Source organism: Streptomyces sp. NPDC046925 (assembly GCF_040644915.1).
GTDB lineage: Bacteria > Actinomycetota > Actinomycetes > Streptomycetales > Streptomycetaceae > Streptomyces.
Map to the genome: position 1 here is coordinate 56,081 of NZ_JBEYWZ010000002.1, position 453,510 is coordinate 509,590.

408 protein-coding genes, 10 pseudogenes and 1 riboswitch (1 of these 419 running past the window's edge) are annotated in these 453,510 nt (G+C 70.2%); of the genes and pseudogenes, 200 read left to right on the forward strand and 218 right to left on the reverse strand.

Translation table 11 applies throughout. The features are described from left to right. A protein-coding gene (locus tag ABZ906_RS06605) for an epoxide hydrolase (RefSeq protein ID WP_361378266.1) crosses the window boundary here: on the forward strand, positions 1-1,291 show its 3' portion. 71 nt of this gene lie to the left of the window's left edge; only the last 1,291 of its 1,362 coding nucleotides appear in the window; the start codon falls outside the window, past its left edge; it ends in the stop codon at positions 1,289-1,291. A 482-nt stretch (positions 1,292-1,773) separates the two neighbouring features. On the opposite strand, the gene ABZ906_RS06610 is transcribed toward ABZ906_RS06605, so the two are convergent. Continuing rightward, on the reverse strand, positions 1,774-2,373 hold the full coding sequence (locus tag ABZ906_RS06610) for a TetR family transcriptional regulator C-terminal domain-containing protein (RefSeq protein ID WP_361378269.1): 600 nt from the start codon (positions 2,371-2,373) through the stop codon (positions 1,774-1,776). 98 nt (positions 2,374-2,471) lie between these two features. Between ABZ906_RS06610 and ABZ906_RS06615 the strand changes: the two genes are divergently transcribed. Further along, entirely contained in the window at positions 2,472-3,971 is a 1,500-nt protein-coding gene (locus ABZ906_RS06615; protein ID WP_361378272.1) for a carboxylesterase family protein, read from the forward strand. 256 nt (positions 3,972-4,227) lie between these two features. On the opposite strand, the gene ABZ906_RS06620 is transcribed toward ABZ906_RS06615, so the two are convergent. Both ABZ906_RS06620 and ABZ906_RS06625 read right to left on the reverse strand, forming a co-directional pair. After that, positions 4,228-4,773 (reverse strand): pyridoxamine 5'-phosphate oxidase family protein, encoded by a 546-nt coding sequence (locus tag ABZ906_RS06620; RefSeq protein WP_361378275.1) that lies wholly within the window; start codon positions 4,771-4,773, stop codon positions 4,228-4,230. 632 nt (positions 4,774-5,405) lie between these two features. Further along, the gene (locus ABZ906_RS06625) at positions 5,406-5,828 is read right to left on the reverse strand and encodes a hypothetical protein (protein WP_361197125.1); all 423 of its coding nucleotides are present in this window, start codon (positions 5,826-5,828) and stop codon (positions 5,406-5,408) included. A 284-nt stretch (positions 5,829-6,112) separates the two neighbouring features. Between ABZ906_RS06625 and ABZ906_RS06630 the strand changes: the two genes are divergently transcribed. The 3 genes from ABZ906_RS06630 to ABZ906_RS06640 all read left to right on the forward strand — a co-directional run bounded on the left by ABZ906_RS06630 (position 6,113) and on the right by ABZ906_RS06640 (position 8,783). Then, the gene (locus ABZ906_RS06630) at positions 6,113-6,610 is read left to right on the forward strand and encodes a DinB family protein (protein ID WP_361378278.1); all 498 of its coding nucleotides are present in this window, start codon (positions 6,113-6,115) and stop codon (positions 6,608-6,610) included. A 626-nt stretch (positions 6,611-7,236) separates the two neighbouring features. Continuing rightward, positions 7,237-8,085, forward strand: a complete 849-nt coding sequence (locus tag ABZ906_RS06635) for an FAD-linked oxidase C-terminal domain-containing protein (RefSeq protein ID WP_361378281.1) — start codon at positions 7,237-7,239, stop codon at positions 8,083-8,085. Next, the gene (locus ABZ906_RS06640; RefSeq protein WP_361381291.1) at positions 7,968-8,783 is read left to right on the forward strand and encodes an alpha/beta hydrolase; all 816 of its coding nucleotides are present in this window, start codon (positions 7,968-7,970) and stop codon (positions 8,781-8,783) included. The genes ABZ906_RS06635 and ABZ906_RS06640 overlap by 118 nt, the downstream gene beginning before the upstream one ends. A gap of 209 nt (positions 8,784-8,992) precedes the next feature. On the opposite strand, the gene ABZ906_RS06645 is transcribed toward ABZ906_RS06640, so the two are convergent. After that, on the reverse strand, positions 8,993-9,214 hold the full coding sequence (locus ABZ906_RS06645; RefSeq protein ID WP_361378284.1) for a hypothetical protein: 222 nt from the start codon (positions 9,212-9,214) through the stop codon (positions 8,993-8,995). 938 nt (positions 9,215-10,152) lie between these two features. Further along, the gene (locus ABZ906_RS06650; protein ID WP_361378287.1) at positions 10,153-10,605 is read right to left on the reverse strand and encodes an SMI1/KNR4 family protein; all 453 of its coding nucleotides are present in this window, start codon (positions 10,603-10,605) and stop codon (positions 10,153-10,155) included. Between the two features lie 393 nt (positions 10,606-10,998). Here ABZ906_RS06650 and ABZ906_RS06655 point away from each other — a divergent pair, with 393 nt between their 5' ends. Next, on the forward strand, positions 10,999-11,436 hold the full coding sequence (locus ABZ906_RS06655) for an NfeD family protein (RefSeq protein ID WP_361378290.1): 438 nt from the start codon (positions 10,999-11,001) through the stop codon (positions 11,434-11,436). 69 nt (positions 11,437-11,505) lie between these two features. Next, positions 11,506-12,657 (forward strand): SPFH domain-containing protein, encoded by a 1,152-nt coding sequence (locus ABZ906_RS06660; RefSeq protein WP_361378293.1) that lies wholly within the window; start codon positions 11,506-11,508, stop codon positions 12,655-12,657. A gap of 118 nt (positions 12,658-12,775) precedes the next feature. Here ABZ906_RS06660 and ABZ906_RS06665 read toward each other — a convergent pair whose 3' ends face one another. The 5 genes from ABZ906_RS06665 to ABZ906_RS06685 form a co-directional block, all read right to left on the reverse strand. Continuing rightward, complete coding sequence (locus tag ABZ906_RS06665; RefSeq protein ID WP_361381294.1) at positions 12,776-14,029, reverse strand: cation:proton antiporter; 1,254 nt, start codon at positions 14,027-14,029, stop codon at positions 12,776-12,778. 1 nt (position 14,030) lies between these two features. Then, positions 14,031-14,516 carry a TrkA C-terminal domain-containing protein gene (locus tag ABZ906_RS06670; RefSeq protein WP_361197109.1) on the reverse strand — a complete coding sequence of 162 codons (486 nt, stop codon included), beginning with the start codon at positions 14,514-14,516 and terminating at the stop codon, positions 14,031-14,033. Positions 14,517-14,881: 365 nt separating this feature from the next. Further along, entirely contained in the window at positions 14,882-19,834 is a 4,953-nt protein-coding gene (locus ABZ906_RS06675) for a DNA repair ATPase (RefSeq protein ID WP_361378296.1), read from the reverse strand. 229 nt (positions 19,835-20,063) lie between these two features. Continuing rightward, entirely contained in the window at positions 20,064-22,082 is a 2,019-nt protein-coding gene (locus ABZ906_RS06680) for an SPFH domain-containing protein (protein ID WP_361378299.1), read from the reverse strand. A 128-nt stretch (positions 22,083-22,210) separates the two neighbouring features. Continuing rightward, a complete protein-coding gene (locus tag ABZ906_RS06685; protein WP_361378302.1) occupies positions 22,211-22,834 on the reverse strand; it encodes a hypothetical protein in 624 nt (207 codons plus the stop codon). A gap of 219 nt (positions 22,835-23,053) precedes the next feature. Between ABZ906_RS06685 and ABZ906_RS06690 the strand changes: the two are divergent. Both ABZ906_RS06690 and ABZ906_RS06695 read left to right on the forward strand, forming a co-directional pair. Beyond that, positions 23,054-23,484 (forward strand): annotated as a pseudogene (locus tag ABZ906_RS06690) (dihydrofolate reductase); the annotation flags it as partial. Positions 23,485-23,493: 9 nt separating this feature from the next. Continuing rightward, entirely contained in the window at positions 23,494-23,847 is a 354-nt protein-coding gene (locus tag ABZ906_RS06695) for a hypothetical protein (RefSeq protein WP_361378305.1), read from the forward strand. A gap of 43 nt (positions 23,848-23,890) precedes the next feature. On the opposite strand, the gene ABZ906_RS06700 is transcribed toward ABZ906_RS06695, so the two are convergent. Together ABZ906_RS06700 and ABZ906_RS06705 are read right to left on the reverse strand one after the other, a co-directional pair. Beyond that, positions 23,891-24,784 carry an alpha/beta hydrolase gene (locus tag ABZ906_RS06700; RefSeq protein ID WP_361378308.1) on the reverse strand — a complete coding sequence of 298 codons (894 nt, stop codon included), beginning with the start codon at positions 24,782-24,784 and terminating at the stop codon, positions 23,891-23,893. Continuing rightward, positions 24,781-25,398 carry a WHG domain-containing protein gene (locus ABZ906_RS06705; RefSeq protein ID WP_361378311.1) on the reverse strand — a complete coding sequence of 206 codons (618 nt, stop codon included), beginning with the start codon at positions 25,396-25,398 and terminating at the stop codon, positions 24,781-24,783. The genes ABZ906_RS06700 and ABZ906_RS06705 overlap by 4 nt, the downstream gene beginning before the upstream one ends. Positions 25,399-25,725: 327 nt before the next feature. On the opposite strand from ABZ906_RS06705, the gene ABZ906_RS06710 reads away from it, so the two are divergent. Then, a complete protein-coding gene (locus tag ABZ906_RS06710; RefSeq protein WP_361378314.1) occupies positions 25,726-27,006 on the forward strand; it encodes an MFS transporter in 1,281 nt (426 codons plus the stop codon). Positions 27,007-27,152: 146 nt separating this feature from the next. Here the strand turns inward: ABZ906_RS06710 and ABZ906_RS06715 are convergent, their stop codons facing one another. Beyond that, positions 27,153-27,386: an isochorismatase family protein gene (locus ABZ906_RS06715; protein WP_361378317.1), complete on the reverse strand. Its 234-nt coding sequence runs from the start codon at positions 27,384-27,386 to the stop codon at positions 27,153-27,155. A 519-nt stretch (positions 27,387-27,905) separates the two neighbouring features. Here ABZ906_RS06715 and ABZ906_RS06720 point away from each other — a divergent pair. From ABZ906_RS06720 to ABZ906_RS06730, 3 genes are all read left to right on the forward strand, one after another. Next, a complete protein-coding gene (locus tag ABZ906_RS06720) occupies positions 27,906-29,381 on the forward strand; it encodes an alpha/beta hydrolase (RefSeq protein WP_361378320.1) in 1,476 nt (491 codons plus the stop codon). Between the two features lie 42 nt (positions 29,382-29,423). Then, a complete protein-coding gene (locus ABZ906_RS06725; protein ID WP_361378323.1) occupies positions 29,424-30,077 on the forward strand; it encodes a hypothetical protein in 654 nt (217 codons plus the stop codon). Between the two features lie 437 nt (positions 30,078-30,514). After that, entirely contained in the window at positions 30,515-31,180 is a 666-nt protein-coding gene (locus ABZ906_RS06730) for a DUF4232 domain-containing protein (RefSeq protein WP_361381296.1), read from the forward strand. A gap of 274 nt (positions 31,181-31,454) precedes the next feature. Here the strand turns inward: ABZ906_RS06730 and ABZ906_RS06735 are convergent, their stop codons facing one another. Next, positions 31,455-31,697 (reverse strand): hypothetical protein, encoded by a 243-nt coding sequence (locus ABZ906_RS06735; RefSeq protein WP_361378326.1) that lies wholly within the window; start codon positions 31,695-31,697, stop codon positions 31,455-31,457. Positions 31,698-31,738: 41 nt separating this feature from the next. On the opposite strand from ABZ906_RS06735, the gene ABZ906_RS06740 reads away from it, so the two are divergent. Together ABZ906_RS06740 and ABZ906_RS06745 are read left to right on the forward strand one after the other, a co-directional pair. Then, the gene (locus ABZ906_RS06740) at positions 31,739-32,095 is read left to right on the forward strand and encodes a hypothetical protein (RefSeq protein ID WP_361378329.1); all 357 of its coding nucleotides are present in this window, start codon (positions 31,739-31,741) and stop codon (positions 32,093-32,095) included. Between the two features lie 724 nt (positions 32,096-32,819). Beyond that, the gene (locus ABZ906_RS06745) at positions 32,820-32,960 is read left to right on the forward strand and encodes a hypothetical protein (protein WP_361378332.1); all 141 of its coding nucleotides are present in this window, start codon (positions 32,820-32,822) and stop codon (positions 32,958-32,960) included. 317 nt (positions 32,961-33,277) lie between these two features. Here the strand turns inward: ABZ906_RS06745 and ABZ906_RS06750 are convergent, their stop codons facing one another. Then, positions 33,278-33,688, reverse strand: a complete 411-nt coding sequence (locus tag ABZ906_RS06750) for a hypothetical protein (protein WP_361378335.1) — start codon at positions 33,686-33,688, stop codon at positions 33,278-33,280. Between the two features lie 398 nt (positions 33,689-34,086). On the opposite strand from ABZ906_RS06750, the gene ABZ906_RS06755 reads away from it, so the two are divergent. Then, the gene (locus ABZ906_RS06755) at positions 34,087-34,479 is read left to right on the forward strand and encodes a DUF6221 family protein (protein ID WP_361378338.1); all 393 of its coding nucleotides are present in this window, start codon (positions 34,087-34,089) and stop codon (positions 34,477-34,479) included. On the opposite strand, the gene ABZ906_RS06760 is transcribed toward ABZ906_RS06755, so the two are convergent. Further along, on the reverse strand, positions 34,476-34,805 hold the full coding sequence (locus tag ABZ906_RS06760) for a hypothetical protein (RefSeq protein WP_361378341.1): 330 nt from the start codon (positions 34,803-34,805) through the stop codon (positions 34,476-34,478). The two genes, ABZ906_RS06755 and ABZ906_RS06760, sit on opposite strands and share 4 nt — an antisense overlap. Positions 34,806-35,127: 322 nt before the next feature. Then, positions 35,128-35,375, reverse strand: a pseudogene (locus tag ABZ906_RS06765) (IS5/IS1182 family transposase); the annotation flags it as partial. 95 nt (positions 35,376-35,470) lie between these two features. On the opposite strand from ABZ906_RS06765, the gene ABZ906_RS06770 reads away from it, so the two are divergent. Both ABZ906_RS06770 and ABZ906_RS06775 read left to right on the forward strand, forming a co-directional pair. Beyond that, a complete protein-coding gene (locus ABZ906_RS06770) occupies positions 35,471-36,019 on the forward strand; it encodes a hypothetical protein (RefSeq protein ID WP_361378344.1) in 549 nt (182 codons plus the stop codon). A gap of 946 nt (positions 36,020-36,965) precedes the next feature. Then, on the forward strand, positions 36,966-37,211 hold the full coding sequence (locus tag ABZ906_RS06775; protein ID WP_361381477.1) for a hypothetical protein: 246 nt from the start codon (positions 36,966-36,968) through the stop codon (positions 37,209-37,211). A gap of 32 nt (positions 37,212-37,243) precedes the next feature. Here the strand turns inward: ABZ906_RS06775 and ABZ906_RS06780 are convergent. Next, positions 37,244-37,632, reverse strand: a pseudogene (locus ABZ906_RS06780) (DUF6193 family natural product biosynthesis protein); the annotation flags it as partial. A gap of 203 nt (positions 37,633-37,835) precedes the next feature. On the opposite strand from ABZ906_RS06780, the gene ABZ906_RS06785 reads away from it, so the two are divergent. From ABZ906_RS06785 to ABZ906_RS06800, 4 genes and pseudogenes are all read left to right on the forward strand, one after another. Continuing rightward, complete coding sequence (locus ABZ906_RS06785; RefSeq protein WP_361378347.1) at positions 37,836-38,546, forward strand: SDR family oxidoreductase; 711 nt, start codon at positions 37,836-37,838, stop codon at positions 38,544-38,546. 33 nt (positions 38,547-38,579) lie between these two features. Next, positions 38,580-38,801, forward strand: a pseudogene (locus ABZ906_RS06790) (class I SAM-dependent methyltransferase); the annotation flags it as partial. 87 nt (positions 38,802-38,888) lie between these two features. Then, positions 38,889-39,365, forward strand: coding sequence for a hypothetical protein (locus ABZ906_RS06795; RefSeq protein ID WP_361378350.1), 477 nt, complete (start codon positions 38,889-38,891; stop codon positions 39,363-39,365). Positions 39,366-39,619: 254 nt separating this feature from the next. After that, positions 39,620-39,835, forward strand: coding sequence for a hypothetical protein (locus ABZ906_RS06800; RefSeq protein WP_361197321.1), 216 nt, complete (start codon positions 39,620-39,622; stop codon positions 39,833-39,835). A 54-nt stretch (positions 39,836-39,889) separates the two neighbouring features. Here ABZ906_RS06800 and ABZ906_RS06805 read toward each other — a convergent pair whose 3' ends face one another. From ABZ906_RS06805 to ABZ906_RS06815, 3 genes are all read right to left on the reverse strand, one after another. Continuing rightward, positions 39,890-40,690, reverse strand: coding sequence for an SAM-dependent methyltransferase (locus ABZ906_RS06805; protein WP_361378353.1), 801 nt, complete (start codon positions 40,688-40,690; stop codon positions 39,890-39,892). A 74-nt stretch (positions 40,691-40,764) separates the two neighbouring features. Continuing rightward, a complete protein-coding gene (locus tag ABZ906_RS06810; protein ID WP_361378356.1) occupies positions 40,765-41,130 on the reverse strand; it encodes a metalloregulator ArsR/SmtB family transcription factor in 366 nt (121 codons plus the stop codon). A 187-nt stretch (positions 41,131-41,317) separates the two neighbouring features. Beyond that, positions 41,318-41,692, reverse strand: a complete 375-nt coding sequence (locus ABZ906_RS06815; RefSeq protein WP_361197057.1) for a hypothetical protein — start codon at positions 41,690-41,692, stop codon at positions 41,318-41,320. A gap of 701 nt (positions 41,693-42,393) precedes the next feature. On the opposite strand from ABZ906_RS06815, the gene ABZ906_RS06820 reads away from it, so the two are divergent. After that, positions 42,394-43,020: a hypothetical protein gene (locus ABZ906_RS06820; protein WP_361378359.1), complete on the forward strand. Its 627-nt coding sequence runs from the start codon at positions 42,394-42,396 to the stop codon at positions 43,018-43,020. A gap of 403 nt (positions 43,021-43,423) precedes the next feature. On the opposite strand, the gene ABZ906_RS06825 is transcribed toward ABZ906_RS06820, so the two are convergent. From ABZ906_RS06825 to ABZ906_RS06845, 5 genes are all read right to left on the reverse strand, one after another. Next, entirely contained in the window at positions 43,424-45,400 is a 1,977-nt protein-coding gene (locus tag ABZ906_RS06825) for a hypothetical protein (RefSeq protein WP_361378362.1), read from the reverse strand. 148 nt (positions 45,401-45,548) lie between these two features. Continuing rightward, a complete protein-coding gene (locus tag ABZ906_RS06830; protein ID WP_361381299.1) occupies positions 45,549-46,187 on the reverse strand; it encodes an EF-hand domain-containing protein in 639 nt (212 codons plus the stop codon). A gap of 630 nt (positions 46,188-46,817) precedes the next feature. Beyond that, positions 46,818-47,072 carry a hypothetical protein gene (locus ABZ906_RS06835; protein ID WP_361197045.1) on the reverse strand — a complete coding sequence of 85 codons (255 nt, stop codon included), beginning with the start codon at positions 47,070-47,072 and terminating at the stop codon, positions 46,818-46,820. A 242-nt stretch (positions 47,073-47,314) separates the two neighbouring features. After that, positions 47,315-47,446, reverse strand: coding sequence for a hypothetical protein (locus ABZ906_RS06840; protein WP_361378365.1), 132 nt, complete (start codon positions 47,444-47,446; stop codon positions 47,315-47,317). 47 nt (positions 47,447-47,493) lie between these two features. Then, positions 47,494-48,885 carry a CoA transferase gene (locus ABZ906_RS06845; RefSeq protein ID WP_361378368.1) on the reverse strand — a complete coding sequence of 464 codons (1,392 nt, stop codon included), beginning with the start codon at positions 48,883-48,885 and terminating at the stop codon, positions 47,494-47,496. Between the two features lie 438 nt (positions 48,886-49,323). On the opposite strand from ABZ906_RS06845, the gene ABZ906_RS06850 reads away from it, so the two are divergent. Next, complete coding sequence (locus tag ABZ906_RS06850) at positions 49,324-50,253, forward strand: bacteriocin fulvocin C-related protein (RefSeq protein WP_361378371.1); 930 nt, start codon at positions 49,324-49,326, stop codon at positions 50,251-50,253. Positions 50,254-50,590: 337 nt separating this feature from the next. Continuing rightward, the gene (locus ABZ906_RS06855) at positions 50,591-54,106 is read left to right on the forward strand and encodes an NB-ARC domain-containing protein (RefSeq protein WP_361378374.1); all 3,516 of its coding nucleotides are present in this window, start codon (positions 50,591-50,593) and stop codon (positions 54,104-54,106) included. Between the two features lie 46 nt (positions 54,107-54,152). On the opposite strand, the gene ABZ906_RS06860 is transcribed toward ABZ906_RS06855, so the two are convergent. The 3 genes from ABZ906_RS06860 to ABZ906_RS06870 form a co-directional block, all read right to left on the reverse strand. Then, positions 54,153-54,314: a hypothetical protein gene (locus ABZ906_RS06860; protein WP_361378377.1), complete on the reverse strand. Its 162-nt coding sequence runs from the start codon at positions 54,312-54,314 to the stop codon at positions 54,153-54,155. Positions 54,315-54,421: 107 nt separating this feature from the next. Next, on the reverse strand, positions 54,422-54,592 hold the full coding sequence (locus tag ABZ906_RS06865) for a hypothetical protein (RefSeq protein WP_361378380.1): 171 nt from the start codon (positions 54,590-54,592) through the stop codon (positions 54,422-54,424). 398 nt (positions 54,593-54,990) lie between these two features. Beyond that, positions 54,991-55,938 carry a LysR family transcriptional regulator gene (locus ABZ906_RS06870; protein WP_361378383.1) on the reverse strand — a complete coding sequence of 316 codons (948 nt, stop codon included), beginning with the start codon at positions 55,936-55,938 and terminating at the stop codon, positions 54,991-54,993. A 105-nt stretch (positions 55,939-56,043) separates the two neighbouring features. Here ABZ906_RS06870 and pcaD point away from each other — a divergent pair, with 105 nt between their 5' ends. Both pcaD and ABZ906_RS06880 read left to right on the forward strand, forming a co-directional pair. Then, on the forward strand, positions 56,044-56,850 hold the full coding sequence (gene pcaD, locus ABZ906_RS06875; protein ID WP_361378386.1) for a 3-oxoadipate enol-lactonase: 807 nt from the start codon (positions 56,044-56,046) through the stop codon (positions 56,848-56,850). 117 nt (positions 56,851-56,967) lie between these two features. Then, positions 56,968-57,413: pseudogene (locus ABZ906_RS06880) on the forward strand (hypothetical protein). 298 nt (positions 57,414-57,711) lie between these two features. On the opposite strand, the gene ABZ906_RS06885 reads toward ABZ906_RS06880, so the two are convergent. Then, positions 57,712-58,662 (reverse strand): endonuclease/exonuclease/phosphatase family protein, encoded by a 951-nt coding sequence (locus tag ABZ906_RS06885; protein ID WP_361378389.1) that lies wholly within the window; start codon positions 58,660-58,662, stop codon positions 57,712-57,714. Between the two features lie 393 nt (positions 58,663-59,055). Between ABZ906_RS06885 and ABZ906_RS06890 the strand changes: the two genes are divergently transcribed. Further along, positions 59,056-59,655: a GPP34 family phosphoprotein gene (locus ABZ906_RS06890; protein ID WP_361378392.1), complete on the forward strand. Its 600-nt coding sequence runs from the start codon at positions 59,056-59,058 to the stop codon at positions 59,653-59,655. Positions 59,656-59,806: 151 nt separating this feature from the next. Here ABZ906_RS06890 and ABZ906_RS06895 read toward each other — a convergent pair whose 3' ends face one another. The 4 genes from ABZ906_RS06895 to ABZ906_RS06910 all read right to left on the reverse strand — a co-directional run bounded on the left by ABZ906_RS06895 (position 59,807) and on the right by ABZ906_RS06910 (position 62,594). Continuing rightward, complete coding sequence (locus ABZ906_RS06895) at positions 59,807-60,811, reverse strand: hypothetical protein (RefSeq protein ID WP_361378395.1); 1,005 nt, start codon at positions 60,809-60,811, stop codon at positions 59,807-59,809. Between the two features lie 220 nt (positions 60,812-61,031). Further along, a complete protein-coding gene (locus ABZ906_RS06900; RefSeq protein WP_361378398.1) occupies positions 61,032-61,346 on the reverse strand; it encodes a hypothetical protein in 315 nt (104 codons plus the stop codon). Next, positions 61,347-61,835 (reverse strand): hypothetical protein, encoded by a 489-nt coding sequence (locus ABZ906_RS06905; RefSeq protein WP_361378401.1) that lies wholly within the window; start codon positions 61,833-61,835, stop codon positions 61,347-61,349. It abuts the gene before it with no gap. Between the two features lie 147 nt (positions 61,836-61,982). Beyond that, positions 61,983-62,594, reverse strand: coding sequence for a TetR/AcrR family transcriptional regulator (locus ABZ906_RS06910; RefSeq protein ID WP_361378404.1), 612 nt, complete (start codon positions 62,592-62,594; stop codon positions 61,983-61,985). Between the two features lie 93 nt (positions 62,595-62,687). Here ABZ906_RS06910 and ABZ906_RS06915 point away from each other — a divergent pair, with 93 nt between their 5' ends. Continuing rightward, positions 62,688-63,131, forward strand: a complete 444-nt coding sequence (locus ABZ906_RS06915; protein WP_361378407.1) for a DUF4345 domain-containing protein — start codon at positions 62,688-62,690, stop codon at positions 63,129-63,131. A 60-nt stretch (positions 63,132-63,191) separates the two neighbouring features. Here ABZ906_RS06915 and ABZ906_RS06920 read toward each other — a convergent pair whose 3' ends face one another. Together ABZ906_RS06920 and ABZ906_RS06925 are read right to left on the reverse strand one after the other, a co-directional pair. Continuing rightward, positions 63,192-64,103, reverse strand: coding sequence for an SDR family oxidoreductase (locus ABZ906_RS06920; protein WP_361378409.1), 912 nt, complete (start codon positions 64,101-64,103; stop codon positions 63,192-63,194). Further along, on the reverse strand, positions 64,100-64,717 hold the full coding sequence (locus ABZ906_RS06925) for a helix-turn-helix domain-containing protein (protein WP_361378412.1): 618 nt from the start codon (positions 64,715-64,717) through the stop codon (positions 64,100-64,102). Before ABZ906_RS06925 ends, ABZ906_RS06920 begins: the two co-directional genes overlap by 4 nt. A 714-nt stretch (positions 64,718-65,431) precedes the next feature. Here ABZ906_RS06925 and ABZ906_RS06930 point away from each other — a divergent pair. After that, a complete protein-coding gene (locus tag ABZ906_RS06930) occupies positions 65,432-66,169 on the forward strand; it encodes a D-Ala-D-Ala carboxypeptidase family metallohydrolase (RefSeq protein ID WP_361196993.1) in 738 nt (245 codons plus the stop codon). 100 nt (positions 66,170-66,269) lie between these two features. Here the strand turns inward: ABZ906_RS06930 and ABZ906_RS06935 are convergent, their stop codons facing one another. After that, complete coding sequence (locus tag ABZ906_RS06935; RefSeq protein WP_361381302.1) at positions 66,270-67,100, reverse strand: hypothetical protein; 831 nt, start codon at positions 67,098-67,100, stop codon at positions 66,270-66,272. A gap of 122 nt (positions 67,101-67,222) precedes the next feature. Here ABZ906_RS06935 and ABZ906_RS06940 point away from each other — a divergent pair, with 122 nt between their 5' ends. From ABZ906_RS06940 to ABZ906_RS06950, 3 genes are all read left to right on the forward strand, one after another. Next, the gene (locus tag ABZ906_RS06940) at positions 67,223-68,860 is read left to right on the forward strand and encodes an NAD-dependent malic enzyme (RefSeq protein ID WP_361378415.1); all 1,638 of its coding nucleotides are present in this window, start codon (positions 67,223-67,225) and stop codon (positions 68,858-68,860) included. A 175-nt stretch (positions 68,861-69,035) separates the two neighbouring features. Further along, positions 69,036-70,121 (forward strand): polyprenyl synthetase family protein, encoded by a 1,086-nt coding sequence (locus ABZ906_RS06945; RefSeq protein ID WP_361378418.1) that lies wholly within the window; start codon positions 69,036-69,038, stop codon positions 70,119-70,121. Between the two features lie 209 nt (positions 70,122-70,330). Then, positions 70,331-71,128: an SAM-dependent methyltransferase gene (locus tag ABZ906_RS06950; protein WP_361196984.1), complete on the forward strand. Its 798-nt coding sequence runs from the start codon at positions 70,331-70,333 to the stop codon at positions 71,126-71,128. A gap of 332 nt (positions 71,129-71,460) precedes the next feature. Here the strand turns inward: ABZ906_RS06950 and ABZ906_RS06955 are convergent, their stop codons facing one another. After that, a complete protein-coding gene (locus ABZ906_RS06955) occupies positions 71,461-72,189 on the reverse strand; it encodes an FAD-dependent oxidoreductase (RefSeq protein WP_361378421.1) in 729 nt (242 codons plus the stop codon). A 240-nt stretch (positions 72,190-72,429) separates the two neighbouring features. Beyond that, a complete protein-coding gene (locus ABZ906_RS06960; RefSeq protein ID WP_361378424.1) occupies positions 72,430-72,747 on the reverse strand; it encodes a hypothetical protein in 318 nt (105 codons plus the stop codon). Between the two features lie 95 nt (positions 72,748-72,842). On the opposite strand from ABZ906_RS06960, the gene ABZ906_RS06965 reads away from it, so the two are divergent. Beyond that, positions 72,843-73,700: a LysR family transcriptional regulator gene (locus tag ABZ906_RS06965; RefSeq protein ID WP_361378427.1), complete on the forward strand. Its 858-nt coding sequence runs from the start codon at positions 72,843-72,845 to the stop codon at positions 73,698-73,700. A gap of 31 nt (positions 73,701-73,731) precedes the next feature. On the opposite strand, the gene ABZ906_RS06970 is transcribed toward ABZ906_RS06965, so the two are convergent. Next, positions 73,732-74,637 carry an NADP-dependent oxidoreductase gene (locus tag ABZ906_RS06970; RefSeq protein WP_361381305.1) on the reverse strand — a complete coding sequence of 302 codons (906 nt, stop codon included), beginning with the start codon at positions 74,635-74,637 and terminating at the stop codon, positions 73,732-73,734. A 234-nt stretch (positions 74,638-74,871) separates the two neighbouring features. Here ABZ906_RS06970 and ABZ906_RS06975 point away from each other — a divergent pair, with 234 nt between their 5' ends. From ABZ906_RS06975 to ABZ906_RS06985, 3 genes are all read left to right on the forward strand, one after another. After that, positions 74,872-75,285 carry a helix-turn-helix domain-containing protein gene (locus ABZ906_RS06975; protein ID WP_361378430.1) on the forward strand — a complete coding sequence of 138 codons (414 nt, stop codon included), beginning with the start codon at positions 74,872-74,874 and terminating at the stop codon, positions 75,283-75,285. Positions 75,286-75,593: 308 nt separating this feature from the next. Next, positions 75,594-76,400 carry a GntR family transcriptional regulator gene (locus tag ABZ906_RS06980; protein WP_361378433.1) on the forward strand — a complete coding sequence of 269 codons (807 nt, stop codon included), beginning with the start codon at positions 75,594-75,596 and terminating at the stop codon, positions 76,398-76,400. Between the two features lie 101 nt (positions 76,401-76,501). Further along, positions 76,502-78,043 carry an MFS transporter gene (locus tag ABZ906_RS06985; protein ID WP_361378436.1) on the forward strand — a complete coding sequence of 514 codons (1,542 nt, stop codon included), beginning with the start codon at positions 76,502-76,504 and terminating at the stop codon, positions 78,041-78,043. Between the two features lie 53 nt (positions 78,044-78,096). On the opposite strand, the gene ABZ906_RS06990 is transcribed toward ABZ906_RS06985, so the two are convergent. After that, positions 78,097-79,383 carry an amidohydrolase family protein gene (locus ABZ906_RS06990; RefSeq protein WP_361378439.1) on the reverse strand — a complete coding sequence of 429 codons (1,287 nt, stop codon included), beginning with the start codon at positions 79,381-79,383 and terminating at the stop codon, positions 78,097-78,099. Positions 79,384-80,178: 795 nt separating this feature from the next. On the opposite strand from ABZ906_RS06990, the gene ABZ906_RS06995 reads away from it, so the two are divergent. After that, complete coding sequence (locus tag ABZ906_RS06995) at positions 80,179-81,348, forward strand: serine hydrolase domain-containing protein (protein ID WP_361378442.1); 1,170 nt, start codon at positions 80,179-80,181, stop codon at positions 81,346-81,348. Positions 81,349-81,352: 4 nt separating this feature from the next. On the opposite strand, the gene ABZ906_RS07000 is transcribed toward ABZ906_RS06995, so the two are convergent. The 3 genes from ABZ906_RS07000 to ABZ906_RS07010 all read right to left on the reverse strand — a co-directional run bounded on the left by ABZ906_RS07000 (position 81,353) and on the right by ABZ906_RS07010 (position 83,910). After that, positions 81,353-82,081 (reverse strand): VWA domain-containing protein, encoded by a 729-nt coding sequence (locus ABZ906_RS07000; RefSeq protein WP_361378445.1) that lies wholly within the window; start codon positions 82,079-82,081, stop codon positions 81,353-81,355. An 88-nt stretch (positions 82,082-82,169) separates the two neighbouring features. Then, positions 82,170-82,958: a calcium-binding protein gene (locus ABZ906_RS07005; RefSeq protein ID WP_361378448.1), complete on the reverse strand. Its 789-nt coding sequence runs from the start codon at positions 82,956-82,958 to the stop codon at positions 82,170-82,172. Between the two features lie 304 nt (positions 82,959-83,262). After that, positions 83,263-83,910, reverse strand: coding sequence for a pentapeptide repeat-containing protein (locus ABZ906_RS07010; protein ID WP_361378451.1), 648 nt, complete (start codon positions 83,908-83,910; stop codon positions 83,263-83,265). A gap of 281 nt (positions 83,911-84,191) precedes the next feature. On the opposite strand from ABZ906_RS07010, the gene ABZ906_RS07015 reads away from it, so the two are divergent. Next, positions 84,192-85,715 (forward strand): sulfatase, encoded by a 1,524-nt coding sequence (locus ABZ906_RS07015; RefSeq protein ID WP_361378454.1) that lies wholly within the window; start codon positions 84,192-84,194, stop codon positions 85,713-85,715. Between the two features lie 82 nt (positions 85,716-85,797). Here ABZ906_RS07015 and ABZ906_RS07020 read toward each other — a convergent pair whose 3' ends face one another. From ABZ906_RS07020 to ABZ906_RS07045, 6 genes are all read right to left on the reverse strand, one after another. Beyond that, complete coding sequence (locus ABZ906_RS07020; RefSeq protein ID WP_361378457.1) at positions 85,798-87,222, reverse strand: HAMP domain-containing sensor histidine kinase; 1,425 nt, start codon at positions 87,220-87,222, stop codon at positions 85,798-85,800. Further along, positions 87,219-87,923: a response regulator transcription factor gene (locus ABZ906_RS07025; RefSeq protein WP_361378460.1), complete on the reverse strand. Its 705-nt coding sequence runs from the start codon at positions 87,921-87,923 to the stop codon at positions 87,219-87,221. The genes ABZ906_RS07020 and ABZ906_RS07025 overlap by 4 nt, the downstream gene beginning before the upstream one ends. A 93-nt stretch (positions 87,924-88,016) precedes the next feature. After that, entirely contained in the window at positions 88,017-88,673 is a 657-nt protein-coding gene (locus tag ABZ906_RS07030; protein ID WP_361196539.1) for a fasciclin domain-containing protein, read from the reverse strand. A 101-nt stretch (positions 88,674-88,774) separates the two neighbouring features. Beyond that, complete coding sequence (locus tag ABZ906_RS07035) at positions 88,775-90,508, reverse strand: molybdopterin-dependent oxidoreductase (RefSeq protein ID WP_361378463.1); 1,734 nt, start codon at positions 90,506-90,508, stop codon at positions 88,775-88,777. A gap of 203 nt (positions 90,509-90,711) precedes the next feature. Continuing rightward, a complete protein-coding gene (locus ABZ906_RS07040; RefSeq protein ID WP_361378466.1) occupies positions 90,712-90,849 on the reverse strand; it encodes a hypothetical protein in 138 nt (45 codons plus the stop codon). Continuing rightward, positions 90,842-91,282 (reverse strand): SMI1/KNR4 family protein, encoded by a 441-nt coding sequence (locus ABZ906_RS07045; protein WP_361378469.1) that lies wholly within the window; start codon positions 91,280-91,282, stop codon positions 90,842-90,844. Before ABZ906_RS07045 ends, ABZ906_RS07040 begins: the two co-directional genes overlap by 8 nt. 318 nt (positions 91,283-91,600) lie before the next feature. Between ABZ906_RS07045 and ABZ906_RS07050 the strand changes: the two genes are divergently transcribed. The 6 genes and pseudogenes from ABZ906_RS07050 (at position 91,601) to ABZ906_RS07075 (ending at position 96,165) form a co-directional block, all read left to right on the forward strand. Continuing rightward, the gene (locus tag ABZ906_RS07050) at positions 91,601-92,362 is read left to right on the forward strand and encodes an anti-sigma factor (RefSeq protein WP_361378472.1); all 762 of its coding nucleotides are present in this window, start codon (positions 91,601-91,603) and stop codon (positions 92,360-92,362) included. Between the two features lie 240 nt (positions 92,363-92,602). Next, a complete protein-coding gene (locus ABZ906_RS07055; protein ID WP_361378475.1) occupies positions 92,603-93,181 on the forward strand; it encodes a fasciclin domain-containing protein in 579 nt (192 codons plus the stop codon). A 161-nt stretch (positions 93,182-93,342) separates the two neighbouring features. Further along, positions 93,343-93,549 (forward strand): annotated as a pseudogene (locus ABZ906_RS07060) (helix-turn-helix transcriptional regulator); the annotation flags it as partial. A 105-nt stretch (positions 93,550-93,654) separates the two neighbouring features. After that, positions 93,655-93,792 carry a hypothetical protein gene (locus ABZ906_RS07065; RefSeq protein WP_361381480.1) on the forward strand — a complete coding sequence of 46 codons (138 nt, stop codon included), beginning with the start codon at positions 93,655-93,657 and terminating at the stop codon, positions 93,790-93,792. 232 nt (positions 93,793-94,024) lie between these two features. Further along, positions 94,025-94,603 carry a phosphoesterase gene (locus ABZ906_RS07070; RefSeq protein ID WP_361196526.1) on the forward strand — a complete coding sequence of 193 codons (579 nt, stop codon included), beginning with the start codon at positions 94,025-94,027 and terminating at the stop codon, positions 94,601-94,603. Next, positions 94,600-96,165 carry an alkaline phosphatase D family protein gene (locus ABZ906_RS07075; RefSeq protein WP_361378478.1) on the forward strand — a complete coding sequence of 522 codons (1,566 nt, stop codon included), beginning with the start codon at positions 94,600-94,602 and terminating at the stop codon, positions 96,163-96,165. The genes ABZ906_RS07070 and ABZ906_RS07075 overlap by 4 nt, the downstream gene beginning before the upstream one ends. A 61-nt stretch (positions 96,166-96,226) precedes the next feature. Here ABZ906_RS07075 and pip read toward each other — a convergent pair whose 3' ends face one another. After that, positions 96,227-97,186, reverse strand: coding sequence for a prolyl aminopeptidase (pip, locus tag ABZ906_RS07080; RefSeq protein WP_361378481.1), 960 nt, complete (start codon positions 97,184-97,186; stop codon positions 96,227-96,229). A 196-nt stretch (positions 97,187-97,382) separates the two neighbouring features. On the opposite strand from pip, the gene ABZ906_RS07085 reads away from it, so the two are divergent. After that, positions 97,383-97,730, forward strand: a complete 348-nt coding sequence (locus ABZ906_RS07085; protein WP_361196518.1) for an STAS domain-containing protein — start codon at positions 97,383-97,385, stop codon at positions 97,728-97,730. A 43-nt stretch (positions 97,731-97,773) separates the two neighbouring features. Here the strand turns inward: ABZ906_RS07085 and ABZ906_RS07090 are convergent, their stop codons facing one another. Together ABZ906_RS07090 and ABZ906_RS07095 are read right to left on the reverse strand one after the other, a co-directional pair. After that, a complete protein-coding gene (locus ABZ906_RS07090) occupies positions 97,774-98,397 on the reverse strand; it encodes a hypothetical protein (protein WP_361378484.1) in 624 nt (207 codons plus the stop codon). Between the two features lie 136 nt (positions 98,398-98,533). Further along, positions 98,534-100,252, reverse strand: coding sequence for a glycoside hydrolase family 18 protein (locus tag ABZ906_RS07095; protein WP_361378487.1), 1,719 nt, complete (start codon positions 100,250-100,252; stop codon positions 98,534-98,536). A gap of 353 nt (positions 100,253-100,605) precedes the next feature. On the opposite strand from ABZ906_RS07095, the gene ABZ906_RS07100 reads away from it, so the two are divergent. From ABZ906_RS07100 to ABZ906_RS07115, 4 genes are all read left to right on the forward strand, one after another. Next, entirely contained in the window at positions 100,606-101,418 is an 813-nt protein-coding gene (locus ABZ906_RS07100) for an SAM-dependent methyltransferase (RefSeq protein ID WP_361378490.1), read from the forward strand. Positions 101,419-101,507: 89 nt separating this feature from the next. Beyond that, positions 101,508-102,530, forward strand: a complete 1,023-nt coding sequence (locus ABZ906_RS07105; RefSeq protein WP_361378493.1) for a LacI family DNA-binding transcriptional regulator — start codon at positions 101,508-101,510, stop codon at positions 102,528-102,530. Between the two features lie 322 nt (positions 102,531-102,852). Further along, positions 102,853-104,190 (forward strand): MFS transporter, encoded by a 1,338-nt coding sequence (locus ABZ906_RS07110; RefSeq protein ID WP_361378496.1) that lies wholly within the window; start codon positions 102,853-102,855, stop codon positions 104,188-104,190. Positions 104,191-104,270: 80 nt separating this feature from the next. Next, the gene (locus tag ABZ906_RS07115; RefSeq protein WP_361378499.1) at positions 104,271-105,317 is read left to right on the forward strand and encodes a 5'/3'-nucleotidase SurE; all 1,047 of its coding nucleotides are present in this window, start codon (positions 104,271-104,273) and stop codon (positions 105,315-105,317) included. A 96-nt stretch (positions 105,318-105,413) separates the two neighbouring features. Here the strand turns inward: ABZ906_RS07115 and ABZ906_RS07120 are convergent, their stop codons facing one another. After that, positions 105,414-106,124, reverse strand: coding sequence for an alpha/beta hydrolase (locus tag ABZ906_RS07120; RefSeq protein ID WP_361378502.1), 711 nt, complete (start codon positions 106,122-106,124; stop codon positions 105,414-105,416). Positions 106,125-106,286: 162 nt separating this feature from the next. Between ABZ906_RS07120 and ABZ906_RS07125 the strand changes: the two genes are divergently transcribed. The 3 genes from ABZ906_RS07125 to ABZ906_RS07135 all read left to right on the forward strand — a co-directional run bounded on the left by ABZ906_RS07125 (position 106,287) and on the right by ABZ906_RS07135 (position 111,257). Continuing rightward, positions 106,287-108,635: a glycoside hydrolase family 3 C-terminal domain-containing protein gene (locus tag ABZ906_RS07125; RefSeq protein ID WP_361378505.1), complete on the forward strand. Its 2,349-nt coding sequence runs from the start codon at positions 106,287-106,289 to the stop codon at positions 108,633-108,635. A 157-nt stretch (positions 108,636-108,792) separates the two neighbouring features. Further along, positions 108,793-109,617, forward strand: a complete 825-nt coding sequence (locus ABZ906_RS07130) for a PTS sugar transporter subunit IIA (protein WP_361196491.1) — start codon at positions 108,793-108,795, stop codon at positions 109,615-109,617. A 68-nt stretch (positions 109,618-109,685) separates the two neighbouring features. Continuing rightward, entirely contained in the window at positions 109,686-111,257 is a 1,572-nt protein-coding gene (locus ABZ906_RS07135; protein ID WP_361378508.1) for a PTS ascorbate transporter subunit IIC, read from the forward strand. Between the two features lie 65 nt (positions 111,258-111,322). Here ABZ906_RS07135 and ABZ906_RS07140 read toward each other — a convergent pair whose 3' ends face one another. Both ABZ906_RS07140 and ABZ906_RS07145 read right to left on the reverse strand, forming a co-directional pair. Further along, on the reverse strand, positions 111,323-111,820 hold the full coding sequence (locus ABZ906_RS07140; protein WP_361196485.1) for an FBP domain-containing protein: 498 nt from the start codon (positions 111,818-111,820) through the stop codon (positions 111,323-111,325). A 64-nt stretch (positions 111,821-111,884) separates the two neighbouring features. Beyond that, positions 111,885-113,423, reverse strand: a complete 1,539-nt coding sequence (locus ABZ906_RS07145; RefSeq protein ID WP_361378511.1) for an MFS transporter — start codon at positions 113,421-113,423, stop codon at positions 111,885-111,887. Positions 113,424-114,049: 626 nt separating this feature from the next. Between ABZ906_RS07145 and ABZ906_RS07150 the strand changes: the two genes are divergently transcribed. Continuing rightward, positions 114,050-114,517 (forward strand): nitroreductase family deazaflavin-dependent oxidoreductase, encoded by a 468-nt coding sequence (locus ABZ906_RS07150; protein WP_361196550.1) that lies wholly within the window; start codon positions 114,050-114,052, stop codon positions 114,515-114,517. Positions 114,518-114,567: 50 nt separating this feature from the next. On the opposite strand, the gene ABZ906_RS07155 is transcribed toward ABZ906_RS07150, so the two are convergent. The 3 genes from ABZ906_RS07155 to ABZ906_RS07165 form a co-directional block, all read right to left on the reverse strand. Then, positions 114,568-117,504 carry a hypothetical protein gene (locus tag ABZ906_RS07155; protein ID WP_361378514.1) on the reverse strand — a complete coding sequence of 979 codons (2,937 nt, stop codon included), beginning with the start codon at positions 117,502-117,504 and terminating at the stop codon, positions 114,568-114,570. A gap of 2 nt (positions 117,505-117,506) precedes the next feature. Beyond that, the gene (locus tag ABZ906_RS07160) at positions 117,507-119,390 is read right to left on the reverse strand and encodes an HSP90 family protein (RefSeq protein WP_361378517.1); all 1,884 of its coding nucleotides are present in this window, start codon (positions 119,388-119,390) and stop codon (positions 117,507-117,509) included. Between the two features lie 293 nt (positions 119,391-119,683). Further along, complete coding sequence (locus tag ABZ906_RS07165) at positions 119,684-120,670, reverse strand: hypothetical protein (RefSeq protein WP_361378520.1); 987 nt, start codon at positions 120,668-120,670, stop codon at positions 119,684-119,686. Positions 120,671-120,861: 191 nt separating this feature from the next. On the opposite strand from ABZ906_RS07165, the gene ABZ906_RS07170 reads away from it, so the two are divergent. The 3 genes from ABZ906_RS07170 (at position 120,862) to ABZ906_RS07180 (ending at position 124,345) form a co-directional block, all read left to right on the forward strand. Further along, positions 120,862-122,946 (forward strand): tetratricopeptide repeat protein, encoded by a 2,085-nt coding sequence (locus ABZ906_RS07170; RefSeq protein ID WP_361378523.1) that lies wholly within the window; start codon positions 120,862-120,864, stop codon positions 122,944-122,946. Further along, a complete protein-coding gene (locus ABZ906_RS07175; RefSeq protein WP_361378526.1) occupies positions 122,849-123,598 on the forward strand; it encodes a tetratricopeptide repeat protein in 750 nt (249 codons plus the stop codon). Before ABZ906_RS07170 ends, ABZ906_RS07175 begins: the two co-directional genes overlap by 98 nt. A 75-nt stretch (positions 123,599-123,673) precedes the next feature. Next, positions 123,674-124,345 carry a DNA alkylation repair protein gene (locus ABZ906_RS07180; RefSeq protein ID WP_361378529.1) on the forward strand — a complete coding sequence of 224 codons (672 nt, stop codon included), beginning with the start codon at positions 123,674-123,676 and terminating at the stop codon, positions 124,343-124,345. A 417-nt stretch (positions 124,346-124,762) separates the two neighbouring features. On the opposite strand, the gene ABZ906_RS07185 is transcribed toward ABZ906_RS07180, so the two are convergent. Further along, positions 124,763-125,983, reverse strand: coding sequence for an acetylhydrolase (locus ABZ906_RS07185; RefSeq protein WP_361378532.1), 1,221 nt, complete (start codon positions 125,981-125,983; stop codon positions 124,763-124,765). Positions 125,984-126,276: 293 nt separating this feature from the next. Here ABZ906_RS07185 and ABZ906_RS07190 point away from each other — a divergent pair, with 293 nt between their 5' ends. After that, a complete protein-coding gene (locus tag ABZ906_RS07190) occupies positions 126,277-127,113 on the forward strand; it encodes a hypothetical protein (RefSeq protein ID WP_361378535.1) in 837 nt (278 codons plus the stop codon). A 56-nt stretch (positions 127,114-127,169) separates the two neighbouring features. Here ABZ906_RS07190 and ABZ906_RS07195 read toward each other — a convergent pair whose 3' ends face one another. Then, complete coding sequence (locus ABZ906_RS07195; protein ID WP_361378538.1) at positions 127,170-127,697, reverse strand: GNAT family N-acetyltransferase; 528 nt, start codon at positions 127,695-127,697, stop codon at positions 127,170-127,172. A 149-nt stretch (positions 127,698-127,846) separates the two neighbouring features. Continuing rightward, on the reverse strand, positions 127,847-128,728 hold the full coding sequence (locus tag ABZ906_RS07200) for a hypothetical protein (RefSeq protein ID WP_361378541.1): 882 nt from the start codon (positions 128,726-128,728) through the stop codon (positions 127,847-127,849). Positions 128,729-128,986: 258 nt separating this feature from the next. Between ABZ906_RS07200 and ABZ906_RS07205 the strand changes: the two genes are divergently transcribed. Next, positions 128,987-131,023 (forward strand): GxGYxYP domain-containing protein, encoded by a 2,037-nt coding sequence (locus ABZ906_RS07205; RefSeq protein WP_361378544.1) that lies wholly within the window; start codon positions 128,987-128,989, stop codon positions 131,021-131,023. A gap of 81 nt (positions 131,024-131,104) precedes the next feature. Here the strand turns inward: ABZ906_RS07205 and ABZ906_RS07210 are convergent, their stop codons facing one another. Next, complete coding sequence (locus ABZ906_RS07210; RefSeq protein ID WP_361196448.1) at positions 131,105-131,773, reverse strand: GntR family transcriptional regulator; 669 nt, start codon at positions 131,771-131,773, stop codon at positions 131,105-131,107. Positions 131,774-131,880: 107 nt separating this feature from the next. Between ABZ906_RS07210 and ABZ906_RS07215 the strand changes: the two genes are divergently transcribed. From ABZ906_RS07215 to ABZ906_RS07225, 3 genes are all read left to right on the forward strand, one after another. Then, positions 131,881-135,306, forward strand: a complete 3,426-nt coding sequence (locus tag ABZ906_RS07215; protein WP_361378547.1) for a molybdopterin-dependent oxidoreductase — start codon at positions 131,881-131,883, stop codon at positions 135,304-135,306. An 83-nt stretch (positions 135,307-135,389) separates the two neighbouring features. After that, positions 135,390-136,337 (forward strand): ornithine cyclodeaminase family protein, encoded by a 948-nt coding sequence (locus tag ABZ906_RS07220; protein ID WP_361378550.1) that lies wholly within the window; start codon positions 135,390-135,392, stop codon positions 136,335-136,337. Continuing rightward, the gene (locus ABZ906_RS07225; RefSeq protein ID WP_361378553.1) at positions 136,334-137,803 is read left to right on the forward strand and encodes a TIGR00366 family protein; all 1,470 of its coding nucleotides are present in this window, start codon (positions 136,334-136,336) and stop codon (positions 137,801-137,803) included. Before ABZ906_RS07220 ends, ABZ906_RS07225 begins: the two co-directional genes overlap by 4 nt. A 26-nt stretch (positions 137,804-137,829) precedes the next feature. Here the strand turns inward: ABZ906_RS07225 and ABZ906_RS07230 are convergent, their stop codons facing one another. Beyond that, positions 137,830-138,126 carry a hypothetical protein gene (locus tag ABZ906_RS07230; protein WP_361378556.1) on the reverse strand — a complete coding sequence of 99 codons (297 nt, stop codon included), beginning with the start codon at positions 138,124-138,126 and terminating at the stop codon, positions 137,830-137,832. A 248-nt stretch (positions 138,127-138,374) separates the two neighbouring features. Between ABZ906_RS07230 and ABZ906_RS07235 the strand changes: the two genes are divergently transcribed. Further along, a complete protein-coding gene (locus ABZ906_RS07235) occupies positions 138,375-139,316 on the forward strand; it encodes a hypothetical protein (RefSeq protein WP_361378559.1) in 942 nt (313 codons plus the stop codon). Between the two features lie 73 nt (positions 139,317-139,389). Here the strand turns inward: ABZ906_RS07235 and ABZ906_RS07240 are convergent, their stop codons facing one another. After that, a complete protein-coding gene (locus ABZ906_RS07240; RefSeq protein ID WP_361378562.1) occupies positions 139,390-139,599 on the reverse strand; it encodes a DUF6243 family protein in 210 nt (69 codons plus the stop codon). Between the two features lie 351 nt (positions 139,600-139,950). Between ABZ906_RS07240 and ABZ906_RS07245 the strand changes: the two genes are divergently transcribed. Both ABZ906_RS07245 and ABZ906_RS07250 read left to right on the forward strand, forming a co-directional pair. Next, entirely contained in the window at positions 139,951-142,113 is a 2,163-nt protein-coding gene (locus ABZ906_RS07245) for a PQQ-binding-like beta-propeller repeat protein (protein WP_361378565.1), read from the forward strand. A 58-nt stretch (positions 142,114-142,171) separates the two neighbouring features. Next, the gene (locus ABZ906_RS07250) at positions 142,172-144,397 is read left to right on the forward strand and encodes a PQQ-binding-like beta-propeller repeat protein (RefSeq protein ID WP_361378568.1); all 2,226 of its coding nucleotides are present in this window, start codon (positions 142,172-142,174) and stop codon (positions 144,395-144,397) included. Positions 144,398-144,549: 152 nt separating this feature from the next. On the opposite strand, the gene snpA is transcribed toward ABZ906_RS07250, so the two are convergent. Both snpA and ABZ906_RS07260 read right to left on the reverse strand, forming a co-directional pair. Then, a complete protein-coding gene (snpA, locus tag ABZ906_RS07255) occupies positions 144,550-145,221 on the reverse strand; it encodes a snapalysin (RefSeq protein ID WP_361196421.1) in 672 nt (223 codons plus the stop codon). Between the two features lie 262 nt (positions 145,222-145,483). After that, entirely contained in the window at positions 145,484-146,521 is a 1,038-nt protein-coding gene (locus tag ABZ906_RS07260) for a hypothetical protein (protein ID WP_361378571.1), read from the reverse strand. Positions 146,522-146,580: 59 nt separating this feature from the next. On the opposite strand from ABZ906_RS07260, the gene ABZ906_RS07265 reads away from it, so the two are divergent. Next, positions 146,581-147,477 carry an arginase family protein gene (locus ABZ906_RS07265; protein WP_361378574.1) on the forward strand — a complete coding sequence of 299 codons (897 nt, stop codon included), beginning with the start codon at positions 146,581-146,583 and terminating at the stop codon, positions 147,475-147,477. 92 nt (positions 147,478-147,569) lie between these two features. Here the strand turns inward: ABZ906_RS07265 and ABZ906_RS07270 are convergent, their stop codons facing one another. Together ABZ906_RS07270 and ABZ906_RS07275 are read right to left on the reverse strand one after the other, a co-directional pair. Further along, the gene (locus ABZ906_RS07270; protein WP_361196413.1) at positions 147,570-147,815 is read right to left on the reverse strand and encodes a hypothetical protein; all 246 of its coding nucleotides are present in this window, start codon (positions 147,813-147,815) and stop codon (positions 147,570-147,572) included. 66 nt (positions 147,816-147,881) lie between these two features. Continuing rightward, on the reverse strand, positions 147,882-148,538 hold the full coding sequence (locus ABZ906_RS07275; protein ID WP_361378577.1) for a hypothetical protein: 657 nt from the start codon (positions 148,536-148,538) through the stop codon (positions 147,882-147,884). 35 nt (positions 148,539-148,573) lie between these two features. Here ABZ906_RS07275 and ABZ906_RS07280 point away from each other — a divergent pair, with 35 nt between their 5' ends. Further along, a complete protein-coding gene (locus tag ABZ906_RS07280; RefSeq protein WP_361196409.1) occupies positions 148,574-148,735 on the forward strand; it encodes a hypothetical protein in 162 nt (53 codons plus the stop codon). On the opposite strand, the gene ABZ906_RS07285 is transcribed toward ABZ906_RS07280, so the two are convergent. The 7 genes from ABZ906_RS07285 to ABZ906_RS07315 form a co-directional block, all read right to left on the reverse strand. Then, positions 148,732-149,631 carry a GNAT family N-acetyltransferase gene (locus ABZ906_RS07285; RefSeq protein WP_361378580.1) on the reverse strand — a complete coding sequence of 300 codons (900 nt, stop codon included), beginning with the start codon at positions 149,629-149,631 and terminating at the stop codon, positions 148,732-148,734. The two genes, ABZ906_RS07280 and ABZ906_RS07285, sit on opposite strands and share 4 nt — an antisense overlap. A 200-nt stretch (positions 149,632-149,831) precedes the next feature. Further along, positions 149,832-151,862 (reverse strand): hypothetical protein, encoded by a 2,031-nt coding sequence (locus tag ABZ906_RS07290; protein ID WP_361196403.1) that lies wholly within the window; start codon positions 151,860-151,862, stop codon positions 149,832-149,834. 40 nt (positions 151,863-151,902) lie between these two features. Continuing rightward, on the reverse strand, positions 151,903-153,144 hold the full coding sequence (locus ABZ906_RS07295; RefSeq protein WP_361196400.1) for a carboxylate--amine ligase: 1,242 nt from the start codon (positions 153,142-153,144) through the stop codon (positions 151,903-151,905). A 176-nt stretch (positions 153,145-153,320) separates the two neighbouring features. Further along, positions 153,321-154,700 (reverse strand): GH1 family beta-glucosidase, encoded by a 1,380-nt coding sequence (locus ABZ906_RS07300; protein ID WP_361196397.1) that lies wholly within the window; start codon positions 154,698-154,700, stop codon positions 153,321-153,323. Positions 154,701-154,708: 8 nt separating this feature from the next. Then, positions 154,709-155,566, reverse strand: a complete 858-nt coding sequence (locus ABZ906_RS07305) for a carbohydrate ABC transporter permease (protein ID WP_361196394.1) — start codon at positions 155,564-155,566, stop codon at positions 154,709-154,711. 5 nt (positions 155,567-155,571) lie between these two features. Next, positions 155,572-156,531, reverse strand: coding sequence for a sugar ABC transporter permease (locus ABZ906_RS07310; protein ID WP_361378583.1), 960 nt, complete (start codon positions 156,529-156,531; stop codon positions 155,572-155,574). Positions 156,532-156,541: 10 nt separating this feature from the next. After that, a complete protein-coding gene (locus ABZ906_RS07315) occupies positions 156,542-157,720 on the reverse strand; it encodes a sugar ABC transporter substrate-binding protein (RefSeq protein ID WP_361381308.1) in 1,179 nt (392 codons plus the stop codon). Positions 157,721-158,341: 621 nt separating this feature from the next. Here ABZ906_RS07315 and yicI point away from each other — a divergent pair. Continuing rightward, positions 158,342-160,579, forward strand: a complete 2,238-nt coding sequence (gene yicI, locus ABZ906_RS07320) for an alpha-xylosidase (RefSeq protein WP_361378586.1) — start codon at positions 158,342-158,344, stop codon at positions 160,577-160,579. Positions 160,580-160,649: 70 nt separating this feature from the next. On the opposite strand, the gene ABZ906_RS07325 is transcribed toward yicI, so the two are convergent. Further along, positions 160,650-161,228: a TetR/AcrR family transcriptional regulator gene (locus tag ABZ906_RS07325; RefSeq protein ID WP_361196385.1), complete on the reverse strand. Its 579-nt coding sequence runs from the start codon at positions 161,226-161,228 to the stop codon at positions 160,650-160,652. A 186-nt stretch (positions 161,229-161,414) separates the two neighbouring features. Here ABZ906_RS07325 and ABZ906_RS07330 point away from each other — a divergent pair, with 186 nt between their 5' ends. Next, on the forward strand, positions 161,415-162,155 hold the full coding sequence (locus ABZ906_RS07330; RefSeq protein WP_361378589.1) for an SDR family oxidoreductase: 741 nt from the start codon (positions 161,415-161,417) through the stop codon (positions 162,153-162,155). Positions 162,156-162,292: 137 nt separating this feature from the next. Here ABZ906_RS07330 and ABZ906_RS07335 read toward each other — a convergent pair whose 3' ends face one another. From ABZ906_RS07335 to ABZ906_RS07350, 4 genes are all read right to left on the reverse strand, one after another. Next, complete coding sequence (locus tag ABZ906_RS07335; RefSeq protein ID WP_361378592.1) at positions 162,293-163,585, reverse strand: lipase family protein; 1,293 nt, start codon at positions 163,583-163,585, stop codon at positions 162,293-162,295. Between the two features lie 142 nt (positions 163,586-163,727). Beyond that, positions 163,728-164,213: a pyridoxamine 5'-phosphate oxidase family protein gene (locus ABZ906_RS07340; RefSeq protein WP_361378595.1), complete on the reverse strand. Its 486-nt coding sequence runs from the start codon at positions 164,211-164,213 to the stop codon at positions 163,728-163,730. A 138-nt stretch (positions 164,214-164,351) separates the two neighbouring features. Continuing rightward, positions 164,352-164,795 (reverse strand): YdeI/OmpD-associated family protein, encoded by a 444-nt coding sequence (locus ABZ906_RS07345; RefSeq protein WP_361378598.1) that lies wholly within the window; start codon positions 164,793-164,795, stop codon positions 164,352-164,354. Positions 164,796-164,987: 192 nt separating this feature from the next. Beyond that, positions 164,988-165,401, reverse strand: a complete 414-nt coding sequence (locus tag ABZ906_RS07350) for a VOC family protein (RefSeq protein WP_361378601.1) — start codon at positions 165,399-165,401, stop codon at positions 164,988-164,990. 126 nt (positions 165,402-165,527) lie between these two features. On the opposite strand from ABZ906_RS07350, the gene ABZ906_RS07355 reads away from it, so the two are divergent. From ABZ906_RS07355 to ABZ906_RS07365, 3 genes are all read left to right on the forward strand, one after another. Then, positions 165,528-166,403, forward strand: a complete 876-nt coding sequence (locus ABZ906_RS07355) for a sigma-70 family RNA polymerase sigma factor (RefSeq protein ID WP_361378604.1) — start codon at positions 165,528-165,530, stop codon at positions 166,401-166,403. Beyond that, positions 166,400-166,840 carry a VOC family protein gene (locus ABZ906_RS07360; protein WP_361378607.1) on the forward strand — a complete coding sequence of 147 codons (441 nt, stop codon included), beginning with the start codon at positions 166,400-166,402 and terminating at the stop codon, positions 166,838-166,840. Before ABZ906_RS07355 ends, ABZ906_RS07360 begins: the two co-directional genes overlap by 4 nt. Positions 166,841-166,989: 149 nt before the next feature. Next, entirely contained in the window at positions 166,990-167,349 is a 360-nt protein-coding gene (locus tag ABZ906_RS07365) for a DUF6479 family protein (RefSeq protein WP_361378610.1), read from the forward strand. Between the two features lie 79 nt (positions 167,350-167,428). Here ABZ906_RS07365 and ABZ906_RS07370 read toward each other — a convergent pair whose 3' ends face one another. Then, positions 167,429-167,803, reverse strand: a complete 375-nt coding sequence (locus ABZ906_RS07370) for a VOC family protein (protein WP_361378613.1) — start codon at positions 167,801-167,803, stop codon at positions 167,429-167,431. Between the two features lie 138 nt (positions 167,804-167,941). On the opposite strand from ABZ906_RS07370, the gene ABZ906_RS07375 reads away from it, so the two are divergent. The 3 genes from ABZ906_RS07375 to ABZ906_RS07385 all read left to right on the forward strand — a co-directional run bounded on the left by ABZ906_RS07375 (position 167,942) and on the right by ABZ906_RS07385 (position 170,118). Continuing rightward, positions 167,942-168,967, forward strand: coding sequence for a DNA topoisomerase IB (locus ABZ906_RS07375; protein WP_361378616.1), 1,026 nt, complete (start codon positions 167,942-167,944; stop codon positions 168,965-168,967). 92 nt (positions 168,968-169,059) lie between these two features. Beyond that, positions 169,060-169,254, forward strand: coding sequence for a hypothetical protein (locus tag ABZ906_RS07380; RefSeq protein WP_361196351.1), 195 nt, complete (start codon positions 169,060-169,062; stop codon positions 169,252-169,254). A gap of 78 nt (positions 169,255-169,332) precedes the next feature. Beyond that, positions 169,333-170,118 carry a DUF4239 domain-containing protein gene (locus ABZ906_RS07385; RefSeq protein ID WP_361378619.1) on the forward strand — a complete coding sequence of 262 codons (786 nt, stop codon included), beginning with the start codon at positions 169,333-169,335 and terminating at the stop codon, positions 170,116-170,118. 8 nt (positions 170,119-170,126) lie between these two features. On the opposite strand, the gene ABZ906_RS07390 is transcribed toward ABZ906_RS07385, so the two are convergent. The 4 genes from ABZ906_RS07390 to ABZ906_RS07405 are packed head-to-tail and all read right to left on the reverse strand — an operon-like array spanning position 170,127 to position 174,497. Beyond that, positions 170,127-171,290: an acyl-CoA dehydrogenase family protein gene (locus tag ABZ906_RS07390; protein ID WP_361378622.1), complete on the reverse strand. Its 1,164-nt coding sequence runs from the start codon at positions 171,288-171,290 to the stop codon at positions 170,127-170,129. Positions 171,291-171,340: 50 nt separating this feature from the next. After that, entirely contained in the window at positions 171,341-172,393 is a 1,053-nt protein-coding gene (locus ABZ906_RS07395) for an alcohol dehydrogenase catalytic domain-containing protein (RefSeq protein ID WP_361378625.1), read from the reverse strand. Further along, on the reverse strand, positions 172,390-172,869 hold the full coding sequence (locus ABZ906_RS07400; RefSeq protein ID WP_361378628.1) for a DUF4334 domain-containing protein: 480 nt from the start codon (positions 172,867-172,869) through the stop codon (positions 172,390-172,392). The genes ABZ906_RS07395 and ABZ906_RS07400 overlap by 4 nt, the downstream gene beginning before the upstream one ends. Continuing rightward, positions 172,866-174,497 (reverse strand): succinic semialdehyde dehydrogenase, encoded by a 1,632-nt coding sequence (locus ABZ906_RS07405; protein ID WP_361378631.1) that lies wholly within the window; start codon positions 174,495-174,497, stop codon positions 172,866-172,868. Before ABZ906_RS07405 ends, ABZ906_RS07400 begins: the two co-directional genes overlap by 4 nt. 250 nt (positions 174,498-174,747) lie before the next feature. Here ABZ906_RS07405 and ABZ906_RS07410 point away from each other — a divergent pair, with 250 nt between their 5' ends. Further along, positions 174,748-175,956 carry an oxygenase MpaB family protein gene (locus ABZ906_RS07410; protein WP_361378634.1) on the forward strand — a complete coding sequence of 403 codons (1,209 nt, stop codon included), beginning with the start codon at positions 174,748-174,750 and terminating at the stop codon, positions 175,954-175,956. Positions 175,957-175,985: 29 nt separating this feature from the next. Here ABZ906_RS07410 and ABZ906_RS07415 read toward each other — a convergent pair whose 3' ends face one another. Beyond that, positions 175,986-177,152 (reverse strand): TetR/AcrR family transcriptional regulator, encoded by a 1,167-nt coding sequence (locus tag ABZ906_RS07415; protein ID WP_361378637.1) that lies wholly within the window; start codon positions 177,150-177,152, stop codon positions 175,986-175,988. Between the two features lie 213 nt (positions 177,153-177,365). Here ABZ906_RS07415 and ABZ906_RS07420 point away from each other — a divergent pair, with 213 nt between their 5' ends. After that, positions 177,366-178,958: a long-chain-fatty-acid--CoA ligase gene (locus ABZ906_RS07420; RefSeq protein WP_361378640.1), complete on the forward strand. Its 1,593-nt coding sequence runs from the start codon at positions 177,366-177,368 to the stop codon at positions 178,956-178,958. Positions 178,959-178,996: 38 nt separating this feature from the next. On the opposite strand, the gene ABZ906_RS07425 is transcribed toward ABZ906_RS07420, so the two are convergent. Together ABZ906_RS07425 and ABZ906_RS07430 are read right to left on the reverse strand one after the other, a co-directional pair. Next, entirely contained in the window at positions 178,997-180,715 is a 1,719-nt protein-coding gene (locus ABZ906_RS07425) for an adenine deaminase C-terminal domain-containing protein (RefSeq protein ID WP_361378643.1), read from the reverse strand. A gap of 107 nt (positions 180,716-180,822) precedes the next feature. Beyond that, entirely contained in the window at positions 180,823-182,187 is a 1,365-nt protein-coding gene (locus ABZ906_RS07430; RefSeq protein WP_361378646.1) for an NCS2 family permease, read from the reverse strand. Positions 182,188-182,401: 214 nt separating this feature from the next. On the opposite strand from ABZ906_RS07430, the gene ABZ906_RS07435 reads away from it, so the two are divergent. Both ABZ906_RS07435 and ABZ906_RS07440 read left to right on the forward strand, forming a co-directional pair. Beyond that, a complete protein-coding gene (locus ABZ906_RS07435) occupies positions 182,402-183,379 on the forward strand; it encodes a LacI family DNA-binding transcriptional regulator (RefSeq protein WP_361378649.1) in 978 nt (325 codons plus the stop codon). Between the two features lie 94 nt (positions 183,380-183,473). Then, complete coding sequence (locus tag ABZ906_RS07440; protein WP_361196315.1) at positions 183,474-183,875, forward strand: VOC family protein; 402 nt, start codon at positions 183,474-183,476, stop codon at positions 183,873-183,875. Positions 183,876-183,903: 28 nt separating this feature from the next. Here ABZ906_RS07440 and ABZ906_RS07445 read toward each other — a convergent pair whose 3' ends face one another. The 8 genes from ABZ906_RS07445 to ABZ906_RS07480 form a co-directional block, all read right to left on the reverse strand. Continuing rightward, on the reverse strand, positions 183,904-184,308 hold the full coding sequence (locus ABZ906_RS07445) for a nuclear transport factor 2 family protein (protein WP_361378652.1): 405 nt from the start codon (positions 184,306-184,308) through the stop codon (positions 183,904-183,906). Between the two features lie 69 nt (positions 184,309-184,377). Continuing rightward, positions 184,378-184,905, reverse strand: a complete 528-nt coding sequence (locus ABZ906_RS07450) for a hypothetical protein (RefSeq protein ID WP_361378655.1) — start codon at positions 184,903-184,905, stop codon at positions 184,378-184,380. A gap of 153 nt (positions 184,906-185,058) precedes the next feature. Beyond that, positions 185,059-186,264, reverse strand: a complete 1,206-nt coding sequence (locus tag ABZ906_RS07455) for an NADH:flavin oxidoreductase (protein ID WP_361378658.1) — start codon at positions 186,262-186,264, stop codon at positions 185,059-185,061. Positions 186,265-186,445: 181 nt separating this feature from the next. Further along, complete coding sequence (locus ABZ906_RS07460; RefSeq protein ID WP_361378661.1) at positions 186,446-187,300, reverse strand: heparin lyase I family protein; 855 nt, start codon at positions 187,298-187,300, stop codon at positions 186,446-186,448. 76 nt (positions 187,301-187,376) lie between these two features. Further along, positions 187,377-189,419: a PQQ-binding-like beta-propeller repeat protein gene (locus ABZ906_RS07465; protein WP_361378664.1), complete on the reverse strand. Its 2,043-nt coding sequence runs from the start codon at positions 189,417-189,419 to the stop codon at positions 187,377-187,379. A 103-nt stretch (positions 189,420-189,522) separates the two neighbouring features. Beyond that, positions 189,523-190,461, reverse strand: a complete 939-nt coding sequence (locus tag ABZ906_RS07470; protein ID WP_361378667.1) for a carbohydrate ABC transporter permease — start codon at positions 190,459-190,461, stop codon at positions 189,523-189,525. Beyond that, complete coding sequence (locus ABZ906_RS07475; RefSeq protein ID WP_361378670.1) at positions 190,458-191,402, reverse strand: sugar ABC transporter permease; 945 nt, start codon at positions 191,400-191,402, stop codon at positions 190,458-190,460. Before ABZ906_RS07475 ends, ABZ906_RS07470 begins: the two co-directional genes overlap by 4 nt. Next, positions 191,399-192,679 carry an extracellular solute-binding protein gene (locus ABZ906_RS07480; protein WP_361378673.1) on the reverse strand — a complete coding sequence of 427 codons (1,281 nt, stop codon included), beginning with the start codon at positions 192,677-192,679 and terminating at the stop codon, positions 191,399-191,401. Before ABZ906_RS07480 ends, ABZ906_RS07475 begins: the two co-directional genes overlap by 4 nt. Before the next feature lie 358 nt (positions 192,680-193,037). On the opposite strand from ABZ906_RS07480, the gene ABZ906_RS07485 reads away from it, so the two are divergent. Continuing rightward, complete coding sequence (locus ABZ906_RS07485) at positions 193,038-194,177, forward strand: substrate-binding domain-containing protein (RefSeq protein ID WP_361378676.1); 1,140 nt, start codon at positions 193,038-193,040, stop codon at positions 194,175-194,177. Between the two features lie 18 nt (positions 194,178-194,195). Here ABZ906_RS07485 and ABZ906_RS07490 read toward each other — a convergent pair whose 3' ends face one another. Further along, positions 194,196-195,254: a M4 family metallopeptidase gene (locus ABZ906_RS07490; protein ID WP_361378679.1), complete on the reverse strand. Its 1,059-nt coding sequence runs from the start codon at positions 195,252-195,254 to the stop codon at positions 194,196-194,198. Positions 195,255-195,406: 152 nt separating this feature from the next. Here ABZ906_RS07490 and ABZ906_RS07495 point away from each other — a divergent pair, with 152 nt between their 5' ends. Further along, entirely contained in the window at positions 195,407-195,829 is a 423-nt protein-coding gene (locus tag ABZ906_RS07495) for a hypothetical protein (RefSeq protein WP_361378682.1), read from the forward strand. Between the two features lie 87 nt (positions 195,830-195,916). Here the strand turns inward: ABZ906_RS07495 and ABZ906_RS07500 are convergent, their stop codons facing one another. After that, complete coding sequence (locus ABZ906_RS07500; RefSeq protein WP_361378684.1) at positions 195,917-196,690, reverse strand: hypothetical protein; 774 nt, start codon at positions 196,688-196,690, stop codon at positions 195,917-195,919. A gap of 194 nt (positions 196,691-196,884) precedes the next feature. Here ABZ906_RS07500 and ABZ906_RS07505 point away from each other — a divergent pair, with 194 nt between their 5' ends. The 3 genes from ABZ906_RS07505 (at position 196,885) to ABZ906_RS07515 (ending at position 199,539) form a co-directional block, all read left to right on the forward strand. Beyond that, complete coding sequence (locus tag ABZ906_RS07505; protein WP_361378687.1) at positions 196,885-197,898, forward strand: RNA polymerase subunit sigma-70; 1,014 nt, start codon at positions 196,885-196,887, stop codon at positions 197,896-197,898. Between the two features lie 97 nt (positions 197,899-197,995). Beyond that, positions 197,996-198,994: a helix-turn-helix domain-containing protein gene (locus ABZ906_RS07510; protein ID WP_361378690.1), complete on the forward strand. Its 999-nt coding sequence runs from the start codon at positions 197,996-197,998 to the stop codon at positions 198,992-198,994. A gap of 257 nt (positions 198,995-199,251) precedes the next feature. After that, on the forward strand, positions 199,252-199,539 hold the full coding sequence (locus ABZ906_RS07515) for a hypothetical protein (RefSeq protein WP_361196279.1): 288 nt from the start codon (positions 199,252-199,254) through the stop codon (positions 199,537-199,539). Between the two features lie 191 nt (positions 199,540-199,730). On the opposite strand, the gene ABZ906_RS07520 is transcribed toward ABZ906_RS07515, so the two are convergent. After that, on the reverse strand, positions 199,731-200,321 hold the full coding sequence (locus tag ABZ906_RS07520) for a hypothetical protein (RefSeq protein ID WP_361378693.1): 591 nt from the start codon (positions 200,319-200,321) through the stop codon (positions 199,731-199,733). Between the two features lie 55 nt (positions 200,322-200,376). Next, on the reverse strand, positions 200,377-201,306 hold the full coding sequence (sigJ, locus tag ABZ906_RS07525) for an RNA polymerase sigma factor SigJ (RefSeq protein ID WP_361378696.1): 930 nt from the start codon (positions 201,304-201,306) through the stop codon (positions 200,377-200,379). A gap of 157 nt (positions 201,307-201,463) precedes the next feature. Between sigJ and ABZ906_RS07530 the strand changes: the two genes are divergently transcribed. Together ABZ906_RS07530 and ABZ906_RS07535 are read left to right on the forward strand one after the other, a co-directional pair. Continuing rightward, complete coding sequence (locus tag ABZ906_RS07530; RefSeq protein WP_361378699.1) at positions 201,464-202,105, forward strand: LUD domain-containing protein; 642 nt, start codon at positions 201,464-201,466, stop codon at positions 202,103-202,105. Between the two features lie 219 nt (positions 202,106-202,324). Beyond that, entirely contained in the window at positions 202,325-204,295 is a 1,971-nt protein-coding gene (locus ABZ906_RS07535) for a hypothetical protein (RefSeq protein ID WP_361378702.1), read from the forward strand. Positions 204,296-204,320: 25 nt separating this feature from the next. Here ABZ906_RS07535 and ABZ906_RS07540 read toward each other — a convergent pair whose 3' ends face one another. Further along, positions 204,321-204,938, reverse strand: a complete 618-nt coding sequence (locus tag ABZ906_RS07540; RefSeq protein WP_361378704.1) for a LysE family translocator — start codon at positions 204,936-204,938, stop codon at positions 204,321-204,323. A gap of 123 nt (positions 204,939-205,061) precedes the next feature. Between ABZ906_RS07540 and ABZ906_RS07545 the strand changes: the two genes are divergently transcribed. Continuing rightward, the gene (locus tag ABZ906_RS07545; RefSeq protein ID WP_361378707.1) at positions 205,062-206,546 is read left to right on the forward strand and encodes an MFS transporter; all 1,485 of its coding nucleotides are present in this window, start codon (positions 205,062-205,064) and stop codon (positions 206,544-206,546) included. 44 nt (positions 206,547-206,590) lie between these two features. Here the strand turns inward: ABZ906_RS07545 and ABZ906_RS07550 are convergent, their stop codons facing one another. Then, entirely contained in the window at positions 206,591-207,499 is a 909-nt protein-coding gene (locus tag ABZ906_RS07550) for an NmrA/HSCARG family protein (protein ID WP_361378710.1), read from the reverse strand. 146 nt (positions 207,500-207,645) lie between these two features. On the opposite strand from ABZ906_RS07550, the gene ABZ906_RS07555 reads away from it, so the two are divergent. Next, positions 207,646-208,212: a helix-turn-helix domain-containing protein gene (locus tag ABZ906_RS07555; RefSeq protein ID WP_361378713.1), complete on the forward strand. Its 567-nt coding sequence runs from the start codon at positions 207,646-207,648 to the stop codon at positions 208,210-208,212. A gap of 99 nt (positions 208,213-208,311) precedes the next feature. After that, positions 208,312-208,743, forward strand: a complete 432-nt coding sequence (locus ABZ906_RS07560) for a hypothetical protein (protein WP_361378715.1) — start codon at positions 208,312-208,314, stop codon at positions 208,741-208,743. An 18-nt stretch (positions 208,744-208,761) separates the two neighbouring features. On the opposite strand, the gene ABZ906_RS07565 is transcribed toward ABZ906_RS07560, so the two are convergent. After that, positions 208,762-209,631: a hypothetical protein gene (locus ABZ906_RS07565; RefSeq protein ID WP_361378718.1), complete on the reverse strand. Its 870-nt coding sequence runs from the start codon at positions 209,629-209,631 to the stop codon at positions 208,762-208,764. Positions 209,632-209,692: 61 nt separating this feature from the next. Here ABZ906_RS07565 and ABZ906_RS07570 point away from each other — a divergent pair, with 61 nt between their 5' ends. Beyond that, positions 209,693-211,084 (forward strand): PLP-dependent aminotransferase family protein, encoded by a 1,392-nt coding sequence (locus tag ABZ906_RS07570; RefSeq protein ID WP_361378721.1) that lies wholly within the window; start codon positions 209,693-209,695, stop codon positions 211,082-211,084. An 86-nt stretch (positions 211,085-211,170) separates the two neighbouring features. On the opposite strand, the gene ABZ906_RS07575 is transcribed toward ABZ906_RS07570, so the two are convergent. Further along, the gene (locus ABZ906_RS07575; RefSeq protein ID WP_361378724.1) at positions 211,171-211,998 is read right to left on the reverse strand and encodes a MarR family transcriptional regulator; all 828 of its coding nucleotides are present in this window, start codon (positions 211,996-211,998) and stop codon (positions 211,171-211,173) included. Between the two features lie 260 nt (positions 211,999-212,258). Between ABZ906_RS07575 and ABZ906_RS07580 the strand changes: the two genes are divergently transcribed. Further along, positions 212,259-213,143, forward strand: coding sequence for a hypothetical protein (locus tag ABZ906_RS07580; protein WP_361378727.1), 885 nt, complete (start codon positions 212,259-212,261; stop codon positions 213,141-213,143). 157 nt (positions 213,144-213,300) lie between these two features. Here ABZ906_RS07580 and ABZ906_RS07585 read toward each other — a convergent pair whose 3' ends face one another. After that, positions 213,301-213,678, reverse strand: a complete 378-nt coding sequence (locus tag ABZ906_RS07585; protein WP_361378730.1) for a hypothetical protein — start codon at positions 213,676-213,678, stop codon at positions 213,301-213,303. Positions 213,679-213,932: 254 nt separating this feature from the next. On the opposite strand from ABZ906_RS07585, the gene ABZ906_RS07590 reads away from it, so the two are divergent. Then, complete coding sequence (locus tag ABZ906_RS07590) at positions 213,933-214,802, forward strand: alpha/beta hydrolase (RefSeq protein WP_361378732.1); 870 nt, start codon at positions 213,933-213,935, stop codon at positions 214,800-214,802. A 53-nt stretch (positions 214,803-214,855) separates the two neighbouring features. Here the strand turns inward: ABZ906_RS07590 and ABZ906_RS07595 are convergent, their stop codons facing one another. After that, on the reverse strand, positions 214,856-215,404 hold the full coding sequence (locus ABZ906_RS07595; protein ID WP_361378735.1) for an ANTAR domain-containing protein: 549 nt from the start codon (positions 215,402-215,404) through the stop codon (positions 214,856-214,858). Positions 215,405-215,838: 434 nt separating this feature from the next. On the opposite strand from ABZ906_RS07595, the gene ABZ906_RS07600 reads away from it, so the two are divergent. The 3 genes from ABZ906_RS07600 to ABZ906_RS07610 all read left to right on the forward strand — a co-directional run bounded on the left by ABZ906_RS07600 (position 215,839) and on the right by ABZ906_RS07610 (position 219,873). Further along, complete coding sequence (locus ABZ906_RS07600; RefSeq protein ID WP_361378738.1) at positions 215,839-218,016, forward strand: PIG-L family deacetylase; 2,178 nt, start codon at positions 215,839-215,841, stop codon at positions 218,014-218,016. Next, positions 218,016-219,116, forward strand: a complete 1,101-nt coding sequence (locus ABZ906_RS07605) for an acyltransferase family protein (RefSeq protein ID WP_361378741.1) — start codon at positions 218,016-218,018, stop codon at positions 219,114-219,116. Before ABZ906_RS07600 ends, ABZ906_RS07605 begins: the two co-directional genes overlap by 1 nt. A 331-nt stretch (positions 219,117-219,447) precedes the next feature. Then, positions 219,448-219,873, forward strand: coding sequence for a pyridoxamine 5'-phosphate oxidase family protein (locus ABZ906_RS07610; protein WP_361378744.1), 426 nt, complete (start codon positions 219,448-219,450; stop codon positions 219,871-219,873). A 27-nt stretch (positions 219,874-219,900) separates the two neighbouring features. On the opposite strand, the gene ABZ906_RS07615 is transcribed toward ABZ906_RS07610, so the two are convergent. The 3 genes from ABZ906_RS07615 to ABZ906_RS07625 all read right to left on the reverse strand — a co-directional run bounded on the left by ABZ906_RS07615 (position 219,901) and on the right by ABZ906_RS07625 (position 222,986). Beyond that, the gene (locus tag ABZ906_RS07615; protein WP_361381311.1) at positions 219,901-221,067 is read right to left on the reverse strand and encodes an MFS transporter; all 1,167 of its coding nucleotides are present in this window, start codon (positions 221,065-221,067) and stop codon (positions 219,901-219,903) included. 192 nt (positions 221,068-221,259) lie between these two features. Continuing rightward, positions 221,260-221,889: a helix-turn-helix domain-containing protein gene (locus tag ABZ906_RS07620; protein ID WP_361196241.1), complete on the reverse strand. Its 630-nt coding sequence runs from the start codon at positions 221,887-221,889 to the stop codon at positions 221,260-221,262. A 59-nt stretch (positions 221,890-221,948) separates the two neighbouring features. Then, the gene (locus tag ABZ906_RS07625) at positions 221,949-222,986 is read right to left on the reverse strand and encodes a PHB depolymerase family esterase (protein WP_361378747.1); all 1,038 of its coding nucleotides are present in this window, start codon (positions 222,984-222,986) and stop codon (positions 221,949-221,951) included. Between the two features lie 365 nt (positions 222,987-223,351). Between ABZ906_RS07625 and ABZ906_RS07630 the strand changes: the two genes are divergently transcribed. Next, on the forward strand, positions 223,352-223,636 hold the full coding sequence (locus ABZ906_RS07630; RefSeq protein WP_361378750.1) for a cupin domain-containing protein: 285 nt from the start codon (positions 223,352-223,354) through the stop codon (positions 223,634-223,636). A 25-nt stretch (positions 223,637-223,661) separates the two neighbouring features. Here the strand turns inward: ABZ906_RS07630 and ABZ906_RS07635 are convergent, their stop codons facing one another. Beyond that, entirely contained in the window at positions 223,662-224,252 is a 591-nt protein-coding gene (locus tag ABZ906_RS07635; RefSeq protein WP_361378753.1) for a helix-turn-helix domain-containing protein, read from the reverse strand. A 115-nt stretch (positions 224,253-224,367) separates the two neighbouring features. Here ABZ906_RS07635 and ABZ906_RS07640 point away from each other — a divergent pair, with 115 nt between their 5' ends. Then, the gene (locus tag ABZ906_RS07640) at positions 224,368-225,666 is read left to right on the forward strand and encodes an MFS transporter (RefSeq protein WP_361378756.1); all 1,299 of its coding nucleotides are present in this window, start codon (positions 224,368-224,370) and stop codon (positions 225,664-225,666) included. Positions 225,667-225,737: 71 nt separating this feature from the next. After that, the gene (locus ABZ906_RS07645) at positions 225,738-228,350 is read left to right on the forward strand and encodes a glycoside hydrolase family 2 protein (protein WP_361378759.1); all 2,613 of its coding nucleotides are present in this window, start codon (positions 225,738-225,740) and stop codon (positions 228,348-228,350) included. Here ABZ906_RS07645 and ABZ906_RS07650 read toward each other — a convergent pair. Together ABZ906_RS07650 and ABZ906_RS07655 are read right to left on the reverse strand one after the other, a co-directional pair. Further along, positions 228,318-228,782 carry a GNAT family N-acetyltransferase gene (locus ABZ906_RS07650; protein WP_361378762.1) on the reverse strand — a complete coding sequence of 155 codons (465 nt, stop codon included), beginning with the start codon at positions 228,780-228,782 and terminating at the stop codon, positions 228,318-228,320. The genes ABZ906_RS07645 and ABZ906_RS07650 overlap by 33 nt on opposite strands. Positions 228,783-228,844: 62 nt before the next feature. Then, positions 228,845-229,726 (reverse strand): SDR family oxidoreductase, encoded by an 882-nt coding sequence (locus ABZ906_RS07655; RefSeq protein WP_361378765.1) that lies wholly within the window; start codon positions 229,724-229,726, stop codon positions 228,845-228,847. A 106-nt stretch (positions 229,727-229,832) separates the two neighbouring features. On the opposite strand from ABZ906_RS07655, the gene ABZ906_RS07660 reads away from it, so the two are divergent. The 6 genes from ABZ906_RS07660 to nadE all read left to right on the forward strand — a co-directional run bounded on the left by ABZ906_RS07660 (position 229,833) and on the right by nadE (position 233,701). Continuing rightward, entirely contained in the window at positions 229,833-230,411 is a 579-nt protein-coding gene (locus ABZ906_RS07660) for a helix-turn-helix domain-containing protein (protein WP_361196227.1), read from the forward strand. An 87-nt stretch (positions 230,412-230,498) separates the two neighbouring features. Beyond that, positions 230,499-231,368, forward strand: coding sequence for an alpha/beta hydrolase (locus tag ABZ906_RS07665; protein ID WP_361378768.1), 870 nt, complete (start codon positions 230,499-230,501; stop codon positions 231,366-231,368). Positions 231,369-231,565: 197 nt separating this feature from the next. Then, complete coding sequence (locus ABZ906_RS07670) at positions 231,566-232,264, forward strand: hypothetical protein (protein ID WP_361378770.1); 699 nt, start codon at positions 231,566-231,568, stop codon at positions 232,262-232,264. A gap of 80 nt (positions 232,265-232,344) precedes the next feature. Beyond that, on the forward strand, positions 232,345-232,545 hold the full coding sequence (locus ABZ906_RS07675; protein WP_361196222.1) for a hypothetical protein: 201 nt from the start codon (positions 232,345-232,347) through the stop codon (positions 232,543-232,545). Then, the gene (locus tag ABZ906_RS07680) at positions 232,542-232,766 is read left to right on the forward strand and encodes a hypothetical protein (protein ID WP_361378773.1); all 225 of its coding nucleotides are present in this window, start codon (positions 232,542-232,544) and stop codon (positions 232,764-232,766) included. Before ABZ906_RS07675 ends, ABZ906_RS07680 begins: the two co-directional genes overlap by 4 nt. A 104-nt stretch (positions 232,767-232,870) precedes the next feature. Further along, positions 232,871-233,701, forward strand: coding sequence for an ammonia-dependent NAD(+) synthetase (gene nadE, locus ABZ906_RS07685; protein WP_361378776.1), 831 nt, complete (start codon positions 232,871-232,873; stop codon positions 233,699-233,701). A gap of 22 nt (positions 233,702-233,723) precedes the next feature. Here the strand turns inward: nadE and ABZ906_RS07690 are convergent, their stop codons facing one another. Then, entirely contained in the window at positions 233,724-235,244 is a 1,521-nt protein-coding gene (locus ABZ906_RS07690) for an alkaline phosphatase family protein (RefSeq protein ID WP_361378779.1), read from the reverse strand. A 919-nt stretch (positions 235,245-236,163) separates the two neighbouring features. On the opposite strand from ABZ906_RS07690, the gene ABZ906_RS07695 reads away from it, so the two are divergent. Together ABZ906_RS07695 and ABZ906_RS07700 are read left to right on the forward strand one after the other, a co-directional pair. Continuing rightward, on the forward strand, positions 236,164-236,832 hold the full coding sequence (locus ABZ906_RS07695) for an ANTAR domain-containing protein (protein WP_361196214.1): 669 nt from the start codon (positions 236,164-236,166) through the stop codon (positions 236,830-236,832). Between the two features lie 55 nt (positions 236,833-236,887). Continuing rightward, a complete protein-coding gene (locus tag ABZ906_RS07700) occupies positions 236,888-237,646 on the forward strand; it encodes an ANTAR domain-containing protein (RefSeq protein ID WP_361378782.1) in 759 nt (252 codons plus the stop codon). Between the two features lie 15 nt (positions 237,647-237,661). Here ABZ906_RS07700 and ABZ906_RS07705 read toward each other — a convergent pair whose 3' ends face one another. Then, on the reverse strand, positions 237,662-238,186 hold the full coding sequence (locus ABZ906_RS07705) for a hypothetical protein (RefSeq protein ID WP_361378785.1): 525 nt from the start codon (positions 238,184-238,186) through the stop codon (positions 237,662-237,664). 581 nt (positions 238,187-238,767) lie between these two features. Here ABZ906_RS07705 and ABZ906_RS07710 point away from each other — a divergent pair. Next, the gene (locus ABZ906_RS07710; protein WP_361196208.1) at positions 238,768-238,962 is read left to right on the forward strand and encodes a chaplin; all 195 of its coding nucleotides are present in this window, start codon (positions 238,768-238,770) and stop codon (positions 238,960-238,962) included. Between the two features lie 82 nt (positions 238,963-239,044). Here ABZ906_RS07710 and ABZ906_RS07715 read toward each other — a convergent pair. Then, positions 239,045-239,238, reverse strand: a pseudogene (locus tag ABZ906_RS07715) (pyridoxamine 5'-phosphate oxidase family protein); the annotation flags it as partial. On the opposite strand from ABZ906_RS07715, the pseudogene ABZ906_RS07720 reads away from it, so the two are divergent. Then, positions 239,229-239,390 (forward strand): annotated as a pseudogene (locus tag ABZ906_RS07720) (oxidase); the annotation flags it as partial. The pseudogenes ABZ906_RS07715 and ABZ906_RS07720 sit on opposite strands and share 10 nt — an antisense overlap. A 198-nt stretch (positions 239,391-239,588) precedes the next feature. Further along, complete coding sequence (locus ABZ906_RS07725) at positions 239,589-240,023, forward strand: VOC family protein (protein WP_361378788.1); 435 nt, start codon at positions 239,589-239,591, stop codon at positions 240,021-240,023. Here the strand turns inward: ABZ906_RS07725 and ABZ906_RS07730 are convergent. Further along, positions 239,995-240,684 carry an alpha/beta hydrolase gene (locus tag ABZ906_RS07730; protein WP_361378791.1) on the reverse strand — a complete coding sequence of 230 codons (690 nt, stop codon included), beginning with the start codon at positions 240,682-240,684 and terminating at the stop codon, positions 239,995-239,997. The genes ABZ906_RS07725 and ABZ906_RS07730 overlap by 29 nt on opposite strands. A 28-nt stretch (positions 240,685-240,712) precedes the next feature. Next, on the reverse strand, positions 240,713-241,288 hold the full coding sequence (locus ABZ906_RS07735) for a CGNR zinc finger domain-containing protein (protein ID WP_361378794.1): 576 nt from the start codon (positions 241,286-241,288) through the stop codon (positions 240,713-240,715). Positions 241,289-241,391: 103 nt separating this feature from the next. Here ABZ906_RS07735 and ABZ906_RS07740 point away from each other — a divergent pair, with 103 nt between their 5' ends. Continuing rightward, positions 241,392-242,588: an epoxide hydrolase family protein gene (locus ABZ906_RS07740; RefSeq protein WP_361378797.1), complete on the forward strand. Its 1,197-nt coding sequence runs from the start codon at positions 241,392-241,394 to the stop codon at positions 242,586-242,588. A 19-nt stretch (positions 242,589-242,607) separates the two neighbouring features. Here the strand turns inward: ABZ906_RS07740 and ABZ906_RS07745 are convergent, their stop codons facing one another. The 3 genes from ABZ906_RS07745 to ABZ906_RS07755 form a co-directional block, all read right to left on the reverse strand. Then, the gene (locus ABZ906_RS07745) at positions 242,608-243,441 is read right to left on the reverse strand and encodes a tetratricopeptide repeat protein (protein WP_361378800.1); all 834 of its coding nucleotides are present in this window, start codon (positions 243,439-243,441) and stop codon (positions 242,608-242,610) included. Between the two features lie 136 nt (positions 243,442-243,577). Then, the gene (locus ABZ906_RS07750) at positions 243,578-244,141 is read right to left on the reverse strand and encodes an EF-hand domain-containing protein (protein WP_361378803.1); all 564 of its coding nucleotides are present in this window, start codon (positions 244,139-244,141) and stop codon (positions 243,578-243,580) included. A gap of 289 nt (positions 244,142-244,430) precedes the next feature. Further along, positions 244,431-245,201: a hypothetical protein gene (locus ABZ906_RS07755; RefSeq protein WP_361378806.1), complete on the reverse strand. Its 771-nt coding sequence runs from the start codon at positions 245,199-245,201 to the stop codon at positions 244,431-244,433. A gap of 150 nt (positions 245,202-245,351) precedes the next feature. Between ABZ906_RS07755 and ABZ906_RS07760 the strand changes: the two genes are divergently transcribed. Then, on the forward strand, positions 245,352-246,701 hold the full coding sequence (locus ABZ906_RS07760; protein ID WP_361378809.1) for an MFS transporter: 1,350 nt from the start codon (positions 245,352-245,354) through the stop codon (positions 246,699-246,701). On the opposite strand, the gene ABZ906_RS07765 is transcribed toward ABZ906_RS07760, so the two are convergent. Together ABZ906_RS07765 and ABZ906_RS07770 are read right to left on the reverse strand one after the other, a co-directional pair. Further along, positions 246,673-248,406 (reverse strand): glycoside hydrolase family 6 protein, encoded by a 1,734-nt coding sequence (locus ABZ906_RS07765; protein ID WP_361378812.1) that lies wholly within the window; start codon positions 248,404-248,406, stop codon positions 246,673-246,675. The genes ABZ906_RS07760 and ABZ906_RS07765 overlap by 29 nt on opposite strands. A 70-nt stretch (positions 248,407-248,476) precedes the next feature. Beyond that, positions 248,477-249,955 (reverse strand): cellulose binding domain-containing protein, encoded by a 1,479-nt coding sequence (locus tag ABZ906_RS07770; RefSeq protein WP_361378815.1) that lies wholly within the window; start codon positions 249,953-249,955, stop codon positions 248,477-248,479. A gap of 279 nt (positions 249,956-250,234) precedes the next feature. Here ABZ906_RS07770 and ABZ906_RS07775 point away from each other — a divergent pair, with 279 nt between their 5' ends. Continuing rightward, entirely contained in the window at positions 250,235-253,138 is a 2,904-nt protein-coding gene (locus ABZ906_RS07775) for a glycoside hydrolase family 48 protein (protein WP_361378818.1), read from the forward strand. Positions 253,139-253,221: 83 nt separating this feature from the next. Here ABZ906_RS07775 and ABZ906_RS07780 read toward each other — a convergent pair whose 3' ends face one another. Continuing rightward, positions 253,222-253,779 (reverse strand): TetR family transcriptional regulator, encoded by a 558-nt coding sequence (locus ABZ906_RS07780; protein WP_361378821.1) that lies wholly within the window; start codon positions 253,777-253,779, stop codon positions 253,222-253,224. 107 nt (positions 253,780-253,886) lie between these two features. Here ABZ906_RS07780 and ABZ906_RS07785 point away from each other — a divergent pair, with 107 nt between their 5' ends. Further along, the gene (locus ABZ906_RS07785) at positions 253,887-254,936 is read left to right on the forward strand and encodes a zinc-binding dehydrogenase (RefSeq protein ID WP_361378824.1); all 1,050 of its coding nucleotides are present in this window, start codon (positions 253,887-253,889) and stop codon (positions 254,934-254,936) included. Positions 254,937-255,227: 291 nt separating this feature from the next. Beyond that, positions 255,228-255,710, forward strand: coding sequence for a peptidoglycan-binding domain-containing protein (locus ABZ906_RS07790; protein ID WP_361378827.1), 483 nt, complete (start codon positions 255,228-255,230; stop codon positions 255,708-255,710). A gap of 69 nt (positions 255,711-255,779) precedes the next feature. Here the strand turns inward: ABZ906_RS07790 and aztD are convergent, their stop codons facing one another. The 4 genes from aztD to aztB form a co-directional block, all read right to left on the reverse strand. Then, entirely contained in the window at positions 255,780-256,976 is a 1,197-nt protein-coding gene (aztD, locus tag ABZ906_RS07795; RefSeq protein WP_361378830.1) for a zinc metallochaperone AztD, read from the reverse strand. 87 nt (positions 256,977-257,063) lie between these two features. Further along, positions 257,064-258,050 (reverse strand): zinc ABC transporter substrate-binding protein AztC, encoded by a 987-nt coding sequence (gene aztC, locus ABZ906_RS07800; RefSeq protein ID WP_361378833.1) that lies wholly within the window; start codon positions 258,048-258,050, stop codon positions 257,064-257,066. Further along, positions 258,047-259,282: a hypothetical protein gene (locus tag ABZ906_RS07805; protein ID WP_361378836.1), complete on the reverse strand. Its 1,236-nt coding sequence runs from the start codon at positions 259,280-259,282 to the stop codon at positions 258,047-258,049. Before ABZ906_RS07805 ends, aztC begins: the two co-directional genes overlap by 4 nt. A gap of 21 nt (positions 259,283-259,303) precedes the next feature. Next, a complete protein-coding gene (gene aztB / locus ABZ906_RS07810) occupies positions 259,304-260,164 on the reverse strand; it encodes a zinc ABC transporter permease AztB (RefSeq protein WP_361378839.1) in 861 nt (286 codons plus the stop codon). A 15-nt stretch (positions 260,165-260,179) separates the two neighbouring features. Between aztB and aztA the strand changes: the two genes are divergently transcribed. From aztA to ABZ906_RS07835, 5 genes are all read left to right on the forward strand, one after another. Beyond that, positions 260,180-260,923 (forward strand): zinc ABC transporter ATP-binding protein AztA, encoded by a 744-nt coding sequence (gene aztA, locus ABZ906_RS07815; protein WP_361378842.1) that lies wholly within the window; start codon positions 260,180-260,182, stop codon positions 260,921-260,923. A gap of 140 nt (positions 260,924-261,063) precedes the next feature. Next, positions 261,064-261,234 carry a 50S ribosomal protein L32 gene (rpmF, locus tag ABZ906_RS07820; protein ID WP_361378845.1) on the forward strand — a complete coding sequence of 57 codons (171 nt, stop codon included), beginning with the start codon at positions 261,064-261,066 and terminating at the stop codon, positions 261,232-261,234. A gap of 5 nt (positions 261,235-261,239) precedes the next feature. Further along, positions 261,240-262,415 (forward strand): GTP-binding protein, encoded by a 1,176-nt coding sequence (locus tag ABZ906_RS07825; RefSeq protein WP_361378848.1) that lies wholly within the window; start codon positions 261,240-261,242, stop codon positions 262,413-262,415. A gap of 72 nt (positions 262,416-262,487) precedes the next feature. Further along, positions 262,488-262,916 (forward strand): Fur family transcriptional regulator, encoded by a 429-nt coding sequence (locus tag ABZ906_RS07830; RefSeq protein ID WP_361378851.1) that lies wholly within the window; start codon positions 262,488-262,490, stop codon positions 262,914-262,916. A 141-nt stretch (positions 262,917-263,057) separates the two neighbouring features. Then, entirely contained in the window at positions 263,058-264,509 is a 1,452-nt protein-coding gene (locus tag ABZ906_RS07835) for an endonuclease/exonuclease/phosphatase family protein (protein WP_361378854.1), read from the forward strand. Between the two features lie 145 nt (positions 264,510-264,654). Here the strand turns inward: ABZ906_RS07835 and ABZ906_RS07840 are convergent, their stop codons facing one another. Next, complete coding sequence (locus tag ABZ906_RS07840; RefSeq protein ID WP_361378857.1) at positions 264,655-265,578, reverse strand: hypothetical protein; 924 nt, start codon at positions 265,576-265,578, stop codon at positions 264,655-264,657. A gap of 10 nt (positions 265,579-265,588) precedes the next feature. Next, positions 265,589-265,984 (reverse strand): hypothetical protein, encoded by a 396-nt coding sequence (locus ABZ906_RS07845; protein ID WP_361378860.1) that lies wholly within the window; start codon positions 265,982-265,984, stop codon positions 265,589-265,591. An 81-nt stretch (positions 265,985-266,065) separates the two neighbouring features. Between ABZ906_RS07845 and ABZ906_RS07850 the strand changes: the two genes are divergently transcribed. Next, entirely contained in the window at positions 266,066-269,836 is a 3,771-nt protein-coding gene (locus tag ABZ906_RS07850) for a CHAT domain-containing protein (RefSeq protein ID WP_361378863.1), read from the forward strand. 31 nt (positions 269,837-269,867) lie between these two features. On the opposite strand, the gene ABZ906_RS07855 is transcribed toward ABZ906_RS07850, so the two are convergent. Both ABZ906_RS07855 and ABZ906_RS07860 read right to left on the reverse strand, forming a co-directional pair. Next, positions 269,868-270,986 carry a Gfo/Idh/MocA family oxidoreductase gene (locus ABZ906_RS07855; RefSeq protein ID WP_361378866.1) on the reverse strand — a complete coding sequence of 373 codons (1,119 nt, stop codon included), beginning with the start codon at positions 270,984-270,986 and terminating at the stop codon, positions 269,868-269,870. After that, complete coding sequence (locus tag ABZ906_RS07860; protein WP_361378869.1) at positions 270,986-271,807, reverse strand: sugar phosphate isomerase/epimerase; 822 nt, start codon at positions 271,805-271,807, stop codon at positions 270,986-270,988. The genes ABZ906_RS07855 and ABZ906_RS07860 overlap by 1 nt, the downstream gene beginning before the upstream one ends. A 149-nt stretch (positions 271,808-271,956) precedes the next feature. Between ABZ906_RS07860 and ABZ906_RS07865 the strand changes: the two genes are divergently transcribed. Beyond that, the gene (locus tag ABZ906_RS07865; RefSeq protein ID WP_361378872.1) at positions 271,957-272,619 is read left to right on the forward strand and encodes a TetR/AcrR family transcriptional regulator; all 663 of its coding nucleotides are present in this window, start codon (positions 271,957-271,959) and stop codon (positions 272,617-272,619) included. A 15-nt stretch (positions 272,620-272,634) separates the two neighbouring features. Here ABZ906_RS07865 and ABZ906_RS07870 read toward each other — a convergent pair whose 3' ends face one another. Together ABZ906_RS07870 and ABZ906_RS07875 are read right to left on the reverse strand one after the other, a co-directional pair. Next, the gene (locus ABZ906_RS07870; RefSeq protein WP_361378875.1) at positions 272,635-273,282 is read right to left on the reverse strand and encodes a DUF6461 domain-containing protein; all 648 of its coding nucleotides are present in this window, start codon (positions 273,280-273,282) and stop codon (positions 272,635-272,637) included. A 33-nt stretch (positions 273,283-273,315) separates the two neighbouring features. Continuing rightward, positions 273,316-274,443: a serine hydrolase domain-containing protein gene (locus ABZ906_RS07875; RefSeq protein ID WP_361378878.1), complete on the reverse strand. Its 1,128-nt coding sequence runs from the start codon at positions 274,441-274,443 to the stop codon at positions 273,316-273,318. Between the two features lie 164 nt (positions 274,444-274,607). Between ABZ906_RS07875 and ABZ906_RS07880 the strand changes: the two genes are divergently transcribed. Beyond that, positions 274,608-275,108, forward strand: a complete 501-nt coding sequence (locus tag ABZ906_RS07880) for a hypothetical protein (protein WP_361378881.1) — start codon at positions 274,608-274,610, stop codon at positions 275,106-275,108. A 64-nt stretch (positions 275,109-275,172) separates the two neighbouring features. Here ABZ906_RS07880 and ABZ906_RS07885 read toward each other — a convergent pair whose 3' ends face one another. Next, positions 275,173-278,130 carry a BTAD domain-containing putative transcriptional regulator gene (locus ABZ906_RS07885; protein ID WP_361378883.1) on the reverse strand — a complete coding sequence of 986 codons (2,958 nt, stop codon included), beginning with the start codon at positions 278,128-278,130 and terminating at the stop codon, positions 275,173-275,175. Between the two features lie 376 nt (positions 278,131-278,506). On the opposite strand from ABZ906_RS07885, the gene ABZ906_RS07890 reads away from it, so the two are divergent. Next, entirely contained in the window at positions 278,507-279,358 is an 852-nt protein-coding gene (locus tag ABZ906_RS07890; RefSeq protein ID WP_361378885.1) for an LLM class flavin-dependent oxidoreductase, read from the forward strand. A gap of 105 nt (positions 279,359-279,463) precedes the next feature. Here the strand turns inward: ABZ906_RS07890 and ABZ906_RS07895 are convergent, their stop codons facing one another. From ABZ906_RS07895 to ABZ906_RS07915, 5 genes are all read right to left on the reverse strand, one after another. Beyond that, positions 279,464-280,210: a glutamine amidotransferase gene (locus tag ABZ906_RS07895; protein WP_361378888.1), complete on the reverse strand. Its 747-nt coding sequence runs from the start codon at positions 280,208-280,210 to the stop codon at positions 279,464-279,466. Positions 280,211-280,246: 36 nt separating this feature from the next. Further along, the gene (locus tag ABZ906_RS07900) at positions 280,247-281,251 is read right to left on the reverse strand and encodes a PDR/VanB family oxidoreductase (RefSeq protein WP_361378891.1); all 1,005 of its coding nucleotides are present in this window, start codon (positions 281,249-281,251) and stop codon (positions 280,247-280,249) included. A gap of 29 nt (positions 281,252-281,280) precedes the next feature. Then, positions 281,281-282,189 (reverse strand): diiron oxygenase, encoded by a 909-nt coding sequence (locus ABZ906_RS07905; RefSeq protein ID WP_361378894.1) that lies wholly within the window; start codon positions 282,187-282,189, stop codon positions 281,281-281,283. Positions 282,190-282,260: 71 nt separating this feature from the next. Next, positions 282,261-283,487: a hypothetical protein gene (locus ABZ906_RS07910; protein ID WP_361378897.1), complete on the reverse strand. Its 1,227-nt coding sequence runs from the start codon at positions 283,485-283,487 to the stop codon at positions 282,261-282,263. Between the two features lie 284 nt (positions 283,488-283,771). Further along, on the reverse strand, positions 283,772-284,659 hold the full coding sequence (locus ABZ906_RS07915; protein ID WP_361378900.1) for a helix-turn-helix transcriptional regulator: 888 nt from the start codon (positions 284,657-284,659) through the stop codon (positions 283,772-283,774). 181 nt (positions 284,660-284,840) lie between these two features. Between ABZ906_RS07915 and ABZ906_RS07920 the strand changes: the two genes are divergently transcribed. The 10 genes from ABZ906_RS07920 (at position 284,841) to ABZ906_RS07965 (ending at position 293,969) form a co-directional block, all read left to right on the forward strand. Next, positions 284,841-285,506 carry an SDR family NAD(P)-dependent oxidoreductase gene (locus tag ABZ906_RS07920; RefSeq protein ID WP_361378903.1) on the forward strand — a complete coding sequence of 222 codons (666 nt, stop codon included), beginning with the start codon at positions 284,841-284,843 and terminating at the stop codon, positions 285,504-285,506. Positions 285,507-285,676: 170 nt separating this feature from the next. Beyond that, positions 285,677-286,939, forward strand: coding sequence for an MFS transporter (locus tag ABZ906_RS07925; protein WP_361378906.1), 1,263 nt, complete (start codon positions 285,677-285,679; stop codon positions 286,937-286,939). Positions 286,940-286,984: 45 nt separating this feature from the next. After that, positions 286,985-287,389, forward strand: a complete 405-nt coding sequence (locus ABZ906_RS07930) for a cupin domain-containing protein (protein WP_361378909.1) — start codon at positions 286,985-286,987, stop codon at positions 287,387-287,389. A 197-nt stretch (positions 287,390-287,586) separates the two neighbouring features. Further along, the gene (thrS, locus tag ABZ906_RS07935) at positions 287,587-288,813 is read left to right on the forward strand and encodes a threonine--tRNA ligase (RefSeq protein WP_361378912.1); all 1,227 of its coding nucleotides are present in this window, start codon (positions 287,587-287,589) and stop codon (positions 288,811-288,813) included. A 173-nt stretch (positions 288,814-288,986) separates the two neighbouring features. After that, positions 288,987-289,226, forward strand: a complete 240-nt coding sequence (locus ABZ906_RS07940) for a chaplin (RefSeq protein WP_361189865.1) — start codon at positions 288,987-288,989, stop codon at positions 289,224-289,226. 176 nt (positions 289,227-289,402) lie between these two features. Further along, positions 289,403-290,245: a methyltransferase domain-containing protein gene (locus ABZ906_RS07945; RefSeq protein ID WP_361378915.1), complete on the forward strand. Its 843-nt coding sequence runs from the start codon at positions 289,403-289,405 to the stop codon at positions 290,243-290,245. Between the two features lie 146 nt (positions 290,246-290,391). Beyond that, a complete protein-coding gene (locus ABZ906_RS07950; protein WP_361381314.1) occupies positions 290,392-291,066 on the forward strand; it encodes a tRNA-dependent cyclodipeptide synthase in 675 nt (224 codons plus the stop codon). A 53-nt stretch (positions 291,067-291,119) separates the two neighbouring features. Further along, entirely contained in the window at positions 291,120-292,361 is a 1,242-nt protein-coding gene (locus ABZ906_RS07955) for a cytochrome P450 (RefSeq protein WP_361378918.1), read from the forward strand. A gap of 111 nt (positions 292,362-292,472) precedes the next feature. Then, positions 292,473-293,456 (forward strand): BtrH N-terminal domain-containing protein, encoded by a 984-nt coding sequence (locus ABZ906_RS07960; protein WP_361378921.1) that lies wholly within the window; start codon positions 292,473-292,475, stop codon positions 293,454-293,456. 117 nt (positions 293,457-293,573) lie between these two features. Continuing rightward, on the forward strand, positions 293,574-293,969 hold the full coding sequence (locus ABZ906_RS07965) for a Rid family hydrolase (protein WP_361378924.1): 396 nt from the start codon (positions 293,574-293,576) through the stop codon (positions 293,967-293,969). A gap of 344 nt (positions 293,970-294,313) precedes the next feature. On the opposite strand, the gene ABZ906_RS07970 is transcribed toward ABZ906_RS07965, so the two are convergent. Together ABZ906_RS07970 and ABZ906_RS07975 are read right to left on the reverse strand one after the other, a co-directional pair. Beyond that, entirely contained in the window at positions 294,314-295,753 is a 1,440-nt protein-coding gene (locus ABZ906_RS07970) for an FG-GAP repeat protein (RefSeq protein ID WP_361378927.1), read from the reverse strand. Positions 295,754-295,936: 183 nt separating this feature from the next. After that, complete coding sequence (locus tag ABZ906_RS07975) at positions 295,937-296,353, reverse strand: MarR family transcriptional regulator (protein WP_361378930.1); 417 nt, start codon at positions 296,351-296,353, stop codon at positions 295,937-295,939. Between ABZ906_RS07975 and ABZ906_RS07980 the strand changes: the two genes are divergently transcribed. Beyond that, on the forward strand, positions 296,352-297,365 hold the full coding sequence (locus ABZ906_RS07980; RefSeq protein ID WP_361378933.1) for an alpha/beta hydrolase: 1,014 nt from the start codon (positions 296,352-296,354) through the stop codon (positions 297,363-297,365). The genes ABZ906_RS07975 and ABZ906_RS07980 overlap by 2 nt on opposite strands. An 84-nt stretch (positions 297,366-297,449) precedes the next feature. Here ABZ906_RS07980 and ABZ906_RS07985 read toward each other — a convergent pair whose 3' ends face one another. Continuing rightward, a complete protein-coding gene (locus ABZ906_RS07985) occupies positions 297,450-300,047 on the reverse strand; it encodes a DUF6185 family protein (RefSeq protein WP_361378936.1) in 2,598 nt (865 codons plus the stop codon). Between the two features lie 288 nt (positions 300,048-300,335). Here ABZ906_RS07985 and ABZ906_RS07990 point away from each other — a divergent pair, with 288 nt between their 5' ends. Further along, positions 300,336-301,814 (forward strand): FG-GAP repeat protein, encoded by a 1,479-nt coding sequence (locus tag ABZ906_RS07990; RefSeq protein WP_361378938.1) that lies wholly within the window; start codon positions 300,336-300,338, stop codon positions 301,812-301,814. 16 nt (positions 301,815-301,830) lie between these two features. On the opposite strand, the gene ABZ906_RS07995 is transcribed toward ABZ906_RS07990, so the two are convergent. Further along, positions 301,831-302,703 carry an alpha/beta hydrolase gene (locus ABZ906_RS07995; RefSeq protein ID WP_361378941.1) on the reverse strand — a complete coding sequence of 291 codons (873 nt, stop codon included), beginning with the start codon at positions 302,701-302,703 and terminating at the stop codon, positions 301,831-301,833. Between the two features lie 70 nt (positions 302,704-302,773). Between ABZ906_RS07995 and ABZ906_RS08000 the strand changes: the two genes are divergently transcribed. Both ABZ906_RS08000 and ABZ906_RS08005 read left to right on the forward strand, forming a co-directional pair. Beyond that, positions 302,774-303,724 (forward strand): helix-turn-helix domain-containing protein, encoded by a 951-nt coding sequence (locus ABZ906_RS08000; protein WP_361378944.1) that lies wholly within the window; start codon positions 302,774-302,776, stop codon positions 303,722-303,724. Positions 303,725-303,851: 127 nt separating this feature from the next. Continuing rightward, a complete protein-coding gene (locus ABZ906_RS08005; RefSeq protein WP_361378947.1) occupies positions 303,852-304,685 on the forward strand; it encodes a PIG-L family deacetylase in 834 nt (277 codons plus the stop codon). A 63-nt stretch (positions 304,686-304,748) separates the two neighbouring features. Here the strand turns inward: ABZ906_RS08005 and ABZ906_RS08010 are convergent, their stop codons facing one another. Continuing rightward, a complete protein-coding gene (locus ABZ906_RS08010; RefSeq protein ID WP_361189898.1) occupies positions 304,749-305,156 on the reverse strand; it encodes an ATP-binding protein in 408 nt (135 codons plus the stop codon). 241 nt (positions 305,157-305,397) lie between these two features. On the opposite strand from ABZ906_RS08010, the gene ABZ906_RS08015 reads away from it, so the two are divergent. Beyond that, the gene (locus tag ABZ906_RS08015) at positions 305,398-305,802 is read left to right on the forward strand and encodes an STAS domain-containing protein (RefSeq protein ID WP_361189901.1); all 405 of its coding nucleotides are present in this window, start codon (positions 305,398-305,400) and stop codon (positions 305,800-305,802) included. 304 nt (positions 305,803-306,106) lie between these two features. On the opposite strand, the gene ABZ906_RS08020 is transcribed toward ABZ906_RS08015, so the two are convergent. Then, a complete protein-coding gene (locus ABZ906_RS08020) occupies positions 306,107-306,277 on the reverse strand; it encodes a hydrophobic protein (protein ID WP_361189904.1) in 171 nt (56 codons plus the stop codon). Between the two features lie 294 nt (positions 306,278-306,571). Between ABZ906_RS08020 and ABZ906_RS08025 the strand changes: the two genes are divergently transcribed. Then, positions 306,572-306,937, forward strand: a complete 366-nt coding sequence (locus ABZ906_RS08025; RefSeq protein ID WP_361189907.1) for a hypothetical protein — start codon at positions 306,572-306,574, stop codon at positions 306,935-306,937. 150 nt (positions 306,938-307,087) lie between these two features. Here ABZ906_RS08025 and ABZ906_RS08030 read toward each other — a convergent pair whose 3' ends face one another. Continuing rightward, positions 307,088-308,221, reverse strand: a complete 1,134-nt coding sequence (locus tag ABZ906_RS08030) for an NAD(P)/FAD-dependent oxidoreductase (protein WP_361378950.1) — start codon at positions 308,219-308,221, stop codon at positions 307,088-307,090. A 53-nt stretch (positions 308,222-308,274) separates the two neighbouring features. Between ABZ906_RS08030 and ABZ906_RS08035 the strand changes: the two genes are divergently transcribed. Next, positions 308,275-308,967 (forward strand): TetR/AcrR family transcriptional regulator, encoded by a 693-nt coding sequence (locus ABZ906_RS08035; protein WP_361378953.1) that lies wholly within the window; start codon positions 308,275-308,277, stop codon positions 308,965-308,967. A gap of 19 nt (positions 308,968-308,986) precedes the next feature. On the opposite strand, the gene ABZ906_RS08040 is transcribed toward ABZ906_RS08035, so the two are convergent. The 8 genes from ABZ906_RS08040 to ABZ906_RS08075 form a co-directional block, all read right to left on the reverse strand. Continuing rightward, positions 308,987-310,216, reverse strand: a complete 1,230-nt coding sequence (locus ABZ906_RS08040) for a helix-turn-helix domain-containing protein (protein WP_361378955.1) — start codon at positions 310,214-310,216, stop codon at positions 308,987-308,989. 58 nt (positions 310,217-310,274) lie between these two features. After that, positions 310,275-312,263: a S9 family peptidase gene (locus ABZ906_RS08045; RefSeq protein WP_361378958.1), complete on the reverse strand. Its 1,989-nt coding sequence runs from the start codon at positions 312,261-312,263 to the stop codon at positions 310,275-310,277. Between the two features lie 115 nt (positions 312,264-312,378). Continuing rightward, positions 312,379-313,686 (reverse strand): FAD-binding oxidoreductase, encoded by a 1,308-nt coding sequence (locus tag ABZ906_RS08050; protein ID WP_361378960.1) that lies wholly within the window; start codon positions 313,684-313,686, stop codon positions 312,379-312,381. 134 nt (positions 313,687-313,820) lie between these two features. Next, positions 313,821-314,717 carry a LysR family transcriptional regulator gene (locus tag ABZ906_RS08055; RefSeq protein ID WP_361378963.1) on the reverse strand — a complete coding sequence of 299 codons (897 nt, stop codon included), beginning with the start codon at positions 314,715-314,717 and terminating at the stop codon, positions 313,821-313,823. Positions 314,718-315,123: 406 nt separating this feature from the next. Further along, positions 315,124-315,393, reverse strand: coding sequence for a DUF1905 domain-containing protein (locus ABZ906_RS08060; RefSeq protein WP_361378966.1), 270 nt, complete (start codon positions 315,391-315,393; stop codon positions 315,124-315,126). A 16-nt stretch (positions 315,394-315,409) separates the two neighbouring features. Continuing rightward, positions 315,410-315,775 carry a VOC family protein gene (locus ABZ906_RS08065; protein WP_361381317.1) on the reverse strand — a complete coding sequence of 122 codons (366 nt, stop codon included), beginning with the start codon at positions 315,773-315,775 and terminating at the stop codon, positions 315,410-315,412. An 87-nt stretch (positions 315,776-315,862) separates the two neighbouring features. Continuing rightward, entirely contained in the window at positions 315,863-317,035 is a 1,173-nt protein-coding gene (locus ABZ906_RS08070) for a serine hydrolase domain-containing protein (protein WP_361378969.1), read from the reverse strand. A gap of 374 nt (positions 317,036-317,409) precedes the next feature. Further along, positions 317,410-318,867, reverse strand: coding sequence for an MFS transporter (locus ABZ906_RS08075; protein WP_361378972.1), 1,458 nt, complete (start codon positions 318,865-318,867; stop codon positions 317,410-317,412). Positions 318,868-319,038: 171 nt separating this feature from the next. Here ABZ906_RS08075 and ABZ906_RS08080 point away from each other — a divergent pair, with 171 nt between their 5' ends. Further along, positions 319,039-319,491, forward strand: coding sequence for a MarR family transcriptional regulator (locus tag ABZ906_RS08080; protein WP_361378975.1), 453 nt, complete (start codon positions 319,039-319,041; stop codon positions 319,489-319,491). Positions 319,492-319,565: 74 nt separating this feature from the next. Continuing rightward, positions 319,566-319,955 carry a VOC family protein gene (locus ABZ906_RS08085; RefSeq protein ID WP_361189938.1) on the forward strand — a complete coding sequence of 130 codons (390 nt, stop codon included), beginning with the start codon at positions 319,566-319,568 and terminating at the stop codon, positions 319,953-319,955. 37 nt (positions 319,956-319,992) lie between these two features. On the opposite strand, the gene ABZ906_RS08090 is transcribed toward ABZ906_RS08085, so the two are convergent. Next, complete coding sequence (locus tag ABZ906_RS08090) at positions 319,993-320,610, reverse strand: LysE family translocator (protein ID WP_361378978.1); 618 nt, start codon at positions 320,608-320,610, stop codon at positions 319,993-319,995. Between the two features lie 5 nt (positions 320,611-320,615). Further along, on the reverse strand, positions 320,616-321,734 hold the full coding sequence (locus tag ABZ906_RS08095; RefSeq protein WP_361378981.1) for a diaminopropionate ammonia-lyase: 1,119 nt from the start codon (positions 321,732-321,734) through the stop codon (positions 320,616-320,618). A gap of 118 nt (positions 321,735-321,852) precedes the next feature. Between ABZ906_RS08095 and ABZ906_RS08100 the strand changes: the two genes are divergently transcribed. Next, positions 321,853-322,755, forward strand: coding sequence for a LysR family transcriptional regulator (locus ABZ906_RS08100; RefSeq protein ID WP_361378984.1), 903 nt, complete (start codon positions 321,853-321,855; stop codon positions 322,753-322,755). Positions 322,756-322,766: 11 nt separating this feature from the next. Here ABZ906_RS08100 and ABZ906_RS08105 read toward each other — a convergent pair whose 3' ends face one another. The 6 genes from ABZ906_RS08105 to ABZ906_RS08130 form a co-directional block, all read right to left on the reverse strand. Beyond that, the gene (locus ABZ906_RS08105) at positions 322,767-323,108 is read right to left on the reverse strand and encodes a hypothetical protein (RefSeq protein ID WP_361378987.1); all 342 of its coding nucleotides are present in this window, start codon (positions 323,106-323,108) and stop codon (positions 322,767-322,769) included. A 138-nt stretch (positions 323,109-323,246) separates the two neighbouring features. Beyond that, positions 323,247-323,894: a TetR/AcrR family transcriptional regulator gene (locus ABZ906_RS08110; protein ID WP_361378990.1), complete on the reverse strand. Its 648-nt coding sequence runs from the start codon at positions 323,892-323,894 to the stop codon at positions 323,247-323,249. A 79-nt stretch (positions 323,895-323,973) separates the two neighbouring features. Next, entirely contained in the window at positions 323,974-325,494 is a 1,521-nt protein-coding gene (locus ABZ906_RS08115) for a bifunctional 3-(3-hydroxy-phenyl)propionate/3-hydroxycinnamic acid hydroxylase (protein ID WP_361378993.1), read from the reverse strand. Continuing rightward, positions 325,491-325,811 carry a hypothetical protein gene (locus ABZ906_RS08120; RefSeq protein ID WP_361378996.1) on the reverse strand — a complete coding sequence of 107 codons (321 nt, stop codon included), beginning with the start codon at positions 325,809-325,811 and terminating at the stop codon, positions 325,491-325,493. Before ABZ906_RS08120 ends, ABZ906_RS08115 begins: the two co-directional genes overlap by 4 nt. Further along, positions 325,808-326,767 (reverse strand): fumarylacetoacetate hydrolase family protein, encoded by a 960-nt coding sequence (locus ABZ906_RS08125; protein ID WP_361378999.1) that lies wholly within the window; start codon positions 326,765-326,767, stop codon positions 325,808-325,810. The genes ABZ906_RS08120 and ABZ906_RS08125 overlap by 4 nt, the downstream gene beginning before the upstream one ends. Next, positions 326,764-327,903, reverse strand: coding sequence for a VOC family protein (locus ABZ906_RS08130; protein ID WP_361381320.1), 1,140 nt, complete (start codon positions 327,901-327,903; stop codon positions 326,764-326,766). The genes ABZ906_RS08125 and ABZ906_RS08130 overlap by 4 nt, the downstream gene beginning before the upstream one ends. Before the next feature lie 187 nt (positions 327,904-328,090). Here ABZ906_RS08130 and ABZ906_RS08135 point away from each other — a divergent pair, with 187 nt between their 5' ends. Further along, the gene (locus ABZ906_RS08135; protein WP_361379002.1) at positions 328,091-328,795 is read left to right on the forward strand and encodes a GNAT family N-acetyltransferase; all 705 of its coding nucleotides are present in this window, start codon (positions 328,091-328,093) and stop codon (positions 328,793-328,795) included. Positions 328,796-328,916: 121 nt separating this feature from the next. After that, positions 328,917-329,498 (forward strand): TetR family transcriptional regulator, encoded by a 582-nt coding sequence (locus ABZ906_RS08140; RefSeq protein WP_361379005.1) that lies wholly within the window; start codon positions 328,917-328,919, stop codon positions 329,496-329,498. Positions 329,499-329,535: 37 nt separating this feature from the next. Here ABZ906_RS08140 and ABZ906_RS08145 read toward each other — a convergent pair whose 3' ends face one another. Further along, a complete protein-coding gene (locus ABZ906_RS08145; RefSeq protein WP_361379008.1) occupies positions 329,536-330,171 on the reverse strand; it encodes an L-threonylcarbamoyladenylate synthase in 636 nt (211 codons plus the stop codon). Positions 330,172-330,256: 85 nt separating this feature from the next. Continuing rightward, a complete protein-coding gene (locus ABZ906_RS08150) occupies positions 330,257-330,988 on the reverse strand; it encodes a YwiC-like family protein (protein ID WP_361379011.1) in 732 nt (243 codons plus the stop codon). Between the two features lie 261 nt (positions 330,989-331,249). Between ABZ906_RS08150 and ABZ906_RS08155 the strand changes: the two genes are divergently transcribed. The 6 genes from ABZ906_RS08155 to hemG are packed head-to-tail and all read left to right on the forward strand — an operon-like array spanning position 331,250 to position 340,514. Then, complete coding sequence (locus ABZ906_RS08155) at positions 331,250-334,900, forward strand: nitrate reductase subunit alpha (RefSeq protein WP_361379014.1); 3,651 nt, start codon at positions 331,250-331,252, stop codon at positions 334,898-334,900. 32 nt (positions 334,901-334,932) lie between these two features. After that, positions 334,933-336,480: a nitrate reductase subunit beta gene (narH, locus tag ABZ906_RS08160; protein ID WP_361379017.1), complete on the forward strand. Its 1,548-nt coding sequence runs from the start codon at positions 334,933-334,935 to the stop codon at positions 336,478-336,480. Next, positions 336,477-337,178: a nitrate reductase molybdenum cofactor assembly chaperone gene (gene narJ / locus ABZ906_RS08165; RefSeq protein WP_361379020.1), complete on the forward strand. Its 702-nt coding sequence runs from the start codon at positions 336,477-336,479 to the stop codon at positions 337,176-337,178. Before narH ends, narJ begins: the two co-directional genes overlap by 4 nt. Continuing rightward, positions 337,175-337,903, forward strand: coding sequence for a respiratory nitrate reductase subunit gamma (gene narI / locus ABZ906_RS08170; protein ID WP_361189979.1), 729 nt, complete (start codon positions 337,175-337,177; stop codon positions 337,901-337,903). Before narJ ends, narI begins: the two co-directional genes overlap by 4 nt. After that, a complete protein-coding gene (locus ABZ906_RS08175) occupies positions 337,900-339,114 on the forward strand; it encodes a TIGR04053 family radical SAM/SPASM domain-containing protein (protein WP_361379023.1) in 1,215 nt (404 codons plus the stop codon). Before narI ends, ABZ906_RS08175 begins: the two co-directional genes overlap by 4 nt. Next, complete coding sequence (gene hemG / locus ABZ906_RS08180; RefSeq protein WP_361379026.1) at positions 339,102-340,514, forward strand: protoporphyrinogen oxidase; 1,413 nt, start codon at positions 339,102-339,104, stop codon at positions 340,512-340,514. The genes ABZ906_RS08175 and hemG overlap by 13 nt, the downstream gene beginning before the upstream one ends. Before the next feature lie 77 nt (positions 340,515-340,591). Here hemG and ABZ906_RS08185 read toward each other — a convergent pair whose 3' ends face one another. Together ABZ906_RS08185 and ABZ906_RS08190 are read right to left on the reverse strand one after the other, a co-directional pair. Next, positions 340,592-343,576, reverse strand: coding sequence for a CARDB domain-containing protein (locus tag ABZ906_RS08185; protein ID WP_361379029.1), 2,985 nt, complete (start codon positions 343,574-343,576; stop codon positions 340,592-340,594). Between the two features lie 365 nt (positions 343,577-343,941). Next, positions 343,942-345,243, reverse strand: coding sequence for a PAS domain S-box protein (locus ABZ906_RS08190; RefSeq protein WP_361189988.1), 1,302 nt, complete (start codon positions 345,241-345,243; stop codon positions 343,942-343,944). 324 nt (positions 345,244-345,567) lie between these two features. On the opposite strand from ABZ906_RS08190, the gene ABZ906_RS08195 reads away from it, so the two are divergent. The 3 genes from ABZ906_RS08195 to ABZ906_RS08205 are packed head-to-tail and all read left to right on the forward strand — an operon-like array spanning position 345,568 to position 350,326. Then, on the forward strand, positions 345,568-346,941 hold the full coding sequence (locus ABZ906_RS08195) for an ATP-grasp domain-containing protein (RefSeq protein WP_361379032.1): 1,374 nt from the start codon (positions 345,568-345,570) through the stop codon (positions 346,939-346,941). Continuing rightward, positions 346,938-348,977 carry a PEP/pyruvate-binding domain-containing protein gene (locus tag ABZ906_RS08200; RefSeq protein WP_361379035.1) on the forward strand — a complete coding sequence of 680 codons (2,040 nt, stop codon included), beginning with the start codon at positions 346,938-346,940 and terminating at the stop codon, positions 348,975-348,977. Before ABZ906_RS08195 ends, ABZ906_RS08200 begins: the two co-directional genes overlap by 4 nt. After that, positions 348,977-350,326: an MFS transporter gene (locus tag ABZ906_RS08205; protein WP_361379038.1), complete on the forward strand. Its 1,350-nt coding sequence runs from the start codon at positions 348,977-348,979 to the stop codon at positions 350,324-350,326. Before ABZ906_RS08200 ends, ABZ906_RS08205 begins: the two co-directional genes overlap by 1 nt. A gap of 18 nt (positions 350,327-350,344) precedes the next feature. Here the strand turns inward: ABZ906_RS08205 and ABZ906_RS08210 are convergent, their stop codons facing one another. Further along, on the reverse strand, positions 350,345-350,983 hold the full coding sequence (locus ABZ906_RS08210) for a hypothetical protein (RefSeq protein ID WP_361379041.1): 639 nt from the start codon (positions 350,981-350,983) through the stop codon (positions 350,345-350,347). 240 nt (positions 350,984-351,223) lie between these two features. Between ABZ906_RS08210 and ABZ906_RS08215 the strand changes: the two genes are divergently transcribed. Further along, a complete protein-coding gene (locus ABZ906_RS08215) occupies positions 351,224-352,321 on the forward strand; it encodes a hypothetical protein (protein ID WP_361379044.1) in 1,098 nt (365 codons plus the stop codon). A 6-nt stretch (positions 352,322-352,327) separates the two neighbouring features. Here ABZ906_RS08215 and ABZ906_RS08220 read toward each other — a convergent pair whose 3' ends face one another. Then, a complete protein-coding gene (locus tag ABZ906_RS08220) occupies positions 352,328-352,789 on the reverse strand; it encodes a MarR family transcriptional regulator (RefSeq protein ID WP_361379047.1) in 462 nt (153 codons plus the stop codon). Between the two features lie 196 nt (positions 352,790-352,985). Here ABZ906_RS08220 and ABZ906_RS08225 point away from each other — a divergent pair, with 196 nt between their 5' ends. Next, positions 352,986-354,515, forward strand: coding sequence for a CoA transferase (locus tag ABZ906_RS08225; protein WP_361379050.1), 1,530 nt, complete (start codon positions 352,986-352,988; stop codon positions 354,513-354,515). A gap of 49 nt (positions 354,516-354,564) precedes the next feature. Here ABZ906_RS08225 and ABZ906_RS08230 read toward each other — a convergent pair whose 3' ends face one another. Continuing rightward, complete coding sequence (locus tag ABZ906_RS08230) at positions 354,565-355,629, reverse strand: LLM class flavin-dependent oxidoreductase (protein ID WP_361379053.1); 1,065 nt, start codon at positions 355,627-355,629, stop codon at positions 354,565-354,567. 569 nt (positions 355,630-356,198) lie between these two features. Then, positions 356,199-357,023: a TauD/TfdA family dioxygenase gene (locus tag ABZ906_RS08235; protein ID WP_361379056.1), complete on the reverse strand. Its 825-nt coding sequence runs from the start codon at positions 357,021-357,023 to the stop codon at positions 356,199-356,201. A 494-nt stretch (positions 357,024-357,517) separates the two neighbouring features. Between ABZ906_RS08235 and ABZ906_RS08240 the strand changes: the two genes are divergently transcribed. After that, the gene (locus tag ABZ906_RS08240; protein WP_361379059.1) at positions 357,518-358,558 is read left to right on the forward strand and encodes a sulfotransferase; all 1,041 of its coding nucleotides are present in this window, start codon (positions 357,518-357,520) and stop codon (positions 358,556-358,558) included. Between the two features lie 61 nt (positions 358,559-358,619). Here the strand turns inward: ABZ906_RS08240 and ABZ906_RS08245 are convergent, their stop codons facing one another. From ABZ906_RS08245 to ABZ906_RS08285, 9 genes are all read right to left on the reverse strand, one after another. Further along, positions 358,620-359,765 carry an acyl-CoA dehydrogenase family protein gene (locus ABZ906_RS08245; protein ID WP_361379062.1) on the reverse strand — a complete coding sequence of 382 codons (1,146 nt, stop codon included), beginning with the start codon at positions 359,763-359,765 and terminating at the stop codon, positions 358,620-358,622. Positions 359,766-359,775: 10 nt separating this feature from the next. Then, positions 359,776-360,603, reverse strand: coding sequence for an SDR family oxidoreductase (locus ABZ906_RS08250; protein ID WP_361379065.1), 828 nt, complete (start codon positions 360,601-360,603; stop codon positions 359,776-359,778). A gap of 101 nt (positions 360,604-360,704) precedes the next feature. Then, positions 360,705-361,115 (reverse strand): MaoC/PaaZ C-terminal domain-containing protein, encoded by a 411-nt coding sequence (locus ABZ906_RS08255; RefSeq protein WP_361379068.1) that lies wholly within the window; start codon positions 361,113-361,115, stop codon positions 360,705-360,707. Next, positions 361,112-361,570 carry a MaoC family dehydratase N-terminal domain-containing protein gene (locus tag ABZ906_RS08260; RefSeq protein ID WP_361379071.1) on the reverse strand — a complete coding sequence of 153 codons (459 nt, stop codon included), beginning with the start codon at positions 361,568-361,570 and terminating at the stop codon, positions 361,112-361,114. Before ABZ906_RS08260 ends, ABZ906_RS08255 begins: the two co-directional genes overlap by 4 nt. Continuing rightward, the gene (locus ABZ906_RS08265; protein ID WP_361379074.1) at positions 361,567-362,757 is read right to left on the reverse strand and encodes a lipid-transfer protein; all 1,191 of its coding nucleotides are present in this window, start codon (positions 362,755-362,757) and stop codon (positions 361,567-361,569) included. The genes ABZ906_RS08260 and ABZ906_RS08265 overlap by 4 nt, the downstream gene beginning before the upstream one ends. A gap of 91 nt (positions 362,758-362,848) precedes the next feature. Beyond that, positions 362,849-364,387 carry a long-chain fatty acid--CoA ligase gene (locus tag ABZ906_RS08270; RefSeq protein WP_361379077.1) on the reverse strand — a complete coding sequence of 513 codons (1,539 nt, stop codon included), beginning with the start codon at positions 364,385-364,387 and terminating at the stop codon, positions 362,849-362,851. 20 nt (positions 364,388-364,407) lie between these two features. After that, positions 364,408-364,614, reverse strand: a complete 207-nt coding sequence (locus tag ABZ906_RS08275) for a hypothetical protein (RefSeq protein WP_361379080.1) — start codon at positions 364,612-364,614, stop codon at positions 364,408-364,410. Next, positions 364,611-366,092, reverse strand: a complete 1,482-nt coding sequence (locus ABZ906_RS08280) for a carboxylesterase family protein (protein WP_361379083.1) — start codon at positions 366,090-366,092, stop codon at positions 364,611-364,613. Before ABZ906_RS08280 ends, ABZ906_RS08275 begins: the two co-directional genes overlap by 4 nt. Before the next feature lie 97 nt (positions 366,093-366,189). Continuing rightward, complete coding sequence (locus tag ABZ906_RS08285; RefSeq protein ID WP_361190038.1) at positions 366,190-367,359, reverse strand: TetR family transcriptional regulator; 1,170 nt, start codon at positions 367,357-367,359, stop codon at positions 366,190-366,192. A 319-nt stretch (positions 367,360-367,678) separates the two neighbouring features. On the opposite strand from ABZ906_RS08285, the gene ABZ906_RS08290 reads away from it, so the two are divergent. Then, a complete protein-coding gene (locus tag ABZ906_RS08290; protein ID WP_361379086.1) occupies positions 367,679-369,769 on the forward strand; it encodes a DUF6351 family protein in 2,091 nt (696 codons plus the stop codon). Between the two features lie 10 nt (positions 369,770-369,779). Here the strand turns inward: ABZ906_RS08290 and ABZ906_RS08295 are convergent, their stop codons facing one another. Beyond that, on the reverse strand, positions 369,780-370,769 hold the full coding sequence (locus tag ABZ906_RS08295; protein ID WP_361379089.1) for a LacI family DNA-binding transcriptional regulator: 990 nt from the start codon (positions 370,767-370,769) through the stop codon (positions 369,780-369,782). A gap of 119 nt (positions 370,770-370,888) precedes the next feature. Between ABZ906_RS08295 and ABZ906_RS08300 the strand changes: the two genes are divergently transcribed. Genes ABZ906_RS08300 through ABZ906_RS08315 form a run of 4 tightly spaced genes read left to right on the forward strand, consistent with a single transcriptional unit; the run spans position 370,889 to position 376,036 of the window. Then, positions 370,889-371,890: an alpha/beta hydrolase fold domain-containing protein gene (locus tag ABZ906_RS08300; protein ID WP_361379092.1), complete on the forward strand. Its 1,002-nt coding sequence runs from the start codon at positions 370,889-370,891 to the stop codon at positions 371,888-371,890. A 14-nt stretch (positions 371,891-371,904) separates the two neighbouring features. Further along, positions 371,905-372,855, forward strand: a complete 951-nt coding sequence (locus ABZ906_RS08305) for an alpha/beta hydrolase (RefSeq protein WP_361379095.1) — start codon at positions 371,905-371,907, stop codon at positions 372,853-372,855. A gap of 31 nt (positions 372,856-372,886) precedes the next feature. After that, positions 372,887-374,155 (forward strand): MFS transporter, encoded by a 1,269-nt coding sequence (locus ABZ906_RS08310; RefSeq protein ID WP_361379098.1) that lies wholly within the window; start codon positions 372,887-372,889, stop codon positions 374,153-374,155. A 57-nt stretch (positions 374,156-374,212) separates the two neighbouring features. Continuing rightward, positions 374,213-376,036: a glycoside hydrolase family 15 protein gene (locus ABZ906_RS08315; protein WP_361379101.1), complete on the forward strand. Its 1,824-nt coding sequence runs from the start codon at positions 374,213-374,215 to the stop codon at positions 376,034-376,036. Here ABZ906_RS08315 and ABZ906_RS08320 read toward each other — a convergent pair whose 3' ends face one another. From ABZ906_RS08320 to ABZ906_RS08380, 13 genes are all read right to left on the reverse strand, one after another. Further along, positions 376,037-376,834, reverse strand: coding sequence for an SDR family oxidoreductase (locus ABZ906_RS08320; RefSeq protein ID WP_361379105.1), 798 nt, complete (start codon positions 376,832-376,834; stop codon positions 376,037-376,039). Positions 376,835-376,895: 61 nt separating this feature from the next. Then, positions 376,896-378,209 (reverse strand): cytochrome P450, encoded by a 1,314-nt coding sequence (locus tag ABZ906_RS08325; RefSeq protein ID WP_361379108.1) that lies wholly within the window; start codon positions 378,207-378,209, stop codon positions 376,896-376,898. 83 nt (positions 378,210-378,292) lie between these two features. Next, on the reverse strand, positions 378,293-379,228 hold the full coding sequence (locus ABZ906_RS08330; protein WP_361379111.1) for an endo-beta-N-acetylglucosaminidase H: 936 nt from the start codon (positions 379,226-379,228) through the stop codon (positions 378,293-378,295). A gap of 163 nt (positions 379,229-379,391) precedes the next feature. Further along, positions 379,392-379,727 carry a YnfA family protein gene (locus ABZ906_RS08335; RefSeq protein ID WP_361379114.1) on the reverse strand — a complete coding sequence of 112 codons (336 nt, stop codon included), beginning with the start codon at positions 379,725-379,727 and terminating at the stop codon, positions 379,392-379,394. Between the two features lie 71 nt (positions 379,728-379,798). Further along, positions 379,799-380,521 carry a MerR family transcriptional regulator gene (locus ABZ906_RS08340; RefSeq protein ID WP_361379116.1) on the reverse strand — a complete coding sequence of 241 codons (723 nt, stop codon included), beginning with the start codon at positions 380,519-380,521 and terminating at the stop codon, positions 379,799-379,801. 79 nt (positions 380,522-380,600) lie between these two features. Next, positions 380,601-380,975, reverse strand: coding sequence for a CrcB family protein (locus ABZ906_RS08345; protein ID WP_361379119.1), 375 nt, complete (start codon positions 380,973-380,975; stop codon positions 380,601-380,603). Beyond that, positions 380,972-381,388: a fluoride efflux transporter CrcB gene (gene crcB, locus ABZ906_RS08350; RefSeq protein WP_361381323.1), complete on the reverse strand. Its 417-nt coding sequence runs from the start codon at positions 381,386-381,388 to the stop codon at positions 380,972-380,974. Before crcB ends, ABZ906_RS08345 begins: the two co-directional genes overlap by 4 nt. Positions 381,389-381,660: 272 nt before the next feature. After that, on the reverse strand, positions 381,661-382,743 hold the full coding sequence (locus ABZ906_RS08355) for a peptidase C39 family protein (protein ID WP_361379122.1): 1,083 nt from the start codon (positions 382,741-382,743) through the stop codon (positions 381,661-381,663). 58 nt (positions 382,744-382,801) lie between these two features. Then, the gene (locus tag ABZ906_RS08360; RefSeq protein WP_361190521.1) at positions 382,802-384,886 is read right to left on the reverse strand and encodes an iron ABC transporter permease; all 2,085 of its coding nucleotides are present in this window, start codon (positions 384,884-384,886) and stop codon (positions 382,802-382,804) included. A gap of 56 nt (positions 384,887-384,942) precedes the next feature. Further along, positions 384,943-386,007 carry an iron-siderophore ABC transporter substrate-binding protein gene (locus ABZ906_RS08365; RefSeq protein WP_361190076.1) on the reverse strand — a complete coding sequence of 355 codons (1,065 nt, stop codon included), beginning with the start codon at positions 386,005-386,007 and terminating at the stop codon, positions 384,943-384,945. A 153-nt stretch (positions 386,008-386,160) separates the two neighbouring features. Then, positions 386,161-387,021: an ABC transporter ATP-binding protein gene (locus ABZ906_RS08370; RefSeq protein ID WP_361190079.1), complete on the reverse strand. Its 861-nt coding sequence runs from the start codon at positions 387,019-387,021 to the stop codon at positions 386,161-386,163. A 164-nt stretch (positions 387,022-387,185) separates the two neighbouring features. Next, complete coding sequence (locus ABZ906_RS08375) at positions 387,186-388,058, reverse strand: helix-turn-helix domain-containing protein (protein ID WP_361379125.1); 873 nt, start codon at positions 388,056-388,058, stop codon at positions 387,186-387,188. Positions 388,059-388,481: 423 nt separating this feature from the next. Next, positions 388,482-390,350, reverse strand: a complete 1,869-nt coding sequence (locus tag ABZ906_RS08380; protein WP_361379128.1) for a glycoside hydrolase family 15 protein — start codon at positions 390,348-390,350, stop codon at positions 388,482-388,484. Between the two features lie 640 nt (positions 390,351-390,990). Beyond that, a riboswitch (cyclic di-AMP (ydaO/yuaA leader) is annotated at positions 390,991-391,186 on the forward strand. Positions 391,187-391,190: 4 nt separating this feature from the next. On the opposite strand from ABZ906_RS08380, the gene ABZ906_RS08385 reads away from it, so the two are divergent. After that, positions 391,191-391,901 (forward strand): LysM peptidoglycan-binding domain-containing protein, encoded by a 711-nt coding sequence (locus ABZ906_RS08385; RefSeq protein WP_361379131.1) that lies wholly within the window; start codon positions 391,191-391,193, stop codon positions 391,899-391,901. Positions 391,902-391,995: 94 nt separating this feature from the next. Here ABZ906_RS08385 and ABZ906_RS08390 read toward each other — a convergent pair whose 3' ends face one another. Then, entirely contained in the window at positions 391,996-392,346 is a 351-nt protein-coding gene (locus ABZ906_RS08390; RefSeq protein ID WP_361379134.1) for a hypothetical protein, read from the reverse strand. 214 nt (positions 392,347-392,560) lie between these two features. Between ABZ906_RS08390 and ABZ906_RS08395 the strand changes: the two are divergent. The 4 genes and pseudogenes from ABZ906_RS08395 to ABZ906_RS08410 form a co-directional block, all read left to right on the forward strand. Beyond that, positions 392,561-392,971 (forward strand): annotated as a pseudogene (locus ABZ906_RS08395) (DUF664 domain-containing protein); the annotation flags it as partial. A gap of 280 nt (positions 392,972-393,251) precedes the next feature. Beyond that, positions 393,252-393,803: a carboxymuconolactone decarboxylase family protein gene (locus tag ABZ906_RS08400; RefSeq protein WP_361379137.1), complete on the forward strand. Its 552-nt coding sequence runs from the start codon at positions 393,252-393,254 to the stop codon at positions 393,801-393,803. Positions 393,804-393,844: 41 nt separating this feature from the next. Continuing rightward, positions 393,845-394,846, forward strand: a complete 1,002-nt coding sequence (locus tag ABZ906_RS08405; protein ID WP_361379140.1) for an NADP-dependent oxidoreductase — start codon at positions 393,845-393,847, stop codon at positions 394,844-394,846. Between the two features lie 16 nt (positions 394,847-394,862). Beyond that, positions 394,863-395,291, forward strand: coding sequence for a MerR family transcriptional regulator (locus tag ABZ906_RS08410; protein WP_361190099.1), 429 nt, complete (start codon positions 394,863-394,865; stop codon positions 395,289-395,291). Positions 395,292-395,352: 61 nt separating this feature from the next. On the opposite strand, the gene proP is transcribed toward ABZ906_RS08410, so the two are convergent. Further along, complete coding sequence (gene proP / locus ABZ906_RS08415) at positions 395,353-396,912, reverse strand: glycine betaine/L-proline transporter ProP (RefSeq protein WP_361190524.1); 1,560 nt, start codon at positions 396,910-396,912, stop codon at positions 395,353-395,355. A gap of 424 nt (positions 396,913-397,336) precedes the next feature. On the opposite strand from proP, the gene ABZ906_RS08420 reads away from it, so the two are divergent. The 7 genes from ABZ906_RS08420 to ABZ906_RS08450 all read left to right on the forward strand — a co-directional run bounded on the left by ABZ906_RS08420 (position 397,337) and on the right by ABZ906_RS08450 (position 403,303). Continuing rightward, the gene (locus tag ABZ906_RS08420) at positions 397,337-397,780 is read left to right on the forward strand and encodes a hypothetical protein (RefSeq protein ID WP_361379143.1); all 444 of its coding nucleotides are present in this window, start codon (positions 397,337-397,339) and stop codon (positions 397,778-397,780) included. 256 nt (positions 397,781-398,036) lie between these two features. Next, positions 398,037-398,444 carry a rodlin gene (locus ABZ906_RS08425; protein ID WP_361190105.1) on the forward strand — a complete coding sequence of 136 codons (408 nt, stop codon included), beginning with the start codon at positions 398,037-398,039 and terminating at the stop codon, positions 398,442-398,444. 249 nt (positions 398,445-398,693) lie between these two features. Beyond that, positions 398,694-399,131, forward strand: a complete 438-nt coding sequence (locus ABZ906_RS08430; protein WP_361190108.1) for a DUF6299 family protein — start codon at positions 398,694-398,696, stop codon at positions 399,129-399,131. A gap of 185 nt (positions 399,132-399,316) precedes the next feature. Then, positions 399,317-399,580 carry a BatC protein gene (locus ABZ906_RS08435; protein WP_361190110.1) on the forward strand — a complete coding sequence of 88 codons (264 nt, stop codon included), beginning with the start codon at positions 399,317-399,319 and terminating at the stop codon, positions 399,578-399,580. Further along, on the forward strand, positions 399,577-400,785 hold the full coding sequence (locus ABZ906_RS08440; RefSeq protein ID WP_361379146.1) for a cupin domain-containing protein: 1,209 nt from the start codon (positions 399,577-399,579) through the stop codon (positions 400,783-400,785). Before ABZ906_RS08435 ends, ABZ906_RS08440 begins: the two co-directional genes overlap by 4 nt. Further along, complete coding sequence (locus tag ABZ906_RS08445) at positions 400,782-401,708, forward strand: sucrase ferredoxin (protein ID WP_361379149.1); 927 nt, start codon at positions 400,782-400,784, stop codon at positions 401,706-401,708. Before ABZ906_RS08440 ends, ABZ906_RS08445 begins: the two co-directional genes overlap by 4 nt. A 38-nt stretch (positions 401,709-401,746) precedes the next feature. Beyond that, entirely contained in the window at positions 401,747-403,303 is a 1,557-nt protein-coding gene (locus tag ABZ906_RS08450) for an oxidoreductase (protein WP_361379152.1), read from the forward strand. 77 nt (positions 403,304-403,380) lie between these two features. Here the strand turns inward: ABZ906_RS08450 and ABZ906_RS08455 are convergent, their stop codons facing one another. Further along, positions 403,381-404,502, reverse strand: coding sequence for an ABC transporter substrate-binding protein (locus ABZ906_RS08455; RefSeq protein WP_361379155.1), 1,122 nt, complete (start codon positions 404,500-404,502; stop codon positions 403,381-403,383). Positions 404,503-404,587: 85 nt separating this feature from the next. After that, the gene (locus ABZ906_RS08460; protein ID WP_361379158.1) at positions 404,588-407,557 is read right to left on the reverse strand and encodes an AAA family ATPase; all 2,970 of its coding nucleotides are present in this window, start codon (positions 407,555-407,557) and stop codon (positions 404,588-404,590) included. Positions 407,558-407,683: 126 nt separating this feature from the next. Between ABZ906_RS08460 and ABZ906_RS08465 the strand changes: the two genes are divergently transcribed. From ABZ906_RS08465 to gdhA, 4 genes are all read left to right on the forward strand, one after another. After that, positions 407,684-408,244, forward strand: a complete 561-nt coding sequence (locus ABZ906_RS08465; protein ID WP_361190124.1) for an isochorismatase family cysteine hydrolase — start codon at positions 407,684-407,686, stop codon at positions 408,242-408,244. Between the two features lie 227 nt (positions 408,245-408,471). Next, positions 408,472-409,146, forward strand: coding sequence for a hypothetical protein (locus ABZ906_RS08470; protein ID WP_361379161.1), 675 nt, complete (start codon positions 408,472-408,474; stop codon positions 409,144-409,146). A gap of 84 nt (positions 409,147-409,230) precedes the next feature. Further along, positions 409,231-409,833 (forward strand): HutD family protein, encoded by a 603-nt coding sequence (locus tag ABZ906_RS08475; RefSeq protein WP_361379164.1) that lies wholly within the window; start codon positions 409,231-409,233, stop codon positions 409,831-409,833. 242 nt (positions 409,834-410,075) lie between these two features. After that, a complete protein-coding gene (gene gdhA, locus ABZ906_RS08480; RefSeq protein WP_361190133.1) occupies positions 410,076-411,434 on the forward strand; it encodes an NADP-specific glutamate dehydrogenase in 1,359 nt (452 codons plus the stop codon). A 73-nt stretch (positions 411,435-411,507) separates the two neighbouring features. Here the strand turns inward: gdhA and ABZ906_RS08485 are convergent, their stop codons facing one another. From ABZ906_RS08485 to ABZ906_RS08495, 3 genes are all read right to left on the reverse strand, one after another. Continuing rightward, positions 411,508-412,299: an alpha/beta hydrolase gene (locus tag ABZ906_RS08485; protein WP_361190135.1), complete on the reverse strand. Its 792-nt coding sequence runs from the start codon at positions 412,297-412,299 to the stop codon at positions 411,508-411,510. Positions 412,300-412,313: 14 nt separating this feature from the next. Beyond that, a complete protein-coding gene (locus tag ABZ906_RS08490; protein ID WP_361379167.1) occupies positions 412,314-413,156 on the reverse strand; it encodes an alpha/beta hydrolase in 843 nt (280 codons plus the stop codon). A gap of 64 nt (positions 413,157-413,220) precedes the next feature. Next, a complete protein-coding gene (locus tag ABZ906_RS08495) occupies positions 413,221-414,045 on the reverse strand; it encodes an alpha/beta hydrolase (protein ID WP_361379170.1) in 825 nt (274 codons plus the stop codon). 282 nt (positions 414,046-414,327) lie between these two features. On the opposite strand from ABZ906_RS08495, the gene ABZ906_RS08500 reads away from it, so the two are divergent. Together ABZ906_RS08500 and map are read left to right on the forward strand one after the other, a co-directional pair. After that, positions 414,328-415,317, forward strand: a complete 990-nt coding sequence (locus ABZ906_RS08500; protein ID WP_361379173.1) for a helix-turn-helix domain-containing protein — start codon at positions 414,328-414,330, stop codon at positions 415,315-415,317. Positions 415,318-415,358: 41 nt separating this feature from the next. Further along, entirely contained in the window at positions 415,359-416,135 is a 777-nt protein-coding gene (map, locus tag ABZ906_RS08505; RefSeq protein WP_361190146.1) for a type I methionyl aminopeptidase, read from the forward strand. Positions 416,136-416,147: 12 nt separating this feature from the next. Here map and ABZ906_RS08510 read toward each other — a convergent pair whose 3' ends face one another. Together ABZ906_RS08510 and ABZ906_RS08515 are read right to left on the reverse strand one after the other, a co-directional pair. After that, positions 416,148-416,348 (reverse strand): hypothetical protein, encoded by a 201-nt coding sequence (locus ABZ906_RS08510; protein ID WP_361379176.1) that lies wholly within the window; start codon positions 416,346-416,348, stop codon positions 416,148-416,150. A 73-nt stretch (positions 416,349-416,421) separates the two neighbouring features. Then, positions 416,422-417,171, reverse strand: a complete 750-nt coding sequence (locus ABZ906_RS08515; protein ID WP_361190152.1) for a hypothetical protein — start codon at positions 417,169-417,171, stop codon at positions 416,422-416,424. A gap of 216 nt (positions 417,172-417,387) precedes the next feature. Between ABZ906_RS08515 and ABZ906_RS08520 the strand changes: the two genes are divergently transcribed. Both ABZ906_RS08520 and ABZ906_RS08525 read left to right on the forward strand, forming a co-directional pair. Continuing rightward, the gene (locus tag ABZ906_RS08520) at positions 417,388-417,804 is read left to right on the forward strand and encodes a hypothetical protein (protein ID WP_361379179.1); all 417 of its coding nucleotides are present in this window, start codon (positions 417,388-417,390) and stop codon (positions 417,802-417,804) included. Positions 417,805-417,868: 64 nt separating this feature from the next. Further along, positions 417,869-418,087, forward strand: coding sequence for a hypothetical protein (locus ABZ906_RS08525; RefSeq protein WP_361379182.1), 219 nt, complete (start codon positions 417,869-417,871; stop codon positions 418,085-418,087). Between the two features lie 51 nt (positions 418,088-418,138). On the opposite strand, the gene ABZ906_RS08530 is transcribed toward ABZ906_RS08525, so the two are convergent. Beyond that, entirely contained in the window at positions 418,139-418,645 is a 507-nt protein-coding gene (locus ABZ906_RS08530) for an NUDIX domain-containing protein (protein ID WP_361379185.1), read from the reverse strand. Between the two features lie 133 nt (positions 418,646-418,778). Here ABZ906_RS08530 and ABZ906_RS08535 point away from each other — a divergent pair, with 133 nt between their 5' ends. After that, positions 418,779-419,165, forward strand: a complete 387-nt coding sequence (locus tag ABZ906_RS08535; protein WP_361379188.1) for an SRPBCC family protein — start codon at positions 418,779-418,781, stop codon at positions 419,163-419,165. A 58-nt stretch (positions 419,166-419,223) separates the two neighbouring features. Here the strand turns inward: ABZ906_RS08535 and ABZ906_RS08540 are convergent, their stop codons facing one another. Beyond that, positions 419,224-419,448 carry a hypothetical protein gene (locus ABZ906_RS08540; RefSeq protein WP_361379191.1) on the reverse strand — a complete coding sequence of 75 codons (225 nt, stop codon included), beginning with the start codon at positions 419,446-419,448 and terminating at the stop codon, positions 419,224-419,226. 413 nt (positions 419,449-419,861) lie between these two features. On the opposite strand from ABZ906_RS08540, the gene ABZ906_RS08545 reads away from it, so the two are divergent. Both ABZ906_RS08545 and ABZ906_RS08550 read left to right on the forward strand, forming a co-directional pair. Then, on the forward strand, positions 419,862-420,617 hold the full coding sequence (locus tag ABZ906_RS08545) for a class I SAM-dependent methyltransferase (protein WP_361381326.1): 756 nt from the start codon (positions 419,862-419,864) through the stop codon (positions 420,615-420,617). A 313-nt stretch (positions 420,618-420,930) separates the two neighbouring features. Beyond that, the gene (locus ABZ906_RS08550; RefSeq protein ID WP_361379194.1) at positions 420,931-422,889 is read left to right on the forward strand and encodes an acyl-CoA dehydrogenase family protein; all 1,959 of its coding nucleotides are present in this window, start codon (positions 420,931-420,933) and stop codon (positions 422,887-422,889) included. Positions 422,890-422,952: 63 nt separating this feature from the next. On the opposite strand, the gene ABZ906_RS08555 is transcribed toward ABZ906_RS08550, so the two are convergent. Next, a complete protein-coding gene (locus tag ABZ906_RS08555; protein ID WP_361379197.1) occupies positions 422,953-423,471 on the reverse strand; it encodes a MarR family transcriptional regulator in 519 nt (172 codons plus the stop codon). 40 nt (positions 423,472-423,511) lie between these two features. Between ABZ906_RS08555 and ABZ906_RS08560 the strand changes: the two genes are divergently transcribed. The 9 genes and pseudogenes from ABZ906_RS08560 to ABZ906_RS08600 all read left to right on the forward strand — a co-directional run bounded on the left by ABZ906_RS08560 (position 423,512) and on the right by ABZ906_RS08600 (position 437,072). Next, positions 423,512-424,435, forward strand: a complete 924-nt coding sequence (locus ABZ906_RS08560) for an EamA family transporter (protein ID WP_361379200.1) — start codon at positions 423,512-423,514, stop codon at positions 424,433-424,435. Between the two features lie 1,163 nt (positions 424,436-425,598). After that, entirely contained in the window at positions 425,599-429,705 is a 4,107-nt protein-coding gene (locus tag ABZ906_RS08565) for an amino acid adenylation domain-containing protein (protein WP_361379203.1), read from the forward strand. Between the two features lie 13 nt (positions 429,706-429,718). Further along, positions 429,719-430,327 (forward strand): serine O-acetyltransferase EpsC, encoded by a 609-nt coding sequence (gene epsC / locus ABZ906_RS08570; RefSeq protein ID WP_361190180.1) that lies wholly within the window; start codon positions 429,719-429,721, stop codon positions 430,325-430,327. Positions 430,328-430,397: 70 nt separating this feature from the next. Then, positions 430,398-431,633, forward strand: a pseudogene (locus ABZ906_RS08575) (ATP-grasp domain-containing protein); the annotation flags it as partial. Then, positions 431,628-432,614, forward strand: coding sequence for a cysteine synthase family protein (locus ABZ906_RS08580; RefSeq protein ID WP_361381329.1), 987 nt, complete (start codon positions 431,628-431,630; stop codon positions 432,612-432,614). The pseudogene ABZ906_RS08575 and the gene ABZ906_RS08580, both read left to right, overlap by 6 nt. Further along, positions 432,611-433,987, forward strand: coding sequence for an ATP-grasp domain-containing protein (locus ABZ906_RS08585; RefSeq protein WP_361379206.1), 1,377 nt, complete (start codon positions 432,611-432,613; stop codon positions 433,985-433,987). The genes ABZ906_RS08580 and ABZ906_RS08585 overlap by 4 nt, the downstream gene beginning before the upstream one ends. Beyond that, positions 433,984-435,279, forward strand: a complete 1,296-nt coding sequence (locus ABZ906_RS08590; RefSeq protein WP_361379209.1) for an ATP-grasp domain-containing protein — start codon at positions 433,984-433,986, stop codon at positions 435,277-435,279. The genes ABZ906_RS08585 and ABZ906_RS08590 overlap by 4 nt, the downstream gene beginning before the upstream one ends. Positions 435,280-435,290: 11 nt before the next feature. Next, entirely contained in the window at positions 435,291-436,556 is a 1,266-nt protein-coding gene (locus ABZ906_RS08595) for an MFS transporter (RefSeq protein ID WP_361379212.1), read from the forward strand. A gap of 63 nt (positions 436,557-436,619) precedes the next feature. Next, a complete protein-coding gene (locus ABZ906_RS08600) occupies positions 436,620-437,072 on the forward strand; it encodes a cupin domain-containing protein (protein ID WP_361379215.1) in 453 nt (150 codons plus the stop codon). Between the two features lie 95 nt (positions 437,073-437,167). On the opposite strand, the gene ABZ906_RS08605 is transcribed toward ABZ906_RS08600, so the two are convergent. Beyond that, positions 437,168-437,650, reverse strand: a complete 483-nt coding sequence (locus ABZ906_RS08605) for a nucleoside deaminase (RefSeq protein ID WP_361381332.1) — start codon at positions 437,648-437,650, stop codon at positions 437,168-437,170. 135 nt (positions 437,651-437,785) lie between these two features. Beyond that, positions 437,786-438,622 (reverse strand): LLM class flavin-dependent oxidoreductase, encoded by an 837-nt coding sequence (locus ABZ906_RS08610; RefSeq protein ID WP_361379218.1) that lies wholly within the window; start codon positions 438,620-438,622, stop codon positions 437,786-437,788. A gap of 224 nt (positions 438,623-438,846) precedes the next feature. Between ABZ906_RS08610 and ABZ906_RS08615 the strand changes: the two genes are divergently transcribed. Then, positions 438,847-440,079 (forward strand): cytochrome P450, encoded by a 1,233-nt coding sequence (locus ABZ906_RS08615; RefSeq protein ID WP_361379221.1) that lies wholly within the window; start codon positions 438,847-438,849, stop codon positions 440,077-440,079. Between the two features lie 15 nt (positions 440,080-440,094). On the opposite strand, the gene ABZ906_RS08620 is transcribed toward ABZ906_RS08615, so the two are convergent. Continuing rightward, positions 440,095-441,063 carry a DUF3500 domain-containing protein gene (locus ABZ906_RS08620; RefSeq protein WP_361379224.1) on the reverse strand — a complete coding sequence of 323 codons (969 nt, stop codon included), beginning with the start codon at positions 441,061-441,063 and terminating at the stop codon, positions 440,095-440,097. Positions 441,064-441,099: 36 nt separating this feature from the next. Further along, positions 441,100-441,549 carry a MerR family transcriptional regulator gene (locus tag ABZ906_RS08625; protein WP_361379227.1) on the reverse strand — a complete coding sequence of 150 codons (450 nt, stop codon included), beginning with the start codon at positions 441,547-441,549 and terminating at the stop codon, positions 441,100-441,102. A 148-nt stretch (positions 441,550-441,697) separates the two neighbouring features. Here ABZ906_RS08625 and ABZ906_RS08630 point away from each other — a divergent pair, with 148 nt between their 5' ends. Further along, positions 441,698-442,681, forward strand: coding sequence for a chlorophyllase (locus ABZ906_RS08630; RefSeq protein WP_361379230.1), 984 nt, complete (start codon positions 441,698-441,700; stop codon positions 442,679-442,681). Positions 442,682-442,765: 84 nt separating this feature from the next. On the opposite strand, the gene ABZ906_RS08635 is transcribed toward ABZ906_RS08630, so the two are convergent. The 3 genes from ABZ906_RS08635 to ABZ906_RS08645 all read right to left on the reverse strand — a co-directional run bounded on the left by ABZ906_RS08635 (position 442,766) and on the right by ABZ906_RS08645 (position 444,286). After that, complete coding sequence (locus ABZ906_RS08635; RefSeq protein ID WP_361381335.1) at positions 442,766-443,299, reverse strand: GNAT family N-acetyltransferase; 534 nt, start codon at positions 443,297-443,299, stop codon at positions 442,766-442,768. Positions 443,300-443,593: 294 nt separating this feature from the next. Next, the gene (locus ABZ906_RS08640; RefSeq protein ID WP_361190539.1) at positions 443,594-443,689 is read right to left on the reverse strand and encodes a DUF1963 domain-containing protein; all 96 of its coding nucleotides are present in this window, start codon (positions 443,687-443,689) and stop codon (positions 443,594-443,596) included. Next, on the reverse strand, positions 443,690-444,286 hold the full coding sequence (locus tag ABZ906_RS08645; RefSeq protein ID WP_361379233.1) for a helix-turn-helix domain-containing protein: 597 nt from the start codon (positions 444,284-444,286) through the stop codon (positions 443,690-443,692). A 137-nt stretch (positions 444,287-444,423) separates the two neighbouring features. On the opposite strand from ABZ906_RS08645, the gene ABZ906_RS08650 reads away from it, so the two are divergent. Beyond that, entirely contained in the window at positions 444,424-445,875 is a 1,452-nt protein-coding gene (locus tag ABZ906_RS08650) for an amidase (protein WP_361381338.1), read from the forward strand. 85 nt (positions 445,876-445,960) lie between these two features. On the opposite strand, the gene ABZ906_RS08655 is transcribed toward ABZ906_RS08650, so the two are convergent. The 5 genes from ABZ906_RS08655 to ABZ906_RS08675 form a co-directional block, all read right to left on the reverse strand. After that, complete coding sequence (locus tag ABZ906_RS08655; RefSeq protein ID WP_361379236.1) at positions 445,961-446,116, reverse strand: hypothetical protein; 156 nt, start codon at positions 446,114-446,116, stop codon at positions 445,961-445,963. A gap of 387 nt (positions 446,117-446,503) precedes the next feature. Further along, a complete protein-coding gene (locus ABZ906_RS08660; protein ID WP_361190209.1) occupies positions 446,504-447,175 on the reverse strand; it encodes a hypothetical protein in 672 nt (223 codons plus the stop codon). Positions 447,176-447,393: 218 nt separating this feature from the next. After that, positions 447,394-448,443: a hypothetical protein gene (locus ABZ906_RS08665; RefSeq protein ID WP_361381341.1), complete on the reverse strand. Its 1,050-nt coding sequence runs from the start codon at positions 448,441-448,443 to the stop codon at positions 447,394-447,396. A gap of 167 nt (positions 448,444-448,610) precedes the next feature. Continuing rightward, the gene (locus ABZ906_RS08670) at positions 448,611-449,681 is read right to left on the reverse strand and encodes a hypothetical protein (RefSeq protein ID WP_361379239.1); all 1,071 of its coding nucleotides are present in this window, start codon (positions 449,679-449,681) and stop codon (positions 448,611-448,613) included. Between the two features lie 253 nt (positions 449,682-449,934). After that, a complete protein-coding gene (locus ABZ906_RS08675) occupies positions 449,935-450,339 on the reverse strand; it encodes a rodlin (protein WP_361190214.1) in 405 nt (134 codons plus the stop codon). A 238-nt stretch (positions 450,340-450,577) separates the two neighbouring features. On the opposite strand from ABZ906_RS08675, the gene ABZ906_RS08680 reads away from it, so the two are divergent. From ABZ906_RS08680 to ABZ906_RS08690, 3 genes are all read left to right on the forward strand, one after another. Beyond that, positions 450,578-452,494 (forward strand): SMI1/KNR4 family protein, encoded by a 1,917-nt coding sequence (locus tag ABZ906_RS08680; RefSeq protein ID WP_361379242.1) that lies wholly within the window; start codon positions 450,578-450,580, stop codon positions 452,492-452,494. A 150-nt stretch (positions 452,495-452,644) separates the two neighbouring features. Beyond that, complete coding sequence (locus ABZ906_RS08685) at positions 452,645-453,142, forward strand: SigE family RNA polymerase sigma factor (RefSeq protein WP_361381344.1); 498 nt, start codon at positions 452,645-452,647, stop codon at positions 453,140-453,142. Further along, on the forward strand, positions 453,135-453,482 hold the full coding sequence (locus ABZ906_RS08690) for a hypothetical protein (protein WP_361379245.1): 348 nt from the start codon (positions 453,135-453,137) through the stop codon (positions 453,480-453,482). Before ABZ906_RS08685 ends, ABZ906_RS08690 begins: the two co-directional genes overlap by 8 nt. The last annotated feature ends 28 nt before the right edge of the window (positions 453,483-453,510 follow it).

Here is a 453,510-nt window from a genome sequence, read left to right on the forward strand (position 1 = left end):
CGCCGTCGCCACCCAACTCGGCTTCCCCCGCGGGACGCAGGAAGCCGCGGCGAGCGAACCGACCGCCCTCTCCGCAGCGGCGGCAGGCAGCGCAGCCGCCCCGGTGCAGCACATCGACGGCGTCCGCCCCTTCCGCATCGCCGTTCCGCAAAAGGAGCTCAACGCGCTGCGCAGCCGTCTGCGGGACACGCGCTGGCCGGAAGAAGAGACGGTCACAGACCGCACCCAGGGAGTCCAGCTGGCCAAGCTCCGCCCCCTGGTCGAGCACTGGGGCTCCGACTACGACTGGCGCAAGGCCGAAGCCAAGCTCAACGCACTGCCGCAGTTCATCACCGAACTGGACGGCCTGGACATCCAGTTCGCCCACATACGCTCACCTCATGCCGATGCCCTGCCGATGCTCATGACACATGGCTGGCCCGGCTCGATCTTCGAGATGCTGAAGGTCATCGGCCCTCTCACCGACCCCACGGCCCATGGCGGGCAGGCCAAGGACGCCTTCCACCTCGTCCTTCCGACCCTGCCGGGGTACGGCTTCTCGACCAAACCGACGGCGACCGGCTGGAATCCCGCACGCACCGCGCGGGCCTTCCACGCGCTCATGCGGCGGCTCGGCTACCGCCGCTACGTCTCCCAGGGCGGCGACTGGGGCGCGACCGTCTCGCACCAGCTGGCGCTGCAACACCCCCGCGGCCTTCTCGGCATTCACGTCAACATGCCCGGAACCGTGCCACCGGACATCATCAGGCACCTGCGCAACTTCGACCCCGCACCCGCACGGCTGTCGAAGCGCGAGAAGGCCGCCTACGACCGGCTGCTGCACTTCTACCGCGACGGCTACGGATACGCGGCGATGATGAACCAGAGCCCGCAGACGATCGGCTACTCACTGGCCGATTCCCCGGTCGGCATGGCGGCATTCAACTACGACAAATTCGCCGAATGGACTGACAGCGGCGGCGAACCCGAGAAGGTCCTCACCTACGACGAGATGCTCGACGCCATCTCCCTGTACTGGCTGACCAACACCGGGACATCGTCATCACGGCTCTACTGGGAGGCCGCGCGCGGCGGCGGCGGTCCCTTCGACGCCGTCGATATTCCGACCCTCCCCGTCGCGGTCACGGTGTTCCCGGCCGAGATCTACCCCGCGCCCCGCAGCTGGGGCGAGCGGGCCTACGGCAACCTCATCTACTGGAACGAGGTCGACCAGGGCGGCCACTTCGCCGCATGGGAGCAGCCGCGCCTGTTCGCCCGGGAGATCCGCGCGGCCTTCAGGCCACTGCGCTGACGAACAAGCGCTCCCACCGGCCCGGCCCGAACGGGAGGCCGCAGACGCTGAGTGGCACCCGTCAGCGGGGACCAGGGCTGTCGGGCCGGCCCAGGTGAGCGACACCGAACGCCACCTCGGCGACGTCCTGAGCGGCCTCAAGCCCGTCGACTGACACCCCCGCCTCCCGTGCCCCGTTCCGGGCCCGGGCCGTGGCCTGCAGGCCCACCCACGGCACCGACGGCTGCCCTCCGGTCACCACCTCGCCAGACGCCGCCCGCCGCTCCCCCGCGAGGCAACCGGCCACCCCCTGCCGAGAACGCCGGGAGACCGAGGCCGTCTCCCCCGAACTACAGCAGCCTTCGGCGGTCGTTCAGGACCGCAGCCCTCTTATGTCGAACGGGTTGCCGGTGCAGGGGCGGGGACGTTCCTGCCGGTGCAGGCGCCGCGCGGCCCGCGCCAGAGCTGTTCCTGTCCCCGCCCGCCCCCTGTCCGGGGGCAGGTCACGTACCGCTGAACAGCCGGTCCAGATGCACGTCGATGGCGGCGAGCGCGTCCCGGGGCTCGATCACGTCGAGTTCGATCAGGGAGGTGAAGCCGGTGAGGGCCAAGAGCAGGTTGGTCTCGGTCGCCGGGTCGCGGCCGGGGTCGATGTGTCCGTCGGCGATCGCCTGGCGGACCAACTGCTCGACGAGGGCCCGCCCTTGGGCGAGGCCGCGGCGCGCCTGCTCGTGCGCGGCCCGGTCGTGCAGCGCCTCAAGGACGTAGGCGGCGCTCATCCGGCTGGTCGCGCGGGCGTCGGCATGCAGGGGGAGCATTTCCGCGAGCGTCAGTCGCAGCACGTCACGGGGGTGCGGACGGTCACCGAGCTTTTCGAGCCCCCGGTGCACGCGCACCGAGGTCTGCTCGGAGGCGAAATCCATGGCGAAGGAGAGCATGGCGGTCCGGGAGGCGAAGTAGTGCTGCAGCTGCCCGAGTGACATGCCCGCCTCCTGCGCCACCACGCGCATCGTCAGCTGTGTGACGCCGCGCTGCTCCACCACCCGCCACAGGGCGCGGGCGATCGCCTCGCGCCGTCCGCGGTGATCCACCTGTTTCGGCATCGCCGTCCCTTCCCCCGTATCCCCGGGATTTTTCCAATACAGTCGACATAATACAGCTGACCCATAATCCTGGGGTCCGATCGAGGGAAGGAAGCGTCATGTCCGGACAGCCGAAGGTACGGACCACGGAAGGCGTGGTGCAGGGGCGCCGGCGACAGGGGCACACGGTGTTTCGCGGTATCCCCTACGCCAGGCCCCCGGTCGGAGCGCTCCGCTTCGCCGCGCCCGCGCCGCCGCACCGCTGGGAGGGGATCAGGCAGGCGGTCGAGTTCGGCCCCGTGGTGCCGCTGTCCCTGCCCATCGACGTGCCCCCGCAGGGCACCGACTGGCTGACGCTCGACGTCGGCACTCCCGATCCCGGCGCGGCGGGACTGCCGGTGCTGGTGTGGCTCCCCGTGGGCGGCTACCTCTCGGCCGTCTCCAGCGACCCGATGTACGACCCGGCGGCGCTGGCCGAGGCGGGCATCGTCGTAGTGACCGTCAACTGCCGCGTGGGCGCGGAGGGATTCGCGTTCCTCGATGACGCGCCGCCCAACCGCGGATTCCTCGACCAGATCGCGGCGCTGGAGTGGGTGCAGCGCAACATCGCCGCCTTCGGGGGCGACCCCGGCCGGGTCACCGTGGGCGGGACGTCCGCCGGGGCGGGCTCGGTCGCTGCCCTGCTGACGATGAAGTCCGCGCGCGGCCTGTTCCGGCGGGCCATCGCCCATTCGGTGCCCGGGCTGCACAGCACCCCCGCGCTGGCACGGCAGGTCACCGCCGCGTTCGCACACCGGCTCGGTGCGGCGGCCCCCACCGCCGAGGCCCTGCGCGACACCGACCCGTGGCACCTGGCCGCCGAGCTCACCTCCTTCAACGCCGGCCTCCAGGCGCACCGGGAGAGCTGGGGACGCCTCACGGAGGCCGGCACCGCGCTGTGCCCCGTCGTCGACGGCGAGGTCCTTGCGGAGACGCCCTGGCCCGCGCTGACCGGCGGGTGCGCGAGCGGGACCGAACTGCTCGTCGGCCACGCCCGGGACGAATTCCGGTACTTCAGCGTCGTGAGCGGCCGGTACGGCACCTTCACCGAGGAGGACGCCCGCGCAGCCCTGGAACTGCTCGCCCCGCAGCCGGACGGAGCGCGGGCCTACCGTGCCGCGTTTCCGCAGGCAGGCCCGGAGGAGTTGGTGGAGACGGTGTACTCCGACGCCCTGTTCCGCATGCCGTCACAGAGACTGGCCGAGGCGAACGCCGCAGCCGGCGGCACCTCGTACCTGTTCGAACTGTGCTGGACCGCCCCGACCCTCGGCGGCATCCTGGGCGCCTGCCACAGCCTCGACGTGCCCCTGGCGTTCGGCACCCTCGACAGCCCCGTCGGCACCCAGCTCATCGGCGAGGAGCCCACTGACGAGGCCATCGCGCTCTCCCGCCAACTCCAGGAGGCATGGGTCCGCTTCGTCACCACCGGCGACCCGGGCTGGCCCACCCACCAGCCCGGCGGGCCCGGCGGGCACCTCACCCACGTCCTGGACACCGAGTCCAAGACTCTGCCCTACCCCGAACAAGCATCCCGCCGGATCTGGGAAGGCCACTGGCTCGCTCCCTTCGACCTCCCCTAACCGGACAGCCGCCCCTTCCCCTGGGCCTGCCATGCTGCCGACACGGAACCGGGCAGCCTCCTCCCCCGCCCATCCCGGACCGAGCAGGCCTGGGCGGCCGCCACCGACGACAGCACGCAGGACGCGACGCACCCGGACACCGGCCTCGTCGAGGCACTCGCCGCGACGGACGCCTCGCTTGACGAGGAACACAGAGGCATCCCCCGGCGGCCCCCGGCGTGCCGTCCTCCCGCGCCGCCGGGGGCCCTCCGTGCGCTCAGAAGGTCCAGCGCGTGTGGCTGAAAACCCCCTCGTCCCTGCCGAAGCCATAGGCCGTGTGAGGGGCCACCGCGAAAACCACCACGCTCCCCGTGCGCATCCCCTCCCCCATTCCGAAGAAGGTGCCTTCCGGCGAGGTCATGCGGTCCCCGTACTTCGCCTCGTGCGCGGCGATGACCTCTTCCAGCACCGCCGGGTCCGTGACCCGCTCAGCCACGCCCTCCACAATGAGGTCAAGCCCCTCCGCGAGGCTGTTCTGCCCAGTAGTGAGCGCGCAGTGCGGGTCCTGGGCGAGGTTTTTCGCCTTCTGCTCCCCGGGGCCGGTGGAGAAGTAGAGCGCGCCGTTGTACCAGGCGCCGATCAACGGCGTGACATGCAGCCGACCGCCGGGGCGCACCGTGGAAAGCCAGAAAATCTCGGCGGCCTCCAACCGGCGACGGGCCTCGGCCCATTCGACAGCCGTAACTGCCTCGGCACCCGGGCGCGGGTTGGTCGCTGAGCTGTAGCGGGCGTCCAGCTCGCCGACAGGTTGCGATGCGGTCACATCGGTCTCCTCTCATCCCTTGTCCTCGTGTAACGACCGGCCCACAGAGCGGGTTTCATCGCTGAGACCCTTCACATCTGCCCTCAGCACTACTGCCGTCCTGCGCACGCGACGTGACGGTCGACGCAACTGATCGCTGGCCGGTCGCTCACGGTGAAGTGGGCCTGTGCGATTCCGAAGTCGGAGAGCGACGTTCAGATCGAAGTGTCGCCGGACTTCGAGAAGGAGACGGAGACGGCGATCTTCAAGGGTGATGTGAAGTAGGGGTTCCAGAGAAGCGGGGGCGCCGCCTCTCGCGGTGGCCCTCCCGCTCCGAGGAGGTGGGGGCTTCGTCGTTCCCGCCTCCGCCGGCCAATCCCGGCGCCCTCCCGCCTTCTCCGGCCGAGCGCTCAACGCGCCCGATCGCGGCCCTTCCGGTGGGTCATGCCGTACCCCGATGGTCAGCTTCCGGGAAATCCCACGACGAGTTCGCGTCCGGCAAACAGGAAGTACTCCCACCCCGTCGGCCGCCCACCACCCCCTGTCCGCGCCTGCCCAGCAGACGGACTCAGAGCGTGGTGGCCGCGCCCTCTGCAGGTGGCGAAAGGGCGGCGGGCTCCCGCCCGGCGCCCCCTCCACGCCTGCACCCGGAGTCAGGCAGTGAACTTCTGCCATCCCGAGCAGTAGTCAGACGCGCCATCCACCTGCACGCAGCCCCTGATGTTGTAGACCGTCCCCTCGGGAAGGTTCCTGTTGTGATGTGTGCGGTCGCCCGGGAACAGACCGCCCTCAATCGTCTTCTTCCTGTCGAGGACTCCGTCCTTGTCGTACTGGACGTAGATGCGATTGCCAGGGCTCTTCTGGCGGTAGGTGTGGAACCAGTCGCCCTTGTGCTTGAACTTCACGTAACCCGCGTAGTCCTTGTAGCCGTTGGAATAGTCATAGACGTTCACCTTCTCATTGCTGCCCATCACGACCGGCCCCTCGCCGGGCGCAGCAGCAGCCGGCATCGCCAGTGCGCACACCGCGCCGAACGCCGCCAGCGGCACCGCCGCAGCGCTGAAAATCCTGCGCATAATCGAACTCCCCCTCTGTCAAAGAACTGTTCCGGATCACGACATGAAAGGCGACGAGCCACCTCTGCAGCGGCCTCGTTTCCTTTTCTTCGATCACAGTAGGAACCCGGGGAACGAATGCCCGTGTGTTTCGGACCAGGCTGAAACACCGACGAGCCCCCACCAGCGAGGCTGGGTTGCGCATGACCCAGGCCAGAGCGACCTGAGCCGGGACCAAACACACTCCACGGCGCGAAACGCTCAGTCAGTGAGCCGGTGTCAGTGGGGCCGCGTAGGGTCCGGCCATGGCTGACACTGAACTGACAACGCTGCTCGGCGTCCTGGACAGCAAGCGCAAGCACGTCCTGGGCATTTTGGAGGGCCTGGACGAGGAGGCGCTGCGGCGCCCGGTACTGCCGTCCGGCTGGACGTGCCTTGGGCTGGTGCACCATCTCGCTCTGGACGACGAGAAGTTCTGGTTCCGCGCGGTTGCTGCCGGGGAGCAGGCAGCGATCGAAGAGATCCTCGGGTCCGGGCAGAGCGCGTGGCAGCCCGCTCCGGAGAAGACAGCCGAGGAGGTCTTCGCTCTCTACCGCAAGGAAGGGGAGCTCGCCGACACCTTCCTCGCCAGCGCCGACCTGGAGGCGGCCCCGCGCTGGTGGCCGGACTTCTTCGGCAACTGGCGCCTGGACACCCTGCGCGAGATCATCCTGCACGTGATCACCGAGACCGCCACGCACGCCGGCCACCTGGACGCCGCACGCGAACTCATCGACGGCAGGCAGAGGTTGGTTCTCCCCTGACGGGCAAGCCCCTCCGCCGTACCCACCAAGATCGAACCCATCCCCAGCCGCCCGGCTCTGCGGAAGGCACCCGCGGAAGGCACTGACGGGCAGTCACTGTCACGGCAAAAAATGCCGCTTCTCCCGCCCTGTCTCCTGCCCGCAGGCGGGCCGGCGAGCTGACCAGTGCAGCGTGCGGGTGATCGATGTTCCTGCGGGAGGCGCTGGTGAATATTCGTGATGTTGCCTGCGCCGGTCGGGCACGGGCGCCTGATGAGCAGTCAGCAGAGCTGGTGACCGCACGCGTATCTGCAGGCCAGTGAGCGTATTCTCCCGCGTCCAGAGCGCAGGTCCCCGGCTCGTCGAGGCCCCACGAGCCGTAACGTACGCGGGCCCTGCCCCGTTGCTAGCGGGTCGGCTCTATCTCCTCGGTGCCCTGCGAGCGCGGCGTGGTCTGCCCCACCTTCCCCGCCGCCGTGCGGGAGCCAACGGCCTGTCGCCTCCCGCGCACTGGGGAAAGTCTCCGGCGGCCGGCGCGCAAAGTGGATGTTCTCTCCGTACGGTTCCGGCGCGTGCCGTGTTTGCATCGTCGCAAACCGTGTCCTGGGCCCCGGGACGCGGCCGTCGAACCGTCGAGAGGACTGGCCATGTGCGCCCCTGTCGGACGCCCGACCCTCGTACCCATCCCGGTGGACCGCGTGGTCGCCGCGCCGGAGAGCGTTAAAGGCCCGTGCCGCGACCAGCCCGTCCGGGCACCGCACGGCAGTGTTCGCGCACGGAGCGGGCACGGGCTGCCCGCCCGTGCCGACGAGCCAGAGGACCACTCGCCGGAGGACGACGCGCTGCCGGCCGCCCGAAGCCCGGCCTACCCGGCCCGGGAGCGGCTCGGGCAGGTGGTGACGCAGGCCGTCCGCGTGCCCAAGGGCTACCTCCCAGAGATGCTCGGCAGGATCGAGAAGACGGCTGCCCGGCATGACATCGTGATCGCGGACGGTCACGCACGCAGGCGACGGCAACCTACCCGGTACTCACCACTCCCCCGCGGTGACTACGCCGCGAAGGACCGCGCGCAGACAGCATTCGACGAGACCGCCGCCGACGCGACCGCGCTCGGCGGGACGGCCACCGGGCAGCACGGGGCAGGGCTGCTCAAGCGTCCGGGTCTCGCCGCGGAAGCCGCGCCCGAGGTGATGGCGGTGCACCACGCGGTGAACAGGGCCCCCGATCCGTACGGCGGGCACGATCCCGGCACGGTCCCTTCCCGGCGGCGCACGAACCCGGCCGGGCCGACGCGGCCGATGCGCGAGGAAACTTCCCCCGCTCCCCGCACCACCTCGGCACGAACGTTCCAGAACGGAGAATCAGACACATGGCCTTCATCACCGCAGCCGACGGTATCCGTCTTCACTACACCCAGACGGGAGACCCCTGCGGGCGGCCCGTCGTCCTGCTCGCGGGGTTCAAGGCGTCCGCCCAGAGCTGGCTCTACCAGGTAGGCCCGCTCGCGGCGGCGGGCCACCGGGTGCTCTCCGTCGACCTGCGCGGCCACGGGCAGGCAGACCGGCCCGCGTCGGGCGTCGACATGGCGCGGCGCGGTCAGGACGTGCGGACCGTCCTCGACGCCCTCGACCTGCACGACGTCCTGGCCGTCGGCGGGTCGATGGGCGGCAACACGATCTGGTCGTACGTCTCCCAGTTCGGTGCCGATCGCCTCGCGGGGATCGCCGTCGTCGACCAGACACCGAAGATGCTGAACACCGACGACTGGTCCCACGGCTTCTACGGTTACGACGAGTCGAACATCGAGACCTACTTCGCAGAAGGCGTTCCCAAGACCGGGCACGGCACCCCGTTGTGGCGGCGCGGCATGCGACTGGTACGTCTCCTCAGGGCAATGAAGGGCGGCGAGCGCACCCTCACCCCGGGCGAGCTCGCCCTTCTCAGCGATCACGCGAAGGCCGACTGGCGACCCGTTATCGCACAGACCGATGTGCCCGTACTCTTCGCCGCGGGAGCCGAGAGCGAGTTCTGGCCGTCCTCGCACGCGGCGGCTGCGGCCGCTCTCGCGCCACAGAGCTCGTCGATCGTTATCGCCGCTGCCGGACACGCGACCAACATCGAACAGCCGAAACCGTTCAACGACGCGCTCCTCGGCTTCGAAAGCGCACTCGACACCGGCGGGCCCGCACGCTGAGGTGCCGCGTATTCCCCAGTGATGCGATCCACCCGCCCCGCGGTCCCGTCCGGCGGCAAGCAGGGCACGAGTGGTGGCCAGGCTCCGAGCCCCGGCCACTCCCCCGCTCCGCGTGAGCGGATGAGATTCGCTCCGCTCACCGCCAAGTTCCCCAACTCCGCACGGACGTCACCTGCAGCGCAGGCGAGTCGCGTTGAGAGGCGAGGCCGCTATTCGGGCTGAGTCACCGTCAGAGCCCAGCGGACATCTTCCTGCGAGGCATCGACCCCCACCGTGAAGGACCCGAAGCTCACCACGCCCGCATCCAGAGTCACCGACCCCACGCCCGCGGTGCCGACCGGGCAGTCCACCTCGAACTCGGCTACCCGCCCACGCTGCGACTCCATCGTCACCGCCACGCTGCCGCCGCCCTCACATGCCACCGTGAGCACCGTCGGCAGTCCCTCCGATGCCCCGCCGGACGCAACCCCACCGTCACCCGTTCTCTCCTCCACCCACACCAGGCCGTCAGGCCCAGGATGAGGAAGAAGCCCCCCAGCAGCCGCAGCCGGCGCCGCCCCGGCCCCGGCAACGGCACAGACAGCCAGCATCCCCGCTAACACTATTTTCCGCGCACTCATCACTCAGTACCCCTCCCGGTGATCTGTTATGGCACGGCCATTCTGGCGGGCAAACCCCCAACACACCTGAGTACCCATACTCATGACTTACAGCCAGAAAGACCGCCCACGCCAAAGCCCACCCGCAGACCAAGCAGCGGACGCAAGGGGCGGGGCAAGGGCGGGGCAAGGGCGGGGCAAGGGCCGGGGCTCAGCGAGTTTCTGCCCTGTCAGCGGTAGACCGGAACCGGGGCCGGAGGAAAAGGAGGAGGGATTTGAGGGGTGGGGGGCCCGAACAGGTCGCCGGGGGGATCGTACGGCTGAGTCGAACTCTTGGGATCAGGCTCAGGGAAATCGATCTTCCCTGCAACCCAGATGGCACCCAAAGCGGCCGCCGCGACAACCGCGATGGCAACCGCGCAGAAAAGGATCCTCACCACTTCGCGACCTAGGCTGCGGCGCACTTGACTCCCCCACCGTCCGAACGAAACCCCAGGGTTTTTGACAGACAGCCACAGCCAGCCCATTCCCTGCCCCCGCCCGGCAGAAACGACCGTCTCCACCCGCACTGCACCGCAGTGATGTCCAGGTCGGCGGTGACCGCAGTCGCGTCGTCTTCGGGACCAAGCCGAACCACGTCAAGGATTTCGGTCCATGAGGTGGCGCTGGGCTCCAGTACGGCGACGAACGAGTACGGCCAGCCCAGGATGAGCTGCGACGCGACTTCGCCCGCCGTAGTCAAGTCTTTCAGCCATCAAGCGGCGACAAGCTCAGGAGAATTCATTCACTGCGCCCGCCACCATCGCCGCGAAGTTGTCGCACGGCGCAGGACCGGAGCCCTCGCCCGGCCACCATTCGTACGCGGTCCACTCTCCGTCCTCCCCGACGCTGTCGGCATGCAGCACCCAATAGCCGCCGCTGCCGCCGTCGTCGTTCGAGATCAAAAGGCACCGCTCGAATTTGTCGAGATGCTCAGCCAGGTATCCCTCGCCTGGCGACGACCAGTAGTCGAGGAGATCGGTCAGGTCAGGGAACCACCCGATCTCACCCACCGCGAGAAGATCGAGTCCGCCGATCGAACTCCAGCCGTTGCTGGTCAGCAGGAAATTCCGGTACGTCGGCGGGAGCCGGACCCCGAGTCGCTCCTCAGCGGCCAGCACCGCCTGCTCGCTTGCCGGCTCGTGGCCAAGCCATCCGGCCTCCCGTTGGGCCTGACTCAGCATGTGCTGCGCTCTCCCGTCCAACTCAGCTTTACGGAGACAGCTTGAGTTCAGGAAAGCGGAGCTGTAGTCACCGAGGAACGCGCGCCACTCGGGGACAGTCAACGGTCGGGACTCAGACATCGGTGAACCTCTGTCGCTCTCTTGTGGTTCTCTCTCAGCCCACGACGGAAACCTGGCATCAGCTCAGCCTGGTACTGCCCTGGCACATACCGGACGCCACAGAGTAGCCGCCGTGACCTGCTGCCCGGCCCGCCGCAGCCACAGCCGCCGTATATGGGTGTCAGCACGGATGGACCGCGCCCCCGCGGCACCGATCAGATGGAAGTACGCACCGTCCTGACCGCATGCCACGCGGCGGGTCGGTGAGCAAGCCCGTATGAGAGGCGCGATGCGATGCCGTGGTTTGCCTGGTTGCTCGCCGCCGCGGCACTCGGCGCGGTGGAGTTCTTCACCCTGACGCTGGTCTTCGGGTTGCTGGCGGGTGCCGCTCTGGTCGCCACCGTGGTCGCCGGTCTGGGCATCGGCGTCTTCGGCCAGCTCCTGGCCCTCGCGGCAGCCGCAGCCGCGGGCCTCGTCCTCGCGCGCCCTGTCGCGCTGCGGCACATGGCACAGGCGCCCCTCACCCGCGAGGGCAGCGACGCGCTGGTCGGCAAGCGGGCCGTCGTCCTGCAGGAGGTGACCGCGGCGGACGGCCTGATCAAACTCTCCGGCGAACCGTGGTCCGCCCGTGCCCTGGACGAAAGCCAGGTGATCCCGGCGGGAGCGCTGGTGGACGTCATGGACATCGAAGGCGCGACAGCCGTCGTCTACCCCCGCGAACTCCTTCCCTGAACACCAGAACGCCTGAACTCCCGAACGGCTGAACGGCTGAACGGCTGAACACAGAGCATCGGAGGCACTATGGATCCGGTCGTCATCCTCATTCTTGTGGCGGCGGTTGTCGTCGTCTTCCTCGTGGCCTCCACGGTCCGCGTCGTCCCGCAGGCGCGCCGCTACAACATCGAGCGGTTCGGCCGCTTCCGCCGGACGCTGCAACCCGGCCTGAACTTCGTCCTGCCGGTGGCGGACCGCATCAACACCAAACTCGACGTACGCGAGCAGGTCTATTCGTCCGAACCCAAGCCGGTGATCACCGAGGACAACCTCGTGGTGAACATCGACACCGTTCTCTACTACCAGGTGACCGACCCGCGGGCGGCGGCCTACGAAGTCGCCGACTACCTCCAGGCGATCGACCAGCTCACCGTCACCACCCTGCGCAACGTCATCGGCAGCATGGACCTGGAGGGCACCCTCACCTCACGGGAAGAGATCAACGCCCGGCTGCGCACGGTCCTCGACGACGCCACCGGGAAGTGGGGCATCCGGGTCAACCGCGTCGAGATCAAGGCCATTGATCCGCCGCAGACCATCAAGGAGGCCATGGAGAAGCAGATGCGGGCCGAGCGCGACAAGCGGGCGGCCATCCTGCACGCCGAAGGGGAACGACAGGCCAAGATCCTCACCGCGGAGGGCACCAAGCAGAAGGACATCCTCGAGGCGCAGGGCACCCAGCAGGCCATGACCCTGCGGGCGGACGGCGAGGCGAAGGCCGTGGAGCGCGTCTTCCAGGCCGTCCACCGCAACAACGCCGACCCGAAGGTCCTTGCCTACAAGTACCTCGAAACGCTCCCGCACTTGGCGGCCAGCGACAACAACACCTTCTGGGTGATCCCGGGCGAGCTGACCGAGGCGGTACGCACCGTCACCACCGCGTTCGGCGATCAGTCGGAGATGGGGCTGCCGCAGGCCGCACAAGCCGGGAAGGCGGGCGCAGCCGCCGCTCACGGCACGTCGGACGCGGGCGAGGGCGGGGGCGGCGGCGCCGAGCGCACGACGGAATCGGCGCTCCCCCAGGATGCTGCCGCGGCCGTCGACGAGGCCGCGCGGCAGGCCGCCGCCGCGGTGAACGACGCCAAGGCCGAGGCGCAGGCTGCCGCGAGCACGACCCGGGTGCCCGCCCGGGGCCCCTCCGCCCAGCGAGTGAACGGAGGAGGCTCGTCCGGCGACTGAGCGGAGGGCAGGCAGACAGGCAGACATCCGTGGCGGAACGTATGCCTCATCGTCACGGAAGTCCGGGGCATTCGTCATGGACGTCCGTGACATTCCGCACGGCCGTCCGCCTCGGTCGTCACGCACGACCGGATCGGCCCCGATCGTCTGCCGGTACCTCCTGGGCCTCCCGCGGTGCCGGAACCTTCGCTGCTCCCTCCGGCGGCGCGGCGGCCATGCGGCGGGTCAGCGCGGTGGCGATCGGTTCGGTCCAGCGTGCGGTCAGCGGCCCGACGATCACCAGGACCAGTACGTACGCGGTGGCCAGCGGGCCCAGCGCGGGCTCGATGCCGGCGCTGACCGCGAGCCCGGCGATGACGATGGAGAACTCGCCGCGCGCCACCAGCGTCCCGCCCGCGCGCCAGCGGCCCTTGGCGGACACCCCGGCCCGTTTGGCCGCCCAGTACCCGGTGGCGATCTTCGTACCGGCGGTCACGACGGCCAGGATCGACGCCGGAAGCAGCATCGAGGGAATGGTCGACGGATCGGTGTGCAGGCCGAAGAAGACGAAGAACACCGCGGCGAACAGATCACGCAGCGGCAGCAGCAGGTTGTGGGCGCCCTCGGCGGCCTCTCCGGAGAGCGCGATGCCGACCAGGAACGCCCCCACCGCGGCGGACACCTGCAACTGCTGGGCGATGCCCGCGACCAGGATGGTCAGACCGAGCACCACCAGGAGCAGCTTCTCCGGGTCGTCGCTGGAGACGAAGCGGGAGATGAGCCGGCCGTAGCGCAACGCGACGAACAGCACCAGGCCCGCCACGCCGAGCGCGATGGCCAGGGTGACACTGCCCGCCGCCAGGCTGACCCCGGCGAGCAGCGCGGTGATGATCGGCAGGTAGACCGCCATGGCCAGGTCCTCGAGGACCAGGATGCTGAGGATCACCGGCGTCTCGCGGTTGCCGAGCCGCCCGAGATCGCCCATCACCTTGGCGATGACACCGGATGAGGAGATCCAGGTGACGCCCGCGAGCACCACGGCCGCCACCGGACCCCAGCCCATCAGCAGGGCCATGCCGGCCCCGGGCAGGGCGTTGAGGGTGGCGTCCACCAGACCGGCGGGGTACTGCGTCTTGAGGTTGGAGACCAGGTCGCTGGCCGTGTACTCCAGGCCGAGCATCAGCAGCAGGAGGATCACGCCGATTTCGGCGCCGATCGCGACGAACTCCTCGCTGGCGCCGAGCGGCAGCAGACCGCCCTCGCCGAAGGCGAGCCCCGCGAGCAGGTAGAGCGGTATGGGCGAGAACTGGAAGCGCCCCGCGAACCGGCCGAGCAGTCCGAGGCCCAGGATGATCGCCCCGAATTCGATCAGGAAAACAGCAGAGTGCACCAGGTCACTCCCGTCCCAGGATGACGGCGGCCGCGTCGGTGCCCTCGCGGGTGCCGATCACGATCAGCGTGTCCCCGCCCGCGAGCCGGAATTCGGGGCCGGGCGCGGGGATCGCGTTCGCGCGCCGCAGCACCGCCACGATGGACACACCGGTCTCGGTGCGCATGCACGTCTCGCCGAGCACACGGCCGTTCCAGTACGACACCGCCGACAGCTCGATGCGCTCGGCCACCAGACCGAGGTCAGTGGTGTGCAGCAGGTTCGGGCTGTGGTGCGAGGGCATCAACGCGTCGATCAGGGCCGCGCTCTCGGCGGTGGTCAGCTTCAACGACAGGGCGCACTCGTCCGGGTCGTCCTTGCGATAGGCGTTCAGGGTGCGTCCGCCGTCGCGGTGCGCGACCACCGACACCCGGCGGTGCTCGCGGGTGGTCAGGTCGTACCGCGCCCCGATGCCGGGCAGCGGTGTCTGACTCAGACGAGGTGCGGACATGACGAATCCCCTTGTGGTGTGCGGCAGTTGTCGTATCGGCCGGGTCGGCGACACGCACCCGGGGACAGGCTGACTTCCGCCTGCGGCCGGGCCATGGTGGCCGTCACTGTACCCAGCGATGATCCCTCTCGTGCGTCTGCGGTCCAGAGCCGCCACAGGGGGACACCACGCGGTACCGCCGCTCTTCCGTCTGTCACAAGCACCCTTCCTCGGCGTCGTCGACGCCCGTCGCAAACCAGACATGCTGCCATCCGGGGGTGGGCGGACGGTATGGGTGTCAGCACGGATGGACACCGGCCCCGAGCTGCGATGGGGTGGGAATGACCTCTGCCGGCAACCGGTGGAGCAACGCGGTCGCGGCGGCCTCACGGGCGCTCAACGGCGTGCCGTGCGCCGGGGTTGGCGAGGGCGTTGCCCGGGTCGGTGACGCGGGTGATCGCATGCTCGACCGAGGCCACGCGGTCGGCCAGCAGCGCGAGGGCGGCCACCGCGCGGACCAGCGGATCCTCGTCGGGGCCGCCGAGCGTGGTGGTCCGGACGTGGGCGGCCTTGATCTCGGCCCAGCGGTCGGCCTGTTGTGCGGTGAGCGTGCCGCGCAGTTCGGCCAGTTTGAGCAGGTTGGCCTCCGCGCCGCCGGTGAGGGTCTGGGCCTCGCCCGAGTAGTGGTCGTCGATGAGCGCGGAGAGTTCGTCGTCGTTCATGACGGGGTCGATCCGGGCGGCAATCTTGTTCATGTTGCGGTAGGACCCCTGGAGCCGGAACGACGGCTCGGTGCGGGTGGCGTCCGCCTGGCCCGCGGAGGCGATGTACGCGGCGTTCACGGCGAGGACCGTCGTGCGGGCGGCGATCAGATGCCGGAGCACGGCGACGATGCGCTCCAGGTCGGAGGGGGCGTAGGGGTGCGTGAGCTGATCGGCGCGGGCGGTGAGGTCGTTGCCGGCGAGCCGGAGCAGGAGGTCCAGGTCGGCGCGCTCCCGGCCGGCGAGCGGGGCGAGGACCGGGTTCGCGGTGAGGGCGTTCTCGATGAAGCTGGCGGCGAAGGCGTCTTCCCTGCCGGTCAGGACGTCGCCGAGGTTCCAGATGTCGGCGCGGTTGGCGAGCATGTCGGGGATGCGGAACCGGGCGCCGGACTCCGTGTAGGGGTTGCCCGCCATGCAGACGGCGAAGCGCTTGCCGCGCAGGTCGTAGGTGCGCGAGGCGCCGTCCCAGACGCCTTCCATGCGGCGCTGGGCGTCGCAGAGCGAGATGAATTTCTGCAGCAGTTCCGGTGAGGTGTGCTGGATGTCGTCCAGGTAGAGCAGGACGTTGTTGCCTGCCTCCAGGGCGAAGTTGACCTTGTCGATCTCCTGTCGTGCGGTGGCGTTCGGCGCCTCGGCGGGGTCGAGGGAGGTGACGCCGGTGCCGAGCGCGGGGCCGTTCACCTTCACCATGACGAGGCCGAGCCGCTCGGCGACGTACTCGACGAGGGTCGTCTTGCCGTAACCGGGCGGCGAGATGAGCAACAATAGGCCGCCCGCGGTGCCGAGTTGCTTGCTGAGGCTGTCGCCGATGAGTGGCAGGTACGCCTCGTCGATGAGGCGATTGCGCACGAAGGACGCCATCGCCTTCGGCCGGTACTCGTCCAGGCGCAGCCGGGAGCGCTCGGCGGCGACCAGTTCGGTGCGCCGGGAGCGGTAGGCGCGGAAGCCGGGGACGGCCTCGGTGCGGAACGCGGCGGTGCGGGCGAGGAGTTCGTCGACGCGGACGGCGAGGCGGCGTCCGTCGATGCGCGGATGGGCACCGAGGAGGCCGTCAACAGTCTCGGTGAGCGGGGCCGCGTGGTCGTAGCGCTCCAGGCCGGGGCAGAGTTCGACGGCGACCGCCTCCGTCAGGTCCTCGCCGCCGTCCCCGGTGGCGGCGGTGTAGGAGGAGAGCCAGGCCTCGACCAGCTGCCGCCGCGCGGGCAGGTCGGTGACGCCGGCCAGGTCCTCCTCGTAGGCGCGGCTGTCCACAGCGCGGCGGAACTTGTCCAGGAGCGTGCGGGTCGAGTCGGTGGTGATGAATCCCGCGGGTGCGGTGGTGAGCTCCTCGAAGAGGTACGCGGCTGCCGGTGCCCCGATCCGCCCGGCGAACTCCGCGCACAGGTCGTCGATGCCGGCGGCCCGTCCGAAGGTGTCGCGGGCGCGGGCCAGGGAAAGGGCGCGCCGCGTCCAGAGTTCGCGTTCCCCGGCGTCGGTGTCGTAGGTCCAGAACACCTGGGCCGCCGCGCGTGCTTCGGGCGTGTGCCGCAGCAGGCCCGCCCCGGTGTGCAGGCGCAGGAGCGCGCCGAGGATCAGGGTCGTGTCGTGGTCGTGGACGCCGCGCTCATACCCTTCGTCGTACGCCGCCTCGGCGGCCTCGCGGACCAGCGCGGGCAGGTCGTCGCCGTCGAGCAGGGCCTCGGGGCCGTGCTCGGCCAGGAGGCGGGCGGCGAGGTGTTCGGCGCGGTAGACCTCGGCGTTCTCGGACGGCAGGGACTGACCCCAGTAGGGGCGCAGCTCCGCGAAGGACGGGTCGGTGACCGGGGCGCGGTAGTCGGTTCCGGTGAGTGCGAAGGCCATGCCGTCGCCGTCGGAGGCCGGTACGAGCGTCAGGTCGAGGGGCTGGGTGTTGACCGCGAAGCGGTGGCGGCCCAGGCGGATGGTGTCGCCGCCGTCCGCGTACAGCTCGGTGCGGTCCCTCAGGAGACGTCCGGCCTCCTGGCGGGCCGCCGCGAGGCGCCCCTCCAGTTCGTCCGCCCGGACCTGGTCGCCGAGTTCGCGCAGGTCGTCGATGGTGCGGCGGACCTTGCCCGCCATCGGGTCGGAGGCGAAGTACGTGTTGATCTCGTCGGCGGAGCCGAGGGAGGACAGACGCCGGGTGACGGTGTCCAGGACGCGTCCGGCGGAGGCCGCGAGCCGTTCGGCGCGCCGGGCGCGGGTGTCGGCGAGGGTCTGCTTGCGGGTGGCGAACGCCTCGTAGATGTCGGTGTGCTTGGCTTCGAGTGCGGCGAGGAACTCGTCCGAATCCGCGAACCTCCCCTCCAGGTTCTCCAGTTGGAGCAGGAGCCGGGCGAGCTGGTCGTCGCAGGCATCGAGGGTCGTGGCGGCGGCGAGGGCGCCGGTGACGGCCTGGCCGAGCAGGGCGAGTTCGGCGGTGAACTCGGCCCGTCCCTCGTGCGCGGTCAGTTCGCGGCGGTGGGCGTCGAGGGTGGCGCGGGCACGGTTCACGCCCGCCAGGACATCCGCGACGCGCTGAAGGACGGCGGTGCGGACGGTCGCGTCGCCGACGTCAAGGCCGGCGACGACCTCGGTGACGGTCTGGAGCTGCTCGGTGAGCTCCTGGATCCGGTCCGCGAGAGGAGCGGCCTCGGCGACGGTGCCGATCGCGGCGGCGTCCGCCGTGAGCTGCTCGATGTCGGCGTGGTGGGCGGCGAAGGCGTCCGGGCGCTCCAGGAAGGCGACGGCGCGCTGCCCCGCCGATGCGAGGTCGCCCGCCAGGCTCTCGGCGAGTTCGTCGATCCGGGCGGTGTCGGCGTACCGCATGTCCTTGAGCGTGAGCAACTGCCCCTGCGCGCGGCGCAGTTCGGTGAGCCGCTCGACCCATGCGGGGGCGGTGCGCGGGGCCTCGCCGCGAGTGCGCCGGACGAGGGCTGCGCACCGCGCCTCCGCTTCGGCCAGCGCGTCGGCGGCCTGAGCGGTCAGCGCCTGCACGGTCCGGAACTCGGCGAGGACCTGCTCGGCGGTGACGCGGACGGCATCCAGCGAAGCCCGCAGATCACCGAGTTCGCCCTCGCCGAGCCAGTGGGAGGCGTCGGCGGCCCGGACGCAGGAGGCGGCCAGCGTCGCGTACACCTCGGCCGTGGGCGTCAGCTCGGTGACGGCGCGGGCGACGGAGAGGCAGTCGGAGATGCCGCGGACGAGGTCGGCGTTGCCGATGCGGGCGAGCGGGCCCTCACCGGCCGGCTGGGCGGCGGCGTGGGTGTCGGAGACGTACGGGGAGCTCCAGAGCTTCAGCGGGTGGACGCGCGCGGGTTCCTCGGAGTCGGCGCGCAGCAGGGTGAGCGCGCCGTCGCCGAAGAGGGCGTATCCGTGGCAGGACAGCGGCTTGGCGATCTCCTTGCGGATCATGTTGTACGGCAGGAGCAGGCTGCGGCCCGCACCGCGGCCGTGGAAGGCGAACAGGACGTCCTCGCCGTTGGGCGAGCGGAGCATCCGCTCGAATTCCAGCTCGCCGGTGTCCACGCCGTCGAAGGTCCTGGACGTGCCCGCGGCCAGGCAGTAGCCGCCGGGGAAGACGATCCCCTGGTCCTCGGGCAGGCGGCGGCAGGCCTGGCCGATGCCGTCCAGACGCACGACGGTCCTGGTGAGGGTGTTGAAGACGAGGTGGCGCCAGAGGGTTTCCTTGTACGGGCGGATCCGCAGCAGGATCAGCGCGCCCACGCGGGCGTGGAGCACGTCCGCGTCCGCGAGGGACTGGAGAGGCTCGTCCACCGGCTCCTGGTAGATCCCCTCCCCGGTCGCGGTGTCGTCCTCGGTCTTGAGGGTGAGGGTGCCACCGACGGTCGCGACGTAGACCTCTCCTGCGACGGCGATGTGCGGGTGCCGTCCCGGTACGTGATCCTCGCGGGTCGTCTCCGTCCACGCGAAGTCGTGCGAGGGCGGAAAGACGTGGTCGCGCTCGCCGCGCGCGTCCAGGAACTCCGCGCGGCCCTCGGCGGTGAGCTGCCAGCGCAGCACCCGGATGTCCGTGGCCTGCTCGCCGGTCCGGAAGACGGCGAGCAGTCTGCCGTCGACGTGCCGCAGCTGGAGCAGTCGGGTCTCGCGGTAATAGCGGAAGAGGGCGCCGAACTCGCGGACGAACGCCGGGTCGTCCAGGAGCCCCGGGACCGCGTCCTCGGGCAGCCGGTTCAAGTCACGGTCGTGCAGCGTGAAGACATCGCCGACGGCGGTCTCGGAGCCCGGGCCGATGCCGAGGTGGCCGCTGCAGCCGAGGAGCAGGGTGTCCCCCACGGCGATGAGGTCGCGCGGAACGCTGTGGTGTTCGGTGCGGATGCTCGCGGTGCCGGTGAGTGTCAGCTCGGTGGTTCCGAAGGCTTCCACGCGGCGGTCGTTGAGGGCGGTGGCGCGCTCGGCGAGTTGCCGGGCCTGGCCGGTGAGGCGGTCGCGCAGGACCTCGTAGGTGCCGGTGTCCAGGCCGGTGGCGGTGTCGGGGCTGATTCCGGTGCCGGGGCTGATTTCGGTGTCGGTGCGGGTGTCGGTGCCGGTACCGGTGGCGTCCGGACCCGTCCCGGTGTCGTTCAGACGCGTCCCGGTGTCCATGTCTCCGGCTCCTCCTTGTTGCCTGTGTGTCCTGAGAGGGGTGCCGTCCCGTGCGGCGGGTACGGCCCCGCGGTCGCCGGGGCCGCTCACCCCCGTGGAGCGGCCCCGGCTGGTCTGGTCTGGTGCGGATCAGTTCCCGGACCCCGTCTGGTCCGGTGCGGTCAATTCCGGTGCGCGGCCAGTTCCGGTGCGCGGTCAGTTCCGGTGCGCGGTCAGTTCCGGTGCGCGGTCAGTTCCGGTGCGAACCGACGCCGTTCACCTCGGCGATCGGCATGTCTGCCAGGCCCAACTGGCCCGCCTTCTCCAGGAGTTCGTTCAGCCGCCCGGACTGGTCGCCGCCGCTCTTCATGAGCTTCATCAGCAGGGCGGAGACGGTGAGGTTCTGTACGTCGGAGGTGGAGACGGAGCCGAGCAGCCGGGTCAGGTCGTCGGTGAAGCTCGCGCTGCCGTCCAGCCACGGCCCCGCCAGCGCCTTGGCCGTCGCGGAGTTCTGGACGAATCCGTCGACGCTCTTGCCCAGCGAGATGGACGACATCAGACGGTCGAAGAACACGGACTCGCCGCCGACGATGCTGATGTCGGCGCTCTCCAGGCCGGTGGCAAGCACCGTGGCCTGCGCCTCGGCGACCTGCCGCTGCACCTCGATGCCCGCGAGGCGGATGTCCTTCTCCGCCTCAAGGCGCAGCCGGTACTCCTCGTGGCTCCGCGACGCCTCGTCCAGGGCCGCCATCGCCGCCGCCTTCTCCGTGAGGCCCGCTGCCTCGGCCCTGAGCTTGGCTTCGGCGCCCTGGGCCTCCGCGCGCATCCGGGCCTCGGTGGCCTCGGCCTCGGCGCGGCCCGCCTTCTCGATCGCGCCGGCCTCCTTCTCGCGCACCTGCACGGCGGCGAGCCCGGCAGCGGCCGCCTCGGCCTGGACGGCTTCCGCCAGGCGCAGCTTCGCCTGAGCGTCCAGGTCGGAGGCCTTCAGCCGGGCCTCGGCCAGGGTGATCTCCTCGGCGGCGCGGTGAGTGGCGGCCTGCTCGGCGGCCTCGGCCGCCTTGATGCTCGTGACAAGACCCTCCTGGGCCTGCGCCTCGGCGGCGATGATCACGGCCTGCCGGTCGCGTTCGGCCTCTTCCACGGCCCTCAGCTTCTTGATGGACTCCTCCTGCTCGGCGACCGTACGGTCCACCGCCACCCGTTCGCGCACGACCTCGGCGATCTCGCGCTTCTCCGCCTCGATCTCCTTCTGTGCGGCGATACGCGTCAGCTCCGTCTCCCGCTCCCTGGCGATGACTTCCAGCAGGCGGTCCTTCTCGATGCGCTCGTTCTCGATGGCGATCACGCGCTCGCGGTTCTTCTGCGCGACGGCGACTTCACGGTTCTGATTCTCGCGCTGCACGCCGAGCTTCTCCTCGGTGGCGAGGAAAGCTGCCTGCGACCGCAGCCGCTCCTCCTCCACCACCCGTGCCGTCTCGGCCTCTTCGCGGGCCCTTACGGTGTCGATCTCGCGCCGCTGCTTGATCTCGGCGTCCGCCTGGCGCCGCTCCAGTTCGAGGATGGCCTCCCGGGCGTCGACGTTCTGCCGGGTGATCTCCTTCTCCTCGTGGCGCGTGAACTCATTGGTCCGTACGTGCTCGACGGCCGTCAGCTCGGTGATCTTCCGGATGCCCTGCGCGTCCAGGATGTTGGACGGGTCGAGCTGGGCGAGCGGCGTCTGCTCCAGGTAGTCGATCGCCGCGTCCTCCAGGCTGTAGCCGTTCAGGTCGGTGCCGATGACCTGGATGATGCGGTCCCGCAGTTCGTCGCGCTTGGTGTAGAGGTCGGCGAAGTCCATCTGCTTGCCGACCGTCTTCAGCGCCTCGGAGAACTTCGCGTTGAACAGCTCCTGCAGCGTGTTCTGGTCGCTCGCCCGCGCCGTTCCTATGGCCTGCGCGACCCGTACGACGTCCTCGACGGTCTTGTTGACCCGCACGAAGAAGGAGATGCGGATGTCGGCGCGGATGTTGTCCCGGCAGATCAGGCCGTCGCGTCCGGTCCGCATGATGTCGATGGTCTTCACCGAGATGTCCATCACCTCGGCCCGGTGCAGCACGGGCAGGACGACCTGTCCGGTGAAGGTCACGTCGACCTTGCGCATCTTGGAGACGATCAGCGCCTTGCCCTGCTCGACCTTGCGGAACAGGCGGGTCACGACAAGGAGCAGGGCGATGACGACGATCAGAACAGCGGCGATGGTCACGCCGATGCCCAGGGTGATGGCATCCATGGGAAGTCCTAGCGATTTCAGGGGCGTTGAGGCCCGTAAGACTGGTGGTGAGGGGGCGGTGTCAGCCGTGATCCGCCCGCGGCTCTCGGCTCGCGGCGCGTCGGGTGCACGCGGCGGGCAGGGGGCTGTCAGCCGTGGTCCGCTCGTGGCCCCGGATCGAGGGCGGCTTCGTAGGGCGCGACCCAGAAGAACTCGCCGGTGTCGTCGTAGGCGTACAGCAATCCGGTGCTGCCGCGGGCCAGGGCGACGTCGTCGCCGCTCTGCCGGACTTGGACGATGGCGGTGGAGCCGTCCCCGGCGGCGACCTCCGCCTGGCCGAAGCCCACGTCCACCCGCCCCGTGCGGATGACGCAGAGCGACCCGAGGAAGTCCTGCCGGGACGGCCCGGGTTCGTCGGGGAACAGTTTGGCCAGGGGGCGTACGAGGTGCCGTGTCACGCGCCAGGCGATCAGGAGGGAAAGGAGCAGCAGGAGGACGTCCGCCGCGGCGTGCACGAGGCCGGTCAGTGCGCCCCGGTCGACGAGGACGGACCCGGTGACGCTGGTGAACCAGCCGACAACGATCATCAGGGAGGCCGCGACCGTGACCGGCACACCGCCCAGGCCCACCGCGCCGGCGTCCGCGTCGGTGTCGAAGCTGTCGGGATAGGCGCCGCCGAAGGCGACTAGGAGCCAGAATCCCAGCACGACGGGGAGCGCCGCGCTGAAGACGATGGCCGGGAACCCGGCCACGGCGTGAAGAAACTCCCCCATCTCCCCGACCCCCTACCGTCTTTGTAGCCCGCTGCGGCTCGGGCCCCGATGCGAAGGCCGCTCCCGCGGCTCCGGCACCGGGACCACCCCCCGTTCCTGCCGTGAGCATCCTGTCCCGGAGGGCGGTTTCGGCGCATTGCCGTAATGCGGCAATCTTTACGCGTCGTTTATGCCGGGCGCAGCTGGCGAGGCGCCCGACGCGACACACTCGCCCGCCTCGCGGCCGTCGGCGTCACGGACGCGCCCAACCGGCGCTTCGACACCGTCGTCATGGGCCACGGCACCTACCGCCCGGCCCTCGATACCGGGATCACAAGCCCGTACGCACACCTGCGCCAGTACGTCGTCTCCAGCACTCTCAAGCCGGACACCCACCCCGCCGTCACCGTGGTGCCGGACGACCCGCTCGCCCTTGTCCGCGAACTCAAAGGCGAGGCGGGCGCCGGCCTGGACATCTGGCTCTGCGGGGGCGGCAAGCTCGCGGGCACCCTGTTGCCCGAGATCGACGAGCTGATGATCAAGACGTACCGGTCATCGCCGGTTCCGGAGTCGCGGCGGTCGACGGTTCCTTCGACCCCACCGTCTTCGACGTCACCGAGCGCATCGCCTTCGCCAACGGAGCCACCTTCACCCACCTCACCCGCCGCTAGGGTTCGGCCATGGCGGTCATGGAGGTGCGCAACGATTCCCCGGGGTGGCTCACGCTGTGGCTCGAGCCGCTCGGCGAGGATCGGTGGCTCAAGCCCGACGAGACGTTCCGCGTCCAATCCGACTACCAGGGCGACGATCTGGCCTTCTCCGTGACGTTCTGGGTGGATGACGACGACCGGTCGGCAGGGATCGAGAACATGGCCATCTGGATCGAGAACGGCGACTTCTACGCGGAGGTCGTCGACAGGGCGGGCAACCTCATCGAGTGCGGGCACCAGAGGCCCGCCGAGGTCAACCGGCGCTGGCAGGCCACGGCCGAAGAGGCTCGGAAGCGCGGGGCGGGACGGCAGGGCGGAGCATGACATGCCGAACGGGACGAAGCATGACAGGACGGAGCGTGGAGGATCAGGGCGAAGCGCGCAGGGTCTTGTGCAGGTGTTCGCCGAACTCGGTGGGGTGGGTGGTCAGGCCCGTGTGTCCGCCGGGGAAGTGGTGGAGTGGCGTGCCGAGGTGCTTTGCCAGGAACTCGGCCGGGCGATAAGGCAGTTCGCCGCGTGAGTCCTGGCCGGCGGCGAGCACGAGTTGGTCCGACAGTGACTGCAGGCGGGCGATGTCTGGGGCATAAGACATGAACGCGGGCACGATGCGGCCGACGAAGTACGGCAGGTTCGCCATCGTCTGCTCGGCCCGTGCCGCTGCTTGCGGCGGGAGCTTGAGCTCCGCCTTCGGTTCGGTGGTGTCGCGACCGTCCGTCGTCGACCCGGACTGCGGAACGGACTTCGGACTGGGCTTCGGACCGGATGTCAGTCCGGCGGCAAACTCGGCCATCGCCGGCATGAGCCCCTGCGCACGGAACGTCTCCTGTACGCGGGCGATGAGCGCGCGGTGTTCGGCGGCGTCCGGAAGCACCTCCACCACCGGCGGCTCGTGCACCACGACACGTTCGACGCGGTCGGGACGAGCGATCAGCAGATGCAGGGCGGCGATCGCCCCTGAGCTGGTGCCGAACACCAGGGCGGGCTCTGCGGGCGACAGTTGTTCCAGCAGGCGCAGAGCGTCGTCGGCGTGCTCCGACACCCGCTGCTCGGCCTCAGGGTCGTCCAAAGTGCTGCGGGACATGCCGCGCGGATCGTACGTCGCGACGGTGTAGTCGGCAGCCAAGGCGTCGGCGATGCCGTCGAAGGCGGCCGCACCGCCCGTTCCGCCGGGTATCAGCAGCAGGAGCGGGCCCTGGCCGCGCACTTCGTAGTGCAGAGTCGCGCCGTGCACGCGCAGGCTGCCGAGGGTGGGGTCGGTCATGCGGAGTCTCCTTCTCGGGCGGATTCTCGGGCGGATTCTCGGTCGGAGGGCCAGTGCTCCAGGAGGGTGTGCAGGGCGTCGAGGGCTCGGACCCAGGACTGCTGCGGCGTACGCGCGTGCGCGAAGCCGCCCGCCGCCTCCAGGGCGACAAAGCCGTGGAAGGTGCTGCGCAGCAGCCGGACCGCGTCGGTCAGGTCGGGCTCGGCCAGCCCGTAGCCGCGCAGCATTCCGTAGGTCAACTCGACCGCGCGGCGCGGTCCTGGCGCTCGCGCGACCAGTTCAGGGTCGATCTCGATCGGGGTCTGCGTCGCCGTGTAGCGGCCGGGGTGCTGGTGGGCGTACTCCCGCCAGGCGTTCGCGAAGGCGACCAGCGCGTCCCTGCCCGACCGTCCGGCGGTCGCTTCCGCGATGCGGATGGTCTTCTCGTCCGCCGCGAGGAGCGCGATCCGCCCGCGCAGGTCGTCCAGGTTGCGGACGTGCGTATAGAGGCTCGCGTCCTTCACGCCGAGCCGCCGCGCCACCTGCGACATGGTGACGTGGTCGAGCCCGACCTCGTCCGCCAGGTCAGCGCCCATGGCCGTCACTCGCTCCGCCGTCAGCCCGGCCCGTGCCATGCGTTCTCCACTCCCCGTTCCCGGATGATTGCCTAGGAGCTCTAGTTTCAACCTAGGGCTACTAGGTACGCAATCGAATATCGCCTCCCGCACGGGGGCGCCCTCGTCCCCCGGCCCGTCGTCCCCTAGATTCACGGGCATGGCCATGGCACCGGACGACCCGAGACAGACAGCGGTGTCCGACCGCTTGGTCAGCCGAACACCCCCGCGCCTCACGTGCCGTACGCGCTGCGCGTGCCTGACACGCCGTCCGCGCCTCGGCTGAACCGCCGCGCCCCACCCGCCCCCTACGCCGGCCCCCACGGCGGCGCAGAAAGCCTGCTGCCCATGACTCGCACGAAGCCGTCCGTCATCACCGTCTCCGGCATGCCGCACCTGCTGATGCTGGTGCTCCTGTGCTTCGCGGGATTCGCCCTGCTGCTGCCCGTCTCTCCGGAGTGGGCCGTGCACGGAGGCGCCGACGAGTTCGGTGCCGGACTCGTCACCGCCGTGCTGATGGCCACCACCGTGCTGGCCCAACTGCTCGTCAAGACGGCCCTGCGCAAACTGGGGTGGCCCCTCACGCTCGCGCTAGGAGCCCTGCTGCTCGGCCTGCCCGCGCCCGTGCAGGCCCTCAGCGACAACCTGGGGGCGATCCTGGCCACCACCGCCCTGCGGGGACTGGGGTTCGGCATCATCACCGTGTGCGGTTCCATCGCCGTCGCGGTCCTCGCTCCCCGTGGACGGCAGGGAGCAGCCATCGGTGTGTACGGCCTGGCGATCGCCCTTCCCCAGATGGTCCTGACCCCGGCTGCCCCCGCCCTGGCCTCGGCGCTCGCCCTCCCCGCGATCATCGCGTGCGGTGCGCTGCCCGTCCTGGCCCTGCCCTTCACCCGCGCCCTGGGGCGCGCGGTCAACGCCTGCACCGAGGCTTCGGCACCGCAACAGGCCCCGGCAGCGGCCGCCCCCGCGACCACGGTGCTGCGCCGCATCTGGCTGCCCCTGGGCACCCTGCTGCTGGTGACGGCGGCCGGAGGCGCCATCCTGACCTTCACGCCCCAGTTCACCGACGGGGCGGCCCTGGCCGCGAGCGCCCTGTTCCTCTTCACCGCAGCCGCCGCAGCAGGCCGCTGGGGCTGCGGAGTCCTGGCCGACCGCTTCGCGCCCCGCCTGCTGACCTGCGCCCTCCTGATCGCCGCAGGCGCCGGGCTCACGCTCGCCGCCGTGGCGATCCACTCCGGACAGCCGCTCGTCGCCGCCCTGCTGGGGGGCCTCGTCCTGGTGGGAGCGGCGTACGGAGGGCTCCAGAGCCTCACCCTCGTCCAGGCACTCGACCAGGCGGGCACCGAGAACCGGCACACCACCTCCGTCGCCTGGAACATCGGCTACGACTCCGGAACCGGCCTCGGATCCCTCCTCCTTGGCTTCGCCGCCCAGGTCGCCGCCTTCTCGACCGGCTTCGCCGTGCTGTCCGGCGCACTCGCACTCATGGCAGTCCTGGTCATCGCCGCAGACAACCGAACGTCCACCAAGCCCGCCGAAGCCGCCGAAGCCGCCGAAGCCCAGGCCGACACAACAACCCACGACCGCAAGACGCACCGCTCGCCGGACACGTGTTCACAGGGGTGACAGTGCCCCGGGCCCCTGGGCCATGTCCGCCCCGCCACGGCGCCGGCGTGCCGCCCTGCCGGTGCATCTTCGGGAGGAGGCGGGGGCTTTCGGGAGGAGGCCGGAGGCTGATGTCCTGATGAGTTGCCGTGCGGACCGCGGACAACTCAGGTCAACGGAACTGCTGCCAAAGTGAGTTCAGTGCTGGACGTCACCCGGCCGAAGCGGGGCAGCTTCAGCGTGATCGCGGCCTGATGCTCCTCCGGGGTGAGGGCGGTCATCGCGTCCTCCGCGAAGACCAGTTCGTAGCCGCGGTCGTCCGCTGTGCGGGCCGTTGATTCCACGCCCATGTTGGTGGCGATGCCGGCCAGGACGAGGGTGACGCCGGCCAGGGCCGCCACCCGCTCGCCGGCAGTGGATCCCCGACGAGCAACCAGCCGTCCGTGGCGTGTCCCTGCCGGTGCAGCAGCACACCGGTGTAGAGCCAGGGCGGGATGCTCACAGCTGCGGCTGCCACGAGGCGTAGGCCTGCTGCCACCACTCGAGCCGTGGCGCGACGTACATGTTCAGCCGGTCAGTGTCGCGAACCCGCGGGGACCGGGAGTCATTCTCAGTGCTGAGGCGCCTTAGACCGGAGTCGAATGGCCGCATCGCCCGCGGTCGGGGACGTTCTGGCCCGGGGTCGAAGGCAGGGCGAGCCGTTGGGGCGATGTGCCGTGCGCGCCGCGCGGACAGACTCGATCACGTTCCGGAACAACGGTCGCGAGAAGGAACAGCAGACCGTACGACAGCCGACCGAGCAGCAGACAGACAGACAGACAGCCAGGCAGCCAGGCAAGCGAACAGGCAGGCAGTCGCAACGAGCCGCGCCCCGTAATTCAGGCGCACCCCCACGCGCGCTTCCAGGAGGACACCACCAGATGCGCAGACACCTCTCCCTCTCCCTCGCCCTCGTCACCACTGCCCTCGTCACCGCAACGACGGCGGCAGCGACCGCTGTGCCGGGAGTTTCATCGGCGGCGACACCGGACACCGTGCGGTGGGGCCCCTGCCCGAAGGACATCGCCGCACCCCGTCTTGAGTGCTCAACGCTCCAAGTCCCCCTGGACTACCGGCATCCGGACGGCCGCACGATCGACATCGCGATCTCCCGGCTGCCCAGCGAGAAGCCCTCGCAGCGCCGCGGTGTGCTGCTGACCGATCCGGGCGGTCCCGGCGGGGCGGGGCTGAACTACCCGGCCGTCCTCGCCGCTTCCGGGCTGCCGAAGAAGGTCCTCGACTCGTACGACGTCATCGGCTTCGACCCGCGTGGTGTCGGCCGCAGCGCGCCGGTGACCTGCGATCTGACGTCCGAGCAGCAGGAGCGCGGTAACTTCCCGCCGTACGCGCACACCGACGCCGACGTCGCCCGCGAGGCGGGGAACGCACGCACCATCGCCGAGCAGTGCGCCACCTCGCGGACGGCGTGGATGCTGCCGCACACCACCACCGCGAACACCGCGCGGGACATGGACCGCATCCGGGCCGCCCTGGGCGCGCCGAAGATCTCGTACCTCGGACACTCCTACGGCACCTACCTCGGTGCGGTATACACGACGATGTTCCCGAAGCGCAGCGACCGGATGGTGCTCGACAGCAACCTGGGCCGCGGCGGCTACGACGTCACGGCCATGCGGCGCTTCGCCGGTGGCCTTGAGGACCGGTTCCCGGACTTCGCGGCGTTCGCGGCCGCGCACCCCAAGTACGGTCTGGGCACCACGCCGGAGCAAGTGACCGCGAAGTTCTTCGATCTCGCGAAGCGGCTGGACGAGAAGCCGGTGCAGGACATGGACGGGACGCTGTTCCGCGGGTTCACCTTCGACCGGCTGTACAGCGATGCGCTCATGCCGCAGATCGCCGAGGTATGGCAGGCACTCGACACAGACCGGCCGCTGCCGGACATCCCGCCGCTGCCGAACATGGAAAACCTCATGGCCGCGCGCTTCTACGTGATCTGCGGCGACTCGCGCTGGCCGGGAACGGTCCGGGAGTACCAGCGCAACGCCGCGATCGACCGCGTGACACACCCGATGCTGGGCGGGAGCACGGGCAGCATCGGACCGTGCGCGTTCTGGCCGGACAAGAAGGTCGAGCCGCCGGTGCGCATCGGTGACCGGGGTCCGTCGAACGTGCTTCTGATGCAGAACGAACGCGACCCGGGCACGCCGCTCTCCGGGGCCGAGGACCTGCGGCGCACCTTGGGCAGGCGGGCCGTGATGGTGACCGCCGACCAGGGCGGACACGGGGTCTATCCCTTCGGCCGCAACACGTGCGCGAACGACGCGGCGACGGAGTTCCTGACCAGCGGGAAGCGCCCGGCGCGGGACCTGGCCTGCGCGGCCGAACCCAGCACATAGCAGCGGGAAAGAGCAGCAGGAAGCGGACAGGAGGCGAGACATATGTTGAAGGAGTGGCGGCTGCGTCGGGCCGTACAACGGGTCAAGCCCGGGGACGGGCGACCGCTGAAGCGCTTCCGCTGGTGGCAGATGACCTTCCGGGCCCTGTTCTATCTGCGGCTCACCGAAGTCGACGGCAGGGGAACGGTCTACGCCGTCGACGTGAAGCATGCGGGGAACAGCTCGACCGGCCAGATCGAGGCCAATCTGTACCGCGACGGCAGGCACCACGCCCGGTCCAGGCTCCCTGCCTACTTCCCCGTCCCCGGCGGCAACATCGACGTGCGAGGGAGCAACTTCGGGCTCAAGCGCTGCCACTACGTCACCGACAAGGGGACCGAGCACCAACTCACCCCGGACCGCGAATCAGCCGAGGGACGCCGCGCGCACCTCGACCGGGCGCACCCGGGACTGAGCCGGGTGATCGGCGTCCTCTCGTCGATCGTGCTCATCATCGCCCTGGCCCTACTCCTCTCACAACTCCTCGCGACGGTCACGGAGGTGGAGCCCGTCGCGCAGCGCATCGGGACATTCACCGCTCCCGTCCGCCTGCCGGGATGGCTCAACTTCCTGGTCGGCCTCGCTGCGGCTGCGGCCAGCACGGAGCGGGCCCTGCGGTTGCGCTACCACTGGCTGCTTGACGGCGGGGTGGGCTGAGGAGGGGTGCCTGCCGCCGGCTGGGGGCACGGTGTGCGGGGGCACGGTGCGCGGGGGGCGCGGTGCACGGGGGCGCGGTGCACGGGGGCGCGGTGCACCGGATCAAGGGGCGCGGGGTCAAGGTGCGCCGGGTTACGGGTTGGTCCCAGCGGGCGGCGGCCGGGGGCAGGTGAGCAACGGCGGCCCGGAGCCTCCCTATTTCGGCCAATGGGCGGCGCGCACCGGCGCCGTGGGCGCGCTGGGGCAGGGTCACAGAGGTCAGGGCGGGGCCAAATATGACCGGTGGTGATGCATGGGGTGCCTGAATGTGCGTGTAACAGCAATGCATTAGGCGGCAATTGAACGGAACGGGAGTCCCGGCCGCGCCGGTCCTGATGGTCACCAACGTCCGCTCCAGCCGAGCGGCCGACATCCCGACCGACCCCGAGGAAGACACGATGCGCGTTCACAAGCTCACCTTCGCCGCCCTGGCCGTCGCCGCGAGCCTCTCGCTCACGGCCTGCAACGGCGACGACACCACGGCACAGGGCGACCCGTCGTCCGCGTCCAGTGAGTCTTCGTCGAGCGGCGGCTCGGGCTCGGGCGGCTCGGACCAGGGCGACGCGGAGCAGGGCGGCGGCAAGGACTCCGGCGGCCAGAACTCCGGGGGCACGGACGAGGGGAACGGCTCGAACGCGGACGGCCAGACCGCCAAGTGCCGTACCGACGCTCTGAACATCACGGCGTCGGACAGCACCATCAGCGGCGACCCCGACGGCACCGTGGCGGTCACGCTGGAGAACAGCGGCGAGGACTGCGCGTTGTCCGGGTTCGCGGGCGTCGACCTGAAGACCAGCGAGGGGTCCCTGTCCGCCGAGCGCAGGGGTGAGCCCGCCGAGCGGATGATCCTGAAGAACGGCAAGTCGGTGTCCTTCGGCATCAACTACCCGATGAACGACTCGGGCGGCTCCGGCGTGAAGATCACGGGGCTCGTCGTGACCCCGCCCGGCGAGTCGAAGTCGTTCTCCCTGGAATGGCCGGGCGCCGGCACCCTGCCCGTCACCGACGGCTCTGGCACCCCGGTACAGGTGGGCCCGATCGGCAGCGCCGGCCAGGGCAGCTGACCTGCACGTCACGTAGTGACCGGGCACGGGGTCTGCCGCCCGGTAGCCGGCTGTCCGAGCCGGAGGACGACGCGCTACCGGCCGCCCGCCTCTGGCTTACCCGGCCCGGGAGCGGCTCGGGCCGGTGGTGACGGAGGCCGTGCGCGTGCCCAAGGACTACGCCCCGGAGGCCGTCTGCGTGGCCGTAGGCGTACCCACTCGGCATCGCTCAGACCACCCCGCCCCATGTCCACATCTACGACCCCGAATCGCGCCCGTCACAAGATCACGCGAATCATGGCTCCCAGTCCGCGGCGAAGGGTGCGTATCCGACCGGAACCTCGCTCACTTCAAGGGCTGAGAAGAGCAGCGTCAGTTCGTGAGCGATGGTCTGAACGTGAACCTCGTGGAAGTCGATCCCGACATCCTTCGACCAGCGGAGGGCAGCCTCCGACATGAGACGAAGACCGGCTCCGTACAGCTCGTGCTGGTTCGTGCCCCAGACGTAACCGTCGAGGTCGACTTCCGCTTTGGACATCGCTTCTTTTGGCTGTCAGTGCGGCGTGAAACCCTCCGGACATGAGCTACGACCTGGCTGTCTGGGAAGGCGAACGGCCGGCGGACGACAAGACTGCCCGCCGGGTCTTCAGCGACCTGTACGACCATTATCTCGACGGTGAGACCGAGGAGCCCCCGTCCGCAGGCATCACGGCCTACGTCACTGCGCTTCTCGAGCAGTGGGGCGACATCACCGAGGACGAGGACGAGACCTCGCCCTGGTCAGTGGGTCCGTTGATCGACGCTGCAAGTGGCCCGCTGATCTACTTCGGGATGGCCTGGGACAGGGCCGAGGAGGTCTCGGCCTACGCGGCAGGACTGGCTGGCTCAATGGGGCTGATCTGCTTCGACGTGCAGCAAGACAGGCTCAGGCCCTAAACAGAGTGATCACTTGAACTACGCCGCCGTGACGTCCACTTGGGAGGCCTAGTTCCCCTCCGCGTCCCTGGACGACGTCCTCGCGCGCACTCACCACTACCATCACGAAGGCACGGCCGTAGTCTGGTTCACCCACCGTGACGCGCGGTGGCTCTGGCACGTGCCCGCCGTTCCTCTGCACCGTCCCGCGCAGCCTGACCGGCCGTGGGCACGGACGCACCTCCTCGTGAGAGAATTCAGCATCGTGAGCTGCGGTGACGTCTGCGATCCGCAGCCCCCTGGCACAGGCCCGTTCACTCCGGATGGCGCCACCAAGAGGAACAGTCACTGGCCCAGTTCGTGACGGACGTACTGCACGGCCGCCTGATCCGCCGCACGGACACCACCGGACAGGCAATCCGGTATGACGGCAGGGCTTCCCTCAAGGACGTCGCGGCAGCAGCCGACCATGCCGCACGGCCCCGGCCCGGACGCCAGACAGCGGAGCCGAAACCGCCGCTCAGCAGCCCGGCCCCAGAGTGGGCCGCAGCCAGGAGCGGCTAAGCCAAGAACCTGATCAGTCGGCCGGTCGCGCGGGGCGAGTTCCGCCGGCCGCGAGCAGTTGCGGGACGGTAGCAGTCGCAGGCCAGCATGACGGCGCACCGCTCCAAGGGACGGACCAGCTCGGCAGCAACGTCCGCTGGCTCAACGACCACAACGCCGATGTAGAGGCGCTCTGGTGGTCATGCTGCACCCCAGCCGGGCCGGTGATCCGGAGGCCACCGGAGTGCCCGGCATGCGCGTCGCCACACCGGCCCTGTTCGACAAGCTGCAGGAAGCCGTGACGCGTTACGCCGCCGCGCTCGCCGCCAACCCCGACCGATGAGCGGACGAACAATCCTCCGGGAACAGCTCGCGCACCACAAGCTCACCAGTGACTGGCTCTTCACCACCTACGCCGAACCCGTCCGCACCCCCTGACCACGGTCGCCATCGCGCTCCGGTGGCCAGTCTGCCCCTGGCTGGGCCGGCCGGCCGCCAGAGCACTCACCCTGCCGACCTCCGCGTCCGCCACCCCCTGTGACTGCGCCCGCCGGCACGCCAGCCCGGGCGGCACGCCGCAGTCGGCCAGCCGCCCGGATCGAGGATGCAACAGGCCCGCGCAGGAACTCCACGCGGGACCGCTGGCGACTCCATCCCCTGCTACTCGTCGCCAACGGTATTGATCTGCCGCAGGCCGACATTGCCATCCGACACGGGAGCCACACCCGAACCGCCGGGAGCGCCCCCGTTGACGGGCTTCAACGCCAGACCAGCACCACCAGGCGCGCCGTCGCCCAAAAGCGCGACGGTGCCGCCCGGTGAGCCGTGTTCGTCCCCCATGGCAGAGAGCGCGCCGGAAAAGTCCCCGACCGTCTCAGGCGCCACGAACTGCGGGCCGTCGAGGAGTTCGAGCGCTCCGACCGTATTGATGATGGCGTCGTCGTAGGCAGGCGCAGCGCCTCCGCCGGGCGCGCGGTCGCTTTCGCCTGCCGCCGCAGTACCCGCACCGACCGCTAGGCACCCCACCGCCACGAGCACCACGGCAGCTGCGCGCGTCGTCGTGTTCTTCATGCTTCCCCCATCAGATTGCGAACGGATGCCCGTCGAACCTGCCCCACCAGCCCGCAGGCCCGCCACACCTTTCAGCCCCACCCGAAACAGGTTTGATCCAGCACCTCAGCCCGGTGTCCGGCCGGCAGCACGGGCACGCCTCCACCCGCGTCCGGGTCCCTCTCTCAGACCTCCACACAGCTGCCCCGTCTTCCGGACCATCGAGGCCGAACGCGAAAACGGGTAACGCTTCATCGGATCTCGCAGCTTGCCAGGGAGGATGTCGGCTTTCCTCCTGTCGTGCCGCTGGGCCGGTCGAGCGTGGTCAACTATCTGAAAGCCCGACCGTACTTCGCGGACAGGAAGTCACGGCAGGGTCAGCGAACGGACTTGAAGAGCCAAGCCTCGGAGGAACAGCGGTGGATGATCTCGTTCAGTGGCTCGGCGAGCAGCTCGATGAAGACGAGGCCGACGCCCGGGACTGCGTCACGCGCAACGGCAGATGGCGGGCGGTGGGCGCATCGGTCCTCAGTGACGACAACGCCGAGGTCGTCACCGCGTGCGATCTCGCGTACGCCACCCACATCGCCCGCCACGATCCGGGCCGCGTCCTGGCCGAGACCCAAGCCAAGCGGCAGGTACTCACGACGGCTCAGGCACAGATCGAGGGGGCAGCGTCCGCCGACTACACCGTCAGCGGTCCCGCCAAGACCGCGCTCGCGGTGCTCGAGTCCATGCTGAAAGGACTCGCGACCGCATACGCGGACCGGACCGGCTACCGCGAAGAATGGCAACCCCAGGGCGTGTTCTAAATGTCAGGGGTCGGGCTGCCTGGTTGGCTGGCAAGGTTACGTGCTGCCAGCCAGACGATCAGGTCGAAGGCGATCCGGCTGATGTCGCTGTCCGTGTGAACCTTGTGCTCGCGATAGGCCGGGTCACGGCGGACGACCTCGAAGCCCTGTCCTTCCAGGACAGCCACGGACGCGAACCAGGCCGGATCGTCCGTGTCGGGCTCGATGACGATGAAGGTGTTGTGGGTGTCGTCGAGTGCGCTGATCATTTCGAACAGGGCGTCCTCGGAAGCACCGTCAATGCGGTCACCGTTCTCGCTGACCACCCCATAACCTCTGCTCCCCATCGAGCCGCCCCTCCCTGCGCCGCAACCAACCGGGCCAGCATCGCACGGGCCGGCGGCGGCCCGACTACAGCCATTCGCTGACCCTCGCGACATAGATGACCGTCTTAACGCGCTCGGCCGGCTCGTCGAACCGCGGCTGCGCGAGCATCCACTGCCACCACTGCCCATCATTGACCGGGGCTGCGCGGAGATCATGTGTACTCGGCGACTCCTACGCCGGAGCAGACGGCCGAGCAGGTAAGGGGATGAGTGAGCAGACCGGACAAGGAGCCGAATCTGCCGCGGAGAAGGCACCGGAGAAAGGACCAGCCGGCGCCAGCCTCCGCTCAGCCTCGGCCTGAACCCCGACGGCGAACAACGGAGCGACCTGCCGCAACGTCAGATTAGGGCGCCAGTAGGCCGTGACCAGCAACACCCGGCCCCCCAGCGGGGGCTCCACGGCCGGCCTCGGTGGAGCCCATCGACGCCACCGCGCCACCGCGTGGTCGGCAATTTGCCGAAACGGCGCGGGCTCAGCCCCGCTAACGTGAATATCCGAGACCGTTCCGATGCCGTGATCACACTCGCCACATCATGATCATGACTCGGGTCGGCCCAATGCCGAGACCATCCCACAGCTACGCTGATCGAGGCAGTCCACAGTGCGCAAGGCTCAGGGGGAAACCGTGAACCGACCACTGCTTTTCCTCGACGTGGACGGGCCACTCAACCCGTACGCGGCCCAACCGGAGAGGCGTCCTGACGGCTACACCACACTCAGAGTCCCCTGGAACGACACCCATGAAGAAGGCAGGGGCCTCGCGTCCCGGCGCCCTCTACGCGTCTGGCTCAACCCAGAGCACGGGCGAATCCTGCGACAGCTCGGCTTCGAGCTGTGCTGGGCCACCACATGGATGGACGAAGCCAACCGGTGGATCGCACCGGTCCTCGGTCTTCCGGAACTTCCCTTCGTCGACTTCGGCGATCTCCTCTTCCAGGAGCGCTCCGACGGAGTCCACTGGAAGACCGGACCGCTGGTCGACTACGCAGACGGCCGTCCCTTCGCCTGGGTGGACGACGAGCAGAGCGAGCTGGATCAGACCTACGTGACCGCCCACCACTGCGGGCGCGGGCTCCTCCACCACGTCAACCCGCGGATCGGCCTTCGTGACAACGACTTTCGCACACTCGCCGACTTCGCCCGGTCCCTGAACGCCTCACGAACCGCCGGCTGAGGGCCTCCAGGCTGCCCCGTGCCCAGAGCCGAGATCTTCGTGGGACAACCCTTAGCGGATGACGTCGGCACGCAGCGTCGTCCAGTCGCAGGGAGCAGGACGGGCTACCTCTTGATCCGCCGGTGCGTCCAGAAGAAGCAGGGCGGGCAACACGACCGCCCCGGCCTCGTCCGTCACCTGGCCGGCTGAAGAGCACGCCCAACACCGCGACACAGCCGAGCGGTTCAAACTCACCGGATGCCCGGCCCGGGCGAGCAGGCCGGGGCGGCCCTCGCCGTACTCTGCTCGCTGGCGGCTCGGCACAACGGTCATCACGTTCCGACACTTCGTGCGACCGAACCCGTCCTTCCCCCCTCCTCACCGGTCAGAAGTCGAGGGCGTCGAGCAACCGGGCGAGTGCCCTGGCCTTCACACGATGACTGCGGCAGCAGTACCGCCGCCTCCGCCAAGGCCCCGCCTGCTCGACCGCCTCCCCGCACCAGCCGCACAGCAGCACTCTGCCCACTCTCCCGCCCCACCTCATGCCCGGACACTAACGCGGTACGAGAACGGGCACCTCGGGCAACCCATAGTTGCCGGAACAAGAAGAAGATCTCTGCCTCAGGTCACCAGCCCGGCATGACACATCGACGCCAGCGGCCGCACCACCCTCCGCCGTCAGCGCCGACACCCCCACCCGATAGCGTTCCGTACATGACAACGGACGCAACGCCCGGGCCGCCGACGCCGATATGCCCGCGCTGCGGCGCAGCCGAGGTACGCACCGTCGAACAGGCGCAGTCCGGCAAGGGCGCCCTGACCAAGAACCTCGGTACCCGCCTGGCAAAGGGTCCGGGGAACAGCGGCGGCGGCGGTGACGGCTGCCTGCACTTCGCCGAAGGGCTCGTGCTGAGCCTCATGTTCGGCGGCGGCCTCGCTTACACCGGCATCGAGCAGGACAACCAGCGTGTTCTGCCCCGGCGGCTCCCCCTGGCAGGGTGTCCTCACCACCGAACAGTTCAAGAAACTCGTCTGGCGCCAGGGCCGCTACGACCGCCAACTCCAGCCCGGCGACAAAGCCAAAGACGCCGAAATCCCACCCGGAACGCTGACCGAAGGCCAGGATCCGTCTTCGAAGCCGCTCATGGAGCTGATCTCTGTTTCCGCGGAGACGATGGGCCGCCCCTGTCTGCCGTCCCGCACCTTCTCGTAAGCGGCTAGTTTCTCCGCATTGCCGAGGAAGGCCGGGCCGCAGCCTGGCGGCAGGCGCTTGACGACCATCGCCACTGCGGCCTGCGCGCTGTGCGTCTCAGCGATCCGCGGGCTGCTTCTGCGCGGTCCTTCGACGTAGTACCGGCCGTCTCCCAGCGGATCTCTGTGCACCTACTGAAGTGCAGCTCCCACATCCCGGTCCACGGGGAGAGCTGACGAAGCAACGGTTCGGCGGCGGCCACGAGCGTGGTGAGGCCGCCCTGCCGTGTCCGGCCGAGCACTGCTTCAGCGGTGACGACGTCCGGGTGTCCGGGCGTTGCCGACCGGCTGTGCGACGCCCGGCTCAACCTGGTCGATGCGCCACCCGCCGGCCTGGGCACCGCCCCGGCCCAGCCCCCAGCCACCGCTCGCCCCTCGTGCATGCCGAGTTCCGGTCCACGGACACAGGAACAGATCGCGCAGCCGCATCCGTGCAGCGTGCCGCCGCATGGGGCGCTCCAGTCGCCCGAGACGTACGGCGGCGGCACGCTGGTGTCCCGTGTTGCACCGTGGTGCGCTGCATCCGGGGGCGGGCGATGCGGCGAAGTGACCTTGCAGGGGGTGAGGGAGCGAACCGAGGTGCAAAATGGATATGCAGGGTGCGCGCGTACTGGTGGCCGGTGCGACCGGCGTCCTAGGCGGTGCGATCACAACTGAACTGGTCGGCCGAGGAGCCCGACCGGTCCTGGCGGGACGGGACCCGGACCGTCTCTCCGCTGCCGCGCGGGCCCACGGCGGGGCGCCGACGGTAGTGTTCGACGCCTACGATCCCGCGTCCTGCGCTCGCGCGGTCCACGCCGCAGCGGACCGGCTCGGCGGCCTGGACATCGTGGTGACCGCCTTCGGGTCGGTGGCCTTCGGCCGGGCGCAGGAGACGGGTGACGAGGTCGCCGAGTATCTGATGGCGGTCAACTTCCTGGCGCCTGCGGCGTTCTTCCGCTCCGCTCTGGGCATCATGCCGCCGGGCTCAGCATTCCTCGCCCTCACCGGTGTCGTGGCGGAGCGCCCGCAACCGCAGATGGCCGACTACAGCGCGTCCAAGGCTGCGCTGAGCGCATGGCTCGGCGCGGTGCGCCGTGAGGCGCGAGCCGCGGGCATCCGGGTGCTGGAGGCCCGCCCCGGCCACCTGGACACCGGTTTCGCCGACCGGTCCGTGGCGGGAAGCGCCCCGGCGATGCCCGCGGGCATGGATGTGGGCCAGACCGTCACAGCCATCGTGGATGCCTTGGCCTCGGATGCCCAGTTGCTCCGCGTCGCGGCTGACGGAACCTTGTCCGTGGAAGCGCCGGGGCGTTGACCCGACGGCCATCCGCGCTGCTCCGGCGGCGCCGGCCACCGAACCGATCTGCTGCGCTCGGCGCGCCTGCTGCGGCTGCCTGGGGACAGTGACGGTGACGGACTGCACGTACCGGATCTCGGCTGTGACACCGGGGCCTCCACGCGCGCGCTGTCCCTCGCCACGCCGCACACGCTGATCACCGCCGTCGATACCCCGGCCAAGATGCTGCAGCGCACGCAGGCCAAGCCCTGGCCCGAACGGGTGCGGTTCCTGAGGACAGCGCCCTTGCCCCCTCCGGGAGCAGCCCGGGCGGGCAGGCGGGACCTGATTCGGTTCGTGTTGCAGGGGCACCCACCATGCATGCTTGAGATACGTGCACGAGTGCCGGGACCTCTCGCCCGCGCCGCGCGGCGGGTCAAGAACCCCCGGCATGCCCGAGCGAACCGCCGCCGCGGCAGGCTGCACCGCCGGCTCCTGGCCTACCGCGACGTACGGATCGTCCACTCCCCCGCGCCGGCACCCCGGGCCCAGAGCCTGCTCCTGGTGTACACCCGCCGCATCGTCGGCCATCTCACCTACGAAGTGTGCGAACGGTGCGCGCGCGGCCTGATCACCGAGGTGTACGTAGCTTCCCCCCTGCAGGACAGCGGGCTGGGAACCCGTGCCGTATCGCATCTGCGGGCCTGTTACCCCGGCATCACCTGGCGCAGCTGCCTCACACAGCGCATGACCCGCGATCTGGCGCACCGCATGCGGCTGCCCCTTACCGCACCCCAGCCACTCTGCACCCACACACGGACCTCCGCTGACAACGCCACCCAACCGACCCTCGACTGACCGGCACTCGCGAGAACCCGCGGACTGCAAGCAGCCGCGGCCGCGGCCACCGAACGCAGCACCACAGCAGCACCGCGCCCGGCGCACGCTCCGCCGCCCGCGCCCCCGCCGGATTCTTGCCGTTTCCATAGTTTTTCGTCATGAAAGCGGCTTATCTGCATCCATGGGCGGCGGTCGCGGCGAAGAGATGGGTGACGGCACAGGTGGTGTGCCGCGCAAAGCGCCCGCAGTGGCGCCGCACCCCGGGAGGCATCGTGATCGTCAAGAAACTGCATGACAGCGGAGTCAAGAGCGAGCACGCCTATCTGGCCGCGGTGGGATCCATCGGCCTGTCCCTCTGTTCGTGGCTCACCTCCCAGAAAAGCGAGAGCGTGGAACGGGCCGACCGGTGGGGCATCTTCGTCGGAGAGTGGGCTCCCACCTTCTTCGCGCTCGGGCTGGCCCTGGCCAACTACGAAGACGACCGGTAGCGGCGTGCCCGTATCGGCGGCAGCGCCGGCGGGGCAGCAGGGCTTGCCGGGGCATCAGGGCTTGCGGGCCACCGCCCCGTACATCGCGATGGCACGGGCATCGATGCCTTCCTGCTCGGCGCCGGGACGCCACGTGTGGACCTGGGTGACGCCCGGCTCCACCAGGTCCATCCCGTCGAAGAACGAGGTGGCGGTGGCCAGGTCGCGCAGGGCCATGGGCATGCCCTGCTGGGTGTACTCCTCGGCCACCCGCCCGACCTCCTCGGGCGCGAAATCCGCCGTGCCGATGGTCATCGCCAGGAAGCTGCCCGCGGGCAGCGGTTCGAGCAGCCGCTGCACCAGGCGCCGGTCGTCCGGCGGCAGGATGAAGTGGAGGATCCCGATGACCATCAGGCCGACCGGCTCCTTCAAGTCGATCAGCGCGCGGAACTCCGGACTGTTCAAGATGGCGTCCGGGTCATACATGTCGGCATCGATGTACGCGGTCGCACCCTCACGCGTGCCCTGCAGCAGGGCGCGCGCGTGGGCCAGGACGATGGGGTCGTTGTCGACGTAGACCACACGCGAATCCGGCGCCACCTTCTGCGCCACCTCGTGCAGATTGGGGGCCGTGGGCAAGCCGGTGCCGATGTCGAGGAACTGCCGGATGCCCTGATCCTTGGCGAGATAGTGCGCGGCGCGGTGCATGAACCGGCGGTTCTCCAGCATGTGCACCGGAAGCGCCGGCCAGTGCTCGCACATCGTGTCGCCCGCCTCGGCGTCGACGGGGTAGTGGTCCTTGCCGCCCAGGATGTAGTCGTAGACCCGCGCCGAGTGGGCCGTCGAGGTGTCGATCCGATCGCCTGCGTCGTGCATGGGCCGCTCCGCTCTCCAACGTGACAAGGTCCCTGCACGTTACAACGGGCTGGGCCCCGAGCTGGCAGACGCAGTCAGGAGCGAGGCGAGGGCGCGGTGGGTTGTCCGGGCTGCCCGGAGTCCTGGAGTTCGGCCAGCAAGGCGGTCTGGCCGGCGAGGAGTTCGGTGAGGATGCGGCGTGCCGCACGCAGGAGTTCGGCGACATCGCCGCCGGCCAGGGCGTACGTGACGGTCGTGCCTTCGCGGGTGGAGACGACGATGCCGGACCGGCGCAGTACGGCGAGTTGCTGGGAGAGGTTCGAGGGCTCGACGTCGATCTCGATGAGCAGATCCCGTACCGATACCGGCCCGTTCTGGAGGAGTTCGAGGACGCGGATGCGGACCGGGTGCCCGAGCATGCGGAAGAACTCTGCTTTGACCTGGTAGAGGGGCGCCTGCACGGGATCTCTCACTTTCCTCACGCGGATGAGGCCTTGAGATGGGGGCGCGGCGGCCCTGACCGCCGCCGCGCCCGGCGTGATGTCCCATCCTCTCCGGCCGGGGCCACTCGATCCGAGAGTTCGGAAGATGCAGAGGTAGTGGCTTGAAGAATTCTTCAAGTAGCGGGCACAGAAAGGACGTCGAACCTCACACCTCGATCTGCTCCTCGGTGCGTTTGAGGAGACGGCGCGCCATGGCGAGGTTCGACTGGGCTTTGTCGATGACGAGATAGATGAAGAGTCCGTTGCCCGACCTTCCGGTCACCGGACGGATGAGGTGGTACTGGGTGCTCAGAGTGACGAGGATGTCCTCGATCTCGCTCTTGAGACCCAGCATCTCCATGGTGCGCACCTTGGCGCGGATCAGGTCGGTGTTGCCGGCCGCCGCGACGTTCAGATCCAGGTCTTTGCCGCCGCCCAGCGTGCCGAGCGCCATGCCGCTCGTGTAGTCGACGACGGCGGCTCCGAGCGCTCCTTCGGCCTCGGTCAGCAGGGTTTTGAGGGACACTTCCACACTGGTCACGGGTCCTCCTCCGAGGGATGTGAAGGCCGGTTGTCCGGCCCTGGCGGGGACTCTAGGAGTCACGCCGCCACCCGATGCGACTTGAGGCGAAAGCAGCCGCAGTTGCCCCGTTCGGATCGATTGGATGCGCTTGCCTTCCGTACCGGAGCTGCCTCCTTGACCTACTTGCCGGTCGCCCACTGTGCGCGCGGCGGGCCCGGGGTGCGCTGGCCGAGCAGCGCGGAGAGCGTGAACCCCGAACCGCTCGTGCGCCGCGCCCGAGGCTGGCTCGCGGACGCGGGCGACCGCGCTCGGGAATCCGCCCGCCGCCCCCCCCTGCCCGCAAGACGTGCAATCGCGGCACGCGCAGCACCCGAAAGCGCTTCGTAAAGCCCAGTACCGAGCGGCTGCGAACCCCGGGCCCATGGGGGACCGCGCCGTGAACACGTTCGCCCCTCACGCACCCCGTGCCGATTCCCGGTCCGTCAGGTGCACGGTGGCGAAGGTCTTGCTGGTCCGGGAGTTCAGAACCCAGGCCGACGATTCGCCGTCGCGTCCTTGGGCCCATCCCCGCGCGCAGGGTGCAGACGTTGATGACGTCACCGGTGCCTCCGGTGAAAGATCCATCATCCAGGGCACGGTCATTTGGGGCATGGCCCTCCACGACCCACCCGCAACCATCTGCCCGTATGACTGTCAGAGGCCGCCTCTAAGGTCGCAGCATGAGTTCTTCCCTGAGCGTGTACCTGCTCGACATCGCTGCCACGCGTGCCCTGATCGGCTCCCGCGACCAGCAGCTGCTTGCTGTCATCCGCGACAAGCACGGCGCCGAACTGGCCCGTGACGATGACGAATTCTCCTTCGCCATCGAGGAGGAGGGTGCGCCCACGGCCTTCGAGGCGCTGACCGCCGTCGTCAATGGCGGCCCCTTCAGCGACGACCCGGACCACGCCTTCCAGTACGGCTACGCCTACCTGCGCCTGTGCGATGTCACCGGCTCGTTCCTGAACAACAACTGCTTCACCCCGCACCGCGGCAACTGGCTGGCCGACGTCGATACCGAGCTGAGCGCCCGGGGCATCACCGCGGTCGCCACCGAAGACTTCTTCTTCGGCACACCGCCCGACTCCCTTCCCCAGGGCGCGGAGACCCCCGACAGCGGCGAGTGGACGCACGAGCAGTGCACCAAGGCCCTGGCGCAGTACGAAGCCGCCCAGCTGATCATGGACGAGGGCAGGCAGACCGCGGACCTGGAACCCGGCATCGACCGGGCCGTCGAGCAGTGCATCGGCTGGATACGACACGCGGCCGCCCGCCCCGGCTACGGCATCATCGGCTTCCACTTCTAGGGCGACTCTCGTGAGTATGCGGGGGGGCGGGCTTACCGACACGGCGGGCCGGTCGAGCTGACGGCTGCGGTCCGTCCCGGCAGCGGCGGAGCTGGCTCAGTCGTTCACCTTCGTGGTCGGCACGCACGGTGCGCTTCAGTCGGCGCCGCAGCGGAGCGAGCACCTAGTTCGTGCAGCTTCGCGCGCGAGGCGGACCAGTGCCGGCTCGGACTCGTGACTTCACGAGCGCCACGCACGCAACACATCCGCGCACCGTACTGTGGCGGCCTCGTCTGCGGCAGCCGAAGCCGAAGCACCGACCTACCGCCTGCACGGACACCGGCCTGGCCCCTCTCTCCTGCGGCCCGGCCCGCGCAGTAATCCTCCGGTGTTCTGGCGCACCGCGCGGAACACACCGCCGCGCTCAGCTGGGACGCACCCGCCAGGCCCGGGCGAAGAGTTCGGGCAGAGGCCCGGCGACGGGCTGGGAGCGCACCTTGGACGCGATCACCCGGACCCCGAGCAGCTCGGCCTTGAAGGTCTCCATCGGCGGGTAGAACTTGTCCCCGGCCGCCCAGTCGCCGGGCAGGAAGACCCCCCGACCGGCCCGGGGCCTGCGGTCGGCAACCACCAGGTCGGCATCAAGGAGTGCGGCCGCAACGGCCTTGTGGTGCGCGGGAGTCCACCGGTTGAAACGGCGGATACGGCGGTCGGTGGGCACGGGCAGGGCCAGCAGCTGCAGATACAACGTGGCGGCGTCCGGATCCACGCCGGTCGTGGCGACCGCCTCCTTGACCACCTCGGGCGCGGACAGCCGCGGATCGCTCTCGTAGCCGCCCGGCGGCAGCGACCCCTCGGTTAGCCGCTGCACGATCCGCTCGAACTCGGGACCACGCAGCCTGCGGACCAGCGCCAGATGCGAGTCCTCCACGTCGATGACGGCCTCCAGGCGCCGCGAGCGCTCGTCGGCCCCGTAGCGGCCGGGCCGGAAGTACACACCGGGCGCCCCGCGCTCACCGCGCCGGTCGAACCCTGCCTCGGACACGACGACCAGGCCGTCGTCGAACGCGGGATGGGCAAGCGGCTCGGCGGCGTCCAGATAGGGCAGGGCGCCGGGGAAGACAGGCAGCAGGTCCGCCACGGTGCGGCCGCGCAGGCTGCGGCCACGGGCGGAGAGCAGCAACCCCGGATGGGCCAGGCGTTCCCGCAGCAGCCGTAGGGTCTCGGGGACACCCCGGCGTACGGGATCTCCTTCGGGAAGCTCGGCGTACACCCAGTCGACGGCGTCGCAGACCACGACGAGCAGCTCCTTGAAACCAAAACCCTCCTCGCCCTCCCAGCCGGCGCCGCTGATGCTGTTCACCCGCAGCCGGGTGTCCGGGTCGCGGCTCAGCAGCGGCTCGCGCGCGGGATCGGCGAACACGGCGCACACGGTTGCCGGGGCCATCCGCACATCACTGTGCTCGGCGGCGATGGCGAGCGTCGACTCCGGCACGGCGGGGCGTACGCCCTGTTGCCTGCGCCAGGCCTCGGCGATCCGCTCGGCGAGCGCCAGCTGCCCGCCCTCCAGCCACAGCTGCTCCGGGTCCGCGGGCAGCACGTCGGCCAGCAGATCGAGTCTCTCGTCCACCCGCAGGGCGGCCAATTCCTTCTCACCGGCCTCGGCTTCGGCTTGCTTGAGCCCCATCACCTTGCGCGCCTCGGCATCAAGGCCCCGGTACCCGTACTTCACATCGGGGATTCCGGCGAGCAGCAGCGCCGCACCGGCCCGGCTCAGCCCAGTCCGTTCGGCGAGCAGCGCGGCCGCCGCGCGGTCCCAGGGCGCGGGGCCCTTCTGCCGTACGAGGTTCACCATGCGCCGAAGCCGGTCGGGGGTGTCCCAACCCGCCTCGGGCGCAGGCTCGGTGGCCGTGATGCGTCCCAGTGCCGGGGACTGCGCGGCGCCGCTGCGCAACTCGACGAAACGCTGCCCGTCTTGGCCGTGGCCGCACCCGTGCAGAGCGACCACTGCACCCTCGCTGGTCCGAGCGGCACGCATGTCCTCGTCGGCGAGTTCGAGGACGCCCGTACGCATCCGGGCGCGCACCGCCGGGTCGGCGAAGGGAGTTTCCGCCCATACCTCCAGCATCGCCAGTTGGACCGCGCGCAGATGGTCTGGCACGTGGAAGGAGCTCGCCCGCAGGGCCACGGCGCCGCACCGCCCGATGAACCGGTACCAGTTCCAGCCCCCGTACCGCGCGGCCGCCTCCTCGCCACTCCCGGTCAAGTAGTCGCCGACCTCGGTGAACACGGCGAGCGTGCCGGGCCCCCAGTGTCCGGAACCTTCGATGAAACCGTTGAGAGCCTGGGCGATCCACTTCTCGTCGAAGGGCTGCGCGGGGCGTATCGGGGTGTGGGGCATGCGGCCATCCTGCCGGATCACGTGCCCGCCCTTCGCCGACGGGGCCCTCTCCAGCACCACATCCCATACGGCCCGCGCCCGCCTCCGTCGTGACTGTGATCTGGAGCGAGTCGGAATCAGCCGCCTGCATCAACTCGGTGGGGACCGATCAGCCACGCGGCAGTGGCGATCCGAGCAACCAGTTGCCGGGTGCCTCGGTATCGGTGCTCAGGTAGAACTCTTCGATGGCGGTGCGGAACTCGTCGTGGGTGATGGTGCCGCTGCCATTACGGTCAAGGCGCTGGAAGGCCGCGCCGGAGGTGGACGGGTCGATGCCGAGGGCGTCGTACATGCGCACATACTCATCAGCGGTGAGCATGCCGCTCTTGTCGGTGTCCAGGGCGCGCATGAGGGCGTCGATGATGGGCGTCACCAGGCGTTCGACGGTCTTGGCATCGGCGGCGATGTGGGAGCGCATGGCGGTGATGAACTGTTGGCGCCCGATGCGGCCTTGAGCATCTCGGGCGCCAGCCTCTCCCATGACGTCCCACCAGAGCATGAATGCGTCGCGTAGCGCGCTCTTATTGCTCTCGTCCGGGGCTACCGCGGCGAATACCTCGCCGAGCTGCTGGAAGTCGTTGCGGGTGAGGTAGCCGTCTCCAGTGCGGTCGAACCAGGTGAACAGGAGGCTGAACTTCCGTTCGGTGCTGTCCTGCGCCATGGCTGTCTCCTTGAACGGAGTAGTTGATCGGGTTGAACGGAGCAGTTGATCGGGATGCTCATGTCTTGCCGACTCACTCTGGCCCAGATTTGGCTGCCGCGTTTCTGCTGTTCAGGCGCACGTACTGGATACCGCCGCCGGGAGCTGCGTACGGCGCGTACACACTGGGCGGGTGGCCCGGAAGCTGGTCGGCCGGGTTCCAACGGGGCCTGAGGTTTGGAGGTGCGTACGGGAGTCGGCCCTCATTACGTGAGGCCACCGGATAGGTGGTTGGCCGGCGAGCCGGGATCGTTCCCGCGGCAGCACTCGGAGGCGGCATTGCGGTATTCGCTCCCGCGGCTCATTCATAGGCGCACGGTAAAAGCCCGTCTACCGTTCGACTAGGCCTATTCCCGGCCGTCGAGGTGAAGACCAAAGGTCCACTCCTCGATATCGGTGGAAGGCGGCCTCCTGCAAGAGCGGACGGGCGACCGGGGACTGGTTGAGCAGATGGAACTCCACACCCCGGTCATCAGCGGAGCCGGGGCGACGCCGGGGCAAGCCGCCCGCCGTCGCGGGGAGTTCGGTAGATTCCTCGCCGATGAGCTCCAGCTGGAAAGCCGGCTCGCGGTCGACCGCCCGCATCAGCGGCAGGCACCCGGCCGCCGCGCTGCGGCGGCCGGGAAGCACGCTCCTATCGGGGCTTCAGAACCCCGGCAAGGTCTCGTACGAACAGGCTCAGAGCCAGCCGGGCCCGCAAGCGGCGCCGCCGCACGTGCCTCGGATGGCGCGGCCTTCGACCACGACGCTCCCGGCCACGACGCGCTCATCAGCGTTGTCGATCACTTTCAGGGTGTCGTCACCCTCCATGGCCATGGTCTGTACGTGGCCGACCTCCAGGGGAGCCGACTCTGCGTAGGCGGTGCCTGCGCTACCAGCGAGCGTGATGGCGGCCGTGACGGCCAGAAGTCCGAGCGAACGACGCATGCGCATACGAGGATTCCGTTCTGGGGTGGGGATCTTTCCTGGGACAGAATGGCTGCACCCGTTCACTCTGCGTTAACGCCTGGCAGTGTTCTGATCTAGATTCACTCGGTTGCCGAGCACTCGTCCTGCGATTTGCGGGTCACGGCGCTAACTGGCTCAGGCACGGGAGGACTTGGGCGAGGCGACTCACCCGAGGCCGAGGCCAAGGCACGTGGCCGTGGCCGTGGCGCGTTCGGCACGGGGTCAGCTCAGCTGCTGCGCCTGCGAGCGACCAATTCGGTGATCAGACCGCACGCGAGGGGCAGCACGGCGAGCAGACTGCCGATGAACGTCCAGTTCTGGCTTCCGGCGTCGGCACGGTGTCCGTCGTTGCCGGCCATCCCGTACGGCCGATCGGTGGGGCGGGCGCACGGCCCGGAGGTATTCGTCAGGCGCCGCCCCAGACCGGGGCATCCGTTCCCCATGGACCCGGCGGACGTGCCCAGTTCACCGGGCCCCCGTCGTACGACACCGGCGGCAGCGCGTGCCGCAGTCGGCCCATGGGGCTGTCGGTCTCGGTCAGCCAGTGCTCGGCGTCGAAGGCCTCGTCCTTGCCCGGAGCAGGTGTTGCCAGGTCGTGGACCAGCCAGTGCGCGGTCTGCGCCAGCGCCAGGCGGACCAGCCGCGTACCGCCCGTGCGGTGCTGCTCGGTGAGCGCGCGCAGGACACCGGCCGCGAGCAGATAGCCGGTGCCGTGGTCGAGTGCCTGAGCGGGCAGAGTACCGGGCGAGTCGGGCGAGCCCTCCAGCTCGGCGATGCCGGTGGCCACCTGGACCAGGCTGTCAAAGCCTCGCCGCTCGCGCCACGGTCCGTAACGGCCCCACGCGGAGAGCTGGGCGACGACCAGACCCGGTCGGCGCTCGGCGAGCGCCTCGGGCGACAGCCCGAACCGTTCCAGCGCGCCCGGCCGGTAGCCGGTGACCACCACGTCTGCCGCATCGAGCAGTTCCCCGAAGAGCCTGTGGTCGGCGGCATCTCGCAGGTCCAGGGTGGTCGAGCGTTTCCCCATCCCTGTGTCGTTGTGGGCCTCCTGACTTTCCGGCAGCTGCGGGGCGTCGATCCGCAGTACGTCAGCGCCGAGCAACGCGAGCGTGCGGGTGGCGACCGGCCCGGCCAGTACCCGGGTCAGATCCAGGACGCGCAACCCCGCGCACGGCAGTGCGGCACCATCCGGCAGTCGAACCGGGGCCTCATCGATGCGCGCCGTTTTCAGCAGCGGCTGCCCCGCAACCATGCCCCCCTGCTCGCTCTTGGCCCAGTCCCCCGGGCCGCGTGCCGCGACGGCCAAGCCGCCCGCCGCGTACACGATCTCCTCCACTTCCAGCGCAGTAAGCCCCGCGATCGCCCGGTCCACCGCGTCCACCGCCTCCTCGTCGCCGTTTCCCGGCACCCCGAGAGCGGCGAGCAATCGGGCCCGGTGGTGCGGGTAGTTGGCGTGCGTACGGACCCATCCATCGCTCGCCCGCCAGAACCGGGACAGCGGAGAGAAGGTGGACCATGCTCGCCCGTCGACCCGCACCAACCGGTCGCTGAGGAACGCCGTCGCCACTGCCCCGTCATCGACCCGCACCCGGGGCACGGGACGCCCCGTGCGTACGGAAGCGAGCTCGGCGGCCGCGAGCGAGCACACCGTGACGGTGGCCCGCGCCAGCTCCATCACGGGCAGCCGCGCCGGCAGCCCTCCGGACGGACCGCCGCAGGACACCCGCTCAAGCAACGAAGAATCGGCACCCAGTGCCGCCCAGACCTGCGAGGCCCCCGAAATGAAGCATGAGTTCATCCCCACACTGTGGCACCCAGTGCCACCCGCGGGAAGGGGTACGTCAAGGAACTCGGGGCCCCTCCGACGATGACGAAGAAGCAGGCACGTCACGCCCGCCACCGGCCGTCCTGCCCGCCCCGGCCCGATCCCGCATCGTCATCGAGGCCGACGCCGGTGCAGCACTACGGTCGCCCCAACCCCGATGGCTCAACCCCGTTGACTCAACCGCGTCGACTCAACCCCGCCCGCCCGGCCGCGCGTGCTCGCGAGGACACCGGGACGCGCCTCCTCATCGAAATGTTTGACACTCCCCGATGCCCCGGAGAAGGCTCTCTCCTCGGGTGTCCCCGGAGCGCGCTCGACTGCCGAAAGACCACGCAAGCCGCGAAAGGCCTGCGAACGCTCACCGGACGGGCGCCATGGAACGGGTCGTCACGCCAACGTGGGGAGAAGTTCATGACCGAGTGGATTCTGGCATTCGACGCCGACTGCCGATTCTGCGAAGAAGTCGTCGATCGGGTGGGGAACTCCGTCGACGGAACGTTGACCACCGCGGGACTCACGGAACCCCGGGTCCGTGCGCTGCGTACGCGGGCCTTGGGGGAAGGGGCCGAGTGGGCCCCGACCCTGCTGGCGGTCGACGGCGACCAGGTGCGAGCCTGGACCGGTACCGCGCTGTCCCTGCGCCTGGCACGGCTGCTGGGGCCGGCCGACTCGCTACGGGTGGTGCGCGCACTCCGCGGCCTCGACGCGCTGCGCTCACCGGGCCGTCGGGGAATCCTCAAGGCCGTGCCGGGGCTGGCCCTGGGGACGTTCCTGGTCACCGGCGGCCTGGCAACCTCACCCGCGCAGGCGGTGTCCCGCGCCAAGGGGAGCAAGGCGTCGAGCTGGGTGCAGGCCAACCCCGACCGACTGCCCACCCGCTACAGCGAGTTCGTCTCCTATCCCGCCGACTACCGGCGCGCCGTCTACGGAGCGCTGTCCGCCCCGGCCCGCAGCGATCTGTGGGTGGCGCACTTCGCGCACTACCGCAAGACACACCCGGATCTGTCGGCCGGGCAGTTGGCCGTCCTGGACGACGCGACGCGGCTGGCACCGCAGATCATCGCGGGACGCGCGAAGGGAGCGGCCGCCGACGATCTGGAGACGGCGGTCGTATCGGCGTTCGGCGAGAGCGGCGCCCGCGCAGTACTCAGGACGCTCGGCCCCGCCGACACGCACGGCGCGGCACCCCAACGCGACCAAGGCGTCCAGGCCCAGGACTGCAATTCCCGGTGCGGTGTGGGAACCGGCAGCTGCTCCTCGGTGTGCTACGGCGGGTGCACCTGGACGGACTTCGGCTGCGGCCCACTGTGGCTGGCACCGTGCAGCGGGCTCTGCAACTGAGCCTGCCCTCGGGCGGGTTGCGCCTTCCTCCAGGCGGCACGACGGCCAGGAGGCCATGGTGCGTGAGGTCGGCGGCTAACGCGGTCCGGGCGGCCCAGAGGCCCGGACCGCCTGGCGGTCAAGCCGGGCGGCGAACGCATCCTCCTGACCTCGCAGTCCGACTTGACGACCTACAGGAGTTTCCGAAGTCGCAGGGGCCCCGGATCTTGCCCGGCTGTCCCTGCACCACTGCGACCAGGCCCTGGCACAGGCGTCCCGGCCGGCACTTGCCGCCCCCGGCTGACACCCGCCTCGCCCCCTGGCTATCGTCATGGCAGTCGGGACAGGGAGGTGGCCCGTGCGCGGTGCCGTCAAGGGCGCAGCGCTCGCCGTAGTCGCGGCGGTCGTGGCCGTACTGGCCTCGCTCGCGGCCAACGCGGCCACGTCCGAGGACCGTTGGCCCGGAGCGCTCGACCGCATCCGGCAGCAGCCGTGGTGGTGGGTCGCCGGACTCGCCGTCGCCGGGATCCTCGTGGCCGTCGTCCTGGCCTGGCGCCAGGAGCGGCCCACCGCGGTCGCCGGCGATCCGCCCGCCCCGTCCGCACAGACCGTTCCGGACTGGGTGATCGACCGCACCGAACGGGCCCGTACCGTCAAGGCGGTGTGCCGCACCCGGCGCGGCAGCCGTACCGTCGCCATCACGACCGCCCTCGATGGCGCCGGCGGCTTCGGCAAGACGGTCCTCGCCCGGGCGGTGGCCGCAAGTCCGCGTGTACGGCGGTACTTTCGCGGCCGGATCTACGTCGTCACCATCGGGCGTGACGTCCGCGGCCGGGCGGCGATCGCCGCCAAGGTGGCCGAGGCCACCCGCTTCGTCACCGGCGACACGACGGCCTTCGACGACCCGGGCCTGGCGGGCGACCACCTCGGCCGGCTCCTCGACCGCCGCCCGCGCACCCTGCTCCTCCTCGACGACGTCTGGGACACCGAACAGCTCGATCCCTTCCTGCGCGGTGGCGCCCGCTGCGTCCGCCTCGTCACCACCCGTGTCCCCGACACTCTGCCGCGCGGCACCGAACGCGTCCGGGTCGACCAGATGTCACCCGCCCAGGCCCGCGCCGTCCTCACCTGGGATTTGCCCGCGCTGCCCGAACCTCTCGTCCGCGACCTCCTGGAGGCGACCGGACGCTGGGCACTGCTCCTGCGTCTCACCAACCGGCTGATCAGCCGCCGCATCGCCACCGGCAGCGATCCGGAGCACGCGGCGGCGGAGACCCTGCGGGGGCTCGTCGCGCACGGCCCCGTCGTGGTCGACTCCGACCCGGCCACGCTCGACCTGGACGATCCGGCCCGCCGCGCCCGGGCTGTCCGGGCCACGGTGGAGGCGGCCCGGACCCTGCTGCCGGCCGGTAGTGACCGGCGGCTCGCGGAGCTGTCCGTCTTCGCGGAGGACGAGTCGATCCCCGTCACGCTGATCGCCCGCCTGTGGACGGCAAGGGGCGGTCTGACGGAGGACGAGAGCCGTACGCTCTGCGCCGCGTTCGACCGGCTCTCCCTGATCTCGCTCACCCCTGACCACGGCGGCCGCGTCGCGATGCACGACGTGCTGCGCGACTATCTGCAGAAGGAGTTGGGCGAACCCGCCACGGCCGTACTGCACGGTACGCTCGCCGACGCTTTCGGTCCCACCCCCTGGGAGTCGTCCGAGGGATACGTCCTCGACCACGCGATCGAGCACCTGCTCGCCGCGGGGCGGACGGAAGACGCGGAGCGCGTCGCGAGCAACCTGCGCTGGATCGAGAGCCGACTTCACCAACACGGCCCCATGGCGGCTTGGGCTGACCTGTTCGACGTCCCCACGCGGCACGCGGCCAAGCTCGCCGACGACCTCACCCGAGCCGCCCACCTCCTCACCCCCACAGACCCGCCCGAGCTCCTGACGAACGTCCTGTACAGCCGCCTGGAGTCGCTGCCGCTGTGGCGCGACCGGATCGCGGGCCGGCAGGCCGACCCCGAGATCGCGGCCCGGCCGCTGCTGTGCAACCGCGGTGCTCCGCCGGACCTGCCCGAACCGGCGCTGCTGCGCACCTTCCTCGGCCATACCGGACCCGTGTGGTCCGTCGGAGTCCGGTCCGACGGCACGTCGCTCGTCGCTGTCGGAGCCGACGGGATGGCCCGCGGGCTCGACCCGCGCAGCGGCGGCGAGTTCACCCTGGATGTCCGGGGCCCCGGCCGCTTCGGAGTCCTCGCGGTCGCCCCGTACGGCACCGCGCTGGTGACGGGTGGGCCGGGCCGTACCTTCCACACCTGGACCCTCGACCGGGCCACCCCGCCGACGCGCACCCTCGGACCGGTCGGGGGCCGCGGAGCGTCGGTGCGGGCCGTGGCGGCCTCCGGACGCTGCATCGCGACCGTTGCCACGGACGGCACTCTGGAAGTCTGGGCGTGGAGTGGGGAGCACCTCGCCCAGAACATCCAGGAGGGTGACGAGCACACCTGCGTGGCGTTTTCCCCCGGCGGTGGGTGGCTGGCCGTCGGTGGCCGCAAGCGAGTCCGGCTGATGTCCGCGGACCTCACCCGGGTGCAGGACCGCGGTCCCACCGCCGGCGCTGCGGTGAATGCCATCGCCATCGCGCGGGACGGCAGCTGGATCGTCTCCGCCGAGGCGAACGGAGTGCTGCAGATCTGGGAGGAAACGCCGCCCCACCACACCTCGCAGATCTCCGCGCACCAAGGCCGCGCCACCGCGGTGGCGGTCTCGCCGGACGGCACATGGCTGGCCAGCGGCGGCGAGGACGGCACAGTGGCCCTCTGGGACCGGCGGACACGGGAGTGCCGCGCCCGCTACACCGCCCATACCGGCACGGTCCTCGCCGTCGCGGTCACACCGGACGGCGACCGGGTGATCAGCAGCGGAGAGGACGGAACGGTACGGGTCTGGGACAGCAGGGGGCCCGAGCAGATCCGCTCCGGCGACGGCGAGGGAATGCGGACGGTCACCGTCGTCGGCGACGCCGATCGGCTGGCCGTCGCCCACCGCGATGGAAGCATCCGGCTCTGCGATCCGTACGGTGCCACCTGGAGCAGCCCCCTGTCGTCACATCACGGGGAGTACCGAGGACCGATCGCCTTCGCGCCGCACGGCAGCTGGTACGCGGCGGGCCACCTGCACGGTGTCGAGATCAGGACCATCGGCCAGTCGGCGGCCGTGGACCCCGTCGTCCTCCCGCTGGGCCCCTCCACCACCGCGCAGGCCCTCGCCATCGCCTCCGACGGCAGGTGGCTCGCCGTCGCGGACTCCGCGGGAGCGCTCCAGCTGTGGAACCGCCTCCGGCAGACCCGGACCGCCACCGTGCCAGGTCCGTGGGGTGCCGACGGCCGGGCGCACACCGTCGCCCTCGCGCCCGACGGGACCTGGTTGGCCGTGCTGCGCCACCGACCGCGGTCCGGCCGGACCGGTGCCGAGTCCCTGGTGCAGGTGGTCCGCCTCGCGGAGGGCCGCGCCGTCGCCGGCCGCCAGGTCCAGATCCACCGCGGCGAGAAACTCACCGGCCTCGCCGTCGCACCCGACGGCAGCCGCCTGCTCACCACGTCCCCGAGCGGAGACGTGAGCCAGTGGGACCCCCTCACCGGCGTCCTTTTGACCACCGTCACCGACCCCGACGGCCCCGTCAACGGCCTCTCCCTCTCCCCCGACGGAAAGTGGATCGCCACCGCCGGCTCACTGCTCCGCGTCTGGGACGCCGTCACCGGCCGGACCGTCGCCGGCGTCCGCGTCGAAACGCCGCTGATTTCCTGCGCCTGGTTGCCCTACGGCCGCGGGCTCACCGCCGTCGGCGAACGCGGCCTGTATTCGTACGAGTTCCGGCCCTGAGGCGGCAGAAGCGTCGGTGCACGGAAGGCCTCACAGAGGCAGGGCCTCAAAGCCGCAGGCGTTCGACCTGCGGGTCATAGCAGAGGAGGCCGTGCTCGCGAGCTGGCGTCGCGGCGTACTCGGATACTTCCTCGGCTTTGCCGTACGTCACGAGCAGGCACACGACCGGCCCGGACGCCTCGTCGATGACGGGCGGCGATGCCCACACGTTCCTGCTTGGTCGTCGTCGAGTGGGTACTCGCTGTCCCACACGGCAAGTTCGTAGCTGACAGCTCGCTTGCTAGTCGGCCATACGGTCGGTGGAACGGCGTTGAGTTATCCGCTGAGGGCTTCCGCGAGATCAAGGAAGACGTCCGCCCCGAATATGGCTGCGGCCACGAGTCCGATGACCAGCAGGCAACAGAACAAAGACAACACGACCATGATCCACGTACATCCCACGGCCCGGTGATATTCGGTGTCGTCGTCCCAATCCTGTTCGAGCATGGTGCCCCCTCGGCGGCAACTGTACCGAGCGGTCGGCGGATTAGCTTTGGGCGGGGGCCGGGAGGGGAGGCACCAGCGGTTCAGTGCGCGGAGTCGCCGATGGCGCGCACAGACGGACCGACCGCATAACTGAAGCCCTCTACCATGCCCTCACCAGCCTGCATCTAAGGGCTGAGGAACCGCGATCGGTACGCGGCCGTGAAGCCCTTCGAGGAGTACGCGGCATCGGCCCACGATGATCCCGAGGGGGGCTGCCGCTCCTTCTCAACGCCCCCAAGACTGCGGGCAGAGCCGACCTCAACAAGCTCCCACACGGCCCGGCGGTACCCCTCGGGCCCCGGCTGGAGACATGCGCGCCGCGCCCGTGTCCGACAGGGCCTCGGTGCCCTCAAGTCCGGTCACTTGTCGTGGGCGGGCGCCTTCTTCGGCTTGGGGACGCGGCCCAGCGCCGGGCGCAGGAGTGGTGCGTGGTGGGTCAGGAAGTCCCACAGTTGGTCGGCGACCGGTCCGTGTGGCTGGTCGCGGCGGCGCGCTGCCGAGAGTTCCTCGACCACACCGGGAAAGTGCCGTCCGGCGATGGAAAGCAGCCGTCCGTCACGCAACTCGTTCTCGATCATGAAACGCGGCACGTGTCCCCACGCCATGCCGTGCAAGATCAGCTCCTTCTTCATGAGGTGGTCGGGAACGGAGCTCTGGGGCGCGCCTTCCACCAGGAAATGGCCTTGCTCGGACGGATGTCGCGCCGAGTCCCGGACCACGCACTGGGTGAAGGCCTGCATCCGCTGCGGTGTGATGTCGGTGTCCGGGGGGAACGGCAGGAATCCGGGCGCCACGACGGGCACCAGCGCGACGCGGCCGAGATCGATCCATTCCATCCGCACGTCGCTCTTGGGAACGCGGTGCACGATGAGGTCGGTCTCGTCCTCCAGCAGCCGTTCCCAAGGACCGGTGACCGTCTCGAACTGCAGGTGCAGTCGGGTCTGCGGGCGCTGCGCGAAGAAGGTACTGAGCAGCTCGAGGACCGGAGGGAGGGGGCACAAGTCCCCCAGCACCACACGCAGTTCGGCCTCTTCCCCCATCGCCAGCTGTGCGGCGTAGGTCTGCAGCTCATCGGCCTCGTGCAGCAGGAAGCGCACCTTGCGGTGGAAGGCGCGCCCCGCCTCGGTGAGCTGTACCCGGTAGCCCGAGCGGTCCAGCAGCTCCAGGCCGAGCTGGCGCTCCAGCTTGGCCACCGCTGCGAACACCGAAGGGTGCGAGCGGTGCAGCCGCTCGGCGGCGGCCTGGAAGCCGCCGCCGAGCACTACCGCGTTGAAGCACTGCAACTCGTGAAGCGTGAAGTCATTCATTGTCGGAAGAACCTACAGGTTACGTCCATTCTTTGTAATAGCACTCTGCAGGCAGTGTTCCTAGGCTGAGGTCATAGCTAATGACGCTGGACACCTGGAGCTGACATGACTTCTCACGTTCGTACGTTCATCACCACCGGCGACGGCGTCCGCATCGCCTACCGCTTCGACGGCGACGAGAACAAGCCGGTGCTGCTGCTCTCGAACTCCATCGGTACCGACCTGCACATGTGGGACGGCCAAGTCCCGGCTCTGACCGAGCACTTCCGGCTTCTGCGCTATGACGCGCGCGGCCACGGCGCCTCCGGTGTCCCCGGCGGTCCCTATTCCCTGGACCGGCTGGGGCGCGATGTGGTGGAGCTGCTTGATGCCCTGGGCCTGCAGCGGGTGCACGTGCTGGGCCTGTCCCTGGGTGGCATCGTCGCGCAGTGGCTGGGGATCCACGTGCCGCAGCGTGTCGACCGTCTGGTGCTTTCCAACACCGCCGCCTACCTCGGTCCGCCCAGTCAGTGGGACCGGCCGATCGCCGAACTGCTGGAAGCCCCCGACATGCAGGCCACCGCGGAGAGCTTCCTGCGCAACTGGTTCCCGGCCCGCATGCTGCACGGCGACAACGAAGTGGTCGAGGGCTTCCGCCGCACCCTGCTCGCCACTCAGCGCGAGGGCGTGGCCGGCAGCTGGGCCGCGGTGCGCGACTACGACCTGCGCCGTACGGCCACGCTCATCCCCAACCCGACACTCGTCATCGCGGGCGAGCACGACACCGTCACCTCCGCCGACCACGGCAAGGAACTCGCCGCGACCGTCCCCGGCGCCCGGTTCACCGTCCTGCCCACGGTGCACATGGCCAACGTCGAAGGACAGGCACAGTTCCTGGACGCCGTGGTGCCCTTCCTCACCGAACATTCCTGACGGCCGCTCCCGGCCCAGCCCCGCGGGCGCGGGGACCGGCGCGCCCCCGTCGTCACCAGGGGTCCTCGCACGCGTTACGGCCCACAGCCGTCGGCGTTGTCAGACCCACCTCGCAGCATGGACGGCGTGAGGGAGACAACTGGGCCCGAAGAGAATGTAGTTGCCGCTGTTCCGATCACGCCGCAGGAGTGGCGAGGGTTTCTGGAGCTGTACGGCTGGCGGTACTTGAAGAACTCTGCCGACGACGACGAACTGGTCGATCTGCTGGATGACGATCAGCTGGTTCTGTTTGATCAGGGCAGCCGGGTCGATACGTGGTTGGGTGAAGCTCCGGCTCGGGAAGAGCCTCTGGCGCGAGGACGACGTGCAGATGTTTCGCCCGTCCGTCGAGATCGCACGGGGAGAGGACTTCTGGTTGCTCGATCCGACCGATGTCGGACCGGACGGCGAGTGGGCCGCCTACGATTTCGCACCGAAGTACGGCAACCCGACGCTTCTCGGCGCTGTTCCACTCCAACTACCAGAGCATGGGAGACGAGGACGAGGACGACGGCATGGGCTGAGCCGGGCCGGGCCTTCCGACTCCTGCCGTGCGGAATCAACCTGTGAAATCATGGAATCAAGTCGCCCGCGTCCCGGCCGGGCCCGCTCCTCGTCTCGTCCAGGTCCTGACCGGACATCGAGTTGCAGGCTGTGCAGGAAGGTCTCACGGGCCCGGCGACCGGCACCAAGGGCGGGCAAGGGGGCTTCCGCTCTAGTGGGTAGGCGAATCCGTAGGCCGATCGGCAGTGCGACTGGTAGGGAGACTCGCCCTCCCCCTGGCCAGCGGGAAGTACGAGCTCCGGCCCAGGCGGCGTTGGTTCAGCAGTTGATGGGGATGCACGGCTTGGGGATGTCGGCGTGGACCAGGTGGTGATCGGAGTAGTTGTTGTGCACGCCGACGCCGGGCTGGGTGTATCCCTTGCGCTGCCAGATGTAGTCGAACTTCCGGCCGTTGGGCTTCCCCTGGTCTCCTATGGTCATTTGGCAGTTCGTGGTGGACTGCGGGGTGCAGTGCGGGTCGGCGTCGCGGAATGACTCCCACATCGGCGCCAGCTCCGCGCCGTTGGGCTGGGAGTTGAAGTCTCCGAGCACGATGACGTCGGGATACTTGGTCGCCTCGGCCACCAGCTCCCTCACCTGACCCGTGCGTACCGCCGACTGCCCGGCCTCGGCCAGGTGGGTGGCCAGGATCCGGTAGGTCTTTCCGTTGAGCGTGGTGTCGGCCGCCACGTAGCCGCGCGGCTCGCTGCCGCCCTGACCGTAGATGTGATTTACCTTGTTCGTGAGCGGGGCCGCCGAGAGGATGGCGTTCCCGTACGCCTTTCCGTAGGGGTAGCAGCGGCCGGTCCTGTTGGTGACGCTGCCGTGCGCGATGTTGTAGTCGAGCCCGTAGCGGAAGTCGAGCAGCTCAGCCAGCCGTTCGGTCTCGCCGACGCAGATTTCCTGCAGCGCCACTACCTGCGGACGGTACGTCTTGATCTGCTCGGCGATCTGCCTGATGTGCATGGCGGGATCGCTGCCCTTGTCCGGCCACCGGCACGGATTGCAGACGTTGAAGGTGACCACTCGGTTCTGGAATGGCTCCGCCTTGAATTCGCTGTCCCGCGCACCTGCCGCGTCGTTGGTCGCGTGGGTGCTGCCGGCGGAGGCCGCTGCGACAGCCTTGCCCCCGATGCCCTGCTCCCCCGCGGTACTGGCCGTCATCGGCGACAGCAGTGCTGCGACGACGAGGGCGATCAGCGCCCACAGAATTCCCCCTGGCTTGCGCATTTACTACCTTCTTCCGTGGATGGCGGTAAGGGCAGCGCCATGGCGGGACGCCGCCCGGGGCAGCGATGCACGAAGCGTGCGGTGCATCGCTGCGTGAGAGCCGCCAGAGACGCGCAAGGGGCATCTCGAGGCCCGCGACAGGCGACGCTAGTCACCGCCCGGAAGCCTGTCGTCAAACGAGTGACGTAGCGGCCGGTCAACTCCTGCGGTAGCGCTACGAGCGCCAACGGCGTCCGGCAAGCTTCCTGGGGGGCTCTCGCCCTGCGAACAGGCTCCCGCCGTGCGAGCGGGGCGATACTGATGGGGACAGCCGCCCCGCCGACCGGGCCGGCCTCGGGCGCGGGACGGTCGGCGGGGACTCACTCTTTGCCGATGTCTTCGAGGGAGCCGTTCATGACCACGGCGAAAGACCTGTTCATCATCGCCTCGGACCCCAAGCATTCCGTGGGACAGGGCGACCTGTCGCTCGCACTCGCGGGAGCCGAGCTGATCGATCTCATCGGTGCGGGGGCCATCGCCGTGGACGGCGACCGCATCGTGCCCGCCGGGCAGCCGGCGCTGGACGACCCGTTCATCGGCGAGGCCGCGGCAGGGCTCACCCGGCAGGCACCCTACGAACCGATCGACGACTGGCTGTGGCGTCGCGGCCGGGACCTCGCGGCTGCCTACCAGACCGCCATGGAGGAGGACGGCGAACTCAAGCAGCAGCGAAGCGGCCCGCTGTCCTTCGGTTCGCAACGCCTGCAACCGGTCGATACGCCCGCGCGCCGCCGTGCTACCGACCGCTGGACCGACAGGGAACCCGTCCTGGCCGCCCTGGCCGCCACCGTGGGCATCGACGGCGAACGATCCGACGACGAACCGGGCCCCGATGACGAGGCGGTGACCACCGTGCTGGCCGCCGTCCACGACGCGGTGATGGAACTGGAAGCCGTACGCCAGAGGCGCACCATCGAGAACGCCGCCTACGCCAACCTCTGGCGCGGACCGTGAGCCGAGCCCGCCCACACAGACTCGACTGCACCAAACCCACGGTCCTGGACCACTAGCGGCCCCGAGCACCGTGCGCCCTGACACGCCCCGCCACCCCGTGCACAATCCTCCCCTGTAGGCGGAACCCAGTGCGGGCCCGGAAGAGAAGGTCTCACTCCGGGCCCGCGCATCGCAGGTCCCGCCGCCGTAGCGGTTGTGTCGCCCTGTCCCTGACGAGGAACAGGTGCAGTCCCAGCGGGAGCAGGAAGAGGGGCAGGGACGCCCACACCAGTCCGGGCAGACGGAACCGGCCCAGGGGCGTCCAGGAGTCGGATGTGTAGCCCACGGTCACGTACGCGTCGCCTCCGACGGCTCGGGCGTCCAGGGAAACCCCGGTCGGGTCGTTGTCGTCTCCGGGCTTGTAGAGGCCACCGAGCGCGTAGTAGTGCCCGTAGCGGGATCGGCCCTCCTCGCTGAAGTGGACGGTGACCTGCTGGCCGTACGAGAACACGGACGATCCCCCGCGGTCCGTCTGGTCCCACGTGATCACGCACCCCATCCCCTGGCCCTGCACGCAGCTGCCGGGCAATGCCATGCGCACAGGCTGTCCGTAACGCATGGCGTATCCGGCCGAGTTGTACTGGGACGATGCGACCGCACCGAACACGATCAGCAGTACGGCGACAGCGATCGGCAGCACGGTGAGTGTCACCTTGGCGCGGATCAGGGCCAGGACGGATGTCGTCGCCGCACCCATTACGGCGACGGCAAGCAGGATCAGCCCCAGTGCGTGAGCCCGCGGCTCGGTGACGAAAGTACCGATGCTCAGACACCCCGCGGCCAATGCCAGCGCGCCCGACACGTGTACTGCCAGCGGCAGGCCGCGTACGCCCTTCTCGTACCGGACGACCGGCACCGTCGACACCATCACCACGGAGAGAGCCGCGATCGCCCAGGCACAGCCGTTGTCGGACACCACCTCCGCCACGGCCAGTTCCAACAGGACGATGGCCCCCATGACGATGAGGAGGTTGCAGCGGTACAAGGGCGACAGCTCATCCCAGTCGCTGTGCGTGTCCCCAGTGCCCCTCGTGTCCTTCTTCAGCGTGACGCCCCCGGCGTTCGTGCCGGACCTGGCTGCGTGGCCGGGCCGTGACGGTTTCTCCACCGTTGGCATGCCCCCGTCTCCCCAGGCGGAGAGTGCGGCCGCAAAGGGCACGCCCACTACGGCTGCCGCAATCGCCGTCAAGATGCCCTGGACCACTGCCATGTGCGCCCTTTGTTCGCCGTACTGATCACCGGAGGTCACAGCCTGTCAAGGGCCGGGGGCCGGGAAGCAACAAGAGGAGAAAACAACCGGTTCGAGGGAACAGACCGCACGCCGTGACGCGCGTTCCTCACCCGCCTACGCGTCGCCTTGTCCGGCGCCGACGCATCAGGAACCTCAGTACCACCACCCCGAGCAGCGCGGCCCCCGCCGGCACGAGCCACCGCTCCACCAGGGCCGTCAGGCCCCCGCCGCCCTCTTCGCCCGCGCGAGGCCCCAGGGCATCCGAGGTGCCTCCGCCCTGCTCCCGGCCCTTCGTTTCATTGCCGCCGTCCTTCGCCGGGACGCCTCCGCCGAACCAGATCTGTCCCTTCGCCCGGTCTCGGGTCGGCTCGTCGAGCGAGGCGCCGACGTTGCGTGCCAGGGTGGGCCAGGCGGACCTCATCTACGCGTCGAAGGTGTCCCTCGGCTTCCACTTCCCGCGCGTGGCGTACGCGTCGATGTCACCCTGGTCGATCATCTTCCCGTACGTCGTGCTCTTGCTCAGGCTCAACTCCCGGTACCACTCGGCGGCGACCCTGCTGAGGTACACACGCCGCAAGTCGGCGTAGTCCGGGGCGGAGTTCACAGCCTTGACCACGCGCGGCAGGATCATCTGCCGGAACACGGACTCGTTGTGTTCCTGGACGCGCGCGGACTGCTGCGGGCACGCGGCCGCATCGGAGTCGCCCCGCTGCTTGCGGTACTGCGTCTCCATCTGCACGTTCAACGGCGCCTTCAGGGTGTGCAGTTCGTCGCCCCTGGTGTGCACCGTCGCGGGCGACGGCACGATCCATGTGCGGAACGATGTGCACTTGCCCGACAGGGGCCGCCAGTACTTCGCACCCAGTTTCGTGTCCGGGTGGATCAGCTTGCCCGTCGTCTTCTTGAGCATCAGGTCCGCGTCCAGCAGCGCCCGGCCCGTGTCGGTGCGGCCGAGGCGCGAGTCGATGATGCGGTCGGGCTCGTCGGGGTTGAGGTTGACCCAGAAAGCGGCGGGCGCCAGGACCGGCCACCGTCGCGGCCCGGCTTCGCCGTTGAGCTATCGGCGCGGCCAGTCGGTCGCCGGGTCCGCGGGCAGCAGGGGGCGCAGGGCCCCCACCGCGGCCCCGATGCACGTGTCGCGCAACTCGGTGCGGGTGCAGGTCTCGTGGGAGAGCCAGTCCACGCAGAGCACCTGTACGAACACCAGCCATGCCTTCAGTGCGGCGGAGACGGCATCGTGCGTGCGCTCGTCGGCCAGCGGGAGCACGCCGAGCAGGCGTGAGCGCAGGGCGTCGAGTTCATCCGTCATGATCGTCTGGATGACCGGGTCCCCCGCAAGCACCCGGTTCGCGGCCAGTACGGCGTGGCGGTTCGCGATGAAGTAGTCGAGGTGGGCATCCAGGCCCTGGGTGAGCTGTTCGACGAGCGTGGCTTGCGGATCGAACCGGGTCGCCGCGAGCAGCCGGTCGGCCGCCTCCTGGTACACCGCCGCGAAGAGCGCGTGCTTGCTGGGGAAGTGCCGGTAGAGCAAGGCGCGGGACACCCCGGCCACCTTGGCCACGTCCTCCATCAGCACGTCGTCGTACGGGGCAGCGGAGAAGAGCCGTGCGCCGACGGCGAGCAGATGGGCGCGGCGGTCGGCGGGAGTCAGGCGTCGGCGGGGCGGCACATGCCCAGCTTACTTGACATGCGTCTACTAGTGACGTCTAGGCTGGCTCTTAGTAGACGCATGTCAACTAAGAGCCAGGAGCCAGGGGGCGTTATGGCCAGAGTGCTGCGGGTGTTCGCTTGGGTGATGGGCGTCGCGTGCGTGGCGATCGGCCTGTTCCATGTGATCGGCGGCAATGCCGCGATTCCCGGCGAGGCCGACGCGGGCGCGACCCTCGACAGCCTGGGGCGGTTCCTCGGTGCGATCTTCGCCGGGTACGGGCTGGTCTGGCTGTGGGCGGCCCGGCAGGATCCCGTCCCGGCGCGTGTGGTGCGCTGGCTCGCCGCGGTGTTCCTGCTGGGTGGCGTGGGGCGGCTGCTCTCCCTGGCCGTGCACGGGTGGCCGCACCCGTTCCAGGTGGCTCTGGCCGTAATGGAGCTGGCCTTCCCGCCGGTCTGGTTCTGGCTGGCCGATGCCGACGAGCGCGCCTCTGCGGAGCGAGACCGGGACATGCCGCCCGTCGGGGAACCCGTCACCTCGCGTTCGACGCAACGATGAGCATCGCCCCGCCTGCCGCTCCCGGCCAGGCCGGCCTGCTCGTCGCCAGCGCGATCAACGTCAGAGCGGGTCTCCGAGCGGCCCGTACTCCTCCTCCAAGGCCTGGTCCCAATGCGCGAGCCAGTCCGGTTGTGTGCCGTCGGCGTCGGTGAACCCGTACTCCTTGTACAGGCCCCAAGTGGCCAGGGCCCGCCCGGACTTGGCCATGATGTCGGGGTCGGCGGCCAGAGAGGCGACCGCGCGTCCCAGGTAGGCCGGGCTTTCGGAGTGGGCGAAGTGCGGATCTTTGGCCGCGCCGTCCCGCCAGTTGGCCTCGGTGACGCCGAAGCCCTCCAGCATGGCCTCCGAGCGCAGGAAGCCGGGCGTGATCGCCACGGCTGCGATGTCGTGCGCCTTCAGTTCGGCGGCCTGGGCGACGGCCAGTCGGATCACCGCCGACTTTGCGAGGTCGTAGAAGAGGGAGCCGCGGTAGCGGGCGGTGTTGCCGTCGGTGACCTCCACGACGAGACCGCTCTTGCGGGCGACCATCAGCGGGAGCGCGTACCGGCTGGTGATCACATGGGTCTCCACCGCCTGCCGCAAGAGCCGGAGGCCGGTATCCAGGTCCTGCTCCCACAGCGGGTGCTCCCAGTCGGTCAGCGGGTCTCCGCCCCATACGGAGTTGACCAGGATGTCGAGCCGTCCGCTCTGTTCGGCCGCGATCCGGTCGACCAGGACACGGACCTCGTCCGGGCGGCTGTGGTCGGTGCGGACGGGGATGGCGGTGCCGCCGGCGGCGGTGATCCTTTCGGCGGTCTCCTCGATGGTTTCCGGGCGGTCCAGGTCGGAGCGTCCGGAGGTGCTGCTGCGGCCGGTCACGTACACCGTCGCGCCGGCGGCTCCGAGTTCGGTGGCGATGCCCCGCCCGCCGCCGCGGGTGCCGCCGGCGACCAGGGCCACCTTCCCGAGCAGCGAGCGTGCGTCGTTCGTCATGAGTCCTCCAGGTCGTGGCCGTGGCGGGGAGCGAGGTGAGGGGACAGCACGTTGGTGAGCTCTTGCCGGAGACGCTGTACGAGGGTGCCTTGGCGGTCGAGGGCCCACAGCAGGCCGGTACCGGAGGTGATTGCCTGCACGGTGCCGGCCAGGACCGTGACGTCCGTCCCGGTGCGCAGTTCGCCCGCGAGCAGGGCCTCTGCGAGCAGGGCCTCGATGGCTCGGCCCTGAGCCTGGTGGATGACCAGTGCGTGCTGCCGGAACTCCGGGTCCGTGAGATCGATGCACAAGAACGCCAGATGGTTGGCGAAGGTCTCGGGCGTGGTCATCGACGCCATCGAGTCCACGATCAGCGCCGCCAGCGCCTCAAGTGCCGATTCGTGCTCCTCCCGTTGCCGCCCGGGCAGCGAGGCGGCGTCTTTCGCGGACTGCTCGGCGAGTGCCAGAAGCAGCCCGCGCTTGGACCCGAACCGCTGCACGAGCGTGCCGGGCACCAGTCCCACCTCACGAGCGACAACGGCCAGAGTGAGCCCTACGGGACCCACCCGGCCGATCACGTCGGCCGCCGCACGCAAGATCACCGCATCCTCGACCCCTCGGGGGCGTCCCGCCATCACGGCTCCGATCAATTAATAAATGCCTGTTCATTCATTAAAGCGTCCGATCGGGTCGACTTCAAGGCCAACCTGCGTCAGCTGCGGTTCGGGGCGCTGCCGGTGCTCGAGCGCACGCACTTGGACCCGACGGGCGGTCGTCAAGATCCGTTTCCCTGAACGCTGATGGATGTTTTGCTACCAGGAGGAGCGGGATATGCGGGTCAGTTACGTCCGGCTAATGACCTGGGCTGCCCGAGACGACCACGCGCCCGCACAAAGCGTCGCGCGCCGGTTGCCGACCTCCGTGGTCCGGCATCACCGAGCCGTAGCCCGGGCAGGCTCTGACGGACCACGGCCCGGGACACCGCCACAGACCATTCCGAGGGGGTAGGAAGCGCCAGCAGGTTGCAGGGGGCACCTCGCCGGCGCGACTGCAAGGCTGGGGCCGCAGCGACGCTGCGGCCCCAGCTTGTCCCCTCTGGGTACGATGCGCAGCTCTTCGCCGGACCGGGCGCACCAGCCACGCGGGGACACGTCCGGGGCCGGTCCACGCTGCCGTGCCTCACTCGAACCGTCGGCCGCCAGCCGTCAGCCGCCAGCCGCCAGCCGCCAGCCGCCAATGGCGCGACAAATGACGGCCGTTGACGTCCCGTTGACGTGCGCCGCCCATCCCGCCAGGCTCGGACTGCACGTGCGCATCTCCCGTCCCCCGCCCCCCCATGGAGTGCTCTGATGACCAGACGCACCGCACGACTCATCCTCACGATTGTCATGCTCATTGCCGCAACCCTGGGCGGTGTCGTGGCCACCACCGGAACCGCTCAGGCCGACGGCTGCTACACATGGTCGCGCAACCTGTCCCCAGGGGCCTCGGGCGCCGACGTGACGCAGTTGCAGATACGGGTGGCAGGTCACGCCGGCAGCGGCGGCGCGCTCGCCATCGACGGCTCCTACGGACCGGCGACCACTGCCGCGGTCAAACGGTTCCAGTCGGCTTACGGCCTGGCCGCCGACGGCGTGGCCGGCCCGGCGACCTTCAGCAAGATCTACGCTCTGCAGGACAACGACTGCACACCGATCCACTTCACCTACGCCGAACTCAACACCTGCAACTCCACCTGGGCGGGCGGCGCGGTGAGCGCGAGCACCGCGAAGGCCAACGCCCTGCGCACCATGTGGAAGCTCGAGGCACTGCGACACGCCCTCGGCGACCAGCCCATTCGCGTGACCAGCGGATTCCGCTCGCATGCGTGCAACGACGCGGTCGGCGGAGCGGCCGGCAGCCGTCACCTGTACGGCGACGCGGCCGACCTCGGCTCGGGCCCGCACTCGCTATGCCGCCTCGCCCAGCAGGCCCGCAACCACGGCTTCAACGGAATCCTCGGCCCCGGCTACCCGGGCCACGGCGACCACACCCACCTCGATCACCGCGCAAGCCGCTTCTGGTCGGCATCCTCCTGCGGCATCTGAACACACCGGTCCCTCCGACCTACTCAGAGGGCGCGCTTCTCCCTTGCCGTCGTCGCAGAGCACAGCTCGGACGCCGCTACGACGGCAGGGGGGCGCTGGTTCAGGTGCCGCTCCCCCGGGTCGAACGGGGGCGGGCGCGCAGGGCAGGCAGGCGGGCGCAGTCTTCCGCTCCGGCCAGGCTCTCGCCCGAGGCCAGGAGCGAGAGGATCCGCACCGGTCGGCCGGTCGTGGCAGCGGCCTCCAGTTTGTGGTGGCCGTCGAGGAGGAAGTGCGTCAGGCCCCAGTGCTGGTAGTGGTCGATCGGCATCCCGGCGGCGGGCTCGCACAGGTCGAGGGTGGAGATCGCCACCGCCGTGGGGACCGTCCCCTGCTCCATGAGCGTGGCGTACTCCTCGACGCGCTCCCTCTCGTTCCACGACGGGGGAACCATCGGCACGACAAACTCGTACAGGTGGGCCCCCGAGTCGACGGCCGTCTCGAAGGTCCGGTAGTACGGGGTGTGCGGGTACTCGGGCAGGCCCCAGAACTGATCGATCCCCCACGTCGTGACCTGCTCGCCGCTGAAGTAGTCGCCTTCCTGGCCGGGGACGACCAGCCGGGGTTCCACGCTCAGGAGCAGCGGAAGGTACTCGCCCTCCGGCAGCAGCGCGCCGAACGCATCGATCACTCCGCCCTCGTCCGGATCCTCCAGCGCGCCGGTGAGCCGTTCCTGCACGTCCGCAAGGGACAACTTCGTCCTCGCGGTCTCCAATCGGCGGAACAGGAGGGGGCAGGTTCCGCAGTAGAAACTGAGCTCGAAGGCAGGCTCGTCGTCGACCATGAGCAGGCGGCGCCGCGGACCGCCGCCGCTTTCCTGCCATTCCGTGTCGAAGCGCAACCGAGCCTCGGCCGCAGGAACGCCGAGGGTACGGGGAGCGCCCAGTCTGATCATCACGGACCGACAGTACGGGATCTTGCGGACCGACCGTACGGGCCGACTGCAGCGCTCGGTGTGCGACACGAGGGTGGCGTGTCGAGGGGCGATAGCCGGCATTGCGCCGTGACCATGACTCCATGAGCGATCTCACCGGTCCCGGCCTGCTGTCCGACCCGCTGCATACGAAGGGAACCGCGTTCAGCGAGAGCGAGCGCGCCGAACACGGGCTGCGTGGGCTGCTTCCCTACGCGGTGACCAGCCTGGACGAGCAGGTCCGCCGCTCCTGGGGGCAAATCGACCGGCAGGCCGACGACCTCCAGCGATACGTGTATCTGCGCTCCCTGCAGGACCGTAACGAGACCCTCTTCTATGCCGTACTCGCCCATGACGTACCGAGGGCGCTGCCCCTCGTCTACACCCCGACCGTCGCCGAAGGATGCAAACACTTCTCCGAGCTGTGGCAGCGTCCGCGCGGGCTCTACCTGTCCTGGCCGCACCGAGACCAGCTGGTGGAGATGCTGCGCAACCGCCCCCGCAAGGACATCGACGTCATCGTCGTCACCGACGGGCAGCGCATCCTGGGCATCGGTGACCAGGGGGTCGGCGGAATGGGCATCCCGGTCGGCAAGCTCTCGCTCTACACACTGATCGGAGGCATCGACCCGGCGCGTACCCTTCCGATCCTGCTCGACGTCGGCACCGACAACGCCGATCTGCTCGACGACCCGTTCTACCTGGGATGGCGGCACCGCCGCATCAGCGACGACGACTACTTCGCCTTCGTGGACGCGTTCGTGGAGGCGGTGCGGGCCGAACTCCCCGAAGTGCTGCTGCAATGGGAGGACTTCGCCACCCCGCACGCGGCGCCGATCCTGGAACGGTACCGAGACCGGCTGCTCACCTTCAACGACGACATCCAGGGCACGGCCGCCGTCGCACTCGGTGCCCTGCACGGGGCGAGCAAGGTCGCCGGCATCCCGCTGAAGGAGCAGCACGTGGTGATGGTGGGGGCGGGGTCCGCGGGCATCGGCGTCATGGACATGGTGCGTCAGGAGATGGTCGACGAGGGACTGTCGGACGCGCAGGCCCGCGCCCGCTGCTGGATCCTCGACGTCGATGGCCTGCTCACCACCGATCGCGACGATCTCGCCGAGGACCAGCGTGCCTTCGCGCACGATCCCGCCGACGTCGAGAGCTGGGACGCCGACGGAGCCCCGCAGTTGGCGGACGTCGTCGAGAACATGCGGGTAGGGGTCCTGCTCGGGCTCTCCACGGCGAAGGGCGCGTTCACCGAGCAGATCGTGCGGACCGTGGCCGCGAAGGCGGACCGGCCGATCATCTTCCCCTTGTCCAACCCCACTGCGAACGCGGAGGCCCGGCCGGCAGATCTGGATGCGTGGACCGACGGCAAAGCCCTGGTGGCGACGGGCTCGCCCTTCCCGCCGCTGCACCGTGACGGCGTCGACATCCCCGTCGCACAGTGCAACAACGTCTACGTCTTCCCGGCCGTGGGACTGGCGGTGACCGCGGCGCGGGCGAACCGAGTGACCGACGCGATGATGCGGGCCGCGGCGCGCGCGCTCGGTGACGCCTCCCCGGCTCTCTCGGACGCGAGCGCTCCGCTGCTCCCGGCGTGGGCGGACGTTCGGGACGTTGCTGACGACATCGCGCTGGCCGTGGCACGGCAGGCCGTCGCCGACGGCGTCGCCCCAGCCGCCTCCGACGACGAACTGCGCACCGCGATCCGGGACAGCCGATGGACGCCCGGCTACTGAGCGACAGAGCGGCTCGAACCGGTCCACCGCCCACGCACCCACACACCCAACGGGGAGGGTCCTGGCTGGACCACCAAACCCGGTGCTCTCGGTTCTGCCGCCGGTCGCGGGCTCGTTTCCGTCGAATGGCAAGCTGGCCCTTCACGTCCATGTGGGAAGGTCGACCCGAATCTCTATGAACAGCACTACCCGCAGCGCCCTGGAGCGAGTCGCCGGCCATCAGCAGCGGTTCAATGCGGCCTTCGAGCAGTACTTCGCAGATCTCCCCGGTGATCTCCCAGGTGCGCAGCTGGGCCGTTTCCCGCCCCGCTGTCTGGAGTTGCTGGCGCAGTTGTCACTGCGCGGCGGAAAGCGGGTGCGGGTCGCCCTGCTCTACGAGGCGGCAAGTCTCGTCACCGGGGAGGACGTGCCGGGTCTTGCGGAGGCGGCGCTGAGTCTTGAGCTGCTCCACAGCCACGCGCTCATCCTCGACGACGTCATGGACGACTCGCCGACGCGACGCGGTGGCCCCTCGACGTATTACGCATGCCGCGAGGAACTCCCCCACCACCCGCAGGCCGCGCTGGGACTCGCCATGATGGTGGGTGACCTGGCCGGTTTCCTGGCCCTGCGCGTCCTGTCCCGGGCCGATCTGCCCGCCGACAGGAAGCAGGCCCTGATCGACGTCCAGCTCGGGGTGACGACCGACACCGTCATCGGCCAGGTCCTCGATCTCGAACGTGACGTACTCCCCGCGCCCGACGGGGAGTTGGAGTTGCTGGAGACGGTCGTCGAGTACAAGACGTCCCGCTACACCGTCCTGACCCCCATGCGCCTGGGCTTGCTCGCCGCAGGCCAGGATCTGACCGACCATGAGGAGAGTCTGCGCCGCTATGCGCAGTTGGCCGGCCTCAGCGGTCAGCTACGCGACGATTACCTCGACCTCTTCGGCGACCCCGACACCACCGGCAAACCCCGGGGTGCCGACCTGCGCGCCGGTCGCCTCACCTACCTGACTCGCCAGCTCCTCGCCGTCACGAGTGGGGACGAGCACGAAACCGTCAAAGCCGCCCTCGGCTCCCCCGGCTGCACACCGCAGACCGTCGATCGCATCCGGGACATCGCCCACCGCCACGACGTGCACACCCGCGTACAGTCGGCCATCGACCATTACGCCCGCGCCGCAGCTGACGAAGCCGCCTCCTGGCACCGGCACTGGAATGGACAGGCCGTCACCCTGTTCGAGCAACTGCCGTTGTGGAGCGCCCGCAGAACCCGATGATTTCCTGCCACCCGCAGCAGCGATGACGCTCCGCGTACCCGGATCGCGAACTCACAGCGACCGTACGTCTGTTGATGCAGCACCCTGCGCAAGCACTGCTGGCCGCACCGGCGTTGCGCCCGGGCATATCGCGATGACAGCCTGCCTCGAGAAGATCGGACCGTTCCGCTGTCCTTGCCCCGCCCTGACGAATTGAAAGAGGCACCGTAATGAGCAGTGAGCCGGCAGACATCCACAAAATAGATACCTCCCTTCCGCACAGCGCGCGCGTATGGAACTACTGGCTGGGCGGCAAGGACCATTACGAATCCGACCAACGGGCCGGTGACGCCTACAAAGAGAAGTTCCCGCTGATCGTCCCGATGGCCCAGGAGTCGCGCGATGTACTGCGTCGCTCGGTGAGCTGGATGGCGCGGGAAGGGATCAGGCAGTTCCTCGACGTGGGCGCCGGGCTGCCCACGGCCAACAACACCCACGAGATCGCCCAGCGCATCGCGCCGGACAGCCGAGTGGTCTACGTCGACCACGACCCGATTGTGCTGATGCACGTCGACACGCTCTTGCGCAGCACGCCCGAAGGCGCCACCGATTACGTCCTGGCGGACATGCGCGACACCGACAAAATCCTTCAGGGCGCGGCGAAAACGCTCGACATGTCCCAGCCCATCGGCCTTGTGATCAATGATGTGCTGGGGCACATAGACCCCTGGGAAGACGTGCTGACTCTGGTGCGCGGTCTGGTGGCGGGCCTTCCTTCCGGCAGCTATGCCTCACTGACTCATTCCGATGCCGACGATGAGCTGCACCGCAGCGTGCAGGAGGAGTACAATAACTCCGGCGCGATTCCCTACATCCTGCGCAGCCCGCAGCAGACGGTCTCGCTCTTCGACGGTCTCGAACTGGTCGACCCCGGCTTCGTTCCCTGGCCGGAATGGAAACCGGACGCGGACATGCCCGGCACGCTGACCATCAGGGCCGGATGGGTCGGCGTGGCACGCGTGCCGTAACAGCCACGGCCCCCGAGCCGCCCGGTGTCAGTGGGTGTGTGGACGACATCGTTGTAGCTCGGGGGCCGGTCGGCCGGTGGTGAGTTCGTCCGCGATGAGGCGCCCGGCGGTGGGCGCGAGGCTGATCGCGGAGTGCATGACCGCGACGTAGAGGGATCGGTCGCGTGTCGGGTATCCGATGACGGGTCCGTGGGCCGGCATGGGGCGTTGGCCGGTGCGGTAGCCCAGCAGGCGGCACTGGTCGCTTCCCTGGAAGGTCGCTTTCAGGCGGCGGAGTGTGTCCCGGGCGGCCTGTTTTAGTGCTGCTGTGTCTTCGGTGTGCGGCACGACCATCAGGAGGTGGCCGTCCCCCGGACCTCGATATCGGGGCGTGCCACGATGGTTTTGATGAGGCCGGGTGGCGCGGTGACCCGGGCGAGGGTGGCCGGGGATGCGGCGATCTCCAGATCGGCCGCCAGCGGCTGACAGAGGCGGGGGATGGTGGTTCCGGCCGCGAGGACGACGGTGTCGGCGCGGTGGAGCCCGGCCGGGGTCAGCACGCCCCGGACGCGTCCGCCGGTCATGTGCAGGGCGGTGACCGCGGTGTCGTAGAGCACGGTCGCCCCGTGGGCTGCGGCGGCTGCTGTGAGTGCGCGGGTCAGGGCCGTGGGGTCGACGCCTGCGTCGCCGGGGGTGTGGATGGCCTGCTTGGGCGGGTTGCGGAGGTTGGGTTCCAGGGCTGCGATGTCGTCGCGGCCGATACGGAACCGGCCGGGCCCCAGTTGTGAGTCCGGTGATGGTGTGTTGCCGGACCAGGACAGCGAGCCGGTGCGGCGGAGGTTGATGCCCGGCAGTTCGTTCTCCAGGAGTCCGTAGTCCGCCAGGACGTGTTCGCGGAGGACCTGTGCCCCGCCGGGCCAATGGCCGCCCGCGTTGCCGATCCAGGCGAAGGAAGTTCCGGTGACCCCGGTGGCCGGGGCAGGCCCTTGCTCAAGGAGCGTGACCGGGACGCCCCTACGGGCCAGGTGGTAGGCCACGGACGAGCCCACGATCCCCGCACCGACGACAACTACGCCTGACATGAGCCCCTTCCCGTTACGTCAACGACCGTGCAGGCTGTAGCGGCAACCCTGGCACCACAGTTCAGGCCGAGGCCGGAATGACGCAACAGGATTTGCAGCGGCACGGAACGCCCTGCTGTGCATGCGGTGCCTGCGGGCCGGCCCGCCGATTCCGCTGTCGGCGCCGAAGCCGACGCCGACGCCGACGCCGATGCACCAACGCCGACGCCCGTGAGCAGGCCGGCCCTCGCCGGTAGCTGCTCAGGCCAACGGTTCGTGGTTGGCCCAGATCGCCTTGTAGGGGTGCCGGGCCCGCCAGCGCTCGATGAGGTCGAGGGCCCCGGGCATCGTGAAGGTCGCGTTCAGGGCATCGAGATCGGCCACCTGCAACTGCAGGATGGCGCTCGCGACGGCTACCGGGGCGTGGTCGTCGCCCGGGACCCTGATGTGGTGCCGGGCCGCGAAGGCCTCGACCAGGCCGGAGCCCGTCACCAGCTCCTCGAACTCCTTGAGGTACTGGTCCAGCTCGCCTGCGGGAATCGGACTGTCGAACGCTACGATCATCGTGTGGTGAATCATGCCCCCAGTGAACAGCCACTTTTTCCGAGCGTCCAAGATCCGTTCGCTCTTGTTCGATGCCTGTGAGGAATGGATCCGGCGGTAGCCTTGGCCCCATGGCTGAGCTGGAGACCCGGGAGCTGGAGCACTTCGTCGCCGTGGCCGAGGAACTGCACTTCGGGCATGCCGCGACCCGCCTGGCGATCGCCCAGCCGGCGCTGTCCAAATCGATCCGGCGCCTGGAATCACGGCTCGGGACGAAGCTGCTGGAGCGCTCCAGCAGGCACGTCGCCCTCACCTCCGCCGGCGAAGCGCTCCTGCACCATGGCCGGCACGCCCTCAACGCCGTCAGCGTGGCAGCGGACAAGGCGCGCCGGGCCGGAGACCGGCAGGCCCCCCTGCGCCTGGTGATCAAACCCGGCGGCGACGGCAACCTCCTGTCCGGCATCCTTGCCGCCTACGCCGACCAGCCCGACGCCCGCCAGGTCGACATCCTCTTCGGCGGAGCCACCGACCGCGCCGACTATCTCCGCGACGGCCGGGCCGATGTCGCCCTGCTCTACGCGCCGTTCGACGACATGGCCGGCCTGGACCACACCACCCTGGCGGTCGAAGGACGCGTCGCGATCCTGCCCCCGGACCACCGGCTCGCCGCCCGCCCGCAGGTCACCCTCGCCGAGCTCAGCCAGGAGACACTGCCGCGCTGGAAAGGCGTCAGCTGGACCGGAGTCCCCGAAGCGGCAACCGGACCCGAGGTCACCGACGCGGCCGAAGCTCTCCAGATGATCAGATTGGGCCGCACCATCGCCGTACTGCCCCGCTCGCTGGCCCAGCCCATGCACCCCGACCTCGTCTACCGGCCCGTCACCGACGCCCCCACCAGCGCACTCGTCCTCGCCTGGCCCCGTGACGACAACCGGCGCCAGGTCGCGTCCTTCGTCGCTGCCGCCCTTCAGGCCGCCGCGGCGACCTGAAGACCCAACGGGAAGTTGTTCCGAGCCCGCCTCAGATGCAGATCACGATCTTTCCGCGGGTGCGGCCGCGCTCGGCGTGCGCATGGGCCTCGGCGATCCGCTCCAAGGGATAGGTCTCTTCGATACGGGGTGTGTAGCGGCCCTGCCGCCCCAGTTCCGCGGCCGCGGACAGGAGGGCGGAGTCGTTCTCCGCGTTGACCACATGCGTGCCCAGGCGCTGTCCTCCCGCGTGGTCGGCGACCGTCGCGACGCGCGTCGGGTCGCCCGCGATCGCGACGAGGTCCGCCAGGGATCCGGAGGCCGCGGTGTCGAGCGCGATGTCGATGCCGTGCGGCGCCAGAGCAGTGAGGCGCTGCGCGAGGCCGGGACCGTAGGTGGTGGGAACGGCGCCGAGAGAGGCGAGGAACTCGTGGTTGTGTTCGCCGGCTGTCCCGATCACGGTGGCGCCTCCTGCGACGGCGATCTCGACTGCCGCGCTGCCCACGCCTCCGGCGGCGCCCTCGACGAGAAGGCGGCGTCCCGCGAGGGGGCCGAGCGCGTTCAGGCCGCGCATCGCGGTGACGGATGCCAGACCGGCGCCCGCGGCCTGCTCATCGTTCCACCTGTCAGGGGCATGGGCCCAAGCCGAGAGGACGGTCAGCTCGGCGGTCGCCCCGGTGACACCGCCCAGCCCGAAGACGCGGTCGCCGATGCTCACCCCCTGCACTCCGTCACCGATTTCGTCGACGACACCGACGGCGTCACGCCCGGGAATGGCGGGCAGCTCCAGGGGGATCAGCTGCTGCAGTGCGCCGGCGCGCAGCTTCCAGTCGATGGGATTGACGCTGGCCGCCGTGACGCGGATGCGGATCTCACCGGGTCCGGGGCTGGGGTCGGGGGCCTGCTCGATCACCAGGCTCTCCGCTGGACCGTATGCGTGGAAGCGGGCTGCGCGCATCATGTTCTGCCTTGCCTTTGCATGTCGAGATGAGGGTGTTCGTTCGACGCCGGTGGCTCTGCATCCGTCGGTGTGCGCGAGGTGCGGATCGGTGAGGTTGCCGAGCAGGCGGTCCTCCCCCACGGCCACGGTCCGGCCCGCCGTCGGAATACCTCCCGTTGCGTCGATGCTCGACAAGGTATCCAGAGGGTCGGTCACCGGCTGGATACCAAGACTGCAGACGGGAGACCCTCGATGACGCAACGGCCGCCGCTGCCGCCCGACTTGTTCGACGAGCTGTGCCCGTCCTCACTGGTGCCCTTCCGCTTCGGCGACAAATGGGCACCCATGATCCTGCGCTGCCTGGAAGACGGTCCGCGCCGGTACTCCGAACTCCGCGTCCCACTGCGCCGCGTCACCCCGAAGGTGCTCACCACATCACTCCGCGGCCTGGAGGCGAACGGGTTCGTGTCCCGTACGGTGCACGCCGACCCGAAACTGCGGGTCGAGTACGCGCTGACACCGCTGGGCCGCAGCGTGCTGGAGCCGCTGGATGCCGCGTGCCGATGGGCGACGGAGCACTGGGACGAGCTGCTCGACGCCCGCGAGAACAGCGTGAACAGCCAGAACAGCCAGAACAGCCAGGCTGGCATCTCCCCCACCGGCTGACGCGGACCCGCGCTGCGGGTCATGACCGCTGGTCCCGACATCCCGATCCGCCCCTGTCCATGCCTCCGCCCCCGGGTCCATACCGGGAATCAGGTCTGTCCCGAGCCAGGTGACCGCCCGATGAGTGGCCCGCGCCCGCCGGAGCCGGTGGCACACCTGTCCAGCCGCCCACCAAAGCCCCAGGTCACGACATCACTGCAGGTCACATGGGGTGGCGTAACTTCGCGGCAACATTGCTCGCCTAGCGTCGGTGTCTGGCGCGACGTGTTGCCCGCGCCGTACACCGACACATGTGACTTGAGGGAGCCATGCGCGATCCGAAGCCGGGGGGTGAGGGGTCCGGCGTGCCGCTGACGCGGGCCGACCGGGCCCGGACCGTGGCCAGCGTTTTGCGCAGGCAGGTCCTGCACGGCGCCTTTCCCGGTGGCGTGCTGCCCGATGAGCGAGCCCTGATCGCCGAATTCGGCGCTTCACGCAACACCGTCCGGGAGGCCCTGGGCGTCCTGCGGGACGAGGGCCTTGTCGAACGCCGCCGGGGCGTGGGCACGGTCGTGATCGGCCGCGCCTACGAGCATCCGCTGGGCGAACTGTCGGGGCTCGCCGAGGTGCTGCAACGGCACGGCGCTGTCGTCAACGAAGTACGCGAAGCCCGCATCCTGCGGCCGCCGCTCGCGGTCGCCCGCCGACTTGCTCTGCCCGAGGGCAGCCCGGCTGTCTACCTGGAGCGGCTGCGCCGGGTGGACGGCGTTCCTCTCTCCCTGGACTGCACCTATCTCATTCCCGAGGTGGGTGAGCCTCTCCTGGCGCACGCCGGGGCGACGCCTCGCGCGCTGGAGAACCACGACGTCTTCGATCTGATCGAGACCGCGACGGGCATGCCGCTCGGCTCGGCCGAGGTGTCCGTGCACGCGACGGTCCCCGATCCGGCGACCTGCGCGGTCCTGGAGATGCCCGAGGGCGGCGCGCTCCTGGCCGTCGAGCGTCTCACCCTCCTCGCCGACGGCCGCCCCGCCGACCTGGAATTCCTTCATCTGCGCGGGGACCGGCTGACCCTGCACGCCACTCTCGACCGGGCGAGCAGGCGCACCGGCCCCGCCGACAGCTCACTGCTGTAGCCGCATCGCGGACCATCCCCGCGCGAGCACGCCTCTGTGACGGGGCGTCAGCGTCGCGCGGTGTGCCGTGCTGCGCCCGGCTCCTTTTCCCGGAGGTCTCGTTGGATCACGCCGACCCCGCCCACGGCACCGCTCCGGGCACCGACACCCACGACGCGCCCGCCACCCCTCCCGCACCCGACGCCCACCAAGGCCCGCACCGTCCGCCCGCGCTGACCACGCTGGCCATGTGTTTGTGCGTCACCTTGGTGGTCGGCATGGTGTCCGCCGTCAATCTGGCCATCCCCGACCTGTCGGCCGACGCGCTGCGCCCCTCCGCCCAGGCCGTGGTGTGGGTGGTGGACGGCTATGTCGTCATCTTCGCCTGCCTGTTGCTGCCCGCAGGCGCGCTCGCCGATCGCCGGGGCCGCAAGGGAACGCTCCTGTGCGGCATGGGAGTCTTCGCGCTCGGCGCGGTGATCTGCGCCGCGGCACCGCACATCACCGTACTGATCGCCGGACGCATGATCAGTGGGGCGGGCGCCGCCGCCGTGCTGCCCACCACGCTCGCCTTGTTGGTCGAGGGCCTGCCCGATCAGGCTCGGCGCAAGGCCGTCGGCGTGTGGGCATCCATGACGGGACTCGCTGCCGTCCTGGGCAACGTGGGAGGCGGTGCCGCCATCGAGTACGGCAGTTGGCGCACCCTCTTCCTCTGCCTGATTCCGCTCTCCCTGTGCGCCCTGCTCCTGGTGGCCGCCGTGACCCCTGTCACCGCCCGTCGTCCGAGCCCTGCCGCACCGCTGGCCGGCGCGCTGCTCACCGCGGGCTTTCTGGCGCTGCTCTACGCGATCGTCTGTGGCCCGCAGTCCGGCTGGAGCGCCCCGCCGGTGCTGGCTGCCTGCACCGCGGCCGTCGTACTCCTTGCCGCCTGGGCCCGGCATGAACTGCGCGCCCGCGAGCCGCTCCTGGACCCGCGGCTCTTCGCGCGGCCGACCGTACGGGCGGGCGCGGTCGGCATGGCCACGCTCTTCGCCGGCATGTTCGGCCTCTTCTACCTCAACGGCCAATACCTGCAGTACGCCAAGGGGTACGGGCCGCTCGAAGCCGGGCTGCGGTTGCTGCCGATGGCCGCGGCGCTCCTTGCAGGACCGCGCCTCGGCCTGCTACTCGAGCGGCTGTGCGGCCGACGCGGCACCGTCCTCATCGGGATGTTGGTCCTGGCCGCCGGGCTGTGCGTGGTGTCCATGGCCGATGCCCACACCCCCTACGCGCTCTACGCCCTGGGTGCCGCACTCACCGCGCTCGGCTGCGGCACCGCGAGCCCGCTGCTTTCGCACGCCGTGATGAGTGAGCTGCCCCCGGAGAGGGCGGGGACCGGCTCGGCGGTGCAGAGCCTTGCACGGGAGCTGGGCAGTGCCGTCGGGATCGCCGTCACCGGCACCGTCACCACCTCCGTCTTCACTGCCCGTCTCCCCTCCCGGCTGCCCGGCCCCGGCCGGCCGACGACGGTCGCGGAAGCCGCGTCCCGCACCTCCGATGCCCATCTGCGCGAGGCGGCCGTCGACGCGTTCACCGCGGGCCTGCACACCGCGACGCTGGCCTTGGCCGCTGCGATCACGCTGGTCGCGTTCGCCGTCGCACGGTGGCTTCCGCCGGGGCGGTGAGCCGGCACGAAGAGACGCGGTGAAGGCGCCCGGTGCCGGCTCACGGCCCATACCTACCGCGGCTCCACGCGCTGCAACCCGGCGCGGCGCACCACCTCGGGACCGACCTTCGCCGCCTGTGCCACCAGCGCGCGCCCGTCCCAGTCCGGCGGCCATCCTTCCCACAGCCGCAGCTTGCCGTCGACCACGACAGCGGTGATCTGGTCGCGGTTGGCCAGCCGGACCAGTTCCCACTCCAGGTCCCACGAGGGAGTGAGCTCGGGGACGTCGATGTTCACGACGAGGAAGTCAGCGGCCTTGCCCGCCGCGATCTGCCCGGTCACCTTGCCCAGGCCGAGCGCGTCGGCACTGAGCGATGTCGCGTGCTCCAGCCACAACCCTCCCGCGCCGCACGAGGAATCCCCCGCCGCGATGCCGTACGCAAGCCGCTGCGCCGTCTCCGCGGCGTCCACGAGACGGAATCCATCACCGCGCGTGCCGTCCGTGCCGGTACCGAAGCGCACCCCCATCGCGGCCAGCATCGTGGCGTGTGCGACGGCGTTGCCCTTCCAGGCACTGGCCACGGGGTTGTAGCTGATGGCCGCGCCGGAGTCGGCGAGCATCCGCATCTCGCCGGGCGTGAGCAAAGTGCCGTGCGAACCGAGCGTGTGTGGACCAAGGGCTCCGAGGTGGTGCAGCTGCTCGACCGGGCGCCGACCCACGCTCTTCAACGACCGTTCCACGGAGGCCAGGTGCTCGTTGACGTGGATCTGGAACACCGCGCCGGCCTCGCGGCACAGGTCCGCCGTCCGCTTGATGATTCTTCCGGGCGCGTCCTCGGGCACGGGGATAGCCAGCGAGGGATGGACCAGCGGATGCGCCTCCCACCGGCGCAGGTGTTCCGGCCCGCCCTTCCCGTCGGAAACGACCTTGGACAGGACGCACCGGATACCGGCCTCTTCCGTCGCCTTCGCCACCACGGCCACATCGACCGGTGCCCTGGTCCCGGCATCGGCGACCGTCGTGAAGCCGCCGCGCAGTGCCTCCAGGGAGGCCAGCTTCGCCGACACGTAGGCGCTCTCCGTGTCGAGTGCGTGCTCCAGCGGCTCCCAGATCGTCTTGAAGATCTCCGAAGGCTGCCCGAACGACTGGGCCTTGCCGAAACTCTGCGTCAAGTGGTGATGCGCGTCGACGAACCCCGGCATGATCAAGTGCCCGTCCAGCCGCACCGGCCGCAGGCCGGGATGCGCTGCCATCAGCTCGCGCGCCGGCCCGACCGCCTTGAACTTCCGGCCGTCGACGAGGACGGCCTGGCCACGCTTCGGCCCGTCCGGCAGCATCAGCAGCTCCGGTACGAGCAACTTCCGGGCCCCGCTGAACTGTTCCGCCCTCACCGCACCGGGTGCGTCGGGCCCGCTCCTGGTGCCGGTGGCCGCGCTCGCGCTCCCGGCTGCCGGGGCGCTGATGAGCCCGGCGGCACCCGCCAGCCCCGCCCCGACGAGAAACCCGCGCCGGCCGGGCCGCTCCCCGGGGGCCGTCTGCCCCTGCTGGGGCCCTTCTCCTGGCCCCTGCTGTGGCCGTTCGCCTGGCCCGTGCTGTGCTGACCGTTCGCCTGGCCCGTGCTGTGCTGACCGCTCGTTCTGCTGCTCGCTCGCCAACTCACCCGCCTGCTTTCGTCCTTCACATGCCTGCGCAGCCGTCATTCCGCGCACGCCGGACCGCGCGTACGGGCGACAGCGGTGCGCCGTATCGACGGCGGGTCCCGTGGTCGGCCGTACGCGTGGCCTGTCGTGCGGGGTGGCCTGACCCTAGGACGATCACCGGTTGTGGAACAAGACTTCCGGCATACGGGATCCACGTACCGGAGAGGGCGGGTGGCGCAATTACGACTCCACACCACCAAACCCCTGGTCAGGCCGCACATCCGACCTGCCTGAAGTGGCGTAACCTCACCGAAACATGGCGTTGTACCGGCGGTCTCGGGCATGCTCGCGCAGCGGATTTCCCAATCTGCAGTTGGACCTGATCGCCGCCGATGTGGAGGCTATCGGGGGGTAACCCCACCACCGATCCGGTTGATCGCCCCATCGCTCCGGTGTACCCGGTGCCGACATCGTGTGAGGACACCGCAAGCCTCGACGATGAAGGAATCCCGCATGCTCAAGAACAGGCGCGCACTGGGTGGCGCACTCACACTGGCCGTGGCGATGGGAGTAGTGGGGGGCGTATTGCCGGCCACCGCGACCGCGGCCACCGCCTCCGAACACACCGCCGGGGAGCCCGCGCGTCACACCGACGACGCGCGGCTGCGTGCGCTGCTGCACCGAATAACCACGGTCGACGGCGCCCCCGGAGCACTGGCCGAGGTGCGGGACCGGCACCGCCGCACGGTACTGACCAGCGGCGTCGCGAACGTCGAGAACCGCGCGCCCGTGCACCGCGACAGCAGGTTCCGGATCGGCAGCATGACCAAGACGTTCACCGCGACGATGGTGCTGCAGCTGGTGGGAGAGCGTCGCGTCGACCTCGACGCGCCAGTGGAGCGCTACCTTCCCGGCGTCGTGCGGGGCCACGGCAACGACGGGCGCAAGGTAACTGTCAGGCAGCTGCTCCAGCACACCAGCGGGCTGCCCGACTTCCTCGCCTACCTCAAGCCGCAGGATGTCGTCCAGGACCCGATGGCCCACCACGACCCCCGTGATCTCGTGAAGCTGGCGCTCGCCCACCCACCGAACTTCAAGCCGGGTACCGACTGGAAGTACTCCAACACCGGTTACTTACTGGCCGGCATGATCATCGAGAGGGTGACCGGCCACTCGTACGGAGAAGAGCTTCAGCGGCGCATCGTCGAGCCGCTGCACCTGCGGGGGACATCGTTCCCGGGCGACGACCCGGCGATCCCCGGACCGCACCCGCGCGGATACGCACAGCCGGGCCCGGACGCGCCGCTCCTGGACGTCACCGCGCTCAACCCCACGGTCGGCGGCACGGCGGGCGGGATCATCTCCAGCGGCACCGACATCAACCGGTTCATGGGCGCGCTGCTGGGCGGCAAGCTGCTGCCCGCGGCCCAGCTCAAGGAGATGATGAAGACCCGCCCGACCGGCAACTCCGACGGCCGCGCCTACGGTCTCGGCCTGGAAAGCATGCCGCTGCCCGCCGGTGGCCTCTACTGGGGGCACACCGGCGACTTCCTCGGCTTCGAAACGGCGGCCGGTGCCACGCTCGACGGCAGGCAGGCCACAGTCATGGTGAACCTCGGTCCGGGCAGCTCGGACGCCCAGAGCGACGACATCCAGGCCGCCATCGAAACCATGCTCTCCTAGCGCCTCACTGGGTGGCCGCAACTCCCGCAGCGCGAGCAGCGGCCAGCCAGTCGGGAAACTCCTGCAACAGGTGGTCGTACAGGGAGACGTCACTCATGGCCCGCGGGTCCCGGCCGGCGTGGAAGAAGCCGGCGTTGTCCACGATCCGCTTGCCGGGAACAGGGAGATCATCGAGCTTGTGCAGGAAACGGAACTCGTTGTCGTCGGGATCACCGAAGCCGATGAACTGCCAGAACAGCGGGAGCCGGGCCGCCTTGCACAGGAAACGTTCCGCGGCGGCCCGGCTGGTGGGGCCGCCGTCGGTCTGGAACACCACGAGAGCGGGCGCGGTGCTGCCGGAGTCGACGTAATGATCTATGACCGCGTCCATGGCCCAGTGGTAGTTGGTCCGGCCCATGTGCCCCAGCGTCTGGTGCAGCTTGTCGATCCGGCCCTCGTAGTTCTCCAGGTCGAGATCGGCCGTCCCGTCGAGGTCGGTGGAGAAGAACACCACCGGAACGATGCCGTCGTCATCCAGATGCGCGGACAGCGACAGCACGTGCTCGGCCAGGTGCTGGACCGTGCCGTCCCGGTAGTACTCCCGCATCGACCCGGACCGGTCAAGGACGAGATAGACCGCGGCCCGCTCCCCCTCCAGCCGGTTCTTGCGCAGACTGACGGCGGCGCTCTTGTAAAGGCTGACCAGCCCCGGCGCCCTCGCCTCCACCTTGGCCAGACTGATCGCAGCGGACATCAGCGGCCACTCCTCTCTCAGATCACACGCGCGGGTCACAGATCACACGCACAGGCCGCACAACGAAAGACCGGCCCCCTCCCAGGGGTTACCTGACGTCGACGTAGTCCGCCGCGGAGGCGACCGCCGGGGTGGTGGACGTGCCGGCGAAGGAGTAGCGGAAGTAGCCGTCCGCCGTGGCCTTCGTCGCCGTCTTCAGGTTGCCCTTGCTGTCCGTTGTGACGCTCTTGAGGGTCTTGTAGGTGTTGGTGCCCTTCTTCTTGAACTGGAGCTTCACCGGCTGCTTGGTGTAGCCGGCGTACTTGTAGGTCTCCCAGTTGGCGCGGGTCAGGGCGCCCGTGACGGTGATCGTCTTGTTCTTCTTCACCGGTTCCGGCGAGGCGTTGACCGTCAGCCTGGAGTTGCGCAGGACCCTGGCCTTCGCGGCGGAGTCCTTGGTGAGGTAGTCACCGTCGTTGGCCAGAACGTGGGAGCGCACGGTCCAGGTACCGGCCGTGGTGTTGTCCTGGGGGTGGATGCGCGGGTTCATTTTCAGCGTGTGGGTGCAGGTGGTCGTGGTGGAACTCTGGCGCACGCACGTGCCCGCGATGTTGCCGGGCGTCACGAGACCGTAGGAGTCGCCGTTCGGCAGGGGGGTGTGCCACATGACCGGGTAGGTGTTTCCGGTCTCGATGCCCGAGTCGTCCACGGCGGTCACCGCGATGGTGAACGTCTTCACGTCCGTGGTCCCCAGAACGATGTCCTTCCCCCCGTTGACGATCACCTCCGTGATCTTGATGTCGCCGGAGAAGTCATCCGCCTGCGCGGCTCCAGGAATCGTGAGCGCGGACAGGGCCAGGGCCCCGGCGAAGCCTGCCACGGCGGTGCGGTGCTGCATGAAGGTGTTTCCCCTGCGTTCCAGCGCCTCAGGAACACCCCGAGGCGGAAATGACCATGCCCACCCGCTATGCGGGTGCCACGCACATGACCTCCGGGACACAGAAAAGGTTGCCCACCGATCCACCAGTGCGGGTGCTGCGGGCGAATCAGTGGGCCGTCGGCCAGAAGCTCACGGAATCCCTCATCAATCCGCCCGAGTTCGGCGGAGAACCACGCGTATGCCGAGAGGTATTGCAACGGACGCCACAGGTGACGTCGGCCGGGTCCTCCCCTCGCGCAACGCCCTTCATCCGCCCTCTCGGTCACGGCATGGACCGCAGCGGCGGGTGCTGCGTCGTTATCCCCGAAGGCTGAAGCAGCGGCGAGGGCTCTGGGCCGGGGTCCTCGGTGACGACGACACCGGCGCTCGCGTGGTCGAAACCGGTAGGCCAGTGCGTGTGCTCGCTGGCCAACGCGCCGGTCAGACGTGCCTGAAGAAGATCCGCTGTGCTCAGGTCGGAGCCACGCAAGTCGGCCAGACGCAGGTCGGCGCGGCGGAAGACAGCGCCGCCTGCGTCGGCCTTGCGCAGGTTCGCCTCGCGCAGGTCGGCCGCGGTGAAGTCCGCGTCACGCAAGTCGGTTTCGACCAGCCGGGCCCCGCGCAGGTCTGCCAGGACGCAGCGGGCCCGACGCAGGATCGCCGTCTTCAGGTCGGCGTGCCGCAGGTTGACGGAGACGAGGGAGGCCTGTGTCAGGTTGGCGTGGTACAGGCCCGCTGCCTCCATGCAGGAGCGGTCGAGGTTGACTTCGTGCAGCCACAGCCCGTCGCAGTCGGCCCGGCGCAGGTCCGTGACGCTGAGGTTGACCCAGGACTGCTCCCGGGGCTGTTGCAGCAGCACGCCGAGCCCGGTCAGCGCCACCTGGGCATCGGCGGTACGCACCTCCAGCGGCGCTACGTCATTGATGGGCACGTCCGCCGCCGGACCCTGCACTCCGGCTCGCCGAGGGGCGCACCCCAGGGACAGGGCCCGGCGTCACGCCCTCTGCCCCCCGTGGTACTGCCGGACGGGAAGACGACTGACTGCAACTCCATTACGTACAGGCCGCGTCCGCCACCCATCCCTCACCCTGAACCGGCCGTCATGCTTTCCCACGCCCCTCGCGCGGTGTTCCCACGGAGTTCCCACACTTCTTTGGCAGGGTCGGGGTCTCCGGGGCCGTTCCCATCCCGACCCGCGTAGAAGGAGCAGGTGTGTCCATCAGCAATGCCCGCAAGAAGATCCCGCTGTGGGTGACCACGGTTGCTCTCGCGCTCGGAACCATGTCCTGTGCCGGTGGCGGGGCTGGGGGAGGTGAGCAGGACGGCGGAGAGGCGGCGGACGCCGCTTCGGCCGGTCAGCGACCCAATATCGTGTGGGTGCTCACCGATGACCTTTCGTCGGACCTGGTGAACTACATGCCGCACGTGAAGGCCATGCAGAAGGAGGGCACTTCCTTCTCCAACTACACGGTGACGGACTCGCTGTGCTGCCCGTCGCGTTCGTCCATCTACACGGGCAAGTTCCCGCACAACACGGGGGTGTTCACCAACACGCCGCCGGACGGCGGGTTCGACACCTTTCACGGCAAGGGCAACGAGGACAAGACCTTCGCCACCGCTCTGAAGGGGCAGGGCTACCGTACGGCGATGATGGGCAAGTATCTCAACGGCTATGAGCCGGACATGACCGTCGGCGGCCAGGAGAATTACGTGCCCCCCGGCTGGGACGAGTGGGCCGTGGCCGGCAACGGCTACAAAGAGTACGACTACACCCTCAACGAGAACGGCAAGACCGTCGACTACGGCCACGACCCGAAGGACTACCTGACGGACGTCGTGAACAAGAAGGGGCAGGACTTCATCGAGGACTCGGTGAAGGACAAGAAGCCCTTCGTCCTCGACATCTCCACCTTCGCCCCGCACGGCCCGGCGACCGCGGCGCCGCAGGACGAGGGCAAGTTCCAGGACCTGAAGCTGCCGAAGCCGCCTGCCTTCGACAAGACGCCCGGCGACGCCCCTGAGTGGCTGAAGGACAAAAAGGCCTTCACGCCCCAGCAGGTCAAGCAGATCACCAAGACCCACCGCAAGCGCGTGCGTTCCGTTCAGGCCGTCGACCGGATGATCGGTGACCTCCAGGGGAAGCTGAAGAAGGAGGGTGTCCTGGACAACACCGTCTTCGCCTTCGCCTCGGACAACGGCTTCCACATGGGCCAGTACCGCCTGATGCCCGGCAAACAGACCGCCTTCGACACCGACGTGAACGTTCCCCTGATCGTCACCGGTCCCGGCGTCAAGCAGGGTGTCACGACGGACGCGATCGCCTCCAACATCGACATCTGCCCCACGTTCACCGAACTGGGCGGCGGCACACCCGACGCGCGGGTCGACGGCCGGAGCCTGGTGCCGTTGCTGAAGGGGCAGACTCCCGAGGACTGGCCGCAGGCCGCCCTGGTGGAGCACCACGGGCCCAACCACTCGGCGAAAGACCCCGACAAACCCCGCAAGGGAAGCGGGAATCCGCCCACCTACGGAGCCCTGCGCACCGACAAGTACACATACGTCGAGTACGCCGACGGTTCCCACGAGTACTACGACCGCGCCAAGGACCCGGACATGCTGCACAACACGTACGGGCAGCTGTCCTCGGCTACCCGCAAACAACTCGCCGCGTCCCTGAAGGAACTTCAGGAGTGCGAGGGCTCGAAGGAGTGCACCGCGGCAGCGCGGGGCGACTGATTCTGCGGCCCGCGGCGAAGGGGCTGATCGACCGCGGCGGCCCGTCAGGCACACGATGTGCCGGACGGGCCGCCTGGCCGCGTCAGGGCGGTATCGGCAGCCGGAGCGTCACCCGCGTGCCCTCGCCCTGCGCGCTGGAGAGGTCGACGGTGCCGCCGTGGGCCCCGGCGACGGCCGCGACGATGGCAAGACCCAGGCCGCTGCCCTCGCCGCTCCGCTGCGCGGCGGCGCGGTAGAAGCGGTCGAAGACACGCGGCAGCGCATCGGCGGCGATCCCCGGCCCCTGGTCCGCCACCTCGACGACGACCATCGCCGTACCCGTCGGCTCATCGCCCGGCAGGTCGGTGCGTACCGTCACCTGTGCCGGGGTGCCGGCCGGCGTGTGGCTGCGTACGTTGGCCAGCAGATTGTCGAGCACGCGGCGCAGTTGCTCGCCGTCCCCGTGCACGAGGGCGCCGTCTTGCGTGCGCACGCTCAGGGGCCGCTCGGGGGCCACGATCCGCGCGGCGGACACCGCGTCGCGGGCGATGGCGGCCATGTCCACGGGCTGTCGCGGGCGGGGCGGCGCGCTGTCGAGCCGGGCCAGGAGCAGCAGGTCGTCGACCAGGCGGCGCATGCGCAGCGCCTCGGTGGTGATGCCGTGCATGGCCCGCTCGCGCTGCTCGGGCACGGCGAGTACGCCCTGGTGATGCAGGTCGGCGTAGCCGAGCACGGCCGTGACGGGGGTCCGCAGTTCGTGCGAGGCGTCGGCGACGAACCGTCGCAGCCGCTCCTGGGTGGCCTGCTGGCCGGCCAGCATCGTGTTCAGGGCCAGGCCGAGACGGCCGACCTCGGTGTCCGCGTCGGCCGGTGCGACGCGCCCGGAACGTTCCCCGGCCGCGATGGCGTCCGCGGAGTGGGCCATCGATTCCAGCGGTCGCAGACCGCGCCGCAGCACCCATAGTCCGGCGCCCGCCAGCATCGCGAGGACTCCCCCGGTAGCTGCCGCCTCGACCACGAGGACGCGGCGCAGCGTGCCCTGCACCTGGTCGAGCGGCACGGCCGCGATCAGGGTGCCCTGGCCGAGTACTCGCTGGGTCAGCAGCCGGTAGTCGGGGTCGCCGGGGCCTTTCGCGGCCACGGTGACCGGTTCGTGGGCACCGGGCGCGGGCAGTGGGTCCGGCAGGCGTGGCGCGGTGTCGTCCGGGTCGCGCAGCCGGGGCGCGAGATTGCGGACCGTGCCGTCGGGGCGGCGCAGTTGCAGGTAGAACTCCGATGCGCCGAGCAGGCGGACATCGTTGCCCAACGTCGTGCCGGCCCCGGGTTGCGCCAGTTGGTTGGCCGCGCGCTGGCGGACCGCGCGCAGCGTGACATCGGTGCGCTCCGTGAGATCGCCTTGCAATGCCCCGTACACCACCACGTCCAGCACGATCAGGGCGACGGCCGCCAGTGTCAGGAGGGCTAGGAGCAGGCGGCCGCGCAGCGAACGGGGCCGCGTCCGGCGCCGCCACGAGGTCCGCGGCGTCACGGTGTCGCCTGGTCGCGGAGGATGTAGCCCACGGCACGGCGGGTTTCGATGAGGCAGGGACCGAGAGCGTCGAGTTTGCGGCGCAGGTAGGAGATGTAGGTCTTGAGCACGCCGGGGTCCGACTCGCCGAAGTCCCATACGCGTTCGAGGAGTTGCTCGTGGGTGAGGACACGGTTCTTGTTCAGGAGCAGGTGGTGCAGGAGCCGGAACTCGGTGGGCGAGAGGTCCACGCGTACGCCCGCCCGGCGTACCTCGTAGGTCTCGGTGTCCATCTCCAGGTCCGCGCAGGACAGAACCCGTGCCGCGGTGCGGCTCTCGCCGCGCCTCATGACGGCACGCACCCGCGCGGCGACCTCGGCGAGGCGGAAGGGCTTGGTGATGTAGTCGTCCGCGCCCAGGTCGAGGCCGCCCACGATGTCCTGCCCACTCTCCCGCGCGGTCAGGAAGATCACCGGTACTTCCGAACCGCCCTGGCGCAAACGGCGGACCACCTCGAAGCCGTCCACGTCGGGGAGCATCACGTCGAGCAGGATGAGATGCGGCGCCTGCCGGCGGACGGCGGCCAGCGCCTCTGTTCCGGTGGCCGCTTCCCCCACCTCGTAGCCGAGGAAGCGCAATGACGTGGCCAGCACGTCAAGGATGGCCGGCTCGTCGTCGACGACCAGCAACCGCGTGCCCGGCGAAACCTCGTGTGCATCCATGCCGGGCATCCTGACATTGCTCCCTGTGACACGCTCCAGACCCCGGCGAAGGGGCCCACCGCGTCCGGTGGGCCCCTTCGCCGTCGCCGCATGTCACATCTTGGGCATGAGGACGGTGTCGATGATGTGGACGTTGGCGTTGGCGGTCTTGACGTTGCCGCAGACCACCTTGGCGGAGTCGTTGACCTTGTAGGACTCGCCCGAACCGGCGGTGGTGAGCTTGGACTTCTCCAGCGTCTCGTAGGAGCCCTTCTCCAGGTCCTTGGGCGCGAGCTTCTGGCCCACCACGTGGTACGTGAGGACCTTGGTCAGCATGGCCTTGTCGCCCAGGACCTTGTCCAGATCGGCCTTCGGGATCTTCGCGAAGGCGTCGTTGGTGGGCGCGAACACCGTGATGTTCTTGGCGTTGTTCAGGGTGTCCACCAGGCCGGCCTTCTTGACCGCGGTGACCAGCGTGGACAGCTCGGGGTTGTTCGACGCGGCGGTGGCGACCGGGTCCTTCGCCATCCCGTCGAAGCTGCCCTTGCCGTCCTTGGGCACCGACGCACAGCCCGGGCCGAACGGCTCGTCCATGGTGCCGGTGTCCTTGGAGGGGCTGTCGCTGGCCTTGTCCGAGGAGGCGGACGACTTGGAGTCCGACGCCTTGTCCTTGCCCTCGTCACTGGAGCAGGCCGTCAGAGCCAACGGCAGCATCGCCGCCGCGGCGAGAACGAGGGCTCCACGGTGAGTACGGCGGGTGAGGGTGTTCATTTCTACTCCTTGGTTGGTTTCAGGCAGGAAGGATTCGCGCGGTGCGGCGAGGGAGGGGCAGAGTTCGCCGTTCCCCCATCGCCGGGCGGCTCTGGGCCGGGTCAGTCCACGGTGATCACCACCGAGTGCCAGCCGCTCGCACCGTCGGGGATCGTGCGGGTGCGCTTCTGGGTCTGGGTCTCGCCCGTGCGGTCGGTGGCCCGCACGGTGAGCGTGTGACCTCCTGAGGTGGCCTTCCACGGGAAGGACCACTGCCGCCAGGTGTCGCGGGTGTCCTCGGCGGCCAGGTCAGCCTGCTGCCAGGCGCCGTCGTCCACGCGTACCTCGACCTTGTCGATGCCCCGGTGCTGGGCCCAGGCCACCCCGGCGACCATCACCGTGCTGCCAGCCTTGGGCCGGGCGAAGGGCTTGGGCGTGTCGATCCGGGACTGGGTCTTGATCGGCGCCTTGCGGGCCCAGTCACGCTTCACCCAGTAGGGGTCGTAGTCGTCGAACGTGGTCAGCTCGATGTCCTCGATCCACTTGCAGGCGGAGACGAAGCCATACAGGCCGGGGACCACCATGCGTACCGGGAAGCCGTGCGCGAAGGGCAGCGGCTGCCCGTTCATGCCCAGCGCGAGCAGCGCGTCCCGGCCGTCCATCACGTCCTCGACCGGGCTGCCGATGGTCATGCCGTCCACCGACCGGGCGACCAACTGGTCCGCGGGCCCGCCCTTGGAAGGCGGCTTCACGCCGCACTGCTCCAGGAGGTCGGCCAGGCGCACGCCGATCCAGCGGGCGTTGCCCACGTACGGGCCGCCCACCTCGTTCGAGACGCAGGCCAGGGTGATGTTCCGTTCGATCAGCGGCATGCGCAGCAGTTCCGCGAAGCTCACGGTCTTCTCACGGGCGACGCCCTTGCCGTGGATCCGCAGCCGCCACGAGGTCGCATCGACCTTCGGCACCACCAGCGCGGTGTCGACCCGGTAGAAGTCCTGATTGGACGTCATGAACGGGCTGACGTCCTTGACGCGCAGCGCGGCGCCCTTGGGGGTGGGCGGGGCCGCAGACTCCGGGGCGGGGAGCTTGATCCGGTTGCGGGAAGCTATGGCGTCCTGGCCGCCCGCGCCGTTCAGGGAGCGGCCGAGCAGGCCGACCCCGGTCGACGCGGCTGCCGCGGCCGTGGCGGCGACGATGAAACCCCGCCGGTCCCAGCCCGCCTCCCCGTCGGGAGACGGAGTTGCGTTGGGAGACGGAGTTGCGTCGGGAGACGTCGTCGCGCCCTTCGCGGGCGCCGCCTCGTCCGCCTGGTCGCGCGCCTGGACGGGCCTCTGGTCGGCCGTCTGGTCGGGCTCTTGCGGCTCCTGCGCGCGAGCCGAACGCTTGCCGTGCTGCAGGCGCCCTACGAGGTAGTAGAGGAGTCCCGCTCCCACCACGGCGCCGGCCACCGAGGGCAGTGCGTCTGTGGCGCTCGTGGAGTCGGGACGGCTGGTCGCGGCGAAGGCCCCGACCACCCCGAACAGGAGGACTCCGGCCGAGCCGACGCGCCGGTAGCGGGTGGCGAGCGCACCGAGTGCGATCGCGAGAAGGGTGAGTACGGCAAGGATGCCGAGCTGCAGGACGAGTTTGTCGTTCGTCCCGAACTGGCGGATCGCCCAGTCCTTCACCGCGGCCGGTGTCCGGTCGATGGCCGCCCCGCCCACCGCGATCACGGGACTGGATTCGGCACGAACAGCGACAGACACGAGTTCCGCCGTCGCCAGCGCGGAATATCCCGCCAGCAGACCGCTCAATGCGCCGAGCGCGCCGAGCCGCCACACGGCCGTGCGTCTCGTTTTCTTCGCTTCTTTGCTCACACCGGCTATCCGGAGCGGAGCCGGTGTGCGGATTGGCCATCCACTCATTTGGCGGAGAAAAATTCCGCGACCAATCCGGAAGGTGTGCGGGTACGAATTCCTTGTCCCGCCGCAGCCAAGTAGGCGACAGATAACGGGAGAAGCCGCCCAATCAAGACATCAGGCTCGCACCTCATTGCTCACGGGCGGGGAGCACCTTTGCTTCACGACCAGACGAGCCGCCCTTCGGCGACCTCGCACACCGGATGGCTTCCATCGATGATCTTCGTCAGCGTCTGCGCCACGGAGTCGAAGTAGTGGGCCAGTGATGCGTACTCGCCCGTGACCGTGATCTCACCCACGAACCACCTGCCGATACGACCGTCCCGCACGTCGATGAACTTGCCCGCCCAGCCGTCCTGGTCCGACAGGAACGGAATCCACTCGTTGCGCCAGAACGGATTGTCCGGCCGGTCCGGGGGGTCGAATCCACCGGAACATGGAGCGGTTCGCGTAGAGCTGCTCCATCGCCCGGATGCCCAGGAAGAAGCTGCCCTCATCCGGGAATCCGGCGAATCCGCAGCAGGCCACCTCGTCGTCGGCATCTTCCTCGGGAAGGTCCAGGTTGTTCTGCAGGAGCCATGCCCGCAGATCTTGCGGGAGAGGGATACCCATCCGCTCCTCGGCGTCCGCGAGCATCTGTTCCGTGGCGGGCCCGGGCAGATCCGCGTGGTCGGCCGGGGCGTGCTGCCGAAGAAGACTCATCACGCGGGACCAGCTCTCCACCGCACTCATTCCCCACTGCCTTCCTTGCACGGATGCCCCGGACAACCGCGCCACTGCGGGGGGGGGGTTCCGTTCGAAGTTTCGAAGTAGGAATGCTACGTCGAGCGAGCCTCCTGCCCCACGGCCGCCTGGCACCTTCCGGCGCGAAGGGCAGGACCGGCCGCCGGTCGTCCGGGACACCTTGATGAGCGTGATCGGTCCGGCACCAATCCGCACGGCGCCATGCAACGAATTGCTACCGCCACCCCCATCGACCTGCTCAAGTGCGCCTCCCCGCGCGACCCCTGGGCCCGAAGTCTCCGGACGCACTCACGAAGGCAGGCCGGTATGAGCTTGACCAACCCTCACACTCTGGCCGCGGCATACGCACTCCACGCCCTGGGACCCGATGAGCGCGCGCGGTTCGAGGAGCATCTCGTCTTATGCACGGACTGCCGTCAGGAAGTGGCGGAGTTCGACGCCACGGCCTGCCGTCTGGCACGTGCCGCCGACGTCGTCGTGTCCCCGCGCCCCGCACTCAAGCTGTCCGTCCTCCGGGACATCACCGGCGTCCGGCAGCAGTCGCCGCGCTCCGTGCGCGCGGCATTCGGCACGGTGTTGCCGGGGAGCAGCCGACCGCGCCGGTTCATGCTGGCAGCCTGCGTGGCCGCCGCGACCCTGGGTGGTGTCGCGACCTGGCAGTACCAGGAAGCCCAACAGGTCCGCGAGCAGGCAAGCCACGCCCGGGCCGATGCCGACCAGGTGGCAGCGGTACTTGCCGCCGGCGACGCACGGACCCACGCCGGATCCTTGCCCGGGGGCGCCCGCGGGGTCGTCGTGACGTCGGCAGGCCTGAACCGCGCGGTCTTTACCGCCTCCGGCCTCGACGTACCGCCCGGGGGCAAGGTCTACGAGCTCTGGTTCGACGACGACGGCGTCATGCGCCCCGCGGGATTCCTCGGCAGGGGCAGGAACCATCAGCTCGCCCTCATGAACGGAACGATCGGCCGGGCCACCGGCATGGCCATCACCATCGAGCCCGCAGACGGCTCGCGGACGCCGACCCTGCCACCGATAGGTCTGATCAGCTTTCCCGTTCGATCTGCCTGACGAAAAGGCCGGACGGCGAACACTCGGCACTCGGCAAACGACCCACAGTAATTATGTGCATGTTCAAATATACTTTTCTGCCGATCGCGCCAATCCGAATCCCATTCCGCCGCGAATTACCTGTGTCTACGGGATGAGCCGGTTCTCCGACTCTCTTCGGGGAAGAGTCCTCACCGGCCTCCGACGACGTTCGTGCAGGAGCAATCCGAGCACTCGCCTCGTCCCGAGGAGGGACCGATCATGACCACCCGAAGCATGATCCACACAGCCGCCCTTTCCGCTGCGGCGATCGCCCTGCCCATTTCCCTTGGGTTCCTCGCCCCATCGGCTCACGCCACCGACAGCGAGCCCTTCGGATCCGCGTGTTCGTCGGTTCCCAAAGAGGGCGCAGGCAGCCTCGACGGCATGGCCAAGGACCCGGTCGCCACCGCCGCCTCGAACAACCCGGCGCTGTCGACACTGGTGACCGCGGTCAAGAAGGCGGGCCTGGTCGACACCCTGAACAACGCGAAGGACATCACCGTCTTCGCCCCGACCAACGACGCCTTCAAGAAGATTCCGAAGGCCGACCTGAACAAGGTCCTGGCCGACAAGGAACAGCTCACCAAGCTCCTCACCTACCACGTGGTGGGCGAGAAGGTCGCGCCGAGCCAGCTGTCCATGGGGTCCTTCAAGACCATGGAGGGCAGCAAGCTCACCACCGACGGTTCCGGCGAGTCGTACAAGGTGAACGACACGTCCAACATCGTCTGCGGCAACGTCAAGACCGCCAACGCCACGGTGTACATCATCGACAGCGTCCTCATGCCGCCCAAGTAGTCGGCAACCGGTGAGGGTCCGGGCTGTGGCTCAGGGATGCTGCCACAGCCCGGGCGCGTGGCTCCGAGGGGCCGCGCCAAGGGGCCACACGGGGGAACTTGCGCGCTCCCCCGTACGCATTCCTCTTGCCGGATTGTCGTACGGCCATGAACACCACTTACATGACCACGGGTCCACGCCCAGCCACTCCTCCCCACCAGGTCCTCCTGCCCCCGGCCTGCGATCGCCGTCGCCTGCGCGAGCAGTGGGGGCTGACTCCGCATCAGGTCGCCGCGGCATTCGGCGTGACGGTGATGACCGTGCAGTCCTGGGAAGCGGGTCGAACCTCACCCCGGGGTGAACGACGCCGGGCCTACGCTCAGTTCCTCCAGGGCCTGGGCCAGGGAATGAGCGTTACGCAGCGCACCCCACGCAGCCGCATCCGGAAGCCCGGCACAACGACGGTCGTAGCGATGCGACCAGGTGCCGCACCCATGGCAAGCGGCCGACCCGTACTGCGTGCGTACGATCCCGTGTCGCCGCGACGCGTGCGCAGGCTGCGCCTCGCCGCCGCGGGCATCGGCCTGTGGAGCGTCTTCGTGCACCTGATGGTGACTGTCCCGATCGCCTGAACCTCCGGACCCCTGCAGCCGGCTCGCACTGCCGCCGGCTCACTCTGCCGCAGCGGTGTGAGCGCGGCCGGAGTGTGCCACCCGCCGCCCGCCCACCGCCTGTCCGCGGGCCGCGGGCCGCGGGCCGCGGCGCGTGGGTACGGCGGTAACAGAATTCGCCGGAATGCTTCTCATGGTTCACGCGGGGCTGGTGGGCTGACCGCGCTCAACTCACCGATCACAGGAGGCGTGCGTGAATCTCGTCGTCAACGGCGACGCTGAGAGCGGGTCCGGCGGTAGCGCCGATCCCGTCTCGAAGGTCCGCGGCTGGAAGGTCACCCAGGGAGCCCCGGCGCTCATCGCCTACAGTCTCGGCGGCGGCTACCCGACCCCGTCGGACCCCGGCCCGGCCCGCCGCGGCAGCCGCTTCTTCTCGGGCGGCAACAGCCCGCGCACCGCGCTGGTGCAGGACATCGACCTGCCCCGGGGCGGTGCGACCGGACGCCGCGCCGTCGACGCGGGAAAGGTCCGCTACACGCTGGCCGGCTGGCTCGGCGGCTTCGCAGGACAGGAGGACGGCGCGCGCCTCTCCGTGGAGTTCCGCGACGCCAAGGGCACCCCGGTCGCCCTCAGCGTCCTCGGCCCCGTCGGCGCGGCCGACCGACAGGGCAAGACCGGCCTTCTGGAGCGCACGGCCGAGGCCGCCGTGCCGCCCACGGCCCGCTCGGCGCGGGTCCTGCTCGTCTTCACGCGCAGCGGCGGTGGCACCTCCAACGACGGCTACGCGGACGCCCTTTCCCTCACCCTCAGCATCACCGGAGACCGCCGATGACCGTCAACCGACGTGACCTGCTCAAGTCCGCCGCGGCCGCCGGTGCGCTCAGCCTCGCCTGGCCGCTGGCCACGGGCCTCACCCCGGCGCAGGCCCGCGAGGCCGCCGAGAAGCTGGGGGCCGAGTACGACCCCGCCCCCTTCACCCTCGGCGTTGCATCCGGCGATCCGCAGCCGCACTCCGTGGTGCTGTGGACCAGACTCGCCCCCGAACCGCTCGCCGCCGAGCAGAGACTTCCCGAGGTCGTCGAGGTCGAGTGGGTCGTCGCCAAGGACGCCCGGCTGCGCCGCGTCGTCGCCCGCGGTACGGCACCGGCGTCCGCGACGCTCGGCCACAGCGTGCACGTCCCGGTCAGCGGCCTCGCGCCGGGCCGGCACTACTGGTACGCGTTCAAGGCACTCGGAAAGACAAGCCGCATCGGGCGTACGAAGACCGCGCCGCGCGGCCGCGTCTCCAAGGTCACCTTCGCGGCCGCCAACTGCCAGGCGTTCCACGACGGTTTCTACGCCGCCCATCGCGGCATCGCCCGCGAGAACGTCGACTTCGTGATGCACCTCGGCGACTACATCTACGAGCACGGCCAGGTCGGCGGGGTGCCCGAGCAGCATGTGCGGGACCACGACGGCCCGGAGATCCTCACGCTCGCCGACTACCGCAAACGGCACGCCCTGTACAAGGGCGATAAATCGCTGCGCGAGGCGCACGCCGCCCACCCGTGGTTCCTGACCTGGGACGATCACGAGGTCGTCAATGACTACAGCGGCACCGGCGGCGGCGCCCCGTTCATGCGGCGCCGCGCGGCCGCCTACCAGGCGTGGTTCGAGCACATGCCGCACCGCGACTCCTTCGGCGGGTCCGCGCTGCCCGACCCGGAGATCCACCGGGTGCGGCGCTGGGGCGACCAGCTGGAGCTCGCCGTACTCGACCTGCGCTCCTACCGCTCGGCGCAGAACCTGCCCGACGGCACCATCCTGGGCACCGAGCAGAAGGCGTGGCTGAAGAAGACCGTCGACCGCGCCCCCGACGCCTGGCACGTATGGGCGAACTCGATCATGCTGAGCCAGCTCCGGGGCCGTCCCGGCGGCTCGTACATGTTCACCGACCAGTGGGACGGCTTCCTCGCCGAACGCAAGGAGGTCCTCGGGCACGTGCACGACAGCGGTCTCGAGGACCTGGTCGTGATCACCGGTGACTGGCACTCGGCGTTCGTCGACGACATCCGCACCGACTTCGACGAGCCGGAATCCCCTTTGCTGGGAACGGAGTTCACCGCGCACTCGGTGACCTCCGGCGCGTACTCCGCGGACTGGAACGCGGCCAACGGCCCCCTGATGGGCAAGGCCAATCCGCATCTGAAGTACTTCGAGGGCAACCGGTATGGCTACGACGTGTACGAGGTGACGCCAGAGCGGTTCAGCGCGCACATGCGGGTCGTCGGTGACCGCCGGGACCCGCGCTCGCCCGTCAGCACGCTGACGACGTTCCATGTGGACCGGGGCACGGCCGGGTCCTACGAGGACGACGCCACCAAGGGGTCGCCCGCCCAGTACCGCAGGGACTGACACCGGGCTGCGGTGTGCCCCGGCCCGGAGACGGGCCGGGGCACGTCGTCGGGTCAGTCGGTCAGCCCTCGCCGAACCGATCGAGCGCCTCAAGGATCGCGTCCCGCATCGCGGGGCTGCCCGTATGCCCCGACTCGTCGATCACCTTCAGCTCCGCGTCCGGCCATGCCCGGGCCAGCTCCCACGCGGTCTTCAGCGGGCTGCCCAGGTCGAGCCGGCCGTGGACGAGCACCGCCGGGATACCGGCCAGCCGGTCCGCGTCGCGCAGGAGTTGTCCGTCCTCGATCCACGCGTCGTGGGCGAAGTAGTGCGCGCAGATCCGGACGAACGCCATCAACGCGTCGTCGGGCCGGTCGCTGTACGCGCCGGGCTTACCCAGTGCCTCATGGGCGATGACGGCGTCTTCCCACGCGCACCAGTCCCGCGCGGCTTTGGTCCGGACCTCCTCGTCCGGGCTGTTCACGAGCCGGTTGTAGGCGGCCACGAGGTTGCCGCCGCGATCCGCCTCCGGCAGCGCGTCACGGAACGCTTCCCAGGCACCGGGCAACAGGCGCCCGACGCCGTGGTAGAGCCAGTCGGTCTCCTCGGGCCGGGTCATGGTGACGCCGGCGATGACGATCTCGGAGACCCGTTCGGGATAGCGCTCGGCATAGGCGAGGATCAGCGTCGAGCCCCAGGAACCGCCGTAGAGCAGCCAGCGCTCGATGCCCAGGTGCTCGCGCAGCCGCTCCATGTCGGCGATCAGGTGGTCGGTGGTGTTGTGATCGAGGCTGACCGCCGGGTCGGAAGCGTGCGGGCGGCTCTCACCGCAGCCGCGTTGATCGAACAGGACGATCCGGTAGACCTCGGGGTCGAACAGCTGACGGCTGCCACGGCGGCCCCCGCTGCCGGGGCCTCCGTGCACGCACAGGGCCGCCTTCCCCTCGGGGTTGCCGCTGGTCTCCCAGTAGATCCGGTTGCCGTCGCCGACGTCGAGAAGGCCGTGCGCATAGGGATCGACGGGCGGGAACGGCCGGGCCATGGGGTCTCCTCATGAGGGCGCGACGAACAACTCTGCGAGGTTAGCCGGTCGCCTGATCGGGAGATTTCGGGCTTCCGGCCGAGTCCTGCGCATGGGAGAGACCAGACAGGATCAAGTAGCCGCGGCGGTGGGCAGAGATGAAGAAACGAATACCCTATTTCCACGTGCTCGGACCCCGCACGTCAGGAGTTGCCGCATGCCCAGCAGCGTTGGCCGTCCCCAGCTCTCCCTGGAGCAGCACGCGAGAGACGGTGCCTGGGTCGTGATCGTCAGGGGCGAGGTGGACGCGGGCAGCATCTCCCCGCTGCAGCGGGCGACGCGGGCCGCGGCTGCCGCAGTACCCACGCTCGTACTGGACTTCGGCGCGGTGACCTTCGCGGATTCCTCCGCGCTGAACCTGCTCGTCGCCCTCCACCACAGCACCACCCTGCGCGTCGCCGCCCCGCAACCCCAGCTCCAGTACCTGCTGAGCATCACCGGCGCGGACCAGGTCCTGAACATCTACCCGACTACGGACCACGCCTGCGCAGCCACGCCCCGATGACGCCGGGGCCCTCGGCCGGCCAGAGCCCGGCTCTCCAGCGGGGCTACTTCACGCTCCACCGCAAAGGCTCTTTGTAATACCCCTGGGAGTAGGTGACCTTGTCCACTTTGGCCCCTTCGGGGACGAGGTACGGGTCGCAGACGTCGCGCTCCTCGCCCTTCTTCCACACGTCCTCGGTCCCGAGTTCTTTGACGCCGTTCAGGAGGTGGCAGTCCTTCGGCGTGCTGCTGAGGGCGCCGATGAGGATGAACTTCGTGCCCGGGCCCGAGGCGGTCTCCACGTTGACGTCGCTCATCACCGGTGGAGGCTCTTTGAGCGCGTCGCCTCCGGTATGGCGGGCGTTGACGTAGACCCACACGACCTTCTTGCCCGCGTACTTGTCGGGCTCGTCGAGTTCGTCAAGATCCTCCGGCTTGCCCTCAACGACCTTCGTCGGCGTGAACACGAACTTGGCGCTCTTCTTGTAACTGGAAATCTCCTGCTCCGGGCCCGGCTGACCGAGACGCAGCTTCTTCGGAGCCTGAGAGGCACTGGGGGCGGCGTCCTTCGCGGAGTCGCCCGTGGAGGGGTAGCACGCGGTGAGGGTGCAGGCCGTGGCCGCGCCGACGGCTATCAGCCCGAGGCGCCGGCCAAGGCGGGCGCTGTGGCGATTCTGTGAGTGAGACATACGACGGTACTTTAAGTTGATCACCCCGCTCCGCAGAAACAGCCCGCGGCGCCGGACAGATGCCGTGTAATCCGCCCGGCGGGACGGGACGGGCCGTGGTCGGCCTGGCCGTCCCGCCGGGTTGGTCGTTCGCTCGCTACGGAAGGCTGTGCACCTTGGGGCCGACCGAGTTCGACCATGTGCTGCCCGCCGTGGCGTCCCAGTTCGTGGACCATGTCATGGCGCCGCGCAGCGACGGGTAGGTCTTCGACGGCTTGAAGGAGCCGCAGCCGGTGCCGCGGGTCAGGCAGTCCAGGGCGTTGTTCACGACCGAGGGGGCGACGTAACCGCTGCCCGCGCCGCGCGTCGACGCCGGGACGCCGATGCCGACCTGCGACGGGTCGAGGCCGCCCTCCAGCTGGATGCAGGCCAGTGCGGTCAGGAAGTCCACGCTGCCCTGGCTGTAGACCTTGCCGTCACAGCCCAGCATCGAACCGCTGTTGTAGTACTGCATGTTGACGACCGTGAGGATGTCCTTCACGTTCAGCGCCGTCTGGAAGTAACCGCCCGATGTGGACTGCATGTCGATGGTCTGCGGGGCCATCGTCAGCACCATCTTCGGGCCCGCCTTGGCGGAGAGCTGGCGCAGCGCCTTGCTCATGTAGGTGGGGTTGAGGCCGTTCTCCAGGTCGATGTCGACGCCGCTGAACCCGTACTCCTGCATCAGCGCGTAGGCGCTGTTGGCGAACGCGGTCGCGGAGGCATCGCTGTTGACGGAGATGGTGCCCTTCTCGCCGCCGACCGAGAGGATCACGGACTTGCCCGCGGCCTTCTTCGCGGCGATGTCCGCCTTGAAGTCGGCGGTGGAGGCGTAGCCGACGGCCGGGTCGAGGTTGAAGGTGATCTGGCCGGGCGTGGTGGTGGCGTCGGCGAAGGAGACGGCGATGATGTCGTACTGCGAGGACACGTCCCGCAGCTTCTGGACGGTCGCGCCGTTGTCGAAGTTCTGCCAGTAGCCGGTCAGCGCGTGCTTGGGCACGGTGCCGCCGTCTCCGCCGCCGCCCTTGGCGGTGCGCGCGGACACGGTCGTCGACTTGGCGGATTCACCCGCCGCGTTCGATGCGCTCACCTGGAAGCTGTAGGCGGTGTCCGGCGTGAGACCGGTGACGGTCGTGGCGGCGCCGCCGACCGAGGCGACCTTGGTGCCGTCGCGGTAGACGGTGTATCCGGTGGCCGTGGACACCGGGGTCCAGGACAGGTCGATCGAGGTGGACGTCGCCGTGCCCGCGGCGAGGCCCGTCGGTACGGCGGGTATCTCCACCGGGTCGGTGCCGCCGCCTCCGTCGGGCCCGAGGACGCTCACGTCGTCCGCGTAGTACGCGCTCTGTCCGTACCAGCCGTGCGTGTAGACGGTGACCGACGTGGTGTTCGCGCCGGTGGTGAAGCTGGTGGAGAGCTGCTGCCAGGACGAGGTGCCCGGCGTCCAGGTCGACACGTCGGTGGTGCCGGTGCCGCGGGCGCCGAGGTAGGCGTAGGAGCCCTGCACCCAACTGCTGAGCTTGTACGTCGAGTTGGGCTTCACCTTGACGATCTGGGAACACTCGGCGTTGTTCTGGCCCGAGGGGGTGGCCTTGAGCGCCTTCGTGCCGCCGTGCACGGGGGATGTCACGGCGGCACCGCTGTTGGCGGCGCAGGTCCAGTTGCTCAGGTCCGACTCGAACCCGGCGTTCTTGGCGACATTGACGTCCGCCGCCGCGGCCGCCGACTGCGCGGGCGCGGCGAGCGCGGTGACGGCGAGCGCGGCGGCCGCACCGACGGCGAGCGCCGCGCCGAATCTCCGGCGAACGCCGGGTCTACCCTTACGTACACGGTCCACGGAATGCCTCCAGGGAGAAGCGAAGGACGAAGGTGAGAGCCGGTGGCCACCGCTACTGAGCGCAAAGCTGGTCCAGACCAATCGGGTTGTCAAGACCTCTGGCGAAACCTGCCCTCCGCGAAACGGACGGAGGCCGCCGCGGAGTTGGGCCGGGACGGCTTCGTGGAGCACCTCCGCCCGGTCATCTCCTCGCCCCCTCCCCCTCGGAAACTCCCAATCCCCGGACGCCGTGATCTACGTACATCACAATGGCCAGCAATCCGCCGCAGCCGCGGCGGCCGCTCGTCCAGCACATCGCGTGCACGCGACACCTGCCTGGAACACCTCGCGGGTGAACGAGGAAAGGGGAAGACGTGAGTGAGAGCCGGCTCCCGTCGGATGTGTCGGGCAGACTGAACACCTCGGTCGCGCACAACGCACGCGTGTGGAACTACTGGATCGGCGGGAAAGACAACTACGAGGTCGACCAGCGAGTGGGCGAGCAGGTCGCCACGATGTTCCCGGTGATCCGGGACGTGGCGCGCGCCGACCGTCAGTTCCTCCGTCGCACGGTCCGATTCCTGACGGCCGACTGTGCGATACGGCAGTTCCTGGACATCGGAACCGGCCTGCCGACCCTCGACAACACCCACGAGATCGCCCAGGGCATCGCTCCCGATTCCCGGATCGTCTATGTCGACAACGACCCCACCGTGCTGGTCCACGCCCGCGCCCTGCTGACCGGCACCGCCCGGGGGGCCACCGACTACATCGACACCGATGTCCGCGACCCGGACGGTGTCATGGAGGGCGCGTCGGCGACCCTCGACCTCGATCGACCCGTCGCGGTCATGATGCTGGGCATCCTCAACTTCGTCCTCGACACGGGCGAGGCACGGGACATCGTGCGCCGGATCATGACCTCGGTCCCTTCCGGCAGCTATCTCGTCCTGACACACCCCACCACCGACACCGACCTGGGCGGCGAGGGCAACGTCGAGGCCATGCAGTTCTGGAACGAGAACGCCACCCCGCCGATCACCGCCCGCAGCCGCGCGGAGATCAGCTCCTTCTTCGACGGCCTGGACGTCGTCGCCCCCGGCCTGGTGTCGTGCTCTCAATGGCGCACCGAGCCCGGCTCCGATTCCGTGCTCCCGCAGTTCGGCGCGCTTGCCCGCAAACCCTGACCCGCGGTCGGACCGATCGGCCCCATGTCCTGTCCGGGGGCGAGACCTCCTTCGCCGCTTGTGTCCCCGCCTCTGCGAAGATGACCGGCATGGCCCCGTCCTCGCCCCGCGCTGTCCGTACCCCGCCGACCAGTAGTGATGTGGCACGCGCCGCCGGAGTGTCGCGGGCCACGGTCTCCTATGTCCTCAACGACACCGAGGGCGGACGGGTCAGCGAGGCAACGCGCGCCCGGGTGCGGGAGGCGGCCCGTCAGCTCGGCTATGTGCCGCACGCCTCCGCGCGGGCCCTGAGGTCCGGGCGCAGCGGGATCGTCCTGCTGACCGCACCGGCGGTCACGGTGGGGCAGCTGTTCGCGCGGGAGTTCTCCGAGCTGCAGCAGGCACTGGCGGAACGGGGCCACACGGCCGTGCTGTACGGCCCGACCGGAACCCCGGGTGCTGCGGCAGGCCGCAGCTGGGCCGAACTGCGGCCCGACGCGGTGCTGTCACTAATGGACGCCAGCCTGGACGAGGACGCCGTGGCCGTACTGCACCAGGCCGGTGTCAAGGTCGTACTCAGCCTCGGCCCCGCGCCGGTCGCGGGCGCCCATGCGCTGGTCACCGACGAGGAGCAGGTCGGCTTCTACGCGGCGAGCCATCTGCTGGCGACCGGCCGCAGGACCCTCGGTGTGGTCATGCCCGCCGATTCCTCGCTGCGCGGATTCGCCGAGCCCCGGCTGGCCGGTGCAGAGCGGGCGGTACGGGGGCATGGCACGGGCACGGTCGTACGGCAGGACCTCGCACTCGACGAGGAAGCGGCATCGCGCTGGGCCCAGCAGTGCGCAGCGGCCGGGATCGACGGCCTGTTCGCGTACAACGACGAGTACGCCGCACTGGCCGTGCGCGCACTGCTGGACAGCGGGGTGCGGGTGCCGGAGGACATCGCGGTCGTGGGCGCGGACGATCTGCTGATCGGCCGGCTGCTCCGCCCCCGGCTCACGACCGTCCATCTGGCCTACATGCCCTCGCGTGAGATCGCCGAGCTGCTGGACCGGCTCATCGGCACCCCCGAAACGCCGCCGGAGACACACGACATGCTCCGCGCACGGCTCGTCGTACGCGAGTCCGCCTGACGCCGCCTGCCTGGCTCGGCCCGAATCCGCGCGACTCCGACTGGCTCTGCCCGAATCCGCGCGACTCCGCCTGACTGCGCCTGACTGCGCCTAGCTCTGCCCGACTTCACCTGACTGCGCCTGACTCCGCCCCCGGCGAGCATTCGAAGCCTTCAACCTCTCAACACGTTCACCGCTGTGAGCACACTCCCGCCTTAAGTAACGAAACCATCGCGGGCAGCGCGACACCTTCCCACGCTTACACGTGTCATCTACGCTCCTGCGGAACGCGTGCCCCCAGACGCGTCCCGTTCTCTTAGGCATCGCCTTTCAAGGGGCCCTCATGAGTCATTCACTTCCTGCAGACGCGCCCGCGACCCCCGTGGCGGATCACGCGGGCGCGACCGTCGACGAGCCCGTCGTCAGCTCACGGCTGCGTCTGCTGTACCTCACGCTGCCGGTCGCCAACGTCGCCCTGTATCTGCTCTGGTTCGGCGTGGGCAGCTTTCTGCTCCCTCTCCAGGTCGCTCGCATCACCGGCACGAACGACACCGCTGCCCTGTCCACGGCCAGCACCATCGGCGCCGTCCTCGCGACCGTGGGCAACCCGGTCTTCGGGCAGCTCTCCGACCGCACCCGCTCCCGGCTCGGCCGCCGCGCCCCCTGGATCCTGCTCTGCGCCTTCCTCGGGGCCCTGGCCCTGGTCGCGCAGGCCCATGCCGCGAGCATCGCCATGCTCGGACTGAGCTGGGGCGTGGTGCAGTTCATCATGAACGGCTACCAGGCCGCCCTCACCGCCACGTTGCCCGACCGGGTGCCTCCCGCCCGGTACGGAACCTTCTCCGCGCTGGTGGGCCTTGGCATACCCCTCGGTACCATTGCCGCGGCGCTGGTGATCGGCGGAGTGCCGGGCGTGAAGTTCGGCCTGGACGGAGTGATCGGCGGCTTCGGCGGCCGGTTCGCCGGGGAGAACGGGTACTACCTGATCGCGCTGGCCGTCTTCGCGGCCGCCGTCATCTTCGTGATCGTGTCGCCGGACCGGGACGCGCGCGCCCTGCCCCGCGAGCGGTTCTCCTTCAGGGCCTTCCTCGCCAACTTCTGGGTCAGCCCCAGGAATCACCCCGACTTCGGCTGGGCGTTCCTCTCGCGCCTGGGCGTCATGCTGGGTTACTTCATCGTCCTCACGTACAACATGTTCCTGCTCGCCGAACACATCAAGATCCCACCGCGGGACCTGTTGCCGACGGTCGGTTTCCTGATGATCGTCAACGCCCTGTGCACGGTGATCGCCTCCGTTCTGGCGGGCCCGATCGCCGACCGGGTCGGCAGGGTCAAGCCCTTCGTGCTCACGTCCGGGATCGCCGCCGCGCTCGCGCTGACCCTGCCGATGCTGTGGCCCACCGAGGGCGGCATGCTCGCGTACAACATCGCCGGCGGCCTTGCCTTCGGGGTGTACATGGCCGTCGACATGGCTCTGATCACCAAGGTCCTGCCGCGCAGCGAGGACGCGGGCAAGGACATGGGCGTCATCAACATCGCCAACGCGGGGCCCCAGATCCTGGCCCCCTCCATCGCCGGCTGGATCGTCGCCGCCGGCGGCTACGAAGCCCTCTTTCCGATCGCCGCCCTCTTCTCGCTCGTCGGCGCGCTGGGCGTGCTGCGCGTGCGCGGTGTCCGGTGAACAGTCGGCCGTCCCGCCCAACACCGCCCGCGCTTCGCCCACTTGCCCCGTCACCCCACCGCTCTCCGAGGAACCTCACCGTGAACCGACGCAGGACACTCGCCGCCCTGACCGCCACGAGCGCCATGCTGCTGGCCTGCACCCAGGCACAGGCCGCCCCCGGCCGACCGCAGTCCGGACATGACCGGCCCCCGCTCGCCGGCCTGCGCGTCCTGCTCAGCAACGACGACTCCATGCAGATGGCCCGCCCCAACGCCTCCGACGGCAAGGGCCTGTACGAGGTGCGCCGCGCTCTGTGCGCGGCCGGCGCGGACGTCGTCGTCATGGCCCCGTGGGCCAACCAGAGCGGCGCGGGCACCAGCGCGGCGAGCGGTGGCCAACTGACCGTCCAGCGCAGGACCGCGCTGCCCGCCGGGTACACGAACGACTGCTCGGGAGCGCCCGCCGGCGGCGCGGTGTACGGGGTCTGCAAGGGGGCGTCCCCCTGCGGGCAGTCCACACCGAGCGCGACACCCGCCGACACCGTGCGCCTTGGTATCAACGGCGGGCTTGCCGCCAAGGCCGGCTGGAAGGACGGCCCGGACCTGGTCGTCACCGGCAGCAACTTCGGCCCGAACGTCGCCTCGGTCGTCAACGAGTCGGGCACGCTCGGCGCCGCGCTCGCCGCGATCGACGAGGGCGTACCCGCCGTCGCCCTCAACAGCGCGTACGACCCCGCCGTCACCGACTCCTTCGAGGTCGCGGACCACACCTACCGCCGGACCGCCGCCTACGGGGCCGAGTTCATCGCCGGTCTGCGCGAACGCCATCTGCTCGCATCGAAGTACGTGGTCAACGTGAACTATCCGCACCGGGCTCAGCAGCAGCGGCCCCGCGGGGCGGCCTGGACGTCCGTCGGCACGCAAAAGATCCTCGGCCTGCACTACACGGCCAAGGGCGACACGTTCACCATCGGCGCGGAGCTGTGCGTTCCGCGCTCACCGGACTGCCGCCCCGAGACCAAGCCCCGGGCGGACTTCACGCTGCTCCAGCAGGGCTACGTCACCGTGACGCCGATCAGCCCGGACCGTACGTACACCGGCCGGGCGACGCGGGGTCTGGAGCGCTTCGTGCGCGCTGGGCACTGATAGGCCGGGGTGGGGGCGGCGCGGCCCGCTCCGCCGCTCCCACCCCCCATCACGGGCCAAGCCCCTTTGTCCCGGGGCCAGCTGTCAGAGGCGAGCTCAGATCCAGCCGTCCAGGGACTTCAGGAAGGCCTGCGGGTCGTCGCGGTGAATGCAGTGTCCCGCCCGCGGCACCCGGCACACCTCAAAGCCGCGTTCCTCCAGCTGTGCCACGCCCCGCGAGTCGATGCACAGGCTGGGATCGGCGAGCTGCACCAGTGACGGCACCACGGCCGACTCCGGCAGGTAGCTCTGCTCGAACCGCTCCACGCACGACAGGAATTCGGGGTCGAACAGCGCGAAGCCCGACAGCTCCGCCGCCACATCCTCCGGTGACCACCGCGGGTTCATGGCGCTGACGCTCTCGGCGGTCGCGGAGGCGACCATGTGCCGCATGCCCGCGTGCGCTCCAGCTGGCACGTTGCGCAGCAGGAAGCCGGGGTCGGAGTACACGGCGCGCTTCGGCCGCAGGCGGGAGGCGGCCAAGGCGAGGGACAGTCCGCCCAGCGAGTGCCCGATCGCCACGTCCGCGCCGACCGGCAGGTTCTCCACCAAGTCCGCGGCCAGCAGCTCCGGTCGGTACTCGCCGCGCGGGCTGCGGCCGTGGCCACGCAGATCGGGGGCCACGACCCGGTAGCCGAGGCCGACGAGGTGCTCCTCGACCGCATGCCAGGTGCGGTGGTCGGACATGCCGCCGTGGATCAGCAGCGCGACCTTGTCAGCAGCGGCGGCACCGTCACGGGTGCCGCTCTCATGAATGTTCAGCTTCATCGATGGAAGCCCTTCCACAGAGGTGATTACACGTGTAAGCATTCTTAAGGCACAGAGCACCCGCCAGGCAAGAGACCCACACCAGCCACACCCGCCCCTCCCACGCACACCCTCACAGTCACGCCCAAGTCACGCCCAAGTCCGCCCATAGGAGGCACCGCCATGCCCGAACCCAGCGTCACGGCACCACAGGCCACCACAACCGACCCCGACCGGACGCGCACACCGGCGCCCAAGGCGAACGCCACACGCCTCGACATCCCGGCGCTGATCGCCCGACTCACGCTCAAGGAGAAGGCAGAGCTGCTCGACGGGTCGGACTTCTGGCACACGCAGCCCGTCGAACGGCTCGGCATTCCGGCGATCATGCTGTCCGACGGCCCGCACGGCCTGCGCAAGCAACAGGAGGGCGGCGACCACCTCGGCCTCCTCGACAGCGTCCCCGCCACCTGCTTCCCGCCCGCCGCAGGCCTCGCCTCCAGCTGGGACACCGCCCTGCTCACCCGCGTGGGAGAGGCGATCGGCCGCGAGTGCCGTGCCGAGCGCGTCGCCGTCGTCCTGGGCCCCGGCATCAACATGAAGCGCTCGCCCTTGTGCGGCCGCAACTTCGAGTACTACTCCGAGGATCCGGCGCTCGCCGGTGCGCTCGGCACCGCATTCACCCGCGGCGTGCAGAGCCAAGGCGTCGGCGTGTCCGTCAAGCACTACGCCGCCAACAACCAGGAGACCGAGCGCATGACGGTCTCCGCCGAGGTCGACGAGCGGACCCTGCGCGAGATCTACCTGCCCGCGTTCGAAACCGTGGTCACCGAGGCACGGCCGTGGACGGTCATGTCCTCGTACAACAAGATCAACGGCACGTACGTCGCCGAGAGCCGCGCCCTTGTCACCGAGATCCTGCGCGAGGAGTGGGGCTTCGACGGGCTCGTGGTGTCCGACTGGGGCGGTATCAGCCGCCGCGCACGAGCCCTGACCGCGGGCGTCGACCTGGAGATGCCCTCCTCCGGCGGAACGGGCACCCGGGACATCCTCACAGCGGTCCGGTCCGGAGAGCTCACCGAAGACGACCTCGATCGCGCGGTCACCCGCGTGCTGACGCTCGTCGACCGTGCCGAGGCAGCGGGCGACGCCGGTCGGACCTTCGACGCCGATGCCCACCACCGTCTCGCGCGCGAGGCCGCCGTCGCAGGCGCCGTACTGCTCAAGAACGACCAGGGCATCCTGCCGCTGAACCCCGCAGACGGCGGACGGATCGCCGTGATCGGCGAGTTCGCCCGCACGCCCCGCTTCCAGGGCGCAGGCTCGTCCCAGGTCAACCCGACGCGCGTCGACTCGGCGCTCGACGCCCTGCGCACCGCCGTCGACGGCCGCCGCGAAGTGGCCTTCGCTCCCGGCTTCGTGGTGGAGTCCGAGGCAGCAGATCCCGCTCTCGTCGCCGAGGCCGTGCGCACAGCGGAAGGCGCCGACGCCGTCGTGCTCTTTCTCGGTCTGCCTCCCTCCTATGAGTCCGAGGGATACGACCGCACCCACATGGACCTGCCCGACCACCAGATCGACCTCCTGAACGCCGTCGCGGAGGCCAACCCGCGCCTCGTGGTGGTCCTCACCAACGGCTCTGTCGTCCGCCTGACGCCGTGGCAGGACCGGGCACAGGCGGTGCTGGAGGGCTGGCTGTCCGGTCAGGCGGGCGGCAGCGCCGTCGCCGATCTCCTCCTGGGTGCCGCCATACCCTCGGGCAAGCTCGCCGAGACCATCCCGCTGCGCCTCGAGGACAACCCGACGCTGGGCAACTTCCCCGGAGCCTTCGGCCGAGTCCACTACGGAGAAGGCCTGCTCATCGGCTACCGCTGGTACGACACACGTCAGATGCCCGTCGCCTATCCCTTCGGCCACGGCCTGTCCTACACGACGTTCGCCTACGACGACCTCAAGGTCCTCATCCGGTCCGACGGAGCGGAGCCGCAGGTCAACATCACCGTCACGGTCACCAACACGGGTGACCGGCCGGGCACCGAGACGGTGCAGGTCTACGTCACGGACCACGAATCGACCGTTTCCCGGCCGGCGCAGGAACTGCGTGCGTTCGCGCGGGTCGCCCTGGAGCCCGGCGAGAGCCGCCCGGTCACCCTCAGCCTCGGCAAGCGGGCCTTCGCCTTCTGGAACGAGGCCCTGAACCGGTGGGCCGTGGAGGGCGGCAGCTTCGGCCTGCGCGTCGGCGCCTCATCCCGCGACATCCGCCTGGAGACCACGATCGGGCTGACCGGCGACGACCTGGTCCTCCCGCTCCGGTCCGACTCTTCGGCCGAGGAGTGGCTGTCCCACTCCGAGGCCGGTCCCTGGCTCCGCGCGGCCATCGGGGACGAAGGCTTCGGCGCCATCATGGCCGACCCGCACAACGGGCAGATGATCCGGGCGATACCGCTGCAACGGCTCTCCCGCTTCCCGGGCTTCCCGCTCAGCGAGGAGCAGATCGACGAAGCGGTCACACGATTCGCGGCCGCCGCGAGCTGACGCACGTGTGCGGGCTCTTCGCCCACCCCGCCGCCACGGAGCGCGGGCGAGGAGCAAGCCGTGCGGAGAAACAGGTGACGAAAGGACGCGACACGTCACCTCAGGAGCCCGACCGAATCTTCATCAGTTTCGCGCTTCGATGAGGTATCCCTGCCTCATGCCCCAGCTCACCGAACTGCTCCCGGTCGAGGCCATCCGCCTCGACGTTCCCGCTCCCGACTGGCAGGGCGCCATCCGTGCCGCCGGGGACCTGCTGGTCACGAACGGCGTCAGTACGGACGCCTACACCCAGGAGATGCTCCGTTCGGTGGAGGAGAACGGGCCGTACATCGTCGTCGCTCCCGGCTTCGCCTTCGCCCATGCACGGCCATCGCCCGCCGTGCATCGCACCGGCATGTCCTGGGTGCGCCTGGTCGAGCCCGTTCCCTTCGGCCACGAGACGAACGACCCGGTGCGCCTGGTCGTCGCCCTGGCCGCGACGGACGCCTCCGCGCACACGCAGGCGATGGGCGCCCTCGCCCGGCTGCTCGCCGACCCGGAGACGGTGGAGGCCCTCGACCAGGCACCGACCCCCGAGTCGGTGCGGCAGATCCTCGTACGGGCCGAGGAACCCGCCGAGTCGGCCGAGCCGGTCGCGCCATCGGGGCCCGCGGCCACCGAGTCCGCGGCGACCGAGTCCGCGGGCGGCTCCGGCGGCACACACACGATCCTGACCGTCTGCGGCAACGGCGTCGGAACGAGCCTGTTCCTCAAGTCGACGCTCGACAAGGTGCTCGACCGCTGGAAGTGGTCCCGCTACATCAACACCGAGGCAACCGACACCATCTCCGCCAAGGGCAAGGCCTCGGAGGCCGTCGCCATCCTGACCTCGCGGGAGATCGCCAGGGCCCTGGGCGACGTGGGTGTGCCGGTACGGGTGATCGAGGACTTCACGAACACCAGGGAAGTGGACGCCGCGCTGCGCGAGCTGTACGACGTCTGAACCCACCAACCGCCGCCCCTCCCCCACGCTCCGTCCCCGCCGCACCTCCAGAACATCCCGGGAACCCCATGAACGTCCTCGTCGACATCGCGAAATTCATCGTCAATGAAATCCTCGCCGTCCCCGCCTATCTCATCGGCATCATCACCGCCGTCGGCCTCATCGCCCTGAAGAAGTCGACCGGCCAGGTCGTCGGCGGCGCCATCAAGGCGACGCTCGGCTTCCTCCTGATCGGCGCGGGTGCCACCCTGGTCACCGCCTCGCTCGAACCGCTCGGCAAGATGATCACCGGCTCGACCGGCTCACACGGCGTCATCCCCACCAACGAGGCCATCGTCGGCATCGCCCAGGCCGAGTACGGCTCAAGGGTGGCGTGGCTGATGATCCTCGGGTTCCTCGTCAGCCTGCTCCTGGCGCGCTTCACACCGCTCTCGTACGTGTTCCTGACCGGCCATCACATGCTGTTCATGGCAACGCTCCTGACGATGGTCCTCGCCACGGCGGGCGTCACCTCATGGGTCGTGGTGGTGGCGGGCGGCGTCCTGCTCGGCATCATGCTGGTCGCGATGCCGGCCTTCGCCCACCCCTGGACCAAACGCGTCACCGGCAACAACACCATCGCCGTCGGGCACTTCGGTACGGCGGGCTACATCGTCTCCGGCGCGACCGGACAGGCCATCGGCAAAAAGAGCCGTTCCACTGAGGAGATGAACCTCCCCGAGGGCCTGCGCTTCCTGCGCGACTCGATGGTGGCAACGGCCCTGTCCATGGTCCTCATCTACATGATCATGGCCATCGTCTTCCTGACCAAGGCCGGCAGGACAGAAGCGTTCCAGGCGTACTCCTCGGGGAAGGGCGATCCCGGCTCGACCGGCATCGGCAACTACCTGATGTCCTCGCTCGGCCAGGGCCTCCAGTTCGGCATCGCCGTGGCCGTCATCCTCTTCGGCGTGCGCACGATCCTCGGCGAACTCGTCCCCGCCTTCCAGGGAATCGCCCAGAAGGTCGTGCCCGGAGCCATCCCCGCCCTGGACGCGCCCATCGTCTTCCCCTACGCGCAGAACGCCGTCCTGGTCGGCTTCATCTGCTCCTTCACCGGCGGTCTGGTGACCCTGGGGCTGCTGGCCGGGGTCCTCAATCCCGCCTTCGGTACGGCTCTTGTCCTGCCCGGCCTTGTCCCGCACTTCTTCACCGGCGGCGCGGCGGGCGTCTTCGGCAACGCGACGGGCGGCCGCCGTGGCGCCGCCGTCGGCGCGTTCCTCAACGGCGTCCTGATCACCCTCCTGCCGGCGTTCCTGCTCGGAGTACTGGGCTCCTTCGGTTCGGCCAACACGACGTTCGGGGACGCCGACTTCGGCTGGTTCGGCCTGATCATCGGCAACACGGCGAAGGCCGGTTCGGTGGCAGGCATCGTCCTGATGCTCCTGATCGGCGTCGTCATCCTCGTCGCCGCCATCGCCTGGCAGAAGAAGGTCGTCGACACCGGCTGGGACCCGGGCGCCGGGCGCGACAAGTTCCTGCCTCCGCCGGCGCGGGAGACCTCCGGGTCCCGGGAGACCTCGGACCCGACCTCGCCCCGGTCCTACGCGAAGATCGCCCCGCCGGCGGGCGCGCCGAAGCCGCCTCCGCCGCCGGACTAGGAGCGGACAGGGGCTCGGCGACGATGGTCGTCGAGCCCCTGTCGGCCTCAGCGGCAGACCCGCTCTCAGTGGATGACCCGCTCCACGAACGCGTCGAGGTTGTCGCGCAGGCGCTCGATCTGCTGCTCGACGGTGAGGGACTCCTCCATGCGCCCGCCCGGTGCCGGCTTCTTCCTGCCCCGTACGTACAACGAGCAGTCCAGGTCGGAGCAGATGTAGAGGCCCACCGAGTTGCCCTGGCGGCCGGCCGGACCTGCCTTGGGGGCGGTCATGAGGGAGACGCCGCTGCCCGGATGTGTGGTCAGGCACAGCGAGCACATGCTGCGGCGCAGGAAGCCGCGATTGCCGGAGGCGGAGCGCAGGGACAGGCCGACGAGTTCACCGGCGCGTTCGACGACGAGATATTTGCGATCGGGCGCGGACAGATCGAACCAGCCCAGGAAGTCCAGGTCGTCCCAGCGGTCGAGGTCCGCCAGGTTCTTGGGCAGGGGGAGGCGTTTGGCCTCGCCTTTCGAGCAGTTGACGAACGAGGTACGGATGTCGTGCTCGGTCAGGGGTTTCATGGCGGATCCTTCGGGGGGGGGTTGGGCGAGGGGTGAGTGGACGGTGGCGGGGCGCGACCCCGGCTCACTGGGCCGGTGCGTCGTCTCCGGCGTGCTTCGGCGTCTTGGGCCGTACGGTCAGGCCCGCCACCAGGGCGGCGAGCAGCAGGACGCCCGCCGAGCACCAGTAGGCGACGGAGAAGCCGTGCACCATGCCTTCGTCGAGGGTCGTGCCGCCGTGGGCCGCGTCCTGCGCGTGGACGTAACGGCTGGTGGCGCCGGTGGCGATGGTGTTGAGCAGTACGGTTCCCAGCGAAGCGCCCATCTGTTGAACGGTGTTGAGGGCAGCCGAGGCCACACCCGCGTCCTGCGCGGGCACGCCGGCGGTGGCCGTCGCGTAGACCGGCATGAAGGTCAGGCCCATGCCCAGACCGAGCAGCAGCAGGGCGGGCAGCACGTGCGGCACGTACTGCGCGTGCACGGTCAGGCGGCTGAGCAGCACCATGCCTGCGGCGGCCAGCACCATGCCGGACGACATCAGGATGCGCGGCGCCGTGCGTGGCAGCAGGCGGGCCGCGATCTGGGTCGCGCCGACGACGATCCCGGCCGAGATCGGCACGAAGGCCAGGCCGGTCCGCACGGGCGGGTAGCCGAGGACGATCTGCAGGTAGTACGTCAGGAACAGGAAGACGCCGAACATGCCGACGGTGGCCAGGCCCATTGTCGCGAACGCTCCGGCCCGGACACGGTCCTTGACGATGCGCAGCGGCAGCAGCGGGCTCGCCGCGCGGGTCTGCCACCACACGAAGGCGGCGAGCAGGATCACGCCGGCCACGAGCAGGGTGAGCACCGGCGGGCTGGTCCAGCCGCGGGGTTCGGCCTCGCTGAAGCCGTACACGAGGGCGACGAGCCCGCCGCAGCCAAGGAGCGCGCCCGGCACGTCCAGGTGCCCGCCCCGGCGGCCGGAGCGGTCGCGCAGGAAGGCCGGTGCGCCGAGCAGCGCGGCCAGTGCGATGGGCACGTTGACGTACAGGGACCAGCGCCAGTTCAGGTACTCGGTCAGGAGACCGCCCACGATCAGCCCGACCGCGCTGCCGCCGCCGGCCAGCGCACCGTAGACCCCGAACGCCTTGGCCCGCTCCTTGGGGTCGGTGAACGTCGTCGTCAGCAGTGAGAGGGCGGAGGGCGCCAGGAGCGCCGCGAACGCGCCTTGCAGGGCCCGCGCCGCGAACAGCATCCAGGGACCGGCCGCCGCGCCGCCCAGCGCGGAGGCCGCGGCGAACCCGGCCAGGCCGATGACGAAGGTGCGCTTGCGGCCCACCAGGTCGGCGATCCGGCCGCCGAGCAGCAGCAGCCCGCCGAAGGCCAGCGTGTAGGCGGTGATGACCCACTGCCGGTCGCCGTCGGACATGCCGAGGGCGCTCTGGGCGGAGGGCAGTGCGATGTTCACGATGGTGCCGTCGAGGATCACCATCAGCTGGGCGAGAGCGATGACGGCCAGCGCCCACCAGCGCTTCGGATCCGGTGCCGGAGTCTGGGCGGGAGCCTCGCGGTCCGGGGAACGGTCGGTGGCCTTGGAGGGGACGGGCGGTAGGGATTCCCCTCGGGGACGTTTCTTGCTCATGGCGATCACGCATGTTTCGTGTCGAAGTGCTGTCGAGACAGCCGGCCAGGGACGGTCGCAGTGGTGACGACGGGCCGGTGTACGCAGCACGGGAACACGGCATGGCGGCGCTCTTGCGGGCCGTGCGGCGGAGAGTGCCGAGATCACGGTGACCAGCAAAAGAAAGGCCCGTCTTCGGGCGCGCGCCCCCGCGGCCCGCGCGGCGACAAACCGCGCAGGCCAGGACATCTCGTGACGCGGCATCTCAGGAAGACGCCGACGACAAGAAACAAAAAGGGGGAAGTGTTACCGCGCGCCGCAGAGGAGGGAGGGCACACGGCCTGAGGCAACTATGGCCGCAACGCATTCAGCACGGTCCATGTCTCTCGCCTCCTTCCGGGCAGGGCACGCGGTGCGTGTCGACGCCGAGCGCGCCGAGTGGGGCGGCAGAGGACCTGCCGCGTGAAATCTGGGACAGGCTATCTCATCCATGCCACCGCGCCACCGGATTTTCCGACGGCCCGCACACGCGGAAGGGGTGTGACACTGTCCGGCAAACGCACCCGGCGGTGCGGCGAGGATGAATCCGGGCGGTGTCCGTGTTGAACCGCGCAACACAGTCCGTACGCGACGACAGGCGGATCACGATGCCTCTTGAGGGCGAGTACGAGCCGAGTCCGGCACAGTGGGTGCGCGACCAAGTCGAGCTGTACGAGAGCACGGGCGGCACGCAGGGGGCGACGCTGTGGGACACGGGCCTGCCCGTCGTCATCCTCACGACGCGCGGCGCGAAGAGCGGCAAGATCCGCAAGATTCCGCTGATGCGCGTGGAACACGAGGGACGGTATGCGGCGGTGGCCTCCAAGGGCGGCTTCCCGCGCCACCCCGTCTGGTACTTCAACCTCCGGTCCGACCCGCGCGTGGAACTCCAGGACGGTTCCGTACGCCGGGACATGACGGCCCGTGAGATCACCGGGGACGAGAAGGCCCAGTGGTGGCAGCGCGCGGTCGCCGCGTATCCGCCGTACGCCGAGTACCAGGAGAAGACCGACCGCGTGATCCCCGTCTTCGTCCTGGAACCCGCGGCAGCAGCGGCAGACGTGCCGCCGTCGTGACCGAGGTCCGGCGCCGGAGAGACTTCCGCCCCGGCGCCGGACCCGTCCCGTTACTCCTCGTCGCGCAAGCGGGCGGCCAAGGCAGTGAGCGGCTCGGTGTCCTCTGCGTGCCCCAGGTCGATCAGGCGGGAGATCGCCGCGTCGAGGCGGGTGAGGGCGGGGTCGGGGCGTTCCAGGTAGATGCCCTCCACGGCACTCGCGAGACGGACGCACTCGGCCCACTCACCGGCACGGTCCTCATCGTCCGCTCCCGGTTCGCCGAGCAGGGCCAGTGCCTTCTCCAACGCCGCCAGGGCGTCTTCGTAGGCACCGGCGTGGGCGTTGACCCGCCCGTATTCGTAGGCAAGGGCGGTGTCCAGGGAGCGGCCGTGGGCCTCGTAGTCGGCGGCGCGGGCCTGGTCGGCGATCCCGCCTGCGTCGGCGAGATAGGTGAGGGCGTCGGCCAGGCCGTCGGGGCCCTGCCGGCGGGTCTGGAGGCGGGCGAGTTCGCGCAGGCAGTTGCTGAGCTGTTCGTAACGAGGGGCCCGGGCGTGGGCGGCGAGCGCCTGGTCGACGGCCTGGCGGGCCCGGTCGAACTCGCCGGACTCGCCGAGGAGTACGGCCGTCTCTCCGGCGATCATGGCGTGGCTCGCCGGGTCGTCGTCCCAGCCGGCTGATTCGGCCGCGAGGGCGACGAACTCCGCCGTAGCGGCCTTGAGGTCCTCCCCCGCGTGCAGCGCACGGGCGCGGATCAGGCGCAGTTGGGCCGCGAGCCGGTCGTCAAGCTCTCCGCCGGCGACGTCCGGTTCGGCCAGGAGGGAGTCGAGCAGGGCGATGCAGTCCTCGATGCGTCCCAGGTCGAGGCTGAGCTGGGCCGCGTTGCTGTAGGTGCAGAACGCGTCGGTCCGGTTGCCGTGGCGAAGGTCCAGTTCCGCCGACCGCGTCAGGTGCCGCAGTGCCTCGTCGGGGCGGTCCAGGTGCATACAGACTTCGGCCAGGTCGCCGTGGAAACGGGTGGTGTCGACCGTTTCGGCCGGCCAGTCGGCGGCCAGGCGCAGGCCCTCGGTCAGGTCCGCGTGTGCGGCCCGCACGTCTCTCAGGCCCAGCTGGAGTCGGCCGCGCAGGCCGAGCGTGCGGGGCAGGTACCAGGCGGGGCCGTGCGTCTTGAGTTCGTCGAGGAGGGCGTCGGCCTCGGTGACCGCGGCGAGCAGGGCGCCGGAGATGGCGTGGGTGGTGGCCCGCAGCAGCCGGGCGTTGGCGATCTGGCCGGTGAGGTCGTGCCGGGTGGCGAAGTCCTGCAGCAGGTTGATCTCGGCGAAGGCCGGTTCGGTGTACTCGGGGCTTCGGGTCGTCTGCAGGCGCAGGCCGAGCGCGGTCGCGCGCAGGCGCAGCAGGCGGGCCTCCTGATAGGGGGCGAGGTCGGGTGTCTGCTCGTGCAGGCCCACCATGGTCGCGTGGGCGGCGGTCAGCGCGGTTGCCCCGGCCTCGGTCCCGTCGTCGTCCGGGTCGGGGATCTGGGCCGCGGCGAGCAGGGCGCAGGCGCGGGCGAGTGCCGCGTGGCCCGGTGCGCCGGCGTCTTCGTACAGGCCGGCGGCCTCTTCGTGGAGTGCGGCGGCGTCGGCGTAGTCGTCCTTTTGGGCGGACCGGTTCGCCTCGTCGGTCAGCAGGTCCGCGCGCAGCTGGGCAAGCGGGCCCACGGCCGGGTCCCCGGGGTGGGTGTAGGAGCGTGCGGTGGCGAGCGTGCGCAGCCGCTTCCAGCAGGCCCCCGCGTCCGGGTGCCCCTGCTCGTCCAGGGCCCGCGCCCGGAGGATGAGTTCGGGCAGCGACTCGGGGAGGGCGGCGGTCGTCCGGGCTGCGGGCGGGGCGACCGGCGCGGCGGGGGCCGCTTCGTCGAGGCCCCGGGTGCGCAGGGTCAGTTCCAGCGCGTCCAGGAGCGGGGCGCGGTCGAGGCGGGCCCTGCGTTCGTCGGTGTGAGCGGTGGTTCCGTTGCGGGTGTCGAAGCGGGCGGCGAGGTCATCGGCTCGGCTGCGCACCTCGGCGCGCAGGCCGGCTGCCGTCCAGGTGCGTCCCGCGTATCCCGCGGCGGGCAGGTCGCCGTGTCCGAGGAGTTCGACGCGCTGCAGGAGGACTTCGACGCCGGTGAGGAAGTCGAGCAGGTCCAGCGGCGAGTCCACCTCCTCGAACAGGCTCCGGTTCTCGGCGAGCAGTTCCAGACCGCGTGCCTCGTTGCCGGTGAGCGCGCAGAACTCCAGGTGCCTGCCGACCTCCCCGGACATCGCGGGGTTGCGGCGGCAGCCGCGGTAGCCGGCCAGGTGCAGGGCACGGGCCCGCTCGGTCTGTCCGGTGCGTACCAGGGGCAACAGCGCGTGGGAGATGGAGCGGGCCGGCTCCTCCTGGCAGGATTCCTTCCCCGCGAGGACCGGTTCCCAGGCGCGCAGCGCCCGCGCGTCGTCGCCCGCCGCCAGGTGGTGGCGGGCGCGCCCGCAGATCTCGCAGGCCTCGCAGTCGCTGAACGGGGTGCGGGTGCGGCCCGCCCACAGCTCGTAGGCGAGGTCCGTGTCCTGACCGAGGTGGACGGCCAGGTGGTAGGCCTGTCCGTAGTAGGGCTGGAGGCCGAGGCCGGCCTTCGCGTAGCGGTCGCGCATCTCGGTGAGCCACTGGTGCAGGCTGGACAGCGGTATCTCGGGCAGGGCGCGCAGCGCGCTGGCCACCCATTTGAACCGCCAGAACAGCAGGTGGCGCAGCCGCTCGTCGAAGACGTCGGGCTGCTCGTCGAAGAGGGTGAGCAGGCGGGCGAAGACGACCGGCGACTTACGGGGTTCGGAGCCGTAGGTGTAGGCCTCCTGGAGTTCGAGCAGCGCGTGGATGAGCGGGACGGGCTGGGCGAACTGCTCGGCGGCGTCGACCAGTTCCTCGGCGGTGACGGTGCGGGTGCGGCCGTAGGGGCGCCGGTCGTTCTCCTGGAGCGCCTCGTACAGCGCGTCGGTGGTCTGGGGTGCGGTCGGCATCGTCAGCTGTCCTTGCGCAGGGCGTGGGCGAGAAGGTCGAGGAAGGAGCGGTTGATCAGGCTCGATTCGGCGGGCCTGAGCGGGCGCCGGGACAGCAGCGCGGCCTGCCCGTAGAGGGCTTCGGCGCTGGTGCGCGCCAGCTCGGGCTCCTCGATGGCGACGGCGGTGCGCACCAGCGGGTTGAGCTGGTTGAGGATCAGCTGGGCTCGCGGGGCTTCCTGGCGCAGGGCGCCCAGGATGTCGCCCCACAGGCCGCCCTCCTGCTCCCGGGCGAGCTGGGAGCGGGTGCGTTCGTGCCGTGCCTCGCGGCTGTCGATGAGCAGGGCGGGGGCGGAGGCGGGCTGGAAGGTGCGCAGTGCGACGTCGCAGTCGAAGACGGCCAGGGCATCGCGGGCCCGGGCGAGGTAGGCGGCTGCGGCCAGTTCGGTCTCGCGGTCGACGGGGTCCAGGTGGGCGGTGAGGACCGCCGGGTCGAGGTCGGCGACGCTGACCTCGGGCCTGATCTCGGGCAGCCGGTGGACCAGTTCACGGTCGTAGGTGTAGCCGCCGTTGACGACGCCGAGGCCGGCGGCCGAGGCGATCGCGGCGATCTGCCGGAACTCCTCCACGCTCGAGGTCACGAGGACGGTGCGGTGGGTGCGCGCGAATGCGTCGAGGGTGGTGTGTCCGTCGCTGGTCTCGAAGGGCAGCCAGGGCAGCAGCATCCGCAGGATCTCGTCGTCGTGCACGGCGAGGGACTTCACGGCCAGGTGGTGGGCCTGCAGGAAGCGGGTGAGCAGGTCCGGGTCGCTGGCGGCGGCCCGTGCGATCCAGGCGCGCAGCCGCTCGGCGAGGGCCTCGCGGACGGCGGCGAGGGTGTCGTCCTCGTACAGGGACTCGCGTGAGGCCGTCGGGCGCAGGCCTTCGGCGTCGATGACGCAGCGGACGAAGAACGCCCACTCGGGCAGGATCTCCTCGGCCTGCTCGGACAGCAGCATGCCCTTGACGTGCACGCGGTGGCCGTGGCGGCGCCCGGCCGGCACCGCCTCGGGCAGCACGCACGCGATGCCCTTCAACCCCACGGCCGGCAGGTCGAGTTCGATGGTGTCCAGCGGCGTGAACCCGAAGACGTCCTCGCCGTAGGCGGCAAGGGCGCGGGAGCGGGCTCCGGGTGTGGGGTACGTACGTGCCCAGGGTGCGGGCTCGGCGTTGATGCGGGCCGCCGGGCCGCGTGCACCGCCCGTGCCGCCCGTGCCGCCTGTGCCGCCCGTGCCGTCGTCGAAGGTCACCGGGTGGCGGAGCAGGGAGCCGAAGTGCCGGGCCAGCGCGTGCACCCGGGCCGGCCGGGTCCACTCGCCGGCGTCGGCGCGGGGCGTCAGCGTGACGGTGGTGCCGGGCCGGGGGCGGGCGGAGGCGGGCAGGGCGCGGATGGTGTAGCTGCCGTCGCCGCGGCCCCGCCACTCCACGACGGGAGCGTCGGGGGTACGGGCGGACCTGCTGACGACGTGGATCTCGTCGGCGACCAGGAAGCAGGAGAGCAGGCCGATGCCGAACTGGCCGATGAAGTCGCCGCGTTGTTCGGCGATCTGCTCGGCGCGCTTGCTGCTGCGGCCGATCGTGGCGAGGAAAGTGTGGACGTCGGCCTCGGTGAGTCCCACGCCGTCGTCCTCGACGCGCACCAGCGCGCCATCCGCGTACAGGCGGATGCCGAAGGCCTCGGCGGGGGCGCCCGGTTCGAGGCCGCGCCGGGCGGTCAGGGCGTCCACCGCGTTCTGCAGGAGTTCGCGCAGGTAGACACGAGGGCTGGAGTAGAGGTGGTGGGAGAGGAGGTCGACGAGGCCGCGCAGATCCACCTGGAAGGTGTGATCGGCGGCGGCCGGGGTCGCGGCGGTGCGGGGCAGATTCATCGGCAGTCCGGAGTGGGAGGGCGACAGGTGGCGGGCACGGCGGGAGCGGCCTGCCCCGGGCGTGGCGGTGGTGGCGGGCAGACCGGGGACGGCGGGTGCTCAGGCGTGGCGGTGGTGGTCGGTAGACGCGGTGCTGGTCGGTAGCCGGGAACGGCGTGCGCTCAGGTGTGGCGGCGCTGGTTGGTAGCGCAGGAACAGCGTGCGCTCAGGTGTGGCAGTGCTGGTTGGCAGAGCAGGAACGGCGTGCGCTCAGGCCTGACGTTGCTGGTTGGCAGACCGGGAACAGCGCGCGCTCAGGCGTGGCGGTGGTGGCGGGCGAACCGCTTCTCGGGCTCGGCGAGGAAGCTCCACGGCCAGCCGGTGTAGGCGCCGTCCAGCGACTTGAAGACCCGCCGGATCGTGTGGCGCTCTTCGGCCAGCGACAAGGCCATGGCGAACGTGTTGAAGTCGTGCTGCCAGCCCGGGCGCCATACGTAGGCGGGGTGGAGGATGCTGCGATCCGCCGCGTCACGCAACTCGTCGCGGATCTCGGCGGTTTCGAGGCAGTCCCCGTCATCCGACTCGACCCAGTCCTCGATGTGCGCCATGGCGATCACGCAGCCCAGACGGTGGCCCTGCGGGGCGCGGGCGAAGGCGTCGCGGGCGAACGCCAGGGCCTGGCCCGGCTCGCCGCCCCAGCGGGGCTGCATCTGCGACAGCCATTCCACGTGCGTCTCCAGGTCCAGCGGGGCGCGGCGCAGGGCGGCGTGGAGGCGGGTCTCGTTGATGGCGTGGCCCAGCGACATGCCGCGGCCCGAGGTGAGCAGGCGGCGCCAGGGCGTGACCCAGTCCGGCTGCGATTCAGCGGCCTCGAAGAGGTGCTCCTCGGCGATGTGGAGCCGCTCGTGGAACACCCGCCACTGCTCCTGGGAGACGTTCACGGCGCGGTCGGCGGTGCGGGCCTCCCAGCCCCAGCTGATGTGGCGTGCACCGGATATCAGCAGGGCGGTCGCCCGGTGTTCCTTGTCCTCCTCGACGGCCCGGCCGATCCAGTCCTGCACGCCGTCCAAGTCAGCCAGCTCATCGAGGACGTGGTGGTCACGGCCGAGATCGAAGGGGACCAGCGCGGCCTTGACCGCCTCCCAGTCACCGGCACCGGCCGCCTCGACGAGCGCGAGCACGCGCACGTCCCCCAGCGCCCGCAACGTGTACATCCCGTTCTTCTGCCTGCGCGAGACGGGCAAGGCGTACGGATCCGCCTCCGGTCTCTCCTCGCCCCTGCCGAACAGCTTGCCGAGCATGCCGCGCCCTCCCCTGGTCCCGCGTGATCGTCGGGGTGCAGCATAAGCGGCCCCACCGACACGACCTCCACAGGGTGTTCACAGCCGCTTCACGCGCGAGGAGCTACGAGCGGACGTGATCGGTGGCTGCGTTCAGGCACATGGAAGTGCCGGATCCGACATCCTGGATGCCGGGCGCGGAGGAGGCTGTGATGGCGCAGGGGGCGGTATCGAGGCAGGAACTGATCCGGCGTCGGCGCAGCGGCGGCTTTGTGGGGCGGCGACGTGAGCTCGCGATGTTCCGGGAGAACCTGGCGCAGGGGGTCGGTGCCGATGCCTATCAGTTCCTCTTCCATGTCCACGGTCTCGCCGGGGTCGGCAAATCGACGCTCGTACGGCAGTGGGAGGCGATAGCGCGGCAAGAGGGCGCGGTCACCGCCGTCGTGGGCGACGACGTCCACAGCGCGGTCGAGGCCATGGAGTCGGTCAGCGCTCAACTGGGGCGCCAGGGCTGTGCGCTGAAGTCGTTCGACAAGCTGCTTGCCGCCTACCGGCAGAGGCGTCACGAGGCGGAAGCCGCCTCCGCCGTACAAGCCATTCAAGGCATTCCAGATGCTCAGGGAGCTCACGGAGCTCGAGGCGGCACTCCAGGCACTCAAGGCGCGCCAGAAGCAGGACGCGCGACCCCCTCGTCCGCAAGCGTGTTCGCGGCGCAGGTCGGCGTGGCCGGACTGGGCCTGGTCCCAGGGGTCGGCGCGTTCAGCGGTGTGGTCCGCCCGGAGCAGGTGGCCTCCGGCCTCGACCACATGCGTGCGGCGCTCAGTTCGTGGCTGCGCAGCCACGAGGACGTGGAGCTGGTGCTGTCGCCGCTCAAGGTGCTCACGCCGCGCTTCCTGGCCGATCTGGGGGACGTGGCAGGGCGCCGGCCGTGGGTGGTGCTGTTCTTCGACACCTACGAGCGCACAGCTCCCCTGCTGGACCTCTGGCTGCGGGACATGCTGGTCAGCGAGGCATTCGGAGCGGTACCGGCGAACGTCCAGACGGTGCTGGCGGGCCAGGGCTCCCTGAACGCCGCGTGCTGGGGCGACAGCCTCGACCTGGTCACCGATGTCACGCTCGAGCCATTCACTCCGGAGGAGGCCCGGGCGCTGCTCGCCGCGGGCGCCGTGACCGACGCACGCGTGGTGGAGGCAGCCCTGCGCCTGTCCGGCGGACTGCCCGTGCTGCTGGACGCCTTCGCCAGGAGCCGCCCCCAGCAGGTGGACGCCGTCGGTGATCCCTCCGACACGGCCGTCGACCGTTTCCTCAAGTGGGAGAAGGACCCCGCCCGCCGCGACACCGTGCTCGCCTGCGCCCTGCCCCTGCGCATCGACGAGGACATCTACCGGGCTCTCGTGCCCACCCCCACCGCCGACTCCACCGACTCCAACTCCAACTCCGCCGCCGACGCCGACGCCGACGGCTTCCGATGGCTGCGCGCACTGCCCTTCCTCAGCCACCAGTCGGGGCGGCTGCGCTACCACGACGTCATTCGCGCCCCGATGCTGCGCGCACAGCGCTCCCGCTCCCCCGTCCAATGGCGTCGGCTCCACGACCGCCTCGCCTCGCTCTTCGCCACCTGGCGCCGCGATCAGGAACGCACGCTGTCGCCGGACGGGGACGGGGTCGCGGGCGGGCACGCGGACGCGGCCGGGTACTGGGACGATCCCCTCTGGCGGGATCACCGGCTGGACGAGACGTACCACCGGCTCTGTGCGCAAAGCCGCGTCGCCCTGCCCGACGCACTGCACGACGCGGTCCGAGCCTGCGGCCACAGCACCGAATCCCTGCGCCGCTGGGGCCAGTTGCTTCTCCAGGCAGGACAGGACAGCGACGCCCCCGATCTCGTCAGGACCGGACAGCTTCTGCTGGACTGCGCGGGGCGGCCCTCCAGTGACATGGAGGCGCTGACACTGCTGCTGGCCACACCCGGCCTCGGCCCGCGCGGGCGGGCGCTGGCCCACACGCTCCGTGGCCGTCTGCACCGTATCGACGGCCGTCACGAGCAGGCGCTCGCCGACTACACCGCCGCCCTGACCCTGAATCCGGACATGGCCCGCGCCTATACGGGCCGCGGGCACACCCACCAGTCCATGCGCCGATACGGAGCGGCCCTGGCGGATCACAGCCGTGCCGTCGAGCTCGATCCGCGCTCCCCCCGTGCACCTGATCAGCCGCGGCGCCGCCTACAACAATCTGCGGCGCTACGAAGATGCCCTGGCAGACTTCGACCGCGCCCTCAGCCTCGATCACCATGACACATGGGCGCTTGAGTTCCGCGGCTTGGTCCACCACCGCATGGGTCACCACGAAGCGGCACTGTCGGACTACACCGACGCCATCACCGTCGACCCGCAGGGCGCGTGGGCGTATGCCGCCAGGGGGAACGTCCACCTCACCCTGGGACACCACGAGCGCGCCCTCGCGGATCTCGATCACTCGCTCGCCCTGGAGTCGCTCTTCCCCTGGCCGCACTGCTGGCGAGGAGAGACCTACCGTGCCCTGGGCCGCTACGAGGAAGCTCTCTCGGACTTCGCTCGTGCCGCCGAACTGCGCCCCGACTGCGGCTGGTTCCCCTACCAAGCCGCACTGGCCATGAGGCTTTCGGGAACGTCCGGCGAGGCGGAGCAGTGGCAGCGCGCGATGGCCCTCTACGAGGCACAGACGCTGGGCGAGGCGGCCTTCGCGCACCTGCCGCGCAGCAATCTCCTGGTGGTCCTGTGCGCACTGCCCGACTGGGAACGCGCCGAGGAGCAGCTGCGGGCCTTCCTGTCGCACGCCCCCTCGCGGCATCAGATCGCGGAGGCGCTCACCGACCTGGCAGACCTCCAGCAGGCCGTGCACGTGGATCCGGACGGTCTGCTGCCGATCGTCGCCCGTCTGCGGGACGCCCTGGATGACAGCGCGTGACACACCGGGGCGCCGCAGGCCTTCTGCTTAGATCGCCCTTGGACGCGAACCCGTACTTTTCAGGGAGGCTGCGAGATGTCCGAGGCGACTCTGGCCGAGGTGATGGCCGAACTGGCCGAGCTCGAGGACCCCAAGGCACGCGAGGTGAACGAGAAGCACGGTGACGATCACGGGGTGAACCTCGGCAAGCTGCGCGCGCTCGCGAAGCGACTGAAGACGCAGCAGGAACTCGCCTGTGAGCTCTGGGCTACGGAGGACACCGCGGCGCGGCTCCTCGCTCTCCTCATCTGCCGCCCGAAGGCGTTCGGGCGTGACGAGCTGGACACCATGCTGCGCCAGGCGCGGACGCCCAAAGTGCACGACTGGCTCGTGAACTACGTGGTGAAGAAGAACCCCAACGCCGAGGAGCTCCGGCTGGCCTGGCTGGCCGATGCGGATCCCGTGGTCGCGAGCGCCGGCTGGGCGCTGACCGTCGAGCGCGTGGCGAAGAAGCCCGAGGGCCTCGACCTTGCGGGTCTGCTCGACGCCATCGAGGCGCAGATGAAGGACGCCCCCGAGCGCCTGCAGTGGGCGATGAACCACTGCCTGGCCCAGATCGGCATCGAGCACGCCGAGCACCGCGCCCGAGCCCTCGACATCGGTGAGCGCCTGGAGGTCCTGAAGGACTACCCGACATCCCCCGGCTGCACGTCTCCGTACGCACCCATCTGGATCACCGAGATGGTGCGCCGCAAGAACGAGAGCTGAGCTTGCGGGGTTGAGGCGGGGGCCCGGTGTACTCCCCGGGTGGTTCCCCCTTGGTGGCCCTTCCTCAGTTGAGGCCGAACAGGGCGAGGATGAGTTGGACGAGTACACCCGACACGACGCCCGGAACGACCTTCGTGGCCATGCGACGAACGCGGGGCCACAGATTGTGCTTGTTTTCCACGAGAGTTCCCCTCTCAATTTCTCGGTCCGTAGCCCGAGGGCCGAGACCGGAAGCTTGAGAAAGGGCCAGTTGGAACAATAGCGGTCCGACAGTGCGGACAAGTGAAAATCGGGAAACCTCAAACAGTCGCCGCCGATCGGCGGCGGTGGCGCCGATCCGGAGGCCGCGGTGCCGATCCGGGGGCCGCGGTGCTGCGGCCCCCCGACAGTCACTCACTCGATCACTCACTCACTCGCTCACGGAAGGAATGTCACCGCAGGGAACGCGGGGGACGGACCGTCGAGCAGGTGCTCCCGGCGGTGGCGCAGATGCTGGTCGAAGAAGGCGAGCGGATAGGCCTGTTGGATCCGCACCGCCTGACCGGGGTCGAGGGTGCCGATCACGTCCTCCAGCTGCTGGCGGCTCCACCCGTACAACTCCGCCACCTGCGGGAACAGCGCCTCGTTGTCGCCGTACGAGATGTGGGACGCGCCCTGGGCCTGAATGTCCAGCCGCCAGCCCTTCAGCTGCGACCAGAAGGCGGCAGCCGCGGGATTGGTGGAACGGGCGAACTCTGCCGACATCATCATGAACGGCCGCTCCAGGTCGCCGGACAATGGTGGCTTCATCTGCATCGGCCCGTCCAGGCTCAGGCCGGCCCGGATCCGCTCGTCCGCGAGCATGGCGCAGGCGGTGGCCGTACCGCCCTTGGACCAGCCAAACGCGCCCATGCGCCGCGCATCGAGGGAACCCAACAGCCCGACCGGCAGCTGTCTGCGGTCCACATCGGGATTGCGACCGGCGGCGATTTCCTCGACGCAGTCCAAGACGAAGCGCAGGTCAGCGGCGAAGTCCCCCGGCAGCGTCGGCGCCCGCTCGTCATCGAGCGGGACGGCGATCCGTCCATCGGGGAACTGGGTGTAGGTGTCGTATTGGTGCGCTACCGTCACCACCGCGTACCCGTGGCTGGCGAGTTCCTGGACCACCACGGTGTGGTCGCCCTGGTGACTGTGCGCGCCGTGCGAGAACACGATCACGGGCAGCCGCCGGCCCGTACGCCGCACGGGAGCGCCTACATGCCCGGCCGTCAGCGGCCCCCGAGAGGCCAGATCACTCAACCCGGCATCGGCGAGGAACGCCTCGAATGCGCCCGCCTGCATCCAGGGCGCCACCGGATACCGCCCCACATCGCGGGCCGGATACCAGATGGTGGCCATCAGCTCGCGGAAGCGTCCGGGGCCCGCGATGTCGTCCGGACGCGACCGGTCCACAAGATGCAGTTGTGCAGTGCCCACGGGGTGCGGCCCCCTCGGCGCGGGCAGCGTCAGCCGCCTAGCGGCAGGAGCGACCGCGCCCGGTCCGGCCCACGCGGTGCCCGCAACGCCGACCAGCGGCGTCGCGACCCCGGCAGCCAGCGCGGCTCCCATCACGCGGCGGCGCGTCATACCCTTCCGGCTGATGAACGGCGTACTGGTCAAGGGCCCTCCCCTGGTGACGGATCGTCAACTGTGCCTCGCGGACGCCCCGCAGGCACACGACGACGCTGTCACGCGCACCACCCGCGCAACATCGGCCCACCGATCAATCGCACGCCGCTGGCATCAGCCCACGGGATTACGCCCACGGGCCGGTGCAGTCGGCCGGACGATCTCTTGGTGAGTGTCTATTGGCACCTGTTCGTGGCGACCCGGCATTGCGTGTGACCGCCCGAAGCCGTGTCCCAAGGGATAGGTAAGTTTGCGATCACCGTCGAAGCCTTTGGAGATGCGCCATGCCTGTCCGCCGCAGAGTTCTGTACGTGACCGACCTCGCCTATCAGGCACAGGGGCGGCGCTACTGCGACGAGGACATCTCCCTGGCCTCCCGGCTGCGCGACGCCTTCGACATAGCCATGTGCCACCCCCTGGATGCCGCCGCGCTGATGGACGCCTTCGACGCGGTCGTGGTCCGCAACAGTGGGCCCGTGCTGCATTATCAGAAGGAGTACGACACCTTCCGGGCGCAGGCCATGGCCCGCGGCACCCGGATCTACAACCCGCTGTCGGGCCGGGGCGACATGGCCGACAAGCAGTACCTGCTGGACCTGACCGCCGCGGGATATCCGGTCATCCCCACGATCGACCACCCCGAAGACCTGCACCTGCTGCCCAAGGCCGGTCACTATGCGGTCAAGCCGAAGGCGGGTGCGGACTCGATCGGCCTGGCCTTCGTGCCCCGGGAGCAACTGGGCGCCCTCTCCTGCGGTGACACCCTGGTCCAGCCGCGCATCGACTTCCGCTACGAGGTGTCCTTCTACTACGTCGACGACGCCTTCCAGTACGCCCTCCATGCCCCTGATCCGGAGCGGCGCTGGGTCCTGGAGCCCTACGATCCCACCGACGCCGACCTGGTCTTCGCCCGGCGCTTCATCGACTGGAACACGCTCGACCACGGCATCCAGCGCGTGGACGCCTGCCGCACCCGCGACGGCGAACTGCTCCTGGTCGAGCTGGAGGACCTCAACCCCTACCTGTCGCTGGACCTGGTCCCCGACCGGACCCGTGACTCCTTCGTGGCGAGCATGACGGCGTCCCTCCACCATTTCCTGGACGCCCGACCCTGCACCTGACGTGGCTGCATGGCTTAGATGCATGGCCTGCGGGCCACGACACCGCAGAGGCTGGTTCAGCGGCGGAGTTCACCTTCCAGCAGGCCCATCGTGAACATGTCGTACCACTGGCCGTCGCGCCGGAAGACCTGGCGCAGCCTGCCCTCCTCGACGAAGCCGACCTTCTGGTAGATGTGGTGAGCGGCGTGGTTCTCGGTGACCACGGTCAGGGTGATCTTGTGCAGGCGCATCTTCTCGAAGCCATAGCGGCAGACCGTCCGCATGGCGTCGGTGGCGTAGCCCCGCCCCCAGTACTCCTTCTCGCCGATGTAGATGTCGAGTTCGGCGCATCCCGTCTCCGGCTCGGCGTCGCGCAGCCGGACCAGCCCGATGAGCTGCGCGTCGGTCCGCACCTCGACGCCGAGGAGAACGTCGCCGTACGCATTACGCGGGCGTTCCTCCAGCCGCTTCCTCACCTGGTCCAGCGGCTGGGCGTAGCCGTCGTCCATCCAGCGCATCACGTCGGGGTCGTGGTTCCACCGCCACAGCGCCTCAGCATCCGACGCCTCCATCGGCCGCAGCCGCACCAGGTCTCCACGCGCCATGTCGCCCAGCCCTTCGGGTACTTAATGATCGGTGTTGATCAGCCCGGTAGAAGTAGCACGGGCTGATCTGCGCGCTCAACCCAATATCTGCCAGAGCCATAAGCCCGCGAGCCAAAGCAACGGCATCGGCATCGGCATCGGCATCGGGCCTAGATACCCATGACGTACCACTGTCTGGAAGCTGATCCGCACAGATACAGGTGCCGGCCTCGTCCGATGGGACGTGCGTATCCCTTGAGGGGTGCGCCGTTGGGAAGAGTGAGACAGGCTTCCTCGGTCAGCAGGACCTCATGCTCTGTCATGCGGCAGCGATGCAGGCGGTCTGGCTGCCGGTTGCCGCCGAGCATGACGACCTGCTCTTCGTGCACGGCCATGCCCGCGGGAGCGACCACCGGAGTCTTGCGGACCCGGATCTGCCCGTTGGCCCGGGCCTCGAGCAGTGGGAACGTCGGGTAATAGCTGGCCCACGCGACGCCGTCGTCAACGTTGAAGGCGTAAACCGTATCGATGTACTCGACGCCCTGCGGAGGCGTGTATCTCCACTGCTGGTTGCCGCCGCTGTCCCAGCGCACCAGACCGGCGGCACTGATCGGGTCGACGTAGACGCCTTCGTCGAAGTACGCACTCCATACATGGTGCAGCCGGTCCGCCATCAGGTACTCGACCGCACGCCCCATGGCGAAGCTGTGGCGTCGTCGGCCATCAGAGCCATAGATCTGCGCGTTGTGATGTCCTGCGTCGCCGTAGCCTTCCAGGACGAACCGGCCGTTGGGCAACGCATCCAGCCCGGTCACCCGCAAGCTCACGCCGCGCAGGAGCTGTTCCCGCACAGTGCCGCCGCTGTTGACGACGAGGAGCGCGTCATAAGGGCGGGTGCGTGGCTCGGGGTAGGGCCGACCGTACGGCCTCGGCTGGAGGTCCGCGTCGGGGCAGATCAGCCAGAGGGCCCGGCCCCAAGCGTCCACTGTGGTCGCCAGGATCCTCCGGTGGTCGTACTGCCGGGGCAACAGTGCGTGGGAACGCAGTGCCACCTTCCTCAAGAAATCACCTCGCGGGCGAATGAACACGACGCGCTTATGATCGCATCCCTTTCGAACCTGCCAACGCCCCAGCCTGCGCGGGCCCCCTGCGGGCAGTCCTGGACGGGAGGAGCGATTCCCGGGCCCACGCACCCCCGGCCCCAGAATGGCCTGTCCGCCCCATGGACAACTCCCCTTCGCACGGCTTAACTTCAGCGATTGACAACGATGTCAGGTGTTCCGGCCAGTGTTGAGGAGCAGTGATCGTCGATGGTGTCACGAAGAATCCTTCTGCAAGCAGGCAGCGCGGTTCTGGCGGGCGGAGGGCTGGGGCTGATCTCGCCGCAGCAAGCCGGTGCCGCCCAGGCCCGTGCCGCCCAGGCCCGTGCCACCGGGACCGGTGCCGCAGCCCGCCTCCTGCCGTCCTTCGGCCGCCCCGTCCGCCTTGATGTCGCCGACGTCAGCACCCTGGACGGACATGACCAGTTGCTGCTCACGACGCTCCAGGGCGTCGTCAACCGGCGTGAGCCGCGCCTCTACTTCAACTTCGACAAGAGCGAGGTCGATCTGCGGTGGCTGCCCGCCACCGGCGCGGCCGTCACCCGGCACGACGACGCGCTCGACCTCATCGGCCGCTACCGCACGCAGGTGCGCGGCGCGATCCTGGTCGACCCGGACGTGCCCGACTCGGTGAACATCGCCACCACCCTCGCCGGCCTGAACAACGCCGTAGCCGCCACCGCCGAGCAGGCGCGTACGCACGGCCTGAAGACGGTCATGGATCTGCGCGGCCGCTTCGACGCCGACGACGTGCTCGCCACCTACCGCTGGCAGCTCACCCACCTCTTCCCGCAGTGCAGCCACGCCCTGCTGGCCGGTCTGCCGCCCACGCGGACCGTGGCCGTCGACGGCGTGACGTGGCGTCAGGTGGCGCGCGAGGCCGAACGGATCCGCGACGGTTCCAACCGCCGGGTGCGCACCTTCGACCTGAGCCCGGAACTGGGCGGCGGCAACGACGTCTACGTACGGTTCCAGGACGCTTTCGCCGATGACGGGTGGGGCGCGTCGCTCGCCTCCGTCGTGGTGAAGGCGGACGGCAAGGAGATCGCCTCGTTCACTCCCGGCACGGACGCCGAGAAGCCCTGCCTCTTCGACGGGCTCAACTCCTCCCTCGGCGACCAGTCCAACCGGTTCAGCGACGGCGGCGGCTACTTCGTCTACCGCTTCACCGCCCCCGCCGGAACACAACACCTGGTGATCGAGGTCGACCTGTGGAACCAGTACCTGGTCACCGCCACCGGCACCGCGCCCACCCGCGTCGAGCCCTTCCCGTATTTCCGGGACTACGTGGTGGCGAGCAAAGCCATGGTGCTGTGGCTACCGCCGTCCGGCGAGACCGGGAAGCTCCTGGACGAGACCTTCGCCCGGCTCAAGCCCACCACTCCGTACACCGGTTGGTTCTCCAACGACGTCGCAGGTGAGTGGGGCGGCGTGGACCGTGCCTCGCAGCACGGGATCGAGGTCGTCCCCGCCGACTTCTACATGAACGGCACTGTCCACGCGGGTGTGCGGGCGAAGATCTCCGGTACGGTCCGGCGCCGCCCGAAGGCCACACCGCGCAACCGCGTCTACCTCACGCTCACCGTCGGCGAGGGCGACAACGTGCAGTACTGCCAGCGCCGCATGCGGGACATCTGGGACCACCCCCGGCGCGGCAGCGTCCCCGTCAACTGGACGGTCAGCCCGCTGCTCGCCGACATCGGGCCCGCGCTCCTGGCCTACTACCAGAAGACCGCCACCGACAACGACCTGCTCATCTGCGGTCCTTCCGGGGCGGGTTACACCTACCCCGGCTCCTGGCCCGCCAAGGCCCTGGACGCCTACACCGAACTCTCCGGCCGCTACCTGCGCCGCACCGGGATGGACCTGGTCTACGCGTACAACCCCCGCAATGCGGCGAACGACGGCTGGGTCCCCTTCGACGAGCGCGTCGCGGGCTCCTACCGCAAGAACACGCCGCTGCGCGGGATCATCCAGTCCTGGGAGACGGGCGACCTGCAGAGCAGGCCCGCTGGGCTGCCGGTGATCGGCAACTTCTACCCGCAGGGAAAGGGAGAGGAGTTCCGCGACGCGCTGCTGCGCCACATCGAGGGCAGGGACGAGTCGCAGCCCCTGTTCATCGCCGCCGCGATCAATGCCTGGAGCTGGACACCCGGCGACATCGCACAGCTGGCCTCCCTGCTCGATGAGCCCTTCGAGGTGGTCCGCGGTGACGTGTTCTTCGCGTTGCTGAATGAGAGCGCCTGAACCTGGCTCTTCTGCGGTAGCGCGTGAACCCGCTTCTTCAGCGGAGGGGAGGGAGTGCGGCCGGAAGGCCGACTCCCCCGGTCATTCCGCGTCCGGCTTGGCCCAGTCGGAGCGGGTGTGCTCCAGGTGCTGTCGCATCAGCCGTTCCAGGCCCTCGGTGTCGTCGCGGGTGATCGCGTCGAGGATTTCGCGGTGCTCGTGCGCCGAGTTGTCGAGGGTGCCCTGTTCCGCGAGGGCTTCGAGCCCGTACAGGCGGGTCTGGTCGCGCATCGCGGCGACCGTGGACACGAGGCGGCGGTTGCCGCACAGTTCGAGCAGGCCCAGGTGGAAGCGGCGGTCGGCGTCGAGGAAGCCGACCACGTCGCCTTCGCGGGCGGTCCGTTCGATCTCTTCGGCGATGACGCCGAGCCGGGCGATGTCGTCGGGCTTGGCGTTCGCCGCTGCCTGGAGTGTGCCGGGGACCTCGAGGAGCAGGCGCATGGTGTAGACCTCGTCGAGGTCGTGCTCGCTCAGGGGTATCACGCGGTAGCCGCGGTTGCGGACGGGTTCCAGGAGTCCCTCGCTCACCAGCGTGAGCATCGCTTCGCGTACCGGGCTGCTGGACACGCCGAGGCGGGTGGCAAGGGCCGCCGCCGAGTAGATGTCTCCGGGCCGGATCTCTCCCGAGACCAGCGCCTGCCGCACCAGAGCGAGGACCTGGTCGCGCAGGCTCCTGCGCTCGAGGTGGCCGGCCTGCACATCCGGTGCCATCGGTACTCCGTTCAACTTTTCCTTGACTTCACTCCCCGACCGCATGCATCTTAACGTCAGTCTCGAAGGGTGACCGGTAACCGGTAGCCGGTTACCAAGGAGTAACTATGACTGAGAAGCGCGGGTACTGCACTCTGTGTCGTTCTCGATGCGGTGCCGTCTACACCGTGGAGGCCGGTTCCCTGCGCGGCGTTCGCCCCGACACCGACCACCCGACCGGCGCGGCCATGTGCCCCAAGGGCCGCGCGGCACCGGAGATCGTGCACAGTCCCGACCGGCTGACCCAGCCCTTGCGCCGCACCACCCCCAAGTCCGACCCGGACCCCAAATGGCAGCCCATCAGCTGGGAAGAGGCACTGAGCGAGATCGCCGAGAAGCTCGGCCGGATCAAGGCGCAGAGCGGCGCGGAGGCCGTGGCCTTCGCCGTGACCTCCCCCAGCGGTACGCCGATGTCCGACTCCATCGACTGGGTCGAGCGCTTCATCCGCCGCTTCGGCAGCCCCAACACCTGCTACTCCACGGAGATCTGCAACTGGCACAAGGACTGGGCGCACGCCTTCACCTTCGGCAGCGCCCTGCCGGTGGCGGACTTCGCCTCGACGGACCTCGCGATCCTGTGGGGGCACAACCCCGCCAAGACCTGGCTCGCCCAGTCCGCCGCCCTGGCCCGCGCCCGTACCGCCGGGGCCCGTCTCGCGGTCATCGATCCGCGCCGCTCGACGAGCGCCACCGACGCCGACCATTGGCTGCGGGTGCGCCCCGGCACGGACGCGGCGCTGGCCCTGGGCACCGCCCGGCTCGTCCTCGACCAGCGCGGCCACGACGACGCGTTCGTGCGCTCCTGGACCAACGCCCCGCTGCTCGTGCGCCGTGACACCGGGCGCTTCCTGCGCGCCGAGGAGATCGACCCGGATCTTGAGGGCTATGCGGTCTGGGACACCGCGGACAACACCTGGCGGCCCTACGACACACGCCGTCCCGCGCAGCACCCCGAGCGTTTCGCTCTGCACGGCACCCGTCACGTGCGTACGCGCACGGGCAGCGTCGCCTGCGTCCCGGCCTTCGAGCGCTACCGCGAGGCCTGTCTGCCCTGGGGCCTTGAGGAGACCGCTCGCGCCACCGACATCGAGCCGGACCAGGTGCGGGCCTTCGCCGACGCCATCGTCCGGGCACGCTCGGTGTCGTATCACGCATGGAGCGGTGTCGGACAGCACGCCAACGCCACCCAGACCGAGCGCGCCATCGCCACCCTGTACGCGCTGACCGGCAGTTACGACGCCCCGGGCGGCAACGTCATCTGGCCCCGGCAGCCCGTCAACCCCGTCACCGACCTCGCGCAGCTCCCCGCGCCCCAGCGCGCCAAGGCGCTCGGCCTGGCGGAGCATCCGCTCGGTCCCCCCGCGCAGGGCTGGGTCAACGGACGGGATCTGTGCCGCGCCATCCTGGCGCACGAGCCGTATGCGGTACGCGCTCTGGTCGGCTTCGGCAGCAATCTCGTACTCTCCCAGCCCGATCCGCGCCGGATGGCCGACGCCCTGCGGAGCCTGGACTTCTACGTTCATCTCGATCTGTTCTCCAACCCCACCTCCCAGTTCGCGGACATCGTGCTGCCCGTCACCAGCCCCTGGGAACGCGAGGCGCTCAAGACGGGGTTCGAGATCAGCGAGCGGGCGCAGGAGCACATCCAGCTGCGTCCGCGCATGGTCGACCCGGTGGGCCACTCCCGCTCCGACACCGAGGTCGTCTTCGACCTCGCAGGGCGACTCGGTATGGGCGCCGAGTTCTTCGACGGCGACGTCGAGGCCGGCATGAACCACCAGCTGGCACCCCTCAGGCTGACGGTCGAGGAACTCCGGCAGCATCCGGGAGGTCTGCGCCGACCTCTCACCACGGTCCACCGCAAGTACGCCCGGGCGACGGAGGACGGCCACGTCACCGGGTTCGCCACCCCCACCCGGCGCGTGGAGATGTACTCGGAGCAACTCGCCGAGCACGACTACTCCCCCGTCCCCGTACACACCGCCGCCACCGGGTCCGACGCCGCGTATCCGCTCTTGCTGACCTGCGCGAAGAACGGCTACTTCTGTCACAGCCAGCACCGCGGACTGTCCTCCCTGCGCAAACGCAGCCCCGAACCCACGCTCGACCTCAGTGTGTCCGCCGCCCGGCGGCGCGGCATCGACGACGGCCAGTGGGTGGCGCTGTCCACGCGGTCGGGCACCGTACGGATGCGGGCGCGGGTCGACGCCGATCTGCACGACGACGTGGTGGTCGCCGAGTACGGCTGGTGGCAGGAGGCCGCCGATCTCGCACTGCCGGGACACGATCCCTACGGCGGCGGAGGCAGCAACTACAACCTGCTGATCGGTGACGAGGTGTCCGACCCCATCAGCGGATCAGTACCCATGAGGTCGACCGCCTGCGATGTCCGGCCCATCGCACAGCCCGGCTGGGAGGGAACGAAGGACTTCGTCGTCACCTCCACCACCGCGGAAGGCGACAACGTCCTGGCCCTTGCGCTTGAGCCCGCCGACGGCTCGGCGCTGCCCGACTTCCGCCCAGGGCAGCACATCACCCTCAGCTTCTGTGACCCCGCAACCGAACCCGATCCGGAAGCCGACACCGCCTTGGCTGCCACGGCCGGGCCCGAAAGCCGTCCACCGGCCCGCTGTTACTCGCTCACCGCCGCCGCCCGCGAACCGAGCCGTCGCGCCTACAGCATCGCCGTCGGCCGTGTGCCGGACGGAGTCGTCTCCGGCCGGGTGCACACCAGCACCCCACCGGGGACCCGGGTCCAGGTGACGGCACCCTCGGGTCTCTTCGCCGTACCCACCGACATCAGCCGACCGGTCGTACTCATCGCGTCCGGCGTCGGCATCACCCCGTTCATCAGCTACTTGGAGACCCTGACGGCCGGCGGCGGCAGCGTTCCAGAAGTGGTGCTGCACTACGGAAACCGGAACGCCGACAGCCACGCGTTCGCGCGCCGCCTGCGCACACTGCGCGACCTCATCCCCCAGCTGCGCGTGCACACCCGCTACAGCCGGCCACGGCCGCAGGACCGTCCCGGCTTCGATTACGACCGCGCCGGACGCATCGACGCCGCCGACATCGACGGCCGTCTCATCGAGCGCCGGGCCCGGTTCTATCTGTGCGGATCCGAGAGCATGCTCGCCGACGTCACCGCGGGCCTCGTCAGCCGGGGCGCGCCCCGCTTCGACATCTTCACCGAGAAGTTCCACGCCGCGCCGCAGCCCCTGGAGATACCCGACAACGCCCGGGCCACGGTCCGCTTCGCCCGTTCCGGACGTCAGCTCACCTGGCACAGACAGGACGGCACGCTGCTTCAACTCGCCGAGCGGGAGGGCATTTCGCTGCCCAGCGGCTGCCGCCTGGGCCAGTGCGAGAGCTGCAGCGTCACCGTCCTTGAGGGCCAGGTCGCCCATCTCGTCACCACACCCGAGGACATGGCCGACGACCAGTGCCTGACCTGCCAGGCCATGCCCGTCTCCGACGTGACCCTCGACTCCTGAACCATCCCCCACAACCTGCCGAGACTCCCCCACTCGCCGACGTTTCCGTCCACGATCCGCCGAAGACCGACCGAGAGAGAACCGTGCTGTACCTCGACGCTGAACAGACCATCAACGCGCTGCCTTTCGGCGAGCTCCTGCCCGCACTGCGCGAGGGATTCGTGCGCGGCGCCCACAGCCCCGCCCGCCACCACCACACCGTCGACCCCGACGCCGACGCCACGCTCCTGCTCATGCCCGCCTGGTCGCATGGCGAGTTCGTCGGCGTGAAGCTCGTCAACGTCTTCCCGGCGAACGCGGCCCTGGGCAAGCCGGCCCTGTCGTCGGCGTACGTCCTTGCCAGCGCGGTCACCGGCGAGCACCTGGCCGTGATCGACGGCAACGAACTGACCCGCCGGCGCACCATCGGCACCTCGGTGCTCGCCGCCTCGTACCTCGCCCGCCCGGAGAGCGCCACCCTGCTCGTCGTCGGGGTCGGACACGTGGGCAGTCTCGCGGTCGAGGCCTACCGCAGCGCTTTCGACCTGCGCACCGTCCTCGTCCACGCCCGGACCACCGCCAACGCCCGGCACATGGTCGACACACTGCGGGACCAGGGCCTTGAGGCACACGTCGTCACCGATCTGGCATCCGCCTCGGCGCAAGCCGACATCATCACGTGCGCCACCCTCGCCACCGAGCCCGTCATCCGGGGCGAGTGGCTCAGCCCCGGCACCCACCTCGACCTCATCGGCAGCTTCCGGCCCACCATGCGCGAGGCCGACGACGCGTGCCTCCGGCGCGGCACCCTCTTCATCGACACACCGCAGGCCCTGAAGGAAGCCGGCGAACTGGCCCAGCCCATCGAGGCCGGTCTCCTCAGCCCGGACGACATCGCGGCCACCCTGCCCGAACTGTGCGCGGGCGCCCACCCCGGCCGGTCGGCGCAGGAAGAGATCACCGTGTTCAAGACGGTCGGCAGCGCCGCCGCCGACCTCACCGCCGCCTCGCTGGTCTACCGCTCCCACCGCGCCCCGGGCGGTACCTCATGACGCCACAGCAGAGCGGTAACGCCGGCTCCACGGAAGCCAAGACGCAGGCAGAGCCGTCCACGAGCGAGGGCCTGCTGGCGCGCACCGCCACCCGCAGCGCCGCCGTGGCCGAGCGCTGGTTTCCCAACGCTCTCGTCTTCGCCCTGCTGGCCGTCCTCGTGGTGGCCGTCGCCGCGATGGGCATAGGTTCCAGTCCCGCGAAGGTCGCATCGGTCTTCGGCAACGGCTTCTGGGACCTGATCCCCTTCACCATGCAGATGGCCATGGTCGCCATCAGCGGCTACGTGGTGGCCACCGCCCGTCCCGTACAGCGCGCCATCGTGCGCCTGGCCCGGGTGCCCCGCACCGAGCGCGGCGCCGTGGCGATGGTCGCCACGATCAGTCTCACCTCGGCTCTGCTGAACTGGGGATTCAGTCTCATCTTCAGCGCGCTCCTGGTGCGGCGGCTGGCCGAACGCGACGATCTGCGCGTCGACTACCGGGCCGCCTCGGCCGCCGCCTATCTCGGCCTGGGCGGCAGCTGGGCCCTGGGCCTGAGCTCCTCGGCCGCCCAGTTGCAGGCCAACGCCGAGAGCCTGTCACCGTCCCTGATGGAGATCACCGGCGTCATTCCGTTCCGGGAGACCATCTTCACCTGGCAGTCGCTCACCCTCTCCGCGGTGATCATCGCCGTATGCGTCACGGTGGCGTATCTGACCGCTCCGCGCGGCGACAGCATCCGTACCGCCGCCGACCTGGGCATCGACCCCAGCGATCCGGTCGAGGAGGACGAGCCGCGCACCCGGCCGGGCGAGTGGCTCGAGTACAGCCCCCTCCTGACCTGCGTCGTCGTCCTGCTCGTCGCGGGATGGGCCGTGCAGGAGTTCGCCAAACAGGACCCGATTGTGGCGATCTCCGCGCTGAACACCTACAACCTGCTCTTCCTGGGGCTGGGCATGCTGCTGCACTGGCGCCCGCGCCGGTTCCTCGCCGCGGTGACCAAGGCCGTGCCGGCGACGGGCGGCGTGCTCATCCAGTTCCCGTTCTACGCCGGCATCGCAGCGATCATGACCCATGCCACCAACGGCGGGGGCAACAGCCTGTCCCACTACCTGGCCTCCGCCTTCACGGGAGTGGGATCCTCGACCCTCTTCCCCCTGATGACCGGCGCCTACTCCGTCGTCCTGGGATTCCTCGTGCCCTCCGGCGGCGGAAAATGGATCATCGAGGCGCCGTACATCATGCAGGCCGCCAACGACATGCACGTCAACCTGGGCTGGACGGTCCAGGTCTACAACGCGGCCGAGGCGCTGCCCAACCTCATCAACCCGTTCTGGATGCTGCCGTTGCTCGGGGTACTCGGCCTCAAGGCCCGCGACATCGTCGGCTACACCTTCCTCTACCTCGTCGCCCTGCTCCCGATCGTGCTCGGCCTGCTCACGCTCCTGTCCTTGACCCTTCCCTACCACCCACCCGTGATCCCCTAGCCGTCCGAGGTCACCGCGCGAGCCCGTCACCTCATGTGGTCCACCCGCTGCAAGCCGAGGGTGAGGTGATCGAGCACGGCGTCGGGGTCCAGGTCGTAGGCCTTGGCAGCTACGCCGACGCTCAGTTCAGCGGCATGGGTCATCGCCCACAGCAACGCGCAGTGGGCCGCGGCGTCGTCATCGCCCAGCTGCCGCCTCAAGCGGTGGACCGCCTGCACGAGTTGGGCCTCGGAGGCGGGGGCGTATCCGTTCTGCAGGGAACCGCGCAAGAGCGCCATGGCCTCCAACGCGGCAGACGGTCGGTACTGGCTCTCGATGGGCATACGCGTTCCTTCCTGGCCTGCTCCGGCGGAATGTCCGGTGTTACCGCGAAGCTGCGGCGGCTTCCGCAGCTTCGCTGTTCACCTCCGCTGCCCTGGTCCGCCGCGTACACGCGTGGTGCCACCCGTGCGGTGGACGCCGGCGCGGGCCGAACCGAACGTGAGCGTGGCATTCGGTCACGGATGCGGGCGGACCCGGCGGTAGGCTTCGCCGATTCCCGAACCGATCATCAGAAGGGCACGGCCTCGGCATGACGGCGGAGCAGAACATCCGGTTGAACTCGATTCTCCGGGCTGAGATCAACCTGCCCTGCCCCGCCGAGGGGGACGCCTACCGGCAGTTGGGGCGCGGCTGGTTCACGCAGGCCGTGGGCTCGCTGGCCGGAGCGCTCGGTGACGGCTTCGACTACGGTCTGGACCTCACCGCCCCGGCCCTGGCCAACAAGGGAAGCGGCCCTTTCGGGGCACCCGGAACGCTTTGGGCCTCCTTCCTCTACTACAAGACCACCCGCAGACGGCAGCGACTGGTCGCGACCTACTTCTCCCCCGCCAACTGGCACGACTTCCTCCAAGAGCTCGACAACCGGCCCCTCGATGCACGACTGCAGCTGGCACTGCTCGACGACGAAGGTCAGCCCGGTGAGCCCTGGCTCGAGGTCTCGGCCACCCGTGACGACGATGCGCCGGGCGTGGTGTCTCTGATCGCCGTGCGTACGACGGAGGAGTTCCAGGACCCGGCGACGGCGGACGACGCACAGCGGCGCTGGGAGTCCTTCCTGCGACACCAGGTCGAGAGCCGCGGCAGCGTTCTCTACGCCTCCGTGGCCGACGACGCGGACTACATCACCGGCCGCACCGCCCTCGAAGACGGTCTCGGCCTGCTCCCGGGGGACACCCTGCCCGAGCTGGAGACGACGCTGCGCGGCTACGGATGGCTGACCGTCTGCTCGCCCGGCGTCCTCACGGCCCTGGGCGGCGTCCCCGCCCTGCGGGCCGGCGGAGCCTTCGCCGAGGTGGCCCCGCTTCCCGGCGGCGGTGCCTGGCTCAAGGCGACAGACCGCATCCACGCCTACACCGACGCCCGGGTACGGGCCGTCTTCGACGCGCTCGCGCCGGTCCTGCCCCCGGGCAAGCCGGTGCCGTCGATCGCGTCAGAGACATGCCGGCTGGTGTACGAGGCTCCCGTGCAATAAGGGCAGGGCCCGGACCGCGCGTCGCGGTCCGGGCCCTGCCCCCCGTGCGGTGCCGCCCTGCGGCGGCGGTGCATCAGCTCTGTGCGGTGTCCTCGCCGGCCTGCCCGGCGCCCTTGGCCGCGTCGGTCTTCTCGCGCATCTTGCGCAGCAGCTCCGCCTTCTGCTCGGCGGCACCCCGGCGGTCGAGGTTGCGGTGCGGGCCGTTGTTCTGCCGCTCGGCGCGGGACAGCTTCTTGCGCTGGCCGCCGCCCATGCCCACGGGGTTGTTGATGTTCTTGCTCACGGGTTCTCCCGGAAAGAGGTGAAGTGATCTACGGATACGTCGGCGAGGAGGGACGGGCGCGGCGACATCGCGAGGACGTCAGCAGGGGCCCGTCACGCTGTCACTCGTAAATCAGCGTCTGGAAGAACATGACCACGACATTACCCGGTTCCGCCGGGTACGCCCACCAGGTATCCGCCGCCCCGGCGTCGTAAGCGGCGGGTGCGTCGGGAGTGGCGTCGGTGCGCGAGGACGGGAACCGGGGTCGTGTTACTCAAGTCCTCTACTGTGTCCGGGAGATGGATCTCGGGCAGCAGTCAGGGTGAGGCCGGCGCCCGGTGGGGCGGGCAGGACGCGGACCGGAGGACAAGCGTGACGGTGTACGCACCACTGACCCCCGCGGACCCCGAGCGGATCGGGCGGCACCTGCTGGTGGCGCGGCTCGGCCAGGGCGGCATGGGCCGCGTCTATCTGGCCCGCTCGCCCGGTGGGCGCGTGGTCGCCGTGAAGGTCGTACGGTCCGCTCTGGTCGACGCCCCCGGATTCCGGCAGCGGTTCGTCCGCGAGGTAGCAGCCGCGCGCCGCATCAAGGGCATCCATACCGCCGCGGTGGTCGACGCCGATCCCGAGGGCACCCCGGCCTGGCTGGCCACCGAGTACGTGCCGGGGCTTTCCGTGGGTGACGCCGTTGCCGGGTACGGCCCCTGGCCGGAGCAGGCGGTCAGGCGTCTGGGGGCCGCACTCGCCGAAGCCCTGCAGACCATCCACCGCTCCGGGGTGGTGCACCGTGACCTGAAGCCTTCGAACGTCCTGCTTGCCGCGAACGGCCCCTGCGTCATCGACTTCGGCATCTCGATCACTCCCGAGGACACGGCCCTGACGGAGACCGGAATGGTGGTCGGCACCCCGGGTTTTGTGGCGCCGGAGCAGCTGCACGGCGAAAGAAGCGGCCCGGCCGGGGACGTCTTCGCCCTCGGTGCGGTCCTGGCGTACGCGGCAACGGGAGCCGGCCCCTTCGGGGGCGGCGCGGGGCACGCCGTGAATTTCCGTGTCCTGCATCAGCAGCCCGACCTGGGCGGGCTGCCCGGCGCGCTCCGTGAGGTGGTGTCCCGCTGCCTGGCGAAGGACCCGGACGGGCGCCCCGGCATGGCGGACCTGCTGGACGAGTGGGGTGACGCGACGCGGACAGACGGCCGTGCCGAGGAGGCCGGTTGGCTGCCCGCGCCCGTGGCCGCGGAGATCGACCGTATCCGCCACGCGCCGCTGCCGGACACCCGCGTCGAGGCCGCTGCCCCTCCCCAGACACCCTCAGACCCACCTGAAATAGCGGGAGTTGTCTCCATCGGCGGTCATCCGGACGCCTCGCCGGGTTCCGGCGCGGCCGGCCCTGCGGACGCTGCTCCGGCCTCTGAGCGCCCACGCTCCTTGCCCCGGCGTCGGGTGCTGGCGGCCCTCGCCGTGGCAGGAGCCGGCGCGGCCGGTGGGACGGCCATGGCTCTGGACGGCCTCTGGCCGCGGGACGACGACAAGCCAACTAACGCCACTTCACATGTGCGGCAGTTGTGGTCCGTCCGCTTGACCGGTGACCTGACCCTCGGGGTGGTCGCGGAGGGATTGGTCGGTCTTGGCAACCGCGAGCTGGACGCCCCGGGTGCCGCGCGTGTTCTGGACGCCGGTACCGGCAGCCTTCGATGGCAGAAGCGGGGAATCGGCAAAGCAACCGACGTCACCAGCGTCTCCGAAGGCGTCGTGTACTACGGCAGCGGCGATTACCTGTACGCCGTCGATGCAGCCGACGGCGAAATCCGCTGGAAGTACAAAACAGGTCTCCTGCGATTTGTGCCGATCACCTCAGGGGACAGGACGTGCCTGTTCATCCCGCAAGGCCTCGTCGTATTCAACGCCACCTCCGGCAAGCCTCTGTGGTCGTACCTGTTCGACAAGGGAGAAACCGAGGAGCTCGTGGCCGTCGACGGCACGGTCTATCTCTGCGGCCAGCGGACGCTGCACGCCGTGAGCACCGCGTCGCACAAGCGGGTCTGGACGTTCGACGCGGACAGCAAGCTGATCACTTTGCCGGTCGTCGCCGCCGGAACCGTCTACTGCGGCGGGCTCGACGGCACGCTGTACGCCGTGGACGCCAGGACCGGCAAGAAGCAGTGGCAGCACAGATTCGACGGCAAGCTCTGGGATCCGCGTATCGCGGGCGGGGCCGACGCCCCAGTCGTGTCCGGCGGCATCGTGTACTTCGAGAACACCGCCTACGTCACGGCCTTCGACACCCGGACCGGGAAACAGGTGTGGCAGCACACGTCGACCGCGAAGGACATTCGCCTCCTGGGCGTATCGGCCGGATCCGTCTTCCTCGCGGAACCCGACGGGACACTGCGTGTTCTCGACGCCGGCACCGGCCGCCGGCAGTGGGAGGAGAAGCTGCCGCGGTCCGCGGTCGACAGTTGGCGTCCGAAGTTCGCCGACGGAGTCATCTACTACGAGGACGGCAAGCGGCTGCGCGCCGTGACACCTGCACGCTGAACCGCAACGAGCAGCACTCGACGCAGCGCCGGCATCGGTGCATCGAAGGGAGAGCCAGGTGGCGGGGCACGCACCGCTGGAGACGGGAGACCCGGAGCAGGTCGGCCCCTACCGGATCCTGGGCAGACTCGGCGCGGGCGGGATGGGGCGGGTCTACTTGGCCCGCTCGCCCGGCGGCCGCAACGTCGCCGTGAAGGTGGTGCGCGAGGAACTCGCCGACGACGTGGCATTCCGGCGGCGCTTCGCCCGCGAGGTCGCCGCCGCACGGCAGGTCACCGGCTACTTCACCGCCGCGGTCATCGACGCCGCCACGGACGCCGACCCGCCCTGGCTCGCCACCGCCTACGTGCCCGGCCCATCCCTGGGCCAGGCCATCACCGAGCACGGTGCCTGGCCGGAGCAGCCTGTCCTGGCCCTGGGCGCCGCCCTGGCCGAGGCGCTGGAAAGCCTACGCGCACAGGGCATCGAGCATCGCGACCTCAAACCCCCCAACGTCCTGCTCGCCGACGACGGCCCGCGCATCATCGACTTCGGCATCTCACGGGCCGTCGACGACACCCAACTGACCCTGACCGATGCCGTGGTCGGCACCCCCGGCTATATACCGCCCGAAGTGCTCCTGGGCCGGCGCGCCGGGCCCGCCGGTGATGTGTTCGCCCTGGGCGCGGTCCTGGTGTACGCAGCGTCCGGCAAGGGGCCCTTCTCCGGCGGCGCGGCACACTTCGTCAACTATCGGGCCGTCCACGAAGCCCCTGACCTGACGGGCGTGCCGGACCGCGTCGCCCGCCTCGCGGCCCGCTGTCTCGACAAGGATCCCGACCGGCGCCCCACGGCGGCACAGCTGGTCGGGGAACTCGCGAAGCCGGCGGCACTGCGGCCCGGCGCAAGCATCGCCTCCGGCTGGCTGCCACAGGCGGTGGCCGCCGAGATCTCCCGCGTCCGGGACACCTCTTGGCCGGACCCGCCTTCCGGGACCGTGCCCCTCAGACCCGCCAGCGCGCCTTCGCCGGACGACACAGAGCCCGGGCCGCCCGCCGACGTCCCGCGAACCTCCCTCGCCACCGTCGCGCTCGGGCCTGAGCGGAAGGCCGGGAAGCGCCCGCGCCGCGCCGCGCGTACGGCCCTGATCGGTCTCGCCTCCGCCGCGGCCCTGGCACTGCTCATCACCATCGGAGTCGTCCTGCGCGGCGGGGACGGCGGCGGCACCGAGGCGGCGGGCAAGGACTCCGCGCCAGGAAGGATGACCCTCGACGAGGAGTGGTCGTACGACGAGCCTCCCATCGACGCACCGGTGATCGCCGACGGCAGGGTGTACTTCACCGACCGCGGCGGCGCCCTGCACGCTGTCGATGCCCGGAGCGGTCACCAGGACTGGTCGTACAAGGGCCTGGACGAGGCACGCTATCCGAGCACGTTCGGCGGGGCGGTGTACGTCACCAACCTCGACTCCTGGACACTGCACTCCGTCGATCCGGCCGACGGGACCAAACGCTGGGCGTTCCGGGCCGAGGACAAGAAGGGCGATCCCCTGGGCGGCTTCTCGCCGCTCGCGGCAGTGGGAGACACCGTCTACGTGGCGAGTTACTACCTCGAAAGCGACACGGTGCTCCATGCGCTCGATGCCAGGACCGGGCGCGAGCGCTGGCACCGCGACTTCGGCAGCGGGTTGTCAAAGGCCCTGACCGTCGCGGACGGCGTGATCTACGTGGGTGCCAGCGAACACCAACAGCCGTACCTCTACGCTCTCTCCGCCGGCAACGGCAAGCAACGCTGGCGGATCAAGGCCGGCGAGCGCCACGGAAACGCGTCCTTCGTCGTCGCTCACGGGGACACCGTCTACTTCAGCGTGCGCTACGGCGACCGCATGTACGCGGCGGACGCCGCGAGCGGGAAGGTGCGCTGGTCGGCCCGTTCGGACCTGGAGGCCGCGGAGTGGGTATATGCCGCCACTGCCGACGGCGTCGTGTACGCCACCGCCACGGACGACGGCTCCGACACGGGCCAAGGCCGCGCGTACGCTTTCGACTCCGACTCCGGCAAACGCCTGTGGGAACACAGCACCGAAGGCAACATCTCGCATCCGGTGCTCGAAGACGGCACGTTGTACATCAGCGACAGCGGCACCCTGCGTGCCTTGAGCCCGAGCACCGGAGACCCCCGGGGCCAGGCACCCCTTGCGACCCAGCCGACGGCCTTCGCGGTGTCCGGCGATCACGTGTACTTCAACAGCAGCGACGAGAAACTGCGCGCCGCGCGCATCACCCTGACACCCGCGAAGGACTGACACCCGTGGGGCGTCGGAGCCGGCCGCGGCGGCGCGACTTCTTCCTCCCGGGGATGAGTACCCGTGACGGGAGGAGCGCGCGCCGCACGCGGCCGGGGCGGTACGAGGGCTGTTCAGCTGTATGCGTCAAACCGCCCGGAGGTGGTGCGCGGTCAGCGGACCTTCGTCAGCTCGCCCTTGTCCTTGAGGGTGGCGATCCCGTTGGCCCAGAGGCTGTTGACCCGCTGGCGCTCCTGCGCGTTCGGGTAGGCGTTGGTGCAGGAGGTGCCGGGGCCGCCGCCGGACATGAGCTCGCTGCACGGGCCCGAGTAGTGGTCGGGCAGGCCGAGCACGTGGCCCGTCTCGTGGGCCGTCACGCGGGTGGAGTTGTACTGCTGGTTCTGCCGGTAGTCCAGGAAGATGTAGCCGCGGCCGTGCCCGTCGGTGGAGGCGTACGAGCCGCGCGAGTCATTGCCCTCGCGGTACTGGAAGTTGCCGGTCGAGCTGGTCTCCTGCAGCTTCACATTGCTGACCGAGGAGTTCCAGATCTGCGTGCTCTGGGCTATCTGGCTGCGGAAGCTGGGCGCCCGGCTGGTGTTGTAGGTGACGGTGACGACCTGGATGCCCGGCTTGGCCGCCTGCTTCTCCAGCGCCGACTTCATGACGGCGTCGAAGAAGGCCCGGTTGGCGGCCTCGTTCTCGGCCGAGCCCGCGTACGCCGACGTGGCGTTCGTGGAGGCGGTCTCGGGCGCGGGTGCCGCGAACGCCGAGGGGGCTGCGGCGAGCGAGCCGACGAGAGCGGCGGCGCCCAGGACGGCGAGGATGCTGGTGCGGGGTCTGTTCACGGGGGGTGTGTCCCTTCCGGGAGTCCGGTGGCCTGGATGGCCAGGGGGTGGCCGGGAGCTCCCGGGCACGGGGGTGCCCGGGATCCCGGGACCGGAGGCCTGCGGATGCGGGCTTTGGTCGGGACGAGTATCGGGAAAGCGGGGCTCGTTCGTACCGATACCATTCGGTGATAGCAGCAGAGCATCAACTGGTATGCGCCAACCGTGACTTGCCGCATCGCGCGCTGGGATCCGCGCCTGGCGGAGACCTGCGTTTGCTCTGCTAGTCGGTGACGTCGGGATTGCTGTTCACGATGTCCTCGGCGGTCTGCCACAGCCGGGGCAGGAAGCGGGTCACTTCCCGGGCCCGGTGGATGAGGTCACCGGTGGAGCTGATGCCGAGGTCGGCGACGGCCGCCCGGAAGGCAGGGGCGAGGGCTTCGCCCAGCTGGGGGGCGTCGGCGGCCAGGATGGTGTGGCAGCGGGCGAAGGTCGCGATGATCCAGAAGACCGCCTCGCGGTGGTCCCCCGAGTCGATGAGCCTCTGGCTGCCGTCGATCACGACGGGCCGTGCGGCGGAGGTGATGTCACTGCTGAAGAAGAACGGGGTCTTTGCCACTGGGACGGTGGCGTCGAACGTCGTGGTGAGTTCACGCAGATGATGCCGGACACGGTCCGCGGTCAGGTGTGCGCAGCCGAGAAGGTCCAGTAGTTCCGGGTAGAGGCCGAGGTGGCCGTAGTCGGTGAGGACCTCGCGCGCGGCCGGATAGCGCAGGCGGACGGTGGGGTTGCGCAGGGCGGCGACGAGAAGGACGTGGCAGGTCACGCCGGTGGGGAACAGCCAGGACAGCACCTGCTCGTGGTACGGCGCCGAGGTGTCGATCGCGGCGAGGCGGTTCTCGACGCGGTGGCGGGCGTCCAGGCACCTGCGGCGGACCCAGTACCGCTCGGCGAAATGGCGCGATACATGAGCTTGCAGTCCGCGCAGCTCGCCGGTGGGGTCATCGATGATCGTGTCCGTGCGGAAGTTGCCGGCCAGGTGATAGGCCGTCAGAACATGGTCGAGGGAGGCAATCTCGGACCGGGGCAGGTAGCTGACTTCCAGCAGGACACCCCGGAAGCGGAGTTTCCCCGGCTTGGCCGGTGGGTCCTGGTGGGCGGTGACGACGAAGATGTCGATGTCGGAGGAAGGCGGCAGCTCCGCGTCGTCCGGCAGCCCGACGGTCGAGCCGCTGAAGTACGCGCCCCGGAAGGCGGCATCGGCGCGGGCGTGTAGGGCGACCCACTGGATCGCGGCGGAACGTGCCAGTCCGACCTGCACAGCCGAATCCCCCCGAATACGTGTGGAAGCTCTGGCATTGTTCCAGGCAGACTGGCCCGATGCGCCGTCTCGTTGTCATTGACGCCCCGTCCAATCTCGGCCTCCGGCCGCCCACCGAAGGCAGTGTGCCCGGCTGCTACAAGCTGGCGGGGGCGCTGCGCGAACAGCGGCTGGTCCAGCGGATCGGGGCGCACGAGGGCGGAGTGGTCGTCCCGCCCCGCTACGACCGCGGCGGCTGGCGGGAGGGCGACGGCGTGTTCAACGCCGGGGCGATCGCCGCGTACACCCGCAAGCTCGCCGACCGCATCGAGCACCACGTCCGGGCCGGAGACTTCCCGGTCGTCCTGGGCGGGGACTGTTCCATCCAGCTCGGCGCCTCGCTCGCCCTGCGCCGTATCGGGCGGTACGGAATCGCCGTCATCGACGGCTCCGCGGACTTCCGCCACCCCGGGAACTCCGACCGTGTCGGTGCCGCGGGCGGCGAGGAGTTGGCCATCGCCACCGGCCGCGGTCAGAGGGACCTGACGGATCTCGAAGGGCTGCGGCCGTACATCAGGGACGAGGATGTACGGGTCTTCGGCATCCGGGACTACGACGAGGAGCGGGCCGAGCTCACGGAGCTGAAGATCACGAACGCGACGGTCGGGGAGATCCGGGAGTGGGGTGCCGGGGAACTGGCGGGCGCGGTGCTGCAGTCGCTCGAAGTACCGGTGACCGAGGGATTCTGGGTGCATCTGGACGCGGACGTGCTGGATCCCTCCGTCATGCCCGCCGTCGACAGCCCCGATCCCGGCGGGCTGCTGCCCGACGAACTCATTCCGCTGTTGCGGACCTTGGTGCAGTCGGAGCGGTGTGTCGGCTTCAACCTCACCATCTACGACCCCGACCTCGACCCCGACGGCTCCGCAGCCGCCCTCTTGGCCGACATCCTCCAGGCGGCCTTCGCCCGCCCTTGACCGGAAGCGGGCCCTGGGGGGGCGGGCCCGTCAGCACCGAGGCACCGCATCACGCGCCTGGCCAGCGACCTCGCGGTCAACGACAGAGGGGGTCAACTCGCCCAGTCGTTTTCCGCCCGAAGTCGCTGGCGTGCTGCGTCAAGCCGCTGGCCGTAATCCGCCGCGAACAACTCGGGAAGTGTCGTGTCCAACGTTCCGGCGATTCGGTGGATCGGTGACCACACGGCGGGATCGTCGATGACGCGACTGAGGTCCGTCATCTGGAGCTTCTCCAGCCAATCGGACAGCACCAGTGCCTCGTCATGCGTGAGTTTGACCGTGATCTGGTTGTCGCTCATGCGCCCCCAAGCCCTTCACCTCGAGTTCGACCACACAAACCTGCTGCGCGCGCCGTAATGGGATCTCTAGTCGACCGGCAGGCCCAGGAATTTCGCCGGAGCCAGGGCGAGGAACTTCCCCATTGCGGTGTGCAGTTGGGTTTCCGCAGCGCTGCCGGGCTCGGTCACCAGGCTGCGGAACGTCAGCTCCAGGACCCGGTCGCCCTGGCGTACCAGCAGCGTGGTGATCCGGGCCTGCTGCCCGGGCGAACCGGCGAGCATCGTCCGCATCAGTGCCTCGTCGCCGAACCGCTGCTCGACTTCGAGCGGCTTGCTCGGGTCGTCGGCCGGGTCGACCACCTGGAGGGGGATTTCCTGGTCGCCGGCGCTGACCGTCCAGGCCGGGCACTGGGCGTACACCTGCCGCATGTCGGCCATCCAGGTCACGGCGGCCCCCGCGGTCCGTTCCGAGACCCCTTCGTCGACGACGATCGACGCATCGGCGGTCACGAACGAGGTCCTGACCTCCCTCGGGGGCTTGTCGGTGAACGTCCGGTTCAGCAGAGCCGTGCTTTCCGGGGTCGGGCCCGTCATCGGCGGCGGGTCCTCGTCGGACGAGGGCGAGGACATCTCGGTGAAGTCTTCCAGGCCTGCCGGGGCCAGATCCACGGCCCGGACCAACAACTGCTCCAGGCCTCCCGACCGGGCATCCGAAGCTGATGACGAACCCTCAGAAATGCTCACAAGTCTCCCCCTGATCAAGACACGGATCGTGCGCGGTGAGCGCCGCCCCGCCGACGGGGGCAGCGACACCAGAGGAGGAGACCATATGCCACCCCGCTCCCGCCGCCACCTGCGCACTGCTGGTGAGCGATCCGGGCCTGTCCTCGGACCGGACCGCTCACCGCACGCTGTTCCTCGCCGGGCCGCTGGGCCTCTAGGCCTCTTGGCCCGCCGGGTGGAAGTTGATGCGTTCACGGACGACGGGGAAGCCCGCCCTGGTGAAGTTCGCGGCCATGGGGAAGTTGCCGCGGTCCGTCGCTCCGGTGACGAACTCCGCGCCCCGCTCGACCAGGAAGTGCGTGCACTCCGCGAGGAGGTCGTAGGCATGGCCGTGGCCGCGCTGTTCCGGGACGACTCCGATGAAACCGACGGTCGGGCCGGAGGGGTTGTGTGCCGGGATATGGATGCCGACCAGGTCGCCCTCCGGCGTGTGTGCGACCTGCCACCACTCCCGTGGGGAGGGGCACCAGTGGAAGAAGTCGAGTTCCTCCCGGGCCGCCCGGTCGAGGCCGCCCTCCTCGATGGCCTTCAGCGCGTGGGCGTCCAGGGTGACGGAGTGGATGCGCCGCAACGCGTCGAAGAACACGGAGTCGTCGGGCTCGGCGCTGAAGCGCAGGCGTCCGGGCCGCTCGGGCAGACCTCGTTCCGGGGTCCAGCGGTACAGGAAGCGTTCCACCAGGAGTTCGTACCCGGCGGCCCGTGCGGCGGCGAAGCGCGCCTCGGCCGCGGCGCGCAGGTGGGGCGTGTCCCGCCAGTCGCCGGGCAGGTTGATTTCGAGTTCGACCTGCCGGGGAGCGGAGCGCAGGAGTTCGGCACCGGCCTCCTCCTCGCCCTCGGCCACGTCGAACCAGTTGATGTTGACGGGCTCCGGATCGTCGGGGCCGCCCCACCACGCGCCGCGTGCGACGACCTGGCCGTCGCGCAGGACGACGCGCTTCCAGTCGGGGCGGAACTGGGTACGCCGATGGGCTTCACGAGCGCCCAGCGGGTCGGGGAGTGCGTCGAAGAGATGTGCGTCGCTCGCGGAGAGCGCGCGGATGACCAGATCGGTCATGGATTCCTCCGGGATACAGGCTGCTTGGAGCGCTCCCGGTCAGAACTGACGAGCCACGCCGGGACAGCGGCAGAGGGAGCGCGGGAAAGGTGTGAACTGCACGGCACTCGCCTCCTTCCGTCCGTCTCAGGGCGTGAACGCACACGCTACGCACTCTCCCGCCGCCCGTCCACGCATTTCCGCGCCCCTTGGCCGCGGGCTCACAAGGTCGTGGGACCTTCGAGGGCCTGCAGCGTCCCCGCGGGCAGCCGGTCGTCGCCCCAGCTGCGCTCGATGTAGCCGATGGTCCGCGTGATGTCTTCGGCGGGCACCCGCTCCGGTTCGCCGTGTTCGAGCGGGTCGGCGTGGAAGATGTACAGCCGCGAGGCGAACTGGTCGAAGGGCAGGGATGCCTCGCCGAACCGTTCGCCGTTGCCCGCGGTGGAGACGACGACGCCGTCGCCCCAGTCCTGGCCGCTGTCGTTGTTCGGGTTGAAGAAGTACACCCGCATGACGTCCTGGGGGTCCGGCGCGGCCCGCAGGATCGTGATGGCGTGCCAGCCGACGTAGCGGGCCGCGCTGTCGGTGACGGCGACACCGGCCGGCTGCGGATGGATCAGCGGCTGCTCGCCGTTGTACGTGGGGTGGTAGCTGGCGTGGAACTGCCGCAGGAAGTCGTCGAGGTCGACCAGGTTTCCGGTCTCCACGTCGACGTTGATGTGGAAGCCGCGGCACGCCCACCAGCCGTGGAACTCGGGGTTGATCCACCGGTGCGGGTCCCCCGGCCGCCCGGCGCAGTGCCGCCCCATCTCGGCGTAGATCCGGTCCAGATGCGGCACCAGGAGCAGGGATACGGGGTCCAGGTCCATCGGCAGCGTGGTCGCGACGCCGCCCACGCTGTCCTTCGACGAGATGGGCTGTCCCTCGAAGTGCATGAGGATCTCGTCGTCGCGGGCCGCCCAGACCACCATCTGCAACAGGTAGTCCGGGTCGTTGTAGGACCACATCGACAGCGCGCGGGCCGACTGGCAGGTGGGGTTGTCGCCCTGGCCGACGCCGAGCGGCTGGCCCAGCATCGAGAGCACCCCCGCGACCAGCCGCGCCCGGGGACCCGGCTCCTCGCCGAACACGCTCGTCAACCGCTCGCGCGCCGCCGGGGAGAGCTCGAGGGCCAGCTGGCGCCAGAGCGCGGGCACCACCGGCGGCTCGTAGAGGATGCCGCGGTCCAGCAGCAGCGCAAGACCGTAGACGCTCTGCGCGGTCTGGGGGTGTATGGCCACCTCGATCAGCCGGTGCACCAGTTCGCTGTAGCGCATCAGGCAGTTCCGGCCGGTGTCGGACAGACCGAGCGCCTCACCGAGGAGGTAGTCGCTCTCGCGCAGCAAGAACCGGAGCAGTTCCGCGTGGTAGGCCGAGACAAGACCGGTGTCGTGCATCGCCCGCGCGAAGCCCGTCGCCTCGTTCTGCAGGCCGCCGGAGTCCATCGCCTCGAGCCGGGAACGGAAGACGTCGAGGCCCGGATCGTCCCGGCACGCCTCGGTGGTCCCGAACAGGCTGGTGATGAGCCGGTCTATGCCAAGGCCGGACGCCACGCCCAGCGCGACGTCCGGGTCGCTGCGGTAGACCGCGATCCTTGTGATCAGGGCCTGTACGGCCTCGACCTGGATGGGACGCTGGCGCAGGATCCGCCAGATCTCGTCGACCAGGTTGTCCAGGACGCTGTCGTAGCCGATCTCGTCAGCGAGGTGGCGGAACAGGTCCCGGATGAGTTGTGCGGTGCGGCCCTGCTGGGTGCGCTCCGCCTCGGTGGGCGGGGTGAACAGCAGTTCCAGGTTGGTTGCCAGGATCTGGGAGAGGAACTGGCGGGCGTCCTCGGCGGGCAGCGTCGGGTGGGCGAAGTCGCCGCGGGCGACCGCGAGCATCCGCAGCTCGCTGGTCGCCTCCATGACGACGGTGTCGGCGTTCCCGCTGTGCAGGCTCGGGCCGACCAGCGCGGGGACAAGGATCTCCGGGGACGCCCAGTCCGTCCCCAGGAAGAGCCCGGCTTCCTCCAGGGCCTGCGCCCTGGCCTGGATCGCCGCGGCGCCGCCCGGCTGCATGAGCACGCGCCGCAAGGCTTCCAGGACCCGCCGCAGCTTGGTGTGCTTGCCGAAGTCGCGGGTTTCGGCCATGGCCTGGGTGGCGTCGTCCAGTGAGGCCAGGCGCTTGTTGAGCGGCGTGGCCCCACCGTTGACGTCGACGGTCGGATTCAAAGCGATTCCCTCGGGTTGGCCTCCTGCGTCCACGGTGTCGTCAGACGTAGAAGTCGAGCTCTTCCTGCTTCTTCAACAGGTCGCGCATACGGTAGGGGTCTTCACCGAAGAAGTAGACCAGGCCCCAGTGTGTGCCGAAGGCAGTCCTCTTGGTGACGGTCTCCTCGAGCGGCGTCGAGAGGTCGTGCGACTCGTAGTAGTCGTCGTCCTCGGTCTCCTCCGGGATCTCCAGTTCGCTGACGACGCGGCGGCGCGGGTAGACGCCGAAGCAGCCGGCGATCCCGGACGCGTCGACGACCTCGCGCGGGAAGAAGGCGTCGATCTCCTCCTCCGTCGTCTTCGGGTCGAACGCCAGGACGAGCCCCTGGTAGGCGTTGAAACCGTAGGCCCGCTCGAGCAGCTCGAACACCTTGAAGCCCGGTGGCCGGTAGGCGACCTCGCCGAAGTACATCTCGCCGTCGCTGGTGACGAAGTACTCCGGGTGCACGAAGCCGAATTCGATGTCGAACGTCTTGATGAGCTTCTCGATCTGGGCGGTGATCTGCGGACGGTACCGCTCCAGTTCCGGGGTGGCCGGCACGAACACCGAATAGCCCAGCGTGACGTACTCGGAGATGTTGAGGAACTTGATCTTTCCGTTGTGTACCCACGCCTCGACCGCGAACTCCCAGCCGTCGAGGTGGGATTCCATCAGGACGGGGAATTCCTCCTCCGGGATCATGTCGATCTCGTCCGGGGTGCGGATGACGCGGTGCCCGAGGCAACCTGCCTTGTCGAACGCCTTGAGGTGGATCGGGTCGTTCGGGTCGCCGTCCAGCTTGAGCAGGGTCTGGTTGACCCGCTTGAGGAAGCGGATCACGTCGTCGCGGTCGTGGGCCTCCTCGAAGATCCCGACCCGGATGCCGCCCAGTTGCGCGCGGCGCTTCATCAGCGCCTTGTCCCGCAGCAGCATGGCCTGACCGTACAGCCGCGGATTGTCGAGCAGGACGGAGTTGATGGCCCCCGCCCATTCGACCGTCTCCTCGTACAGCGGGATCGCGACGTCGACACCCTCGTTCTGCAGCGTCTCGGCGATCTCCATGGAACGGTCGTTGAGCCGTTCAAAATCCCATGGCACGAAGGGGATATCGTGCTCGACGCAGTACTCCTCGGCCCACTCCGGGGCCACGACGACGTATCGCCGGTCGAACCGGTCTAGCGCTTCCACCGCATTGAGACTCCAGCCGAGCAGCGCCACATAGCCTTTGTCGGGGTTCTTGGTGGCCGGTTCGCCTTGTGTCATAGGCCGTTTCTCCTTCAGTGCGCTCGTCGACGGCGTGCCGGGCACGACCGTGCCCGGCGTTCCGCCGCGCAGAGCCCACCTGCCCGAGCGCAGTCACATCATGCCCCCGCGCAAGCACCCCATTTCCGCGCGCAAACGAGGTGCAGAGCCCGGCGGCGTACCCGGAGCGCACGGTTTCAGCCCCGGTGGGCGGCGATCAGCCGCCGGTACCAGTGGTAGCTGTCCTTGGGGGTGCGCTGCTGGGTGTCGTAGTCCACGCGGACGATCCCGAAGCGCTTGGCGTAGCCGAGGGCCCACTCGAAGTTGTCCAGGAGCGACCAGACGTAGTAGCCGCGTACGTCGACACCCGCGTCCATGGCGGCGCGCAGGGCCGTCAGGTGGCCGTGCAGATAGGCGATGCGGTCCGGGTCGTGGACGGCGCCGTCCGGAGCGACGGCATCGTGCTCGGCCGAGCCGTTCTCGGTGATGTGGACCGGCGGCAGGGCCTGGCCGTAGGTGTCCTTCAGCGCGGTCAGGAGATCGGTGAAGGACTGGGGCACCACGGGCCAGTTCATGGCGGTGCGCCGCACGTCCGGGTAGGGCATCTCCTGGTAGCGGTTGTCCGTGGCGACGCGCCGGGCGGGGTCCGGCTCGCGGTGGGGGGCGTCGGCGACGACGATCGGCCGGTAGTAGTTGATGCCGAGGAAGTCCAGCGGCTGGCCGATCAGTTCGAGGTCGCCGTCGCGGCGGAAGTCCTGGCCGGTGATCAGTTCGCCCCAGGTGTCCTGCTCGGTGGCCGGATAGCGGCCCGCGAGGATCGGCTCGGTCCACACCAGGTTGTGCTGGGTATCGGCGCGCAGGGCGGCCGCGTGGTCCTCGGGCGCGTCACTGGCGGGCACGTTGCGGTCGAGGTTGAGGGTGATGCCGGCCTCCCGGACGCCGGCCGCGCGGAGCGCTTGCATCGCCTGGCCGTGGCCGACGAGCAGGTGGTGTGCGGCGGCCAGGGCGCCCCGGCCCTCCTGCGCGCCGGGCGCGTGGCGGCCCACGGAGTAGCCGAGGAAGGCGCTGCACCACGGCTCGTTGAGGGTGATCCAGCGCGGGACGCGGTCCGCGAGGTGCTCGGCGACGATTCCCGCGTACTCGCCGAACCGCTCGGCGCTCTCGCGCACCCGCCAGCCGCCCCGGTCCTCCAGGGTCTGCGGCAGGTCCCAGTGGTAGAGGGTGGCGGCCGGTTCGATGCCCGCGTCGAGGAGTTCGTCCACCAGGCGGGAGTAGAAGTCGAGCCCCTTCTGGTTCGCGGGTCCCTGTCCCGTCGGCTGGATCCGGGGCCAGGCGATCGAGAAGCGGTACGAGTCCACGCCGAGGTCGCGCAGCAGGGCCACGTCCTCGGGGTAGCGGTGGTAGTGGTCGCAGGCCACGTCGCCGGTGTCGCCGCCGTCGACGCGCCCTGGCGTGTGGCAGTAGGTGTCCCAGATGGAGGGGCCGCGGCCGTCCTCGTACGCGGCGCCCTCGATCTGGTACGAGGCGGTGGCCGCGCCGAAGACGAAGCCGGAGGGGAAGCGGGGCAAGGTGCTCATGGATGGCCTTACTTGACGGATCCGCCGGTGATCCCGGCGGCGATGTACTTCTGGGCGAGGACGAGCAGTACCGCTGCCGGGATCGCGGACAGGACGGATGCGGCCATGACCGAGCCCCAGTCGCCGACGTGCGCGCCGATGTACTGGTAGATGCCGAGGGTGACCGGCTTGACGTCGTCGGTGGTGTTGAGGGTGAGGGCGAACATGAAGTCGCTCCACGCGTACAGGAAGGAGAACAGGCCCGCGGTGATCAGGGAGTTGCGGCTCATGGGCAGCACGACCTGCACGAAGGTGCGAAGGCGGCCCGCGCCGTCGACCTCGGCGGCCTCGATGACTTCCCGAGGGATGGCCACCATGAAGGAGCGCATCAGGACGATGGCGAAGGGGATGCCGAGCGAGGCGTCGGCGAGCATGAGGCCGAAGTAGGAGTTGACCAGGCCGAGGTCGACGTAGGCGCTGTAAAGGGCGTTGGCGATGACGATGCCCGGCACCATCTGGGTGATGAGCGTGCCGAAGACGATGGTGCGGGTGCCGCGCAGTCGGAACTGGGCGAGGCCGTAGGCGGCGGGGGCGGCGACGGCCAGGCAGATGGTGACGGCGCCGAGGGCGACGGCGAGCGAGGTCAGCAGGTGGCCGCCCTGCTCGCGGATCGCGGAGGTGAACCCGGACAGGTCCACGTCCTGCGGGACGGGTGCGACCTCCAGGAGGCCGGATGCGGGCTGCAGGGCCGTGTTGAGCATCCAGTAGAGCGGGAAGAGCATCACGCACAGGACGAGGACGCCCACGGCGGTGGCACCCCAGCGGCGCCTGGCCCCGGTGGCAGGTGTCGGGGCGGCGGGCGGCTGGGTGGCGGTGGTGGTCGCCATGGCGGTCACTTCCCCTCGGAGCGGTTGGCGCGCAGGTAGAACACCGCGAAGACGGCGGAGATCAGGATCAGGACGTTGCCGACGACGGCGCCCGCACCGAAGTCCAGCTGCACGAAGGAGTTCTGGTAGGTGAGCGTGCCCAGGGTCTGGGTGGCGTCGGCGGGGCCGCCGTCGGTCAGGGCGAGGATCAGATCGAGGATCTTGACCGTCGACATGAAGCCGAGGACCAGCACGACGGTGATCACCGGCTTGAGCAGGGGCAGCGTGATCGAGCGGAACGTGCGCCATGCGGACGCGCCGTCCAGGGACGCGGCCTCGTACAGCTCCTTGGGCACTTCCTGGAGGCCTCCGTAGAGGATGACCAGGTTGAAGGGGATGCCGATCCAGATGTTGACCAGGATGACGGAGAACAGGGCCATGCCGGGGCTGGTGAGCCAGGGGGTGGCGCCGCCCGCGCCGAAGGTGTCCAGGAAGGAGTTCAGGACGCCGGTGTCCTGGTCAAGGATGCGGCGCCACACGATGCCGGAGACGACCATCGGGACGAGCCAGGGCAGCAGGATCAGGGAGCGCAGCACGCCGTTGAGCGGGAACTTCCTGGTGAAGAACACGGCAAGCGCGAGGCCGATGCCGAACTGGCCGATCAGGGAGCCGAGGGTGAAGACGACCGTGTGCCACAGCGCCTTGCCGAACAGGTCGTCCTGGAAGACCTTGCTCCAGTTGTCGGTGCCATTGAAGGGGGCCTTGCCGTCGAAGAAGGTCGAGGGCGAGTAGTCCTGGAAGCTCATCAGGATGTTGCGCACGAGCGGGTAGCCGAAGAAGAGCAGCATGAAGAGGACGGCGGGTGCGATGAAGCCCCACTGGGAGAGCCTGCGGCGGCGCCGGGCGCGTGCCGGGTCGGGCTTCGTGGCGGGGGTGATCGGGTCATCGGCGGCGGGCACGGTCGCGGAGGCTGTGGTGGTCGACATGTTCGTCACGTCACTTCCCGCTCGTGGCGCGCTGCTGGGCGCGCCGGAGCGCTGCCTCGCTGGACTGTCCGGTCAGGGCGGACTGGAAGGCGCTCTGCAGGGCGAGCGACACCGAGGACCAGCGCGCGCCGACCTTGGCCGTGCGTGAGCGTGCGGTGGCCACCTGGTCGGCGAGGGCGTCGAGTTCGGGTACTTCCCTGCGCCAGACGGCGGCGGCCTTCTCGTTGGCCGGGACCATCCAGCTGTTGCGCGCGTAGGTGATCTGTTCCTTCTCCCCCGCCATACAGTCGATGATCTTCGCGGCGGTCTTCTCACGCGCGGTGTCACCGGTCCTGGGCACGGTCAGGACGGCCCCGCCGAGCGGGCCCACGGAGTCATCTCCGGCCCGGGGAACGGGGATCCGGGCGATGCCCCAGTCCAGGTCCTTCTTGGTGTTGAGGGTCTCGACCTGCCACGGACCGTTGATCATCATGGCGGCGTTGCCGGCCATGAACTGGTCGTTGACATCGGCCTGGGTCCAGTTGACGGTCGACTTGGACAGCGAGCCGTCCTTGATGAGCCCCTTCCAGTAGTCGAGTGCCTCGGCGACCGGCTTGCCGGCCAGGTGCGCCTCGTCACCGCCGTTGGACCACATGAACGGCGTGAACTGGAAGACGCCGTCTTCCGCGCCGCCCGCGCTCAGGGCGATGCCGTACTGCTTGCCCCGGGTCAGCCGCTCGGCGGTCCGGCGCATCTCCTGCCAGGTGGTGGGCACGTCGAGGCCCGCTTTCCGGAGGATGTCCTTGTTGTAGAACAGGGCGAGGGTGTTCACCGTGCGCGCGGCTCCGTAGTAAGTGCCCTGATAGGAGCCGAAGTCGACGATGCCCCGGGGGATGTCCCGGGTGGACAGGCCCAGCGTGCGCAGGTCGATCAGGCCGCCGGCCTCGGCGAACGTCGGCATCTCGGAGGCGTCGAACTGGATGACGTCCGGCAGTGACTTCGAGGAGGCCATGCGCAGTGACTTCGTCATGACCTGGGCGGCCGGCACGCTCTGCTGCTCGATGGTGATGCCAAGACGTTTGCTGCAGCGGGACAGGGTGGCGGCGTCCCAGCCGTGGTACGAGTCGTCGGTCGACGAGTTGAGGACGGTGTAGACGTCGTCGTCGCGTTGCTGGCCGCAGCCGGTGAGCGCCGCGCCGGCCACGAGCACGGAGACGACGGTGAGCGGGACCGTCGCCCGCCGCCCGGCACGGCGGCGCCCGGCAGGCGCGCGCTGCGGTATGTGTGCTGCTGTCACGGTGGTTGCCCTTGCCTTCGAGGGGTGGCCGGCCCGGCGGGACGCCCGTGTCCCGGCGGGGGTTCTCGCGGCTCCTGGTACGACTCCGGCCCGGGCCGTACGGGCTCGGTCGCGGGGGTGGGTTGAGGGTGCGGCCCTTTGCCGGGAGTTTGTTTTCTGGCATGACTAATACGCCATCAAGCGCTTCGACGCTAGACCTCGGTTCCAACTTTGCGCCCCGCAAAAGCGCCACCAGCTGGCATAGTTGGCAATCGAAGCGCTTCCGCGATCGCGTCGAAGAAGGGACCTTGCCGTTTTGTTTTCCGTGCGATCAAATAGCGCGGGCACCTACCTCACCTTCGAGATCACACGCCGGTCGAGGGGCTCCGCGCCACCGTCCGACCTCACCGTCGGCAGGGGCGGTCCGCCACCGTCCGCCCCGCCTGCGCACCCGGCCCGCCCCGCCTCCGTGCGCGGGGTCCTGCCACCCGGCCGCCCCCTCCCGCGACGGCTCTCCGACCCGAACGGCCACCCCGCACCACCCCGAGGAAGATCATGAAGTTCACCGACGGCTTCTGGCTCATGCGCGACGGCGTCGAGGCCTCGTACGCGACCGAGGTCCGCAGTGTCCGCGCCGACGCCGAACGCTTCACCGCCCACGCCGCCACCAAGCGCGTCGAGCGCCGCGGCGACACCCTCAACTCCCCCCTGCTGACCGTCGACTGCTTCTCCCCCGCCGAGGGCGTCATCGGCGTGCGCACCACGCACCTGGCCGGCAAGCGCCACCCCGGCCCCGACTTCGGCCTGCCGGGCGCCGACAACGGCCACGGCCGCATACGCCGCGACGGCGACACGATCGAGCTGACCAGCGGCCCCCTCACCGCACGCCTGGACCAGGCCGCGCCTTGGGCGCTGTCGTTCCATGACGCGGACGGCCGGGAGATCACCTCGGCAGGCCGTAAGGGCGCCGCCTTCTTCACCACCGGTGACGGCGCGCACCACATGGCCGGGCGGCTGGCCCTCGGCGTCGGCGAACAGGTCTACGGCCTGGGCGAACGCTTCACGCCGTTCGTCAAGAACGGCCAGGTGGTGGACATGTGGCAGGCCGACGGCGGCACCAGCAGCGAACAGGCCTACAAGAACGTCCCCTTCAGCCTGCACCTCTCCCCCGCCGGCGCCTACGGCGTGTTCGTCGACCACCCCGGCAAGGTGAGCTACGAGATCGGCTCGGAGTCGGTCGGCCAGATGCAGTTCAGCGTCGAGGACCAGACGCTGCAGTACTTCATCGTCGCGGGCCCCACGCCGAAGGACGTCCTGCGCCGCTACACCGCGCTCACCGGCCGCCCCGCGCTGCCGCCCGCCTGGTCGTTCGGCCTGTGGCTCACCACCTCCTTCACCACGCAGTACGACGAGGAGACGGTGACGTCCTTCGTCGAGGGCATGGCCGAGCGCGACATCCCGCTGAGCGTCTTCCACTTCGACTGCTTCTGGATGCGCGAGTACCAGTGGTCGGACTTCCAGTGGGACCCGGACGTCTTCCCCGACCCGGAGGGCATGCTGGCCCGGCTCAAGGCGCGGGGACTGAAGATCTCCGTGTGGATCAACCCGTACATCGCACAGAAGTCCGCGCTGTTCGACGAGGCCGCCGCCGCGGGATACCTGGTCAAGCGGCCCAACGGCGACATCTGGCAGTGGGACCTGTGGCAGGCGGGCATGGCGCTCGTCGACTTCACCGACCCCGAGGCGTGCGCGTGGTTCCAGGCGAAGCTGAAGGTGCTGCTCGACCAGGGCGTCGACTGCTTCAAGACCGACTTCGGCGAGCGCATCCCCACCGACGTGCTCTGGCACGACGGCTCCGACCCGGAGCGCATGCACAACTACTACACGCACCTGTACAACCGCACCGTCTTCGAACTCCTGGAAAAGGAACGCGGCACGGGCGAGGCCGTCCTGTTCGCGCGCTCGGCCACGGCGGGCGGCCAGCAGTTTCCGGTGCACTGGGGCGGCGACTGCTTCTCGTCGTTCGGCGCGATGGCCGAGTCGCTGCGCGGCGGCCTGTCCCTGTCGCTGTCGGGCTTCGGCTTCTGGTCGCACGACATCGGCGGCTTCGAGGGCACCCCGGATCCGGCGGTCTTCAAGCGCTGGCTCGCCTTCGGCCTGCTCTCCTCCCACAGCCGCCTGCACGGCTCCAGCTCCTACCGTGTGCCGTGGGAGTTCGGCGAGGAAGCCGTCGCCGTGACCCGGCGGTTCACCCGGCTCAAGCACCGCCTCATGCCCTACCTGTACGGCGCCGCCGCCGAGGCACACCACACCGGCGTGCCGCTGATGCGGCCCATGCTCCTGGAGTTCCCCGAGGACCCCGCCGTCCGCGCCCTGGACCGGCAGTACATGCTCGGCCCCGACCTGCTCGTCGCCCCGGTCTTCTCCGCCGACGGCGTCGTCGAGTACTACCTGCCCCGGGGCACCTGGACGCACCTGCTGACCGGCGAACACGTCCAGGGCCCGGCCTGGCGCCGCGAACAGCACGGCTTCGACAGCCTGCCCCTGTACGTCCGCCCCGGAGCGGTCCTCCCGCTCGGCGCCGACACCACGCGGCCCGACGGCAACTGGCTCCAGGACCTCACCCTGCTCGTCACCCCCGACGCCGACCAGGTGACGGTCACCGTCCCCGACCACACCGGCCGCCCTGCCGCCGCCTACCGGGTGACGCGCGCGTCGGCGGGCGCACCGGTGACCGTCACGGCGCCGGAGGGACGCGGCGTTCCGCGCACGGTGGGGTCGGCCGGCCTGTGACGTCCGCTGCCGGGCAGTCGGTGCGGGCGATGCCCGCCTAAGCCGGCCGGCTCGCCTGCGCCCTGTGTCATCAGCCCTGCCGTACGAGGGAGTCGGCGAGGCCGATGGCCTCGGGCTCGCCCAGCGGGGCGTGCCCGAGGAGGAAGCGGTACCAGAAGACTCCGTAGACCTGGTCCACCATCAGGTCGAGGTCGCTGTCCGCCGCCAGCTCGCCGCGCTCCTGCCCGCGGGAGAGCACCTCGCGCAGCGCCGTCCGGCGGGCCTGTGTGAACTCCCGCATCAGGTCGGCGAGGCGGGGGTCGCGGGCGGCCTCCTGCACCACGGTCCGCAGGGCGGGGCCGACCGGCGGCGCCTGTGCCTCCTCGAACGTCGAGGTGACCACGGCCCGCAGATCCTCGCGCAGCGAGCCGGAGTCCGGCACGGATACGGCCCGCTGCGCGCGGTCGGCCAGAGCATCGAGCAGCACCGCGCCCTTCGACGGCCACCACCGGTAGAGGGTCTGTTTGCCGACCCCCGCCTCCCGCGCGATGGCGTCCACGCCGACGGGTGCGCCGTCCGCGTCCGCGATCAGACGCAGGGCCGCCTCGAGGACGGCCCGGCGCGCTTCCTCGTTGCGGCGGCGTCCCGTGTGGGCCCGTTCGGCGCTCATCGCCGTCACCTTCTCTCCGTACGTTCCTGGATGTGCTTTCGGGAGTCTCCCCCGAGTTTCCGGGAGTCCCCCCGAACCCCTTGACGAGACTACCGGTCTCGACAACACTCATCTTACCGAGACCTCCAGTCTCGACAAGGAGGGAGGGCCCGAAGGCTCTCCAAGAAGACGAGGACAAGGAACACCATGGCTTCCGCAACACCTTCCAGCACCGCCCACGCCGTCGTCATGGGCGGCAGTTCCGGCATCGGCGAGGCCACCGCCGCGCTCTTCGCCCGGGGCGGCACCGAGGTCACGATCACCGGTCGCGACCGGACGAAGCTCGACGAGGCCGCCGCCCGGATCGGCGGCAAGACCTCCACGTACCGCATGGACGCCACCGACCAGACGGACATCGACGCCTTCTTCGCCGCCACGGCCCCCATCGATCATCTGGTCATCGCGGTCAGCGGCGCGGCAGGCAGCGGCCCATTCGCCGGCCTGGACCTGGCCGAGCTCGCACGGGGCTTCGACGCCAAATTCTGGCCCCAACTGCACATCCTTCAGGCCGCTTTAGGGCATCTGACCGAGCGCGCTTCGGTCACCTTCATCACGGCCGCGTCGGCCCGCGCCGCCTTCCCCGGCACCTCCGGACTGGCCGCGATCAACGGCGCCCTGGAGTCGATGATCCCGCCGCTCGCCGTCGAACTGGCCCCGCGCCGGATCAACGCCGTCTCCCCCGGCGTCATCGACACCCCCTGGTGGAACCGGGTCCCGGCCGCGCAGCGCGAGGAGCTGTTCGCGGGGCTCGCGGCCACGACCCCGGTGGGCCGCGTCGGCAGCCCCGACGAGGTGGCGCAGGCGATCAACTCCCTTGCCACCAATGGCTTCATCACCGGCGTGGTCCTTGACTGCACCGGCGGAGCGAATCTGGCGACGGGTCGCTGAGCGGCATGCTGCGGGCCGGGCCATCAGGGCGGACCCGCCTGCCGTGACGCCGCCCGGACCCGCCGACAGGCAGCGGCGCCTCTCCGCCGCCGTCCATGAACGGTGGCGGAGAGGCGATCGATCAGGTGCCGTTCGGCTCAGGAACCGCAGTTGCCCGACGCGGGTTCGCCGGCGAAGCGGCGGCCGAGCCACTCCAGTGCCGGGCCGTTGCCCTGGATGGCCGTCCCCACGTGGGATTGCCCGGCGAAGGACGTCCACTGCACGGCATTGCCCTTCGCGCACCAGTCGGCCCGCAGCTTCTGTCCGACGGCGTAGGGGATCGTCTCGTCCGCGTCCCCGTGGTAGACGAACGTAGGCGCCGACGGGCGCTGAGTGCCGATCAACTGCTCGCCGATGGCCTTCTTCCACTCCGGCCGATCCAGCGGGTTGGACGTCGTGACGTCCTCGATCGTCTTGCCGCGCCCGGCCTCCAGGGCCGTTCCGACGCACTCGTTGCGCACGACCCGGGCGAGCTTGCGCCCTTCGGCGGTGAGGTACTTGCCGAGGCCCAGGGACGGGCGGGCGGCGTTCTGGCCGACGGCGGACATCAGCAGGTATCCGGCACTGTCACCGCCCTCCAGCGAGTCGGCGACCTTGGCGAGATCGGCGGGAACGCCGCCGCTCGCCGTCCCCGCCACCTTCAGCCCGGGAGCGTAGGTCGCCGCCATCTCGGCGGCCTTCGCGCTGGCGCCGCCACCCTGCGAGTAGCCCATGATGCCCACGGGCGCATCCGCGCTGACGCCGTACTTCGCCGCCTCCGGGTGCCGCTGGGCGGCACGCGCCGCGTCGAGCACGGCGCTGCCCTGTGCCTTCGCGACCATGTAGGTGTGGTCGCCGGGGGTGCCAAGGCCCTCGTAGTCGGTGACGACGACGGCGTAGCCCCGTACCAGCGCGGCGTTGACGAGCGGTGCCTCAGCCGTCGTGCCGCCCGGGAAACCGGCGGACGGCGCGCACTTGTCACCCAGGCCGACCGTGCCGACGGCGTACGTGATCAGCGGGCGCGGGGTGGTCTTGCCGTCGTCGGGGACGATCACGGTGCCCGAGACCGCGTTGGGCCGTCCGTTCGCGGAAGTCGACCGGTAGGTGATCTTCCAGGCCTTGGTGGGGGTGGGGACGCCCGGCGTGTACTGGAACGAGGACGGCTGTGAACTGAGGATGGCGCCGGGGGCCTTCTTCTTTCCGGGGTGCTTGCCTGCGTGCTTGCCCGGGTGCTTTCGCGGATGCCGGTCCGGGTGCTTGTCCTTGCCGTGCTTCGCGGTGCCGGGGGCGTGGGCCGAGCGGGCGGCCGGGGCGTCCTCGCCCTGCGCCGCGGCGGACCCGGGCAGCCCGAGTACCGCCACCGCGAGCACGGTGCCCGCGGCCATTGAGCGTCTGCGTGAGGCTGACGTCATCAAGCTCTCCCAACTCTCCTGTGGGGTAGGGGGGTTGGAATGCACCGTACTGACTCGTCAGTAATACAGCCATAGGCATGCAACAGCCGAGAGTGCCGTATGACGGCGGCTACCACGAGAACTCGACGGAGCGGCGACACGGTCAGCCCGCCTTCTTGGCGAGTTCGGCCAGGAAATGCGGCATCCGGCCGGCACCGAAGTCGTAGAACCGGGCCCACTGCGGCTTGAGCGCGATCCGCGCCATCCGGTCGTACATCGCCCGGCAGTTCCGCTCGAACTCGGCCGCGTACTCGGCGTCGAAGTTCTTCCGCGCGGCCGCGAGATACTCCGGGACCACCCCGTCCACAATGGTGAGATCTACGACGCCGCGCACCGACAGATTCTTCGCCGAGCCGGGGGTGTCGCCCGCGTCGATGGTCAGCGCCACCTCGGGGCGGGCGGACAGAGCTTGTACTTTGGGCGCCGTGGCCGCGGTCGACATGACGATTTCCTCGCCGGTCCAGAAAATCCCGATGGGGATGACGCGGGGCAGCCCGTCGGGCCCGTTGTAGGCCAGCCGCGCCATCGAAGCCTGGTTCAACAGCTCACCGGCGTCGGCCAGCTCCTGTGCGATCTGCTCGGGGTCCATGACTCGTCGTCCTCCACTGGTCGTGCGGCCTCTCGTGGCCGCTCTGCCCCTGGGACGGAGCCGCCACCCCGTTCTCGACACCTTCCTCGACACCTTTCTCGACACCTTCGGCCGGACCGCCTTCCGACTCACCCACGGTCATCGTGCCGCGCCCCGCAAGGCGGCGAGCACCTTCTCGATGCGCCGGCTGCGCGTCTCGGGCTTCTTCGCGCTCTCGATGGTGCGCACATGCTCGCGCTTGCGGCTGTCGGACAGGCCGTCGTAGGCGGCGCGGGCGTCCGGGTCGTCCTTCAGCGCTCGGGCGAAGTCCGCGGGTTCGACGACGACGCGCGGCTCCGTGTCGAGTTCCAGCTCGACGCTGACCTCATCACCGATCGTGACCCCCGCGGCCTGCCGGTTGGCGTTGCTCAGGCCGAGCAGGTGCCGGCCGCGCATGATGGCGACCCGGCTCCTCCAGGAATGCCCGTTGACCGTGATCGTCACCGGCGGTCGCGCGCCCCCGCCGAGCGCCTCCACCACCTCGGGTGGCACCTCCAGGCCGCGCATGGGCTCGGGCGGCTCGACCAACGCGCGAAACTTCATGATCTTCCTCCCGCTGTCCCGCTGTCCCGCTGTTCCGCTGTTCCGCTGTTCCGCGGGCTCACCGCGAAGCCGGCCGCTCCGGATACCGCTCCCACTTTTCCTCACCGAGGCCATTGCCGCGTCCGGGACGGCCGGAGCTGGGGCTGGGGGCCCGGGGCCGTCCGGACGGCGGTGGGTCAACGAGGCCTGCGGCTACTCCGCATAGGGCTGGTCAGTCCCCCGGGCGCTGTAGCCCAGACTCCAGATGTAGCCCTCCGGGTCGGCGAAGGTGCCGCCGTAGCCGCCCCACGGCAGATCACCGGCCGGTTTGAGGATGTCAGCGCCTGCCTTGCGGGCCTCCGCCATGATGTCGTCGACCCGTTCCTGACTGCGGACGACATAGGTCAGCACCAGCCCGCTGAAGCCACTGCCCTCGGCTCCCGTGCCCACCTGCTCGGCAAGACCCTCGCGGCCGTAGAACCCGACGGGCGATGCTCCGTCGGGTTCGAAGAACACCGAGACGCCGTAGTCATTCTTGATCTTCCAGCCGAGTCCCTCGGTGTAGAACTGCTTGGCCCGGTCCATGTCCCGGACGCCGAGAAGGATGGAGCTGACGTGCGCTTTCATGCCATGTCTCCCTGTGTTTCAGGTGTATCCGTGCCGGCAGCCCGTGCCGGGGACGGCACGGGTGTCACATCTGCGTGGTCTCGCCGGTCATAGGTACTGACAGGAGCGGACGGAGGAATGTGACAGATGGTGGAACAGGACTGGCTGAGCGAACGGTTCGCCGAACACAAGAGCCACCTGCACACGGTGGCCTACCGGATGCTCGGCTCCCCCGCCGACGCCGAGGACGCGGTGCAGGAGGCGTGGCTGCGGGTCAGCCGCGCCGACACCGGCCAGGTGGAGAATCCGGCCGGGTGGCTGACCACCATCGTCGCGCGGGTCTGCCTGAACATGCTCGAGGCACGCAAAGCCCGGCGTGAGGAACCGGCCGGGTCACTGCCGCCCGAGCCGACCGCGCCGCACGTACCCGCCCACTCCCACGGCGGCCAGGCCGGTCCAGAGGACCAGACGCTGCTGGCCGACTCGGTCGGCATCGCGCTGATGGTGGTCCTTGACACGCTGACTCCCGCCGAGCGGCTTGCCTTTGTCCTGCACGACATCTTCGCCGTGTCGTTCGCCGAGATCGGCGCCATCATCGACCGCTCCCCGGCGGCTGCCCGGCAACTCGCCAGCCGGGCCCGGCAGCGCATCCGGGGCGCGGCCGACGCGTCCGAAGCCGCGCGGTCCCGGAAACGGGAGATCGTCGAGGCCTTTCTCGCCGCGGCCCGCAGCGCGGACTTCACCGCCCTCCTGGAGGTGCTCGATCCGGACGCCGTGGCCATACAGATGCGCGGCTCCCACGAGGTGGCGGCCTTCTTCGCGGGGCGGGCCCAGGCGGCCCGGCTCGCCCTGGTCGACGGGGTTCCGGCCGCGGTCTGGTCGCACCGCGGGCAGCCGAAGGCCCTTTTCACGTTCACCGTCGACGGCGAGAAGATCACGCGCATCGCCGTCGACACCGACCCGGACCGCCTCGACGCTCTCGACGTCGTCTTCCTTTCCACCCGGGAGGGGGACCGGCGTTGACCGGCACGGATCTCAAGGTCGCCTGCTGCTCACTGGCCGTCCATGACGTCGACGAGGCGCTCGCCTTCTACCGTGACGTGCTCGGCTTCGAAGCTCGCGATGACGTGGGCCCGCAGGGGGTACGGCGAGTCGGCGTCCGCTCGCCGACTCAGCCGGTCGTACAGATCATCCTCGAAGCGCCCGCCGAGGACCCCCTCGTCCCGCCCGCCGACCGGCAGGCGATCGAGGGCCTGATGGTGCAGGGCCTCCTGGGCCGTCTCGTCTTCGTGACCACCGATTGCGACGCGGCCTTCGAGCGCATCGAGGCCGCGGGCGCCGAAGTGATGCAAGAGCCGATCGACCAGGCAGACGGGGTCCGCGACTGCGTCTTCCTCGACCCGTCCGGCAATATGCTGCGCTTCACCCAACCGCTTCGTCCGGGAACCCGGGGAAGGTAATACGGCCGCCTCTCCCCTTTCAAAAGGGTCGGCCCAGTAATTGCAACCGGACGGGAGCGAAAGGGCGGGCTTTCACGCGCGTATATACAATCCCACCCCTGACACGGATTCGGCTGGTACGAGTCGGGGAGGCCGGGTACAACACTGTTATGGAATCCATGCAGTGGGAAATGGCCGCATCGTCCGGCACGGCCTTGCTCATGTGGATCGTCGGCCTGGTCGTGGTCGGGGTTCTTCTGGCCGCGTTTTTTTGGGGGCGTCGAGTTCGGTCGCGTGAACCCGCGCCACCGCGCCCTGACGAGCAGCCGAAAATGCCTGAGGGCGGCCCTGTGGGGGAAGTCCAGGAGTTCCGGGAGCCGAATGAAGTACCCCGTGACGGCGGTCGGCTGTTGCCGACTGAACTCGACGGCAATTACGGCACCCCGAGCACCCACCGCAGCCCCTCGCAAGACCCCGAGGACCACAAGAAGCCCGGTGGCGGCAGCTTCGGCAGCGGCGGCCCCGGCTGACCGGCACGCCTTCTCATTGCAGGCTTGGCCCGGTCGGGTCAGTGCACGCGGCTCAGTGCACGCGGCTCAATACACGCGCTCAGTGCACGCAGAGGCAGAACGGGTGGCCGGCCGGGTCCGCGTAGATCCGCCAGTTGGCTTCCGGACGGATCTTGTCGGTCCGCTCCAGCACAGTGGCGCCGAGGCTGAGCGCCCGCTTCTCCTCCCCGTCGAGGTCGTCCACGTCGAAGTCCAGATGCATCTGCTGCGGGTACTGCTGGCCGGGCCACTCGGGCGGTCGGTAGCCGTCCACCCGCTGGCAGGCGATCGGAATCCCCTCGAACCCGTGCACCTCGATCCAGTCGGAATCCGCCGGATCCTCGACCACCCGGCCGCCGAGCAGCTCCGCGTAGAACGCGGCGAGCCGTACCGGATCGGCGCAATCCAGTGCGACCGCCTGCAGCTTTCGAATCACTTCCGACACTCTTCTCTCTTGAACCGCTTCCGTGACACCTCGTACGGGAGCTTCCGTACCCCTCTCCCCGGCGGGCATGCACCGGGCTCCCCTCCCCGGACCTTGCCATGCCCGGCCCCGGACCACGAAGCGGGTGACATGCCTGAGAAGCGACGGCTGCGGACGAGTGATGTCGACGGGCCCGGAATCAGTCGCGTCCGGTCGGGGCGGGGATTCCGCTTCAAGGATGCCGAGGGCCGCCCCGTCACGGACCCCGCGGAGAAGCAGCGCCTGCGGGGGCTCGCCATCCCGCCGGCCTGGCAGGACGTCTGGATCTGTCCCTGGCCCAACGGGCATCTGCAGGCCGTCGGCACCGACAAGGCGGGACGGCGCCAGTATCTGTATCACCCGCACTTCCGTGAGCGGCAGGAGACGGCCAAGCACGGGCATGTCCTGGAGGTCGCCGCCGCCCTGCCCGAGGTGCGCGCCCGGGTGACGGAAGACCTCGGCCGCCGCGGCCTCAGCCACGACCGCGTCCTCGCCTGCGCCGTCCGCCTGCTCGACCTGGGCTTCTTCCGCATCGGCAACGAGTCCTACCAGCGGGACAACGGCACCTACGGGCTGACCACCCTCCTGCGAGAACATGCTTCCTGCCGGCGCGGCGAGGTCTGCCTCACCTATCCGGCCAAGGGCTCCAAGACACAGACCCGTGCGCTCGTCGATCCCCCCGCCTACAAGGTTCTGCATGCCCTGCTGCGCCGTGGCGGCACGGACCCGCGCCTGTTCGCCTACTGGCAGAGCCGAAGCTGGCACGAACTGCACGCCGCCGAGCTCAACGACTACCTGCGTGACCGTGCGGGCATGGACATCACCGCGAAAGACTTCCGTGTCTGGCACGCCACTGTCCTGGCGGCGGTCGCCCTCGCGGTGTCGGCGCTGGTCACCGACGAATCCAAGTCCGCACGCACACGCGCCGTCACGCGGGCCACCCGCGAGGTCAGTCAGTACCTCGGCAATACGCCCGCGGTGTGCCGCGCCTCGTACATCAATCCTCGGGTCATCGAACTCTTCTGCGAGGGCCGCACGATCGCCGAGGATCTGGACCGGCTGGGCGACGGCGCCACGTTCGGCCGTCCGGCGACCCAGGGACCCGTCGAGGAGGCGGTGCTGCGGCTGCTGGGGTGAGGCGGCTCCGGGCCACGCGGGCAGGCAGTCCGGGCTCCACGCGGGCAGGCGGCCCGGTCGCCGAGTGCGCGGCGCTGTCGTAGAAAGGAGCAATGAGCGAGGAGAAGGTGTCATGGCACCCCGGAGAGATCGTGCCCGCCAGCGGGATCTACGAATGTGACTGCGGCGGAGAGCACCACTGGAGCACCGACGTGAAAACCCACCGCTTCCCGCCCCTGCCCTCGGGCTGCTCGGGCGAGTACTGGGGACTGCAGAAGCCGGCCCACCCCGAGGACGACCTCGGCTGACCCGGCACCGCACGACCGGGCGCCCTGCGACGCCGCAGGCGAGGAGTAACCCGAGCCGGTGCGCGACGTTATGAGGCCGTGGGTATCTGGCTGCTCAACAACTTCAGCACTCTCGCGCTCGCCGCGCTGCTCGGTGGCGGCGCCGTACTGGCTGCCGTGGCCGGTCTGCTGGTGCTGCGGCGCAGATCTCCTCGCCACGCGGACGGCACGCACAACGAGATGATCGGCGTCGTGCTCGGCATGTACGCCGCGATCTACGGGATCATCCTGGCCTTCGTCGTGGTCGCCGAGTGGGAGGGCCTCAACGAGGCGGAGACCAATGTCGCGCTCGAGGCCAGCCAGACCGCCGAGGTAGTGCGTGACGCCCCTGCCTTCCCGACCGGGCAGGAGCGCCGGGTGACGAACGCCGTCGGGGCGTACGTCCGTGTCGTCGTCAACGAGCAGTGGCCGCTGATGCGCGCCGGACGGCCCGACCCCAGCGTCACCAACCCCGAAGTGGTCGCGCTGTACAAGGTGTTCCAGGACTACGAGCCGCGGACCGAGGCCGAGAAGACCTACTACCAGCAGTCCGTCTCGACGCTGGGCGAGATCGCGGGCGCACGCCGCACTCGCCTCTCCGACGCGGAGCAGTCCCTTCCCTCGCTCCTGAACATCCTCGTCTACGGCGGCGCGCTCGTCATGCTCCCCCTGACCTTGCTGTACGGGATCAGGAGTCTGCGCGCGAATCTGATGTTCGTCATGTCGGTCGCCGCGCTGATCGGCGTGAGTCTGCTGCTGTGTTTGACGCTGGACCATCCCTTCGCGGGTGATCTCGCCGTTTCGCCTGCTCCCTTCAAGGAAGGCGTGCTCGCGCAGTACTGGTGACGCAGCCTCTACAAGCCCAGGTCCCGGCCCACGATCTCCTTCATGATCTCGGTGGTGCCGCCGTAGATGGTGGTGATGCGCGAGTCCAGGTAGTCGTGGGCGATGCGGTATTCGAGCATGTAGCCGTAGGCGCCGTGCAATTGGAAGCAGCGGCCGACGATCTCTACGTAGCGTTCGGTGGCCCAGAACTTCGCCGATGCGGCGTCCACCGCGCTCAGTTGGCCGCGGGAGTGCCGGGCGAGCAGATCGTCCAGGTAGGCGCGGCCGACCCTGGCGGTGGTCACCATGTCGGCGAGTTCGAAGCGGGTGTTCTGGAAGGTGCCGATCGGCCGGCCGAATGCCTTGCGTTCGCGGACGTACTCCAGGGTGCGTTCCAGTACGCCCTCGATGGATGCCACGGCGTTGGCGGCTATCGAGATCCGCTCCTGGGGCAGGTTGCGCATCAGGGAGGTGAAGCCTGTTCCCTCCTTGCCGAGCAGGTTGGCCGCCGGTACCCGCACGTCCTGGAAGAACAGCTCGCTGGTGTCCTGGGCGTGCAGGCCGACTTTCTCCAGGTTGCGTCCGCGGGCGAAGCCGGGGCGGTCCGCCTCGATGACCAGCAGGCTGATGCCGCCGTGGCGGTCGGGTCCGGTGCGTACGGCGGTGACGATCAGGTCGGCGTTCTGGCCGTTGGAGATGAAGACCTTGCTGCCGTTGACCACGTAGTCGTCGCCGTCGCGGACGGCGGTGGTGGCGATGCCTGCCAGATCGCTGCCGGTTCCGGGTTCCGTCATCGCGACGGCGACGACGAGCTCTCCGGCGGCGATTCCCGGCAGCCAGCGGGCCTTTTGCCGGTCGTCGGTCAGGTCGGTGAAGTAGGGCACGACGATGTCGTTGGACAGCGTCAGTGAGGCGAGTCCGTCCGAGGCGGGATGGCGGGAGAACTCTTCGCCGATGACCGCGTTGAAGCGGTAGTCGCTGACCCCGCCGCCGCCGTACTCCTCGGGGATGTTGAAGCCGAGGATGCCCGCGCGGGCGGCTTCGCGGAAGAGTTCGCGGTCGACCTTGCCCTCGGTCCGCCACTGCTCGGCGTGCGGCTCGGCGTGCTTGTCGGCGAAGGCGCGGGCGGTCTCCCGCAGGAGTTCGTGCTCGTCGTCGTACAGCGCCCGGTCGGCGGAGATCACATCGGCCATCAGGACTCCTGTTCCAGATCATGATCGGAGGGGGAAGGGGGTGCGGGTGGTCAGGTTCCGGGCAGGAGGACCGGTTTCAGCGTCCGGCCGGCGCGCTGGTCGGCCACCGCCCGGTCGAAGTCGGCCAGGGCGTAGGTGGTCACCAGGCGGTCGAGGGGCAACAGGCCGCGGCGGAAGCGGCGGATCAGCTCCGGGATGAGGAGCGAGGGGTCGGCATCGCCCTCGACGCAGCCGCGCACCTGCAGCCCGCGCAGCATCAACTTTCGTACGTCGAGAGCGGTTTGGGCAGGTCCGAGTCCGACAAGGGCGAGGATGCCGCGTGGCTGGAGCAGGGTGAGCGCGCGGGCGATCGACTCGGGCCGGCCGGTGGTGTCCAGGGCGTGGGTGACCGACGGCATCGGTTCGTCCAGTGAGGCCACGGTCGTGGCGCCGTACTGGGCGGGGAGTACGCGGCGTGCCGCGACGGGCTCCGCCACGACGACCTCGACACCCTCGGAGAGGGCCGTCAGGGCCGCGACGGCGCCCACGCCACCGGCGCCGACGACCAGCAGGCGATCGCCGTGACGGGGGCGGAGGACGTTGAGCACCGCGCCCGCGCCGGTCAGGAATCCGCAGCCCAAGGGTGCGGCGACTTCCGGTGGCATGTCGCCGACGGGGATGCAGGAGCGGGCGTCGGCCAGTGCGGCGGTGGCGAAGGACGACTGGCCGAAGAACGCCCCGAAGACCGGCTCGTCCCCCACACGCAGGGTCGGCGACCCGTCGAGCCGCCGTCCCGAGCCGTTGAGCGCGGCCGCCCAGGCACAGTACCCGGGGAGGCCGGCCCGGCACTGGGCGCATCCTCCGCACGAGGCGAAGGAGATCACGACCCGGTCCCCGGGGGTGAGCCCGTCGACGGCCGGCCCCAGGTGTTCGACGAGGCCGCAGCCCTCGTGGCCGAGGACGGCAGGCTGCGTGCCGAGTTTCCTGCGGGTCAGCAGGTCGGTGTGGCACACCCCGACTGCCTCGATCCGCACGATCACCTCGTCGGGGCGGGGGTCGTCCAGGTCGGCGTCGACGAGTGCGCCGGCCGTGGTGCCGCGCGCGAGCAGCGCGGAGATTCTCACTCCTTCTCCAGAGCGAAGTAGAAGAGGTGCCCGCCGGCGGAAACCGTGCTGGCCTTGCCGTTCATGACGCCCATGAGGGTGGTCTCGTCCACTCGCTTGAAGTGGTCGAACACCGGCATGCCGTCGTAGACCATCGTGGCGGTCACCTCGCCCCGGAACTCGATGTTCCAGAGGCTGGCCTCGCCGTGGCCCGAGGTGGTGTCGGAGTAGAGGCTGCCGTCCCGGGCCCGGCAGATGAGCGGTTTGGCATCGTCCAGGGCGATGAACCGCTTGCCGTGCCAGTGACTTCGGGCCAGCATCTGCTCGACGGGATGGCCGGTGGAGAAGGCAAAGCCCTTCCAGGAGCCCAGAATTGACGAGGCGTCGACGGCTTCGAGGTCGGCCCACAGGGCATCGAGCTCGGCCGGGTCGACCGGGCCCGCCGCTGTCCGCAGGGCCTGCCAGCGCTCGCGTACGGGAGGCATGGTGTCGGTCATCGGACACGCAGCCGGCGCAGCAGGGACAGTTGGCTGTTGGTGCGGGCGACGAAGCTTTCCACCGGTTGTTTGGGTGAGGGGCCCAGTGGCATGAGGCGTTGCACGGCGATGGTCCGGCTCTCGGTGTACTTGCGGATGCCTTCGGCTCCGTGGCGGCGGCCGAGACCGCTGTCGCCGGTGCCTCCCATGCCGGCTTCGATGCTGCCGGCCGCGGCGGCGGCTCCGTCGTTGATGTTGACCGATCCGGCGCGGATGAGCCCGGCCATGCGGGTGGCCTCGCGGGTGTCCGTGGACCAGATGGAGGCCGACAGGCCGTAGGTCCCTTGGTTGGCCAGGTCCAGGGCCTCGTCGTCGGTGGCGTAGGGGTACAGCGCGAGGACCGGGCCGAAGGTTTCGCTCGCGCAGGCGTCCATGTCGGCGGTGACGCCTTCGAGGATGGTGGGTTCGTAGAACAGCGGGCCGATGTCGGGCCTGGTCCGGCCGCCGGTCAGCGCCTTCGCGCCCTTGGCCAGGGCGTCGTCGACGTGGGCGCGGACCGCGGCGAGCTGCGCCGGTGAGACGAGCGGGCCGAGGTCGGCCGTGTAGTCGTAGGACCGTCCGAGGCGCAGCGCCCGCGTCGCGCGCACAAGGTGGTCGCGGAAGGTGTCGTAGATCTTCTCGTGTACGTAGACGCGTTCGATGTGGATGCACATCTGGCCGGTGTTGGCGAAGGCGGCCACGACGGTGCCGGCCGCCGCGGCGGTGATGTCGGCGTCCTCGCGGACGATCAGCGGGTTCTTGCCGCCGAGTTCGAGCGAGGCGCCCACCAGCCGTCGCGCGGCGCGCTCGGCGACGCCGCGTCCGGTGGCGGTCGAGCCGGTGAAGCAGACGAAGTCGACGGCGTCGGTCACGGCAGGGCCCACGACGGGCCCGTCACCGACGACGATCTGCCACAGGTCGGCGGGCAGGCCCGCCTCGTGCAGCAGCGCCCGCGTCCACAGCAGGGTCAGTGCGGCCTGGGAGTCCGCCTTGGAGACGATGGCGTTGCCCGCCAGGAGAGCCGGGAGTACGTCGCCGACGCCCAGGTAAAGGGGGTAGTTCCACGGGGAGATGATGCCGACGACGCCCTTGGGCACCCTCACCTCCTTGACCTTGGTCAGGCCGGGGACCATGCCGCGTACGCGGCGGGGGGTGAGGTAGCGGGCGGTGCGGCGCGCGTAGTGCCTGGCGATGGCCGCGACCTGCGCCACCTCCTGCCAGGCGTGGTAGCGGGCCTTGCCCGTCTCCCACTGGAGGAGGTCGAGCACCTGGTCCTGCCGCTCGATGAGCAGGTCGTGGAAGGCGAGGACGCTCCTGGCCCGGCGCGCGAGCGGTGTGCGCGCCCACTCCCGCTGGGCGGTCCGCGCGGCGGTGGCCGCGGATACGACGTCCTCGGGGGTGCAGGCGGGGACGGGCGGGATCGGCGTCAGGTCCCAGGGCGCGAGCGCGGTCACCGGCTCGGGTGCGTCCGGCTCTTGGCTGGTCCGGTCGCGATGGACCCACCCACGCCACTGGTCGAGCAGGTCGTCGGACACCCAGACGGGTCGTGAGTCGGCCGCCGGTGACGGGGCTGGTGGAGGCGCTTCGGTCTGGTCCTGCTCCGTGTTCATGGGGCTCCTCGGGGTGCCGGACGGATGCGGGTCGGCTGCGGCGGCGCTTTCGCCCGGTCACGGAGTTGCCGCGCGCCGCGGGGGCGACGGGGGCGGTTTCTGGGCCGTGCAGAGGTCTTGCCGTTGACCTAACGCATCATTATGTTAATCCGAAATCACAGCGAGGAACAAGCTCGCAACCGGTCCGGAGTCTCCATCGCAGGCTTGCAGGCACGGCGAATCGGCGCACCCATGGAAGGCGGATAAGTAAATGGAAAATCTCACCAGAAGGCGCGCACTGTCGATCGGTGCCGTGCTGGGACTCGCGAGCGTGACGAGTGCACCCGGTGCCTGGTCCTGGTCGTCCAGGGGCTCGATCGCCGGGACCGACTCGGTCACCGACCCGTTCACGGTCTGGGACCCGGACGCGGACGACGTGGCGGCCCGGCTCCTCGCCGACGGTTCGATCCCGGCCGTCAACAAGGCCTGGGAGGCGTGGGTCGACAACAGCGACCCCCAGCCGTCAGGGATGCCGGGCTACCTCACGGACTACCTCAAGCAGGTCAACCAGCTGCCGTCCTGGGCCGACCCGGCCCTGCTGACCGCGTCCGAGAAGCTCTACAAGCGCCTGAACAGCTACCTGTTCGTCTCCGAGAGCCTGGGCAGCGGGATTCTGAGCACCGTGATCCCGCGGGAAGCCCGGGCGGTCTACTGGTCGGCCGGCGGCGCCGACATGAAGGAACGCGCGGCCAAGACCTTCACCTTCGGCTACGACCTGCACAGCCCGACCGCCTGGCAGCCCTCGGGGCACTTCCTCGTGTCGGCCAACAAGACGCGCCTGGTGCACTCGACGGTCCGCAGCCTGCTGGTGACCTCCAAGCGCTTCATGGAAAGCGCGGACCAGCCCAAGCCGATCAGCAACGGCGACATCCTGGTCACCTTCCATTCCGTGGCCACCGTCGCCCAGAACAACCTGAAGAAGTGGGGCATCAAGCTCTCCGCCCGCGAGCAGGAAGCCGACCTGCACGCCTGGCAGGTCGCCCTCCATCTGCTCGGCGTGCAGCACCAGTTCATCCCCGCCACCTGGGCGGACGCGCAGGCACAGGCCGATCAGATGCTGTGGCCCAAGGTCGCCCCCACACTTGAGGGCATCAGCCTGGCCAAAACGCTGCTCGGGTACGTCGAGGACCCCACGCTGGGCCTGACCACCGGGTTCGTCAACGAGTTCGTCCGCTATCTGATCGGCGACACCTACGCCGACTGGCTCGACCTGCCCCACGACCGGATCTCACGGACCCTGATCAAGGCCGCCTGGCCGACGTATGTCCGCTTCCGCGAAGGGCTCTCACCCGTCGTGCCGGACGGCCTCTACCTGTTCGACCAGGTCGTACGGGGCATCGCCATGCTGTTCCTCAACAACGGCACCTCGCCCACCCAGACCCCCATCACGCTGCCCACCGCGAACCGGCCCGGCGCCTGAGCAAACGGGCCCGTCCGCGCCGAGCGTGGTCAGCCAAGCCCCAGGGCGGCCACGACCAGGGCGGTGACGGCGCTGCGGTGCTCGGGGGTGTCCTGCCAGCGCAGTCGGCGACCGGCCTCGACCACGACGCCGAACCCCGCGTGCACCAGGACGCGCGCCTGCCGCGGGTCCACCTCGGGGCGCGCCAGGCGCAGTTGCTGTTCCCATATGGCGATGTGGTCGCGCTGCGCGCGGATCAGGGGCTGCTGCAGATCGGCGGGAAGGCCGATGACTTCGGCCTCGGCGACGCTGGTGAGCGCGGTGTGCTCGAAGCTGTAGGCCACGTAGGTCGCCGCCAGTGCGACCACGGCGTCGTGCGGGTCGCTCACTTCGTGGAGGTTGCGGTCGACGGCCTGGGCGAGCAGTCCGGCGGCCTGCAGGCAGGCCGCCGCCAGGATGTCCACCTTGTTGGGGTAGTGGCGGTAGATGGCGGAGGGGACCAGGCCGACGGCCTCCGCGATCCGCCCGTTGGTCACCTTGGCGAAGCCGTCCCGCGCGAACAGCGGGATCGCGGCGGCGAGGATCTCCGCGCGCCGGGTGCGCGGCACCGGCTGGGCGGGCAGTTCGACCAGGCGCGCCCGGCCGGCCGCCGTCGCCGGGTCGGTCGCCGCCACGCGCAGGGCGGAGGCCAGCAGCACGTCTTCGGCCCTGCGCTGGGCGATGGAGACGTGATGGGTCGTGATCGACCCGATCGCGCCCAGGGACGCCGCGGCGCACAGGTCCGCCCGGGGCGAGGGGCAGTCGGCCCGCACGGCCTCGCCGACCCGTGCCACGACGCGGGCGAACTTCGCCCGCAGGAGGCGGCGGTCCTCGTGCTCGAGGTAGCGGGCCTCCCAGCGGTAGAGGCCGCCCGAGGCCCGGTGGCTGACCGCGACCCGGGTCACGGCGCCCAGCACGTCCGCGGGGCCGGCGTCGGATGCCACCTCGTCGAGCACGGCGACGAGCCGGTCGACCATGACGTTGGCGCACTCGGCGAACAGGGCGTACTTGTTGGGGAAATGCCGGTACAGGGCCGCCGCGCTGATGCTCACCGCGGCGGCGATGTCCTCCATGGACGCCGCGTGATAGCCGCGCTCGCTGAACACCCGGCCGGCCGCCTCGACGATGAGCTGCCTGCGGTTGCGCGGTCGCACGGCCGCGATCGGTTCGGCGTTCACCGGCGGGCGCAGAAGCGGGGAGACAGGGCCATGAGCGTCAGTGAATCACAAGACGCCGCACGGCCAGAAGCCACAGCGCTACCCCTGCTGCCTGCCGCGGCCCCCCTGCGACGCGATGTGATTTTCCATTAACAAAAACCTTCTTGAGCGGCCGCATCGCGGGCATAATGGCGGCCGTCCCCTCCCACGCCCGTCCGGAACCCGAGGAGTGGCATGTCCGTCGATACGGCTCCCGCATGGTCTTTCCGCCACCACTGGATGGCACATGCGGCCACCCACGCCCTGATGCGGCCCGACAAGCCCGCCCTGCGTCACCTCGGCAAGACCACGACCTGGGCCCAGTTGTCGCGCCGCTCGCTCCAACTGGCCGCCGCGCTGTCCGAGCGCGGGGTCGCCGCCGGTGACCGCGTGGCCCTGCTGACGCTGAACCATCCCTGGTTCGTGGAGAGCCTGTTCGCGGCGAACAGCCTGGGGGCCATGGCGGTGCCCCTCAGCTTCCGGCTGGCGCCCCGGGAACTCGACTACATCCTGACCGACTGCACTCCCGCGGCGATCGTCGTCGACGCAAAGCTGCTGCCGCTGCTGCGGTCCGTGCCCGGCGCCGCGTCGATCGGCACGGTCATCGTGATCGGCGAGCCGGGCGACGGCACAGCAGATGCGGCCGGAACCGAAAAGCCCGCCTCCTACGAGGAGTTCCTCTCGGCGTACGAGCCGATCGAACTGCCCGACGTCAGCGAGGAGTCGACCGCGCTGATCATGTACACCTCGGGGACCACCGGTCGGCCGAAGGGGGTCATGCTCTCCCACCGCAATATGCAGATACAGGCGATCACCTGCATCCGGGCGATGGACATCTTCGACGACTCCGACGTCGGCTTCCTGACCGCGCCGTTCTTCCACATAGCGGGCCTGGGTTCGATCGTCGCGAACTTCCTGGTCGGCAGCACCACAGTGATCCACCCGCTGGGAGCCTTCGACCCCGGCGCCGTACTGGATGCCTACGAACGCGAGGGCGCCACGATCGTCTTCAACGTGCCGCAGCAGTGGGAGCTCATCTGCGCCCAGCCCGGCATCGACAAGCGCGACCTCAAGCTGCGCGTCATCAGCTGGGGAGCCGCCCCCGCCAGCGATGCCACCCTGCGCGCCATGGACGCCTGCTTTCCCCGGGCCCTCAACGTCGCGGTCTTCGGCCAGACCGAGACCTCACCGATCACCTGCGTCCTGCGCGGCGCGGACGCCCTGCGCAAGCTCGGCTCGGTCGGCCGGCCGATCCCGACCCTGCAGTACCGCATCGTGGACGCCGCCATGAACGACGTCCCGCCCGGCGAGGTCGGCGAGATCGTCTATCGCGGGCCGACCGTGACGCGGGGCTACTGGAACAAGCCCCGGGAGACCGCGGCGGCCTTCCACGGCGGGTGGTTCCACTCCGGAGATCTCGTCAGGCAGGACCCGGAGGGATTCGTCTGGGTCGTCGACCGCGCCAAAGACATGATCATCAGCGGCGGCGAGAACATCTACTGCGCCGAGCTGGAGAACGTCATCGCCGAACACCCCGCGGTCCGTGAAGTCGCGGTGATCGGCAGGCCCGACGAGCGCTGGGGCCAGGTGCCGGTCGCCGTCGTCACGCCGGTGGCGCAGGGCGAGCTGTCGCTGCCGCAGCTGACCGACTTCCTCGGCGGGAAGCTCGCCTCCTTCAAGATGCCCAAGGATCTGCGGCTGGTCGCCGAACTCCCCCGCAACGCCGGAGGAAAGGTCATCAAGGGACAGCTGCGCGAGGACGACGCGCGCACCCCGGGGCGCCCCTGAGCCGCCGGGGTGCGCGGCCGTCGCCGTCGCCTTTTCCGTCAATCGGTGAGCGTCGCGGTCACCGGTTCCCGGCGTGCCACGTCCACCAGCGACCGGTCGGTGATCTTGAGGGCGGGTGAGACGGCCAGGGTCAGGGTCGACACGCTCATGAACGGGTTGAGGTGGTTCCAGCCCCAGGTTTCCAGCGCCGTGCGCACCGCGGCGGCCTGGTCGGCGACGTCGCGGGCCGGGCGGGCGGACAGGACGCCGCCCACGGGCAGCGGCATGCGTGCCGCCACCGTCGCGCCCCGGGCGCCGCGGACGACGGCCACCCCTCCCCCGTCGGCGACGACGGTCGCGGCGGCCGCGGCCATCGCCGCACGGGAGGTGCCGATGGTCAGGAGGTTGTGGCTGTCGTGGGCGTACGTCGACGCCACGGCACCCTCGCCCAGATCGCGGCCGAGCAGCGGGGCGAAGACCGTGCCGGGGCGTCCGTAGCGGTTGCGTACGCGCACCAGGGTGGTGTGTCCCTCCCAGTGCACCTCGCCGCCCTCGACCGGGAGTTCCACCTCGGTCGCCTCGGTGTAGGTGTCGCGCGGGTTGACGCGCATCGCGCGGAAGCGGTGCGTGCCGTCGGGCAGGTCCACGCGCCAGCGAAAACCGTCCTCGTCCTGGGCTTCCACGTCCACGCGGCTGTCCAGGGGCGGTACGGCCAGGGTTTCCGGGGCGGGGTCGTCCTGGACGGGGGCGCCGTCGCGGCCCACTACGCGGCCCCCTGCCAGCACCAGTGCGGGCTCGAAGGAGGCGAGGTCTCCGCGCAGCAGGACGAGGTCGGCGCGCTTGCCCGGGGAGACGACGCCGCGGTCGTACAGGCGCAGGCGCTGGGCCGGCGTCCAGGTCAGGGCCTTGAGGACGGCGTGGGGCGGGAACCCGGCGGCCACGGCGACGCGCGCGATGTGGTCCAAGTGGCCGCGCTCGACGATGTGGTCGGCCGCGAGGTCGTCGGTGACCAGGCACAGCGGCGGGAGCTGGGGCAGGGACAGCAGGGCTGCGGCCACCTCGGGGGTGAGGCACTTCTCCTGGAGCATCATCGTCATGCCCAGGCGTGCCTTTTCCAGGACCACCTCGGTGCGGTTCTTGGTGTGGTCGGAGTCCACCCCGGTGGCCAGGTAGGCGCTCAGTTCCGCGCCGGTCAGGTTGGGGCAGTGGCCGTCGAGGATCGCCTCCTGCGCCCGGGCCACCGCGGTGATCTCGTGCATACGGCGGTCACCGGCGACGACTGCGCGGTAGTCCATGACCTCGCCCAGGGCGATGACGCCCGGCCACCGCAGCATCTCGGCGATGTCGTCGGCGGACAGGGCGGCACCGGCGTGCTCCAGGCCCTCCAGGGCGGGCACGCAGGAGGGAACGCCCCACAGCTGGGTCTGGGCGCTCTGCCGGCCCGCGTCGATCATCCAGCGCATGGCGTCCCGGCCCGCGACGTTGACGATCTCGTGCGGGTCGGCGAGGACGGTGGTCGTGCCGCGGGCCAGCGTCACGGCGGCGAACTCCTGGGGCGTCAGGAACGCGCTCTCGATGTGCATGTGGGCGTCCACGAAGCCGGGGGCGATCAGCATGCCCCTCGCGTCGATCTCCTGATGGGCGGTGGCCGGGGTGCCGGGCGGGAGCACCGCGGTGATCTGGTCGCCGCGCACCAGGACGTCCGCGGCGAACTCCTCACCGGTGAAGGTGGACATCACGCGCCCGCCGCTGATCCGGAGGTCGTGCTGCTCACTCATGTGCTCGTGCTCCTTGGAAGGGTGTCGTCGCGCGCGGGCGGGCGCAGGTCGCCCGGGAAGAGGAGGGGTCGTCTCGGGCCGAGGGGTGCTCAGGGGACGAGAGGTGCTCAGGGGACGAGGGTGTAGAAGTAGTAGCCCAGCGGGACCATGACGATCCACAGCGGCCAGGGCACCTCGCGGATGCGGCCGCTGACGGTCTTGACCAGGACGTGGGCGGCCAGGCCGGTGGCAATGCCGGTGCCGAAGTTGCCGAAGAACAGCGTGGTGGCGACGGTCAGGGCGGCCGGGACGGCGTTCGTGGGGTCCTTGAAGTCGACGTTCTTCAGCGCGCCGAGCATGTTCAGGCCGATGAACATCAGCACGGGCGCGGTGGCCGCCGAGGGGATCAGGGTGGCGAAGGGCGTGACGAGCAGCAGCAGCGCGAAGCCGCAGGCGGCCCAGACCGATGCCAGGCCGGTCTTGCCGCCCGCGTCGGCGGCGGCCGAGGACTCCAGGTAGGCGGTCATCGAGGGCGCGCCCACGGCCGATCCGCCCATCACCGAGACGGAGTCGACCAGGAAGGGGCGGCGGGAGCCGGGGATGTTGCCGTCCTTGTCCAGCAGGCCGGCGCGTCCGGAGACGGCAAGGAGGGTGCCGGTCATGGAGAAGAACTCGGAGACGAAGAACGCGAAGATGTAGGGGAAGTACTCGGGCTTGAGCGCGCCCAGGATGTCGATGTGGAAGAGCAGGGGGCCGGGCGAGTCGGGGGCCGCGAAGAGGCTGTCGGGCACCTCGGTCACGCCCAGCGGCACGCCGACGAGGGTGATGGCGGCGATGGTGATGAGAAAAGCGCCCGGCACCTTGCGGGCGGCCAGGGCGGTGAGCAGCAGCAGACCGGCGAGGGCGAGCAGCGCGGGCGCCTTGGACAGGTCGCCGATGGCGAGGGCGGCCTTGTCGGCGTTGCCGACGACGAGGTCGGCGTCGCGGAAGCCGATGAGGGCGATGTAGAGGCCGAGGCCGCCGCTGATGGCGTACTTGAGGTTGATCGGCATGAGCCGCGTGACCAGGTCGCGGATGCCGAAGAGGGTCAGCAGCAGGAAGGCGACGCCGGACCAGAAGACCATGCCCAGGGCCGTGTCCCAGGGGACGTGGTCCTGTCCGACGATGGTGAACGCGATCAGTGCCACGCCGCCGAGTCCCGGGGCGACGACGAACGGCAGGTTGGCGATCACACCCATGGCCAGCGTCGCCAGGGCGATGGCGATGATGACGGCGGTCGTCGCGGCGCCGTGCGGCACGCCGGCCGAGGCCAGCTGTCCGGGGACCACGACGACGGCATAGGCGGCGGCCATGAACATCGAGGCGCCGGCCACGAGTTCCGTGCGGTGGCTGCTGCCGCGGTCGCGGACGCCGAAGAGCCGCTCGATGCGCGAGGCGGGCGGCGCGGTGGCGGCGTCGGTCTGCTCGCCGGGCGGCGGAGCGGTGGTGGGCATGGGGACCTCGGCAGGTGGTGTGCGGGCGCGCTGCTGTCGGCGCGGTCAGAGTGCGGGCGCGCGGGGAACCCGGCTTGGCCCGCTCTCTGCAACCGGTCTCTGAAACCGGTTGCAGAGACCGGTTGCGGGTATCATGGCACGGCATCAGGCGAAAGTGAACACGGACCCCGGACGGATCTTCGATCCCGGCGGGCCCATGAGGCAGGGGACGGCATTGGCGACGCTCTTGGACGTGGCGCGTGCGGCGGGGGTCTCCAAGGCCACGGCCTCACGGGCACTGCAGCGCCCCGAACTGGTCGCCGAGGGCACGCGGCTGCGCGTACGGGAGGCCGCCGACCGGCTCGGTTTCCAGCCCAATGCCGCCGCCCGCGCGCTGACCACCGGTCGTACGGGCCTGATCGGCCTGATCGTGCCGACCCTCTCCAACCCGTTCTTCGCGCCGCTGGTGATGGGAGCCCAGCAGGCGGCGGAGGAGACCGACAGCCATCTGCTCATCGCGGTCTCGGAGTACGACGCCCGGCGGGAGTGCGCCCTCGCCGACCGGCTCTCGGAGCAGGCCGACGGCCTGATCATGGTGACGCCGGTCGGCGAGGACACCGCGCTGCGCGAACGCTTCCGTCGCCGCCCGCTGGTCCTCGTCGACCGCCAGGTGGGCCGCCTGCCCGCCGTGGTGGCCGACACCGCAGCGGGCCTGACCGAGCTCCTGGACCACCTGCTGGAACAGGGCCACCGCCGCATCGCCTACGTCTCCGGCCCCGCGGACTCCTGGGCCGACGCACAGCGGCGTACCGCCCTGACCGCGCAGGCGTCGGCCGCCGGCGCCCGCGTCCACGTCCTGGGCCCCCTGCCGCCCACGTTCGACGCCGGCATCGAGGCCGCACGCACGCTGCCCGACGAGGCCACGGCCGTCCTCGCCTACAACAGCTACCTGGCCCTCGGGCTCCTGCACGGCCTGAGCACGGCCGGGCGCCATGTCCCCGGAGACGTGAGTCTGGCCGCGGCCGACGACCTCAGCACGCTCAGCGCCACCACTCCCCCGGTGACCGCGCTCGACGTGCCGCTCCAGGAAGCCGGGGCCCTGGCCGTCACCCGCCTCCACGAACTGCTCGACGGCCACCGGCGCACCGTCACCTCACGCCTGCCCGCCGCCCCCGTCCTCCGCGCCTCGACGGCTCCGCCGCGGGGCCGGTAGCCGCCCTTCCGGAACCGCGGACGACCGTGGAAACACCCGAAGGACGCCGCGCGCCCCTGTACACGGCGCCGCCGGCGGGCGAAGATCCCGGTTCATGACCGACAGTGTGAGCGCACGTTCCTGGCCGGGCGGCCTCAAGGCCATCACCCTCTTCACCGAGGACCTGGCAGCGACCAAGGAGTTCTACCGGGAGGTCTTCGGCCTGCCCGTGCACTGGGAGAACGACAACTCGGCGGTGTTCGAGTTCGGTGACACGCTGATCAATCTCCTCGACAGCGCGGCGGGACCCGAACTGATCGAACCCGCCTCCGTCGCGGCCCGTGAGTCGGGTTCCCGTCTGGTGTTCACGCTCGCCGTCGACGACGTGGACGCGACCTGCGCACAACTGAAGGCGCGAGGTGTCGAGTTGCTGAACGGCCCGATGGACCGGCCCTGGGGCATCCGCACCGCCTCCTTCCGCGATCCGGGCGGCCACATCTGGGAGATCGCGACGTGAGCGGATCACCGGATCACCGGCTCGTCGGTCAGTCGTCGAAGTAGGCCCTGGCCACGGCGTGGGTGTCCTCGTAGAGGTGGTAGCGGGTGATCCGCCCCTCGCGAACGGTGGTGTGCAGGGCGAACGCGGTGTCGATGTCCCGGCCCGTCTTCTTCACCTCGGAGACCATCCGCCCGACGAGCACGACGTCGTCGCCCTCGGCGATGATCTGGCGCAGGTCGAACTCCTTGGCCTGCACATGCGTCTGGAGCAGCTCGAAGAAGGTGCGCATGCCCTGCGCCGAGTCGACCTCCGGCACCCACGGAATACCCGGCGGGTGCGGGATCGAGAACGACACGGAGTCGGCGAACAGCTCCGCCGCCTCGGCGCTCTTGCCCTCGGCGAGCAGCGGGAACAGGCGTTGCACGGTCTGTGTCGGTGACTCTGCTGTCATGGCTCGACGGTACAGGCCGGACATGCGGCGCACCCCCGTCAAGCCCGCATTCAAGTGCGTCCCGGTCCGTCAGTGCGTGAAGCCCGGCCGCGGGCGCCCGTTGTGGCGCAGGCGCAGTCGTCGCCGGGGGTGTGAGCGCAGTACCGGGTGGGCGTTCCACCCCTGTTCCGAGGCGACTTGCAGGACGTAACCGGCCCCGGCGCCACGGAAGTAGTGCGCACCGAGGTCCAGGTCCCGTTGGAGCGGGGACGTATCCGCCCGCTGGGTCTGCTTCTCGATGCGGCGGGCCACGCGCGCCCGGTAATACGCCGAATCGCCCTCCCGGACCAGCGCCACCGGGGTCACGCACCAGAGCGGGATGAACGGAATCTGGCCCAGCGTGGCGTCCAGCACTCGTACCGCGCCGTTCTCGGCACGCGGCACCACGTAGACGACCAACTGGACCACGCCCGCGATGCCGAGGAAACAGACGGCCAACAAGATCCACATCGCCCACCACAGCGGCAGGAAGAGCACGGTCAGCGGAAGCAGCAGCCAGCGAAGGACCGCCGGGCGGACGGGAAGCGGCCCCCAGGCCGGATCGTCGTATTCAGGCACGGACGGTAGCTTCCCCTCGGTTTTGCCATCACTTGACCTTGCGGCCGCGAGTGTATGACACAGCCAGTCCCGCGCGGGCCGCGATCACCGAACTCGGCGCCGTACTGCGCCCGTTGCCGCGCGAGCGGCCTCGCCACGGCGCGCGCCGGGACCCTACCGCGTACCGATCAGCGGGCAATGCGTGCCGGTGTAGATGGTGGGCATGCAGCGGTTGCAGTGCGTGCAGCGCGAGCGGGTGTCCGGTGCCTGTCCGATGCTCCGCGGCAGGTCCGGTTCGCGCAGCAGGGCCCGGGCCATGGCTACGAACTCGAAACCCCCGGCCATGGCCCGGTCCATGCCGTCGCGGTCGGTGACGCCGCCCAGGAGGATCAGCGGCAGCGTGAGCGCCTCGCGGAACTTCTGCGCGTGCTCCAGCAGATAAAGCGGCTCGTAGGGATAGGCGCGCAGGAACGACCTGCCGAGCGTGCGCAGCCCGATCCGCTGCGGCAGCGGGAACTGGGCCGCGAACTCCTTGAGCGGGGCCTCCCCGCGGAACAGGTACATGGGATTGAGCAGCGAACTGCCCGCGGTGAGCGTCAGTGCGTCCACCGAGCCGTCCTCCTGCAGCCAGCGCGCCACCTGGAGGCTGTCCTCCGGGGACAGACCGCCGCGCACACCGTCGGTCATGTTGAGCTTCGCGGTGATCGCGATCCGGTCGCCGACCTGTTCGCGCACGGCACGGGCCAGGTCCACGGCCAGGCGCGCCCGGTTGCGCAGGCTTCCCCCGTAGGCGTCGGTACGCCGGTTGAGCCGGGGGCTGAGGAAGGCGCTGGCCAGGTAGTTGTGGCCCAGGTGCAGCTCGACGGCGTCGGCCCCGGCCTCCACGGCCAGTTGGGCGGCCGATGCGTGGGCCCGGACCACGCGCTCCAGGTCCTCGCTGGTGGCGGCGCGGTCGCGGCGCAGGCTGACCGGGTTGAACCCGCCCGTCGGGGACAGGGAGGGAAGCCGGTTCGAGCGGGCGTCGGCCACGGGGCCCGCGTACCCGAGCTGGAGAGCGACGGCGGCGCCCGCCTCGTGGACGACGGCGGCGAGTCCGCGCAATCCGGGCAGCGCCTCGGGGCGCATCCACAACTGTGCGCGTTGGGTGCGGCCTTCGGGGGCGACGGCGCAGTAGGCCACGGTGGTCATCGCCACGCCTCCGGCGGCGGGGCGGCGGTGGTATTCGATCAGCTCGTCGGTGACCAGGGCGTCGGGCGTGACGCCCTCGAAGGTGGCTGCCTTGATGATCCTGTTGCGCAGCGGCACCGGGCCAAGCCGGGCCGGTGCGAGCACGTCGGGTATCGGTTCGGGAGGGCGGGGAGGTGGGACGGCAGCAGACATGCCGGCAGCATCCCAGATATCTGACGAAGTGTCAGTCGTGCGGCGGGGTCCTGTCGGGGACACCGCCGGCGCGTGCACGCAGGAGGTCGAATGCCGCTGGGGCGGCCGACCGGAGAGCCGGTCGGCCACCCCCTGCGGGCCGCCTCCGCACCAAGGTGAGACGGGCCCGGAAGCCCGCCGGTCAGGGCTTGGGCAGTTCGATCACCCGGATGTCGTCGTGCTCGACCACCCGGGTCGCCGGGTCGCCCGCTTCTGTCGAGGAGGCGGGACGGTAAAGACCCCACTTGATGTACCCGAAGGTCGTGGGGTTCTCCGGGTGGAAGGTGTTCACGTCCGTGTAGGTCTTCTTGAGCGTGAAGTCCGACTCCCCCGGCAGCTTGGCGGACACCTTGTAGTAGCCGGTCTTGTCCTCGGCCCAGCGCACGTCGATACGGAACCGCATCCACTTGTTGACGTACGCACGGAAGTCACCGACCACCGGGGCCTGGAGGTCCAGCAGCGGGGAGCGGAAGGCGATCTCGTTGCGCTTGGTCATCAGGTAGAACGAGGGCTTGTTCCCGCCGGCGTGCTTGCCCTGGAAGATGATGTCGCCCGCGCTGCCCTTGTCCGTCTCCCAGTCCTTGAGCAGGACGCTGAACTCGTAGCGGTGCACGTCACCCACCTGGATGCGCGACTCCTTCAGCTCGTTGTTCGCGCTTTCGCTGCGCGGTGCCCCGTCGGAGACGTAGGCGTCGTCGTTCAGCGTCACCTTGTGCGAGACGGAGCGGGAGCTCCCGTCGCCGCCGTTCTCGACCCGGGAGGCGTCGTCGGCCTTGGCGTGGGTGGTGGTCAGGCCCGCGATGCCGGAGTCGAGGGTGCCGGACTCGTAGTCGACGTCGAGCAGGGGCGACGCGCCCTGCGGCCGAGGCGCCCTATCGCCTCGGGCACCGGTCTCCTCCGGCGGTGTCGCGGTGGCGGTGGCGGTGGCGGCGTATCCCGTACCGGCGATCGCAGCGACACAGAGGGCTATACAGAACTTCTTGTACGGAACCTTCATGAGTACTACTCCCTTGCTGGGGTGGGGGGTTGGAGCGACACGTCCCGGGGGGGCGGGCAGCCGTCAGGGGCTGGTATCAGTACCGGGGGCGGTCCGAGATCTGGATCAGGTTGCGGCCCCGCATGGTGTACAGGCGCCCGTGCTCGTCGTTGGCGATGTGCGAGCCGCTGTACCAGCCGCCGTCGGTATCGGCGACGACCACGCTGAGCGCGAAGGTCCGGGGGTGGAAGCGGAAGACGGTCGTGTCGGAGACGCCGTAGACCACACCACGGTTGGTCACCATCGCCGCGAAACCGTTGCTGACCGAGGAGACGTCCGCGCGGTGGACCACCGTGCGCGCGAGGATGTCGATGACGAACAGACCGCCCTTGCGCGACAGGCCGTACAGATGACGGCCGCGCACCGCTAGGGCAGCGACACCGGCGCTCTGCCCCGGGTCGATCCGCCACAACTCCTTGCCTGCCCCCGGGTCGAAGGCCACGACCGTGCTGCGCGGGCCGGTGGCGGCGGTGTTGTCGCCGCCGAGGTAGGCGACGCCGGCCTTGCCCGCGATGCCCCGGACGCACTGCAGCTCGTCGATCGGGTTGGCGAAGTGCCGCGAGCGGCCGCTCCTCGGGTGGTACGTCCACAGGGCACCGCCGCCCTCGGTGTCGGCCTGTACTCCGGCGAGCACGAGGCCGGTGTCGTCGTCGAAGGTGACGTCCAGCGGGCGGTTCTGTTCGGCCGGGAAGCGGGCGGCCTGGCCGATCTCGCCGGTGCGGGGGTGATAGCGCCAGATGCCCTGGGAGTTGTACTGGCCGGTGTAGAGGATGCGGTCGACGACGATGCTGTCCTTGGCCTCGCCGGGCGCGCGGAGGTTGACGACCTTGCCGCCGGCGGGTGTGTGGCGGGCGATGGTCGCGTTTCCGCCGACGTAGACGTGGCCGCCGCCGGCGGCGATGCCCATCACGGTCTGCGCGGCCCTGGGAGCGCCGGCTTTGCCGAGGTCGGTGATGGCGGCGGTCTTCTTGCCCGGGTCGATCTGGGCCACGAAGCCGTACGCGGAGGTGACGACGGCCCGGCCCGCGCGGCTGTCGACGCCCCAGATCTCGCCGAGGTCCGGTCCTTCGAAGTCGACGGGGGTAATCGTGTTCGTGGACGGCCGGTAGCCGAGGAGGCCGGTTTCGTTGGCGTAGTAGACGGTGTCGCCGATCGTCGTGAAGGACTTGGCGACCTTGCCGACCGACGTCGCGATCTTGTACGAGGACAGGTCGTCCAGGTCCATGAGGGCGACCTTGGCGTCCTCGACGGAGCCCGCGGTGCTCACGGCGAGCGTGTCGCCGAGGACCGCGAGATCGCGGATGCTCGGGTCGCGCCGCATCTCCGCGGGCACGATGGAGGTGAAGGTCCCGGCGGACCGGTCGTAGGCGTAGAGGGCGGCCTTGCTGGTGTCACCGCCGCCGTTGAACGTGGTGCCCGCGCCGAAGAAGGCGTGGGTGGCACCGGCCGCGACGGCACGCGCGAGGGTGACTTTCGGATCCGGGGTTCCCACGTTGCGGACCTCGCCGACGGCGGGGTCGTACTCCCACAGGGCCGGTGCGGTGGAACTGCCGCCGCCGACCGCGTAGAGGACACCGTCGGGTGCCACGGCCAGGGCGCGTACGTCGCGGTCGGCTATGCGGCCGATGGGCCGGGCCTGCCGGCCGGGTGTCTTCAGGTCCCAGCGGTAGAGGTTGGGCTGCTCGCCGGACGCCTTTTGCAGGATGCCCGCGTACAGGTACCTGCCCGTGTCGTCGGCGACGAGTGCCTGGATGGAGTGACCGGTGGCCAGTTCCGTCCGGGCCACGACCTTCTGGGTCGGCAGGTGTACGGCGATGATCTGGACGGGGTCGATGTTGCGGGAGCCGATGTAGACGGTGTCGCCCACGAGCACCGCGCTCATGAGGGCGAACTGGGCCACGGCCGGCCCCAGGTCGACGATCCGCGGCCCTTTCGTTCCCCCCGCGAGGGCTCCCGCCGCGGGGGTTGCCGCCGCCGGGACTGCTGCCGCCGGGGTCGCGGACAGGCCGGTGGCGGACGCGAGGCCCGCCACGCCGCCCGCCCGCAATACGGTCCGCCTGCTGATGTTCTGGTGGGACATGCCATTCCTCCTGTGGGGGTGCGGGGCGCGCTGGCTTTGGGGGTGCGGGGCGTACTGATCCTTGGTCACCGTCGATCGGTGCCGGATCCGCGGCGTGGCGCGGTCACTTGACGCTCCCGGCGGTCAGACCGCTGCGCCACTGGCGCTGCAGGAGCACGAACGCGGCGATCAGCGGTACGACGGCGAGCAGCGACCCGGTGATGACCAGGGGGTTGTAGTCGGGGAACTGCGGGGCGCGGGTGTTCCACTGGTAGATGCCGAGCGTCATCGGGAAGAGCTCGGGGTCGGTGAGCATCACCAGCGGCAGGAAGAAGTTGTTCCAGATGCTGACGAACTGGAACAGCAGGATGGTGACGAAGCCGGGCACCATCATCGGCAGGGCAATCGTCAGGAAGATGCGGAGCTCCCCGGCTCCGTCCAGGCGCGCCGCCTCCAGGACCTCGTCGGGCACGGCCGCCTCGGCGAAGGTCCGCGCGAGGTAGACGCCGAACGGATTGGTCAGCAGCGGGAAGAACACCGCCCAGAAGGTGTTCACGAGATGCAGCTGTGAGGCCAGCAGGTACAGCGGCAGCGCCAGGGCGGTGGGCGGCACCAGAACACCGGTCAGGGTCACCGCGAACAGGGCGCGGCGTCCGGGGAAGTCCATCTTGGCGATGGCGTAGCCGCAGGCGGTGCAGATCAGTGCGCCGAGGACGGCTCCGAGACCCGCGTAGAGCAGCGAGTTGCGGATCCAGTACGAGAAGACGCCGTTCTCCCGGGCGAAAAGATCGCGCAGGTTGCCCCAGAGGTTGAAGTCGGCGAGCTCGAAGGCGCTGGTCGCGGAGAAGTCGCCGACAGACTTGGTCGCCGAGGTGAGCAGCCACACCAGCGGCAGGAGGCTGTAGAGGGCGGCCAGGAGCAGCACGCCGTGCACGGCGCCGCGGGAGGTCCAGCAGGAGCCGCGGGACCCTCGAACCGGGCCGCCCGGTCCGCCCGCTGCGGGTCGGCGGGTGGGAGAGCGGCGCGTGGCCGCGGGGGGCGGGGTGGTGGTCGGTGCACTCATCGGGCCCTCCGGGTGGACAGGCGCATCACCAGTGCCGACAGCAGGGCCGAGGCGAGGGCGAGCAGGATGGACGCGGCGGCCGCGCGCCCGTAGTCGTTGCTGACGAAGGCCGCGTCGTAGATGTAGAGGCTGGGTGTCCAGGTGCTGGTGACCGTGCCGGTGAAGGTGCGCAGCACCATGGGTTCGGTGAACAGCTGCAGGGAGCCGATGGTGGTGAACACGAGCGCGACGAAGATGGTCGGGCGGATCATGGGGAGTTTGATCGCCAGGGCGGTGCGCAGGGCGCCGGCGCCGTCGGCGCGTGCGGCCTCCAGGACTTCGCGGGGCACGGTCTGCAGCGCCGTGTAGAAGATGATCGTGTTGTAGCCCGTCCACTGCCAGGTGGCCATGTTCACGACGGCGGGCAGCACGCCGGACTGGCCGAAGGGGTCGAAGGGCAGCACGTCGTTCAGCGGGCCGATGCCGGGGCTGTAGAGGTAGCCCCAGATCAGACCGGCGATCACGCCGGGCACCGCGTACGGCAGGAAGACCGCGAGCGACCACAGTTGCCGCATCCGTACGGTGACCGAGTCGAGCAGCAGGGCGATGACGAGGGCGCCGAGGAACATCACGGGGATGTGGATCAGGGCGTAGAGGGCGACGTTGCGCACGCCGTCACGGGCGGCGGGGTCTCCCAGCACGTCCGCGTAATTGTCGAAGCCGGTGAAGACCTGCCGGTAGCCGTCGAAGCCGAGTCCGAAGAGGCGGTCGGTGAACAGGCTGAGGCAGAGGGCGTAGGCGATGGGCACAAGGACCGTGCACAGCAGGAGTACCGCGAAGGGAGCGGCCAGTGCGGCGCCCGCCAGACGGTGGCGGCCTGCCCACCGGCCTGCCCGCCGGGCGGGCCGCGCGGGGGCGGGGGCCGGTCGGGGCGGGGCCGCGGGGATGGGTGCGGTGGTCATGTCCGGCTCCCGTCCGTGACGGCCAGGCCGCGTGCGCGCATGGCGGCGACGGTCGAGGACTGGACCCGGCGCATCGCTCCGGGGATCGTGGCGGCTCTGGTGGATACCGGACCCAGCGCGTCGGCGACGGTGGTGAAGACACTCAGCGAGGTGGGTCCCCACGTCCATGCGGGGACGCGGGTCGCGGCCTCGTCCAGTACGTCGAAGACCGGGGTTCCGGTGAAGAAGCCGTCCTCGTAGGCTTTTCGGGCCAGTCGCCGGCTGGGCAGGTAGGCGGGCGAGGGGAAGGTGACCTTCGCTCCGATCCGCGGGACGGCGGGGTCGGTGCTCAGCCAGCGCAGGAACGCCAGGGCCGCCTCGGACACGTTGCTCTGGGCGGAGATCGCGAACGCGGAGCCGCCCCACACGCCGGTGGCGGGGTTGTCGCCCCAGGTGGGCAGCGGGGCCACGGCCCAGCGCCCATGGTCCGCGGGCAGGGACTTCTTCAGCATGCCCACGCCCCAGGTGGCTCCGAGCATCCCCCAGAGCCGGCCGTGATGCATCGCCGAGATCCAGCTCTGCGTACCCGTGGCGCTGCGGGCGGTGCGGCCGGAGGCGACCATGTCCTGCCAGTACTCGGCCACGCGCAGGGTGCCCGCGCCGTCGATCCCCACCCGCCAGGATCCGGAGGCGACGGACCACCAGGGGTCCCCGGCCTGCCAGGCCATGCCGGCGAAGAACGCACCGTCGTTGAGGGGGAACGTGGTGATCCGGGCCCTCGGGTCGGCCCGGCGCACGGCCGATGCGGCCTGCCGGAACTCCTGCCAGGTCCGGGGCGTCTCGATGCCCGCCGTGCGGAACAGGTCCCTGCGATAGAAGAACGCCATCGGGCAGAAGTCCATCGGCAGCGCCCAGGTCTTCCCGCCGGGGCGCACGCTCTGCCACGCGGCCGGCAGGAAGTCCCCCGCGAGGTCGTCCACTTCGGCGCTCAGGTCGCGCAGTCCGCCGGTGGTCGCGATCTGCGGCAGGGCCTGGTACTCGACGTGCAGGATGTCCGGGGCGTTGTGTGCGCGGATCGCGTTGGTCTGCTGGGCGTAGCCGCCGGACGTGCCGGCGGCTATCACGCTCAACTCGACATGCACCGCGCGCTGGGCCGAGTTGAAGGCCGCCACGTACTGGTCCATGCCGGTCAGCCAGGACCACAGACGGACACGCGTGGCTCCGGAGGACCGGCCCGAACAACCGGTGAGTGCGCCGCCGGCGAGAAGCGCGGCGCCCGTGCCCGCGGAGGCCCGCAACAGGGACCTTCGCGATCGGTTCGTCCGGGGGGTGCTTCCTCTGTCGCCGGCGTCGGAAGAGATACCGAACACCAAGGTTTTCCTTTCACGCAGGAAGGTGTTCGCACACTTCAGCCCGTGCGTGTTTCCCGGTCAACGGAAACGAAGCCTATCGATCAGGATCGATAGGAAAGCAAAGATCGAACTGGCCGAGAGACCTCGCCGTACGGCCTGAAAGACCCCTTGTGCATAACCTCCGTTGACGGACAGCCGGAACAGAACACGGCTTCCTGCCACCTCAACCGGTGCGGTAGAACGGAAGAACACAGATCGATGCTGAACGAAAGCAATCGATCAGAACGAGCGGCCGGGGGGCACGATGGCGTTGGCATCGCAGCGGCAGGAGTTCATCCTCGCCACCGTGCGCGAGCAGGGCACGGTGCGCCTGGCCGACCTGGTCAAACGTCTGGGCGTAACGGCCGTGACCGTCCGCCGCGATGTCACGATCCTGGCCGACCGTGGGCTGGTGCTGCGCGTCCACGGAGGAGTCACCCTGCCCTACCGCGGCCAGGGCGCCGACGAAAGAGCCGCACGGGGCGCCCTGGTCCACGGCCGGCCACCCGAGCAGGCCTTCGTCGGCATGGTCGTCCCCACCGTCGAGTACTACTGGCCGGCCGTCATCCAGGGCGCCCAGTCAGCCGTGGCCGCCGCCGGCGGACGGCTCGCCCTGCGGGCCTCCGCCTACGACGCGGCGCAGGACCGGCGCCAGGTCGCGGGACTGCTCGACCGCGGCATCCGTACCCTGCTCGTGGCCCCCACCAACACCGGCGAAGCCGGCCAGGACCTGCTGCGCTGGCTGGGCAGCCTGAAGGTGCCCGTCACGCTCGTCGAACGCCTGCCGCCGCCGTCCCTGCCCACCCTGCCCCTCGACGCCGCCACCACGGCACATGATCTGGGCGCGGGGCTGGCCCTGCGGCACCTGGTCACACTCGGCCACCGCCGCATCGCGTTCGTGACGGCCCGCTTCAGTCCCACCACACAGGCGCTGCGCGAGGGATGGCGCGAGACCATCGCCGTTCTCGGCCTCCCCGGCCACGAGGGCCTTGCACACGAGGTGCCGCCGTACGGATCGTCCGGCTGGGCAGAGGCCTACGACGCCACGCTGCGGCGGTGCCGGGAAGCGGGCGCCACCGCCCTGTTCGTGCACTCCGACAGCGAAGCCATCGGCCTCATGGAACGCGCCCACGAGAACGGCCTCAGCGTCCCCGACGACCTCGCCGTCATCTCGTACGACGACGAAGTCGCCGCGGCATCGGATCCTCCCCTGACGGCCGTCCGCCCGCCCAAACACCGTCTCGGCGCGCTGGCCGCCGAGATGGCGCTGGCCCGCATCAGCGACCCGATCGAACGCCCCGTCCACCGCGTTCAGTTGTGGCCCACTCTCGTCATCCGCGCGTCCTGCGGGGGCGGCGAGGATCAACGGCGTGCTCCGGGCGGGCCGTTGATCACAGGCGATTGAACACAGCCGATACACGCACTAGGAAGCGGGCACACCCACCGAGGACCAGGCCTTGAGCACGGCCTGGATCTCGTCCCCGTCGCCGAAGAGCGTCCGCGCCGACGCCGCCGTCAGCCGGGCGAAGGCCGCGAAGTCGGCGTCCGCCGCCAACTCGCCACCGGTCAGCGTGTCGTACCAGATCTTGCCGGCGCGCTCCCAGGCGTTGCCGCCGAGGCGGGTGGCCAGCAGGTAGAAGGCGTGGTTGGGGATGCCGGAATTGATGTGCACGCCGCCGTTGTCGCTGGACGTGTTGACGTAGTCGTCCATCGTCGCGGGCTGCGGGTCCTTGCCCAGCACATCGTCGTCGTAGGCCGTACCGGGCGCCTTCATCGAGCGCAGCGCCTTGCCACGGTCCACGTTCGGTCCCAGCAGCCCGGCACCGATCAGCCAGTCGGCCTGATCGGCGGACTGCCCCAGCGCGTACTGCTTGATCAGCGAGCCGAAGACGTCCGAGACGGATTCGTTGAGCGCGCCCGACTGGCCGTAGTACTCCAGATTGGCCGTGTACTGGGTGACGCCGTGGGTGAGTTCATGGCCGATGACATCGACCGGAATGGTGAAATCGAGGAAGAGGTCGTTGTCTCCGTCGCCGAAGACCATCTGGGAGCCGTCCCAGAACGCGTTGTTGTACTTCTCGCCGTAGTGGACGGTGGCGTCCAGCGGCAGCCCGGCGCCGTCGATGGAGTGCCGGCCGTAGGCCTTGAGGTACAGCTCGAAGGTGGCGCCAAGGCCGGCGTGCGCGCGGTTGACGGTGGCGTCCTTGGCGGGCGCGTCGCCCTCTGCGTGGACCTTGCGGCCCGGCGTGACCTCACGGTGCTCGGCGTCGTAGATCGTGCGCTGCGGCTTGTCGGAGGGGGCGGCCGTATGCGCGGCGGCGCCACGGACCGTGGTGATCCGGCGCCGGGTGCGCTGGAGGGAGTCGTGCTCCAGGGTGCGCCGGGCGGGGTCGGCGATCGCCGGGTCCTGCGACCGGGCGAGTTTGTCGAGGACGTGCGGAGGCACGATCGTGCAGAACACGGGATGGGTTACGTGATTCATGACGTGCAATCTGGCAGCGGCTGCGCGGGCTTGTCTCCGCTTTGCGCCGTAGTTCATGACATTGAGTGGTTCGCCGCCATTCGCACGTTAACGAGCAGCGACGCTCTACGGTCGACGGCCGTTGCGCCCCTGCTGAGGGGTAGCGTTCCGGCATGACAGCAGCCGGGCCCCTGTTTCCGCCGCATCCGATCCGCGGCGTGCACGCGCGGCATCAAAAGCAGAACTGTGCGCCGCAGTTCGCCGAGATAACGGTGGATTTCGAGCCCGCGGTGAGGGGCTTCGTCTTCGAGACAGCCTCGGATCTTACGGTGGCGTACGAACCCGCCGAGGATCTGCCACGCTTCTTCGCCGCGGCCGCCGCAGGGATCGAAGAACAGCTGAGCCTGCCCGAGCACGGCATCGTGACGGCCACTCGGGTGGTGCTGCGGTGCGCCCGCGCCGACACATTCGGCTCCCACGAACTGGCGTTCACAATCGCGGGCTATCTCGCCGCCCGTAAAGCCCTGGAGTCCGCGAAAGGTGCCGTGCCTCTTGTCGATACCGAACCGTCCGGCCGACGGGCGTGCGACCGCTGATCTTGGGGCTGTTGCTTCCGCGTCGCCGGTCGCGCACCGGCCCGCCGGGCCGCCCGCCTGGTCCAGCGGGCAGCCTCAGGCGGTCCGTCAGAGTTCGACTTCGAAATCGAGTTCGTCGTAGCGGCGCTCCGCTATCTGCTCCCGAGCCCCCGTGATCATGGTGAGGTATATATCCCCATGGGAGACCGCGCTCTCCGGGATGCGGATGAACAGCACGTCGCCGCGGTCCTCCGCGGGGTTGTGCCAGGCGCCGGAGTGGCCGCCGAGCTGGACCTCGTAGGTCCACGGCGCGTAGACGAACTTTTCGATCTCATCTATCAGCCTCTCCGCGAGGCCCATCCGCTCGGCATCCTCTGCGGCGTAGTCCACCGCTTCCGGGGTCTCGAGGAAATAGTCGCGGTCAGGCTGAGTGGTGCCCGGCACCGCGTAGAGCGGGAAGGGCTCGTGCAACTCCGCGGCGTCCTTCTCCCTGCGCTCGTTCGCGGGGTGTTCGACGGTTTCGGTCCCCGCCGGAAGGTGGACGACGGCACCTTCCCCGGGGTAGTTCGCGATTTCGGCGTGGACCACCAGATGCCCGTCGGCGGGGAAGTCGATGTCGAGGATGCCGGAGGGTATGGCGGCGCAGTCGATGGTCAGCACGTGCGGCAGACCAGGGGGCGCCTTCACGTCCGGGGGCAGCCGGGCAAGTCCGGCAACCCGGGCGGCCGGGCGCGCATCCTTCTTCAGCTCCTGCGGCAGCCTGTCGTAGGAACAGAGGTGGACGCAGGGGCGCAGGAGGCCGATGAAGGCCCGGGTCACCTGCTCGGGTACACCGAGAGTCCGTCCGGCGTCGAGGACGGCATCACGTACGGTCGATTCCATGAGCGTCAGAGTGCCAGGCACCACTGACATCCGGCCCTCTCCCTGCCCCTTCCGGAGCCCCTGACCCCTCCGGGGCTCCCTGACCCCTCCGGGGCTCCGTGCCCACTCCGCAATCGCTCGCCCCCGGTGATGAGTTTTCGCGCCCGCTGCCGTCACACCTACGACAGAACGCGACGGGACGGAAGGATGACGCCATGAATGCCGACACGCGACTGGAGAAGCCGGGCGGGAGCGGTCCGGGCACAAGCGGTCCGGGCGAGGCCGACGAGCCGGCGTTCTCCGGTCTGGCCGAGCGGCACCGGCGGGAGCTGCACGTGCACTGCTACCGCATGCTCGGCTCGTTCGAGGACGCCGAGGACACGGTGCAGGAGACGTTCCTGCGGGCCTGGCGGCGCCGGGAGACCTTCGAGGGACGCTCGACGTTCCGCGCCTGGCTGTACGGGATCGCGACCAACGCCTGCCTGGACCTGCTGGCCAAGCGTCGCCCCCGGCCCGCCACCGACGGCGAAGTGCTCTGGCTGCAGCCCTACCCCGACCGGCTCCTCGACGAACTGCCCGCCGACGACGCGGACGAGCCGGAGACCCTTGCCCTCGCACGCGAGACCATCGAGCTGGCCTATGTGGTCGCCGTCCAGCACCTCGCACCCCGTCCACGCGCCGTACTGATCCTGCGTGACGTACTGGGCTGGCCCGCCAAGGATGTCGCCGACCTCCTCGGCGACTCCGTCAACTCCGTGAACAGCGCGCTGCAACGGGCCCGCGCCGGACTGCGCGAGCACCTACCCGCCCGGCGCCAGGACTGGACCGGCGGCGAACAGGACAACGGCACGCGCGCGATCGTGCGGCGCTACACCGACGCCAGTCTGGCCACCGACATCGACACCCTCGCCGCACTCCTGCACGACGACGTGCGCACCTCGATGCCGCCCACCCCCGGCCTCTACGTCGGCCGCGACGCGGTCGTCACCTACTGGACCGAGAGCGGCTTCCAGGACATGCAGCACCTGCGCGCCGTCCCGACCTCCGTCAACCGGCAGCCCGCCCTCGCCTTCTACCACCAGCAGAAGCAGGGGGACGCATACCTGCCGCTGACCATCGACGTCCTGCGCATCGCCCACGGGGCCGTCACCGAGATCATCACGTTCCATGACGACCAGTTCCCCCGACTCGGGCTGCCGCAGAGCCTCCCGCCGGACGGCACGGCATGAGCCACTGCCCGGCGTGGCCTGATTGATCATTGCGTGGCATCCGTGCGGAACTGAGACTGCTGTGGGCAAGACAGGAACGCGTAGGACGGGGCGCTCGGTGAAACGCATTCACTTCACGGCGGAGGACCTGGCGCGGACCCGCGTGGCCACGACAATCGGCGTGGCGGCGGAGACCTTCGACAGTGTCAAGCTGCTGAAGGACCGCGATGCGAGTCTCACCTTCCGCCGCTGGTACGTCTCGGTGCGCGGCCGGCTGGGCGAACAGGCGGGCCCGCTAGCGGCGTTGATACCGCAGCGCGGCCCGCTGGTCGATGCGATGAGCCTGATGGGCGACACGGCATCCGTCGACGAGGCGGTGGACAACCTGATGGCGGCTCCCCGCGCCCTGTTGCGCCTCGAACTGGAGAACATCGACTTCCGCCCCGCGGACCGGTCCTGGGCCCAGGCCCTGATGGACGGCGACCGGGAGGCCCGCCTCCAGGTGGCCGCGGCACTCAGGACCTGTCACAGCATCACCGTCGCCCCTTACTGGAGCAGGATGCGCTCCCATCTGAACGAGGTCCGGTCCGGATATGTGGACACGATGGCCGGCGGCGGCGTCGAGCAACTCCTGGCCGCAGTCTGCGGTCCGTCGGTGCGCTGGCGGCCGCCCGTGCTCGAAATGGCCCACCCGCGCCATGCGGACATCCACCTGAACGGCCGGGGTCTCGTCATCGCGCCGACGTTGTTCTCCACCCAGCAGGTCGAATTTCTGCAGCCGTCACTGGACCCGGCCAGGGCACCCGTTCTGGCCGTCCCGGCCCTCAGCGGAACGTCGCTCGAAACCGCGCTGTGGGAAGGCGCCGGTGAGCCCACCCCCTTGTCGCTGGACGACCTGCTGGGACGTACCAGGGCCGCCGTACTGCGGACAGCGGTCGGCGGATGCGGCACCACGGAGCTGGCCCGGCGCCTGAACATCTCCCCCGCGACCGCGAGCCACCACACGACGGTGCTGCGCAATGCCCGGCTGGTCACCACCCGCCGCGAGGGCAAGGCGGTCCTGCACACGATCACGTCGCTGGGCATCGCCCTGCTGGGCCACACACCTCACAACTGACGGGTCGACCGCGGCCGCCACCCGTCGACCGTGCCCGCCACCAGGGAAAAGGCCCGCGGGCGGACAGGTTTCGACGGTCCTCGAAACGTTGGCGACTGCCCCCGGCCGAACCCTAGGTTGAGGCACGCGCTCGCTCGACCGCGGCGCCACGTCACATCTCGTCATCCACTGGGATCGTCATCCACTGGGGGATCTGCATGATCAAAGGTCGAATGGCAAGGGCAATGGCCTCAACGGGGCTCGTCCTGGGGGCAGCGATGACCCTTGCGCCGAGCGCTGCGGCGGACAGCGGTTCGCCGCCGTCCGCTGTCCAGGCGTCCGGCAACTCCCGGGCGCAGGCGTGCTGGGGCCAGCCGGAGCGCGGAAGCGGGGGCCACTACGGCAACAGCGGCTGGTGCGACTCGGGGCGCTACCGGCAGGCGATCAGGTGCGAGACCCTGGGCGGCTACCGCTATGTCCACTACGGCCCCTGGGTCTGGGCACCCGAGAAGAGCACCGCGTGGTGCAACCTCGGCGACAGGGTCGTCGGCACCTGGCTGGAGTAAGTCACCGGCTCCTTCGGCGCGGTTCTGACTGCTGGGCACTTGCTGCCGGGCACTGACTGCACCGCTGGCGCCGGCTTTCGGGGGGGGCTGGGTCACCCAGGGGGTCTGATTCCCCCGGGTGACCCAGCGGGCGTTCGCGGCTCTCAGTTTTCGCGGCTCTTAGTTTTCGCGGCTCTCCGTTTTCGCGGCTCTTAGTTGAAGATGTCCAGGAGGTCCGGCCAGGAGCCGCCGTCGGCGCTGGCGGGGCGGGGCCGTATCGGGCGCGGGTCGGGGTAGGTCTGCGTTGCGGCCTTCGCGCGTACGATGTCCGGCCCGCCGCAGGCCTCGACCGCGAAGGCCCCGAAAACCTTGGCGAACGCGGCAGGATCGCGGAACTCCACGCCGAACGCCCGACCGTCGTGCAGCGGCACCCACACCAGCCGGTCGAACCGAATCCACTCCGACACCGGCTGGTCGTCCGCGGTCGACCGCCCCTCCAGCCACAGTCGTGCCACGTGCAGCAGGTTGACCTTCTCCATCGGCAGCCGTTTGCGCCGTACGCGCAGTTCACGCGTCGTCAGCTCGACCCGCTGGTCCTTCTTCGGGTACCAGACGACTCCGATCCCGAACGGCGCCCACAGCAGAATCCCGATCATCGGCCAGACCAGCGCGTCGCCCCACGACCGCAGCAGCCCGCCGTCCAGCAGGTACAGGGCGCCGAAGACCACCGCCCACTTCGCCGTCATCCGCCAGAATCCGGTGCCCTGCCGGTACAGCACCCGCCACTTCCCCGTTATCGCCATGCCCGCACGCTATCCGCCGCCCCGCAACACCCCGCAGGCGCCCTGCGGTGCCGCCTCAACTCTCCGCCCAGTGGCGAAGTTTCTCGGGGTTGCGCACCACCCAGATGTGCGTGATCCGGTCGTCCGCGACCTCGAAGGCGAACACCGTCACCACGGCTCCGTCCTGCTCGGCCACCAGGCCGGGCCGGCCGTTGACCGTGCGCTCCGAGAACGTCATGCTTTCGGGCCGCCGACGCGCGAGCTCCATCCAGGTGCGAGCGATTTGCTCCCCGCCCTCGATCGGGTCCGGGAAGGTGACGGCCAGGCCGCCGCCGTCGGCGACCGCGGTGGCGGCGGGGTCGAGGAGGCCGAGCAGGGCGTCGATGTCCTTGGCCTCCCACGCCTGCTTGAACTCCCTCACCAAGCCTGCCTGTTGGCCTCTCCGAATCGAGTGGTCGGTCGCGCCGGGTCGTGCGTCCCGCACACGGCGGCGAGCCGATGAGGCCAGTTGGCGGCAGGCCGCCGGGGTACGGCCGACGATCTCGGCCACTTCGGCGAAGGAGTGGCAGAAGACGTCGTGCAGGACGAACGCGACACGTTCGGCCGGGGTCATCGCTTCGAGCACAACCAAGAAGGCCAGATTGACCGACTCCTCCAGGGTGACCCGGTCGGCCGGGTCGACGGCCGCGCCGCCCGTGGGCCCACCGATCAACTCCGAGTGCGCGGGCAGCGGTTCGGGGATCCACTCCCCCACGTAGGTCTCCCGCCTGGCCCGCGCCGAGCCCAGCAGATTGAGGCAGATACGGCCGGCGACCGTCGTCAGCCAGGCGCCGGGGGATCTGATGGCGTCCTGCTGGGACCGGGACAGTGCGTACCAGCGGGCGTAGGTCTCCTGGACGGCATCCTCGGCCTCGGTGAGGGAGCCCAGCATGCGGTAGGCGAGGTTGAGCAGATGACGCCGCTCGCTCAGGAGGACGTCCAGGCTCGGGTCGGACGGAGTGGTCATGGCGCGGGCGCTCCCTCGGTCTTCTTCTCTGCTCTCACCGGTACGACAGGACAGCCCGTCGCGATGTCAGGTCGGGGCGCGGCCTGACATTTCCGGGGGCTGTCGTGTCGTAGCTACGGAAGCGCACGGATCATCCAGTGAGCAAGGAGTGCCCATCGTGACCACCGCAACGACCACCTCCACGCCGTCGACACCTTTCAGCGACCCGGCGTCCGGGGAGCGCCTGGAGCGGGCGGCCGCCGCGCTGACCGCGCATGGCTTCACCGTGGAGATCCTGGACGGGGCCGCCGACGCGCGCACCCGTATCAAGGAGCTGATCCCCGAGGGCGCCGGTGTATTCACCGGGGCCAGCGAGACCCTCCGCCTGTCGGGCATAGCCGAAGATCTCAACGACAGCGGGAGCTACGACGCCGTCAAGCCGCGCATCCTGGCCATGGACCGCGCCACCCGGTCGGACGAGATCCGGCGTCTGACCGCCACCCCCGACGTGATCGTGGCCAGCGCCCACGCGGTCACCGAGACCGGCTCCCTGGTCATCGCCTCGGGCAGCGGGAGCCAACTGCCCGGCATGGCAGGTGGCGCGGCCCGCGCGATCTGGGTCGTCGGCGCACAGAAGATCGTCCCCGACCTGGAGACCGCGTTGCGGCGGATCGAGGAGCACTGCCTCCCACTGGAGGACGCCCGCGCCCGGGCAGCTTACGGGTCACCCAGCGCCGTCAACCGAATGCTGATCCTCAACGCGGAACACCAGCCCGCCCGAGGCACCGTCCTACTCCTGCGCGAGGCTGTCGGCTACTGAGCTTGGCCTGGTCGGTACGCGCAGGGCGCACGATCCGCCTTTCGTCCACTCCGTCCGAGCGTTCACTCACGAAGCCCTGACCGTGTTGTCCGACGAGGGCGGGCGCTAGCGGTATCCGTGCGGGCGGGCGGCCGGGGCTGCGTTCGATGACAAGATGCCCCTCGGGGATCGGGTTCGCAAGATCGCGGGGTATGTGTGACGGGAAGAGCGCTTGCAGCGGTGGATGATGTGCCGTGGCAGCGGCTGGAGTCGGTGCTCGGGCATTCCGCAGCCGCACAGCTGCGGCAAGCGCTGCGTGACCTGGTGCTCCGGGGCAGGGCGGCGACGGAGGAAGACTGCTACCCCCTGTACGACTGCCTCTCACGGAACACCGGACGTGCGGCCCCCGCAGCAACCGCCATGCTGCCGTGCGTCGTTGCCCTCGCCGGCGTTCCCGACACGGGCGACACCCGGATAGCGCTCGTCCAGCTCCTGACGAGCTGCAAGGCCGCTGCCGAAGCCGACCCGGATCGGGCGGACTCGGGCTGGCACGAGGCATGGCGGCTCCAGCGCCCCCGGATCCAGGCGCTGCTCGACGACCCTCTGCCCGCGGTGCGCAGGGAAGCCCTGCCGCTCGCCGAGGGCATCGACGCGCTGCTTCAGCGATGGCACGCGGAGGAGGATCCGGCGGTGCGGCTGCCCCTGCTGCTCGCGCTGGGCACCGCCGCAACCGACTGCGACCAGGCCGGATATGTGGAACGGGTGCGGGCAGTGCTGGCCGGGGAGCTGCGCACGGAGAGCCCGGTCATGCGGGTCGCCGCCGTGCACGCCCTCGCCGCGTTCGATCCGCAGGCCGCGGTGCGTGAGCTGGACCTGCTGGTGGAGGTCCTGTCCGACCCCGGAGTGCGCGGGCAGTTCGAGACGACCTGGTATATCCCGGACGTCGAGGGCGCCTTCACCCGCGAGGACGTCATCTTCTGGACCGGCCACCTGTTCCAGAACGCTCCGCACACGGCACTGGCCTTCGTCGTCCGGCTCATCGGCGCGGCCCGCCGCACCGAGGACGCCCTGCTGTGCCGCGCCGCCCTGGACGAGGCGTGGCGGCTGCTGGTGGAACGACCCTCCACGGCCAGCGCGTTGGCGCCGCTCGCCGGTGCGCTGCTAGCCGACCCGGACGCCGGTGTGCGCTATCGGGCGGCCCACCTGCTGGCCGTACTGGGATCCCCGGCAACCGCGTACGCGGAAGAGCTGGCCGCGCTCCTCGACGACCCGGGCCAGGACGAGTTGCTTGAAGGGACCGTCGGCGACCATGCCCGTTGGGCGCTGACCCGCATCGGCGACGAGCGCGCCCTGCCGGGGCTGGTCGAGCATCTGTACGCGCCCTACCGGGGTCAGTGGTCCCGCAGTTACGTCCCCAGTGACCCGCGCCTGCCCGAAGTCGAAGACGTGCTGATCCCGCTGCGGGCGCACGCCGACGCCCTGCTGCCCGCGGTGCGCGAGCTGCTCAGGGACGACGGCGTGGGCGGCTCGCTGACATGCTGCTTCCTGGGAGTGCTCCGGGCGTGGGGTCCGGACGCGGCGCCCGCGCTGCCGGAAGTGGTGGCTCTGCTGGACGATGCCCGCTACTCGCTGGATGCCGTAGACACGCTGGTGGCGATGGGAGAGGCCGCACGTTCAGCCGAGTCCGCCGTGCGCCGCTGCACCGTCCTGGACCACCCCGGCAATCATCACAAGGTGGCGTGGGCGGCCTGGCGCCTGGGCGGCGACCGCGACACGGCCCTGGCGCGGATCGGCGGGGCGCTGCGGACCGGGGAGGGACCGCTGCACGGCCCCGTCGGCCTCCTGGGAGACTTCGGACCGGCTGCCGCCCCCTACGCCGACCTCGTCCGGGACGTCATGGACCAAGGGGACAGCTGGGCACGGCTGGGCGCCGCGGCAGCACTGTGGTCGATCACCGGGCAGCCGCAGCCCACCGCGTCCGTCGCGGAGGAATACCTCGCTCCCATCGCCGACGGCGGCGACGCCTACGGAAGCTTCCTCGACGCCCTGCACCTCCTCGCCGGCATCGGCACCATCTCCCCGGCGGCACGGGCCACCCTGCGCGCGGTGCGGGAATCCGACCGGCGGCTCTCGACGTACAGGGACTATCGGGCGTTCGCCCGGGACCAGGAGATCAGGTCCGCCATCGACGACGTCCTCACCCCGCCCTGACCGCCACGTGCGAGGTGCGCACCGCTCAGGGGCGGTGCACGAAGGCGAGATAGCCGCCGAACCCCAGGAAGCCGAGTCCCGCCATCTGGTCCAGCCGCCGGTGGGGAACGCGCAGCTGCTGGTCTTCTCGGCGCAGAGCCCGTCCCATCCCGATGTAGAGCATGGCGGCGACGGCCTCGATGGCGACGTATGCGGCTGCCAGCGGAACAAGACGGGACGGCGGCGGGTCCGGGGTCAGGAACTGCGGCAGGAACGAGGCGAACAGCAGCAGCGCCTTGGGGTTGGTCAGCGCGGTGAGGAACTCCTGCCGGAAGGCGACCGCGCCAGTGATGTTGTCCGGGTGCGCGAGTTCCGTGCTGTTGCTGCTCGCCTTCCACAGCGTGGAGAGCCCGAGCCAGAGCAGGTAGCCCACGCCCAGCCAGCGCAGCAGTTCGAAGGCGAGAGCCGACCTCGCCAGGACGGCACCCAGGCCCATGACGACCAGGGCAACCAGCAGGGAGAAGGCCAGGAAGCGGCCCGCGAGTCCCACGACCGCACGCCGGACCCCGCCCAGCGCCGCGTTTCGCAGGCCCATCAGTTGATTTGCGCCCGGAATCAATGCCATGGCGCACGCTGCCGGGAGGAAGAGCTGCCAAGCGATCATGCGGACAGCCTTCCCCGGAAGCCACCGAGTACCGGTGACCACTATGCGGACAAGCGGACGATCTTATTCCGGACGGTGCATACGATCTTCCGGTAGATCCCTGCCCCACCCCGGAAGGCCCCCGTGAGCTCCCCCTCCCCCCTGCCCGCCGCAGGCACGTCCGCGGTGACGTCATCGGGCACGGTCCTGATCCGCTCCGCGGCCGACATCTCCGATCTGGTCAACTCGGGTACGGCACGCGGCCGCCACGCCAAGATGATCGTGATCATCGCGCTCGGCGGCATCTTCCTCGACGCCTACGACCTCAGTTCCCTCGCCTACGGCCTGCCCGACATCACCCGCCAGTTCCATCTCAGCTCCGCCATGGCCGGCACGGTCACCGCCTCCATCAGTGTCGGCTCGCTCCTGGGCGCTCTCCTCGGCGGCTGGCTGGTGGACCGGATCGGCCGCTACCGGGTCTTCATGGCCAACATGCTCTTCTTCGTCGTCACCGCGCTGGTGTGCGCGCTGGCACAGGACGTGTGGACGCTGATCGCCGCGCGCTTCGTGATGGGCATCGGCGTCGGCATGGACATCCCGGTGGCGATCGCGTTCCTCGCCGAGTTCTCCCGGCTGCGCGGCAAGGGCAGCAAGGGCTCCCGTACGGCTGCCTGGTCGCCCGCCTGGTACGCCGCGACCAGCGGCTGCTACCTGGTGATCATGCTCCTGTACTTCCTGCTGCCGGACGCCCAGCTGGGCTGGCTGTGGCGCTTCACCGTCGGCTTCGGCGCGATACCCGCCCTGCTGGTCCTGCTGCTGCGCCGCCGCTACATGAACGAGTCCCCGACCTGGGCCGCCGAGCAGGGCGACCTGGAAGGCGCGGCGAAGATCCTGCGGCAGTCGTACGGCGTGGACGCGCGCGTCGCCGACGACGTGCCCGCGCAGGCGCCCCGCCCTCCCCGTCCCGGCCTCGCCGCCTACGCGCGGCTCTTCACCCCGCCCTACCGCACCCGCACCATCCAGTCGGTGACCGTCGGCCTGGCCGAGACCTTCGGCTACAACGCGGTCGCGTTCGGGCTGCCCATCATCATCGCCACGCTGATGACCCAGGGCCCGCTGACCACGATCGCGTCCTCCTTCGCGCTGAACCTCCTGTTCGCCCTGACCGGCGGGCTGCTCGGCATCCGCTGGGCATCGACCCGCGGCGCCTGGCCGATGATGACGCTGGGCTTCGCGATCCAGTTCGTCGCCATCACGGTGCTCGGTCTCATCGCCGACCCTTCGGGGACGGCCGCGGTGACCGCGGGCATTCTGATGCTCGGCGCGTTCATGTTCGCCCAGGGCTTCGGCCCCGGCGCGCACATCATGAGCTACGCCTCGCTGGGCTTTCCCACCTCGATGCGCGGCGTGAGCATCGGCTTCAACCAGGCGGTGCTGCGCCTGGGTTCGACGCTGACGCTGTTCTTCTTCCCCGTGCTCAGCAGCGGACTGGGCACCCATGTCTACTGGGTGATCCTCGCCGCCCCTGTCCTCGGCCTGATCGCCCTGCTGGCCAAGCGCTGGGAGCCGGTCGGCTTCGACGCCGACGCGGAGGAGCGGGCGCGGATCGAGACGGCGTCCGGGGGCTGAGCTCTTACCTGCGAGCAGGCGATGGCGCCGCTCTCCGCCCGCCCCTACGCCGCCGTGAGGTGCCTGCGTACCCAGTCGGCGAACGGGGTGGGCGTGATGCCCAGCGCCCTGGCGTACTCGGGGCGGGCCGGCTGGACGACGGCGTTGTTCCAGACGTGACCGGCCCCCCAACTGGGCATGCCCGCCGCGAGCGCTTCCTCGACGCTCATCGTCGGGGCGGCCACCGGCACACCCCACACCTCCGTGAGGATCTGCGCGACCTGCCGCATGGTGAGCCGGTCACCGGCCAGTTCCAGCTCGACCTCGTGGAAGCGGTCGGGGTCATCGACAGCCCGGGCCACGGCCGCGCCGATGTCTTCGCCCGCGACCAGGGCCAACTCCGTGTCGGGCTTCACGACGGTCGCCAGGCCGCCTTCGGGCCCGTGCGGCACGAGCGCAGAGATGTTGTCCATGAAGTACGCGGGCTTGATCACCGTCCAGCGGGCAAAACCCGCACGGCGTACCGCTTCCAGGATTGCCTGCTTGGTCTCGAAGTACGGCTGCATGGGCGCCCAGCGGCCGTCGTCCCAGCCGGGAGCCTTCGTGTGTGCGCCGACCCCGCTGGTGGAGGACTGCACGAACTGGCGCACACCTGCCCGCCGAGCCGCCTCGATCAGGTTGGTGGCCTGCGTGAGTTCTCCGGCGAAGTCGACGCCGTCGGCCGTGAACGGCGGCATCTGCACCGAGAACACCGCACTCGCTCCCCGGACGGCACGGTCCAGGGAGTCCGGGTCGGTCAGGTCGCCGGTGATCAGCTCGGCGCCGCGCGCCTGGATGGCCTTGGCCGCGTCGGTGTGCGGGTCGCGGACCAGTGCCCGGACGGGCTTGCGGGCGGCAAGCAGGGCCCGGACGGTCGCGCCGCCCTGGCGGCCCGTGCCGCCGGTCACCAGAACGGGAGCAGAGATTTCAGGCATGGTCGATCTCCTCGTACGTCTCGTAGTACGGCTCGTAGTGCTGCTCGCGAAACTAAGCACGTCTCGTAAAACTAAATGGCGGGGCCCGCCGTTTAGCCTTCCGCTACGATATGGCGGGGCCCGCCACTTAGCAAGCGAGGGAAGTCATGACCGGTCAGCGCTCGGACGCACGCCGCAACTACGCCCGCATCCTCGAAGTCGCCGAGGCGGAAGTGGCCTCGCGCGGCGCGGACGCCTCCCTCGAGCAGATCGCCCGCATCGCGGGAGTCGGTTCGGCGACCGTGCGTCGGCACTTCCCCACCCGCCAGGCGCTCCTCGAAGCCGTGTACCACGGGCGCATGCAGGCACTGGCCGAGCAGGCGCGGGCCGCCGGTGACGCGAAGGACAGTCGTGCGGCGCTGCTGACCTGGACGCACGACCTCCTCGCCTACGCGGTCTCCGCGCGCGGACTCGCCGACGCCCTCACCTACGAACCGCCGGTCCAGGACGCCGCCGCCGACTCCTGCAACGCCGTCCTGGAAGCCGCGGGCACCCCGCTGCTGCGCCGCGCCATCGACGACGGAGTCGTCCGGGACGACGTCACCTTCCACGACCTGCTCACTCTGACGGTCGGCATCGCCCTGGCCACGGAACACCAGGCCACGCCCCTCCCTCACGCCACCCACCTGCTCCAACTGGCCCTCCAGGGAATCAGCCCGGCCCCCACCGCCTGACCAGCCCCCGCCCCCATGGCCAAGACCCCGGCAAAGGGCTCTGGATCACCCGCAGCGCCGGCGGTATCGTGCCGCCCATGACTCTCCTCCGAAAGGGCAATGCCGCGTAGGCGCCCGTCCGCGGTGCGGGCCGAATTGCCCGTCGCCCGCTCCCGCTACTACTTCCGTTACTCCTACCCGCCGATCAATCGGCTGTCGGGGTCCTGCCAAGCCGCCGTCCGGCGTCTGGAACTCGCACGCTTCGACCCCGGAGACACCGCCAAGGCCTTTTGGCACTGGGCCGCACTGGCACACGGGCCGCTGAGGCAGGTGGCAGATCCCTTCTCGTCCGCCGGGTGCGGGATCCCCGAGTGCGGATGCGATCCCGGATACGCACGCGATCACCTCGAAGAGATCCTTCATGCCCTGCCGAAGAAGTCGGCGCGCGAACTCCGGTCCCGCGTAAGGGAACTCGACCACAAGATCGTGCGACGGTCCAAGATCGTCCGCGCCGACTCCCCCGATACTCCCTGGTGGCGCAACCAGCTCTGAGGCGGGCCCCGGCCGACGTCACGCGCCGGGCCCTGACCTTGGAAGGTCAACGAATGTGCCCTCAGGTGCGGGTGCGGGTGCGGATGCGGGTGCGGGTGCGGATGCGGGTGCGGGTGCGGGTGCGGATGCGGATGCGGGTGCGGGTGCGGGTGCGGATGCGGATGCGGATGCGGATGCGGATGCGGATGCGGATGCGGGTGCGGATGCGGCAGGCAGCCGTACCGCCACCAGCGGCAGGAAGTAGCCGACGAGAGGCCCCATGCACAAGGCGATCAGGACGGTCCCGGCCCCGACGGTTCCCCCGAGTAGCCACCCGCCCACGGCAACGGTGACTTCGATGCCGGTACGCACGAGCGCGACGGGCAGGCGGGTGAGCCGGACGAGTCCGGTCATGATGCCGTCGCGCGGCCCCGACCCGAACTGCGCGCCTAGGTAGAGCGCGTCGAAGAAGGCCAGTGCGACAAGGCCGAGGAGCAGGTATCCGATCACGGCGAGCGGCCCCTGCGGATCGGGGAGCACCATCGCGGTGGCGTCGGCGGCGAAGCCGACGATCGCGACGTTGAGGAGCGTGCCGAGCCCGGGCAGCTCCCGCAGGGGAATCCAGGCGACGAGTACCAGCAGCGCGATCAGGTTGGTCGCCCAACCGAACGAGATGCCGAGCGCGTTGGCGGTGCCTTCTGTGAGCACGTTCCAGCTGGCAGCACCGAGCCCGGACCGCACGAGCAGCATGACGGCGGCCCCGTATCCCACCAGGCCGAGCAGGAGTTGGGGGATCCGTCGCGTCTTCCTGCCCGCCCGGACCTGGGCGACCGCGTTCATGCGCGGCAGCACGAAGGAGTTGCGACGAGCCGGATCCGAGGTGTGTGCGGCGGGAGCGGGAGAGGTCATGCGGCGAGTCTCCGGGCGATCTGGACCCGGATTCCATAGCCAGATTGCTTATGCTGGTCGGGTGAAGGTCAGCTCGCACGCGGTCGCCCGGATGTTGGGAACGTGGCAGGAGGGGCCGGGGCCGGCGCACCAGCGCCTTTCCGACCGGTTGCGCCTGCTGGTACTGGACGGACGCCTCTCCCTGGGCGCGGCCCTGCCGAGCGAGCGTGACCTGGCGGTCGCGCTCGACACCAGCAGAACCACCGTCGGGGCAGCCTTTCGCACGCTGGTCGAGCACGGGTACCTCGCCACACAGGCGCGGACCAGAGCGACGGTGCGGCTGCCCGATGACAAGACACCCCGGCAGCCGGTCGGCACGGACGCCGAGACCATCGACCTGTCCTTCGCGGCGCCGGCCGCGCCCGTGGAGATCCTCCATGCCGCGTTCGCGACCGCGCTCGAACAGCTGCCACGGCATTTCGAGCGGCATGGCTACGACCGCTACGGCATCGCCGAGCTGCGCGAAGCGGTCGCCCGCTGGTATCAGCGGCGAGGCCTGCCCACCCGACCCGATCACATCCTGATCACCAACGGCGCGCAGCACGCGCTCGCCCTGCTGACGCGCGTCCTCGTGTCGCCACGCGACAAGGTGCTCATCGACCATCCGACCTACCCCCACGCGATCACGACGTTCACTCACGCGCGCGCCCGGCTGCTGCCCGTCGCCGTGACGCCGGACGGCTGGGACACCGAGCAGCTCCGAGCAGCAGGGGGCGGCGCGAACCTGGCGTACCTGATCCCCGACTTCCACAATCCGACCGGGATGTGCATGTCCACGAGCGTGCGCCGACAGCTCCGTCTCCCGTGTCCCACGATCGTCGACGAGACCATGGCCGATCTCGCGCTGGGCGTTGCCGACCCCGAACCCCTGGCCCTGCACATGCCGACGGCCGTCAGCATCGGCTCGGTGTCCAAGAGCGTCTGGGGCGGCCTGCGCACCGGCTGGATTCGCGCGGTTCCCTCGCTCCTGGAGCGAGTCGAAAAGGCCCGCCCCACAACAGACTTGGGCACCCCCGTCGTCGAACAGCTCGCCACAGCGGTCCTTTTGAACGGCCACCAAACCCAGCGGCCGGACGCCCTCCGGCAACTCAGTACGCAACGCGACGCCCTGCGCCAAGCGCTCGCCGAGCATCTGCCGGACGTCCACGCCCCGCAACCGGCCGGTGGCCTGACGCTCTGGGCCACCTTCCCCCAGCCCGTCAGCTCACGGCTGGCAGCCATGGCACCCGACCACGGAGTGACCATCGCGGCCGGACCACGATTCGGGATCGGGGGCGCGTTCGAACGCAACATCCGACTGCCCTACACGCTCCCTCCGAGCCAACTGACCCGGGCGGTCGCGAGACTTGCGCAGGCAGCACAAGCACACGCCGAGGGCGCCACCGGAACCCACACTCCCCCGCCCATCGCATGAGCGGCAACAACAGCACGACCTGCGTGATCAGGTGTCGGTGAGAGCGACGCGGTGTCGGAGGCCCCCGTGATCGGCCGCCCCTCAGATCACTGCGAGCCGGCGGCCACCAGCCTCGCCGTGATGGGTTCGAGCTCGGCGACCAGGTCGTCGAGCTCTCCGGGAGTCAGGGCCTCGTACGGCGGTTCGGCGAGCTCGTCGGTCAGGGCTTCGATGCGTTGCTTGGTCCCCCGCCCTGCCTCGGTGAAGCGACTCTCGGAGTCGATGAGCCCGCGCTCCCGCAAGCCGCCCATGACCGCCTCCAGCCGCTCCTTGGGCAGGTGATGGATGCGCCCGAACGACTCCGGCGGGTCGATGCCTTGGGCCAGCGCGTCGAGTACGTGGGCCTCCGTGCCGCCGATGCGCGCGCCGACCAGAGCGGCGATATGCCCGTCACAGCGGTGCTCGCGCAGCATGGTCGCCGCATGCCACAGCCGGGCGACCGGGTCTTCCGGCACGGGAAGGGTACGCATCCCGGCGTACATCATCCGCCCTTCCATGGGTGCGCTTGTCGCCGCTTTGGTGGTCAGGTCGGCGGCGCGCACCAGCCCCGGAGAACCGGCCAGTTCCTCGCCCAGAATCCGCCGCAGGGAGGCCGCACTGCCCCGCTCCCGCGCGGCGACGGACGCCTCGGGCGCAATCGTCTGCCACGCGCTTGGAATGTGCCGGGCGGCTTCTCCGTCGGCGAAGCTGTAGAAGGCCGCGTGCACGACCTCCGCCGGCACCCGGCCCAGCGGCGCGGCGCGGCTGGCGAAGTAGCCGTCCCAGTAGGTGCGGTGACCGAGCGCGGCCAGCTCCTGGTTGCACTCGTCGGCGAAGAAGGTGACCAGGCAGATCGGCTCCAGGAGCTCGAACATGCGGCGGGCGAGGTGGGCCATGACCGCCATCATGCCTGCGCTCGCGGTTCCGTGGAGCAGTTCGGGCCGGTGAGGGTGGGGCGTGCTACGTGCTTCCGTCGGCTGATGCTCGCTCCCCCGGAGTGATGACCTGGATGCGCCCGGCGGTTGATGCTCTGGGGGCGCTGAGCGGTGAGGCTCGAACTCCGTCGTGCGGAGGGGGAGTTCGGGTGGATCGGTGGGATCGGTGGAATCGGTGGGATCGGGTCGGGCGGGTCGCAGCGTATGGGGCAGCGTTGGCGTTGACGCCCTACTTGCTGATCAAGGTGTCGTGGGTGGCCGGTGCGCTCCTGGGGCTGCTGCCGGTCGGGGCCGGGTTCGGCAAGGCCGAGTGGGTGGTGCTCAACAGCGCGACGATCGGCATGGCGGCGGTGGGGATCGTGGTGGCGCTGGCGCTGGTGCGGCCGTGGGGGATGCGGATCCCGGGAGCGCCGCTGGCCTTCTGCGCCTGGGTCGGGACGGGGTTTCTCGTGCCGGTGTTGCCCTACGCCGTTCTCAGTTGGCTGCTGGGCCCGGCGGAGGGCAGTCCGGAGGCCAGGAGTGACGCCGGTCCGTCGATGCCGGTGTGGGAGGCCGCGCTGGTTCAGTCCGGCTTCGTGGGCATGGGGCTGGGGCTGGCCATCGCGCTGCCCGCGTACTTGCGGCGGCGCTGGCCTGACGTGTTCGCGGGGCGACTTGGGGACGGCGGGCGGAGCTCGCGCGGGGCGTCGGCGGTGGCCGTGGTCGCTGTCGTCGTCGGTTCGATCTGGCTGTACTGGGCGGCAGGCGGCACCGCGGGGGTCGACCGGCGCGGCGAGCGCGACCCTGCTTGGTATGCGCTGTCCGCCGTCTTCGGGACCTGGGCGTACGTGGCGTCCGGCGCCACCTGGGCTGCCGTTCGGGGCCGGCCCGCGCACCTCCCACGGTGGGGTCCGATGATGCTCGGCTGGCTCGGCTCGGGCTCCTTGTTCGCCTGGAGTGGGTGGAAGCTTGCGTTCACGCTGTACCTGGCGCTCGCACAGCCGGCCGATGCGTCCCTGCCGGAGAATCTCGCAGTCGCGGCGGTACTGCACCTCGCAGCGGTGGCGGCGGGCGCCGGGATGCTGCGCGCGCTGCTACGTACGCGGCCGGTGTACTCGTATCCGTAGGCCGAAGGCGGTGAGCCGTGCGTCGCCCGCCTGGCGGCCGAAGAAGTGCTGCACGATCACGTCGGTGCCGCAGTCCACGCCGTGTCAGCCGCAGTTGCCCTTCGGCCGATTCCAGGAGCCCCAGTTCGCGTATGCCCGTACCGTCTCTGCCCGCACCTCACCAGATGAGGACTCCCCCGCCCATCGCGAGCGCTCGCCGGGCCGCCTCCTCGATAATCGACAGCCGGTCGCAGATCGCGGCCCGGTGCTCCGCGGTCGACCGAACGGGTTCCGTACCTGCGACGATCTTGTCCAGGTTCTCGCGAAGCAGCAGGCACTCGCGCAGGAACGCCGGGACCTGCCCGGGATCAAGGTGCAGGTCGGCGTCGGCCAGGACCGGAAAGAAGCCTGCCCCCAACGACCGCACCACCGGCGCGCCCCACACACGCGTGCGCCAGCTCTCGAAACCCGCGGAGTCCGAGCAGCCCTCCGGAACGTCCAGCACCTGCTTTTCACCATCCGCGCCGACCACGAAGACATCCACCGACAGGCTCATGACCTCAGTCGATCACAGCGCTGACCGTGCGGTCCAAGGAGTTTGCCGCCGCCCTCACCCTCACCGCCACCCCGCTCCTGACCGCCTGCCGCTCGTCGTCGCCATCACCACGATCGGCCGGGGAGGCGGCGGCGTGGTGAGGGCGTGTCGTACCCGGAACTTCCGGGGGCATGAGGAGAGGACGGTGAGCGCGACGGACCCCGTGATCATCTGTGCAGTGGGCAACATGTCACCAGGGGCGGAAGGTTCAGATCTTGTTCGAGGACTTCGAGGTCAGCCGAGTTCAACTAGATGAAGCATCCGTTTTCGTCCGCCACGGCGGAGAGGGACCGCCGGTGGTGCTGCTGCACGGACACCCCCGGACATCCGCGACCTGGCATCGGGTCGCCCCCCTCCTCGTCCGGCGCGGCTTCACCGTCGTCTGTCCCGACCTCCGCGGGTACGGCCGGTCCATCGGCCCGGCACCCACCGCAGACCACACGGGGTATTCCAAGCGGGCTGTGGCAAGTGACGTGGTCGAGGTCATGCGCTCCCTCGGTCATGTCCGCTTCGCACTGGCCGGGCATGACCGCGGTGGAGCAGTCGCACTGCGCCTCGCGCTCGATCATCCCGACACGGTTTCGCGGGCAGCGCTGCTCGACTGTCTGCCCATCAGCGAGCACCTTTCCCGCATCACCGCCGAGTTCGCCACACAGTGGTGGCACTGGTTCTTCTTCGCCCAGCCGGACATCCCCGAGCGAGTCATCAACGCGGACCCGGACAGCTGGTACCGCGGCGACCCGCACCGCATGGGCCAGGACAACTACGACGAGTGGCGCGCGGCCATGCGGAACCCCGACGTGGTGCGGGCCATGCTGGAGGATTACCGTGCGGGACTGACCGTCGACCGCCGGCACGAGGAGGGCGACCGCGCCGCCGGAACCCGGATCCGGTGCCCGGCACTCATCCTCTGGTCACTCCGGGACGACCTCGAAGACCTGTACGGGGACCCGTTGAAGATCTGGCGGCAGTGGGCACCGGATCTGCGGGGTCACGGCATCGACTCCGGGCACCACATGGCAGAAGAGGCCCCCGAGGCACTCACGTCCGGCCTCGCGGACTTCTTCGCCGGACGACCGGGTTAAGAGAGCTCCTCGAACAGCGGGCTTGCCCTGGACGCCCTGGCGCCGGAGCGAGGTCACTGAGCGGCGGACCGCCGGGCCATCGACCGCCGCAACTGCGTTCTTACGGGCTCAGGAATCTTCTGCCCCTCGGCGCTGGCCACCACCATCTCGGCAACCCGCCGCAATTTGGTATTGGTGCGCTGCGAGGTCTCTACCAGCACATCCCACGCAGGCTCAGCTCCACAGCTCCCCACGGCCATCAGCACGCCGCGCGCCTGGTCCACCACCGGCCGAGCGGCGAGCGCCTCACGCAGCTGTGCGACCTCCCGCCGCAATCCCTCTACCTCTGGCGTGTGGGGCTCCGCACGGGCCAGTGCAGTACCGGTCAGTGCAGTCGCCCCGTGCTGTGCCGGGGCGCATTCAGGCGGCGGCAGCGCCACAACACGGGGCTGCGCCCGGACGACCGTACGGAGCGAGGGCCGCCGCTTGATACGCCCCTCGCGGCTGAGCTTGCGGAACAGTCGGCTCTCGTCGGACGCTTGACGAGCCCTCACCATCAGCTCGCCGGCATGACTGTGCGTCGCTTCCAACTGCTCCAGCAGAACATTTACGTCGACCGCCATGCCTCTCGGCTTCCCCCACTTCGTTGCTTTATGACAAGCATTCGTGCCGCCCACTTCTGAGCACGCCACCCGTGGCAGCCGCCGTGCGCCATCGGACCCACCGGACCCACCGCACCGCCGCCCGCCAAGGGGCCGGCCGAAGCCCGTCATCACTCCCGGGCCGTAGAAGCCCGGCGCTCTCCCCTCAAGGGCAAAGAGCCTGGCAGAGCCCCCTCCGGCGCCGTGAGGAAGATCACTGGGGACAACCCGGGGCATCCGCACATCATCCTCCTTTGTGATCAAGGAGTTCGCAGCGGCAAGCGGCAGCTGCGGACCGAGGCCGAGTGGCCGGTTCGTCGGATTCAGATAAGGCAAGACCATCCATGCCCCCCGAAAAGCGCATTCTGGCGCGCGCAACGCGTCGCCATGTTCTCGCGGCCACCGTCCTGGGTGTCATGACGCCCGCAGGGATCGGCATAGGCATGGCCGTCCGCGCGCAGAGTGACCCCGGCAGCACGCCCGTCACACCTCACCAGTCACCCGACATGGACACGGCAGCCCCCTCGGGTACGTGGGCGGCCTCCGGGCCGCAGCCCGTGACCGAGGAAGCGGTCGTGCAGATCGTCGCGCACCCCGACGACGACCTGTTCTTCATCAATCCGGAGGTCGGGCAGTCGCTGCGCAGCGGTCGGCCCCTGGTCACCATCTATCTGACGTCCGGCGAGTCCAACGGCGTCAACGGGCCCCGGACGAGCGCGGGCCGGGGCATCGCCCGTCCCGCGCCCGACAAGCCCAAGTTCGCCAAGGCGCGGCAGAACGGCATTCGTGCCGCCTACGCGGAGATGGTCACCGGACAGCCGGGCCACCCCTGGCAGCGCTCGGTCATCGCGACCGCGGGCGGCGGGCAGGCGGAGCTCGACACCTTGCAGGGGTACCCCCACATCCAACTCGTGTGGACGCTGTTGCACGAGGCGGGCAGCATCTCCGGCGACCGCCCGCACAGCCTGCACGGGCTGTGGGAGGGGCGGGTCGGTGTGCTCGGCTCCCAGTTGGCGCAAGGTGGTGTGGTCACCCGCGATTTCTCGTACACCAAGGAACAGCTGATCCAGACCCTGGTCGGCTATCTGGAGCGGTTCGGGCCGACGCAGGTGCGGATGCAGAACCCGACGCCGGGGCGTCTGGACCGTAATCTCAAGTGCTCCGACCATCAGGATCACCGGTTCGGCGCCCGGTTCGTCCAGCAGGCACTCGTCCGGTACGCCGCCTCCGGATCGCGTCCGCACTTCTCCGTGCAGACCTACATGGGCTACTTCAACGGCGGTCTGCCCCAGACGCTCGACCCCGCTTCCGGCGCGTCCAAGGCGCGCACCCTCGAGACGTACGCCGGGGGTGATGCCCCGCACAACGCCTGCAAGGACGCGGCGGGCTGCGGTGACCTCAAGGTCGCCGCGAGCCCCAAGCCCCGCTGGTCGCACAGCATCCACCACGCCGGTGAGAGCGGCGCCGACTGGCTGCTCACCGGGAAGGGTGACAGCCTGTGGGCCTTCGCCGTACTGGACGGCCGGATCGCGCACTGGCACCGGACGGGCGGCAGCGGCGCGCGGTGGAAAGCCGGCCGGTGGACGGGGCCCGTGCTCCATGCGGAGACCGGAATGGATACCGGTGTGCGGCCAGTGTCCCTGCCCGACGGACGCATCGCCGTCTTCGGTACCCGCACGCTGCTGGGCGACCATCCGGCCGACTACCGCAAGGAAGTGGGATTCATCGTTCAGCAGGCCCCGGGCAAAGCCTTCGGTCCCTGGCAGTCGCTGGGCAGTCCGGAGCTGTCCGACGAGGTCGGTACGCACGACATCAGTGCGCCCGCGGCCGTGGTGCACGACGACGGCACGATGTCGGTGTTCCTGCGCGACAGCAGCCACCGGCTGACCGCACGCCTCCAGCAGCCGGACGGAACGTGGACACCCTGGCGCAGCCTGGGCGGCGAGGCGGTGCACGGCGATCCGGTCGCCGCGAGGGATCGCGCCGGGAGGGTCCACGTCCTTGCCGCCACCCCGCACAGCGTCCTGGCCTGGATCCAGGACCGGCCCGGTGCGCCGGTGCGCGGCCCGCTGGCCACCGGGCTTGGGGCCACCACCCTGCCGTTGACCCTCCGGTCGGACGGCGACGGTGTCCGGGTCTTCTACCGCGCTCCCAACTCGGGGAACGTGCGCTCGGCCCTCCTGCACGCGGACGGCCTCACCTCCTCGTCGGCGGGGCCGGGCCGGGTGCGCCGCTCGTCCGCCACGCACCCGTCGACGGCCGTCACCGAGCTCGGCGGGGCGGGCGGATACGGCCCGGTCAGTGCCGCCTCGGACGACTCGGGCAGTGTCCTGCTCGCGGCCCGGACCGCCACGGGCGATGTCGCAACGGCGTGGGGCTCGCCGGGCAAAGCCAGGAGCAAGCCGCAGTGGAACCACACCGGCGTCCTTCCGGCGGGTGCGCCGTCGGGCGCCGCGCTGGCGTCGGGCGGCGTCGCCCTCACCATGCTCGGCCTCGACGGCCGCCTGTACTGGACCCATGCCCCGCGCGGAGGAGGTCGCCTCGCTGCCTGGCAGCCGGTGGAGCCCATGACGGCGGGGAGGTCGAAGGCCTGATGCGGATGCCGATGCGTGTGCCGATGCGCACGCCCGCCGCCGACCCGCTCGACCTGCGGCGCCCGCGGGACAAGCCGGAGAGCCCGCACCCGCAGGACACGCGGGACCCGTTCTTCGACAACGCGAAGTTCCTGCTGATCGTGCTGGTCGCCCTCGGCCACTCCTGGGAACAGATCGTCAAGGGCACGCATGTGCTGCAGGCGGTCCACACTCTGGTGTACGCGTTCCACATGCCGGCGTTCATCCTGCTGTGCGGCTACTTCTCGCAGCGCTTCACCGGCCGCCCCGACCAGGTGCGCCGCCTGATCGAAGGGGTGCTGATCCCCTACCTCCTGTTCGAGGCGGCCTACTCCGCCACGAACAGCGTGGTGCGGGGCGAGCCGTACGCCTTCACTCCCACGGAACCCACTTACCTGTGCTGGTTCCTCATCGCCCTGTTCCTGTGGCGGCTGAGCACACCCGTCTGGCGGGCGATCCGCTGGCCCGTGCCGATCGCCGTCCTGCTCTCCCTCGCGGCGGGCCTGACGACGATGGGCTACGACCTGGCGCTTCCGCGCGTGCTGATGTTCCTGCCCTGGTTCGTCCTGGGCCTGCGCCTGCGCCCGGAGCACTTCGCCGTGCTGCGCACGAGGACCGCGCGCCGCTGTGGTGTGGCGGCGCTGGTCTGCGCGGGGGTGGCCGCGTACGTGCTGATCCCCGCACCCGACGAGCACTGGCTGTCCATGGACGCCGACTACACGGTGCTCGACGTGGGATGGCCGCGGTACCTGGCCGTGCGCATCGGCCTCTTCGCGCTCAGCGCGGTGCTGGTGGCCGCGTTCTTCGCCTGCGTCCCCCGCCGTCGTACGGTCTTCACCGCGCTCGGCGCCGCCACGATGTACCCCTATCTCCTGCACGGTCTCCTGATCCGCGCGGGCGAGGCCGCGGGCCTGTACCCGCTCCTCAAGAACCTCGGCGCGACCGGCCAACTCCTGCTGACCGTCGGCGTCATCACCACGGTGTTCCTGCTCTCGACTCCGCCGGTACGGAAACTGTTCCGTCCACTGGTGGAGCCCCGGCTGCCGCGGATGGCGGTGCCGGAGGGCGAGCGTTCGCGGTAGACACGACCCTGGTGCCGTGCCGTGCCGTCAGCATTCACCGCCCCACTTGGCATACTCCCGGGCCCCCGCGCCCGGGATCTTGACCCAGGTCTTGGATTCCGGCACCCGTGGCGATGCCCGGGGCCAGTAGGCCGTCACCGGCTGTCACGATCATTTTATTGATCATGTCGGTCTCTCCCCGTTTCGTGGTGGCCGGCAGACCGGCCGCGCGGCCCGTCGTGCCAGGCGTTGGCCTTGACCGTGGTCCGGGGCGCAAGGAGGTCTGGGGCTCGCCCGCAGGCTGGGCAGCTCTCGCGATGCCGTTGTCAGTAGCCGCGCCTACCGTCGATGCATGGCGCTTTCACGGGAAGAACGCGAGCAGTTCCTGGCCGAGCCTCATGTGGCCGCCTTCGGGGTCGCGGCCGGTGACGCGCGCGGGCCGTTGCTGGTCCCGATCTGGTACGCCTATGAGCCCGGCGGTCTGCCCTGGATCCTCACGGGCGTGAACTCCCGGAAGATGCAGCGGATCAAGGCCACAGGCCGCTTCAGTCTGATGGTGCAGCGCACGACGCCGACGGTCAGGTACGTCTCGGCCGAGGGGCCCGTCGTCGAGGTGGCCGAGCCGGCTGGTGGCGTTCACCGCGAGTTGGCGAGCCGCTATCTGGAGGGCGGCGCGCTCGACAGCTATGTGGCATGGGCCGAGGCCGAGCTCTCCGATCACGCCGTGGTCCGGATGCGGCCGGAGCACTGGCTCTCGGCCGATATGGGAGCGGGCTGAGCCGGGGACACGCGCGGTGTCCGGTTCTCAAGGCCGTGATCTCCGCGCGCCGAGAAGCGTTTGCGCCGTGCGCGAGCGGAGCCCCAGGGCGAGCAGAGGGCCCGCTGCCACCAGGACGGCGAGGGCCGCGTAGCCGGAGGTGAGGGTCGAGAGGGTGGCGACGCCGGCGACGAGCAGCGGGCCGCCCGCGTCACCGAGTTCGCGGCCCAGCTCCGCCGACCCCATGGTCTGGCCCATGCGTTCCTCCGGAGTGGACGCGGCCAGGGCCGCGAAGCCTAGCGGGGTGATCAGCCCGGTTCCGCTGCCGATGAGGGCGGCGGCCAACAGGACACCGGCCAGGCCGGGCAGCATGGCGGCCGCGAGGCCGGCGGCGGTGACGAGAAGGCCGGTGAGCAGTCCGGTACGTGCGGTCAGGCGCCCGGCGTCCAGGGCGCGGCCGGCCTTGGGCTGGACGACGGCGGCGGTGGCGGCCAGGACGGAGACGGCAGCGCCGGTGGCCACGGTGCCGAGCCCGGCCGCGGCTCCGGAGACGGGCAGGAAGCCCACGCCCACGGAGAGAGCGGCGGTGGCGGCGGCGAGCGCGGCGGTCGGCGCGAGGAAGGACGGGTCGGCCAGGCGGCGGGCGAGATCGGCCACGGTCTGCCGCTTGCGGGGCAACGGCGGTACGACGGGCACCGTCAGTGCGGCCCATACGGCAACGGCCACTGAGCACACGGCCATCACCGTGAACAGCAGGCGCAGACCACCCGCCCACACCAGCACGCCTCCCAGGAGCGGGCCCAGCGTGTAGCCGATGGACTTGTAGAAGCCGTAGCTGCCGAAGGCACGCCCTCGCTTGGCGGCGGGGTTGAGGCGCGCGACCATGGCCGAAGCCGAGGGGGAGAAGGCGGAGGCAGCCGCACCCTGGCCGAGGCGGGCGGCCCACAGCCAGCCGGGGCTGTCGGCGACGGCGTACAGCGCGGAGGCGCCGGCGAAGGCGATGAGGCCGCCCAGGAGAACGGGCTTGGCGCCGATCCGGTCGGCGAGCGTGCCGAAGACGGGCTTGAGCAGGACCTCGGCGCCGTCGTACAGGGCAAGCAGTCCGCCGAGGACGAGCAGGGAGGTGACCGCGTCCTCGGAGAAGCCGCCGAGGTTGGCGGCGATGCCGTGCGCGCCGAAGGCAGTGGTGAATCCGGCGGCGTACAGCGGCCACATGGTCCGCCGGGGGGCCGCGGTCATGGGCGGTGTATTCATGAGGCGTCCTCGCCGGTGGTGTGCAGCGTTCTGCTCCTCTTCCTCCGGCCCGGCCGGCGTGAACTTGCCGGGTGCGGATCTCCTTGGCGATCTCTTTTTCGAACTTGCCGCAGTCCGCCAGAAATTCCGCCCGGTCCGCCGAGCGGGCCGCTGTCAGTGCTCGCCGCGGCCGAGCCCCGCGGCGAGGCCGCCGGTGATGAAGTCGCGGTACAGGGCGATCACCCGTTCACGCGGGACGTCCGGGTTCGCCAACCACCAGCGGCCCAACTGCTCCCCCACGCCGCTGATGGCGTAGGCCAGGGCCAGGTCCTGCTCCTGGTCCCCGGAGGAGATGTGCCCGACCATCTGCGCGATCCGCTCGATGGTGTGCCGGCGCATCTCGGTCAGCTGTTCCGCGAGGTCCTTCGACAGGGCGATGCTCGGATTGAACAGCACCATCCACCGCTGAGGGTCTCTTTCCAGCAGCGAGAAGAAGACCTCGCCCGCCCGTTGCATGACGACCCCGATGTCGGCACCGGCCTCGATCATGATCTCGGGCTCGCGTACCTGTGACTCCAGTTCGGCCCGGGCCCGGCGCACGCACGCCACGTAGACGGCGTCCTTGGTCGCGTAGTGCGCGTAGACCACGGGCCGGGAGACCCCGGCCTCGCGCGCGATGTCCTCCATGGAGGTGCCTTCGAAGCCCCGGGTGGCGAACAGCCCCTCGGCCACGTCGAGCAACTGTGCCCCGCGCGATTCCCGGGACATACGGGTCCGGCGTTGCGGCTGCGCCTCGGTGTCCATCGGCGGCGGCCTCCCTCCCGGGCGTCTTCACGCCGGCGCTGCCTCGTGGTCGGTCCGGATCACGGAAGTGTCCGGGGGGCGGCGAAGTCCCACGCGACCCGGGCGAGGTCCGGGCCGTTGTTGTCGACGAACGCACCGCTGCCGGGACCGGGCCACCGGTGCTCCATGCCCGCGACGACAATGTACTCGACCAGCGAACGGCCGCCCGTACGCGGGAAGTAGCTCTTGTGCGTGTACGACTTGAGCCCGGGCGGGCTGACGTTGACGACCTTGTCGGCCTTGTCGTCCATCTGCCCGTCGAGGCGGCCGTTCATCGCCAGGTCGTCGATGGCCGCCCAGTGCGTCACCAGGCGGTCCGCCAGGAACGGCTTCACCACCTTGTCCTTGTCGCCCTGCACCACGAGCACCGGCACGGGCCGGGCCCTGCGTCCCATCTGCGCCCAGGCGCGCTTGGCCGTGTCGACGGGCCCGACCTCGTCGGGATCCTCGGGGTCCGCCTCGTTCACGGCGTACTCTGCGCCGGCTGCCGAGGTGACCGTCGCGAACATGTCGGGGTAGGTGACGCCCATGATGACGGCCGTACCCGCTCCGGAGGACGCTCCGTTGACGTGCACGCGCTTGGGATCGGCGTCGTAGTCGGACAGGACTTCCTTGACGATGCCCGCGATCATGGCGGGTTCGCCGTGCCCGCGCCGCTGGTGCTCCGGCTTGGCACCGCGCCAGCAGTTCATCGGAAGCCCGCTCAGGGTGTCCTGCGTCGGATAGACCACGAGGAACCCCTTCTCGTCTGCCAGGGCGTTGAGGTTCGTCGTGGCCTTCATGGAGTTGAGGCCGAATCCGGTCATCGCGCACCCGTGCAGGGACACCACCACCGGCAGCGGCCGGCCCGCGGCTTGGGCGGGCGGCACGTGCACCTGATAGCGCAGGGCACCCTCGGGGCCGCTGTAGCGCTTGGTGTGGTCCTCGGATTGACCGGCCGCGCTGCCGGGGCCGCCGGGGCCGGGTGCCGGTGCGGCGCCGGCGCCCGGCGCGGTCGCCACGGCGACAGACGTGGTGATCACGGCAGCCAGCAGTGCGGTCAGGGGGCGTCGTTTCATCCGGCGGCCTCTTTCTGCTCGATCTTGCGTCGATCGGATCCGATGGTCGTGGTGGGAACAGGCCGAGAGCGGCCGCCACGAAGGAGAGGGGCAGAGTCACGCGATGCCGATGTGCAGGCCCGCGACCAACGCCGAAGTCGCCCGCAGGCATACGTCGCCGCGGGAAGCTGCAGCGCGCTTACTTGACGTGGCGTAAAACGTAAGTAGGCATGGTGTAACTAGTCAATAGCGAGGACGTGTTGGGATGCGCGCACGGGCGGCCTCGACGGCGAATCGCCAGGCCAGCCGATTAACCTGCCCCGGCGAGCACTGCCCGCAAGCTGCTTGCGCAGCGCCTGGAGCCACCGGAAACAAGGAGAACGACCATGACCGCCTCAGCCCGCGCCACCCTTCAGCACGAGGACGAAAGGACCCGCGTGACCCGCTGGGACTTCGAACCCGGACAGAGCACCGGCCACCACGTCCACGCGTACGACTACGTCGTCGTCCCCGTCACCGACGGCCGCACTGACGTGATCAGCGCCGACGGCTCGGTCACCGCCTCGCAGCTCAGGGCAGGCGAGTCCTACACCCGCCCGGCCGGCGGCGAGCACGAGGTCGTCAACGCCGGCACGTCACCTCTCGCGTTCGTCGAAATCGAGTTCAAGTAGCCCGCGAGACGACGGGACCACCACATCAGTCGCGTACGGGAAGCGGGCTGTCGGGGCCCCGCAGCATCGCGATGATCCGGTCCCCGTAGTCCGCGGGCGCCGTGTCGTCGAGGCTGCCGCGTTCGTGGTCGCCCGCCATCCTGACGATCATGAGGGTGAGGTGGGAGGCGGCCGCGTTCCACAGCTGGTCCCTGCCGCTGCGCTCGGCGATCGCGTCCTCCAGCAACACCTGTTCGCGGTGCAGGATGTCCCACAAGCGCGCCCTCGGCCCCGGCGCGTGGTCCAGTTGGGCGCGCAGCCGGCGGACCGCGGCGCGCCGCTCCGGGGTGCGGTCGAGGATCGCGTGCACGGTCCAGCCGAGCGAGACCGCCACGTCCTCGCCCGCGGGCCGGGCCCGGAAGAGGGCGGCGTAGGCGCCGACGTCGCGTTCCACCGGGTCGAGCAGGATCGCGTCCTTGTTGGCGAAGTACCGGTAGACCGTGGAGATCGCCACCTCCGCCCGTTCCGCGACCTGCTCGATCGTCGCCGCCTCGTATCCGTCGCGCTCGGCGAGCGTGAGCATCGCGTGGTGAATCGTCTCGCGTACCCGCTGCGCCTTCTTCTCCCTGAGTCCCACGGGGAGATCCTATCAAAGTGAGAAGACTTCTCGATTGACAAGCCTTCTCAATATGCATAGCTTCCCATCGTCCCGCACGGAACAGCGCGCATCTCAGCCGCGCGAAGGAGTGCCGATGACGATGACCCCTGCCCCTCCCGCCGTCGGGTCGAAGGCACCCGACGGCCAGGCCACTCCCCTGCGCCGGTTCGTGCCGGCGCTCCTGGCCACCCAACTCGGCTTCTGCATCGCCGTGTTCACCCCGCTGCAACTACTGCTCGCCCTGCGCCTGGACGAGATGGCCGGCGACGGCGCCAACAAGGCCTTCGGTCTGGTCACGGGAATCGGCGCCCTGTGCGCCCTGCTGTCCAACCCCATCGCCGGCCGGGCCTCCGACCGCACCCGGGCCCGCTTCGGCCGACGGCGCACCTGGATGCTCACCGGATCGCTGGCCCTGGCGCTGGTGCTCACGGCACTGAGCGCGACCACGGCGGTCTGGCAGGTCGCCCTGCTGTGGAGCCTGGCCCAGGTGGTCGGCAACTTCCAGTTCGCCGCGAACAACGCCATCCTCGCCGACCAGATCCCGCCCGCACGGCGCGGCGGCGTCTCCGGCCTCGTCGGCGCCGTCGCCGCGATCGGCCCCCTCGCCGGGATCGGCCTCGCCAACACGTTCCCGGCAGGCGGCTCCCTGCAATGGCTGTCCGTGGCGATCGCGTCCGTGGGCCTCACGGTCCTCGCGGTGCTGCTGCTGCGCGACCCGCGCAGCACGGCGCCGAAACCACCGCTGAATCTGCGCACGCTCCTCGGCACGTTCTGGTTCAACCCCTGGCGGCATCCGGCCTTCGGCTGGGCCTGGCTGGTGCGCTTCCTGATCATGGCCACGCACGCCGCCGTCGGCTACACGACCCTTTTCCTGATGCAGCGTTTCGACATCTCCAAAGGCGACGTCGGCTCGGTCGTCCTCGGCATCAGCGCCGTCACCCTCGTCTCCGTCGCGGCCGTCAGCGTCATCGCCGGCTACCTGTCCGACCGGCTGCGGCGGCAGCTGCCGTTCGTGGTGTTCGCGGGCCTGACCGCCGCACTGGGCCTGGTGCTGATGGCGGCGGCGGACAGCATCGCCGCCGTCTACGTCGCCTCCGCGGTCCTCGGCGTCGGGACCGGCACCTTCCTCGCCGTCGACCTGGCGCTGTGCGTACGCGTGCTGCCCAGCGCGGAGGACGCCGGCAAGGACCTGGCCATCATCAACATCGCCAACTCGCTGCCGCAGTCCCTCGTGCCCTTCGCCGCGCCCGCGCTGCTCGCCATCGGCGGCTATCCGGCGCTGTTCCTGACGCTGGCAGCGCTCGGCCTGCTCGGCGCGGCGGCCATCTTGCGGGTCCCGGAGATCGGCCGCGAGGCCGCGCCCGGCCGGGCCGCCCCGATCACCCGCACCTGAACCAGCTGACAGAAAGACGCGATCCGGAACCGCCCCCCCCGGACCGCCCGAAGCCGGAAGAAGGCAAGACCGTGCAGATCAACGATTTCGAGGTGCTCGGCACCGCACTCGGACAGGACGCATCCGCCCTGCCGGCCGACGGCTGGCTGCCCGCCGAGGTGCCCGGCGGCGTCCACGAGGCGCTGCTGGCGGCAGGCCGCATCGAGCACCCGTACTGGGATCGCAACGAGGACGGCGTCCGCTGGATCGAGGAGCGGGAGTGGTGGTTTCGCACCTCCTTCGAGGGGCCTGCCGCCCTGGCCGGGCACGAGCGGGCGCTGCTGGCGTTCCTCGGCCTGGACACCGTCGTCGACCTCTGGCTGAACGGGCAGCCGCTGGGCCATCACGAGAACATGTTCCGGCCCGCGGAGTTCGACGTCACCGGGCAACTGCGCCCGCACAACACCCTGTTGCTGCGCTTCTCACCGCCGTTGCGGGGGCTGCAGGTGCCTGCCTCGGCCACCGAGCTCTATCAGCGCTTCCGTGCCCTGGTCGCCGGATCAGTCGCCGGATCAGCGGCCGGGTCCGACACAGGGGACACGGCGCGGGAGGACGCCGCCGCCAGCGCCTCACAGCTGCGCGGTCTTGCCACTGGGCGCCGCAAGCCGATGTTCTCCTGGGGCTGGGACTTCGGACCGCGGGTGCCCTCGATCGGCATCAGCCGGCCGGTCGAACTGCGGGTGCAGCGTACGGCCGCGCTCACCGGACATCATGTTCGTACGGCGGCGATCGGCGCGGACGGCTCGGCGCGCGTGAACGTGCGGGTGGAAGCCGACGCGTTCGCCACCGACGCCCCGCTGACCGCGCGCGTCGAACTGGCCTCGCCCTCGGGCCGCCGTACCGGCGTTGACCTGCCGCTGACCGACGGAACGGCACACGGCAGCATCACCGTCCCCGACGCGCAGCTGTGGTGGACGCACGATCTGGGCGACCCAGCCCTGTACGACGTGACGATCACGCTGCTGGACGGCTCCGCCCGCGAGACGGTCCTGGACCGCACGAGCGACCGCGTCGGACTGCGCATGCTCACCCTGGACCGCGGCGCCGATCCCGAGGGCGGCCGCCTGTTCCACTTCCTCCTCAACGGCCACCCCGTCTTCGCCCGCGGCGCCAACTGGGTGCCCGCGGACATGCTGATCAGCTCCGTGACCGCCGACCGCATCGAAGACCTGGTGCACCTGGCCCGGGACGGCGGCATGAACATGCTGCGCGTGTGGGGCGGCGGCAGCTACGAGCAGGATGCCTTCTACGACGCCTGCGACGCGCAGGGCCTGCTGGTCTGGCAGGACTTCATGTTCGCCTGCGTCGACTACCCCGAACGCGACACCGCGCTCGCCGCCGAGGTCGCCAAGGAGGCCGAGTACCAGGTCAAACGGCTGCGCAACCACGCATGCCTGGCGCTGTGGTGCGGCAACAACGAAGTCCAGGCGATCCACGGCGTCGTCTACCGCGACTACGAGCCGGGCAACTGGGGCCACGACTTCTTCCACCGCGTCCTGCCCGCCGCGGTGGCGGCGTTCGACGGGGCGACCCCGTACTGGCCGGGCAGTCCCTGGGGCGAGGATCCCGACGAGGGCTGGATGGCGGTCAACGGCGTGCGGGACGGCGACCGGCACGCCTGGGAGGTCTGGCACGGCCTGACCATCGGCCCCGACAAGCCCGCCTTCGACAGCGTGGGCCAATCGCGCCACTACCGGCGCTACGCCGAGGACCGCGGCAAGTTCATCAGCGAGTTCGGCATCCATGCCGCACCCGAATTGGCCACGCTGCGCCACTGGCTGCCCGCGGACCAACTGCACGTGCACAGCCCGTCCTTCGACCACCACAACAAGGACAACCCCAAGGACAAACACGACGCCGTACTGGAGATCGTGACCGGGCTGCCCGACACCATCGAGCAGTACGTGGACTTCACGATGATCTCCCAGGCCGAAGGCCTGAAGTTCGGCGTCGAGCACTACCGCCGCCGCGCCCCGCACTGCGGCGGCACGCTGGTGTGGCAGTTCAACGACGTCTGGCCCGGCTTCAGTTGGTCGGTCATCGACCACGACCTGGTCCCCAAGGCGTCCTACCACTATCTCGCCCGCGCCTACGCGCCCCTCCTGGCGAGCTTCCGCCGCAACGGCGACGCCCTGGAGCTGTGGCTCAGCAACAGCGGCCGCACCGAGGTGACCGCCGACGCGACCGTCACCGTCGCCGGACTCGACGGCACCGACCACCTGCGCCAGGACGTCACCGCGACCCTCGCCCCCGGCGCCTCGGCCGCGGTCTGGCGGGCGAGCGGGCTTGAGCTGACCGCGGACCGATACGCCTGGGTGGACAGCCCGGACGGCGCCTTCCCCTCGAACCGGCTCTTCTTCGCGGAGATCAAGGACATCCCGTTCCCCGAACCCGAACTCCACGTCAGCGCCCGCACGTCCGGCCCGCACACCGCGACCCTGACCGTCACCGCGAAGGGCTTCGCCTACTTCGTCCACGCGCTGACTCCGGCGCCGGGCGCCCGCTTCGACCTCAACTACGTCGACCTGCGCGACGGCGACAGCGCCACGCTCCACGTCAGCGGCCTGCCCGCCGGTTTCGACCCGGCCTCGATCGAGGTCCGCGCCTGGCGGTCAGCTGACGGGCCGGCGGTAGATCTGCCGTGACCCGCCTTCCGGTCCCGGCTCCGCCGCCTCGGCCGGGGTGAAGCCCAGCCGCTCGTAGAAGACGCGGGCGCCGCTGGCAACAGCGCCCGGGTGGTCGGCGCCGAAGGTGATCACCTCGATGGTGCCCGGCCCGCGCACGAACCTGCGTGATGCCTCGTCCATCAACGCGCGACCGACACCTGTGCCGCGGCCGCTCTCCCCCACCACCAGCCAGTCGACGTGAAAGACGGGCGCCTTCGCGTCGAAAAGCAACCCGCCGATGAGGTCCGATTGCGCGGAGAGGGCGATGAGCGCCGTCGACCGGCGGATGTGCTCGCGCACGGCGTCATGGAAGCCGGGTTCCTCGACCATCGGGCCGAACCAGTGCTCGACTTGGGCCGCCAGGGCGAGAAAACCCGGAAGATCACGCTCCTGCGCGAGTCTGATGATCACCCGAGCAGTCTGGCAGACGCGTCGTGCGCGACCTGATGCGACCGGATGCGGTCGGCGGCCGGTCAGGCCTTGATGTTCTCCAGGTCCTCAAGGAGGCCGGGGTGCTTCGGCTCCCAGCCCAGGGCCTGGCGGGTATGGGCGCTGGAGGAGGGCTGGTCGGTCGCGAAGATCGGGCCGATGGGGCCGTACGTCTGCTCCGGCACCGACTCGACCGGCAGGCCGAGCCGTCGGCCGATGACCGCGGCGATGTCCCGCACTTGGTCTCCTTCGTCGGCCACGGCGTGCCACACGCTGCCTGCTTCGGCCTCTTCCAGGGCGAGCCGGAAGAGGACCGCCGCGTCGAGTGCGTGGACGGCCGGCCAGCGCTGGGTGCCGTCGCCCGGGTAGCCGGACACCCCGGTCCGGCGGGCGGTTTCGGTCAGCAGGCCGGCGAATCCGCCCGCGCCCTCGTTGTGGACCGTGCGCGGCAGGCGTACGGCCGTACTGCGGACCCCGCGCGCGGCAAGGTCCAGGACCGCCGTGACCGCGAGGCCGCGACCGCCGACCGGTCCGTCGGTCGGCACCGGGTCGGCTTCGGTGGACAGACGGCCCGGCGCATGGGGCGTACCGGAAACGGTCACCAAGGGGCGGTTGCTGCCGACGAGTTCCTCGCCGAGGGCCGCGAGGGCGGCGCTCTCCTCGGCGACGTTCCGCGCGAGGGCTTCGGGGCTGCTGAAGTCATTGCCGAACGCGAGGTGGACGACCCCGTCGGCCTGCGCGGCGCCGGCCCGCAGGACGTCCAGATCGGCCAGGGCTCCCCGGAGCGGCTCGGCGCCGGCCGCCTCGGCGGCGCGCGCGGAGGCGTCGGAGCGGGCGAGTGCGAGGACGGTGTGGCCGTTGCTGAGCAGTTCGGCGACGACGGTGGACCCGATCAGACCGGTGGCGCCGGTGACGAAGACACGCATGCAGATCCTCTCCCAACCGATGGGAAGCGATGAAAGTGATGGGACTCTTGTCCCGTCACACGCTACCAGGTGACGGGACAAGAGTCCCATCACATATGCTGGCCCCATGGGTAGGTGGGAACCAGGCGCACGCGAGCGCCTCGTCGTGGCCGCAGTCGACCTGTTCACCGAGCAGGGGTACGACGCCACGACGGTCGCGCAGATCGCCGAGCGGGCCGGGGTCACCAAGAGCACTTTCTTCAGGCACTTCCCCGACAAGCGCGAGCTGCTGGTCGCCGGACAGGAGACGCTGAGCCGTCTGCTGACCGAGGGCATCGCCGAGGCCCCCGCCACCGCCACCCCGCTGGAAGCGGTCGCCGCCGGTCTCGAGCGCGCGTCGAGCGCGATGGGGCCCGAGAACCGCGAGCTCGCCCCGCGCCTGAAGGAGGCCGTCGCCGCCAGCACCGAGCTGCAGGAGCGCGACGCCCTCAAGACCGTCAGCCTTGCCGCCGCGATGACGGCCGCCCTGGTCGCCCGCGGCCTGCCCGACCCGACCGCGGCCCTGGCGAGCGAACTGGGCGTGCTGGCCTTCAAGCGCGGCTTCGCCCAGTGGTCGGAGGGCGAGAGCGACGGCAAGGACGAACTCGCCGGATACGTCCTTGCGGCCCTGGACGAACTGCGCGCCGTGAGCGCGTCCCTCGGCTGATCGGACCCGTCCGCCCTGGAGTGGTGGCGCGCTTCCGCGACGGGGCTAAACCGATGAGTTTCCGGGGCGGGGCCCGTCTGTACGGGTATGGAGACGCACACACTCACCACAGCCGGCGCGGACCTCGTCTACGACGTTCGCGGGCCGCTGCCGACCACTGACGGGCGCCCGCCGCTGTTCATGATCGGGCAGCCCATGGACGCCACAGGTTTCGCCGCGCTCGCGGCGCGCTTCCCCGAGCGGACAGTGATCACCTATGACCCGCGCGGGCTGGGCCGCAGCAAGCGCAAGGACGGGCGGGTGGAGCACACGCCGCAGATCCAGGCCGACGACGTGCACGCCGTCATCGGGGCCCTGGGGGCCGGACCGGTGGAGATGTTCGCCAGCAGTGGCGGAGCGGTCACCGCGCTCGCGCTAGTGGCCGCGTATCCCGCCGATGTGACCACCCTGGTCGCGCACGAACCGCCGCTGATCACCCTCACGCCGGACGGCCCGGCGGCGCTGCGTGCGCGGGACGACCTCCGGGAGGCGTACGAGAAGCGGGGATGGGGAGCCGGGATGGCCACGTTCGTGGCCATGACCTCGTGGGAGGGCGAGTTCACCGACGCGTACTTCGCGCAGCCCCCGGCCGACCCCGCCGCGTTCGGGATGCCGACCGAGGACGACGGCTCGCGTGACGATCCGCTGCTGTCCGACCGGTCATGGGCCATCAGCAGCTATCGGCCGGACCCCGAGGCGATCGCCGCCGCGCCGACCCGCGTAGTGATCGCGGTGGGCGAGGAGTCCGCGAACGTACAGACCGGACGCACCTCTGAGGCGACCGCCGAGCTGCTCGGGCAGCGGGTGACCGTGTTCCCGAGCCATCACGGCGGTTTCCTCGACGGGGAGTTCGGATATCCCGGAAAGCCGGACGAGTTCGCGCATCGACTGCGCCAAGTCCTCGACGGCGCCTCATGAGCCACCCGCGGGACGAGTGATTGCCGAATACCGCAGGGACCGGACCACGCATCGGTTCCCTCGGTCTTCCGGCCGTGCGCTGCGCACGGCCGGAAGACCGAGGGATACGGGCGGTTCACGTCGGCACGCCGTCCGGCAAACCGTGCATCCGCCGTGCGCCGAGGGCGGGGGATACTGCCGGTATGGAGCCCGACCCCTTGGACAGTGAATCCGCGGCCGTCGAGGGACCACGCCCCCCGGACCCGCACGGGCCCGCGCCCCACTCACAGCAACAGCGGGCCGATGAGCGCGAGCACAGCGCCGATGACCGGGAGGCGGTCGCCGACGAGCGCGAACGCATCGCCGATGAACGCGAAGCCGCCGCCGATGAGCGAGAGCGCGCCGCCGATGAGCGGGAAGCCTTCGCCGATGGGTGGCAGACCCAGCTCGCCGGCCGGGAGAAGCGCCTGGACGAACGCTCCCGGGCTTCGGGAGAGCCGACCGTCAGTCTTCAGCAGCGCGCGTACGAGGAGATCGACCGGGCACAGAGCCTGCTCGCGGCCAGCCAGGACCGCTTGACGCGGACTCGGGCCGCGGTCGACCGCTCGGCCTCGGCGAACCGACGCGAACAGGGAACCATCGACCGGGAAACGGCCATCTCCGCAGCGCGAGCAGAAGCGCAAGGGCCCTCGGTCCGGGCCCTGGAGGCCGAGACGTCCCGGCTGCGGGATCATGCCGCGGCCGCGCTCGAGAAGCTGGCCGAGGCCGAGGACGCGCTGGCCGACGCCCATGCGCAACACAACCGAGCCGAGCAGGCCGCGCAACACCGCACCTACGCCGAGCAGGCCCGCACCGCGGCCCGCGCCGTGCCCGACGACAGCGCCCGACGGCCCGACTCCGGCCAGGACCGCACCTGACAGCGGGCGCGCTCCGCCCCGTCGGGACAGGCGAAATCTCCGGCTCGCATCGAAAATCGAACACATGATCTACTGAGGGTATGGCGTCCACTGACCACACCCCCGACATCGTCGAGACCCAGCGCGACTGGAACCGCACCTACACCGCCCTCGCCCAGGCCCCCGCCACCGACAACACCGCTCTGCGCAGGCGCCTCATCGGGCTGTCCCGCCGCCTCTTCCGACACGTACCCCGAACCCAGCTCGCCGACCTGCGCCGCCGCACCGAGGAACGGCCATGACCCGTCGCTCGTGGGACATCACCGACCGGCAGCAAGCGGTCCTGGCCTGCATCCGCGCGCATATCCGCGACCAAGGAGAGGCCCCCAGCGTCCGCGAGATCGGCCGCGCCGTCGGCCTTTCCAGCCCCTCCTCCGTGCTCTACCAGCTGCGCCGCCTCGAACAGGCCGGGGCCGTCGTGCGAGACCACGGCACCGGCTGGCGCAACTACCGGCTCGGCTGACGACCGCCGGGTGCAGGGGCCTGTCGGGCGGGCCGCGGCACCAGAGTGGCCCGTGAAGCTAGGGTCGTGCACAGCACATCGTGAACCGGAACCAAGGAGCAGACGTGAGCGAGCCGGCGTCCAACGCCCTGCAGCAGGAGATCGCCCGGGACCTACAGGTCGCCCAGACCTTCGAGGCCGAGGAGGAGATCGAACGCCGGACAGCCTTCCTCGCCGAGCGGCTGACCTCGACCGGTCTGCGCTCCCTGGTCCTCGGCATCAGCGGCGGAGTCGACTCCACCCTGGCCGGCCGCCTGTGCCAGCTGGCCGTCGAGCGGGCCAGGGCCGCCGGGCACGAGGCGCGGTTCTACGCGATGCGGCTGCCCTACGGGACCCAGGCCGACGAACACGACGCACAGCTCGCGCTCTCCTTCATCCGGGCCGACCACGTGCTGACGGTGGACGTCCGGCCCGCCAGCGACGCCGCGCTGCAGGCCGCGCTGGCCGCCGGAGTGACCTTCCGCGACGCCGCCCACCAGGACTTCGTCCACGGCAACATCAAGGCCCGCCAGCGGATGATCGCCCAGTATGCGGTGGCCGGTGCGCAGGACGGCCTTGTCGTGGGCACCGACCACGCCGCGGAGGCGCTCACCGGCTTCTTCACCAAGTTCGGCGACGGCGCCGCGGACCTGGTTCCGCTGACCGGCCTGACCAAGCGCCGGGTGCGCGCCGTCGCCGAGGCGCTGGGCGCGCCCGCCGCGCTGGTGTGGAAAGCGCCGACGGCCGACCTGGAGTCCCTCGACCCGGGCAAGACCGACGAGGACGCGCTGGGCCTCACCTACGACACCATCGACGACTTCCTGGAGGGCAAGCCGGTCGACGAGCAGGCCTTCGAAGCGATCACCAGCCGCTACCGCCTCACCGACCACAAGCGCCAGCTGCCGGTGGCTCCCTGAGCGGCCGCGCCCTTCGCCCGGTTCAGGAAGCGGTGATCGTGACCCCGTCGATCACCCAGTACCAGTTGTTGCCGCCGGTGTAGCGGAAGCGGACCCGGGCTTTGCGGGCGCCTGCCGGGACCCGGAGGGTGATGTTCTCGACGACGGAGGGGGTGTCCGCGGTGTACGTCTTCACCGTGACCGGGGCCCCTTCGTCGTACGAGACGAGCACCTCGCCCTTCTGCGGGGCCTCTTGGCGGTAGTACGTCGTGTAGGTGAGGGTGGCCCGGCTGCCGCCCTTCACGTCGTACGAGGGGCTGACCAGCGTCGAATCGAAGGTCCCCGCGAAAGACTTGTCCGTCCACTCGTCGCCGTCGGCGACCGCGAACACGTTGCGGGCCCGGATGTTGAGCTCGCGCCGCTGGTCGCGCTCGGCCTTCGTCCAGAACTCGTCCGTGGTGAAGGACCAGCCGCGCCATTCGGTGATGCCGCCCGTGCCCATCGCGGAGTTGTCGATGCTCCAGCCGGTGGGCGGGGTGCGTGTGAAGCCGATGACTCCGGCGCCGATGCCGCTCTCGTCGACGGGCCCCGTCAGTTTGTCGCGCAGGGCGTCGAAGGCGTCCGGCGCGGGCTGCTGCACGGGGCGCCCGTCCAGGCCCCACGCCGGGTCGATCGCGATCCCCAGGTGAGCCAGCGCGCTCGCGGCGATGTCGGGCATGCGCACGTCGTGGCGGACCGAACCCGGTGTGACCGTGCCGCCGGTGGCGATCATGAAGGTCTGGCGCTCGGGCCAGCTGGAGCCTCCGTGGCCGCCCGGGTCGGTGTGCCCGTGGTCAGCGGTAATCATGATGAGCCAGTCCTCGGCGCCGTAGGTGGCACGGGACTTGACCGCGTCGACGATCTGGCCGACCCGGGCGTCGGCGCCGTGGATCGCGTCGAGGTAAGCCTGGCTCGCGGCGCCGCTGTCGTGCCCGGCGTGGTCGATGTCGTCGAGCTGGACGAAGACGGCGTCGGGGTTGCCGCCGGTGATCTCGGCGACGGCACGGGCGGTGGTTCCCGTGTCGTACTCGGCCGAGGGGGTGGACACCCGCGCATCGACCTTCGCGGAGAAGATGATGTCGGTGATCGGGTTCCAGGACACGACGGCGTAGGTGCGCAAGGACGGCTTCGCGGCCTCGATCCGGGTCAGGAAGTCCGGGTAGGCGGCGAGGTTGTGCCCGGTGAACTCGTTGTTGACGACCCGGTGCTTGTCGGGCCACACGCCCGTGATGAGCGTCGACCAGCCGGGGCCCGACGAGGTCGGCGCGAGCGGCTCGGCGTAGATGCTGCTCGGCGCGGTCAGGCCCGCGCCCATCAGGCTCTTGAGCGCGGGAGCGTCGGCGTCCTTGATTCTGCCGAGCAGGGCGCCGTCCAGGCCGATGACCAGGACCTTGGGTGTCCTGGCCCGGTTCGTGGCGAGGGCCGGTGCGACGCCGGCGAGCGGGCCGGCGGCGGCGAGGGCCGCGGCCGAGACGAGGAGCGAACGGCGGGATACGCCCTGACGGGATATGCCGTGCGACGACACGTGTTCCTCCATGCGGGGAGAGCGGGGCGGTGGCTGCGCAGCCCAACGCCCCAGGACATCCTGGGGCGTTGGGGCTAGACCTGTTACCGTTTCGCTATCCTGGCGCATGCGGCCGAGCAGGCACCAGGACTCCTCGGGTGAACACTTGGATCAAGTAGTGAACCCAGCCGTGAACGGCCGGTTTCCCGTGACGACGCGTGCGCGGGGGCCAGTTGCGGGGGCCGTGCGTCTTCGGCCTGCGCGGGAGAGAAGGACGCGGCCGCCGACGGATCGCTCGGTTCGGCGGCGGCCGCACCGGTGCGGGGCATGGCTCCCCTTTTCCCTCGCACCGGTGTCCCCACGGGCCCGGGGGCGCGGGAGTGGCCCCGGACCGGGAGGTGAGGACGTCCGGGCCGGGGCTGCGTTCGCTGCAGAGCGTGGTCCCGGCCGCTCAGGGGTAGTGCCTCACCGCGCGCCCGGGGACTGGGGGCAGAGTAAGGGTGCCCGTCCGACGAGACGGTATGCGAACGTGATTGAGCGGAAGCGGCCCTACTGCGCTACGCCGGGATCGGTAGGAGACCGCACGCGGACGCGGCGTGACGCGGACACAGCCATGGACGCCGACGAACTCCCGCATGGTCGACGCCCACAGCCGGGCAGCACCGACCGTGGAGGGGAGCCATCGCGGGCGGTGCGCCCTGCCCCCACTGTCCTCCCCCGCCGGCGCCCGGACCCGCGAAGGCTTACGCATTTCCTCTACGCCACAAGGCACCTCAGCACGAGACAGCCACTCCACCGGAACGACCCGTACAGGTCCGGACCGCCTCACGAAAGCGGCACCCCCTCAAGGCCGTACCCAGTAACCTTCCCCGTACGGAAAGTAACTGTCTTGCGCGGCGGTTACCCCTTCGACGCGCAAGGCCCATCGATGGAGCACCAGATGTCCGTGCAGCAACTGCTCGACAGCATGGAGCAGGTGGTTGATGCGGGCGAGCGCCGCGTGTGGGCGGTGCAGTGCGCGCATGCACTGGGGCTGGACGGGATCGCGGTCTCCTTTCGGTGGGGCGCGGAACTGATGTGGTTCAGCGACGACATCAGCGCCCGGCTGGAGGACGCCCAGTTCACCCTGGGGCAGGGCCCCGCCCTCACGGCGGACTTCAGCGAAGCTCCGTACCAGGCGGCGGACCTGGACACCGGTGAGCGGTGGCCGCAGTTCGCCGCCGCCGCTCGGGTCCTGGGCGTGCGGGCGGCGTTCGTCTGGCCCATCCGGTCGGGGGCGGCGCGGTTCGGTGCGCTGACGGGGTACCGCAAGAGGACGGGACCGCTGACAACACTGCAGGCGGCGGACGGGCTGCGGGTGGCCGACGCACTGACCGGCCGTCTGCTCGCCTGGCGATCGGGCGCTGTCATCGCTCCCAACGAGCCGGGAAGAGCCGGCGTCGTCGACCTGCACTGGGCCGAGGTACACCAGGCCACCGGCGTGCTCAGCTGCCGGCTCGGCGTGCCGGTGGAAGAGGCGCTGGTCCGGCTGCGCGCCCGGGCCTTCGCGACCGGCAGGCCCCTGACCGAAACCGCCCGCGAGGTCCTCCAGCGGGAGTTGCCGTCCTGAACCGACCGCCCGGCGCGGGCCCCTCGAGGGCGCCGGGGCACCAAGGAGTCACCGTATGAGCCGAGAACGAAAGATCGCCGAAACCTTCGTCGAACTCGCCGACACCCTCGTCGCCGACTTCGACGTCATCGACTTTCTGCAGCAACTGACGGTCCGCTGCTGCGACATCTTCGCCATCACTGACGCAGCGGTCCTGCTGGCCTACCCCGGGGCGCATCTGTACAGCCCCGCCCCGTGCGACCCCAGCCCGGCCCTGTCCAAGGTGCTGGACCTGGCCCTGCGCGAAGGACCGGGCCTGGACGCCTACCGCACCGCCAGCACCATCGCCCCCGGCAACCTCGCCCAAGCACCCCAAGCCTGGCTCGACTTCACCGACCTGGCCCGCGAAACCGGCTACACCTACGCCAGTGCCGTCCCCCTGCGTCTGCGGCAGGAGACCATCGGCAGCCTGCTGCTCCTGCGTGCCACCGACAGCCCGCTGCCTGCCGACGACCTCGCCCTGGCCCAGGCTTTCGCCGACGCGGCCACCATCGGCTTGCTCCACGCCCGCTCCGTGCAGCGCACCGAGACCCTCAACGAACAACTTCACACCGCCCTGCACAGCCGTATCACCATCGAACAGGCCAAAGGATTCCTCGCCGCCTACCGCGACATCTCCCTCGACGACGCCTTCAAGGTCATGCGCCGCCATGCCCGCCATCATCGTCTTCTGCTCACCGTCGTCGCCCACCACATCATCAACACCGGAGACCTTCCCGCGCCCTCGTCCGCATCGTCTCTTCGTGGCCCGGCCCGGGACACTTCCCACGAGTAGCCCCCGTGGGCGGCGTCAGGCGGTCTGTTCCTCGGGGGCCTCGTTCCAGAGGCTGTCCATGGTCTCGTGGCTGACGCTCTTGCCCAGGTCGGCCCGGGAGGCGTATCCCATGTTGACGATCAGCCGGCGGCCCCGGGTCAGCGGGTAGACCCGGTGCAAGGTGGTGTCGGCACGCAGCAAGTACAGGTCGCCGGGGCCGAGTTCGAAGGAGTGGATGGACCGGCCGATGAACTGCCGGTGCAGCTGGGGGTCCGCCTTGTTCCAGTGGGTGCGGGGCACACACTGGACGAATCCGCCGTGCTCCACCGGCGGGCAGGCCACGACCCACACGACCGCGAAGCTGTAGTCGTCCCAGTGCCAGCCGTGGGTGTCACCGGAGTGCCGCAGTTCCGTGATGACATACCGCTCCGGCTCGTAGGGGCATTCGAGGACCGGCTCGCCCGCGATGATGGCCAGGGCCTTCAGGAACGCCGCGTCCCGGTACACCGCCGGGAGGACCGAGCCGTGTGCGCTGATCTCCCGGTGGCGGACATTTCGCATCAGCCGCGGTGTGCCCCCGGTTTCCTTCAGGCTCATCTCCCGCCGCACGCCGTGATCGGCGACGAGGGTCTCGACTTCGCCGGCGACCGCGCGCTTGGTGTCGTCCGGGGCGAGGAAAGGGACTCTGGCAAATCCGCATGTACGGAAATCCCGGTGAGCCCGCTCCCACTGATCGTCCTCGACACCGTGGACCAGATGCTTCGACAGGAGCTGCAGGGGGCTGCGGTCCCACTCGTTCGCTTTGATGGCGGATCCCTTCTGGCAGCAGTACCGGTTTCTTTGTCCGGTCCCTGCTCGGACCCCTGCACCCAGCATGTCCGCGGGCCGGCCCGATGGCCCTCCCGCAGGCAGCTCACTGCGGCAAACGGGTGACGACGCCTGGGCCCCTTGGTCACCGTCGGCCTCCTCGCCGAGCTTGTCCCTTGTCCCTTGGCCCCTGTCCCTTGTCCCGCAACCTGTCGCGGCACTCCCCCGGCCTGCGGTGGCTCTCGCGGGCACCATCGGCGTACCCCTAGTTGCGGGTCGGAGAGGACGCCCCTGGGATGGAAGAGAACCCCCGTACTCAACCAGGGAGAACTCCCATGCGTTTCCGCACCATAGCCGCCGCTGCAGCCCTTGCCTGTGTCACCGTGCTGGGAGGTGCAACCGCCGCCACCGCGACCCCCGTGGACCCGCCGCCGGCCCCCAACTCCCAGAGCGACGAGGGTCCCACGGGCCTCGGTCTCAACCTGCTGTGCGGGCTCGGCGTCCTGGGACAGGGCTCCTGCAGCAACTGAGCGGCGCGCATCGCGCCTGCCGTTCAAGACGGTGTTGCCCGGCCCTCACGAGGGCCGGGCAACACCCGTTTGCGGGCCTCCGCGCGCTGGGCCGCTGGGCCAGCTGTCGGCCCTTGGGGCTGTCGGCGTGCGCGGCGAACTGCCAGCCGTCCGCATCGACGTTCTTCAGGATCAGGACCCTGGCCCACGGATCGCCGTCTCGTCCACCGTCGAGACCGTCATGGCGTGCGGATCGGGCAGCCGGGCCTCGACGGCGGCCTCCGAGAGCCAGGCAAGCAGCCCTCACCTTCCACTGGCCCGCTCTCGGACGGCAGGTACGGGTACGGGGACCGGTGATCGCCGAGCCTGCCGAGCGCGACCGGGCCGTCGAGTCGTCACTGGCCCGCATCGACCGGGAGCCCGGCCTGGTGGCCGACGCCTGGACACTGCGATACAGCGCCAACCTGCGCATGGCCGACTTCGCCGCCGCCTCCACCGTCATGGCCACACACCACAACGGCGAACCGCTCACCGCCGACCCCAGCACCGGCCTGCGGCACTCCCATCGGGAGCACGACCGCCCATGGGCTTGCTCCCGCTGCGCGGGGCAAAGTTGACCATCACCGACGCGGAAGTAGCGTGACGACATGGAACAGCGCATCACTCTGGTCACCCTGGGAGTTTCCGATCTCGCGCGCGCCAAGGGCTTCTACGAGGCTCTGGGCTGGCAGGGGCAGGAAGTGGAGGAGACCGTCTTCTTCCAGGCCGGGGGGCTCGGGTTCGTTCTGTGGGACCGCGGCAAACTGGCGGAGGACTGCGGCCTTGAGCCCGGACCGGCGGTCGGTTTCGGCGGGATCGCCCTGGCCCACAACGTCCGGTCCGAGGCAGAGGTCGATGCTCTGCTCGCAGTGGTGGAGCGGGCCGGCGGGACCATCACCAAACCCGCGGCAACGAACGCCATCGGGTTCTACTCCAGTGCCTTCGTCGATCCGGACGGCCACGCCTGGGAGATCGCGCACAATCCCGGATTCCCTCTCGCCGAGGACGGCTCGGTCACTCTTCCCGATTTCGGTAGCCGCTAGGTCGGAGATATCCCACCAGCAGCTCCGCCAGCACCTGCGGCCGGCTCAGCGCGACGCAGTGGCCGCCACCGATCTCGTCGGGCGTGACACCCAGCCGCTTGCGCGCCAAGTCACGGAAGAACTCGGGCGGGAAGAAGTGGTCGTCCTTGCACACGATGAACTTCGTGGGCATATCGGGCCAGGCCGTCAGCGGCCAGGGTTCGCCACCCGCACGGGAGTGTTCCGCCCGCTCCCGGCGCATGGCCTCCTCGGCCAGCTCGCGCGGCACGTCGTGGTAGAAGCTCTCGAAGGGGTCCTCGATGGCGGAGAGGCCCGCGGCGTCCCTGGCCTGGATGCAGCCGGTCCTCTCCCACCAGTCGTCCGGTCGCTCGCCCGGCTCGGGGATCATCCCGGCGAGCAGCACCAGCACGTCGGCACGGAGCCGGTCGGCCACCAGCGGTGCGGTGAACGCTCCGTAGGAATGCCCGACGATCACGAGGTCCTGCCGCTCGCCGACGGCCTCGACCACGGCATCGACGTACTCGCCGAGCCCGGCGGACGGGCGGTCCGACGGCAGGTCCGGGGCGACGGTCTCATGCCCCCGCGCGCGCAGCTCGGCTTCCAGGAGGTGCCAGGACCAGCCGCTGTCGCCGCCGCCGTGAATGAGCACGAAGGTTGCCATGACCCCTGTATACCTGAGGAGTTGACGGTCAATCGGCTGGTCTGGGGTTCTTGCGCTGGTTGGCGTTGAAGCGCGCCTTCTTCTGACGATTCCCGCACGTGTTCATGTCGCACCATCTGCGGGTGCGGCTCTGGCTGGCGTCGAAGAAGGCGGCCCGGCAGGTCGGTGACGCACACAGGGCCAGCTTTCCGTCCCGTTCGCCCGCGATGATGCTGATCGCGTCGGCGGCGATCACACTGAGGGCGTCTTCCACGCGGGAGGCCGAGCCGAGCCGCCATTGCCGCTCGCCCTCGGGCGTCAGGATCGCTGCGGCCCGGCCCTGAGCGCTGAAGTCGTTGATGACCTGGACAGCCGATGCGGGGAGATCCTCCTGGAGCGCGGCCGCTGTCGCGGCGGCGTGGATCGACTCCCTCAGTTCGCGGGCGAGGTCGAGCTGCGCAGCGGTGCAGGAGTCCACGTCGAGGCCGTACACGCCCATCCAGTCGACAAGTCGGTGCGGCACCGGAATGCGCTCCACAGGGTCGCCATGACGCTCCGACAGGGTCCCCGTGAAGCTGGTCGCCAGCACGGCGCCGAGGCGGAAATCAGGAAAAGCGGCAGACATGGAACCACCTTAGCCGGTTGCAGCGCGGCTCGGAGAACTGCTAGAACCGTCTTAGCCGGTTCACATGAGGACGTAGCCGGTTCCGCGACGGCCAGGAGGTCCCATGCCCCGTCCGAACAGCGACGTGGAAGCAGACGTAGAAGCAGGCGTGGAAGCATTTGAAGCCCACGCGACTGATGCCGACCTCGACGAGCTGCGCGCCCGGCTGGCCGCGGCGCGACTGCCGGAGGCCGAGACGGTCGCCGGCGCCGCGCCCGGCACGGGCCGATGGGAGCAGGGCGTTCCGCTCGCCGACCTCGTCGATGTCGTGAACTACTGGCGCACCGGCTACGACTGGCGGGCGTTCGAGGAACGCCTTGACCGGATCGGCCAGTTCCGTACGACCATCGACGGCCTGGGAATCCATTTCCTGCACCGCCGATCCGGGCGCGCGGATGCCACTCCTCTGATCCTCACGCACGGCTGGCCGGACAGCATTGCCCGGTTCATCGACGTAGTGGACGAGCTGACCGATCCCGACGACGCGGACGCGCCGGCGTTCCACGTCGTGATCCCGTCGCTGCCGGGCTTTGGCTACAGCGACAAGCCGGCCACCACCGGGTGGGGTACCGAGAAGATCGCGGCCGCCTGGGTGGAGCTGATGGGGAGGCTCGGGTACAGCAAGTTCGTGGCCCACGGCGGTGACTGGGGAGGCAATATCACCACAGTGCTCGGCGGCAGGTTTCCGGCGCATGTTCTCGGCATACACACCACGTTCGCGGAGGGGCCGCCCGGCCTGACGACGGACGGGCTGACGGCGGTCGAGCGCGCGTGGGCCGAGGACACCCGCGATTTCTGGCGTCACCGTGCGGCGTACGCGAAGCAGCAGGCGACCCGACCGCAGACCATCGGCTACTCGCTCGTCGACTCACCGGTCGGTCTTCTCGCCTGGATCCTCGACAAGTTCGCCGAGTGGTCGGACACCGAAGACAGCCCGTTCGAGACGATCTCCAGAGACCGCGTTCTCGATGACGTCACCCTGTACTGGCTGACGCGGACCGGCGCATCGGCGGCCCGCATCTACTACGAAAGCCACAACTCGCTGGACCCCGAACTCCGGGTCGACGTCCCGTCGGCCATCACCGCCTACCCCCGCGACGTCGAGAAGTGCCCGCGCCCCTGGGCTCAGGAGCGGTACCGGCAGATCGTCCGGTGGAGGGAGGCCGAGGCCGGCGGACACTTCCCGTCGCTGGAGGTTCCCGGGCAGTTCGTCAAGGACCTGCGAGAGGGCCTCGCGGCGGTGCTGGCCGCCGCCCGCTGAACGGGGATCGTTCGGCGCGTCAGACGCCGTCGATGCGGTCGAGCAGCGTCCGGGCCTCGACGGTGCGGCGGTGCTCCGGACCGAAGGAGGCCAGGCAGGCGTCGTGGGCGGCCGTGGCCTGGTGGCGGGCTTCGGAACTGCGGTGCAGGCCCAGGAGGGCGGTGGCCACGGCCAGTTCGACGGCGCCGGTCTCCGGGCGGCTCACTTCGACGGGAAGCCTGTGGCGCAGTTTGCCGGCGCTCTCCGCTTCGGTGAGGGCTTCCTCGTGGCGGGCCTGGCCGTTGAGGCTGCGGGCCAGGCCGAGGGTCAGGACCAGCGACATCCGGTCCGGTACAGGTCCGGGAAGGGTGGCCAGGGTCTCGCGGGCGAGCGCTTCGGCCTCAAGGTGGCGTTCTTGCGCGTTGAGGGCGAAGACCAATTGGTTGCGGGCGGCTGCCGCTACGACCTGCATCTCCGGACCGGCGCCACGGGCCGCGATCCGGGCGACGGCCTCGGCCTCCGCCTCGCACTCGTCGTGCCGGCCGAGCGCGGTCAGATGATGGGCGCGTTCCGAGCGCAGTTTCAGGATCTGCCAGTGATGGGCGCCAAAGACCCTGCCAAAGGCCGGTAGAGCCGCGTCGTACGCGGCGAGGGCCTCGGCGTGGCGGCCCTGGGCGCCCGTGGCGTTCGCGGTCAGCCCCAGGGCCAGCGTCGCATACGTGTCGTCGCGTGGCCCCGCCCCGGCCACGGCACGAGCCTCGGCCTCCGCCTCGGCATAACGTCCGGCTTTGTACAGGGCTATGGCCCCGGTCATCGAGGGCCCCGAGCCCTGCCCGGCGTCGCTTCGTCGGCCGCGCGGCCGGAAGAATTTCATGGCCGGAGCTTACGGATGCTGCCCACACCATCGGGCGCAGGGGCAACAGTTGCTCGGCTGCCCCGGATATCCGGGGCAGCCGAGCAAGCCGGGCAGCGAGAGCCGCTGGAGCACAGACCGCCCGGCACGCCTGCTGTCAGGCGGCCACCGGCGGCGGACCGAAGAGCCAGTTGCCCGGCGCCCCGGGGTCGCTGCTGGTGAAGTACTCCACCACGGCCTGCTTGAGTTCGGCCTTGGAGATCACGCCATTGCCGTCCCGGTCGACCCGCCGGAAGCTCTCGTCGACCTTGTCGGACGCCAGGCTCGGCGACTGCCCCAGCACGTACGCCCGGTAGGCGTCCGGGGTGAGCTCCCCGGTGCCGTCGATGTCCGCGATGCTCATGAGCGAATCCAGGACCCGGTCACAGACTTGGTCCGCAAGCGCCGCGTCACTGAAGAGGTCCCGTACCGAACTGACGTAGACGGACCGGGTGATCCTGCCCTCGCTGTCCGCGTTCTGCTGGTGTGCCTCCTGCCAGGCGCGGCGATAGGCGTCCACCAGCGCTTCCTCCTTGGGGGAATGGGGTGCGTGGTTCAGCTCCTTCGCCATGCGCCGCCCCATGAGGACGTGATCCGCCTCCGTCAGGGCGCCGTCGCCGTCGGCGTCCAGGAGGTCAAAGGCGTGTCCCATTTTCACCGTCAGGAAATCCGGGGCAACCATGTCTGGTGGTCCTTTCGTCGGGCGCTCCGGACACCTCTGCGGTGCGGAGCGGATCGCGTCATGGTGACGGCCGACGCGCCCGTCAACACCCCGCACCTGAAGCCCCTTCTGCGGTCCTCGGCAGACCGCTTCACCGGGCAGGGCGTTGCGACCTGCGGCGATCAGTGCGCCGGGAACTGCTGGCGCCGGGCCCGGCGAGAGGCGAATGGGACCAGATGAGTTAATGGCAGTAGGGGTGACGCGCGGCGGCGGTGTCGTGAGGCCGGGCGATGTCGACCGCCCGTTCTCTTCAGCGAGCGCCCTCTTGCCTGCCCGCCAGCAGGAACTGATGGAGCGTCCATCCGTGTTCCCGCGGATCGGCTGCGCGCGTGGCGGCTTTGAATATCTCGGCTGCGCGGCGGTAGGAGAGCCGACCACGGTTGGTGACGAACAGCGGCCCGTCAAGGCGGCCGACCACGAGCAGGGGGAGCAGGCGCGCTGTGCCCGCTCCCCAGCGCAGGGGCGGGTTCGTGCGCCGCAGGGTTCTGCTGCGGGGCACATCCAGGTCGTCGACGTCCAGGGCGAGGAGGCGTTCGACGGGCGCGCCGGCTTCGTACACCAGGTGCCAGAGGGTCTGCTCGCGCAGCGGGGCGGGCAACGCCAGGACGTGCCGGGCCTGGCGGGTGGTGATACGGGCCCCCTCGTCCGGTGGGGCCGATACGGAGAGGGGGCGCAGTCGTGCCGTGGGGTTGCCGGTCAGCCAGCCCTCCGCGCGCCACCACCTGACCGCGCTGACAAGAACGGACAGTTCCCTGTTGGCCGTGCGCGGGCCGACGGTCGCCGACCGGGCGGCGAGCGCCTTCTGCAGCCGGTCCGCAGCGTGGCCGGTGTCCAACAGGGCCAGGGGCAGGGTCGGCGGCGCGGCGTTGCGGCGCTCTTCGCCTGCCGGTGACGGGCGATCTGCCAAGGCCCACGCCCAGGTGGTCAGGGCGATGCGGTAGATCCGGCGCGAGTTGGTGCTCAGGGATGCGCCGGACAAGAAACGCTCGACGGCGACCGCGTACTCCACTGGCTGACTCACGTGACCGCCCTCGGCTCTCGTTCCGGTGCGTGATCGCAGTAAATCACCGAAACGACAGGGCTGTAGCCAGCATAAGTTGACTGGGGTCGACTCAAGGTATTGCGTCGAAGGCTCTGGCGTGTCGTCGCCCCGGCCCTGCAATCTGCGCTCATGCCCCTTGATCAACGTCTTGCGGTGATGCGTGAGCGTGACTTCCGCCGCTTCTTTTTCGGATACGCCACCTCGCTGCTGGGTTCGGCGATGACCTCCATCGCGCTGACCTTCGCGGTCCTGGAAACCGGGGGCGGTGGAACCGAGTTGGGCTGGGTCCTGGCCGCCCGGATCCTGCCGCTGGTGCTCATGCTGCTCGCGGGCGGGGTGATCAGCGACCGGCTCGGCAGCCGTCAGGCGATGCTGGCGGCCGATGCCGTGCGCTGTCTCACGCAACTCGGTCTGGTGGCGGTCCTGCTCGACGGCCGACCGAGGCTGTGGACACTCGTCGCGCTCGTTGCCCTCTGGGGTGCCGCGGAGGCCGTGTTCACCCCGGCCCTGGGGGCTCTTGTGCCGCACATCGTCAGCCGGGAGGCCCTGTCCGACGCCAACGCCCTGCTGGAGATCACACGTTCGGCCACCGCCGTTGCGGGTCCGGTGCTCGCGGGCCTGCTGACCGCCGCGCTGGACGCGTCCGCGGTGCTCGCGCTGGACGCGGCAAGCTACGCCGTGAGCATGGTCGCCCTCCTGCTGTTGCCCCGCGCCATCTCGTCCGGCGTTACGGCCCCCTCGTTCTTCGGGGATCTCGCCGAAGGCTGGACGGAGTTCAGGTCCCGCACCTGGCTGTGGGTGATCACCGCACACGTCTGTCTCTTCAACCTCTTCGTCTGGGGGCCCTTCCTGGTCCTCGGCCCCGTCATCGCCGAGCAACGGCTCGGCGGGGCCTCCGGATGGGGACTGGCCATGGCCCTCTACGGGGGCGGCGCCGTGGCCGGCGGGCTGGTCATGCTCGGCCGCCGACCGCGTAGGCCGCTCCTTGTCGCCACGCTGGCCACCGTCGGCTGGTCCCTTCCCTCTGCCGCGCTCGCCACCGGCCGATCGCTGCCGTGGATCTGCGGCACCACGTTGATCGCCGGCGCGGGGTCGGCGGTCTGCGGCACGCTCTACGCAACCGCCACCCAGCGGCAGGTGCCGCCCGGCATGCTCGCCCGCGTCAACGCCTATGCGTCCTTCGGGGCCTTCGTGCTCGGCCCCATCGCGCTGGCCTCAGCCGGGCCGGTCTCCGCACTGGTCGGCACTTCCGGGGTCCTGGGTTTCGGCGCGGTGTGGCAGATCGCAGCCGTCGCCGTCGTCCTGACGCTTCCCGCCATCCGGAGAGGGCTCCCCGAGCCGTCTCCGGAGGGAGTCCCCGAACCGGACAGTGCGCCGGGGCCCGGGCTGTGCGCTCCCGGGCCCCGGCGGTGTGCGCTGTTCCGTGTGCCTACAGCGCTGTTCTGTGTGTCTACAGCGCGGGGTAGGCGTTCTTCATGAGTTCCTGGAACTGGGCGGAGAACCAGTGCCCGGACACCGGTGCGTCGGGCAACGCCCCGGACATGTGGTTGTTGTTGCGCGGGTTACCGGTGTACGTCGGGTCGCACATGCGGTCGAAGCCCTTGCCCTCGTCGTTGTCGATGGCCTTGCTCGAACCGTCCGACTCCCCCGGCGGCTTCATCCACACGTAGGCGTCGATCCCGGTGGCCGGGTTGGCCTGCGGCCGCTCGCCGAGGCCGGCACCGGACTGGTTGCACCAGTTGCCCAGGTGGATGCGGCGGTCGTAACGCCCGCCGTCCACGTATGTGTCGACGTCCGTGGTGGCGCCGGGTCCCGCGGGCCGGGCCGTGCCGCCCCAGCCGTTGCGGGAGGTGTCGATCAGCATGCCGAGGTTCTGGTCGAAGCCGAGCGACACCAGCTTGGTCCGCATGGCCTGGGCGTACGACAGTTCGTCGGTGTAGCGGTTCCAGTCGACCCACTTGGACTCGCGCACCGACTTGCCCGCGACGGTGTCGCCGACGGCGAAGTTGTTCTCCTTGAGCGCGCTGTAGTTGGCCGTGTTCACGATGAAGCCGTGGACGTCGGAGAGCTTCGCGCCGTTGCCGGAGGCGGCCGTCTTGAACAGTTCGGCCGAGGCGCCGAAGTTGTCGTCCCAGCCGAGCCAGCCGTGGTGGCCCGCGTCGATGTAGTTGTAGACGTTCTTGATGTCACCGAGCTTGTCGAGGGCGTAGCCGACGCCCTTCTGGTAGTTGCCGTTGGCCTTCATCACGTCGCAGTTGGGCGTCGCGGTGGGCCGGCCGGAGACGTTGGTGACGAGGTTGGGCAGCGAGTCGATCTCGATCGTGGTGACGATGCGCAGAGCCGCGTACTTGGGGTCGGCGAGGATCGCGGCGATCGGGTCGATGAAGTCCGTCTTGTACTTGTCGATCTCCGTGGGGCCGAGTTCGCCGTTGGAGGCGAGAGCGGCGCAGTCGCGGCCCGGCAGGTCGTAGACGACGAGTTGGACGACTTCTTCGCCGCTGCCCTTCTGGGCGAGGGCCGCGTCGAGGTGGTCACGCAGGCCCATGCCGTCGCCCACGCCGTTGATGGCGGCGATGCGGTCGAGCCAGACGCCGGTGGGCTGGTCGGCGATGCGGGAGCCGCCGGTCTCGGCCTTGGCCTTCGCGGACCACTCCGGGTTCACGTACACCTTGGCGCCGGCGTAGGGGTTGTCGACGCGGTCACCGGGTTCGGTCGGGTCCGTGGGATCGGTCGGGTCGGTCGGGTCGGTCGGGTCGGTTTCCTCGTTGCAGGTGACGCCGTTCAGCTTGAACGTGGTCGGCAGGGCGTTGCTGCCGCTGTAGGTGCCGTTGAAGCCGAACGAGGCGGAGCCGCCGGTGGCGAGCGTGCCGTTGTAGGAGACGTTCTTGGCGGTGACGGCGGCGCCGGACTGGGAGATGTCGGCGTTCCAGCCGCTGGTGACCTTCTGGTTGCCCGCGTAGGACCAGGTGAGGTTCCAGTTGTTCACCGCGGCGCCGTTGTTGGTGACGGTGACGGCGGTGGTGAAGCCGCTGTCCCACTGGTTCTGCACCTTGTACTCGACGCTGCAGGCGGCGGCAGCGGTCCCGGCGTCGGGCTGGGCGGCGGCGGTGCCTGCACCGGCGGCGCCGGTGAGGGCGAGGGCGGTGAGCACGGCGGTGCCGGCTCGCGATCTGATACGGCTCATGGTGTGCGGTGTCCCTTTCCTGAGATGAGGAGGGTCGTGCGGTGCGGGGTGCTCGCGGGCTGCGGGGCCGTCATCCGTTCACGCTGCGCAGGTGATCGCGCAGACCGGCCCCGAACGCCGTCGGTGTGCCGTCGTACGAGCTGATGAGGGATGGCCCGGAGGAGCAGTCCCAGGTGTTCCAGGTCCAGCCGAGATACGACAGCTTCCGGTCGTCGAACCACTTCATGACGCGGTCGATGAACCCGTGCGAGCAGGTGTTCTCGCCGATCTCCCCGGCCACAAGGGGTACTTGGGCGGCGACGGGGGCGAGCGTGGAGTCCCAGCAGCTTTCGCTGGCGCAGGTGTTGAAGTTGTAGACGTGCCAGGCCGCGGCGAGATTGCCGGCCGGATCGGACGGCCGGTGTGCGAGCCACTGGCCGAGGTCGTTGGAGTAGGCGAGACCGCCCGCGAGAATCACGTTCTCGGCGCCCGTGGCACGGACGGAGTCGACGAGGTCCTGCATGCCGGCGACTTCGTAGCCGATGCCGGGGCAGGTGCCCCCGTCCTTCCAACAGGCCCACGCGTCGGAGATGCTGGAGGTCGCGCGGTCGGGATAGGGCTCGTTGAACAGGTCGAAGACGACTGTCGGATCGTCCTTGTAGGAGCTTGCGACCGACGACCAGAAGCTCGGCGCGTACCGGGCGTCGGGCATCGGTTTCTGGCAGGTGGCGTGGATGTCGCCGCAGCCGGCCGAGTTCCCGGTGTACTGACCGTAGGACCAGTGCATCTCCAGGATCGGCGTCATGCCGTGGGCCTTGACCTTGGTGACCAGCTCCTTGATGGCGGATCGGTAGTTGGCGCCCGCGTATTCGGGCTTGATGTTGTCCAGGCCCAGCCAGCACTCCTCGTTGAGGGGGATGCGGACGGCGTTGGACTTCCAGTCGGCGATGGCCGCGACGGCCGCGTCGTCGACCGGGCCGTCGAAGATGCCGTAGCCCTGTACGCACATGAACTCGGCGCCGGAGCGGTTCACGCCGAGGATCCGGCGGGTGGTGCCGGAGGCGTCGACGAGCTTGTTCCCGGAGACCTTCAGGGCCGGGGCCTCGCCGTCGCCGCCCGGGTCGGTCGGGTCGGTGGGATCGGTCGGGTCGGTGTCCTCGTCGCAGGTGACGCCGTTCAGTTTGAAGGCGGTCGGAGCGGTGTTGGCGCCCGACCGCGATCCGATGAACCCGGCCGAGACGCTTCCGCCGGAGGGAAGCGCACCGTTCCAGGACTCATTGGTCGCGGTCACGGCCGCTGCGGACTGGGACCACTTCGCGGACCAGCCCTGAGTGACCTTCTGTCCGTCGGCGAAGGCGAACGACAGGCTCCAGCTGTCCTTGGCGGCACCGTGGTTGGTGACCCTCACCGCGGCCTGGAAGCCGCTGTCCCACTGCCCGGTGACGGAGTACTCCACCGAGCAGGCGGGGGCGGCCGCGGCTGCGGCGTCGGACAGGGGGGCGAGCGTGGCCGCCGAGACGACGAACGCGAGCAGGGTTGCTTGTAACGCATGACGCGGGGGGTGGCGCATGAGCGACTCCTTGCAGCTCGGGCGCGACCGGCACGAGGCCGGTGCGTCGACTGGTGGAACCGCTCCCACTGGTTGCTGGTGGACTGTAGAGAAGGAACTGCCGTCAAGCAACAGAGGAGTTCCGAATTTTCTTCTGTCGAATTAATTCGACTCTTCAAGCCTCTTGACCCTCAATTCCCTCGTCCCCATCCTTGGGAGCGCTCCCACTGGTTCACAGGTTGTGACGCCACATCACGACCCCACCCCTCGCTCTCTGCACCGCAAGGAGGAACCAGGGCCATGCCACAAAGACGGGCCCGGCGGCTGTGGACCGCTGTCGCGGCCACCCTGGCACTACCGCTCGCCACCCTCACCGCTCTGCCAACTACCGCTGACGCTGCGGCAGTTGAATGCAGCATCGACTACAAGACCAACGACTGGGGCTCCGGCTTCACCGCCGATCTGACGATCACCAACCGCGGCACCGCGGCGATCGACGGCTGGGCCCTTACCTACACCTACGGCGGCAACCAGAAACTGACCAACGGCTGGAATGCGACCTGGTCGCAGTCCGGAAAAGCGATCACCGCGAAAAGCCTCGCGTACAACGCAAAGATCGCACCCGGCGCCGCCGCCACGGCAGGCGCGCAATTCACCTACGGTGGCGCGAATTCAGCGCCCACCGATTTCGCCGTCAACGGCACCACGTGCGCGGGCGCCCATCAGCCGCCGATCACGGTGCTCACCAGTCCGAAGGCCGGCGCGGTCTACTCGGCCGGCGACGCCGTCCCGCTCGCCGCCACCGCCGCGGCAGCCGACGGGGCCGGCATCGACAAGGTCGAGTTCTACGACGACACGACCCTGCTCGGCACGGACACCACCGCCCCGTACGGGCTCGACGCAGACGCCCTGACGGCCGGGACGCACTCCCTGTACGCGAAGGCGTACGACAGCCGGGGGGCGTCCGGCGAGTCGACACCGGTCGGCATCACCGTCGCGGCGGGCCCCGCCTTGGTCGCCACTCCGAGCCAACTCGGTGTCCAGCAGGGCAAGTCGGGCACCTTCGACGTGAAGCTGTCGACACAGCCCGCCTCGAACGTCACGGTCTCCACGGCCCGCACGAGCGGCAACACGGGCCTGTCCGTCTCCTCCGGCGCGAGCCTGACCTTCACGCCGTCGAACTGGAACACGGCGCAGAAGGTGACCATCGCGGCCGACGCCTCCGGCACGGGCGCGGCCACCTTCGGCATAACGGCCCCCGGCCACACCAAGGCCGCGGTCACGGTCACGCAGCTCGCCGCGTCCAAGACGTACGACGCCCGCTTCCTCGACCTCTACGGGAAGATCACCAACCCGGCGAACGGCTACTTCTCGCCGGAGGGGGTTCCCTACCACTCGGTCGAGACGCTGATCGTCGAGGCGCCGGACCACGGCCACGAGACGACGTCGGAGGCCTACAGCTACCTCCTGTGGCTCCAGGCGATGTACGGCAAGGTCAGCGGCGACTGGTCGAAGTTCAACGGGGCGTGGGAAATCATGGAGAAGTACATGATCCCCACCCACGCGGACCAGCCGACGAACTCCTCCTACAACGCCTCCAAGCCCGCGACGTACGCGCCCGAGCACGACCTGCCCTCCCAGTACCCGGCGAAGCTCGACCCGTCGGTCTCCGTCGGCAGCGACCCGATCGCCGGGGAGCTGAAGAGCGCGTACGGCACGGACGACATCTACGGCATGCACTGGCTGCAGGACGTCGACAACGTCTACGGCTACGGCAACGAACCCGGCAAGTGCGAGGCGGGCCCGTCCGCCACCGGCCCCTCCTACATCAACACCTTCCAGCGCGGCGCGCAGGAGTCGGTGTGGGAGACGGTGCCGCAGCCGACGTGCGACGCCTTCAAGTACGGCGGCAAGAACGGGTACCTGGACCTGTTCACCGGTGACTCCTCCTATGCCAAGCAGTGGAAGTTCACCAATGCCCCGGACGCCGACGCGCGTGCGGTGCAGGCCGCCTACTGGGCGAACCTGTGGGCCAAGCAGCAGGGCAAGGACTCCGACATCTCGGCGACGGTCGGCAAGGCCGCCAAGATGGGCGATTACCTGCGCTACTCGATGTACGACAAGTACTTCAAGAAGGTCGGCAACTGCACCGGGCCGACGAGCTGCCCGGCCGGCACCGGCAAGGACGCCTCGCACTATCTGATGTCCTGGTACTACGCCTGGGGCGGCGCGACCGACACCTCGGCGGGCTGGTCCTGGCGCATCGGCTCCAGCCACACGCACGGCGGCTACCAGAACCCCCTCGCCGCCTACGCGCTCTCCTCGGCCGCCGACCTGAAGCCCAAGTCGGCCACCGGACAGGCGGACTGGGCCAAGTCGCTCGACCGGCAGCTGGAGTTCTACCGCTGGCTGCAGTCGGACGAGGGCGCCATCGCGGGCGGCGCGACGAACAGCTGGGGCGGCAGCTACGGCACCCCGCCGTCCGGCACTCCGACGTTCTACGGCATGTACTACGACGAGGCGCCCGTCTACCACGACCCGCCGTCGAACCAGTGGTTCGGCTTCCAGGCGTGGTCGATGGAGCGCGTCGCCGAGTACTACCAGCAGACGGGCGACGCCGACGCGAAGACGGTCCTGGACAAGTGGGTCGACTGGGCCCTGTCCGAGACCACCGTCAACCCCGACGGCACGTTCCGCATCCCCTCCACACTCAAGTGGTCGGGCAAGCCCGACACCTGGAACGCCTCAAGTCCCGGCGCCAACAGCGGTCTTCACGTCACGGTCGCCGACTACACCAACGACGTCGGTGTCGCCGCGGCCTACGCCAAGACCCTGACGTACTACGGCGCCAAGTCGGGTGACGCGCGGGCGAAGTCGACGGCGAAGGCGCTGCTCGACGGCATGTGGGAGCACGACCAGGACGCGCTGGGCATCGCCGTGCCCGAGACCCGGGCCGACTACAGCCGGTTCGACGACCCGGTCTACGTGCCGGGCGGCTGGACGGGCACGATGCCCAACGGCGACAAGATCGACTCCTCGTCGACCTTCTCCTCGCTGCGCTCCTTCTACGAGGACGACCCCAACTGGTCCAAGGTCGAGGCCTACTTGGCGGGCGGCGCGGCGCCGACGTTCACGTACCACCGGTTCTGGGCCCAGGCGGACATCGCGCTCGCCATGGGTTCGTACGCGGAGCTGCTCGAGTAGCGCCCCGCTGACGGCAGCACCGTGCACACCGGGCCGGGCGGGCCCCCTCCCCGGGGTCCGCCCGGCCCTGCGCCGGCCTGGCTTCAGCGGGCGGATTCCCTGCTGGCCCTGGTCAGGGACCGTGCCAGGTCAGCGGCGTGCGGAAGGGTGTCGAGCGAGAGGGGCTGCGTGGCGAGGGCGCCCTCGTGCAGGACGAGGAGTCGGGCGGCGAGGGTGTCCGGGAACGAGCAGCCCGCTGCCGCCGCGAGTTCCGCGAACAGGTTCAGCAGCCAGAGCTTCTGGTCCGCGGCGATGCGGTGTGCGGGATGCGCGGGGTCGGGCAGTTCGGCGAGCGCGTTGATGAAGGCGCATCCGCGGGTGTTGGCCGCGCTCCAGGTCCGCAGTGCGTCGAAGGGGGCGGTGACGGCATCGACGGGAGAGTCGCTGGCGTCGACGGCGGCGCGCACGACTGACCGCCAGCGCTGGTCGCGCTGTGTGAGGTAGGCCGCCACGAGGTGGTCTTTCGAACCGAACCGGTTGTACAGGGTCCGCTTGGTCACCCCGGAGCGCTCGGCGATCAGATCCACGCCGACCGCGGTGATGCCGCGGTCGTAGAACAGCTCCTCCGCGGCCGCCACGATGCGAAGGCCGGCCGGCGTCATGGGCCGCGCTTCCTGTACCGCTGGTCCCTCCATTGCGGATCCCTTCACTGATCGGTGTACGGTGGGAGATGTTCACCGATCAGTATACCCGTAGGGAGGTTCAAGCGATGGGTGCGACCCAGACCATGCGAGCGGTGCGAATCACGGAGCACGGCGGACCGGAGGTTCTCGAACTGACGGATGTCGCCGTCCCTGCCCCGCAGGCAGGAGAGGTGCTGGTCAAGGTCAGCGCGGTGGCGCTGAACAACACCGACCTGTGGACCCGCGAGGGTGCCTACGGCCGTCCGGGAGACCCGAAGGCGACGTCGGGCTGGCGCGGCCCGATCGACTTCCCCCGCGTCCAGGGCGCCGACGTAGCCGGCCGGGTCGTGGCCGTCGGCACCGGCCTCGAGGAAAGCCTCGTCGGACGCCGCGTGGTCGTCGACCCCGCGATCTACGACGGCGCGGGGCCGCACGCCAACCCGGTGGGCCTGATGGGCAGCGAACGCGACGGCGGGTACGCCGAGTACGTCACGGCGCCGGCCGAGCGCGTACACGACGTGACGGAATCCCCGCTCACGGACGACCAGCTCGCGACGCTGCCGACCGCCTACGGCACGGCGCTGGGCATGATCGAGCGGGGCCGGCTCCGCAAGGGCGAAACCGCCCTGGTCTCGGGAGCCTCCGGCGGCGTCGGCATCGCGGCGGTGCAGATCGCCCGGGCGCGCGGCGCCAAGGTGGTCGCCATCAGCAGCGGAGCCAAGATCGACGCGGTGCGCAACGCAGGCGCACACGAGGTCGTCGACCGCGGCGGGGACGTCACCGAGCAGCTCCGCGTCGCCGCCCCGGAGGGCATCGACGTCGCACTCGACGTCGTGGCCGGCGACCTGGTCGGTGACGGGCTGCCGCTGCTGCGCGAAGGGGGCCGGTGGGTCATCGCCGGCGCACTGGGCGGTTACGACGTGACCTTCGACGTGCGCCGCCTCTACCTCCACAACGCCCAGGTCATCGGTTCCGCGATGCACACCCCCACGCACTTCGGTCTCCTGATGGACCTGGCCCGCGGGGCCGAGATCCACCCACTCATCGCCGCGACCTTCCCCCTGGACCAGGCCGCCAAGGCGCAGGAAGAACTCGCCCGCAGGGGGCACGTAGGGAAGATCGTCATGCACCCCTGAGCCTCATCCGCCAACCCACGGGTGGAGCGCGCGAGCCCCCGCGTTCTCACCTCGATTCAGACACGCCCCTAATGCCCGAAGTGCATCGGCCCGGCAACTGGCCCTCCAACTTTGCTGGTTGACGGGCCGCGCCTGAGTGCCCCGCCCCTCAGGCCTCCCAGTGCACCGGTTCCGTCACTCGGCAGTCACAACGGATCCACAGGTGCGGGGATCTGGTCCGCGTGCCGCATAGTCTCGGCGAACCGCTTGGCGTGCTCGCGCCGAGTGTGGTTCGACAACGGGGAGCGGTATATGCGCACGAAAGTTCTGACCAGCCCACTCGTCAGCCTCGCTCTTGTTGCCGGTCTCGCCTGTGCGAGCCTGGCGACCGCGGGAACCAGCTTCGCGGCGTCTTCCGCCGGGGCGCCGAAGGCAGCGACGACGAGTGCTTCCGGCGCCACCACACAGGCAGTCGTCAACCTCGGCCTCGACCGCAGGCAGGCCAAGGCAGTGCAGCAGTGGCTGGCGGGGCACCACGGCTACAAGGGGGCCATCGACGGATATCTCGGCACCGGAAGCTGGAAGGCTTTCCAGCGCCACCTCAAAGCACACGGATACAACGGCGACATCGACGGGATCGTCGGAAGCGGAACGATCAAGGCGTTGCAGCGCAAGCTCAGGCACAGCAACTGGAACTACAAGGGCGACATCGACGGAGTTGCCGGAGCAGGAACCAAGGCAGCCTTCGAACGCCTCGCCCAGGGCCTCCTGTGCGAGCCCTGCACCACTTCGTAACGGCGCCCGCACCTTCTCGGTGTGCGCCCTGTCCCCGCGGATCGAGAGCCGCGGGGACAGGGCGCGCGGTCAGTGTCCCGCGACGACTCCCGACAGTTCGTTGGTGCTCTTCGGCAAGGTGACCGAGGTCGTCTTCTTGCCGGTCGCCAGGTCGATGGCGTGCAGGGCCTTCTTGCTGGGGTCGGAGACGTAGGCGGTCTTGTCACGGACGAACAGGGTGGGCCGTGCCTGCTGCCAGTCCAGCGGTTCCTGCCACTTGCCCACGGCCGGGATCTTCTTCTCGACCTTGCCGCTCGCCGGGTCGATCACGCGGATCGCGCCGTCGGTGCCGAGGACCAGTGCCTCACCCTGCGGGCCGCGGGCCAGCGAGCGGAAGGAGTAGCTGGTGTCCAGCTCGACCAGGCTGAGCTTCTTTTTCTCGGTGTCGATGAGGGAGACGCGGGTGGGCCGCTCCAGCTCGGCCTCCGGGTCGGTCTTGTAGTCGCCCAGCAGGACCGGCGAGGCGTCACTTCCGGCCTGGTTGCCGATGCGGCCGTAGTCGTCGGGGGCCTCGACCTTGGTGAACTTGCCGTCCTGGTAGATCAGTACGCCGTCCTCGCAGCCGACGGCGATGGCCTCGTCCCGGGCGGCCGCCTCCCCGTGGACGCCGGGGCACTTCTCGTTGCGCGCGATCTCCTTGTTCTTCTTGTCCAGGACCAGCGTGCCGGTCCGCTTCTCCTCTGTGCCCAGAGTGCTGAGGAGTTCGCCGTTGGCCAGTTCGATGGCCACGCCGTGATGTGCCTCGGCGGAGGCGTACGTACGACCTTCCGGCTTCTTGCCACCGCTCAGGTCGGCGGGGTCAAAGACGTTGACCTCTCCGGTGCCGTCGGTGAAGAGCACCGTCTTTCCCGCGTGGCGCACGACGTGGCCGGGCTTGGCACCCTTGTACTCGATGTCGGTGAAGGCCTGGCCGGTGGCGTCGAGGACACGGAAGCCGGTGTCGGTGGAGACGACCACATGGTCCTTGTCACCGGCCGGGTTGACCCGGTTGAAGCCGGGGAGCTTGATCGTCTTGGTCACCTCGAGGCTCTTGCCGTCCAGGACGTACAGACCGCCGTCGAAGCTGGCGACCAGCGGTTCCTTGACCGCGGCAGGTGTATCGGTCGCGCTGTCCGCCGCCTTGGCGCCGGAGGAGGTGCCCTCCCCTCCGCAGGCGGTCAGCACCGTGGCCGCCGCGAGAGCGAGTGCCGTCCCCGTAAGGGTTCTGTTGCGTATGGACTTGTTCACGGTGTCCTTTCTTTCGCCGCGCGGTGGCGGCGGTGGTGTGCAGGGGGGGCTCGGCCCGGTCGGCCGGTGTGTGTTGCCGTTCGGGGGTCAGTCCCCGCTGGTGGCGGTCAGGCCGTCGGTCATGGCGGTGGTGTTGGCGCGCATCATCCGCAGATAGGTGTCGGCGCCCTTGCCCTTCGCGGTCAGCGACTCCGAATACAGCTCGACGACCTGGACCTGGCCTCCGAGTTCCGTGCGCAGGACCTCGGCGAGCCGTGTGGGCCGGGAGGAGTCGGCGAACACCGTGCGTACGCCGGCCTTTTCCATCGCCAGGGTGAGCGAGCGCAGGTCGGACGAGCTGGGTGAGGCCAGCGTGGTGCCGCTGGGGATGACCGCGCCGATCACCTTGAAGCCGAAGCGGTCGGCGAGGTAGCCGAAGACGTGGTGGTTGGTCACCAGGGCCCGCTTGTCGTCGGGAATGCGGTCGAAGGACTTCTCCATCCAGGCGGTGAGGTCGGTGAGTTGTTCGCCGTAGCGGTCCGCGTTGGCACGTATCGCGCTGTCGTCCACGCCCTCGACGTGCTCGACCACCTGGTCGGCTATCTGGCCGATGACCTTGCGCACCCGGTCCGGGTCGGTCCAGAAGTGCGGGTCCGGCTGCCCTTCCTCGTCCGCAGGACCGCCGTCGTCGGCCGTGTGGAAGGTGAGCGGGTCGGCCGCCTCGCCGGCCGCGAAGGTGGCGACGCCGGACTCGCGGGCGGCGTCCACGTGCCGCAGGACGTTCTCCTCCAGGCCCAGACCGTTGTGGACGACCAGGTCGGCCCGCTCCAACTGGGCGGCCTGCACGGCCGAAAGACCGAAGGAATGCGGGTCGGCGTTGGGTTGCATCAGGACGGTGACATCGGCTTCGTCGCCGACGATCTCCTTGGTGATGTCACCGAGGATGTTGGTGGTGACGACGATCCTCGGCTGATCCTCGCCGGTGGTGCAGGCGGAGGCGGCAGCGGCCGTCACCAGAGCGAGCAGGCCCACGATCAGGCTGCGCAGCCTCGCCGCGCCCACCCGTACGCGCTGCTTCGCCGCGGCCCCGCTCATCGGCCGGTCTCCGCCATGAGGACCGGTTCGACGTCCAGATCGAAGGTGCGTGCCACGCGCAGGTCGTCGTTGTAGTCGATCTCGAAGACCTTCTTGCCCTTGGCATCATTGACGTAGGCGCGGCTGCGGTCGATCTCGATCACGGGGGCGCGGGAGCCGGTACCGGCCCGGACTTCTCCGGTCAGGAGCGGCTTGGTCCGCGCGGTCTCCTTGCCGTCGGCGATGTCGTAGCCGTGCAGCGAGCCGTCGCTCTCCAGGACGAGCAGAGGGGAGCCCTCGCCCGCCGTATTGGCAGCGACGACGGGCCCGGTGTCCACCCTGGTCCACTTCCGTTCGGTGACGTCCAAAACCCATACGGCGTCGTTCCCGGCCGGTGCGGTGAGCGTGTCGCTGCCCGGGCGCCGGCTGAAGGAGGCGGCCCGTTCCTCGGCCGGTACCTCCTCGCCGTAGAGAATCTCCTCGGCCGTGAAGGCGCCGTCTTCCTCGCGTACGAGCAGCGCGCCGTCGGCGCAGCCCAGGACCACGCCGCGTCGGGTGACGGCGTCACCTCGGGGCTCCTCGCACTCCGCGTCCGGGGAGGCCACGCGCTTGCCCTCGCGGTCGAGCACGACAAGCTTCTTCGTGCCGCCTTCGCCGGCGAAGGCCAGGAGGTGTTCCTCGTACGGCACGACGGCGCCGGTGTAGGGGCCCGCCAGCGTCCGGGAGGAAGCGATCTTGCCCTTCTCCAGCTTGCTCCGGTCGTACAGAACGGTCTGCCCGTCCTCGTCGGTCGCAGCGGACACCGCCTTGTCGCTGCGCACCTGCGACTGGCGCCCCGCGGGGAGGGCGCCGACGTCGCGTATCGCCGCTCTGTAGTAGTGGACGTGGTCGCCGTGGTCCACCATCCAGGCGCCACTGTCGAGCACGTGGGTTCCGCCGCCCGCGTGGAGGTAGCCGAACCTTCCGTCCGTGCTCAGTCGGGCGGCGCCCTTCACCCGGGCTGTCTTGTGGACTTTGCCGGTGATGAGGTCGAGAACCCGGCTGCTTCCGCTGTCAGGGTCATTGAGGAGCAGTCGGGACTGCTGCTCGGCGGCTTCTTGTGCTCCCTCCACGTACCCGTGCGGAGTGGCGGACGAGGAGCTCGTAGCCGCTCGTGCGTCGTTGCTCTTCTCCCCCGAGCAGCTCGTGGCGAGCAATGCGGTGAGTACCAGTGCGGCCGAAGCCCACGGAGTGACGTTTCTGCGGACGGTCACGAACAATCGCCTCAGGTTCTTTCAGTTGATTTCAAGGGCGGGAGCGGGGGCGGGGGCGAGGCGCGCCCGGCGGTGACGCAGGCCCGACACCACGTGGGAGAGGAAGAACAGGCTCACCGCGAGGGCCGAGACGGTCGCGCCGGCGGCGGTGCCCAGGTGCCAGGACAGCAGCAGGCCGCCGAAGGTGGCGGCGGCGCCGAGCAATGCGGCGAGCGCCATGACTCCGCGGACACTGCGCGCCCAGGGCAGGGCCGCCGCGGGCGGGGCGATGAGCAGGCCAAGGACCAGCAGGGTTCCCACGATGTGGAACGAGGCGACGATCGCCAGACCGAGCAGGCCGAGGAGCACGGCGTGGGCCAGGCGCGGGCGCAGCCCCAGGGTCTGCGCCTTGCGCGAGTCGAACGCGAGGGCCATGAAGGCCCGGTGACCGAGGATCGACACCACCAGTGCCGCGAACAGTGCCGCCGCGAGCAGCAGGAGGTCCTGCTGCCGGACGGCGAGTACGTCGCCGAAGAGGAAGCCGGTCAGGTCCACCGCGAAGGACTGCGAGCGCGAGACGATGATCACGCCGAGCGAGAGCATCCCGACGAAGAGCAGCCCGATGCCGGTGTCCTGCGACAGCCTCGGCGTCCGCCCGAGCGCGGTGACGCCCGCCGTCATGACGGCTGCGCTGGCCACCGCGCCCACCATCAGGTTCCCGCCGAACAGCGCGGCCAGCGCGACCCCCGGCAGCAGACCGTGGGACATGGCGTCGCCGAGGAAGGCCATCCCCCTCAGCACCACCCAGGTACCGGCAAGGGCACAGATCGCGGACACCAGGATTCCGGCCCACAGGGCTCGCTGCACGAAGGTGACCTCGAACGGGGCCGTCAACCATTCCATGCCGGGGACACTACAATGACAATCATGTTCAACAAACCAAGCACCTCGCCCGCCGCACCCCGGGAACGGACCGCTCGCGTTCACTTCACCGACCTGTGCGCCGGCTATCCAGGGCGCCCCGTCCTGCACCAACTCAACGCCGAGATAACGGGGTTGGCGACCACAGCACTGGTCGGCCCGAACGGCAGCGGCAAGTCGACCCTGCTCGGCGCTCTCGCCGGTGTGATCCGCCCGACATCCGGCGAACTGCTCCACGCCGGAGACCTGCCGCCCGCCTTCGTGCCGCAGCGCGGAGCCGTCGGCGACACCCTGCCCCTCACCGTCCGGCAGACCGTTCAGATGGGGCGCTGGGGCGAGCGCGGACCATGGCGCCGACTGACCCGCCGGGACCACGCAGCCGTGGACGCCGCGCTCGACCGCCTCGGCATCGGCGACCTCGCCCCGCGCCAACTGGGCGAGCTGTCGGGCGGACAGCGCCAGCGCACCCTCATCGCGCAAGGGCTGGCGCAGGAATCGGACCTGCTGCTCCTGGACGAGCCGACCACGGGTCTCGATCCGGAGGCGAGGGAGCGGATCGGGGCGCTGCTGACCGCCCTCGTCGCCGACGGCGTGACGGTCGTCCACGCCACTCATGACCTGGGGGCTGCACGCGCGGCGGACGCCTGCCTCCTCCTCCAGGACGGCCGCCTTGCCGGGCAAGGGCGCCCCGATCAGGTTCTCACCACGTCGGCGCTGGCCCGGATCTGGCAAACCCTCTGACCCGCACGGCCGTTACCCCCTGCCCCTCACCGCGTTAACAATGAACACCGTTTTCATGTAGCGTCGGGGTTCCACTCAACGGGCGGCGTCCGTAACCCCCGATGTTCCCGAACACCATTCCTGTCGAAAGGGCCCTCGTCATGGCCGTTCCCAAGCGCAAGACCTCCCGAAGCAACACCCGCCACCGCAGGGCCCAGTGGAAGGCGAGCGCCCCGCGCCTGGTCGACGTGACCGTGGAGGGTGTGACCCACCGGGTCCCACAGCACCTCGTTCCCGCCTACCGGCGCGGCCTGCTCCGTCCGGAGGGTTGAGGGGGATGCAGTCGCGGCGCCTGCCGGTCACCGTGCTTTCGGGGTTCCTCGGCGCGGGAAAGACGACCCTGCTCAACCATGTCCTCACCAATCGCGAGGGATTGCGCGTGGCGGTGATCGTCAACGACATGAGCGAGATCAACATTGATGCCGCCTTGGTGCGCGGGGGTCAGGCCGCGCTCTCCCGGACCGAGGAGCGGCTGGTGGAGATGACCAATGGCTGCATCTGCTGCACCCTCAGGGACGATCTGCTCCAGGAGGTCGACCGGCTTGCCCGGGAGGGCCGCTTCGACTACCTGCTCATCGAGTCCAGCGGCATCTCCGAGCCGATGCCGGTGGCCGCAACGTTCGCCTTCGCCCGCGACGACGGAGCCACCCTGGACGAGGTGGCGTGCCTCGACACCATGGTCACCGTGGTCGACGCGGCCAACTTCCTGACCGAACTGGCACAAGGCGACGACCTCGCCGAGCGCGGGCTCGCACCTTACGAGGACGACGAACGCACCGTCAGCGATCTGCTGGTCGACCAGGTCGAGTTCGCCGACGTGCTCGTGCTCAACAAGCTTGACCTGGTCGACGAAGCCGACGCCGATCGGCTGCGCGGGGTGCTCACCCGGCTCAACCCCGACGCGCGGCTGATCACCTCGGTCCACGGCCGCGTCGACGCCCGCGAAGTCCTGGAGACCGGCCGCTTCGACTTGGAACGCGCCCAGCAGGCGCCGGGCTGGGTACAGGAGTTGAACGGCGATCACGTCCCGGAGACCGAGGAGTACGGCATCTCCTCTCTCGTCTTCCGGTCCGCCGCGCCGTTCCATCCCGTCCGGCTCTGGGACTTCGTCACCCGGGAGCTGGACAGCGGATCGTACGGACGCATCCTGCGCTCCAAGGGGTTCTTCACCCTGGCCGGACGCGACGGGGTGACGGGGCTGTGGTCCCAGGCGGGCTCCGTCGCCCGGTTCGAGCCCTCCGGGACGCGGGACGGTGAGGTGCCGCACGCGCAGGAGGTGGTGTTCATCGGCGTAGGCCTGCGGGCGGACACTCTGCGTACCGCCCTGGCCGAGTGCCTCATGGCTGAGGGGGAGCGGCGGCCCGCGGCCGATCCCTTCCCCGGATGGGACACCGGAGAGGTCTGCGAGCTTGAGCACGTACACGGATCGTCGCCCCTCGCGACAGCCGTCTGACCCGCAGGGGGCGGCCGAACGCGTCCGGGGTGCGCCCCGCCCGACCGTCCCCACTGTGACGGAGGCACAGCGATGTACGGAACGACCCGCGGCGAATGGCGCTCCACCCGGCAACGGGCTGCTGTCCTGGCGGCGTTGACCACCTGCGATGGCTTCACCTCGGCCCAGACCCTGCACACGGCGCTCGCGGCGGACGGGATCGAGGTCGGCCTCACCACCGTGTACCGCACACTCCACCTGCTGGGGACAGCGGGTCAGGTGGACATGGTGCGCGACGGCGACGGCGAACGCCTCTACCGACCCCGGCCCGCCGACGGACACCGCCACTATCTGCTGTGCCGACAGTGCGGCCTCAGCCTCGCCGTCGACTCCGAGGAGGTCGAACGGTGGGCTGCCGAGGTCACACGCTCCACCGGCTTCCACGCCGTGGACCACACCCTCGAACTCACCGGAGTCTGCGACGACTGCCACGACGGGCCCCAGGGACATCGGGCTACATGATGGCCTCGCGGGCAACAGCGACAGCCACTCACATAGAGTGCTCCCCCTATGAGCACACGTGTTCACATAGGGGGAGAAGGCTGGATGCGCAGATTTTTGAGGCTACTCGCGGCATTGTGTGCCGTGATAGCTGGACTACAGGTGCTTGCCGCGCCATCGGCAGGCGCTGCGGAGGTCTCGCAGGACGCCGAGGCCATCGCTAAATCGGCCGGTCAGAAGTGGGCCCTGAAGTCGCTGGCGACCGGGAAGTACGTCTCCGTGGCGCTCAAGGAGACGGACACGCAGTTGCAGTGGCGGCTGCAGGCACGCGCCGATTCAGTCGGCTCCTGGGAGCGGCTCACGCTGCACACCAATCACAGGGCGAAGACAATCGGCTTCCGGTCCGAGGTCACCGGATTCTTCGTCACGGCCGAGTTCAGTGACGGCGGGGACCGGGAGGGGATGCTCAGGGCTCGGGGCGTCAGGCTCGGACTGTGGCAGCAGTTCACACCGGTGTTCTACGCCACGGGGGCTCCCTCGGGGTCGCCTGAGGGGTCGAGGGTGCTGGCGTTGAAGGTCAGCGAGAAGGACGACACGACCCCGATGTACGTCTCCGCCGACGCGAGCGAAACAGGCGACGGTCTGTTGCGGGCGCGGGCCACCTCGGTCGGCTCCTGGGAGAAGTTCGTTCTGGAACCCGTGACCAGTGCCGGCAGCGGCACCGTGCCACAGCCTGGCCCGGCGGCCGCCTCGACTCTCGACGTGATGTCGTGGAATGTGTGCGCGAACAACAACGACGATTGCGGATGGAGCGATGAGCGCGCCGGTTACGGGGAACTCAACGAGCAGATCCAGAGCCGGCTCAAGGATCCTGATGTCATCTTCTTCCAGGAGTTCTGCGAGAAGCATGCCAAGCGCGTCGAGTGGATGCTCGAAAAACCTGTAGCAGAAGGTGGCACCGGGCGCGGATGGGATGTGCGCTTCGCCCCCCTCCACCACCAATCGGTCGGTCCCCCGGTCCAGAAGCAATGCGCCATGGGGCCCAAGCCTGAGAGCGCGGACCGGGGAGCTTACGGGGTGGCCATCGCGGTGCCCGAGGAGAACACCTGGTACAAACATCACGCCCTCTCGTCCCCGGACAATGCCGAGTTCGAGGAGCGTGCGGCTCTTTGCGCCGCTCTGCCTTCACGGGCCGTCATGGTGTGCAATGCCCACTTCAGCGCGGGCGGGGCGGACTACGGCGACCCGGACGGGGTGTGGCGCACGATGCAGGCGAAGGAGTTCGGGGACATCGTGGCAGGGTATGAGAAGAAGGGTTACCGGGTCGTTTTCGGCGGTGACTTCAACTCCGTACCGCCGGACTACACGCAGTCCGATGGCCCCAACACGATCCTGACCGACACCTACGCGGCGCACCGTGAGTGCGACGAAGGGAGCATCGCCGGGAGCCCCCGGAACGGCGAGGTGACGAAGCCACTCGGTGGCCGAAAGATCAAGATCGACTACATCTTCGCCCCGGACACCGCACAGTTCACTTCGTGCACTGTCACCCCCGACGCCGGAAAGTCCGATCACTACCCGATCTACGGGACGGTGAGCCTGCCCGCCGGCTGACGGCCACAGGCTCTCGCACGAGGTTCGCCCCGTGCGAGAGCCTTGGAGGCTCGCCAGAACACGCCATTGCCCTGCCTCTTGCTGCCTCTGCAGTCCCTGGTATCGCAGCCACGGGCCTTCTGACATCCGACAAGGCGCCCGCGGGCTATTCGGCCTTCCGGAACAGCTCCGACATCCGGTCCCCCGCCTCATGGCCGAGCAGTTCCGTCGAGTCCGGGTCGATCAGGCCGATTCGGCCCGCCAGTTCGCGGCCGTGGACGTCGACGGCGGCCTCGATGAGTCCGGCGAGTGCGTCCAGGGCGTCGCGGGCGCGGGAGCGGGCGAGCGCTGCGCAGCCGATGGCGACTAGCGCGGCCGGCCACCACCAGCAGGCGAGCAGGGCGTAGCCCACGGCCCAGGCGGCGAGACGGGCGGCGGTGCTGAAGGAGTCGTGCGCCGACTGGATGTGGCGTACGGCGGGTTCGGGAAGGGTCAGCCACAGGCGGGGCCAGAGAGCGGCGAGATCCACGCCGTAGGCGGCCTCCACGCGGTCTGCCGTGGCCTGCATGCGGTCGCCGTACCAGGTGGGGCGGTTGGGTGTGCGCAGCGCTATGCGGTTGCGGGCGTCGGTGAGGGCCTGGATCCGAGCGAAGGGCGTGGCCGGGGTCGGCACCGCGTCGCCGTCGTCGGCATCGGTGCGCGTGAGGGGGTAGGCCGCGTCGAGCTCCTGCTCCCTGCGCTCCCACTTGCGTCTGCGCCGGTCGACCAAGGCGTGCGAGAGCGGGTCGCGGGCGGTGCGCAGCCAGTACTGCTCGATCACGCCGCCGAGGAACTGCGCGGCGAGTGACGCCGCGGTCGCGGTGAGCAGGACGAAAGCGACCAGCAGTGCGGCGGTCCCCGTGCGCTCCAGGGCGGGGCGGGCGGCGAGGTCGTCCAGGGTGGTGCGCAGCCGGTCGATGTCGTTCCAGTGGCGGTGGCCCAGGGTGGTGCCGAGGGCCGAAGCGGCGAGGAAGAGGGCGCCGGGCAGGACCAGCAGGTTCAGCCAGCGTTCGGTGAGTTTGCCGCCCAGGGTGGCGAGAAGAGGGTTCATGCGGGCGCGGTCACCGTGCGGGGCCCAGGCGGCTCTTGCGCATACGGGTGTCGTTGACGGCGCAGTGCGGGGCGGGAAGCAGATCACGCGCCCGCGCCACGCGGGTGCACTGGGTCGGCCCCGGGCATACGGCCACCTTGATGTGGGGCGTGATGCCGGGGACTTCCGTGCCCCGCGACTCGTTGACAAGGCCGCGCGCGTCCCCTGACTGGCGCAGCAGCATGTCCAGGGCGCCGAAGCAGGCGGCGAGTTCGTCGGAGCCCGCGCCCGACCGCAGCAAGTCCCGTGCCTGCTCGGCCCGCTCCCGGATCCCGGGCTGCCGCAGGTCCTCCGACGAGCCGAGCAGCGCGCACAGCGCCGCTGCCGTCCTGCGGTCGGGTCGGGCGGAGTCGGGAGATGCAGTCATGGTCCAAGTGTGCCGTAAATCGTGCAGAGTTACGGGTAAGTTGACGTGCCGTCGGACGTGGCGGCTGGGGGGAGCGACGCCGTGAGGTACGACCGGGAGTGGTTCCTTGAGGCGGTTCGCGGGCGCCTGGCCCGGGCCGACAGGGCGGACGGGAGCGTGGACGCGGACGTGGTGTTCGGTCCCCTCGCGGATGCCGAACTCCGGGGACTGCTGCGGACCTGCGACCCGAGCACCGACATGGAGGCCCGGCACACGGCCGGCTGGCTCTGCGCCGCCCGCGCGATGGCCGCCCCGGGCGATGGCGGCACCGTCCACGGATGCATGGCCGGGACACTGCTCTACCCGGTGTGGGTCGCCGACCCGGCCCTGGTACCGCCGCAGTTGGCGGCGGGCTACGCGGCCAACGATCCCGCCACGCACCCCGACCCGGCGGACGCGGACGGCCCCGACGAGTGGGCGGCCCAGGTCGCCGCGTTCAAGGTCGCCATGGAGGGGCGGCAGCACACCCCGCCGCCGGACGCCTCCGAAGACGTGCGCCGCCTCCACGAGTTGGCCGTGGTCCTCGCCGCCATGCCGCTCTCGCCCGAGGCCAAGCGCGCCACCGCGATCGGGCTCGGCAGCCTCGCTGTCCTCGCCACACCCGAGTACGACTCCCGGTTCCCGGACCGGCTCAGAGGTACGGCCGGCATCGTGACCCTCACCGGCGTGAGCTGGCCGTTCGGGGATCTGGCGGACGCGGACCCGGTCCGGTACGTCCACGGTGCCCTCAAGCGGATCCCGGCCGACTCCCCCGAACGGCCACGCGTTCTCGGCGGTCTGAGCCGCCGCCTCATGGACCGCTACCTGGACTCGGACGACGCCGAAGACCTGCACGAGGCGGTGGGCATCGCGCGGGACGCAGTGGCCCAACTGCCGCCCGGCGACCCGCATCTGCCCCACTCCCTCAGCGCCCTGGGGACGGCCCTGATCCTGTTGCGGCAGGTGGAGGGGGCGACGCCCGAGGAGTGCGACGAGGCGGTGGACGTGTGCCGCCGGGCTGTCGCAGGGCATCCGAAAGGACCCGCGGCGGCGGGCCACGACCTGGGCATGGCGCTCGTCCTCAGGACGCACCACACCGGCCGCACTGCGGATCTGGACGAGGCGGTGGACGTGTTCACCGAGGCCCTGCGCGCGGCAGGGCATCCGGGTGAGACCGCTGCCCTGCGCAACGCACTGGGCAACGCCCTGCGCGCCCGCTCCGTCGCGACCGGATCCCGGGCCGATCTGGACGCGGCGCTCGACCTCATCGACCGCTCCCCTGCCTCCGGGGACACGGCGGACGGCCCGCAACTGCCGCTCATCGCTCCCGCGATGGCCCTCTACAACCACTACCTGCTCGACCCGCAGGCGAACGGTGCGGATCTGGACGAGGCGCTGCGCCAGCTGCGGCGTGCCGAGGGGCTCATGCCGCCGGGCCACCCGGACCGTCCCGCCGCGCTCGACGACCTGGGTCTGGTACTGGTCGCCTGCCATCAACGCTCGGGGAAGCCCGAGGAGTTGAACGAGGCCGTGCTGGCTCATCGGGAGTCGGTGGCACTCACCCGGGAGGGGCACGGGTCGCTCGGGCTGCGGCTGCTCAACCTCGGTGCAGCGTTGAGTCTGCGGCACCTGCTGACCGAGGACGGCGACGACCTGCGGGAGTCCCGGGAGTGCCGGCGCCGGGCCCTCGAACTGCCCGGCATGGGCCCGGCGCACCGGGCGGCGCTCCTGAGCTCGACCGGGCTCGGCCTCATGGCGGGCGTCGAGCGCGCCCCGGACCCCGTGGCCCGGCTCGACGAGGCGGTACAACTCCTGCGGGAGGCCCTCGCCCTCACCTCGCAGGACGACCCGAAGCTGCCCCGGCGCCGCCACAACCTCGCCGCCGCCCTGATGATCCGCGTCTCGAAGACGATGCGGATCGGGGACGCCCGCGAGGCCCGCGAGCTGGCCGACACGGTGATCGCGACGCTGCCCCCGCACTCCCCCGACCTGCCCCGGGCCCTCACGGTGGCCGCGGGCGCGCGGCTCCTGAGCCCCCGTGCCCTGCTGTCGTCGGCCGGCAGGGACGAGGTGGTCGCGCTGTACCGCCGGGCGGTCGAGGCCACCGCGCCCGGCCATCCCACCCGCACGCAGCGCCTGTCGAACCTCGGCGGCGCGCTGCGCACACTGGGTCCCCGCCGTCGCCGCCCGGCCGACCTGGTCGAGGCGGCGGAGCGGTTCCGGCAAGCGGCCCTGGAGCAGCAGTGCGCGCCCGTCCTGCGCCTGGACGCGGCTCGGTCCTGGGGCGAGGTACGAGCGGAGCTGGGCGACTGGGGCGGCGCTCTGGACGGCTATGTCATGGCCGTAGACCTGCTGCGCTCGGTCGCTCCCCGCCATCTCGTCCGCGACGACCAGGAGTTCCTGCTGAGCCGTACCGTCGGGCTCGGCGCCGCCGCCGCTGCCTGCGCGGTGCGCTGCGGCCGGCCCGGGCTCGCGGTCGGGCTGCTCGAACAGGCGAGGGGCGTGATCCTGTCCCACGCCTTCGACGCCGACAGCGATCTGACGCGGCTCCGGGAGAGTTCCCCCGGCCTGGCCGACCGCTTCGAAGAGCTCCGGCAGGCCCTCGACACGGCCACCGACAGCCAGGGGTTCCTGGCGGAGGAACCCGCGGGACCCACCGACGCCCGCGCCGACGTACGCCAGCGACTGGCCGCCGAGTGGCGGGACCTCACCGCCCGGATCCGTACCGAGCACCCCGAACTGGGTCTGCTGCGTCCGGTGCGTGACTGGGACGAGGACGAACTGCGCGCCACGGCCGCGGCGGGCCCGGTGGTCCTGGTCAACGTCTCCCCCTACGGCAGCGACGCCCTGATCGTCACCGAGCACTCCATCGACGCCGTTGCGCTTCCGGACCTCGATCCGCGGACGACGGCCGCACGTCGGCAGACCTTCCAGGACGCGCTGATCCGCATCGAAACTCCCGGGGTCTCCCGCAAGCAGTCGCAGCGCGCGCAGCAGGACGTACGGGAAACCCTCGCCTGGCTGTGGCGGGCGCTCACCGGCCCGGTCCTCGACCGCCTCCCCGCGGCGACCCGCGTGTGGTGGTCGCCCGGAGGCCTCCTGGGCACGCTGCCGCTGCACGCGGCGGCGCCCGCGGACTCCGCTCCGGGCGCCCTGGACCGGGTGGTCTCCTCCTACACGCCGACCCTGCGCGCCCTGCACCACGCCCGCAGGCGCGCTGACCGCCCGACGGGCAGCGGAGCGCTCGTCGTCAGCGTCGCGCAGGCCACCGGGCAGGCCCCGCTCCCCGGCGCACGCCGCGAGGCCGACCAGCTGGCCCGCCTGCTCCCCGATGCCACGCTGCTCGCGGACGCCTCCGCCACGCACTCCGCGGTCGTCTCGGCGCTGCCGCGCCACGCCTACGCCCACTTCGCCTGCCACGCCCTGGGCGACCTGGACCGCCCCTCCGGCAGCCGTCTCGTCCTGCACGACCACACCGAACGCCCGCTGACCGTCCGCGACCTGGCCCGATTACGGCTTCCGTCGGTCCGGCTCGCCTATCTGTCCGCCTGCGACACCCTGCGCACCAGCCCCGAACTCGCCGACGAGGCCGTCCACATCGTCAGCGCCTTCCAGATGGCCGGCTTCCCCCATGTCGTCGGGTCCCTGTGGCACGTCGACGACGTGATCGGGGCGGACGTCGCACTCAGCGTGTACGACACCCTGCACAGGGGCGACGGCACACTCGACGTCGCCCGCACGGCCGAGGCCCTGCACCACGCCGTCCGCACCCTGCGCGACACCTACCCCCAGACGCCCAGTCTGTGGGCGTGCCAGGTACACGCGGGGCCCTGACCACCCTTGGACCCGGCGCGGATGGGCGGGGTCACAGTGTGGCTCCATAGGGGTCGCGGTCCTCGGGTACGAGGGGGATCTCGTCGAGCTTGCTGGTGACGTGGACGGTCTCTCCGGAGGTGGCGGCTTCCTCGATGGCGATCATGGCGTCCAGTACGTGGCAGCCGAGCTCTCCGGTGGCGATGTGCGGCTTGCCTGTGCGGATGGCGCGTGCCATGTCCAGCACTCCGAGGCCGCGGCCCGATGCGACACCGACCGGCGTGACGGTTTCCCAGGCGGGGTCGCTGCCCGGCAGGGGAACGCGGGTGATCCTCACGTCTCCCGCGAACGTGTTGGGGTCAGGAAGGACGAGGGTGCCCTCAGTTCCGGTGATCTCGACGATGCCGGTCCGGGTGAGGGGTGTGTCGAAGCTGAAGGTGCTCTGGCTGACCGCGCCGCCCTCGAAACTCGCGAGGGCGGCGATGTGGGTGGGGACGCTGACGGCGAAGTCGGTGCCGGCTCTGGCGCCGGTACGGATGGTGCGGTGAGCGCGGCCGGTCGATCCCACGGCGGAGACCCGGGTGATGGAGCCGAACAAGCTGACCAGGGCCGTGAGGTAGTAGGGGCCCATGTCGAACAGCGGGCCCGCTCCCTCGGCGAAGAGGAACTCGGGGTCCGGGTGCCACAGGTCCGGGCCCGCGTACTGCATGACCGTCTGCGCGGACAGCGGGGTGCCGATGTCGCCGCGCGCGATGGCCCTGCGGGCGGTCTGCAGGCCGGGGCCCAGGACGGTGTCGGGTGCGGTGCCCACGCGAAGTCCGGCGGCGTCCGCCGCGTCGAGGAGGGCGCGGGCGCTCGGCCGGTCGATCGCGAGGGGCTTCTCCGACCAGACGTGCTTGCCGGCGGCGATGGCCGCCGAACTGACCTCGGCGTGGGCGGCGGGGACGGTCAGGTTGACGACGATGTCGACATCGGGATGCGCGAGGACGCGCTCCGCCGTGCCCCACTCCCCCACCCCGTACTGCTGGGCCTGCGTCTGCGCCCGTGCCGTGTCGAGGTCACCGACGACCACCATGCGCACATCGGGAAACGCGGTGAGGTTGGTCAGGTACTGGTCGCTGATGTTGCCGGCGCCGATGAGGCCGACGCCGACCGGAGCGTGAGCGGTCATCAGGCGATTCCCTTCGCGGCCAGATAGCGGACGGCTGCCTCGATGCCCTCGAAGATGTCACCGCTGTAGTGGTCGAATTCGATGATGGCGAACTCCGCACTGGTGGCAGCGGCGAGCGCCGCGTCGAGCGGCACCTGCCCCTGTCCCGGCGCGACCTGCCCGGTGTCGGCCGGCTCGAAGGGGGCTTCGGAGAAGAACGGATCGTCGATGATCGCCCCGTCCTTGACGTGCAGGGCCTTCACCCGCGCGCCGAGTCGTTCCAGGAGGCCGACGACGTCCTTGCCGCCCGCTGAGGCCCAGTAGAGGTCGATCTCCAGGTCGACGCCGGGGTCGAGAAGGCTCACGAAGTACTCGAAGGCGCTTGAGCCGTTGACGGTGTGGACGAACTCCTGGGAGTGGTTGTGGTAGCCCACGCGCAGGCCGTGGTCCGCGGCGCGGTCGGCCGCTTGGTTCAGGAGCGCGGCGGTCCGGGCGATCTCTCGCTCGTCGGTCCACCGGGGCGCGGGCACGAACGGGTCGATGACCAGGTCGAGGCCGACCCGCTCGGCGGCGGCGAAGGTCTCCTCGATCGTCGGGACATCCGTACCGTCGGGGCGCTGCACGGACAGCAGTTCGGCGTGCCCGGTGCGCGCCGTAAGGCCGTGGCGGTCGAGGGCATCGGCCAGCTCCCCGGAGCGGCGTACGAAGTCGAACACCTCCACGTGGCGCAGTCCGAGCCCGGCGATCTTGGCGAGGGCGGTGTCCTGGTCGGCTTCCAGGGCCTGGCGTGCGGAGTAGAGCTGGAGTGAGAGCTGTGGCGTGGACATGTGCGGGCTTGACATGTGCGGGCTTCCTCTCAGGTTCGACGACCGCGCGACGGACGCACCCGAGCAGGGCGAGGCACGAAATACCTACACCCATGTCGGTATTTGCAGCTGGAGTGACAATACCCACACCCCTGTCGGTTTTCTAGAGTGGTTAGCATCGCGACATGACTCAGCCCGGAGCGGCAACGCAGCAAGCGCCCTCGCGCAACTACCCCAAGGGCGAGCGGCGGCGTGCACAAATCATCGAGGCTGCGCTCACCGCGTTCGGTCAGGTCGGCTACCGCAACGCGAGCATGGTTCAGCTGGCAGCCGCCTGCGGTGTGTCCCGTGCCGGGCTTCTGCACCATTTCCCGACGAAAGAGTCGCTGCTCGAAGCCGTCCTCGAGGAGCGTGAGCTCCAGGACGACCAGTACTTCTTCCGCTCCGGCGCCGACCACACCGACCGCACCGACCGCACCGACCGCACCGACGGGCTCGAGTATTTCGCCAGCATGGTTCGCCTGGTCGCGCACAACCAGGCGAACCCCCTGATCGTCAGCCTCTTCGCCGTCCTGTCCAGTGAGGCAACCGCCGCGGATCACCCGGCGCGTCCCTACTTCACCGCCCGCTACGAACGGGCACGCAGCCAGATGACCCGGGCCGTCGACGACCTCGTCCGCCGCGATCTGCTCCACCCCCACGTGGACCCGGCCGGACTGACGGCGAGTCTCATCGCCCTGATCGACGGTCTCCAGGTCCAGTGGCTCCTCAGCCCGGACACCATCGACATGCCCGCACACCTCCGGAGCATGCTGCGCAACGTGATCAGCGCGGAACTGCCCGTCTGACCGGGCTTCGGATCGCTAGAACGGTGTCACCAGCAGGGGTGCGCGGCGCAGGTCCCCAACGGTCCAGATCAGGTCGGCGAGGGCGCACACGGCCCGCATGCAGATCTCGTAGTCGGCCTGGCCCGCGGGGAGGTAGTCGTGCTGGACCGTCCCTGCCGCGAGGAAAGCCGTGCGCAACTCGTCGGGCATCTTCGGCAGATCGCGTTCGAGGTCCAGGTCGTCGACGTTCACGTGGTGGGCCGTCGAGCCGTCGACGGCGTAGGACAGGCTGACGTCGGCGTTGACGGAGAACGAGGTGGAGGCCGCCGCACGCCCCCCGGAGGACAGCTCCGTCAGCTGCTCCTCGTCGACGCAGGCGGCGTCGTCGTACACGAAGGTCCAGGACCCGTTCGTGCCGGCCAGCAGTGTGTCGGCGTCACCGCCCTCGTCCCCGAGGAACGCGGCGGGCAAGGAGGTGTACGGGCCGGTCCCGGCGGCGGGCAGGACGCAGGTCCGGATGTGCCGGGGGTCGGCGTCCAGGGCCTCCAGCGTCTCCCGGGGCTCACGACCGCGTATGACGTGCAGCGCGTGGTGCCGCTCGGTCGCGGCGACCTCGTGGATCCAGATCGGCAGGCCGTCGTCGGCAAGGGTGCCTGGCGGGAACCCCGGCGTGTGCGTGGGCAAGTGAGCTCCATTCTCTTCGGGTACATCATGTCGTCAGGCGCCGCGGCGTATCCGCTCGGCGATACCGTGCGTCAGCTTCATCTGATCGTCCTCGAGGTTCCATTTCCCCTTCTGGTAGGCCTGGTTGCTCACCCAGAACACCATGATCCTGTCGCGGCGGAACTCCGCGACCGTCGCCAGCGACCAGTCGTTGCCCCCGTCGTGCCAGGCGACCCGGCCGTCATCGGAATCCACGACGACCCAGCCATAGCCGTAGGCCCCGTCCAGCTCCGGCACCCGCACCTGCGGGGCGAACAGCTTTTGCTTCGCGGCCGCGGACAGGATGCCGTCGCCGGCGAGGGCGCGATGCCAGCGGAACATGTCCCGGGCCGTGGAGAGCATCCCGCCGTTGCCGCGCAGATTCCAGGACGGCCCGTCGGAAGCCCAGGGATGGTCCATCGGGCGTCCCTGCGGGCGCCCGTGCCGGTCGTATTCGACGGCGACCTGCTCGCGCTTCCACGCGGGCAGCACATAGCCGGTGCGGGTCATCCCGGCGGGCCGGAACAGCTTCTCGGCCAGGAAGCGTTCGTAGCTCTGGCCCGAGACCTTCTCGACGATCGCAGCGAGCACGCTGTAACCGGCATTCGAATAGCGGAACTCCTTGCCGGGAGCCGACCGCAGCGGGGCCTTCATCACCCCGGCCAGCAACTCCCTTCGCGACAGCGGGTCGTAGTCGTCGCCGAGCGATTCGGGCAGACCTGCCGTGTGCGCGAGGAGCTGGTGCAGGGTGATGGCCCGCTTGTCCTCGGGTACGGAGCCCAGATGCGCGCCGATCCTGTCGCTCACCCGGAGCTTGCCGCTCATCTCCAGCTTCAGGATCGCGGCGGCGGTGAACTGCTTCGTGATCGACATGACGTCGTACACGGTGTCGCAGGTCGCGGGGGTCTTCGCCGCATGGTCGGCGAGTCCGCGCCCCGCACAGTGCTTGAGCTCGCCCCCTCGGGCGGCGGCCACGGTGATGCCGAGCCCCGGAGGGAGGACGCGGTCGAGGTAGCGGTCGACGTCCGGATCGGCCGGGTTGCGGCTCGCCGTGGCCTCTCCCGCCTTCCCGCCACCGGAACCTGTTCCGGCGACGGTGTGAACGTCCGAGCACCCGACGAGTGCGAGTACGAGTAACAGCACGAGGGAACCGAGGCGACCCACGTATGCCTCCAAGACAACGACAACAGATGTGAGACCCAGGCTGATCACCACTGCCGGGCTCGTACAACGGCTGAGCTGTTCGAGCTTGTGCGAGTCCGCGTATACGCAGGTCAGCGACGCACACCGGAACCGGAGGGACCCGCATGACGCCACCGCCCGTGCCGCCCCGCACCACCGACACGCCCGCGTTCATGGCGGAGTTGCGCCGCCTCAAGGCCTGGTCGGGCCTCAGCTACCGGGAGTTGGAGCGCGCGGCTGCCACGGCGGGCGAGGTGCTGCCGTACTCGACGGCCGCGACCATGCTGCGCCGGGACCGCCTGCCCCGCGAGACCGTCCTGGTCGCGTTCGTCGTCGCGTGCGGTCTTGACGCCGAGGACACCCGGCGGTGGGTGGCCGCGCGCCGGGAACTGGCGATGGGCGCACGGCCACCTGTCACCATCCCCGCGCCTGTCACACCCTCCGCACCTGTCACACCCCCGGCACCTGCCGCGGAGCTGCTCGTACGGCGACACCGGCCGCGCTTGCGGCTCGCGCTCCTCGGCGCGGCGACGGCCGTCGCGGTCCTAGTCGGCGCGGGCGCGGCCGCGGTCGGCGCCACGAACGTGCAGGAAGAGCAGACGGAGGTGAGCACACACCAGCCCTGAGCGAGCCGCTTACGATCCTCGCAAGTGAGCTGCACTGCGGGGTCCGGCGGGGCAAGGGTGTCACTCAACCGCCTTCCTCAAGGGCGAACGCGACGGCCTCGTCGGAGGAGAGCTGAACGCCCCGGAGAAAGGCGGTCCCGAACGCCTCGTGCCCGAGCGCCTCCCGCGCCCGCCGTGCTCCTCCCTCATGAGGGCTCCGCCAGTACGTCGATCCGAACCACGGGAGTCCGATCACGTTCCACCCCTCCTCGGCCGCGCCGAGCAACACTGCCGCTCGATGGCCCTCGCCGTCGGCGGCGGCGATCCATCCCAGCAGGTCGACGGTCATGGCGATGCCCAGGCTGTCGTGGAAGTCCCGCTTCATGCGCAGGCACGTGCGCGCGTGCCGGGCCGCCGCCGCACGGTCCCCGCCGGCCCACTCGGCGAAGGCCTGGACGTAGAGCGCATAGGCCAGCGTCCACTTCTCCTCGTGCGCGGCGCAGATTCCTCGCGCCTTGCGGCAGAGCTCGATCGCGCGGTTCGACTCGCCGACGAAGACGCCGGCCATGGCGAGCTGGACCTTCGCCATGACGACCACACTGTTCAGTTCGCCGAGCGCGGCGTACCGGGCGAGGGCATCCTCCAGCAGGAGTCGCGCGCCGTGCGGGTCGTCGTGGAGCAGGGCGGCAGCGCCCGACATGTGCGTGCCGTAGGCCACGGCGGCATCGTCGCCGAGCCGCCCGGCCAGCTGTCGGCACTCCTGCGATCGGGCCATGCCCTCGGCGATGTCCCCGCGCAGATAGGCGATCCGGCTCATCACCCACAGCGCTTTGGCGCGTGCCCGCGACGGTTCGGTGGCAAGGGCCAGCACCCGCTCGAGCCAGTGCTGTGCCTCCTCCACATGGCCGCAGCCGATCCAGAAGAAGTACAGCGCGGCGGCCAGGCGGGCACCGGCCCGGCTCTCCCCCGGCGTGGTCAGGCAGAAGTCGAGGGCCTCGCGGAGGTTGACGTGCTCCAGCCGCATACGGGCCGCCCAGTCCGCCTGCCGGGGTCCGAACCACTCCGCCTCGCCTTGTTCGGCCAGTGCGAGGTACCAGTCCCGGTGGCGACGCCGGAGAGCCGACTGCAGACCGGCGTCGCACAACTGGGCCCGCCCGTACGCGCGGAGCATCTCCAGGAGCCGGAATCGCACGCACCCCTCGGACTCCTCGCGGATCAGCACCGACTTGTCCACGAGACCGTCGATGAGGTCCAGGACTTCCTTGGCCGGGAGGTCGTCCCCGGCACAGACCGCCTCGGCCGTCTCGAGGTCGAAGGTGCCGGTGAACGTCGACAGCCGCGCCCAGAGCAACCGCTCGCTGGGTGTGCACAGGTGGAAGCTCCAGTCCAGCGTCGCCTGCAGCGTCTGCTGGCGTGGCAGCGCGGTGGGCCGGGCCGTCGCCAGGACCCGGAACCGGTCGTCGAGCCGCTCCAGGAGTTGTTCGGGCGACAGTGCCCGCAGGCGACCGGCCGCCAGCTCGATGGCCAACGGGATGCCGTCGAGCCGTCGGCAGATCCGGGTGACGGTCGCCCGGTTCTCCGGTGAGACGGAAAAACCGCAGGGAACCGCGGCTCGCGCCCGGTGTTCGAACAGGGTGAGGGCCGCGTCCTCTTCGGACTCGCGCCGGATCGATTCCCCGGGGTCACGCGCGGCCTCCGCTCCCACCCACAGCGGCGGCACCGAGCAGATGTACTCACCGTCGATGGCCAGCGGCTGCCGGCTCGTGGCGATGACCCGCAGCCCGGTGGACGCACGCAGGAGGGTGTCGACGAGCACGGCGCAGGCGCTGAGCAGGTGCTCGCAGTTGTCGAGGATCAGCAGGACGCGCCGGTCCTGAAGGTGCCTGGTCAGGGCGGCCAGTGGCCCCCGCTTCGTCTGGTCGTGGATGCCCAGTGCCGTGGCCACGGCGTGCGCGACGAGGCCGGGGTCGGCAAGCCCGGCCAACTCGACCAGCCACACGCCGTCCCGGAATGTCGGCTGGAGGTCCATCGCGGCGCGCAGCCCGAGTCTGGTCTTGCCCACTCCCCCGACCCCGGCGAGCGTCACCAGCCGCACGGTCGACAACAGGTCCTTCACCTGGGCCAGTTCGTGCTGACGCCCCACAAAGCTGGTGAGTTCCGTGGGGAGGTTGCCCGGCGCCCGCAGCTCGGCGCCACCGGCCTCCCGGCTGCCGTCCCGCTCCGGGGCGGCCGTCACGGTGCGGGATACGGCGGCCGGCCCCAGAGCGGCATCCGCGGTCAGGATCTGTCTGTGCACCCGTCGCAGTTCCGTACCGGGCTCGATTCCGAGCTCTTCGGCCAGCAGGTGGCGGGCCTCCCGATAGACCTGGAGGGCCTCGGCCTGCCGACCGAAGCGGTGCAGGGCGCGCATGAGCAGGCCGTACAGTCGCTCGCGCAGCTGATGCGCGGCGATCAGCCGGCGCAGTTCGCCGACCAGATCCGTATCGGCACCCAGCGCCAGATCCATCTCGATGCGCTCCTCCAGAACGCCCAGCCGGTGCTCCTCCAACCGGCCCCGCTCGGCGTTCAGCAGGGGGCCGGAAAGCCCCTCGCACAGCTGCCCCCGCCACAGCCTCAGCGCGGTGTGCAGGGCCTCGGCCGCCGCGGGCGAATCCCCGGCGGCCCGGGCCGAACGCCCCCGCTCCACCTGCTCGGTGAGCACGTCCAGGTCAAGGCCGCCGGCCGGCACCCTCAGCAGATAGCCCGCCTCTGTCCAGGTCAGCAGCCGTGACGGCGCGCGGGCCGGGCGGCAGGGTTCCAGAACCCGGCGCAGCCCGGCGGCATGCCGCTGCAACAGGTTCACCGCACGCCCCGGCGCCACCGTCCCCCATACCGCGTCGATCAGTCTTTCCCGCGACACCGGTCGATTGGCGTGCAGCAGCAGTACGGCGAGCATCACCCGTTGCTGTACCGGCCCGGCGTCAAGTTCCACCCCGTCGCGCCAGACCCGGAGCGGGCCCAGCACCTCGAACCGCAGCGTTGCGGACGTCAGGTATTCGCCCATCACCGCCTCCCCCGTGAAGCAGTCGTCTTCAACGTAACCGGCGCGACGCCGCTGCGGACACCCATCAAGACAGGAGCCTTGCCCCTGGTCGCCGGTGCCGCGACCCGTCCTGCACCACTGGCCCGCACGACGAGGCCGGTGTCCCATCCGAGCCGGTCGCGGCGGTGTCTTCGACGGGCTTTCGCGACTGTCTGCCCCTCATCCGGTTGTACGGAAAAGCCGTTGCCCGGGCTCAGTCGAGCGCGATACCGTCACCGCACTCTGACGATCACGCTCTCTGGAAACATCGCCGCAGAACGGGAGCAAGCCCGCGCACAGCAGCGTGGAGCCACGGAGGGGCGGCACCTCATTTGGTCTGCCCTCCGGAGGTTTTCCCATGAAGATCGGTCTCGGTCTCCCCATCGACGATCCTGCCCTGCTGCTGACCTGGGCCCGGCGCTGCGACGTCGGCCCCTTCAGCACGCTCGGCCTGCTCGACCGGCTTGTCTTCGACAATCCCGAGCCCCTCGTCACCCTTGCCGCACTCGCCGGCGCCACCTCCCGCATCCGCCTTCAGACCGAAGTGCTGATCGCGCCCGTCCACAACACGGCGATGCTCGCCAAGCAGACGGCGACCCTCGACCGCATGTCCGGTGGCCGGTTCACGCTCGGTATCGGCGTCGGCGGCCGCGAAGACGACTGCCTGGCCGCGGGCATCGACATCCGGCGCCGGGGCCGCCGCCTCGACGAGCAGATGCCCCTGCTGCGCCGGACCTGGCGCGGTGAACCGTACGGCGAAGGCGTCGGGCCGATCGGTCCCGCACCCTCGACGCCCGGCGGCCCGGAGGTGCTCTTCGGCGGCTTCGCCCCGGCAGCGATCGAGCGTGTCGGACGGTTCGGCGACGGCTTCCTCGGCGCGGCGCTGCCGCCGCAGTTCATGACCGGCCTGTTCCGTGACGTGGAGACGGCCTGGGAGAAGCACGACCGCCCCGGCCGGCCGCGCCTGGTCGCTCAGGTCAACGTGGCCCTCGGTCCCGAGCACACCGTCGAGCAAGCCCGGCGCGGTATCCGTGACTACTACGCGTTCAGCGGCCGCGCCGATCACATGGCCGACGGTCTGCTCACCACGCCGGAGACGATCCGCAAGGCGGTCGATGGCTTCATCGACATCGGCGCCGATGAAGTCATGCTCTATTGCTGGTCCCCGGCCGTCGACCAGATCGACCGCCTTGCCGACGCCCTGTTCTAGGGAGCGACCGTCACCAGCCGGATGACGGCGAGGGTGACGGGACCCGTCGGAACCAGCGGGCCGGCCGCCGCGGCTCCCACGCCGTCGGCGGTCGGCCCGTTACCCCTACGCCAGCGCGCCGTCCAGCCAGCGGTTGAAGAACGTCCGGCTCCGGCTTTCGAGCAGGCTCGCATGTCGGCGCGTGTCCGCTCGGATCTCCTGGACGGACACCCCCGGTGCCTGCGCTATCTCATGGGCGTGGCCGATCAGCCAGGATTCGATGGCGTCACCGCGTACTTCCGCATGGAATTGCAGTCCGAGGACACGGCGCCCGACCGCGAAGGCCTGGTTCTTGCACGCCGGGGTGGAGGCGAGATGCACGGCTTCCTGCGGCAGGTCGAACGTGTCGCCGTGCCAGTGCAGTACGGGTGTGGTCATCTCGGCGAGAGGAGAGTCAGCACCCGCCGCGGACAGGTCGACGGCGCCCCAGCCGATCTCTTTCGCCTCGCCCGCATAGACCCCCGCGCCCATCGCCGCAGCGATCAATTGCGCACCCAGGCAGATGCCCAGCAGGGGTTTCTCGCGGGACAGGCGGGATCGGATCAGGGCCAACTCCTCTTCCAGGAAGGGATACGCAGCGGTCTCGAGTGCTCCCATAGGTCCGCCGAGAATGACGAGCAGTCGGGGAGAGCGCCGTTCGACCTGTTCCAGAAGCCACCCCCGGCCGGCATCCGCGTAGGTCACGTCGATGCCCCGGTCCCTCAGTACCTGCTCGAAGGAGCCCATGTCCTCGAAGGCAACGTGCCGGATTGCCAGAGCTTCTGTCATCTCGATCACCCTCGTCCTCAGGATTTCGATGGTGTGTCCGGCCACTGCGGCCGGTGATATCCCTGCTCAGCGGTGATGTGCTCAGAGGTCCAGCACGAGCCGGGGGCCGCGGGTCCGGGAGACGCAGATCATCATGCTCGCCCCCGATGCCCGCTGCTCCTCGGTGAGCATCGAGTCACGGTGCTCGGGAGCGCCCTCGATGACGCTCGTCTCGCATGTCCCGCAGACTCCCTCACGGCAGGCGGAGAACGTCAGGACGCCCTCGCGATCGGCCACGTCGAGGATCGACTCGTGCGGCGGGATCGCCAGTGTCAGGCCCGAGCGCCGGCACTCCACCTCGAAGGCCGTCATGTGCCTCTCCTCGTCGGGCGTCACCGGCCGGGCTCCGAAACGCTCGGTGCGCAGGCTGCCGGGCGCCCATCCGGCGCAGCTTCTCTCCACGGCGCCGATCAGGGGCTCGGGGCCGCAGCAGTACACCAGGCAGTCCTGGCGTGGCGGGTCCAGTACCTGCGCCAGCGGGAGCAGCCCCACTTCGTCCTGCGGACAGATCCGCACCCGGTCGCCGTAGACCGTCAGTTCATCGAGGAACGCCATGGATGCCCGTGATCGCCCGCCGTAGATCAACTCCCAATCTCTGCCTCCGGCTTGGGCTGCTGCCATCATCGGCAGGATCGGCGTGATGCCTATGCCGCCCGCGATGAAGAGGTAGCGGGCGGAAGGCTCCAGCTGAAACTGGTTTCGCGGGCCCCGGACCTGCACTGTCGCCCCGATCCCGAGCGCCTGGTGCACATGACGGGAGGCGCCGCGGCCGTTCGGCTCGAGCAGTACGGCAACTCGCCACGCAGAGCGATCGGTAGGACTGCCGCACAGCGAGTACTGTCGCACCGCGTCGATCTCGGGCAGCACCAGATCGATGTGCGCTCCCGGTGTCCAGACCGGGAGTTCGCGCCCCAGCGGATCGACCAGGGTGAGGGTGATCACTCCGTCGGCCGTCCGCGCCCGCTCGCTGACGCGAAGGATCGCGGTGTGTTCGCGGCAGGCTCCGGGCGCCCTCGGCGCCGGCAGGCCTGCGAAATCAACTGCCATGTTCTGCACACTCCTGTGCTCGGTTCCGGTCAGGCGATCAGGCCCTGCCGGGAGAAGCTGTCGCGGGCCGCAGCGGAATCCAAGAGGCCGATCTCTTCCGCCAACGTGACGATCTGCGAATAGTCCAGCGTCGTCAGGTCAGCGGCACCGGCGCTTCTGCATTCCTGAATCATCTCCTCGGCCTGCGGGAATCCGATCTGCCGCAGAAGCGACAGCCAGATGTCCAGCTCGCGGTCCGCGAACCAGACCACGGGTTCGGGCAGCACATCGGCAAAGACGGCGCGCTGTTGTTCCGTCAACTCGTGGGAGAAGAGCTGAGCCAGGGATTTGAACAGCGGACTGTGCACCATTTCGTCGTGGCGGTGCGCCGCCACCGTCATGCGGTTGAAGGACTGGATCTCCTGGCTTTCGCTGAGCAGATGCAGATAATCGCTGATGAAGATCTCCGACACCACCGCCGTGGCGAACTGGATCATCCGCCCCTGCCAGGGTTCGCTACAGCCTTGCAGGCGTTCTTGCATGTGCCGGACCAGGTTGAACCGGGGAATCACGATGCCGTCCAGGCCGCGACGACCGCGCGTCAGCCGGCTCGCCTGCTCGACGAGATGCACGTGATAGACCTCGTCCACCATGGTCTCGCAGACCGCTTTCTGCGAATCGGCCGAGCGCAGGCCGGGCATCGCTCCTTTGATGATGTCGAGACAGGCAGGGTTTACTATCTCCGTCTCTATCTGCACGGTCTTGGCGTTGTACATCAGCCAGCCGCAGCTGAGGACGCGGGAGCGCAACTCGGGCGAGCACGCCTGATATTGCGGCAGATGCCGAAAGGGCAGGAGACTTTCGAGGAAGTCCTCCTTGTCCGATTCGAAGAACGGCTCCAGCTCCTGCTTCTTCACATACGCTCGCCGGGGCCAGCTGGTGGCCAGCCGTTCCAGCATGAGTTTGGTGTGAGACAGATCGCCGGCGTCGTTGGTCTCCGCCCGGGCCCCCGGGGTCCAACCGGGCCCGGTCACCGATTCCGTCCGGCGGCGAACTCCCCGTGGAACATGCTCAGTCCGTCGCGGGCGTCGTACACCTTGGCCACCTTGTCCGTACGAGTGTCGATCCGGATGAGGTGATCGCTGACGAAGCTGGAGACGAAGACGGAGTCCTCGTCGAACATGGCGGTGGCGGTGTGGGCGTTGCGGAAGTCGGCAGGCAGCTCGCGGCCGGGGCGCAGGCGCTTGACGAAGCGGGGCTCGGCACGGTTGTGGATGTCCCAGACGGAGATATAGCCGTCCCGTCCATAATCGAAGGGGCTCTCCCCCTGCGGACCCCACGAATCCTCCTCCGCCACGTACAACTTGCCCTTCGCGACGGTCACGTCCGACGGTGACCTGAACATTCCCGCGCCGCCCGCCGTGCGGGTGGGGCCGATGACGCGTTCGGCGGTGTCCAGTTCGGTGTCGATCAGCCAGACGCTCGGTCCGACGACCGTGGCCCCCAGGGGCGTCCGGGACGTGGACCCGGCCTGCATGGCTCCGATGTAGGCGAAGCGGTTGTCGAGCCAGGCCGCGTAGTGCGCGAACGCGCCGTACTCGGCTTCCGTCCCCAACGTGATCGTGTGTGTCGCCTGCACCTTCCCGGTGTGCCTGTCAGGCCGGTAGACGCGCACCTCGCCGATGTCGTAGTCGTACCCGACGCCCAGTCCGACGGTGCCCTTCGCGTTGAAGTTGACCCCGTGGGTCTGCCTGGTCAGTGCCCGGTCCGAGTACAGAACCCGCTGCTCCAGCGTTCCGTCATGTTTGATCTTGAATCCCCGTACGCGGTCATCCGTGTAGTGCGTGACGTAGGTGAACTTCGAGCGGGGCAGGAAGGTCGGGCCGTGCGTCTGTGTGTAGAGGGGACGGGTCCACGGCATGATCGGCTGGTTGGGAGATGTCTGCTTGAGGTTCGGCATGTCGGACGGCGTGCCGGCGACATCCAGCGGCACGATCTGCCGCAGCTCCACGTCCGCGGTCCCGGCGTCCCAGCTGACGCCGTTCAGGTGCAGGACGACGATGGACGCGTTGAACGGCGGAATGGCGTCCGTGGCGACGTAGACGGTCTCCTCGTCAGGGGCGATCCATGTGTGCTGCGGGCTGGCAGGACGCCAGCCGTCGATGTCCTTGAGCGGCACCCTGACCATCTTGTCCTCGTCGGCACTGACCAGGACGAGTTCCTTGGACATCATGTTTACTCCGGTGAGTAAATGCATCCTCTTTCTCCTCGCTAGACGTCGGCATGCGCGGGCACCGATCAGCGCCGACCGGCTGATGACGCGTCGGTCGGCGGATCGGGTGTTGATTGACGCTTCCGCTCCGGCAGTCGTCAGGAAACCGGTCCGTTCTCCACCGGCTTTCCGCTGCTCATGTACCGGGTGCGCCGCTCGTCGGCCGACCGGCCCTTGCTTGTCCGCTCAAGGCGACGAGGAGCACATCGTGCATGTACGGGTTGCAGCACCCACTGCAGAACTCGTTGCAGCGGCATTGCAGGGGCCGGTCAGCGGCTCGTCGTGAAGGGTTCCGTGATGTCGCCGTCCCGGGTGGCGGCCCAGGACGCGAGAAGGCGCAGCCCCTCTTCGGAGGGGGAGCCGGGTTCGGCGGTGTAGATGGTCAGGGTGAGGCCGGGTTCGGCGGCCATCTCCAGTCCTTCGTAGGCCAACGTGAGGTCGCCGACCGTGTGGTGGCGGAAGCGTTTGGTGCCGGTGCCGTGGTGGCGGACGTTGTGGGCGCCCCAGCGGATGCGGAAGTCGTCGCTTCGGGTGGAGAGTTCGCCGACGAGGTCGTGCAGACCCTTGTCGTGGGGGTTGCGGCCGGCCTCGGTGCGCAGGATCGACACCGCGACGTCGGCGGCCTGCTCCCAGTCGGGGTAGAAGCGGCGGGATGCGGGGTCCAGAAAGTTGAAGCGGGCCAGGTTGGCCTGGTTGTGGGACGTGGCGTCGACGTCGTCGTAGAACGCGCGGGCGAGCTGGTTGGTGGCGAGCACGTCCATGCGGCCGTTGCGCACGAAGGCCGGACCGGCGGTGACGGCGTCCAGGACCCACTGCAGGCTGCGGTGCGCCTTCCACTGGGAGGAGCGGCGTCGGGGACGGGCCAGGGCGTCGGAGCCGTCGGCCGCGTGGGCGAGGTTCAGCAGGTGGGCGCGTTCGGCGTCATCCAGCTGGAGGGCGCGGGCGAGGGCTTCCAGGACGGCCGGGGAAGCGCCGGCGAGGTTGCCGCGCTCGAGTTTGGAGTAGTACTCCACGCTCATGTCGGCCAGCGCGGCGACCTCGCTCCGGCGCAGGCCGGGTACCCGGCGCCGGCTGCCGGACGGCAGGCCCGCCCGCTCGGGGGTGATCTTGGCTCGCCGCGAGGTGAGGAACTCGCGGACCTCCGCTTGGTTGTCCACGCCTTCGACGGTACGTCGCGCCCGCTGCCGCAGCGATGTACTGGCAGTACACCCCTTGACCGTGCCTCGCTGCTCGGGCCCGGAGCGGGTTACCTGGATGACGCGGCGCTTCTCGCCCGCCGTCCGCCTGAGCGGGGTGTCCCCGCCCCCGCTCCGCTCTGATCATTCGGAGGAACCTTTCATGACGACCTTCGCCCTCGTCGGCGCCGGTCCCGGCCTCGGTCTTGCCTGCGCCCGCCGCTTCGGCGCCGCCGGGCACACCGTCGCCCTCCTCTCGCGCACCGCCGAACACCTCGAACCTCTCGTGGCCGAACTGGGCCGAGACGCTGTCCGGGCCCGCGCCTACCCCGCCGACGTCCTGGACCCCGGCTCCCTCACCAGTGCCCTGCGGCAAGCCGGTGCGGAGCTGGGGCCGGTGGAGATCCTGCAGTTCAGCCCGGTACCCCGCGCCGACTTCATGAAGCCGGTCCTGGACACCGCCCCGGCCGACCTGGACGATCCGCTCGCCTTCTCCATCAAGGGCCCGCTGACCTGTGTCAACGCGGTTCTTCCAGGGATGCGGGCGCTGGGACGCGGCACGCTCCTGTTCGTCAACGGCGGCGGTGCGGTCCGTCCGCACCCCGACCGTGCGGGGACCTCGATCGCATTCGCCGGGGAGAGCGCGTACGCGGCGATGCTGCACGATGCGCTCGCGGGCGAGAACATCCACGCCGCCCAGCTCATCGTGCCCGGAGCCATCAGCCCGGACTCCGCACATGCGAGCCCGAGCGCGCTGGCCGAGCGGCTCTACGCCTTGCACACCGATCGGGACGGGTTTCGGCACTACGCGGAACCGATGCCCGGCTGAGGCGGCGCCCTTCGGCCCTGCCTGCCCTTCTCCGCGCCGTGGGGCAACCCGGCCCTCTTCTACCGCGTCGGACACCCCTCACCGGGGCTGATCATCCTCGGCCGGTCCGCCTCCTGAACCCTGCTCTCGCCCCCCCCTGCCCCCCTCCTTCACAAGGAGAAGATCCCTTCATGTCCCACCCCGCCGCTCGCGCGCCGGGCAAGCTGCCCCTCGTCGTGTGGGTGCTCGCCGCGGGCACCTTCCTGATGGGCACCACCGAGTTCGTCATCGCCGGCATCCTCCCGGACATCGCGCCCGACCTCGGCGTCGGCGTTTCCCACGCCGGGCTGCTGATCACCGCCTTTGCCGTCGGCATGATCGTCGGCGGTCCGGCCATGGCCCTGGCCACCCTGCGCCTGCCCCAGCGCCTCACCCTCGTCCTCGCCCTTGCGGTCTTCGCCGCCGGGCACGTCGTGGCGGCCCTGAGCAGTTCCTTCACCGTGGTCCTTGCCGCCCGGTTCGTCACCGCGCTGGCCACCGGCGCGTTCTGGGCCGTCGGCTTCGTCATCGCCACCACCGCCGCCGGGCCCGCGCACGCCACCCGCGCCGTCAGCGTGATGATGGGCGGCCTGACCCTGGCCAACGTCATCGGCGTGCCCGCCGGGTCCCTGGCCGGGCACGTCACCGGCTGGCGCGGACTGTTCTGGACCCTGGCCGCGCTCGCCACCCTGGCCGCAGCCGTGATCGGCCGCTTCGTCCCCCGTACGGAGCAACGCGCCCGGGTCTCCGTACGGGATGAATTCCGGGCGCTGCGACAGGGGCGGCTGTGGCTGGCGCTGGCCTCGGCCGTACTGATCATGGGCGGTGTGCTGGCCGTCTACACCTACATCACCCCGCTGCTGACCGACCGCGCCGGCATTCCGCGGGGCGCCGTGCCGCTCGTACTGATCGCGTTCGGCGCCGGTGCGCTGGGCGGCACCGCGATCGGCGGCCGGTTCGGCGACCGCCGCCCGATGGCCACGACGATCCCGGCCGCCGCGGCGACCACGCTGATCCTGCTCGCGCTGATCCCGCTGTCCACCACTCCGCTCGCCGCCATCGCACTGATCTTCCTGATGGCGCTGGCCGGGTTCACCATCAACCCGGTCGTCACCGCCCTCGCCGTCCGCTTCGCCGACGGCGCGCCCACCCTGACCTCCGCACTGACCACGTCCGCCTACAACACCGGCATCGCCGCAGGCTCCGCACTGGCCGGACAGGCCCTCGCCTCATCCCTCGGCGTGACCGGCCCTGCCCTGGTCGGCGCCGTCTTCGCGGGCCTGACCCTGCTGCCGCTGAGCGCCCTGGCCTTCGCCGCCAAGCGCGGCGCGACCCGCGTCGTCACCCACGGCGCTCCCGGCACGCCCGTCCCGGCAGCGCGCACGACCTCTGAAACCACGTCGGCACGGACCTGAACAACGCCGACCGTCCCGCACCCCGAACCGCCCGGAAAGGCAGCCATGGAACACATCACCCACTCCCCCACGGTGAAAGCCCCCGCCGAACGCTTCACCGGCGACGTCTACCTCAACATGATCGAAACTCCCGCGGAACCCGCCCGCCTCGCCACCGCCCTGGTCCGCTTCACGCCGGGCGCCCGCACCAACTGGCACTCCCACGCCAACGGCCAGACCCTCTACATCACCGACGGGGCCGGCCTGGTCGGCACCCGTGACGGCCACGTCATCCGTGCCAGCGCCGGACAGACCGTCAAGTGCCCGCCCGGCGAGGAGCACTGGCACGGCGGCACGGACACCACGCTCATGGCACACATCGCCATGGTCGTCGGCGACGCCGAGGGCGACGGAACCACCTGGCTCGAGCCGGTCACCGATGAGCAGTACGCCCACGCCCTGAGCAGCTAGAGGAAGCGTGCGGGGAGAAAAAGACAGTGCGGCCATCGCTGTGGCCCGCTACCGTCTGCGGCATGAAGCGCGCTGCCATGACGACGACGCCGGAGAGTGTCCCGGCGCGCTGACAGCTGTCTGAGTCGAAGCCCCGGGGCGAGTGCCCCGGGGCTTCGTCCTGCGGTCACTCGCCCGATGTACGCGAGGAGACCGCCATGCATGACCACCGCAAACTCGGCCGTGAACTGGACCTGTTCGACACCGATCCGCTGATCGGCGCGGGCCTGCCGTACTGGCTGCCCGACGGCGCGACCGTACGGCATGCCCTGGAGGAGTACATCCGCGCCGCCGAGCGGCGGGCCGGGTACCGCCACGTGTACTCACCGGTGCTCGGCAAGCGGGAGCTGTACGAGATCTCCGGGCACTGGGCGCACTACAGCGACGACATGTTCCCGCCGATGGAACTCGGCGAGGAACAAGCCGTCCTGCGGCCCAGCCTGTGCCCCCACCACGCGGTGATCTACCGCTCCCGCTCCCACAGCTATCGCGAACTGCCTCTGCGAATGGCCGAGTTGGGCGGCATGTACCGCTCCGAGCTCTCGGGCGTACTCGGCGGGCTGACCCGGGTCCGGGCCATCCAGCTCAACGACGCGCACATCTTCTGCACCCTGGACCAGGTCGCCGAGGAGGCGCGGGCCGCGCTGGAGATGATCCGCGGGGCCTATGAGGCGCTCGGCATCACCCCGGCCCGCTACCGGCTCTCCCTCCCCGGCCCCGGCGGCAAGTACGTCGTCGCGCCCGAGAAATGGAGGCGGGCCACCGCCCTGCTCACCGACGTCCTGGACCGCTCCGGCCTGCCGTACGAGGCGGCCGAGGGCGAGGCCGCCTTCTACGGCCCCAAGATCGACGTTCAGGTCACCGACGGCGCCGGCCGGGAGTCCACCCTGTCCACCGTCCAGGTCGACTTCCACCAGCCCGAGCAGTTCGACCTGCACTACATCGGCGCCGACGGCGCCAAGCACCGCCCGGTCATGGTCCACCGCAGCATCATCGGCAGCGTGGAGCGAGCCGTCGCCCATCTCATCGAACAGCACGGCGGCGCCTTCCCCGCCTGGCTCGCCCCCACTCAAGTGGTGATCCTGCCGATCAGCGAGAGCGAACTGCCGAACGCCGCAGATCTCGCCCGGCAATGCGCCGATCTGGGGCTGCGCGCCGAGATCGCGGGTCCGGAGCGCGGCACCCTGGGCGCCCGTATCCGAGCGGCCCGTCTGGTTCCCTACCAGGCCGTCATCGGCGCCAAGGAGGCCGCGGACGATCACGTCGCCGTACGTCTGCGCGACGGACGCCGACTCGACCCGCAGCCGGTCGGCGACGCGCTCACCCGTATCGGCGCTCTCGTCGCTGCCCACAGCACCGATCTGTGGGCCGACGCCGCCGCCTAGCGGACGTCATCGGCCTGCGGCCATCGACTACTGGGGCGAATCAGCGTGTCCAGAAGGCGTAAACGACGTTGACCAGCGCAGGCGCCGAAGAAGCCGGGATGCCCCGGCCTCGCGACGCCTGGCGCGGACGGCTTGGCGCCGTCCGGCTGATCGATACCAAGGAGAACAGAAGCATGTCTGCGATGAAGAAGACGATGAGCGTGGCGCTGGCCACCGGGGGCCTCGTGATGGGCGCCGCCGGTCTGGCGTCCGCCGACGCCGGTGCCCAGAGTGCGGCCGTGGGCTCGCCGGGCGTGATTTCGGGCAACAACGTTCAGGCCCCGATCCACATCCCGGTCAACGCGTGCGGCAACACCGTCAACGTCATCGGCCTGCTCAACCCGGCGTTCGGCAACACCTGCGTCAACAGCTGACCCGGTCGTAGCGCACCGTCGGTGCCTGTCGGCGCCGCACGGTCCACGTGAGCGTGCCACCGTCCTCCTTTGCGGTGGCACGCTCATGCCTGGCTTGTTCGCGGCCTGTTGTGAACAGCGCTCATGAGATGGGGTGGCCAGAGTTGACGCCGGCACCACCGGACAGGAACGAGCCCATGCCGAACGACGACGCATCGCTCTCCGAGGACACCAGCCAGAGCTATTACGACACCCCGGACGTCGACGGCTTCTACGCCGCGGTGTGGGGCGGCGACGACATCCACACCGGCACCTACGAGAGCTCGGACGAGCCGGTCGCGCAGGCCTCCCTGCGTACCATCGAGCACGCCGCCGACACGGTGGCAGACCTTCTCTCGCCCGCCGGCACCGTGCTCGACCTGGGCTCCGGCTTCGGCGGTGCCACCCGCTACCTCGCCGAGCGTTTCGGCTGCCGCGTCACCGCCCTCAACATCAGCGAGAGCCAGAACCGCAGGCATCGCCGCACCAACGCCGAGCGCGGTCTGGACCACCTCGTCGAGGTCGTCACCGGCTCCTTCCACGACATTCCCTTCGCCGACGAAAGTTTCGACGTCGTCTGGTCCCAGGAAGCCTTCTGTCACAGCGGTGACCGGCCGCTGCTGCTCCGCGAAGCCGTCCGCGTGCTCAAACCGGACGGGGCCCTGGTCTTCACCGACTTGATGGCGCGCGAAGACGCCTCGCCCGCGGATCTCGAGGCGGCCGTGGCCCGCTTGGGCGTGGACGCGTTGGCCACGCCGGCCTTCTATCGCCGGCAGCTCGACGAACTCGGCCTGTCCCGTATCGATTTCGACGATCGCAGCGGGCAGCTCGTCCGCCACTACGAACGCATCACGGAAGAGACCCGCCGCCGCGAGCAGGAGTTGCGCGGTCTCATCAGCCCCGGCTACGTGGACACCCTTCTCGCCAACCTCCCCTTGTGGGTCGACTCGGCCCACAGCGGTCACCTGCGCTGGGGCATCTTCCACTGCCGCCGCAGCTGACCCCGCGACGGGCCCCAACTGTCATCCCTTAGGGGCATTGACGGCATTTATGTCACTCCCCTTGGGCATGTTCGCTGCGCATATTCACAGGCGACAGCGAGGAGCCCCGTTTGCCCCCCAGCGGACCGCCCCCCACCCAACTCACCTTGGACGTCCTGCCCCTGGGAACACGCAGCGAAGGCATTCTCCGGCGCGGGGATCACGCGTTGTTCGGAGCGAGCACCGGCAACAGCTACTTCACCCGGCAGCGTCTGGCCAGGGCTCTGGCGTGGGCCGTCGACCGGTTCACCGTCGTGGACGTCGTGCACGCCGATGTCGCCCTGGTGGCGGCGCTGGAGGCCTTCGGCTACGAGCGCCCCGCCGCGCGCAGAAGCGCGGCCAAACAACTGCGCGGGGTCCGGCGGCGCATCGGAGGCGCCCTGGAGGATCTCGGACCGGCCGCGACGCGGGTGCGGGTGCAGCCGCTGTCCGCCTTCCTGGAGCAGCCCGGATACCGGGAGGTGCGGGCACGGGCCGGGAGCGCGCTGCGCACCGACATGGAACTGCGGTCCGTCCGGGACGGCATGGCCCACCAGTTCCTGACACAGCGGCTGCAGCCAGGAGCTCTGCCTTCTCCCGCACAGGTGCAGGCGGCGCTGGACTACATCGACGCCGAGCTGCCGTTCTTCGTCGACACTCCCCGCATCCTGGACGTCGCCTCGTCCGTCCACTGCTACCACACCGTACTGGCGCTGGGCCGGCTGCTGTTCTCCGAGCGCTCCACGGGACTGCTGCGCCCGGCCGACGCACAGGGCTACTCCATCGTCGCCTGCCGCGACTGATTCCTCCTCTCCCCCCACCGGGCCGAAAGCGCCCTGGAAGAAGGCAGACCGCCGTGACATCCACCCCGCCCACGACCTCCGCCGCCGACTCCGGCACGGTCCCCTACGCCCCGGTGCAGTGGCCGCTGTCCCGGCGCGGCGACACCGTCCCCGCCGAGTGCGCGCAGCTGCGCGAAGACAGCCCCGTCGCCCGGATCCAGACCCTCACCGGCGACGACGCCTGGCTGGTCACCAGCTACGCGCTGGCCCGGCAGGTCCTGGAGGACGAGCGCTTCAGCCTGCGCGAGACCGCATCCCCCGGCGTACCGCGCCAGTACGCCCTGACGATCCCCGCCGAGGTCGTCAACACCATGGGCAACGTCAACAGCGCCGGGCTCCACCAGGAAGTACTGCGTGCTTTCGGGCCCCGGACCGGACCCGCCTCCGCCCCATGGATGGCCCGGTGCGCGCACCAACTGGTCGATGCCATCGTCGAGGAGGGGCCGCCGGTGGATCTGCGCGAGCGGTTCGCCGAGCCCTACTCCGCCGCCCTGGTCTGCCAGGTGCTCGGCCTGCCCTACGAGGACGGGCTGCGCCTCATGTCGGGCCTGGACCTCGGCTTCGTCACCAGCCCCGTCGTCTTCGAGGGCTGCACCGCCAACTGGGACAAGGACTACGCCTTCGTCCTGCGGCACGTGCACGCGGAGCGAGGGGCCCAACGGGGGCTCATCAAGCGGCTGTGCGAGTTGCGCGACGATCCCGGGCGCGACGGCGGCGACCTGACGGACGAGATGATCGCCGCCACGGTCACCTCGCTGTTCGGGGCCGGCGCCATGAGCACGTACGTGTTCCTGCTGCACGCCGTGCTCACCCTGATCCGCCACCCGGACGCGATGGAGCACCTGCGAGAACACCCCGAGGCGATGCCGCGCGCGGTGGAGGAGCTGATGCGTTTCACCCTGTCCATCGGCGACGGACTGCCCCGGATCGCCCAGAGCGATGTCCAGGTCGGTGAAGTGCTGGTCCGGGCGGGAGAGTTGGTCCTGGTCTGTGTGGAGGGCGCGAACTTCGATCCGCGGCAGTTCACCGACCCCGAGCGGTTCGACCTCGACCGCTCCCCCAACGCCCACCTGTCGTTCGGAGCCGGCCGCCACTTCTGCCCCGCCTCCGCGATCTCCCGCGTACACGCCGCCGAAGCCCTCACCGTCCTGTTGGAGCGCCTGCCCCGGCTCCGGCTCGCACTGCCGCCCGACCAGATGTCCTGGCGCACCGGCAACATCAAACGCGTCCCCGAGCGGCTTCCGGTCTTGTGGTGACCCCACGCGGCTGGGGCCGTCGCGACGCTGACGGAGCACGTCGGCCGGGGCGGCCACTGGTATGCGGCCGCACTGGGGCGACCCGACGGTGGAAGGGGAACAATGGGCGGCATGAGCATGGTGGAAGGTGTCGATGGGCGCGGTATGCAGCACTGTGAGACGACCGCGTTGGGTGTGCTGCTGCGGCATGAGGGGCTCGACTTGTCCGAGTCGATGCTGTTCGGCCTCGGCTCCGGGCTGTCCTTCATCTACTGGGACAGCAAGGCCATGGGGTTTCCGTTCCTGGGAGGCCGGGTCAAGCCGTTCGAGCTGACCAGGAATCTGGCCACCGTACTGGGGCTCGAGCTGGTGGTCGCGGAGACCACGTCGCCGCGCAAGGGATGGCAGAACGTGGCGACGCCCATCGACGCGGGCCGGCCGGTCGGCCTGCAGCTCGACAGCTACCACCTGGACTACTTCAGCACCAAGGTGCACTTCGGCGGACACGTGGTCGCCATGTACGGCTACGCCGAGGAGAACGCCTACCTGGTGGACACCGCCCCGCAAGGAGGAGCCGTGACGACCGGACTCGCTGGCCTGGCCAGGGCCAGGGCCGAGCGCGGTCCCATGACCGCCAGGCACCGCTCCTTCACCCTCACGGCACCCGGCGGCCTGCCGTCACCGCAGGACCGGATCATCCCCGCGATCAAGACCTGCGCCGACGCCTTCCTCAACCCGCCCATCGCGAACCTGGGCCACCGCGGCATCGGGAAGGCCGCCCAGCAAGTCCCGAAGTGGCTGGAGCGCAGCGACAATCCGGGCGAGGACCTGCCGCGGGCGGCCGTCCTCATGGAGAAGGCCGGCACCGGCGGCGCCCTGTTCCGCAATCTCTACCGCGACTTCCTCGCCGAGTGTGCCCAGCTGATCGACAGCAGGCATCTGCGCACCGGCCACAGCCTGTACGGCGAGGCCGCCGGCCTCTGGTCACAGGTGGCCTCGCTCGTCGCGGCGGCGGGCGCATCCGGAGAGGCGGCCGATCTCGTACAGGCCGGTTCGATTCTGCACGACCTCTCGCGCATCGAGCGCGAAGCGATGCAGGCGCTCAGCATGCTCTAGGCAGGGCGCCTGCATCGCTTCCGCGGTCCGGGGGGGGGCGGCGGAAGTGCGGGCAACGGTGCCCGGTGATACGCCTGTCGTCGAGGTGGTATCGGGCGGCCCGTAGAGCGGAGCAGCATGAGCAAGGCAGAGATCGGCCCGCGCATGGCGGGCGGGAAGCTGATGTACAACCGTGCCGTCCGCGTCGATGAGCCCCGCAGTTGGCTCTTCATGGCCGGGCACGAGGCCCGCGACGATGAAGGGAGCATCGCCCATAAGGGCGATATGGCCGGCCAGATCAGGCTCACGCTGCGGCGGCTCGGAGAGACCGTCGCCGAGGGAGGCATGACGATGGCGGACGTGGTGCAGATCCGTATCGTCACGACCGATCTCGCGGCGTGTGTGGCCCAGTACGACGTGCTCATGGACGGACTCGCCGCGCTTCACTGCCGACCGGCCAGTCTCCTTGCGGAAGTCAGCGCCCTGTCCGATCCCGACATGCTCATCGAGATCGAGGCCGTCGCAGCACGCTGAGACGCCGCCGTGCGGGTCGGGTGGTGACTCACTCGGACCGCACAACGCACAGCCCGCGCAGGCTACCGCGCGGGCTGTGCGGGAACGGGCCGGGGCCCCCGCCGGGAAAGTGCGCAGGGCTCATACGCTGGCGGGTCCCCGCAGTCGCCGCCTGACCTGCCCCGGACATGAACGCGGCCTACGTCACCTCACCCCGGCCCCGCCGACACGATTCGCTACGGCCGCGCGTCGAGGACGGACATGAGCGGGGGCGCCTCGTCCTCGACACGTAACCAGCCGTCATTGATGACGTATCCAGTGCGCGCAGGTCCTCCGCACCGCACGGCGGGAGGGCAGGCGGAGGTCTACGACCCCAGCACTTCGCCGTACTTGATGGCCCCGTTGGGCAGCGCGAAGCCGAACGGGGTCAGCGACTTGCCGAGCGGGTACGTCTCCTCGGTGCTGCCCGGCGCGAACCAGACGCCGCCCGAGCGGGGCTCACCGGCGTTCTCGCCGGGCGCGCTGACCGCGGTGTCGCCCAGCCCGTCGCGGTTGTAGTCGCCGACGGCCACCCGGGCGCCGAAGCGGTCGCCGGCCTCGGCGGTGCCGGGCATGTTCGGGGTGCTCTGGCTGCGGGCCAGGCCCCCGCGAAGGCCGCTCTCCGTGCCGTTGAGAGTGACGTAGCCGCCCGCGTCCTTCACGGTGCCGACGTCCTCGCCCGGCACGCCGACCACCAGTTCCGGACGGCTGTCGCCGTTCAGGTCGCCGGCAGCCAGCGCGGCGCCGAAGCTGTCGCCTTCCTCGGCGGCGCCGCCGACATCCTGGCTGGACTGCGTGACACACTCGTCCTCGGTACCGAAGTCCGCGCTCTTCGAGCCCTTGAGCAGCAGCACCGCGCCGCCGAGCCGGTCCGTGCAATGCGTGAACTCCGTCTCGAAATTGGGCGCTACGAGGCCGACCGCGAGGTCGTCCGTGCCGTCCCTGTCGAAGTCGGCGGCGGCGAGCGCGCTGCCGCGGTCGGAGTCGGACCACCACCGGGCGGGCTTGCCCTCGTCGTCCCAACGGGTGATGAAGGTGCCTGCGTCCTCCATGGCGTACCACGTGGTGGCGAGGTCGTCCCGGCCGTCGCCGTCGAAGTCACCGGTGACCAGGTCCTGGGTGCGGCCGCCCATGCTGTAGTGGCGCAGGGAGGTGGGGGTCACGGGGTCGGCGGTGAGCGGGCCCGGGCGGAACATGAGCGAGCCGGCCTCCTCGCCGCCCGTGCCGTACGCGAGGTCGGTGTCGCCGTCGCCGTCGTAGTCGCCGGTGGCGATGGTGCTGCCGATCTTGCTGAACTCGGACGCGCCCCTGGCCACGGTGGTGCCCTTGACGTTCCACTCCGAGCCGTCCAGGACGGTGATGGTGCCCTCGTCCTGGTGCTGCTCGGAGGTCAGGGACTCGCCGCTCGCGCCGACGACGAGCTCGGACGCGCCGTCGCCGTCCACGTCGACGGTTGCCACGGCAGAGCCGAAGCGGTCGCCCGCCTCGGGCGTGCCGGGTATGCCGGCCTCGGCCTGGCTGATGACTCCGGTGGACTGACTCGGGCTCTGCGGGCCGCCGAAGATCACGCTGACGTAGCCGGCCTTGGCCTTGCCGTTGACCGTGGCGTTGGGCATGCCGACCGCGATGTCCGCGTAGCCGTCGCCGTTGAAGTCGAACCGCGGAGTCGTGACCGCCGCGGCGGCGCTCCCGGCGAGCGGCAGGGTCAGGCCCGCGGAGGTGAGAGCGGCTACGGCCGCGGTGGCGGCCAGGATACGTACACGCACGGTGGAACTCCCGTGGTCGAAGGAGGTCATGAAGGGGAAAGGCTTCCGGGGGTGTGACTCACGAGGCGTACGCGGGGTTGTGCGACTGAGGCCGCCGGGTGAACGCAATGTGCCCTGGTTGGAGTTCGGCGGCCCTGGGATATGCAGGAGCGAGGTCCCCGGCCAACCGCCGCCGTCACGACCTCATGCGGGCGGGGCGAGCATCTCCCGCAAGATGCGCTGCAGTTCGGTGCGGTCCCGTGGGGTGATCCTCGCCAGCCTTCGGTCGTACTCCGCGGCGAGGGCCGCAAGCGCCCGATCCCGCGCCTCGACACCTTCGGCGGTCAGTACGAGCCGGTGGCGCCGCAAGTCCGCGTCGTCGATCTCGCGCCGGATGAACCCCTTGGCGACGAGGTTGCGGACGTAGACCGTCACGCTCGCCTTGGGCAGCAGCAGCGCCGCCGCGATCTCGGCCGGGTAGGGCGATGCCTCGACCTCGGCCAGGACGAAGAACTCCTTCGTCTCGAGACCGAGTTCGGCCAGCTCCCGCGTGCAGGCGTCCATCACGACACTCAGCAGCCGCTGGTTCAGAGTCCACAGCTGCGCTCCGTCTGCCGCCATGCGCACCCCCGTTCAAGTGGTACCGTTCTGTACTAGTTCCAAATTGTACCAGTGGCTTTTCTGTACTGGCCGTGTACGGAACAACAACCCACGAAGGGCGCCCCCCATGCTTCAGCGCTTGACGATCCCGCGCGGACCGATCGAACTCGCCGCCGACCTCCACCTGCCCGACGACGCCACACCGCTGCGCACCGTGGTGCTCTCCACCCCCGGCAGCAGCGTGAAGGAACAGATCGGCGCCAACTACGCCTCCCGCCTCGCCGCCCGCGGCATCGCGGCCCTCGTCATGGACCCCGCCCATCAGGGACAGAGCGGAGGCGAACCCCGCGACCTGGAAGACCCGTACCGCCGCGGCGAGGACATCTCCTACGCGATCGACGCGCTCACCACGATCCCCGGTATCGACCCGCGGCGCATCGGCGTCCTCGGCATCTGCGCCGGCGGCGGCTACGCCGTGCACACCGCCCGCACGGACCACCGCATCAAGGCCGTCGGAACGGTCGTCCCCGGCAACATGGGCACCTCGTTCCGCGGCTTCCAGTTCGACGGCCCGGCCGCCGCACTCGACGCCCTCGCCGACGCGCGCATCGAGGAATCCCGCTCCGGCGAGATGGCCCGGGTGAACTGGCTGCCCGACACCCTGGAGGACGCGGAGGCGGCCGGTGCGACCGACATCGACACGACCCAGGCGATCACCTATTACCGCACCGAACGAGGCGGCAACGAGCACTCCACCAACCGACGCCTCGCGCGCAGCGACTCGCTCCTGCTGGGCTACGACGCGTTCCACCTGGTCGACCAGCTCCTGACCCAGCCGCTGCAGGTCATCCTCGCCGGACGCATCGGCAATACCGGCTCCTACGAAGCCGGCATGCAGCTGTGGAAGATGGCGCCCAACCCGGTCGACCTCATGGTGATCGACGGCGCCGGGCACTACGAGATGTACGACGAGCCCGAGTACGTCGACGCCGCCGTCGAACGGCTCACCGACTTCTACGTCAACAACCTGTAGGACAGCCCCGCTGCATCGAGCCGGCCTGCCCCGATCGGCCCCGCTTCTCCCGCACGGCCCGCTGACCCGCCCGCTCTGCCATGTCTACGGCTCGGGGGGTCCTTCGCTCTGCGGCGGAACCGCGTCGGGGGCCGCCAGGAACTGCCAGATCGTGATGATGGCGATGATCTGACCGATGAGGTAGGCGACCTGCAAGGAGTAATACCGCATCTGGTACACGGACAGCAGCAACCCCAACCGGCTCTGCCAGTAGCGCCGTTCACCCCGGAACGTGTCGAGGTCCAGCGCGATCGACGTGACCGTGAGGACGAACAGCATGGTCGAGATCTGGAGCGCCAGGTTGGTCGCGCCCTCCCGGGTGAACCAGCCGACCAGCCCGTCCAGTGCGGCGGGCGCGGCGAACGCGACGGCGACGGGGATCGCCTTGCTGGCTCCCCGGCGTCCGGGAAGCACCCGCCACAGGGAGCCCAGGACGAAGCCCGCCGCGGCGAACGTGGTCATCCAGGAGACGAACGTGAGCGTCAGTCCCGGCAGGCCGGTCTGGTCCGAGAGCGTGTTCTGCCATGCCTCTCCCCGGACCCACTCCGCCCACGTGTTGAAAGCGGCGGCCACAAGCCCCGGCAGCAGCGCCCAGCGGGCGCCTCGCACGCCGTTGCCCCACCAGTCGTCCCGCGGCCCGAGCGCCAGGGCCGCGTCCACCACGGACTCGGTGGCCGGCAGCCGTTCGGCGGCGACTCCCGGAACACTGATCGAGTCCCAGTCGTGCAGCTTCTCCAACTCTTTTTCCAGGGCGGCGCGTTGGGGAGGCACATCACCGAAGAGCCCTTGGTCCAGGCGGCGCAGCTCGGCATGGATCTCCCGGTAGGAGCGGGCCTTGGCCAGCAGCTTCCGGCGAGTCAGCGGCCCCACCGCCGTGGCCAGGGGGCGCTGCGAGACCTCGAAGGGCTGGGCCAGAACGGAACGGCGGGCCAGCAGCCCCGTCACGGCGTACAGCGCCAGCATGTACAGGGGGATCCACAGGGATTCGAGCAGGGCGATGCCCAGGTGGTTCTGGACGTCCAGGCCGATCGCGAGCGGGAAGAGCGCCAGGAGCAGGAGGCGGTCGGAGGGGTCGTCGAGCGGCGAGAGCGACGCGGAGTCGTGCCAGGTGGCCAGGACCGCGATGACGGCCAGGGTGGTGAGCAGCCAGCCGTGGTAGCCGATGAGCCAGCTGTCGACGTAGGAGACCGACCACATCGCCTCCCAGAGGAAGTCCGCCCGGTGCTCCGCTCCGTACGCGGGGTCCACCGGATTGGCCAGCCAGCTGGCCCGCTGCCAGTTGCGTTCCTCGGCCATCGCGAAACACACGGCCATGATCGCGGTGGTCACGAGGACCGCGGGCAGGGCCGTGGCAACCTTCAGTCGCCGCTCCTGGCCGGGGTATCGGCGGCTTTTCGGCAGGATCTGCCCGTCGGCGGCCAGCCGCCAGGCGGCAGCCGCGAAGGCGAGCAGCACCAGGGCAGCCAGGCCGAAGGAACCGGCGAACTGCAGGGCCAGTCCCGTCTCCAGCTCCCCGTACTCCGTCCCCGATACGAGATAACTGCTCGGGGGTGCGATGACCGTCCACAGCAGGGCCGTGGTGACCAGCGGCAGGAGCGACAGCGCGATGGCCGTCCAGCGGATGGGCCACGGTGGACGGGCGAAGGCGAACAGTATGACCACGCACAGCAGGGTCAGGCCGTGCCGGATGACGAGTTGCAGGTCGAAGTGGAGCGCGGTGCCCGCGAGGTCCAGGTGCTTCTCGATCAGGCCTTCCGCCTGGGCGATCAGGTAGAGGGGGATCGTGACCAGAGCCCACAGCCTCAGATTGCCCAGACTGCGGCGCTGTTCGCCGGTAGGGGTGCCGGGACGATCGCGATAGCGCCGAAACGCCGTAAGGAGCAGGGCGGCCATCACACCGACCCAGAGGAGGGAGCCCAGCAGATCCAGTGCCATGGCCGTCTGGTGATCGCCCCGAGCGGCCAGGGAGCGCTGCCATGGCGGCCGTGTCGTCACCGTCACGCGCAGGCTTTCGGGTGTGCCCGCCACGGGCTGTTCCTTCGCCTGACCCGCGCGACCGGGCCGCCACACCAAGGCAGTGGCGCCGTCGCCCGTCTTCGGCTCGGGATTCGCCCGCTGGGCTCCGGAGCGCCCCAGGTCCACGGTGATCTGGTCCCACCGGGCGCCCCGCAGGGCCAGTGGCACCATGAGTTCCAGCGACCACTCCCCCGTGTCCGCCGGCTGGATCTGCCACACCCCCACCTCGGTGGAGGAGCTGTTGTCGACCCAGCCGTACGCCTCGTAACTGACCTTGACCCGGCCGCCTTTCGAGACCACCGACGGATTCCCGGGCCGCCACTCGGACCAGCGCTCACCGTCGTCCGGGGAGTCGTCCGGGGAGTCGAACTCCGGCGCCGCCGCACGGCTGAGGCAGGTCATGGCACCGATGTAGGGACGACTCCGCTCACCGAGCAGGAGGTCATGCGCGAAAGGCCAGGTTTCGGGGACATCCACCGACAGCTCGCTGACGACCTTCGTGTAGGGGTGGTTGTCGTGCTCAAGGCGCACCGAGGTCGTGACCTTGGCGCGCGCGAGTGCCGCGCTCTCGCATCCGTCGCCGGCCGCCGGCCCCGACGCGTGAGCGGTCCCCGGTGCGACCAGCATGAATAACAGGCACATCGTGGTCGATACGAACCACACGCATGCACGATCCCTCAATGAACCCGCCCCCAGGTCGTCCCCCGGCATCCTGCCGCATCTCGCCGACCACGCCACGGCAACGGACGAATCCCTCGCGGACACGCGGTCGCAAGCGGCCCGGCGCTGCCGTCTGCTCTCCCGACCGTCAACTGTCCGGTCGGCTGTACGAGCGGCCTGACCGCGTACAACCAGCTCAGCCCTTCGACGGTCACACCAGTTAGCCCACCCCCCGTCGACCGAGTGGGAGCTCTCATGCCGTACAGCCGTCGCATCCTCACCTACGCCATCGCTGCCGCCGCCGCGGCCACCGCCGGGTTCGTGTTCCCGGCCGGCGCCACCGCTGCCGCGCCGGGTACCGCTCTGAGTGACTTCAACGGCGACGGCTACGCGGACCTCGCCGTCGGTGTCCCGGACGGCACCGTCGCGGGCCAGGCCAAGGCCGGGTACGTGAACATCGTCTGGGGCGGCAAGAAGGGCGTCGGCGCCCACGGGAGCATCCGCGTCAGCCAGGCCACCGCCGAGGTACCCGGCTCCCCGGAGGCGGGCGATCGCTTCGGCGCGTCCGTGGCGCTGACCGACCTCAACGGCGACGGCATCGCCGAACTGCTCGCCGGAGCCCCCGGCGAGGACGTCACCGACCGCGGTACGGACGCGGGGCTTGTCACCGTCGTGGGCGGCTCGAAGAGCGGGCCGGGACCGGGGGCGTCGGTTCTCAGCGGCCCCTCGCCGTCGGCCGCGTACGGCAGATCGGTCGCGGCGGCCGACCTGACCGGCGGCGACAACGGCGGCAACAAGGCGATCGTGGTCGGCGGTACCGACAAGGTCGTCGCCCGTGTCATCCAGGGCGAGGACAGCATGATCACCACTATCGTCGCCGCCCCCATGGGCGGCCGTGCCCCCGTCCTGGCCACCGGCGACTTCGACAGCGACGGCACGGCGGACCTGGCCGTGGCGTACTGGACCGCGGGCAACCCCAACACGCAGTCCCACGTACGCCTGTTCAAGTGGGACGCCGAGCGGTCCGAGATGGCCAACTTCTGGAACACGGACAACGCCGGAGTGAGCGCCCTGGCAGCGGGCGACTTCGACGGCGACGGCCATGACGACCTGGCGCTCGGCGAGTGCCGTGAGATCGCCGACGAGAACATCGACGACCCGTGCGGTCCCGAGAAGCTCGCCAAGGGAGGCGGCATCCACGTCCACTACGGAAGCGACGCGGACGGCTCCTTCGGCACACGTGCCCAGACCCTGAACCAGGACACGGCCGGTGTCCCCGGGGTGGCCGAGGACGGCGACCGCTTCGGTGCCGCCCTGGCCGTCACCGACGTCAACCGCGACGGCCGCGACGACCTGATCGCGGGCGCACCCGGTGAGGCCATCGGGAACGAGAAGAGGGCGGGCGCCGCCTGGCTGCTGCGGGGCGGAGCCCGGGGGCTGCTCGGCGCGGGCGGCGCGGCCGCGTCCGTCGCCTGGAACCAGGACACCGCCCGCGTGCCGGGCGTCGCCGAGGCGGGCGACAGTTTCGGCGCGGCGGTCGCCGCGGACGACTACAACGCCGACGGCGTACCCGATGTCACGGTCGGTTCCCCGGGCGAGAACGCGTCCCTGGGCGCCGTATGGCTCCTGCCCCGCGGCGCGGCCGCGGATTCGGCGGCCTTCTCGCCCCGCACGCTGGGCCTGCCCTACCTCTCCACGGCCCACAAGTACGGCAACCCGCTGAACGGCCGCTGAGCGCGCCCCGCCGCCGCTACCGCGCGAAGAAGTCGGCGAGCGCGCCGCCGATCCGGTCCGGCGCGTTCTCCGTCGGGATGTGGTCCGCGCCGGGGATCCGGATGAGCGTGGTGTGGGGGATCTCCGACGCGAACCGCTCGGCGTACTCCACCTTCTCGAAGGCGTCGTCCTCGCCCCAGATCAGCAGCTTGGGCACCGCGGACCGCCTCAGCGCGGGAAGGAGATCGAGGGTGTAGCGGCTGTCGGCCGCGCCTGCAAGGGCCATCCAGGAGCGGCGCACCCGCGGGTCGGTCCACGGGTCCGCGTAGTCCGCGATCCGCTGCTCGGTGGCGGCCCCGGCCAGCGCGTCGGCCACCGCCTGCCGACGGGCGGCAAGGACGTCATCTGCCGCAGTCCCAGGACCCCGGAACCGGGCCACGTGGGGCGCGGGCCAGGAGTCGTAGGTGACGGAGTTGACCAAGGCGAGGCGGGACAGCTCGAGCCGGTCGTGGACGAGCAGGTGCTGGGCGATGGCGCCGCCAATGTCGTGGCCCGCCACGGCGATCGCCCCGGAGATCTCCAGCGCGGACGCGAATCGCGCCACCCAGTCCGCCAGTGCCGGGACGGTCGCCGTTTCCGGGGTGAGCTCGCCTCCCGAACGCCCCAGTCCGGGGAGATCGACCGCGACGGGCCGCAGCCCCGCCTCGGCCAGGCGGCCCATCACCGGAAGCCAGACCCGGCTCCAGTACGTCCCGTGCAGCAGCAGGACGACTGGACCGTCCTGCTCCACGGTCAGGTAGCTGGCCCTTTCGCCGTCGACGCGGACCACGCGCCGGACCACTTCCGTTCCGGTGCTTTCAGTTCCGGTGCTTTCACGTCCGGTGACTTCGCTTCCGGTGCTCTCACTCATACATCCACTGTCACCGGGGCCGGGCTGCCGGCCGAGAGTCCAGAAAGACACCTTCAAGTACATTCTTGCCATGCGCCCTCATCGGGTGGTGGCCCTTCTCAGCCCGCCCCAGTCGCCCTTCGAGCTCGCCTGCGCCTCCGAGGTCTTCGGCACCGACCCGCAGGACGGGCCGGCCCGCTACAGCTTTCGGGTGTGCGCCGAGCAGCCCGGCCCTCTGCGCACCACCGCCGGCTTCACGATGCTCGTCGACGCGGGGCTGGCGGCGCTGGAGGAGGCGGACACCGTGGTCGTGCCCGGCTACCGGCAGCACGGCACTCCGGTGCCCGCGACCGTCACCGACGCGCTGCGGGCCGCCCACCGGCGCGGGGCGCGGATCGTCGCCATCTGCACGGGTGCGTTCGTCCTGGCCGGTGCCGGACTGCTCGACGGCCGCCGTGCCACCACGCACTGGCGCAGCACCGCCCGGCTCGCCGCCGCCTTCCCCGAAGTACAGGTGGACCAGGACGTGCTCTTCGTCGACCACGGCGACGTGGCGACCAGCGCCGGAACCGGAGCCGGAATCGACCTGTGCCTGCACCTGGTGCGCTCCGACCACGGCGCGGCATACGCCGCCCGGATCGCCCGGAACATGGTCCTGCCGCCGCACCGGGAGGGCAGCCAACTCCAGTACGCCGCACCACCCCCACCGGCACGGGCGGACGATTCTCTGGCGCCACTGCTGGAGTGGGCCTCCTCCCGGCTCGGCAGCCGGCTGACCCTCGACCGCCTCGCCGCACACGCCGGGCTCTCCGGCCGCACCCTCGCGCGGCGCTTCACCGAACAGCTCGGCACCAGCCCGGGACAGTGGCTGCTCGGCCAGCGCCTCGACGCGGCACGAGCACTCCTGGAGCAGACCGACCTGCCGGTCGAGACCATCGCCGACCGGGTCGGGCTCGCCTCGGCGGTCAACCTGCGGCGCCGTTTCCGGGCACATCTGGGCACCACACCCGGCGCCTACCGACGGACCTTCGGCGGTAGGTGAACCCAGAGGCCCCCGGGCGGCCCGTGCGTGCCGGGAACATACGCTCCGGTCGGCACAGTTGCATCGACCGAGGGCCGGCGCGCCCTGAGACCGATACGTATACGTACATCTGCAAAAGGACTTTTTCATGGCTGACCGGCCTTTGACGCTCATGGCAGTGCACGCCCACCCCGACGACGAGGCCACCAGCACCGGTGGGGTCCTCGCGCAGTATGCGGCGGAAGGAATCCGCACGGTGCTCGTGACCTGTACCGACGGCGGCTGCGGTGACGGGCCGGGGGGTGTCAAGCCGGGCGAGCCGGGGCACGATCCGGCGGCCGTCGCGCTGATGCGCCGCCAGGAACTTCAGGAGAGCTGCGACGTCCTGAAGATCAGCGATCTGGAGATGCTGGACTACGCCGACTCCGGAATGATCGGCTGGCCGAGCAACGAGGCCCCCGGATCCTTCTGGCAGACCCCCGTGGAGGTAGGCGCCGCGCGGCTCGCGCGGCTCATGGAGCACTACCGGCCCGATGTGGTCGTCACGTACGACGAGAACGGTTTTTACGGCCACCCCGACCACATCCAGGCCCACCGCATCACGATGGCGGCGGTGGAGATGACCGCGCTGACGCCGAAGGTGTACTGGACGACGATGCCCCGCTCGGGGATGCAGCGGTTCGGGGAGATCATGCGCGAGTTCCACCCGGACATGCCGGAGCCGGATCCCGCCGAGGCCGCCGCGATGGCCGAGATCGGTCTTCCCGACGACGAGATCACCACCTGGGTGGACACCACCGCTTTCAGCGGCCAGAAGTTCGACTCGCTGGCCGCGCACGCCAGTCAGGGCGAGAACATCTTCTTCCTCAAGATGGGCAAGGAGAGGTTCGGCGAGTTCATGGGCGTGGAGACCTTCGTACGCGTCCAGGACCCGACCGGCGCGCCCCTGCCCGAGAACGACCTCTTCGCCGGACTGCGCTGAGTCCGGCGCGGCGGACTCACAGGTCCGCCAGATGGCCGGTGCCGGTCTGGTGACCGGCACCGGTCAGGTGAGCGCCAGCGCTGCCGTGACGGTCTTGCCGTCCGGCTGCACCTCGACGTGCAGACGCGAGCACAGGCGCTCGACGACCATCCAGCCGTGGCCGCCCGGCCGACCAGGACCGCCCGGGCGGCGCCGCGGCACTTCCGCGCTGCTGTCGCTCACCCGCAGCTCGAACTCGTCCCCGTTCATGCGGGCGCTGAGGCGGGTCACGCCACCCGCGTGCAGGAGCGCGTTGGCCGTCAGCTCACTGACCACGAGCAGCGCGTCATCACGCAGGCGCTGCGCGCGGGGCAGTGGCAGGCCGCAGCAGACCTCTACCAGCACCTCGCGGACGGCAGATCGTGCATCGGCACAGCTGATGTCCCCTGCTTCCACGATTTCCACTGTTTCCACTGCCTCGGCGACGCTCATCGCAGCGTTGGTCCTCTCCCCGTACATGTCCAGTCACCGCTCTCGTATCGGTCGGTCCTTCTCCACCTGCCCGGAGCGGTCAACCTCACACCCCGCCTCCGGGTACACCCCCGGCCATCCCGCCAGGGCCCGAGTCGATCCCCCGAAGGGATCCCGATGGGGTTGCCACTCATACCCGGCCGAGCCGTATCTCGGCGGATCTGCTGGTCACGCGGGTTCAGACATGTGGCAGGCTCACGGGATGGTTCCCGACCAACAGAGCATCGATGTCACCCGGCAGGACCGGGTGACCGTCGTTTCCTTCCGCAACGAGCTCGACCTCGAAGACACCACCGAGGCGACGCTCGCACTGTCCCGTGCCCTCACGGACACCGGCACCGCAGGGACGCTGCTTGACCTGGCGGAGCTCACCTTCGCCGACAGCACCCAGCTCAACGTGATCCTGCGCGCACACGGCGAACACCAGGACGCACGGCGGCCCTTCGTCATCGCCGGCCCCTACCAACCCGGCATAGCGCGGCTCTTCGAGGTCACCGGCGTCACCAGCGTCCTGGATCTGACCGACAACCGCAGCGAGGGTGTGCGGCGCGTCCACGCACGCTTCGACACCGCCCGCGCCGCCGCGCCGGACGAGACCGGACACTGAGCACGGGAAGCCGCTCTGAGCAGTAACTGGTCGCAGCCCGGGTTCCAGCGACAGACTTGTTTGGCAACGCGAATCGGCCCCCGCATGCCTGGAGGGGCAGAGGTCCCGCTGCGGTGATCCGCGGGGGCCGGTGCACACCGCACCTACCTGACACGGCATCCGATACGCCCGATTCGCTCCGCAGCATCCACTGGATTTACGAAAAAGAGTGGGCCCGGCCGTCCCGGACCGGGCCCACTCTTGTCTGATGCCGCATTCAGCGGCCGCGCACCGCCCAACGGGCACGGGGGTGTTCAGGTGCGCGTCACCATCGGTACCAGCGGCCCTTGCGGCCGCCGCTCGCAGCGGGCCGGATCACGAAGCCCAGCAGCCATACGACCAGAACAATGACCGCGATCCACCACAACGCCTTAAGAGCAAAGCCGGCGCCGAAAAGAAGCAGAGCAAGAAGAAGAACTACCAGCAGGGGAACCATCGTTATTACCTCCTGGCCACCATGTGCTCTTGGCCCGCATCCACAAACACGTAAAGGAGCGGGTTTCTTTCTCGCGGCATAGGGCATTCGGTCGCGCCCCCGAATACGACCTGCCGCCTCTGCCGCCTGCTGCCTGCTGCCTGCTGCCTGCCGTGAAGATTCGAACACCTGAAGTTTGACCGGGCATTGAGCGGCAACACGGTCCGCATGGCTGAAGAGAGAAGACCCTCTGATGACAACGCGAAGACCACAGCCGCCAAGAAGCGGTCCACCGCGAGTACAGGAGCGCGCAAGGTGAACACCACCGCACAGAAGGCAAAGCAGGAATCGGCCGAGGCCGCCGAAAAGGCGAAGGGTTCCGCCGAAGGGGCGGCCGACGCCGCCGGCTCCGGTGCGCATTCCCTCGGTCTCGCGACCCAGCGTGCCAAGCAGGCGGCAGCCGCGGGCATCGAAAGCGGCGGCAAGACAGTGGTGTCGGCCACCGGCAAGGTCGCTTCGACGGCCGTCGCGGGCTGGACCCTGGTCAAGAACCGCAAGGCCATAGCCGCGGGCACCGCCGCCGGCCTGGTCAGCGTGGCCGGTGTCGCCTTCACCGCCGGACGCCGCACGGCGAAGGTCCAGGGCGGCCCGCTGACCCGGCTGACCCATGGCCGCATCTGACGTTCGCCGCACCGACGCACCACACCCGGGCGCCGGGGCGCAGAGAAGGCTCACTCCTCTCTCCGCCCCGGCGCCCGAAGCCGTGTACGGGGGGATCCCTTGCCCGCCACCTGTTGGCCGCCCGTGAACTCCCCGCCGACCGATGACGATTTAAGGCTGGACCGCGTCGAAGAGGGCGAGGGCCTGAGTGGGGTCGGGGCTTACGAGGCGTTCCAGGCCGGCTGTGGTGATGCCCGCCCACCGGCTGGCCCGTGACCACATCTGCTCCTCGAAGGCGCGGACGGCAGCGTCCAGGTCGGAGGGGCCCGCGGCGATGGCCTCGGCGAGTTCGGCGCCCTCCAGCATCGCGAGGTTCGCGCCCGCCCCCAGCGGGGGCATCAGGTGGGCTGCGTCGCCCAGCAGCGTCACTCCGGGGACGTGGGTCCAGGTGTGGTCCACGGGCAGGGTGTAGAGAGGGCGTCGGACGAATGCCGCGCCGTGGCGGAGGAGTTCGAGGACGGGAGCGGCCCAGCCGTCGAACAGGGCCAGCAGGTCTGCTCGTACGGCCTCGGCGTCGGCCCGCGCACCGGCCTCGCCGTCGGCCGGGTGCGGATGCCGGTCCAACTCCGCGCGGTACTGGGCGTAGACCTTGACGTGGCCGCCGCTGTTGCGCTGGGCGACGAGCGCGCGGTTCACCCCGTGCACAGCCACCGAGCCGTCCCCGACCAGCCGGGCCAGGTCGGGGTGGCGGGTATCGACGTCGTCCAGCGAGGACTCGACCAGGGTGACGCCGGTGTACCGCGGTGTCACGGACGAGACCGCTGGGCGGACCCGGGACCAGGCACCGTCCGCGCCGACCACCAGGTCGAACGTCTCCTGCCGCCCGTCCGTGAAGCAGACAAGGGCCTCACCTGCGCCGCGCGGCACGACCTGTGTCACCGCCCGTCCCCACTCGACGTCCACCGGCCCCAGCAGCAGGTCACGGAGCTGCCCGCGGTCGATCTCGGGGTTGGCCCGCTCCCCCGGATCGGGCCGCCAGTCGCGCAGGACGGTTCCGTCGGTGGCCAGCATGCGCATTGCCTGCCCCTCGGGGCGCGACAGTGCCTCGAATTCCTTCAGCACCCCCGCCTTCTCCAGCGCCAGCTGGCCGAGCCCTTTGTGCAGATCCAGCGTGCCGCCCGCAGGCCGGGCATCACGGCTTGCGTCGCGTTCCAGGACCGTGACGGGGTGACCATGCCGGTGCAGGACACGTGCGAAGGCAAGCCCGGCCGGTCCAGCACCGACCACGGCGATACGTCGTCTCATGTCGATACACTGTATTGGCACGCTACAGCGCATCGCAACAGTACGGTGTGACCATGACTGTTTGGGACCGACCGGAGCCATCGAACCGCCCCGTACCGCTCGACCGGGAGCGGATCGTGGCCGCCGCCATCGCGCTGGCCGACGAAGGCGGGCTCGAGGCGGTGTCGTTGCGCAAGGTCGCCGGCCGGCTCGATGCCGGCCCGATGCGGCTGTACGGATACATCTCCACCAAGGAGGAGCTGTTCGACCTCATGGTGGACGAGGTCCAGGCCGAGATCGTCCCCGATGAGCAGCCCGATGACGGGCGTGAGGCGCTGCGCGCCCTCGCCCACCGCACCAGACAGGCCGCCCTCCGTCACGAATGGCTGGCCGACCTCCTGGGAGGTCGCCCGGCCATGGGCCCGAACGGCCTCGCCGTCGCCGAGGCCACGCTGGCTCCCCTCGCCGGCCTCGCCGACATCGACACCGTCATGCGGGCCGTGGAAACCGTCAGCGCCTACTTCACCGGCGCGATCAGGCGCGAGATCGCACACCTGAGGGCCGAGCGCGCCACGGGCCAGACCAAGCTCGACTGGCAGCGCGCCCACGGCCCGCACGTGACGAAAATGCTGGCCACGGGCCGCTTCCCGTCGCTGGCCAAGGTCGTGCACGACGGCACGCACGTCGACGCGGAGGCATCTTTCACCACCGGCCTGGAGTGGGTACTCGACGCCGTGTCCGCCCAACTCACCGGGCCGCCCGCCTGAGGCCGGCCCACCGTCGTAGCTACCGACGCAGATCCGGGTGCAACTGCGCCATTTTCAGGCCGAGATGCGCGGCCAGTCGGTCGTCCCCGGCGTCCAGGCTCAGTCCGGTGAGCTGCTCGATGCGCTGCAGCCGTTTGTAGAGGGTGGAGCGGTGGACGTGCAGGGCGGTGGCGGCACGCTGTGCATCGCCCGCGTGGTCGAGATACACCCGCAGGCTCTCGACGAGACCATGGTGTCCGGAGTCCGACAGCAGGGCGCGCAGCCCGGGGTGGATGCCCTCGGCGAGCTCCTCGGGAGTGAGCTTGCCGAGGAGGGCATACACGCCGAGCCGTGCATGGGCCACCACCTGGCCCAGGCTGCCGGTGATGCGGGCGACTTCGGCGGCGCGGCGGGCTTCCCGGTACGACGCGTGGGCTTCCGAGAGGCGCGGGTGGGCCCTGCCCACGCCCACCCAGCACGGCGTGTCCCGTCCCCTGCCGAGTTCCGCGGCCAGCTTATCGCGCAGCACCCCGGCAAGCTCCGCGGTGTTGCGCTCGATGGTCTGTGTACGCGCTCCCGGCCAGATGGTGAGCAGCAGCGCGTGGTCCGGACGTGTCAGGGCCAGTGCGCGCGAGGGCGGAAGCCGCCGCCGAGTGTGGTCGACGGCGAGTTCCAGGGCCAGTCGCCGGTCCTCGGCCAGCGGCTCGCCCTCTTCTTGCGCCACCACGGCCACCAGGGCGGCTACCGGGCCGGCCACGGCGTGTCCCTCTTCGACGAGCGCGGCGGTCGCCTCCTTCCGCAGCGCCTCATCCGGGGTGACCAGGTCGCGGACCAGCTCCCTGGCGTGGCTGCGGGCCACTTCGGCGGTGAGGTGCTCGCGGTGCAGGACCAGGGCGGCTTGGGCGGCCGCCTCGCGCAGCAACTCGGCGGCCCGCTCGGTGACCGGGCCGTCGGAGCCGAGCAGCCACGCGTAGCCGAGCAGGGCGCCGTCGTAACGGACGGGCATGCCGATCCGCTCCGCCGTCATGCCGATCTCGGGGCGCGGCGGAACGGTGAAGATGTCGGCGGCCTGCGCGGCACCCTGCTCGCTCACATGGGCGACAACGGCGGTCGACACACCCCGATGCATGATCGACTCGATGCGGGCGGCGTCCACGTCGTTGGTGTGAGCGTTGTACGCCAGCAGCTTGATGCGCGTGTCGTCGATGGCGATCGACCGGCCGAGCCGGGCACCGAACGCATCGACAAGCTGCTGCAGCTCCGAGACCATCCCTGCACTGTAGAGGCAGTCGTTCGGCAGCGAGGCCGACGTATGACGTGGGCCCTAGTCAGGTTTCTCCTCCGGCCGGCATGTGCCGGTCGAACCACGTCATGGCGCGGGTCAGGAAGTCGGTGACGGCCGGGAAGGCGCGCACTCCGTGCCCCTCTTCGGGATAGACGGCCAGGACCGACTCCACGCCCTTCGCCGTGAGCGCACGATGGAACTCGAGTGCCTGTCCGGGCGGGGTGCAGCGGTCTTTCGCTCCGGCGATGTTCAGGCAGGGCGTCCGCGCTTTGCCGGCCTGGAGGACGGGGCTTCGCGTGTGGGCCGCGGTCCCGGGCACTTCGGGGTCGGCACGGAGGAAGGAGTTGCCCCATGCGGCGATGTTGCTGGTGAAGGACTGGCTGTACCAGTCCGTGACCGGGGAAATGGGAACCGCCGCAGCGAAGCGCCGGTCCTGGGTGACGAGCCAGGAGGACATGAACCCGCCGTAACTCCCTCCGATGAGTCCTACGCGCAGGGGGTCGACGACACCTCGCTGAACGAGCGTGTCGACGCCGGAGATGATGTCGACGCTGTCCTTGCCGCCCATGTCTCCGACGACATGGCGGACGAATTCCTGACCGCGGCCGCCGCTGCCGCGGGGGTTGGGGCTGAGCACCGCGTACCCCCGTGAGACGAGCAGCGGGACCCACGGGTACTTCATGGACCACGAGTCCTGGAAGGCCCACACCGGTCCGCCGTGAATGTTGATCACGAGGGGGAAGGGGCCTTCGCCTTCCGGCAGGCAGAGGATTCCTTGGATCTCGAGACCGTCCGGGGCGTGCCACGACATGTGTTCGGCCGTGCCGCAGACGGACAGCAGGTAGTCCGAACCGGCATGGCTCACCGACGCCCGCACGTCAGGCTCGCCCCCTGCCACCACGACGACCTCGTGAGGCAGCCTGTAGCCGCTCAGTACTGCGGCGATTTCCCCGGTTTCGGCGAAGGAGGCCTGCGGATACATGGGGCCTCCCGACAGAGGCACGGCGTACACCTCCTCGCCCCGCCGATCCGGATGGTCGTAGCGGCCGTAGACCGATTCGAGACCGCGCAGCCCGGCATAGCCAAGGACATGGCCGGAGATCCATTGCACGGCGGTGACGTCCACGCCGTCGGTGGCGACGGGCGTGCGGGTGCCTGTTGCCACGTCGATCACCAGCAGATCACCGGCGATGACCTGCCGGTCACTGCACACGGCCTGTACGACAGCTGCGTAGCGGCCGTCGTGGGAGCCTGCGGGAAAGCCGAGTTGTGCGCCGTTGTCGCCGGTCAGGATCGGACGGTGGGAGCGGCTCGCCGGATCGATGACCGCCAGCGCCGCGTCGTACCACGAGTCCTCACCCGGTGAGTCGCTGGTGATGGCGAGGATCCGGTCGAGTCCGCACCAGGCCGCCTCCCAGCAGTTGACTCCGTCGGGCGACACCTGTGTGAGTTCGCCGGTCCGCAGGTCGTGCATCCACAGCGACCGCCAGGCGGAGTCGGGGACGCCCTGCTCGACGTTCGGGTGCCACGCGGGCAGTTCGCTCTCGACGCTGACGTTGGCGCCCGATCCCTGTCCCCCGGCGAGGTCGGCTCCGAATCCGGCGACGCCGAGCAGCACCCTTCGGCTGTCGGGCGACCAGCAGACGTACTCCACCGTTCCGTCGACGGCCGGTGCGGCGATCGCGTCGTCGGTGCCCGCCGTCTCGGCGAGGAAGAGTTGGAACACTCCCTTCTTGGCCCGGTCGGACAGGAAGGCCAACGTCTTGCCGTCCGGCGAGAACCGTCCGCCGTGCGATGAGGAGCCTTCGTCGGCGCACACGGCGACGAGCCGTCCGTCCCGGGCAGAGAAGAGGCGTGTCCGGGGCTGTCCCTCAAGGGCGTCGAACACGGATCCGGTGACCAGAACGCGGGACGCGTCGGGAGAGATCTGCGGATCCATGACGGCGTGCGGTCTGCCGAGGGCCGGCGTGTGCAGGCGGTCGAAGTGCTCGGCAACTCGCGTGTACGCGGCGGTATTACGGATGTCGTGCACGAACTTGGTCCCTTTCTGAGGGGAGGCTTCCTTGGGGCTTCCTTGGGGGCTTCCTTGAGGGGGGCTTGGGGCGGCTTCTGGACGCCGGCGGCGAAAGAGGACGGTCGTCCCCCGCCTAACCGAACACCGTGCCCGACGAGTCTTTGTTGACGTCGCGCCTGCGGGAGAACGAGCCCAGGTCGATGGTGTTGCCCGAGTGCGGGCAGTGGTACTGCACCGGATGCCGGTCGTGGTCGTGACCGTCCTCCACCGCCCCGATCAGTGACGCCATGACGCGCCCGGCGACCGGGGCGTTCTTGAACTGGTTTCCGCTCGTTCCGATGGCCATGTAGTAGCCGTCGAGCCCGCTGCGGTCGTAGATCGGTGTCCAGTCGGACGCGACGTCGTACACCCCGGCGATGCCTTTGGGCTGGGACGGCACCTCAAGGGCGGGGAACCGGCGGGCCGCTCGCAGGACTTGGGCGTCGAACAGGTCTTTGGTGCGGTGGGGGTTGCTCGCGTCGGGGTCCTCGACCCATTGCAGGGGGTCGCATGCGGGCTCGGCTCCGCCCACCATGAACCCGTTGCCCGGGGACGGGCGCATGTAGGTCCCGAGATCCAAGTCGGCCACCACAGGTCCCATCGCACCGTCACCGTCGCTGTATCCGGCCGGAGCCGTGACGTGGTGCACCTCCTGGCGCAAGGGCCTGACATCGACGGTGAAGTCCGATCCGACTCCGGCCAGCCGGTTCAGCGCGCCCGACCAGGGGCCCGCGACGTTCACGACCACGGGTGCCTCGAGCACCTCTCCGGAGTCGAGCCTCACCCCCTCGACGCGCCCGCCCGTCCTGATCACGTCGACGACGCGCCGCCTGAAGCGGAATGCCGCACCGTGGTGTGCGGCGGCGTCGGCGAGGTTCTGTGCGGCCAGCATCGGATCGTCGACGAATCCGGCGTCGGGCATGTACAGGGCCCCGAGTTCTCCGGTCGGGTCCGCCCAGAACGCCTCGTCGTCGATGCGCTTGGGCGGCCAGTGCCTGCCGGGATCGATGCCCGGCACCCGCGCGCGCACGGTGGCGGGATCCCACACTTCGGCGCGTACCCCTGCGGCTTCCATCAGGGAATGGATCCGCTTCAGTTCGATGAGGGGTACGTCGAGCACGACGGCGCCGACCTTGTGGAACGAGGCGAGCCGGCCCCGCGCGCCGCCCAGGTGCTCGGCCCACGCCGTCCAGCAGTGGTACGCCTCCCGGGCGAGCGCTGTGCCGTCGAACGTCGAGTAGTTGAACCGCACGATCGCGCTGGAGGAACTCGTCGACCCGTGCCCCGCTCCGGCTGCCTTGTCGACGACGATGACACTCCGCCCCGTACGGGCCAGCTCGTGGGCGACCGAGGCGCCGATGACACCCGCGCCCACCACAATCACATCGGCCTTGACGGCCATAACCCCTCCAAGCTTTTCGCCGTGTGCTCAACTCTCGTCGCTGGTCGCGGGTGCGGCGAGCGACACGTGTCGACGAAATGCGGCTCCCATCGCTACATCGGGCGACGCGTTCGCGACGGGGGCGGGTGCACGGCTCAGCGCATGGCGCGGGTGCCGGTGGCGCGAGCGAACTCGGCGAAGGCCCGGACCGGTGCCGTGTCGGCGGCCGTGCGCCACACCAGTGCCCACTCGGTCGCCGGAGCGTCCCTGAGGGGGACGAACAGCACGCCGGGATGGGTGTAGTAGCGCACCACATGGGCGTTGAGCGGAGCGACGCCGGTGCCGGCGGCGACCTGGGTGAGGACCTCGTGGAAGGTTTTCATCACGGGACCGCTGGACAGGACGGGCCGTCCGCTGGGCGTGCGGGAGGGCACCATGGCGGCGATCCACGGCTCCGGAAGGTCGCGGCCCGCCGTGAGCACCGGGTGATCGGCCAGATCCTCCATGCTCGCGTCAGTCCGTCCGGCGAGTTCGTGGCCCCTGGCTACGGCCAGCACCCGGCCCTCGGTCAGCAGGACGGGCCCCACAGTGAGATCCGGCTCTGCTACGGGCAGCCACACCAGCAGCATGTCGGCCTCACCGCGGCGCAGGTAAGTGAACGGATCGCTGAAGTGGATCTCTCGGAACTGCACACGGCACGCCGGATACCGGGCGGTGAAATCCTCGGTCAGGGAGTGCAGTTCGTGACCGAGGGCTCCCATGACGCCGAGGGTCAGCGTGCCCGAGGGGCGGTTGACGGAGGCGGTGGCCTCCGCCAGGGCCGACTGAATGCTGTCGTATCCGCCGCGCAGGTCCTTCGCAAGGCGTTCACCGAGGTCGGTGAGGCGGACGGTCCGGCTGGTCCGCTCGAACAGCGCGCCGCCCAAGCGCCGTTCCTGCACCTTGATGGCCTGACTGACCCGGGCCTGGGAGACGTGCAGGCGCGCGGCGGTCCGGCCGAAGTGCAACTCCTCGGCCAGCGTCAGGAAGATCTCGATGTCACGCAGCTCCACCACTCACCCCTTGCCCCACACTCCACCGGACTCCCCGGCCCGCCGCCACCCATAACACACGGGTTATCAATCATCGCGGAAGTCACGGTTGATGCTCAAGCCCCGCCGGTGCAGACACACTTGCCGTTCACAGCAAGGCGAACGCGGCCACTGTCCGCCACGAGCCCGGAGTGTCGGTGCCGGCGATCAAGTGGGTGCGATCGAGTGTGCCGGAACCGGCCAGGCCGCCGTGTGGTCCAGGGCCCGCCGGTAGGCCCCTACCAGTGCCTCCGCTTCGGGGACAGGAGCGACGATCGCCGTCCTCGTCGCTCCTGTCAGCGCCTGCGGGCGGTTCACCTCAGCCATCCCGGCACATTCGCACATGACGCCGGCGCGGCACACTGCCGCGTCCCGGGCGGGCCGGACGTCAGTCGTCCACCCGGTCCGTCAGGCGGATGGTGACGGTGTCTCCTTCCTCCTTGCCGATCGCCTTGCGCACTTCCGCCTTCACCGGCAGCTTGTGGGTGCCGTCGCCCAGGGCCATGAACGAACTCTGGAACGGATGACTGTCGATCGTGCCCCGGACCTTCACCAGACCGCGGGTGCCGAAGAACTCGGCCGATTCGGGCCATACGACGTAGGTCCAGCCGCCTTTGTTCGGGCTCTTCTGCAGGACCGCTGTGAACTGCTTGTCCATCTTGGATACCACCTGTTCAGAGGCCTTCGACGACAATGAGGCTGTTGCCGTCCGGGTCACGCACCGCGAACATCGGCGGGACTCCGGGACCCATGCGCAGGACCTCCGCATCCGCATCGACGCCGTGTGCGAGCAGACCCTCGTGAGTGGCCTCGGCATCCCCGGTCGTCAGACGGATACCGGCGGGGACCCCCTCGGGAACGAGCGCGACAGTCGTCGCCGCCCCGGGCGGTGCCACCTCGACCCAACGCCCGTCGCCGAACGGCACGTCCCGGCGCACTTCGAAGCCGAGCTCGTCGACGTAGAACGTGATTGCTTTCTGCTGGTCGGTGACGTGAATCCCGACCGTGGCCACCTGTGTGATCCGCGCGGTCCCGCTCATCCCATGCCTCCGCTCGTTGATGTTCACCAGGTAGACCCGGGCAGGCGGGGAAACTCATCGCCTGCCACGGGCCGGCCTGAGGCGGCGCTAGCGATCGGCGAGCAGGGCGCAGACGAAGTTCTCCTCCACGGTCCGCAGACGCCGCAGCAGATCCGGCTTGGTCGTCTTGTTGACCTGGGTGGTGAGGGAGACGGTCAGCGATCGCTTGCCGTCCGGGGTGGCCGCGATGAGCTGCGTGTAGCCGGGGAAGTTGCCCGTGTGGCCATAGACCACTCCGCAGCGGGTGGCGTAGCGGAAGAGGGCCAGACCGGCTCTGTTCTTGCCGGGGCCCGCGGGCTCGGATGCGCCGTTCACCCACTTACGCTGCTGGCGGCGCGTCCGGTCGGAGATCAGCTTTCCGCCTGCGTAGCCGCGGACGAAGGCCGTCATGTCCTTGGGCGTCGAGATGATTCCGCCCGATGCCCACACGCCCGACGCGCTCAGGACCTCGCTGAGGTCCTCGGGCGGGTTCGGCGGGGTGACGTCGTAGCCGTGCATGTAGGGCCGGGGCATGCGGTAGCCCTGCGGCAGGCTGGTGTCGCGCAGCCGCAAGGGGTGGTAGACGAGCTCGCCGAGCAGATCCTCGTAGCGGCTGCCCGTCACCGCCTCCGCCATCAGTGCCACGGCGATGTTGTCGGAGTTGGAGTACGTGTACCGGGACCCCGGACGGAACTCCAGCGGCTTATGGGCGACGAAGTCCAGCAGGCGGCGCGATTCGAAGTGGCGGCGCGGGTTCTTGGTCACCAGGTCCAGGAACGTGCGGTCCGCGCTGAAGTCGGGCAGTCCGCTGGTGTGGTTCAGGAGCTGACGCAACGTCACCCCGTGCCATGCGCGCGGCAGTCGGGGAAGCACCTTGCCGATGGTGTCGTTCAGGCGCAACTTCTTGCAGTCGACGAGCTTGAGGGCGACCGCGCCGCTGTACGCCTTGGCCGTACTGGCGATGCGCATGTGGTCGGTGACCTTGATCGGGCGGTCGGTGCCGGATTTCGCGACGCCCGCCCGGTAGACCTTGGCGCGCGACCCGCGCTGGAGGACGGCGATCGCTCCGGGCGGTCCGCCGGGCGCGGCGGTCAGTTGGTGCAACTGGCGTCGCAGGGCGCGGTCGCTGTCTGCGGGGTGATCGGCGCCTTGGGCCGGTGCCTGCACCAGCCCGGCGATGCACGTTGCGGCCAGCAGCGCGACCAAGGGGAGGCGGACCTGCGGAAATCCGGGGGTGGGCACGGAGGGACTCCTGTGACGTGAGCGCGGTGGGACGTCGGAGCGACCAGCTGCCGTCAGGGCATGTGATCTTTCTGGGCCCGCGGGTCTGCCAGCACCAACGCGCCTCTCACCAGGGCCTCTTCCGATTCATCCCATAACAGGATGTACAGAAACAAACCTCGGCTCGAAGACCGGCGTGACGCGGCCGCACTGCATCTCAACGAGTGACACAGAAGGCGGCCGGCGATCGATTCGACGGTTGCCCGCCCCGCACGCCCCGCACATGCCGAACGCGCCGCGCGCCCCACACGCTACGTACGCGCCGACGTGCGGCCCACCCCCACCACCCGGTGGGGGCACACCGCACACCGCACACCACACGCCGCAGGTACGGATCAGGCGCGAGCCGGTGCCTCGCCGATCCCGGCCGGCTGCTCGTCGGCGGGCGCCTCGCCGTCGGCGGTGCGCACCGCCGGGATGAGCGCCGCGACGGCGGCGGACACCAGGGCGACACCGCAGCCGATCATCAGGCCGGTACGGAATCCGTCCTCGGAGGCGAAGGTGAAGTCGCCCATGGTGGTGGTCATCTGGGCCAGGACGACGCCGATCACGGCGGAGCCGATGGTGGTGCCCAGGGAGCGCATCAGCGCGTTGAAGCCGTTGGCGGCGGCCGTCTCGGAGAGCGGTACGGAGCCCATGATCAGGGCAGGCATGGCTCCGTAGGCCAGGGCGACACCGCTGTTGATCACGATACCGGCGACCATGATGCCCCAGGCCGTGCCCATGAGCGGCAGCGCGACCGCGTAACCGGCCGCGATGACGACGGCGCCGCAGACGAGCGCGAGCTTCGGGCCGCGCGCGTTGATCAGCTTTCCGCCGAGCGGCGAGATGAGCATCATCATGATGCCGCCGGGGGCGATCCACAGGCCGGCGGCCAGCATCGACTGGCCCAGGCCGTATCCGGTGGCCTCGGGGAACTGGAGGAGTTGCGGCGCGATGAGCATGAAGGAGTACATGCCGACGCCGATGAGGATGGAGGCGACGTTGGTGAGCAGGACGCGCGGGCGGGCCGTGGTGCGCAGATCCACCAGCGGATCACGGGTGCGCAGCTCGTAGAAGCCCCAGGCGAGCAGCGCCACGACGGCGACCGCGAACAGGCCCAGCGTGGTGCCCGAGGCCCAGCCCCAGTCGGCGCCCTTGGACATGGCAAGGAGCAGCGAGACGAGACCGATGGCGAGGCCGACCGCGCCGGGTGCGTCGAAGCGCTGCCCCTTGGCCGCGGCCGGAGCGTCCGGCACGATCACGAAGATCATCACGGCGACGATCAGGGCGAGGACGGCCGAGCCCCAGAACAGCACCCGCCAGTTCGCGTACTGCGCGACGGCCGCGGCTATCGGCAAGCCGATGGCGCCGCCGATGCCCATGGACGCGCTGACGAGCGCGATGGAGCCGCTGAGCTTCTCGGTGGGCACGACGTCCCGCAGCAGGGCGATGCCGAGGGGCACCATGCCCATTCCCATGCCCTGCAGGCCGCGGCCGACGATCATCGGGACGAGGGACGAGGAGAGCGCGCACACCACGGAGCCGACGATCAGCGGCACGGCGCAGACAAGCATCATGCGGCGCTTGCCGAGCAGGTCACCGAGGCGACCGGAGACGGGCACGCACACGCCCGCGACGAGCAGGGTGACGGTCACCACCCACGCCGCGTTCGACGACGACGTGTCCAGCATCTGCGGCAGTTCGGCGATCAGCGGCGTCACCAGTGTCTGCATGATCGCGGCGACGGTGCCGGCGAGCGCAAGGGTGGCGACGACGGCGCCCGCCCGGCTGCTCGACTCAGGGGCATCCATGACGGACTCCTCAATCTCTTCAACGTATGCAACGATGTGCATCATACACATGGTAAGTATCATGCATATTACGTGCACGATGCACACACACGAGAGGGGCGGGGAGCACTCCCGTCAGCGGCGCGGAAGCCGCAACGCCCCGCAACGCCGCCACGACGGGAGGACGCGCAGATGGACAAGCCATCGCACCTGATCGAGTTCGAGCACATGATCCTCGGGCGCCATCAGTTCGGCAGCGACAACCGCCGCAAGCAGGAAGGCCGCCTGGAGCGCAGCACGTACATCATCCTCAGCCGGATCCGGGCGCAGGGGCCGATGTCGATCGGCCAGCTCAGCGAGGCGTTCCAGCTCGATGCCTCCACCCTGAACCGACAGACGGCGGGCGCGGTCAAGGCCGGTCTCCTCGAGCGGATCCCCGACCCCGAGGGCGGCATGGCGCGCAAGTTCCGGCTGACCGCCGAGGGCGGGCAGCGCCTCGACGTCGAGCGCGAGGTGCAGATCAGCGGGCTCGACAAGGTCTTCGAGGACTGGCCGGCCGAGGAGGTCGAGATCTTCGCCCGCTACGTCCAGCGGTTCAACACCAGCATCGAACGGCTCAGCGGCCAGCCCTGGCCCCGGTCCTGACGGATCGCGCAGAGGCATACGGACGGGCGGCACGAACCCATACTCTGACCCCGTCCGTACTAGCTGGGAGAGACATGACAAGTAGGTTCACCGAGTTGGCCGTTGACTGCCACGACCCGGAGCGACTGGCGGCCTTCTGGTGCGAAGTCCTGGGCTTCAAGGTGATCGAACGGCACGAGGGAAAGGTCGAGATCGGCTCCTGGGTGCCGACCGTCGAGGAGGTGCGGGCCCGCCAGATGCCGCCCACCGTGCTGTTCGTCCAGGTGCCCGAGGGCAAGACCGTGAAGAACCGGCTGCACCTCGACGTCAGCCCGATCGACGGCAGCACCGACGACGAGGTGACCAGGCTGCTCGGCCTGGGCGCCTCCAGGACTGACGTGGGTCAGGGCCCGGACCGCAACTGGGTGGTCATGGCCGATCCCGAGGGCAACGAGTTCTGCGTCCTGCGCACCCTGGCGCCGTAACCGAAGCGCGCAGCCGACGGCCCCGCTCCCGGCCAGGTCAACCGGTCCCGACCGCGACCACGAGACCGAAGCCGATCAGTACGACGCCGGTGGTCCGCCCCAGCGCACGGCGGACCCGCGGCTTCTCCAGGACCGGAGCGGCCATGGACAGCAGGAGTACGTAGCCGCCCAGCCACGCCACGGTGAGGGCGGCGTGCAGGAGAACGAGGAGCGACATGGCCCGGGCGGCCGGCATTCCGGGCGGGGCCAGGGTGGGCAGGAGACCGGTGTAGAACACTGCGATCTTCGGGTTGAGCACGTTGCTGACCAGGCCGGTCCGCCATGGATTGCCGGCGGTCGGCGGCGCGGCGGGGTCATCTGCACAGGCGGCGCGGCGGTTCTGCCGTAGCGCCTGGACGCCCAGGAAGACGAGATAGCCCGCGCCCAGGAGCCTGACCACCAGGTAGGCCCCGGGCGACGCGGCAAGGACGGCCGCGAGCCCCGCCACCGTGAGCACCCCCCAGATCAGCAGTCCGGTCGCGATGCCTCCCACGGTGCGCAGTGCGTCCCGGGGGCCGGCAGCGAGGGCGCGTCGGGTCACGACCGCCATGTCCGGGCCCGGAACGACGGTCAGCAGGGCCAGCACACCGGTCGCCGCAACGAGGTGGGTCAGCATGCTGTTCAACTCGCCGCCGTGCCCTCGGTGCTGAGCAATACGACCACCGACGCGGAGCCGAGCCCGAGTGCGGTGCGACGTTCGTCGGCGCCGGGTCCGGTGAGTACGGAACCCGCGCCCGCCGGCGCGGCGGCGCCGCAGGGGCCCGAGGAGATGCCGAGTGCGGCCAGCCGGGCGCCCGCGCGGCTGCTGTCCGCTTCGGTGACGGCGACGGCGGCGTCCAGACCGTTCTTCAGGTGGGGCCAGGCGATGCTGGAGGGGGTTCCGCAGTTCAGCCCCGCCATGGCGGTCTCGCCGGTACGCACACTGACCGCTTCCCCGATGCGAAGGCTTTCCAGGACGCACGCGGCTGCCTCCGGCTCCACCGCCAGCAACGCCGTACCCCGCCCGGCCGGGCGGCTGCGGTAGTGGGTGACGACGGCCTGCGCCAGAGATCCCACGCCCACCGGTACGGCGACCAGATCGGGGCCTTCGTGGATGTCCGCGGCCGCCAGTTGTTCGTCGATCTCGACGCAGAGCGTGGAGTAGCCCTCGACGATCCAGGCCGGGATCCGCTCGTAGCCGGGCCAGGCGGTGTCCTGGACGAGGACCGCGCCGGGTGCGGCCGATGCCTCGGCGGCCAGGCGTACGGCTTCGTCGTACGACCCCGTGACGTGGGTGACCCCGGCTCCCTCGGCAGCGATGGCCGCGGCAGCCCGCGGATGCACCCCCTGCGGAACGAACACGCGGGCACGCTGCCCCAGCAGGCGGGCCGTGCGGGCCACGGCCCGGCCGTGGTTTCCGTCCGTGGCGGTCACCAGCGTGACCGGGCCGGTGTCCCTGCCGTACGCCGCCCGCTCGGCCAGCAGACGGTGCACTGCCCACGATGCGCCAAGGGCCTTGAACGCGGGCAGCCCCAGACGCGACGACTCGTCCTTGACGAAGACGCGCCCGACACCCCACTCGCCTGCAAGCGACGGCAGTTCGGTCAGCGGGGTGGGGGCGTACTCCGGCAGGGAAGCATGGAACTCCCGCACCTCGGCGGGGGCAGGGGTACAGCGCCAGGCGCGGGAGCGGCCACCGGGCTGCGTGAACCACGTCGGTGCGGGCGTGGGCGAAGGGGGCAGGGAGCTGTTCTCAGTCACGCGATTCAGCGTGCCCCGACCCCCTCCCGTGGGTCCAGCGGATGTTTCCGACCTATATTCGTCGGAGAAACCGATCGAAGAATTCGATGGATCACCTGCCGAGGGAACAGCACCGCCCATGTTCGATCTGCACCGGCTGCGCCTGCTGCGCGAGCTCAAGCACCGCGGCACCCTCGCCGCCGTGGCCACGGCCCTCTCGTACGCGCCCTCCTCGGTGTCGCAGCAGCTGTCCCAGTTGGAGACGGAGGTCGGTGTCCCTCTGCTGGAGCCGGTCGGGCGGCGCGTGCGGCTGACCGAACAGGCCGAGATCCTCGTCGCCCACACCGAAGCGGTCCTTGAACGTCTTGAGCGTGCGGAGGCGGACATCGCCACCTCGCTGACCGACCTGACCGGCACCATCCGTATCGCCTCGTTCCAGACCGCCGCGCTGGCCCTCGTGCCCGCGGCGCTCGGCGTGTTGCGCACGCTCCATCCGGACCTGCGCGTCCATGTCACCCAGATGGAACCGGAGAAGGCGCTGCCCGCCCTGCAGGCCCGCGATTTCGACCTGGTCATCGCCGAGGAGTATCCGGGCGACCCCAACCCGCGGCCCGCCGAACTCGAACAGGAGGACCTGCTCGACGACCCCCTGCACCTCGCGCTCCCCCGCCCGCCGGCCGACTCACCGGGTCCCGACCGCCCCACGGCTGCGCTGCGTGCGCTCGCGGACCACCCCTGGGTCATGGAACCGGAAGGCACGGCCGCGCGGCACTGGGCCATGACCCTGTGCCGTAACGCCGGCTTCGAACCCGACGTGCGGTTCGAGACCACGGACCTGCTGCTCCAACTGCGTCTCGTCGAAGAGCAGCACGCCGCCGCGCTCCTGCCCGACCTCGTCTGGAACGGACGGGACCCCGGCGTCGCCCTGCGGCCGCTCCCCCGCGGTCAGCGCACCCGTCGCGTCTTCACCGTCGTGCGCCGCGGCAGCAGTCGCCACCCCGCCGTCCGAGCCTGCCGCGACGCCCTCCGCCGGGCGCTGTGAGAGCGGACGGCTCACGCCGGAGCGGACCCGCCGATCACCAGGACGACCTCACCGCCGGTGGGGTCGACCTCCCGGATCAGCCAGGAGCGCTCTTCGACGGAGGTACCGGCCCCGGTGGTGTAGGCCGCGGTCCTCAGCACGGTCCCCGCCGGGGTCTGCGCGCACAGGTCCGCGGGCGTGACCACGTCGTCGGCGAAGCGCAGCGCCAGTTCGATCGTCCGCGGGGCCGCCGCGAACGCGTCGGGATCGGCCAGTCCCCGGATGCGGCATCGGGCGCCGGGGAACAGGTGGGTGTGAGCACAAGTGGCGAGGAAGGCGTCCTCGCCGGGCGGTTCGGTGGCGGCCTGGTCCACGATGCGGCTCCGGGTACACAAGGGCGACGGGCTCGACCAGCCTCTCTGATACGGCGGACGGGAAACCGCATCGCATGGCCGGTCCGCTCCCGCCGTCACCCGGACGGATCCGTCATCCGTCGCAGTGCTGCCGCAGCGTCAGATCGACGTGGGCCGCGGCTCGTCGGCGGGAAGCGGCAGCGCCACGATCCGGCGCGCCTCGGCGTCCTGCATGCCGAACATCCGCAGCACGTTGAGCACGGCCTGGTCGGCCACGTGCTCGACCGGCGCGTTGGGGTCGGTGCCGCACAGATGCATCGCGGCGATCAGGCAGCCCGCCGTGCAGGCGAGGGCCACCCCGATGTCCTCCGTCACGAAGCGTCCGGCGGCGATCGCCGCTTCGATGTCCCTGCGGGCGTGCGGGGCGTGGCCGTACGGCGCGGAGAGCAGCGCTTCCCTGCCGCTCATCAGGACGCGGGCGATCCTGGGGCGCGTGCGGACCAGGCGGCCGGTCAGGCGCATCGACGTCGCGAAGACCTCGGCGGGGTCCTCGACCTCCGAGAGCACGCTGTCGAGCCAGGCGGCATGGGACTCGAGCGCCTCGGCGATCGCCGCGTCGAGCAGTTCCGCCTTGGACGTGAAGTGGTTGTAGAAGGACCCGAAGCCGACGTCGGCCGCCTCGGTGATCTGCTGGATGCTGACCTCGAGGTCGCCTCGCTCGGCGTAGATCTCCTGCGCGGCCTCGATCAGCGCCATGCGTGTGCGCAATTTGCGCCGCTGCCCGCGTGATGGTGGCTGTGGAGACATGCCCGTGATCATATCCGGGGCGGCCGGGGACTCACCCCTCGGTGCGTGCGCATGCCCGACGCAGCGCGCGGGCCAGGGCTCACCCCAGCACGCTCGCGGGCCCGGCCGCACTGATCACGCGGTCGGGGTCGACCCTGACCCATCCCACCCCTGCGTCCCGAAGCCAACGGGCCAGGAACCGCTCGCCCTCGCCGCCTTCCGGGTCGACGGTGAGCCAGGCCAACGGCAGCGCTCCGGGCGCGGCCGCGAGGTCCACGCCGGGGAGCGCGACGACCATGGTGCGATCGCCCAGTATCCGGTCGACCAGCAGGAGTTGACCGTCAGGTCCGGGCAGGCGGACCAAGGGCAGCAGCGCACCGCGCACGGCACGGGGCGTGCGCCGCCGGATCCGGGGGCCCGGCGTGAGGGCCGGGGTGCGGCTGTCGAGCAGGGTCCGCCGGACGGTCCTGGAGTGTGCGAGGGCGGGCACGATCCGGCGGCGCGCGAGGGTGGCGATGCGGCCGCCGCCCGTCATCACCTGGCCCATGGCCTTGGCTCGTCTGATCATTGCTGTCGCGTGCGGTTTGCGTTCGGCTTCGTAGGAGTCGAGGAGTGCGGGGTCGGCCTGCCCGCGCAGCACGGCCGCCACTTTCCACGCGAGGTTGTGTGCGTCGCGCAGTCCCGCGCCCATGCCCTGGCCGATGAACGGCGGAGTGACGTGGGCGGCGTCCCCGGCCAGGAAGACGGGGCCCGCGCGCCACCGTTGGGCGACGCGGGCGCGGAAGGTGTACTCGGCGCACCTGAGTACGCTCAGGCGCTCGTCGGGGATGGTGCGGACCCAGGGTGCGATGAGCCCGCGCAGCGCCGGGAGACCTGCGAAGTCCATGGCGCTCTCACCGTCGAGGAGCTGGAATTCCCAGCGGTAGCGGTCGGGCCCGATACGCATGTACGTGCCGGCCCGGCGGGTGTCGCACACCTGGTAGACGCCGTCCCACGTGTCGAGTGCGAGGGTGCAGCGCACATCGGCGACGAGCCAGCGCTGTTCGAAGCCGAGGTCGTCGATGCCGAGGTCGAGATGGCGGCGGACGGTGCTGTTGGCGCCGTCGCAGGCGATCGCACAGGAGGCGTGCAGGTCGATCGCGGTGCCGTCGGTGCGCCGTACGCGCGCGGTGACCGGGTGGGTGTCGCCGGTGTCCAGATGCAGCAGTTCGTGGCCGCCGAGGACCTGTACGTCGGGGAATCGCGCGAGGTTGTCGCGCAGCAGGCGTTCGAGGTCGGGCTGGTCGAACATGTTGGCCTGCGGCAGGCCCGTGGCCGTCATCCGCTCACGGGTGAAGGTGGCCAGCTCGCGGTGGCGTCCGTCGACGAGGCGCAGCCCCGACGTCGGGCGGGTGTGGGAGGCGAACTCCTCGCCGATGCCCAGCTGGTGGAGGATGCGGTAGACCTCGTCGTCGAGATGGACCGCGCGCGGCAGCGGGTAGACGTCGTGGTGCCGTTCGACGACCGCGACACGCAGGCCGTGCCGGCCAAGGAGGGTGGCTGCCGCTAGACCGGTGGGACCGCCACCGATCACGAGCACGTCCCGGGCATCGGCCGGGGACGGGGAGGGCGCCGATGTCATCGTTGCGCTCCCCTCGCTTCAGTACGGATGTGCACGTCGTAGCTATGCAGGACGGCTGCGGCCTTACGGACCTCACCCGCACCGCGGTTCCACAGCGACGCGTCGGGTTCGGGGCCTGCGGTGACCAGGACGCGCGAGCCCGCGATCGCGGCCGCGTCGGGGATCCACAGTGAGCAGGGCTCATCGGGCCAGCGCTGTGCGGCCCGTACGAGCAGGTCGTACGGGGTGAGTGCGAGGTCGCGGTCGGCGAGCGGAACGCGCTCGGTGGCGTGCTGGTCCGGCGTCGACGTCAGGGGCGGAGGGCCGGCCGGGCTCACCGTGCGGCCCTGTGCGCCGGTCCGCGCACGATGTTGGTCTGCTGGCCCAGATCGATGTCCCGCAGCGGGTCGGTGATGGTCGCGGCGATCACGTCGCCGTCCTTGAGGTAGTGCGGGTTGTCTGCCTGCCGTTTGAAGAACGCTTTCCACTTCATCGCCGGTGGGAGGAGCGCTCCGATCTTCTCCAGGAGCGGGCCGGGTGACTTCAGGGCGGTGCCGCCCGGGGTGCCGGTGAGTACCAGGTCACCGGCGTCGAGCGCCTGGAAGCGGGCGAGCAGGGTCAGCGCGCGGGCGGGCTTGACGATCATGTCGGCCACGGTGCTGTCCTGGCGGATCTCGCCGTTGACGCTCAGGGTCAGGCGCAGCCGTTCCAGGGCGGCGAGTTCGTCGCCGTCGACCAGGGTGAGGAACGGGCCCACGGGGGTGAAGGTGGGATAGGACTTGGACTCGTAGAACTGGGTGCGGGTCAGCTGGATGTCGCGGGCGCTGACGTCGTTGGTGACGACGATGCCCGCGATCACGTCGCTCAGGTCGTCCTCGCCGACCACGGTGCCGACGTCGATCCGGCGCCCTATGACGAGGCCGAGTTCGATCTCGTAGTCGAGGAACCCGACATGGTCGGGACAGCGGATGGCGTCGGTGGGTCCGCAGACCGAACCGGAGGCCTTGCGGAAGAACGCCGGTGGCACGGTGTCGGGATCGATGCCCGAATCGCGGGCGTGGCTGCGGTAGTTGACCATCTGTGCGACCACCCGGGCCGGGACGGTCAGCGGGGACAGCAGGCTGACGTCCCTTAGTCCGGGCCCGTCGGGGTCGGGGGCGGCGGCGGCCTTCCGCACCGCCGACCGGTCGGCGAGCAGCTGCGCGGTGGTGGTCGCGTCGGTGCTGATCCGGGTCAGCCGGCCCTCGTGCTCGACCCACCAACCGTCTTCGGTGCGTGCCACGTTCGTACTCATGCCGCCATCGCTTTCGCCAGTGCCGTGAGGGTGTCTTTGTCGATCTCGTTGGTCTTGTCGCCCAGCGCCTTGAGCAGGGCGGTGACCATGCCGGGGCCGGGTGTGCTGCCCAGGAAGTCGCGGGAGACGGGCGGCCCCCACTGGGCCAGGCCGCCGGCGCTCATGGGCGCCCAGCCGGGTTCCAGGGAGGAGTCGAAGAGGTCGCCGTCGGCGTAGTGTTCGACCATCATCCGGTCGGGATCGCGCCAGTAGTCGAAGATCTGGCTGCCCTGGATGTGCCGGCCGATGCCCCACACGCGGCGGTAGCCCTGCTCGGCGAGGTGTTCCCCGCCCGCCGCCACGGCGTCGAGGTCGGTGACCTGGTAGGCCGAGTGCACATAGCCCGTGCGCGGCCCCAGGTGCATGGCCAGCGTGTGGTGATCCGCCGGTACGGAGCCGAGGTCGCAGCGCATGAACGCCATCGTGGGCCCGCGGTCCCGCAGGTCGTCGAGGTAGAGGAAGTCGCTGACGATCAGGCCGAGCGCCTCCAGGTACCACTCCAGGGCGCGCCGGAACTTCGTCGTCTCCAACACGATGTGTCCCAGGCGCTGCACTTGCGCCGCGGCGCGCGGAGCCCGCTGGGGCGTATTGAACCGCACCGGCTTCGTGCCGAGGTTCAGCTCCAGCGGGTCGCGCTCCGCCAGGGCGGCAGGGCGGTCGAGGCCCGCGACGACGCGCACCGGTATCCCGCTCGGGTCCGTGAGCTGGACGGCCTGGCCGCTACCGAACGGAAGGACGTTCGCCCCGGCCCAGTGGGCCAGCCGCCGTACGTCGGCGACCGATTCCGCCACGAACGTCGTGCCCGCGAAGCGGGCGTCACGGCCTCGGCGGATAACCAGGCACGGCAGGGCCGAGAAGGTGCCGCGCAGCGTGAGCCGGTCCGGTGTGCGCTCGTGGACGACGAACCCGAAGTCGCGTGCGAAGCGCTCCGCGCGGTCCAGGTCGGGCTTGACGAACTCCAGCCAGCCGAGCTCGACCACCTTGATCACCTGGTTGCGGGCCCGGCCCGGATGCTCTCCGCGCAGTGCGCCCAGCTCGCTGTGCAGCCCGTGGTGCACATCGGCATCGGCCCGGGCCGCTGCGGCCGGGACATCAATTTCGATCACCGCTGAACTCCTCTCGTCCGTGAGCACGCGCTCCGACGGCGGACGGCGTACGGCCGCCGTCGGACCTGACCCTCACCAAGATGATGACTTCATCAGTTTTGATGTGTCAATCATTTCTACTCGGGAGATCGCCACTAGACTCCTGCGGGACAGACAGGCCGAGGAAAGGCGCGGCACGATGGTGAGCGGTGCAGTCGCCGCGCTCGACGACCCGGTGGGCGAGTCGCTTCGGGGTCAGCACGCACATCTCGCCCGGAGCGTCGGCGCCGCCCTCAGCTATCTGCCGGGCGTCGCGACCTTCTCCGCCGTCGCTCCCGAACGGACGACGGAGGGGTGGGCGGACCTCGCCCGGCTGCTCGGGCGAGGCGAGTTCGCCGACATGTTCAGCTGCCCCGCGCTCCCGCCGCCGACCTGGGAACCGGTCTTCGTTCTCGAAGGCCTGCAGATGACCTGGTCCGGCGGCGACCGGCCCCCGCGCCCTTCCGCCGCCTCCGGCAACGGCGTCGTCGAACTGGGCGCGGACAGCGTGCCCGAGATGCTCGACCTCGTGGAAAGGACCAAGCCCGGCCCGTTCTGGCCGCGTACGCCCGAGCTCGGCACCTACCTCGGCATCCGTGACGGCGGCGCGTTGGTGGCGATGGCGGGCGAGCGGCTGCGCCCTCCGGGCTGGACCGAGATCAGCGCCGTCTGCACCGCGCCCGAAGCCCGCGGCCAGGGGCACGCCGCGCGCCTGGTGTCGGCACTGGCCACGCGCATCACGTCTCGCGGGGAGCGCCCCTTCTTGCACGTGGCACAGGGCAACTCCGCCGCGATCGCACTCTACGAACGGGCCGGCTTCAGCACGCGCAAGCAGGTCACTTTCCGGGGATTCCGCACTCCGTAGCCCGGGGCTCGCGCATCGTCAGCAGGCCGTTGCCCGCCAAACACAAGTTTGCCAACCCGTGTTGGCCAACGTGGAGGCGTCGTTCTGGACCGCCAACACGCGTTGGCCTATGTTTGTTGGCATGACCGGCACCACGGACAACCAGCAGGCCGCACGGCGTTCCGACGCCACCCGTGCCACGATCCTCGCCGCGGCCCGCGAGCGGTTCGCGGCGGACGGCTACGAGAAGGCGACCATCCGGGCCATCGCGCGCGACGCGAAAATCGACCCGTCGATGGTGATGCGCTACTACGACAACAAGGCGGGCCTCTTCGCGGCGGCCGTCGCGATCGACCCCGGGTTGCCCGAGCTGCCGGTCGAACCGCGCGAGGAGCTCGGCCGTACGCTGGTGCGCCACTTCCTCACCCTGTGGGAGGAGAACGGGGAGCTCACCGCGCTGATGCGGGTGGGCGCCACCGACCCGGCCGCCGCCGATCGCATGCAGAGCGTGCTGCGCGACCAGTTGATCCCCCTGGCCCGCCGGGTGGGCCCCGAGCCGGAGCAGGCACCGACGCGGGCAGCGCTGTGCGCCTCGACCGTGCTCGGGATCGCGCTGACGCGCTACGTCCTGCGATTCCCGGCGAGCGTGGCGCTCGACCCCGAGGAGATCGTGGACTGGGTCGGGCCCACGATGCAGCGGTATCTCACCGCCCCCACCCCCTGAAGAGCACCCCTGGGCCGCCCGCCCCCGGGCACCGGAGTCACACGCGTGCCAGAGCGTCGGTGATCACGGTGCCGGGAAGTGCTCCCTCGCGCAGGACGACCGGCGCGTCGGCGTCGGTGAGGTCGATGATCGTGGACGGCACGTTCCCGCTGCTGGGCCCGCCGTCGAGGTAGGTGTGCACGGTCTCGCCGAGCTGCTCAACGGCTTGGGCGCACGTGGTGGCCGGCGGCCGGCCGGTGAGGTTGGCGCTGGACTGGGCGATGGGCCCGGCGCTGCGGAGCAGGGCGAGGGTGATCGGGTTGTCGGGCATGCGGACCATGACGGTGCCGTGCGTGTTGCCCAGGTTCCAGGCCAGGGAGGGGGCCGCGGGCAGGACCAGGGAGAGCGCGCCCGGCCAGAACTCCTCGGCCAGCCGCCGCGCTTGGGGCGGGAGGGACTGTACGAGGGCTTCGGCGGTGGTCAGGTCGGCCACAAGGACGGAGGCGGGCTTGTCGGCGCCGCGCTGCTTGGCGGCCAGCAAGGAGCCTACGGCCGTGGAATCGGAGGCATGGGCGCCGATGCCGTAGACGGTGTCGGTGGGGAAGACGACCAGCTGCCCGGCACGCAGGGCATCGGTGGCGTGACTGACTCCGCTTCGCAGGTCGGCTTCGGTCCGACAGTCGTAGACGTGCATGGCTCGGCTCCTGTGCGTGTTCCGTGGGCGCTACGGGGCTTCCGGCAGCCGGAGGCCGCCCCTGAACGTACATCCTGCACGCGCCTCAGACGGCAAGCAGCGTCACGAGCAGGACCGCCGAGAGGCCCATCTCGATCAACCCCACGGTGCGAATCCGCAGACCGCGCCCCGGCAGCAGCGCGGCACGCAGCAGGCACAGCACGAAGAGCACCGCGAGTGGCGGGGACAGCAGCGACGCGCAGATCAGGGCCGCGCCGTGGTAGGCGATCGAGCCGCGCAGAAAGCGGCGGTTCCGGCGCTCGCGGATCATGGACTTCACGTACAGGACCGTGCCGCCGAAGTAGAGCAGGCAGGCGGCGAACGCACCGGCGCCCTCGCCGAGCGTCCCGCCGCCGAGCCGCAGCGCGACCAGGAGCATGGCGCAGGCGGGCACGACCGCGACCAGGCCGTTGACCAGCGCCCTCTCCCGGTTGCGGAGCGCGTAGAAGGTGTTGACCGCGAAGAACGGCAGCGCCGCGGCGGCGGCCACCGCGAGCCAGGGCCGCAGCGCGAGGAGCGGCGTGCCGAGCAGGAGGAGCGCGGTGGCGAAGGCCAGGAAGGGGCGGAGGTGGCGCTCGGCGGCGCGGGGATTGCGGGAGCAGCGCCCCAGCCTGAGGTGCTGCTGGAGGTGGAAGGCGGCGGCGTAGGCCAGCAGCCAGCACACGAAGAGCAGCAGGTGCAGCCATCCCGCGTCACCCGCGAAGGTGCCCGCGGCGAACGGCACGGCCAGCATGGCCCAGGCGCCGTGCTGGTCGGGTATCCACTTGGAGCGGCTCATCGGCGACCCACCTTCCGGAAGCGACATGCGGACCCTGCGGGCCCGGCGGGCCAAAAGCCCCCTCATGTGCGCTATTTGACCCGGACTCACACCATGTCACGGGCATGGAACCGGAATTGCGGAATTAGGTCACTGCCCACTGGGACTTAAGTCCTCGGGTTCGGCCCGATGAGCGGGCTTAGGGTCTGAACAGGCCACCGAATTTCCCGGCGAGTTGTCGGCAAGTCATGGCCGGAGTGTTTCGCATTTCGGAGGGTCACGTTGCGGCACAATCAGCGCGGAGCCGCGGAGACGCTGCTCAAGGCCGGACGGTATTTCAGCCGTGCCGATGTTTCCGACGACCTGCGTTCGGTGCACCACACCGGCGGGCGTGACGGAGAGGCCTTCTACCGGGACCGCTGGAGTCACGACAAGGTGGTGCACTCCACGCACGGCGTGAACTGCACCGGCTCCTGCCGCTGGAAGGTCTTCGTCAAGGACGGCATCATCACCTGGGAGACCCAGGCGACCGACTATCCCTCGGTCGGCCCGGACCGCCCCGAGTACGAGCCGCGCGGCTGCCCCCGTGGCGCCTCCTTCTCCTGGTACAGCTACTCGCCGACGCGGGTGCGCAGCCCCTACGTGCGCGGCACCCTCCTCACGATGTACCGCGAGGCCAAGAAGCGCCTCAAGGACCCCGTCCTGGCCTGGGCCGACATCCAGCGCGACCCGGAGCGCCGGCGCGCCTACCAGCGGGCGCGCGGCAAGGGCGGGCTCGTCCGGGCGAGCTGGGAGGAGGCGGTGGAGATCGCCGCCGCCGCTCAGGTGCACACGATCAAGGAGCACGGTCCCGACCGGGTGGCGGGCTTCTCCCCGATCCCCGCCATGTCGATGGCCTCGCACGCCGCCGGGGCGCGCTTCCACTCCCTCATCGGCGCGCCGATGCTCTCCTTCTACGACTGGTACGCGGACCTGCCGGTCGCCTCGCCGCAGGTCTTCGGCGACCAGACCGACGTACCGGAGTCGGGCGACTGGTGGGACGCGGCGTATCTGATGATGTGGGGCTCCAATGTGCCGGTGACGCGCACGCCGGACGCGCACTGGATGGCCGAGGCGCGTTATCGCGGCCAGAAAGTCGTCACCGTATCGCCTGATTTCGCGGACAACACCAAATTCGCCGACGAGTGGATGCATCCGCACCCGGGAACGGACGGCGCCCTCGCCCTTGCGATGGGCCATGTGATCCTCAAGGAATTCTTCGTCGACCGGCAGACGCCGTTCTTCACCGATTACGTACGCCGCTATACCGACCTGCCGTTCCTGGTCACCCTGCGCGAAACGGATCAGGGGCTCGTCCCGCACAAATTCCTGAACGCCGCCGACCTCGGCGAGTCCACCGAGAACGCCCGCTGGAAGACCGTCCTGGTCGACGACACGACCGGCGAGCCCGTCATACCCAACGGCACCCTGGGCCATCGCTGGGGCAGCAACGAGACCCCCGAGTGGAACCTCGACCTGGGCGAGACCGTCCCCCGCCTCACCCTGCACGGCGAGGCGGGCACGGACAGCGCCGAGATCGTGCTGCCCCGCTTCGAGGAGGACGCGGAAGCCACCGTGCGGCGCGGTGTACCGGTGCGGCGGGTCGGCGGACACCTGGTCACCACCGTCTTCGACCTGATGCTCGCGCAGTACGGCGTCGCCCGCGAGGGCCTGCCCGGCCAGTGGCCCGCCTCCTACGACGACGCCTCGCAGCCCGGCACCCCCGCCTGGCAGGAGACCCTCACCTCCGTCCCGGCGGCCCAAGCGGCACGCGTGGCAAGGGAGTTCGGGCAGACGGCCGAGCAGTCCAAGGGCCGCTGCATGATCCTGATGGGCGCCGGGACCAACCACTGGTTCCACTCCGAGACCATCTACCGCGCCTTCCTGGCCCTGCTCACGCTGACCGGCTGCCAGGGCCGCAACGGCGGCGGCTGGGGTCACTACGTCGGCCAGGAGAAGTGCCGTCCGGTCACCGGCTGGGCCACCCTGGCAAGCGGCGCCGACTGGGCACGCCCGCCACGCCACATGATCGGCGCGGGCTGGTTCTATCTGCACACCGACCAGTGGCGCTACGACACCCTGCCCGCCGAATCCCTCGCGTCCCCGCTCGCGGACGGCCACTTCGAGGGCATGAGCGGCGCCGACTGCCTGGCCGCCTCCGCCCGCATGGGCTGGATGCCCTCCTACCCCACCTTCGACCGCAACCCCCTGGACCTCGGCGATGCCGAAGACCCCGTGCGGCACACCGTCGACGAACTCAAGGCGGGACGACTGAAGTTCGCGGGCGAAGATCCCGACGCGCCCGCCAACTGGCCCCGCGTGCTGACCGTATGGCGGGCCAACCTCCTGGGATCGAGTTCCAAGGGCAACGAGTACTTCCTCAAGCATCTGCTGGGCACCCACTCCAACCTCCCCGACGACGGCCCCCGGTGCGCGCCGCGCGATGTCACCTGGCACCAGAAAGACGTCGAGGGCAAGCTCGATCTGCTGCTCGCCATGGACTTCCGCATGACGTCCACGACGCTGCTTGCCGACGTGGTGTTCCCGGCCGCCACCTGGTACGAGAAGCACGACCTGTCCTCCACGGACATGCACCCCTTCCTGCACGCCTTCACCCCGGCGGTCGATCCGCCCTGGCAGGCACGCTCCGACTTCGACGCGTTCCTCACGCTCGCCCGCAGGTTCAGCGAACTGGCCGCCGATCACCTGGGCGTGCGCAAGGACGTGGTGGCCACCGCCCTCCAGCACGACACCCCCGGCGGCGAGATGGCACAGCCCGGCGGTGTCGCCCTCGACTGGTCGAAGGGCGAGTGCGAGCCGGTGCCGGGGCGCACCATGTACAACCTGGCGGTCGTGGAGCGCGACTACGGCGCCATCGGCGAGAAGTTCGCCGCCCTGGGCCCGCTGATCGACACCCTCGGCGTCACCACCAAGGCCATCACCTTCGACGTGGGCGAGGAGGTCGGCTACCTCGGCGAGAAGAACGGCACCGTACGGGGCGGCGTTGCCGACGGACGGCCCCGCATCGACACCGCCCAGCGCGCCTGCGAGGCGATCCTCTCGCTCTCCGGCACCTCCAACGGCCGCCTGGCCACCCAGGGCTTCGAGACCCTGGAGAAGAAGGTCGGCACGGAGATGGCCCATCTGGCGGCCGAGGCCGAGGGCAAGCGGGTCACCTTCGCCGACACCCAGGCCCGTCCGGTCCCCGTCATCACCTCGCCCGAATGGTCGGGCAGCGAGTCCGGCGGCCGGCGCTACACCGCCTTCACCGTCAACACCGAGCACCTCAAGCCCTGGCACACCCTCACCGGACGCCAGCACTTCTTCCTCGACCACGACTGGATCCACGAGGTCGGCGAGGCACTGCCCGTCTACAAACCGCCGCTCAACATGCACCGCCTGTACGGGGAACCGCAGCTGGGGCAGGTCGACGAGAAGACCGTCGCCGTGCGCTACCTCACCCCGCACAACAAGTGGGCCGTGCACTCCATGTACCAGGACAACCTCTACATGATGTCCCTCGGCCGGGGCGGCCAGACGATCTGGATGTCCCCGCAGGACGCCGAATCGATCGGCGTGGCGGACAACGACTGGATCGAGGCCGTCAACCGCAACGGCGTGGTCACCGCCCGCGCGATCGTCTCCCACAAGATGCCGCCCGGCACCGTCTACATGAACCACGCCCAGGAACGCACCGTCGGCGTCCCGCGCACCGAGAAGACCGGCAAGCGCGGCGGCATCCACAACTCGCTCACCCGCGTGATGCTCAAGCCCACCCATCTCATCGGCGGCTATGCCCAGCTGACCTGGGCTTTCAACTACCTGGGGCCGACCGGCAACCAGCGCGACGAGGTGACGGTCATCCGCCGTCGCAGCCAGGAGGTCCAGTACTGATGCCCCGTGACGGAGTCACCAATAGACGCGTGATGGCACAGATCGCGATGGTCATGAACCTCGACAAGTGCATCGGCTGCCACACCTGCTCGGTCACCTGCAAGCAGACGTGGACCAACCGGCAGGGCACCGAGTACGTCTGGTTCAACAACGTCGAGACCCTCCCCGGCCAGGGCTATCCGCGCCGCTGGGAGGACCAGGACAAGTGGAAGGGCGGCTGGGAGCGCACCCGCTCCGGCAAGCTGCGGCTGCGCTCGGGCTCGCGTGCCAAGCGCCTGGGCACCCTCTTCGCCAACCCGGACCTGCCGGGACTCGAGGACTACTACCAGCCGTGGAGCTACGAGTACAAGAACCTCACGGAGGCCCCGGCAGGCGACGACCTGCCCACCGCCCGGCCCGTCTCGCAGGTCACCGGCGCCCCCATGGAGAAGATCGAATGGGGCCCGAACTGGGACGACAACCTGGGCGGCGCGCCCGAGCACGGGCCGCGCGACCCGGTCGTGGAGAAGATCCGCGACGAGGTGGGCGAGAAGATCCGCTTCGAGTTCGAGCAGTCCTTCATGTTCTACCTGCCGCGCATCTGCGAGCACTGCCTCAACCCCGCGTGCGTCTCCGCCTGCCCCTCCGGCGCGATGTACAAGCGCTCCGAGGACGGCATCGTCCTGGTCGACCAGGACACCTGCCGGGGCTGGCGGATGTGCGTCAGCGGCTGCCCGTACAAGAAGGTCTACTTCAACCACGCCACCGGCAAGGCCGAGAAGTGCACCTTCTGCTTCCCGCGCGTCGAGGTCGGTATGCCCACGGTGTGCTCGGAGACCTGTGTGGGCCGCATGCGCTATCTCGGGGTCATGCTCTACGACGCGGACAAGGTCGCCGAAGCGGCCGCCGTCGAGGACGAACACGATCTGTATCCCAGCCAGTTGGAGTGCTTCCTCGATCCGCACGACCCCGCGGTGCAGGCCGCCGCGCGCGCGTCCGGCATCACCGACGAGTGGCTCGCGGCGGCCCGCCGCTCCCCCGTCTACGACCTGATCGCCACCTACCAGGTCGCGCTGCCGCTGCACCCGGAATACCGCACGATGCCGATGGTCTGGTACGTGCCGCCGCTCTCCCCCGTCGTCGAGGCCGTCGCCGCGACCGGGCACGACGGCGAGGACGCGGGCAACCTCTTCGGGGCGATCGACGCCATGCGCATCCCGGTGGAGTACCTGGCGGAGATCCTCACGGCGGGCGACACGGCCGTCGTCGACGCCGTGCTGCACCGGATGGCCGCCATGCGCGCCTACATGCGGCGCATCAATCTCGGCGAGGAGCCGGACGAGAGCGTCGCACGGGCCGTGGGCCTGACGGGCGTCGAGATGCGCGACATGTTCCGGCTGCTCGCCGTGGCCAAACTGGAGGACCGCTTCGTGGTGCCCAGCGCGGCGCGGGCGGACGCGGACGCGCTGGCCGAGGCCCATCCGCTGGACGCACCGGATCCGGCGGCGCAGGCGTCCTGCCCGGTCGCGGGGCTCCCCGATGCCGCCGGAGCCCCCGCACGCGTCCTGCTCAACCTCGGGGCCACCCGGAGGACCGCATGAGCGCGCCCGCCACAGCACCCGCGACCTCGACGGTCACCGCCGACGACGTCACCCGGCTGATCGCCGGCCGCTGCCTGGAGTACCCCGAGACCCGGCTGTACGCGGAGCTGCCCGCCCTGCGCCAGGCGCTCGACGAGGCCTCGCCCGAAGCCGCCGCGCTCCTGTCCGGGTTCCTCGATCACGTCGCCGCCACCGCGCCGCTCGACCTGTGCGCGCAGTACACGGCCACCTTCGACACCCGCAACCGCCGCTGCCTCTACCTCACGTGGTGGGCGGACGGCGACACCCGCAGGCGCGGCATGTCCCTCGTGCGCGTCAAGCAGATCTACCGCGAGCACGGTCTGCGGTACGCCGACGAGGAACTGCCCGACTTCCTGCCCGTCGTCCTGGACTTCGCCGCCCGCCGCCCGGAGGCGGGCACCGCCCTCCTCGAGGAGCACCGGGTCGGACTCGAACTGCTGCGCCTTGCCGTAGCGGCGGCCGACACCCCCTACACGGCGGTCCTCGAAGCGCTGTGCACCACGCTGCCCGGCCCTTCCCCGCAGACCAGGGAGGAGGCCAAGGCGATGGCCCGCAAGGGGCCGCCGCAGGAACTCGTCGGCATCGGCTCACCGCCGACGCCCTTCGGGGCGGTCATCGACCTGCCCTGGCCCGCCCGCTCCGCTGACCACGCGATCCCCGAAAGGCCGTCGGCATGACCGATCTCCTCCTGTGGGGCGTGCTGCCCTACGTCTCGATCGCGCTGCTCATCTCGGGCACCGTCTGGCGCGCCCGCTACGACCGCTTCGGCCGCACCAGCCACTCCTCCCAGCTGCACGAGTCGCGGCTGCTGCGGATCGGCTCCCCGCTGTTCCACTTCGGGATGCTGTTCGTCGTACTCGGCCATGTGGTGGGCCTGTTGATCCCGCAGAGCTGGACCGACGCGTTCGGCGTCAGCGACCACACCTACCACCTGGTGGCGGTCGGCACCGGCGCGGTCGCGGGCGCCGCCGCCATCGCCGGGATCGGCGTGCTCGTCTACCGCCGCTTCTCGGTGCCCGCCGTGCGCCGTGCCACCCTGCGCAGCGACCACCTGATGTACACCTTCCTGCTCGGCGCGATCGTCCTCGGGCTCCTCGCGACGATCCTCAACTCCACGGGCGCGACGGGCGATTACAACTACCGCGAGGGCATCTCGCCGTGGTTCCGCTCCCTGTTCACCTTCTCCCCCGACTACGGGCTGATGGCGGGCGCGCCCCTGGCCTTCAAGCTGCACATCCTCTTCGGCTTCACCCTCTTCGCGCTCATTCCCTACTCCCGTCTGGTGCACATGTTCAGCGCCCCGGTGCGGTACGTCTTCCGGCCCTTCGTCGTCTACCGCAGCCGGGACCCGCACCGCCTCACCCCGCGCCCGGAGCGGCGCGGCTGGGAGCGGGCCCGATGACCGCCGCTCTTGAAGCCCCGGCACCGGCCGACCCCGGAAAGCTCGTGCGCACGCCCCGGCACACGGTCGCGGACCGGCCCTTCCTGGTCATCTGGGAGGCGACGCGGGCCTGCCCGCTGGCCTGCCTGCACTGCCGGGCCGAGGCCAACACCCGGCGCAGCCCCTTCGAACTCGACGGCGCGCAGGCCCGCGCCCTGATGGACCAGATCGCAGCGTTCGGCCGGCCCCATCCGCTGTTCGTCATCACCGGCGGCGACCCGTTCCAGCGCCCGGACCTTGCCGATCTCATCGCGTACGGCACCGAGTTGGGCCTGCGGGTCGCGGTGTCGCCGTCGGGCACACCCACCCTCACGCGGCGCAATCTGACGGCGGTGCGCGACGCGGGCGCCGTCGCGCTCTCGCTCAGCGTGGACGCGTCCACCGCCGCGCGGCACGACGCCTTCCGGGGCGTCGACGGGGTCTTCGACCTGACGCTTCGGGGCTGGCGCACGGCCCGCGACCTCGGCCTGAGGGTGCAGATCAACACCACGGTGTCGCGGCACAGCCTCGACGACCTGGCCGACATCGCCGCTCTCGTCCGCCGCGAGAAGGCCATGCTGTGGTCCGGGTTCCTGCTCGTGCCCACCGGCCGTGGCGCCGATCTTGCCTCGCTCGGCGCCGACGAGACCGAGGACGTCCTGCACTTCCTCTACGACTGCGGAGCGTTCATGGCCACCAAGACCACCGAGGGCCACCACTTCCGGCGCGTCGTGCTCCAGCGGACCGCCCTCGCCGAGCGGGGCGAGACTCCCCGCACCGGGGAACTGCACGCACGTCTGACGGCACGGGCCGCCGCGCTCGGGCTCTTCGACGGCGAGCGGCGGACGAACCGACGGCCGCCCATGGATGTTTCCTCGGGGCGTGGCTTCGTCTTCGTCTCGCACACCGGCGAGGTCACGCCCAGCGGCTTCCTGCCGCTGTCGGCGGGCAACGCCAAACACCGCCCGCTGACCGACATCTACCGCACGTCCCCGCTGTTCACCGCGTTGCGCGACCCCGGACAGCTGCGCGGCAAGTGCGGCCGCTGCGAGTACCGCTCGGTGTGCGGCGGCTCGCGCTCCAGGGCCTACGCCGTCACCGGGGACTACCTGGCGGCGGACCCGTGGTGTGCGTACGAGCCGGGGGCGACGGATGCCCCTGACTACTCCAAGGAGTCCACGTGCCCTCAGTGATCGTCATCGGCGGCGGCATCAGCGGTCTCGCCGCGGCCTGGGAGCTGCGCGGCAAGGCCCACGTCACCGTCCTGGAGGCGGGCGACCGCGTCGGCGGCAAGCTGCGCATCGGGACCCTGGCCGGCATCCCCGTCGACGAGGGCGCGGAGTCCGTGATGGCGCTGCGCCCCGAAGCCGTGCGCCTCGCGGAGGAAGTCGGTCTCGGCGACAGCCTGTGCGACCCGGAGCCGGCTCCCGTCACCTTCTGGACGCGAGGCGCTCTGCGTCCGCTGCCCGCGGGTCACGTGATGGGCATTCCCGCGGACCCGGCCGACCTCTCCGGCAGCGGCCTGCTGTCCGACGAGGGGCTTGCCAGGCTCGCCCGGGAGGAAGCGATCCCGGCGCACCCCGTCCTCGCCGACGGAACCAACGGAACCGATCGAACCGACATCAGCATCGCCGGCTATCTCGCGCCCCGGATCGGCCAGGAAGCGGTGGACCGCCTCGTGGAGCCGCTGCTCGGCGGGATCTACGCGGGCCGCACCGATCAGCTCTCGCTGCGCTCGGCGCTGCCCTTCCTCGCTCCCGTCGCCGCCTCGGACGAGTCCCTGCTCGCCGCTCTGCGCCGCCGCCGGGAAGGCCGGCGCACGGCTCCGGGGCCGAAGCCGAGCGTGGTGCGGGGCATCGCGGGCGGCACCGGCCGGCTGCCGCGCGCGGTGGCCGCCGCGAGCGGGGCCCGCGTCCTCACCAGCAGCACCGCCCTTTCCCTGGAGCGCGCCGCGGGCAGCCGCTGGCGGGTGCACGCGGCCACCGAGTACGGTCCGGCGACGCTGGACGCCGACGCGGTGATCGTCGCGCTGCCCGCGCACGCGGCGGCCACGCTCCTGGGCCCGCACTCCCCGGCCGCCGAGGCCGAGCTCGACGCCGTCCGCTACGCCGGTTCGGCCGTGGTCACCATGGCGTTCGCCCGCAGGTGGCAGGACGGCCCTTCGCCGGACCTCAACGGCTTCCTCGTCCCGCCGGTGGACGGCCGCACGATCAAAGCGGCCACCCTGCTCTCCCACAAGTGGGCCTGGCAGCGTGAGGAGGCGCCCTCGAAGCTGATCCTGCGCGCTTCGGTGGGCCGGGTGGGCGAGGAGCATCTGCTCGGCCTCGACGACCGGCGCCTGGTCACCCTCGCCCGCACGGAACTGAGCCAGGCCCTCGGCCCGTTGGGCGACCTGCACGCATCGAAGGTCACGCGCTGGCCGCAGGGCCTTCCGCAGTACGAGGTGGGGCACGCGGACCGTGTCGCCGCCATCCGTGAGGCGGTCGGCAAGCTGCCCGGTGTCGAGCTGTGCGGGGCTCTGTACGAGGGGGTGGGCGTCGCCGCGTGCGTCGCGACGGGGCGCGCGGCGGCACAGCGCTTGCGGGAGGAGTAGGAGGGCAGCGGTGAGCCGCCCGCCCCCGCTGACCGGGGACGGGCGGCTCTTCCTGCTTACTGGGGTCGGCGTCGCCGCTAGCGGGCGGTGAACGCCCGGACGGAGGACTTCTTGGCACCTCCTCCGTTGATCACGAACTGCGATCCGGGCTCCTTGAAGATGTCGCCGTCACGCGAGCCGCTGATCGTCACGTCGGTGAGCGTCGCGCTGCCGCGTGCGCCGCCCATGGCGAGGATGCCCGAGCCGTTGTTGGACTTGGAGATCGTCACGTCGGAGATCTTCACGTCCGGCATGGCACCGCCACCCGTCTTGAACTGGATGCCGTCGTAGGTGGAGTCATGGATGTCGGTGTCGCGGATCGTGACGCCGGGGATGTCGGGGCCCTGGGCGAACAGGGTGATGGCGCCGAACTCCTGGTCCTCGTTCCAGAACGCGCCGCCGGTGCGGTAGAGCCCGTTGTTGGCGATCAGCGTCTGCCCGGTGAAGGGGATCGGGTCATGGTCGGTGGCGAGCATGATGCCGGGGTAGTTCATGGTGTCGTACACCAGGTTGTTCTCGATCTTGTTGCCGTAGCCGCCGTAGACCGCGATGCCGTTGGCGCGCCAGGGCAGTTGCACGGTGTTGTTGCGGAAGGCGTTGTCGTGGCCGACGTCCGTCGAGGTGTCCTTGACGTACTTGCTGGCCCAGACGGCGAGCGCGTCGTCGCCGGTGTTGCGGAAGGAGGAGTTGAAGACGGTGGAGTTGCGGGTGCCGTTGGTGAAGTTCACGCCGTCCGCGTAGGTGTTGCGGATGCGCATGCCGTTGAATTCCAGGCCGTCGCCCGGTCCCCACAGTTCGGGGATGTTGCTGTAGTCGCGACCGACCCACGCACCCACGTTGGCGTGTTCGATCCACACATCGTTGATCTTGGTGTTCTTGCCGAAGCGGCCGTTGAGGCCGACGCCGCCCTCCGCGTTGCCGTCGCCGCCGCGGATGGTGCCCGAGCCGAAGATGGCGATACCGGAGATCTTGGTGTTGTCGTCGATGTCGAAGCCGAAGTTGCCCTCGTGCGGATGGTTGATGCCGCCGGCCTCGTGAGGCGGGGTCAGCGTGTAGAGCTGGGAGTGCCACATGCCCGCGCCGCGGATCGTGACGTCACGGACGCCCACCTGGTTGAACTGGCCGCGGTTGAGCGGGTCGTCGGTGAGGATCTTCTGTTCCTGGCGCCACTGCCCGGCGGGGATCCACACGCAGGCGATCTCGCCCTTCTGGTCGGCGGTCACGGCCTTCTGGATCGCGGTCGTGTCGTCGATGCCGTCGTTGGGGATCGCCCCGTAGGAGGTGATCGAGGTGCACTCGGCGGGCTTGCTCGCGGCGGGCGCCACCTGCTCCAGGTCGACCAGGTCGACGATGTAGAACGCGGCGTCGTCCCCGGCGTCGCGCTGCAGCTTGAACTTGGTGCCCTGCGGATAGGTCTGCGTGAGCAGGGCGTGCGACTCGTCGAAGAGCCGGCGGGCGTCGCCGCCGGGCCGGTTGGTCAGGCCCTCGGGCTGGTCGGTGTTGCCGTACAGCCAGCTGTGCTTGGAGGAGAGGTTCAGCTTCTGCACGAACTTGCCGTCCGCGTAGAGGCTGAGGGTCTTCTCCTGGCCTCCGCCGCCCGGCGCGTCGGGGATGGAGTTGCGTACGACGATGGAGTTGGCCGCGCTGGTGGAGGTGAACTCCACGAACTGGCCGGTGGAGTTGAGCCGCACCGACTTGCGGCCCGAGGACTCGGTGGCGAAGTTGGTGTGCCCGAAGGTGCGCTCGGCGTCGGCTTCCAGGAGCGTGCCTTCGTAGCGTCCGTCTTCCGCCTCGTACTCGACGTACGGCACGGCCGCCCCGCGTCCGACCACGATGGAGCGGGCGAAGACGTTGTTGTTCTCGTTGGTCTCGGCGACGGTGTCGGTGGCGTCGGCGGTCGCGGTGAGCGTGGCGCCGCCGCTGGTCGCCGTCCAGCTGCCGCTGATGTTCACGGTGGCCGTCTCGCCCGCGGCGATGGCCGGGGCCGTGCCGTTGAGGGTGGCGTCGCCCACCGTCAGCCGGGTCACCGATCCCGCGCCGGCGCCGCTGGTGCCGCGGTTGTGGACCTTGGCGGCGAAGGTGACCTTGGCGCCCACGGCGGGGTTGGCGGGGCTGGACGTGATCCCGGTGACCTCGAGGTCGGGGCCGGGGCTCTGGCTGACGGTCAGCTTGTCTTCGGCGGTGCGGCTGTTGTTGTCGTCGTTCTGTTCGTCGATGGTGTCGGTGGGGTCGACCACCGCGGACACGGTGTAACTGCCCTGCGCGCGCTTGCCGATGTCCACCTTGACGACGGACGACTCGCCGGCGCCGAGCGCGGGCACCGCGGCGCTGCCCGCGACGGTGCCGCCGAGGCTGACGTCGGCCGTGGTCGCGGCGGCGGCCGCGCTGCCGGTGTTGCGCACCGTGGCGCTGACGTCGATCTTGTCGCTCTCGGAGGGCTTGGCGGGATCCCAGGTGAGGTTCGAGATGGTCAGGTCGGGGTGGGGAGCCGGGGTTCCGATCACCTGGAACTCGGCGGCCTGGGCGCCGTATCCGGAGCTGTTGCTGTAGATCTTCAGCTGGACGTCGGCGTACCGGCCGCTGACCGGGATGGTCACGGAGTTGCGGTTGCCCGAGGGGCTGAAGCTGTAGTCGGCGCGCGCCTTGAGGGACTTGAAGCCCTGGGCGGACTGCTCACGCCCGAGCACCTCGATGTTCTGCGTGCGAGTCGCCCAGGCCGCGTCGGGGTTGAGTTTGACGACGACCGATTCGAGGTCGGCGTTGGCGCCGAGCTTCACCGTCAGCGTCGAGGGGTGGCCGCTCGACTCCCAGTAGGTGTTCGTGCTGTTGTCGTTGGCGTTGGTCGCGAAGTAGTTCTGCGTCGACGAGGACGCCTCGATCGGCTTGTTCAGGGCGAGGTTCGCGGGCTCGGCCTTGGGGCGCGCGGGGGCCGCGCCGGCGCTGGCGGGCACCAGGCCGAGGGCTATCAGTCCGGCACTGAGCGCGGCGGTGATCAGCCGCCGGCTGCGTTGCTTCCATCTCATGGCGTCCTCTGTTCCACGGGGGCTGCGGGTGCCGCGGTGCGCCGTGGCGGCGCAGCACGGGGAGGAGCGGAAGCTTCGCCGACACGGGTGTATATGACATTTTCTGCATCCAGTCGATTTCTTGCTCCCACGAGAGCACAGATTTGCCGTACGCCACAGGAATGTCAACGCTTCGCGCACGTCATGCAACTCCCGGTCGACTCAGCGCAGTTCTGCTTGCGCAGCCCCCGCTACCGCCACACCCCTGGCCAGCGAGGTGGCGGGGCACACCAAAGACACGCTCAGACCCCGCCTAAGACGCGAATTTCTTGCTCGATTCCATCAAGTTCTTGCGATCTTGCGCAGGGTCGGACAGCCCGCGTACGTCAGACCGTGCTGAGCGGATGCGCCGCCGTCGCCGAACGCGGGGGCCAGGCACGGGGAGCGAGGATGCCGAGCACGTAGGCGCGGGCCACGAGGGCGGGGCGGGTGGCGGCGCCCAGAAGGTGGCGCAGGCGGCTGAGGTGGTAGTCGACCGTCTGCCGCGACAAATTAAGCGAGGCGGCGATGTCGCCGTTGCTGCTGCCCTCCGCCAGCAGGGACAGGATGCGGATCTGCGCGGCTGTCAGCGCCGGATGGGCCTCGTGGGCCAGGCTCTGATGGGTGACCACGGCCCAGACGTGCCGGGCCCGGCCCGCGGAATGGCCGATCGTCGTCAGATGCAGCTGCGCCCGGCGCTGCAACCCCTCGGTGTCGACGAGCACCGCGGACGTCTCCACCCGTCTGACACGGCGGGCTATCAGGCCGTTCCACCGGCGGTGCAGCCGCTCCAGGTCGAGATCGGGTTCGGGGGCGAGCAGGGTGTGCGCGCGGCGGCCGACCAGATCGGGCAGGCTCAGACGGAACAGTTCGGCGGCCGCCGCGCTCGCCTCGACGACGCGTCCGTTCACCGAGAGCAGGGCGCAGGGCAGGCCGCTGTGGTCACGCAGGGCTTGCAGGTTCTCCTCCGCCTCCTGGCGCCGGCGTGTGGCACGCAGGTGGTCGGTGATATCCACGTAGATCCCCGCGACGCAGGTCTGCGCGTTCTCCCGTACGGGGAAACGGTGGCCCACCGCCCGGCCCGCGCTGCCGTCCGGGCGCCGGTAGCCCAGGGTGTGGCGCACCGCCGTCCCGCGCGTGAGGATCTCCTGGTCGAGGGCGCGGAACTGGTCGGCCTCGGCGGGCGCGTCGAAGTCCTCGATGCACTTGCCCACCAGGTGCTCCGGGACGGTGTTGTAGAGGTGGGCGTAGGCGTGGTTGGCCCATAGGTAGCGCCCCTCGCAGTCGCGGATGAAGGCGGCTGCCGGGGCGAGGTCCACGAGCTCCGCGAAGGCCGCGTAGCGGCGCGGGGCCACGGCCCGGGCATCGACCTCCACCGCAAGGCCGCGCGCCCTGCTGTGGACTCCGCCCTCGCGCAGGGGCCAGCTGACGTCGAAGGTGCGGCCGTCGAACCGGGCCTGCCTGCGGCCCTCCCGCGACGGCTGCCCCGGCGCCGCGAGTTCCTGGCGCATCCGGTCCAGGAAGCGCTGCGCGGTGTCCGTATCGGCGAACGCGCCGCCGCCCCGCTCCAGCACCCGCCACGCCTCGTCGACTTCCCACCAGAACACGGGAAGGTGCTCGAGCAGTGCCTTGAGGCTGGAATCATCCACAGCGGTCTCCGTCCGTGTACGACTGGCTGACGCACAGTCACAGCGCATTGGACAACCCGCACCGGCCCGGCGCACGCCCGGTTCTCGGCCGATGTCCCGAAAGGGTGGTCGGCCACAACCACCCGACTCGCCCCGCGACTCAGGCATTTGCCTGAGTCGCAGGCGCCCGCAGTGGCTCCGCACGCCCCCGCCGACTGGTCCCCTTGAGTAAGCGGGTGAACACACCCCGCCACATGGATGCCGGGGGATTTCCCCCGGATCCGCAGGTATCGCCGCTGCCGACGGCGATGCGTACCCACCGGACGAATCGGGAGACGAATTTCAGTGAGCAAGGTGCTGCTAGTGCATGCCAAGGGTGGTCCGCCGCTCGGTCACGTCCTGTCCCGGACGGCCGCCAGAGCGGAAGTGCACCTGCTGGCGCTCAGCGCTCTTCCTCCCACCGTGGCGGACTCCGCCCGCGGCCTGTGCGCCTCGATCGCCATGCCGTCCGACGCGCAACGCGCCGACCTGGTGTCTTTGATCGTCTCGGAAGCCAAGGCCGTGGGCGCGGACGCGGTGCTCACCTTCTCCGAGTACGCGGTCGTGGCCGTCGCCGAGGCCTGCCAGGCGCTCGGCCTCGCGGGGGCCGGCAGTGCCGCCGCGCTCGCCCGCGACAAGCGGCTGATGCGCCGCACCTGGCTGGAACACGACCTGCCGCAGCCCGAGTTCCGCCCCGTCACCACGGAGGCGGACCTGCACGCGGCGGCCGGGGCGCTGCCCGGCCCGCTGCTGCTCAAAGCCGCCTGGAGCGCGGGCTCCACCGCACACCAGATCATCCGCTCCCCGCACGAGGCATCCGCCGCCTGGGCCCGGTCCCGCGAAGTGATGGCCGAATCAGCCCAGTTGGGGTACGCGGAACTGCATGTCGCCGAGGCCGAGGCGGACTTCGTCGTCGAACAGATCGTGACCGGCACCGCCGCGCACTGGTTCGACGAGCCCGGCTGGGGCGACTACGTCAGCGTCGAGGGCGTCGTCGCCGACGGCACCTTCCACCCGGTATGCCTCAGCGGCCGGATGCCCACCATCGAGCCCTTCACCGAACGTGCGGGCATCACCCCCGCCCTGCTCCCGCAAGACGCCCAGGACCGGATCGTGGATCTCGCGCGCCGCGCGGTGGATGCCCTTGGCCTGCGCGACTGCGGGACACACACCGAGATCAAGCTCGGCGCCGACGGCAGCATGTGGCTCATCGAGACGGCCGCCCGGTTCGGCGGCGCGATGACCGTGCCGCAGATCGAGGAGGTCTTCGGGCTCGACCTCATCGGCATGCTCGTCGACCACCTCCTCGACCGCCCGGTGACCTGGCCCGGGCACTGCCTCACCCCGGCGCAGGCACGCGGCGCGGCGGGCTCCCTGGTCGTCCTGGCCGTCGACGGCGACGGCGAGGCCTGGCAGGACCGCAGGGTCTGGGACTTCCCCGTCGTGTCCGGGCGCGTGCCCCTCAGCCCCGGCAGCGAGTTGTCGGTGGTCGCGGAGAGTTCCCTGGCCGACGGCAGCATCGTGCCGGTGTACGACCCGGCCGCCGGCGCCAACACCATGGCCGCCCTGTGCCTGCTCTCCGCCACCGACCCGCGCACCGTCCTGCACGACTTCGAAGCCCTGGTCAGTGCCCTGCCCCGGGTACTGCCCGCCGCGCAGCCCGAGGAGGTCTCGGCATGACCGCCCAGTTGTTCACCGGCCCCGCCGAGCCGGTCACCGACCGCACGGTCATCGGCGAGAACCTCTCCCTGCCGCTCTTTCGCACCCTCTCCGGCGTCCTGGCCGGGCACCCCTACCTCAAGGTCGTCGTCGACCGCGCCGAGAACACCTGGCACCTGCTCGACACCGCCGCGCACCCCTTCCACGTCAACTACATCGCCACCCGCGTCCTGGGCATGGAACTCAGCGCCCTGGACGCGGATCTGGACGCGTTCAACGCCTCCGTCTACATGGACCCCGGGCGCCGCTTCCTGCTCGGCGTGCTGTCCCTGCACACCGAGCAGGAGACGGAAGGGCCCGAACGCACCTTCCTCGTCCTGGAGACGACCGAGGCCGACACCATGCACGGCGAACTCCTCGACTTCTTCTACGAGTTCGTGCGCACACGCGTCGACGGCAGGCTGCCGCTGCTGCTCAAGCCCGCCAACCACGGGCAGGAGGAGGCTCTTGCGGCCATCAGCGAACTGCGTGTGCCGCGCATCCTGAGCCACGAACTCTTCGGCTCCAGGACCCGGACACCGCTGAACGCCGGCGAGGCCACCGGACGGCTGCGGTTCTTCGCTACCCACGAGGCCTACACGGCGGCCGAGGGCTCGCTCGGCTGGGCGGACATCGTGGCCATGCCCTGCCTGCCCGACGACGTGCCGCGGGTGGCCGGATTCCTCAACACCGCGCCCATCACCCCGCTCTCGCACACCAACGTCCTCGCCTCCGGCTGGGGCATACCCAACGCGATCGTGCGCGATCTGGAACAGCTCGTCGAGAAGGACGCCCTGGACGGCGCATGGGTGCGCTACCGGGTACGCGAGGACGAGATATCCCTAGAACGCCTTGACCACGAACCGGCCCTGCACGCCCCGGCCTGGCACCAGCAGCGCATCCGCCTCGAACCGCCCCTGCTCGAAGACGCCCCCGTCCTGGCCCTGCACCGGCTGCGCAGCGCCGACCGCGACCGCTACGGCACCAAAGCGGCCAACCTCGGCGAACTGCACCACGTGCTCGACAGCCGCACGGCCGACCTGACCGCCTTCTACGGCCGGCCCCGCCCGCCGCGCGAGCACCTCCTGGGGCACCTGGCAGCCCGCCTCGGCCTGAACGCGCCCGCCACGGGCGAACTGCGCGCCAAGGCAGCCGAATTCGTGGCAGGAGCCGTCGACGCCCCGCAGGGCGTCGCCCTGCCCTTCGCCCTCCAGCAGCGGTTCCTGGCCTCGTCCCCCGCCCTCCAGCAGGGCATCGGCAAGCTCAAGATGGCACTCGAACTCGACGCCACCGACGTCCTGGACTCGCTGTGCCTGCAGCTTCAGCACCTGATCCGCAGCACGCCCGTGCCCGATGCGGTCACCCGGCAGCTCAGCCAGGCCTTCCCCGCCGCCGACGACTCGCGCGGGCGCCTGGTGGTGCGCTCTTCGTCCAACGCCGAGGACCTGCCCGGATTCTCCGCGGCCGGGGTCTACGACTCCGTCACCACCGTCCACGGCACCGGCGAACTCCTGGACGCCGTACGCCAGGTGTGGGCCTCCCTGGTCTCGCCCCGCAGCGTGCGCCTGCGTCACCAGGTCGGCATCTCCTTGGACGACACCTACATGGGAGTGATCATCCAGGAGTACGTGCCCGCCTCCCTCGGCGGCGTCCTGGTGACCTGCAACCCCACCCGCCGCGAGGACTTCCGCAACGTCTACCTCAACTGCTCCCCCGGCTCCCCCGAGCAGGTCGTCGACGGGTCGGTCCTGCCGCAGCAGTACCTCTACAACACCGTGGAGGGCGGCGGCCGCACCGTCGCCCTGGGCTCCTGGAGCGACGGCCTTCCCGCCGCCACGCGGGCCCGCCTCGCCGACCTGTCCCTGACCGGGCGGCTGTTGCAGTCGCACTTCAGCGGGGCCGGCCTCGGCGGATCCGAGTCCGGCGAAACCGACGTGGACCAGCCGCTGGACATCGAGTGGCTGATGACCGAGCAGGGCGACTTCCGGCTGGTCCAGATCCGCCCGTACGCGCTGTGATGGCGCGCTCCGACCGGCTGGAGAAGAACACCGGCCTGACGCACACCGCCCGCCGCATCATCCACCTCAACTACGGCTTCCAGCTGCTGTTCAACCTGCTGTGGTGGATGCCGGTGTTCTACGCCTTCCAGAAGTCGGCCGGCCTCTCGGACGGACAGATCTTCGGCATCCAGAGCATCTACTACGTCGCCTTCTGCCTGTTCGAGATCCCCACCGGCCTCATCGCCGACCGGATCGGCACCCGCAACTGCCTGCGGGCCGGAGCGGTGGTCATGACGGCGGCGAACCTGGCGCCGGTGATCAGCGCCTCGTACACCGGCTTCCTGCTCCACTTCCTGGCCATCGCCGCGGGCCGCTCCCTCACCTCGGGCGCGGCGAGCGCCTACCTGTACGACGGTCTGCGGGCCGAAGGGTGCGACGAGCATTACCTGAAGGCGGAGGGCACCGCGCGGGCCCTGGGACTCGCGGCGAAGGTGGTGTGCTGGCCGCTGGTGGGTCCCCTCATGGCCGTCGCCCACTCGGCGCCGTACGTGCTCAGCGCCGCGAGCGCTGCGGGCTCCCTGGCCTGCGCCGTCGCGCTGCCCCGGCTCGCGGGGCAGGGCGGCGGTACGGGCAAGGCGGCCGACCGGGCGGACGGCGGGCGCAGGGGCGGGGCGTTCCTGCGCGACGCGAGCTCCGCACTGCGCTGCGTCGCCTCGTCGCGGTGGCTGGCCCTGGTGATGGTCCAAGGCGTGGCGCTCTTCACGCTCTCCCGGATCTGCCAGGTCAACCTCTTCCAGCCGATCCTCCTGGACCACGGCATCGCCGAGGCTTCGCACGGCGGTGTCCTGGCCGCGATGACCGTGGCGGAGGCGGTGGCATCGGCCCGCCCCCAGTGGCTGAGCCGCCGGCTGCCGCCGGTGGCCTGGGTCTCGATCCTCAGCCTCGTGCTCGCGGGCACCCTGGCGGCCATGACGCTCGGCGGACCGTGGGCCGTGGTGGCGCTGCTGTGCCTGTTCGCCGGCGCGACCGGCTTCGCATACCCCGTCCAGCGCAAGCTGGTGAACGACGCGGTGCCCGCCAACGCCCCGCGCGCCACGCTCCTCTCGGTCGAGAGCATCGTGGACCGCGCGGTGTGCGCGCTGGCCGCGGTCGCCGCAGGCGCCTATCTCTCCGCCGGGCACCTGGACGCCCTGCTGTGGCACAGCGCCCTCGCCACGGCGGTGCTGCTCGGGGCCTTCCAACTGCTGCTGCGCAGCGGGGTGATCAAGCGGGGCCAGGAGGAGCGGCCCGCCGGAGCGCTGCCCGTACACGCCGAGGCCCCGGCCATGGACACGGACCGAGGTGAACGCGGCAGGTCACGGTCGTAGCCGGGGCACGGGCTTCGATCAGCCGGACCGGTGGCCCAGCTGGTCGACCAGCCCGACCGGCAGGAACGCGGGCCGGTGGGGCCGGTCGACCTGGTATCCCACGAAGCCCAACGAGGAGGCGACCGTGATCTCCTCGGCCGTCTCCGCCTGGTAGACGACCCGGCAGTGTCCCGAGCCGGCCTTCGCCCGCTGCCACAGGGCGGGGGCCGGTTTGCGTTCGGCCTCGGTGCGCGGGGTGAGGATCCGGTCGCCGAAGTCCTTCCACGCGAAGGGCGCGGAACCCTGCCAGGTGGCGTCCACCTCCTTCTTCAGGCGGGCGGCGCGTTCGGCATCGGTCGCACCCCAGGAGGACGGGACGTTGGTGATCAGGCCGACCTTGATGTGACGTTCGCGCAGGGCCCGCAGGTAGGAGGCGGCGCCGGGCCGGTAGCCGGTGCTTTCGTCTTCGGTGGTGTGCACCAGGGTCTCGCCCAGGTCGAAGTACACGATGGGGCAGGCGCGTTCGCTCCCCGTGCGCGCGACGGGGTTCGTTTGCGCGACGCCGCTCGTGTCCGCGGGCACCGCCGCGCTCGACGCGGCGCACAGCACGCTCGACACCAGGGCTGCGCCCAGCGCGAGGCTCACACGGAGCGAGCCCTGTAAGGCGGATCGGTTCATGGCGTCGTCGCCCTTCTCTTGCGCACCACGAGGATGCGCGAATGTTCGGTACATGACACATACGTGCCGGTCCGGTGGTCCAGATCGCCCTACCCCCGAACACCGCGTGGCACGCCGGTCGAAATCAGGCCGACTCACGCCGCCCACTCGGCCGGCCTCGTCTTCCGCAACTTGTGCGATTATGCGGACGCGCGCCCCCGGGGAGTGGGCTGCGGTCTGCTGAGTGCCGGGGGGTTGGGGATGGGTGCGGGTACGGAGCCGGATGGCTCGTCCACGTCCGACGAGGAGTGGGAGCGTTTTCTGCGCGAGTCGGTGGAGAGTACGGCCGACGCCCCCAAGGAACCCTCGGCGCGGGCTCGCGACGTGGCGCAGCGGCTGCGTGCGGAGCCCGGCGCCCCGCAGGGATGGCGCACCCACACGCCCGCGCGGCCCAAGCGGCGTACGGGCTGGTACGTGGCCGGGCTGCTTGCCGCGCTGGTGCTGCTGGTGGTGGCGCTCGCGCCGGGGCGGGTGGTGGACCTGTTCAGCGGCGACGACTCCGACTCTCCGCCCCTGGCGGCCGAGACCGCCCGCCCGACCGGGGCTCCTCCGACGGGGTCGGCCCAACGGCCCACCGAGGACGAGCCGTTCCGCGGTTCGCCGGCGGCCAGATGGGCGAACGGAGCGGCGGGGATCACCGTGCCGAAGGCCAAGGCGGTCGGCTGGATGAGCGAGGCCGAGGTCGAGCGGGCCCTCGCCCGCAGCCGGGACTTCCTCGTCGCGTCCGGCCTGGACCGCGGAGTACTGCGGGGCGAGCGCCCCGAGAAGGCGATCGCACGGATCAACCCGCTCCAGGAGGACATCCAGGGCTTCCTCAAGACCGCATTCCGAGCCCCGAGCGAGAAGAACGACCCCCTTTTCCTCTTCAGCCGCTTCCAGCCCTCCCGCACCCGCCTGGTCGGCGACGTCGTGAAGACCCGCGGCCTGCTCACCTACCGGGAGGGCGAGCGCGGCGCGCTCCAGGTGACCGCCGACGTCACCTTCGTCTACCCCACCGCACGCGCGGACGCGGGCGGCGACGACAGGATCGTGCGCACGATCGTCCGGCGCGAACTGGTCCTGAGCTGGAGCGACCCCGACAAGGTGAACATCGAGCCGGGCACGTTCTCGATCCTCTCGTACAAGTACGACATGACCAACGGCGGCTGCGGCGCCCCCACCGGCTACTTCCGCCCGCCCTACGGCACGGACCACCCGGAGGACGCGACCGGTTCGGAGACCGACCCGTATGACCGCAGCGCGCCGGTCGCGCGGGGCGAGAGCTCCGGGGACGAGTGCAAGAAGGCGACACGGTCCTAGCGGGCGTCATCTCTCCTGCCGGGTGCGGGCTTCCTCGGTGACGGCGGAGGCAGCGTCGTTGTAGCGGGCGAGCAGGCCGCGCAGGGCCCTGACCTCGTCCGGGGACCAGGCCTCGGTGCGGGTGTCCACCTCGCGGTGCATCAGGGCGTCGGCGTGCGCGAGGAGTTCCAGGCCGCGGTCGCTGGGGTGCAGGATCTGGCCGCGTGCGTTGTCCGGGTCGGCTTCGCGTACCACGAGGCCCGCCTGGTGCAGGGCGGCGACCTGGCGGCTGATCGTGGACTTGTTGATGCCGTAGAGGCCGACCAGGTCACGCGCGCGGGCCCCGCCTCGTTCGGCCATCTCGGACAGCAGCGAGTACTCGACGAAGCTCAGGTCGGGGTGGAGCCGCTCGGCGTTGGCCCGGAAGCGCCGGGAGAGGGTCACCAGCTCGCGGACGAGGGCCTGTATCTCGCGGTCGGCATCGGCCACTTGGCTGTTTCCTTTCCTCGTCCCAGCCCGCACCGTGAGTTGCATTTTGCATCACCGGCAGCCCGGGATTACGCTCGTGTTGCACATTACAACTGAATACGGTCATGCGCCGCCCGGAGAGCCGGCGCGCGGCCGCTTCCCGGATCGAGCCCGCCCCGACATCCGCACCACGCACCACGCAAAGGCGGCAGCACCCATGAGCGCCGAAGAACTCACCGACCGCATCCAGCAGGCCATCGCCCACCCGCTCACCCGCGACGACGGCTTCGACATCCACCGGGCTCTGCGCGAGGTCCTCGCCTCGGTCGGCCTCCGGCCCGAGGACAGCGGCGGAAGCATCGAATTCATCGGCAGCGACCCGATCGTCCCGAGCATCATGCGCCTCGGCGCCGTGCCCGCCCTGGGCATGACCGCCAAGTCCGTTGCCCTGGCGGCACTCTGGCGCCTGCGCGGCGGCGAAGGCCAGGACATCTCGATGGACCTGCGCAAGGCCCCGCACCGGCTCTGCCCCTTCTACGACAAGAAGTGGGAACTGCTGAACGGCTATCCGGGCGGCGCTCCCTCGGACCCGGCCAACCCGCTCGGCTTCGACTTCTACCGGGCACGCGACGGCCGCTGGGTGATGCCGCTCAACCCGTACCCGAAGATCAAGAACGCCGTCTACAAGCTCCTGCGCACCTGGCCCGAGAAGCAGGCCGTCGCCGACGCCGTCGCCCGGTGGGACGCCACCGACCTGGAGCGGGCCGGCGAGGAGATCGGCGTGGTGATGCCCGTACTGCGAACCACCGAGGAGTTCCTCGTGGAACCGGCGTACGAGCACATCGCACAGGAACCGCTCATCAAGATCGAGAAGATCGGCGACAGCGAGCCCGAACCCCTCGCCCCCACCGCCGACCAACCGCTCTCGGGCGTACGCGCGCTCGGCATGGGCCACATCATCGCGGGCGCCGGCGTCGGGCGTGACCTGGCCCAGCACGGAGCGGACGTACTGAACATCTGGCGGCCCAACGAGCTGGAGCACGACTCCACGTACAACAGCGCCAACGTCGGTGTCCGCTCCACCACCATCGACCCCTACGGCCCCGCGGGCCGGGCGCAGATCCGCGAACTCCTCTGTGACGCCGACCTCTTCTACGCCAACCGCCGACCCGGCTATCTGCGGCAGATCGGCCTGAGTGCCGAACAGGCCGCGGCGATCCGGCCCGGCATCATCCACGTCAGCCTCTCGCTCGCCGGTGAGAGCGGCCCGTGGGCGCATCGCGTCGGCTTCGACCAGACCGCCGGGGCGCTCAGCGGCATCATGCTGATGGAGGGCGAGGACGGTGTCACGGCCGGGCCGACCAGCACGCCGGGCCTGCCCTACATCAGCGTCGTCAACGACTACGTCCTGTCCTGGCTGGCCACCACCGGCGCGCTCGCCGCCCTGATGCGCCGCGCCACCGAGGGCGGCAGCTACCGCGTCACCCTCAACCTCACCCGTATCGCCGCCTGGATCCTCAGCCTCGGCGTCTTCGACCGGACCTACGCCCGCGAGACCGCCCTCGATCCCGACCCGGGCTCCCCCCACGCCTACCTCGACCCGGACACCTTCACCGCCGACACTCCCTGCGGCCACTACCAAGGCGTCACCGACCAGGTGGTCATGTCCAGGACCCCCGGCCGCTTCCGCGACATCCTGGTCCCCCGCGGCAGCAGTGCGCCTGCCTGGCTCCCCCGCCCCAGCTGACTGCCCCTCGATGGTTCCTACCGCAGCCGGTTCCTACCGAGGCCGGTTCCTATCGCAGCCGGGGCAACAGCTGGTCGCCGATCCGGCGGGTCTCCTCCTTGTAGGGCGTGTCGGACAGCACGAAGTGTGTGACGCCGAGCGCCCGGTAGGCCTTGAGGGCAGCCGCCACCTCGTCGGGCGATCCGACGAGCCACGTGGTGCCCGCTCCCCCGCCACCGAACCTACCCGGCGCGGTGTACAGGCAGGTGTCCAGGACCTCGCCGCGCTCGGCCAGGTCCAGGAGCCGCCGCTGGCCGACCGCGGTCCTGCGATTGCCCATCCAGGTGCCGATCTCGCCGGCGTCGGCCGCCATCTTGGCGACCTTCTCCTCCGCCGCGCGCCACGCCTCCTCGGTGGTGTCGCGTACCACGGTCGTGATCCGCAGCCCGTACTCCAACGGCGCGTGGCGGCGCCCCACCTGATCGCTCAACTCCCTCAGGCGTGCGATGCGTTCGGCGATTCCATCCAGCGGTTCGCCCCAGAAGAGCTGTACGTCGGCCTCGCCGGCCGAGACACGTTCGGCCGCCTCGGACGCGCCGCCGAAGTACAGGGTCGGATGGGCCCGCTCGTCCCTGGCGTAGGGGCGCGGGCTGACCGTCGAGCCGGTGACGTGGAAGTGCTCGCCTTCGAACGTGACGTTCTCCTCGGTCCACAGGCGCCGTACCAGGTGCAGGAACTCCCGGGTGCGGGCGTAGCGCGCGGGAGGCTCGACGGTGGTGTCGCCGTAAGCGGCCGGGCTGTCGATGCCGCTGACGATGTTGACCAGGACGCGGCCTCGGCTGAGCTGGTCGAGCGTGGCGGCGGCGCTCGCGAAGTGCGCGGGCTGCCAGTAGCCGGGGCGGACGGCGATCAGGGGTTTGAACGTCGTGGTGCGCGCGGCCAGGGCGGTGGCGACGGTGAAGGTGTCCGGGCGCCCCCACCCCGTGCCGAGCAGCGCGCCGCCCCAGCCGTGGTCCTCTGCCGTGCGGGCGAGTTCGGTGGAGTACTCGATGGAGCCCCAGCCGGATGTCGTGTCGTCACCGCGGTGGCCGGGCTGGACGGTGTTGGGGATGTACCAGAGGAATTCCGGACTCATCAGGCTTCCGATCACTGTGGGTTTCGGTGGTGCAAGTGGCGCTGGGGCGTGGTGGATTCAGGTCGTGCGGTGTCCCGGGGGGGGGCGGGGACACCGCTGTCCAGGCTTTGCGGCCACTGCGAGCAGCCCGACGCAGACGCACGAGGGCGTGAGGCAGACCGCGGCCGCGGTGCGCTGTCCCATCCGCCGGATGCCGCCGGCAGCCCCGCGGCGGCCCCGGCAAGAACCTGCACGGCGGGGCACAGCAACGGCAGCAGCGCCCGGAGCACGGCGAGCGAGCGCGGCCGCCACCCCCGCGAGGAGGAAGGCGGCCACGCCGACGAGGAAGTACCGCTTGCGCCCGTGCGCGTCGCCGAGGCTGCCGCCGGGGACCAGTGCGAGGCCGAAGGCCATGGAGTAGCCGGCCACGATCCACTGCACGTCCGCTGCACCGGCCGCCTGCGACTGCCGGCGACTGCCACATGCCGGGCACCGCGATGTTCGGCACAGCCTGGCCCAGCAGGGTCGTCGCGCCCGCGGCCAGGCGGACCAGCAGGACGCGCCGGGCGGCGCGGTCTTCCCCGGAGCATTCAGGCACGCGCCTCCGGCACGACGCCGGTCTCCGGCTCCACACCGATGACCTTGCGGTAGACGCGCGCGCCGTCACCGTAGTCGTCGACGGCGTAGTGCCAGGTGGCGCGGTTGTCCCAGAGGACGAAGTCGCCGGGCCGCCAGCCGAAGCGGATGGTGTAGTTCGGCGAGGAGGCGTGCCGCAGGAGGTGGTCGAGCAGCACCTTGCTCTCCGCGGGCGTCACACCGGTGAGGCCGGTGGCCGAGGTGCTGATGAACAGGCCCTTGCGGCCGGTGGCCGGATGCGTCAGGACCACCGGGTGCTCGATGGTCGGTCCGCCCGCGGTCTTCTTGCTGCCCTGCGCGTAGTTCTCGGCGTTGCCGTCGTAGACCGCGCTCACGGACTCGAGCAGCTGTTTGAAGGGCGTCGACAGATCGTCGTACGCCGCCTGCAGATCCGCCCACAGGGTGTGGCCGCCCAGCTCGGGCACCACCTCGTACGTCAGCGACTCGATCGCGAAGACCGGGTCGCGCCACAGGCCGCCGATGTGCCAGGTGCTCGCCTTGCCGGTGTGCCGCACGTTGTACGGGTAGACCAGCGGGTTGGCCTGATCCTTCGCCGCGGTCGGGTGGTCGAAGGGCTCGGCGAAGATCCGTACGGCGGCGACGTGCTGGTCGGGGGTCAGGTGCTGTCCGCGGAAAACGAGGACCTTGTGCTCCCGGAAGGCCTGCCGCAGCTCGTCGGCAGTTGCCTCGTCGACGGGGGCGGTCAGGTCGACGCCCGTGATCTCGGCGCCGAAGCGCGGTCCTGCCCTGAGGATGTCCAGAGTGGCGACGGTGGTCATGGTCTTCTTCTCCTCCTTGTGCGGTGCGGCTTGCGCCCGGGGGCGCCAAGACCCCACCTCAGGTGGTCGAACACGACGTGCTGAACCGGCCGTCCGGCAGCGGGCGGCCGGGATCGGCGGGGGTCAGGTCAACGGGGTCCGCGTACTGCGGAGTGCCGGGGCTGCGCGGAGCGATACGGCCGGACGGCAGGGCGGGCCGGCCCGGCGCAGAGGAGGGGTCAGCTACACACCGCGGTGGCGACGCGCATCAGATCGATGGCCCGTCGCTTCCGAAACCGCTGGCAGATGCACATATCGCAGAAGCTATGCCCGCGCCCCATGCCGGTCAAGGCACACGTGCCACGCGCCACCAGGCTGCAATCGCCCTTTCATGGGCCCGCCATGCGCGCGTTACGACCTGCGGCACCCTCCGCTCGCCTGCGCCCTCTGGTGTCGTCAGGGTGAATGTGCTGAGGTGCACACAGCCCCGGACCCCCTCACCCGGCCCTCGGAGAGTGACTTTGCGCAGTCTGACCTTCGTCATCGGTACGGGCCGCAGCGGCTCCACCGCGCTGTCCCGCATCCTCAGCACCCACCCCGACGTGCTCAGCCTCAACGAGTACATGGCCTCCGTGGGGGACGCGGCCTTCCCCGAAGGCCGGGTCCCGGGCGCCGAGTTCTGGGAGGCCCTCGTCCGGCCCACCCCGTACTTCGCGAACATGATCCGCAGCGGGCTCCTGATGCCCGAGTTCCTCTACACGCGCCGTCCGGGGCGTTACTCGGCGCACGGCACCGGCATCCCCGCGCTCTCCCTCATGGTGCTGCCCCACCTCACCGACGACCCCGACGGCCTGCTCGACGAGATCAGCGCGGCGGTCATCGGCTGGCCCGATCGGACCGCGGCCGAACACCACGAAGCGCTCTTCGAGTGGTTCAAGGCGCGGTTGGGGCGTACCGCCGTCGTGGAGCGCTCCGGATATTCGACGGGCTGGGCCCCGGGGCTGCGCGCCGCCTTCCCCTACGCGAAGTTCGTGCACCTGTTCCGCGACGGGCCCGACTGTGCCCTGTCCATGAGCCGCCACCCCGGATACCGCGTGATCACCCTGATGCGTGAGATCAAGGAACGGACGGGCGTCGAGAGCTTCGCCGACCTGACGGACGAGGACGTGCGTTCCCTGCCGCCCGATCTGGCGCCCCTGCTCGACGAGCGTTTCGACCCCGCCCTCGTACAGGAGCGGGACTTTCCGCTGGTCCGGTTCGGCGCACTGTGGTCCGAACTCGTCACCCAGGGGGCGCAGTTCCTCGACGAGCTGCCCGAGGTCCAGCGCATGACCCTTGCCTACGAGGAACTCCTCGACGCGCCCCGGCAGGAACTCGCCCGCCTCGCCGCTTTCACCGGGGTCGAGCCTTCGGGCCCGTGGCTGGACAGTGCGTGCGCCCAGCTCGACGACAGCCGCCGCGGCTCGGCCGAGAAGCAGCTGACGGCGGCCGAACTCGACGAGCTGAGGGAGAGCTGCGCTCCGGGCAGCCGGGCTCTGGGGGTCAGTCCAAGCTGACGGACCGCGCTTCTGCGGGACACCGCTCCATCAGGTGTCCCGCAGCAGTGCGGGCGCTCTGCTAGGCGACCAGCGAGCGTCCGATGATCTCCTTCATGATCTCGGTGGTTCCGCCGTAGATACGCGTGGCCCGGCTGTCCGCCCACGCCCTGGCCACGGCCTGCTCGAGCATGTAGCCGTGGCCGCCGTGCAGTTGGACACAGGCGTCAAGCACCTGCCCCTGGAGTTCGGTGCACCACCACTTGGCCTTGGCAGCGTCCTGCGGCGTCAGGGTTCCCTCGTTGCATTCGCTGACGCTGCGGTCCAGGTACTGCTGGGCGACATCGGTGGCGGTGACGAGTTCGGCCAGGCGGTGGCGGACCGTCTGCTGTGCCGCCAGGGCCTTGCCGAAGGCGTGGCGTTCCCGCACATACGTCAGGGTCCAGTCCAGGGCGGCCGTTGCCTGGGACAGCGCGCTGACGGCGATGGAGAGGCGCTCCTGGCTGAGGTTTCGGGTGAGCGCCTTGAAGCCCTCGCCTTCCTCACCCAGCAGGTTCGCTGCGGGGACGCGCGCACCGGTGAAGGCGAGTTCGGCGGTGTCCTGGGCGTGCATACCGACCTTGTGCAGGCGCCCGGCCCGGTGGAAGCCCTCCGTGTCGCGCTCCACCATCAGGAGGCTGAGGCCCTGGTGGGGGTGGGGGCCGGTGCGGACGGCGGTGATGACGAGATCGGCGTTGATTCCGTTGGTGATGAAGGTCTTCGCGCCGTCGATCACATAGTCGTCGCCGTCCCTCACGGCCTTGGTGCTGATGGCGGAGAGGTCGGAGCCGGTGCCGGGTTCGGTCATCGCGATCGCGGTGATGAGCTCTCCGGAGGCGATTTTGGGCAGCCAGCGCTTCTTCTGCTCGTCGGTGGTGAGGCTGAGCAGGTAGGGAAGGCAGACGTCCGCCTGGAGCGTGGGTCCCAGGAGGGCGGGGGCGACGGCGGCCGCGGCTGCTTCTTCTTGCAGGATGACGCTGTAGCGGAAGTCGTGGATACCGGCGCCGCCGTACTCGGGCGGTATGGCGATGCCCAGGGCGCCCAGCGAACCGAGCCCGGTGAACAGCGTGCGGGGCACGATGCCGTCGCTCTCCCAGTCCGGGTAGTACGGCACCACGTCCTTCTTGAGGAAGGCGCGGACACTGTGGCGGTAGTCCTCGTGCTCGGCGTCGAACAGGATGCGCTTCATGGGGTGTTCCTCACATCGAGAAGCCGCCGCCGCAGACGAGTGTCTGGCCGCTGACGTAGTCGGAGTCGGGGGTGCACAGGAGGTAGACGGCGCCGGCCGCTTCGGCGGGCGTCCCGGCGCGGCCCAGGGGGATGGAGCGCTCCATGGCGGACAGGAGATCGGGATTGACGCCGACCTTGATGTCGTTTCCCTCCACGTGAATCGTGGCGTCCTGGTCTGCCGGCGCTTCGGTGAGACGGGTCTTGATCAGTCCGAAGGCCACGGTGTTGACCGTGACGTTGTAGCGCCCCCACTCCTTGGCCAGGGTGCGGGTCAGGCCGGTGACACCGGCCTTGGCGGCGGCGTAGTTGGCCTGGCCCGCGTTGCCTCCGAGGCCGGCGATGGAGGAGATGTTGACGACCTTGCGGCAGCGCGGGGTTCCGGTCCGTGCTTCCTTCTTGGCCGCGGCGCTGATGACGGGCTGCGCGGCGCGCAGAATGCGGAACGGCGCCTTGAGGTGGACGTCCAGGACGGCGTCCCACTGCTCGTCGGTGAGCTTCTGGATGACGGAGTCCCAGGTGTACCCGGCGTTGTTGACGATGATGTCCAGGCCGTCGAAGTGGTCGAGGGCGGTCTGGACGAACCGTTCACCGAATCCGTCGTCGGTCACGTTGCCCACGCAGGCCACGGCTGCGCCGCCGACGGCCTCGATGGCGGCGACCGTGTCCTTGGCGGGCTCGGGGTCCAGGTCGTTGACCACGATCCGGGCGCCTTCCCTGGCCAGGCGGAGTGCGATCTCGCGGCCGATCCCGCGGCCCGAGCCGGAGATGACGGCGGTTTGTCCTTCGAGTGTTCCCATGGTGGCTCCTTTGTCGTGCGGGGTGGTGCGCTACTGGGTGGGTGTTGCGCCGCTGCCGGGCGGGGTGCCGGGCAGCTGCTGTATGGGCGTGCGCTGGGCCGCTAGGCGCCGGGCAGCGCCACGGCTGCCTCGCCGCGCAGGGTGGTGGTGCCGTCGGCGAGGGTGACGGTGACGGCGAGGGTCGCCACGCGCTCTCCGTCGATGTCGTCGACGGCGGTGACCCGGCCGTGACAGGTGGGCGTGGCGTGCACCGGGGTGATCGCCGTGAAGCGGACGGCGAAGCGGCGGATGGCGGACTGGTCGACCCAGCCGGTCAGGAGCCGGCCGAGGTAGGCCATCGAGAGCATGCCGTGGGCGAAGACGTCGTCGAGTCCGGCCTCGCGGGCGGCGTCGATGTCGATGTGGATGCGGTTGTGGTCACCGGATGCGCCCGCGAACAGGGCGAGCGTGGTGCGGGAGATCTCCGGCAGGCGCAGGGGCGGGAGTTCGGTGCCCACGGTTACGGGGGTCACGGTGCGGGGACCTCGTTTCGTACGACGGTGATGGTGCGCAGGTCAGCGACGCGGGTGCCGTCGGAGCGGGTCACGGTGGTGTCCTTGGTGAGCAGGTCGAGCGCGCCGCCGTTCTTGCTGCGCACGTCGACGATCGTCGACCGGGCGGTGAGGGTGTCACCGGCGTGCGCGGTGGAGTGGTAGGTGAATTCCTGTTCTCCGTGCAGGACTTGCAGCATGTCGACGCCGAGGGCACGCAGGTAGGCGAAGGGGTCCGGCTGTTGCAGTTCGATGCCGAACAGGAAGGTGGGCGGGACGGGCAGGTCGGGGTGGCCTGCCTCGCGTGCGGCAACGGGGTCGGTGTAGAGGGGGTCGTGCTCGCCGATGGCCCGGGCGAACAGTTGCAGTCGGCCGCGTTCGACGGTCATGGTCACCGGGGGCAGTTCGGTGCCGATCGCGGTGGCGGGCAAAGTCACTTGGGGTCCGCCTTCGCGTAGAGGGTGACGACGGCCGCGCCGCCCAGGCCGATGTTGTGCTGCAGGGCGAGTCGGGCTCCCTCCACCTGGCGGGCGCCGGCCGTGCCGCGCAGTTGGCGGACCAGTTCGGTGCACTGGGCGAGCCCTGTGGCGCCCAGTGGGTGTCCCTTGGAGAGCAGTCCGCCCGAGGGGTTGGTGACGACGCGTCCGCCGTAGGTGTTGTCGCCGTCCGCGATGAACTTCTCCGCGGTGCCTTCGGGCGTCAGGCCCAGCGCCTCGTAGGTGATCAGTTCGTTGGTGGTGAAGCAGTCGTGGAGTTCGACGACCGTCAGGTCCAGGGGGTCGACGCCTGCCTGCTCGTAGACCTGCGCTGCCGCCGCCCGGGTCATGCCGTAGCCGACCAGCTTCATGAGGTCGTGCTCGGTGAACGTGTCGGGGGTGTCGGTCGTCATGGCCTGGGCGGCGATGGAGATCGAGGAGTCCAGGCCGTGGGCGCGGGCGAAGCTCTCACTGGTGATCACCGCGGCGGCGGCGCCACAGGTCGGCGGGCAGCACTGCAGGCGGGTCAGCGGTCCGTAGATGGCAGGGGAGGCAAGGACCTCCTCGACGCTGACGGGCGTACGGAAGACGGCGTCGGGGTTGTGCGCGGCATGGGCGCGGGCCTTGACGGCGATGCGGGCGAAGGTGTCGGGGGCCAGGCCGTGCCGCTCGGCGTAGGCGGCGCCGGCGCCGCCGAACAGCTGCGCTGCCGCCGGTGCGGTGCTGGGCCCCTGCACGGCGGTGGCGGTGTCCTCGAAGCGGGCCAGCGGCTGGGGGCGGTCCGGCCATACGGTGGCCAGGGCGCCGGGCCGCATCTGCTCGAAGCCCAGGGCGAGCACACAGTCCGCTGCGCCGCTCGCCACGGCCTGGCGGGCCAGCCACAGCGCCGTCGATCCGGTGGCGCAGTTGTTGTTGACGTTGACGATGGGGATGCCGCTCTCGCCCAGGGGGTAGAGCGCCCGCTGTCCCGCCGTCGAATCGCCGTACACGTAGCCGACGTAGGCCTGCTGGATGTGCCGGTGGTCGAGCCCCGCGTCGGCGAGGGCCGCCCGTGCGACGCGCTCGGCCATGACGTCGTAGGACTCGCTCCTGCTGGGGGTGGCGAAGGGGATCATTCCCACGCCGGTGACACGTGCCGTTGCAGTCATGTGCTGTTCCGTCCAAGTGGTGTGCGGAAGGTGCGGGGACGCGGAGTGCGTGTGTGTGGGGGGCGCGGGGTGCGTGTGGGGGTGCGCGGGGTCAGTGGACCGAGCGGTCGCTGTCGCGCCAGTGCGGTGCGCGCAGTTCGCGCTTGAGGATCTTTCCGGCCGGGGACAGCGGCAGGGCGTCGGTGAACTCGACGCTGCGGGGGGCCTTGTAGCCGGCGATGAGGGACTTGGTGTGCCGGCGGATCTCGTCCGCGGTGACGGTGTGGCCCTCGCGCAGGACGAGCACGGCGTGGACGCGTTCTCCCCATGCCTCGTCGGGCAGGCCGATCACGGCGCACGCCGCGACGGCCGGGTGCTGGGCGACGGCGTTCTCCACCTCGGCGGAGTAGACGTTCTCTCCCCCGGTGATGATCATGTCTTTGAGCCGGTCGACGACGAAGAGATAACCGTCGTCGTCCATGTAGGCGCCGTCGCCGGTGTGCAGCCAGCCCTCGCGCAGGACCCCGGCGGTCTCTTCGGGGCGGCCCCAGTAACCGCGCATGATGTGGCCGCCCCGCAGGGCGATCTCGCCGACGGTGCCGCGCGGAACCTCGTTCCCGCCGGGGTCGATGACCTTCACTTCGCCGTGCGCGGCCGCGCGGCCCGCCGAGCGCAGCCGTCGGCCCGCGCGGTGGTCCTCGCCGGTGAGCAGGGTGGCCATGGGGGCGGCTTCGGTCATCCCGTAGGCCTGGCTGAACGCGACGTCGGGGAAGGCGTCCATGGCGCGTTTCAGGACGGGTTCGGGGATCGGTGAAGCCCCGTAGACGATGGAACACATGCTGGACAGGTCGTGTGCGCCGAGGCCGGGGTGGTCGACGAGCGCCTGGATCATCGTGGGCACCAGCAGCGCGGAGGTGGGACGGTGCGCCTCGATCGCCGCCAGGACGGCGCCCGCCTCGAATCCGGGCAGGATGACGTGGCAGCCGCCGACCAGGTTCTGCGTGACCCACATGGCGAGGTCGGCCAGGTGGAACATCGGCGCCGAGTGCAGCAGGCGCCCGCCCGGGGTGGCGAGCCGGCCGGTGACCTGGCTGCCCATGGCGGACAGCATCATGTTCGTGTGCGTGAGCATGACGCCCTTGGGCGTGCCGGATGTGCCGCCGGTGTAGAAGACGCCCGCCAGGTCCTCTCCCCCGCGGCATACGTCGGCGGCGGGAGCGGTGGCCTCGACGAGGTCCTCGTAGGCGAGCATGCCGGGCGGTGTCGGTCTCTCGCCGCAGTGCACGACGGTGGCCGGCTGTTCGTCCAGTTCGGCGACCAGGCCTGCGAACGTGTCGTCGACGAACAGGATCCGCGCGTCGCAGTCGCGCAGCGAGAAGCTGATCTCCTGTGCGCTCCAGCGGATATTCACCGGGACGACGGCCGCGCCGGCCCACCACGTGGCCAGCAGCGTCTCGTGGTAGCGGTCGGAGTTGTGGGCGAGGATCGCGATCCGGTCCCCCGGAGCGACGTGCAGGGCCTGGAGTGCCCCCGCCAGACAGGAGACGCGGTGCGCTGACGCGCGCACGGTGCGGGTGCGGTCCTGATAGACGGTGAGCGGGGCGTCGGGGGTCTGCTGGAGCATGCGGTGCAAGGGCTGGGTGAGAAACATGGTGCCCCTTTCGTGTGTCGTCATCGCACGCCCGGGGCGGGCGCGATGGCGCATGCGGAGATGTCGGCCGGCACGGCGGCGAGCGCGTGGTGCGCGGTGCCGCCGATGCCGATGATCGGTGCGGCGGGGGCCGGGGCGAGTGCCCGGGCGTCGGCCTCGGCGTGTTCGCGGGCCGCGCCGCCCGGCGGTGGTGTCCGCCGCCTCGTCGGCGGGGCGGGGATGCTCATCGGATGCCGTGCCACAGTTGCCGCTCGGCGCCCGCCAAGTCGTCGACGGGGCCGCTGTCGGCGTCGAAGCGCATGGTCACGCGGCGCGTGGTGTCGTAGCCGTGCCAGCCCGGGCCGCGGCCGTGGGCGAAGTCGATCCAGGCCCGGTGCATGACGGTGGCCAGGTGGTGCGGCGGTTCCTCGCCGAGCAGGCCGGTCTCGGCCGGGACCGCGGCCAGGTTGTCGTGCACGAAGGGCACCTCGAGCGTGTGGGCCGCACCGCTGCCCGGCGGCAGCGCCGGGCTCTGCCAGGTGAATTCGTACGCCCAGTGGGGGCCTTGATGGGCTTCCAGCAGGCGCAGCGTGGGGATGCGAAAGGCCCAGTCGGTCCAGGCCGCCTGCACGAGTTCGTGCGATGACGCCCCGGGCCGTGAGGCCTGGTCGTAGACGGCGAGATCGTCGCGGGTGAGTCCGAAGGCCTTCAGTGCCTGTTCCGCGAAGCCGTCGTGGAGGCGGTCGAGTTGGCCGCGCTGGGCCAGGAAGCTGATGGTCTCGTCGCGGGTGGTTCCGGCGAGCACCTCGACGTCGGCGGAGGCTCCCTCCGCCAGGGCCGTGAGGACGTCCTGCGGAAGGGTCTCCTCGTCGATCACCGTGCGGAACGGGCTGACGAGGAACGACTGCGCGCCCCATCGCTCCGTCTCGTTGTACTCCAGCGCCAGCCGCAGCACCGCGTCCTGCGTCGCGGCGGGATCCGCGCTGTTGAAACCTTCGACCGTTGCGGGCACGTGCAGGAGTTGGGCCAGCCGGTCGGTTGCTTCGTGGGCCTGTGTGCGGGACACCTCCGTGGTGCAGGCGCCGCTCTGGGCGATGACGCGGCGGAAGAGTCCACGGGCGGAGGGCATCGCGAGCAGGTTCATGACGCTCACCGCTCCGGCGGACTGGCCGAAGACGGTGACGTTGTCCGGGTTTCCGCCGAACGCGGCGATGTTCTCGCGTACCCAGGTCAGTGCGGCCACCTGGTCACGCAGGCCCAGGTTGGCGGGGCGGTCGGCGACGGGCAGGAAGCCCTCGACGTTCAGCCGGTAGTTGATGGCCACGTAGACCACGCCGTCCCTGGCGAAGGCCGATCCCTCGTAGCCGGGCGCGGATCCGGCGCCGAAGGCGTAGCCGCCGCCGTGGATCCACACCATGACCGGCAGGCCGACGGGAAAGGGGCCGGGGTCGGGAGTCCAGACCTCCAGCGTGAGACAGTCCTCGCCGGTCACGGCCGGGTTGTGCAGTCGGGCCATGGGGTCGGCGCCGGGGAGCACGGGCTGCGGGCATCCGGGGCCGCTGAGGGTGCCGTCGCGCACCCCGTCCCGGGCGAGCGGCGGCTGCGGGGCCGCGAAGCGCAGGTCACCGACCGGGGGCCGGGCGAAGGGGATGTTGCGGAAGACCGCGTACCCGTCGACCGCACGGCCTCGGATCCTGCCTATTGCCAGGCGTGCCTCGACGTCCACAGCTGCTCCCCTTCGCCGTACCGATTGGCTAATCGTGATTAACTTATGACGGCACGGGGCGGCGATGTCAAGGGAAGCGCCCACCGGAAAAAGGAGGTCAGTCGCCGGGCAGCAGGAGGCTCTCGCCCAGTACGACCAGGTCCTGCGCGAGAGCGGGCCGACTGCGCAGATGCTCGGTGCGCAGGACGTCGTTGACCAGTCCGAGCACCGCGCGCACACGCACCTGGCGCTCGGATCGGGGCAGGTCAGGGCGGCACTGGCCCAGCAGATGCTCCCACTCAAGGACGTGGTCGCGCTGGGTCCGCCGGACGTCGTGGCGCTGGTCGTCGGGGAGGTGGATGACCTCGGTCACCAGGGCCGCGAAGAGGTCGGTGTGCGTCTGGACCAGGCCGACATATGCGCGCAGGAGCGCCCTGAGGACCTGCCGGGGATCGTCGGCGGATGCCATGGCCTCGGCCAGGGCCAGCTGCAGCGCCTGGGCTCCGCGGTTGAGCGCGGCGTAGAGCAGATCGCTCTTGCTGGCGAAGTGCTTGTACACGCTCGGACCCGCGATCCCGGCCGCCGCGCCGATCTCCTCCAGCCGCGCCTCGTGGAACCCCTGCTGCCCGAAGAACCTGGTCGCGGCGCTCACCAGGGACTCACGGCGCGAGGCGGCGGCCCGGTCGGCCGACGGCGCGGCACCGCGGGGCACCGGCACCCCGGAAGGCGTCGGCAGCCGCGCGCCGAGCACCGTGTGCGACATCTGCTCCAGCAGCGCGGCCAGCCGCCCCTCGGACACCGCGATCCGTGCGTGCGAGGGACTGCCGAGGACGGCGACCATCGACCACACCAGCAGGTCTGCGTCGCCCGGGCTCAGCTCGGCGCGCCGGTCCCCGAGCAGCCCTTCGAGCCGGGCGACCAGGTCGCGGAAGCGCTGGCGCGTCTCTCCGCGCACCGGCTCGTCGAGATGCCGCACCTCGCGCTGCCAGAGCACGCCCAGCTCCCGGCGCTCCACGGACAGCTCGGCCATGGAGCGCACCGCGTCATCCAGGGTGGCGGCGTCCCGTACGGCCGCGTCCATCACCGCGAACCCGTCGGCGACCACCGCCGCCAGGAGGTCGCGCTTGCCCCGGAAGTGCCGGTAGAGCGCCGGCGCCGAGATACCGACCGCCCCCGCGATGTCCCCGAGGCCCACCTCGTGGAACCCGCGCTCGTGGAACTGGGCCGCGGCGGCGCGCAGGATCTGCGCTTTGCGGTCGGCAGGGCGTCTGACTTTCTGCGTACTCACCCCTGAAGGCTACTTCGGATTAACTGACGACAGGCCCGAATACAGCCAGGACCGGCGCGGGGCACCCACACCCAGACATGCGGCAAGAACCGCCCGCCACGGTCACAAGTTAACTACGAATCCCCACTTGACGCACACAATCCACGGGACAGATCCCATGCATGTCAGTGCACACCTCTTGACCGTGGCCGCTCCTGCTTCGCTAAGTTAATTTCAATTAGCCTTCAACAGGTTCCGTGAAGGACACCAGGAGCGATCCGCGTCAGAGAACAGGCGACGCAAGGCCATGTTCCTGACCGGACAGCCGGATGGGACACGCATGCACAGCAGAATCCAGCGCGCCGCGCTCTTCACCTGCGCCGTCATGGCAGCGACCGTGCTGTCACCGGGGCAGGGGGCAGCGGCCGAAGACGGGCCACCACCCGCGATCGCCATCGCATCGACTCCGGACCGAGGCCAGGTCAGCGGCGGGGACGCGCTCCTGCGCATCACGACGACGGACGGCCACAAGCCGGTACGGGTGAAGGTGAACGGCACCGCGGCCGACGGCTTCCGGCGCCAGCCGGACGGCACCCTGCTCGGCCGGGTGACCGGCCTCAAGAACGGCAAAAACCGCATCACCGCCGAGGCCGGCGGACGCACGTCGGCGCGCACCGTCACCAACCACCGCGCCACCGGCCCCGTCTTCTCCGGCCCGCAGGCCGCGCCGTTCTACTGCGAGACGACCGCCTTCGGACTCGCCCCCGCCAAACAGCCGGACTGCTCCGCACCCGCCAAGGTCAGCTACAAGTACCGCAGCAAACTCGGCACGTTCCTGCCGCTGGCCGACCCCGACCACCGCCCGCTCGACCTCGCCACAGCGACCGTGGGCGGGCGGAAGGTGCCCTACATCGTCCGCATCGAGACGGGCACCCTCAACCGTGCCGTCTACGAGACCGCCGCGCTGTACGACGGCTCCGATCCCACGCCCCTGCGGCGGACGAAGAGCTGGAACGGCAGGCTCGTCTACACCTTCGGCGGCGGCTGTTCGGGGGGCCACCACCAGGGGGCCCAGACCGGAGGCGTCATGAACGACACCTTCCTGTCACGGGGGTTCGCGGTCGCCTCCTCCACCCTCAACGTCCTGGAGACCAACTGCAACGTCCCGCTCTCCGCGGAGACGGCGATGATGGTCAAGGAGCACTTCGTCGAGACCTACGGGCCGGTGAAGCACACGATCGGCTGGGGCGGATCCGGAGGCGGCATCCAGCAGTACACCATGGCCGACTCCTACCCGGGCATCCTGGACGGGATCATCCCCATCGTCGGCTTCCCGGACGGCTTCACGCTGGAGAAGAGCATGGCCAGCGACTGCAAACTGCTCGTACGTCACTTCTCCCGGCCCGGTAGCTCCTTCACCGCCGCGCAGCGCGACGCGGTCACCGGAATGCTCCAGTACGGCAGCTGCGTCGGCGCGGAGAACATCGACATCCGCACCGCCACCAAGCGCTGCGACAAGTCGATCCCCCTCACGGCGCGGTGGCACGCCACCGCCAATCCAGGCGGGGTCAAGTGCACGATGACGGAGGCCTACGCCAACCAGTTCGGCCGCGACCCGAAGAACGGCTTCGTGCGCAGTGTCCTGGACAACGTCGGAGTGCAGTACGGGCTGAAGGCACTGAACAGCAAGAAGATCAGTCCGGCGCAGTTCGTCGAACTGAACGCGTCCGTCGGGGGATTCGACGAGGCGGGCACGCCGGTGGCCAAACGTTCCGAGGCCGACCCGCGGGCGCTGAAGGCCGCCTACCGCGGCGATCTGCTGAACAGCATGCGCCTTGGCCTGCGCAGCACACCGATCATCGATCACCGCCTCTACGCGGACCGGGTGCCGCTCGATGTCCATACCGCCCACTGGTCCTACGTGACGCGGGCGCGGCTGAAGGCAGCCAACGGGACGTCGGCCAACCACGTGATCATCGAGAGTCAGCTTGCGGTCGGAGAGCAGCAGACCGCGGACGCCTATGTGCTGACGTCGATGGACCGCTGGCTGACGAACATCGCGGCCGACACCTCCTCCCGCAGCAAGCAGACGAAGGTCATCGCCGGTAAGCCCGCCGGTCTCTCGGACGGCTGCTATCTGACCCCGACCAAGCGGGTGAACACCCGGCTGACGTATCCGGCCACCGGACCGTGCGCGGATCAGTACCCCATCGGCGCCGACCCGCGGCTGAAGGCCGGTGCGCCGCTGGACCAGACCCCGCTCAAGTGCGCCCTGAAGCCGGTGGACTTCGGCGACTACCGCGTGGGCTTCAGCGACACCGAACGGGCGCGGCTGCGGAAGGCCTTCCCCCGGGGCGTGTGCGACTACAGCAGGCCCGGCCCCGGCCAGGACGAGAAGCCGGGCACGTGGAGGAACTACAGCGTGCGCTGACGACCACCCGTCAGGTGCTCTCCCGGGTGATCAGTTGCGGGACGAGGAGCGTGCGCACGGGGCTCTGCCGCGGCTTTTCGATCAGGGAACGCAGCAGTTCGGCGGCGCGGCGGCCGGACTCGGCGAACGGCTGGCGGACGGTGGTCAGGCCCACGGTGTCCGCGAGCGTTCCGTCGTCGAAGCCCGCCACGGCGACTTCGTCGGGCACCCGGGTCCCCGCGGCGCGCAGCCCCGCCAGGAAGCCTGCCGCCAGGACGTCGTGGTGGGCGATGACGGCCGTCGGCCGCTCGGCACGGCGCACGAAGTCGGCGGCCTGCGCGCGCGCCGCTCGCGCGTCGTTGCCCGTGAGCGCGATGTCCTCGATGCCGGGTGGCTCGCCCGCCTCGCGCAGCGCGCGGGCGATGCCCTCCAGCCGCTGCAGACCGGCCGAGGGAAGGCCCTGCGAGCGGTAGGGCTCGTGCAGGTACGCCAGGCGCCGGTGGCCACGGCCGAGCAGGTGGGTGGCCACCAGGTGGCCGGCCTGCTCGTCGTCGAAGGTCACGCTGGTGAACTCCGGGTTCGCGGAATCGACGAGCACGGTCGGCGGTCCCCAGCGGTGGAGGCGGTCGGCGCCTTCCTGGCCGAGCGGCACACCCATGATCAGCAGCCCGTCGACGTCGCCGCGCACCGGCAGGGTCTCCAGGAACGGTGACGGGGACTCGGTGGCCGGCGGCGTGTCGTGCACCACCACTTCGACGCCGTGGGGGCCGAAGGTCTCCAGGATGCCGACGAGACGGGTCCGGTAGGTCTCGTAGCTGCTGAAGGGGGCAAGGACCGCGATCCGGCCGCTGCGCCGCCGTGCGCGCTCCGAGACCGTGGCACCGGCCCGGTAGCCCAGCTCGCCGGCGACCTCGATGATCCGGTCGCGCGTCTTCGGGCTGACCCGGTCCGGGTGGTTCAGCGCGAGCGAGACCGTCGAGATGCTCACGCCCGCGGCCTTGGCCACCTGATAGATCGTCACGTCCGAACTCCCCACGTCAGCACCCTATCCGAACAGGGCTTGCGCCCGTCATTCGGTGGTTGACCTTGCCGTCGAGCCATGTTTAAAGTGTTTCGTCGAAGCACTTCGATGGAGGTTTGATGGTAGATGTTCCAAACCTCGCCCGCATCGCGGGCTGCGAGCCGGCTGTAGTGGACTGGCTCGATGCCGTAGCTGAAATCGCGGGTGATCTTCCCGAGCTGCAATCGCCCGACCCGGCCCGGCGCCGCAGGGCGGCCCACCAGCTCTCCGACGCACTCGCCACGCGGTTCACGCTGCCCGGCGATGCCCGATGCGAGGTGAGCGAGTACCGCGTACCGACGCGGGCCGGGGAGATCACCGTCCTGCGCTACCAGCCGCCGGGCGAGGGACCGCCGCGGCTCGCCCACCTGTCCCTGCACGGCGGCGGCTTCGTCCTGGGCAGCGTCCGCGAGGTGATCAACGACCGGCTCCTGCGCCACCGGGCGGCAGCGAGCGGCGTCGCCATCTTCGCCGCGGAGTACCGCCTCGCCCCCGAACATCCCTTCCCCGCCGGACTCGAGGACTGCCTGGACGCCCTGCACTGGCTCATCGACGCCGCACCCGGCCTGGGCATCCGAGCGGACCGGATCGGGATCGGCGGTATCTCCGCCGGCGGCAACCTCGCCGGTCTCGTCGCCGCGCACGCCCGGGACAGCGGCCTGCGCCTTGACCACCAGGTGCTCGAAGTCCCCGGAGCGAGCCTGCACATCGACCAGGACGCCTCGTACCACCAGTCAAGCGCCCTGTCCGACTTCGGGGACCTGTCCGACACCCGCTCCGCCTACCTGAACGGAGCCGACCCGGGCGGCCGGTGGACGGCGCCCGCCGACATCACCGACCTGGCGGGGCTGCCACCCGCCCTGGTGCTCACCGCCGAGTTCGACCCGCTGCGCGACAGCGGCGAGCGCTACGCCGCCAGGCTCAGCGCGGCCGGGGTGCCGGTCCTGGCCTGGCGGGCTCCCGGGCACCTGCACGGCTCCCTGTCGATCACCAGGACCTCGGCGACCGCACGCGCGTGGCAAAGCCGCGTCGTCGACTTCCTACGCAGCCGGGCCCACCTGCCCCTCAGCCCCCTTACCTGATTCGGAGACACCCCATGCCCGTCGACGCCCACCTCATCCGTGCCCTCACCGAGCTCGGCGTGCCCGCCCCGCAGGCAACGAACGACCCCCAAGAGCGGCGCAAGACCGCCTTCGAGTTCGAGCAGGCGGTCTATCCCCGCCTGGGAGCCAGCGGACCCCAACTACCCGTGCGTGAGCACGTGGTGAAGGTAGAAGGCCGGCCGGACGTGCTCGTGCGCCTCTACTACCCGCGGGAGCCGGCGGCCGGTCTGAACCTGCCGGTCTGCCTGCACTTCTTCGGCGGCGGCTGGCGCCAGGGCGGCATCCACCACCCCAGCGTCGCCACCCACTGCGCCGTGCGGGCGTCCGAGGCGAACATCGTCGTCGCGGCGATCTCCTACGCTCTCGCCCCGGAGCACCCTTACCCCGCCGCGCTGGAGCAGGGCTACGCAGCGCTGGAGTGGCTGGTGCGCGAGGCCGGAGCGCTGGGAATCGACCCGGGGCGCATCGCCCTCTCGGGACAGTCCGCGGGCGCCAACCTGGTGGCCGCGCTGACCCACGTGAACCGCGACCGCGCCCGGCACCCGCTGGCCCTGCAGATCCTCGAGGTCCCCGGCCTCGACCTGACCCTCACGCACATCCACCGCGACGCCGTCGAACTCGCCGACGAGCAGTGGGCGGATCTGGAACGCATGATCGCCGACTACGTCCCGTGGGCCGAGGACCGACGCTCTCCCTACGTCTCTCCCCTGCTCGCCGAGGACCTGCACGACCTGCCGCCCGCCTACATCATCACCGCCGACTGCGACCCGTTCCGCGGCGACGGCGAAGCCTACGCGGCCGCCCTCGCCGCGGCAGAGGTCCCCGTGGCGGCACTACGACTGGTCGGCCTGCCCCACGACGGCGGCCTGTACGAGAAGGCCTCCCTGACCGCACGCACGGCACAGGCGGCCATCGCCACGGCACTGCGCACCCTGCACGACTGACCCCAGCCCTCCGCCACACAGAAGGACGATGATGTCCCCACTCATGGAACGGGCCGACGACCCCGGCCCGGCGGCGTTCCGGGGCCGGCCCCAACACCCGCTGTTCCTGCCGCTGTTCGTGTTCGCCTACTTCGGTGTCGCACTCGCCGCCATCTCCGCTCCGGCGGTCAGCATCCCGCTGCGCCTGTCGGAACTGGACCCCGCGCACAAGACCCAGCTGCTCTCCCTGACCGTCGCCCTCGGGGGCGTACTGGTCGTGCTGATCACAGCGCCGCTGGGGCACTTCAGCGATGCCTCCACCGCCCGCGCCGGCATCCGGCGGCCCTTCATCCTCGGCGGCTCCCTCCTGGGAACGGCGGGCATGTTCGTACTCGCCCTTGCGCCGAACGTCACCGTCGTCATCACCGGCTGGGTACTGACCCAGGCCGGATTCGCCTCCACCAGCATGGCGCTCAACGCGCTGCTCTCCGACCAGATACCGGCCAGGATCCGGGCCCGCGTGGCGGCGACCTTCGGGCTCAGTACCGGCATCGCACCCGTCATCGGCAGTTCCTTGGTGGGGGCGCTGCCCGGCAATCCCCTGTACTGGTTCGGCATACCGGCCGCGGTCGCGCTCAGCGCCAGCATCGGCGTCGTAGCGGTACTCAAAGACATCGTGCGCACCGAACCGGCGCCCGTCGACTGGCAGAGTCTGCTGCGCAGTTACTGGATCAACCCGCTGCGGCACAAGGACTTCGCCTGGGCGTGGATCTGCCGGCTGCTCGTCACGATGTCGCTGTTCACGGTGCTCACCTACCTGCTGTACTTCCTCACCGACCGGCTCGGCATCGCCTCCGATGACGCCCCCTCGGCGCAGGGCACCGTACTGGGCGCGTTCTTCGCCTCGAGCATCGTCACCACCCTGGTCTTCGGCTGGGTCTCCGACCGCACCGGCAGGCGCAAGACCATCGTGTGGTGTTCGGCCCTGTTCACCGCCGTCGGACTCCTCCTCAGCCTCTGCGCCAACGACCTGACCACCTTCTGCACGGGGATCGCCCTGGCCGGGATGGGACAGGGAGCCTTCGTCTCCGTCGACGTCGCCATGATGACCGAACTGCTGCCCGACTCCGACAACGCCGGAACCGGCCTGGCCGTCATCGCCCTGTCCTACCAACTGCCCGCCCTCCTGGTTCCCGGCCTGGCCACGCTGCTGCTGACGATCGGGGACCACGGGCCGAACTACGTGGCACTCTTCGCCGCCGCCGTACTGGCGTCGGTACTGGGCGCACTGGCCGTGCTGCCGATCAAGGGCGTGCAGTAGCCGTACGCGCGCCGCCCCCCACTTTCTTTCTCTTAGCCCCCCGAACTGGAGCACCACATGGCAGCCCGCATCGAGGACTACGCGCTGATCGGCGACATGCAGACCGCCGCACTCGTCGGACGGGACGGCACAGCCGACTGGCTGTGCCTGCCCCGCTTCGACTCCCCGGCCGTCTTCGCCGGGCTGCTGGGCACCGACGAACACGGCTTCTGGCGGATCGGTCCCCTCCCCGATACCGCCGCGTCCCCCGCCCCGTCCCCGCCCGCGGACCGCCGTCGCTATCGCGGCGACTCCCTGATCCTCGAACAAGAGTGGGACACCTCCCACGGCTCCGTCCGGGTCACCGACTTCATGCCCCCGCGGCACCTCGGCGATGACCCCGGCAGCCCCACCATGATCCGCGTCATCGAAGGCATCACCGGCCGTGTGCTCATGCGCTCCGCCGTGCGCCTGCGCTTCGCCTACGGCCGCATCGTGCCCTGGGTCCACCGGGTGGACGACGAGCACGGCAGCCGGACCGCCGCCGTGGCCGGACCCGACTCGGTGTGGCTGGACGGCGAGCCCGAGACCTACGGCCAAGACCTGACCACCTACGCCGACTTCACCGTCGTCGCAGGGGAACGCGTTGCCTTCGCGCTGACCTGGCAGCCATCCCACCTGCCCCCGCCGCGACGCACGGACAGCGAAGCCGCCCTCACCGCGACCGAGGCGTTCTGGAGCGACTGGACCGGACAATGCACCTACCACGGCCCCTACCGCGAGGCCGTGACCCGCTCCCTGATCACTCTCAAAGCCCTCACCTACGCCCCCACCGGCGGCATCGTCGCCGCTCCCACCACCTCACTGCCCGAGGACATCGGCGGGGTACGCAACTGGGACTACCGCTACACCTGGCTCCGCGACGCCGCCATCACCCTCTCCTCCCTCCTGCGCACCGGCTACCGCGACGAGGCTCGCGACTGGCGCGACTGGCTGCTGCGCGCGGTCGCCGGCGATCCCGAGAACCTCCAGATCATGTACGGCATAGCGGGCGAGAGGGAACTCACCGAAACCCGGCTCCCCTGGCTGCCCGGCTACGAGCACTCCACCCCGGTCCGCGTGGGCAACGGCGCCGCGACACAGCTGCAACTCGACGTCTACGGCGAGGCCGTCGAAACCCTCCACCTCGCCCAGCGGTCCGGCCTGGCCCAGAACCACTACGCCGACCTTCTCCAACTGCGCCTCATCACCCGCCTCGAACAGCACTGGCGCGAACCCGACGAGGGCATCTGGGAAATCCGCGGCGCACGCCGCCACTTCGTCCACTCCAAGGTCATGGCCTGGGTCGCCGTCGACCGCACCATCAAGCTCCTGGAGACCACCGACCTCGACGGCCCCCTGGATCGCTGGCGCACGCTGCGCGAGGACATCCACCAGGATGTCTGCGCACGCGGCTATGACGCCGACCGCAACACCTTCACCCAGTCCTACGATTCGCCGGAACTGGACGCCGCCCTCCTCCTGATCCCCCAGGTCGGCTTCCTGCCACCCGACGACAAGCGCGTGATCGGCACCATCGAGGCCATACAGCGCGAACTCCTCACGCCCGACGGCTTCGTGCTCCGCTACCCGACCTCCGGCGGGGAGGCAGGCGTCGACGGTCTTCCCGGCGACGAGGGCGCCTTCCTGGCCTGCTCCTTCTGGCTCGCCGACGACCTGGCGCTGATCGGCCGTACCGACGAGGCCCGCGCGCTCTTCGAAAAGCTCCTCGGCATCCGCAACGACCTCGGTCTCCTCGCCGAGGAATGGGACCCCCGCCGCAAGCGGCAGGTGGGCAACTTCCCGCAGGCCTTCAGCCACGTACCTCTCATCGACAGCGCCCTGCGACTCGGCGGCGCGTGACTAACCAATGCCCCCGTTGCTCTGCAGCAGCTGGCCGTTGATCCATCCGCCCTCCGCCGAGCAGAGAAACGAGACGAGATTCGCGCAGTCCTGCGGTACACCGAGGCGTCCCAGGGGCGTGAGGCGGACCATCTCCGCCTCCAGCTCCTCGGTCATCCACCCGGTGTCGACCGGCCCCGGATTGATGGCGTTGCAGGCCACCCCCAGGTGGGCGAGCTCCTGCGCGGCGGCCAGCGTGATCCTGTCCATCGCGCCCTTGCTCGCCCCGTAGGGGAGGTTGCCCGCGGTGTGGTCGCTGGTCAGGCTGACGATGCGTCCGCTGCCGTGCTGTCCGCGAAAGCGCAGCCCGTACTCCCGGATCAGCAGCCACGTGGCGCGCGCGTTGACCGCGAAGTGCAGGTCGAAGCTCTCCACCGTGGTGTCAAGGAGACCGGAGTCGACCGACTCGCAATGGCAGACCACCAGCGCGGTGACGTTCCCCAGCTCGCTCTCGACGCCGTCGAAGAGCTGGGCCGGCACGGCCGGGTCACTCAGATCCGCCTCGACCGCCAGCGTTCTCGCCCCGTGCGCTGCCAGCTTCTGCCGCAACTCCTCGGCCGCGCCCGGCTCCACGCCCCACTCCATGCGCGCGTCATACGGAGTCCAGTAGGTGAAGGCCACGTCCCACCCGGACCGGGCCAGCTTCAGCGCCACGGAGGCCGCGATCCCCGCCGACCGTCCCGCCCCCGTGACCAGAGCGAGCGGACGCCCCGTCTCTTCCGTGTCCGGCAGGCTCTCCACACGCGTGTCACCACTCATGATCCCCATCCTGGCGGGCCGCCCCGCACGCGGCACCCCATTTTCCCGGACCCGGCCACGTCTAGCGGTGACGTGGCCGCACCGTCATCCGGATCCCGTCCCGCGCCCACAGCACGAACCGTTCCACCGGAGTCACTTCGTGCCCAGGCGCGGGCAGAAAGCGCAGGCGCTTGAGGAGGACGGCCAGCACGAGCTGCGCCTCGACCGTGGCCAGAGCGGCGCCCTCGCAGCTGCGTGGCCCGATGCCGAAGGGGATGTACGCGAGCCGCGGCCGCTTGGCCTCCTCATCGGGCGTGAACCGCTCGGGGTCGAACCGCTCCGGCTCGGGCCAGTACTGAGGGTTCAGATGCACCGCCCAGAACGGATAGAACACCGTCGTCCCGGCCGGGATCTCGTACGGGCCCAGGAGCAGGTCCTCGGTCGTCTCGCGTGCGCCGTAGGGGCCGGGCGGGAACAGGCGCATCGACTCCTTGAGCAGCCTGTCCAGATACGTCAGCCGCCGCAGATCGCCGTAGTCGGGCGCGGAGCGCTCGCCGAGGACTTGGTCCAGTTCGGCGGCGACGCGATCGGCCGCGTCGGGGTGACGGCCGAGCAGGTGCAGCGTCCACGAGACGGCGACGCCGGTGGTGTGGTGGGCGGCCAGCAGCGTCACCATCACGGTGTCCCGGATCCGCGCCGGGCTCTGACCGGCCTCGACGAGCGCCCCGATCAGGTCGCTGCGGTCGGCGCGGCCGCCCGTTCGGTGCGCCGCCACCACGCCGTCGACCGTCGCGCGCAGATAGGCAAGGGCCTCGTCGGCCCGCTCGGCCGAGCGCGGGTCATCCCGCGGCACTTGGTACAGCCGCCCGAGGTGCTCGGTGAGCACCTCCTCGAACGCGGTGACGACCCGGTCGGTGTCGGTTTCGGCGCCGCCGAGCGCGAACCCGCAGATCATGCGGAGCGACAGCGCGGTCAACTCCTTCTGGAGCTCGACGGGTTCACCTTCGGGCTGTGCGGCCCAGCGGTCCGCGAGCTCCCGGGCCAGTTCGGTGAAGCGCGCGAAGTGCCGCTCGTGGGAGGGCCGTCCGGCGAGCACCGAGAGCAGCAGGCAGCGCCAGGGTGTGTGCTCGTCGGCGGGCAGCACCTGCAGATTGCCCGCTTCGCACAGCGGGTCCAGGAAGGCGAACAGTTCCTCGGGCCGCTTGTCGATGTGCGCCGTGGCCTCCAGCAGCACCGGGTCGGCGACCGACACGGCCGTGTCCGCGCCCGGCAACTGGAAGCGTACGACGGGCCCGTGCGCCTCATGCAGACGCAACTGGTAGCGGTGCAGGCCGCCCGCGGCCGCGACGGCGCTCAGCCCGCCGTCTTCCTGGTGCCCGGGTCCGGGGATGCGCATATGAGTGCCTCCTGTCCCACAGCTGGTCCTCGATTGTGCCCCGCCGCGCCTCCGACATCGTTGTCGGAGGCGCGGCGTCGCCTCTACGGCTTGTAGACGGCGTCACTTCCGTACAGCTCCCGGGTGAACGCGGAGACATCGGCGCTGCGGTCGGCGCCGTCGAGGTTGTACGTCAGATAGACGCCGTACCCTTCGCTGACGGTGCGGCGGGCGAGGCTGGTGACGGTGCTCTGCGAGGTCCGGCCGATCTCGACGGCCGCCGGCGACTTCTTCGACTTGGGCAGTGCGATGCCGGGGACCTGCCAGGTGCCGTAGTACGGGTTCCAGGCGTAGTCGAACTTGGACGAGACGTCGACGCCGCCGTACGAGAGACGCGAGGCGGCCGGGCCGATGTTGTACAGGCTGATGATCTTGCCCGGCATGTTCGCGCGCAGCGCGGTCACCAGGTGCACGAACGAGAACGCGTTGGGCTGGCCGGTGCCGTTGTTGCCGTACTCGGCGTATTCGTCGTCGAAGTCGATGCCGTCGAGGCCGTACTTGGTCACGGTGTCCGACATCTCTTTCGCGAACGCCGAAGCCGCCTGCTGGGAGGGGAAGTTCGCGAAACCCGCGCCCTGGTGGTTGCCGAGCACCGACAGGACGACCTTGATGCCCTTCTGCTGCAGCGGCCGTATCTGGGTGTCGGCGTTGTCGAGGACGCGCTGCACGTTCTCGTTGAAGTGCAGATACGCCTGCTTCTTCGTCGTGTCGTAGTTGATGTTCGCCGCGAAAATCACGGCGACGTCGAAGGCGTTGCCGCCGCCGTTGGCGAGGGTGTACTTGCCGACGTTCAGCATGCTGTTGTTGTTCACCTCGACGTACGCCACCGAGGTCGGTCCCTGCTTCGCGAGAGCAGGAGTGGGGGCGGGGGCGGGGGCGGCAGTCGCGCCAGTCGTGGCGGTCGCGCCGAAGGCAAGGGCCGCGACGGCCGAGAGCGCTAGCGCGGCGGTCCGCACTCTGCTCCGTACCAGAGTGAACATCGTTGATCGGTCTCCCATCGCATGGGTCGGCGCCCGACCTGTTCGAAAGCGCCGAGTGAGCCCTCCGAGTTTTCCTCTCCCGTGACCGAATCCCAAGATTCATGCGCACACTCTTCACGACTCCCACGCACCTCGCGTTGCAGCGGCATGGGGGGTACGTCGGTCAGTGGCCGCGCGGGGCGTACATGATGACGGCCATGCCGGCGAGGCAGACAAGCGCGCCGATGACGTCGAAGCGGTCGGGGCGGTAGCCGTCGGCGACCATGCCCCAGGCGATCGATCCGGCGACGAAGATGCCGCCGTACGCGGCGAGGATCCGGCCGAAGTTGTCGTCGGACTGGAAGGTGGCCACCACCCCGTACAGGCCAAGGGCGATGACGCCGGCCCCGATCCAGATCCAGCCCTTGTGCTCGCGGATGCCCTGCCAGACCAGCCAGGCGCCCCCGATCTCGAACAGCGCGGCAACGACGAACAGGGCGATGGAACGGGCGACGAGCACGGCAGGAACTTTCAGATAAGGAGACGGGGGTGGGGGTGACGATGGGGATACGGATGGGAAGGGAAGCGGGGTCAGGCGGCCGGGGCGAACAAATCGGTGAGCAGATCGGCGCCATCGGCCGGCGCGCGGACCTCCAAGTGCAGGCGCGGCCCGTCGAGATGGAGGCGGAAGTCGAAGAACGGGCAGCACTGTTGCTCGGCCGCCGCCAGCTCCGCCACCCGCGCGGTCCGCTCGACCGGCAGCGTCAGCCGTATCCCGTCGGGCACCGCGGTCCGCGCGGCGCCGTCGACCGCCTCGCGCCACTGCACGGTCCGTTCGCGCACCCCGTCGCCGGTCAGCGAGCAGGCCACCGGCGCGGTACGCCACCCCTCGGCAGGGGCCGGAGCCGACGGGGCGAGGAAGCCGCACTGGGGATCACACGGGCCCGCACGATCCGGCAGCGTGTCCAGATGCTTCAGGGCCGTGTGCAGGGAAGCAGTGAACGCGGCCAACTCGGCGGCGCGGGCATCGGCTTCGGTCAGGCGGGCGGCGATCCGCGGCCGCAGGTCGGCCTTCACGTCCCGGCAGGCGCCGGCCTCCCACACCTCGAGCAACTCGCCGATCTCCTCCAGCGCGAGCCCCAGGTGCTTGGCCGTCTTGATGAACGCGAGGCGCTCGACCGCGTCTTCGCCGTACAGCCGGTGGCCGGCCGGGGTCCGGTCGGCGGGCAGGAGTCCGGCCCCTTCGTAGAAACGCAGGGTGGTCGCCGGCACGCCGCTGCGGTCGGCCAGCTGCGAGATGCGGTAGCTCGTCACACTCCCGACCGTAAACCTTCGACCCGACTCGAAGGTCAAGCAGGATCTCGCGGCCAGTCGCAGTCGACGCCCTCGCCTCTCAGGCCAGCGCCCGGGAGGCGAGGGCGGCAGCGAGATACGCGGCGCCCAGGCCTGCGGAGACGCTGACGAAGGCGTTGACGGCGGCAAGGTACTTGGCGCCGGTCTCCGCCAGCCGCAGGCTTTCGAAGGAGAACGTCGAGTACGTGCTGAGCGTCGCGCACAGACCGGGGCCGATCAGATGCTGGAGCGCGGTCGGCACGGTCGTGGCGGTGGCGGCGCCTGTGAGGAAGCCGAGGCCGGCGCAGGCGGCGATGTTGACCCCGAAGGTGCCCCAGGGGAAGGCGGTGTCGTGGCGGGCCTGGACGGCCCGGTCGGTGAGGTAGCGCAGCGGGGCGCCGACGATCGCCCCGGAGATGACCATCAGCCAGTTCACGGCCGCCCCCGTTCCGCGTCGGTACGCGCGGGGACGGCGAGGCGGGTGACGGCGAGGCGTGTGGCGGCGGCCGCCGCCCAGACCGCGGCGAACGCGGCCAGCAGGGTCGCGGTCGCATAGAGCAGTCCCGCGGCGGGACGCCCGTGGTCGAGGAGATGCCGGGTGTCGAGCGTGGCGGTGGAGAAGGTGGTGTAGCCGCCCAGGACACCCGTGCCGAGGAAGGGCCGTGTCAGGGGGTGGACGGTGAGGCGATCGGTGATCAGGACCATGAGGATGCCCATGGCCGCGCAGCCGGTGACGTTGATCCAGAACGTGGTCCAGGGGAACGCGGTCGGCGCGGTGGGCCAGATCAGGGTGGCGCCGTAGCGGGCGCAGGCACCGAGGGCCCCGCCTGCCGCGATGGCGGCGAGGATTTCGGCCTGCTGGCCGGTGGCCGGGGCGCCGGGTTCGGGCTGTTCGGGCTGTTCGGGCTGTTCGGGGTGCACGGTCGAGGCTCCTACCTGATGTCTTGGTCCGTGCGCGGGCGCACGAAAGGGTCAGGTAGGGACCGTTGGCGACCGATGCGGTCACGGTTGGGTACGGCGGGCCCCACCGCCGTGCAACCGCCCTCAAGGGGTGGCTGCACGGCCAGGCTACCGGTCGCGGCCGTGCGCCTTGTGGGTGAGGTGGCGGGGACGGCCGCTTCCTAGTGCGGGCGGCCGATGGTCACCGCACCGCGGAACGGCTCGTCCGAGAGAGTGGACATGGTGTCGAGCAACGCGTCGGGGACGGGCAGCAGATGGGCGTCGACCCAGGTGTCGCCCGTCGCCGCGTTGGCCCACGGGTCGTCGATCACGAGGGCGCCGGGTACGGCGCCGTGGCAGAGCACCCAGTGCGGAACGTCGAAGCCCTGCATGCCGGCAAGCGACAGCAGGAGCAGCACGCGGTCCCCCCGGCCGAGCGCGCCGCGGATCTCTGACAGGGACAGGCGATGCGCGTCGATCGGGACGCCGAGTTGTCCGGCGTCCGTGCGCGAGGTGCGCTGGAGCAGGGCGCGCCACTCCTGTTCGCCGTCCGGGTAGTGGTCGAGCAGGACGGGGCGGTCCGTGTCGAGGTGGATGGTGACGGGGGACGAGGGCCAGGCCCGGCGTACGGCGACGCCCAGTCGGACGGGCTCGCATGCGGGGAAGTTGGTCGCGTCGCGCCACAGGGCCAGCTCCGCCCGGCGGTCCAGGTCCTGGTACGCCAGCACGCCCGCGTGCGTCTGCGCGATCAGGGCGGTGACGGCGCCGCAGGTGAAGTGGGTGGTCTGCCCGTAGTACGGGGGCTCGCTCACCGTGTCCTCGTGCAGCCAGCGGACGTAGCCGGTCCCGGGTCCTTCGGCGTGTTCCGCCGGTGTGAGCGGCGGGCGCAGCGGGGTGAAGCCCGCCGCGGCGGCGGCCTCCGGACTCGCCGTCCAGCCTTCCCACTTGACCTGGGCGAGGCCTTGGCCGCGCGCGTGGGCCAGGACGGCCCGGACGGCTTCCGGTACGACGCCGACGGCGTCGACGATCTTCAGATAGGCCGTGTGCGGGCGTCCCGTCACCAGCGCGGCAGCGGTCCAGTCCGTACCGTCGTCCCCTGCCACGGCCACGATGTGCGGGACGTGAGCGGAGCGGTCGACCGTGTGCCAGCGCTTGCGCACCTCGTCGGGTGCGAGCCGCTTCAGCAGGGTCGGCGGTGTGTCGGGCTCGAACGGGACGACGACGAACTTCACGGGCGTTTCCTGTTGCTCTAGTCGAGACGGCATACCGATGCTTGTGGCCAATCGGAGGGGACGGGGTTTTGCCCGCGGGTTCACGGCGGCGTCATGCGCGTGAGCGCCGCAGCACCCACACGAAGTACGGGCCGCCGACCAGCGCGATCATCAGCCCCGCCGGTATCTGCGCGGGTGCTACGACCGTGCGGCCCAGGGCGTCGGCCACGCAGACCAGCAGGGCCCCGAGCAGCATCGCGACCGGGATCGCGCGGCCGTGCCGGGAGCCCACCAGGGAGCGGGCGAGGTGCGGGGCGACCAGCCCCACGAAGCCCACGGCGCCGACGGCGATCACGCTGAGCGCCGCCAGCACCGCGGCGATCGTCAGGGCCCCGATGCGTACGCGTACCGGCCGCACCCCGACGATGCGCGGGGTGTCCTCGTCGACGGCGAGCAGATCGAGCCGGCCGCGCATGGCGATGATGACCGGGAGCGCGAGCGCCAGGGCCACCGCCACCGGTACGACGTCGGACAGCGTGCGCCCGTAGGTCGTGCCGGAGAGGAAGGTGAAAATCCGGGGCGTGTTGTAGGGGTCGGCGCGCAGCAGCAGGAAGGTGGTGATGGAGCTGAGGCCGTATCCGCAGCCGATGCCGATCAGGACGAACCGGTCGGGCAGGAAGCCGCCGCGCCAGGACAGCAGGGCGATCACCGCGAACGTGGCGAGCCCCGCGGCGACGGCTACCGCGATGAGCAACGGCCGTCCGCCGGACAGGCCCGAGGTGGCGACGGCCGCCGCGCCCAGTCCGGCGCCCGCCGTGATGCCGAGCACGCCCGGCTCCGCCAGCGGGTTGCGCACCGTGCTCTGTACGACGCATCCGGCAAGGCCCAGTGCCGCCCCGGCGAGGATCGCGGCGAGTACGCGCGGGAACCGGTCGTCGAGTGCCTGGCCGATCAGGTCGGGGGCGGTGCCCTGCGCCCAGAGCGCGAGGTCACCCGTCCGCAGCCAGAGGCTTCCCGCCAGGACCGCCACGAGCGCCGCCCCGGCCAGGAGGATCACCGCGCCGAACACGACGGACAGGAACGCGCGGCGCGAGCGTGCGGCGATCCGCGCGTGCGGCGGTTGGCGGAGCGCCCCGGTGTCGCGCAGACGCAGCGCGAGAACCACGATCACGACGGCGCCGAGCAGCGCGGTCGGCACGCCGGTGGGAATGGCCGCGGCCCCGTCCGCGCCCTGGATCGCACGCAGGGTCGCGTCGGCGAGCAGGATGAGCAGCGCGCCGAGCAGTCCGGCCGCGGGCACGAGCAGGAGGTGGCGGCGCAGCGACCGGACGCGTCCGGCGATCAGGCGGGCCAGGACGGGTGCGCCCAGGCCGACGAAGGCGATGGGGCCCGCGAGGGTCACCGCCGTGCTGGTCAGGAGCACCGCGCAGAGCACGGCGGTCACCCGGGTGGTGCGGATCGGCACGCCCAGGGTGGCTGCGGCGTCGTCGCCGAGGTTCATCACGTCAAGGCGCCGGGACAGCGCGAGGGCAACGCACAGCACTACGGCCAGGAGCGGGAAGGCGCGCATCGACGCGTCGATGTTCAGCTGGGCGAGCGAACCGCTGCCCCAGGCGAAAAGGCCGGTCGTGTTCTGGTCGAAGAGGATCAGGAGCGTCGCGGTCGCCGCGTCCAGGGCCATCGCGATCGCCGATCCGGCCAGGATCAGGCGGGTGCCCGCGGTGCCCGCGGCCCGGCCCGCCAGGAGCAGGACCAGCGCCGCCGCGGCCAGGCCGCCGGCGAAGGCGACGGTGCCCGATGCCCACAGCGGGACGGTCAAGCCGAAGGCCGCGACGAGCGAGAGCGTGAAGTAGGCCCCGGCCGTGACCGCGAGTGTGTCGGGAGAGGCGAGCGCGTTGTGCGTGACGGACTGCAGCAGCGTGCCCGCACAGCCCAGCGCGAAGCCCACCGCCACGCCCGCGAACAGGCGCGGCAGGCGCGAGCCGGTGAGGATCTCACCGACCGGCGCCCCGCCGGAGTCCTCCCGCTGCCCGGCGAGGTGGCGCACCAGGTCGCCGAAGCCGACGCCCGATGTTCCCTGCGTCAGGTGCCATAGGCCCACCAGGACGGTCAGGCCGAGAAGAAGCGCCAGGACGGCCACCCCGGCGGGAGCGCCGCCGCGCCCGGCGGGCGAACCGCCGTGCTCGGCGCGCGGCAGCGCCTTCCCTGTAGGTGCCGTGATCCGCGGTGTGATCACTTCTTCTTGCGGTGTGTTCACTTCTTCTTGAGGACGTCGACGTACGCGTCGATCGCCTGCGCGCAGGAGCGCGGACCACCGGCGCCCCACACCCGCGCGGGGAAGGAGTGCGCGCGGCCTTCCTTGACGGCCGGGATGGTCTTCCAGATCGGGTTCTTCTTGAGCGCGCCGACGTACCCGCCGGCTCCTTCGTCGTTGGCGTAGAAGAGGTTGGCCTTGCCCACCGAGGTGAGTCCCTCGACGTCGGTCTGCGCCAGGCCGTAGGACTTGTCGACGCCGCCGTCCCCGTGGTTCTTGTTGACGTCGTCGGTCCACGCCGGCTTCATGCCGAGTTCCTTGCCTATCTCGGTGAACAGGGCGCCGTCGCTGTAGGGGCGGATGGTGAGGTTGCCGCCCTGCAGCCAGCCGTCGAAGAACAGGAAGTCCTTGGTGGGCAGATCGGCGTCGGTGACCTTCTTCTTCGCCGCCGCGAGGTGGTCGTCGAACTCTCCGAGCACCTGGTCGGCGCGCTCGGTGCGGCCGGTCGCCTCGCCGATCATGCCGAAGACTTCGCGCATGTTCCCGATGGGGTCCTTCGGGTTCGCTCCCCGGGTGGCCATCACGGGGACGCCGCGCTTCTCCAGCTTCTTGAGGGTCTCGTCGTCGGCGTCGAACGCCTCCACGACGATGAGGTCGGGCTTGGCCGCGTAGAGGGTGTCGAGGTCGGGCTCCTCGCGGGTGCCGATGTCGGTCACCTTGCCGGGCAGCTTCTCGGCGCTGACCCAGGTGCGGTATCCCTTGGCGTCGGATACCGCGGTGGGGGTGACGCACAGGGTCAGCGCGTCTTCGATCTGCTGCCATTCCAGGACCGCGATCCGCTCGGCGGGCTTGTCGAGCTTCACGGTCCGGCCGACGCCGTCCTTGAAGGAGACCGGCTTCGTCGAGGTGGTCGTGGTGTCCTTGGCGCAGTCCTTCGACGCGGGCGAGGCGCCGGCCTTGCCGGCGGTCTCGGGCTTGTCGACGCTGGTCGTACCGCAGGCCGTTGCGGCCAGGAGCAGGAGCCCGGTGGAGGCTGACGCCGCCAGGCGATGGGCACGGTTCATGAACGTTCCTCTTTCTTGGTTTTCGGCGACGCGTTTTTGTGGCGAGGCGTCTTTGTTGCGAGGCGTCTTTGTGGCGAGGCGTCGCGGAGGCGGATGTGCCGCTTCGGGCGGCGTTCCGCCTGTGCCGCTTCGGGGCGGGGCAGTGGGTCCGCGTCAGGCGGGGTGGCGCCCGATGGGGTCGATGCGCAGACGGCCCGTGCGCGGGTCGACGCCGACCTCGACGCGGATGTCGTAGACCTCGGAGATGTTCTGTTCCGTCAGGACGTCGGCGGGTGCTCCGGCCGCGTGTACGCGCCCGGAGCGCATGAGGACCAGCGTGTCCGCGACGCGGGATGCCTGGTCGAGGTCGTGCAGCACGATCCCGACGGCGATGCCGTGCTCCACGACCAGATCGCGCACGAGATCGAGCGTTTCGATCTGGTAGCGCAGGTCGAGGTGGTTGGTCGGTTCGTCGAGCAGTACGACGCCGGTGTCCTGGGCCAGGCAGGCCGCGAGCCAGACGCGCTGCAGTTCCCCGCCGGAGAGTTCCCCGACCTGCCGGTCGGCCATGTCCCGTACGCCGGTGACGCCCATCGCGTGCTCGATGGCTTTCTGGTCCTCGGCGGTCAGTCCCGCGAAGCCGCGCCGGTAGGGGTGGCGTCCGAACGCCACGACCTCCCTGACCGTCAGGCCGCCGGGAGCGGGTCTCGACTGGGAGAACAGCGTGACTTCGCGAGCGAACTGACGGGCGCTGAGCAGCGCCGCGTCGCGCTCGTTCGCCTGGCCTGGGGCGCCGAGTGTCACCCGGCCGCCGTCCACTTGGTGCAGTCGGGAGAGTGCGCGCAGCAGCGTGGATTTTCCGCTGCCGTTCGGTCCCACCAGGGCGGTCGCGCGGCCGGGTGCCAGCTTCAGCGAGACGCCGTGGACGACCGGTGTGCCGCCGTAGCGCAGGTGCAGATCGTGCCCGTTGAGGGCGGCCACCGGTGGGGCGTCGGCCAGGGGGCGACCGGCCTGCCGGGAGGGGCTTGTGAACATCAGTGGGTCCGGGTGATCGGAGGGGCGAGGGGTGCGGCACCCTCCGTCCGCCCTGGCCAAGTGGGCAGCGGACTCTCCACGAACGGAGAACGCCGTTCGCGGCGAGCAACAACTAAGGGTTACCTAACTCCGAGGAGCTTATAGAGCGCCCGCGATGTCGACAATCAGGAGTTCTGGACATCCGATACGGGATTCCGGACACCCTCGGAGGCTCCGTCGGCGTCGAAGAACGCGCCCGGTGTGGTTCCCGTGATCCGCCGGAACGCGGCGATGAAGGTACTGGGCTGCGCGTAGCCCAGCTCCTCGGAGATGGTCGTCACGTCGAGCCCCTCGGAGAGGAACGTCAGCGCCCGGTGCACCCGCAGCGCCTGCCGCCACTGCGCGAAGGAGAGGCCGGTGGCCTGGCGGAACGCGCGAGTGATCGTGCGGTCGCTGACCTCCAGGGACCGGGCCCACTCCTCCAGGGAGCGGGAGTCGCCGGGATCCTCCAGGAGGGCTTCGGCGATCGTGTCGATCCGGGGGTCGCCGGGCAGTTGCAGCGCGAACTGGCGTGGTGACGGGCGCAGCACGTCGAAGACGACAGACTCCGCCCGCGCTCTGGCCCCCGCGTCAAGACCCATGTCGGACAGATGGGTGAGCAGCGACTCCAGCAGCGGCGTCATCGCGACCGCGACCGGCTCCTCGAAGGCGAAGGGCGTGCGGTCGGGGGCGAAGAACGCCTCGTGGAACTGCGCGCCCGCCGTTGCCCGGCCGCCGTGCACCACCCCGGCAGGCATCCACAGCCCGTACCCCTCGGACACGGTGAAGACGCGGTCCGCCACCCGGGAGGTCAGCGTTCCGCCGCGGACCCAGACCAGCTCATGCCGGGGGTGCGAGTGCGGCGCCCACTCCGTGGGAACGGGGGGAACCTGCAGCCCGGCAAAGATGGCGTAAGGGGCAATCGCCTGCTCCGGGAACGGCGCGACCCGGCGCACCACAGCGCCCGCCTCCTGCCGCCACATCCCGGGGCCGGCTTCGCCACGGGACGATATGACCATGCAAAGGAGTCTAGCCGGGGCCCTACACCGCCACCGGACACCTCCTGACCTGCGCAGATCCGGCGCCTTTACCCGCTCCCCCAAGGGCCCGCCGACGCTGCGGTGACGCTGCTGACGGGATCAGATCGGCGCCATCCCCTACCGGGAAGCCCCACGTGAACGCATGTGAAGCCGACCAAAGTAGATCATTCCCGCCGCTCCCCCGGCCGCACCGGCGACACACAGCACGGTCGCCCACTGAGCCATGTCCCGAGTGATCCACAGCAAGCTCACCACTGCCAGTGCCAGGGAGAACAAGAACCGCTCCCCATACCCCGGTCGGCGTCCCTTCCGTTCCTGCTGGCGGTGCACGAGTAGATGGCCCCCTTCATCTCGATGATCCACCACCCTGCCATCGGGGGTGACCCCTGTGCCACCACGGGTTCACGCCCCGGCGGCATCCACGGAGCGGTCCAGGTTTACCGCCGCGCTGATCAGCGCCAGGTGAGTGAAGGCCTGTGGGAAGTTGCCCAGTTGCTCGCCGGTGGTGCCGATCTGCTCGGCGTACAGACCCACGTGGTTGGCGAAGGTGAAGGTCTTCTCCAGTGCGAGGCGCGCCTCCTCTACCCGGCCGCTGCGGGTCAGCGCCTCCACCCACCAGAACGAGCAGATCGAGAACGTCCCCTCGGTGCCGTCCAGGCCGTCGGGCGCCTCGGCCGGGTCGTAACGGAACACCAACGAGTCGACGACCAGGGACTCCTGGATGGCATCCATGGTGGAGAGGAAGAGCGGATCACGCGGTGCCACAAACTTGACCATCGGCATGATCAGGAGTGAAGCGTCGAGCACGTCGCAGGACGGTCCGTCCTTGTCGCTGAGGCGCTGCACGAAGCTGCCGCGGTCCTCGTTCCATCCCTCCTCCATGATCTGGCGGTACATGGCGTCACGGGCGTCGATCCACCGGGCCAGGTCGGCGGGCAGGCCGCGCTGGCGTGCCATGCGCACCATGCGCTCGACTGCCACCCAGGACATGAGTCGCGAATAGGTGTGCCGCTGGCGTCCCGCGCGGGTCTCCCAGATCGACTCGTCCTTGCTGTCCCAGTTCTCCAGAAGCCATTCGATGATCTGGGTCAGGTCGTGCCACGCCGTGTGGGAGATGCCCGTCCCGTACTTGTTGAACAGGTAGATGGAGTCGACGAGTTCGCCGTAGACATCCAGCTGCAACTGGCGGGCGGCAGCATTGCCGGCCCGCACCGGCGAAGAGCCGCAGTACCCCTCGAGGTGGGTGAGTTCGCGCTCCGGCAGTTCGGCGTCACCGTCGATGGTGTACATCGCGCACAGCGGACCCGGCTCCTCGTCCGCGCCGGTCCGGGCCAGGCACCGCGTCAGCCACCCGACGAACGCCTCGGCCTCGTCGGTGAAACCCAGGCGCTGGAGCGCGTAGAGGGAGAACGCGGCGTCGCGGATCCACACGTAGCGGTAGTCCCAATTGCGTTCGCCGCCGATGCGTTCCGGCAGTCCCAGGGTGGGCGCCGCGATGATCGCGCCGGTGGGTTCGTGGGTGAGGAGCTTGAGGGTCAGGGCGGAGCGGTGCACCATCTCGCGCCATCGCCCCTGATACGTCGACCGCTTCAGCCAGGCGCGCCAGAAAGCGACCGTGCCGTCGAACAGCGCGTCGGCCTCCCCCGTATCCAGCGGGCCGGCTGCTGATGTCTCGCCCCCTGCTCCTTCGCCGACGTCCAGGACGAACAGGGCCTGGTCGCCCTCGCCGAGTTCGAACTCACCGTGGGCCTCGCCCTTCTGGGCATCCAGGGCGACATCACTGCGCAGTACCAGCGTCAGATCCTCGGAGATGAACCGGACCTCGCCCTCGCCGCTCTCGGTCCGGTGGCGGGCACGCCCGTAGTCCAGGCGCGGCGCGATCCGGGCGTGCAGGCGCATGCTGCCGCGCACGGCCACCACGCGCCGCACCAGCCGCTGGCGGTGCTGTTCGTCGTGGGGGCGCAGGAGGGGCATGAAGTCCTGCACCTCCACCATGCCTTCCTCGGTGAGGAAGCGCGTGATGAGGATTGCGCTGTCGGGAACGTAGAACTGCTGGCGGGATGCTGTCGCGCACAGCGGCGACAACTCCCATACCCCGCCTCGCTCCGCGTCCAACAGCGCCCCGAAAATGCTGGGCGAATCGAATCGCGGCGCGCAGAACCAGTCGATACGCCCGTCGGTCCCCACCAAGGCCGCACCGCGCAGATCCCCGATCAGGCCGTGCTCGGCGATGGGCAAATACGGGCGGTGTTCCGCGTCCTGGTCTTCCACGCCTGCGCCTTCCGCCCGCACCCAAACCGGGCGGCCACCGTACAGCGCCGTTCTGCCGTAACTGCGGATGCCGGCGCGTGTTTTCACAACTTTCGACAGCGGGCCGAACGTCCATGAATTGCTGATGCACAGAAGCCAAACGGGTATTGATACACCGTCACATTCAGGATGCGGTCCGAGACTGCGGCCATACGTACGCACTCCTCTCCGCGACGGAGAGCGAGAGCCATGGACAATCCCCGCCCGCTCCCGCCACCCCGTTGACAGAAGGTCGATATGCCCGTTCTGATGCATTTAGCGAACTAACGCCGTGTCCATTTTAGCATGTAATAGCATGCTTTCACTCTCTTAAAGGCATACGCTCACCATCGCCCACCTTGCTGATTATTAGCGTCAAATGAATCGACCCTGCGCGTTCTCGATCTTGGCATTGGTTGCACCGTATTCAGTGAATTGGGTCACGCCCTCGATCGCAGCTCCAGGGAGCCACGGAGTGCACTTCCGCTGCACGCCAAGAAAGTTGGCCTTTTTGATCAACGAGGTCGAAAGATCCTTCTCGCCAAGGGAAGATCACCTGCATTGCCTATGCGAATTCGTGTCTTGTTCCTCTCCGGCTTTCTCGCTTAACGTCAAAGTCAATCCGGATGGAACGCCGAATCCTGCCGCTGTCCGGAAACCCTTCCCACCCACACACTCACGCACGGCAGGAGCGGGGGACCCAGGTAAGTCGCCGATCCGGATACCGGAACGGCTCGGGGTGAAGTCGTATTCACGGTGCGACCGGACATCTCCCGTCCGAACCCGACAGCTCACCTCGCAGGCGACGGAGAGGAATTCGTCATGCCTGCAAAGGGTAAGCACCGCCGCCCCAAGTCCAGCTCGCTCAACCGCAACATCGCCGCCGCAGGAGCGGGCGGGGCCGTGCTCATCCTCCCGGTGATCGGCGCGACCACCGCGAGCGCGGCGCCCTCCGCCGCCAAGCCCGCCGCGGCCCCCAAGACCTACGTCGTCACCGCCGGTGACTCCCTCGCCAAGATCGCCCGCGAGCACTCCCTGAGCGGCGGCTGGAAGAAGCTGTACGAGGACAACCGCGACGCCCTCGGCAACGACCCGAAGCTGATCCAGCCCGGCGTCAAGCTCACCCTCGGCGAGAAGGCCCCGGCCCAGCGGGCGGACCGCTCCGAGCGGTCGGACACTCTCTCCGCCCAGCCCGCCGCCGCCAAGACCTACACCAACGACCTCGACGGCTGGATCAAGGAGTCGCTCGACGTCCTGGCCCAGCACGGCATCCCCGGCACCTACGAGGGCATCCACCGCAACATCATGCGCGAGTCCTCCGGCAACCCCCAGGTCACCAACAACTGGGACTCCAACGCCGTCGCCGGCACACCGTCCAAGGGGCTCCTGCAGGTCATCGACCCCACCTTCGAGGCCTACCACGTGCCCGGCACGTCGACGGACAGCTTCGACCCCGTCGCCAACATCACCGCGGCGTGCAACTACGCGGCCGACCGGTACGGCTCGATCGACAACGTGAACGGCCCGTACTAGACCGACCCCGTTCCTTCCGCTGTGAGCCCCGGCACGCCACGCGTCCGGGGCTCCGGCCGTTGCGGGGCCTCGTATCGCCGGCACGCGGCCGCCGTCAGCTCAGGGGCGCTCGCGTAACTGCCTGCCTCTCGGTACGGGCCCGCCGCTCCAGTGCGTTGGCGACGACCTCCCCCAGCGGTGCGTCGGGGAACTTCTTCCAGGACTTCGGCCACCGCCTGGCCAGGCCCCGCTCGATCACGTCGGCACCTGCATCGGCATCGGCGATGCCGCGCAAGCACGCCCCCTGTGCGAGAGCGAGACGCTCAAGCCTCCGGTTCGCGCTCTTGGTCGCCCGCTTGTTCCGTCGGATGCTCTTGCGGGAGCTCTTGTCGTTCTCGCCGTAGACGTTGCGCCGGTCCCTCCGATAGCTCAGCCGCTTCTTCTCCTGCGGGGACATCCGTCGCACGTCCCGGCTCCTCTCGTCTCACTCCAGCCAAAAGGCTAGCCAGACCGCGAGTCGGGGTGCGACCGGATTGCCGCCCTGCACCCGCCGAAGGAGCCGCGGGCAGGAATGGACCCACGCCAGCAGATATTGACGGTGTGTCAGGCACCGCTGGGGCAGCGGCGTCCCGCACGTAGCCCGGTTGTCAGTGGCGGCTGCGAGACTGCCTCGCATGACCGGGCGGCCGTTCTTCGACGAGGAGCCGCCATCCTGGTGGTACACGCGAGACCCGGAACTCAACGCCGACATGTGGGCCTCCGCGGACGAGTCGCGGGACGACATCGTGCGGCTGTACCACCAGGCGTGGGAGCACTCCGACCGTACGATCGCGATGCTGCCGCTCGATGCGACCGGCCACGTCCCGTGGTGGCCCGAGGAGCGCAGTGAGGTGACACTGAACCACATCCTGGTGCGCGTGATCTCCGATACTCAACGGCACGCAGGGCACGCCGACATCCTGCGCGAGCTCATCGACGGTTCCGTGGGATACCTGCAGAACAACGACAGTCTGCCGCCCGGCGACCAGGCATGGTGGCAGGACTACCGGAGCCGTCTGGAGCGCGTGGCGCAGGAAGCCGACAAGGGCTGACCCCGCCACGCTGCCGTCCGGCGGCTCCGGACTCAGACTTTAGGCACAGATCCGAGCAGTGGCGCCAGTTCTCCGTGTGAGCAAAAGCGGCCCCGCAATCCGTCGCGGGAACAGGAGGCGACACCCCACCTGTGCCCCTAGGCTCAAGCGCGCATAAGGCCGAGCACGGACGCCCGCATATATCGGGGTACGAAGAGGAGAAGGCCGCCGCGCCCAGCGGAGCCCCAGACCCCCGGCCGATGCCCCCGCCCCGCGCCTCCCCTTCTCGAACGGAGCCAACATGGAGTACCCGGACCCGGCCACAGTGCCCGCCGATCTGCGGGAGGCCATCGTCGCGCACGGTTCGCTCAACATCTTCTGGATGGTGATGCACTCACCGAACCTGGCACCGGCCCTGCTGGGACTCGGAGACGCGGTCCTGCAGCACAACTCCCTCCCTGACCCACTGCGCGAACTCGCCATCGTGCGGGTCGGCTATGCCTATGAAGCGGCCTACGAGGTGCACCACCACGAGAAGATCGCGCAGTTGGTGGAACTGAGCCCGGAAGCACTCGCCGCCGCCGAAACCGGCTCCGCCGACAAGCTCTCCGGCCCCGAAGCCGCCGTACTGGACGCCACGAACCAGCTCCTGGAGCGGCACACCCTGGATGAGGCCACACGAGCCGGACTCCTGACCTTCCTGACGGTCAACCAGCTCGCAGACCTCGTCATGACCGTGGGCTTCTATCAGCTCATCTGCAACTTCCTCAACGCCTTCGAGGTGACACCAGAAGGCGAACCGCGCTCCCCCCACAGCCAGGACCCCCCGGCCGAAAGCCCGTCCCCGAACTGACCCTTGCCCCTGCCCCACGGGTCAGCGCTTAGCGTCCCGCCATGACTACGACACAACGCCTCATACGCCTGACCCGTCGCCCGTCCGGACTGCCGGCCCCAGACGACTTCACCCTGGCAGAGGCCCCCTTCCCCAAGCCCGGGCCCGGTCAAGTACTCGTCCGCAACACCCACTTCCACGTCTTCCCGGGCCTGCGCACCCTCATCGGAGGCGAGACCCGCGATGTGCCGCTGCCACCGCTGCACCCCGGCGACACCCTGCTCGGGCCCGCAATAGGCGAAGTGGTCGACGGGCCGCTGAGGAAAGGCCAGTTGGTGCTGCACCTTCAGGGCTGGCGGGATTATGCGACGCCCGCGGTCGATGAGTGCAGGCCGCTGGAGGGCATCCTGCCCGACCCGGTGGCCCACCTAGCCCAGGGCTCCGCGGCCTACGGCTCGCTGACCCGCCTTGCCGAGGTGAGAAAGGGCGACACCGTGTTCGTGACCGGAGCCGCCGGCGCCGTGGGCACCCTGGCGGGCCAGATCGCCAGGCTGCTGGGGGCAGGCCGGGTGATCGGCAGCACAGGTTCACCGGACAAGGCCCGGCGGCTGGAACGGGATCTCGGCTACGACGCCACCGTCCTGCGCGGCGCCGCCCCGATCGGCGCACAGCTGGCCGAGGCAGCACCGGACGGCATCGACGTCGTCCTGGACACCGTAGGCGGCGAACAGTTGATCGCCGCCGTACACGCGGCGAATCCAGGTGCCCGGTTCGCCCTGGTGGGCGCGCTGGCCGGTCAGCTGTCCCCCGACCGCGCGGGCGGAAGCGCGCCGACCGAGCTCGACACATACCGGTTGGTGACCAGGGGCATCAGGATCGCCGGCTACAGGGGCACGGACCATCCAGACGTGGAGCCGGAGTGGGAGACGCGCTTCGGGGACTGGCTGCGGTCGGGCGACATCCGGTTCCCGTACACCGCGTTCCGCGGAATGGAGCGCGCCAGGGAGGCGTTGCCTCATCTGATCGCAGGCCGCGCCTTCGGTGCGGCCATCGTGGAGCTGTAGGACACGGGGAGCGGGCATGCGGATAGGCGAGGCAGCAGCGGCGTCCGGCACCACACCGCGCGCTCTGCGCCTGTACGAGGCCCGCGGCCTGCTCCAGTCCCCGCCGCGTACCGCCTCCGGCCAGCGCGAGTACGGTCCGGCCGATGTGGCCCGCGTCCGCGTGATCCGCGATCTGCTGGCGTTGGGCCTCACCTTGGAGGACGTCCGCCGTCGCGCCCACCGCCTCGACCTCCTCGTCCAGCACCCGACGCGGTCCTGTGGCAGCCGCCCGGGCGAGTTCCACGGTGTCGTGGCCGAGCGCCTGGCAACCCTGGACACGGAGATCGCACGCCTGACTCACCTCCGGCAGAGCCTCGCCGCAGCCGCCGGAGGCGGGTCGGGAGACGGCCCCGCCCTACCGGCTGAACCCGGCGGCAGCGTTCCCCCGCCGGAGCCCGGGCACTGACCGTCCCCCTTACGGGGACTTGCCGCCCGCGCGTGTGAGCCCGGACGGTGCAGCGCCGGGCTCACTCGTCGCGTTTGCGAGGCTTTCTGGACTGATCGCGGCCCCCGCCCCCGCGCGGATGCCACAGTCGCAGCCACACGTCCCTGGCGTGACGTCCCGCCTCCGTGCGGCTGTGCGCCACCACCTCGCGGGCCTGTTCCGCTGTCTCGACCATCGGGCCGGAGCCGCGTAGGGGTTGGCCCGCGGTCTCGTGCAGGAAGAACGTCGACACGAGGCCGATCACACCGGCCACCATCAGGTAGAAGGCCGGCACCAGGGTGTTGCCGGTCTTCTCCACCAGGAACGAGGCCAGCAGAGGAGTCGTACCGCCGAAGAGGGAGACGGACACGTTGTAGGCGATCGACAGTGCCCCGTAGCGCAGGCGGGTGGGGAACAGGGCCGGCAGCGTCGCCGCCGCCGTGCCCGCGAAGCAGACCAGCAGCAGCCCCAGAATCACGCAGCCGAACGCGGGCAGCAGGATGCCGCCCTTGCGGATCAGCAGGAACGCCGGGATGGCGAGGATGATCATCGCGATGCTGCCGCCCATGAACATCGGGCGTCTGCCCCACCGGTCGGAGCTGCGGCCCACCACCGTGATGGACAGCGCCACCAGCAGCATGGTGCCGAGGACAAGGAGCTGCGCCGTCGTATCGCTCTCGCCCAGGGTCGCCGTCATGAACGTGGGCAGATACGACGTGACCATGTAGTTCGTGACGTTGTAGAGCAGCACGAGGCCCATGCAGATGAGCAGCGCCTGCCAGTGCCGGGTGAAGATCTCCTTCAGGCGGCCGTGGCCGGACTGGCGGGCCTGCTCGACGGGGTCCGCGTCCTCTCCCTCCCCGCCCTCCGACTGCGCCTGTGACTGTGCCTGCGCGGAGGCGGTCTCCTGCTGGAAGGCCGGGGTGTCCTCCAGCTTCAGCCGCATGTACAGGCCGATCAGCCCGAGCGGGCCGGCGATGAAGAAGGGAATGCGCCAGCCCCAGCTCTCCAGGCCGTCCGACCCCAGGGTGAGGGTCAGCACCGTCACGAGGCCCGACCCCAGGGAGTAGCCCACGAAAGTCCCGAAGTCCAGCCAGCTGCCCAGGAATCCGCGCCGCCGGTCGGGGGCGTACTCGGCGATGTAAGTGGTGGCTCCGGCGTACTCGCCGCCCGTGGAGAAGCCCTGGACCAGTCGGCACACGAGCAGCAGCAGCGGGGCGGCAAATCCGATCGAGGCGTACGTGGGCAGCAGACCGACCGCGAACGTACTCGCCGCCATCATGATCATGGTGGCGGCAAGGACCTTCTGCCGGCCGATACGGTCGCCCAGCGGCCCGAACACCAGACCGCCCAGCGGACGCACCAGAAAGGCCGCAGCGAACGTGGCGAACGTGGCGACCACCTGCGCGCCCGGCGAACTGGAGGGGAAGAAGACCTTCCCGATCGTGCCCGCCAGATAGGCGTAGACGCCGAAGTCGAACCACTCCATGGTGTTGCCCAGCGCGGCGGCCGTCACCGCGCGCCGCACCTTGGGACGGTCCGAAACCATCACGTCTTCGGCGCTGAGCGCCTTCTTCCGCCGGCGTAGCAGCGTGCGCGCCATCCGGTCGGTCGCCGCCGAACGCGACGAGCGCTCCTGGTCCGGATCCGGGCCCCGGGGACGCCGGGGCGTGCGGTGCGGAAGGCCTTTCACCATGAAGCTTTTCTCCTCGTGCCTGAGAAAAAGCCGGGTCGCCGCAAAATTAGGCTGATCATGAGCGCCCGGCAACTTGTCCGCCCGCCGCCTGGGTCCCGATCGCCGGGCGCTGCGGAGCCCCCGAGGGTGCGGACGGCCAGGGCCCGGCAGGTTTGCCGCGCGCCGCACGGGAGACAAGAAGGCGCGCCGGAAGACGCGCACACGGCGGAGACCGACCGCTCCACGGGCCGACAGGCCGACAGGCGGAAAGACCAAGGCCGTGCGATCACCCGGCATCTACGGCAACACGGCATACGGGCCCCCTGCCGCCCCCTGGGAAACGGAGTAATCGATGACGGTCATGGCCGACACGACGACGGGTGAACAGCTGGCCCAGAGCCTGCTGAGGGACGTACACGACGAGCGCAAGCGGGCCGCGACCCGCCTCCTCGGCGCCCACCACGACGGCGTGTGGCTGCGACGCTTCACCGGGGACCTGGATCTCTCGGCCGCCGCCGGGCAGCCGCTGATCGACCGCGGCGGCGCCTGCCCCGCCGTCGACTGGACCGCGGTCAGGAAGCTCAGGCTCTCGCTGGGCTGGTCGCGCCGCGCCTCCGCGGAGGACCTGGCCGTACTCGAATTCGCCTGCTCGCTGCTGGGCTCGGGTGCCGTCGAGCTCCGGCACGTCATGCAGACCGTCGACCGGGAAACGTTCCGACTGCTCCTGCGGGCGATGGAGGAAGCCGCGCACGCCGACGGCCCCGACCCGCGAACCCAAGTGATCCTGAGCGCCTGACACGACGTCACACATGTGCCTCCATGCCGTCGCCGCGACCTCACACGGGTCGCGGGCCGGACAGCGCCATGGGGTTCGCCCCCCTCGGCAGCCGGCGAGAACGGACGGCGGCGGGCCATCCGGGGACGCCGGTCAGATGATCTCCGTCAGCTCCGCTCCCGCGACACCCTGCCAATGGGCGAATATGCCCGGCCGCAGAGCGCGGACGCGGTACTGATTCATGTCACCAGACCAATGCTTCCCTACCTGGAGTGACATGCGCATCCCTGCCTTCCCGCTGGCCCTCAGCCTCGCCGCCCTCACGCTGGCCGGCACCGCCGGGAACGCGGCCGCCATCGGCGACGATGACGGCACCACCAGCAGCAGCGGCAACAACGCCGGACAGGCGTACGGCAACAGCAGCACCCACGGCAGCCAGAGCCCGCAGCTCTCGGCGGTCCAGGGCTCGCTGAACAAGCTCTGCGCCGGTATCCCCGTCAAGGCCAATGTGGGATCCCTCGTCGGCATCCTCGTGCCCGTTGCCGTACAGGACATCCCCGTCCTGTCCGCACCGCAGAACCAGCAGTGCACCGAGAACTCCACCCAGGCCAAGGGCGACGAGCCGCTCTCGCACCTTGTCAGCGACATCCCGGCCCTGTCCGGCAACGGCACGGCCAACGGATAACTGCCGCACCGCGCCTGGCTGCCGGGGGAGCTATCTCCTCCCCCGGCAGCCAGTGCCGGGCGCGACAGTCCCCCGACGTCACCCGCCGCCCGACGTCGCCCGCTGCCTGCCGGACAGGGCGGCTCACACCACCGGCTGCTGTCGCGGGGCGAGAGCCCTCAACTCGCCTCCCCCACAGCGGACTTGCCGCCGTCGCGGAGAACCGCAGGCACACCCCTCATTCCGTCTCTCCTGACCAAAGAGGCCCCCATGTCACTGCGCCAGGCCACCACGGTCCTCGCCGCTTCCCTGCTCCTGTGCGCCGCTCCGGCCGCCGCCGCATCCACACCAGCGGCCGCCGGACCGAACGAGAGCGTCACCGTCAACCCCACCGGGCGCATCGCCTCGGACGGCACCGTCACCCTCTCCGGTACCTACCGGTGTACGAGCGGTACCGGCCCCGTCTTCGTGTCCTCGTCCATGGCCCAGGACAACCCCCGGGTCCGTCACAGCATCGGCGGCACCCGTGCCACGTGCGACGGCAAGCCGCACGCCTGGACCAACACCGGACGCCCCTCCCTCAGCACCCCCCGGCCGGGCACCGTCAACGTCGAAGCCACGGTGATGGAACTGGACCTGCGCAGCGGCCTCCCTCTGCCCCGTTTCCACGCCATGCAGCGACAGGACGTCACCCTCGCCCGGGGCTGACAGCGGCAGGTCAGGAGCTCCCGCCGGCGTCCGTCGCGCCGGGGAGCGCGCCGGGCAGCGGGCCGGGCACCCCTGTGCTCCGTTCAGGTTGCCGACCGCAAACCCGTGAGCGAGCTTGGTGGAAGCGGGCGGCACGGGCACCGCAGGTGCCCCCGATCCCGGCCGTCCGATCCTCAGGAGGACAGATGACCGACCCTCAGCAGGACCCGAATCAGCAGGAAGGCCCCGCTGACGGCGGCGCGGCGGGCACGCCGGGAGTCCATGACGGCGGAGCCGACGGAGGCGCCGAAGGACCCGCAGATGGCGGCGCGGCCGGTACGCCCGGTGTCCACGACGGCGGAGCCGACGGAGGCGCCGAAGGACCCGCGGACGGCGGAGCCGCCGGCACACCGGGAGTCCATGACGGCGGAGCCGACGGAGGCGCCGACGGATCGGGCAGCGGCGGTTGAGTGTCCCCCCGGCCCAGCTGCAGGATGCCGGCACGGCAGGTGCCGGCATCCTGCAGTCCCGGCTGACCGGCCTGAGCCGGCAGGACTTCGCCCGCGACGTATGGGCGCGCACCGCGCTGCTCACGCGCGGCGCGAGCGATTTCGGCGACCTGTTCTCCGCCGACGCGGCAGACGAACTGATCTCCCGGCGCGGGCTGCGTACGCCCTTCCTGCGTCTGGCCAAGGACGGCGCCACCCTTGCCGAGTCGTCCTTCACCGCGCCCGGCGGGGTCGGCGCCACCATCGCCGACCAGGTCGACGACACCGCCGTGTGGCGCGCGTTCGCCGACGGCGCCACTCTCGTCCTGCAGGCCCTGCACCGCACCTGGGAACCCGTCTCCGACTTCAGCACCCGTCTGAGCACCGAACTGGGGCATCCGGTCCAGGCCAACGCCTACATCACCCCGCCGCAGAACCGCGGATTCGACGCCCACTACGACGTGCACGACGTGTTCGTCCTGCAGATACACGGCTGCAAACGCTGGGTCATCCACGAACCCGTCCACCCCGACCCGCTGCGCGACGAGCCGTGGACCGACCACCGCACCGCCGTCTCCAGTGCCGCCCGCGGGACACCTCGTATCGACACCGTCCTCGAGCCCGGCGACGTCCTCTATCTGCCGCGCGGCTGGCTGCACGCCGCCCGCGCCCAGGGCCAGGTCTCCATCCACCTGACGCTGGGCATCCACACCCACACCCGCTACACCCTGGCCGAACAGCTCACCCGGACCGCCCTCGCCGTGCTGCGCGAGGACCCCCATATGCGCCGGTCCCTGCCGATGGGCACCGACGGGCCCGCCGACGAGGACGAACTCGCCACCGTCCGCGAACACCTCGTCGCCGCCCTCGCCCGCGCCGACAGCACCCCGCTGTTCGACCGCGCCCGCCGGGGCCAGGTCCGCCCCGCGCCCCTGGGACCGCTGGCCCAGCACACCGCACTGCACACCCTGGCCCCCGAAACGCCGCTGCGGCTGCGTACCGCACTGGACGCGCGACTCGACGGCACCCGCCTGACCAGCCGCGCCGGCCACCTCGACTGCACTGCCGCCGACCTGCCGGCCCTCACCCGCCTCCTCGACGGCCAGACCCGCACCGCCGGCGACCTCGGTCTCAACCTCGCCGCCCGGCTGCTGCGCGCGGGCATCCTGGTCCCCGCCCTGCCATGACGACGCCCCCGGCGGGCACGGGCGGGCGCTTCCTGTGCGCGGAGGCCGCCCGCACCCGCGGCGACCCCCTTCCGGGCACCGCGCCCCACACGCTGACCTGGATCCTGATCGAGCACACCGGCGGCTGGCCCCCCAACGGCTTCGACGGCCTGGATCTCGACACCCACACCAAGAGCCTGGTCTACACCGCCGCCCAGGCCATCCGGGCCCGCATCCTGCTGATCCGGCGCCCCGGACGCCGCACCACCCGCGGCCCGCGCCGCTGGGCCGTCCTGCACTACGACGCCACCGGCGCCCACCACCAGCAGTGGGGCACCTGGAGCCGGGACGAGGATCTCCAGGACATCACCGAAGCCCTCACCATCACCCCGCACGCCCCCGGCCGACTCGGCCATCCGCCCGTCATCCTGGTCTGCACCCACGGCCGCCACGACACCTGCTGCGCCCTGCGCGGCCGGCCCGTCGCCCACACCCTCACCCGCCACTGGCCCGACCTCGTCTGGGAGTCGAGCCACACCGGCGGCGACCGCTTCGCCCCCAACATCCTCGTCGCCCCCGACGGCGTCCACTACGGCCAACTCGACCCCGCCGCATCCGTGACAGCCATCGAAGCGCACCTGGCAAACCGCATCAGGGCAGAGCACCTACGCGGCTACACCGATCTCTACCCGCCCCAACAAGCCGCCGTCACCGCCCTCCTGGCCCGCTTCGGCCCCGCAGGCCGCCACCACTACACCGTCACCGACACCACCCGCCTGGCCAACAACCACTGGCGCGTCCACGTCGCGACCCCGCCACCCGAGTCAGCCGTCATCGACGTCGAGGTCCGCTCCCACCACACGCCCCGCACCCAACTAACGTGCAACGGCCCCTCCCCCAGCTCCACCGTCGTCTACACCGCCACGTCCGTCCACACCCACTGACGCCCCGCACACCAAGGCACGATCACTACTCTTGGCGTGTGCTCTCATACGACGAGTTGGCCCCACCGGAGCGTGAGCTGTGGGACGCGTTCCCCGAGGGACGCCACGTGGACCTGCGTGCGGGTGTACCCGAGGACGACCGTGTCGCCGAAGGCGGGCGGTGGGGCCCTGAGCGGACGGTTCGGGCCGCGGTGATCGTGGCGCTTCTCCTGGGGGCGAACACCGCGCAGCCGGGCGCCGTGGCGTGTCTGCGGCTGGCCGGGGCGCGGATATCCGGGCACCTCAATCTGGCCGGTGCGCAGATCACGTACGCCCTCTGGCTCGAGGACTGCTGGTTCGAGGAGTCGGTGAACCTGCTGGGAGCGTCCACGCAGACGCTCGTGATCACGGGCAGCCATGTACCGGGCATCGAAGCCTATGCGGCGCGAATCGAGGGAACGCTCGACCTGCGGCGCTCCGTGGTGCAGAGCCTGGCTTCCTCTCCCTTCAACCACGTGAGCACCGCCCTGTCCCTGAGCGACGCCAGGGTGGCCGGCGGCATGCTCCTCAACGGGGCCGAGATCAGCGCGCCCGGAGGATGGGCCGTGGCCGCCGGCGGCCTGGTCATGGAAGGAGGCGTTACCTGCAACGGCGGGTTCGTCGCGCGCGGTGAAGTGCGGTTGCCGGGAGCGCAGTTGCCGGGCGGTCTGTTCATGCAGGGGGCACAGCTGCTGAGCCCCGGACCACGCGGGACGGCGCTCGCTCTGGACAACGCCGCGGGCTCGACGCTCGACTTCTCCGCCGGGTTCACGGCGAACGGAACCGTACGGGTACGGGGCGCCCGGGTCTCGAACAACCTGACCTTTGAGGGCGCCGTCCTCAACGGCCCGTCCGGCGGCCGTGGCGCATCCTTGGCCGCACCGTTGATGCAGGCCGTCGACTTCGACTTCACCCTCGCCGAGCCTCCGTCCGGCTGGGTGGATCTGCGGGGCGCGCAGGTGTCCAACCTCTACGACAGCGATCACATCTGGCCGGAGGTGGTGGAGTTGGACGGCTTCGTCTACGGCTCCATCAAGATGGACATGGGCCGCGAGCGCCGGGAGGCTGTGGGGCGGCGCGACTCCGTCGTACGCCGGTTGGCGTGGATACGACGCAGTCCTGGCTACAACCCGCAGCCCTACGAGCAGTTGGCGAGTTGGTACCGGAGGGCCGGCCACGACGACGATGCCCGCCGCGTGCTCCTGGCCAAGCAGCGGCACCGGCGTCAGACTCTGCCCCGGGCCGCGCGCATGTGGGGTCACCTGCTCGACACGACCGTCGGCTATGGCTACCGCCCCTGGCTGGCCGGGGTCTGGCTCCTCGCACTGACCCTGCTGGGCACGCTCTCCTTCGACTCCCGCTCCCCCACCCCGGTCAAGCAGGACGAAGGCGCCCCCTTCCAGCCCCTCGTCTACACGCTCGACCTGCTGATCCCCATCGGCGGTCTGGGCCAGCGCACGGCCTGGTACTGGCCGCACGACGGCCTCCAGTGGCTGGCATACCTGCTGATCGCCTTCGGCTGGCTGCTGACAACAGCCGTCATCGCGGGTGTCACCCGCGCCCTGCAGAAGAACTAGCGCCGGAGCAGGAGATTGCAGGCCCGCAACTCTCCTGTGCGGCAGCCTGTCGACGACGAAAAGCCCCTCGTGCTTCCTCAGCCCGCACGCAGCACCCGAAAGCGACCAAGCTCCGCCGGGTCCCGGTCGACGACCTGGATCGGTGCATCTGCCCACTGCCAGACATTGATGCCCGGCACGCGGGAGAAGGCGATCCGGCCGCGGGTGCCCTCGACCGCAGCGCGCGGCCAGGCCCCGGCCGTGCGTGCCCGGTCCGTGCCGCCGCGGCGCAGTACCTCCGCAAGGATCGCGACCGTGTCGTAGCCCTCGTAGGCCACGAAGGAAGGCTCTGCGGACAGCCGTTCGCGAAGAGCCGCTTCGACGTGTGCGCCGAGCGGGGTCAGGTGCTCGGGCAGGTAGCGCAGGAAGGGGATTGCGGCGCCGTCGCCGCCAAGGAGCGCCGCCCATTCGGCGAACTCCGGTTGGCCCGCCGGAGCGCCGATCAGTACCCCGGCCAGGCGCCGGTCGCCGCGCACTGCCCTGACGATCGGCACCGCCGGTTCCGGATGGCCCACCAGCAGGAGGAGTGCCGTCGCACCGCTGCCGGCGAGTTCCTCGCACACCGCCTCGGGGGTGAGCGCGCTCATGTCGAGTTCCATGACCGCGCCGCCGCGGGAAGCCAGGTGGTCCCGCAGGATGCGGGTGCCCGACGCCCAGTAGACACTCGGCTGGGCCGCCACGGCGATACGGCTGTGGCCCGCCCCCAGGAGGAAGTCCGCGTAGACCTGCCAGCCGCGGGACTGCGGCGGGGACAGGCGCGCCACCCACTCCGTCGGCCGGTCGGTGAGCGCGTCGAGAACCGACGACGAACACAGGAACGGCAGGCCGAGGGCGTCGGCCCGCCCTGCGGCGGCGCGAGCGACGACGCTGTGATACTCCCCCACCACAGCGGCCACCCCCAGAGCGGCCAGCTCGTCCACGGCCGCCTCGGCTCTACGCGGGTCAGCCGCCGTGTCCCTGATCACCAGCTCAAGCGGTCGTCCGTCGATGCCGCCGGCCGCATTGACCTCACGCACACCCAGTTCGAGCCCGGCCAGCAGATGCTCGCCCGCCTCGACCCAGCCGGGCCGGCTCAACGGCGCGAGAGCACCGATCCGCACTGATGGCTCGTCAGTCCGGGCTGCTCCAGGCAACGCTGGTGATGCTGGTGACGTACTCATGCGCACATTGCATCCACCGCCGACGCCCCCGGGCAACCCAATATCTGCACCGCCCGGCCAAATCCCCCGGCATGAAGGGCGCGAGTCAGTCCGTCGGCGAAGGCTCCGTGGTGATCAGTCCCTGCCGGTAGGCGACACCCACCGCCTCCGTGCGGCTAGCCGCTCCCAGCTTGGCGAGGATGTTGGAGACGTGGACGCTGGCCGTCTTGGGGCTGATGAACAGCTCCTCGCCGATCAGGCGGTTGCTGCGCCCGAGAGCAAGCAGCCGCAGCACGTCCTGCTCGCGGGACGTCAGTACGGCGGCGGCGTCCCTGGAGGGCACCGTCAGCCGGCTCCGGCGCACCAGCGCGTCCAGCTGTTCGCGCAAGAGGGTGGCGCCAAGGCGGTCGGCCTCCTGGCGCACCGCCTCGGCCTCGGCGGCCGCCTCCTCACGGCGATCGGCCGCCAGCAGGGCCTCGGCAAGGCGCAGTCGGCAGCGCGTGCGCTCGTACACGTTGCCGTACGCGAAGGCGGTCACCGCCTTCTCCCAGGCCGCCGGGTCCGGCCCGGAGACGGCGCGCGTCCACTCCGCCTCGGCGCGGGCCAGCCACGCCTGGCCCTCCGGACCCTGGGGCGTGCCGTCCTCGCCGCGGGCGGCCGAAGCCCGCGCCTGTTCCACGAGGTCGGCCGCCGTCTCCGCCCGACGCTTCGCCTCCTCCTCGTCACCGCGCATACGAAGCTGGGCCGCCGAGTCGGCGACCGCGGACAGCGCCAGCGCAGCCAGCCGGACCGTGACGTCGGGCGGTGTGCTCGCACTGCCGGTGAGGGCCTCAAGGGTGTAGCGCAGCGCGCGCACCGCTTCCTCCGCGTCCCCGCGCCACGCGGCCGCATCGGTCCGCACGATGCCCGCGACCAGCGTGTTCATCCAGTCGAACGGCCCCTCCAGCAAGGCCCTGGCGCGCTCGACGGCGGTGAAGTCGCCGCGGGCGAGCGCGACGAAGAGGCCGGGCCCGGCGCTGCCCGCGCGCGACATCGCCCCGGTGTCCTCGGCCGCGTCACGCGCGCACTCGTCCCACTGACCGAGCGTGAACTGCACCAACTGCCGCAGGTACCGCATCTCCCGCGGATACGGCGCAGAGAGCAGTCCGGAACGGCCGGCCCGGTCCAGGCCCTCGGCGGCCCAGCCCAGACAGCCCTCCAGGTCGCCGGATTCGAGGCAGCCGACGGCCAGGTTGAACAAGGCGCGCATTTCCACCGGCGCGTTGCCCGACCGCCGCGCGAGGTCCCGCGCCTCTTGCAGCTGCGCTCTTCCCTCCGGGGAGCGGCGGTTGCTTCCCCCGCCGTGGAACGTCATCGAGATCAGGAGGTCGGCCCGCGCGTCGGCGACGCCCAGGTCCTCGGCGGCGAGCAAGGCCTGACCGCCCACCCTCAGCGCGTCCTCGTCCTGTTCGTCGTCTCCCATGCGGGCGGCGACCATCACGTACGTGGCCGCCGCCCACACCCAGGTCGCCGATGGCGGGTCGGCGGGGATCAGGTCGAGGGCTTCTCTGCTGTGGGCGAGGGCGGCCGGGAGGTTGTCGACGTTGAGCAGGTTCCCGGCGAGCGTGTAGCGGACGCGGGTGGCCAGCTCCAGGTCGGCGTCCTGTCCGAGACCGGCCAGCGCGGACCGGGTGAGGGAGACCGCACGGTGTGATTCCCCGGCGTGAGCGGCCGCCGCCGAGGCACGCAGCGTGAGTGTCACGGCGTCGGACCCGGCGGGCCGCCCTGAGGCCTCGACCGCCGACCACAGGTCGAGGGCCGCCTCGATGTGCCGCAGTTCCTCGGCCGGAGCGCCGACGCTCTGGGCGTGATCGGCGGCTTCCAGGGAAGCGGCGAGCGCCTCGGGCAGGTCATGGCTCTCGCGGTAGTGATGGGCGCGCTCGGCCGCGCTGCCTGACTGGCGGCCCCGCCCGGCGAGCAGGCGAGCGAACATGCCGTGCAGCCGCGCCCGTTCACCCGGCAGGAGATCGGCGTAGACCGCCTCCCGCGCGAGCGCGTGCCGGAAGGAGTACGTGTCACCGTCGCCCGGTACGAGCAGCTGCCGTCCCACGGCCTCGCGCAGCACCGCCTCAAGACCCTCTTCGGGCAGCCCGACCGCGTCCCGCAGCAGGTCGTGGCCGACGCGGCGCCCGGCGACGGCCGCGGTGCGCAGCACCTGCTGGGCGGTGTCGGACAGCTGCTCGAAACGGATGAGCAAGACGTCGGCCAGTCCGCTGGGCACGCTGCCGGCCGGGGCGTCGGTGGCCGCGACCAGCTCCTCCGCGTAGAAGGCGTTGCCCTCGGCGCGCTCGACGATCCGGTGGACGGCGGCGTCCGGCAGGGGCTTGTCCCGCAGCGAACGCACCAGGCGGGCCACATCCGCGTCGGGCAGCGGTTGCAGTTCCAGGCGTTCCACGGCGGGCAGCCGCACCAGCTCGGCCAGCAGGGGGCGCAGGGGGTGGCGGCGGTGCAGGTCGTCCGCCCGGTACGAGGCGAACACCGCGAGCCGGTGGTCGTGCGGGCCGCCGGTCGGCCGTTGCAGGACGTTGCGGCTGAGCAGGAAGCGCAGCAGGTCCCGTGAGGACTGATCGGCCCAGTGCAGGTCCTCCAGGACCAGCAGCAGCGGGGCGGCGCCGGCTACTTCGGCCAGCAGCGCGGCCACGTCCTCGAAGAGCCGCAGCCGCCTGTTCACGTCCCCCGCGGCGTCCGTGCCGCCGCCGAGCAGCCGCTCGGTCACCGGGTGACCGCCCAGGACCGAGGCGAACCGCTCGTCCGCGGCCAGCGTGCCGAGGATTTCGGTGAACGGCAGATACGGCAGGCCCACATCGCCCAGATCGACGCAGTGTCCGACGAGCACGGTCATCCCGGCCTCGTCGGCGCGCCCGGCAAGCTCGTCGAGGGCCCGCGTCTTGCCGACGCCGGCGTCCCCGGAGATGAGGACCGCGCGGGCCTCGCCCGCGCGGGCCCGCTCCAGCACTCCAGAAAGACGGTCGAGTTCGTCTTCCCGACCGACAAGCTGGCTGGTGAACTGGGTGTTGGTGTGCGGCACAGTCCACATCCTGGCACACGGGTTCGGTACATCTCCCTGGCCGGAACCGCCGGTCGGCGGCAGTTGCCCGCGTAGGCTCCGGACTTCACCGCCCACCTCTGCCCGCTTCGCACTGGCTTCGTTCTTGGAGGCGACATGAGCAGCGCCCTTCTCGTGATGGACGTCCAGCGCGACATCGTGGACATCGTCGACGACGGCTCCGGGTACCTGCCCCGCCTGCGCAGGGCGATCGACGGGGCCCGGGCGGCGGACATCCCCGTGATCTATGTGGTCATCGCGCTGCGCCCCGGCTTCCCGGACGTCGGCACGCGCAACAGGGCGCTCGCCGCCATCGCGGAAGCGGGCCTCTACGTCGAGGGCGCCCCCGGCACCGAGATCCACCCCGAGGTCGCGCCCCGGCCGGGCGACGTGGTCGTCACCAAGAAGCGGGCGAGCGCGTTCTCGGGCAGCGACCTCGACGTGGTGCTGAGGGCGCGCGGTATCGACCGTCTCGTGCTCACCGGCATCGCCACCAGCGCGGTGGTGCTGTCCACCTTGTGCCAGGCCAACGACATGGACTTCGGCCTCACGGTCCTCTCCGACGCCTGCCTGGACCCCGACCCGGAGGTGCACCGGGTCCTCACCGAGCGGCTGTTCCCGCAGTGGGCGGATGTCCGCACCGTCGACGACTGGGTCAAGACGCCGGGCCGCCGGTAACCACCCCTGCCCGAGGGGATGAAGCGCGACAGGAACATTTGCTCCATCGGGCGCATTCTCCGGCCGATCTCGTACTCTTTCCCCCATAACCGCGCGTGAGTTGCTGCCGTTGCAGGTTGGGCAGTGTCGTCCGGGCGAACCTGCGGAGACGCCCCATGAACAAGAGTTCAGTCGTGAGCACGATCCGTCAGCCGCACCAACGCGGGCACCGAAGAAGGGCCACCGTCATGTCAGACGCTCAACCTGGATCCACCGAAATGCAGACGCAGTACGCGGCTCAAGTCGCCGCGGACCTGGAAACCAACCGCAAGGAACAGGAACACGTCCGGGGCGAAGTAGCGGCACTGCAGGAGCAGTTGCAGACCCTGGAGAACGACCACGCGGTATTGCTGAGCATGCAGCAGGCACTCGTCGCCTCCCCCGCCGCACCGGCGAAGGCGACCGGGAAAGCCACCGCCAAGGCACCCGCCCGCAAGAAGGGTGTGCCCGCCCCGCGGGCAGGTGCGGACAAGTCCGCTGCGGCCCGGACCAAGAAGTCCACCAGCACCGGCACCAAAGCCAAAGCGGCCAAGAGCGCGCCCAAGTCCACCGCGAAGAAGACGACCACCGCCGCGTCGAAGAAGCCCGACGCACCGGCCTCGGGGCCGACCCTGGTCGAACTGATCGCCGCCCATCTCGGACAGCAGAAGGAGCCGCGCTCCGCCGCCGAGATCACCACGGCGCTCACCAAGGCGCACCCGGACCGCTCCATCAAGACCACCGTCGTGCGCACCACGGTGGAGAACCTGGTTGCCAGGGGCCGGGTCCAGCGCTCCAAGCAGGGCTCCTCGGTCTTCTACAGCGCGGGCACCACGTCGGAGCAGCCCGACGCGCCGAAGGCGGAGACCGCCGCCACCAGCTGAACCGCCGACGGCGACCGCGTCCGGTCGGCACGTACGCTTGCCCGGACTCGCCGGCCGGAGAGCGGAAGAAGGAGGCGGCGCCGGATGGACGGAGACGTGCTGCGCTGGAGCCAGTACCGCAGCATGCCGTGGAAGAACGGCGGCGGTACGACCCGCGAGGTCGCGGCGGGCACCGTGCCGGCAACCCCGGCGTCGGCACAGACCGCGGACGGCTTCGACTGGCGGGTGAGTGTCGCGGACGTGGACGCGGCGGGCCCCTTCTCCTCCCTTCCCGGCATCGACCGCGTGATCACGCCGGTCGAGGGCGAAGGAATGGTGCTGACCGTGGACGGGGCTTCGCACCCGGTCGGACCGCTGCGCCCCTTCGCCTTCTCCGGCGACGCGACGACGGACTGCCGCCTGGACGCGGGGCCGGTACGCAACATGAACGTGATGACCCGCAGGGGCCTGGCGACGGCCCACGTACGGATCATCACCGTCACCGCCGCGCAGGAGACGGCGCTGACGTACGCCACGGGCGAGACCCTGCTCGTCATGGCCGCCACCGAGGGGATCGCCGTCGGCGCACCGGACGGGCACGGAACCACACTGGGCCGTCTCGACTGCGTACGACACGAAGGCCCGGGCACACTGGCTCTGCGAGGCGAAGGCACGGTGACCGCGATCCGGATCACCGCGACACGCTGACGACAGGCCAGGCTTCGGGAAGTTCCGGCGACGCCGCCGACGCACGTACCCGGCGGTCTATGACGTTGGTCTCGGATAGTGGTCGCACCCTGGACCCGGGTGCTGGTCAGTGTGTTTACATGCGCGTAACTCGTGAGTGTCCCGCGCGCGGCAACGGCGCCGAGCGTCCCGAACGGGCTGTACCGGAGTGCGCCGCGCCCCGTACCGCATCCCCGGTGTCAGCCGTGCCAGAAAGGTCTCCCTTGACCACGCGATCCGAGACGAAGACGACGCTCGATCAGCTGCTCGCTGAGATCGAGCACCGCAACCCGGCCCAGCCGGAGTTCCTCCAGGCCGTGCACGAGGTCCTGGAGACGCTGGCACCGGTCATCGCGGCCCGCCCCGAGTACGCCGAGCCCGGACTGATCGAGCGGCTGTGCGAGCCCGAGCGGCAGGTTCTCTTCCGGGTGCCGTGGCAGGACGACCGGGGGCGCGTGCACGTCAACCGCGGTTTCCGGGTGGAGTTCAACAGCGCCCTTGGCCCGTACAAGGGCGGCCTGCGCTTCCACCCGTCGGTGAACCTCGGCGTCATCAAGTTCCTCGGCTTCGAGCAGATCTTCAAGAACGCCCTGACCGGCCTCGGTATCGGCGGCGGCAAGGGCGGCAGCGACTTCCAGCCGCACGGCCGCAGCGACGCGGAGGTCATGCGTTTTTGCCAGTCGTTCATGACGGAGCTGCACCGGCACATCGGCGAGCACACGGATGTGCCCGCGGGTGACATCGGTGTCGGCGGCCGGGAGATCGGCTACCTGTTCGGCCAGTACCGGCGCATCACCAACCGCTGGGAGGCCGGTGTCCTGACCGGCAAGGGCCAGGGCTGGGGCGGCTCGCTGATCCGTCCGGAGGCCACCGGGTACGGCAACGTCCTGTTCGCGGCGGCGATGCTGCGCCAGCGCGGCGAGGACCTGGAGGGGCGTACGGCGGTCGTCTCCGGCTCGGGCAATGTCGCCATCTACACCATCGAGAAGTTGGCCGCCCTGGGCGCCAACGCGGTGACCTGCTCGGATTCATCCGGTTACGTCGTCGACGAGAAGGGCATCGACCTCGATCTGCTCAAGCAGATCAAGGAGGTCGAGCGCGGCCGGATCGACGCGTACGCCGAGCGCCGCGGTGCTTCGGCCCGCTTCGTGCCGGGCGGGCGTGTCTGGGAGGTCCCGGCCGACATCGCGCTGCCGTCGGCCACCCAGAACGAACTCGACGACCGTGATGCCGCCGCGCTGATCGGCAACGGCGTGAAGGTGGTCTCGGAGGGCGCCAACATGCCCACGACTCCCGAGGCGGTACGCCTGTTCCAGCAGGCGGGTGTCGCCTTCGGCCCCGGCAAGGCGGCCAACGCGGGCGGTGTGGCGGTCAGCGCCCTGGAGATGGCCCAGAACCACGCCCGTACGTCGTGGACGGCGTCCCGGGTCGAGGAAGAGCTGACGCACATCATGGACGACATCCACGCCACCTGCCACGAGACCGCCGAGCGCTACGACGCTCCCGGAAACTACGTGACGGGCGCGAACATCGCGGGCTTCGAGCGGGTGGCCGACGCGATGCTGGCACAGGGCGTCATCTGAACCGCACGCGCGCCGCGGTCGCGTCGTGGTGCCGTGGTGCCCGGCCCGTCGGCCGGGCACCACGGCCGGCGGGTCAGGTGTGGTCGAGAGCCCAGGCCAGGGCGTGGTCGGCGATCTCCTCCCAGCCTTCCTGGGCGGGCATCAAGTGGGAGCGCCCCGGATATTCGATGATCTCGGTGACGGTGTTCGACTTGTAGTGCTTGGCGTTGGACTGCTGGATCTTCGGCGGCATCAGATGGTCGTGCTCGCCCGAGACGAACAGGAGCGGGGCCCGGTCGTCGTTGCGGTAGTTCACGTAGGAATCCGCGTGGCCCGGGTGGATGTTGGCCAGTGCGCTGCCCCAGAAGACGTGGCCGGATGCGGGGATGTGATAGCGCTCGTACAGGGCGCGGGATTCGTCCTCGGGGAAGGTGTTGGTGAAGGCGTAGCGCCACTGGTCGTAGGTGAAGCCGACGGCCTTGTGCCGGTTGGCGGGGTTCTTCAGAACCGGGAAGGTCGCCTTCACCTGTGACAGCGGAAGCGTCGCCACTCCTTCGGTGGGCGCGGAGTTGAGGGCCACTCCGGCCCGGCCGTATCCGTGGTCGAGCAGGATCTGGGTGAATACGCCGCCTGCGGAGTGCCCCATGATGATCGGCTGTGTGCCGAGGCCGTCGATCAGTTTCTCCAGGGACGCGATGATCGAGGGGACCGTGAGTTCCTCGATCGGAGTGGGGTCTTCGTTGAGCGCCTCCACCTCCGCTTCGAAGCCGGGGTAGGCCGGAGCGAGGACCCGGAAGCCCTGGGACTGGTAGCGGGTGATCCAGTGTTCCCAGCTGCGGGGCGTGACCCAGAAGCCGTGGATGAGGACGATGGTGTCCGGTTTCATGTGCGCTCGCTCCTTCAACGGGTGGCGGTGTAGGCCGACTTGATGATTTTCGCGGCGGCGTCGGGGTGGGAGATCATGACCACGTGCGAGGAGCGGATCTCCGTCACCTTGCTGCCGGCGCGCTTGGCCATGAACCGCTGGGCGGCGGGCGGGATGACCTTGTCGGCGGTCGGGATCAGATACCAGGACGGGATCGTCTTCCAGGCGGGAACCCCGCCGGCGCCGCTGAGGCCCTGGACGCTGCCGGGGCGCTGGGTGGCCGCCATGAGACGGGTCCGGGATGCGGGCAGGTCGGCGGCGAACACGGAGCGGAACTTCACGGGATCGATGTAGCCGTCGGTGCCCGGATCGCCGCCGGGCACCGGGTACTGCCGGGTGATCAGGGTGCCGCCCAGCTCGCTGCCGGGGAACTGCTCGGCCAGTTGCAGCGCGCTCTCGCCCTTGTCCGGGGCGAACGCACCCATGTACACCAGCGCCTTGACGTTGTCGTGGCCGCGGGCGGCGTTGGTGATGACGAAGCCGCCGTAGGAGTGGGCCGCCAGGATGACCGGGCCGTCGATGGAGTCCACCACGCTGGAGATGTAGGCGGCGTCCTGCGCGGCATCCCGCAGCGGGTTGGCGGGCGCGATGACCGGGAAGCCGTCCTTCTGCAGCCGGGCGATCGTGTCGTTGAAGCCGGAGGCGTCGGCGAACGCCCCGTGCACGAGCACGACGGTCGGCTTCGGCTCCTTCTTCTCGGCCCGTACGGAATCACGGGAGGCCGCCTGCGGCGTCGCCTGGGCGGAGACCGCGCCGGTGACGAGGAGAGCCGCGGCGGCCAGTGCCGTCAGCAGACGGCGCGGTGCTGGAACACGCATGACGAACCCTTTCGGACAGGAGGGTCGGACGGTGCGGAGGTACCGGCGTACGCGACGCGTGCCATCAGGTGGCGAGGAAGGCCAGCAGGTCGGCGTGGAACTCGTCCTTGTACGCGCCCACGAGACCGTGCGGAGCGCCCGGATAGACCTTCAGCGACGCGTCTTTGACGATCTTCGCGGACTCCAGGCCAGCGGCCACGATCGGGACGATCTGGTCGTCGTCGCCGTGGGCGATGAAGGTGGGGATGTCGAACCGTGCCAGGTCCTCGGTGAAGTCGGTCTCGGAGAACGCGCGGATGCAGTCCAGGGCGCCCTTGAGCCCGACCTGCATGCTCTGCAGCCAGAAGGCGTCCGATACCCCCTGGGAGACGCTCGCGCCGGGCCGGTTGAATCCGTAGAAGGGCAGGCTCAGTTCCTTGTAGAACTGTGAGCGGTCGGCCGCGACGCCGGTACGGATGGCGTCGAACGCCTCGATCGGCAGGCCCTGCGGGTTGGTGTCGGTCTTGAGCATGAGCGGCGGCACCGCGCCGAGGAGGACCGCCTTGGCGATCCTCGACGTGCCGTGCCGGCCGATGTAGCGGGTCACTTCGCCGCCGCCCGTCGAGTGGCCGACCAGCACGGCGTCGTGCAGGTCGAGGTGCTCGATCAGCTGGGCGAGGTCGTCGGCGTAGGTGTCCATGTCGTTGCCGTTCCACGGTTGGTCGGAGCGGCCGTGGCCGCGCCGGTCGTGTGCGATCGCGCGGTAGCCGTGCGAGGCGACCAGGTGCAGTTGGTCGTCCCAGGCGTCGGCGTTCAGCGGCCAGCCGTGGCTGAACACCACCGGTTGGCCGCTGCCCCAGTCCTTGTAGAAGATCCCCGTGCCGTCGTGCGTCGTGATGAAGCTGCTCATGAGAGCGCTCCCTTCAGCAGTCGGTGTCGGTCCCGGTGCCCGACTCAGGTGGGGGGGAAATCGTGCCAGCGCCACGGGCAGGGTTCTGTACTGTGCGCGCCGAGAACTGTTCCCTGCGCGCCACGGCACCGGCCGCCCCGGTGACTGCTGTGGCGCGTGATGGCAGATCAAGTCCCGGTGGCCCAGAGCAACTTGAACCCGCCTGTCCAAGCCGCTCGCGGTGCTGAAGAATCCTGGGCTGCACGGCAGCGGAGGGGCCGCAGCCGTCACCCTGGGGGGACCATGCTGGTTCTGGACACGGAGGACTTACCCGCCGCCGACCGGATCGAGGCCTTCCATGCCGCGGCCGTCGGCGAGAGCGGCAGCTGTACGGTGGAGCAGGAGCATCCCGAGGCCGGTATCCGCAAGAAGCTGGAAGTGTGGACCTTCGGTCCGCTGACCCTGTTCTCCACGCGGGGCTCCGGCATGCGTGTCCGGCGCACCCCGCGCCACGCACGCTTCGACTCGATGAACACCGTCTCGATCATCACCCAGAGCGAGGGGACGGGGGCCTTCACCTGGAACGGCCATCAGCAGCACGTGGGGCCCGACGGCCTGGCGCTGGCCCACAAGACCGCCGGCTACGAGTACGCCTGGTCCGGCACCGGCCTGTCCGTCGCGTACATGGTCGACACCGAGCGTCTCGGCCTGCCCGAGGAACAGATCCGCAGCGCGATACCCCTCCTGCACCACAGCGCCGTCGCACCGCTGCTGCTGCATCACATACGGGCCCTGCATCACCGCGCCGACCAGCTCAGCGCCGACCCCGGCGCCGAGGCGCTCGCCTCCGCCACCCTGGAGCTCACCCGCGCCCTGATCGTCTCGGTGGCCGCCGGTGAAAGCACCCGCAGACAGGTCGCCGAGGACACCCTCCTGACCCGCGTCCTGGCCTACATCCGCGCGCATCTGACCGACCCGGGGCTCACCCCGCACCGCATCGCCGCAGCCCACAACATCTCCGTACGCACCCTCTACCGGCTGTGCGAGCAAGGCGGTCTCGGCCTGGAGAAGTGGATCGTCCGCCGGCGGCTGGAAGGCGCCCGCCACGATCTGGCCGCCCCCGAGCACGCCCACCGCACCATCGAGGCCATCGCCCGGTCCTGGGGCTTCACCAACCCCGCCTACTTCTCGCGCCGCTTCCGCCAGACCTACGGCGCCACACCCCGCGAATGGCGCCGCCTGCACCGTCTTCCGCATGTCGCGCGGGACGTCCGACCCCGGCGCCCGGTATAGTATTACCGGTATAGTTATTGGTTACGTGAGAAGGGCGCCACATGATCGAGATCCTGAACCCCACCCTACTGGCCCGGGCAAAAGACAGCGGCGCCCTGGTCGCCCACATCCTGCAGACGATGAAGAGCCGCAGCACCGTCGGCACGAACCTGCTCGACATCGACCGGTGGACCGAGAAGATGATCGCCGAGGCGGGAGCACAGTCCTGCTACGTCGACTACGAACCGTCCTTCGGCCGCGGCCCCTTCGGCCACTACATCTGCACGGCCGTCAACGACGCCGTGCTGCACGGCCTTCCCCACGACTACAAACTCGCCGACGGCGACCTGCTGACACTCGACCTCGCCGTTTCCAAGGCCGGAGTCGCCGCGGACGCCGCCATCAGCTTCATCGTGGGCGACTCGCGGCCCCCGGAGAGCGTCGCGATGATCGAAACAACCGAACGCGCCCTCGCCGCGGGGATCGCCGCCGCCGGACCCGGCGCCCGCATCGGCGACATCTCCCACGCCATCGGCACGGTCCTCAGTGAGGCGGGATACCCCATCAACACCGAGTTCGGGGGTCACGGCATCGGATCAACGATGCACCAGGACCCCCATGTCGCCAACACCGGACGGCCCGGCCGCGGATACAAACTGCGCCCCGGCCTGCTGCTGGCACTTGAGCCGTGGGTCATGGCCGACACCGCCCGACTCGTCACCGACGACGACGGATGGACGCTCCGCAGCGCGACCGGCTGCCGGACCGCACACAGCGAGCACACCATCGCCATCACCGACGACGGAGCCGAGATCCTGACCTTGCCGCAGCAAGGCTGAGAACACGGCTGCTCAGCGGGCCTGAGCGGCCGTCTTCCAGGCCATGGCAGCCACGTCAAGCCCCGTCTGCAGCCCGTCGACGACCTCACGGGGATCGTCCGGAAGATTGATCTGACCGCCCTCCCTGGCCTCGTCGGCGTGGGCGGGACCGGTCACGGCAAGGGCCGCGGCAGCAAGGGTCAGGGCAGCGGCGGCGCGCTTCGCATTCCTCATGCCTACCTGAACGATCACACAGTGCTCAGGTTGCGCGCGCCCCGCCACTCAGGTGACCCCCCGCGGCCCTCGGTCACCCGGCGGCAAGCTTCTTCCACTGGGCCCGCGCCACGTCGACGGGGAAGGGCATCATCTCCGCCCCGGCGTCCGCGCCCGGATACGTCCGGCTGAAGAAACCGAGCGTGTGACCGGAGCGCACGATCAACACCTTGCGCGTGGGGGTGTCGGAGCCCGGTACGCCGCTGAGCACGTACCAGGTCATCTCGTCGGCGAACTTGAGACGTTCGGGGTCGATCTGCTGCTGAGGCGACTGCATCGGGATCTGTTTGCCGCGGACCTTGAAGATGAAGCCGTTACGGCACACCGTACTGGCCGCGCCGAGGTCCTCCAGGACATCCACCTCGCCCTTCCCCTTGTACGACGCCACAGTCACCGTCGTCTTGACGAGGTCACCCGTCATGGTCTTCGCTCCCCGCGGGTTGCCCATCGCGGTGCGCTGCACCGTGGACGCGGGGTCGCCCACGCTCATGCCGAGCGCCACCCTGGCCTCCACCGTGCACTCCGGCTGGTTCGCGCCCACCTCGGAGTCCTCGTACTGGTCGGCCTTCTCCCGGGCGCCCACCTGGTGGTCCGGTACGTCGCTGCCGGCGAGGGCTGCGGTCTCGAGCTCTCCGGCGGTCAGCGTCCTGGCCGGAACGCCAGCGCTCGGCTCCGGAGCGCTGTCGTCCGATCCGGCGCCGCTGCACGCCGCCAGTGCGCTCAACGCCACGGCGCCGGCCATGATCCGCGCCGAACGGCGCACAGCGGTCTTCATCCTGCTCATGTGCTCTTCACTCCCCCGTAGTTACTGCCTGCGCGGCACGTTAGACGATCAGGCGCGAGGACCGCGCGGCAGGTCGGGTTCCCGGGGCCGGATCAGCCGTTGATCGACGGCACGGCTTCGCAGAGGCTTCTGTAGCCTGTCGTCGCCGGTGCGCTGGGGGCGTCGCCGATGGGCCGATGGGCCGATGGGCCGATGGGCCGATGGGGGGAGGCAACCGTGGAGAACATCCTGTCCGTGGCCATCGGTGCCGTCGTGGGCCTCGTAGGAGCCGTGTTCGGTTCCTGGTTCACCGCGCGACGCCAGGACCGCATGTGGCTGCGCGAACAGAAGCTGAAAGCCGGGGTCGGCTTCAACACCGCCGTGACCCAGCTCATCGACCATCTCCGGGAAACCCAGCTGAGTGACGACGGCGCCGGGGCGAACGAACTGGCGGGCCGTATGCAGGAAGCCCGCTCGGCGCTCTACCTTCTGTGCGCCGACGAGACCGTCGACCTCGCCGACGCGCTCGCCCGTCGGGTCTGGCACTCACGGCCCAGCGAGGGCATGGACGAGCGCAGGGACGAGCACCGGCAGACGCTGGAGCTCCTGCGCCGTTTCACTCACCAGCTCCGGCAGGAGATCGCCCGATCGTAGTCCCCGAGGGTGCAGTGCGGCCTTTCGCCAGTGCAACGCCGGCCTCACGGGTATCGTCTCCGTCATGACGCCTGATCGACCCCAGACCCTGACCATGGAGTTCCTGGAGTCCCAGGAGATCACCACGACGGACTGCCGCGGCTGCGGCACCCAGGTCTCAGGCATCAGCGGGCGCTACGCCTGCGGGGTCTGCGGCTGGACGAACCCGTGGGACGAGGGACACCGAGATCTCCCGGTGGCCGACGACGATCCCGACTGGCCGGGGCGCGGACAGCGCGCCTGACGCCTCCTGGAACAGAGCGCGGCTCACGGCTCACGGCTCACGGCTCACGGCTCACGGGAGTTTCGAGTCGGCGGCCGCGGCCCAGTACCGGTCGTAAGCCTCACGAGCATCCGGAATGAACGCCTCATGACGCACCAGGTCGGCCAGCTCGCGCTCCGTCAGCCAGGCGTGCCAAGCGACCTCTGAAGGATCCGGTCGCACCTGGTCCTCCACGACAACCTCGTGCAGACCCATCCAGTACGGACTGACGACCCCCGCGCAGCGGAACTTGAGGACGAACCGCGGCTGCCCCCGGACACCCAGCTCTTCCGAGAGTTCCCGTGCGGCAGCCTCTTCATAGGACTCGCCGGCCTCTGTGGCTCCACCCAGCATCCAGTTGAACTGCCCGGCAAAGCGCGACATGTTGTCCGGACGGCGATGAACCAGGATCCGCCCGGCCCGATCACGGCAGACGATGGTCGCCACACGGTGCAGCCATCTCCGGCGTATCGCTTCGGCCCGGTCCACGACGGCCAGCACTTCATCCTGCTCATCAACGCGGTCGACCCACTCAGCCATGGTCCACACGATGCCAGCCCCCGCTCAGGAACACCGGCCTTCTCCTTGGCACGACCCGCACAACCGTGAGATAGGCATGATGACGCCCGCGGTGCGGAGTGCGCCTACGGCCCCGTAGAGGCAGGGTGGGCAGATGCAACGGACGGTGCGTGCCGAAGGGCCGGCGAGTGTGGACGCGGTGTGGCAGCGGTATGTGCGCACCTCGGCCTGGTCGTCGTGGGCTCCGCAGATCCGCGCGGTGGAGGCCGAACGGGAACTGCGCGAGGGCATGCGCGGCCGGGTGCGCCCCGTGGCGGGGCCGAGCGTCGCCTTCGTCGTCGAGGCGGTCGACCATCAGGCCCACACCTGGCAGTGGCGAGTGCGAATGGGCCCGGTGAGGCTGCGCCTGTGGCACGCGGTACTCCCCCGCGACCCGTCCGGCACGATCACCGAACTACGCATCGACGGCCCCGCCCCGCTAGTCATGGCCTACGCGCCAGTCGCCCGCCGGGCACTGCAACGCCTGGTCGGGCACGGCTGAAACGGCGAGCACAGCGCGTGGTGCGTGGCGGAGCGCCTTGGGCAGCCAGCAGCGGTAGTCAGAGCGCAGTGGGACGCCACAGCTGCGTCTTCGCACGAGCCCGCTCCGCCGGCATCTCCTTGACCAGGTGATAGAGGTTCTCGAAGTACGCCTGCCAGCGTTCGGGATCAGGCAGGGCACTCTGCCTGCGCCGGGCCCGTTCAGCCCTCACCAGTGGCTCCATGTGCTCCCATACCGAGAGCACCGACCCTCCCAGATAGCCGGAGACGGGCTCGATGTCCACCACACCGTGGGCGACGAGGGCGCCGAGGTTGTCGTAGTACCACCCAGCTCGCGCACCAGGTCGCGCCCTTCCTCCGGAAGCCCGGCCAGGCCGAGGGAGAGGTCGTAGGCGGGTAGTTCCTCATGCACGAAGGTCCGCGCCTGCCCCAGGCGCACAGTGCGGTGCTCCCGGAACAGGTCAACGACCACGGGCAGCGCGTTGGCATGCTGGGACAGTTTCAACTGCCGTAGCGACACCAGCCCTGACATCCCGAAGGCCAGCAACGACATAACCAGTGCCGCGATCTCCACCCGAACCCCCCGCTGCCGAACAACTTCCCGCACCGTCTCCCCCGGCCCATTGTCGGGGATGGTGGAGACATGGCGGAGCAGAGGTTTGACGTGTGGGCTGCCGGGGGTGCCTACCAGCGGTATATGGGTCGGTGGAGTCGGCTGGTGGCGGATGAGTTCCTGGCGTGGCTGGGTTGCCGGGATGGTTTGCGGTGGGTGGATGTGGGGTGTGGCACGGGGGCGTTGACCGGTGCGGTGGCGGCTCGGTGTCGGCCGCGGCAAGTGGTGGGGGTGGACCCGTCCGCCGGGTTCGTGGGTACGGCCCGGGCGCACGCTCCCGCGTCGGCGTGCTTCGTCGTCGGCGACGGCATGTCGCTGCCGGTACGGCGCGCGGGGTGCGACGTAGCCGTCAGTGGCCTGGTGCTGAACTTCCTTCCCGTGCCGGGTGCGGCGGTGGCCGAGGCTGTCCGGATCGTGCGGCCGGGCGGGCTGGTCGCCGCGTACGTGTGGGACTACGCCGAGGGCATGGAGTTCCTGGGCCGCTTCTGGGCTGCTGCGTGCTCGGTGGATGCGGCGGCCGCCGAGCTAGACGAGCGCCGGCGGTTCCCAATGTGCGACCCCGAGCGCCTTCGGTCGATGTGGACGGATACGGGGCTCGTGGACGTGGATGTGGTTCCCCTGGAAGTGGTCACCGCTTTCACCGGCTTCGCCGATCTGTGGGAGCCGTTCCTGGCCGGGCAGGGCCCCGCCCCCGGCTACGTCGCCGCACTCACCCCGTCCGCCCGCGATCGGTTGCGTGACACGCTTCGCGCCACCGTGCCGACGCGGCCGGACGGGTCGATCGAACTCACCGCCCGCGCGTGGGCGGTCCGGGGCAGGACGGTCGACGCCGCCAGGTGAAGGCGTCGGTCCACTGACCGGGCTCCCCCTCAGGCTCGAACGCCACCCAGGCGTGGCGCCGCGCCGTTCTCCTCCGGCTGGATGCCGGGCGGTTGACGTGACGCCGTCGTGATCCCCCCTCGTTCGCCAAAGCCGAAGCGATCGCCGAACGGTGCACCGGCGCGAAGGACCAGCGGTTCCGTATCAAGAAGGGCTGACATTCCGCGTCAGGAAGGGCTGGCAGTCCGCGCTGCGGCCGCTGCCCGGCCGGGCGTGACCGCTGGATGGACCAAACGACCGATTTGATCTCCCCGCGGCCGGGTAGCAGGGCGACATGGTCACCGAAAGCGCCGCTTCCCCGCAGGGCTATGTGCAGCCCGTCATCGACGTCCAGGCTCTGGCCGAGTTGCTCGACGGCGAATACGCCGAGGTCCGCGACTTGGTGCGCACCAACCTGACGACCTACGCAGGTGTACTGGACGAGGCGGAGCAGCTCGGCTTCGACGAGTTCCGCGAGCGCGTGCGTGAGCTCGTGGTCGAGATGGCGGCCACGGGCCAGACCGGCATGGGATTCCCGAAGGAGTACGGCGGGGGCGGCGACGTCGGCGCGTCGATCGCCGCGTTCGAGACGCTCGCCTTTGGTGATCTGTCGGTCCTGGTGAAAGTCGGCGTGCAGTTCGGCCTCTTCGGCGGTGCCATCCTGCATCTGGGCACCAAGCGTCACCACGAGGCCTATCTGCCGCGTCTGATCACCGGTGAGCTGATGGGCTGCTTCGCGATGACCGAGACCGGACACGGCTCCAACGTCCAGGCTCTTGGCACCGTGGCCCGGTATGACGCCGACAGCCAGGAGTTCGTCATCACCACCGGCGGAGACCAGGCGCGCAAGGACTACATCGGCAACGCGGCCCGGCATGCCGAGCTGGCGGTCGTCTTCGCCCAGTTGGAGGTGGACGGAGAGCAGCAGGGGGTGCATGCGTTCGTCGTGCCGGTCCGCGTCGACGGTGAGGTGGCCCCCGGTGTCCGGATCGAGGACGACGGCCGCAAGATGGGCCTCAACGGCGTGGACAACGGCCGGATCTGGTTCGACGGCGTACGGGTGCCGCGCGAGGCGCTGCTCAACAAGTTCGCCGACGTCACGCCCGAGGGTGTCTACCAGAGTCCGATCGACAATCCGGGGCGCCGCTTCTTCACCATGCTCGGCACGCTGGTGCAGGGGCGGGTCAGCGTCGCCGGCGGCGCGGTCAACGCCAGCAAGGTCGCGCTGACGATCGCCACCAAGTACGCCGATCGGCGGCGGCAGTTCGAGGCGTCATCGGACTCCGAGGAGCAGGTACTGCTCGACTACGGCATGCACCAGCGCCGGCTGCTCCCACTGGTCGCGCGCACCTACGCGCTGCACTTCGCCCAGGACGTCCTGCGCACGCAGCTGCACGAGGTCTTCTCGGGCGACGGGGACGACGAGCGTGCACGCCGTGAGCTGGAGGCGCGGGCCGCGGGTACGAAGGCGCTCGGCACCTGGCATGCCACGCGCACGATCCAGGAGTGCCGGGAGGCGTGCGGGGGCGCCGGTTATCTCGCCGTCAACCGGTTCGCCGCCCTGAAGGCCGACAGCGACGTCTTCGCGACGTTCGAGGGCGACAATCACGTGCTGCTCCAGCTGGTGGCCAAGGGCCTGCTCACGCACTACGCGAGCGAGTTCGAGAGCATGGACCAGCTCGGCATGGTCCGCTATGTCACGAGTCTCGCCGTGGAGACGGTCATCGAGAAGACCTCGGCGCACAAACTCCTTGAACGGGTACGGGATTTGCTGCCGGGCGGCGACGAGTGGGATCAGGAGGCGGGTCTCTTCGATTCGGAGTATCAGCTGGCCATGCTCCGTTACCGCGAGGAGCACATGCTCGCCGGTGCGGCGCGGCGCCTCAAGCGCGGCATGGACCAGAAGGCTCATCCCGGTGTCGTCTTCTCCCAGGTGCAGGACCACGTCATCGCGGTGGCCCACGCGCATGTCGAGCGGCTGGTACTCGAGGCGTTCGTCGACAAGATGCGCGAGCTGCCCGATGGTGACAACAAGGTCGCGCTGGGGCTGCTGTGCGACCTGTTCGCCCTCTCCACGATCGAGGCGGACCGTGCCTGGTTCATGGAACACGGCCGGCTGACGCTGCAGCGCTCCAAGGCGATCCGCCGCGAGGTCAACGCCCTGTGCCGCAAGGTCCGCCCACTGGCGACCGACTTCGTCGACGCCTGGAACATCCCACCCCAACTGCTCCGCTCCCCCGACCTGCTGGGCTGACCGGCGCCGCGACAGTTGAGTCATGGAACCCAGGGCCTGCTCGCCTCGCGCCGGAGTTGAGCGTCAGTCGGGCGGGCCAGGGTTTTCCATGCGGGAGAGCCAGGTGGTGAGGAGGCCTTCGAGGGATTCGCTCTCGGTGCGGGTCAGCAGGTCGAGCAGGCGGCGTTCGTTGCGCATGTGCTCGGTGAACGCCCGGTCGATCAGTTCGCGTCCGGGGCGGGTGAGGGCGACGATCCGGCCGCGCTGGTCGTCGCCGGAGCGGCGGCGGGTGACCAGACCGGCGCGCTCCAGGCGGTCGATCCTCTTGGTCATCGCGCCGGTGGTGACCATGGTGTAGGCGGCCAGTTCGCCGGGTGCGCGCTCGAAGGGCTCACCGGCCCGGCGCAGGGCACACAGGACGTCGAACTCCCCTTCACTGAGGCCGTACCGGCCGTAGACCAGGCAGAGCTCCTCGGTGAGCTGGTCGGCCAGGCGGTGCAGGCGGCCGATCACGCCTTGCGGGGTGACGTCGACGTCGGGCCTTTCGCGGCGCCAGTCGGCCTGGATGCGGGCCACGCGGTCCAGCGGCTTCGGGTCGTCCATGCACTCCACTATAGCTTCCCAGGAAGCTATAATTGCTTCCATGGAAGCTAACCTGCGCTGGGCGGCCCTGACCGCCGTCGCACCGGTGGCCTGGGGGGCCAACTACTACGTCACCCATGAGTTCCTGCCGGCGGACCGCCCTTTCTACGGGGCCGCACTGCGGGCGCTGCCCGCCGGTCTCATCCTGCTCGGCCTGTGCAGGCAACTGCCGCGCGGCGCGTGGTGGTGGCGGTCGGCGGTCCTCGGCCTGCTCAACGTGAGCGTCTTCTTCGTACTCGTCTACGCCGCATCCCAACTGCTGCCGACGAGCATCGCCTCGACCGTCATGGCGCTGTCACCGCTGGCGATGATGCTTCTCGCCTGGTCCCTGGTCGCCGAGCGGCCCGGCGCCGCGCACCTGGCCGGGGCCGCGATCGGGCTCGGCGGGGTCTGCCTGATGCTGTTCACGGGGACGGCCGAGGTGAGCGTTCCGGGAGTTCTCGCCTCGGCCGCGGCCATGCTGATGTCGTCCTTCGGCTACATCCTGGCCAAGCGGTGGAGCGCGGGCATCGACGTGCTCGCCTCGACCGCCTGGCAGCTCACCGCCGGAGGACTGTTCCTGCTGCCGGTCGCCGCGGCCGTGGAGGGCCCGCCGCCCGCCCTCTCCGCACCGGAACTCCTGGCGTTCGGCTACGTCGCCCTGGTCGCCACCGCGCTGGCCTTCGTCGCCTGGTTCACCGGGCTGCGGCATCTGCCCGCGGGGACGGTGGGCCTGGTCGGACTGCTCAATCCCGTCACCGGCGTCGTGCTCGGCACGATGGTCGCCGGGGAGATGCTGACACTCCAGCAGCTGTGCGGCCTCGCGCTGGTCCTGGCCGGGGTCGTCCTGGGCCGGCCCACGCGGGCGGCCCGACGGGAAAGCGGTCCGCAGCCCGCCCCTCCGGCGTCCGACGGGCGTCCCGCCGACACAAGAGCCCCGGTGTAAGCCGGCTCACTACCTGGTTCGGGCCGCCTCACTACCTGGTTCGGCCCGGCGCATTACCCGGTTCGCTCTGGCTCGATCAGGCGGCTTCGGTCCTAGCGTAGCTGTGCGCGGCGTCACGGTGTGCGGCCGGACACATCCGGCAGTACGGCCAACGGTACCCGCCTCCCGGTAGCCCAACTCCCCCGATCAATCGGCATGTTGGCAATCGATCACCGTTCACCCAGGTCAGCGCCCCGCCCACCCCCAACAGGTCCGGCAGGCCGCCCGGAGCCGAACGGCCTGCCGCACCACGCCTCCGACCGGCGCCCGCACCCCCTCCAGGTCTCACCCTCGCCCCGCGGCGCTGTTTCACAGCCCGGGAAAACACGTACTCAATGCACGTATTGAGTTGAGAGTGACGGTTGTTCACGACTCTCAGCGGCAAGTCAACCCACTTTTTCGGCCAACTGGCCACCACTTGCCGGAAGCTGACATCTGTAAAGCGCGCCGCCCGTTTCGCCAGCACGCGCACACTCCCGATCGTCAAGCAGACGCAAACCGGATGCCGATCGACCATTCGCACCTTGCGGAGTCAGGCCAACCCGCGAGTTTTGTAACAGAATTAATGTTTTACAAGGCCTGTTCTCAGCATTTAGTGTGAGCGCCTAGAAAGAAACGACCCGCCGGTATCGGAATTCACCGTCGGACCCGATGGTCCGGACCACGTGATCGCCGACCGGCCGGTCAAAACGGGGAGAGTGTAAAGGTATGTTTGGGAAACATCTTAAGGTGACCCAGCTCATAGTTCCACGCTGTTGACGCCTTCTCAGCGCTGACAGGGGCGCCGCGCACAGACTCGCGTTCCGCCCCTTCGTCGCAGGCGAACGCCCATCGCCGCATGTCATGCACGGCTTGCACGGCATGCACCCGATGCGCGCCTGAGCGCTTTCCGGCCGGGACCGAGCCCGAGCACCGCGTTCCGTCACGGCATTTTCATTTCCAGCGCTCCCTGACTGTTCTCGCACGACGGTAAAAGGCCGACGGTCGATTTACGCTGCCCTTTCGGCACGACCTTTTTCGGTCCGGGCTTCATCATGCTTCATCGAAGCCTTTCCTGTGACGCACCCGACAGTTAACGGATTCCAGGTCAGAGAATGATGACGAACCCCATGGGGCCCAAGGAATTGTCCCTGTCAGACATGCTGAGCGCGGCCGTAGCCGCCCAGCCCGACCGTATCGCCGTCTCCTGCGGCGCGGAGAGACTGACTTTTCAGCAACTCGATGAGGGGAGCGGAGAAACGGCGGACCGACTGCGGCACCTCGGTGCCACGGCCGATGAACCCGTCGGCATCTTCATGCAGCCTTCCGTCGACCTCATGGTGAGCGTCTGGGGCATCCTGCGCGCGGGCGCGGCCTATCTGCCGCTGTCGCCCGAGTATCCGGACGAGCGCGTGCGCTACATGGTCGCGGACTCCCGGACCAAGGTCATCCTGACCGACGAGTCCCTGGTCTCCCGCCTCGCCGCGATGACCCCGCCCGAGACGAAGATCGTCACCGTGGCCCCGGCGCACACCCGCCAGGAGACGGGTCCGCAGACGGCGGCAGAGCCGGACACCCTTGCCGACGCGCCGAGTTCACCGGCCCCCGCGCACGTACGCGCCGACGACCTCGCCTACGTCATCTACACCTCCGGCAGCACGGGCAACCCGAAGGGCATCGGGGTCGAGCACCGCAGCATCGTCCACCAGATGCGCTGGATGGCCGACGAACAGGGCCTGGACCGTACGAAGACGGTGCTGCAGAAGACGCCGCTGAGTTTCGACGCCGCCCAGTGGGAGATCCTCGCGCCCGCCTGCGGCGCAAGCGTGGTGATGAGCGAACCGGGCGTCTACGCCGACCCCGGCGGGCTCATCGACCTGATCCTTGCGCACGGCGTGACCACCCTCCAGGGCGTGCCGACACTGCTTCAGGCGCTCGCCGACACCGGACGGCTGTCCGACTGCACCTCGCTCACCCAGGTCTTCAGCGGCGGCGAAGCACTCACCAAGAACCTGTCCGTCGAGCTGTTGGACGCGCTGCCGGGCTGCGAGCTGATCAATCTGTACGGGCCGAGCGAGTGCACCATCAACGCCTCGTCCCACCGCGTGGACCGCAGCACCGTCCAGCAGGGCCCGGACCACATCTCCATCGGCCGGCCGGTGCGCGGCATGAGCTTCCACATCCTGGACACCGCACGCCGGCCGGTCGCGCCGGGAGAGTCCGGCGAACTGTACATAGCCGGGCCGCAGTTGGCCCGCGGCTACCTCAACAACGCGGAGCTGACCGCCGAGCGATTCGTCACCCAGCCCTTCACCGGCGAGCCCCGCTCCACCACCGGCGAGCCCCGCTCCACCCGCCTCTACCGCACCGGCGACCTGGCCCGCCGGAACGACGACGGCACCGTACAGTTCCTCGGCCGCACCGACAGCCAGGTCAAACTGCGCGGCTTCCGCGTCGAGCTGGACGAGATCAAGGTGTCCGTCGAGAAGCACGACTGGGTCAAGTCCGCCGTCGTCCTGGTACGCGACGACACCCGGACCGGCGCCAACCTCGTCGCCTTCGTCGAACTCGACCCCGCACGGGCCGCGCTGATGGACCAGGGCAACCACGGCGCCCACCACCAGTCCAAGCAGAGCCGGCTCCAGCTCAAGGCGCAGCTGGGCAATCTGGGCACCCGCGACGACGAGGGCCTCGGCTTCGTAGAGCTGCCCGGCCAGGCGCCGACGGCCGTGCAGCGGCGCACGGTGTTCGCCCGTAAGACCTACCGGTTCTACGAAGGCGGCCCCGTCACCCGCGACGACCTCCTGGCCCTGCTCGCCCGGCCGGCACGGCCAGGCGCCGCGCCCCGCGACCCCGGCACCCTGAGCCTGGACGAACTCGGCTCCCTGCTGCGCTACTTCGGCCAGTTCCCCAGCGGGGAGCGCCTGCTGCCCAAGTACGGCTACGCCTCACCCGGCTCGCTGTACGCCACCCAGCTCTACCTGGAGCTGTCCGGCATCGCCGGCCTGGAAGCGGGCCACTACTACTACCACCCGGTCAGCCACCGGCTCACCCTGATCAGCCCCGCTCCCGCGGGACCGCCCGGGCTGCGCCTCCACTTCGTCGGGCGCCGCTCGGCCATCGAGCCGGTCTACCAGAACAACATCCAGGAAGTCCTGCGCTTCGAAGCGGGCCACATGCTGGGCCTGTTCGACCATGTGCTGCCCGAGTACGGGCTGCGCGTCGGCGCCCGCGCGGACGAGCCGGGCATCAAGGCCGCCCTGCACTGCCCCGACGAGGACCACTACCTGGGCACCTACGAGGTGCGGACGGCCGCCGCGGCGGTCGCGCCCGACCCGGTCGACCTGTACGTGCAGGCCCACCCCGGCCGGATCGCCGATCTGCCCGAGGGCCAGTACCGCTACCGCGACGGGGATCTGGTGCGGGTGTCCGACGACCTGATCCGCAAGCAGGACGTCATCGCCATCAACCAGGAGGTCTACGCACGCTCCAGCTTCGGCATCAGCATGATCGGCGGCGCGAGCGCGCCGTGGCAGCGCTACGTGGACCTCGGCCGGGAGCTGCAGCGACTGCAGCTGAACGACCTGGGTCTGGGGCTGATGTCCTCCGGCTACAGCTCGGAGACCGGCAACCCGCTGTCCTCGGCCCGGCGCATCAACGCCCTTCTGGGTTCCGCGCAGGAGAGCGCACACGGTCCGGGCACGGCCTCCTACTTCGCCGTCGGCGGCCGGATCAGCGCGGAGCAGCGGCTCAGCGAGGGCATGAAGGAGGACTCCGTGCACATGCGGGGCCCGGCCGAGATCGTCAAGGACAACCTCGCCGAGTCGCTGCCGCCGTACATGGTGCCCAACCGGGTCACCGTCCTCGACTCCTTCCCGCTCACGCCCAACGGCAAGATCGACCACCAGGCGCTGCGGGAGCTGGACCAGGCCGCCGTCGACGACGCCGACGCGCCGGTCGTCTCGCCGCGTACCCCCACCGAGGAGGCCATCGCCGCGCTGTGGCGCACGGTGCTGCGCCAGGAGCGGGTGTCGATCCGGGACAACTTCTTCGCCGTCGGCGGCCACTCGCTGACCGCGGTCAACCTGGTCGGCCGGATCAACCGGGAGCTGGGCAGTTCGCTGCCGCTGCAAGTCCTCTTCGACGCACCGACCGTGGCCGGTCTTGCCCGGCTCGTGGACCGTGCGCCCGCCACCGCGCTGTCCCGCCTGGTGCGGCTGCGCGGCGCGGACGGCGGCCGGCCCGTCTTCTGCTGGCCGGGCCTGGGCGGCTACCCCATGAGCCTGCGGCTCCTCGCCGGCCGTCTCGGTCTTGAACGCCCGTTCCTGGGCGTGCAGGCCTACGGCATCAATCCGGGCGAGCGCGCCTACGCGACGTTCGAGGAAATGGTCGCCAAGGACATCGAACTCGTCCGTCAGGTCCAGCCCACCGGCCCGTACACGCTGTGGGGTTACTCCTTCGGGGCCCGCGTCGCCTTCGAGACGGCCCGGCAGCTGGAACTGGCCGGGGAGACGGTCGACGAGGTGATCCTCCTCGCCCCCGGCAAGCCGCCCGTGGAGGTCGGCGCCGAGGGGCCCGCCGCGGCGACGGTCAGCTTCACCGACCCCGCCTTCGTCTCGATCCTCTACTCCGTGTTCGCCGCGAGCCTGGAACCGTCGGCCGTCGCCGCGTGCCTGGCGTCGACGCACGACGAGGACTCCTTCGTCGCCTGCATCTGCGACAAGTTCGAGCATCTGGAACGCGACCTGGTGCGCCGGATCGTCGGTGTGGTGCGTCAGACGTTCCTGTTCGAGTACGCGCCCGACGACCTGGCCGGGCACACCGGGCACCGGCTCACCGCCCCGGTGACCGTGCTGCGGGCAGCGGGCGACCAGCCCTCCTTCATCGACCAGGGCCACGCCCTGTCCAGCACGCCTCCCCGGATCAGCCGTCTGCAGGCCGATCACTACGCATTGCTGCGCGAGAACGGGGTGGACGAACTCGTCACCGCCGTCCGGGCCGCACGACTCCACAGGAAGGTCATCCCAGTGCCGCACGTCAACATCAAGCACTTCCCGAACAACCTCGAAGAGACCCAGATATCGGCCCTGGTGGACGCGATCACCAGCGCGGTCAGGACGGCCTTCTCCGTCGACGAAGGCGTCGTCTCCATCGCGCTCGAACCCGTGGCGCAGGACGCGTGGAACGAACGGGTCTACATCCCGGAGATCGTCGAAGACCCCGGCCATCTCGTCAAGAGTCCCGACTACTGAGGCGGAGGACCCCATGCGCAATGTGATCACCCGGGTACGGGAGGACCTCGCCATGATCGTCACGCGGGACCCGTCGATCCGCACCCGCGCCGAGGCGCTGCTGCACCCCGCCCTGCCGGCCCTGTGGGCCCACCGCACCGCGCACGTCCTCTACCGGCGCGGCCACCGGCAACTCGCGCGGATCCTGGCCTACCTGGCGCGCGCGGTGACCGGGGGCATCGAGATCCATCCCGGTGCACGCCTGGGCCGGCGCGTGTTCGTCGACCACGGGGCCGCCGTGGTCATCGGGGAGACCGCGGAGATCGGCGACGACGTCACGATCTTCCACCAGGTCACTCTCGGCGCGGTCGGCTGGTGGCGCGACGAACGCCGGGAGCCCGGCGCGAGGCGCCACCCCGTCGTCGGCGACCGGGTGGTGCTCGGCACCAACGCGATCGTGCTCGGTCCCGTCACCGTCGGGGACGACGCGCTGGTCGGCGCCGGTTCGCTCGTCCTGGGCGATGTGCCGCCGCGGGCCCGGGTGTCCGCTCCCGCGGCCGGCGTCGTCGTACCCCTGTCGGCCGCGGAACGCGCGCAGTCGGAGCAGCTGCTGCGCACCCTGGCCACCTCCGGGTGCTGGTGAGCACCAGCTCCCCGCCCGCAGTTCATCCATCACAGCCCGGCCGTGCGCCGGCATCGCAACGGAGGCACAGATGATTCACGTCGGAGTCCTGGAGAGCAATCTTTCCGGATCCGGCTTCGAGGGCCTGCAGATCATCAAGGAACTCGACTGCCGCGTCACCTTCTTCACCCGCGACCTGGACCGCTACCTCGCCGTACCGGGCGGCCCCGAGTACTTCGAGCGCTACGTCGACGACATCGTGCACTGCGAGACGAACGTCTACGAGGAGCTCCTGCCGCACGTCGAGGCGGCCGGGGACAAGCAGCCCTTCGACGCGTTCCTGACCCTGGCCGAGTACGACGTGGTCGTGGCCGCCGAGATCGCCGTCCACCTGGGGCTGCCCACCGTCAGCGTCGACGGCGTGGCCACCGCGCGCAACAAGGCTCTGATGCGCCGCCGCTGCGCCGAACTCGGCGTGCCCATACCGGCGTTCCGCACGGTGGGTACGCCCGCCGAGGCGGCCAAGGCCGCGGCGGAGATCGGCCTGCCCTGTGTGGTCAAGCCCGCCGACGAGACCAGCAGCGCGGACGTCCGCCTGGTGGACACCGCCGAGCAGGCGGGCGAGCACGTCGCCCTGATCCAGTCCCGCGCCGAGAACACCCGCGGCCAGGCCCGCTACCACGAGCTGATGGTCGAGGAGTATCTCAGCGGCCCCGAGGTCAGTGTGGAGGTCCTTGCCGACGGCGACCGCTACGAGGTGTTCGGGGTGACCGACAAGTCGGTCGTCGGCCTGGGCTACTTCGTCGAGCTGGCCCACACCTTCCCCTCCCGTCTGCCCGCGTCCCTCGTACAGGCCTGCGGCGACGTGGCGGTCCAGGCGCTGCGCGCGGTCGGCTTCGACCTGGGCATGGCCCATGTCGAGGTGAAGGTGACCGCGTCCGGCCCCAAGCTCATCGAGATCAACCCGCGGCCCGCCGGCGGGAAGATCACCTACCTCGTGGACCGGGCCCTTGGCATCAAGTCCCTGGAGCTGGTGGCCCGTCAGTACCTGGGCCAGCCGCTGCCCGTGCCCGCCCTGCCGCCGCGGCCGGTCGCCGGTGCCGCCATCCGCTATCTGACCGCACAGCCCGGCCGGGTGGTGTCGGTCACCGGCCACCAGCGGGCCGCCGCGCTGCCCGGCGTCGAGGAGGTCGTGGTCAAGCCCAAGGCGGGTTCCGTGGTGCGGGAGTTGCGCCGTAACGGCGACCGGGCGGGCCATGTGCTCGCGGTGGCCGAGACCGCCGAGCTCGCGGCACGCACCGCGGAGGCCGCCGTTCAGGAGATCGGCATCCGCACCGAGCCGGTCTCCCGGCGTCCGGTCGCGAACTCCCTCGTCGACCTGATCGGCGGCACCCCGCTGCTGCGGCTGCCGATGGACCGGGTCATGGACGGCGCCCCGGCCGATGCCGAGGTCCTGGCGAAGCTGGAGCTGTTCAACCCCTGGTCGAGCAGCAAGGACCGGGCCGCCCGCGCGATGCTGAGCGGCGCCGAACAGCGGGGGCTGCTCACCCCGGGCGACGGCACGGTGATCGAGGCGACCTCGGGCAACACCGGCATCTCGCTGGCCGCGCTCGCGGCCGACCGCGGCTATCGCTGCCTCATCGTGCTGCCGGACAACGCGACCCCCGAGCGGGTGGCCATGCTGCGCTCGCTGGGCGCCGAGGTGGTGCGCACCCCGCACACCGGCGGCTACCAGGCGGCCGTGGACAAGGCCGGGGAACTGCACCGGCAGACTCCCGGCTCGTGGTTCTGCCGCCAGCACGACAACCCCGACAACACCCGGGCGCACTACGAGACCACCGGCCCCGAGATCTGGAACGACGCCGACGGCCGTATCGACGTGTTCGTCTGCGGAGTGGGAACCGGCGGTACGCTCAGTGGCGCGGGGCGCTATCTGCGCGAAAGTCACCCCGCAGTGCGGATCGTGGCGGTGGAGCCCGCTGGCTCGCCCCTGCTGTCCGGCGGCAAGCCCGGCACGCACGGCATCCCGGGCTTCAACGGCGGCTTCATCGCGCCGACCACGCAGCAAAGCCTCATCGACGAGGTGATCACGGTTTCCGACGCGGACGCCCTGGACACCACCCGGCGGCTGGCAGCGCACGCCGGCCTGATGGCCGGTGTCTCGGGCGGCGCGGCCGTCCACGCCTGCGGCGTCCTGGCCGCCCGCCCGCACTACCGGGGCCGGCGCATCGTGACCCTGCTGCCCGACACCGGCGAGCGCTACTTGAGCCTGCTGGGCCGCGAGAGTACGCCCGGCGGTGCCCGATGACGGCGCCCGCGCCCGCCACGGGCCTGCCCCCCGACGACGACCGGCCGCGCCTGCTGATGGTGATGCCCTACCGCCAGTTCGTACAAAAGGCGCAGGCCCGGGGGTTCTGGGTCGGTGCGATCTGGGACCCGCAATTACAGACGCCGGAGTATCTCGCGGACGTACGCGCCCTGGCGGACGTGTTCGTGACGGCGGACTTCGGGGACGTGGAGCTGCTGCGGCGCACCATCCGCGAGACGGCCCGCGAGCACCGCGCCTCGGTGATCTACCACATCGGCCGGGAGGAGACGATGGTCGCCGCCCACGAGGTGGCCGAAGAGCTGCACGCCGAGGTCAACTCGTCGGCCGCGATCCGTTTCCTGGCCGACAAGCACGCGATGCGTGATCTGCTCGCGCGGCACGGCCTGTCCCCGGTGTCCTTCGAGGCGGTACCCACCCGGCGCGACGTGCCGGGCGCCGTCGAGCGGGTGGGGCTTCCGGCGGTCGTCAAGCCGGCCGCCCTCGCCGGCAGCCGGGGCGTGTTCCTGTGGCAGCGGGCACACGACCGGGTGGCCTGGACCGACCTCGTCGACGCCTACGGCTATGACGGGCCGTTCCTGGTCGAGGAGTATCTGCGCGGCCCCGAGTACAGCGTGGAGACGCTCAGTCAGGACGGCCACCACCAGATCGTCGGCATCACCGAGAAACTGCTCGGCGCTCCCCCGCTGTTCGTGGAGGTGGGGCACGTCCATCCGGCGCCGCTCGCCGCGCATCGCAGGCACGCCATCGAGGAACTGACCGCCCGCTTCCTCACCCTGTGCGGATACCGCTTCGGCCCCGCGCACACCGAGGTCATCTGGACGACGCGCGGTCCGCGCATCGTCGAGTCGCAGCCCCGGCTCGGCGGCGACCGGATCCCGAGGCTCGTCGAGCTGGCCTGCGGCCTCGACATCGAGCAGGCCGTCTTCGCCGGTCTAGCGGGCTCACCGGCCGAGGTGCCGCAGCCCACGGCGACGGCCGCCGTGCGGTTCTTCACCTTCCCGCCCGGGCGTATCGACTCGATCCGCGGTCTGGAGAAGGTCCGGAAGCTGCCCTACGTCGATGAGTTGACCCTGCGGCTGCGCCCGGGCGACACCGTGGAGGAGGTCCGCGACTCCAAGGGCCGCCACGGGCACGTCATCGTCTCGGGCGCCACACCCGATCAGGCAGGCCGCCGGTGCGCCGAGGTGCTCGACGCCCTCGAACTCGTCATCGACGGCACACCCGTACGCGCGGACGGCCGGGCCGCCGGCACACCCGAACCGGCGGCGGCACCGTCCCGCGCCCATCCCGCGCACCGCAGAAAGGCATCGACCGTGCAGTACTCCTCACCCACGTCCAGGAGGTCGCCATGACCCACCCGAAGGTGGCCATGACCACGCCCGACACCGAGGCGCAGGTGGTGTTCGTCGGCTACAACGCGGCCTATCTGCGCGCCATCGACGGAAGTGTCGCGCGCGGGTCCGTCGTGGTGCTCGAAGAGCCCGACATCATCCGCAAACGCGGGCTGCAGGACGCGGCCGCCCGCTTCGGCTGCCTGGAGCGGATCGTGCCGGTCAGCTACCAGCAGTCCGCCGGCGCCCTCGATCTGGCGGCCGATCTGGAGGCCCGGCGCCCGGTGGCCGCCGTGGTGCCCGGCCTGGAGTACGCGGTGCCCGCTGCCGCCGCCCTGGCCGAGAAGCTCGGCCTTCCGGGCGCCACCGAACAGGCCGCGCAGGCACTGCGGGACAAGGTCCGGCTGCGCGAGGCCTGCGACGCGGGCGGGGTGCGCAATCCGCGCTGGCGCGAGATCCACGGTCCCGCCGACCTGCTGGACTTCGCCGGTGACGGACCCGTGGTGGTCAAGCCCGCCAACCGGCAGGCGAGCGTCGGCGTACAGCTCCTCGACACGGTCGATGCCGCCTCCGCGGCCGAGGCCTGGGAGCGCACCTCATCGGCCGCCGAGTACGAGCAGGTGCCCGACCGGCACCTGACGTGGCGTTTCCTGGCCGAAGAGCGCCTGCGAGGGCCCGAGTTCAGCGTCGAGGCGCTGGTGCGCCAGGGCGAGATCATCTTCCACAACGTCACGGCCAAGACGGTGATACCGGGGCCCTACCCCGTCGAACTGGGCCACCTGCTGCCCGCGCCGCTCGACCGGGACACGCAGGCCGCCTTCGAGGGGGCCATGCGCGCGCTCGTCGCGGCGACCGGCTACCGCACCGGCATCCTGCACGCCGAGTGGATCCTGACCGACTCGGGTCCGACCCTGGTGGAGTGCGCGGGACGCTGCCCCGGCGACTACTTGATCGACCTGAACGACCTGGCCTACGGCACGCGCATCCGCCTGACCCTCATCGACCTGCTGGCCGGCCGCCCGGTCACCCTGCCCCGCACCGCCCGGCAGACATCGGCGATCCGCTTCCTGGCCGCCGAGCCGGGCACCGTGACGCAGGTCGCCGGGACCGACGCGGCGCTCGCCCTGCCCGGCGTGGAGGCCGCGGAGGTCGACGTCGAGGCCGGCCAGGAGGTCCGGGCGTGGGCGTCCTCCTGGGATCGCGCCGGGCATGTCATCGCGACCGGTCCCGACGCGGACACCACGCGCCGCCGCGTCCTGGCCGCGGACGCCGCCGTCCGCATCACCACGGGCCCCCGGGCCTCCACGGATTGAGGAAGCAGCAGATGTCTGTTCTCTGGCAGCGCGTTCGCGGCTGGCGCACGTCCGTGCCCGGCGGGCCGGTCGGCATCCGGCTGTCCGTGATGGCGATGATCGACGCCGTCGGCACCGGTGCCTTCCTTGCCGTGTCCGTGCCCTTCATCACCCGGTCCGTGGGCCTGTCGGTGGGCGAGCTGAGTCTGGGCCTGACCCTGTCCGCCGCGATCGCCCTGGCCACGGCGGTCCCGATCGGCATCCTGGCCGATCGGATCGGACCCAAGAAGGTCCTGGTCGGGGTGAGCCTGTGGCGCTGCGGCTGCTTCCTGCTCTATCCCTTCGTGCAGAACCTCTGGGAGTTCCTGACGGTGGTGTGCCTGCTCGGCCTCGTCGACAAGGCGGCGGCGCCGATGGAACAGGCCCTGGTCGGACAGGTGACGGCCACCGACGACCGGGTCAGGGTGGTCGCGGTCCTGCGCTCGCTGCGCAACGTCGGCTTCACCGTCGGCGCCCTGCTGGGCGGCGTCGGCCTGCTGATCGACACCCGCGTCGGCTACGGCGCGATCCTGCTGCTCAACGCCGCCTCGTTCGCCGTCCTCGCGACCCTGGCCTACCGGCTGCCGGTGCTCAGCAAGCCGGCGAAGAGCCTGCGCCGCCGCTTCTCGGTCGCCGCACTGCGGGACGGTCCGTTCCTGTCGTTCACCGGGATCAACGCGGTGCTCACCATGCACATGACCCTGCTGAGCATCGGCATACCGCTGTGGATCGTCGAACACACCAAGGCCCCGGCCGCGGTGATCTCGCCCCTGGTGGCGGTCAACACCGTGCTGGCGGTCGCCCTCCAGGTCCGCGCGAGCCGCGGCACCGAAACCATCGCCGGGTCGGCGCGGGCGCTGGTGCGGGCGGGCATGTCCCTCACCCTGTGCTGCCTGCTGCTCGTCGCGGCGCCGAAGCCGCCCGTCGTCCTGGCTGTCGGCGTGCTGCTCCTCGCCATGGTCGCGCTGACCGCCGGTGAGCTGTTCCAGTCCGCCGGTGGCTGGGGCGGGTCCTATCTGCTGGCGGCGCCCGGCCAAGAGGGCGTCTATCTCTCGGTCTTCTGGCTCGGCGTGGCCGTCCAGCAGATCGCCGCACCGCTCGTGATCGGCCTGGTCATCACCACCGGCACCGTCGGCTGGGTCGTCCTGGCCGCGCTGTTCGCCCTCTGCGGCCTCGCGGCCCCGGCCATCGGCCGGTGGGCGCAGGCACAGGCCGACCGCCGTCCGCAGCAGGACGCGGCCCTGGCCGAAGCCGCGTGATCGCCCCCGCGCACCTGACCGGTGAGCGGGTCGTCCACTTGCACATCACCCGAGGAGGGAACCATGTCCGTTCCGCTGTATGTCCCCGCCGGTGAAGGCGAATACGTCGACATCCGGGACACCAAGAGGACGTATCTGAAGCTCACCACGCCCGAGTCCAACGGGGAGTTCGGCTTCTTCGAGCACCACATGGCTCCGGAGGCCAAGGGAGCGTCCCCGCACATCCACAAGCAGTCCACCGAGATGTTCTACGTGGTCAAGGGCGAGATCGAGTTCACCATCGGCGACCGCAAGGTGGTCGGCGAGCCGGGCGCCTTCGCCTACATCCCCAAGGGCGAGCCGCACGGGTTCACCAACCGGGGCACCGAGGACGCCACGCTGCTGATCATGTTCTACCCGATCTACGACCGGGAGGACTACTTCCGCGGCCTGGGACGCCTGACGGCCAACGGACGCAATCCCAGCATGGAAGAGCTGCGCGAGCACATGGCCAAGTACGACCAGTTCATGGTCTGATCCCGCACGGCCCGGCCGTCCGGCCTGGCGACCGTGCGGGAACGAGCCGGGGCCCGGCAGCGCACCTCGCTGCCGGGCCCTCGACTGAGGCGCCGTCAGTCGGATGCGCTCTTCTTCATACGGAGGCGCCGCCACTGCAACTCCTTGACTTGTGCTGCCAGTTCGGGCACCGGACCGGCCACCTCCAGGCCGGGTACGACCTCCCGGATGGTCAGCGGACTCAGCGGGGAGGTGAGGGGCACACCCCACTCGGCCTTCCACTCCCTGGCCTGCCGGGACGAGCTCGCATACACGATGCGGCCCAGGCCGACCCATCCGTGTGCGGCCGCGCACATCGGGCAGTGCTCGCCCGAGGTGTATACGGTCGCCGCGGCTCGCTCCCTGGGGGTCAGGTGCGCCGCGGCCCACCGGGCGAGCGCGAACTCCGGGTGGGCTGTTGGGTCGTTGGTGGTGATCTCGCGGTTGCGGTCCTCGGCCCTGACGCGGCCGTCCGCGTCGACGAGCACGGACCCGAACGGCAGGTCGCCGTCCTCCAGCGCCTCGGCCGCCAGCTCGATGCAGCGGCGCAGGTGGGGCAGATCGCCCTGGCCGACTTCGGCGGCGGGAGCGGGGTCGGATCCCGGGAGGTCGTGGTCGTGAGGTGCCACTGCTGCTCCGTCTCTATAGAGGTGCCGGAGTGATGCTTGAGGGGTGCCGGAGAGATGCCTGTCGAGCTAGGTCCGGTGTGCGGCCACGGTGGCCAGGGCCTGCCAGGCCGCCTCGGGCCGCAGCGTCTCGGCCGGATCGCCGTGGTACGGGTCGAGCAGCACGCTCTCGGCGCCGGCCACGCGCAGTTCCTCGACGTCCTCCAGAAACTGCTCGAGGGTGCCTTCTCCGGCCCGGCGATCCGCACGGTCGACGGGTTTGTCCGTGAGCCTGAGGCGAATCCGCGGCGCCAGACCCGGTACGGGCAGCGCGAGTTGGGAGGCCATGCCCTGCAGTCGCTCCAGCGCGTCCCTGAACCACGGCATCGTGAACCGCAGCGGATGCCACGGAGCACCGAACCGCACGGCCCGGCGTATGGCCGCGTCACTGTTCCCGCCGATCCAGACCGGAATCTGTCCCGACCGGTAGTCGGCGTCGTTCTGCCAGGCGGTGCGCAGCGTCCGCAGGCAGTCGTCGGTCAGCGCGCCACGCCGTTCGAAAGGGACACCGAGGGCCTCGAATTCCTCGCGGGCCCAGCCGACCCCCACCCCCAGGACCAGCCGTCCGCCGCTGAGTTCATGCAAGTTGGCGGCCATGCGGGCGATCAGCAAAGGGTGCCGGTAGGGGGTGATGAGCACCGTCGTCCCCAGCTTGATCCGGGACGTGATTCCGGCCATCCAGGCCAGCGTGGTGAAGGGTTCGTAGAAGGGCGCGGGGTACTGCTCGGCGACATCCGGCGTGATCGCCACATGATCGGACATCATCAGCAGATCGAAGCCGAGGCCCTCCACGGTCGCGGCCCAGCGAGCGAGGTGATCCGGATTCGTCCCGGGCCCGAAGTTGGGGACGTTCACACCGATCCGCATGGGCGCCACCCTAGCGCAAGGCGCCTTGTCCAACAGGCGCGCCGGGAGCGGCGGTTGGGCTTCCGGATGGTAAAAACCCCTGGCAGGCGGGGTGTCGGCCACTAGTCTGGCCTGTGCTTGCCCTTGCCCTGCCGAGCCTTCACAACTCAGCTCCACGCTCGGCCGGTTGCCCGACCGCAGCGACGCCTGTTGTCCCTTTTACTCCAGTCCCAGGGAGCCCCCACATGACCCAGCCGCCCATCCTTGTCCTGGACGCCGCCGGCAGCGACCGGCACGCCGAAGATGCCGAATTGCGCTCGCGCGGCCCGGCCGCCCGTGTCGACGTCCTGGGCGTCGAAGCGTGGGCGGTGACCGACCCGGCTCTGCTCAAACAGCTCCTCACCGACCCGCGTGTCTCCAAGGATCCCCGGCAGCACTGGCCGCTGTTCCCCGACAAGATCCTCGGCACCTGGCCGCTGGCCCTTTGGGTGGCCGTCGACAACATGTTCACGGCCTTCGGAGGCGACCACCGGCGGCTGCGGCGGCTGGTCGCCCCGGCGTTCACCGCGCGCCGTATCGCCGCCCTGCAGCCGCGCATCGAGGAGATATCCCAGACGCTGCTCGACGAGTTCGCCGCCATTCCCGCCGGAGAGCCCACCGACCTGCGCGAGCGGTTCGCCTATCCGCTGCCGATCCGGGTCATCAGTGAACTCATGGGGCTCCCCGAGCACTCCAAGCCCAACTTCCGCCGTACCGTCGACCGGGTCTTCGACACCACGCTCAGCCTCGAAGAGGCCGCAGCGAACACCCGGGAGGTGTACGCGATCATGGCCGACCTGGTCGCGTCCAAGCGCGCGGAGCCCGGCGAGGACATGACCTCCGTGCTCATCGCCACCCGGGACGACGACGGCTCCGCGCTGACCGAGCAGGAACTCCTCGACACGCTCCTCCTCGTGATCAGCGCGGGCTACGAAACCACCGTCAACCTCCTCGACCAGGCCATCGCCGCGCTGCTCACCCACCCCGAACAACTCGCCCTCGTACGCGCGGGCAAGAGCACCTGGGCGGACGTCGTCGAAGAGACCCTGCGCTACGAGGCGCCCGTCGCGCACCTGCCGATGCGGTACGCCATCGAGGACATCACGCTGGAGCAGGGACTCGTCATCCGCCAGGGCGAGGCCATCCTCGCCTCCTACGCGGCAGCGGGCCGCCACCCCGACCTGCACGGCGCGAGCGCCGAGACGTTCGACCTGACGCGGGTCAGCAAGACCCATCTCGCTTTCGGCCACGGCGTCCACGTCTGCCTCGGCGCGGCCCTGGCCCGCATGGAGGCCGAGACCGCGCTCCGGGCGCTGTTCACCCGCTTCCCGGATCTCACCCTCGCCGTCCCGGCCTCCGCCCTGAGCCCCGCGGAGTCCTTCATCTCCAACGGGCACCGGGAACTGCCCGTCGTCCTGCGCCCCGCCACCGAGAGCTGACGCAGCCCCTGCCCGCTATGTGTGCTGCTGCGTGTAGTGCGCGCGCAGCAGGTCGGCGCCCCAGTCGTGACGGACGTGCCGCCACACGGAGTGGGCGTGGTTGCCGTCGTCCTGGGTGTTGTCGTACTCGATGAGGAAGTCCGGGGACCGCACGCAGTAATAGTGCCGGTCTCCGGGCTCCCTGCCACCGGCCCAGGCGAACGAGAGGGCGTCCAGTCCGCGCGCCACGGTGTCGGACCAGCACTCCTGCGCGTACGCGGTCGGCGCGCGGTCGAGGTAGCGGCGCACCAGGGCTGCGAGCAACCGCTGCTGATCGGGCGTCATGGCACCGTGCGGCAGGCCGACCGGCAGCAGGTCCGGATCGGCGAACGGGTCGTCGCGGGTCAGGATGTCGTCCGGCGGCTCGGCGGCGAAGACCGCCTTCGCCCGACGCCCGGCGTCCAGGCCGGTGACCAGCTCACGGGCCAGGTCTTCCTCCGGTCCCAGCAGTCGGCGCCCCGCCTGCGGGCCGTCCGCGATGCGCGCCGGCTCGGACCCGATGAAGTGCGGTGTCACCCGCAGCCCGTCCGCCGTGATCAGTACGTGTACGGCCAGATGGTGACCGTTCATCCGCCAGCCCCAGGGCCCGTCGCCGTCCGGGTCGCCCAGCAACCGCACCCAGTAGCGATCGGCCCCCGTGGCGCCGGCCATGGCACGGCGGTGTCGCTCCACCTCGATCGCCCCGCGCGCCAGTTCCGCTCCGGCCGCACTGTGCGCCGTGGCCAGCAGCGCGTCGACGGCCTCGCGCTGCGGTCCGTCCATGCCCTCGGTGGACAGCCCCGGACGTGCGCCCGGCAGATACGTCCACTCGCGCCACTCGGGTGCGTCGATCCGCGCGGGCCCCGTACGCAACTCGCCCTCCTGCTCCGGTTCCAGCACGGCCAGCAAGGCGTGTACGGCCTCACGCATCTCCGCGGCCGTCGCCGCCCATCGAGACCCCTTCACTGTCTCTCCTCCCCCTCGGCGCCCGATCCTGCGCACTCACGGGTGCGGTGGCACCCCAGGAGGTTCATGGTGCGTCATCCCGCGGCGAGGGGACACCGGAGCGCGGTCTTCCTCATGATCCGCCCGGCAGGGGGTGCCGGTGCGCAAGGTGTCGGAGGCACCGGCGATGACGGCATCGAGGCGGTCCCGGGTGTGGGCGAGGTCCGTGATGTGCCGGTCGAGGTGATCGCGTTCCGCGGCCAGGCGCCGGAGGAGTTCGGGGGTGGCCTTGCCGTCGATGACGCAGGGCGTGAGTTCGGCGATGGTCTTGCTGGAGAGGCCCGCGGCGTACAGCTCGCGGATCACGCGGATCCGGTCGACGGCGGCTTCCGCGTAGTGGCGCTGGCCGCTGTCGCTGCGTTCGGCGGTGAGCAGGTTCTGCTCCTCGTAGTACCGCAGGGCACGGGTGGTGACGCCCGTGCGGCGGGCGAGTTCTCCGATGCGCATTCCCGGCTCCTCACTCGCTGTGACGTGAGTCACTTCGCTTGCCTTTGACGTCGACGTCAGGTTTTAGCGTAATCGCCGTGCCCGTCTCCGGGAGATTCCTCCCGGCAGCCCCCGTACGGGCAGTGCCTCGACTGAACTGGAGCGTTGGATGACCAGCTATCGGGCGACCGGCCTCACCGGTCCCGAACCCACCCCGACCGTGGCGGTCAAGCCGCTCGTGCTGCCCGCGCCGCAGCGTGGCGAGGACCTGCGCGGTGCGGACCTGCGCGGTGAGGACCTGCGCGGTGAGGACCTGCACGTACGGATCACCGCGCCGGTCACCGGCACCCGGCTGCCGGTCGTGCTGTTCGCGCACGGATTCGGTTCGAACCTGGACGGCTACGCACCGCTGGTCGACCACTGGGCCTCGCACGGATTCTCGGTCGTCCAGGCCACCCACCTCGACTCCAGGCGCCTCGGCCTCGCCGCGGACGACCCCCGCAGGCCGCACCTGTGGCGCCACCGCGTGGAAGACATGACACGCGTCCTGGACGAGTTGGGGAGTCTGGAAGCGTCCGTGCCGGGTCTCGCGGGCCGGACTGACCACGGCCGTATCGTCGCGGCGGGGCACTCCTTCGGCGGCCAGACCGCGGGCATCCTGGTGGGTCTGCGCGTCAAGGACCCGCAGACCGGCATCGCCGAGGACCTGTCCGACGCGCGGGTCATGGCCAGCATCCAGCTGGCCACCGCCGGCCGGGGCGGCGACGAACTGACCCCCTTCGCCCACGAGAACCTGCCCTGGCTGCGCGATCAGGACTTCTCCCGCATCACCGCCCCCGGACTCGTCGTCGCCGGCGACAAGGACGACCTTCCGCTCTCCACCCGGGGGCCGGCCTGGACGACCGACCCCTACACCCTCAGCCGCGGCGACAAGAGCCTGCTCACCGTCCACGGCGGCGAGCACTTCCTCGGCGGCATCGCCGGCTACCAGTCGACGGAGACCACCGACGAGGACCCCGACCGGCTCGCGCTCGTCCAGCAGGTCACCCTCGCCTACCTGCGCCACGTCACCGGGGTCGACCACACCGACTGGGAGCACGCCCAGCAGGTGCTCGCCGACAGCCACCCGCTGGGCAGGCTCGAATCCAAGTGACGCCCGGGGCCGCGGCAGGCGAGGGAGTCTCAACCTCACCCTAAAGTTGAGGCTGAGACTCCGGGCCGCCGAGGTCGAGGGTGGTCACATCGGCAGGGAGAAGAGACGCACCGGCTCCGAGGGCCAGTGCGCGTCGTCACGCAGGGGCGTCACCATCGTCCGCAGCGGCATGGTGACCACGCGGCTTTCGGGTTGTTCGACGAGCACGTCCCGCTCCAGCAGGTGCCATCCCAGGCGCTGGTACAGCGCCACGAGGGGAGGTCTGCAGAACAGGAGCGCGTGCTGCGGACCCATGGTGCGCGCGTGGTCGAGGGCCGCGGTGAGGACGATCCGGGCCAGCCCCCGGCCTTGCATGTCGGGTGCGACGGCCACTCCGCCGACGCCGACCACTTCCGTCTCGGCCTCACCGATCGCGACGGGCAGTCGCAGCAGACCCACATGCGCGACGAGCCGGTCACCGCACCTGGCCCCGAAGTGCTCCTCCTTCTGCAGCCAAGCCAGACCGGCCGCGGCGACCCCGAAGGGGTCATCGCCGGCGCCGAGTATCTCCTCCTGGTCTGCCTTCGTGTACCGAGGCAGCCGTACCGCGGTGGGCGTCCCGGACCTTCGGGCCAGCACCCGCGCTATGTCGATATCGCTCTGGAGCACGCTCAGCCGGACCGGAGTGCGCGAGTCATCGAGGACGACGGCGTGCAAACGGTCGCCGACCTGCGGAGGGGCTGCCTCAGCGGACCACCAGGACGGATGCTTGGCCTGATCGACGAAGCCCGCGACGCCGTCCGCATCGACGTACGAGCCGACGCCCGCGACGGCCGTGACGACGACATCGATCTCCTGGTGATTCACCAGTGCCATAGCAAGCTCCCCATCATGCCGCCGGACCTGCCGAGTTGAGAGTTGACGCGAATTCGATCAACTGCACTGCCAAGTAAACATCGCCCGCCCAAACCGACCCAGAGCTAGGTCCTCAGGGCGGATGAGCCAGTACAGGGCGCCGCCAAGGTGCAGTCAGGCGTCGTGTCGGGCGAGGAGGCCCTCGATGATTTTCAGCAGTCGGTCCCCCGCATCGTCGATGCTTCCGTTCTGTGTGCTGACCTGTGCGCCTTCCAGTACGAAGGTGATCTCGGCCGCGGCCTGTTCGGGGTCGGGTAGTCCGGCCTCGGTGCACATGCCGACCAGTCTGCGGGTCTGGAGGGCCTTGTGCTGCTCGATCACTTGCCGTGCGGGGTGGGAGCGGTCGGGCAGCTCGGCGAGTGAGTTGATGAACGGGCAGCCCCGGTACGAGATCGCCGGCAGGCTGTCGGCGATGAAACGGGCCAGGCCCAGGATCTGCTCCTTGGGCCGGCCGGGGTGCTCGGCCTCGACCCGGTCGAAGGCGGCCTGGTAGTCGGCGGCGACGATCCGCAACCACTCCGCGACCAGCGCGTCCTTCGTCTCGAAGTGCCGGTAGATCGCCATCTTGGTGGTCTCGGCGCGCTCGGCGATGGCCTGCACGCCCACCCGCCGGATCCCCTCGCTCTGGAACAGCTCTTCAGCCGCGTCGAGGATGCGCTCGCGAGGCGGCAGTTTCGCCACCCTGCTCGGCCTTCTGGCAGTCGAGGTCATGGTGGCTCCCGGGGGTCCGATCGGTGACGGGCCCTTCGCCGTCACCTCCTGCTACGGTACCAGTCCGTCCCATCCGATACCGTTCGGTATCATCAGGTACCAAGCGGTATCAATCTTTCGCCAGGAGTGGAGTGACAGTGAAGACTGCCGAGTACACGAGCTTCGACGCCGTCGGGCTCGCGCAGCTTGTGGCCGCCGGCGAGGTAACCCCCGCCGAACTGGAAGCGGCCGCACGCGAGGCCGTGCGGAGGGTCAATCCGCAGATCAACGCCGTCGTGGAGACATGGCCGACCGACGACAAGCCGGAGCCGGGCAGTTCACCGCTGGCCGGCGTCCCCTTCCTCGTCAAGGACATCGGAGTCTCCATGGCCGGGCGGCGCATGGAGCTGGGCAGCCGTCTCGCGGCCGGCAACATCGCGGGCGCCGACTCCTTCCTGATGCAGCGCTTCCGACGCGCGGGCCTGGTGACCTTCGGCCGGACCGCGACACCGGAGTTGGCCTACGGCATCACGACGGAATCGGTGCTGTACGGCGCGACCCGTAATCCGTGGGACCTGGACCGGAGCGCGGGCGGCTCCAGCGGGGGTGCGGGCGCCGCGGTCGCTGCCGGGGTGGTTCCGATCGCCCACGCCACCGACGCCGCGGGGTCGCTCCGCATCCCGGCCGCCTGCAACGGTCTCTTCGGCCTGAAGCCGACCCGCGGCAGGGTCTCCATGGGCCCCGGCGCCGACGAGGTCTTCAACGGCCTGGGCGTGCAGGGCAGCGTCAGCCGCACCGTGCGCGACAGCGCGGCGCTGCTCGACCTGATCCGCGGACCGGAACCGGGCGACCCCTACTCCGCCCAGCAACCGTCCAGGCCCTACGCGCAGGAAGTTGCCCGTCCCCCGGGCTCGCTGCGGATCGGCGTACTCCCCCATGCATGGGGCGGACGCCGCACCACCGCTCCGGTGGCCGACGCTCTCGCTCGTACCGTGCGTCTGCTGGAATCGCTCGGCCACCGGGTGGAGGAGGTGGAAGTCGGCCTCGGGTCCGACTGGGAGGAGTTCGTCCTGGCCAACGCCCGCCTGATGACCGCGAACCTGACGGCCACGGTCGACGAACTGTCCGCCGCCTTCGACCGCCCCGTCGATTCCTCCACCCTTGAGCCGGTGACTCTGGCCGGCTACCACTACGGGCAGCAGGTCAGCGGCGCCCAGCTCGTCGCCGCTCTCGCGCACCGCAACCGCGTCGCCCGAAGCCTGGCACAGCACTTCGACACCCACGACATCCTGCTCACCCCGACCTTGCCGGAGCTCCCCCTGCCCGTGGGCGCCCACACCGAGGGCGTGGAGGCACTGGACGGCAAGGGCTGGATCGACCGCATCAACGCGCTCTCGCCCTTCACCATGGCGTTCAATGTCGCGGGCACGCCCGCCATGTCCGTGCCGGTGACGGCCGACGCCGGGACAGGGCTCCCGATCGGCATGCAGTTCGCCGCCGCTCACGGCCACGAAGGCCGCCTCTTCCGCCTGGCCGGGCAACTCGAGGAGGCAAGCCCGTGGTCCGGCCGCATCCCCGGAGTGTGGGCGGGGGACGACTCGGGCCAGTGACGGCCGGGGCCCGGCCCTTGAAGCTGCCGGGCCCCAGCCTGTGGCGGGGCCTACTCGCGCGCTCTCAGCCGGGAGCGCAGCCGGCTCAGCGGGCGAGCCATGTCGCACCCGCGAGGGGGCCGAGGATGGACGCGGCCAGGGTGAGCAGGCGGTACGGCACCTGTTGGATCGTCATGCGCAAGCCTCCGATGCGCAGTTCGAAGAACGGCGGGGCGGGCGGTGACGTGGTCTGGTTCTTCATCGGACTTCCTCCGGAAAACGACGAAGCCCCGCCTCGATGAGGCGGGGCTTCTGCGAGTGGTGACAGTGCTTGCTGGTGTCGGGCTTGCTGTTGTCGGGCTTGCGTTGTCGGCTGGATCAGGTGTGGATCTGGCCGTTCGCTTGTCCTGACGGCTCCTCGCTTACAAGTGGCGGAGGCCGTGCGGTGCTTACGGTCACGAGTTGCTTCATGGCTTGCCCCTTGGGGTGGCTGGCCTGCACGGGCCATCTGCCACGGTTCCGGGTGAGACCGCCAGCCCGGCCGCGCAGCGAGTCGGGCTGGCGGTCTCACCCGGGTTCGTGGCGTAATGGACGTGCGGGCCAGCCACCCCAAGGGGCTCTCAACAGTGTGAGCGTGACGCTCGCGCCGTCACGGCTTACGGGAGCGCAGAGCGCTCTGTTCCCGCAGTGCTTCCAGCAGATCCCCGGCCAGGGGAGCGTCCCGTACCTGCTTGCGGAAGCGATAGAGCCGTCCCTCGACACCGCGTTCGCTGATCTGCAGGCGGTCGGCGATCTCGCTGTGCCGGTACCCGGCCGCCATCAGCACCACCGTGGCACGCACTTCGGGTTTCGCCTCCCACAGCGCCCGTTCGAGGGCATCGCGAGCGACGACGTCCAGTGCGGGGTCGGCCTGGTGAGACCTGGCGGACAGGAAGTTCATGTCCGCGGCGGGAAGCGATATCAGCGTTCGGCGGTGCGTCTGCCACGTGCGGAAGACCGATTGGAAACGCTGGATCATGGCGTTCACGAAGTACGTCTCCAGGGCCGCACCCTTGCGGATGTCCCACTTCGACCAGACGTCTTCCGGATCCTCCAAGAGCTTCACGAGCGAGTCACCAGCCAATGCGGCACGCTCGTCGGGGGAGCTGCGCAGCACCTCGAGATCGGCCGAGGTCGGATGGACGGGGCGATTGAGATCGCGGCCCTTGTCGTAGACCCGCTGTGTATGGATCAGCTTCTTCAACGTCGCGTATCCGTAGGACGCGAGGTGATCGACAGTCTCCTTCGGCGGAGCGCTGGTCAGCCTCGCTTCCTCCGGCACATCATCTCCGTCCAGTTGGCTCCGCCCGTGTGTCACAGGCTGATCAATCTAGTTTCAGAGGAGGCCCGTGTTTGGTCATAGGCATCACGAAGCCCAAAACCCACGCAAGTTTTCAGCCAATTCAGTCAGCCAATTCGGAACGTCCAGCCCATCAGAACGTCCATCTGCCCCGGCCCGTCACGCGCAACGGGCCGGGGTGCGGTGCTCCCGTTCCGGGCTCAGCCGAATCGCAGGATGCGCGGGGCGAAGGTGCCCTCGGGGCCGGCGGCGCGGCCGACCGACCACACCGTCGACGCGCCCGGCACCGGCGTAAGCCGCAGCGTCCACGAGTCGCCCTCCCCGCCTACCGCCGGTTCGCTGTGCTCGGTGAATACATCCCCGTCCCGGGCGAGGAAGTCCGGCCCCGGCACCAGCGGCGGACCGCCCGGCGGGCCCCACTTCTGCGACCGGGCCACCGAGACCCAGCCCAGCTCACCGGAGGCGTCGGGTGCCAGCGAGTCGATCGAGCCGAAGTCGGTGGGGACGGTCACCCGGTTCCAGGTCTGCCCGTCGAAGCGCACAAGGAGCGGCGGAATCGGCTTGCCCGGAGGGCCGCCGACGAACCCGGCCGTGCCGCCCGCCCACACTTCCGTCGGCGATACGGCGAGCACACTGCTCACGCCCGAACGCGGGAATCCGTCCACGATCGTCTGCTGCCACTTCTGCCCGTCGAAGTGCGACACGGCCGCGCCCGACTCAGTGGCACCCGCCGCCCATACGTCGTCGGCCGCCAGGATGTGCAGGCCGTACACGGATCCCGGTGGCACCGGCACGTCCCGCCAGCTGCCTCCGTCGCGGCGCAGCAACACCTGCGCGCCGTCCCGCGATCCGATCAGCCAGGTCTCACCGCCGCCGGTGACGACTCTGGTCAGCGCGACGCCGTTCGGCGGGCGGCTCTCCTTCCAGGCCTTGCCGTCGTGGCGGAGCAGGCGCGCGCCGCCCGCCAAGTCGCGGCCGACCGCCCAGACCGCGGTCGGGGAGGTCGCGGCGATGGACAGCAGCTCTCCCTGCCAGCCGACCCCGCGCAGGCTCTGGCGCTGCCACGCGGTTCCGTCCCAGCGCAGCATCAGCGGGAAGCCCGGTGCCTCACGGCCGACGGCGTCGGTGCCCACGGCCCAGGCCCGGTCCGGCCCGAACGCCACGGCCTCGTTCAGGCCGGCCTGCGGGCGCACCTGTGCGGGGACCGGAACGTGCTGCCAGGACTGGGTTTCCGCCGCGGCCGACGTCATGAGGGCCGCGAAGGCCAGGGCGAAGGCGAGGGCCGCGACGAGAAGCCTGCGAGGCGCGGGAAACCCGGGCGTCACGGGGAGTCGGTGCGGCGCGGGAAACCCGGGCGTCACGGGAAGTCTGTGCGGCGCGGGAAGCCCGGACGCCACGGGAAGTCTGCGTGCCATGGTCAGCCTCCCAGCCGCTCACTCATGAGGTTCGGTTTCGAGCCGTAGATCTCGGCCGTCCCGAAGGACAGCAGTGCGGACCCGGCACCGGCCAGTGCGCGCGGTTTGACGTCGATCGCGTTCGTGCGCTCGGGGCCGTAGGAGTACGTGGTGCGGTTGCCGTCCACCCGTGCGTACTTGGACTGGAACGCGCGATCGCTGCGCACCGGCAGCCACAGCGCGCCGTCCGGGCCGCGCACCATGGCCTCGGTGTAGGTATCGCCGAGAGGCGGATGGGTGGTGCGCCAGGCCTGCCCGTTCCACGTCATCAGATAGGTGCGGGCCACACCGTCGGTGTACTGGCTGCCGCCGATCGTGGCGCGGCCGGAGGGTTCGAGCAGCATCGTGTGTACGTTGCTGTTGGGCGGCAGCGGCACCTTCGCGTCCCGCCACGCGGTGCCGTCCCAGCGCAGGACGGCGGTTCCGGTATCGGTATCCGCCCAGGCCCGGGCGTCGGTGGCGGTACGCGCGGTGATTCCCATCAGGTAGAACACACCGTCCGGTACTGGCTGCGAGGTCCAGGCGGAACCGTCGTAGTGCAGGACCTTCAGCCCGGTGTCGTCCTCACCGATCACCCACGCGGCACCCGGTACCGCGGCGAAGTCCTGGTAGGTCCACAGGGTCTGCGGCAGCGGGACGGTGCTCCATCCGCTCGCCGACCGGCGCAGTATCTCCCCCTCCCCCGCCCGGTTGTTGTGGAGGATCCACATCTCTTCGCCGACGAACTGCACCTTGCCGAGCCAGCCCGGCTCATCGGCTCCGGGGAAGGTGGTGTCGCGGCTCCACGCCGTGCCGTTCCACCGGTACAGCAGCGGCCGCAGTCCGTCGGCGGCCTGTTCGTACCCGCTCGCCCACGCCTCGCCCGGGCCGCGGGCGGCGAGATCGGACACGGTCACCGGCGGGGAGGTCGCCGGGGGCACGGGAAGCGCCGACCAGCTCGGCTTCACCGGTGCGGTCGTCACGGCCGCGGCGGGTGACACGAGCGCGGCACACGCGATCATCAGGCAGACCATGACCACACGGAGACCGTTCACGAGACCCCCCAGGACGTGAAGGTCGCACAGCCTATTGGCATGGACACGCCCACGAACAGTCGGCATTCGGCCGATCGCGACTCTTTCCGGACACCGGAGTGTCACTCAACTCCGTTTGTCCACTGCGCAGTTGACATACAGAGGGGCCTGCGACCCTGTAGCCGGTCCGCGGACGGAGCGACTGCAGGGCCACAGGCCCCTCGTACTGCCTCTGCGGGCCGGGCGAGGCCCGGCCCGCGGAAAGCGTTCGGACTCAGCCGTTGTTGGCGCCGTTGCCCGACAGAGCCGGGATGTCGCTGAGGATGTGCGACAGCGGCTCGTCCTGCTTGCCCTGCGTGGAGTTCTCGGCACACTGCTGGTTCTGCGGCGCCGAGAGGACCGGGATGTCCTGAACGGCGATCGGCACGAGACCGACGAGGGAGCCCACGTTCGCCTTGACCGGCACACCGAGGCAGAGCTTGTTCAACGAGCCCTGGACCAGGCTCCCCTGAAGGCTCATGTCCCCGTCGGTAGCGCTGTTGCCGAACGCCGTCTCGGCACCGTTGCCGCTGAGCGAGGTGGTGCCGGTGTCGTCACCGATGGCGACCGCGCTGCCGGCGCCGCCGGCCAGGGCGACGGCGGCAAGGCTCAGGGCGAGGGGGAGATTACGGGTACGCATGTCACTCCAGAACGAAACGTGAGTTGCTAGGAGGGGCCAGTACATCCGCCAATGCCCCGGTTCTGCTCCTATTCACCCGTTAGCGGAGTGTCGGCGGAGCCGTACTGACGACAGCTGTCATGGCCCGCCCGGGCAGCCCGGCACCAGCATCAGCCGCCCGCGGAACCACCGGCCCACCAGGCCCCGTTGAGCGCACGGAGCAGAAGTAATGTCAGTGCCGGGTGTGAGGATCACCCGCATGGACGCGACGACATTCGACTGGCGGGCCTTCCTCACCCGGTGGAGCGAGGAGTGGGCCGGCGCACGGGACGACTTGGCGGCCCTGAGTGCGGACGATGCCGGGCTGCGGCGGCGCCGGTGGCTCGGCGACGCGCCTGCCGCCGAGGCGGACATCGCCGCCATGGAGGCGCGCATCGGGTGTGCGATGCCGCCGTCCTACCGGGAGTTCCTGCGGGTCAGCAACGGCTGGCAGCATGCGGGCGGATTCGTCTGGAGGCTGGCCGGCACACACGAGGCCCACTGGCACGAGGACGCGAGCGGTCTCGGTGAGGACTTCGACGAGTTCTGGGGCGAAGAGGACAACCCGGAGGAGGTTCGGGCGCAGGTCGGCCTGTGGTCCCGTGCGCTCCAGCTGGACGTCGCCTCGGACGCCACCTATGTGCTGCTGGATCCGGAGGACACAGGGCCTGACGGCGAGTGGGCGGTGCGCGTCTGGGCGTCCTGGCTGGACCAAGACCCCAGGTGGTACGCGTCGTTCGCGGAGTTCATGGTCGCCATGCACCAGGAGTTCCACAGCCTTGAGGCCGACAGGGACCGGCCGGAGAGCACCGCCGCTTTCGTCAACGAGACCACCCGCACCCAGGACGCGGCCGTGGCCAAGGCTCGCACGGCGGCACTGCGCGGACGCCACGAAGAGGCGATCCCCCTGCTCGTAGAAGCCCGGCAGTACGGTCGGCCGCACGCAGCCGAACTCCTGCAGCAGATCGGCCGGCTGGGCGGGCGGCACTCGGACAGTGAGCAACAGCCGCACCCTGACGACCCCCGCTTCCTCACCGAGCTGCTCCCCCTGGACGCCGCCGACCTGCTCAACAGCGGACGCGGCACGGACAGCTGGCGCTTCGCCGACTCCGAGCGCTTTCCCGGCACCGCACAAGCCGCGGCGGACATCTGGCGCGAGTCGAAGGAGGGAACCTACCGTTACGCGCCCGGCGGCGCCTTCGGGGAGGCGGTCGACGAGGCCCGCGAGCAGGCCCGCTGGGGCGACACCGATGCCGCCTGGCGCACCCTGCGCGCCGCGATTGCGCTGTGGGAGCCGTTGGGACCCGGCCACATCGCCCCGGTGGGCCTGCTCGCCGATCCGCTGCTCGCACCCGTGCTCACCCCTGCGCGGCGCCTGGAACTCCTGGCAACCCCGCGCGGCGGCGAAACGGGCCCGGCTCCGGACCCCGCCGGCGACCAGGACCCCCACGGCCTGTCCTGGCTTGCACGCCCCGGTGAACTGAGCGCGGGACAGTCATCGCCATGCGACTTCCGGATGGTCCTGGTCGAAGGAATCACCCCGGACGCACTGCCGGCCCTGCTGGGCTCGTCGCCCGGCGCACCGCTCGCCCCGCCACTACGGCGCTGGGACGTCAGCCGCCATCACCGTCCCCGTCAGCGGACGTTTTCCGGCTACGACGACAAGGCGCTGCTCAGCGTCGGACGTGCGGGGACGGATTGGAGCTTCGGTTTCGACGAGTCCGCCTCCACCGCGTTCTCCATGCAACGGTTCATCACCCCCGCGCCGGCCGCCTCCGTCCACGGCCTGGCGATCGTGGTGTGGAGCCAGTGGCGCCTGGACACCCCGGTCTTCCACCTGTCGGCCGCCCGGAACGGAACACTCCTGTACGCGTTCACGGTGCGGGACGCGGTGCCCGAGCACAGCTCCGGCTCCCTCCCCGCCGAACTGACCCCGACGGCTCTCGGTTTCGATATGCCGGGCACGGCTGCCCGGGTGGCGGCGACAGCTCGCGCCCTGGAGGCCATCACAGAGCGGTACGGCGTCTCCCTGCCGCGCCGCGCCCTCACCGAGGGCCGGCTGCACTCCTTCGAGTCGGCGTCCTGGATACGCCCGCCCGGCCCCGGCGAGACCTATATGACGATCACCATCGGCTGAGGCACAACACCTCTCAGAGGGAGCGCGCAGACGCCGCGTTCCCGCAATCGCGCGTGAGGACGATCACTCCGCTGCCTTCGTGCCGGTGTCAACCGGACCGGGTGCGGCGGGCGTATGCCTGGTGAAACGAGAGAGATCCAGGAGTGGTCGTTGACCGTCGAGGAGTTCGAGAAGTTCTATGCCCAGACGGTCACACGTCTCACGGGGCAGCTGTACGTCATGCTCGGCGACCTGCATGAGGCACAGGACGTCGTACAGGAGGCGTTCGTACGGGCCTGGCGGCATCGGCGCCGGCTCGATCGTGACGGGCAGCCCGAGGCCTGGATCCGCACCACCGCCTGGCGTCTCGCGGTGAGCCGCTGGCGTTCTCGGCGGCGCACCACGGAGGCCTGGCAGCGCACCACTGCTCCGCCGGACACCGAAGGTCCCGGCCCCGAGGCGGTGGTGCTCGTGGACGCGCTGCGCACCCTGCCCGCCCAGCAGCGCCGCACGATGACCCTGCACTATCTGTGCGACCTGAGCGTCGAGCAGATCGCCGGGGAAACGGGCCTGTCCAGCGGCACGGTCAAGACGCATCTCCGCGGGCGAGCCGCGCTCGCCAGCCGCCTGAAGGACCCGCGCATCGAGGAGGAGGCTTTCGATGTCTGAACCCAACGACGCGTTGCGCTCGCTGTTCCGTGAGGCCGCCGACCGCGGCCAGGCCCAGTCAGGCCCGCCGCCGTTCGCGCAGATCGCCGAGCGCGGCAGGAGATCGCAGCGCCGCCGACGCGCCCTGGTCGTGCTCGCCGCGTGCCTGGTCCTGGGCGGCGGTGGAGCGGCGGCGGTCGCGCTGCTGCCGGGCGGTCCCGCGCCGGTGCCCCCGGCGAACACGCCGTCCCGGCCCGCGCCGTCGCCGATGGACACCGCCCCGCCGCCCTCCATGTCGCCGACGAACGACCCCTCCCGGTCGCCGTCCCACTCCGCCACCACGACCTCGCCCCCGCGCTGAGCCCACGCCCGGCTTTCGACCGGCTTTC

What these genes read in the sequence shown, in the direction of transcription:
- ABZ906_RS07750 (WP_361378803.1), bottom strand. Translation starts at nt 244,141, where the DNA reads ATGGTTGCCCCGGATTTCCTGACGGTGAAAATGGGACACGCCTTTGAC.
- ABZ906_RS08010 (WP_361189898.1), bottom strand. Translation starts at nt 305,156, where the DNA reads ATGAGCGTCGCCGAGGCAGTGGAAACAGTGGAAATCGTGGAAGCAGGG.
- ABZ906_RS06970 (WP_361381305.1), bottom strand. Translation starts at nt 74,637, where the DNA reads ATGCGCGCAGCCCGCTTCCACGCATACGGTCCAGCGGAGAGCCTGGTG.
- ABZ906_RS07625 (WP_361378747.1), bottom strand. Translation starts at nt 222,986, where the DNA reads ATGAAACGACGCCCCCTGACCGCACTGCTGGCTGCCGTGATCACCACG.
- ABZ906_RS08110 (WP_361378990.1), bottom strand. Translation starts at nt 323,894, where the DNA reads ATGTCTCCACAGCCACCATCACGCGGGCAGCGGCGCAAATTGCGCACA.
- ABZ906_RS06700 (WP_361378308.1), bottom strand. Translation starts at nt 24,784, where the DNA reads ATGACCGACCCCACCCTCGGCAGCCTGCGCGTGCACGGCGCGACTCTG.
- ABZ906_RS08425 (WP_361190105.1), top strand. Translation starts at nt 398,037, where the DNA reads ATGCGCATCCCTGCCTTCCCGCTGGCCCTCAGCCTCGCCGCCCTCACG.
- ABZ906_RS07295 (WP_361196400.1), bottom strand. Translation starts at nt 153,144, where the DNA reads ATGACACAAGGCGAACCGGCCACCAAGAACCCCGACAAAGGCTATGTG.
- ABZ906_RS08690 (WP_361379245.1), top strand. Translation starts at nt 453,135, where the DNA reads ATGTCTGAACCCAACGACGCGTTGCGCTCGCTGTTCCGTGAGGCCGCC.
- ABZ906_RS07660 (WP_361196227.1), top strand. Translation starts at nt 229,833, where the DNA reads ATGGGTAGGTGGGAACCAGGCGCACGCGAGCGCCTCGTCGTGGCCGCA.
- ABZ906_RS06610 (WP_361378269.1), bottom strand. Translation starts at nt 2,373, where the DNA reads ATGCCGAAACAGGTGGATCACCGCGGACGGCGCGAGGCGATCGCCCGC.
- ABZ906_RS07765 (WP_361378812.1), bottom strand. Translation starts at nt 248,406, where the DNA reads ATGAGCCGTATCAGATCGCGAGCCGGCACCGCCGTGCTCACCGCCCTC.
- ABZ906_RS08310 (WP_361379098.1), top strand. Translation starts at nt 372,887, where the DNA reads ATGTCCCCACTCATGGAACGGGCCGACGACCCCGGCCCGGCGGCGTTC.
- ABZ906_RS08215 (WP_361379044.1), top strand. Translation starts at nt 351,224, where the DNA reads ATGGGTGCGGGTACGGAGCCGGATGGCTCGTCCACGTCCGACGAGGAG.
- ABZ906_RS08590 (WP_361379209.1), top strand. Translation starts at nt 433,984, where the DNA reads ATGACCCACCCGAAGGTGGCCATGACCACGCCCGACACCGAGGCGCAG.
- ABZ906_RS08235 (WP_361379056.1), bottom strand. Translation starts at nt 357,023, where the DNA reads ATGACCACCGTCGCCACTCTGGACATCCTCAGGGCAGGACCGCGCTTC.
- ABZ906_RS07215 (WP_361378547.1), top strand. Translation starts at nt 131,881, where the DNA reads ATGACTGAGAAGCGCGGGTACTGCACTCTGTGTCGTTCTCGATGCGGT.
- ABZ906_RS06905 (WP_361378401.1), bottom strand. Translation starts at nt 61,835, where the DNA reads ATGCTCAAGAAGACGACGGGCAAGCTGATCCACCCGGACACGAAACTG.
- ABZ906_RS08405 (WP_361379140.1), top strand. Translation starts at nt 393,845, where the DNA reads ATGACTACGACACAACGCCTCATACGCCTGACCCGTCGCCCGTCCGGA.
- ABZ906_RS08140 (WP_361379005.1), top strand. Translation starts at nt 328,917, where the DNA reads ATGACCGGCACCACGGACAACCAGCAGGCCGCACGGCGTTCCGACGCC.
- ABZ906_RS08420 (WP_361379143.1), top strand. Translation starts at nt 397,337, where the DNA reads ATGACGGTCATGGCCGACACGACGACGGGTGAACAGCTGGCCCAGAGC.
- ABZ906_RS08375 (WP_361379125.1), bottom strand. Translation starts at nt 388,058, where the DNA reads ATGGTCATATCGTCCCGTGGCGAAGCCGGCCCCGGGATGTGGCGGCAG.
- ABZ906_RS08065 (WP_361381317.1), bottom strand. Translation starts at nt 315,775, where the DNA reads ATGAGCGGGACCGCGCGGATCACACAGGTGGCCACGGTCGGGATTCAC.
- ABZ906_RS07135 (WP_361378508.1), top strand. Translation starts at nt 109,686, where the DNA reads ATGAACGTCCTCGTCGACATCGCGAAATTCATCGTCAATGAAATCCTC.
- ABZ906_RS07780 (WP_361378821.1), bottom strand. Translation starts at nt 253,779, where the DNA reads ATGACGCCGGCCGGCCTTCGCATCGTGGCGGCCGCGGAGGAGCTGTTC.
- ABZ906_RS08560 (WP_361379200.1), top strand. Translation starts at nt 423,512, where the DNA reads ATGGAAGCTAACCTGCGCTGGGCGGCCCTGACCGCCGTCGCACCGGTG.
- ABZ906_RS08475 (WP_361379164.1), top strand. Translation starts at nt 409,231, where the DNA reads ATGGACGGAGACGTGCTGCGCTGGAGCCAGTACCGCAGCATGCCGTGG.
- ABZ906_RS07125 (WP_361378505.1), top strand. Translation starts at nt 106,287, where the DNA reads ATGCCCGAACCCAGCGTCACGGCACCACAGGCCACCACAACCGACCCC.
- ABZ906_RS07990 (WP_361378938.1), top strand. Translation starts at nt 300,336, where the DNA reads ATGCCGTACAGCCGTCGCATCCTCACCTACGCCATCGCTGCCGCCGCC.
- ABZ906_RS07605 (WP_361378741.1), top strand. Translation starts at nt 218,016, where the DNA reads ATGCGGATGCCGATGCGTGTGCCGATGCGCACGCCCGCCGCCGACCCG.
- ABZ906_RS08615 (WP_361379221.1), top strand. Translation starts at nt 438,847, where the DNA reads ATGACCCAGCCGCCCATCCTTGTCCTGGACGCCGCCGGCAGCGACCGG.
- ABZ906_RS07785 (WP_361378824.1), top strand. Translation starts at nt 253,887, where the DNA reads ATGGGTGCGACCCAGACCATGCGAGCGGTGCGAATCACGGAGCACGGC.
- ABZ906_RS08555 (WP_361379197.1), bottom strand. Translation starts at nt 423,471, where the DNA reads ATGGACGACCCGAAGCCGCTGGACCGCGTGGCCCGCATCCAGGCCGAC.
- ABZ906_RS08115 (WP_361378993.1), bottom strand. Translation starts at nt 325,494, where the DNA reads ATGACATCGGCGCCCTCCCCGTCCCCGGCCGATGCCCGGGACGTGCTC.
- ABZ906_RS08210 (WP_361379041.1), bottom strand. Translation starts at nt 350,983, where the DNA reads ATGAACCGATCCGCCTTACAGGGCTCGCTCCGTGTGAGCCTCGCGCTG.
- ABZ906_RS07925 (WP_361378906.1), top strand. Translation starts at nt 285,677, where the DNA reads ATGTCCCACCCCGCCGCTCGCGCGCCGGGCAAGCTGCCCCTCGTCGTG.
- ABZ906_RS06840 (WP_361378365.1), bottom strand. Translation starts at nt 47,446, where the DNA reads ATGGCCGGCAACGACGGACACCGTGCCGACGCCGGAAGCCAGAACTGG.
- ABZ906_RS08410 (WP_361190099.1), top strand. Translation starts at nt 394,863, where the DNA reads ATGCGGATAGGCGAGGCAGCAGCGGCGTCCGGCACCACACCGCGCGCT.
- ABZ906_RS06655 (WP_361378290.1), top strand. Translation starts at nt 10,999, where the DNA reads ATGCCGTGGTTTGCCTGGTTGCTCGCCGCCGCGGCACTCGGCGCGGTG.
- ABZ906_RS06930 (WP_361196993.1), top strand. Translation starts at nt 65,432, where the DNA reads ATGACCAGACGCACCGCACGACTCATCCTCACGATTGTCATGCTCATT.
- ABZ906_RS07345 (WP_361378598.1), bottom strand. Translation starts at nt 164,795, where the DNA reads ATGAAGTTTCGCGCGTTGGTCGAGCCGCCCGAGCCCATGCGCGGCCTG.
- ABZ906_RS07190 (WP_361378535.1), top strand. Translation starts at nt 126,277, where the DNA reads ATGCCTGTCCGCCGCAGAGTTCTGTACGTGACCGACCTCGCCTATCAG.
- ABZ906_RS07770 (WP_361378815.1), bottom strand. Translation starts at nt 249,955, where the DNA reads ATGCGCCACCCCCCGCGTCATGCGTTACAAGCAACCCTGCTCGCGTTC.
- ABZ906_RS07365 (WP_361378610.1), top strand. Translation starts at nt 166,990, where the DNA reads ATGGAATCCATGCAGTGGGAAATGGCCGCATCGTCCGGCACGGCCTTG.
- ABZ906_RS08250 (WP_361379065.1), bottom strand. Translation starts at nt 360,603, where the DNA reads ATGGGAACACTCGAAGGACAAACCGCCGTCATCTCCGGCTCGGGCCGC.
- ABZ906_RS08365 (WP_361190076.1), bottom strand. Translation starts at nt 386,007, where the DNA reads ATGAACCGTGCCCATCGCCTGGCGGCGTCAGCCTCCACCGGGCTCCTG.
- ABZ906_RS07550 (WP_361378710.1), bottom strand. Translation starts at nt 207,499, where the DNA reads ATGCCTGAAATCTCTGCTCCCGTTCTGGTGACCGGCGGCACGGGCCGC.
- ABZ906_RS08585 (WP_361379206.1), top strand. Translation starts at nt 432,611, where the DNA reads ATGACGGCGCCCGCGCCCGCCACGGGCCTGCCCCCCGACGACGACCGG.
- ABZ906_RS07930 (WP_361378909.1), top strand. Translation starts at nt 286,985, where the DNA reads ATGGAACACATCACCCACTCCCCCACGGTGAAAGCCCCCGCCGAACGC.
- ABZ906_RS07390 (WP_361378622.1), bottom strand. Translation starts at nt 171,290, where the DNA reads ATGGCCGATGTGATCTCCGCCGACCGGGCGCTGTACGACGACGAGCAC.
- aztC (WP_361378833.1), bottom strand. Translation starts at nt 258,050, where the DNA reads ATGAGCGGGGCCGCGGCGAAGCAGCGCGTACGGGTGGGCGCGGCGAGG.
- ABZ906_RS07325 (WP_361196385.1), bottom strand. Translation starts at nt 161,228, where the DNA reads ATGAGCGCCGAACGGGCCCACACGGGACGCCGCCGCAACGAGGAAGCG.
- ABZ906_RS07300 (WP_361196397.1), bottom strand. Translation starts at nt 154,700, where the DNA reads ATGAGCACCTTGCCCCGCTTCCCCTCCGGCTTCGTCTTCGGCGCGGCC.
- ABZ906_RS07230 (WP_361378556.1), bottom strand. Translation starts at nt 138,126, where the DNA reads ATGCCCATCGAGAGCCAGTACCGACCGTCTGCCGCGTTGGAGGCCATG.
- ABZ906_RS07410 (WP_361378634.1), top strand. Translation starts at nt 174,748, where the DNA reads ATGGAAAATCTCACCAGAAGGCGCGCACTGTCGATCGGTGCCGTGCTG.
- ABZ906_RS06920 (WP_361378409.1), bottom strand. Translation starts at nt 64,103, where the DNA reads ATGACGAACGACGCACGCTCGCTGCTCGGGAAGGTGGCCCTGGTCGCC.
- ABZ906_RS08645 (WP_361379233.1), bottom strand. Translation starts at nt 444,286, where the DNA reads ATGACCTCGACTGCCAGAAGGCCGAGCAGGGTGGCGAAACTGCCGCCT.
- ABZ906_RS06795 (WP_361378350.1), top strand. Translation starts at nt 38,889, where the DNA reads ATGCTTGAGATACGTGCACGAGTGCCGGGACCTCTCGCCCGCGCCGCG.
- ABZ906_RS07735 (WP_361378794.1), bottom strand. Translation starts at nt 241,288, where the DNA reads ATGTCTGCCGCTTTTCCTGATTTCCGCCTCGGCGCCGTGCTGGCGACC.
- ABZ906_RS08060 (WP_361378966.1), bottom strand. Translation starts at nt 315,393, where the DNA reads ATGGACAAGCAGTTCACAGCGGTCCTGCAGAAGAGCCCGAACAAAGGC.
- ABZ906_RS08370 (WP_361190079.1), bottom strand. Translation starts at nt 387,021, where the DNA reads ATGTTCACAAGCCCCTCCCGGCAGGCCGGTCGCCCCCTGGCCGACGCC.
- ABZ906_RS06980 (WP_361378433.1), top strand. Translation starts at nt 75,594, where the DNA reads ATGCGCGATCCGAAGCCGGGGGGTGAGGGGTCCGGCGTGCCGCTGACG.
- pcaD (WP_361378386.1), top strand. Translation starts at nt 56,044, where the DNA reads ATGACTTCTCACGTTCGTACGTTCATCACCACCGGCGACGGCGTCCGC.
- ABZ906_RS08465 (WP_361190124.1), top strand. Translation starts at nt 407,684, where the DNA reads ATGAGCAGCGCCCTTCTCGTGATGGACGTCCAGCGCGACATCGTGGAC.
- ABZ906_RS07890 (WP_361378885.1), top strand. Translation starts at nt 278,507, where the DNA reads ATGAAGATCGGTCTCGGTCTCCCCATCGACGATCCTGCCCTGCTGCTG.
- map (WP_361190146.1), top strand. Translation starts at nt 415,359, where the DNA reads ATGATCGAGATCCTGAACCCCACCCTACTGGCCCGGGCAAAAGACAGC.
- ABZ906_RS07145 (WP_361378511.1), bottom strand. Translation starts at nt 113,423, where the DNA reads ATGAGCAAGAAACGTCCCCGAGGGGAATCCCTACCGCCCGTCCCCTCC.
- ABZ906_RS07695 (WP_361196214.1), top strand. Translation starts at nt 236,164, where the DNA reads ATGTCCGTGCAGCAACTGCTCGACAGCATGGAGCAGGTGGTTGATGCG.
- ABZ906_RS07030 (WP_361196539.1), bottom strand. Translation starts at nt 88,673, where the DNA reads ATGAACACCCTCACCCGCCGTACTCACCGTGGAGCCCTCGTTCTCGCC.
- ABZ906_RS08485 (WP_361190135.1), bottom strand. Translation starts at nt 412,299, where the DNA reads ATGAAACCGGACACCATCGTCCTCATCCACGGCTTCTGGGTCACGCCC.
- ABZ906_RS08005 (WP_361378947.1), top strand. Translation starts at nt 303,852, where the DNA reads ATGGCTGACCGGCCTTTGACGCTCATGGCAGTGCACGCCCACCCCGAC.
- ABZ906_RS08035 (WP_361378953.1), top strand. Translation starts at nt 308,275, where the DNA reads ATGACTGTTTGGGACCGACCGGAGCCATCGAACCGCCCCGTACCGCTC.
- ABZ906_RS08145 (WP_361379008.1), bottom strand. Translation starts at nt 330,171, where the DNA reads ATGCACGTCTACGACTGTCGGACCGAAGCCGACCTGCGAAGCGGAGTC.
- ABZ906_RS08300 (WP_361379092.1), top strand. Translation starts at nt 370,889, where the DNA reads ATGGTAGATGTTCCAAACCTCGCCCGCATCGCGGGCTGCGAGCCGGCT.
- ABZ906_RS06785 (WP_361378347.1), top strand. Translation starts at nt 37,836, where the DNA reads ATGGATATGCAGGGTGCGCGCGTACTGGTGGCCGGTGCGACCGGCGTC.
- ABZ906_RS08355 (WP_361379122.1), bottom strand. Translation starts at nt 382,743, where the DNA reads ATGCCGTCTCGACTAGAGCAACAGGAAACGCCCGTGAAGTTCGTCGTC.
- ABZ906_RS07140 (WP_361196485.1), bottom strand. Translation starts at nt 111,820, where the DNA reads ATGAAACCCCTGACCGAGCACGACATCCGTACCTCGTTCGTCAACTGC.
- ABZ906_RS08305 (WP_361379095.1), top strand. Translation starts at nt 371,905, where the DNA reads ATGCCCGTCGACGCCCACCTCATCCGTGCCCTCACCGAGCTCGGCGTG.
- ABZ906_RS08200 (WP_361379035.1), top strand. Translation starts at nt 346,938, where the DNA reads ATGACCGCCCAGTTGTTCACCGGCCCCGCCGAGCCGGTCACCGACCGC.
- ABZ906_RS07475 (WP_361378670.1), bottom strand. Translation starts at nt 191,402, where the DNA reads ATGACCACCGCACCCATCCCCGCGGCCCCGCCCCGACCGGCCCCCGCC.
- ABZ906_RS08230 (WP_361379053.1), bottom strand. Translation starts at nt 355,629, where the DNA reads ATGAGTCCGGAATTCCTCTGGTACATCCCCAACACCGTCCAGCCCGGC.
- ABZ906_RS06955 (WP_361378421.1), bottom strand. Translation starts at nt 72,189, where the DNA reads ATGTCAGGCGTAGTTGTCGTCGGTGCGGGGATCGTGGGCTCGTCCGTG.
- ABZ906_RS08445 (WP_361379149.1), top strand. Translation starts at nt 400,782, where the DNA reads ATGACGACGCCCCCGGCGGGCACGGGCGGGCGCTTCCTGTGCGCGGAG.
- ABZ906_RS06660 (WP_361378293.1), top strand. Translation starts at nt 11,506, where the DNA reads ATGGATCCGGTCGTCATCCTCATTCTTGTGGCGGCGGTTGTCGTCGTC.
- ABZ906_RS07500 (WP_361378684.1), bottom strand. Translation starts at nt 196,690, where the DNA reads ATGGAATCGACCGTACGTGATGCCGTCCTCGACGCCGGACGGACTCTC.
- ABZ906_RS07180 (WP_361378529.1), top strand. Translation starts at nt 123,674, where the DNA reads ATGTCCGAGGCGACTCTGGCCGAGGTGATGGCCGAACTGGCCGAGCTC.
- ABZ906_RS07620 (WP_361196241.1), bottom strand. Translation starts at nt 221,889, where the DNA reads ATGGACACCGAGGCGCAGCCGCAACGCCGGACCCGTATGTCCCGGGAA.
- ABZ906_RS07920 (WP_361378903.1), top strand. Translation starts at nt 284,841, where the DNA reads ATGACGACCTTCGCCCTCGTCGGCGCCGGTCCCGGCCTCGGTCTTGCC.
- ABZ906_RS07700 (WP_361378782.1), top strand. Translation starts at nt 236,888, where the DNA reads ATGAGCCGAGAACGAAAGATCGCCGAAACCTTCGTCGAACTCGCCGAC.
- ABZ906_RS07740 (WP_361378797.1), top strand. Translation starts at nt 241,392, where the DNA reads ATGCCCCGTCCGAACAGCGACGTGGAAGCAGACGTAGAAGCAGGCGTG.
- ABZ906_RS06710 (WP_361378314.1), top strand. Translation starts at nt 25,726, where the DNA reads ATGACTCGCACGAAGCCGTCCGTCATCACCGTCTCCGGCATGCCGCAC.
- ABZ906_RS06915 (WP_361378407.1), top strand. Translation starts at nt 62,688, where the DNA reads ATGGCCAGAGTGCTGCGGGTGTTCGCTTGGGTGATGGGCGTCGCGTGC.
- ABZ906_RS08625 (WP_361379227.1), bottom strand. Translation starts at nt 441,549, where the DNA reads ATGCGCATCGGAGAACTCGCCCGCCGCACGGGCGTCACCACCCGTGCC.
- ABZ906_RS07830 (WP_361378851.1), top strand. Translation starts at nt 262,488, where the DNA reads ATGTACGGAACGACCCGCGGCGAATGGCGCTCCACCCGGCAACGGGCT.
- ABZ906_RS08135 (WP_361379002.1), top strand. Translation starts at nt 328,091, where the DNA reads ATGGTGAGCGGTGCAGTCGCCGCGCTCGACGACCCGGTGGGCGAGTCG.
- ABZ906_RS07940 (WP_361189865.1), top strand. Translation starts at nt 288,987, where the DNA reads ATGTCTGCGATGAAGAAGACGATGAGCGTGGCGCTGGCCACCGGGGGC.
- ABZ906_RS08125 (WP_361378999.1), bottom strand. Translation starts at nt 326,767, where the DNA reads ATGAGTACGAACGTGGCACGCACCGAAGACGGTTGGTGGGTCGAGCAC.
- ABZ906_RS07265 (WP_361378574.1), top strand. Translation starts at nt 146,581, where the DNA reads ATGCGCCGTCTCGTTGTCATTGACGCCCCGTCCAATCTCGGCCTCCGG.
- ABZ906_RS06890 (WP_361378392.1), top strand. Translation starts at nt 59,056, where the DNA reads ATGACCACGGCGAAAGACCTGTTCATCATCGCCTCGGACCCCAAGCAT.
- ABZ906_RS08275 (WP_361379080.1), bottom strand. Translation starts at nt 364,614, where the DNA reads ATGAGCATCCCCGCCCCGCCGACGAGGCGGCGGACACCACCGCCGGGC.
- ABZ906_RS07840 (WP_361378857.1), bottom strand. Translation starts at nt 265,578, where the DNA reads ATGAACCCTCTTCTCGCCACCCTGGGCGGCAAACTCACCGAACGCTGG.
- ABZ906_RS08270 (WP_361379077.1), bottom strand. Translation starts at nt 364,387, where the DNA reads ATGTTTCTCACCCAGCCCTTGCACCGCATGCTCCAGCAGACCCCCGAC.
- ABZ906_RS07310 (WP_361378583.1), bottom strand. Translation starts at nt 156,531, where the DNA reads ATGTCGACCACCACAGCCTCCGCGACCGTGCCCGCCGCCGATGACCCG.
- ABZ906_RS07350 (WP_361378601.1), bottom strand. Translation starts at nt 165,401, where the DNA reads ATGAAAGCGCACGTCAGCTCCATCCTTCTCGGCGTCCGGGACATGGAC.
- ABZ906_RS07900 (WP_361378891.1), bottom strand. Translation starts at nt 281,251, where the DNA reads ATGGCAGTTGATTTCGCAGGCCTGCCGGCGCCGAGGGCGCCCGGAGCC.
- ABZ906_RS07005 (WP_361378448.1), bottom strand. Translation starts at nt 82,958, where the DNA reads ATGCAGCACCGCACCGCCGTGGCAGGCTTCGCCGGGGCCCTGGCCCTG.
- ABZ906_RS06895 (WP_361378395.1), bottom strand. Translation starts at nt 60,811, where the DNA reads ATGCCAACGGTGGAGAAACCGTCACGGCCCGGCCACGCAGCCAGGTCC.
- ABZ906_RS08435 (WP_361190110.1), top strand. Translation starts at nt 399,317, where the DNA reads ATGACCGACCCTCAGCAGGACCCGAATCAGCAGGAAGGCCCCGCTGAC.
- ABZ906_RS07375 (WP_361378616.1), top strand. Translation starts at nt 167,942, where the DNA reads ATGCCTGAGAAGCGACGGCTGCGGACGAGTGATGTCGACGGGCCCGGA.
- ABZ906_RS06870 (WP_361378383.1), bottom strand. Translation starts at nt 55,938, where the DNA reads ATGAATGACTTCACGCTTCACGAGTTGCAGTGCTTCAACGCGGTAGTG.
- ABZ906_RS07855 (WP_361378866.1), bottom strand. Translation starts at nt 270,986, where the DNA reads ATGACCGCTCACGCTCCGGTCGGCGTCGGCCTCATCGGCGCCGGCAAC.
- ABZ906_RS08595 (WP_361379212.1), top strand. Translation starts at nt 435,291, where the DNA reads ATGTCTGTTCTCTGGCAGCGCGTTCGCGGCTGGCGCACGTCCGTGCCC.
- ABZ906_RS08470 (WP_361379161.1), top strand. Translation starts at nt 408,472, where the DNA reads ATGTCAGACGCTCAACCTGGATCCACCGAAATGCAGACGCAGTACGCG.
- ABZ906_RS06625 (WP_361197125.1), bottom strand. Translation starts at nt 5,828, where the DNA reads ATGCGCAGGATTTTCAGCGCTGCGGCGGTGCCGCTGGCGGCGTTCGGC.
- ABZ906_RS07485 (WP_361378676.1), top strand. Translation starts at nt 193,038, where the DNA reads ATGGCGTTGGCATCGCAGCGGCAGGAGTTCATCCTCGCCACCGTGCGC.
- ABZ906_RS07760 (WP_361378809.1), top strand. Translation starts at nt 245,352, where the DNA reads ATGCCCCTTGATCAACGTCTTGCGGTGATGCGTGAGCGTGACTTCCGC.
- ABZ906_RS06720 (WP_361378320.1), top strand. Translation starts at nt 27,906, where the DNA reads ATGCGCAGACACCTCTCCCTCTCCCTCGCCCTCGTCACCACTGCCCTC.
- ABZ906_RS07305 (WP_361196394.1), bottom strand. Translation starts at nt 155,566, where the DNA reads ATGGCGACCACCACCGCCACCCAGCCGCCCGCCGCCCCGACACCTGCC.
- ABZ906_RS07165 (WP_361378520.1), bottom strand. Translation starts at nt 120,670, where the DNA reads ATGCTCGGCAAGCTGTTCGGCAGGGGCGAGGAGAGACCGGAGGCGGAT.
- ABZ906_RS08245 (WP_361379062.1), bottom strand. Translation starts at nt 359,765, where the DNA reads ATGAAGCGCATCCTGTTCGACGCCGAGCACGAGGACTACCGCCACAGT.
- ABZ906_RS08655 (WP_361379236.1), bottom strand. Translation starts at nt 446,116, where the DNA reads ATGAAGAACCAGACCACGTCACCGCCCGCCCCGCCGTTCTTCGAACTG.
- ABZ906_RS06680 (WP_361378299.1), bottom strand. Translation starts at nt 22,082, where the DNA reads ATGGATGCCATCACCCTGGGCATCGGCGTGACCATCGCCGCTGTTCTG.
- ABZ906_RS07985 (WP_361378936.1), bottom strand. Translation starts at nt 300,047, where the DNA reads ATGCTGGTCGCACCGGGGACCGCTCACGCGTCGGGGCCGGCGGCCGGC.
- aztB (WP_361378839.1), bottom strand. Translation starts at nt 260,164, where the DNA reads ATGGAATGGTTGACGGCCCCGTTCGAGGTCACCTTCGTGCAGCGAGCC.
- ABZ906_RS07400 (WP_361378628.1), bottom strand. Translation starts at nt 172,869, where the DNA reads ATGACCGACACCATGCCTCCCGTACGCGAGCGCTGGCAGGCCCTGCGG.
- ABZ906_RS07045 (WP_361378469.1), bottom strand. Translation starts at nt 91,282, where the DNA reads ATGAGTGCGGTGGAGAGCTGGTCCCGCGTGATGAGTCTTCTTCGGCAG.
- ABZ906_RS08100 (WP_361378984.1), top strand. Translation starts at nt 321,853, where the DNA reads ATGTTCGATCTGCACCGGCTGCGCCTGCTGCGCGAGCTCAAGCACCGC.
- ABZ906_RS08185 (WP_361379029.1), bottom strand. Translation starts at nt 343,576, where the DNA reads ATGAGATGGAAGCAACGCAGCCGGCGGCTGATCACCGCCGCGCTCAGT.
- ABZ906_RS07235 (WP_361378559.1), top strand. Translation starts at nt 138,375, where the DNA reads ATGACGGCGGAGCAGAACATCCGGTTGAACTCGATTCTCCGGGCTGAG.
- ABZ906_RS07775 (WP_361378818.1), top strand. Translation starts at nt 250,235, where the DNA reads ATGCCACAAAGACGGGCCCGGCGGCTGTGGACCGCTGTCGCGGCCACC.
- ABZ906_RS06940 (WP_361378415.1), top strand. Translation starts at nt 67,223, where the DNA reads ATGAGCGATCTCACCGGTCCCGGCCTGCTGTCCGACCCGCTGCATACG.
- ABZ906_RS06740 (WP_361378329.1), top strand. Translation starts at nt 31,739, where the DNA reads ATGAGCTACGACCTGGCTGTCTGGGAAGGCGAACGGCCGGCGGACGAC.
- ABZ906_RS07355 (WP_361378604.1), top strand. Translation starts at nt 165,528, where the DNA reads ATGGTGGAACAGGACTGGCTGAGCGAACGGTTCGCCGAACACAAGAGC.
- ABZ906_RS06900 (WP_361378398.1), bottom strand. Translation starts at nt 61,346, where the DNA reads ATGAGGTCCGCCTGGCCCACCCTGGCACGCAACGTCGGCGCCTCGCTC.
- ABZ906_RS08080 (WP_361378975.1), top strand. Translation starts at nt 319,039, where the DNA reads ATGGACAAGCCATCGCACCTGATCGAGTTCGAGCACATGATCCTCGGG.
- ABZ906_RS06850 (WP_361378371.1), top strand. Translation starts at nt 49,324, where the DNA reads ATGACCGAGTGGATTCTGGCATTCGACGCCGACTGCCGATTCTGCGAA.
- ABZ906_RS06730 (WP_361381296.1), top strand. Translation starts at nt 30,515, where the DNA reads ATGCGCGTTCACAAGCTCACCTTCGCCGCCCTGGCCGTCGCCGCGAGC.
- ABZ906_RS07555 (WP_361378713.1), top strand. Translation starts at nt 207,646, where the DNA reads ATGACCGGTCAGCGCTCGGACGCACGCCGCAACTACGCCCGCATCCTC.
- ABZ906_RS08050 (WP_361378960.1), bottom strand. Translation starts at nt 313,686, where the DNA reads ATGGCCGTCAAGGCCGATGTGATTGTGGTGGGCGCGGGTGTCATCGGC.
- ABZ906_RS06820 (WP_361378359.1), top strand. Translation starts at nt 42,394, where the DNA reads ATGAGTTCTTCCCTGAGCGTGTACCTGCTCGACATCGCTGCCACGCGT.
- ABZ906_RS07885 (WP_361378883.1), bottom strand. Translation starts at nt 278,130, where the DNA reads ATGGGCGAATACCTGACGTCCGCAACGCTGCGGTTCGAGGTGCTGGGC.
- ABZ906_RS07705 (WP_361378785.1), bottom strand. Translation starts at nt 238,186, where the DNA reads ATGCGAAATGTCCGCCACCGGGAGATCAGCGCACACGGCTCGGTCCTC.
- ABZ906_RS07055 (WP_361378475.1), top strand. Translation starts at nt 92,603, where the DNA reads ATGACCACCCGAAGCATGATCCACACAGCCGCCCTTTCCGCTGCGGCG.
- ABZ906_RS07520 (WP_361378693.1), bottom strand. Translation starts at nt 200,321, where the DNA reads ATGGCGATAACGGGGAAGTGGCGGGTGCTGTACCGGCAGGGCACCGGA.
- ABZ906_RS07000 (WP_361378445.1), bottom strand. Translation starts at nt 82,081, where the DNA reads ATGTCCGCTGCGATCAGTCTGGCCAAGGTGGAGGCGAGGGCGCCGGGG.
- ABZ906_RS07110 (WP_361378496.1), top strand. Translation starts at nt 102,853, where the DNA reads ATGAGTCATTCACTTCCTGCAGACGCGCCCGCGACCCCCGTGGCGGAT.
- ABZ906_RS08630 (WP_361379230.1), top strand. Translation starts at nt 441,698, where the DNA reads ATGACCAGCTATCGGGCGACCGGCCTCACCGGTCCCGAACCCACCCCG.
- ABZ906_RS08265 (WP_361379074.1), bottom strand. Translation starts at nt 362,757, where the DNA reads ATGACTGCAACGGCACGTGTCACCGGCGTGGGAATGATCCCCTTCGCC.
- ABZ906_RS07465 (WP_361378664.1), bottom strand. Translation starts at nt 189,419, where the DNA reads ATGTCCCACCAGAACATCAGCAGGCGGACCGTATTGCGGGCGGGCGGC.
- ABZ906_RS07860 (WP_361378869.1), bottom strand. Translation starts at nt 271,807, where the DNA reads ATGTCAAGCCCGCACATGTCCACGCCACAGCTCTCACTCCAGCTCTAC.
- ABZ906_RS06885 (WP_361378389.1), bottom strand. Translation starts at nt 58,662, where the DNA reads ATGCGCAAGCCAGGGGGAATTCTGTGGGCGCTGATCGCCCTCGTCGTC.
- ABZ906_RS06750 (WP_361378335.1), bottom strand. Translation starts at nt 33,688, where the DNA reads ATGAAGAACACGACGACGCGCGCAGCTGCCGTGGTGCTCGTGGCGGTG.
- ABZ906_RS06965 (WP_361378427.1), top strand. Translation starts at nt 72,843, where the DNA reads ATGGCTGAGCTGGAGACCCGGGAGCTGGAGCACTTCGTCGCCGTGGCC.
- ABZ906_RS07225 (WP_361378553.1), top strand. Translation starts at nt 136,334, where the DNA reads ATGACGCCACAGCAGAGCGGTAACGCCGGCTCCACGGAAGCCAAGACG.
- ABZ906_RS08020 (WP_361189904.1), bottom strand. Translation starts at nt 306,277, where the DNA reads ATGGTTCCCCTGCTGGTAGTTCTTCTTCTTGCTCTGCTTCTTTTCGGC.
- ABZ906_RS06945 (WP_361378418.1), top strand. Translation starts at nt 69,036, where the DNA reads ATGAACAGCACTACCCGCAGCGCCCTGGAGCGAGTCGCCGGCCATCAG.
- ABZ906_RS07865 (WP_361378872.1), top strand. Translation starts at nt 271,957, where the DNA reads ATGACTCAGCCCGGAGCGGCAACGCAGCAAGCGCCCTCGCGCAACTAC.
- ABZ906_RS07065 (WP_361381480.1), top strand. Translation starts at nt 93,655, where the DNA reads ATGGCAAGCGGCCGACCCGTACTGCGTGCGTACGATCCCGTGTCGCCG.
- ABZ906_RS07730 (WP_361378791.1), bottom strand. Translation starts at nt 240,684, where the DNA reads ATGGCAACCTTCGTGCTCATTCACGGCGGCGGCGACAGCGGCTGGTCC.
- ABZ906_RS08500 (WP_361379173.1), top strand. Translation starts at nt 414,328, where the DNA reads ATGCTGGTTCTGGACACGGAGGACTTACCCGCCGCCGACCGGATCGAG.
- ABZ906_RS08015 (WP_361189901.1), top strand. Translation starts at nt 305,398, where the DNA reads ATGGTTCCCGACCAACAGAGCATCGATGTCACCCGGCAGGACCGGGTG.
- ABZ906_RS07025 (WP_361378460.1), bottom strand. Translation starts at nt 87,923, where the DNA reads ATGGATGCACACGAGGTTTCGCCGGGCACGCGGTTGCTGGTCGTCGAC.
- ABZ906_RS07710 (WP_361196208.1), top strand. Translation starts at nt 238,768, where the DNA reads ATGCGTTTCCGCACCATAGCCGCCGCTGCAGCCCTTGCCTGTGTCACC.
- ABZ906_RS08320 (WP_361379105.1), bottom strand. Translation starts at nt 376,834, where the DNA reads ATGAGTGGTGACACGCGTGTGGAGAGCCTGCCGGACACGGAAGAGACG.
- ABZ906_RS08530 (WP_361379185.1), bottom strand. Translation starts at nt 418,645, where the DNA reads ATGGCTGAGTGGGTCGACCGCGTTGATGAGCAGGATGAAGTGCTGGCC.
- ABZ906_RS06865 (WP_361378380.1), bottom strand. Translation starts at nt 54,592, where the DNA reads ATGCTCGAACAGGATTGGGACGACGACACCGAATATCACCGGGCCGTG.
- ABZ906_RS07575 (WP_361378724.1), bottom strand. Translation starts at nt 211,998, where the DNA reads ATGGCCCACCTCGCCCGCCGCATGTTCGAGCTCCTGGAGCCGATCTGC.
- ABZ906_RS06760 (WP_361378341.1), bottom strand. Translation starts at nt 34,805, where the DNA reads ATGGGGAGCAGAGGTTATGGGGTGGTCAGCGAGAACGGTGACCGCATT.
- ABZ906_RS06835 (WP_361197045.1), bottom strand. Translation starts at nt 47,072, where the DNA reads ATGCGCATGCGTCGTTCGCTCGGACTTCTGGCCGTCACGGCCGCCATC.
- ABZ906_RS08545 (WP_361381326.1), top strand. Translation starts at nt 419,862, where the DNA reads ATGGGTCGGTGGAGTCGGCTGGTGGCGGATGAGTTCCTGGCGTGGCTG.
- ABZ906_RS07725 (WP_361378788.1), top strand. Translation starts at nt 239,589, where the DNA reads ATGGAACAGCGCATCACTCTGGTCACCCTGGGAGTTTCCGATCTCGCG.
- ABZ906_RS07380 (WP_361196351.1), top strand. Translation starts at nt 169,060, where the DNA reads ATGAGCGAGGAGAAGGTGTCATGGCACCCCGGAGAGATCGTGCCCGCC.
- ABZ906_RS08680 (WP_361379242.1), top strand. Translation starts at nt 450,578, where the DNA reads ATGGACGCGACGACATTCGACTGGCGGGCCTTCCTCACCCGGTGGAGC.
- ABZ906_RS08290 (WP_361379086.1), top strand. Translation starts at nt 367,679, where the DNA reads ATGCACAGCAGAATCCAGCGCGCCGCGCTCTTCACCTGCGCCGTCATG.
- ABZ906_RS06935 (WP_361381302.1), bottom strand. Translation starts at nt 67,100, where the DNA reads ATGATCAGACTGGGCGCTCCCCGTACCCTCGGCGTTCCTGCGGCCGAG.
- ABZ906_RS07105 (WP_361378493.1), top strand. Translation starts at nt 101,508, where the DNA reads ATGGCCCCGTCCTCGCCCCGCGCTGTCCGTACCCCGCCGACCAGTAGT.
- ABZ906_RS07440 (WP_361196315.1), top strand. Translation starts at nt 183,474, where the DNA reads ATGACCGACAGTGTGAGCGCACGTTCCTGGCCGGGCGGCCTCAAGGCC.
- ABZ906_RS07205 (WP_361378544.1), top strand. Translation starts at nt 128,987, where the DNA reads ATGGTGTCACGAAGAATCCTTCTGCAAGCAGGCAGCGCGGTTCTGGCG.
- ABZ906_RS07150 (WP_361196550.1), top strand. Translation starts at nt 114,050, where the DNA reads ATGCCTCTTGAGGGCGAGTACGAGCCGAGTCCGGCACAGTGGGTGCGC.
- ABZ906_RS07540 (WP_361378704.1), bottom strand. Translation starts at nt 204,938, where the DNA reads ATGATCGCTTGGCAGCTCTTCCTCCCGGCAGCGTGCGCCATGGCATTG.
- ABZ906_RS06670 (WP_361197109.1), bottom strand. Translation starts at nt 14,516, where the DNA reads ATGTCCGCACCTCGTCTGAGTCAGACACCGCTGCCCGGCATCGGGGCG.
- ABZ906_RS07790 (WP_361378827.1), top strand. Translation starts at nt 255,228, where the DNA reads ATGCGCACGAAAGTTCTGACCAGCCCACTCGTCAGCCTCGCTCTTGTT.
- ABZ906_RS07170 (WP_361378523.1), top strand. Translation starts at nt 120,862, where the DNA reads ATGGCGCAGGGGGCGGTATCGAGGCAGGAACTGATCCGGCGTCGGCGC.
- ABZ906_RS08400 (WP_361379137.1), top strand. Translation starts at nt 393,252, where the DNA reads ATGGAGTACCCGGACCCGGCCACAGTGCCCGCCGATCTGCGGGAGGCC.
- ABZ906_RS07995 (WP_361378941.1), bottom strand. Translation starts at nt 302,703, where the DNA reads ATGAGTGAGAGCACCGGAAGCGAAGTCACCGGACGTGAAAGCACCGGA.
- pip (WP_361378481.1), bottom strand. Translation starts at nt 97,186, where the DNA reads ATGGCCCGGCCGTTCCCGCCCGTCGATCCCTATGCGCACGGCCTTCTC.
- ABZ906_RS07120 (WP_361378502.1), bottom strand. Translation starts at nt 106,124, where the DNA reads ATGAAGCTGAACATTCATGAGAGCGGCACCCGTGACGGTGCCGCCGCT.
- ABZ906_RS07640 (WP_361378756.1), top strand. Translation starts at nt 224,368, where the DNA reads ATGACGATGACCCCTGCCCCTCCCGCCGTCGGGTCGAAGGCACCCGAC.
- ABZ906_RS08675 (WP_361190214.1), bottom strand. Translation starts at nt 450,339, where the DNA reads ATGCGTACCCGTAATCTCCCCCTCGCCCTGAGCCTTGCCGCCGTCGCC.
- ABZ906_RS07285 (WP_361378580.1), bottom strand. Translation starts at nt 149,631, where the DNA reads ATGACCGATCTGGTCATCCGCGCGCTCTCCGCGAGCGACGCACATCTC.
- ABZ906_RS06745 (WP_361378332.1), top strand. Translation starts at nt 32,820, where the DNA reads ATGCTGCACCCCAGCCGGGCCGGTGATCCGGAGGCCACCGGAGTGCCC.
- proP (WP_361190524.1), bottom strand. Translation starts at nt 396,912, where the DNA reads ATGGCGCGCACGCTGCTACGCCGGCGGAAGAAGGCGCTCAGCGCCGAA.
- ABZ906_RS07340 (WP_361378595.1), bottom strand. Translation starts at nt 164,213, where the DNA reads ATGGACCCCGAGCAGATCGCACAGGAGCTGGCCGACGCCGGTGAGCTG.
- ABZ906_RS08455 (WP_361379155.1), bottom strand. Translation starts at nt 404,502, where the DNA reads ATGAGTACGTCACCAGCATCACCAGCGTTGCCTGGAGCAGCCCGGACT.
- ABZ906_RS07680 (WP_361378773.1), top strand. Translation starts at nt 232,542, where the DNA reads ATGACCCGTCGCTCGTGGGACATCACCGACCGGCAGCAAGCGGTCCTG.
- ABZ906_RS07745 (WP_361378800.1), bottom strand. Translation starts at nt 243,441, where the DNA reads ATGAAATTCTTCCGGCCGCGCGGCCGACGAAGCGACGCCGGGCAGGGC.
- ABZ906_RS06685 (WP_361378302.1), bottom strand. Translation starts at nt 22,834, where the DNA reads ATGGGGGAGTTTCTTCACGCCGTGGCCGGGTTCCCGGCCATCGTCTTC.
- ABZ906_RS07965 (WP_361378924.1), top strand. Translation starts at nt 293,574, where the DNA reads ATGAGCAAGGCAGAGATCGGCCCGCGCATGGCGGGCGGGAAGCTGATG.
- ABZ906_RS06950 (WP_361196984.1), top strand. Translation starts at nt 70,331, where the DNA reads ATGAGCAGTGAGCCGGCAGACATCCACAAAATAGATACCTCCCTTCCG.
- aztA (WP_361378842.1), top strand. Translation starts at nt 260,180, where the DNA reads ATGACAATCATGTTCAACAAACCAAGCACCTCGCCCGCCGCACCCCGG.
- ABZ906_RS07430 (WP_361378646.1), bottom strand. Translation starts at nt 182,187, where the DNA reads ATGCCCACCACCGCTCCGCCGCCCGGCGAGCAGACCGACGCCGCCACC.
- ABZ906_RS06845 (WP_361378368.1), bottom strand. Translation starts at nt 48,885, where the DNA reads ATGAACTCATGCTTCATTTCGGGGGCCTCGCAGGTCTGGGCGGCACTG.
- ABZ906_RS07420 (WP_361378640.1), top strand. Translation starts at nt 177,366, where the DNA reads ATGTCCGTCGATACGGCTCCCGCATGGTCTTTCCGCCACCACTGGATG.
- ABZ906_RS07825 (WP_361378848.1), top strand. Translation starts at nt 261,240, where the DNA reads ATGCAGTCGCGGCGCCTGCCGGTCACCGTGCTTTCGGGGTTCCTCGGC.
- ABZ906_RS08040 (WP_361378955.1), bottom strand. Translation starts at nt 310,216, where the DNA reads ATGGTCTCGGAGCTGCAGCAGCTTGTCGATGCGTTCGGTGCCCGGCTC.
- thrS (WP_361378912.1), top strand. Translation starts at nt 287,587, where the DNA reads ATGCATGACCACCGCAAACTCGGCCGTGAACTGGACCTGTTCGACACC.
- ABZ906_RS07610 (WP_361378744.1), top strand. Translation starts at nt 219,448, where the DNA reads ATGGCGCTTTCACGGGAAGAACGCGAGCAGTTCCTGGCCGAGCCTCAT.
- ABZ906_RS06635 (WP_361378281.1), top strand. Translation starts at nt 7,237, where the DNA reads ATGTGCGCCCCTGTCGGACGCCCGACCCTCGTACCCATCCCGGTGGAC.
- ABZ906_RS07335 (WP_361378592.1), bottom strand. Translation starts at nt 163,585, where the DNA reads ATGACGTCAGCCTCACGCAGACGCTCAATGGCCGCGGGCACCGTGCTC.
- ABZ906_RS06615 (WP_361378272.1), top strand. Translation starts at nt 2,472, where the DNA reads ATGTCCGGACAGCCGAAGGTACGGACCACGGAAGGCGTGGTGCAGGGG.
- ABZ906_RS07975 (WP_361378930.1), bottom strand. Translation starts at nt 296,353, where the DNA reads ATGGCGGCAGACGGAGCGCAGCTGTGGACTCTGAACCAGCGGCTGCTG.
- ABZ906_RS08665 (WP_361381341.1), bottom strand. Translation starts at nt 448,443, where the DNA reads ATGACGTCGGCCGCGGCGGAAACCCAGTCCTGGCAGCACGTTCCGGTC.
- ABZ906_RS07085 (WP_361196518.1), top strand. Translation starts at nt 97,383, where the DNA reads ATGCCCAGCAGCGTTGGCCGTCCCCAGCTCTCCCTGGAGCAGCACGCG.
- ABZ906_RS07675 (WP_361196222.1), top strand. Translation starts at nt 232,345, where the DNA reads ATGGCGTCCACTGACCACACCCCCGACATCGTCGAGACCCAGCGCGAC.
- ABZ906_RS07090 (WP_361378484.1), bottom strand. Translation starts at nt 98,397, where the DNA reads ATGTCTCACTCACAGAATCGCCACAGCGCCCGCCTTGGCCGGCGCCTC.
- ABZ906_RS07495 (WP_361378682.1), top strand. Translation starts at nt 195,407, where the DNA reads ATGACAGCAGCCGGGCCCCTGTTTCCGCCGCATCCGATCCGCGGCGTG.
- ABZ906_RS07945 (WP_361378915.1), top strand. Translation starts at nt 289,403, where the DNA reads ATGCCGAACGACGACGCATCGCTCTCCGAGGACACCAGCCAGAGCTAT.
- ABZ906_RS07445 (WP_361378652.1), bottom strand. Translation starts at nt 184,308, where the DNA reads ATGACAGCAGAGTCACCGACACAGACCGTGCAACGCCTGTTCCCGCTG.
- ABZ906_RS08460 (WP_361379158.1), bottom strand. Translation starts at nt 407,557, where the DNA reads ATGTGGACTGTGCCGCACACCAACACCCAGTTCACCAGCCAGCTTGTC.
- ABZ906_RS08600 (WP_361379215.1), top strand. Translation starts at nt 436,620, where the DNA reads ATGTCCGTTCCGCTGTATGTCCCCGCCGGTGAAGGCGAATACGTCGAC.
- ABZ906_RS07470 (WP_361378667.1), bottom strand. Translation starts at nt 190,461, where the DNA reads ATGAGTGCACCGACCACCACCCCGCCCCCCGCGGCCACGCGCCGCTCT.
- ABZ906_RS08000 (WP_361378944.1), top strand. Translation starts at nt 302,774, where the DNA reads ATGCGCCCTCATCGGGTGGTGGCCCTTCTCAGCCCGCCCCAGTCGCCC.
- ABZ906_RS06675 (WP_361378296.1), bottom strand. Translation starts at nt 19,834, where the DNA reads ATGGACACCGGGACGCGTCTGAACGACACCGGGACGGGTCCGGACGCC.
- ABZ906_RS06695 (WP_361378305.1), top strand. Translation starts at nt 23,494, where the DNA reads ATGGCGGTCATGGAGGTGCGCAACGATTCCCCGGGGTGGCTCACGCTG.
- ABZ906_RS07075 (WP_361378478.1), top strand. Translation starts at nt 94,600, where the DNA reads ATGACCGTCAACCGACGTGACCTGCTCAAGTCCGCCGCGGCCGCCGGT.
- ABZ906_RS08385 (WP_361379131.1), top strand. Translation starts at nt 391,191, where the DNA reads ATGCCTGCAAAGGGTAAGCACCGCCGCCCCAAGTCCAGCTCGCTCAAC.
- narH (WP_361379017.1), top strand. Translation starts at nt 334,933, where the DNA reads ATGGCACAGATCGCGATGGTCATGAACCTCGACAAGTGCATCGGCTGC.
- ABZ906_RS07980 (WP_361378933.1), top strand. Translation starts at nt 296,352, where the DNA reads ATGCGCACCCCCGTTCAAGTGGTACCGTTCTGTACTAGTTCCAAATTG.
- ABZ906_RS08205 (WP_361379038.1), top strand. Translation starts at nt 348,977, where the DNA reads ATGGCGCGCTCCGACCGGCTGGAGAAGAACACCGGCCTGACGCACACC.
- ABZ906_RS08535 (WP_361379188.1), top strand. Translation starts at nt 418,779, where the DNA reads ATGCAACGGACGGTGCGTGCCGAAGGGCCGGCGAGTGTGGACGCGGTG.
- ABZ906_RS07330 (WP_361378589.1), top strand. Translation starts at nt 161,415, where the DNA reads ATGGCTTCCGCAACACCTTCCAGCACCGCCCACGCCGTCGTCATGGGC.
- ABZ906_RS08495 (WP_361379170.1), bottom strand. Translation starts at nt 414,045, where the DNA reads ATGAGCAGCTTCATCACGACGCACGACGGCACGGGGATCTTCTACAAG.
- ABZ906_RS07210 (WP_361196448.1), bottom strand. Translation starts at nt 131,773, where the DNA reads ATGGCACCGGATGTGCAGGCCGGCCACCTCGAGCGCAGGAGCCTGCGC.
- ABZ906_RS06725 (WP_361378323.1), top strand. Translation starts at nt 29,424, where the DNA reads ATGTTGAAGGAGTGGCGGCTGCGTCGGGCCGTACAACGGGTCAAGCCC.
- ABZ906_RS07270 (WP_361196413.1), bottom strand. Translation starts at nt 147,815, where the DNA reads ATGAGCGACAACCAGATCACGGTCAAACTCACGCATGACGAGGCACTG.
- ABZ906_RS08525 (WP_361379182.1), top strand. Translation starts at nt 417,869, where the DNA reads ATGACGCCTGATCGACCCCAGACCCTGACCATGGAGTTCCTGGAGTCC.
- ABZ906_RS06630 (WP_361378278.1), top strand. Translation starts at nt 6,113, where the DNA reads ATGGCTGACACTGAACTGACAACGCTGCTCGGCGTCCTGGACAGCAAG.
- ABZ906_RS08315 (WP_361379101.1), top strand. Translation starts at nt 374,213, where the DNA reads ATGGCAGCCCGCATCGAGGACTACGCGCTGATCGGCGACATGCAGACC.
- ABZ906_RS08030 (WP_361378950.1), bottom strand. Translation starts at nt 308,221, where the DNA reads ATGAGACGACGTATCGCCGTGGTCGGTGCTGGACCGGCCGGGCTTGCC.
- ABZ906_RS06825 (WP_361378362.1), bottom strand. Translation starts at nt 45,400, where the DNA reads ATGCCCCACACCCCGATACGCCCCGCGCAGCCCTTCGACGAGAAGTGG.
- narJ (WP_361379020.1), top strand. Translation starts at nt 336,477, where the DNA reads ATGAGCGCGCCCGCCACAGCACCCGCGACCTCGACGGTCACCGCCGAC.
- ABZ906_RS07600 (WP_361378738.1), top strand. Translation starts at nt 215,839, where the DNA reads ATGACGCCCGCAGGGATCGGCATAGGCATGGCCGTCCGCGCGCAGAGT.
- narI (WP_361189979.1), top strand. Translation starts at nt 337,175, where the DNA reads ATGACCGATCTCCTCCTGTGGGGCGTGCTGCCCTACGTCTCGATCGCG.
- ABZ906_RS08490 (WP_361379167.1), bottom strand. Translation starts at nt 413,156, where the DNA reads ATGCGTGTTCCAGCACCGCGCCGTCTGCTGACGGCACTGGCCGCCGCG.
- ABZ906_RS06975 (WP_361378430.1), top strand. Translation starts at nt 74,872, where the DNA reads ATGACGCAACGGCCGCCGCTGCCGCCCGACTTGTTCGACGAGCTGTGC.
- ABZ906_RS08075 (WP_361378972.1), bottom strand. Translation starts at nt 318,867, where the DNA reads ATGGATGCCCCTGAGTCGAGCAGCCGGGCGGGCGCCGTCGTCGCCACC.
- ABZ906_RS08610 (WP_361379218.1), bottom strand. Translation starts at nt 438,622, where the DNA reads ATGCGGATCGGTGTGAACGTCCCCAACTTCGGGCCCGGGACGAATCCG.
- ABZ906_RS08330 (WP_361379111.1), bottom strand. Translation starts at nt 379,228, where the DNA reads ATGTTCACTCTGGTACGGAGCAGAGTGCGGACCGCCGCGCTAGCGCTC.
- ABZ906_RS07505 (WP_361378687.1), top strand. Translation starts at nt 196,885, where the DNA reads ATGAATGCCGACACGCGACTGGAGAAGCCGGGCGGGAGCGGTCCGGGC.
- ABZ906_RS07455 (WP_361378658.1), bottom strand. Translation starts at nt 186,264, where the DNA reads ATGTCTGCTGCCGTCCCACCTCCCCGCCCTCCCGAACCGATACCCGAC.
- ABZ906_RS08150 (WP_361379011.1), bottom strand. Translation starts at nt 330,988, where the DNA reads ATGAGCCGCTCCAAGTGGATACCCGACCAGCACGGCGCCTGGGCCATG.
- ABZ906_RS07665 (WP_361378768.1), top strand. Translation starts at nt 230,499, where the DNA reads ATGGAGACGCACACACTCACCACAGCCGGCGCGGACCTCGTCTACGAC.
- ABZ906_RS07160 (WP_361378517.1), bottom strand. Translation starts at nt 119,390, where the DNA reads ATGAATCTGCCCCGCACCGCCGCGACCCCGGCCGCCGCCGATCACACC.
- ABZ906_RS07405 (WP_361378631.1), bottom strand. Translation starts at nt 174,497, where the DNA reads ATGAACACGGAGCAGGACCAGACCGAAGCGCCTCCACCAGCCCCGTCA.
- ABZ906_RS07595 (WP_361378735.1), bottom strand. Translation starts at nt 215,404, where the DNA reads ATGGCGGTCGACGTAAATGTTCTGCTGGAGCAGTTGGAAGCGACGCAC.
- ABZ906_RS07655 (WP_361378765.1), bottom strand. Translation starts at nt 229,726, where the DNA reads ATGCGTGTCTTCGTCACCGGCGCCACCGGTCTGATCGGGTCCACCGTC.
- ABZ906_RS08510 (WP_361379176.1), bottom strand. Translation starts at nt 416,348, where the DNA reads ATGAGGAATGCGAAGCGCGCCGCCGCTGCCCTGACCCTTGCTGCCGCG.
- ABZ906_RS08515 (WP_361190152.1), bottom strand. Translation starts at nt 417,171, where the DNA reads ATGAGCAGGATGAAGACCGCTGTGCGCCGTTCGGCGCGGATCATGGCC.
- ABZ906_RS07960 (WP_361378921.1), top strand. Translation starts at nt 292,473, where the DNA reads ATGAGCATGGTGGAAGGTGTCGATGGGCGCGGTATGCAGCACTGTGAG.
- ABZ906_RS07560 (WP_361378715.1), top strand. Translation starts at nt 208,312, where the DNA reads ATGCCGCGTAGGCGCCCGTCCGCGGTGCGGGCCGAATTGCCCGTCGCC.
- ABZ906_RS07155 (WP_361378514.1), bottom strand. Translation starts at nt 117,504, where the DNA reads ATGCCGACCGCACCCCAGACCACCGACGCGCTGTACGAGGCGCTCCAG.
- ABZ906_RS07425 (WP_361378643.1), bottom strand. Translation starts at nt 180,715, where the DNA reads ATGAGTGAGCAGCACGACCTCCGGATCAGCGGCGGGCGCGTGATGTCC.
- ABZ906_RS07880 (WP_361378881.1), top strand. Translation starts at nt 274,608, where the DNA reads ATGACGCCACCGCCCGTGCCGCCCCGCACCACCGACACGCCCGCGTTC.
- ABZ906_RS07585 (WP_361378730.1), bottom strand. Translation starts at nt 213,678, where the DNA reads ATGAGCCTGTCGGTGGATGTCTTCGTGGTCGGCGCGGATGGTGAAAAG.
- ABZ906_RS06650 (WP_361378287.1), bottom strand. Translation starts at nt 10,605, where the DNA reads ATGCTGAGTCAGGCCCAACGGGAGGCCGGATGGCTTGGCCACGAGCCG.
- ABZ906_RS07905 (WP_361378894.1), bottom strand. Translation starts at nt 282,189, where the DNA reads ATGCTGGAACGGCTGGCCACCAGCTGGCCCCGGCGAGCGTATGTGAAG.
- ABZ906_RS06995 (WP_361378442.1), top strand. Translation starts at nt 80,179, where the DNA reads ATGCTCAAGAACAGGCGCGCACTGGGTGGCGCACTCACACTGGCCGTG.
- ABZ906_RS07130 (WP_361196491.1), top strand. Translation starts at nt 108,793, where the DNA reads ATGCCCCAGCTCACCGAACTGCTCCCGGTCGAGGCCATCCGCCTCGAC.
- ABZ906_RS07050 (WP_361378472.1), top strand. Translation starts at nt 91,601, where the DNA reads ATGAGCTTGACCAACCCTCACACTCTGGCCGCGGCATACGCACTCCAC.
- ABZ906_RS06960 (WP_361378424.1), bottom strand. Translation starts at nt 72,747, where the DNA reads ATGATTCACCACACGATGATCGTAGCGTTCGACAGTCCGATTCCCGCA.
- yicI (WP_361378586.1), top strand. Translation starts at nt 158,342, where the DNA reads ATGAAGTTCACCGACGGCTTCTGGCTCATGCGCGACGGCGTCGAGGCC.
- sigJ (WP_361378696.1), bottom strand. Translation starts at nt 201,306, where the DNA reads ATGACCACTCCGTCCGACCCGAGCCTGGACGTCCTCCTGAGCGAGCGG.
- ABZ906_RS06925 (WP_361378412.1), bottom strand. Translation starts at nt 64,717, where the DNA reads ATGGCGGGACGCCCCCGAGGGGTCGAGGATGCGGTGATCTTGCGTGCG.
- ABZ906_RS07615 (WP_361381311.1), bottom strand. Translation starts at nt 221,067, where the DNA reads ATGTGGCCGCTGTACGCCGCCGGATTCACCACTGCCTTCGGCGCGCAC.
- ABZ906_RS06735 (WP_361378326.1), bottom strand. Translation starts at nt 31,697, where the DNA reads ATGTCCAAAGCGGAAGTCGACCTCGACGGTTACGTCTGGGGCACGAAC.
- ABZ906_RS08175 (WP_361379023.1), top strand. Translation starts at nt 337,900, where the DNA reads ATGACCGCCGCTCTTGAAGCCCCGGCACCGGCCGACCCCGGAAAGCTC.
- ABZ906_RS06705 (WP_361378311.1), bottom strand. Translation starts at nt 25,398, where the DNA reads ATGGCACGGGCCGGGCTGACGGCGGAGCGAGTGACGGCCATGGGCGCT.
- ABZ906_RS07565 (WP_361378718.1), bottom strand. Translation starts at nt 209,631, where the DNA reads ATGACCTCTCCCGCTCCCGCCGCACACACCTCGGATCCGGCTCGTCGC.
- ABZ906_RS08325 (WP_361379108.1), bottom strand. Translation starts at nt 378,209, where the DNA reads ATGCGCATCCCCGGACCCGGGCACCAGGAAGACGGCGGGCTGAGCGCC.
- ABZ906_RS07910 (WP_361378897.1), bottom strand. Translation starts at nt 283,487, where the DNA reads ATGCATTTACTCACCGGAGTAAACATGATGTCCAAGGAACTCGTCCTG.
- epsC (WP_361190180.1), top strand. Translation starts at nt 429,719, where the DNA reads ATGCGCAATGTGATCACCCGGGTACGGGAGGACCTCGCCATGATCGTC.
- ABZ906_RS07630 (WP_361378750.1), top strand. Translation starts at nt 223,352, where the DNA reads ATGACCGCCTCAGCCCGCGCCACCCTTCAGCACGAGGACGAAAGGACC.
- ABZ906_RS08430 (WP_361190108.1), top strand. Translation starts at nt 398,694, where the DNA reads ATGTCACTGCGCCAGGCCACCACGGTCCTCGCCGCTTCCCTGCTCCTG.
- ABZ906_RS08085 (WP_361189938.1), top strand. Translation starts at nt 319,566, where the DNA reads ATGACAAGTAGGTTCACCGAGTTGGCCGTTGACTGCCACGACCCGGAG.
- ABZ906_RS08550 (WP_361379194.1), top strand. Translation starts at nt 420,931, where the DNA reads ATGGTCACCGAAAGCGCCGCTTCCCCGCAGGGCTATGTGCAGCCCGTC.
- ABZ906_RS07490 (WP_361378679.1), bottom strand. Translation starts at nt 195,254, where the DNA reads ATGAATCACGTAACCCATCCCGTGTTCTGCACGATCGTGCCTCCGCAC.
- ABZ906_RS07515 (WP_361196279.1), top strand. Translation starts at nt 199,252, where the DNA reads ATGACCCTTGCGCCGAGCGCTGCGGCGGACAGCGGTTCGCCGCCGTCC.
- ABZ906_RS08090 (WP_361378978.1), bottom strand. Translation starts at nt 320,610, where the DNA reads ATGCTGACCCACCTCGTTGCGGCGACCGGTGTGCTGGCCCTGCTGACC.
- rpmF (WP_361378845.1), top strand. Translation starts at nt 261,064, where the DNA reads ATGGCCGTTCCCAAGCGCAAGACCTCCCGAAGCAACACCCGCCACCGC.
- ABZ906_RS07845 (WP_361378860.1), bottom strand. Translation starts at nt 265,984, where the DNA reads ATGACTGCATCTCCCGACTCCGCCCGACCCGACCGCAGGACGGCAGCG.
- ABZ906_RS07460 (WP_361378661.1), bottom strand. Translation starts at nt 187,300, where the DNA reads ATGAAGGTTCCGTACAAGAAGTTCTGTATAGCCCTCTGTGTCGCTGCG.
- ABZ906_RS06805 (WP_361378353.1), bottom strand. Translation starts at nt 40,690, where the DNA reads ATGCACGACGCAGGCGATCGGATCGACACCTCGACGGCCCACTCGGCG.
- ABZ906_RS08225 (WP_361379050.1), top strand. Translation starts at nt 352,986, where the DNA reads ATGAGCGCCGAAGAACTCACCGACCGCATCCAGCAGGCCATCGCCCAC.
- ABZ906_RS07195 (WP_361378538.1), bottom strand. Translation starts at nt 127,697, where the DNA reads ATGGCGCGTGGAGACCTGGTGCGGCTGCGGCCGATGGAGGCGTCGGAT.